This is a genomic window from Halobacillus sp. A1-3 (genome assembly GCF_050971765.1).
GTDB classification, from domain to species: Bacteria; Bacillota; Bacilli; order Bacillales; family Halobacillaceae; genus Halobacillus; species Halobacillus mangrovi_B.
On record NZ_JBPCEO010000001.1, the window covers coordinates 1 to 461373 of the forward strand.

The window sequence follows — 461373 nt, forward strand, 5'->3', positions numbered from 1 at the left end:
TTTAGCCTCACTCTAAATGCTGAAACCAGGTGGGTTTGAGAGGTTAATGACAGCTGGGATGGCTGGGAAATGACGAGGCTCCCGTGGGAGAAGGACCTAGACGAGACCCCACAGAGAGCGAAGCGAACGAGGAGGCTCGGCAGTTCCCCCACAGGAAAGCGAGTTATTTTCCAGCCATCCCTAACACTATTACATATACAAACCCACGATATCTCGGAATCGAATCTTCCAGAATACTGCTATATAGTTGAATAAAAAAACCGCAAGAGAAACTCTTGCGGTTGATGATTATGCCTGACCTTGTTCTTTCGACTCTTTTTTAGGGGAGAAGAACCATCCGGCAGCTGCAATAGCTACTAGTACGGCATAGAATATAATTTTCCATAACGCCGAATGAGCAAAATCCTCACTTAGAATATGAACATTCGGGTGAGCAAGTGTAGCCACGACTAACTTCACACCAACCCAGCCGACGATTACGAAAGCAGCGATCTCCAGCCCAGGTCTAGAATGCAAGATTCTCACAAAGAAGTTCGCTGCGAAACGCATGATAATAATACCAATCATACCCCCAGCAAGAATAACACCAAATTTACCTCCATCAAGGCTTCCTACCTCAGGGAGACCTGTATCAGGGAGAGCTACGGCCAGGGCAACAGCAGCAAGGATCGAGTCTACAGCAAATGCAAGGTCAGCAAGTTCAACCTTAAGGACAGTCGCCCAGAACCCTTTGCCCCGCTCTGGTTCAGCTGAATCATCGGTCTCTTTCTCATCGTCTTCCTCATTCTTCGATTTCCATTTATCATATAAGTGTTTTCCTGAGATGAATAATAGGTAAGCAGCGCCTAGCGCCTGCACCTGCCATACATCTACGAGGAAGGAAATAACAAATAATGACCCAAAACGAAGTAAAAATGCACCAAACAAGCCATAAAACAGAGCTTTTTTCCTTTTCTTCTCTGGAAGGTGCTTGACCATGATGGCTAGCACAAGCGCATTGTCAGCGGCCAATATTCCTTCCAGACCGACTAATACAAGTAGAACCCATCCGTATTCTATCAGTAATTGTGCATCCACGATTCTTCTCTCCTTCTTCAACAAAAAATGGTCCCTACCATAGTGGTAAAGACCAATAAAATAGACCTTTACCACTGTGGGTAAAGGTCTCGCTAACAACGTTCGTTGCCAATAAAGCCGGGGAATTATCCCGAAGTGACGACTTTATTGTCCAGCTACTCCCCTTTAGGAATGCTAAATTCTATCCCAATCTTAGCACGCAACTACTTTTTGTCAACGGGTCAACGCCCACTTCAATCGAATATACCTTAGTATGATGACTTAAGTTCTTCGTTATTCATTAATGGAAGTTTACCCTTGAAGCGCAATCCTAAACGGAAATAATTCCCCCTTCATAATTCCTTTCTTTACGGCCGGTTCCTCGCCCATCAGTCGCTCTGCTTGTTGAGCGTTGTCAGCGTGGAATATCACAATACCAAATTGGCTTACATCCTCATTCGTTGTTCTTCCAGCCATCACTACTTTGCCTGCTTCTGTCCAGCTCTTTAAGTGGTGAAAGTGTTCAGACACTACCTTTTCGTCGTCCTCCGTCCAATTTTCTTCCTTAAGCAAACGTTTGATTAGGGTGAGTCTATACAAATATTCCATAAAACCCTCCTCTTATTTAGCTTTTTCTGCAAAAAGACGAGAAATTTCTACAATAACATTCGTTGCTTTTTCCATATTATCTAAGGAGATATATTCGTATTTTCCATGAAAGTTCTCTCCCCCTGTGAAAAGATTAGGAGTAGGCAGTCCCATGTAAGATAACTGTGACCCATCCGTTCCGCCGCGAACCGGCTTCACAAGAGGTGCAATATTCAAATTTTCCATCGCTTCATGAGCGATGTCTATGATCTGCCTTACCGGTTTAATTTTATCTCCCATGTTGTAATATTGATCATTTATCTCAATACTCACACGCTCTTTACCATACTTTTCTTGAAGCCTTTTAGTCAGTGACTGCATTGCTTTCTTCTTGCCAGTGAATTTTGCTTTATCATGATCTCGAACTAAATAGACTAGTGAAGCTTTTTCTACATCACCTTTAAATGAATGGAGATGGTAAAACCCTTCATATTTTTCCGTATGTTCCGGTGCTTCCTCAACAGGAAGCTGCTGTTGAAAGTCAATCGCCATTTTTACGGCGTTGACCATTTTCCCTTTCGCCGTTCCTGGATGTACACTATTCCCATAGAAGTCTACTTTGGCCGTTGCCGCGTTAAAACTCTCAAATTGCAGCTCTCCTAATGGTCCCCCGTCGACGGTATAAGCATAGGATGCTCCAAATTTGTCCACATTGAACTTATGAGGACCGCGTCCAATTTCTTCATCTGGGGTAAACGCTACTCTGATTTTTCCATGTTTGATTTCGGGGTGCTGAATTAAGTAATTCATCGCTGTCATAATTTCGGTTATTCCTGCTTTATTATCAGCGCCCAGCAATGTCGTACCATCTGACGTGACCAAAGTATGACCTTTATATTCTTCTAGTTCAGGAAAGTCTTTAGGTGATAGCACCACATCTTCATTTAAGTTGATGTCTCCCCCCTCATAGTTCTCAACTACTTGCGGATTGACATTATTCCCAGTGAAGTCAGTCGCTGTATCTACATGGGCTAAGAATCCTATAACAGGTACATCTTTCTCTGTATTAGAAGGAAGTGTAGCCATCACATACGCATTCTCATCAATCGTAACCTCTTCCATTCCTATTCCCTTCAGCTCTGATACCAGTTTTTCAGCTAGTTCCCACTGGCCAGTTGTGGATGGTGTTGTCTCACTAAACTCATTCGATTGTGTATCGATCGTGACATAAGATTTAAATCTCTTCAAAAGCTCATTTTTCATAGTGTACTCCCCCTCGAATTATGTACAAATCTATATTCAGTTTATAAATCATTCATTTTAAAGTAAATCTGTTGATTGAAATTGGGTGATTAGCTATTCTTGAATTATTGCTTATTCTAAAGGAATTTCAGTTGAAAGTATCGAATAACATTTAGGTAATCATTCTATCTACATAAAGGTGTGACACGTTTGATTCATAAAAAATGGTTCCAAACCCTAGTAGCCGGGATCTTAGCTTCCCTGCTCATTCTTTTATTGCACGAAATTCACTTCTTTTTTGCTCCTTTCTTCACTTATCTTGGGGCAATTGCCCTTCCGTTGATTGGAGGGGGAATATTATTTTACATCTCAAGACCTGTTCTTCACTTCCTAGAGAACTATAAAATTCCTAGGCTGTTAGCGATTTTGATTATATTCCTATTGTTTATTTTTGTAGGTTTTCTAATCACCCAATTCATTGCACCAATTGCCCAGCAGCAGTTTTCAAGATTAGTCAATAATATGCCACGGATGATAGACATGCTGACCGAAACCGTTACTTACTGGCAGCAAAATCAAGATATCATTCCTAGCCAGTTCGATAGCACAATACAAAACGTTATCCAAAACCTGCAATCCTATCTTCAGGATGCGTCCATGATTATTATCAATGTGATTAGTCAGTTAATTGGTTTTGTCTTTGCCCTAGTATTGATTCCGTTTTTCCTATTCTTCATGTTGAAAGATGGAGATAAGCTCGTTCCTTTCATCACACAATTTTTGAGTAAACGAAAAGCTAAGAGTTTTAAAAAATTAGCTCACTCCGTTGATCATACGCTGAATTCCTTTATACTTGGGCAAATGACCGTCAGTATAGTGGTGGGGCTGCTGCTTCTTATCGGCTACCTCATTATCCATTTAGAATACTCGTTAACGCTTGCGTTGTTTGCTATGTTTATGAACGTGATTCCTTTTGTTGGTCCATTTCTTGCGGTCATCCCTGCTATCCTTGTCGCCTTCTTCCAGGACCCTGTCTTAGTCGTTTGGGTTGCCGTAATCATGGTGGTCGCTCAACAAATCGAAGGAAATTTCGTCTCCCCAAACGTTATGGGAAAAGCATTGAACATTCACCCTTTAACGATTATCACACTAATTTTGGCAGCTGGGAGCTTAGCAGGATTTTTAGGCTTGATCTTCGCTATACCCGCCTATGCTGTTATAAAAGCGATCGTTAGTCACTTTTACCATGAATGGCTGGACAGAAAAGACGCAGCCGATATTAAATAATTGTAGTATCTTGAAGGACCCGCTATGATTTTCATAGCGGGTTCATTTTTTTATTTACAATAAGGAGGTTCATAGAATGTCCCAGCCTTTGCCAAAACTTTGGACTTGGCCCTTTATATTCCTGATTTTAGCGAACTTATTCACCTTTATGAGCTTCCAAATGCTCCTTCCAAACCTTCCTCCCTACATAGAATCTATTGGGGGAAGCAGTCTGCAAATCGGATTGATTACGACAACCTTTGCTTTTGCTGCTATATTCGCCCTTTCATTGGCCATTTGTTAATGACAAAACCGAGAAAGTTATTGGTTATGATCGGATCGATATCTTTGCTGATTATGACTGCTCTGTATCCGGTTACCCAAATAGTAGTCATTCTCTTAATTATCCGCTTTATTCACGGTATCGCATGGGGATGGTCAACAACTGTCAATGGAACTGCGGCCGTTGATTTAGTTCCAAGAAGACGGGTCGGTGAAGGGATGGGATATTTCGGGTTATCGGTCACTGTGGGGATGATCATGGCACCTAGTTTAGGTATTTATCTTTATCAAAACTATTCCTTCAATCTTCTTGTTTGGATTGCTGTAGCATTAGGGGGTGTGGCAATTGTCTTGTTTTCCGTCACAAGTTTCGTCACTCCTGACAGTGTTTATCAAAATCAAAATAATCCACCGAAATTTTCTTTCTTCGGTTCTTTAATTGAGCAAAAAAGTCGTTACCCTGCTCTTGTCACGTTCCTTAACACCTTCGGATATGGAGCCGTTGTGACGTATATTGTTATCTTTGGAAACGAACAGGGTTTATCAGGAACCTTCCTTTTCTACTTTTTCAATGCGGTTTTTGCAACGATCTCCAGGCCTTTGACGGGTAAATATTTTGATAAAAAAGGTCCGTGGAAACTGATTATGGTCTGTTCTCTGATATCTTTCATCGCGATGTGGATTCTATCTCTTGCCGGTTCAAACCTTCACTTGATTATCGCTGGAGCACTGTTCGGTATTGGCTTCGGATCTATGATGCCTGCCCTGCAAGCCTGGGTGATTTCCAAAACTACAACGGAAAGAAGTGGGATTGCAAACGGGATGTACTACTCGTCCATTGATTTAGGCATTGGTTCCAGTGCCTTCATCCTCGGATTCATTTATAACTTTGTCAACACAGCTACTCTTTTCAAGTTATCGAGTATTATGTTTTTAGCTGTCTTAGTCCTTACTTTTTTCGATTATAGAAAACAATCAGAACCATGGACAGGCACATAAGAAACACCCGTATCAGCCTTGATACGGGTGTTCCTATAGAGTAAAGCTACCACTTCTATGAAGCGTTATTCACCTGCAGCTTTTATTTCTTCTTGGAGCTTGTCTAAGATTTGACCATCTACTGTAGAGACGTCACTACGATAAAAGTCACGAACAGGCATAGCTTTTTCTTTAAACATTTTGCGCTGTTCTTCTGTCAGCTCTACAATTTCAGTTGGATTTTCATCGTCATTTTTAATTTGTTCCAACCATTTTTCATTTTGAGCCTTTTGCTCCTCAAATACCCATTCCTGCATTTCAGTGACTGTTTCATCTACCATGGTTTTCATCTCATCATTTAAACCTTCATACCAGTCTGTATTTACTGTCGTCATGGCAACATAGTTGTTGTGGTTAGAAATCGTCATATAATCTTGGACTTCATAGAAAGAAGCGTCACCGATGAAGAAAATAGGGTTTTCTTGACCTTCTACTGTTCCACGGTCAAGCGCTGTATAAAGCTCTGACCAACTCATCGGCGTAGGATCTGCGCCATAGGCTTTATAGGACTCCAAAATCAATGGAGAGGTTTGTGTACGCATTTTGAAGTTTTGGAAATCAGCTGGTTCTGAAATTTCTTTGCTGGACGTCCATTGCATAGCTCCCTCTGTCCAGTAGGATAAAGGTGAAATACTATGCTCTTCATATTTAGCACGTAAATCTTTATTCAGTGCTTCACTATCATTCAAAATTTGTTGTGTTTTTTCTACACTATCCGGGAAAAGGAAGTGTAAAGCAAAGATTTGGCCTTCTTTCACCATATTACCTGTAAAACCTGGTGACATAACTGCCATTTCTACCGCTCCATTTTGAAGCTGCTCTACTTGGTCGGTTTCACTTCCTAGGCCGCCGAATTCATAAACTTCAATGTTTACAGCTCCATCTGACTTTTCTTTCATTCGTTTAGCAAATTCTTCAGCGTATTCATATTGAACTTGTCCATCCACTTCTTCAGTTACAAATTTCCAGTTATATGTCTGTCCCTCACTGCCTCCTGCGTTTTCATCACCGTTACCGCCCCCGCAAGCAGCTAAAACAATACTTACTACAAACAACATAGCTACAGTCAGTAAACTCTTTTTCTTTAAAATTGTAATGACCTCCCAATTTTTTATATAGAATTCCGCTTACAATAACACAAGCGAAAGTTCTTCAAAGAATATAAGAAGTATAGAAATCGCCACCAGCATAATAATGTACGGCGGTGTTCCTTTGATAACTTCCAAATAAGGTTTGTTGAACACGGCACTTGCTGTGAAGATATCAACTCCAAATGGCGGAGTCGCTGAACCTAACGCCGCCTGGAAAGTAATCACTACTCCTAAATGTACAGGGTCAATGCCTGCCCCCATGGCCGCGGGATAGAAAATCGGTGTCAAAACGAGTATGACTACAATCGGATCTACAAACATACATCCGATAAAGAAGAATATTGTTACCATCAACAATACATAGACAGCACTTGGATCCGTACCTAATACTGTCTCTGTAATCATCTGGGGAATTCGAGCAAATGAAATTACCCACGTAAAAGCCTGACCGCCGGCTACTAATACGAAGACAGCAGACGTCACAAGTCCTGTAGAACGTGCGATCTTTGGCAATTCTTTAAGGTGGATAGAACGATAAATGACTACTTCTAAGATAAACGCATAAAGCACAGACATACCCGCAGCCTCTGTTGGACTGAAGATACCTGTATAGATTCCCCCAATAATAATGATAGGAAAACCAAGAGGAAGAAGAGCCTTCCTTGTCATCTTCATCCGCTCGCTCCAAGAAGCTTTTTTTGCCAGTGGAATATCTTTCGTCTTAGCATAAATCACACTATAAATCGCAAAGCTTAAAAATACGATAATCCCAGGTATGATTCCAGCAATGAAAAGATCCCCTACTGAAGTTCCTGACACCAATCCGTAGATGATCATTCCAATACTTGGTGGAACCAGCAGGGCTACATCACTGGAATTAATAATAAGAGCGATAGCCGTCGGATCTTTATACCCGATTTTCAAAAGTCTTTCTCTCATTGGTTTACCAATAGCTACGACCGTAGCCTGAGTAGAACCGGAAATAGCCCCGAAAAGAGTACAGGCAGCAGCTGTTGTTACCGCATATCCTCCTCGGACATGCCCGATGAATGAGCCAATGAAATCCAATAGACGATTTGAGGTCTTCCCTGTTGTCATAATATCTGCTGCAAAGATAAACAAGGGTACAGCTAATAGTACATACGGTTCTATTCCTGTGGAAAATTGCTGCATTAATATCATGGGGTCCAAATTCGGAAAATACATGAATAATACAATTAACGGCGCCGCCATCAGCGGTATCATCATTGGAAAATTCAAAAGTAGAAGGACCACCATGATTGTCAATAGAGTGGCAACCATATTGTTATCCTTTCTGCATCTTTATTTTTGTTTGGTTATAAATGTGTTCCTTCATGAACTTCATGCTTCGTTTGATCGTTATAATCTTTCGCATCGGTTCCAAGGTAGACTTCATTCCGATCTTTAATATTGATCCACATATTTCTTAGGAATTGGATGCCTCCCAAGAGAAAACCAATAGGAATGAAAATGTACAAGTAATAAGCCGGCATCTGTAACGCAGATGTTACCCGTCCTGACTCATATACATCATAGACATATAATGCTGAAAAGTAAGTAAGTACAAATAAAACGATAGCTGTTACTAGGGGGATGAAGATAGCGAGAATTTTACGCACCTTGAATGGTGCTAGATCATAAAAAGCCGACATACTAATATGCCGTCCTTTCCTAGCTGCGTAACTAATCCCCATAAATGTAGCCACAACAATGGCAATTTGACTGACCTCATCTGCAAATGGCGGTGAATAGTTAAAAAGTGCACGGCTGAGAGCTTTTCCTACCACCATCAATGCGATAATAATAACAGCGTAACTAAGTATAAATTCTTCTATTTTTAATATTAATTTGTCTAAGCCTTTTAATAGATTCAAATAATTACGCCTCCTGTTCTATTCTAAAAGCTGAAAAAGCCTAGTTACTTAAAATCATATCGAACCTTTGACCTACCCACAAATGATACTAGACAGAAAATTGAGTCTCTTTACAGGATATTTGCTTCTCTCGAAGAATTGAGCAGGAATATCAGCCATTTCGTATAAATACCATCATGCAAGCAGCAAATACTCTATATTTGTTTATTCAGCTTTCTGAACTTGATTCTTTTGAATCAAAATGATAAACCAATGAATTCCCGATCCATTTGTAGCCGATTTTTTTATAGATAGAATTGGAGGTTGGATTACTTAAATCAGTGTAGAGAGCGCAGTACTCACACCCTTGATCTAGAAGTTTCTTAGTGAGCGCCCATACGACTTGGGAAGCGTAGCCTTTTCTCTTGTGCAGATCTGGAGTATAAACACCATTGATCGTTGCACCATTCGGAGTTTTCCGCGCACGATTTGCCATCGAAACAGGCTCTCCGTTCACTAGCCAAAGATGCGCTCTCTGTGTCCCTACCATATCTTGAGCAAGCTCCTCAGCCTGTTTACTAATAAGACGCTCGTTCGTTTCTACACCGAACCTTTCCAGCCAATCTGTGATTAAAGGGATATGAGCATGTTCTGCAATGACTAGCTTCCCTTCTTGAGAGAGAATCGGCTGCAATTCATCAAGACGGAAAATCCCCTGCCTCATATGAAGCCTTGCTACTAATGGTGGATCCAGTCGCTTCCATGCTTCTATAAACCAATGGACCGCCTGTTCTTCTCCAAGCACACCAGGTACATCATAGTTATGATCAAAAAGGTAGCGGACTAAACATTGAATATGCTTAGCAGCTACACTTTCCACAGAGGGAAGAATCCATAAGTGAGGAGGTGTGCACATTCCAAGGTAAACAGGGAGACCATCCTCTTCAATATGTAATAAATAGGCCTCTTCATCAGTAGTGTTCTCAATCATCCGTTGAAGGATACCTATGGGCAGGTTATTTTCTGCCTCCCTGTCTATCAATAGCCCTTCCACTGTTTCATAAAATTGCTTTCCATCACTTTGCTTTATAACTCTCATACACGTTACCCCTCCCCTGGGAAAATGAACCTGGACTAAATGAATTAATAGACAAATAGGAAAATTACTACTATTATACGTCCTTGACACACCTTCTACAATAAAAGAAAGGAGTGAGCTCTATGACAAAAAAGGAAATCCAAGATCAAATTACCTTTCTAAAATCTGACTATGTAAGAATACAAGGGGACTTAGATAAGCTTGAGGCTAATGGAGCCAATGTGTCCAACGCAGAAGCCCAGCTTGAGCGAATCGAAAACGAGCTAAAAGAATTGAACAAGCAGCTAGCTGAAAGAAAGTAAAAAGAGCTTGGACCATAATGAACAGCGCCTGAAACAATGGATATAATTGGACGTGCTGCGCTTATCCTAAAATAAAAAACCCGAACGATGGGAAAGTCTTATCATAAGAATTCACCATCATTCGGGTTTTAAAATGGCTAAAACACTTCTGGCCCAGCCTTTTTTTCAATCATTTATTTTTTTTAGGATCTTTTCTTTGTTCCTCAAGTTTTTCCTGAATTCTCTCAAATTCCTTACTTGGAGGTGTTAGGGAGACGACAACATCTCCATTCTCTGCTCTCAGATCTACTTCAGAACTGTAAAATTCGATTTTTCCTGTAGGTTTCTTTATGAAAAGTAGAAGAGCATGATCATCAATATTTTCGAGATATTTCTTATACGTATATTGTTCTGTAATATTGGTCTTTCGGAAGACATAGCCATTTTCAACCATGTCATTTAGTTCTTCCCACGAAGCACCTTCCTTGAAAAGAACACGTCCACCAATAGTATGAACGAGCCCTTCAAGATTGTCTCCTTCCCTGTTGCTTAAGCTTAGCTGGAAAAGGTTGTTACGCCCAAATTCAGGTACGAACGTGGTACATACTAGAGCATTATAAGAATCCAATTCCGTAGCAGCAATTAAATATTCGTACGGTGTCATATCAAGATAGTATTCCGTCTGCTCAGACAATATTTCACCGTGGTAGGATTTGATTCCTGTAGAACGTGCCTTCGATAATCGCTCCCATGAGGAATCTGCAATGAGCACAGGTACTTTCAACTCTTCTAATACTTTTGCTACCCCTGTAGAAAAGGGACTGCCACCAGAAATTAAGACGCCTGGAGGACCTTCCATAGAAAGTCCAAGCTTCTTTGAAAGCCATCCAATAGAAAAACCGTGTGCCACAACCGTTGTGAACACTAGCGCAAAAGTGATGGAAATTAAAATCGAAGCATCTTCGAACCCCGAATCAAGGAGTATACTGGAAAAATAACTAGCAACAGTAAGCGCTACAATTCCTCTAGGCGCAATCCACCCAACTAATAACTTCTCTGATTTTGATAAATCCGTCCCCCATGTCGATATAAAAATCGATAATGGACGAACGATGAAAAGCATCAATAATACAAATCCAATCGTTTGTATGTTGAAAATCTCCACTAAGGTTTCTTGCGTGAGAGAAGCTGTTAACATAACAAAGATCGTTGATATTAATAATAAGGAAATGTTTTCCTTGAAATGCCTCATATCGGCAATCGATGAGATATGCATATTCGCAAGCGTCATCCCCATAGCCGTAACAGATAAAAGTCCTGTTTCATGGGTAACTTCATCTGCAATTGTGAAACAAGCAATCACGACAGTGAAAACTACCGGTGATTTGAGAAACTCCGGAACGTATCCTGTTTCGAACATCCAGCCAACACCTTTACCACACGCTAGCCCCAGCAACACAGCAAAGACCGAAGCCAGGAAGAACGTAAACAAGGCAGATGGATTTACATCCGTTCCAAGGATAAATTCGATGATTTCAAAAGCAAATACAGCAAGTAACGCCCCGATGGGATCAACAATGATCCCTTCCCATTTTAATATTTTTGCTGGACGAGGCTTTAATTTTGCCTGTCTTAAAAGAGGCAATATGACGGTCGGACCCGTTACAATAAAAAGTCCACCTATGACAAAAGCTACAGCCCATGACAGTCCTGCAACATAGTGGGCCGCCAGTGCACCAAGAATCCAGCTTAAAAAAGCACCTATTGTGACGATACGAAAAACAGGACGTCCAAGCCCTCTCACTTCTTTAAAGTCCAAATTCAAGCTGCCCTCAAAAAGGATGACAGCAACGGCTAGTGAAATGATGGGTTTATATAAATCTCCAAAATCTTCTTCAGGATTCATTATTCCAAGTACGGGACCAGCAAGCAAACCTACAATGGACATGACGACGATGGCAGGTAAACGAAAACGCCAGGCCACCCATTGAGATCCGACTCCTAATATCCCAATCAACATGAATTGGAGTAACAGCGAATCAACCATGTATTGTATCCCTCATCTCAAAAGGTTATATTCTTCCGATGTTAAATGATATAGCCATATTCTATAACCCGACTTATCATCTGTAAACTATATTGTATTATGCTTAGACATTTCCAAAATTTATATCATTAGTTGTAAGCGTTTACTTATATGGCAATCATAACCTTTAAAATATTCTAAAAAAGGATTGACATAATTTTTCGACATTGATAACATTACTGCGGTGAATAGAAAAAAAGAAAGAATTATGTCGAATTATTGGATATTTCAGCCATTGGACCATACCGCTCATCCTTGGATAGGAGAGCTTTTTTTACGCATATTATAGACACCAAGAGGAGGCTTACTATGAAGTCAAGAGACACCTTATTTATCGGTTTCACGCTATTTGCTTTGTTTTTCGGAGCTGGCAACTTAATCTATCCGGTATCATTAGGAATTGAATCCGGAACGTCTTATGTTGCTGCCATTTCGGGCTTTGTCCTTACTGGGGTTGGTCTTCCCATCATCACTGTTGCTGCAATTTCATTAGTTAAAAATGGAGCGATACAATTAGCCGGAAGAGTTCATCCATTGTTTGGTTTATATTTCACCGCAATGGTTTATTTAGTCATTGGCCCGTTCTTTGCTATTCCCAGAGCGGCTAACGTTGCGTTTGAAACAGGAGTCGTGCCCTTTTTAAATGGATCACCTTTGACCTTATTCATTTATTCCATTATATTCTTCGCCTTAGTTTTCTTGGTAAGTCTGAATCCGTCCAAGCTTGTGGATCGCATCGGTCAGTTTTTAACTCCTGCCTTGTTCCTGGCTATTCTTGGTCTTGTGATTGGAAGCTTCTTTCTATTGGACGGTCCCATCCAGAGTCCTGGTGAAAAGTATGCAAGTCAGCCATTCTTCGCGGGCTTTATTGAAGGTTACTTGACGATGGATGCTATAGCTTCCTTGGCTTTTGGAATCATTGTGGTTACATCGTTCCGTGACAGAGGCGTTACAAACCCTAAAGAATTGACGATCCGAACGCTTAAAGCAGGACTTGTAACAGCTGTTGGGCTAGCAAGCGTCTATGTAGCTATCGGCTGGATTGGTGCCAAGATGGCTACAGAAGGAAATTTTGCTAATGGAAGTGCCATCCTATCAGGAGCTGCGCAGCTTATGTACGGACAGCCAGGTACGCTCCTACTAGGAGTTATTGTAGCACTCGCTTGCTTTACAACCTGTGTAGGGTTGACTGTTGCCTGTGGACAGTTCTTTTCTAAACGAATCTCAGGTCTTTCATATAAGGTAGTAATCACTGTTGTTACCCTTATAAGTCTTGGAATTTCGAATATTGGCTTAAACCAGATTATTGCTTATTCTGTACCCGTTCTTGTCTTTGTTTATCCAATTACAATCGTTTTAGTTGCTCTTACCTTCATGGGAGGTCTGTTTAACCACTCTCGATATGTTTATAGAGGTGCTGTGATTTTCACATCATTCGTGGCACTATATGATGGACTTGCCGCTTTTGGTATGGACATGTCAGGCATCACTCCTTGGATTAGTCAGCTACCGTTCTTTGATTTAAACTTAAGCTGGATCGCTCCCGCAATAATCGGAGGCTTACTCGGAGCTCTTATTCAATTTATTAAAGGGCAGACATCCGCTTCAGAAAGCTATCAGAATTAAAAAAGATCCCCCACGGATTATCGCAATCTGTGGGGGATCTTGCTTCATTAGTTGTCAAGTAAAGTTACACTTACTTTCACATCCAGGTTTTGCCCTCCACCGCGGTAAACACCTTGCAGCGGACTCACATCAGCATAATCTCTACCTGTTCCGATACGAATATGCTGCTCAAGCGCTTCAACGTTGTTCGTCGGATCCAAGCCTACCCAGCCTATGCCGGGAACCATCACTTCCACCCAGGCATGGGTCGCGGCATCCCCGATCAACGCGGAATCTTCCCCAACATATAGATATCCACTAACATACCGGGCAGGGATCCCTTTTGACCTTAATACTCCAATCATAATGTGAGCGTAATCTTGACAAACCCCTCCTTTTAACGGCCATGACTCGTATGCTTTTGTATTCACATGCGTTATACCTGTATTATAGATAATCGATTGATTAATATAGGCCATCAAGTCGATGGAAAACTGAATCGGGTCTGAAGGGTCTCCCACAGCATTCACGATCTCTTCAATTTGTTCTTTATATAAGAAGGTGTACGGAGTTTCATTTAAATAAGCTAAATAATGATGCTTAAACAGCTCTGAATGAAAGATGTTAAGCATCTCTTCAGAGGTATGAATCATTCGGATGAATGGGCTCTTTTGAATACTTACCGTCGAAATGGTTCTTACTGTTAAATGTTCGTGTTTTTCTGGAATAAAAAACGTTTCAACATGGTTTCCCCATAGGTCGATATGCTCTTTAATCAGTGAATTTGGACTAATTTCAGTCCGGTAGGCCAATAACCTTTGACACTCATCTGTACGCGGTTTCAAGCGAATGTGATTCATGCTTTGATCAACAAAGTTTTCGTAATAAAAAGTATTGGTATGTTCAATTTGAAATTTCATTCCATTTCCCCCTGATGTCTGTGTTCACTTGGCATGGACTGGTTCAATTAAGTAGTAAGTTTCTGAGAACATTCGACTTACGGTATGACAGCGATCTTGGAAATGATCCAAGAATCTCATTAACTCTTCCATATTCATTTCATCAATATTCGTTTCACTTATTTCATCCTGAACCAATTTCAACATTTGGAACAAATCCTCAGAGTAATGAGAGACCTTTCCAGACTCCAGGTTGTGAATTGCTTCAAGCACATGGTTCATACAATAGCGGATCGATCTCGGGAACGTGGCTTCTTTGATTAAAAAATTTAAGACGTTCCTCGACTCCATCGTTGGAGGATTTTCTTTAATGTAAGCATCGTACCCATTTAAGTACTGCAAAGCAGTAAGCCAATAATAGTAATTGTCTGTGTGATGTACAGCTTCTTTACGGTTCTTTTCGCAAATGACGTTTAATACTCTAGCCGTTTTTTCTGCACGCTCTACCCATTTTCCAACTTTTATAAAAGAATAGGGAATGCCGCGGCTCATTGTTGATTCGATAACACCCTGGGCTGACATTGAAGTTCTAATTACTTTTTTCAAATAATCCTGGGTATGCTGTCTTGTATTCGCCATCTCCTGCCAGTCCTTTTGGGCTAGATGGAACTCATTTAGTACTTCCCAAAGCTCGTGCGGAATGATGTCACGAGTGGATCTGGCATTCTCCCTTGCATACACCATACTATTCATAAGAGAATTCATATTTAATGGACTGATCGTTAAGTATTGGATGATTGCATCTCTGTCCAAGCGCTCGTAACGGTCCAGGTACTCGGCTTCTGAAGCACAAATCTCCAATACCTCCGCCCAATCGCGGTCCACAATCTCCTGATCAGATGCTTCCAGCATATGAATCAGCTGAACACTAAGTACTCTTGAATTGTTCTCCGCACGTTCAATGTTTCGTGCCATCCAATATAACGAGTCGGCTACTCTACTAAGCATTCGGTTGTCCTCCTTCACTCAATATCCATGTATCCTTGCCGCCCCCGCCTTGGGAAGAGTTTACGACTAAGGAACCTTCCTTCAATGCAACCCTGGATAAACCACCAGGCAGCACGTTCGTGTAATCTCCGCTCATTGCAAAAACACGCAAGTCGACATGGCAAGGATAGAAACGTCCATCTTGGTAAGCAGGTGCTCTTGAAAGCTTAATAGTGGGCTGGGCAATGTATTGATGTGGTTTTTCTATGATTTTTCTTCTGAATTCATTCCTTAAGTCTTCATCAGATTGAGGTCCGATCAACATGTCATACCCACCGGAAGCCCCTACGTTTTTTACGACGAGTTCTTCCAAGTTCTCAAGCACGTATTCAAGTTTTTCAGGATCACTTAAGAAGTAAGTTTCTACATTTGGAATAATCGGCTCTTCATCCAAATAAAAACGAATCATGTCTGGCACGTAAACGTACATAGCCTTATCATCGGCTACCCCATTTCCAATCCCATTCAAAATAGAAACGTTCCCTTTTTTATAAGCTCTTAATAAACCGGAAACTCCAAGCATGGAATCAGGACGGAAAGCTTCCGGATCGAGAAAGTCATCATCGATTCTCCTATAGATGATATCAACTCGTTTTAAACCGCGAATCGTTTTCATATAAACAACATCATCTTTTACAATCAAGTCTCTTCCTTCAACGAGTTCAATCCCCATCTGCTGAGCTAAGAATACATGATCATAGTAAGCGGAATTGTACATACCTGGTGTCAAAAGTACGGCAGTCGGTGTCTTGTGAGGATCTGCATTTTTTGGCACATGACTGATTAGTGCATTATGCAGTTCTGATAACTGATGTTCCAATGTCTCTATTGAATGCTGGAAAAACAATTCTGGGTATACTTGCCTCATTACATAACGGTTTTGAAAAACATAAGACATTCCTGAAGGGTTTCTCAGGTTATCTTCAAGAACGCGGTACTCCCCATTCTCATCTCTGATCAAGTCTACACCAGCTAAGAAGACGTGGTTATTTAATGGAATGTTCACCCCGCCAATTTGTTTATCGTAATAATAAGGGTTGTTCTCAATCAGTTCCCTTGGAATGATGCCTGCCTCAACAATTCTTTGCTCGTGGTACACGTCTTCGAGGAAATGATTGAGGGCACTGATACGCTGCTGAATTCCCTTTTCGACCTTTTTCCATTGTTGTTTCGGTATGATAATCGGAACAAAGTCAAAAGGCATCGTACGTTCAGTTCCACCTGTATGATTATACACGGTGAAAGTAATTCCCTGGCGAAGAAAGTTCAGTTGTGCTGTTTCATGCTTTTCTTTTAGTTCTTGGTCAGAAAATTGACCGATCAGCTGATGAAACCACTGGTAATGTGTCTTCGGTGCTCCTGTCTCTTCCATCATTTCGTCAAAAAAAGATCCTACTTCATAATTTTTAAGCACTCCATCTCCCCCATTCAACATGATATAGAACCATACCCTTAGTTTAGCTCAACTACACAAAAATTGTAAGAAAATTTGCACAAAATTAACCCAAACTACCCCCTCAGGTCATCCAGATTATGGATATACAGAATGGTTTTAAATTACTTTAGAGTTATCAAATAAACTTCCTATTCTTGAAGGCTCGTGTTCAATCTATCTATAGTTGCATTACTTTTTTTATTAAATCTGTATAACATTATCAGGTTAGTTTTAAGCAGACCCTTCGAGGGAAAGAGTTGTTTATTAAACAAGTTCACGAGGAGGAGAAACAGTGAATAACGAACCGAAGGCAAGTTACCATATTACTGATTTTAACGATTTTAATCACGTTTATATCGAAAACAAAGAGCTGGATTTTCCTGAATTTGAAAAGATTATGAATGACTACATATTAAGCCAACCTAAAGAGACGATGAAATTTCAAGAGTGTTGGATCGAAGATAAACTAATGGAAGCTGTTGAAGTGAGAATAGTTCAAGTGAATTTCTTAGATCATAACACTAGTAATTACATCCGTCTCTGGGGTGCTAAAAGAACTGATGATGGGCAAGTACTAAAAATGAAAGTTGATGCCCTCGACTTTGAAACCAAAGAAGTTGTTTATGAACGCCAATTAGCATAAAGAATATTTTAGTTGTACATAGCTAGTTCTTTCTCTTAATTTATAAGAATAGGATATAAAATGTATAACTTTTTCTATTTATCTCAATCTAAATTTAAAATTTGACTTAAAAACCAAGCCCCATTCATGATAAATGGGGCTTGGTTTTTCTCAATAATATATGGTGGTTTGCTTCTATTAAAGATTTCCGAAATTAAATTGGATGATCTCGATTTCATGTTTTATTATGTTGAATATCACATCGCGCCATTCCTTTATTTAATCGAGATGACAATTTTACCTTTTGCATGATGGCTTTCACTAATTTCGTGTGCTTCTCTCAATCCTTTTTCCGTCAATGGAAAGCGATGGCCAATTACAGAGGTTAGCTTGCCATTTTCCATCAAATCAGCAAGTTTCGAGAGCTTTTCACCACTTGGTTCAAGCCATACAAAGCCTGCCTTTACGTTATATTTTTCTGCAAGAGATTCCTCAGGCGGCTGGACGATAGATGGCATCCGTCCTCCCTCTTTTAGTACTTTGAAACTCTTCGCTTGTATCTCCCCTCCCAGGGTATCTAAGACAATGTCAAAGTCACTCAGAACCTCTTCAAAGTTTTCTTCTCGATAATTGATAAATCGATCGACTCCTAATTCCTCTACCCAGTCCTGGTTTTTGCCGCTCGCTGTTGTCGCAACATAAGCACCAAAATGCTTGGCTAATTGAATAGCATATTGTCCAACACCTCCAGAGCCTGCATGTATCAAGACGCGGTCTCCTTCACTAATCTCAGCAAAATCGACGAGGCATTGCCATGCGGTAAGTCCAGCAAGCGGAACAGCCGCTGCCTCTTCAAAAGGAATATTGTCAGGTAGTCGAGCAAGCAGATCTTCATCTATTACTGTGTACTCTGCATAAGTACCAAACCTTGTCGTCGCGGGCCTTGCGAATACTCGATCACCTTTTTTATACTGTTTTACTTCACTTCCAACTTCTTTCACGATTCCAGCTGCATCCCATCCCAAAATAATTGGAAATTCAAAATCAAGCATCTCTTTCAAGTATCCTTCTCTTAGTTTCCAGTCAATCGGGTTGATTGATGTAGCATGGAGTTCAACGAGCACTTGATTGTTTTCGAAATTTTGAGGATTCACTTCTTTTTCCACTAATTGCTCTTTTCCTCCATATTGTTCTATCACAATGGCTTTCATGATGTTATCACTCCTTTAATTCATTCACACAACGATTATTTTCCCCTAACATTCAAAAACAAACGTGATAAGATTAGAAAAGACGTAGCGTTAGTAACGCATAAATAAAAGGATGATCTCAAGATGATGGAAAAAGCTGAACAACTTTTGCAGCAATATTATGGCTTCTCTACCTTCCGCCCGGGTCAGGAACAAGCGATAAGCCAAGTATTAAACGCTCAGAATACATTGGCCGTGATGCCTACAGGTGGAGGGAAATCTCTTTGTTACCAAATACCAGGATTAGCGCTCCCTGGAACAGCAATCATTATTTCTCCTCTCATTTCCCTTATGAAGGACCAGGTAGATGCCTTGAACTCTTATGGAATTCCAGCCACCTATATTAATAGCTCTTTGTCAGCAGAAGAACAACGACAGCGAATCTTTGATATGGCCAATGGCTCTTACCACTTCGTTTATGTAGCGCCTGAACGATTTGATTCCGGCCATTTTCTCTCTGCTATCCAGAGCATGCAGCTCTCTTTGATCGCCTTTGATGAAGCACATTGTATCTCTCAATGGGGACACGATTTCAGGCCAAGCTACAGATCCATAGTTCCAACTCTCAAACAAATCCCCAACCTTCCTGTCTTTATGGCTTTGACAGCAACAGCGACACCGGAAGTGATCAATGATATCAGACATTTAATCGATGTTCCGGAAGCCTCTGTGGTCAACACAGGATTTGCCCGTCATAACTTATCTTTTCGTATTATAAAAGGGAGAGATAAACGTGATTTCGTTGAAGAGTACTTGGAAAGTCGACCAAATGAGTCCGGCATCATCTATACAGCGACAAGAAAAGATGCTGACCAGCTAGAGCAATTCTTATCTAAGAGAGGCTTTTCTATCGGAAGGTATCATGCAGGAATGACAGAAAACCAGCGGAAGCAAGCGCAAATGGACTTTGTTCAAGATGAAATCACAACGATCGTCGCTACCAATGCTTTTGGAATGGGAATAGACAAGTCTAATGTTCGGTATGTCATACATTACTCGATGCCGATGAATATCGAGTCCTATTATCAAGAAGCCGGACGTGCTGGAAGGGACGGAGAGCCAGGCGATTGTGCGCTGTTATTTTCCAGCCAGGACATCAACCTGCAACGTTTTCTTATTGATCAATCTCCATCTGAGGAAAAGAAGATAGAGGAATACACCAAGTTACAATCGATGATTAATTACTGTCATACTCATACATGCTTGCAGCAGTACATTTTGGAATATTTTAACGACCCTATTCCTACTGAGCCATGTGGGAAATGTTCAAATTGCACATATGTAGGTGAAAAGCAGAATATGACAAAAGAAGCTCAAATGGTCTTATCTTGTGTCAAACGAATGGGTGAACGATTTGGTGCAGGATTAACCGCAAAAGTATTAAAGGGTTCTGCTGATCAGAAAGTAAAGCAATTCCAATTTCATTCCCTCTCTACTTACGGAATCATGTCTAACTATACTGAAAAAGAACTGAAAAGGTTCATTCACTTCTTAACGGCTGAAGGATATCTGACGCCTGGTCAAGGACGATATCCTACACTAAAGCTATCCAATGAAGCCGTGTCTGTCCTAAAAGGAGAGCAGCCGGTGGTTATGTTAGTAGAGGCTACCACCACCCATCAGGAAGCAGAATACAATGAAGAATACTTCCAAGAGCTTCGCACCTTAAGGAAAGAGATGGCTGATGAGAAGGGTCTTCCGCCTTATGTGATATTTTCAGATGCGACCTTGAAAGAATTCTCTACTTACCTTCCTGAAAATAAGCAAGAGATGCTGGCTATAAAAGGAGTCGGAGAACAGAAATTCGAAAAGTATGGAGAGGAGTTTCTGGCCTCCATTCGCCCATGGAGCAAGCAGGCAGATAATAAGCCACGCCCTTCTTCTAGAAGAACAGCTGTCTCCACTTTACCTAAAAAAGATCCAGCTGATGAGAGACCTAGTCATGTGATATCTTTTCAGCTATGGGACGAAGAGAAAAAGTCAATTGAAGAAATAGCGAAAGTACGCGGACTAAGTCCTCAAACAGTGGAAAGCCATTTATTTCGGCGTGCACGCGAAATCGATGAATTCAACTGGAGTAGATGGTTTAACGAAGAACAAGAGCACACTGTCCTGCACCATTACGAAGACTTAGAGGAAAAGAAATTAAAACCTTTAAAAGAAAGACTGCCCGAGGAATACACATACTCAATGATTAAAGCTGTGCTTTCTAAGCATGAATTGATAGGATAACAGAAGCGCTGCCATTATTAGCAGCGCTTTTTCAATATCAACTTGAATAGTGGTTGGAATGAACGAACTACCGGATTTCCACGCATCATCTTTCACAAGAATCAAACAAATTAAAGACAGATGCTTTATTTTCGCTATTCCACAGGCATATAACTTATAAAAACTTTGCTAGCGGCTCTATTGCTTCCTTATAATAAAACCAGGAGGGATTGGATGACGAAATCTAAAATCACTAGAGAAACTGCTAAACAACTCGATCGAAATGATGAATTATCAATTTACAAAAGTGAATTTTATACAAAGGATTCTACCTACTATATGGATGGCAACTCTCTCGGTCTGCTTTCAAAAAGAGCTGAGAGAACACTGATGACCTCTGTAGATGATTGGAAAACTTATGGAATTGATGGATGGACAGAGGGAAAACAGCCGTGGTTTTATATGTCAGAGCAAATTGGAGAGATGACGGCTCCATTAATTGGAGCAAAAGCACATGAAGTCATTAATACAGGATCTATTACCACGAATCTTCATCAACTGCTGGCTTCCTTTTACAAACCAAATGGAAAGCGGACAAAGATTATCGCTGATGAACTCAATTTCCCTTCTGATATTTACGCATTGAAAAGCCAGATTGAACTCCATGGATTGCAGCCATCCGATCATTTGATTCAAGTCGAGAGTCAGGATGGATATACCTTATCAGAAGATGAAATTATTGCTCAGATGAATGAAGAAGTCTCTCTACTCCTGTTGCCTTCCGTGCTTTACAGAAGTGGCCAGCTTCTTGACATAAAAAAAATTACGAAGGCGGCGCATGACCAGGGAATTATCGTTGGATTTGACTTGGCCCACTCTATAGGAGCTCTTCCCCATCACCTGAATGATTGGGACGTCGATTTCGCCGTTTGGTGCACGTATAAATATTTGAACAGCGGGCCTGGCGGAGTTGGTGGATTGTATGTCCACGAAAAGCATTTAGGCAAGAAACCAGGTTTAGCAGGCTGGTTCAGTTCAAAAAAAGAGAAACAATTCGACATGGAGCATGAATTAACACCATCAGAAACAGCCGGTGCTTTTCAGATGGGAACACCACATATTCTAAGTTCTGCCCCCCTTCTTGGTTCTCTGGAAATTTTCCATGAAGCAGGCATAAAACTAATCCGTGAAAAGTCCTTAGCGCTCACCCGAATGATGATGAACTTAATACATCAGGAGCTTCCTGATTATGGGTTTCAGTTAGCGAATCCGCTGGAAGATGAACGGCGAGGCGGCCATATTTGTTTACTTCATCCAGAAGCAGCAAGTATATGTAAAGCCTTAAAAGAAGAAAATGTCATCCCTGATTACCGCTCTCCAAATGTCATCCGCCTTGCACCAATCGCTCTCTACATCTCATTTGAAGATGTTTATGATGTAATCTTAACTCTGAAAGATATTATGGATAACGAAAAGCATAAACGATTTAAAAATGAACGCGGTATTATAGCTTAAGGAGGTTTCTAATATGAAACTAATCGATATCTCCATGAATTTAAATAATAAAACACCAGAGTGGCCAGGAGACGAACCGTTTTATTATAAGTTGACGATGTCCATGGATGAGACTGGTTCTGTGAATATCGGCCAGTTCACAGCCAGCAACCACACTGGTACACATATAGACGCACCGTTTCATTACGACAACAAGGGATTGAAAGTGGCTGACCTTTCACCTGAACGCTTTATCGGCGAAGCTTTAGTTATCAACATGGAGAACAAAAAAGTGATCAGAAAAAAGGATCTTCAATCTTTTCAGTTTAATGGAGTTACCAAAGTCCTTTTTAGGACAATGAGTTGGGAAGACCGAAAACAATTCCCTCCGTCTTACACGGTGATTGGTGAAGACGTGGCTGAATTTTTGTACGATAAGGGCATTGATCTGATTGGAGTTGATACTCCTTCGGTAGACCCGGAAACAAGTAAAGACCTTCCTGCCCATCATTCCTTATATAAGAACGACCTATTAATATTGGAAGGATTGCAGCTGGACCATGTCGCTCCAGGGTCTTATGAGCTGATGGCTTTTCCATTGAAAATGGATGAAGCAGATGGCAGCCCTGTTCGAGCGATATTAAAGCAGAAATAAAACGATTGGCGCCTCACAGCGCCAATCGTTTTATTTTTTATCAGTAAGTTCTTGATTCTTTGCCATTTCCTTTGCTACTCGTGGAGCTAACCAAATCATTGGAAGAAGGAGAATGGATACAGGTACAGCAGTTACAACAATAAAGTTTTGCAGCTGCGTAATTCCACTGTCCCCCGTGATAAGAAGGATCACGGCTACAGATCCCATTAAGACTGCCCAGAAAATACGAAGCCATTTCTTCGGGTTTCCTTCCCCAGTCACAGCCATAGCGATGGTATACGACATCGAATCACTTGTTGTTACCACAAACAAGATTGTCAAAATCAAGAACAGCGGTGAAATGACAGAGGCCAACGGGAATTGCTCTGTTATCGCAAACATTGCTGCCGGGTTACCTGCAGCGTTCAAGGCTTCAGAAACAGAACCAGGATTATTAAGCTCAAAGAAAATACCTGAACCACCTAAAACGGTAAACCAGAACGTAGAAATTACTGGTGCAAATATAGAAACGGCGACAATGATTTCACGAATTGTACGTCCTCTGGAAATACGACTAACAAGAATAGCCATCATTGGACCATAACCGATGAACCAACCCCAGAAGAATACGGTCCAACCGGATAACCAGCCACCGTCTCCACGGAATGTACTCATAGGAATGAACTGGTCTACATAGTAACCAAAGCCGGATAGAAAATGATCAATGATAAATCCTCCCGGTCCAAAAATGACGATAAACGCCATCAATGCAATGGCTAAACGCACGTTAAAACTACTTAGATATTGAATTCCTTTGTACAAACCTGTTACTGCTGAAATCGTTGAAATCAGTACCACTGCAAAGATGATCGTAAACTGTGTGCTGAACTGATTCGGTATTCCAAAGATTTCTTGGAGACCATAGCTAGCCTGAAGGCCAAGGAATCCGATCGGTCCTATGGTTCCTGCTGCAACGGCAATGACAGAGAAGGCATCGATGACTGTCCCTAGCCAGCTGTTTCTGAGCTTCTCACCGAAAATAGGATACAGCAGAGTCCGAGGTTTCATCGGCATGCCTTTATGGTAATGTCCATACATCATCACGACAGCACTGATTGTACCAAGGATGGCCCATGCTAAGAATCCCCAGTGCATAAAGCTTTGAGCAAGAGCTGGATTAATCGCAGCTTTGGTGCCTGCTTCAATTCCTGATTGATGTGGAGGTACCGTTAAAAAGTGGTACATCGGCTCAGCTGCCGCCCAGAAAACTCCTCCACCAGCAAGCAAGGTAGCCATGATGATGGAAAGCCATTTATATAGGCTGATTTCAGGCTTCTCCATATTTCCCATTTTGACTCTTCCATATTTAGAGAATGCCAGGCCAATGCCTACAAAAAATGTTGCCAACATGAGAATTTGCCAAAATGCTCCGAAGTATTTAGCAGACCAGCCAAAGCTCTTGTTGACGATTGTTTCAATTAGACTAATATCAATAAGTGCAAGAAATACGAAAAGTACTAATAATCCTCCGCTGATAGCGAAGACGGGCCAATCAATTCGCCCTGTATGTTTATTATTCATAAATAACTCCTTTAAATGTAATCGTGTGTTTTTGGCACATTTAGAGACCATAACACTGCTCTTATTATGCTGTAAAGTGTAAAGTTTACCCACTATCTGTATTTTTTACTTTGCACTTTGTATTCTTTGTGTTGATAAATAACCAATATAGCAACCACCCACCCTCAATCGAGGAGGTTCAGCGCATGCCCACAACAGAAAGCGAGCAATTTCCCGGAACTCCAACCACCAGTCCTGATACAGGAAACCGCCAAACCGAAATCATCTCCAACTCGAGTCTTCCATTACTAAAAGGGGGAATTCATGTAGTTATTTGCCGTGACCACCTTTTGCGACATAAAAAAATCACGCCCGTTTTGAGAGCGTGATCCTTTATTTTCAACTTATTCTCCTTCATCATACTCTATCTCTTTGTCTTTATGCCTCTTCTGACATTCTTTACATAACTTCAATTCTTCTTCCTTTTTCGACGTTAATAATTTCCCGCAGTTTCCGCATTTGCCAAATTCGTTTGGATTAGCTTGGAAACCAACGAGTTCATTTTCTGGACCTGGCACAACGATCTCTCCTTTATAGCTATTCTTATATTTCTTTTTCCCGAACTCCTGAGTCTTCAATCATTTCGTAAGCTCTTTAGCGACCATCAAGCCTGAAAGTGAGACACCAAGTGTCCCTGCTCCTGGGAATACAGTGTCCCCACATTGCAGAACACCATCAATACCTGTACGTATGGAATAGCTATTCAGCCAGCTGTAGCTTCCCTTAGGTGCATACCCACCTACTTTCCCTTGCTTTCTTCGTAACCACTTTTCGAAGGTGACCGGAGTACCTGGAAGAACAATGTCCAGTTGATCCGAGAATCCAGGAAAGTAATGGTCGACAGTCTGAATAAGTCTTTCTTTCATTTTTTCTTTTTCAACATCGTAATTCTCTGTTTCCCACCACTGGTGAATAGAAGTATGTGTAGAAATTGTTACTGACCTCTTTCCCTCCGGAGCCATTTGCTGATCAGCAGGATCAGAAAGCGACATTAAAAACTGACCGCCGTCATGCAATTCTTCAGGATGGTGTGGATCAATGAACTGATGATACAAAACATCAGTGGTTTCAAAAACACTCTGGTCTACACCAGCATGAATGATAAACGCTCCCCAGGACTCTCGCTTCATTTCCTTTTGTTCTTTAATATAGGAATGTTTACCTAATTCTGGAGATAACGTATCATGTAAATTGTGGACCGAATTATTTAGCACTACTCTTTTGACTTCATAAATTTTCTTTCGTTTTGTATGCAATCGAAAGGCTCCACCCTCTTTATCAACAAGATGGACGGGGTGCCGAAGTTTTACTTCGTTCCCACGCTCTTTTATATAATCTGCCAATTGTTCTGCAACCGTTGCCAGGCCCCCATGGACTGCATAAGCTCCTTTATGAAAGGTTTGTAAAGCCGCATAGCCAAGAAAAGCAGGACATCGATCCACACTTGTTTGGACACTGTCCATCAATTCTCCGTTAAGAAAAGTTTTAAACAACTGATGATGATGAAGCTGGTATTTTTTCAGTCTGTCTTCTACGGTTTGCATTAAAAATGGCATAAGTCTGGTGGATTCCTGATCCAATAAGGAAGGAAGAGTAAGCCAGTCTCTCAACGTTTTCGGTGGGAATATCGGTAATTTTTCTACTAAGCGGTCAACCATTTCTCCAACTTTAAATACTTCTTCATAGAATGCCTTAATTTCATTTGAAGCCTCTGGAAAATTCTTTTGAATTTCGTTATACCATTGATGCCGATCACGATAATAGTGGATCGTTCGGTCAGGCATATGAATATCCATAATTGGATTCAACAGGGTCATCGCTGGTGTTTTCAGATCCAGGTTTTTATACAGCCTGTCAAATACACCTTCTTTTTCAAATCCCATCCCGACCGTAGCACCGGATTGGAACCGGTATCCTTCACGTTCATACTTACCTGCACTGCCGCCAAGCTCGTTGGAAGCCTCTAGAACTAGTACACTTAACCCATTTCGCGAGAGTTCAGCAGCTGCTGTTAATCCACCGAAGCCTGCTCCAACGATTCCCACATCATAAGCCATGACTCCACCACCTCCCTTATATCCTCTACATTCCCCTAAATAAAAAGCATTTAAAATATTTTGAGCCGATTGGGGACCATCTCACTTTATAAACCGTCAAATTAATGGAGAAAGGAGAGAAAGCCCGGTGACCGGAAATACACAAGTCGACTTAACGAATGATGAAGCAATTGAATACATTATGCACCACTATGGCGAGGCATTAAAACGAACCATCTATACGTATGTAAAAAACCACCACACCACTGATGATCTCTTTCAAGAAGTATTAATTTTGATTTACCGGAAGTGGGACCAATTCAATGGACAATCACAGCTGAAAACCTGGGCTATAAGAATAGCGATCAACCGCTGCAAAGATTATTTACGCTCTCCTCTTCACCGAATCAAACTGGTTAAGGATCAATGGTTTGATCAGGGAGATCCTTACCAGCTTGAGAATACTGTGATCCAGAAGGAACAATGGGATGAAATTGCCAATGTTATTTTAAATCTCCCGATTAAATACAGAGAAGTCATGATATTAACCTTTCAACAAAATATGACCCAGCAAGAAATCGCTGATGTCACAAACACACCGATTTCAACCATCAAAAGTCGTATGCAACGAGCCAGAAAAATGTTGAAAAAACACGTGCATGAGGGGGAATGGACCCTTGGATAATAAAAAGATAAAAGAGGCAATCGACCGTAAAATCAGCAAAGATCCATTATTTACAGAAGCTGACCGGCGCCGCTTTTATGAGAACCGCCAAAAACCGAAGCGTCGCTGGGTGCCGGCCGTCCCTCAAGTTTTGTCAGCTCTGCTTGTAGTCCTGTTAATTAGCGGGTCCGTTTATTTTGTCAACTCTGGAAATCCGTTAGAAAATCCTGCGGATACGCTGGAGCAAAAGCATGAAGATATCCTCCCTCCCGCTCCAGAGGAGTCACCTGCTGATGAAGTTGAAGAGATAGTAAGTAGAATTAAAAAAATAATCAAAGACAGTGCTTCTATAATCAATGAAGCGGCCTTAAGGGATCTGGGGGATGAAGTAACACAAATTGACAAGAGTAATGTAGCAACCGATACCCGAGGTAAAACTCGAGAATACGTCTTTTTAAAGGGTGATAACTTTTCTTACTCAAATACGTTATCTAATAACAGCCCACCCTCTATCGAAAATTTTCAACGAGGGGAACTAGGCGTCTTCTTAAAAATTGAACTAGGAGATATTCAATCATCAGCAACTATAACGTACCTATCAAAGGATAAAGAACAATTAATAACTGAAACAGTATCATCCAAAATATCAACAAAAAATCTTGAAAAATTAGATGAACCTATTGAATTACAGCAGTTAGTCCACGAATCTATCGCCCAATCGTTAGATAAAAACCTTGAATCTTTAACAAAAAGTGACTTATTAGAACTAGAAGAACTAACGATAGACGCTTCTCACTTAAATGGCATCTATGACTGGAAAAGTGACCCAGAAGTCTTCCGTTCTATGAAGAATTTAAGAAAATTGACGTTAAATCAGGTAAAAGTATCAGGAGAATTATTAAAGGAAATCCCTCATCTAGACCAAATGACATTCATAGGACCGACATTAGATGATTTAAGTAATGTTGAGGAAGGACTGCAGCAGATTACTTATCTAAACATTCAATACTCTTCCTTCCGTGGAAATGCAGATGATATCCTTAAGTTAAAATCATTAAACATTGTAAGGTTGGATAAGTCGATCGTTACTGATTATGAAAAATTACAGTTTGAAGGAATCGATGTTCGCTGGTAGTTGTTAATTAAGACGGGAGTCCCCGTTAAGGACTGAGAGGGCTCCCCTTAATTTTCTAAATTAATAAGGAGGTTAACTATGTGTGGAATTGTTGAATATGTACATAAAAATCAGCCTTACGAAACGAAAGTCATTCAGGATATGATGGAAAGAATCCACCACCGGGGACCGGATGATGGTGAATATTATAACGACGAAAAAGTTGGGTTAGGCTTCCGCCGACTTAGCATAACCGACATGAGCAAGAATGCCAATCAGCCTATGTTTTGTGAAAACAGGCGTTTTATTTTAATTTTTAATGGATAAATTTACAACTTTCATAGTCTCAAAGACACCTTAGTTGCCCGCGGTCATGAATTCCAAAGTCACACGGACAGCGAAGTCGTCATGCATGGATATGAGGAGTATGGCGCTGATATTCTTCAGAAGCTTCGTGGGATGTATGCGTTTGCTATATGGGACAGAGATACAGAGGAATTGTTCTTAGCAAGAGACCCTTTCGGAATTAAGCCGCTATATTATACGATTCATACGGATGATGGGACTTTCTTATTCGGTTCTGAGATAAAATCTTTCTTGTCGTGTCCTACTTTTATGAAAGAGTTTAACGAGCAGGCCCTTAAGCCTTTTCTTACATTCCAATACTCTGCTTTGTATGAGACGTTTTTTAAAGGTGTGTACAAACTGCCGCCTGGCCATTATATGGTCTATAAAAATGGCCGGTTAGATTCTCATCGCTATTGGGATGCTAATTACACTGAGAATACGAAGACATTGAAAGAAGCGGTCGCATCCATCAATGAGATCATGGAAGACTCTGTTCGCTATCACAGAATAAGTGATGTCAAAGTGGGTTCTTTCCTGTCAGGGGGCATCGACTCCAGCTACGTGACGACATTTCTTAAACCAGAGAACACATTTTCTGTTGGCTTTAAACAGCATGGGGGAATTTTCAATGAGACCAATTTGGCAGAGGATTTATCCGAGCAGTTGAATATAAAAAATCATAAACGCTTGATTTCAGGTGAAGAATTTTTCGAGAAGATTCCTAAAATCCAGTACCACATGGACGAACCCCATGCCAACCTTTCATCCGTACCACTCTATTTTTTAGCTGAATTGGCAAGTCAGCATGTAACAGTTGTCCTTTCAGGTGAAGGAGCCGATGAACTATTCGGCGGATATGACTGGTATCAAATCAGTTCCAAGCAAAAAGCCTATGAGAAAATACCCTTCCTTATCAGAAGAGTTATTTCTAAAGTAAGCTCAAACCTTCCTTCTAACAAAATTACGAACTTCCTGACCAAGGGCGGTCAAAAAGTGGAAGAAAAATTCATAGGTCAGGCTAAAGTATTTACTGAAGAGGATGCTAAAAAAGTATTGAAAGCACCGTTTTATAACGATCAGACACCATCAGGAATTCTCGCACCTACTTATAAGAGAGTAGCAAAAGCTAATGAAAGCACAAAAATGCAGTACGTTGATATTAATCACTGGATGCCGGGCGATATTTTACAAAAGGCCGACAAAATGAGTAATGCCCATTCCCTTGAACTGCGAGTACCTTTTCTTGATAAAAAAGTGATGGAAGTGGCCGGTGACCTTCCCCCTTCTCTAAGAGCTAACCAAATAGATACCAAGTATGCATTAAGACAAGCAGCCAAATCGATCCTGCCCGATGAATGGGCTAACCGCCCGAAAGTTGGTTTTCCTGTTCCGATCAGGCACTGGATACGTCAGGAGAAGTATTACAGTCATATCAAAGAACTCTTCTTATCAGAGACAGCCTCCCACTTTTTCCACACTGAAGAGCTGCTGCGTTATTTAAATGAGCATTACGAGGGGCGGAAGAATCATCATCGATATATATGGACGGTATACGTATTTTTAATGGTATGAGGTGTATTTCATTAAAGAAGGTCTACCACCTGAAAAAACTGAACCAAAAGCTATTGATCAAACGCTTGTTTATGCTTAGATAACCATTAAAAAAGGCTGCTAAATCAATGCTTAGCAGCCTTTCTCTATTTATTCATCAAAAGAGATGGCCCAGCTTCCTTTACGCATTACTGGTTCTTCCGTACCATCTTCCAAGACTCCATCAATATCAAGCTCAGCAGAACCCATCATAAAATCAACGTGTGATAAACTGTCGTTGATTCCGTTTTTATCAAGTTCTTCTTCATTCATATCCGAACCGCCTGTCATGTTATTCGGATAAGCTTTTCCGAGTGCCAAGTGACAAGAAGCATTTTCATCATAAAGTGTGTTATAGAAAATTAATCCCGACTGAGAGATTGGAGACTCATGTGGTACGAGGGCAAGTTCACCGAGTCGACGGGAACCTTCATCGGTTTCAAGCAAGTGTTTCATCGTCTCCTCCCCTTCCTCAGCAGTGAAGTCAACGACTTTCCCTTCTTTAAATGTCAGCGTGAAGTTATCAATGACATTACCACCATAATTTAACGGTTTGGTGCTGGACACTTTTCCGTTCACTCCGTACTTATGGGGAGCCGTAAAGACCTCTTCTGTTGGCATGTTCGGGTTGAACTGAATGCCTTCTTTTTCCGTTTTGGCAGGACCGCCTTTCCAAATGTGACCTTTCGGAAGTTCCACTTCCAAATCGGTTCCTGGGGCTTTATAAATCAGCTTGCTGTACTGTTTTTTATTCAAATACTCACGAGCTTTGATTAATGTTTTATTGTGCTCTTCCCAGGCAGCTATAGGATCTTCACGATCAACGCGAACGATACTGAAAATTTGATCCCATAGTTTTTCTACAGCATCTTCTTCGTTTTCATTCGGGAAAATCTTCTGTGCCCAAGCAGGGATTGGAATACTGACAATCGACCATTGAATCCGGTCGTTCATCGTGTACTGACGGAACTTAGACATCGCTTCTGATCTCGCTTTGGTCGCTGCTGCAACTTTACCAGCATCAATCCCTTTTAGAAGATCAGGATCTGTTGATCTTACGGATAGAATTGCTGCGCCTTCCTCGGCAAAGTACGTGTATTGCTGTCGCTGCCACTCAGGTACTTCTGAAAGGGTATCCTGATCGACGTATTCATACTTCATTCGGGTTAAAGCGTCATCTCCCCAGTTAATATGTACATCCTTTGCTCCCATCTCATAAGCTCTCTTAGCAATCACACGTGTGAATTCAGCACCTTCGATCGTGGAGTTGATCATCAGCTTCTGACCTTTTTGTAAGTTCACTCCCGTCTTCAATGCTAAATCAGCGTATTTATCAAGTTTCTCTTGACTTGGAAATTTCATAATTGTTCCTCCCGTTTTTTGTTTTGTATCCGTATTCATTATTCCATAATTGACTTACTTTAACAAAAAAAGAGCCCGGGGTAACCCAGGCTCCCACTACTCATTATTCTCCATTTCTTCGACAATTAACGATAATTCTTCCCAGCGTTCCATCTTAGCCTCAAGCTGCTTTTCAAGTTCTTCTTGTTTTTGATATAGATCTTGAACTTTATCAAAATCGCTGGCAGCTTCAGAAATCTCTTCACTAACTTCTTCCAGCTCCTCTTCTAATGAAGCAATCTCATCCTCGATCGTTTCCCATTCCTGTTTTTCCCGATAGGAAAGTTTCCGTTTACGATTCGATCTTCTTGTTGCTTCTTGAGTAGAAACTGATTTCTTTTCTACTTGAATCGCCTTCTCTTCTTCCTTACGTTTTTCCAGATACTCGGAGTAGTTTCCATAGAACCGTCTGATTTCCTCTTGTTCAAACGCTAGCAGACGATCCACTACGCGATCGAGAAAGTAGCGATCGTGAGAAACTGTAATAACAACACCTGGAAATTGGTCTAGATAATCTTCTAATACACTAAGTGTTTCTGTATCCAAATCGTTGGTCGGCTCATCTAAAAACAAGACATTCGGCTCGCTCATCAACACTCTCAGCAAATATAAACGGCGGCGTTCTCCTCCAGATAACCGTTTAATATACGTCCATTGCTGCGGTCGCGGGAATAAAAAGCGTTCCAGCATTTGCTCTGCTGTAATTTCTTCCCCATCAGCTGTTGAAATAACTTCAGCTACTTCCTTGATGTATTCAATCACTTTTAACGAACCATCTATTTCTTCATGATCTTGTGTATAATAGCCAATCTTAACCGTAGAACCTATGTTAATTTGCCCCTCATCTGGCTTCACGCGTTCGGCCATAATATTCAATAATGTCGTTTTTCCGGATCCGTTAGGACCGATAATTCCTAATCGCTCTCCCGGAACGACAAGATAATTGAAGTCTTTGATCAGTGACTGGCTGCCAAAGGATTTGGAAACTCCTTCAAGCTCAATGACTTGATTTCCAAGCCTTGTTGAGCCAATAGCCATATCTACGTTTTCCTTATTGGTGTCAAAGCTTTTTTCTTTCATTGCTTCAACCCGCTGGATTCTTGCTTTTTGCTTCGTCGTTCTTGCTTTCACTCCTGCTTTAAGCCAGGCCAATTCACGTTTCAATGTATTACGGTGTTTCATTTCAGCTTGCCGCTCTTGTTCTTCACGCTCTGCTTTCTTTTCTAAGAAGGTCTCATAGTTTCCTTCATAGATATAGAGGTTTCCTCGATCGAGTTCATAAATCAGGTTGGTAACACGATTCAAGAAATAACGGTCATGCGTAACTACCATAAGAGAACCTTTATAGGCAGCAAGATATTCCTCTAACCATTCAATTGTTTCATTATCCAAATGGTTGGTAGGCTCATCTAATAGAAGCAGATCAGCTGGCTGAATAAGGGCTTGAGCGATCGCTACCCTTTTCTTTTGCCCGCCTGATAATGAGCTTACTTTTTTCTGGTAATCTTCAACCCCTAGCTTTGATAAAACAGTCTTTGCAACTGTATTAGCTTCCCACGCATCCGTTTCATCCATCTTCTGCTGTAGAGCAAGCATCCGATTTTGCACATCGGGGTCTTCAGGTTTTTCAGAGAGCTCTACAAGGACTTGTTCATACCGTCTCATAACTTTCATGATTTCAGTATCTCCATAGTAGATTTGCTCGAGAACTGTTTTGTCCTCATCTAGATCTGGTTCCTGAGGCAAATACTCCACGGTAAAATCTTTTGCGTGCTCAAGGTCGCCTGCATCCCCTTTTTCTATTCCAGCAAGTACCTTCAATAAGGTTGATTTACCTGTACCATTTACTCCGATTAATCCAATTCTCTGGTTATTGGCAATCGTAAAGGATAAATCATGGAAGAGATCTTTATCTCCGTAACTTTTGCTTATATGATCAACTGATAATAAACTCATTTCGCTCATCCTTTAACAAGAATCTTTCCTCATGATATCACAAAAGCCTTTATTAATTGATATGTAGAAACTTATAAAAATCCGAAATCCCCTCTTCTATAAAAACCCCCTTACCCTGAAGGCTTGAATTCGAGATAATAGCTTTATTTAGCTGGGGATGTTTCCGTTACCTAGTTTTCTGGAGAGGTGTTCGGGAAAATGGCTCGCTTTCCGCGGGGATGACGGCAAGCTTCCTCGGTTTACCAACCTGCGGAATCTTGCCAGCCATACCATTCCCCAGTTATATCTAGTTCCAGCGCCTAGCGGCTAGTGAGACTTCCCTCGCTTCTGTACGATAAGTCAACATCGATTCGCTAACGCTCAACGTGTTTGCTTTATCTCCTCCAGCTCAGTCCAGTCCATACGCCGCTGTTCGAGGCGCCTCCACCTTTAAATTAGGAGTCTCACCATTTCCCCTCCCGCCTTATGATTAATGGAGTGAACGGAAATACCATTATGAGGTAGTAGATTCTTCAAAGCACACTTATTAGTACTTGTACTGTAGGAACAGGCTTCAAGGAGTATCTTTAACACTCTGTTGTTGGGAGGAATTTATTTAAACACCCTCTAGATACTGAAACTCAATTCTAAAGGGTTCGTTAAACTATTGACAGCAGGGATGGCTGGAAAATGACGAGACTCCCGTGGGAGAAGGACCTAGGCGAGACCCCACAGTGAGCGCAGCGAATGAGGAGGCTCGGCAGTTCCCCCACAGGAAAGCGAGTTATTTTCCAGCCATCCCTCACGCTTTTACAGTTACGAACCGAAGTTATCTCGAAATCAAGCCTTTCACTATACTGCTATATCGCTGAAAAATCCATGCACAAGAAAAATCCTAGAGCTCTTATTGTGCTCTAGGATTTTTTGCTTTTTACTTATTCGCTTGCTTCCTGTCTTCTTTTTCATAAGAGATGTCCTGATCTCGTCTCCAGTACTCTATCCCTTTTACACCGGGAAGATGATCTTGGTAGAAGACAGGGTCTTTTCCTTCTTTACGCTGCCTCCTGTAATCCTTCAAGGCGTCGTAAGCTACAGAGGAAAGCCTGAAGATTGCATACAAGTTAATGAGTGCCATAATCCCCATTGTCAAATCGGCCAGAGACCAAACGAGGTTAAATTCCGCAACAGCACCGAACATAACCATTGCAAGTACAGCAATACGGTAAATGAAAATGTTACCGGAATTCCTCTTAATAAACTCGATGTTCGTTTCACCATAATAATAGTTTCCAATGATAGAACTAAAGGCAAATAAGAAAATTGCTACTGCAATAAAGATTGATGCCCATGTCCCTAATTGGGTTTCAAAGGCTGATTGGGTAAGCTGAATACCATCAAGATTAGTACCCGCATACTCGCCTGCAAACAGAATGATAACAGCAGTGGCACTACAGATTAGCAATGTATCCGTAAATACCCCCAACGTTTGGATCAGTCCTTGTTTAACAGGGTGAGTAACTTCAGAGGTGGCAGCAGCATTCGGAGCACTACCCATACCTGCTTCGTTAGAGAAAAGACCGCGTTTAATCCCAATCAAAATCATTCCGCCAAATGTACCTCCAGCAATCTCCCTGAACCCGAAGGCTCCTTGAAAGATTTGTCCGATCATAGTAGGTACTTGTCCGATATTCGCAAACAAAACATATGCCGCTAAAATAATATAGAAGATAGCCATAATTGGAATAACATATTGCGTGACTTGCGCAATACGTTTCAGCCCTCCAAAAATAATCACAGCTACAATAAACGTTAGAATTGCGCCCATCACCCATTTTTGGATATCAAAAGATCTTTCAAATGCCAGACGAATCGTATTCGATTGTACAGAACTGAATACAAGTCCATAAGTAAACGTAATGGTAATCGCAAAAACGATCCCAAGCTTCCTATTATTCAAACCCTTTTCCATATAATAAGCTGGGCCGCCCCGATATTGATTCTTATCGGGTATCTTATAGATTTGAGCCAGGGTACTTTCGATAAAAGCTGATGCGCCTCCAAGAATGGCTACAAGCCACATCCAGAAAACAGCCCCAGGACCACCAACCGTAATAGCTGCAGCTACACCAGCAAGGTTCCCTGTTCCTACTCTTGACGCCGTACTGATGGTAAAGGCTTGGAATGCCGATGTTCCTTTCTTCCCTTCTGCGGTCATCGACCGCTTATCAAATAATACACGGATCATTTCAGGGATATAACGGAACTGCACGAAGTTAAGCTTTATGGAAAACCATAAACCTAGTCCTAAAAGGGCAGCCACAAGGATATATCCCCACATTGCATCGTTCAAGAAAGTTAGCACTTCTTGCAACGATCCCACCTCCATCATTAATAAGATTGTAATAATTACCAATTAAGGGTCTTTTACCCTACCTGTCTTTGTCTAAAACTGAATAAAGACAAAGTCATACAAAATTACTTTACCAGTGAACCTTCTTTCAAACAAATGGTATTTTGGGCCAAAGGATTTCATCAAAAGTTTTCAATAAACTTGATGGGTACTATTGACTTGAGAATCATTTTCATTAAAATAGTAATTGGTATTGAAAATCATTTTCAGTGAATAATCAAAATTTACATATGAGGTGAGAATATGAGCTCGACTCGCTCCTTCTCCCGCTGGAGTCTCACCCTTCCCCAACGCCACTTACCATAAGAGGTTCTAGAAATCCTGTATTTTATATTTGCTATTCATAGCAAAAAAACAAGTAATAATGGATCTTTAAAATAAATCCCCAGCAATTGCTTCATTACAAAAAAATCGTTTCGAGCAATTTTATATCTTATGGTGGATGGGAAAACGGCGAGACTCCTGTGGAATGAACATGCTAGATGAGACCCCGGAAAAACGAAGTTTGAGGAGGCTCAGCACATGCCCACGGAATCGAGTCGTTTTCCCTTCCACCATATTCCACATAAAAGTCTCAAAACTGAATCTTCATTAATATGAGGCTTAAATGGAAGAAGAAGCGTTCAAAGACTTATATAAATTAGTACGACAAAATGAAAAAACTCTACCGCTAAAAGCAGTAGAGTTTCCTGCGTTATTTTTCATCCGGTAACCAAGGAAGACCCGTCCCAAATTTCTCAGCGAGTTCTTTAGACTCTTTCCTTCTTGCTTTACGGTGTTCATGACGCCTTTTCGCACCATCATGAAGCCATTTTTCTTCCTCAGATTCCGGATATACCGGCGGAACCGGTGTCGGTTCGTTATTTTCATCAACAGCAACCATAGAAAGAAATGCCGTTGTACATACCTTCCGATCTCCGGTTAAAAGGTTTTCTGTAATAGCTTTTACAAATACTTCCATTGAAGTGTTGTGGGTATAAGTAACAAAGGCTTCGAGACAAATGGTGTCGCCTTCGAATACCGGCTGCAGGAAGTCGACAGAGTCGGTGGACGCTGTGACCACAGGTTTTCTGCAGTGTCTAACAGCAGCAATAGCAGCTACATCATCGATATAAGCCATCAATTTCCCACCAAACAATGTCCCGTGACTGTTCGTGTCAGGAGGAAGTACGTGAGAGTTTTTTACGGTTAATGAATCAATACATCGTTTTGGTTCCATTAGCTACGTCCTTTCTTTCTATATGGAATCGTTCTCTGCTTTTATTATACCATGAAGTAGAGAAATCACTCGTTGTGCGGCAAGAGGATTTCAAAAACTGCGCCGGAATGGTTCTTTCGATTTCTTGCTCGAATGGTCCCACCGCTGCGTTCAATAATTGCGCGAGATATAGCCAGCCCTAAGCCAGTCTCCCCTTCTTTACCTTTAATAAAACGTTCGAATAGCTGTGGGAGAAGTTCTTCCGATATCCCTTCTCCATCGTCTTCCACTTGAATCGTTAACCAACCGTTCTCTGGCTGAGTATGAATGTGGACTTCATTTTCAGCATGTCTAATCGCATTGCTGACAATATTAATGAAAGCTTGCAGGACACGCTCACTGTCTATATCCGTATAAAATGGTTCGCTTAAATCAACATGAAGGTCAATATTTTTATCTTTAGCGAGAGGCAGCAACCTTACAGTAGACTGGTCGACGATGTCTATGACGTCCGTTCGCTCGGGATGATAGACATCTTTACTGCTGTCGAGTTTCGCAAGCAAAATCATCTCATTGACGATTTTCTTCAATCTCTCTGTTTCGCTAACCATCACATTTAAGCCCTTCTCGGCGGCCTCGCCTTCAAAAACTCCATCACGAATGCCTTCTGCATAACCTTGAATAGACATAAGTGGTGTTTTTAACTCGTGAGAAGCATTTTGGAAGAATTGCTTTTGAGAGTGAATATATCTTGCAAGTTCTTCTGCCATAAGCCTTACTGCCTGCTCCACTTCTTTAATTTCACCTGAAGCTTCCACCGCTTGCACATCATCAAACTGCCTCTTTTGGATTTTTTCTACTTCCTTTTTCAGCCTGCTTAAAGGTGTTACAAGACGACGTGTGAGGAAGTAGCTAATGATAATCGCCAGCAGCAATCCAAGCACGAACACTATGATCATTCGGAAAGCAAAAACAGACTGCACAGCCTGTAAGTCATTAAGCGGAGTAGCCATCACAAGAATCTGATTACTTCTTGAAGACAGCGCAAAGTCATAAACGACATACTTTTCCCCTTTACTTTCCCATACTTCCTCATCAATTAGTTCGTCCTCATAATGGTCCATCCAAGTTCTTGCTATTTCAGCAGGCATCGTCCTGAATAATATTTGATCCTGGCTGCGGTCGAATAATAATATGGGATAATTTCGATCCTGTACCAACTGAGATAACTGTGGGTTACGATCCGCTCCCTGTTCATTAATTACATCAATTAATAACTCAGCCCTCGCCTTCAATTGTCTTTGCTCATCCTGAATTAACATATCCATCAACAGGGAATGTATAAAGAACGCGGTAATAGACATGATGATCAAAATTAAAATGGTGAACGCCGCATTTAATTGATACAATAACTTCATGACGACTTCCGCTCATTTTTCAGGCGATATCCGTGCCCCCATACGGTCTCTATCGGAAGATCTTTCATCTTTTTACGCAGACGCTTGACTAGATCATCAACAGCCCGATCACTTCCGAAATAGTCCTCTCCCCACACTTTTACGAGCAATTCTTCACGAGAGAATGCCCGGTTTTCCTGAGAGGCCAAAATTTTAAGCATTTCAAATTCCTTCGTTGTCACTTCTATGTCCTGACCTTTAAAGTACACTTTCCGTTCAGCATCGTTGAGTAAAAGCTCACCTGATTCAATCGTATCTTCTTGATTAGAGGATGAGACATCTGGCTGCATAACCTGCCAACGCTTTAAATGGCGTTTCACCCGCGCGACCAGTTCCCTTGGGCTGAATGGTTTTGTCAGATAATCATCCCCGCCTAGTTCCAAGCCGAGTATCTTGTCCACTTCATCATCCTTCGCAGAAATAATAATGATCGGCACCTCAGACGTCTGCCGAACTTTTTTACAAAATTCATAGCCGTCCATCCCTGGCAGCATAATATCAAGCACCCAGAGATCTGGGGAATGCTGTTCAAATATTTCCCACGCTTTTTCAGCCGTGTCGACAGCTTGTATGTCATATCCTTCTTTTTTTAAGTAAGCCTCAACAATATTACTTATATTCGGGTCATCTTCCACAAGCCCTATGGTATGGTTCATCTAAACTACCTCCTCACACTGAACTTTTATCCATTTTCTCATATTTTCAGCATTCGCTCTTGTTTTACACACTTTTTCCACATTTTCTCCAAAGTCATTCCATATGTGAACCGTAGAATAATAAATGTACAGACAGACAGCAGAGATCACATACATCACCAATTTAAATAAGGGGGCTATTGCTTAAGATGTTAAACGAAGATAACCGTCAAACTAAGCGTAGCTATAAACGTTCCGGGTTAGCTTTTGGAGTCTTAGGCGCAATCATTGCTGTATTTCTTGTAACGACTGTTTTCCAATGGAAGGGAATATCCGTCAGCATCAATACAAACGAACCAACAGCCCAAGCTGACGAATTGAACCTAGACGATAATCCGAATGCTGTTACGCAGGCCATAGATGAGACTTCTAAGGCCGTAGTAGGTGTAAGCAACATTCAGGAGACTCGCCAGGGTACCCAAAAAGCCGGTACAGGCTCTGGGGTCATTTATAAAAAAGACGGCGATCAAGCTTTTGTTGTAACGAACCATCACGTTGTTGCCAACTCTTCTGAATTAGAAGTGATCTTGAGTGATGGTACTAAAGTAAAAGCCGAATTGAAAGGCAGTGACCCTTTAACAGACCTTGCCGTTTTACAAATAGATAGCGAACATGTAGAAAAGGTTGCTGAATTTGCAAACGCCGATGACGTAGAGGTCGGCCAAACAGCCATAGCAATCGGTAACCCACTAGGCATGGAATTCGCTGGATCAGCCACCAAAGGCATTGTCAGTGGTCTTGACCGTAGTATCCCAAGAGATATGAACGGTGACCAACAACCAGATTGGCAAACCCAGGTTATTCAAACGGATGCCGCCATCAATCCGGGGAATAGCGGTGGTGCATTGATCAACCTTAAAGGTGAAGTCATAGGAATTAATTCTATGAAAATTGCCAAGGAAGAAGTCGAAGGAATCGGTTTCTCGATCCCTATGAATGTAGCAAAACCAGTCATCAAAGATCTTGAAACCAATGGCCAAGTGGAACGCCCTTATATGGGTGTATCCCTTCAGGATGTCAGTCAAATTCCAGGATCTGTTTTACAAAGAGAATTGAATCTGCCCGCTGAAGTAACCCAAGGAGTTCTCATACAAGGGGTAGAGCAAGGATCAGCAGCCCAAAAAGCAGGTCTCAGTCAGTACGATGTCATCACTGAGATCGAAGGCAATAAAGTCGAATCACTCATGAGCTTGCGTGAGTATCTCTATAATGAAGCAAAAGTTGGAGATACTGTCGAGCTAACGGTTTACCGCGACGGGGAACCGATGAAAACAAAACTCAAGCTTTCCTCCCAATAATATAGAAAGCAGAGAAATCAGAAAAACTCATGCGCCTTGATAGCCTCGACAAGCATAAGATAAACGGCGGAGTGAGGGCCTCTCACCTCACGCAGGCAGTTGACTTATGACTTCGAGAGGCTAGGCGCAGGAGCTAGACAACAAGAAAAGCGCAAGCGCCCTGGTAAAGTGCTTGATGCTCTCCCTTCGCACAGAAAGCAGCCCTTCTGTGCGAACCCTTACCAAAAACCAAACAACCTCTCTCATCAGAAAAGGTGTCCCGGGAAACCCCCGAGACACCTTTTCTATTTTGTTAACTCTTGTAGTTAACAGAACCGTGGCATGATTTATAACCTGGAACACTTGATTTCGAGATTTTTGTGACGTTTAGAGGCGTTGGAGAAGGATTCGCTTTCCTGCGGGGGAACTGGCGAGCTTCCTCGGGCTCCGCCCTGTGGGATCTCGCCTCGCTCCTTCTCCCGCGGGAGTCTCACCCTTCTCCAACGCCCCTTGCCATAAGAGGTTCTCGAGCTGTTACTTGGAATTTGTTATTTACTTCATAATAGATGTTGCCCATACTAGATTTCTTAAATGGCTAGACGCCAAATGTTCCATTCTGGTAAAGATTGTTTCGAGCTACTGGAAAACGAAGTTTGAGGAGGCTCAGCACATGCCCACGGAAAGCGAGTCGTTTTCCCATCCACCATATTTCACACAAAAGCCTCGAAACTGAGTTTTCAGGATAAGAAAACTTTAATAATAAAACCAGGTTATTACCTTCTCCTCAATATCAAGATTAATGGTTTCTTATAAGATAGGAGATAACAACCGGGCAATTGCTTCTTTAAAGCGAATCCACTTAGACCTTGACTGGTAAAGCTTGTAGGTTAATTCCGTAGATTCCTTCAAATCTTCATTGAACCGGTCAGCCAATAACCTCGCTACATCTGAATGATACAAAAAAGCATTCACTTCAAAATTGAGACGGAAGCTTCTTACATCGATGTTAGCAGTTCCAACCGAGGCAATATTTCCATCTACTACGATGGTTTTTGCGTGTAAAAAGCCTCTCTGATAAACATAGATTCTGGCACCTGCCATTAACAAGTCGCCTATATTTGAATAAGTCGCCCAGTAGACGAATGGGTGATCCGGCTTATTGGGGATCATCAACCTTACATCCACCCCAGATAACACGGCTATTCTTAACGCATCTAACAAACTGTCGTCAGGTATAAAATAAGGTGTTTGGATATACACATACTTTTTCGCGGACATGATCATCTTAATATAACCATGCTTGATTTGTTCCCATTCCGAGTCAGGACCACTTGAGACGATTTGCATTCCTACATCGCCTTTGGACTTTGCTTGATAAAACCGATCTTCATAGACAATGTCTCTTCTGGAAGCCTGATTCCAATCGAGAATGAAGCGTGTCTGCATGTTATGAACGGCATCGCCTTCTACCTTGAGATGGGTATCTCTCCAGTAACCAAACCTTTTACTGAATCCTAAATACTCGTCCCCAATATTGAAACCGCCGATATAACCGATTTCTCCATCTATAATAACCAGCTTTCTATGATTTCGATAATTGATTTTCAAGTTCACTTTAGGAATTAATGAAGGAAAGAATGACTCCACTTGCCCTCCAGCTGCTCTTATCCTCTTAACGTATTTTCTACTAAGTAGACGTGATCCCATGTCGTCATAAAGAATTTTGACATCTACATTCTCTTTAGCTTTCTTGATCAAGGCTTCTGCTAACCTTTGTCCAAGGTTGTCATCCCTTATGATGTAATAAAGTAAATGAATATGGTCTTCTGCCCTCTCAATGTCTTCAAGAAGGGCGTGGAACTTTTTCTGTCCATCTGTAAAAACTTCTACATCATTATTTTGAGAAAAAAGGGCGTCATTGTTTTTTAAATGCATATAGATTAAATCTTCATATGGAACAATTTCTTTTCGCTGCACTTCCAGCGTGTTATCTTTAATAGCCTTTAATTGTTCCTGGACAGCTGTCAGTAACCCTAACCGGCTTTTTTTATCCCAAATAAAAATTTCTTTATGGCTTAATCGTCTTCCAAAAATTAAGTATAATAAGAACCCTACGATTGGCAAGAAAAGCAAAACCATGAGCCATGCCCACGTCGCACTTGCATCCCGTCGCTCTAAAAAGATAATGGCCAATGCTAGCAAAACGTTCAAAATTAAGATTGTCGTTAAGATATAGGGAATAATATTCATCTGGAATCACCTGCCTTTACTATCGTGGGTTGCTCATTTACTATATCATATTTCATTTTTCTGGGACTAAGAAAAACCAATAACCAAAATAACAACAGTTCAAAAAAGAGATATGCTCTAATGATAGAAAGCATACCTCTTTTTTTAAAACGTTATCATTAATTTTTCATTAAAATTCCTGCCTCAGACAGAGCATACACTGCTTCTTCTATTGCATCCCGACTGTCTGCAGCAATTGTATGGGTATGAATGCCACCCGTCAGCTCCAAAAGGAATGAAGCATTGGTAGAATTCACCTGTTCAATAAATTTCTTTACATCGCGGCGGTTTGAAATACGTAGTTGGGCAGTCAAATCCCCATAGATAGGATGCTCTACTACGACATCTTGAACATGAACACCATGATCGACGAGAATATTAAGCTCTTCCTCTGTCTTTTCTGCTCCATGTTGACACACGATCGTCTTTTGGTAAGCCAGCTCTTCTTTGACATCCGTCATATACATATAGCCCTGACTCGTTGCTACAATCGGTTCGTTCCTCGCCTTCAGCAACGAAACATCTCCTACGATCACTTGTCGCGTTACATTCATTTCTTCCGCTAATGAGCTGCCTGTTACTGGTGAGCCTCTTTGTTTAAGCAAAGATAAGATATGCTCTCTCCGCTCATGTGCTTTCATTTTCTTAGAAGATTGACTCATATACATGACTCCTTCAAACGATTTACAAACTATGATTGATCGCTTTCCTTAGTAAAACTCAGTTAAAAGTTAAACCCGTTCAGTTTCCATTGTTCAATAGAAAAAGTGGTCGTCCCAAGTGAGGTGAATAAAATACGTTCTTCATCTGGCTGCGGGAAGACCCTTGAAGTAAAGACTTCCTTTCCTTCATTGACGAAGACCTCAAGTGATGAATGGTCAATGAATAAATGGAGGTTCTTCAAACCATCTTCGAGCTTAACTCTTCTAAATTCCGTTTTCTTTTTATCCTCTAAGTGAGGTCTTGATAGAGTTAGTATACCCTCTTTATAACTAAGTGAAGCATGTTGGAAAAGTTCAATCGCAAATTGATCCTCTACCTTATCAAATTCAAGGTTCAATTCAATTGGTTTCCCTTCCACTCCTCTGATTGCTTTTTGATCATTTTCAATCGTAATTGACGAATGCAAAAGAACAGGTCCTCTCATTTCCTTCAGTTCTTCCACAGGCTTCTGAATAATCTGTTCTCCATTCCAAGTCAACTCTCTTGGTATTGTAAGGCAGTGCACCCACTGATTTTCGATAGTTGGATGCGCTTGTTCGTATTGATCAGGCACTCCCATCCATCCAACTAAGATTCTTCGGCCCTTTTCATCAAGCGTGGTTTGAGGGGCATAGAATTCGAATCCACGGTCCAATTCACGAAACGGACCATGATTGAATTTAGGATGAGCATAATCAAGAATGCCTGCAAAGTAGCCACTCTGGTAGGTATTCGCATAATTCATCCCCTCTTCTTCCAAACCTTGAGGAGAGACGATGAGAATGTCCTTTCCATTTAGTTCAAAAACATCTGGACATTCCCACATGTAACCAAAATCTCCAAGCTGTTCTTCATTGCTTCCGGTAATACTCCCTAGTAATTCCCAGTCGTAAAGGTTAGAAGAACGTAAGAGCACCGCTTTCCCTTCCATGTTTTCGCTTTGTGCTCCAATTACCATATACCAATGATCAGCCTTTTTCCACACTTTAGGATCTCTAAAATGAGCCGTGTAGCCTGCAGGCAAATGAACAACGACCCCTTTTTTCTCAAAATGAATGCCATCCTCAGATACTGCAAGACATTGATAGGTTTCCCTATTCCCTTGTTCATCTTTCACATTTCCTGTGTAAAAGAGGTAAAGAAGCCCATCGTGAGAGACAGCACTTCCCGAGTATACTCCGTTTTTGTCGAACCATTCTGACGGTGTTAGTGCGGCTTTTTCATGAGTCCAGTTGACGAAATCTTCCGAAGTGTAATGACCCCAGAACTTAGCTCCATGGCCTGTATCAAACGGCATCCATTGGTAAAAGAGATGATATGTCCCCTTCCATTGAATAAAACCGTTTGGGTCATTTAACAACCCTACAGGCGGCATATGATGAAAACTCTGCCGATAGGGATCCGCCTCTACCTTTTGTTTGTATTTCTCAATTTCTTCTAATGCTAGCGCTCGTAGTTGTTGATCTTTTTCAGACATGTGGCACCACCTATTTCAAATAATTCTCAACTTCTGTCTTTGTCGGTAAAGCCGTCATCGCTCCTTTAGTTGATGCGGCAAGAGCTCCTGAAACACTGGCAAACCGGGTGATCTCTTCCAGTTCCTGTATAGCCAACTGATTCACTTGTTTCGCTCGTTCACTCAGCTGATATAAGATGCCTGACACAAAAGCATCACCCGCTCCAGTTGTGTCGACAGCATCTACTTTCATAGCAGGGACAAAGGTGTGACCTTCTTGATTGTACACATGACTGCCTTCGGCTCCCATCGTTACGTAAAGCAACGGGATTTTGTAAGAGGCCAGTTGTTTTACACCTACTTCAATATCTGTCTCTCCTGTGAGAAACTCTAATTCTTCTTCAGAAATTTTAACTACGTCTGCTTCAGCAAGCATCGAAAGGATTGTTTCCTTCGCTTCGTCTGCACTCTTCCACAACCCGAGACGCAGGTTAGGGTCGTAGGAAACGATCAATCCATTCTCTCTTGCCTCACGCACAGCAGCTGCTGTAGCTGATTTTGCAGGTTCATCAATCATAGAGATCGAACCGAAATGCAGGAGGTTGTGAGTAGTGAACAGGTCAGCTTTCACTTCTGACTCTTCTAAATAACGGTCAGCACTCGGATCGATATAAAAATCAAAACTCCGTTCACCATGTTCATCGAGAGTAACAAATACAACACCTGTTCTCGTATCTTTAGTTAAATACATAGCTTCAGTATTAACCCCGAAATCAGTCAAAGTTTTCTTAAGGAAACGACCTAGTACATCATCCCCTACTTTCCCAAGAAACGTAGAATTAGCTCCAAGTCTGGCTGCTCCAACTGCTACGTTGGCAGGCGCACCGCCAGGACTCTTTTGAAAATTAATATTTTCGTCATCCAGAGGAATAAAGTCGATCAACGCTTCCCCTAAACAGATGATTCCTTTTGACATGCTATTCATCCTTTCCATATGTACATTTTTTAAAGGTCCATTAAATTTCTACACCCATTATACCCGTAGACCCTCGTTCGTTTCCAATAAAGAAAAGAAAAAAGCCTAAAACAGCTGTTAACCGTTTTAGGCTCTCGTATAAATTATTTCGTTTGTAATGTTACGATATTCGTTTGCCCTGCACTGGCAGCGTCGCTGTAGGAAGGATCAAAGTTTTCAACGATGTCATCAAAGTTTGTGATGATAACGGGTGTGATCGTGCTTTTCGCTTTTTCCTTTACGAGTTCAGGGTCAAAAGTAATCAAATGATCTCCTGCTTCTACTTTGTCTCCTTGTTTGACGTGGCCTTCAAAGCCCTCTCCTTCCATTGCTACGGTTTCTAAACCAATGTGGACTAGAACTTCGACGCCAGATTTCGTTTTAACTCCCACAGCATGATTTGTAGGGAAAATCTGCACGATTTCTCCTGAAACTGGGCTGACCACTTTTCCGTCAGTCGGTTCGATAGCCACTCCATCTCCCATCATCCGTTGGCTAAACACAGGGTCGTCTACCTCATCTAACGGTACGACCTTTCCATTCAACGGGGCTACAAGCTGCTCTTCAACACTTTTTTTACCAAACATTTTTTTAAACATACAAACACCCTTTCAAACATGTTAATGTGCTTCTTACGTTCACCATTATAAAACAAACTTGTAGTTCTTTTCCCTTGAGACGAATGAATAAACTCCGAATGGATTATTGTCCAAAATAAAAAGCCAGGAAGATCTCCTGGCTTTTCCGATTTACTTACATTCTTCTAATGCTTGAGTAAGGTCCTCCCATATATCTTCAACTGCTTCCAGACCGACAGAAAGACGAATCAGCGTATCTTTGATCCCCATCTTCTCCCTCTCTTCTTCAGGGACTACTGCGTGGGTCATGGAGGCAGGATGCTGAATCAATGTTTCTGCATCACCAAGACTTACAGCTATTTTAATTAATTCCAACTGGTCCATGAAGAATTGAGCATCTGATTTCGATCCATTTATCTCGAAAGCGAGGACGCCGCCTCCTGTTCTCATTTGCTTTTCTTGAATCGCTTTTTGGGGGTGATCTTCCATCCCTGGGTAATACACGTTCTGAACGAAAGGGTGCTGTTTTAGTCGCGTTGCGATTTCTTCAGCATTAGTGCTGTGGCGATCTAAACGTACGTGCAAAGTCTTCAACCCGCGTATTAAAAGCCAGGCATCAAACGGGGATAAGACTCCGCCAATATCTTTCTTAGCATTCATTGCTACAGAATTCATGAACTCCTGTTTTCCGACTGCGAGTCCTGCAATCACATCTCCATGGCCCCCAATATATTTGGTTGCACTGTGAATAACAACATCACACCCTAATTCAAGCGGTCGTTGTAAGTAAGGAGTACAAAAAGTATTATCAACCACAACTGGAATCCCATATTCTTTTGCGACCTGTGCGACCATCGATAAATCTACCATTTTCATTGTAGGGTTGATAGGAGTTTCAATAAAAATACAAGCTGTGTTTTCCGTCAACCGACTGCGAAGTTCCTCCTCATCCTCCATAAGACTGAAGTCATGAGTAATGCTATATTTTTCTTCCAGCATTTTTAAGAGACCAAATGTACAGCCATATAAACCATTTGAGCATAAAATATGGTCATTAGCTTTCGTAAGGGAAATCAATACAGCTGACACGGCAGCCATTCCGGACGCGAAGGCGAGCCCCCTCTCTCCCCCTTCAAGTGTCGCTATTCTCTCCTCTAAAGCTGTGACCGTAGGATTACCTAATCGTGTATACACATATCCATCGTCTTCCCCCGCAAAGCGTTTCTCCCCAACAGCGGCAGATGGAAATGAAAACGTTGATGTTTGATAAATAGGCGTTGTCAAACTTCCCAGATCATGAGCATCGCCCTCGTTGTGGATCATCGAAGTCTCCAAGCGCTTCCTTTTTTCCCCCATCTTTCTTCCCCCTTCTTATCCCTTCTCTTTTCCTATTATCTTAAGTTTGTAAGCGTTTTCAGTTCATTTTAACAAAAAAGGAGGGGGACTGACCTCCTCCTTAACTACTATATTTTGATTGTAGTTGGGGACTCGCTCTTCTTTTTCTTCCATGCAGGAATACATAGATAAATACGGCCCCGAAGATAATAAATGAACTGTTAAAATAGAGTGATGAGAATCCTATTCCTGTAGCGATGGCTCCCACTAAATAGGAACCGACTCCTATACCAATATCAAAAATGGTAAAGAATGTAGCCGTCGCCGCTCCTGCCCGTGCCGGCACCTTTTTCAGTGCAATCGTTTGAAAGCTCGGTACAATCGTTCCCCATCCGAGCCCGATTAACCCGCCTGCAAGTAACAGTAATAGAGCTGTATTTGCGAAACTTAGAACGAGCATTCCTATTCCAAACACAATAATGGAAGGTATAACAATGATGTTTTCGCCGTACTGATCGAACCATTTTCCAGTGAAAGGCCGCGAAATAAGAAGAACTAAAGCATATACGACAAAGAAATAACTGGCTGCTTCAGCAAGTCCCAGCTCATTCGCATAGACCGAAACGAATGATAACACTCCTGAATAGGCGAGAGCCATAACCGCCCCAGTCAGAGCTATCGGAATCACAGGCTTCTCCAGAAGACCGTTCACTTGAGGCAGGACGCTTTGTGACTTTTCTACTGCACGATTAGGAACAGGATTTTTAATCATTAGTCCTGAGATAAATGCGATGGCGCCGAAGATTGCACAAATTACAAACATACTGACAAAATTGAACGACTGAATGATCGTCAACCCGAGAAAAGGTCCAAGAACCATCGCGAAGTTCATCGACATCGCAAAATACCCCATGCCTTCCCCTTTCCGCTGATCAGGCACCACGTCTGCTGCCAATGCACCTAGTACGGTCGTTCCCATTCCAAAACCAAGCCCCTGAATAAAACGCACGATCAGAATAAGTATGAATGAGTGAACAAACAAATATAGAAACGAACTGATGAAGAAAAGAGATAGTGAAAGCATAACAATAGGCTTTCTCCCGACCGTATCAATCCACTTGCCTGCTAGCGGACGAATTAAAATAGCCGCTACTAGGAAAATAGTGATGACAAGCCCAGATTGTCCTTCATCTACTTTAAGTTGATCAATCGCGTAAATAGGAAGAGTGACAAACATTAAATAGAATACAAGGAATACGAAAAAGTTACTAAAACATACATTCAAGAAGCTTTTCGTCCACAACGCCTGGTTTTTCTTCATCATTTCCCCTCCTTTTCTTTACGAATAAGTCCAGTCAATTCTTTTACGTGAAGATCCAGGCTGCGCTCTCTTTCTTTTCCTAAACCGGAGCGCAAGCGGCCTTCTGCCTCCTTAATCGCTTTTTCCCAGACTGGGTAACGGATCTGCCCCTTCTCAGAAAGGTAAATATCATTTGTTCGTTTATCCGCACTGGAATGCTTTTGAATATACCCGAGCTCTTCTAACTTTCTTAACGTTCGTGACAAAGGTGGTGCCTCAATATTCAAGCGATTTTTCAATTCTGTTTGAGTCATTGCCCCATGATAATGCAATTGAAAGATTACAGACCAGTGGGATAAAGAAATCTCTTCCCCTTCGAAAGCCTGATTCAAATACTGACCTAATTCTCGGGATAGCTGTTGGATATGATAGAAAGTTAATGACATAAGTGGATCTCCCTCGTTCGTTATCTAGGTAACGGTTTTATCAAAAAAAAAGACTTCCTTATTCAGGAAGAAACATGGAAGAGCTTATCATAGAAACCTTCTGTATGTCTACTCATAAACAATAGCGCGCGCCTGACTTAGCTATTCAACTAAATTCGGCACGTCCTTCCAACTTCATCCCAGAGGTTTCCTGGTAACGATCACTCCCATACTGGTTCTCCAGCTATTAATGCTAAGCCTATTTTGATTTGTTAATTTTTACAGCTTTTAAATACATGAAAATAGTTATTGAGGAAAGACTGAGTAAAAGAGTCATTGAGGAGGGAAATTATGGACCATAAACAAGAATGGACCCGCCCTGAACCTATGTGGCGTGAAGATACAGACTTACCAACATTCGATTCACTTGAAGAAAATACGTCTGCAGACGTCGCTATCGTCGGGGGCGGAATTACTGGTATTACGACAGCCTATTTGTTAGCGAAAGCTGGCAAGCAAGTGATCCTGCTGGAAGCGGATCGTATTCTTAATGGAACGACAGGTCATACAACGGCTAAAGTCACCGCTCAGCATGGACTGATTTATCATGAGCTAATTAAACACTTTGGTGAGGAAAAAGCCTCTCTTTATTACCAGGCCCAAATGAACGCTTTTGGATTTATGGAAGAAACCGTAAATAAATACAACATCCAGTGTGATTGGACAAAAGAAGATGCCTGTATTTTCTCGACAACAGAGAAAGGTGCCCAAAAAGTCACAAACGAATATGAAGCCTACCAAAAGCTTAATATTCCAGGAGATTTAACAGACTCACTGCCTTTTGATATGGAAACGACGAGTTCGCTTGTCATGAAGGATCAAGCCAGGTTCCACCCGCTCAAATATTTAGCTGCTTTGGTTGACCGATTCACTGAACTAGGCGGCCAGATTTTCGAGGGAACAAAAGCAACGGATTTAAAAGAAGGCGAGCAGCTTGAGATTGAAACCGGAAATGGCTCGAAAGTGACCTGCCAATATGCGATTTCATGCAGCCATTTTCCATTCTATGATGGCAAAGGGTTCTATTTCAGCCGAATGTATGCTGAACGCTCTTACTTGATGGCTATTGAACCAGAACGTGAGATTCCTAAAGGCATGTATGTATCCATAGATGAGCCGAAACGAACGATTCGTACTGCTGAATACAACGGCAAGCCTATTCTTCTAGTGGGAGGCGAGAACCACAAAACAGGGGATGGAATTGATACTTCTTTTCACTATCGAGCTATCGAAGAATTTGCTGCTCAGACGTTCGGCATTAAGGAGAAATTATTCCAATGGTCCGCTCAAGATTTGACTACCTTAGATAAAGTCCCTTACATCGGACCGATTACAAGGAAGAATAATCGAGTATTGATCGCGACGGGTTTTCGAAAATGGGGGATGACAAACGGCACACTGGCCGCTCAATTATTGAGCGATTATGTACGTGGAGAAGAGTCGCTGTTCCATGAACTATTCAAGCCTTCCAGATTCAAAGCAGACCCGAGCATGAAACAATTCCTCTCCCAGAACTTTGACGTAGCCGTTCACTTAGTTGAAGGAAAACTAGAATTGGTCGCTGATCGACCTGAGCGTCTTAAGAAAGGTGAAGGAAAAATCGTCCAGTGGAGAGGCGAACGGGCAGGTGCTTTCAAAGACGAAGACGGAGAACTGCACCTGCTTGATACAACCTGTACGCATATGGGCTGTGAAGTCGATTGGAATAGTGCAGAACGTACGTGGGATTGCCCATGCCACGGATCGCGTTTTTCCTATGATGGAAAAGTCGTGGAAGGTCCAGCTGATCAACCACTAATGAAAATATCACTGGAGGAACCTACTCCACGTTCCTACATGGACATAAAGAAAAGCAATGAAGAACAACAGGATCAACCATAATTGATATGCACTGCCTGTTTAAAGGCAGACCCAAAAAGCTGGTGAGAAGATCTCGCCGGCTTTTTTATTGTTTAGGAAATGATAAAGGTCCTGTCTGTGTATATTTTTGTACTGGTCAGCGACATCCACCTCCAGCCCACCCTTGCGACATAAATAACTCGTCCTGCGAAAGGAAAATCACCTTCCTCCAGGCGTTTCGTGTCGGGGTGGATTCCAGGGGGCGTCCTCTTTTGTTCTCTCAAGCATTTTTGTTTCCATAAAAGAAGAATCGGACTAGAATATGAACTAAATACATAGTTGAGAGGATTATCATCATGGTTAATGAAACGAAACTAGGCGTTGTTTATACAGCAGGCGCCTATATTTTATGGGGCTTTTTACCAATATATTGGAAATTGGTTCAACAAATTCCCGCGTTTGAGATACTCGCCCACCGGATTGTCTGGTCTTTTATCTTCATGGGAATTGTTGTGTTGATTGCGAAGAAACAGCGCGCATTAGTAGAAGAATGCCGCTCTATACTTCAAAATAAAAAACGTCTCCTTGGTATCACGCTGGCTTCTATCACAATCAGCATTAACTGGGTGACTTATATATGGGCCGTCAACACCAATCATGTAGTCGAGGCAAGCCTGGGATACTACATCAACCCACTTGTCAGCATTCTCTTAGGGATGATTGTTTTGAAAGAAACATTCTCTAGAGCCCAATGGGTCGCCTTTCTCCTAGCCGGATCAGGTGTCTTCTACATGACCGTCCATTTTGGCTCTGTTCCTTGGATCGCTTTGCTGTTAGCTTTCAGTTTCGGCTCCTATGGCTTGTTGAAAAAGCTGGTGCCGCTGAATGCCATGTTCGGGTTAACCATCGAAACGTTGATTGTTACCCCTGTTGCCTTAATTTACTTACTTTCCCAACAAGCAGGTCAATGGGTTCAGGTGGATTGGCTGTCCCTTACAACTGTGCTTGTTTTTGGAGCAGGGGTTGTTACAGCGATTCCCCTGTTGCTATTCTCAGCTGGAGCCAAAAGAATCCCTTTATCCATGGTTGGTTTTCTTCAATATTTTGCGCCGACTATTATGCTGTTTATCGGTGTCTTTTTGTATCATGAACCCTTCACAGAAGTCCATGCTATCTCTTTCACATTAATTTGGGCAGGGCTAGCGTTGTACACTGTTACGCGTATGAAGCGTCTTAGAAAATATGAACCTAAAGCGAGCTGAAAGAAGTGAAAGGTAAGTGTTTAACTTAGTCTTTCAATAAATGAACAACTAAGTTCAGTTCGTCCTGAGTCTCCGCCAAGCCTAAGACAATCATTGAAATGAATGGTTATCGACAAAGTCGGAGGCTCGGACGATGGAGCTGGATATAGCCCTACCCTGTAAAAAGTATCCAACACAATTAATGATTTCCTAATCAAAAAAGGAGCTTTCTCTAAAACTAGAGAAAACTCCTTTCTTTCTACCAACTCAAATAAGCAGCCGCATCTTTACCTGAGAGAAATGCACTTTCAAACCTTGTACGTCCTGCTTCGTCATTTTCACGCAAGAAAGCATCACCTGCCACGACTAAGGAACCATCCCCAGCCAAATCCAAATAGGATTCCTTAAGGACTTTTTTAGCCTGTGCATATCTCCAGCGCTTCAGTTGTTCAGACTCTAAATCCTTCCAATCAAAATAGCGATCTACTTTTTCTCTGATCAATGTCCGGACATAATCTTCACCATAATATCTCCTCGACCAATCTCCGTTCATATAAACACTTACAATCGTGTCGTTGGAGATGCCTTTTTTCTGATGATCGACTACCCGCTCGACGTCCTTTGGAAGATTTTCATCCAAGTGACCATCTTCAGGTAGTCCCGTTGGTGAGCGAAAATGATAAATTCCTACATAGGCAGGTTCAAACAAAATACTTCTCAGCTTATTCATTTCTTGGTCAACCACTTCTACATCGCTCGCCTTTAACAGCTCCATGACCTGAGGGACCGGCATCGTTAATAAAATTTTGTCTGATTTCCAAACGTTCATTTTGTCATCATACACACGGTAGCCGTCAGGATATTTGACGATTTGAGTGATTTTGGTATGTAATGATGCACGAATTCCTTCAGCTAAGTGCTTAGCCAAACCATTCATCCCATCAACAGCTGTATAACGAGGATAAGGATCACCAAACCAATGTTTAATCCACCCCTCTTTCAACCAATCCTGTACTTCTTCTCCCAATTCATCGGTCCTTACGGTGAAAAATTGAGCGCCATGATCAACTTTACCATCCGCAACTCTTCTAGTAGCTAAACGTCCACCTACACTTTTGCCTTTATCAACTAATAAGAAATTTGTTCTTCCTTGTTTATGCAAACGTCTTGCTGCAGTGATTCCAGACAGACCTGCACCTACAATTGTCACTTCATAGTGCTCCATCCCCATCACCTCCACGTTGTATATACTGTTCCCTTTATAAAATAAAAGAACACCTCCAAATTGATGGAGATGTTCTTATTTTACCAAAAGTTTTAAGCTTCGTTGACTTTTTTCGTTCGACGAATTTTACTAAGCACTTCATAGGCCAGAGGTACAATCAGCAATGTCAGAAGCGTTGAGCTCGTCAAGCCTCCAATGACTGTCACACCTAGACCTTTACTAATAATTGACCCGCCTTCAAAGCCTAAGGCAAGCGGCAGCAGCGCTCCAATGGTCGCCAAAGCTGTCATTAAGATCGGGCGTAATCGTGTCATTCCAGCATCGATTAGGGCTTCTCTTGTCGAAAATCCTTCTTTTTCTTTATGAATGACACGGTCGATCAGAACGATCGCGTTTGTTACAACGATTCCAATCAACATGAGGGCTCCAATCATGGCGGAGATGCTTAATGTTTCTCCACTAATTAATAGACCTAATACCGCACCGATAATTGTGAACGGCAGGGAGAATAAGATCGCAAGCGGCGCCAAGCCTCCACCAAAGAAAATGACCAGGATCAAATACACAATGGCAATGGCAGCCAGCATCGCCAATCCAAGCTGAGTGAAAGACTCGTTGATATCTTCGGCTACACCGCCTTGAGTAATATCAACACCATCGGGAGTTTCCATATCCTGAACCTTTTCATTCACATTGGCAGATACAGTTCCGACATCATCAACAATGATTTCTGCACTCACACTCGCATAGACACGGTTGTCACGCCGAGTAATGGTGTCAGCTGTTGTCCCCTCTTCCACTTCTACCACGTCACTGATAGGAACAGATTGACCTGTAGGGCTCTTTATTTCACGATCAGTCAAGTCGTCGATATCACTATACTTTTCTTCCTGCACCTCAAGGTAAACATTGACTTCCTCTCCGTCCTGTACAACGGTTGTTATTACTGGGCGTTCTCTATTCTGATTCAGCTCCATGCCTAACTGGCCGGCAGTCAAACCTAACTGGCTCAACTTCTCGTGATCAGCGACTAACGTGTATTCTTCATAAGACTCAGAGATACTCGAATCAATGTTACGCAAGTTATCCTGTTCGGATAAAAGCTCTTCTACGTCGGCTACTACCGGTTTTATCTCCTCTGTATTATCGCCATAAACCCTTAATTCAAGACCGTTGCTTGAGCCGGTACCAGAGAAGTCCTGACTGGCCCATTCTCCTTTGTCTGTTTGCTCATTCAATTGATCGATGACTTGCTGGGATTCTTCAGAGAAATTCTCCGTTTCGTCAGCGTATTCGACATAGAAGACAGCCTGATTCGAGGCTCCAGGGCTCATCGGGTTTTCTCCACCGACAGAATACTGAATCGTATTTGTCCCTTCTCGCCCTTCAAAGAATTCTTGAGCATCCATAGCGATGCTTTCTACATCCTCAAGCGTTTGCCCCGGCTCTGGATTGTAGGTGGCCATTACCATTTTTTGCTCTTGTTCTGGTAAGAAACTTGTTCCTACTAGTGGAACCAAGGCAATACTCCCTACTAGAACACCGATTGCAATTAAAGTAGCTATGATTTTGTGATTTAATGTGCTTGTAAGGATAGAACGGTAAATTCTTGCTGCAAGTCCTCCACCCTCTTCATGCTTCACCTGTTTGACCTTTGATTTTTTCAGAAGAGTATCTGAAAGCATTGGTACAATGGTGATGGCTACTAATAACGACGCAAGCAGTGCAAATACAACCGTTAAAGCGAATGGAAGGAAGATCTGACCAACTGTCCCCTCAACCAACCCTAACGGAAGAAAGACCGCGATCGTGACAAGTGTAGAAGATAGAATCGGCATAAACATTTCACGAGTTGCCGATCTTATCAAGTCTTTACCAGCTAATTTTTCGCCAGGTAAGGACATCCTTCGGTAAATATTCTCCACCACGACAATGGAATCATCGACGACCCTTCCTATAGCCACCGTCATCGCTCCTAATGTCATGATGTTCAACGTAATATCCAACTGTTTTAACAGTAAGATCGCAATCAGTAAGGACAATGGAATCGAAATAATTGAAATGATGGTTGTTTTGAAGTTACGCAGGAACAAAAGAATCACAATAACAGCAAACAAACCGCCAAATAGTGCTTTATTAAGCATTGTACTTACAGACTCTTCAATGGGTTCCCCTTGATCAAAGGAATAAATGAACTCAACTCCGTCCAATTCCCCTTCAAAACTCGCTGTTTCTTCTTTCACGGAATTCACAACATCTACCGTGTTCGCTTCTTGCGATTTAACCACCTGCAGAGTGATCGAATCTTGCCCATTCGTTCGGGAAATCGATTCTGCCTCCCCAACAATTTCAATGTCGGCAATTTCCTCTAGTTGAACTGTAGGGATCTCTGCCATAGCCGCTTGTGCTTGGGAACCTTGCTGACCAGACGGTTGGCCTTGCCCTGTCTGCCCTTGTGGAGGTGTCGCCTGCCTTTCCGATGGTGCACCCTGACTTTGAGACTCACTGGTTTGGCCCTGCGCGGATTGACTCGGAACCGCTGGTATTTCCAGATTTCGCAGTTCTTCAACACTAGTTAGATCACCATTCAATACAACTGATTTCTGTGTATCGTCAAAATTATATAACCCTAACGGGAAAGACACATCTGCGCCTTTTATTAAATTCGTAACTGTTTCAGCATCCATGCCCCGTTCAGCTAAAGCATCTTCATTTATATCTATGCGAACTTCCTGCACTTGCTGGCCGGATACTTGAACTTCTGCCACACCCTCAAGTCCTTCAAGAGCGGGAACGATGTCTTCTTCAACTGTAGTGGTTAATTGTTCCAGTGATTGATCTCCATTCACTGCGCTAAAGCTCACTACTGGAAAAGCGTTAAAATTCAAGCGAGAAACTGAGGGCTCTTGAGCTTCATCAGGCAGTTCAGCTTTATCTATAGTCTCTTGCAATTCGTCCTCTGCTTCGTCTAAACTTTTATCAAAGCTATATTCAAGCTGAAGAGAAGAAGCGTTTTGATAAGACGTGGAGCTGACGGTCTTCACTCCACTCAAATTACTAACCTGTTGTTCCAATGGTTCAGAAATTTGATCCGCTACCTCTTCAGGCGTAGCACCTGGATAAACGGTGGTAACTGTAATAATCGGTGGTTCAATATCAGGTATCGTTTCCAATTTCATATTTAAACCTGAGTATAAACCCGCTATCGTAATGATGATGGTCATTAGCCAAATAGCAAATTTATTGTTCATCGAAAAATTGATGATGCCTTTCATTTCTGCTTTCCTCCCTATATTGACCGTATAGTCAGAACCATTTATAATACTAATGACCAACCGGTCATAAGTCAAGAGGAAATGCTTTTGAAACTTTTATGTTAATCTAACATACATGAACCTCCGAGATAGAAAAAGTAAGGAGCAATGAAATATGGACCAAAAGTCAATTCACATCATAGAGCAGTCAATCAAACTATTTGCTAAGAAGGGGTTTAGCTCTACTTCCGTACAAGAAATAGCAAACGAGTGCGGGATGTCTAAAGGAGCTTTTTATCTCCATTTCAAATCAAAAGATGCCCTCCTTCTAGAAATTTTCAACTACTACTATGAAAGAATCCAAAGAAAAATAGACGATATACAGTCTCTTGATCTAGATGCAAGAACTAAGTTTATCAGGCAAATGCAAATTACATTTGAAGAGATTGCAGAGCACCGTGAATTCATCATTATGCAAATTAGGGAACAAGCTATTCCTTTTAATGAGAATATTGATGAATTTTTAAAGAAGACCCGCTTTAACTCCTATCTTTTTTATAAGCGGCATCTTTTAGCGATTTATGGAAAAGAAGTAGAAGAGTTTCTATGGGAAATTAGTTTGCTTTTGCAAGGAATATTCAAAGGTTTTATGGACCTTGTCATCATTGAGAATGCGAAACTTGATTTTAAGGCACTGTCAGAAGCTATGTTGAGAAGAACGGATTATATCGTTGAAGGATTCAAGGCGAGTGGTGACCAACCGGTCATAACAGAATCAGTCATGGACCAGGTCATCCCCAAGGATTATTATCAATACGAATTGGATGAAATTATTCAAAGATTAATTGAACTCGAAGACCAGTCCAGCGGGGAAATAAACGATACCCTTTCCGTTTTGCTAGACGAAATACAAAAAAACGACCCTCGTCCAGCCATTATTAAAGGTATGCTTTTTAATTTAGATGAGGTAGAAAGCTATCAGGGACTCGCCGGTCAAATTAGAACATATTTCAAGCTTTAAAAAAGAGGGGCCGCTATCGCCCCTCTTTTTCCTTTAGTAAACACTTTCAGCTTCTAGAATTTCATCCAGTATCGGATAAACTGCTTCAACTCCCTCTTCTGCAATTAAACACGCCACTCCAAGAGGTGTATCCCAGAAAGAATCCGGTATATACGGATTTTTTAGTCCAGATGGCTGAAAAAGTGCTTTATAAATTCGATTCAAATGCTGCTGAGTAATTTGAGGATCTGTTTCACCTTCACCTCTAGCAATGAGAAAAACATAACGCATCGATTGAAATAAATTGTCACCAGGCATGAATGTGTATTCTTTAAAGAATTTGAGCTGCTTTTCTGCTTCCTCTTTCAAACCGCCTTTAACTGCCAAATCATCTAAATGTTCATGTAAATGTCGATACACTTGCTGAAAAATTCGTCTTTTTTCATCCTGCATTACGCGGTCAGTGTAGATTTCTTGCAGTTTTTCAAACGCCTTATCTTTTGACCATGTCATATACTCTCACCTCTCTATATAGAATTCTATACAAATAAGAGCCTTTCCTTCTTCAAGATTCTGGATTGAAACCAAAAGATTGAGCCTCCAGCTGAATTGATTGATGCAGCAAAGGAATATCCGGTGATTCCCGCTTCAATTGTTCAGCTAGATTAGGGACAAGCTTATTCCAAACCATAGGGTTGGCGGCCATTGCCTGGAACAGTGCCATTTCATTTGGTGTCCATTTTCTAAGAGACTGAACATAATTAAGCGTTAAATCATGCCCCGGATTTAGGCGCCGATCCCGTTCTTGTTGAAAAACTTCCATCGCCTCTCCACGGCTTTTGCCTTGATCCATCAACTGGATCGCCTCGGCTAAAAGAAAGGACTGCATGAATGCATCATTGATACCAAGCCCTGTACTGGGGTCTTTGCTATGCCCCGCATCTCCGATCAGCGCCCATCCGTCTCCATAAGCTTTTCTGAAAAAATTAGGCATGCCTGGAGTTCCAATGATCTTGCCTCGTAAAACAGCTCCTTCAAGCCTCATGTCCATTCCATAAAGTGATCGATACATTTTTTCAAAGCTTTCTTTCGGCGATTTCATCATTTGCTTGAACTCTTCCGGATAAATTTCAAGCCCTAAACAATCCCTGCCTTCTTCCATTGGAAAAAGAAAACCGATCCTTCCTTCATGTAGGAAAATTTCCGTGGCAGGCTCCTTTAATGGCTTCACCCCATCATAGTAGCCATAAAGAACCGGCCGAAGAGGATTCTGCTGTTTATATTTTTCAGCTTTAACCCAATAAGCGATATTGGAATGCTTCCCGTCTGCCCCAACAACTAAATCACAGGAAATGGACTTCATTCGGCCGGCAGGGTCTTCTACAACGACTCCCTTGACCTGTTTTCTTTCCCATATCAAATCACGGACAGAATGATTTTCTCTTAGAGAAACTGTAGGAAGATCATTCGCTCTATTTAAAAGAATTTGATCCAAAAGATCACGCTTTGGAATAATCGTATAAGAAGCACGTGGTCCTTCCACAAAGCTGCTTCCAATATAGGTTCGCATCCGGCTGATTTTACGCAAGCCAGAAGCTTCAACTTCCTTAAGCACCCCAAGCTTTCTTAAATATTCTAGATGAGACATATGATGAGTCGATAAAGTGTCACTCGGAAACGAGGCTTTATCCAATAGCAGCACTCTCTTCCCCATTTCTCCCAATTGAATCGCCAGGCTAGAGCCTGCAACTCTTGCCCCTACAATGATCACATCATACCTTTGCTCCATTTACTTTACTCACCTTTTCAATCGTTTTTCTTCCATCCTATCATGTAAATAGGAAAACTAGTACTCACCTCTTCCTCTTTATTTACAGTCTGGTTCAAGCAACTAAGTGTAGAAATAAAAAAACTCCCGAGGCCACGGGAGTTTTTGAACTTAATAATTTCTTTCTTCTTCTATTTCATGATTTTGATCAAGAATTAGAAGCTTACTCGGTTTATTTTCCTTAGCGATTTCTTCAGCTTTTTCAATCGCCGTATTTCTTTCGTCATAAAGGTCTGTAGGAGAAACATCCTCTATCTTTACAAACCATCCTGTTACATCTTTGTTAGGTACTACACTATATTCCTTCATTGTTTCATACTCTCCTTCTCTAAAGACTTGGTAGACAATTCCCATAACAGATCACAAGTAAACACATTCTAATTTTGTAAAATGATTTGACATTAGTCATGGTTCCTTTTATAATTTCATACAAGTTAAGTAAAAGCTGAATATTCAAACAAATACTCTTATCGAGAGTGGCAGAGGGACTAGGCCCTACGACGCCCGGCAACCTTCAAGTATCGCTTGAAAAGGTGCTAAATCCTACAGGTCAAATGATCTGGCAGATAAGAGGAGGACTTAATTTTTACGGCCCTCTTCTTATAAAAGAAGAGGGCTTTTTGGTTCTTCTTGTTTTTTACCTAAAGGAGCTCCTAGAAACCATATTTGAGGAGGAATTATCAATGACGTTACCTTTCCACCAATTCGGACCCGAAACGCTATTGCTTCATGGAGGCCAGGAACCAGACCCCTCTACAGGTTCTCGTGCTGTCCCCATTTATCAAACCACATCCTATGTTTTTAAGGATACAGACCATGCTCAAAACCTCTTTTCCCTTGCTGAGCCAGGGAATATTTACAGCCGCATAATGAATCCTACCGTTGATGTGCTTGAGCAGCGTATCGCGCTGCTGGAAGATGGTGCAGCCGCTGTCGCCACTGCTTCAGGGATGTCAGCGATTACTTTAGCTATCTTGAACATTGCTCAATCTGGAGACGATATCGTCACTTCCACCCATTTGTATGGGGGCACGTATAACTTATTCGTCCATACTCTCCCTAAATATGGAATCAATGTCCACTTTGTAGAAGGAACAGATCCTGAAGACTTTGCAAAAGCCATTACTCCAAATACAAAGGCCATCTTCGCAGAGACGATCGGGAATCCAAGTTTGAACGTGCTTGATATTGAAGCTGTAGCAGATGTGGCTCACGATCATCATATTCCTTTGATTATCGATAACACATTCGCTACTCCTTATGTTTGTAAACCGATAGCCTGGGGAGCAGACATTGTTGTCCACTCCGCTACGAAATGGATCGGCGGTCATGGAACAGCTATTGGAGGTATTGTTGTTGATAGCGGACGTTTTGACTGGAACCATGAGAAATTCCCTGGATTTACTGAACCTGATGATAGTTACAACGGCATCCGCTTCGGTATTGATGTAGGTCCAGTCGGTTATGCGATTAAGCTAAGAGTTCAACTATTGCGTGATATTGGTGCATGCTTAAGTCCACACAATGCGTTCTTATTACTACAAGGCTTAGAAACGCTTCATTTGAGGATCAAGAAGCATACCGATCAAGCTTTAGAAATCGCCGAGTACCTTCAAGACCATGACGGGGTGTCTTGGGTAACCTTCCCTGGCTTACCAGACCATCCGACCCATTCTCTTGCTAAAAAGTATTTCCAATACGGCGCCGGTTCGATTGTCGTTTTTGGAATTAAAGGCGGAAGAGAATCTGGACGTCAGCTGATTGATCATACAAACCTATGGTCTCACCTTGCCAACGTCGGTGATGCAAAATCTTTAATCATTCACCCTGCTTCTACCACTCACCAGCAGCTCAATGACGAAAATCTACAAAAATCAGGAGTGACAGAAGAGCTGGTGCGGTTGTCCGTTGGTTTAGAGTCTGTTGAAGATTTAATACAAGACTTGGATGCAGCCATTCACAAAGCTACTGGGCATTCGAAACCATACAACACTTCCAAACATCCTGCCGAAGATGTTCTCGCTTCTTCATTAGATCGATCTGGAGACCTTAGACAAAGGGTAATCGCTATAGTTGGAGGAGCTAATGATGACCGTGAATCTAAGAAACTTGAACGTTTGGGATTTAAAGTTGAGCATTATCAGGAAATCGATCAAGTGGTTCAATCAGCGGGAGGAACAGTGGATGTCTTGTATTTCCCTGTGCTTGATGAGCATAAGCTCAGAGCGGCAGAAAGTGTAAAGCCACACTTGATCTGGTCAAAGACCCCAGTTAAGAGTGAGAAAGACAATATAGTTTCAGGATTAAACCTTTATGAAGCAGTGATTGCTTTACGTTCAGGCAAAAAGCTAAATGAGCAGCCCTTATCAGTCTAAACAGGAAAGGAGTCAAAACATGTCATTGAAAAACCCCACCAGCCGCACTGAAAACTTAACAACTATTTCCATCGGTGATTTCACTTTCGAGTCTGGAGATCGGTTGGCTGATGTGGAACTTGCTTACGAGCGCTATGGACCTAAAGATGCGCCCGTAATCCTCATCTGCCACGCACTGACAGGAAATCAACACGCCCTTGGGTCAGAAGAAGAACCCGGCTGGTGGGCTGGGCTGATCGGGAAAGGAGCCCCCATCGATACAGACCATTACCAGGTCATTACATTTAATGTCCTTGGGGGTTGTCACGGGTCAACAGGACCAGCCAGCATCCACCCCCAAACAAAGAAACAATATCGATTAAACTTTCCTCCAGTAACGATCCGCGACATGGTTCATGCTCAAAAACAAGCGTTGGACCAACTCGGAATTCATCACGTTCAGGCTGTAACAGGAGGTTCTCTAGGTGGCATGCAGACATTTGAATGGGGAATACTCTATCCCGATTTTATGGATCAATTATTCATTCTCGCTGCTACCCCTTATCTTAGTGATTATGGCATTGCTTTTAATCATATAGGAGCACGGGCCATCAAAGATGATCCTGCCTTCAACAATGGAGAGTATGTATCAAATGATCACCTCCAAGGATTTGAAATTGCGCGAATGGCTGGAATGGTCACGTATAGAAGCCGCACTCTATTCCAGAAAAGGTTCGATCGTAAAAGACGTACTTCTTCCTCTTATGACATCCAGTCCTATCTTGATTATCAAGGAGATAAAATTAAGGGGCGCTTTGATGCGAATAGTTACCTTTATCTTCTTGAGGCCATGAACCATCATGATATCGGCCGTGACCGAAATGGCTGGCAAAAAGCTGCTGAGCAATACAAAGCCGATGTATTTACGATTAGTTTCGAGCATGACCTCCTATACCCTTATGATCTAATGAAGCACTTTAGTGAAAAAGTTAAATCAGGAGAGCACTACCATGTAGATACCGACTATGGCCATGACGGATTTTTAGTTGAATTTGAGGAATGGGGGAAATGGATTAAACAAAAATTAAACCAAAAGCCGATTAAAAACTAAAATAGCAGCCTGCAATCTAATTGCAGGCTGCTATTTTAGTCTTATAACTCACTTACTTTTACAATTTTGTACCCTTTGTTGTTCAACTCATGCAGTACCAATTCAAGGACTTCTACAGAAGTGCTTTGAAGGTCATGAAGCAAGAGCGTGTCACCACTCTCCACATTTTCAATTAATTCCTGTGCCAATTGCTCTGGTTCTTTTTCTTGCCAATTTTCTCCATGGGCATCTAATGGAATGATTTTTAGCTGTGTACTTGAAAACTGAGAAGGCACCTCTCCAAATGGGAGTCGGATCATCCTAGGTTGGACCCCTGTCACCTCTTTGATGATTTCTTGTGTTCTATCTATCTGATTATCTACTTCTTCAGCCGATAATCTCGTCAACCTCGGGTGGTCCCACGTATGATTTCCTATTTCATGCCCTTGATCAGCAACCATTTTTGCTGTTTCAGAAAAGTATTGAACTCTTTTCCCAATCATGAAAAAGGTCGCTTTTGCTTCATATTTTTCCAATATTTTAAGAACGTTTGGTGTGACCTTAGGGTGCGGACCATCGTCAAAGGTTAATGCAATTCTCTTTGATTCTGAATTACTCTCCTCCTCCGACTTTTCAATCTTCTTTGTTTCTTGAGATGAGTCAACGTGTTGTTTATGACTGACTTGCTTAATACCTTCAGACATCAACGCCTCTGAATAACTGTCATTTAACAAGTCCTTGATCGAACGTTGACTTATTACCACTTTCTCCGGAAGTGTAGCTACTGCATGATTCAAATATATTTCCAAACCATTTCCGGTTAATGCAATATTTTCGTAATTGGTTGATACTGCTTTCAATACTTCCTGAACCTCAGTATGATAGTATGCTTCTTCACTAAGATCGTCTCTAAGCTTCTCTTTTGTGAGTTTAGTTAAGTGCTCCACATAATCACGGTCATTTTTAAATAATTGATCTAACTGGATAAGCTTTCCATTCTTCTTGCCAAAATTCATCACCGTCTGATCATGAATGAGCTCGGGTTCCCCCACGTCCATCGTTTCTTCAAATCTCACAACGAAAAAGCTTGAGCCCTGGTGAGGAACTTCAAAGTCTATGTGCAGTTCATGAGACTTGGCCTTTCCGTGTTCTTGTATAGACTGGTAGCTCTCTTTTTTGAAAGCAGCTTTCCTTTGATTCACATAATCTATAATGGTCTGATTAATTTTATTGTTAGATGTTTGCGGATAGTGAATAGTAATATGGTACTCTTCATATTCCACTATTTCTGTTTCCATCGTCACTTCATAGCTTGGCTGTGCAGTCGATTCCGATGAATCTGCAGATTCGTCAGCGCTGGCTATGAAAGAGCAAGCCGTAAGCAACAACAAACCAAGAATTGCTATATATAAAATGGGTCGTCTCATAATCTTCCCTCTTCTTTTTATTTATACACAACCCATTGTAACATAAATGTAATACTGATTTAACAGATTCGTTACTTTCAGTCTATTCAGATTACAGGTGGGTTCGAATATCCCAAAGTTCTGGAAAAAATCGATGGTCTAAGACCTTTTTCAAATAGCCTACACCCGAAGATCCGCCCGTACCTATTTTATGTCCGATAATTCGCTCTACTGTTTTCATATGCCTGAAACGCCATTGCTGTAGGGAATCCTCAATATCCACCAATTTTTCTGCCAGTTGATATAAATCCCAGTACTTGTCTACATCTAAATAAACCTGTTTCCAGGCTTCTTCAACAGACCCATCAGCTTGATACATCACAGTATAATCTCGATTCAGGAGACTTGGATTGATATCAAACCCAGCCTCAGCCAGCTTTTTAATAGCGACATCGTAAATGCTAGGTGATTGATAAGCTTCTGTTAGCTTTTTATGTAGAGCTTCATCTTTTTCGTAAATTTTCATCACATGCGGAGTCTTATACCCCAAAGCAAATTCGATCATGCGATATTGGTATGATTGGAAGCCAGAGGCTTGGCCAAGATCATCACGGAACTCAATATATTCAGACGGCGTCAAAGTAGAGAGTACATCCCATGCCTGAATGATTTGGTTTTGAATATTGGAAACCCGTGCCAGCATTTTAAATGCAGCTTGTAAATCCCCCTTATTGATCGCATCGATGGCTGCCCAAAGTTCGTGTAAAATCAGCTTCATCCATAATTCACTTACCTGATGAATAATAATGAACAACATCTCGTCGTGATGGGAAGATAAACGGTCCTGAGCTCCCAAAAGCTGATCAAGCTGCAAGTAATCCCCGTATGTCATCTGTTCTCTAAAATCCGTGTGAACGTTCTCTTCATCCTTCGAATCGCGATAACTCATGCCCGATCCCTCCTTTAATCCAAAATTCCCCGTGCAGGAATATTGTTATAAGTCATTGGCAGAAATTCAGTATGAACAGCACCTTCATACATCAACATGGTCCCTAAAACGGGATGCTCCACATGCACATGAACCCGATAAGCTTCTTCTTGTTCATCATAATGCTCATAGACAGAAGTAGTAGGTCCAGACACATTCCACTTTTCTTGCCAAGACATATCCTCTGACTCCATAAAAAGACCGCCTTCTGGTGTCACGTGCAATTTGAGTTCTGTCTGCAAAGAACCTGACTTCCCTAAATCATCGACGACTGCTTGTTTCTCTTCATCATAACGCATCGCAGCATCAAAGCCTCGAATTGAAAACGGAAAGAAGAACCGACGAATCCAGCTTACAGTTTCTCTCCCCATTTCATCTTCATAGGCATAGTTTTCAAGCGTGAATGGAACATCTTTTCCACGCTCTGCAAACACAATATTGTCTTTTGCTAAAAAGGTCAGGAACGGTCTTATCACGGGATGAGTGCCTCTTATTTCCGTCATTTTTCCTTGTCCTAATATCATTAAGTTTTGTTTGCTTGTCAATCCGTACTTCTTCTGCATTTCCGGATGGAGATTATGAAATTCTTCTCCAAGGGCTCGGTGGTAGATGGATTGCATGATTAACTCCTCCTCTAAACTTGTCGGCTCTATACAAATATTTCTTTGTCATCGCTTCTATATTATTAGAATAAGATAGTTTTTAGGTTGCCCTTCTATTATCTCTTTTAATGGCATTATAGCATATGCAAGCGTTTTCCAAGGATAAAAAAACAGACCTGCATCCAGGCCTGTTTTGGAGGGGATCCACTGCAATAGCAGGTCTTCTAAAAAATTAATAGTCGCTTCCACACCATATATTCACATGACTTCTTCTGCGAAGTCGCTGATGGAGTAGCCTTTTTGTTGTTTCATGAGCCATCCTTTTTTCTCGAGCTGGCTGAACAGTTTTTGAATATGCTTTTCGGGCCATTCGGATAAGAGCCCGAACCATCTGGTTTCGTGAAGATGTAAGGTTCTCAATTTGTTAGTAGCTTTTCCTGCGAGCATTTGAACTAAGGTATGCGCAGGGTAATCCGTTCCATAATAATGAATTAAATCAAGAATCTGCTGCACCGTTCCATACGTAAGCGGTCGGCCCTTAATGGTAATGATAATATCTTCTTCCTCATACCGAACTTCTTCTAATTGTTGTTTAAGCTCTTCTAAAAGGTGACTGGTAATTGGATAAACATTTTCAGGCACTAGCTTTAACCACTCAGGGAGCTCCTTAAATATCTTCACATGTGCTAAATGTACTCCTGACAACCATCGTAATTCCGAACGCGAACCCCGTTCTGGAACCTTTGTCTGCCTTAATTGACGGTACATATGCAATAACGGATACTCAGTTAAATTCAGCGGCTTTTGCTGGTATTTCTCAATCCTTTGGACAATTTGCAGACTTTCTTCCAATGGTTTTCTCGCTTTCGTAAGCTGATTCTTTAAGCTTTGCATTTGAATTAGCTGGTCAAGCAAACGTTGATTTTGTAAGGCAATATCGTTGAATTGCTGCTCGATCGTGATGATTCTTTTCGCTGCCCTTTCTACATTAAACTCTTCATCAAAGCTCACCCGGTCATCGTCAACGTGGTAATACAGACAGAAATCACAAGTTTCGCAATAGCAATTGATCGTTCGCTGGGTAGAATCAAAGTACAATTCCTTTTCATGTAGGCAAATCTTCTTGTTTCCGTGTTCCATCCAACTTGAAGGCAGCGATCGGAAAGGCCGCATCACAATCTCAACTCTATGTCTCCAAAAAGCAATATCTTCCGGATATTTCAATACAGACAACAGGGATGACTGGTTCATTATTTCCACTGCATCAATTACTTCCCTTTTCTGATGGAAAAGCTTAAGCAGTGGATGACGGTGAAAGGCCTCACCTATTTTTTTCAACCAATAATTACGGGTGTGACCACTCACTTCCGCTAAAAACAGATAGTCCTCAAGTACTCCTTTCACATGTTCATGGAGCTGTTCTGAAGATAATTGAGTAAAATCTGTGTCATATAAAAAAGAATCTTTTAAAGGTAGTCCATGTTCTTCAGGCAATGAACTCCATAAGAAAAGCTCTGGGCGCAATAAATGAGGATATACTTTTTCTTCTTTTTGAAGTGAAACTGGAAGAATCGCTTCTCCCGTCACGTCTAAATAACAACGAATTTTAGTTACGTCCCATGACTGCTCATGAATCAATTCCACGATCGTATCATTTAACCTGGAAAATAACCCCCGTTCAAATTTATGTCCGATGGAGCGAATTTGTTTATTCTTCTTGCCTATTGGTGCAAGTACAATAAACGGGTAACGTTCGTCATGATAAGTAATCCTTTTTGGCAGTCCCATAGTGATTCCCCTTTGAATGAAGGATATACTTCTATTATAGAAAAAGTATTACGATGTACCAATAAATATCAAGAAAATGGGCTTAGATCGTTAAAATTTCCACGGAATAACCAGTGAATATCCCAGTCTCTATTACACCTGGAATGGCGCTGAGCTCCCTTTCCATATCTGTTGTTATTTCCTGGAATCGAGCATCCAGAATAAGATTCCCTGCTTCTGTTATGACCGGACCGTCTTTTGATTTAGCCATTCTTAACTGAACCTCCAACGTTTGAAGGTTGTTCAGCTCTGTTTCCACTAGATGGACTGCTCGCGGATCCACTTCTATCGGCACTGCAAACTTCTCTCCGAGCCGACTGACGAATTTACTTTCATCTACTAAAATATACGTCATAGGTGCACTTGCCATCACGAGTTTTTCTGCAAACATGGCACCACCTCGACCTTTGATCAAACGCTTGTTTGAATCAACCTCATCTGCCCCATCAAAGGCCCAATCAGGGCGTTCAGCTGCTAAAGAAGTAGTTTTCAGTCCAAGCGCAGTGCAATTGAGAAGAGCCTCGTGGGAAGTCGGGATCGTCAAAATATCCAGCTTCTCCTGCCTGACCCTTTCCGCGATTGCTCTCACAGCAAGGAACGACGTAGATCCAGATCCTACACCGATAACGTCCCCATCTTTTACAAACCGACTTACACGCTCGGCTACTTTATTTTTTTCTTCGTAGTTGGAAATATCTCCTGCCCAATTTATGTTGGCCGCTAAATGATTCTGCCATTTCATTCGTATCACCTCTTCCTTCTGTTATTCCCTTAATCAAAAGAAAACAAGCACACTTCCTTAGGGAAAAGTGTAACAGAGTCCTTCGTTAACAAAGGGTAATTAATCAGATCGTTACAAAAACAATGGAACCTTTTAACTCTTTTTTACATACGCTGAAGTAGGACTTTTTTCGATTTTTTGCAAAGAGGGGTATAAGTCTATGAAAAAAATCTACATGAAATTAATCATCTTTTATCTTGTCCTCTTTCTCACCTACTTTTTTGTATTTATCACAAAATAAAAATAAGTGCTTCATTACAAGATATTTTTTATAAAATCAATCATTAATTTTATATTAAACGCTTCCAAAATTTTAATTTGGCAATATCGTTACAAGTATTGAATTATTAACCTTAGAGGACTATATTTATTCATGTGAAATACTTCACAATAGATATTTTATAATCAACCATACTTAGGTGGCGATCATAATGGAACAAGAAACAATTACAAAACTGGTAGAAAAAGCACGCAGTAAAAAGACGATGGTAGACGAGTCACCCCACTATTACCTTATAAGGGCAGCCCTTGCAGGCATCTACATTGGATTTGCCCTAATCCTGTCCTTCAAACTGGCTCAACCTTTTTACGAACAGCAAGCTGCATCGACTGCATTCATCAATGCCATCTTCTTCGGTATCGCTTTTTGTTTGATTATATATGGTGGAGCCGAACTATTCACATCCAACACAATGTATATGACTATATCCACATTAAAAAAAGAAACAAATTGGATAGATACGCTCAAGATATGGGCTTACTGCTATGGGGGGAACGTACTGGGGATTTTGTTTTTTACAATATTGATTTTTTTCGCAGGCATTTTTAATCAAATCGATCCAGATCATTCTCTATTAATCAGCACAGCGGAGAAGAAAATGAATCTCCCATTCTCTCAGCTATTCTTTCGTGCCATTCTTGCTAACTGGCTCGTATGTTTAGCGGTTTGGCTCCCTATGCAAGTGAAGGACGATTTATCTAAAATTGCTTTAATGATTTTACTTGTCTTTACATTTTTCATTTCTGGATATGAGCATAGCATAGCCAATATCTCCTTATTTTCAATTGCGCTAACGTCCCCACATACATCCTTGGTGACATTAAGTGGTTTGATTCACAACCTTATCCCTGTCACTCTTGGCAATATTGTCGGGGGTGGATTTTTTGTAGGAGCCATTTATGTTTATTTGAATATGCCGAAACAAGAACAAAAAGTCCCCAGTTTGAACTATGCGAATCAATCAGAAGCTTATGTTACAAAACGCTCATAATAAGTGAACCGCACAACACCTGTGCGGTTCATTTTTTTACGAGGTCATGCTTAAAGGCATAAATAACAGCTTGCGTGCGGTCATGAACTTGAAGCTTACCTAGTATATTACTGACGTGCACTTTGACGGTTTTAAGAGCTATAAACAACTTATCAGAAATTTCCTGATTCGTTTTTCCTTCTGCCATCAGCATTAAAACCTCCATCTCTCTGTTCGTTAACTCCTCATGCAAGTCTTTAACCTCAGGTCTTCTCATTTTCGTCATGATTTTGCCGGTGACTTCTGGTTCCAAGATGGACTGGCCTTCGTATGTAGCCCGGATTGCTTTGGCTATTTCTTCTGCTTTGGACGTTTTTAGCATATAGCTTGTTGCACCAGCTTCAAGAGCAGGATAAACCTTCTCATCATCTAAAAAGCTTGTGACAATAATAATTTTTGCTTCTGGCCATTGTTTAACGATATGCTTCGTTGCTTCAATTCCGTCCATTTCCTCCATAACTAAGTCCATCAAAATGATATCAGGACGGTGTTCGAGCGCTAATTCAACAGCCTCTCCCCCATCATCCGCTTCGGCGATGACCTCGATATCTTTTTGGGAAGACAAATAAGCACTCACTCCTATCCGAACCATCTCATGATCATCAGCAAACAATACTGTAATCATTCATTTATGCCTCCTTTTTGACGATAAGGAACTTTTACCTCAAGCCTTGTTCCTTGATTTTTTAAACTGACAAGCTTCAGTGTTCCTCCTACTTCATAGGCACGTTCTTGCATATTTTGAAGACCATAGGAACTTGCTTTAGCTTCTTCAACATTGAATCCTACTCCATCATCTACAACACGAAGAATGATTTTATTGTCCCGCTCTATCAGCATGACAGATAAAGTGGCTGCTTTTGCATGTCGTAACGTATTAGAAATGGATTCTTGCAAAATTCGAAACAACTGGTCCTCAAGTCCTTTATCAAGTTCTAGAGGCTCTACGGTCCATTCAATCTCCATCGGCACTTTCTGGGTGAGTTCATAAAGCAGCTCCTCAGCACCTTCAGACAATGATTTATCTTTAAGGGCTACAGGACGAAGGTGAAGTAAAAGCGCACGCATTTCCAATTGAGATTGATGAATCATTTTTTCTACCATTTTCAACTGTTTAGCCGTACCTTCATCTTCGGAAGGCTGAGCTTCATTAATAGCGGACATCATCATGGAAGCAGCAAAAAGCTGTTGACTGACAGAATCATGCAGCTCTCTTGCAAGGCGATTTCTCTCTTGGACAACCACTTCCTGCAAGCTTTTTTCTCTCTCTTCTGCTCGTTCAGTAGCTAGTTTCTGTGAGAGCTCAGCCTGTTTGGTGAACTTGTCTTCAATTTGCTTGAGTTTGTTTTCAATTTGTTTCAATTCAAAAAGCTCCGGATCTTCGTAAACAATCTCATTCCCTTTAGCCATTTCATCCAGCTTCATTTCAATAGAATGAATTCGATTTCTCCAGTACCACCCATGGGAAACGCCAACGACAAGCCCTGCTGTTGCAGCGATGGTAAGTACAAGAAAACCATAGGGTAAATCAATCACTTTTCGGCTCCATAAATCCCCTAAAGAGGCCACCGGAAACGCCATAAAAGTGAAACCTAATAACACGATAGAAAAGACCAAAAAGCTGACAACAGCTGTGAGCACTTGTCTTTGCCATATGTTCATATCCGCTTCACCTCGATGTCCCCAGAAAGCAATGAGGTGATGATTTTTACCCTAGGTTTTTTAGTTCCATAATCTGGCGTTTGATAGGAAACCACTTGGTTCAGTACATTGGAATTTTTATAATGAAAAATACTTGCTCTCCCAATGACGGCACTATGGTTGATACTGACTTCCACTTCATAAGGCACATAAATGATTAAGTTACCAACAAGATGGCGGACAGAGATGACGACTTCATCCTGAGGCAGGACGGTCTGGCTCAAATCAATGACCCTGTCTCCAAAACCCCCATGGATATTGATATCCTGCCAATGATAGGAACGATCCGGAGTCGATTGGTCGCCGAAAAACTTCTGGCGCAGGATAGGTTCTTCTTGATGAGGAACCTCTTTCTTACTTTCTGTAATCTCAGGATTAAGGTACTCAGGTTCTTTTCTTGACTTAAAATAATTACTGATAAATAAGATGATCGCTGCAACGATCAGAAACCTGACTGCAATCATACTAAGAACTGTTAGGACTAAACTTATGACACCAATCCAAAAGCAAATTTTTCGCCAAAGAACGTGATACTTTTTCCACCCCAAGTAAATCAGGAGACTTGAGAAGAGGACGGAAAAGACGAGCCCTCCATTGAAAAAAGCAATTTCTATAATGAGGAGGATCACCCCTATAATTAAAAGCGTATTAATCGTGTCGGTTGATAATCGGTTAAGCATACAGGTCATCCCCCTCTCTCTCATGTCTCTATAATTATATAGTATCAAAAAGGCGCAGAATACTGCGCCTTTTATCATATCATGATTGTTATTTCACGGTAACTTCCTCCGTACTCTTCATATCTTTTTCCAGCTGCGCAATTTTACTGTCAAAAGTGTTGCGGTAGTAGGCACTATCCACTTTATATTCAAGATCCTCAATGTAACGGTCGATCTCCGAGAATCGGGAGTAAGGCTTGTCCGCTGTATCATTGATCACCTGGTTCATCTGGTGGTGAGCACGGGCAATATTTTCTCGTCCCATCAGCTCCATCCGCTTCAAATGCATATCTTTAAGCTTATGCTTCATCTCTTCATACTTTTGCTCAAGGGTTTCAAGCTGTTCAATCGCGTCATTGCGTGAAACCTGAAGTCTCTCTGCACGTGCCTCGTATTCCTGCTGTTCCCTGACAGCAAATTCATACATAGAAGACTCCCCTGCTTTTTGTGCGATGTCCGCTTGGCGCTTACGCTTGTCCGCCATATCTTGTGCACGCTGATACTCTTGCGTGAACTCATCTTTCAATCGGTACTGACGCTCTACTAGCTTACGCACCTTTTCTGTTTCTTTTTCACTTTCTCGTAAATATTGGTTTAACATCGCAATCGGATTTTTCTGTTCTTTCTGGTCTAAAGCTTCATGGATATCTGCAGTGATCGAATCTTTCAAACGTGTAAACAAGTTAGCCATTGAGTATCTCTCCTTTGTGATTATTTGTTTAGTTCTGCCCATTCTCTTTCAAAATTGGTAAACGGGTCATCAGACTTAAAAGACTTGGATGAACCTTCTGTTTTGCTTGTCCAGCTTTTATAAATCAGGTAAAGTCCATAAGCTGCTGCCAAACCGATAACGGCATAAATGTTAGATACCGCAACGCTCAGAATGATCAGTCCCAGGACCACCCAGGCGATTTTTCCAGCCGTGGAGTCACTTTTCATGAACTGCTTGAATACTACATAAAGCAGCCAAACGCTTGCCCCCAGCAAAATCATAGGTCCGAGGTTCGCTAGTAAGATTCCAAGTGCGACCAGCCCAGCGATGAATAGCAAAAACTTTTTCATGGTTTGTTTCCCTCCTCGTTCATTTCTTATCTTAATCTTACCGAGAATGCGAATTTCCGGTAATGAGCCAGCGACATATTTTGTTATAAGACTAGAGGCTTAGAGGGAAGTCAGACTTATTGATAGAGGAATTCAGCTCTTAAAGGAGAACTCTATGTATGGAAAGGAGCGTGACAGCTATTAAACGGACAAAGTCGAACCAGCGCAGGCAGCTGGAAGCTTTACTAAATCGGATTCCCGGCTCTAACCCCCAGTGGACTACTCTCCACGATTTATGAAGTTTGCGGGAATTGAGTCCAAAAAGGTAGCGTGGCGGCTGCTGTCAGGGCTTGTCCGGAGTATTATGGAGAGACAAAAAGCAGAAAATATCTCCTAAACCTAGATAAGGAACAATAATGGTGCGTTAGGGAACAATAAACAGCAGTAAAGGAACAATATCCACACTCTAGGGAACATTCAGCTCCAGCGAGCGAGCTGCAACACCAACTAACATTCCTCACTAAAACAAAAAAGACTGCCCGACAACGCCGGACAGCCCACTCACTCTTTTATTCAATAATTCGAAGCTCTTTCGGAGTCTTCGTCAACGTTTCATATCCATCTTTCGTAACAAGCACATCATCTTCAAGACGTACCCCGCCAATTTTAGGATCATAGATTCCAGGCTCGATCGTGTACGTCATCCCTTCCTTCAATACACCATCATTCAAGTGACTCATAGATGGGAATTCGTGCACATTGATTCCTAGGCCATGACCGATTCGGTGTGGAAACAGGTCCCCGTATCCTGCTTCTGTAATGAGATCTCTTGCTGTTTTATCGAGAACTCCAATTCTTGTTCCTGGTTTACTGATAGCCAGGGAAGCTTCTAAAGCTTCACGCACCTTTTCATAGATTTCTTTCTGTTTATCAGAAATGCTCTTAAAAGCATAAGTCCTTGTAATATCGGACGTGTACCCTTTCCACACGACACCAAGATCGAATAAAACAAAGTCGCCTGCCTTCAATTTGCGGTCACCAGGGTTACCATGAGGCTGACCTGACTTTTCACCGAATAATACCATTGTAGAGAATGACATCTCTGAAACGCCTTTTTTCTTTAATTCATATTCAATCGTCGCGAGTACTTCCATTTCAGTGATACCTTCACGTAGAGCTTCCGTCCCAACTTTTACGCCGAAATCAGCAAGTTCTGCCGCCTCGCGCATAATGGCGATTTCCTGCTCATCTTTTACCACTCTCATCTCATTTAATTGGTCTTCTACGTCTTTGACCTCAATCTTCTCAAACAAACCGAAAAATGATTCACTACGACCGTAAGACAATACTTGCTTCTCTATCCCAGCAGATTTGACGGAGGTAATCCCTTTTTCTTTCATCAGGTCTCCTATCATTGCCCACGGGTCTTCATGGTCCGCATAACCAACTACATCATGTGACCACCCGGTTTCACGAAGCTGCCCCTCTTCCATTCCCGGCAGAACAGCAATAGGATCCTCCTCTGGAAATACGAGCAGACCTAACAGTCTCTCATGTGGGTCTGTATGAAATCCAGTTAAGTAGAAAAAGTTTTCTGTCGAGTTGATGAATGCGACATCAATATTGTTATCGCTTAAGTATTTTGAAAAACGCTTGCGTCTTTGTTCCATACGTTCACTCCTCATGATTATCGTTACTTTTTACATCATATATCAATAAAACCGACAATCCAAATGACACAATTAGTGCAAAAAAATTGTACCCATTCGTGAACGTCTCACGACATTTGCAGATTCTTAATTTTAAAAAAGCATAGGTTTCGATATAATGACGAGAGGCACAGGTCTTATAGGAATTGGAGGTCATTTATTTGGATCGGACACGTTTTTTTGTACGAACAGCAGCAATTTATGCACTGATCGGAGCTTTTTTAGGATCCCACATGGCAGGTGGCGGCGGACTTGAATTAAGTGCCATTCACGCACATATCCTCGTTGTCGGCTGGCTTTCTCTCTTTGCTTTTGCCATTTACTACAAAGTCTTTAATATCCCGAAAAACTCCAAGCTTTCCACCGTTCATGTATGGAGTTCATTTATCGGTGTCTTAGGTCTTACCGTAGGCATGTGGCTTTATTATACCCAGCCTATTGACGGGATGCGAACCTTCAACACGATCTTCTTTATTGTTGGAGGAACAGTTTTACTTATTGCATTTGTCGTCTTTGCCATCATGGCTTTTGTACATGGAAAATTCATATCTGAAGATGCATAAAGCAGGTGCTTATCACCTGCTTTTTTAATTTGGAGAGTAACGGACGAGTCGATCATCCTCCTCATCAGGCGTTCCCCTACCATCTGTATTGTTTGTTATAAAATAAAGAGAATCGTTTACTACTTCTACATCCCTTACACGACCAAATTGCTCTGTTACAACCTCTGGGTTATCTCCTTCAAGTGAAAGAGTTCGAACAGCCGTCCCCCGTAACGCAGCTATAAAAAGTTTATCTCTATATATGGCAACTCCTGAAGGAGCCCAAGTGTCATTTCCAGTTTGATAGAGTGGAGTAATCATGTCTTCTTTCTCTTCATCACCAACAATCAATGGCCAGCCGTAGTTCCTTCCTGGTTGAATGACATTGATCTCATCTCTATTATCAGGCCCGTGTTCTGAAGCATATAGTTCACCATTCTCGGTCCAGGCAAGTCCCTGGGGATTACGATGCCCATAGCTGAAGACATACGAATCCTTATATGGATTATCTTCCGGTACACTACCATCTGGATTCATTCTCAAAATTTTACCTGCTAGACTATCAAGGTTTTGAGCGAGAGATTGATTCAGTGCATCTCCTGTCGTGACGAACAGACTTCCGTCCGTCGCCAGCTCCAACCGCCCTCCATTATGGAATTGGGCACCCGGAATTTCTTCCAGGACGGCTGAGACTTCCTCCCACTGATCTTCTTTCTTTTCAATGAGAATGACACGATTGTAGACTTCCTGCTCTTCTTCATAAGTGTGATAAGCGTATGCCAGCTTGTTGTCTTCAAATTCAGGAGTCAACTTGAGTCCTAATAGACCACCTTCACCTATTTGAGTAATCTCTTTTTCTGTTTTTACTGAAACTCTCTCTAAGCTGCCTTCTTCCGTCCAAGATGCTATACTTCCATCCCTCTCTGAAATATAAAAAGTATCTTGGCTGACTTCAATGTCCCAGGGCGAATTCAAACCGCTAACAAGGACGCTAACCTCTTCTTTTTCAGAGGCTCCTCCACCTTTATCCGTTTCAGGTTCTTCAGAACAAGCGACAAAAAGCAACATGAACACCACGTAAATCAACCCTAACGCTATTCTCTTCATGCCTGCCACCCCGCTTTCCTTTGTTACTCGTATTGTAGCAGGCAAGATATGGATATGCATTAAAAAAGCCGGCCCCAATGTGGACCAGCATTTTTGTTATGATGCTTGACGAAGTTGAGTTCTGTACAGAACCGATTTTTCGAGACGGAAAGCAAAAGCTGCAGCTACTATAGCCAGGGCAACATCTTTGATTAGGAACGGTGCCATACTGGACCAGGCCACGACATAACTGAGTCCTTCTCCACCAACCCAGAAATTCATAGCTGCATAGAACCAGGTCACTCCGATAAAGTAGTTGATCACAATTCCAACAAGAGCAGCCGTTAAATACATAGGAAACTTACGGTTGGATTCTGCTATTTTTCCTACAAAGAAAGCTAGAACGATAAACGATAGGATAAAACCAAACGTAGGAGAGATAAAAACAGATAATCCCCCTTTAAATCCTGCAAAAACTGGTGCTCCAACCAATCCTAAAGCCGTGTACACAAGCATAGATATCATTCCGAGGCGACTCCCTAAAATCAGCCCTGCCAAAATAGCGAAAAAGGTCTGAAGGGTCAGCGGCACGCCTAAAATGTTCAGAAACGGAGCTATAGCTGTAATGTTTGCCCCCACTGCCATCATAGCTACAAACAAAGCTCCAAGGGTAATATCGTAAGCAGATAAACGTGATTGATTCATGTTTTATTCCTCCATAACAATATCTTCTATCTACTAAGATACTGAAAGGGGCCTATTAATGTCAACTTATTTTTACTTAGGTTAACCAAAGTAAACTTACAGTCCGAGTCCTATCGATAATTGATTGGTATAGCTTGTGTAAGCAACGATTTGATTCAGCTCGGCAATCTGCCTGGAACTATATCCACACACATCTAAAGATTTTATATCATCCCTCGTAACTTCCACGGGCTTTGCAATTAGACGCTCAGAATATTGTAAGGCAGCTTTCCACTCTTTGCTCATATCATTTTCAGAGTAGTTCTCCAGCCAGTCCAAAACATCTAGCTGATCGGTATAACCTGCCAGCACTTCTTTATGACTGGTTGTACAAAACTCACAACCGTTTTTCATCGATACAAAAGTAATAATTGCTTCTCTAAGGTCATCCGAAATGGAAGTCTTTACGATAGCTTTTTGTAAGGGGATAAACGCCTCATAAAGGTCCGGAGCATTAGCCAGCATACGATCAAAAATCGACAGCGGGCCATCCTTCTTGTTGTTGATATCCAGCTCTTTCATTTCTTTCTGTTTTACTGGTTTTATCCATGGCATTATTCACACCTCCTTCTAAGGCAGGTGTATTATGTGATTCTTATCGAGTGATTTTTTATATTTATGGTATTACCGAAAATACGAGAATCCATGTAAAAAACTTCTGTAATGACTTGTATAAAAAGCTATAAGCGCGTCGATTCCATGAAGGAATCGACCTTTTTTACATTTTGCAAGACAGAATTCCTCAATCTATTTCCCGGGAAATCATTTTATTTAATAATTCGATAATTACCCCAATCTTCTGGAAAAAGTCGCTTATATTTCGACGAAAGGAAACGATCATCGATCAATTGTATCGCCCCCCGATCTTCCTCTGACCGAATTAATCTCCCACCAGCTTGAAGAACCTTATTCATTCCTGGATACACATAAGCATAATCATAGCCGTTCTTTCCGTTTTCCGTGAAATATTCTTTGATCAGTTCTTTTTCAAAGCTTCTTGGGGCAAGTCCAATTCCAATTACAGCCACGCCGTTTAAGCGATCCCCTCTTAAATCGACTCCTTCTGAGAATACACCACCTAGAACGGCGAAACCTGCTAAATGACCTCCACTTACGAATTGATTAAGAAAATCCTCTCTTCTTTCCTCATCCATTCCTTGTTCCTGGGCAACAGCTTCAACATTCTCATGTTTTTGGAAACGCCGGAAAACGAGGTCCATGTAATGGTAAGATGGAAAGAAGAATAAATGGTTTCCAGGATAATTAACAACTTGATCATAAAGCAGCTCAGCCAGTCTGTCAGCCGTATGTTCTCTGCTGCGATAACGCGTAGAAAGTGGTGATACCATCAGATCAATTTGAGAAGTATCATAAGGAGAAGGAAGCTGCAACACGTAATCTTCCTTCTTTCCTCCTAACATATCCATATAATAACCGAATGGAGAAAGGGTCGCAGAAAAGAAAACGCTTGACCGAAAAGCCTTCGTCGTATCACTCAGTACCTTAGAGGGATCGAGACAATATAACCGTAGGGTTAGATCACCATTGTCTTTTGAAATAATCAACCGATAATGATCATCGACCAGCTGGTGAATTTTCAAAAAGTTCTGAGCGGAAAAATACAGGTCCAAGAGCTTTTCAGAACGTTCCTCTTCATTTTCTCCCTTGAGATATCGTTCCCCTCGATTAATAAATCTCTCTAAGTTTTCTTCTAATTCTCCTGGTACTTCATCAATCATGAACTCATGGGCACGGTTTTCTTCTTTAATTTTGATTAAATCTAAATAAACTGCATGAGCCGCTTGATAAAGCTTTTCATCTTCTTCAGCAATCTCTTCAGAAGCTTTTTGAAACTCATTAGCATAAATAGATGCTGAAAACATCTCTCTGGCTCGTTCTACGAGATTATGCGATTCATCAATTAATAGAGCAGTTTTTTTCTTATTTTCAGGTAACAGTCTTTTTAATGAGACACGGGGATCAAAGATATAATTGTAATCCCCAATGATGATATCAACGACGTCTGTTAAATCCAACGAATATTCAAAGGGACATACTTTGTGCTTCCTTGCATATTCTTCTATCACAGGCCGTGTTAACTGAGTTTCATTCATTAGGATATCAATTATTGCCCCATTAATCCGATCATAGTAGCCATCTGCATATTCACAATAGTCAGGCTGGCATATGGTTTCCTGCTGAAAACATATTTTATCTTTTGCCGTCAGTGTCACAGACCTTAGTATCAGTCCACTCTCTTCCAACTTCATTAGCGCTTCCTCAGCAGTCGTCCTCGTTATGGTTTTAGCAGTCAGGTAAAAAATTCGTTCTGTCTCCCCGAGAACCATCGTTTTAATAGCTGGAAACAAGGTAGAAATCGTTTTTCCTATACCTGTAGGAGCTTGAGCGAACAAATCACGTTTTTCCTGTATGGTACGATAAACACTTCCAGCAAGCTTCTTCTGGCCTTTTCGATACTGAAGAAAAGGAAATTCCAGGTCTGGAATGGACTGGTTTTTCTGCTCGCGTATATGTAATAAAATTCGTGCATAGGACACGTATTCTTTAATGACACCATCCATGAACATTTCTAAATCCACTAAAGTATAGGATTTCTTATACCGCTTCTTTTCTTTCGTCTGCTTTTGAACATACGTCAATTGAACCTTAACTTCTTCTAAATCATGTCGAATAGCGTACATGAACGCATAACCTTTAGCTTGTGCCCAATAGACAGGGTGAGTTTCCTCTGTTAATTCATCAATCTCCATTGATGTTGACTTGATCTCATCAATAACCGGGCCCTCTTCCGTTGTGAGGATTCCATCACTGCGACCCTGAAGGTGTATGGTCACACCTTCTTCCATAAAGGAGTGTTCTAAGTAAACTTCTTTTTCATCACTTTCTTTATATTCATTTTGTACTTCCTGATGAATCATGGTTCCTTCTGTGAGTGAGGTACTGCTTCTAAAACGATTATCTATACTCCCCGTACGGTAGACATAGGCCATCAGTTCTCGGACAGAAACTGAAAATTTCTCTTCCATAGCTCTCCCCCTCCTTTCTAATAATTCTGTGCTTTACCCTCAAGTTACTAGCCCCTTTCACGTATGTCTATTGTATAACTTTTAATGGTATAATAGGGGATAAAACTCTTCAATCTTCCACAATAAGCAGGATCAACATATAATAAAGTTAGAACCAATTACCCAGAGGTGATCAGAATGAATAGATGGAAATGGCTTGCGTCGATATTACTTTCCTTTACGATCGCCTTCTTTATCGTAGCCGTTTTTGTACATTCCCCTGAACCTAAAAATACGAAAAATGATCCAGGTTCCATCACTACTCAAAAAGAAGATTCTAACAAAAAAGAACCAGCAGAAGAAAAAGATAGTGGTACCACGGAACCAGATGAAGTTCCAGCCGGAGAACAAGAAGGCACATTGAGTGAAGGTCTCCGTGAAGTCTTCACGAGTGTGATTGAGAGTGCCAGGGATATGTTTATCCGTGAAGATCTGGACATCGTAGCGATAGGTGATTCTCTTACCCAAGGGGTGGGAGACTCAACGGACAATGAAGGTTATATCGGAATACTAGAGAATACGTTCAATAGTAATGAACAAAGAGAAAGGATAGATATTGAGAACTACGGAAAGCGCGGCAACAGGACTGACCAGCTTCTGGAACGTATGCAAGCTGAGGATCTCTCAAACTCTCTTAGAGAAGCTGATCTAGTGTTAATCACCATTGGTGCGAATGACGTCATGAAAGTGGTTAAAAACAATTTTACTAGTTTGAATTACAAAGACTTTGTCTCAGCTCAGAAAGACTATGAAGCCCAGCTGAACGGGATTATTCAAAGAGTTGAACATTTGAACCCTGATGCTTCTATCTATCTTGTTGGACTTTATAATCCTTTCGATCATTACTTTAATAACATTCCAGAACTTGGGCAGATTATTAGTGATTATAATCGAATTAGTAAAAGTGTCATTAATGAATATGACCAGGCTACTTTCATACCCGTAAGAGATATCTTTACCGGAGCAGAAACAGAGCTCCTATGGGAGGAAGACCATTTCCACCCAAATGAAAGAGGATATAAAAAAATGGCAGAACGCGTGTTAGAATATATTAGAAGCGACATTGAAGAATGATACAGGTGGAATGCTTAAAATGAAGCGATTTTTTTTAAATAATAAGTGGCGTACCTCTTTTTGGCTTCTGGCTCTTGTGAATATTGGAATTATTGCATGGCTGTTGTCTCTTGTCTTTTTACCTAGCTCTTACACCCTTGTTAATGTGGATAAAGAGAAACAAAGCTCTGATGCAGAATTTACGATTGTTTCCACAAAAAAGAATTTGGAGCAGCTTGCTAATGAGTATTTGGGAGAATTGTCAACTCAAACCGTATTCGACTACTCCATAACATTGGATCGGAACGTAACTCTTACAGGAAATATTAAGGCCTTTGAACAAACCATTCCAATCAAGGTGGAGCTGAACCCAGTTGTACAAGAAAATGGAGACCTAATCTTGGAGCAAGAACGAATATCTTTAGGGCAATTGCCATTGCCAAACAAGAAGGTTCTAGAATTTGTTAAAGACAATTACAACCTCCCGGAATGGGTTGTGGTTAATCCAAACGAAGAGAACATTTATGTAGGAGTAACTCAAATGGAAACAGCCAGTAACTTTAACGTTCGTGTAGATCGGTTTAATTTAAACTCTAACCAGCTGGCTTTTAAAATATCGGTACCAAGAGACTCCTTCCAGTTCGCACAAAAAATGGTGGAAGACAATTTTTAAAGAACCGCATCAATGGCGGTTTCTTTCATTTATAAGCTTGATGGATGAACGTGAAACTACGCTATGATAAAATCAACCTAACAAAACAAGCGATAAGAAGGAAGTGACAGGATGCGTGTTGTGAATAATATTGCAGATTTAATTGGGGATACCCCGCTTGTCAAGTTAAACCGAGTAGCTCCAGAAGATGGAGCCGATATTTATATGAAACTTGAGAAGTACAACCCAAGCGGCAGCGTTAAAGACAGAGCTGCCTTTAATATGATGGAACAAGCTGAGAAAGACGGGATATTAAAAAAAGGCTCTACCATCATCGAACCGACGAGTGGAAACACAGGAATTGGTATCGCTATGAATGCCGCAGCAAGAGGTTACCATGCAATTCTAGTCATGCCTGATACGATGACTCAGGAAAGAATAAACCTATTGAAAGCTTACGGGGCGGAAATTGTACTTACTCCTGGCGATGAAAAAATGCCTGGGGCGATTAAGAAAGCTAAAGAGCTTGTAGAGGAGATCGACAACAGCTTTATGCCGATGCAATTTGAGAATGAGGCAAACCCTGATGCTCACCGTTTTACTACAGCTACCGAAATTATTGAAGCCATGAATGAATTGGGTAAACCTCTGTCCGCATTCGTTTCTACAGCAGGTACCGGTGGCACAGTCACAGGTACAGGAGAAGAATTGAAAAAACACTTTAAAGAGATGACAGTACATGTCGCAGAGCCTGCAGGGTCTCCTGTTCTTTCTGGTGGCAAACCGGGCAAGCATAAACTTGTCGGCACAAGCCCTGGGTTTATCCCTGACATCCTAAATCAAGAAGTATATGATGAAATTTTCCAAGTGACGGATGAAGATGCCTATGAGGTTACAAGACGATTAGCTCGAGAAGAAGGTTTACTGTTAGGTACCTCTTGCGGGGCTGCTTGCTGGGCAGCTATTGAAGTTGCAAAGCGAAAAGAACCAGGTGAAGTGGTCGTCTGTATTGCTCCGGATACAGGGGAACGTTACTTATCTGGAGACCTTTTCCGCTATTAATGAAACAAGAGAGTCCGAGCATTAGCTCTGGACTCTTTTTGGTTTGTATTTTTATTATCTTATAATTAATTCAGGTGTTACTAACAGACCTCTCTTACAATCGATACATATCTCTAAATCGTAAATGCCATCCTAAATGATAAGATAAAACTCTTAGCAGAATAATTGCTATGAAAAGAAAATAGGTTTGCCAGGCACTCTCGATGTTGATAATCCCCAGACCAATAAGTAATCCAGACAACAATGCCCATACCGCATAAATTTCCTGATGCAATACCATAGGACGTCTTTGTGCAAGAACATCTCTCGTGACGCCTCCTCCTACTCCCGTTAAAATGGAAGCAAAAATGATGCCCCCTAGTGGGAATTCATTTTCAATTGCAAATGAGGCACCTTGAAGAGCAAATGCAGATAAACCTATGGCGTCTAAATAAATGTTCCACCGATCCCAGGACATCACCCAGCTTTTAGGAAAAAAATAAACGATGGCAATCGTCCCAAAAGCCACATACAATAAATACCCTTGTTCCCATACGTGGACGACAGGCACGTCCAAAGCAATATTTCTAATAATCCCGCCTGCGAAGGGCGTTGCAATTCCTAAAATAAATGTTCCGAAAATATCATAACGTTCATTCAACGCGACGATAGCCCCACTAAATGCAAAGGCACTTACGGCTAATATATTTAATATTTCCCAAGTCATGGCGCAAACCTCTTTCTATACTAAACAAATTTACTATTTCTTACTTAGATTATCGTACTGATTGATTATAGCAAAAAAAGCAGACCAATTAGTAAAAATAAACGTGTTTTGCTAGAATCCTAGCTATAGGATGCTAAGTTTTTCAACCCCTGATTTCTTCCTATTTGGTTGCAAACTGCCACAAGGAAAATTTCTTGTCTAGGCCGAAATATTTATATGTATATATTGTAAAGTAGGATGTGGAAAAAAATGAGAAGATGGCTAATTCAACTACGCAAAGAACAACAACTAACCCAGCAGCAAATCGCAGACGGGGCTCATATTGACCGAGCCTATTATGCCCAAATAGAAAATGGAACACGCAATCCCAGCATGGCCGTCGCATCTCAAATTGCTTCTTTTCTGCATGTCAATCCTTCATTATTTTTTACGCAGCATCTAAGTGAACCTTTTGTAATCGCCTTGGCTAACTCTCCTATAATCGTAGCTCATTGTGATCTTGAACTCCGTTACACTTGGATGTTCAATCCCCACCCTGATTTTGACATTAATACGGTGATAGGAAAACGGGATGATGAACTAGATGTGAATGAAGGTACTATAGCATTAATGAACTTAAAGAAAAAAGTCATCGAAAGCGGAAAATCCCTGCGTGAAATGATCGCCTTCCCTTTGTCTGAAGGCTTACTTTATTATGATGTATTCTGTCAGCCCATGTACAACCAACAAGGGGATATTATAGGAGCAGCTACCGCTTCGACCATGCAATCATAGAAAAGGGGGGCCTCCTGATGATTGTAAACAAGTTATCCTATCAAGAACTTATCCTCACCCGCGAAAAAGCCCTGGAATTAGAGCTCGACACGGAATTTATTCGATTGCTCGAGAAGGAAATTGTTAAAAGGGAGGTACATAAGCCACTTGTGAAAGAGTAATACTCCCTTTGGAACATGCAAATGTGTTGTAGACGGTATGCTCCTCTAACACTATGGGTAAACCATAGGTATAAAGAGAGGTGTATACCATGAGATATAACGATTGGATCATGAAGCAGTCTTGGGAGGACTTAGTCTTCATGCATTGGCCTGTGCCCCCACAGATATTGAGGCCTTTTATCCCAAGCCAGTTTGAAATCGACCTCTACGATGGAATGGCTTGGATCGCAATCGTTCCTTTCCATATGAACGATATCCAATTGCGTGGCTTTTCCGCAATACCTGTTCGCAACCATATGCTCGAATTAAATGTACGCACCTATGTTAGATATAATAATGAATCAGGAGTGTACTTTATATCGCTGGACGCCAATCATAGATTAGGGGTCTTTTTAGCGCGTTCACTATTTGGCCTCCCCTATTTAAACGCCTCTATGCGCACGGTAAAACATAACGATCACTTCGCCTTTTTAAGCAGAAGAGACCATAAAGGATATGAACCTGCTCAGTTTCATTCCCGTATCCATGTAAAAGAAACTCTTCCCCCCTCTAAACAAGGATCTTTAGCTTATTGGCTCACTGAGCGTTACGCTCTATGGATCGTACGAGGGGCTAACGTGTACAAAGGACCAATCTTACATCACCACTGGGAACTGCAAAACGCAGAAGTTGAGATAGAAATTAATGATTTACTGAATTTCCTTCCTGCCCATATATATACCCAAGACCCTGTTACTCACTATTCAAAATTCTTAAAAACGAGTATTTTCCCTTTTGAAAAACAAACCTGAAATTATCTTGAATTAAGAGTAATTGACATCTGCAAATTTATTCAGTATAATTATCTTGAATTCGAGATAAATTTCGAATAGGAGGTTGGATTATGAAACTTAAAGGAATTCACCATGTTTCAGCAATTACTGCTAGCGCAAAAAATAACTATGATTTTTATACCAACGTATTAGGTATGCGCTTGGTCAAGAAAACTGTAAACCAGGACGATCCTTCAATGTACCACCTTTTTTATGCTGATCGAGAAGGCAGCCCTGGCACAGACTTGACGTTTTTTGAAATCCCGCGTGCCGGCCACACCTATCCAGGTACAAATAGTATTTCAACCACTTCTCTCCGTGTGAAAGAGAATCAGGCCCTTAAGTATTGGAAAGAACGTCTTGAGAAATTCCAAGTAGCTCACGATCCTATTACAGAACGGTATGGAAGAAAAACATTATCCTTCAGGGATCATGAAGATCAACGTCTAATGATAGTTTCTGATGAACACAATGAAGGCGTCGAATCAGGAGTACCTTGGGAAAAGGCACCTGTTCCACAAGAACGTGGAATTACAGGTCTAGGGCCTATTCACTTAACCGTCCCTGATGCAGAAAAAACGAAAAAAGTACTTGTAGATATACTGGGTTTCCGTCAATCTGGGAACTATGATGGAATCGTCGTTTTCGAAACAGGACAAGGTGGAACAGGGGCAGAAGTCCACTTAGAGGAGCGTTCAGACCTTTCCAGAGAACGCCCTGGACGTGGTAGTGTGCACCATGTTGCCTTCCGGGTAGAAAATGAAGAGGAATTGAAACAATGGCAATCCATCATTCAAGAGCACGGCTTCCCAAATTCAGGTTTAGTTGATCGCTATTATTTCAAATCCCTTTACTTCCGTGAACCTAACCACATCCTGTTTGAATTAGCTACAGATGGTCCTGGGTTTGCAACTGATGAGGACATAGACCACCTTGGTGAAGGCCTTGCGCTCCCACCCTTTTTAGAGGAAAAACGCGATGAAATCGAAACATCCTTGGCACCTCTAAAGACCCAATCACAAGAATAAAAGGCTGCGACCGTTAGCAGGTCGCAGCCTTTTACTTTTTATCCTTCCAATCGATTTTTCACCCAATTAATCAAACCGCCCATTTGCATGATTTCGATTTGCCGTTCAGAAAGAGCATGTTCAAGTTTTATCTTCTTGTCCTTCCCTTTCACTTCAGCTTCTACAGTGTTGGATTGCTTAATACCATCTCTTAAGCCTTTGAACACCAATACGTCCCCTTGTTCAAGATCATCAAGATCAGACTCATTGACGAATGTTAGTGGAAGCACTCCAAAGTTTGCCAGGTTCTGCCAATGAATACGAGCGAAATCTTTTACGATAGCGACCCGAAGTCCCAAATATTTCGGAGCTAATGCTGCGTGTTCACGACTGGATCCTTGTCCGTAGTTGGTTCCAGCTACGACAGCATGACCACCCTGATCACGAATGTCCATTGCCCGATCGTAATAAGATTCATCTACAATTTCAAATGTAAACTTGCTAATTTCTGGAAGGTTACTTCGATAAGGAAGTACTCGTGCTCCCCCAGCTAGGATTTCATCAGTTGAGATGTCATCACCCATTTTAAGGAGTATCGGTAATTCCATATCATTCGGAAGTTCATCCATTTCTGGTATGGAAGCAACGTTAGGTCCTTTTACAAGATCGACTTCTTTAGCTTCTTCAAATGGAAGCGGATCATCTAGTAAGCGTGTATCAACGGTAGGTTTGTCCAGCTCCTGGACATTTGGATAGGAAAAGTCTGCTTTTCTCGGATCGGTTATCTTTCCGTGTAAAGCGGAAATGGCAGCTGTTTCCGGGCTGCATAAAAATACGCTGTCTTCCTTAGTACCTGACCTTCCTGGGAAGTTCCTAGGTGTAGTTCGCAAACTATTTCGGCCTGTTGCCGGTGCCTGTCCCATTCCAATACATCCATTACAACCTGCTTGGTGTAAGCGTCCACCTGCTTGCAAAAAGTTGGCAATATGGCCGTTTTGAGAAAGATCGATCAGCATCTGACGAGACGTAGGGTTCAGGTCAAAAGATACACCTGCTGCAATATGCCTGCCTTCTACTATTTTTGATGCGATGGCAAAATCACGGTACCCTGGATTGGCAGAGGAACCGATGTATGATTGGTAGATCGACTCTCCTTCTACTTCTTCGATAGGAACGACGTTTCCAGGACTCGATGGTTTTGCTACCATTGGTCCAATTTCAGATAAATCAATTTCATCATGAACGTCATAAGCAGCACCATCATCAGCTTTTAATTCTATCCAATCATCTTCTCTTCCTTGAAGGGTCATAAATCTCTTCGTTTCCTCGTCTGAAGGGAATACAGTACCAGTCGCACCCAGTTCAGCTCCCATATTCGCAATCACGTGACGGTCCATTGCTGTTAAATTTTTAAGACCAGGACCGTAATACTCAAAGACATGGTTGACCCCGCCTTTGACTCCGTGCCTTTTCAGCATCTCAAGAATAACATCTTTAGCACTGACCCAATCCGGGAGCTCTCCTGTGACTTTGACACCCCAGACCTTTGGCATCTTAACGTAGAAAGGCTCTCCCGCGATGGCCATGGCTACATCAATACCTCCAGCCCCCATTGCGAGCATTCCCATACATCCATTGGCACATGTATGACTATCAGAACCTAGAAGTGTCTTTCCTGGCTTGGCAAGACGCTGCATGTGCACAGGGTGGCTGACGCCGTTCCCTGGACGACTGAAATATAGCCCAAACCTTTTTGCAGCACTCTCTAAAAACAAGTGGTCATCAGGGTTTTTGCTGTCTTCTTGAATGAGGTTATGGTCAACATACTGGGCGGAAGCTTCTGTTTTTGCACGGTCGATCCCCATAGCTTCAAGCTCCAGCATAACCATAGTACCCGTTGCATCTTGGGTTAAAGTTTGGTCGATCTTTAAGCCGATCTCAGATCCCGGGGTCATTTCCCCTGCTACTAAGTGATCTTTGATCAGTTTTTGTGTGACATTGTAACTCACACGAAATTCCTCCTTCTCAACGAGTTTTTTTATGAAGCGATATCCTGAGGTTATTAAATTATCCTATACCTTTTATACCCTTAAACCCGCGTGTTTACTCGTAGATCTCACTAAACGTCTATCTTCGAAAAAAGAGGCAGAACATAACGTCCCACTTTTTTATTGATATATCTTTAATATCCGCCTATGTATTACAGGATTGAGTAATGCTTTTTCTACAGAAAAGCCAAAAAAGTCTTGATCTGAGTATACTAACCCCACCTCAATTATTTATTTCTAGATTAGGAATAGCTTGTTACATTCATTCATATGACCTGTGAAAGTTGGCAGGTAAAAACCCCTTTAAAGCCTTCAATTTTTCCTGACTTGGGAAACCTCTGTTTATAGTTGAAAATTCCTAATCGAACATGTATTCTAAAAATAGATTTGAAAGACAAACACTCTTCCAAATCGACAGTTGATCAACTAGGTGTGTGTAAAATGGAATATGGTAAAGTACTTCGATTTCATCGAGTCAAGCAAGGGTTGACCCAAAACCAATTGGCTGATGGAATAATCTCGCCAGCGTATCTCTCTAAGATTGAGAATGATCAAACCGTTCCAGCGTTCGAGGTATTAGAAATGCTTTACGAACGTCTCGGGCTTGATTTTCACGATTCTTCTTACAATCATCCTTCTAAGGAAAAATTAAAGGAATGGTATGAATCTTTTGTGTTCAAGAACAAGGAAAAGTCACAGAAGTTAATGGAAGAATTACGTAGTCAAGAGGACACGTTGAATAACCATCATCTATATATAATCTTTGAATTGTTTCGTATTCGTCACCTTCTTTTGGAGCTGGATGTAAAGAAGGCTTATGAAACATGGGAAAATATACGCCAACACAAAGATTCTTTTGATGAAGAGATGAAGTTTTACTACCATTTGATCACTGGCTTATTAAAGTATTACCAAGGAGACTTCGAGGATTCTTTTCAAGAATTAATGGTTGCAAAAAATATTAGTTCTTCTATTGCTCTAGAACTTAAAGACTGGGAATTTGGTGATTTGTACTACATATTGGCCCTCAGTACCAGCCAAGCAAACCATATCTCAGCTTCAGTGTTCTACGTTGATCAAGCACTAGAAATTTATCAAGCAAGATATGACTTAGATAAAAGTGCTGACTGTCACATCCTACAAGGGATTAATTATAGCAAACTCAAAAACTATGCGAAGTCTTTAGAGAATTTCTATTCGGCTAGAAAAATTGCTATGCAAACCTCGAACCGAAATCAACTAAATTTAGTTTATATTAATATCGGAACTTTAGAGTCCAGGATTGGAAATCATCATTCAGCCATTAATAACTATGAGAATAGCTTAGAATATAATGATTCTGATACTACTTACAAGCAATCCTATCTTCACACAACAATCCACAGTTTAATCCTTGAACATTATCGGATTGACGACTATGAAGGTTGTTCTAAATGGATTGAAGAGGGTGAAAAAGAGCTTGAAAAATATGCTTCTAAACCTCATCAGTTGCATTATGATTTTTATAAGAGAATGATTAACGAAGATCCTACTTTAATCGATCACTTAGAAACAGTCATGATTCCTTATTTCCAGGAGAAAAAGGAACATATTTACATCATCCGCTACTCAATGGTTCTTGCAAATCTATTAGAGAAGAAGCGGATGTACAAAAAATCTTCGACATACTTAAGGTTAGCAATTCAATTGTTAAATAAACATTCTCATTTAGGAGGGATACTCTTATGAAGAAGTTTTTAGCTGTTCTAGGAATTGTTGCATTCGTAGCGACTGCAGCTGCTGCACCTGGAATTCATGATAGCGCTGAAGATGCTTATCCTCAGCCGCAAGTCATTTACTATCAAGTTTAATCTTAATTTTATGTGTAATTAGCACCTCCCCTAATCCTATACCTATACAAACTTTTGCCTCTACCCCAATGGTAGGGGTCTTTTTTTAATCCACAGTATTCGCGAGGTGAAACATGAAAATTATCGGTATTGATCTTTCTGGTCCATCAAATTATAAAGATACGGTTATCGCTATACTTAAAGAAAACAAACTACAATTAAACCTTGAGCACCTTCAAGAAGGTGCATCTGATGAAGAGATCTTCTCCATCATAAAAAAGGAGATAGATAACGGCCCTATTTATATAGGCATTGATGCGCCCCTTTCCTATCAGGACGGCGGCGGTGACCGTCCACACGATCGTTCGCTCCGTGCTTACGCAAAATCCCTTGGAATGAAACCTGGTTCCATTATGCCTCCTACGCTAACGCGTATGGTTTATTTAACGATGCGCGGTGTGCATCTTGCCCATATGCTGCGTTCCCATTTTGGCGATCAAGTAAGTATTGTAGAGGTTCATCCTGGTGTCGCCCTCACCTCAAGATTGCCTGAAGATAAAAGAGCTATAGCCTTCAGTTATAAGAAAGAGATAGAAAGCCGAGTACAGGCTATCGAATGGCTTACTTCACAGATGCTAAATAATTCAGAGACAACCATAAATGAAACGTCCACACACACGACCGATGCGGTGTTAGCAGGCATAGCAGCGTGGCATGTGGCTTGCAAACAAAAATCTCCAACTTGGTATAGAGAGGCCGAGCCTCCTCATCACCCTTTTCCATTTAGTTGTTAATAAAGCTCTGCCTCCTTGTGGAAGCAGAGCTTTTTTACATTATGATTTTACTGGTTGTTCAATTTCCTTCCAGGCAGCAAAACCGCCTTCTAAATTAAGGACGTCTTTATATCCGTTAGCTTGTAGAATACTTGCTGCAATGGCTGATCGGCTTCCTGAATGGCAATGAACAATTGGCGTTTTATTTGAAGGGATTTGATCCAAGCTATCTTTCAGCTTTCCAAGCATAATATGATAAACCCCTTCCATGTGACCTTCATCCCATTCGGATTGGTTACGCACATCCACCACAATATAGTCATCATGATCACGATATTCAGCTTCTAAATCTTTTGGCTTGATGTTGCGGTACGATTCTAACCCTGACTGTTTTTCCACCTCTTGTGCAGGGATGTAGCCTGCCACATTATCTAAACCTATCGATTGTAAAGCTTTCTTCACTTCATTAACCTGGTTTTCTTCTGCAATAAGGGCGATTTGCTGATCATATTCCACAATCCAGCCTGCCCAGTTAGCGAATGACTTATTAAAAGGAATGTTAATCGTACCTTCCAAATGTCCTTGTGAGAATTCGCCAGAGCTTCGTGTATCAATCATGATGGATTGCTCGTTTTTGTACTCCTCACTTTGAGATAAGCGGATGCTTTTTGTTTCTGTTTCAGCACTATTTAACAACGCCGGACCTTCTTTATTTAGCTTTTTCATCATCGCAAAATATTTCGGAGGTTCCGGTTGCCCTTCTAGTAATTCTTCCGTGAATTTGTCTTCGGTGTCATATTGCAATGCCCAGTTGTTTATTTTTTCATACCCAACCGTAGATACAGGAACGGCGCCAAGGGATTTCCCGCAAGCGCTGCCTGCTCCATGTCCTGGCCACACTTGCACATAATCAGGCAACACTTTAAATCTTTTTAGTGACTGAAACATCTGTTTTGCTCCACTAGAAGCAGTCCCTTCTGCACCTGCTGCTTTTTCAAGCAAGTCAGGTCTGCCTACATCTCCAACGAAGACAAAGTCACCGGTAAAGATCCCCATAGGCACACCGGATCCACCACCTTCGTCTGTGAGCAGAAAGGAAATACTTTCTGGCGTATGACCTGGTGTATGCATGACGTCAAAACGCACATTTCCAACGTAAAAATGGTCTTGATCATGAACTAATTGATGATCCAGTTCATCAATATACTGATATTTCCAGTCATCTTCTCCTTCATTCGAAAGGTACAAAGTAACCTCTTCACGATTGGCGAGTTCACGCGCTCCAGACAAAAAGTCAGCATGGATGTGGGTCTCAGCTGCTTTTGTAATGGAAAATCCTTCTTTTTTTGCAGTGTCAAAATAAGGAGTAAGATCACGGGCTGGATCAATTATGATTGCTTCTCCTGTTTTTTGACATCCTACCATATAAGACATTTGAGCTAGATTTTCATCAAAGAATGATTTAAAAAACATAGACATACCCTCCAAATTAGAAGTTATTCTAATTATAATATACCCAATGAGGTATATACAAAACATAGAACTTCCTATCACTTATTTCTTTCTCCTATCCGTTTTTCATTCCCTTCTTTTTAACAAATAATTAAAAAAGCAGCACGCGAATGACGTGCTACTTTTCATCTTCGAAATATTTTACAAACTCTTTATGTGGGACATTATGTTTCAAAGCAGAATAAGGATGGTTATTGTTTTCCTTGTTCACGTGTACAGCATCGATATCCTCGTATTCGTGTCCCTTTACATCACTCTCGATCATCAACTTCAAATCGTTCATCATCCCAAGTACCCTTCTACTCTTCGTTTTCGTATAGACAATTTGATCAGCTGCTTCCAGCATGTGGTCACGAACATTTTGCTCAATTTCTAACAACTGAAACAATTGATTTAATGACCCTTTTATAACATCATCGAGGTTCTTGAACTGCTGCTTTCTAAGGCCGAATAAGGTCAAGTTAAGACCTGTTTGATTGTTCATCAGCACTAAACACTTTCGCCTGTTAATTGTAATGATATTTGCATGCCATTGGTAAATTTCAGGCACATTCTGATAATCTTCTACATCAGCAATCGGTTTGCTGATTTCATTTTGCAATTTTTTTGTCGCTCCAACCACGAACAAAAGCCTTCACCTCGTCTAATTAATATTAAGTATATTGTAACAGTTTAACACTTCATAAACGAATCAATATGGATGATTGTGTCCGTTGCTCCTGCCACTTTTCTCCTTATATATTGTTTTGTATGAATCGATCCCCTTTTCCTCTGCTGGGTGGTGTAAAATTCATCTCCAGTTTGACGGCCTTATCGATCATCAATAATCTTGGAATGGCCAAACTGGACGGTATAAAAGAAGAGTCCAACAACGGGACTCTTCTAGTCTTACCTATTTTTCGTTCTTCTGGCAAAGTCTACGAACTGGAATTTATCAGGTCTGTGTCGTGATTCTGTAAATTGAAAAAGGGTAGCATCGGCTAAGTAGACGTAGCTTCGAATCACCACCACTTGCCGGTGATCGTTTAAGTCTAACCACATTTCATCTTCCTCGGTTACAGGTTCTACGACGATTTCCTTTTTAGCAAAACTGATCTCAAGTCCTAGCTGATTTTCAATATATTCGTAGATGGATTTTTCAGCTATCGATTTATCCAGGCCAGGAACCAAATCTTCTCTAATATAATCCTTGTCCAGGATGATTCTTTCTCCTGCAATTTCCCTTGACCTTACAATTTTCCAAAGTTTTCTGTCGCCTTCACAATTCAACCGCTCCGCCATCGGTTCGCTAACTGGTCCCAGAGTAAGTTCATGGACATACGTTCGAAAATCTTGTCCAAGCTGATCTGAAAGTTCTTTAAAACTGGTGAGGCCAGATACAGGAAATTCAAACTTACTTTGATCAAGAACAACGGAACCTTTGCCTCGCACTTTCTGAATATACCCATTTTGGGCCAGTAAACTTAAGGCTTTTCTAATGGTTTCACGGGAAGTAGTGAAAGAGCTGGTCAATTCATGCTCAGACGGAAGTGTTTTGCCGGGTTGAAACTTACCTCGTTGAATCATCCTGACTAGTTCATTGTAAATCACTAAATATTTATTTTTCATGATTGATCACCAATCATAGTATATCAGTGACTTGTTATATGATAAACAATGGACTCATAAGGACGTAGATGGACCTTTGCGTAATCTTCAGATGAATCTGCATAGTTACTGATTAGAATTTCAGCTTGGCCCTTAACATCCACATCTTCCGGGAGGTTAAACGTCGTTTCTTTTCCATAGAAATTGTTCACTACAAGCAAACGCTCCCCATTCCATTCTCGAAGGTAAGCGAACAACTCGTCATCTTCGGGGATTAGAAGTTTATAGTCCCCATGAGTGATAATATCGTAATTTTTTCTAAGCTGAATGAGGTTCTGGTAATAATGGAAAATAGAGTGATCCGTATTTTTTACTTTCTCCGCGTTAATCTCTTTATAATTATCAGCGACATCAATCCATGGAGTTCCGTCTGTAAATCCTGCGTTTTCACTTGCATCCCATTGCACTGGTGTACGAGAGTTGTCACGGGATTTCTGCTTCAGAATTTCCAAGATCTGATCCTCATTGACGCCTTTTTCTTTAAACTCTTTGTACATATTTAAAGATTCAACATCCTTATATTTTTCAATAGATTCGAATCCAGGGTTAGTCATTCCAATTTCTTCACCCTGGTAAATATATGGTGTTCCTTGCATCATATGAATCGTTGTCGCAAGCATTTTAGCTGATTTATCAGGATAATTCTTATCATCACCGAATCGTGATAAGACTCTCGGCTGATCGTGATTGCACCAGAACAAGGCATTCCAGCCGTTGCCTTTGTTCATTTCCTCCTGCCATTTGGACAGGATTTGCTTCAGTTCATGGAAGTCGAAATCAGCAACTGTCCACTTCTCTCCATTTGGATAATCCACTTTCAGATGATGGAAGTTGAATGTCATACTAAGTTCATTGCGCTCAGGTGCGGTGTATTTAATACAATGCTCGATTGTAGTCGAGGACATTTCACCAACAGTCATCAGATCATATGGTTTGAACACTTCACGGTTCATCTCCTGCATGTATTCGTGCACACGTGGACCGTCGGTGTAGAATTTACGCCCGTCGCCTGGAGCCGCACTTCCATCATCATTCGGAAAGTCCTGGTTTTTGGAGATAAGGTTAATGACATCTAAACGAAAGCCATCCACTCCTTTTTCTCCCCAAAATCTCATCATTTCATAAAGTTCACTTCTTACTTGCTCATTTTCCCAGTTCAAATCAGCTTGGGTGACATCGAATAAATGCAGGTAATATTGTCCAGTCTTTTCATCAAATTGCCAGGCGCTTCCCCCGAACTTCGATTTCCAGTTCGTGGGTTCTTCCCCCTCCACAGGATCTTTCCAGATGTAATAATCCCTGTAAGGGTTGTCTTTAGACTTTTGGGCTTCCTGAAACCACTCATGTTCCGTTGATGTATGGTTAATAACGATATCCATGATCAGCTTCATACCTCTGCTATGAGTCTCTTCAAGCAGCTCCTCAAAATCTTCCATTGTGCCATACTCATCATGAATATCATAATAATCACTGATATCATAACCATTATCGTTTTGTGGAGATTTGTACATTGGGGTCAACCATAATACATCGACCCCAAGTTCATTCAAGTAATCCAATTTTTCAATAATCCCTTGAATGTCACCTACCCCATTGCCTGTCGTGTCATTAAAACTCTTCGGGTAGATTTGATAGACAACAGCTTTTTTCCACCAAGGTTGTTCAATCATTTATACACACCACCGTTCTTCATTTTATACGTCTTTTTTGCGTTTCGCGTAAAGGAATGTTCCTACAAGAGGCAACACAATTACGATGACCATACCAATCGCAAAATCAAGCCAATACTCAGCTACAATAGAGAAAATTCCAGGTACTCCTCCGACACCGATGGAGCTTGCTACAACACCTTGAGAAGAAATATAAAGCCCAGCGATTGCTGAAGATGCAATTGCGAATATGAACGGATATTTGAAACGTAAGTTAACACCGAACAATGCAGGTTCTGTAATTCCTAACCAGGCTGAAACTCCTGTTGAAAATCCAAGCCCTCTCAGCTTTTCGTCCTTCGACGCAGCCATAATGGCAAATGCAGCTGAACCTTGGGCAATGTTGGATAAGGCAAGCATCGGCCATAAGAAAGTGGTGCCGGTACTACCGACCAGCTGAATATCTACCGCCAAGAATGTGTGGTGCATTCCTGTAATAACAAGCACTCCATAGAGTCCACCGTAGATTAACCCACCTAACCACGCGAATGTATCAAATGTAGCTACAAGTCCGTCAGTGATCCAGTTACCGATAGCAAATGTAATTGGACCGATGATGATAAATGTTAGGAAGCCAGTTACAAGCAAAGCAATAGGACCGACGAATAACAATTGCACACTATCTGGAATCCTTTTACGTAAAAACAGTTCAATCTGCGTTAATAAGTATGAAGCTACTAGTACAGGTAACACTTGTCCCTGATAACCAATTTTCTCGACTTCCATACCGAACAAGTTCCATACAGGTACGTTACCTTCTTTCACTGCTTCCCCATAAGACCATGCGTTCAATAAGTCCGGGTGAACAAGAATCAAACCAATGACAATACCAAGTATTGGACTTCCTCCGAATTTCTTAACCGCAGACCAACCAATGAGCCCAGGTAAGAATACGAATGCCGTATTGGCTATAATGATGATCATATTAGCTATGTCTGACCATTGTGGATAGACATCAATTACGGATTGTTCATCAAAGAAAATTCCCGGAGAAGTTAGAATGTTGTTTATCCCGAGTAACAAACCGGCAGTAACGATTGCTGGCAAGATAGGAATAAAGATATCCGCTAACGTCTTAATCGCTCTTTGAAGCGGATTCATTTTTTGGGCAGTGGCTTGCTTAACTTCCTCTTTAGATTGCTCTCCAATACCAGCAAGTGCAATAAACTCTTTATAAACTTTATCTACTGTACCTTGACCAATAACAATTTGAAACTGACCATTCGTAGAAAAAGAACCTTTGACAGCGTCAATGTTATTGAGTTTCTCTTGATCAACGATTCCTTCATCCACTAGAGCAAGGCGAAGACGGGTGACACAGTGAGTTGCTGCCGAAATATTCTCTTTTCCACCAATGGCTTCTAAAATTTGTTCAGCTTGTTTTTTTAAGTCCATTCATTACCCTCCCTGATGTATCTTACTTATTATCAACTGTCATCAAGTTCGTGGTGCCTGCTGTCACTTGCTTTTCAGCGTTAAGCTCGACGTTAAAATCGTCACTATTCGTAATAATGATTGGTGTGACCGTACTTTTTGCTTTTTCTTTTACAAGGCCCATATCAAAAGTAATAAGTTTGTCTCCTGCTTTTACTTTATCTCCTTGTGATACATAAGCTTCAAAGCCTTCCCCTTCCATTGCTACGGTTTCTAAGCCGATATGGATAAGAATTTCCACTCCACTCTTGGTTTTTATTCCTACAGCGTGTTTTGTAGGAAAAAGTTGAACGATTTCTCCATCAACCGGACTTAGAACTTCACCTTTAGAAGGATCGACAGCGACTCCCTCCCCCATCATTTTCTGTGAAAATACTGGATCCGGCACTTCTTCTAATACTACAACCTCCCCTGTAACTGGTGCTGAAAGACTTACTGACTTCTCTTTATTTCCAAACAATTTCTTAAACATCGTATGTTCCCCCTTAAACGCTTACATTAATAGTGTACACGCATACTTGTATATACATCAAACAACTTTATTATAATTTGTATATACAAGTTTCGCAAGCTATTTATTTATTACCCCATATCCCTCGATTGACCCAGTGAAACTAATGTGACAAAATACGCCAAATTTTTTAAGCTTATTTCTTTTAACTTCTATTTAGTTGTGGTACATGTATTTAGGGTTGCGAAATAAATAATTGGAAGAAGTGAATGATTATCCTTACTCAAGAACAACGTGCTCGAAGAAATTTATTGATCATGTGGTTTGCCAATTTTTTCATTGCTGGCAGTATCACAATGGTCTTGCCGTTTTTATCGTTATATATAGAGGAATTTGGTGATTACTCTGCTTCCTATGTACAGACATGGTCAGGCTGGGTGTTCGGAATTACCTTTGTGACAGCTTTCATTTTTTCACCGATCTGGGGAAGGATTGGGGATCGTTATGGACGTAAGAACATTTTAATCTTGTCTGCCTCAGGCCTTGCCTTATCAGTTTTTTTAATGGGATTTGCAAATTCGGTATGGGAATTATTTTTTCTAAGGCTGTTCATGGGGGTTTTTACTGGATTTATTCCCATGTCCCAGGCCTTAATTTCAACGCAGACACCTAAGAATATGGCAGGACAGGTTTTAGGAACTTTACAAACCGGAAGTATTACCGGAAGTCTCCTCGGACCCATGCTGGGAGGTTGGATTGCGGATCTCATCGGATATTCCATAACCTTTCAGTTTGTATCCATTACCGTAGGAATTTCTGCAGTGATCGTCTTTTTAGGCATTCATGAACAAAGAATAGAAAAGGAAGATGAAAAAGAACAGACCTCCTATAGTTCAAAAGAGGTATTGGTTCACATTATAAAAAAACCTGTATTAATTATGGTCATGGTTATTTCCCTGTTTGTACAAATCGCTCACTTCAGCATTCAGCCCATTCTTTCGTTATTTGTCGGAGAATTACATGGGCCAGAAAACCTTGCCTTATTTTCCGGGATCGCTTTTTCTGCAGCTGGCCTTGGCAATTTATTGATGGCGAGACGCTGGGGGCGTATTGCTGATCAAAAAGGGTACGTAAAAATCCTCATATTCCTGTTGTTCATGGCAGGACTTGTTTATATTCCAGCCGCCTTTGTAACGAATATTTGGCAGCTGGTTCTCTTACGTTTCTTGCTTGGCGTATCCATTGGCGGAATCATTCCAGTCAGAACCGCATATATTCGTCAGGAAGCTCCTGTAGCTATGCAGGGAGAAGTATTAGGATATAATACGAGCATTCGTTTCCTTGGTAATATTATCGGTCCAGCCATGGGCGGCATGCTCTCTGGGGCATTTGGATTTTCCGCAGTGTTCTTCGTTACAAGCTCTCTTTTACTAGCTTGCGGGGGCTTCATGCTAGTTACTCATCATAAGAGTTCCGCCGCTGTGAGTTATCATCGTAATGCTAGCTATTCCAAGTGATTCCAAATCTGTTAAGATAGATGTAAAGACACTAGGAGGGTAAAGGATGAAGCGAGCTTTAATTAACATTGACTATACAAATGATTTTGTTGCTGACGGTGGCGCTTTGACTTGCGGGGAACCGGGTCAACTTATAGAGAAGAGGATCGGGGAACTAACAGAGAGATTCATAGAAAATGAAGAGTATGTCGTGTTCGCGATTGACGTTCATGAAGAAGGAGATCCGTATCATCCTGAAACTAAGCTCTTCCCTCCTCATAACCTTCGTGGCACCACTGGAAGGGATCTCTTTGGGCATATAGAAGAGATCCACAAACAACATGAGGAGAAACCTCATGTTTATTCCATGGACAAAACACGTTATAGTGCTTTTGCAGGAACAGATTTGGATGTGAAGTTAAGAGAAAGAAATATTAAAGAAGTTCATTTAGTAGGGGTTTGTACAGATATTTGCGTCCTTCATACGGCGATGGACGCCTATAATCTCGGCTACAAAATCGTGATTTATAAAGACGCTGTAGCCAGCTTTAACCAGCCAGGGCATGAATGGGCCCTTGATCATTTCCAATCCGTTCTAGGTGCAGAACTAAAATAATCGATAAGGCATCTCACCACCTCAGGTCATCCAGTATTTGGATGACCTGAGGTGGTTTATGTTTAGATAAACATTCTATAATTTTCTAATTGGAAATGTTGTGGTATAGTATTTCGAGTGTCTAAATAGCCGTAAAAGGAGGACAAGAGATGCAACATGCACCGACTCCTTCAAATGAACACTTTCGTACGGTGTTTATTTTGAGTGCATCCATACTCGTCGTAGTGATGAATACGACGATGTTTAATATAGCTTTACCAAATATCTTAAAAGACTTTTCCCTCCTACCTTCAGAGGGGGCTTGGATCGTCTCCGGATATTCGATCGTTCTTGCGATTTGTACAATTACCTACACAAGACTTTCTGATTATTATCCGATTCGAACCTTATTAACCATTGGTATATTAATATTCAGTCTCTCATCTGTTCTTGGCTTTTTTGCGGATTCTTATTTGTGGCTGCTGGCTGCACGTTTATGCCAGGCTTCTGGAGCAGCGGCTATTCCTGGTTTATCAATGGTTTTTGCCGGAAGATATATCCCGATGACACGCCGGGGGAGCGCATTTGCTTTAATTGCCTCTGCAACTTCTCTCGGTTTTGGATTAGGGCCTGTTGCAGGAGGAGTAATCACTGATTATCTAGATTGGAATTACCTATTCATTGTTACCGTCATGGTCTTTTTGGTCATTCCTGTTTTGTTTCGTTTTATGCCGAAAGAGTCGTCAGAAAAAGGGCAATTCGATCTGGCAGGAGCTCTATTGTCTGGTGCGAGTGCTACGATGTTTTTACTGTATATCTCTACCTTTAACAGCCTATATTTATTAGTAGGGCTCATTTCCGCAGCTCTACTATGGTGGCGTCTGAACCGTATAGAGACTCCTTTCATACAGCCGGAACTAGTTTTGAACAGACCTTATCGTCGAATCGTTTTCATGAGCTATATCGGCTTTACTTTACATTTCGCTGTTTTGTTTCTAATGCCTATTATGCTTGAACAGGTTTATGACAGAGGGGCAGCAGCAATAGGGTTTATCATTTTTCCTGGTGCTATTTTGTCGGCTATAGCTGCTATTTATGTAGGGCGATTGATTGATGCTTATGGAAACTTAAAAGTGCTCTTTTTAGCACATGGACTTTTAATGATTTCTGCTCTTATCTTTTTCTTTTTTGCCGGGGTATCCCCTTACATGATAATGATTGCTTACATGTTCACAAGTTTTGGGTTTTCAAGTCTGTCCTCCAGTTCAACCAATGAAATCTCTCGAATCTTACCCAGTGCTCAAATTGGAACTGGAATTGGCTTAAAACAACAAATCCATTTTATTGGAAGCGCGACTGGTTCTGTGGTCGCTGGAATCCTATTAGAACTAAATAAACAGCCGTATACAGCTGCTGACTTCCGGATCCCGTTTGGCTTGTTGATTGTTCTTATGGCAGCTTCCTCTTCTATTCTCTTTCTGTATTCAAAAAAGTGAAAGAGATAGCAAATGTTCAATAATTTTACATTTGAAATCTAATTTGAAATCGAATATGATGAAGTGTGGACATTACTGTTTTCCATTAATATAAACCGATATAGATATCAATATAGGAGGAATTACCAATGAGCTCAAAAGATTACCGAGTTCTGTTGTATTACAAGTACGCTGATCTTCCTGAATATGAAGAATACTGCCAAAACCACTTGAAATTTTGTAAAGACCTCGGATTGAAAGGACGTATTATCGTCTCCCCCGAAGGAATCAACGGAACCGTCTCTGGGACCGTTGAACAAGTGGAAGAATATATGGATTATGTGCGTTCTGACGAGCGTTTCGCTGACATTCACTTCAAAATTGACGAGCATGAGGGCCATGCTTTCAAGAAAATGCATTGCCGCGTGAAGCCTGAGCTTGTTAACTGGAGCATCGAAGATGATGATATTGATCCGAAAACATTCGGCGGAAAACACTTAAAGCCTAAAGAATTCAACGAGATGCTAAAGAGTGACGACACGATCGTCATCGATGGTCGTAACGAATATGAATACCGTATTGGTCACTTCCGCAATGCGATTCGACCTGAAGTTAACCATTCTCGTGAATTCCCAGAATGGATTGCTGAAAATGCAGATCAATGGAAGGACAAGAAAGTTCTGACCTACTGCACAGGAGGTATTCGTTGCGAGAAGCTGACAGGTATTCTTAAGAAAAACGGCATTGAAGATGTGTACCAGCTTGAGGGTGGAATTACCACATACGGCAAAGACCCTGAAGTAAAAGGTGAGCTATTTGATGGAAAAATGTACGTCTTCGATGAGCGTATTTCTGTTCCTGTCAACCAGGTTGAAGAAAAAGTGGTTGCTGAGTGTGAGCACTGTGGTAAAGCTGAAGATCGTATGATTAACTGCAGTAACCCGGTGTGCAACCGTCAGTACGTTTGCTGTAAAGAATGTGAAGAAAAGCAGCATGCTGCTTGTACAACAGAATGTAAAGAACATCCGGAGAACCGCTGGGACGTAGAGCGTAAGAAACAAATTGATAAATACGACCGCATTTCTGGATAATTTATGTAAAAAAGGCGTCTGATCAACTGATCAGGCGCTTTTTTCTTAACTAACGAGCTTTTCCCTTTAAAAAGTTTGCTTAAAATCATTATATTGAATGTGTATGTAGCCTTCAGTAGCTGACAGCTTATTGTTTAGCAAATAAACTCCAGCATATTCAGCTATTCCGATTCCGAGAGAGGCCTCTGTGCGTTCGATTGCTTTCTCAAGGTTGGCTTCTTCATTCCATTCTAAATAATGAGCGGAAATGATCAACTCATCTACCAACCCCAGCCCTCTTTCTAAAAGTTGGCTTCCCTCCTCATTATCATTTGGAGATATCACACAGATCTCCGGACAAATTAACGCCCCTGCAGAAAAACCTGCAATCGGGATTCCCTCACGATATAACTCCTTCAGAAGGGAACCCAGCTCTGTATCTACAATGAAGCTTCTATAGGCTTCCGTATGACCACCGCCTATAATGACTCCTTGACATGACTTTAAAGAATTTAATTCATCAAGCTTATACTTTTCTTTCAAAGTCATACAGTAAATACTTGAGAAGTTGATTCCTTTCCAATAATTTGGTAAATAGGCTTCTGCTCCTTCCCTTTCTAAATATAAAACACCAATTTTCCCGCCGTTTATGCACTGGGAGAATTTCAAAGCAAGCTGCTCATTAAAAGGGGGTGAGGACCCAAACATGAATAAATGTGTAGCAACCATATATCCTCTACCTTCCTTCAGTTCTATTCTCAGAAAATTTTTGTTATTTGAACCATCTCATATAAATTAACGCCTAGTCCTGTGAGCAGCGTGATAAGTAGAACCTATCCCACGATCAAATGACAAGGAATAAAGAATCGCACTTGTAACAAATGATTTTGCTCTCCGTACAGCATCTTCTACCTCACGCCCTCTTGCAAGCTCTGAGGCGATGGCTGCTGAATAGGTACAACCTGCTCCACTTGTATGGACAGTAGGAATACGCTCAGATTCCAACTCGACAATGCTTTTACCATCATAAAGCATATCCACTGCCGGATAGTTTTCAAGAGCTCCTCCTTTTAATAATACATATTTAGAACCGAGACTGTATAAATCTCGAGCTATGATTTTCATATCCTCCGGGGTCTTAGGAAGTGAGCACTCTAGCATTTTAGCAGCTTCATGCAGGTTTGGGGTTATGATAGTCGCCTTCGGAACCAATTCGTTAATCAGCGTCTTAATCGCTTCATCTTCAAGCAGCTGCGAACCCATTTTCCCAATCATTACAGGGTCAACCACTACATGCTCCACTTTAGATTCCTGGATCAACTCAGCAGCCCGTTTAATAATCTCCTTAGTGAACAACATTCCTGTCTTCAACGCATCTGCTCCTACATGTTCTAAGGAAGCATGAATCTGTGCTTCGATAGCCTCTATAGGCTGAGTAAAAATCCCCTGTTCAGTGGTTGAATTATTGGCGACGATTGCGGTAATAGCACTCATTCCATATACATCAAATTCTTGAAACGTCTTTAAATCAGCCTGGATTCCTGCACTTCCCTGCGAGGCAGAGCCTGCGATAGACAACACTCTTGGTATACTCATTCGATCAAAACTCCTCCCTTTCTTATAAGGATTGTATCAAATTTCCTTTTGGATACGCTATTCATTCCCTCTTTCTTTACGATAAGATAACAACAAGGGGGACCTAGTTTGAAGCCTTTTACAGAAAAAACAATAAACATTATCATGAATATTCCTGAAGGTAAAGTCATGACCTACGGACAGGTTGCACGTCTTGCAGGCAGTCCGCGTGCAGCAAGACAAGTAGTAAGAATCCTTCACTCTATGAGCCAAAAATACAACCTTCCTTGGCATAGAGTGGTTAACGCTCAAGGAAATATTGTTATCAAAGATGAAGCATCCGCAGAGATTCAGCGAATGAATCTTGAAAGTGAAGGTGTAGCTGTGATTAACGGAAAAGTCAGCTTGAAAGATTATGGTGCTCGTTCTATTGAACAAAATACATGAAGATTTTGATTTATTGAATTACGATGAACTAAATGCTGTGATATTCGGAGGATTCTTATATGTTCGAGATAAAACCCTATCCTGATTTTTCATGGTCTCTATCAAGGCATAAGACCATGTTAAGCTGCTTAAGGAAGTACGCTTATGATTACTACCTCTCCCATAACGGCTGGCTCAGTCACGCAGACACTCTGGCGAAGCAAACCTATCGGCTGAAGAAAATTACAAATCTAGAAATGCATTTCGGGAGTGTCGTTCATGATCTCATCTATCAAATCATCCAAGACGTCCGCTTTGATAAGCAGCTCCCTTCTGAGGAAGCTGTCATTGATGAAATCAGACACCATCTCAATCGTGGGTTTATTGAATCAACACGAAAAGAGCACCTATGGCATCATAGGCCTAAGCATTACACAATGCTGCATGAAATCTATTACAGCCAGACAAATACGCTGCCAGATACTAAGATTAAAAAGATTACGGATCGGTTATCGGCCACCGTAAAAAACTTCTATGCCAGCCAGTCTTTTGCAGATGTATTAAAAAAAGAACAAATGAAATTTATTGACTCTGAAAGCTTCAGATACATGAAAGCAGATGGTGTGAAAATCTTTGTAGTTATGGACCTCGTCTATAAAGATCTGAGCAAAAATAAATGGATCATCGTAGATTGGAAAACCGGGAAGTCTTCAGACGAAGACCGAAATCAACTAGCGTTATATGCACTTTATTTAAAACAGAAGCACAATATAGCATCCATTAATGATATCGTTATCCGGAACGAATACTTATTAGAAGGCACACATGTTGAACATCAATTAAAAGAGCAGGATTTGATCAACGTCCAGCACCTTTTTCAAACAAGCATGGAACAAATGAAATCCTATTTAGAAGATTCGGATAAGAACCGTCCTTTACCTGTTGAGCATTTCCCAATGCAAGATAACCCTCGCATTTGTGCCCGTTGCAACTACCAGGAGCTTTGCTTCCCTTCCCAAGTTACATGACATAGTATGATGTTTAACGAAGCTGTAAAAAGGCTATTTATTACATCGAGAGTTACTATATGGAAGGGGTTTTGATTCATGAAAGTACTCGTAGCAGGAGCTAACGGACATACAGGCCGTTTACTTATTCAATATTTAAAAGAAGATGGTCATGAGCCCTACGGCTTAATTCGAAAAGAAGAACAGAAAGCTAAGATAGAGGAATTAGGCGGGACCCCGGTTCTAGCCGATGTTACCCAGCAAGATGTAGGCTATGCTGTCAAAGGAATGGATGCTGTCATGTTCGCTGCAGGGTCAGGGGCAAGCACTGGTGCTGACCAAACGGAAGCAGTTGATCGTGATGGTGCCATCAACTTAATAAAAGCTACTGAAAATTTAGGAATTAAGAAATTTATCATGTTAAGCGGAATGGGTGCAGGCGATCCGGATCGCGGCCCAGAAGAGCTTAAACATTATTTAGAAATGAAAGGCGAAGCAGATGATTATTTAAGATCTACTGAGCTGGATTACACCATTGTTCGACCAGGTGGCCTTACCCATGAAGAAAGCACAAGCAAAATTCAGGTAGGCGAAACGGTGGAAAGAGGAAAGATTCCACGTGCAGATGTAGCTAAAACTATGATTACCGCTCTTCAAGAGCCAAATGCTTACCACAAAATATTTGAAACGATCTCAGGCGACACTCAAATTGAAGAAGCCTTGAAAACACTATAAACGATTACCACAGGCCACCTTTAAAAGGTGGCTTTTTTTATGGTTGATCCCATCCTTTAACGATTTTAAGTGGAAAACGATTGTAACCTTTGACATTTTGATATAATGTGTGTACTTAGGTGATTTAAAGGAGTTGCTCGTGGTGAAAGGATCATTAATCAAACAACACCGAAAATTGAATAATATGACCTTGGAAGAACTGGCCAGAGGAATTTGTTCAATTTCTTATCTAAGTAAAATTGAACACAATACCATTAACGCGAGTGATCAAATATATCGTCTATTAGGCGAACGCCTTAACATTGCGCTGACAGATATAAATCAAGAATTCGATGAAACCATTTATATTGATTTGCTAAACTGGCACGAGGCGATTCAACTTAGAGACCTCCCACTTATGAAAGAATACTATAAGAAAAATAAAAAAGCTTTAGAAAATAACCGTAATGTTGAATTAGTTAATTTATATACAGTTATACTTGCAAGACATAACTGTAAGATGGAGAATGATGTGGTAGATGAAAAAACTTTAAAGGAATTAGAAAATATCTATCCGAACTCTAATAAAGAATTTCAGTTTTTTTACCATAAAGTTTTAGGTGTTCACTCCCTCTTGAAACTCGAACTTAAGGAAGCTTTATACCATTTCCATAAGGCTGAAGTACTTTTAGGAAAAGTCCCTCATAACGATACAGAAGTCAATTTCCATCTTGCACTAGCCTACTCTCAAACCCATGCCTCTGTAGAATCAAACTATTATGCTCATAAGGCATTAGATGGATATTTAAATGAACTGGATTACGAAAGAATCGTTGATACTTATATGATTATAGCGATTAACTATAGGGCACTAAATATATTTCCATTAGCTGAAGAGTATTACTTGAAACTGCTAAAGATATCAAAATATCATTTGAAATCTTTAGAAAAAAGAAGAATCTATCATAACTTAGGATTCATTTATGCTAATCAAGAGAGATATGAGGAAGCTTTTGAAATGTTAGATAAGGCATTCAACGTTCATACTGATGAAATATTCTTCGAAATCAGCACCATTTATTTACTTGCTTCAACCAGTTACTACCGCGGCCATATTCAGGACTGTTGGAACTACATTGATGAAGGTGAGAAGAAATCAGAAGAGCACAATATCACCTTTTTCAAACACAAGTTCTTCATTTTGAAAAATACAATCAATGAAACTACTCATGAAGATCAATTTGTTCACCAGGTAGAGCATGAAATCATCCCTACTCTAAGAGAAAATAACCAATACGGAGAATATAGAAACCTGCTGGTGATGCTAGGCAATATCTATTATGAAAAGAGGATGTATAAGAAGTCAGCCATGCTCTTCAAAGAAGCGAATAATTATAAGGAAACACAGAAAAAAGACTTACTTTAATACAGCTAAAGATATTAGTCTCAAGCAAGGGGGGCTTTTAGTGAAAGGTTCGCTTATTAAACAGAATCGAAAACTAAGAGATCTTACACTGGAGGAACTCGCTAAGGGGGTTTGCTCTGTTTCTTACTTAAGTAAGATCGAAAATAACACAATACAGGCCAGTGAAAATATTTATCGTCTCCTTGGAGACCGATTAGGTATACGACTAATTGAGATTAACCAAGAGTTTGATGAGGAGATTCATCAAAACTTACTCGATTGGCATGAGGCTTCGCAATTACGGGATTTTACTCTAATGGATCATTTAAAAAATAAATGCGAAATTGCGCTCCAAGAAAATCATAACATTGATTTACTAAATTTATTTAAAGTGATTGCTGCTAGGCATCGCATGACAAAAACGAATCAACTTTTGGACAATGGAACATATAGAGAGCTAGAGGGGATTCAAGTAAATTCAACAATAGAATATCAGTTCTTTTACCATAAAGTTATTGGGCTTCATTATTTTCTGAATTTTGAACTTATAAAAGCCTCTCACCATTTTTTAAAAGCCCTCTCTTTACTTAATCAAATTTCCTATAATGAGGTTGAAGTCTATTTTCATTTATCCTTAACCTACTCTCATACGAGGCAATTTGTTGAATCAAATTTTTATGGCGAAAAGGCAATTGAAGGCTACAAAAAAAGCCTTAATTACTCTAAGATCATAGATAGCATCATGATTATAGCTATCAATTACAATAGAATGAATTCCCATACTATTGCCGAAAGATATTTCCTTAATTTACTAAAAATGGCTAAATATCAGCTAAAACCTTTGGAGAAAAGAAGAGTCTTTCATAATCTTGGAGCTATTTATATTCATCAGGAAAAATACGACCTTGCTTTCGATTATTTAGAACGGGCCAACGGTATTGAAACAGACGAGAATATCCTCAATTCAAATACTACCTATTTACTTGCTTTGACTTGTTATTACAATGGCGATATTGAAAGATCAAGAGATTTCCTTGCATCAGGAGAAGTCTTAGCAGAGAAATACAACCACATAAAATATAAACATAAGCTTTTCACTCTAAAGTGCCGTATGAATAATACAATGCATGAAGACTTCTTTTTACGAAAGTTAGAGAATGAAATCATCCCAGATTTAAAGCAATCGAATGACTTTGAAGATTATCGATATTTTTTAGAGCTTTTAGCTAAACTATGTTTTGAAAAACGACTCTACAAAAAATCAGCTACCTATTTCAAGAAAGCAAATAGCTTTAATCATTCTCCAAAAAAAGACCTCTTATAAGAAAAACGGGAGCACCTCATGCTCCCGTTCCTTTATTGACCTAGGATATTTTTCTTCCAATTTCTAAATTCCAAATCATCAAATTTAGAGCTCATCTTATCATCATCAATATAAAATAGCGCATCATCCAGAGAGCAATCGATACCTGCTTCACAGTGAATTCTGGCAAGTTTTCTCGAAAGATGGAGCATTTCGAGATCCTGTTCAATCTTGGCACGCTGTCCTTTTGTCAATTCGTCCAAGTTATCAAGAATACCTTCAATGGTTTCGTACTTTAGAAGAAGCTTCAGCGCGGTCTTCTCCCCTATCCCCTTAACTCCTGGATAGTTATCACTGCTGTCGCCCATCAAAGCTTTAAGATCGATCATCTGCGAAGGCGTGATTCCTTTTTCTTCTACAAAGGAATCTTCATGATATTCCGCATAGTTCCCATAACCTTTTTTCAGTAATACAACCCGTACGTTTGGCTTTAATAACTGAAGCAAATCCTGATCGCCTGTCAAAAGGAACACTTGAGAGTGCTCGCTGTATAAACGGCTGAGCGTACCCATGCAATCATCCGCTTCGTAGCCCACTTCTCCCACATTTGGGATATTTAATGACTCAACGACTTCTTTCGCCAAGTCAAATTGAGGAATGAGCTCTTCAGGCGGTGCCCCTCTGTTGGCCTTGTATTCTGGAAACATGTCATTACGGAAGGTTTTGCTTCCCACGTCCCAACAGCACACAACATGTGTAGGCTGGTATTTGTTAACGGCTGTAAATAGGTGTTTCATCATTCCGTATACACCATTGGTAGGAATCCCTTTACTATTAATCATAAAATAATTGCTCATTGCTGTAGCGTAAAAGGCACGGAACAATAGCGCCATTCCATCAACAAGCATTATTCTGTTCGTTGTCGTCATCTTACGCTCTCCTTTTCTACACTGGATAAAACTATTATAACAAATGGTGTAAAGGCTGCAGAAAAACAGAGTACAAACGCCTTTATTTTCTAATAATTGACAACATTCTGTTAAAGTGATAGTTTCAAAGTACGTGACTTACATTTACATACCTTTATATGTAAGCGCTCTCAATCATTATAATATAGGAGGAATGAACACAATGGTTTATGCATTTCCGAACACAGAAGGGTCCATTGTTCAGTACAAAGAACGCTACGATAATTTTATTGGTGGAAAATGGACTCCCCCTGTAAAAGGCGAATACTTCGAAAACGTCACACCTGTGACTGGCCAGCCTTTTTGTCAGGTAGCCAGATCCACCGAAGAAGATATCGAACTTGCAATCGACGCTGCACATAAAGCGAAAGATGCCTGGGGTAAGACCTCTGCAGCTGAAAGATCTTTAATCCTCAACCGTATTGCAGACCGTATGGAAGAGAATTCAGAAAAACTTGCCGTAGCAGAAACATGGGAAAATGGTAAAGCTGTTCGCGAAACGTTAAACGCCGACATTCCTCTTGCTGTTGATCACTTCCGTTATTTTGCCTCCGTTATCCGTGCCCAGGAAGGCTCGATCGGACAAATTGATAATGATACAATTGCTTACCACTTCCATGAGCCGCTTGGCGTCGTAGGACAAATCATTCCGTGGAATTTCCCACTCTTAATGGCTGTTTGGAAAGTAGCCCCTGCTTTAGCTGCTGGTAACGCTATTGTGCTTAAACCAGCAGAGCAGACTCCCGCTTCTCTCCTATACTTCCTTGAAATGATTGAGGATATTTTGCCTGATGGAGTGTTGAATGTCGTCAACGGCTTTGGTCTTGAAGCAGGAAAGCCTCTAGCCCAAAACCCTAGAATCAATAAAGTTGCGTTTACTGGAGAAACCACTACCGGCCGTATGATCATGCAGTACGCGTCACAAAATATCATCCCTGTAACGCTTGAACTTGGGGGTAAATCACCAAACATATTCTTTGAAGATGTGATGAGAGAAGATGACGATTTCTTAGATAAGACGATTGAAGGAATGGTCATGTTCGCCTTGAACCAAGGAGAAGTTTGTACGTGCCCTTCACGTGCCTTGATCCAGGAATCCATTTACGATCAATTTATGGACCGTGCAATTGAACGAGTGAAATCCATTAAATCAGGCAACCCACTTGACCCTGAGGTCATGATGGGGGCTCAAGCTTCATCCGAGCAGCTCGAGAAAATTCTTTCCTACCTTCAAATCGGTAAAGAAGAAGGTGCTGAATGTCTTGTTGGAGGAGAAAGAAACCAAATGGATGGAGACTTTAAAGATGGATATTACGTCCAGCCGACTATTTTCAAAGGGAATAACCAAATGCGCGTATTCCAGGAAGAAATATTCGGACCTGTTCTATCTGTCACAACATTCAAAGACCAGGAAGAAGCCATGAGTATTGCAAATGACACTCTTTACGGTTTAGGTGCAGGTGTTTGGACTCGTGATATGAACACAGCTTACCGCTTCGGCAGAGGAATTGAAGCAGGACGCGTATGGACCAACTGCTACCACGCCTATCCTGCCCATGCCGCTTTTGGCGGGTATAAGATGTCCGGAATAGGACGAGAAAACCATAAGATGATGCTCGATCATTATCAGCAGACGAAAAATATGCTCGTAAGCTACAGCCCTCAGAAGCTTGGGTTCTTTTAAACGTCCTGTCCTCTCTCTTCAAGGAAATACAACATTACGTGAGGAGATGAAATAAAATGGTCGAACGTGTAACCGCTACGGATGCCGCGCTCGATTTGATCGGTAAGTTAAGGGAAAAACACGGCCCTCTCATGTTTCATCAATCGGGGGGCTGTTGTGATGGCAGTTCTCCTATGTGCTACCAAGAGGGAGACCTGCTGATTGGCAGTCAAGATGTTTTACTTGGGGAAATCGGTCAAACCCCTTTTTACATCAATAAACAACAGTATGACTACTGGAAGCATACTCAGTTAATCATTGATGTCGTTGATGGCCGAGGTGGAATGTTCTCCTTGGAAGGGGTTGAAGGAAAGAGATTTTTATCAAGGTCAAGGGCCTTTACAGATGAAGAGTATCAAGAATTGAAAGCTGCTAATCAAGTCTAATTGTAAAGACGCGCCCTCATGAAGCGGGGACGCGTCTTTTATGTGTGTCTTTTTATAAATTGCTCTAGTATGGATGTATAAAGCTCCGGCTGATCCTGATGGACTAAGTGACCAGCGAATGGCAAAACAGCCACATGGACGTGTTCACATTCACCATAAATGGAGACGCCCTTTATTTCATAATAGTTGTTTTCTCCAGTTAAATATAAAATAGGGACTTGCAATTCCTTTACAGCCTTTGTTTGTGCAAAAGGATACCATTCCTCATCTCGCGCTAAATAAATAAATTCTCGCCAATTGGTATTATGTAATTGGTTAAAATATTGGACCTGTTCTTCGTTCCTGAGCAGCCGACGCTGCCTCTCCACATCTTGTCTGTGCATGTACCTCCATTTTGCAGGCTTTTCAGGCAATACTCCTGATAAGCACAGACTCTTCACCCTGTTTGGATAGAGTTGAGCAAAAAAGATCCCGACAAGGGCTCCCAGCGAGCAGCCGACTAAGTGAACAGAATCAATATGATGACCGTCTAAAGTTTCTTCTAAATCTTTCGCTGAGTCTTCAAAAAAATCGCTGAAATCATCGCTAAAAGAATTGCCGTGACCTCTCAAATCAGGCAAGAGCACTTGATAATAATTACTTAAATACTCCGATTGATATTGAAAGTCTGTTTCTCCTGTTTGAAGTCCTGTATGTAAAAAGACGATGGGGTCTCCTTCACCTTTAACTGACGTATGTAACTGCAACCTACTCCCCTCCATTCTTTCGTCTGTATACTTTCACACGATCTATAACCTTGCATTGATTGTTTTCAAATACTTTTTGCATCGGAACATTTCTGAGGCTTGTTGCTCCAATGCTGTAAGAAGCTCCAAATTTATTTTTCAATAGAAATAAGCCTTGATGATATAAAGCAGAGCTCTTTCCTTTTCCCCGCTCCTCAGGAATCAGCCCGAAATAAAAAATACGACCCTCTTCCTTTGTTCCTGGTTCGATGTGAGGCATGACAACGCCTATGGGCCGTCCCTGTTCATAGGCGATACAGCATGAGTCCTTATAGGATGGTCCCAGTTCTTTTTCTACACTTTTCATCTGTTCCTCCATACTTAAGGAGGGAGAAGCGTTTGGTGAACCCTGCATAGCCTTTTCCCAAATGTTATTAAACTGCTCAACCGAAACTTCATGTAACGATTTTAGTTCAAAGGGGTCTTCAGGCTCTATGTGCTGCAAATCACAGCGGAAGAAAATACTCTCATCGTGGAGTTTGAATTGAAGATTTTCAAGAAGCGTACCAACCTGCGCCGGGAAAGAATTTTGCACTAATATCGTTAAATGATCTACTTTTTGGATACGTTCATCCTTTACCAGTTCTTCAGCTAACATTAGGACTTCTTCAGCCGATAATTGATGAGTATCTTCAATCGTAACAAAATTCTCCCCTTGTACGAATTTTACCTTTTCATATAATCTTTCTTTCTTCAAAACACTGATTCCTCCCTGAGTACCTCTCATTATGTCTATAGTAACGCATCCAAATCTTGTTTGGTAATCAAATCAATTCCATCTCTCCCCTATTCCAAGATACAATAGGAATAGATTTCGGAAAGGAGTTTTGTAGATGAACCATGAAATACATCTGGTAAAACGACCAGAAGCTGCACCTACCCATGAACATTTTGAAATGGTAGAAAGCGAAAAGCCACAACCTGGTGAAGGGGAAGTATCAGTCAAAATGCTATATGTATCCGTCGATCCTTATATGAGGGGACGGATGAGTGACGCGAAGTCTTATATTGCTCCTTTTGAACTGAACGCACCGATCGAAGGCGGTGCTATAGCAGAAGTCGTACAATCAAAGGCCTCTCACCTTTCTGAAGGAGATATCATTACAGGGATGCTTCCTTGGAAGGAATATGCCGTAGCAAAAGCTGATTCTCTTCGAAAAATCGACCCGAGTCTAGGACCGATCACAACTTCATTAGGAGTCCTGGGTATGCCTGGACTAACCGCTTACTTTGGATTAATGGATATCGGACAGCCTAATGAAGGAGAAACGATTGTCGTTTCTGGGGCCGCCGGTGCTGTAGGAACTACTGTTGTACAGATTGGTAAAATCGTTGGCTGTCGAGTTGTCGGCATTGCTGGTTCTGATGAGAAAACCAGCTACTTAAAAGAGGAGCTAGGCGTTGATGAAACCATCAATTATAAAACAGAAAATGTGTACGAAGCGCTCCAAAAGGCGTGCCCAAATGGCATTGATGTTTATTTTGACAATGTAGGCGGAGACATTTCAGACGCTGTGTACCCACAGCTCAACAAGTTTGCGCGAATTACTCAGTGCGGTGCAATCGCCTCCTACAATGTACCGAATGACCAAGGACCAAGAATGCAGATGCATTTAATCAAATCCAGCGCCTTGATCAAAGGATTTACGGTAGGTGACTATCAGGATCGTTTTAAAGAAGGATTCGATGCGCTTTCTAAATGGTTGAAAGAAGGAAAACTGACTTATGAAGAAACGGTTGTAGAAGGATTTGAAAATATTCCAGACGCCTTCTTCGGCTTATTTGAGGGTTCCAATTTAGGAAAGCAGCTCGTCAAGGTGGCCGAGCCATCCCACTCATCATAAAAAGGTAATCATAAAGAAAAGGGTCTCGTTATGAGACCCTTTTCTACTCTTTATTCAATTCTTTTATGAGTCCAATGTCATCTAGCGCCTGATGCAAACTAGCTTTAGTTGGGATTTCCGTGAATTTCATTCCCATCCCTACAACAGAGCGCGCAATTTCCGGACGAATGCCAGTCATGGTCGTTTTCACTCCTACTAATTCAAGAGCATGAACAACCTGATAAATATTATGAGCAACCACTGTATCAATAACAGGAACTCCGGAAACATCAATAAACAAATGACTCAAGTCCAGTTCTGTACTTTGCTGTAAAGATGTTTCCATGACTAATTGAGCACGATTAGAATCAATTTCTCCAATGAGCGGCAAAACAGCAATTCCCTTTGTTATCGGGACAACCGGAACAGAGAGCTCCTCCACTACCTCCTGAGCCTTTTCCCATTCTTCCTGGTGATGATTAATGTAAACGTCGCTAAGCTTCGATGTAACCGTATCAAATAAAGGTGAAATGGTTTTAATGACGTAGAGAATCGTTGCAGAAGAGAACGATTGGTTCAGTCGGTCCTCTTCGAATATGTACCAGATTGCATTTTTCAAAAGATTCATGGATGTTTGAAGATATTGAAGCGGAACTCCCTCTTCCCAGCCTATTTCTCCGGTCTCTGAAATCCATTGCTCCACTCTCTCTACACTATACATCCCTTTATTTAGAAGTCCTTCCGCTATAAATTTCAGCATCTCCAGCCTTTTTTCGTTCAGCCGAGTACTTAATTCGCCCGCTTTCTCTTCCTTCTCCAATTGGGTCAAGATTAATGCTACCTCTTCTTTGTTTTCAGTAATTTTTTCACCTATATAGGTGTAAGGAATACTCATAACCGCTCTCCTCTTAATTATTATACTTATATAATAAATGGGCTTTGATGTTTTGTAAATTGTTTATCTGTCCATTTCTATTTTAGAAATGATGTGTTGACCAACACAGGTTTAGTAAAATAAACTTTACGTAAAGCTAACTTTACTAAACGGAGGGCTTTATGAAAAATGTGATTCGTGAGAAACGAAGCATACATCAACTGACCCAAGAACAACTATCCGTATTACTGAACGTTTCCAGACAGACCGTCATCTCACTGGAGAAGGGAAAATACAAGCCATCTCTCGTGCTTGCTCACAAATTAACGCAAATTTTCGATTGTCATATTGAAGATTTATTTATTTTTGAAAAAGATGAAAATATTGAGTGATAGGCTTAATCATTTAACAGGTGTAGCGGGCCTCTATTATGGAGTTACCAGTAGAGCAGGAGCTAACCCAGTTCTAATTGTGAATTAGATACAGAAAAAGGAGGTTTGTAGATGAATAAGGTTTCTCTGTTCATTTTTATATTGTTAAGTATTCTTTTCATAGCAAATGGACTCTATCAAGGGCTTGTAAACGATAGTTGGCAAGCACTTATTTTTGGAATCATTGTTATCATTTTAGGGATATTTAGCTTCAGGAAAAAAAAGAAGAAAAAATAAAAAGACCTCCCAACTGGAGATCTTTTTTTATGCATATCGCGGAATATCATAGCGGCCAAACCACTGATACCGACGGCTGGAAAACCACCTGTATAAAGGAGATCCAATTCGATTCATTCCCGGCAAATATAAAATCAGACCTAGAATCGAGACCGGAGGAAGTACGAGTAAAAGGTGACGAATGGTAGCAAACCCTTGCTTGATCTCCCCTTGCTTCGTAAGCATGTGTATTTCATCTAAGGTGTTAAGTCCTTCAAGATATGGATACTTCCCAGATTTCTCCACTTCCTGAACAGACACCCACTTCACTTGGTTGAGCCAATCAAATTTACGAAAAATCCTTTTCACTTGAAAGCAAAAGGGGCATTGGGCATCATAAAATACTATGTGCTTCATTTATTCATCTCCTTTAATCTTCTATAATTTTTGACGGGCCATCTTAACTCTCACCCATCCCCTCACACCGTTAACCATCCATATTTCATTAAAATGATGGAGATCTTTTTTATACATAACCTTCTCTTTAATTCTGCCCTCTTCTAAAAGCTGTTGTCGGAAGGTCCCTGCGAGTAAACCCGATTCCACAGGAGGCGTGTAATAATCCTCTCCTTCTTTAACAACAAGGTTTGCGATAGTGAATTCCGTAAGCTGTCCCTTTGAATTCCACAATAAGACAGCAAAAGCTTGAGGATCATCGTGTTCACGATACATCGCCCTGTTAGTCGTTTTATGATAAAAGAAAGGGTTGCTTTCGTCGATCGGCTTTCTTGCAAGTGAACATGTGACTTCTTCTATGGTTTCCGTTATAGCAGTCACTTCGAAGCTTGGCATTCCAGACGAGTCGATTAATATCCGAACCTTATATGATCCGCTCTCATACTCAGCAGCAATTTTTACAAGTTCTGTACGCAGCTTTTGAATATCCAGAGGATAATCGAAATAACGGGCGGACAGGGCTACTCTGCCTAGATGTCGTTCAAGCAAAGGGATACTTCCATTTAAAAGCTTCATCGTTTCTAAAAGCTCAAAGCTTGGTCTCTTTTCAGTAAGGAGGCGTGCCTTCGTATAAATTTCTTCGTATTCTCCTTTCGATGTAGAATCCCATGTCACCCCTCCCCCTGTGCCATAAATGGCTTTTCCAGAAACATGATTGATCATTACTGTTCGGATCGGGACGTTGAATACGGCTTCGTGATCAGGGGTCATATATCCAATCGCACCGCAATATACCTCCCTGGGAGATTGTTCAAGTTGTTCAATGTACTCCATCGTCCTTACTTTTGGAGCCCCAGTAATCGACCCGCAAGGAAAAAGGGCCTGAAATACTTCCATCATCGTTATGCTGTTCGCAAGCTTTCCTGTGATGGTGGAGGTCATCTGATGAAGGGTAGGGTATGTTTCAATTTCGAATAAACGAGGAACTTTTACAGACCCCGGTACAGCTACTCTACCAAGATCATTTCTGAGGAGATCTACAATCATTAGGTTTTCTGAGCGTTCTTTTTCAGATGAATAAAGCCCCTTCTTTTGCTCTTCATCCTCAGCTGTCCACCTTCCCCGTTTAGCTGTTCCTTTCATGGGTTTTGTCATGATGGTATCTCCATCAAGTCGGAAAAACAACTCAGGGGAAGCGGACAATAGCCGATAATCCCCCATGTTTAAATAGGCACTGTAAGAAGATTTCTGATTATCGGCCAGCTGTCTGTAAAACGAGAAATCATCCCCACGAAATGTCGATTGAAGTCTTGTCGTGTAATTAACCTGGTACGTATTTCCTTGTTCAATCGCTTGTTTAATTTTCTTAATTCCTTCTTCATACTGATGGAAATTCCCATCAGCCTGCCATTCTGTTATTTCATAAGAGCCTAATTGCCCAGGATCCTGGAAGGATTCGGGGCTTTTAAATATTCCGAACCACACAAGAGGCCACTCTGCATTCGGTGAAACTGTAAAAGCAGAGTCAAAAGCAGGAGCAGCTTCATAGGAGACGTAGCCGGCTGCATAAAACCCTTGAGCGAGAAAATTTTCTACACGTTGGAATGCCTCTTCTACTTCCCCCAGGGTAGTTGCCTTAACCACCTGCTCTGGTTTGGTAAACACTTTTGACTTTTGCATCCCATCTGAATCTTTGAATTCAAATAATAGATAAGGATCATTCATACAAGCACCCCACTTAACTGCCTGTTTCTAATGGCTAAAGCATTACGATAAACATTCTCCAGCATTTCAAACCCACTCTCTGTCAAAATGGATTCTGGATGAAATTGAAGGCCCTCTATCGGAAGCTCTTTGTGGCGAATCGCCATGACGACACCATCCGTTGTACGTGCGCTGACTTCGAGTGATAAAGGGAGGTTCTCAGCAGGTGTAATAAGGGAATGATAACGAGTGACATTTAATGGGGTCTCCATTCCTTCGAATACCGTCCTCCCGTCGTGTGTGACGGCACTAACTTTGCCGTGCATCGGTCTGTGGCCTTTTGCTACTTTTCCTCCAAAATAATCCACAATCAACTGATGCCCCAGGCAAATCCCAAGTATAGGTGTTTTCTGATGAAAGACATCTACCACCTCTTTACATACGCCCGACTCTTCAGGGTGGCCAGGCCCAGGAGACAATACGATCAGGTCCGGGTCTGCTTCCTCTATTCGAGCTACCGTCACTTTGTCATGCCTATAGACGACTACATGGTTGTCCAACTGCTTAAAATATTGAACTAAATTGTATGTGAATGAGTCATAATTATCGATGATTAAAATCATACGCGCACCCTCAAATCAAAAATTGTCCTACTCCTCTATTATACAAGCTAATACGACCAAATCCATCCCATTTGCTGCCTGTTCTTCCATTAGACTTTTAGTGGTTTCAAGTAAAAAAGAATCGAAAAATACTGGTAGCTGTATTAGAATATAAAGAAAGATTGATCGTCGTTAGGTGGTAGACTCAATGAAGCAAAGCATAATTCAATCAAAAGGCTTCTGGATCAATATAGCTTTAATTATAATTGGGGCTACGATGCCCCTTTGGCTTACTGTTGAATTGTCAGGCCTTGGATCGTTAATGGAAAAACTCAGGAAGGAACCTGATGGCACTACTTTGATGCTCGCAGCTTTCGCTCTAGTCCTTCTCAACACTATACGAGCTTTCCCTCACTATATCGGGGCCTTGCTATTAGGAGATGAACTGAGTGCCCATACCGGAAAGGGATGGATCAAATTTATTGTCCCTTTGACCGTTATCCCTCTGGTTTATCTCATCATAAACGGTTATAGTGTATTAAACTATCATTTTGGCGGACCGGCGTTACTCTTGTTATTATCTATAGCTATCTTACATTTGCTAGGAAAAGGACAGTTGCGACCATTATTTAAAGCTTTTATCCTTACACAGCTGCTATTTGGCTTTCAATGGCTAGACACGGTAGCCTTCCTGACTGCATTCGGGTTCGGAGGCGGCCCTTTATCCACAGAGGTTAAATTAATTGCCGAGCAGCTCGGTTTTAATGGAGCTCTTTCTTTTTACAGCCTTGTCTTATGTGGGGTTTCGTTTATTAATGCCCTCGTCCTCACTATCTATTTAACTGTATCAGAGCAAAAACGAAAGATGAGACAGGACTTAGACATCGCAAGGCTCGACATGGTTGAGTCACGATCAGGACGTGAAGCTCTTCACCTTGTCCATGACTTGAAAACCCCCTTATCACTGATGGAAGGCTTGAATTCTCTCATTCAAATGAAGACAGAAGACCCTGAGATTCTTAATTATACGAATAAAATCTCATCTTCCATCCAATCCACCAGTGATATGGTTTCAGAAATCTTGTACCATGAAAAGAAAAATTGGTGTACATTAAAAACTTTTATTGAATATGTCAGAGCTAATAAACTATCCGAATCTGACACCATTTATGAGTTTGACCTTAAGGCCGATGATCGTATTGAAATTCATATTAATAAAATCCGTATGACACGGGCCCTTGTCAACCTCATTGATAATGCCAGTGACGCTGTAGAAGGACAATCGGATGCAAGAGTAACCATTTGTACTGAGATGGATCATCCTGGCATATTAATTGGCGTGAAAGACAACGGCCATGGAATTAGCCAAGAGAATATCGAGAAAATCTGGAATACGGGATACAGCACGAAATCCCATCCAGGAGTAGGATTGACATTTGTTAAAAGTGTGGTGAAGGAACACGGAGCTGAGTTGACGATTGAGAGTGAAGAAGGATTCGGCACGACGTTCTGGATTCATATACCGAAGGAGAGGGTACGCGATGAAAATTTTGATCATTGATAATGATGAATCACTTCGATATATGCTGACCGAATTTTGTAAACATGCCCAGTGGGATTCTGATACAGCAGAGAACGGTCGAGAAGGCATCGAGAAATTCAAGTCAGGGGAATATGATGTCATCTTAGTAGATTACCATATGCCTGAAATGGACGGTCTACAAACTGTCCGTGAAATCCGGAAACAAAATGAGTATATTCCCATTCTCGTCTTAACTGTAGATGAGAGACAGGAAATTGCCGACAGATTTCTTGAAGAAGGAGCAACGGATTTTGCCTTAAAACCAGTAAAAGCCCCAGACTTGATTTCCCGAATTAAACTACATGCACAAATCGCGAATATGAAAAATGTTCAAGAAGAAGAGGAAGACGTCTTTACAGCTAAAGGGATCAGTAAAGGGACCCTTCAATCCATCGCTAATTTCTTAAAAGAAAACCGCGAACCATATTCTGTCGATGTGATCTCTAAAAAAATCGGTCTTGCTTATCCCACAGTTTACCGTTATTTGATGCACCTTCTTGAGGAAGGAAAAGTAAAGCAAGTCGTCAGTCATCAAAAAATTGGCAGACCTAAGAAATTGTACAAATGGTACACCCACTAGGAGATTCAAATGGCTAAAATCAACTTCAAAGCATGGATGGCATGTATGATCAAGGACGGAGATTCCATTTTGCTTATCGACAGAAAAAGGAACGATTTCGATGGCTTTATCCCTCCTGGAGGAAAGGTAGATTTCCCTGAAGCTATTGTTGAGGGTGCGATACGTGAGGTTAAAGAAGAAACAGGACTTGACGTGAAGAACCTTCGCTTCAAAGGAATCAATGAGTATGTTAACCCTGAAACGTTGGACCACTATTTGATATTCAACTACATAACAAACGACTTTTCAGGGGAACTTTTGGAAACTCCTCCGAGGGAGATCTTCATTGGGTAAAAATTCAAGACCTAGCCCAAGTACCTATGCAGCCTTCCTTTCGCAAACGCCTCCCCTACTTTTTAAAAGAAGGGACTTTCGAAATCCACGTGGAGTGGGACGAAGAAGCTGATCAAGCGAGAAGCTTTGACATTCATCATCTTGTATAGCTTTTAAGAATAACCGCAATTATAATTTAATAGATTTTATCAGAAAGGAGTGAAGGTTATGAGAACAGGAAATCCGGTGCTTAAAAACGATACCTTTCAATCAAGAAGTGCAGGAGCTACGATGACTTTAGGAGGAACAGTAGCAAAAATAAGCTTATTATTCCTCTTTCTGCTCGGGACGGCAGCGTACACATGGTATCAGTATTCTTTAGGTGCTAATGTAACGCTGATGATGGTTATTGGTGCCATTGGCGGCTTAATCTTTGCATTAATCACAGCCTTCATCCCTAAAGCCGCTCCTATCACTGCCCCCATTTATGCAGCACTGGAAGGCTTTTTTATTGGTGGTATTTCCGCTTTTTTCGAAGCCAGTTATACCGGTATCGTCATTCAAGCAGCTTCCCTTACACTAGCAGTGATGGGCGTTCTACTGGTTCTTTATGCAACAAGAATTATTAAAGTGACGAAGAATTTCAGGTTGATGGTTGTTTCCGCTACCCTCGGCATTTTTGTTGTCTATTTAATCAATTTTATCCTGAATATATTCTTTGGCATGCAAGTCCCTTATCTCCACTCAAGCGGACCTGTGGGAATTGGGATTAGTTTATTCATCGTAGCGATCGCGGCACTGAATCTTGTTTTGGACTTTGATTTTATTGAAGAAGGTGCTAAAAGAGGAGCTCCGAAACATATGGAATGGTACGGAGCTTTCGGACTGATTGTCACCCTTGTCTGGTTGTATATCGAAATCCTTCGCCTTTTACAAAAGATCAGAAGATAAAAAGGAGTGCTGAAAGGCGCTCCTTTTTCAATAAATTAGTTATATATAGCAGGATTGTGGAAGACTAGATTTCGAGCTAACTTAGGTTCGTTACCTAGGGTAAGGTTTGATGTGTGGGAAACGACTCGCTTTCCTGCGGGATTAGAATGGCTAGCAAGATCCCGCAGGTTGACAAACCGAGGGAGCTTGCCGTCATCCCCGCGGAAAGCGAGCCATTTCCCCTAAGGATAAGGGAGCTTTTATAGAATAAGCCACTTAAATCAAAAATTAGCACTATAGTATTATGAAGTATTTAGTTGAAGCCATTTTCTTTTAGAAATTCCACGATTCCTGGTACGAGTCCTTCTGCGAGAGGCTTCGATGGATCTCCGTATGTTGTGAGATTTTCTTCACGATCTTCAGGGGCTTCTTTTAGCACATGGTTCATCTTTTCAATCATCAACAGTTCCGCGTCAGGCTTAGCATCTTTCAGTAATTCAGCATCTTTTACAGGTACTTGTATATCATGTTCTCCGCTCACTAAAAGCACCGGCACATCCAACGACTTGATTACCTCTTGAGGGTCATACTCCATCCAGGACATAAGGAATGGCTGTACAGTTGGATGAAAGACACTCTGGAGTGAGTTACTAACTTCTGGTACCGTATCCCCTTTTCGTAGTGCATTAAGAATGGATAAGCTCTCTTGATAGGCATCCTCTGGCAAACTATCTTTAAGCTGGTCGTTTAATATTTGATCGATCGGTCTCCCGGCTCCAGCAATCGATATAAAAGCGTCTACGTCTGCTTCTTTTGCTCCCGCCATGCCGACCAGAGACCCCTGACTATGACCAATAACAGCTAACTTATTAAAACGTCCATCATTGTTCAGATTTTCCATCCACCTACTAGCATCTTGAACAAACTGTTCAAACCTTATTTCTTTTTGAGGAATAACCGCTTGAGCATTCTTCCCTGCTCCTCGCTTGTCATACCGTACACTAGCAATCCCCTGTGCTGCCAGCTGTTCTGCCAAAAGCTTGAGACTGTTGTTCTTGCCACCGGGACCATTACCATTACGATCTGTAGGTCCTGATCCCGGAATGATCAAAGCTACCGGAAAGATACTCCCTTTTTCTGGAAGTGCAATGGAGCCGTATAACGTTCCAGTATCTGTCTCTATAGTCATGAATTCTTCTTCATCTTGTTTTGACTTATGATCTCCAGAGGATTTCTTCAAATTGAATGGGAAGCTTTGTCCTGCTTGAGTAAACGTCCCTCTAATCTCATCGCCTTCCATCACTCCGCTGAAGTTAAGAGACTGGCCAGAAATGAGCATCTGAAAAGACAGCTGTTTTTCTTGAAGCTGGATATCTGTCAGCGAGAATCCTTCCACATTTTGAGCAGGAATCGTGATTGAACCTTTTATTCCATTTTCTTTTTCAAATGTAACCTCGATCTCTAGTGGCTGGTTAGGGACTTGAATCGCTCCCCTCCACTCCCCTGCAATATCTTCAGTATTCATTTTATTCTCCCCCTCCTTTTTAACATTTGAACCTTCACCGCATCCCGAGGCAATAAGTAAAAGAAATACCATCACACCCGGCACCCATTTCCACATAAAAGACCCCCCTGATTGATAACCATATTTTGTTATTTATATTTATTACAAGCATATCACTTTAAATTAAGAAGCAGTAAAAAACATCGCCTGTAGTACAGACGATGCTTTGCCTTAGGTGGTATGATAACTAGATTTATTTTTATTCATAAAGAATGTTGTCAGGAACATTAACAGAAGGAATACAATTACGATACTGAAACCGCCGGCCTGGCCGAAAATTTCGGAGGCTAGACCTACAATATAACCCGCAATTCCTCCACCGATTCCCGCAGCGATATAAATTAAACCAAGCGCTGAACCGCTCGCTTTAGAAATCTGTGTTCCAAATGCTGTGGCTGTCGGGAATAACGTGGAGAAAAATAACCCTGCTACAGCGAACAAGTAAGGAAAATCATTGGCTACCAAAAAGCTTACTCCTACCATCAGTAACGAACCAGCTGAGAACGTAATAAGAATGACTCGTTCGTTGACCCAGTTCGTAAGATAAGCGATGGCTAGTCTTCCAACCATAAAGAATACTGAGAAAAGAGAGAGAATAGCCGCTACCATATCTTCTTTTTCAGCCGTAGATAACCCACCTAAATCTAGGGATTTGAGATAAGTTGGGAAAAAGTTCATAAAGGATACTTCAGCGGAAACCTCAAAGACCAAGAAAACCATTAAAAATACAAATTGAGCATCCTTAAGCATTGGAATAAATGCTTTGAAATCAATTTTTTCTCCTTTCCCTGAAGGAAAGGAGACTGACGTAATATAAATAATGACGGCAATGAGACTTGCAGCAATTCCTATATAGAAATAACGCCAAGAGGCAAACTGAAAGAGATAATTCAAGAATTGAGGAAATAGGACCATACCCAGTCCATACACTCCCATCGCAAAGTTGAACATTTGGTTCTGCTTCTTAGGATAGGCTGCAGGTACAATCGCGTTCGATGCCACGCCTAAAGATCCTAAGCCAAAACCTACAATCATATAAAAGCCTAAGAAGAACGTAATATTAGGGGCTAAACCTGTGCCAAGGAATCCGATTCCCATGATAATGGCCCCTATTGTTGTCATAATCCGTAATCCTTTTTTATCGGTATAATAGCCAATAAGCACACTGGCTAGCGTAAAACCTAATTGAAAAATAAAAACGACAAGACCGAACTGGCTCATATCCAGCCCTAAGTCTTTTTCTACTTGATCTAGTACAATACCCTTAGTGTTCGTTACCCCACCTGAAATGAACTGGGTGAACATAAGGATGACAAGGGCATGTATACTCTTTCCTTTCGACATGATGATACCTCCTGGATGTTTGTTAATTAATACATTTTCAGGAGATACCCCGGCCATTTTTACCTAAAACTATGTAACCGTTTTTTTATAAGAAAAAAATTTTCCATTAGTTTCGTATTTTTATTATATTACGAGAGTATGTAATCCTAGCTAATGGTAAAGGGCTTGTTCAAGTCAATGAGGATCTGTTACTTATACAACGGAAAGCGAGTCGTTTTCACACCCACCATTATTCACATAAATGTCTCAAACTGAGTCTTAGGTTCTTAAATAATTTTATGTTTAAATAACTCTATTAAAAGAATTTTTATGGGTTAATTTTCGTCCCAATGACCTAGGTTTCCTATGATACAATGACAGCAGATAGCGGTTCGATTATATGGAGGTCGGCTGCCCCCTTATTTTATGTGAAAGGGGGTGATGCCTTTTTTGAGTATCTATGAGGTGTTCATGGTTCTGTTTTCGTCTGGAACTTTCCTTATTGCTCTGCTTGCGTTGGTCATTAAATTGACCAATAAAAAATAGACCTCCTGTCTGCCAACGGGAGAGGTCTATTCCTCTGTGAGTAGCCGATCCCTGAGGACCGCTATCGGAGAGGCCTGCAGTTGTCGCTGCAGCCTCTTTTTTATTCAAGACACGTTTTATCTATATTCAGTTTACCACAGAATATTCACTTCTGCATCATCCAATGACAGGAGGTTTCTTCTCCATTAAGTCTTTTAAAAACCAGCGATGCTTTTCGAAAATATTCTCAGGAAGGTCATCAAGAGGGAAGAATTTCGCATCAAGGGTTTCTTCATCATTAAGATCAAATGAACCAGAAAAGTCACGACAGGTAAAAAGGATTTGCACAAGTGCTACTTGATCGCCATTTGGGAAGGTTTTATGTAAGTTTGGTCCTGAATAAACACCGAAAAGTTCTAATTCCCCAAGATTTAACCCTGTTTCTTCTTTTGTTTCACGACGAGCAGTATCTTCGACTGTTTCATTTAGTTCCATAAACCCACCTGGGATCCCCCACTCTTTTGTATCTGAACGCAGTTGTAAGAGAACACGTCCTTCCTGATCAATAACAAAGGTGCCGCAAACCGTCATCAATACTTTTTCTTTTCCGACCATCGAACGTAAATAAGTAATATAATCCATTATCCTCCTCCTTTTCCCAACCATTATAGATTGCGAGGCCGACATATGAACAGGGCAGCCTTCCTTTTTATAAAAGAGCTCCTATAGACATAAGCTCCTTGGCTAACTTGTGATCTTCTGCACCGTCAAGGATTTTCCTAGTATCCCTGAGGGTTTGATCAAGAGGAACGTGTTCACCTTTTATTCCAGTAAAATTTTCTGCTACATAAAAGGGCTGACTTAAATACGCTTCAAGGAGTTCTCCTCTTTTGTACACCTGTTGGTCTGCTGAGGATAAAGGATCCATCCCGCTAACTTGAACGATCGAACGTAATTCCTTGTAGCGGCGCAGATGCTTCTTCGCCTTTTGCTGAATATAAAAATGATTTTGTTCTAGATTGGCTCCTTCCAATACAGTAGAGGTTGATTGTAACGGGTGGATCGCAGGATAGATCCTTCTCGCTGCCAAGTCGCTATCAAAGTGCCAGAGCGTTTCTAATGGACCATAAGGGAGATTTTCATCTATAGCCTCCCCTTTAAGATCAAGCAGAAACGTAGTGACAGATTTCAGGTCGGTCCACTTCTCCTGCAGCTTGACGATGGTTCCATCTATTACATAGGATCGATCTGCAATAAAAAGGACCTCTTTTGCCTTTCCTATATTCAGAACTTCCTCTTCTGCTTCTTCAACCGTGTAGCATATTACATCAAGGTCTTCTTTAAGATCACTGACTTCTGGGTAATCTCCTTCGGGATGCAATAAGACAATCTTATATCCATGGTTCTTCAATCGATGGAAAATCTCAGCCAGGACAACTAATTGTCCCATCCCCGGCCTGGCTACTACTAATCCAGCTGTACCTTTCTTAGCTAAAGGTGCAAATAAATCGATCGACTTGATTCCAGTTTCAATCATCTCATATCGCTCCCCTCGAATTATTAATTCATCTAAGCTACAGCCAGCTAAATTCGCCAAAGCGACTAATGTGCGCACCTCTGTCTTCCCTACAGAGATTTTTCCTGTACAAAGATTAGAGACTGTAGCTGGTCTTAGCCCTACGGATTTGGCCGCTTTCGTTAAATTAGGCACTCTTCTTCTCAACAGTGATACATTTAAGTGTAGTTGTTCCATGTTTTACCTCCTGTTACGTTTTACAGTAATCTTTATTACGTTATAAAGCAATAAAAATTTAATTATAAAGTAAAATAATTTACTTTAAAACGTAAAACTAAAACGCTCTTTTCCATGTTAAGATAGAAATAACAATAAATATATTTGGTAATACCTGGATGACTTGAGGTGGTAAATAATGGATAATATCACGTTCTATAATAATGCGGGTTTACGGCTTTCTGGGGTTTTCCAGAGGGGGACAAATGGAAAGTTGGTGATCATGTGTCATGGCTTCCGTTCTAATCGCTCGTCCAGAGGGCGGTTTGACCGCTTCTCCTCAACGTTCCAACAGATGGGTTATAATGTTCTGAGATTTGATTTTGGTGGATGTGGTAACAGCGACGACCGCCCTCTCACACTCGCTGGTGAAGTGATGGATTTAACTGCTGCCATCAATTACGCTGTTGGACTTGGGTTTGAGAATATTGCTTTGTATGGTCATAGTTTAGGAGCGCGTGTTTGTCTAGAAGCCTACAACTCTTCCTATGTTAATACTCTATTATTAACAGGGGCCGGCACTGGGCCTGTTCGCTATGACTGGACTGACGAATTTAGCTCCACTCAATTGAAGGAACTCACGGCAACAGGCGTCCTGACTCTACCAGTGGAAGATCCGTATAGACCTGAAATTAAAATTGCTCGTCAAATGTTATTGGATTTTGAACAATGTGACCAGCAGGAGCTTTTGTCTAACATAACATGTCCGACGCTGATTGTTCATGGCGACCAAGGGGAAGAGGAAATTCTGATGCCGCTCACCAAAAAGGGAATGAAATGGCTTCCGGAAAATTCGAAGCTCGAAGTAATAAAAGGTGCTCAACACAGCTTTATGGAGCACTTAAACGAAGTAGAAGCCATTACATGCGCATGGCTTAGAAAACATTTTTAACATCGTGGCCGTTTAATAATGTCAGAGGCAGTAAAAAATATAATTAAACGGATCGTTACTACTACATAACTAGGAGGCTGTATGAAACCACTTATCATAATCTTAGGAGCGTTGGTTGTAATAGGATTGACTTTCATCCTTGTGACCACCCAATCCTCTCTGCAAGCGGAAAAGGAAGAAGTAAAAACAGCGGCTTCACACAGTAAACATTTGTGGAAAGAGACCTCACTTGCTACTCCTGAAATAAAGCCAGCTGTGTCTACCAAAGTTTCAAATATGCCTTTAGAAGAAAAGATCACTCAACTGTTGTATGTCGGGGTGGAAGGAACTAGCCTCGCCCCATCAGAAGAACAAATGATAGCTGATGGCAGAGTTGGTGGTGTGATTTTTTTAGGCAGAAACATACAAAACACGGATCAACTTCAAACACTAGTTAACGAAGCGAAAAAAGCGAACGAATCAAACCCTACCCCAATGTTTCTAGGTGTCGATGAAGAAGGCGGGCGTGTCAGCCGAATTCCAACGCCACTTAAAAAACTTCCTTCCAGCTACAAGATCGGGTCGGAAAATGATCCTGAACTTGCGTTTACTGCAGGGAAACTGCTAGCAAGGAAAGTAAAAGCATTTGGACTGAATATGAACTTTGCACCCGTCCTGGATATCAATAATAATCCTGAAAATCAAGTCATTGGTGACCGCTCGTTCGGTAATACGCCTAAGCATGTGACTCAAATGGGAGTAGCTGAAATGAGAGGGATTCAATCAGAAGGGATTATTCCTGTTCTCAAACACTTTCCTGGACACGGCGATACTTCCGTGGATTCACATGTCAATCTGCCTGTTATTGAAAAGTCAATGTCTCAGATTGATGACTTCGAATTAAAACCATTCAAGGAAGCCATTGATCAAGGAGCAGAGGCCGTAATGACTGCTCACATCTTATTTCCTGAATTGGATAAAGCACAGCCGGCCACATTCTCTTCAACAATTATCCAGAACCTTTTGAGAGAGAAAGCAAACTTCGATGGACTTGTTATAACAGATGATATGGGCATGGGAGCCATTTCGAAAAACTACGGAACAAATGAAGCTACGGTTAAAGCGATTCAGGCAGGGTCAGATATGGTATTATTAACAGATACAAGAAACGGAAATTTCGATAAAGTGAAAGAAGCTTTGTTAAAAGCGGTCAAGGAAGGTACAATTTCAAAAAAACAAATTGACGACAGTGTCACCAGAATCTTAAGAACTAAAGAGAAATATAACCTATCGAAAGATGAGCAAACAGAGATCGATTTCGAACAGTTAAATGAGCAAATCACCAAGCTTCGTAATGAAACAAATTAGGGAACCCTATCCTGAAAGATAGGGTTCCCTTTTTGTTAGACCAACTCTTCATATCGATTCCACCATGGTTGAGCTTCTTCCAGCTGCGCAGCCAATTTAAATAAAGTTGCTTCATCTCCAAACCTTCCCATAAAATGAGAGCCAATTGGAACATTTACATCATTCCAATACAACGGGACACTCATGGCCGGCTGTCCTGTTACGTTGGCCACTGGCGAAAGATGAGCATATTGAGCAGAGACCGAAAGAATTTCATCGATTGTTTTTTGTTCTCCGTTGTAACACCCTAAAGGTAAGGCAGACTTCGATGTTACAGGAGTCAATAGCACATCATATTTTTCAAAAAACCTGTATACTTTTGCACTCTCATCAGCAAGATACACACGCGCTCTTTCGTACTCCATAGCTGAATAGCCAGAGCCTTTTTTGATTAACGTATATAACATCTTCTCCAGGTTATGAGCAGAAGCTTCTCTTCCATTTATCCTTGCAGCCTCTTTAACTGCCAGTGCCCCTCCCACTACCCATACAGTCACAAACGCTTCCATAAAACGATGGAGGTCAAAGTCTGGATAATCGATTTCTACATGATGCCCAAGAGATTCACACAGACGAGCGGTTTGTTCCACAGCCTCTACAACATCCTTATCTATATCCATCAAGTCTTTGAAGTCCGCTAGATAAGCAATTTTAAGAGGAGGCAGCATTTCATTGATTCTTTCAGCATAAGAACCTTCTCGTTGAGGAGTAGCGAATAAATCCCCTACTTGCGGTCCTTCCAATTCATCCAGGAGAGCAGCACTGTCACGGACCGAACGAGTCAGTGCGTGGCTGACGGCTAAACTATTTAATCTTAAAGAAAAAGGAGTCCGCCCTCTCGTAGGCTTCAATCCAAAAAGTCCGCAGTTTGATGCAGGAATGCGTATGGAACCTCCTCCATCACTTGCATGAGCGAAAGGAACCATCCCTGCAGCTACGGCCGTCGCCGCTCCTCCACTGGATCCGCCCGGCGAATAATCCGGGTTCCATGGGTTTTTTGTAAAACCGAGATGGACGGATTCTGTAGCGGGAGTAAAACCGAATTCCGGCGTGTTGCTTTTGCCTAAAATCGTCAAGCCAGCCCTTTTAAATCGTCTGACGATCTCGTCATCCGCAGAAGCTTCAAACCCCTCCATGATTTTGGATCCAAAGCTGAGAGGATAACCCTTCATGGCGTTTAAGTCTTTTATGAGAAACGGAAGTCCTTGAAACTCTCCCTCTATCGCCTCTTCCTTATAGGTTTTATGTACGACAGCGTTAAGAAAAGGATTTTTTCTATCTATCACTGTTTTAAAATGATCAATGATTTCTTTACGGCTGATTTTATTTTCTTTCATCATTTTCAGCAGCTCTGTTCCGTCAAAAGAATGGAGTTCTCTAATTTCCATAACCGTCTCCCCTTTCCACATTCTATTAAACCTTACTATATCAAACATTATCCATCTCGATAATTAATCCCTTCCACCACAAACCCTCCTATTCCTGAAGACAGTCTTTTTCGGTCCGTTGCGTGATAAAAGTTAGGGTCGGCTGGAAAACAACTCGCTTTCCTGCGGGGGAACTGGCAAGCCTCCTCGTTCGCTACGCTCTCTGTGGGGTCTCGCCTAGCTCCTTCTCCCGCGGGAGTCTCGTCATTTTCCAGCCAACCCACCTGTACTATGATGAACGGACCCATTTATTAAGACGATTCAATTTCCGTACACCCAAGTTCCATCTATAGCAAACGGGAACCTCCTAAACTAAGTTATCTTTATTAGATTCTTTCACTAACTACTATTTAATGGTACAAATCCTATTATATGCATATTTATTCGATCAGTTTTTAGAAAGAAAAAGGCTCCTCTACTGAGAAGCCTCTGTTTTCTTACATCCGGTACACTTCTACACACTTCCGCCCTTTTTTCTTCGCTTCATAAAGAGCGTGGTCAGCATTTGTCATTAGCATCTCAAGACTTCCACCATGTTCAGGATAGCTTGCAATACCAATCGAAACACTGATGAACAAAGTGTACCCGTTTATAGTAATTGGCCGAGTAATACTTTCCATCATCCGCTCGGCAATCCGTTGAGAAACCTCTGATGATTTTAGATTCGAAAGTAAAACAACAAATTCATCGCCGCCAAGCCTCGAGAAAGTATCCGTTAATCGTAACATTTGTTTTACCCTTTTGGTAAAAATGACTAGGACCTCATCTCCAATGTGATGACCATATTGATCGTTAATCTCTTTAAAGTTATCTAGATCAATAAATAAAACGGAGAGCGAGGAGCTAACTTCCTCTGTACTATTTATTTCTCTCTGAAGCTGCTCATAAAAATACCTGCGGTTGTAAACTTGAGTCAATTGGTCGTAATAGGCCATTTCCTTCAGCTCGTTTAGTTGTCTTCTTCGTTCAGTAACATTTCTGCAAGTGATTTGTGTGAGTTCTCTGTTTCCACGACCAATTAACCCGCTGTTTAATTCTACATCGACGAGCCTTCCGTCAAATCGTCTAATCTGTCTCTCTTCCAGAGAAAAGCTTTTATCCTCAGAGATTAATCTCCCTCGTGACTGATGCCCATCACCAAAGATGACATCTATGTCTTTTCCAATGATATCTGTTTTCTTTAACGCCCCTAACAACCTTAAAGCAGCGTTATTTACATAGACGATTTGATCCAAGTGGTCATATACAAATATCGAATCCGGCGACTTCTCTACAAGAGCTTCATAGGGAGTATCACCATTATCATTTTCACTTCCAAGCAAGGTTTTGAAAGTAATCAGGTAGGCCTTTGACTTCTCCAACCTGTGTAAAAAAGCTTCATGATTAGACCAGGAAAAACACTGCAGTTCAGCCGTAACCTCTTTATCAGCCTTCTCTACAGCTAGGGACAGTTGGTTACCTAATAGGTAGGAATGTGCGTGAATAATCTCTTTCCCTGTCTGATCTCCATATTGATTCATCATACTTTTATTCATATATGTATAGAACCAGCCACTGTCCTTCCTCTCAATGATTGCGATGGAGTCTTGGGTCATATGAAGAACGCTTGCGATAGCAGAGCTTTTAGCCATCAAACGATCGATACCACTCATCACATTCCACTTCTTTCTTTATTCATTTGATTTTCACATCTATCCCATATTTTAACAAAAATTTCTGAATTCAACTATGAAATTATACCATTAACTATTACAAACTTCCTACATTTAATTATAAAAATTCAAATAATTCAAATTTTATGTAAACGTGAAAGACTCTAGCGTTTAATCCAGACTATATGGGGAAAATTAAACCAAAGATTGCAGGGAGATGATCATCGAATGCTTTTCATGAAGTCAGGATTCCAGACTAGAACGCTTTGGATCAGTCTCATCACCTTATGCATCATTACGGTAGGTTTTATAAACATAAACGGGAGCCATACGGTCGAAAATGTAATACGAAGCTTTTGTTCGTTCATTATTGCTCCCTCTTTGATTTTGTGGGCTAACCGATACCACCTTTGGTTTAGAAGATCACTCCGCTGGGTGGTCCATCTCAGCCAGCGACTCCTACTGAGCACCTTTATTTTTTTCGTGGGTACCCTACTCAGTTATGAACTCTCCCTTATGATGCCTAAAGCAGTCGGTTACCCTATTCACCTCATGCTGCTTACCATCAGTTCCATTGTCTATTGGGGTCCTCTCATACTACGATGTAAATTTTTAAAACCTTTGTCATTTATCCATAAGTTTGGCTACTTCACGCTTACGACGATACTGTTTTTCACTTATCATGAATTGACTTATTATTTTTACGCATCACGTCCGACTTCAGGTTATATGTACTCCGGGATGATCTTCATGTTAGTAACCCTTTGGCTAATTGTTTTTCAATGGTCTCAATCAGAAAAAGAAACAGACCGTATGACTGTAAAAGGCTATGTCCACTCCTTAACCAATGAAAAAAACATGTAAAAAAGCCTCTTTAAGACATGGCCATCCGACCATATCTTGAGAGGCTTTTCCTTTGATTATATAGGTTTCATAAACATTTGTGTCCAGTACGTACCATAATGGCCGGAATCTTCTACGTAACCAACACCAATGTGCGTAAAAGCGTCATTCAATATATTTTCCCGATGCCCCTTACTATTCATCCACCCTTCAACAACCTCTTCCGGAGTTCGCTGTCCAGCAGCAATATTCTCCCCAGCAGCACGATAGTTAAAATCAAATTGATTCATCATATCAAAAGGTGAACCATAGGTCGGAGAAGTGTGGCTGAAATATTGTTTATCAGCCATATCTTGAGACTTCTCTCTTGCCAGATCACTTAAGCGCTCGTGCATTTCTAAAGGAGCCAGCCCCTGCTTTTTCCTCTCCTCATTCACAAGCTCAACTACGGTTCTCTCATAGACAGAAGGGGACTGTTCTTCTAATTTGGTTGCTGGTTCCTGAGTGTTTCCTTCTTTATTTCCACTCACAGGCTCAGCCGGAATAGTCTCTTTTCTTTCAATTGTCCATTCAGGCATTTCTCCTGTCTCGAAGAATTCCTTTAAAGATTCTAATAACGGACTTGTGTGATCAATATCGTTTCTTTCAAACCAGTTTTGAACAGGTTCTGTAATATTGTCCAGGGCTGCTTTCGGCTTTTGAAATTGTTGATAAAATCCTGTTGTAAAAAGGAGTCCAATGGCAATGACGGCAACGATAGTAACAAAGATTTTTTTGAGCATGTCAGCCTCTCCTATCTAAGGTGTATATAAATATAAGTTTAAGCGTCCTTCAAGCAGCCTTTGTACACTACCTTCTCTTCTAAATGAATGTCTAACTCCCGTGCATGTTTCTTCAGCCGCTTCTCCTCTACAGGGTTAACAAGGGATACGACAGTACCTTCCTTCGCTCCGATACGAGCTGTACGTCCAGATCGGTGAATATACGAAGTCGTTTCTTTTGGCATGTCCAAATTGACGATATAGGTGATGTCTTTAATGTCGAGTCCTCTTGCTGCAACGTCTGTAGCTAGTAGTAAACGGTATTCCCCATTACGGAATTCCCTAATCGCTTTAGCTCTCTGTTCTTTTTTTGCATCACTATGAAGCAACCCTAAGTCAAGATGTTGGTAGGTCAGTTTTTCAGCTAGAATATTTAATTTAGCAATATCCTGCATGAAAGCCAGCCCCTTAAAACCGTCCATATGAGCTAGTTTACGAACCATCTCTTTTTTATCACGATCTTCACATACGATGTACGTATGGTAGACTTCTGGCTTCATCTGTTCCTCTGAAACACGGATCACTTCCGCATTTTCTTCCATGAAGTCATGGGCTAGCTCTAGAACTTCCTCTGGTAAGGTGGCAGAGAAAAGAAGTGTTTGACACTCTTTCATCGTACTGTTCAAAATACTTCTTACCGTTTGAATATGCTCGGGGACAAGCAATTGGTCAGCCTCGTCCATGACTAGAGACTGAATTTCGTGTGCTTTAAGCTTTTTCTTATTCATAAGCTCGTAGACACGCCCAGGTGTACCGACGACAATTTGCGGCTTTTTCTTCAACTTTTCCATCTGACGCTTTATATTCGCGCCGCCGATTAAGGAAGCACTAGCTATGCCGCTTCCTTTTGTCCACGCTTGCACCTCATGGAAAATTTGCATAACAAGCTCATGAGAAGACGCCATAATTAGAACTTGGGTACGTTTCTGTTCTGGATTAATATTCTTGAGCAGAGGAATGAGATAGGCCAAAGTTTTTCCGCTTCCTGTAGGGGCTTCCGCCAGCACATCCTCCCCATTCAGGATAAATGGAATCGCCTGCTTCTGAACGGCTGTTAAAGATTCATAAGCAGCTTCTTCCCATGCCTCTTTCAAGTAAGAAGGCAGCGAATCCATCCACTCCTGTTTATTATTCATCATATCTATTCATTTCCTTTCTTCTTCCATTAAAAAAACAGGTCCCATCCCATCCAAGATGGCGATGAGACCTTTCATATAAAATCCATAGCTTACTTCTATTATACCATTATGATCCTGTCGTTTCGATATGCTTTTTCATATCTTCCAGATGGTGCTCGTCTTCCTTCTTAATAATCCTTTTAATCAAAGGCTGGGCAAGTTTATTACGCAATCCTTCCGTGTACAATTCCCCCTTGAATTCGACACGCGTCCCCTCTGTCGTCTCTACGAATTTGTAGTGGTAGCGCAAATCCAATCCATTTTGTACACTGCGCACTGAATAGTGCTTATTCTGCTCAAAATCAGTGACTTCAATAACAGAAGAAGCTTTTCTTCCTCTTATTTCTCGCGTCTCTTTAAATTTGTACCCCTCTTTGACAGGGCCATCACTGAGAATTTCCACCTCTACCACAGCGTCCATCATCTCAGGACTCTTACGGAAATCTGTAGCCGCTTCAAAAACTTCTTCAATCGGCTTTTTAATGACAACATTTTTTTCCAAAAATGACACAAAAACCACTCCCATTTACCAATATATCTTTTTGTTTATATTCGCTTTTGTTATAGCGTAATCCTTTTACAGTAGACGTTTAAGTAAGAATAGCTTCTCCTGAATTCACACATGCTAATTAAATCACGGTAAAGAAATGAGGTACATAAAATGGAATGGATTTCTGTTATTCCTTTCATCGTTGTTATCATCGCAGCCATCTGGACAAAACAAGTCATCCCAAGCCTGCTTTTTGCTGTGATTGTCGCTGGATACCTAGTCGATCCTCATTGGCTTGGAGGAATGATGACTGCTCTTTCTTTTATTATTCAAGGCTTGACCGATGAAAACAACCTAAAGATCATCATCTTCCTTTATGCTTTCTCTGCTTTAATTGGAATCGTGAAGATGTCCGGAGGAATAAAAGGGTTCGTGCAGGCCGCCACAGAGCGAATTGACAAAAAGCGAGGCGCCTTCATCTTAACTTGGCTTTCTTCCCTTGGAACGTTCAGTGCCCCGAGCTTTCGAATCGTTACCATTGGTCCTGTCATGAAAGCGATGAGAAAGAAAATCCCAATGACAAAGCAGGAGCTTGGATTCGTCATTGAAACAACCGCCTCCCCTCTTGTCGTTTTAATTCCTGTTGCAACAGCATTCGTTGGGTATATGACTTCAGTCATTGAATTATCTCTGCAGCAAGCTGGCACCGAAGGAGATGCTTATTCTCTATACATCCAAAGCATTCCTTACAATTTTTTTGCTTTTTCTATGCTCATTTTAGGCTTTTACTTAAGCTTTTTTCATCATAGCAAGAAATCAGCCACTGATGCAGAAGAAGGTGCCGAAGAAAACAAGGAAGATGATGATCAATGGGAAGACTGCCACCCTGCTGTGACAAAGGATCTTCCGTCAAAACCCTGGCACTTGATCATTCCGCTTGCCAGTGTCATCGTGCTCACCTTCTTTTTTATGTATATGGTCGGAATACAGAACGGAAAAGAAGGGTTTGAAGCGTTAATCAACGCGAACGTCCTTGATGCGATGGTCTTAGGAGTCGTTTTAACGGTTATCCTTTTTGTGATCTATTTGAAATTTATTTCAGAGCCACTTCGAAAAATGATGAATTATTTGATTGATGGCGGAAACGAGATGATGGGGGTCATTCTCTTACTTGCGATGGTCTGGGGCTTAAGCAAAGGGTCAGAGGAATTGAAATTCGCTGAAACGATTTCAACTTCTTTTGAATGGATTCCTCCAGGTTTTGTTGCTGCTATTATATTTATCATCGGCTGCGGGTTATCCTATTTTATCGGCTCCTCCTGGGGAACCTGGGGGATTTTAATGCCTGTAGGAGTATCAATTGCAACAGTGGCAGGCAGTCCACTGCCTATGGTCATTGGTGCCGTATTTGCTAGCGGAACATTCGGAGCTTTTTCTTCTCCCCTCAGCGATGATACGAATACGACAGCCGGCATTTTGAATTTGAATGCGATCAAGTATGCAAAATTTAAGCTGAAGCCAGCGTTGATTGCGGCTGGTGCAGCTGCTGTTCTTTACTTTGGCATTTCCTTTTTAACTTATTCTTAACTAAAAAAAGCAAGGCCGCCATTTAAGACGCCCTTGCTTTTTAATTATTTAATTGGAAGATAGAGTGTAAATTTTGTTTCTGTACCGGTGTAAGGGTGATATTCTTCAAACCCAAATCCTTCAACAAGCTCATAGCCTTTACTTTTAATCCATTGAAACAAATATGGGTATGGATTGAAATCATGAACAGACGGGTCATATTCTAAAACAGCATACTTGTGAGCAGGAATGGTTTTTGTGATCATGTCTTGTGGTATCTTCTCAAAACTGTCAACTTCAACGGCGGCAATCCAATAAAAAGCTTCTGTGGCTTCGTTCCAGTTCGGTGGGTCGACAAACATTCCAATAGAATTAGGGTTATTGATTCGATTCTTCACCTTGTGCAACTTTGACGTATGAAAATGCTCCATCAACCGGGGAATTTTCACTTCCCTTTCATCCATCATCGTTTGACAATAAGTGCCGACCACTTTGAAGTTGGTTTTCTTAACGACTTTAGGTTCCACAGCTGTTGAAACTTGCTCGCTCATTATAGGGCCACTCCTTTTTTGTTTGATCACTCTCCATAACTATTTCCACAAAAAATGCCATTTACCTTTTAAAAAATCCCCATTCGATCATATTCGTAGCCATTCGATAAAGTTTTTAACTTTTTTCTTAGCCATACCCTCTCATTCTATATCATACTAGCTGTACCCATCTTTTTATTCTTGTTATTATTTGTAAATTACCAGGAACCTATAACGGCTTGTAAGATAGCTTTTTGTACGTGCATACGATTTTCAGCCTGCTGAAAAACAGCCGACTGCGGCCCGTCAATCACCTCGCCCGTCACCTCTTCATCACGGTGGGCAGGCAGACAATGAAGGAAAGAAGCGTTCGATTTTGCTTTAGAAAACAACGCTTTATTTACTTGAAACTCTTCAAAAGCTTTTAGGCGAGTTTCTGCTTCTTCTTCCTGCCCCATGCTGGTCCATACATCTGTATAAATAACATCGGCTGCTCCAACTGCTTCTATCGGATTATGGCTTATAGTAACCGACCCTTTATAAAGGCTAGCCAGCTTTTGGGATTTTTCAACAATATCAGCGTCCGGCTCATATCCTTTCGGTGTCACAATGACAAATTCCATCCCCATCATAGCTGCAAGGATCATCAGGGAATGGGCCACGTTGTTTCCATCTCCTACGTACACAAGCTTAATGCCGCACAGACGTCCCTTTAGCTCTAAGATCGTAAAAATATCGGCAAGAGCCTGACAAGGATGATAAATGTCACAAAGTCCATTGATGACAGGTACACTAGCATGTTCAGCGAGTTCTTTTAATTTTTCATGAGAAGTTGTACGAAACATAATCGCATCTACATAACCTGATAATACTTTGGCTGTATCCGCAATGGTTTCTCCGCGACCAATCTGAATGTCTCTTGAATTCAGATAAAGCGCATGCCCTCCCATTTGAACCATGCCGACTTCGAATGATACGCGAGTCCGAGTTGAAGATTTTTCAAATATCATGGCAAGCGTTTTGCCGCTCAACGCTGAGGAATGCGGGTTTTCCTTTACGTATTGTGCCTGAGCTAACAGCTGGGTAACGTCCGATTGAGTAAAATCAAGCCATGATAATACATTCTTCCCTTTTAGTGAATAACTTGTTGACATCATCTGTTCCATTAAATTCATCCTGCTTGCACTCCTTCCGTTTTCTTCCCTGGTAATGGGGTCGGCTCAAATTGTTCACACGTAAGAGCTTTTAAATAAGCTTCAAAAGTTGATTTTTCACTGAAAACCGTTATGCCATATTTCAACGCTTGAATTCGGCGTTCTTTGGCTTTCTCGGTATCTTGATCGTTATAATACACGGCTGCTTCATTGGATTGAATCCAGTCTTCAAAGCTTAAGGTACTTGTGGGTATATCAAAGACCGCTTGCTCATCCAAAAAGCAACTATCTTTATTTTGATAAGGATTCGGCAAATGCGAAAACACTTTAGCTAACGCTTCTTCTACGGTACGTCCAATCGCCATTCCTTCCCCTGTAGATTTCATATTCGCTCCCAGTTTATGGTCGAGCTCTGGTAAAGCATGAGACGAGAAAAGTGGATATTTAACCGCGACATAAGACAGGTCCATGCTACTGAACGCCTTAAAATCAAAGGCAGTCTCTCCTGCTAACACCTTTATAGCGAGATCCACCAGTGACTGATTGGACACTTTGCTGATAATTGGGACCGTACGGCTTGCTCGCGGGTTCACCTCTAGAACGAACACTTCGTCCCCTTGCCATAAAAACTGGATATTCATAATCCCTTTATAATGAAAATGCTTTACGATCTGTTCACTGTATTGATAAACCATTTCTTTTATTTCTTTTGGAATGGCGGCTGGGTAGATCGCCATACTGTCACCCGAGTGCACCCCGGCCGGCTCGATATGTTCCATAATTTCTGGAATGAAGGTGTGCTCTCCATCTGCAACCAGGTCGACTTCGACTTCTTTTCCAATCATAAATTCATCAAGCACAATTGGATAATGGCGAGCATCCGTCCCTTGTAATGCATTTTCAAGTTCTGCATCATTGTTGATCTTGACCATCCCCTGCCCGCCTATGACATAGGAAGGACGACAAAGCAGTGGATAGTTATACTCATCAGCGGCACGAATTGCTTCCTCTTTTGTATAGCACGTACTTCCTTGAACATGTGGAATATCTAACTGATTCAAAGCTGTATAAAAGCGATCACGGTCCTCAAGATCAGCAAGGGTATCAGCACTGACGCCTGCTAAAGGAATCTTTGCTGCCGCTAATTCTTCTGCAATATTAATGCCCGTTTGCCCACCGAATTGCGTAAAGACGAGATCAATATTTTCATGTTGAACAATTGATGCAATGACCTCTTTAGTGATCGGTTCAAAGTAAAGACGGTCTGCCGTTTCGTAGTCCGTACTGACGGTTTCCGGATTATTGTTAACCATGACCGTCGTCCAGCCTAATCCTTGTAAGCTTTCAATAGCTTTAACAGCACTATAATCGAACTCAACTCCTTGGCCGATACGGATGGGTCCTGATCCTATAATCAACGCTTTTTTCGTTGCTTCAAGGGGTTCGATTTCATTTTCTCCCGCATAGGTGCCATAGACATAATTTGTGGCAGCTTCAAACTCCGCTGCACACGTATCAACCATCTTATAGCTTGGATGGATCTGATGGATTTTTCTTAAATTCTCCACCTCTGCTTCAGACTCCCCGATCAATGAAGCGATCGTAGAATCAGAGAATCCGTACACCTTCGCTTGTTTTAACACTTCAACTTGCAAAGTATCCAAGGAAAACTTGCTGAGTGACTTTTCAAGATTAATCATGTTCATAAGCACATCGAGGAAAAACAAATCGATGCCTGTGACGTTATGAATTTCCTCTATCGTTTTCCCTGCACGCAACTCTGACAAAATAGCAAAGTAGCGGAGATCCGTCGGTTTTGTCAGGTGTTCTTCTGCATTGGTGATTGCAGGTGGTTTCGTGTCAAGAGACTGAACCGCTTTTTGGAAAGCCCCTTCAAGTGTGCGGTCGATTGCCATAACCTCTCCAGTAGCTCTCATCGTCGTGCCAAGCTTGCGGTTTGCTTCAGAGAATTTATCGAACGGCCAGCGCGGGAATTTTACAACGACATAATCTAAAGCAGGCTCGAAGCTGGCATACGTATGACCGGTTAATGGGTTCTCTAAGGCATCTAGTGGATAACCAAGTGCCACTTTTGTTGCCATTTTTGCTATTGGATATCCTGTAGCTTTCGATGCTAAAGCAGAAGACCGGCTGACACGAGGGTTAACCTCAATCACATAATAACGATTGCTGTTTGGATCTAAAGCCAACTGGACATTGCAACCGCCGATTACCTCTAACGCTGAGACAATCTGGAGCGACGCTGTACGAAGCATTTGATATTCTTTATCTGTCAACGTTTGAGAAGGTGCCACTACAATAGAATCGCCTGTATGAACACCAACTGGATCGAAATTCTCCATATTACAAACCGAGATACACGTTCCATTCGTATCACGCATAATTTCATACTCAATTTCTTTAAAACCAGCGATACTTTTTTCAATGATTACTTGCTTGATAGGACTCGCTTTAAGCCCGTTTTGAATTAGTTCTTCAAGTGCGCTTTCACTCTCAGCAATACCGCCTCCACGGCCTCCAAGCGTATAAGCAGGTCGGCTGATAATTGGATATCCAACACGTTCAGCGAATTTTAAGGCTTCTTCCACCGTAGAGATAACTTCGCTTTCAGGTACAGGCTGACCCAACTGGTCCATCAATTCACGGAAAAGCTCACGATCCTCTCCTTGCTGAATGGACTTTACACTTGTACCTAGCAGCTCCACACCATACGTTTTCAAGACTTCAGCTTTTTCTAACTCTACAGCTAGATTTAAAGCCGTTTGCCCCCCTAGTCCCGCCAGTAAGGCATCAGGCTTTTCTTTTTTTATAATGGATGTCAAACTCTCTACTGTCAGCGGCTCGCTGTAAACGACATCAGCAATCGTATAATCGGTCATAATCGTCGCTGGATTATTATTAACGAGGATAACCTCATATCCCTCCTCACGAAGAGCAAGACATCCTTGCGTTCCAGAATAATCAAATTCAGCCGCTTGCCCGATTACAATCGGCCCCGAACCTATGACTAATACTTTTTTAGACATATGCCTTCTCCTCCTTTTTCATCTTAATCATTTCTATAAAATCACCGAATAGCCATTCCGCATCTTCTGGACCCGGGTTCGCTTCCGGGTGAAACTGAGCAGACATGATCGGTTTGGTTTTATGAGCTACACCTTCATTGGATCCATCATTTACATTGAAGAAACGGGACACCAAAGATGTATTTTCAAGGCTATGATCATCAACTACATAGTTGTGATTTTGTGAAGTTAAAAAGACTTTTCCTGTGACGTTATCTTTAACCGGATGATTGGCTCCGCGATGGCCAAAAGTTAATTTTTTCGTATTTGCCCCATAGGCAAGAGCAATAACTTGATGCCCCATACAAATTCCAAAAGCGGGATAACAATTTAGTACTTCTTTAATTTTAGGTAATTCAGGCTCCACATCTTTCGGGTTTCCTGGCCCATTGGACAAAACGATTCCATCTGGTTTGAGTTCATCAAGATGCTTGATCTCAGTAAACGGGACTACTGAAACTTTAAGCTCTTTTTCCAATAGAGAAGCCAATATCGACTTTTTCCAGCCGAAATCAATGAGTGCAATATGCATTGACCCTTCCCCATACGTATGAATGGTTTCTCCTTTGGATTGGTAAACATGATCCTTCATTGGAACCTCAAAAGCATTTGAAGGTTGATGGGTCAGACACGCCTGGCGCGTTCCCCCCTGGCGAATCACTTTCGTTACCGCCCGTGTATCCACTCCAGTCAGGAAAGGGACATGATGTTTATTTAAATATTGTTTTAAAGAAATGGTCGACTGGTAGTGAGCAGCTCGTTCTGCACAATGAGCCATAACTACTCCGCTCACTTGTATTTCCTCACTCTCAGAGTCATGCTCGTTAATCCCGTAGTTTCCGATTAATGGATACGTGAAGACAACGATTTGTCCCTTATAGGAAGGGTCAGTCAACACTTCCTGATAGCCTGTCATTCCAGTAAAAAACACGATTTCTCCTTGTACAGGTACGTTCCATTCCTGAGAGGCTTCCCCCTGGAAGGAACGCCCGTCTTGTAAACTAAGATATCCTTGCATCATTTCACCCCATCAAATGAATATTTATTATATATACTGTATTTTTATACAATTTAGAGTCTAAAAAGGCGGTGTTCACTGTTAGGTAGCGATCACCGCGCCTTTTTATTCAATTTTATACACTTTGCATTTGGTCTTGTTCTTGCAAAACGGCAGCTAAAATTTTTACGGCTTCAACGATTTCTTCCTCCGACACATTTAAAGGTGGGAGTAGTCTCACAACTTTAGGGCCTGCAAGGACTGCCAGTAATCCTTTTTCACGCAACGTATGAATGATCTGGATTGCTTCTACATCTAATTCAATGCCTAGCATAAGTCCTTGACCACGAATTTCTTTAACCACATTCAAATCACCTAACTCTTCCCGTAGTTTCCCTTGAAGCTGTTCTCCTTTTTGTTGAACTTCTTCAAGAAATTCAGAAGAAAAAATGGTTTCAAGTGTGGCGTTTACCGCCGCAGAAGCAAGCGGATTCCCTCCGAATGTTGTCCCGTGTGAGCCAGCTGAAAAAGCATCTTTATGCTCTGCTTTCCCAAGCATGGCCCCAACAGGAAAACCACTGCCGAGTCCTTTTGCCGAGGTAACAATATCAGGATCCAATTGGTGATGCTCATAAGCAAAGCGAGCGCCTGTACGCCCAATCCCTGTCTGAACTTCATCAATGATCAATAGGGCTCCGATATTTCGGCACTTTTCCTGAATAGCCTGTAAGAAGGCGGCCGTTCCAGGTACGACTCCTCCTTCACCCTGAATGACTTCAACCATAATAGCCGCTACTTCGTCATCCTCTATTTGCTTCACAGCATCCACATCGTTATATGGAAGATATTCAAAGGTAGGAAGCAATGTTCCGAAACCTTGCTGTATCTTTTCTTGTCCCGTTGCACTCATAGTGGCAAACGTTCTTCCATGAAAGGACTGTTTAAATGTAATAATTTTTTCTTTTCCTGTATGTTTGCGGGCCAGCTTAATGGCTGCCTCATTCGCTTCCGCACCGCTGTTGCAAAAGAAAACATGATCTAAATTGTTTCCTTCTGTCAATTTATCCGCAGCCTTTTCCTGAAGCGGAATTTGGTATAAGTTCGATACGTGCCAGACTTGATCTAGCTGTTGTTGTATTGCTCTTTGGACCTCTGGAGGTCGGTGACCCAGGTTACATACTGCAATACCGGATACAAAATCTAGATAATCCTTTCCCTCATCATCGGTTACTGTTGTACCAGAACCGGAAACGATAGTGAGAGGAAAACGATTATAGGTTGGAAATAAACTCATTCGACCCCTTCCTTTCGTTTCGAACGAATCTTCGTTCCTTTCATACGATCGCCCTGAATCAGCGCTTGCTTTCCGCTGACAATCATGACTTCTTCAAGTTTGTCAGAAAGGGCTTCTACTGCAGACTGGACTTTCGGGATCATGCCTCCATAAATCCATCCATGCTCGATCAACGATTGGATTTCTTCAGGAGTAGAATGTTCAATCACTTCATCGTCACGCAATATCCCAGGAACATCTGTCACAAAAAGCAGCTTCTCCGCCTGAACGGCCCGAGCAATAGCCCCTGCTGCAATATCCGCATTAATATTAACGGTTTGCCCTGTCTTCGTTTTCCCAAGCGGGGCGACGACAGGAAGATAATCAGCGTTTAGGCACTGATAAAGAATGTCCGCTTCTACCTCTGCTACTTTTCCAACAAAACCAAGGTTCTCTTCATCCTCATAATCAGCCGTTATTAAGGAGGCATCTGAACCTTTGAGACCGACTGCTTTAATCCCTTGTTTTAGAAGCTCTGAGGTGATTTGAGCGTTGACTTTGCCTCCCAGCGTCATTTCTACGACCTCAAGGGTTCGCTCATCTGTTTTCCTCAACCCTTTATGGAATTCACCTTCGATTTCTAAACGCGTTAAAAGAGAGGTGATGGCAGGTCCCCCTCCATGGACAATGATGCAGTGGTAGTGACCAAGAAGCTCAGAAAAACTGTCATAAAACTCCTGAGTCAATTGATCAATAATACTTCCACCCATCTTTACCACGATAATCGGTTTTCGATCAGGTGCGGTAGCTTGCGTTGATTTTGACATAGTCATACGTCAAGTCGCACCCCCAAGCCGTCCCTTTTCCTTCTCCTTCATGCAGCCGAATATCGATTTTCACTTCTGTATTGTTCATATCTTCAGTCGCTTGCTCTTCCGAGAAAGGACAAGGAGTGCCATCACTGAATACGAGCTGGTCTTCAATATAAATATCACAGCCATTCGGATCTACCGTCGCATCACTGTGACCGATCGCTCCTACAATACGTCCCCAGTTAGCATCTAACCCATACATGGCAGTTTTAACGAGACTGGAACCGACGACTTTTTTAGCGATGATACGGGCCTCTTCATTGGTTGCAGCCCCATTCACGTTCACTTCAATCAGCTTGGTCGCCCCTTCTCCATCTCTCGCAACCTGCTTTGCTAAGTCTTCACAAACAAGCTGAAGAGTTGTCTGAAACTTTTCCCAATCCGGATGGTCCTCAATAAGTGGATGATGTTCAACACTCCCATTTGCCATCGTGAGGACCATATCGTTCGTAGAAGTCTCACCATCGACAGTAATTTGATTGAACGATTTTTCGATCGATTGACTAAGCGCCTTTTGCAAAGCCTCCGTCTCAATCGTCGCATCTGTCGTGATAAATCCAAGCATTGTAGCCATATTCGGATGAATCATACCCGAACCTTTTGCAGCACCACCGATCGTTATCGTTTGGCCATCAATTTTCGTTTGGTAGCAAGCTGATTTCTCACATGTATCTGTAGTTAAGATCGATTTTTGAAAATCATTAGCGCCATCTCTGCTCAGTTCAACCGTTTCACATCCATAAGAAATCTTCTCCATTGGGAGCTGTTCACCAATGACGCCCGTGGAAGCAACAGCTATATATTCTTCTGGAAGGTCAAACCGTCTAGCGACCATTTCCCGCATCTTATAAGCATTTTTCAGGCCTTCTTTTCCTGTACAGGCGTTCGCAACAGCGCTGTTAATGACCACTCCCTGAATTTTACCTGACTTTTCAATCCCTTCTTGCGTAACTTTCAAAGGAGGAGCTTGAAAATGGCTTTGTGTATAGACCGCGGCCACAGAAGAAGGGGTATCACTCATCAACAGTCCGAAATCCTTCTTCTTGTATCTGAGCCCGCTATGGACTCCACCCGATTGAAATCCAAGTGGTGATAAGATGTTTCCACCTTCAACTTTTTCGATCTCATGTGTCTTTACTGTTTGAACCAATCCTTTTCTCCCCTTCTTATGGATAGGTAGGTAAAAGAGGAAGACCTTCTCTTTCCTCATATCCGAATAATAGATTCATATTTTGTACTGCTTGACTGGCTGCGCCTTTCATCAAGTTATCGATAACAGAAACGATGGTCACCCTTCGCGTTCTTTCATCAACAGTTAATCCAATGTCACAATAATTCGAACCGTACACGTCTTTCGTACAAGGGAATTCTCCTTCTTCCCTTACTCGTACAAATGGGTGAGATTCATAATAAGAGGTGTAACGATCAAGAAGATCTTGCGTTGAAAAATCTTCATTTAGCGAGAGATAAATCGTGGCCATGATTCCCCTTGTCATCGGTACTAAATGAGTAGAAAATGTAATCGGTTTGGCTTCTGGATTCCACTGCTTCAGCTGTTGTTCTACTTCTGGAATATGCTGATGTTTATTGACTTTGTATATTTGGAAGTTCTCCTGGGTATGAGCAAAGTGGGTAATCGGATTAGGATTTTTACCTGCTCCTGAAACCCCTGACTTTGCATCAATGACAATGGAAGAAGGATCTGCTAATTGCCCTTCTACTACAGGACCCAAACCAAGTAGTGCAGCGGTTGGATAGCACCCTGGGTTGGCAATGACATCTGCCTTTTCAATTGCCTCTTTATTCCACTCCGGCAAACCATATGTCGTCTGATCTAACAATGATCCCGGTGCCGGTTCTTTCTTATACCACTTTTCATAAGTGCTTGAATCCTTAAGCCTTAAATCTCCAGATAAATCGATGACCTTCGCATGCCCTCCAACAAGCTTTGGTGTGAGATTACTAGATACGCCTGCTGGTGTTGCTAAAAAGATGACATCAAGGTCTTCCTTCATTTTCTCAGGATTCAGGTCTTCCAGCTGATGCTTACCATCCACATTTAACTGGTTGTAAATATCTTCAAAATATTCTCCTGCTTGTGATGAGGAAAATAAGGTGAGTGCATCAATTTGTGAATGAGAGGTGAGCAGCCGAAACAGCTCTATACCGCCATAACCGGTTGCTCCAACTATTCCTGCCTTCAATTTAAAACCACCTCTATGTATATTTATAATAATAACTGTATATTTACAATATTATTAACCCTACTCAGCTATATGTCAATAGCCATTTTTCCACTTCTTCGACAATTTACATTTCTGTAACGATTTCTATGCCATCCAAGACCATGCAAATAAAAAAATAGACCGAGGGACATGCCCCGGTCTATTTTCACTTTTATTAAATGATTTTTCAGCTTAGAACTTCTTTTCCATTAAGCCTTAATCCAGGCATAACGATTCCAACCTGTTTGAGAAAGGTGGACCGGGAATACACCGGTCTCTCTTCCACCACTTTCTCTAATAGTTGTACGAAACCAAATAGAATTATATAGAAAACGATTGGAAAATGTTCTTTTCGTTCATAGGATACACTTCTTGGTCCATAAGATGATTGATGATGACCTTATTTCTGTGGACGGCAAGACCCAGGTTCGTGGACCCTACCCCATGGGTATGAGAAATTCCACTATGGACATAAATTTCGTTCTCTGATGGCTCCTGCTGTTTGAGACGATAATCCGCTGTAACTTTATAGCGGCCATCCTCGTCCCATTCAAGAAAATTCTCCAGGTGATGGACAAAAGCAGGTACGTTCGGTTTATATCCTGTAGCTGCAATGACTATTTCACTCTCATGATTGAACTCCTGTTTCTTTTGCCAATGATAACAGCTTAACTCATAAGTACCATCTGCCTTCTGCTTAATATCATTGACTTCACTAAGCACCTGGAGGCCAACATCCAGTTCATCACGGCCGATCGAATATTCATACAACAAATTGTATATATCGTTGATCGTATGATTGCTAATCCCTTTATAATAAAGGCCCTGGGAGGCGAAGATTTCGTCCTTCTGCTTCTGTGGAAGCTGATAAAAGTAATTCACATAGTCAGGTGAAAAGTGCTCCAAACTTAGTTTTGATTCTTCCATAGAAGCAAAGCCTGGTGAACGGGTAATCCAATCCAGTCGAAATCCGCAGTTTCTCTGCTCCTTCAACAATTCACGGAAGGTCTCCGCAGCACTTTGCCCTGAGCCTACAACTGTGATGGATTTCGCGTGACGGCAGCGCTCCTGATTAGGAAGGAAATTTGCTGTATGGAAGACATCATTTTCAGGAAGGCCCTGGAAGGATTTCGGCATGACCGGTTCGCTCCCTGTCCCCATTACCAAATTTTTTGCACGGTAAGCCGATGTTTCATTTGTCGATAGATCTGTCACTTCCACCTCATAATAAGCTTCCGTTTCTTTGATGTGGCGCACACCTGTAACACGCTTTCCAAACTGACAGCTGTCCAATTGTTCTGCAACCCATTGGCAGTAGTCATTGTATTCACGCCGTGGAATATCTAACCTTTGTAAAAAATAGAACTGATACATCCGGTCATTTTTGCTGATATAATTCAAAAAGCTATACGAGTTCGTAGGATCTGCCATCGTTACTAAGTCAGCAAGAAAAGGAACCTGCAATTTCGTCCCTTCAATAAGCATCCCTGGGTGCCAGTCAAACCCTTCATTTTGTTCAAAGAACAGACTGTCCACCTGTTCAAACCCATCCAGCAAAGCTGCTAAGCTGAGGTTGAAAGGTCCAACCCCTACGCCAATTAAGTCATACATCTTCTCTTGTTGTCCCATCAAAATTCACTACTCCTTTTTCCGAAGAAACATCCTCTTCAGAAATCTTTACGCTAGTTATATGGTACCATAATCACACGAAAACTATAATAGCGATAAAACAGCTGCATTCAGAGGTGAATTTATTGAACAAAATAACTTTGGAAAAGGTAACGAACCGAAATGACTTATTGGATTATTTACTGATGGCAGATGAAGTTGAGGCCATTGTTCTAGAATACATCAATGAAGGAGAAATGTTTGAGGTGTTCTACGAAGGCCAATCCGTTGGCGTCTGTTTATTTACTTTTCATGATCAGCAAACAGCCGAAATTAAAAATATAGCGATCCTTGAGGATTACAGAGGCTTAGGAATAGGCCGCAAGATTATTCAGAGCGCTGTCACCTATTATAAGGAGAAAGGCTTTCAGCAGCTTCTCGTTGGCACAGCTAATTCAAGCATTGGGAATTTTGCCTTTTATCAAAAAGCCGGCTTCCGTTTTTATGATATCCGAAAAAATTTCTTTCTCACTTATCCTGAACCCATTTTTGAGAATGGTATAAGAGCCATGGACATGATTGTTTTCCAACTTCCCTTAGGAAACTAACTTGGAAAAAATCTTTGTCAAGATTCGCTATAATTTATTAGAAAATTCTAATATTTTTCAGAATTTTTAAAAATACTGTTGAAATTTCAATAGAGTTGAAATATACTTTACTCAAGTTATTGAAAACGGTTTCAAAAAAACAACTATTGTTTTAGCAAGCATTTATCTCTATTTATTTAGATATTTTTGAAATCGGTTTCAATAATTCATAAGCAAGAGAGGAGGTTTGATAGTGGTAACGATTGACGATGTAGCCAGGTTGGCTGGACTCTCTAAATCAACTGTTTCAAGGGTGATCAACAACTATCCCCACGTTTCTCCAGCAAAAAAACAAAAGGTATATCAGGCTATGGATACACTTGGCTATGTCCCGAATTCTTCTGCACGTAGTCTCCGGAATAAAAAAACGCAAATGATTGCAGTCCTTGTCCCAAGACTCATGAACCCTTTCTTCGGTCAGTTGGTTGAATCCATGGAGATCGAAGCTACTAAAAACGGGTTTCAATTATTGATTTGTCAGACGATGTATTCCAAGGAGACAGAGCTTGGTCACTTGGAACTTTTGAAGATGAAACAAGTGGATGGCATGATATTAGCTTCCCTGGAAAACGAGTGGGAAACCGTTTCTGAATACTTACCTTATGGACCTTTAGTAATGTGTAACGAGTTTGAGGATTCCGCTAATATCCCTATTATTAAGCTGGATCAAATCCACGGAGGATATATAGCGACGAAGCACCTGCTAAGGCAAGGACACCGCAGGCTTGCCTATTGTACAGGCGGCCATAAGAGCATGGTTGGCAAACATAGAAAAATTGGTTTTGATAAAGCCCTGAAAGAACATGGTTTAACGTTTGATAAAAGGTACGGGTTTTTCAATGCCTACTCCATTGAACATGGTATTGAAGTATTTAAGCAGATCCACCAGATGAAAGACCCTCCTACCGCAGTTTTTACAGGCAGTGATGAAGTTGCTGCCGGTATCATAACCGGTGCGAAAGAATATGGCGTTGATGTCCCTGGAGACCTTTCAGTTATCGGCTTTGATAATCAAGTGATTTCAAAGATCATGGATCCGAAGATTTCCACTGTTGAACAACCGATTGAGCTTATGGCACGACAATCCATTCAGGTTTTGATTGAGACGATTAAAAGGCAGGATTTCCCTAAACGAGAGCGGTACGAATTCCCTCTCGAACTCATCATCCGAGAATCAACAGTACGAGGCCCATTAAGGGCTATATAACATTGAACAATAACTAGGAGGTTAATTGATGAAAGCAAAACTATGGTTTTTGTCTATCCTTTTCATTTTGGTATTAGCATTAGTCGGCTGCAGCGGAGGCGGAGATGACTCAGGTTCTGAAGATACAGGTGGAGAAGAAGGAACTTCAGAAAACAGTGAAGGCGAATCTTCCGATGAAGTCGTCACATTAACGTGGGCACGTGGTCAAGACTCTACACAAGCTTCTGAAAAATTGATTGAGGAGTTCAACAAAATGAACCCTAACATCCAAGTTGAACTTCGTGAAATGCCTTCAGACACAGGTCAGCAGCACGATGCTTATGTAACTCAGCTAAACGCTGAATCCTCTGAAATCGACGTCATGGATATGGACGTTATCTGGCCTGCAGAGTTCGCTCAAGCAGGATACGTTCTTGAACTAGACCGTTTTATCCAACGCGATGGAATTGATATGGACAAGTACAACCAGGGTGCGGTCTCTGCAGCAAACTTCAACGGAAAACAGTGGGCAATGCCTAAGTTCATTGATGCTGGTATGCTTTTCTACCGTACAGATATTGTCGGTGAAGATGAAGTACCTCAGACATGGGATGAGCTAATTGAATCAGCACAGGCTAAACAAGGTGAAGAAGGTACTGAATTTGGTTACCTTATGCAAGCAAAACAGTATGAAGGATTAGTGACAAATGTTGTTGAATACATCGCTTCTTATGGCGGCGAAATCCTGGATGATAGCGGAGAAGTAGTAGTTAACAGCCCTGAAGCAATCAAAGGAATCTCTAAACTAGTCGAAATTGCAAACTCTGATTTCGTTCCTGGAAACATCAACACATTTACAGAAGTAGAATCTCACACAGCGTTCATCGAAGGTCAATCTCCTTACATCCGTAACTGGCCTTACCAATGGAACCTTGCCAACGATGAAAATGAGTCTGAAATCGTAGGAAATGTTGGTGTCGCTCCTCTACCAGCTGGTGATGAAGGCAGTGCAGCCGCTTTAGGCGGGTGGATGGCTGGAATTAACAAATATTCTGAGCATAAAGAAGAAGCTTGGGAATTCGTTAAGTTCATGACAGGACCAGAAGGCCAGAAAATCTCTGCGATCTATGGTGGACTAGCTCCTACCCTTCCAGAATTATTTGAAGATGAGGAAATTCTAGAAGCCAACCCATTCTTCAAAGAAGAAGGTTTCCAAAAAGCACTAGAAGGTGCCGTATCCCGACCAGTTGCACCTAACTACCCTGAAGTTTCTGAAATCATTCAGATCAACGTATCAAAAGCAATCGCTGGCGAGCTTTCTCCTGAAGAAGCAGCGGCAACAATGGAAGAAGAACTAAACAACGTCATGCAATAAATTGGTTAAACCGATTTAGCCTTCAAGTTGTACGACAACTTGGAGGCTGAATCCTTTATGCCCCAAAAGGAGGGACTATCTTGGCAAAGAGCTTAAACGACTCGCAGAAGAAGGAAAGAAGACTTGGTTATTTACTCGTCGCCCCTTCATTGATACTTATTTTAGCCATTGCAATATGGCCTGTTATCCAGTCCTTTTACTTTAGTTTATTTGACTATCGCTTGAACGACCCTGCAAAATCCGATATCCACTTTTCCTACACCTTAGACTTAGAACAGTATTTAGACAGTCAGCCTTTCTTAATTACTGCACTTGAAGATGAAATCGAAGAATCACCTCCACAAGTTGCTTCAACATTAGAAAATATTAAGAGCAACATGCAAGCTTATGATGAAGAATTAGTACAGGATGAAGATATTGCAGAACGATATGAGCAAGTGAATGAAAAACTCTTCAACTTTGAAATCCCTAGTGATGATTTAAAGTTCGTTGAGATCGATCGCTCATTTGGCGAAGACTTCAAGGAAACCTTTGAACAAGTAGAGCGGCGTTTGAACGAACTTGAAGATCAAGAAGCATTGACTGATGCAAACCGACTGACAGGTTTAGCAAATGCAATAAATGACAGCATTATCGAACCAAATTTCATCGGTTTTAGCCACTATGAAAAAAATCTAACGGATACACGTATGTGGCGTTCCTTAATGAATACGGGGATATTCACCCTCGTTTCCGTTGGTTTTGAGCTTGTACTTGGTATGGGAATAGCACTCTTGATCAATAAAGCATTCTTCGGACGTGGGCTCGTGCGTGCTTCGATTCTGATTCCATGGGCCATTCCTACAGCGGTATCCGCCCTCATGTGGAAATTCCTTTATGATGGTCAGAACGGTATTGTTGCCCACTTCTTTGAACAGATTGGAATTATCGATTCTATGAGTAGTCTTTTAACCACACCGGTGGGGGCTATGGCAGCCGTTATTTTAACAGATGTATGGAAAACCACTCCATACATGGCATTATTGCTGCTAGCAGGACTACAAACCATTCCTACCTCTCTGTACGAAGCAGCGAGTATTGATGGTGCCAACAAGTGGAAACAGTTCCTTAAGATCACGTTACCTTTAATGAAATCTAGTATTCTAGTAGCTCTCCTTTTCCGTACGTTAGATGCGTTCCGCGTATTTGACTTGATCTTCGTTTTGACAGGCGGTGGACCAGCGAACTCAACGGAAACAATCTCGATACTCGCCTACAAAGTCATGTTCTCACAAACGAACTTCGGAGAAGGCTCTGCGCTTGCCGTTATTGTCTTCATTTGTGTAGCGATTATCTCGGCGATCTATATTAAGTTCCTTGGTTCAGACCTTCTTGGGGACGGAGCTAAAAAATAAAGGAGTGAGAAGAAATGAATAAAAAAGCAGGCGTTCGTTTTTACCTGTTCTTAGCGATCTTTGTATTTGTCATTATGTTCCCGTTCCTTTGGATCCTTCTTAGCTCCATTAAACCTTTATCGGAGCTCTTCGGTCCTCAAGCGTTCAATTGGTTTACAAGCGATCCGACGTTCCAAAGTTACGTGTCCGTATTTACAAACTATCCATTCTTAACTTATTTATGGAATAGTACAGTGATATCTACTATTACGACTGTCTATACCGTGTTCGTAGCAGCTTTTGCTGCCTATGCAATTGCGAGGCTTCGCTTTCGCGGGAAATCCATTATTCTGGGAGTTGTATTATCCGTTTCAATGTTCCCGCAAATTGCAACCATCTCCCCTATCTATATTTTCTTGAAAAATGTAGGGCTTACAAACAGCTACTTAGGGTTGATCATCCCTTATACGACATTTGCTTTGCCACTTTCGATCTGGTTACTAGTGACGTTCTTCCGTAAGATTCCTTTTGACTTGGAAGAATCAGCAAAGATGGATGGGGCATCTATGATGCAAACGTATTTCCGTATCATTTTGCCGTTAGCGATCCCTGGGATTTTCACAACAGCGATTCTTGTGTTTATTGCAGCATGGAATGAATTCCTATTCGCTTTGACGATCAATACAGCGGAAAGCTACAAAACTGTTCCTGTTGGAATCGGGATGTTCCAGGGTCAATACACGATTCCCTGGGGAGAAATCTCAGCTGCTACAGTTATCGTAACGGTACCGTTAGTCATCATGGTCCTATTCTTCCAGCGTCGTATTGTCTCTGGTTTGACTTCAGGTGCCGTCAAAGAGTAATGAGAGGAGAATAAATTTATGTCAAAATCCACTCAGTGGTGGAAAGAATCAGTTGTCTATCAAATCTATCCCAGGAGTTTTAATGACAGTAACGGGGATGGGATCGGTGATATTGAAGGGATTATTCAGAAGCTTGACTACCTCGTAGAACTCGGAATCGATGTGGTTTGGCTCTCCCCGATTTACAAATCTCCGAATGATGATATGGGATACGATATTAGTGATTATCAAGACATCATGGCAGAGTTCGGAACACTTGAGGATTGGGACAGACTGATTACTCAAATGCATGAAAAAGGCCTCAAGCTCGTCATGGACCTCGTTGTCAATCATACATCTGATGAGCATCCATGGTTTGTGGAATCAAGGAAATCGAAAGACAATCCTTATCGAGACTACTATATTTGGCGACCACCAAGCGAAGATGGAAAAGAGCCAAATAACTGGCAGTCGTTTTTCAGCGGATCTGCGTGGCAATATGATGAAGCGACTGAAGAATACTATCTGCACTTGTTTACGAAAAAGCAGCCGGACTTGAACTGGGAGAACCCTGAAGTTCGTCATAAAGTATACGATATGATGAGATGGTGGCTGAATCGCGGTGTGGATGGTTTCCGAATGGATGTTATTAATCTCATTTCCAAAGTGGAAGGGCTGCCAGATGCCCCTATTGCTAAACCTGAAGAAAAATATCAATGGGGCAGTGATTATTTTGCAAACGGTCCCCGCTTTATGGAATTCATGAATGAAATGAAAGAAGAAGTGCTGGACCATTATGATATTCTCACTGTTGGTGAAACTGGATTCGTCACCCCTGAAGAAGGAAAACAGTTTACCAACGAAGATGATGGTGTCCTGTCTATGCTCTTCCAATTCCAACATATGGACATCGATGCTCAGCCTGGCGGACAAATGGGCAAGTGGGAGATCAAAGACTGGAAGCTTACCGAATTAAAAGAAATCATGTCTAAGTGGCAAGTTGAGCTTTACAATAAAGGCTGGAACTCTTTGTATCTGGAAAATCACGATCAGCCCCGCTCGGTATCGCGATTCGGCGATGATGGTGAGTACCACAAGGAAAGCGCGAAGATGCTTGCTACCTGGTACCATATGATGCAAGGGACACCTTATATATACCAGGGGCAAGAGCTCGGTATGACGAACGTCCACTTCCCTTCGATTGAAGATTATAAAGACGTAGAAATCATTAACTTATGGAATGACCTTGTGGAAACCAGAGGCTATGACCCGGACAAAGTCCTCCACTCTATCCATGAAAAAGGTCGTGACAACGCACGTACCCCTATGCAGTGGGATGATTCAATGAATGGTGGATTTACAGAGGGAACCCCGTGGCTCAAGGTGAATCCAAACTACAAAGAAATTAATGCGGAAGCAGCCTTAAAGGATCCAGACTCTATTTTCTATCACTATAAAAAGCTCGTCCAGCTACGTAAAGAGCATGATGTAATGGTTTATGGTGAATACAAGCTCGTCTGGGAAGGCGATGAGCAAGTTTATGCTTATACTCGTTCTTACGAAGATCAGTCTCTTCTCGTAATTGCAAACTTCAAAAAAGGAGAGCTTGAACGAGATTGGCCAGACAGCTTCAATTACAATGAAAGTGATGTTTTGATTCAGAATTACGATGAAGCTCCTAAAGTTGAAAATGGCAAGCTGACACTCCGTCCTTACGAAGCTGTCGTGTATAAGTTTTAATAGGAAAAGCGGCCCTTGTGGGGTCGCTTTTTTTATTGTTCCTTAACTGTGTGTGATTGTTCACTAACTCTGAAAGATTGTTCCTTAACTACGAAAGATTGTTCCCCAGCGTGCTCCAATTGTTCCCTAACTTACTCGCATTGTTCCTTATCCCTAATAAGCAAGACATCATTTTCATAAAAAACCAAAATGTGCACATGCTAACCAAAAATCTACTTGAAAGGGGCATGTGCGGTGAAACGGGATAAAACGGAAGGCCAGAACCAAAAGCAAAACGACAACCAAAAAGATAATAAGACTCCCCCTCGCCCACTCATTCCTTCTGTAGAGCAAAGTGTCGATTTCATTAAAGAATCACTCGGAAATAGCTCCGACCTTGTTATAAGAAAATTTGTGATCAGTAAGTCTCCGTGCGCTGTATTGTATATAGACGGAATGGTGAATAAGGATACGATTCAGAATTTCATTATGGAAGCCCTCATGCTTGAGATGCCGCCTAAACGTGCCTCTGTCCGTCGTTTATATGAAATGATCAAAGATGCTTCATTACCTATCGGTGAGCTTAGTGAACTAGATAATTATGAAGATTTGTTCAAACGATTATTATCTGGTGAAACGATCTTTCTGTTAGACAGAGAAGAAAAAGCTCTAGCAGCAAGCACCAGAGGCTGGAGAGACCGTGGTGTACAGGAGACAACTTCAGAGAGTGTTATTCGCGGGCCTAAAGAGGCTTTTACAGAGACGCTGCGTACCAACACCTCCATGCTAAGGAGAAAAATTAAAGACTCGAAACTCAGAATTGATGCTAAAAAAGTTGGAAAGATGACAAACACGGATGTAGCCGTCATTTACCTCGAGGGGACCGCCCAGGAATCTGTCGTCAAAGAGGTTCATAAACGGCTCGACCAAATTGATATCGATGGAATTCTTGAAAGCGGCTATTTAGAAGAGTATATCCAAGATGCCCAGTATTCGCCTTTTCCAACGGTCTATTATTCAGAAAAACCCGATGCGATTGCAGCAGGAATTATGGAAGGACGTGTAGCCATCATCACCGATGGAACACCTGATGTTTTACTGTGCCCTGCCCTATTCGTCAACTTCTTTCATTCTAGTGAAGATTACTATCAACGTGCAGACATCGGAACACTAATCCGTATTTTACGATTGATTTGTTTTAACATCGCTTTATTTATGCCGTCTTTGTACATCGCTTTTACGACCTTCCATCCTGAGATGATCCCATCTCAGTTACTGGTCAGTCTTGCTGCTCAAAGAGAAGGAGTTCCTTTCCCTGCATTCGTTGAGGCAATGATTATGGAATTAACCTTTGAGATTTTAAGAGAAGCCGGTGTCCGGTTACCGAAGCCTGTAGGTTCAGCCGTCTCCATTGTTGGTGCTCTCGTACTCGGGAACTCCGCCGTGCAGGCGGGTCTTGTTTCACCAGCAATGGTCATCGTCGTTGCAATTACAGCGATCAGCAGCTTCGTTGTTCCGGCTTATAACATGGCGATTCCGATCCGAATCTTAAGATTTATTTTCATGACCCTAGCAGCTACTTTTGGTTTGTTCGGCATCATCCTTGGCTTAATAGCCATGGTCTTTCACTTATGCAGTTTAAAATCGTTCGGCGTCCCTTACATGTCACCTTTCGCTCCTTTCGTACCCAAGGATCAGAAGGACGTTTTGCTTCGCCTTCCCCACTGGGGGATGTTTTCCAGACCAAGCTCGCTTGTGAAAGAAAATGAAAAACGAACAAGCCCATCATCAAAGGAGAACTAATCATGAAGTGTAAATCGAAGTCTCTTTCTATCATTACGCGAACGATACTTGTGATGAGCTGCTTACTAATCCTGTCAGGATGTTGGAACAGCCGTGAATTGGATGAATTGGGAATTGCTGTTGCTATTGGTATTGATAAGGACAGTGATGATCATTATCACGTCTCCGTACAGGTGATCAACCCTTCTGAAATTGCAACAGATGCGCCGACTACCCGACCTCCAGTATCTACTTATACAACAACTGGTGAGACGTTGTTTGAAGCATTCCGTAAGCTTGCCAAAAAATCTCCAAGGAAAATTTACTTCTCGCAGCTGCGATTAGCTGTCCTGGGGAGTGAAGTTGCAGAAGAAGGCATCATGCCTATCTTAGATTTTCTATATAGAGATCATGAATTTAGAACATCGTTTTACGCCATAATCGCCAAGAATGCTCCTGCCGAAAGTGTGTTGAGTATCATTACTCCGTATGAAAAAATTCCAGCAAATAAAATGATGAGCACCTTAGAAACAACAGAAAAGAACTGGGCCGCTACAAAAGGAGTATCGATTGATAAGTTAATCTCGGCCATTAAAAGTAAAGGAGAAAACCCTGTCTTAAGCGGCATCGTCTTAATCGGGGAAGAAGATATCGGAACAAACATCAGCAACGTTGAAAACGTTGATTCGCCTACAAAACTGGAAATTGATGAGCTTGCTATTTTTAAAGAAGACAAGCTGATTGGATGGTTAACGGAAGAAGAGAGCCGGGGATTGAATTTTGTTACAGGAAACGTGAGCAGTACCATTATCACAGATTCTTGTGAAGGTGAGGATGGTAAGTTAAGCGTTGAAATATTAAGATCGCAGGCTTCTATGAAGTCAAAGATCAATGGTGACAAACCTGTTGTGACTATTGACGTCGAAACAGAAGGAAATGTGGGAGAAGTAGAGTGTAAGATCGACCTTAGTAAACCGGAGTCTCTTGATAAGCTCAATAAAAAAATAGACCAAGCAATTAAAGAGATTATTGTAGCAAGTATTGAAAAAGGCAAAGAGTCCGGCAGTGATATCTTTGGATTTGGGAACGTTGTCCATCGTGATAACCCTAAGTATTTTAAAAAAGTCGAAAAAGACTGGGATAGCCAATTCAAAGATTTAGAAGTCGAAATAAAAGTGAAGACAGAACTCCGAAGAAAAGGAACTATCACCCAGCCAATTAACAAGGAAGGATAGTGATCGAAAGATGTGGCACACCATATTAGTAATTTCTGCTTCGCTTGGTATCTTTCTATTAGAATTCCCAAGGCTGAGACGAGCCAAAAAAAAGAAGGAAATGTGGTACTTCACCATCCTGCTTTTCATTATGACCTTCATTGCCGTTCTAGAAAGCAGAGGAGTAAAACTGCCAAACCCGCTAGATTATATTCAATCTTTTTATCGGACCATTCACTCGTGGTTTGGGTTATAACAAATGGAGAAAGGATCGAATGGTATGGATAAACAAATCATGGATAATCAAAAAATAAGTCCCCGTCAATACATGCTGATTGTCATCCTATTTACAATCGGAAGCTCGATCCTAATCGTCCCAACTCCTCTAGCTGCCCAAGCAAAGCAAGATGCCTGGATCTCGTTAATTATTTCGATTTTGGTAGGAAGCTGCCTCATCCTCTTTTACAATAAAATCGGTGAATTATCTGCGGGAAAAACTTTCGTTCAAGCGGCTAATGATGTATTCGGCGCATGGTTTGGCAGAATTCTCAGCTTTTTTTACCTATCCTTCATCTATATTCTAGCGGCACTTGTTCTAAGAAACATCGGGGATTTCATGACAACTCAAATCATTCCGGAAACTCCACTGCAGTTTACACACATTCTCTTTCTACTTGTCATAATCGGAAGTGCTTATTTAGGAATAGAAACGATCGGACGCTCCGCAGAAATATTTATGCCGTGGTTAATTCTATTATTGCTGTTTTTGACCATTTCTTTGGCACCCCAAATCAGTCCGGATAACCTTAAACCTATGTTCGGAAATGGTGTGACTCCAATTTTAAGTGCTTCAACCATTCTTGTAGGAACGCCACTATTGGAGATGGTCGCACTTTTAATGATTTTTCCGTATGTAAAAGAAAGCAAAAAAACTAGACACGGGTGGCTATTGGGAATGTTGTTTGGCGGGGGTGCGCTATTTTTGATTACTCTATTATGCCTTCTAGTGCTGGGTAGTGATCTTACTGCCCTAAACGCTTACCCTATTTATAGGATTGGGCAGAAAATCAATATAGCAGGCTTTTTAGAAGGGTTGGAAATCATTGTAGCTATCATATGGATGATCACCATCTTCTTCAAGCTGATCGTTCTTTATTATGCATCTTCCGTTGGCATCGCTCAATTTTTGAAGATAGACGACCACAGACCTTTGCTTCTCCCCCTAGGAATTGGAATGGTGGTCCTATCGATCATTGCCTATCCTGACGTAGCCTATTTCGAGACATTTGTGGGTGACATATGGTTATCCTATGCACTCACTCATGGGCTCTTCTTGCCTTTCCTATTATGGATCGGTCTTGTCATAAAAAAGAAAAAGAAAGAAAAGCTAACGGCATAAAAAGGTGGCGTTCCTTGAACAGGCACGCCACCTTTCTTCTATACCTCATCCGTACTTAGAGCATTTAGTATCACTTTTTTCAGTTGCGGGGTCAGCTTTTGCAGGTCCTCTACATTATAAATACCTGTAAAATATTGAATCACGAGTCCGTCTACAAAAGCCACCAGATAGGACGCTCCATTTGACGTATGAATCATTGGATACCTGCCCTCTTTGTCCAACTCCGTGAGCTTTTCCTGTAAATGATCCACCATTTCGTTAAAAGCTCCACTGAATGTTGTCCGATATATTTCTCCTTGTGTATAAAGGCTCATGACGGCTTTGATCAAATCAATATTCCGGTCATTATACTCCCAGGAATCATATAAAAATTGCTCAATAAAGTCTTCTAGTGTTGAGCTGGAATTGTCTTTCAATGCCTTTACGTAGTCATCCTCCAACTGTTTAAGGATTCGGTCCATATCTTCATGTGAAATCCGATGTTCCATCTTCTCACTCCTTCTCTATGTTTTGGGTATGATTCCCAACATGAGAAGAGTTCACACATTTACGGCCTGGAAGCTTTCAAGGTGAATTTGTATTCATCACTCTTGAAATGATTCTCGCTGTATTCAAAGATCGTACCATCTACGAATACGCTATACGACTGCATTTTCAGAATCGGCATCGATGCATCCACGTTTAAAGCCTCAGCTACATCCTTACTAGGGAGAACAGGAATAACCTCCTGAAAACTATCTTTAATTTTCATTCCTACAACTTTTTCAATGTAATCGTACTTAGAGCCCTTCATAATGCTGTACGATAAATCTGGAAAAAGGGATACAGGCAGATAGGTGTCCTCTAAAACATAGGGCACTTCATCGACGAGCCTCTGCCTGCGCACATAAAAAACTTTTTCATCCGGAGCTAGTTGCAGTCGTCTCCTTATATAATCAGGGGGTTCGATTAGCTGAAAGTCTAGAATATGGTTAACAGGTTCTTTATTCAACTTCCTCATTTCTTCAGTGAAACTAAGCAATTCAAAGATATTATGTTCGATTTTCTGTTCCTTCACATAGGTTCCGCTTCCTTGGATTTTTTCAAGTAAACCTTCCTCTACAAGCACCTTGATCGCCTGGCGTATCGTCACGCGAGAGGCATTGTATTGTTCAGAAAGGTGTTTCTCAGTCGGGATGGCCTCCCCTTCCCTCCAATTCCCTTTTTCAATCTCATCTTTAATCTGCTGGGCAATTCTTCGATACAAAGGTGCTGCCATACGTATTCCTCCCGTTCCATCTCTAGCCTAATTATAACGAATTTTTCACTTTATTTCGATACAAATGTTGACGCTTTCAATAATATGTATTATATTCATATTAACAATTAATTAATACAAATATAATACCTTTACTGGAGGGCGAGAAATATGAAAAGGCAAAACCTTGTTGTAGTCGGTGGCGGAAGTACGTACACGATTGGAATGATTATGAGCCTGATAGCTGAAAAAGATCAATTTCCTTTGAAATCAATTACGTTTTACGATACGAACTCAGAAAGACAGGAAAAGATCGCAAAAGCAACAGAGATCATCCTAAAAGAAAAATATCCTAAATTGGATTCTTTCCACTATACAACCGACAAAGAAGAAGCATTATCTAATGCAGATTTCGTATTTGTACAAATTCGAACAGGCGGCCTGGCAATGCGTGAGCAGGATGAACAAATCCCTCTTCGCTACGGAGCTGTAGGACAAGAAACGTGTGGACCAGGAGGAATGGCATACGGGTTGCGTTCTATCGGTGACATGATTGACCTTGTGAACGATATTCGCCATTATTCTCCTGATGCCTGGATTTTAAATTACACAAACCCTGCGGCAATCGTAGCGGAAGCGCTTCGCCGAGAATTCCCAGAAGATAAGAAATTGCTGAACATTTGTGATATGCCCGCGGCAATTATGGTGAGTTATGCAGGGATTCTTGGAAAAGATGTATTCGACCTTGTTCCTGAATATTTCGGCCTCAACCACTTCGGATGGTTCACAAAGATTCTCGACAAAGATGGGAACGATCATACGAATACCATCAAACGTGCCATTACTGAAGACGGTTTTATTCCGGAGGACGCTGAAATTGCAAACGACCCATCCTGGATCCATACGTTTAAACAAGTAGAACGCATGGTGACAGATTTTCCAGAGTACTTGCCAAATACGTATTTGCAGTACTATCTCTATCCATCTCAAATGGTGGAAAAAGAAGACCAAGCCAATACAAGAGCTCGACAAGTTATCAATGGTCGTGAAAAACGTGTTCACAACCTGGCTGATCAAATTATTGCCGATGGTACAACAGATAACGTGGAGCTTGAAGTCGACATCCACGGGAGATACATGATCCGCGTGGCAGCATCCATGGCTTATAACAATGGTGATATCTTCATTGTCATGGTGGAAAACAACGGAACCATTGCTAACCTGCCTGACGATGCCATGGTTGAAGTTCCAGCGATGATCACAAGCCGTGGTCCAAAACCATTTGCTGTCGGTCACATTTCCACTTTCTACAAAGGATTAATTGAAGGACAGTTGGCTTACGAAAAACTAGTTGTGGATGCTTACTATGAAAATAGTTATGAAAAAGCGTTACAAGCTCTTACCTTAAATCGAACTGTAGTAGATGCACCTCGTGCCCGTCAGATTCTTGACGACATGATCGAGGCCAATAAAGAGCACTGGCCAGCGCTATATGCAAATAAGCAAGTCGTTACAAACCAATAAGAGTACACCCGGGCATTGAATTGTCCGGGTCTCCTCTCAACCAAACAAGAAAGCGTTTCCTTATAAGGAGGATAAGAAGTGAAGAAATACTTTGGTAGTTTGCAAAAGTTCGGAAAGTCACTTATGGTTCCTGTCGCTCTTCTTCCAGCTGCAGGGATTCTGCTTGGTTTCGGGGCTGCCCTTACAGGTCCCCTGGCTGATTCTCTTGCTTTTTTACAAAATGACATCATTCAACTAATTGGTAATGGCATGTCAGATATCGGAATCAGCATATTTAATAATCTAGCTGTCATTTTTGCTATTGGTGTCGCCATTGGTTTGACAGGCGGCTCAGGTATTGCTGCTTTAGCTGCTCTATTAGGCTACATCATTATGAATAAAACTATTTCATTTGCTTTAGAAATTACCCCGGATATGGTGGCTGAAAGCGGAGAATATGGAATGGCCCTCGGTATTCCAACACTAGAAACCGGAGTTCTTGGAGGAATTGTTGTCGGGCTTTTAGCAGTCTGGGTTTATAATAAATTCCACGAGTTTGATCCTCCTGAAGTATTAGGTTTCTTTGCAGGAGACCGCTCTGTAGGTATTGTGATGGTATTCACTTCCATCTTTTTAGCCTTAGCTATGATGGTAGTTTGGCCTCCAATTCAAACCGGAATTAATGCTGTAGCTAATGTCATTGCAAACGGAGCGACCAATCCGCTATACATTGGACTCTATGGATTTCTTGAACGTGCATTAATTCCAACCGGCCTTCACCACATATGGTACGCCCCATTCCTATGGACCTCTTTAGGCGGGACCACCGAAGTTGCGGGTAGTATGGTATCCGGTGACCAGTACATCTTCTTAGCTCAAATTGCTGAAGGAGTTGAAGTTACAGCTGGACGTTTCATGGCTGGTAAATTCCCTGTTATCATGTTCGGTCTGTTAGGAGCAGCTTTAGCCATGTACCGTCGTGCAGATAAAAAGAATCAACCTGTTGTAAAAGGAATGCTGATTGCTGCAGCAGGGACAGCTTTTCTTACAGGTATTACAGAGCCAATCGAATTTACCTTCTTATTTGTGGCTCCATTACTATTCTTGTTTCACGCTCTTCTTGCTGGTGTTTCCTTCGCTGCGATGTATATGCTTGATGTCCATCTCGGATGGGCAGGTGGCTCAGGGCTGATTGACTATGTATTAGTTAATGCGATTCCAGGCACAGGAAACTGGTGGATGAATCTTGTAGCAGGCGCTATATTTTTCGTCATCTACTATTTCTCATTCTCTTTTGCTATTAAAAAATGGGATCTCGCTACACCAGGGCGCGGTGGACAAGAAAATAAACTTTATACGCGAAAAGACTTCAATGAGAAGAAAAAAGGCGGAAAGTCTGAACAAACTAAGGAAACAGCTCTTGCTATCATGGAAGCACTTGGCGGAGAAGAAAACTTGAAACATGTGGATGCCTGCTTTACAAGGCTGCGAGTAGAAGTGGCTAAAGTAGAACAGATTCAAGAGGAACGATTAAAAGAGCTCGGAGCAGCTGGCGTCGTGAAAGTAGACCACAACATTCAAGCCATCTTCGGAGGACGATCTGATCTATACAAAAACGAAATCAATCGCATATTAAAAGAGTCTCATGCATCCTAGTTAAACAGAAGGCGTACTACTTATTTAGAGTAGTACGCCTTTCCTTTTTCGTTTACACTTCATAATTTCCCTAGTTCCAAACTGCAATTAGAAGCGTAACCCCTTTGTATCCAAACTGGATACCAAAACCAATCAATATTAAACTCGCAATACCATGCACCCACTTCAACAGAGAGGGGTTCGCCAATAGTCGCCCAAAGTGAGTCGTAAAAGCAAGGTTTACATTCCATAAGCCTATCCCTATGAAGACTAATGAACTGATCAGAAAAGAATGAAATAGATTCTCTTCTCGAAAAGCTCCACTCAATACAGACCCATATATCCCAATCCAAAAAAGCAAGTTCATTGGATTCGTTCCAGCTATGAGAAATCCTCTAATAAAAGATGACCTTCTAACATGATTTGAACCACCCCGTTGCTCTAATGAGTTCCTTTCACTTTGGTCTATATGAGATGAACGAAGGCTTGTCCAACCTGTATAAGGACGATACACCCTACAAGCATCAGACTAACCTTTACCCACATCCATGATAAGAGTGTAGCGATGCCCAAGAACATCGCCCCCATTAATAATAGATCCGAAGACATGCCTCCCAGCCCTACAAACAATGCCGGCCAGAATCCAAAAGCAAGTCCTCTTTTGATAATTTCTATGTTAATCGGCCCTACGGGAGCTGCAATAGACAATCCAAGTATGATATATCCAACTGTAGTTGCTATCATAGGGGTCCCCCTTTGGACAAACAATTAGTTAAATACATGTAAGAGGTCCACAAAATAGAACATAAAAAAAGAGACAATGGCTTGTCCCTTTTCTATAATAAATAAATTAGTCCACCACAATATATGCTATCATCGGCCCGTTTGATGCGATGTCGGGGTGAGTATTGCAAATCAGGCGATATATCCCTTCTTTTTCAAGTTTCAAATCTACGATGGTCTCTTTTCCTTGCTGTACAACTCCTTTCACTTCTGTCCCTTCAATGTAGAATGGATGTTCTTTTCCATTTACTCCATAAATGCTTAACCTGAATGATTCATCTTTCTCTACAAAAATTGTCCCTGGATCCCAGCGGTAAGCTTCAATCTTCTTACCTTCAGCAGTTTCTGCTTTAAATTCTCCTGTAACGAGATTGATCATTCGGGGTTCGGTATTGACAGGTTCCGATGTAGTAGCTACGGCGCCTTTCCAGAAGAAGCTTCCTAGATAATAGGCAGCTAACGCGATGAGGACAGCTCCCGCTATCCAAGCAATTTTTCTGGCTGACAAGATTATGGCGTCCATTTGCATCCCTCCTAAGTATGTTTGCTAATGTATATGCAACACATCCTTAAGAACTTGTCTCTTTTTTTAAATCCATTTACTTAGGATAGTTTTACAGAAGCTGCATCTTCAGCATATGCCTCCTTATCCTGAAGACTTGAATATAAGATAATAGATTTTTTGGATGGGGGTGTTCCGTTACTTAGTAATCTGGAGAGGTGAGAGGGAAAATGGCTCGCTTTCCGCGGGGATGACGGCAACCCTCCTCGATTTGCAACCCGTGGGGTCTTGCCAACCATACTATTCCCTAGTTATATCTAGTTTTAGCCCCTAGCGGCTAGTGAGACTTCCCTCGCTTCTGTACGAGGCACCTCCACCTTTAGATTAGGAGGCTCACCATTTCCCCTCTCACCTTGCTATTTTTTGGCGGAACGGAAACCCATGCAAAAGTAGAAACTGCCCTTTTTATTCTGGAGATTCACTTTGAAAGTATACTGTCGGAATAGGATTGTAATGGATTTCAAGATGCTTATATTACAGAATTTCAATTAGCCTCACTCTAAATTCTGAAACCAGGTGGGTTTGAGAGGTTAATGACAGCGGGGATGGATGGAAAATGACGAGACTCCCAATTTAAATGTGGAAGCGCCTTGAACAGCGGCGTATGGACTGGACTGAGCTGTCGGAGATAAAGGAAACACGAAGAACGAAGTGATTCGATGTTGACTTATCGTACAGAAGCGAGGGAAGTCTCACTAGCCGCTAGGCGCTGGAACTGGATAGAACAAGGGAGAAGGACCTAGGCGAGACCCCACAGAGAGCGTAGCGAACGAGGAGGCTTGGCAGTTCCCCCACAGGAAAGCGAGTTATTTTACAGCCATCCCTAACACTATTGCATATACAAACCCACGGTATCTCGGAATCGAATCTTCCAGAATACTGCTATTAACTGGAATAACGATCCAATAAAAAAAGAACAGCGGAAGGGCTGTTCTTTACTTTAATCTTTATTAAGCCAGGCTCCTAATGAAGATTCATCCTCATCCCAATCCTCTCCGAGCAGCAAAGAATCACAACTGCGATCGAATTCAAAAGGTATAGCCTGCTCATATGTCGTTGGAAAAATATCTGCCCCTCGGAAATCCCTATACGGAGAATCAACCGGCAGACCATTCACACGATCTTTCCTTAACTCATCTACTACAATTCTCCCAATTTGTCTGCCTAGTCGAAGTCCTTCATCATTATCGACTGGATAATGCACCCCAGCATAAAGTCTTGATATTGCATCTTCTTCGGCAAGTTTATGCAAATTTCTTCGTTCTGAAGGGAAGAAATAACTTAATATAACTTCAGCCGCCCCAGAAATAGTGGCATGCCCAGATGGATAGGATGGATGCTTAGGTGTACAAATCACCGTGGCTAATTTCTGGTCAAGCTGATTTGGTCTTGGGACAAGCCATTTGTACTTTAAAGTCCAGCAAACAACTAAAGCGTCATTCATCCCAGCAAAAAGAGCTCCTAAGATTCGAGCTGCTCGCGGTGCTTCAACTCCATACGTATCAATCAACCGGTCAACAATCGGGATCCACTGTTTTGAAGGAGGTCCTTCACCCCAATAAATGGCGATTCTTTTTTGCTGCTTTGTTAAATTCTTCAGTGTATGTTGAACAACTCTCAATTCTTCTAGCCAATCAATTTTTTCAGGGTGCTTAATCTCTAAGTGAATCGGATGTCCATCTAATTTTTTAAACCCGTGCCTCCGGCTTTTTCTAATATAATAAGTTTGCCATTCTCCTGCTTTTGGTTCGACACCCTCTTCCACAGTCGGCGCATAAGCCGTCCCCGCATAAGGAATTTCCGTCCATAGAGGATAGGTTCTCTTCTTATGAGACATTGTCTCACCCCCCTTTTTACTACTTTATGGGCGTACAAGGGTATAGGTGAAACGATTTTCGATCCTTTTACAGCATTACGTTCTTCTCTGCCTGCTGTGTCTTTACTAAATCTGCGTAGAATCCTTTTTCTTCAATCAGCTCATAATGGGTACCTTTTTCAATAATTCGTCCTTTTTGTAATACTAAAATTTGATCGGCAGAACGGATTGTATTCAGTCTGTGAGCAATGACAAAACTTGTTCTCCCTTTCATCAATTTCTTTAGCGCATCGTTGATTTTCATTTCGGTGACAGTATCGATGCTACTAGTCGCTTCGTCTAATATTAACAGCGAAGGGTTGGCAATCATTGCGCGGGCTATGGAAAGCAGCTGTCTTTGGCCATGACTGACCCCTTTCCCATCAGGGTCGAGAATCGTGTCATAACCGTTTGGTAATTTTGTAATAAATTCGTGAGCATGAGAAGCTTTTGCCGCTTTTTCAACCTCTTCATCTGTTGCATCTATTCTTCCATACCGAATGTTTTCGCGAATGGTTTTATTAAACATCGTGGCATCCTGAAGAACGACCCCCATTTGACTCCTTAAGCTATCACGGGTAATAGAATGAATGTCTTTTCCATCTACAAGAATTCTGCCCTGATCGGGATCATAAAAACGAGACAACAGGGAGACGATCGTCGTCTTCCCTGCCCCTGTTGGTCCGACTAGTGCGACCGTTTCCCCCGCTTCGGCATGAAAGTTTACGTGAGCTAACGTCTGCTCACTGCCATCATAAGAAAAGGAAACATCCCGGAACTCAATGTTGCCTCTAATGGAGGATCTTTCTCCGGTGTCATTTTCTTCTGATTCATCAATAATATGAAAAACACGATCTGCACCAGCTACAGCCGAAAGTATCATATTAAACTGGTTAGCCAAATCATTCAGGGGGCGTGTGAACTGACGGGAATAGGTAGTAAACGTAACAATGATCCCAATGGATACATAACCGTTAAGAGCTAACAAACCTCCCCCACCTACGATGATGGCAAAGCTTACGTTATTCAGCATATTCATTAGCTTAGGAATGAAACCTGTATACACTTGTGCCCAATACCCCGATTGTCTTAAAGCTTCATTTTTTTCCTCAAAATCATGAATCACCCGCTCTTCTCTGGAAAACATCGTGATAATTGGCTGACCTGTAAACATCTCTTCCACGTAACCGTTCAGTTCACCTAAATGTTTTTGCTGTTCTTTAAAATAAGTGCCTGTTCGCTTCGTTATCCATTTCATCCCAAAATACATAACTGGAACGATCGTCAAGGTCAATAAAGTGAGCAGAGGACTAAGCCAAATCATCATTCCGATCGTACCCGTTATCGTCAACACGCTCGTTACGAATTGTACAACAGCTGTGTTCAGAGTCCGGCTCACATTTTCCATATCATTAGTCAATCGACTCATGAGATCTCCTTGCTGCCTTTTCTGGAAAAATAAAATCGGAAGTCTTTGCAAATGGGAAAACAGATGATTTCTCATTTGATACACTGTCGTCTGGGCAATACCGATCATCCAATAATTTTGCACCCACAACGTTAAAGAGTGGAAAAAATAGACCGCTAACAACAGGAAGATCATAACCATCAGTGTGTTGGTCTTTGGCTCAGCGATAACGATATCCACGGTTTTTCCGAGTAAAAAAGGACCGAGTAATGACAAGAGAGAACTTATGATGATCAACCCAATGACCAAAGAGAAACGTTTCTTCTCTGGAGCCATATAGCTCCAAATTCTTTTAAGGGTAGCTTTTATATTTTCAACTTTTGGAGGGGGTGTCCCTATTCCCATGTGGCGGGGCTGGCGTGCCATTACATCACATCCTCTCGCTGAGATTGAAAGACCTCTCGATAATATGGACTTTCATTTAGCAGCTCTTCATGTGACCCCTGGGCAATCAACTTGCCTTGGTGGAGCAGCAAGATTTGATTCGCTTCCTTCAATGAACTGATTTTTTGTGCGACGATAAACACGGTACATTGCTGGTTTTTCAGACTATTTAAAAGCTTCATTTCTGTATAAGCATCCAGAGCGCTGGTGCTGTCATCTAAAATCAATATTTTAGGCTTTCTTACAAGCGCTCGGGCTATAGATAATCGTTGCTTTTGTCCTCCAGAGAAAGTGACTCCCTTTTGCCCAAGCACCGTATCATACCCGTCAGGTAATGATTTAATAAACGAGTGAATCTGTGCTTGCTTAGCCGCTTCAACAATCTCACTCATTTTAGCATTTTCTTTTCCCCATGCTATATTCGAACGTACACTTCCAGAAAAAAGATGAATGTCCTGAGGAACAAGACTGATCTGTTTTCTTAAGCTTTTTATATCAAAACTTTCGATAGGAATGTCATCTAAATAGATTTCGCCGGAATGTTTTTCGTATAACCGGGGTATATGATGAAGTAAGGATGTTTTCCCAGCTCCCGTCTCCCCTAGCAGTCCAATGGTTTGTCCTGGTTGGGCATGAAAGGAGATATTTTGAAGCACTGGATGGGCGGAATGAAAGAAGGACACTCGGTCAAATTGAACTTCGCCTTTTAACTCCTGGTGAATTTTTTCACTGTCTTCTAAGTAAGAAGGCGCTTCTACATCAAGTACTTCACTGATTCGCTCTGCTGATGCATTCCCTCTGGAAAAGATCATAATTAGAAAAGTAAAAAGACCAAACGTAAACATTATCCTTGTCGCATAATTAATAAGGGCTACGAGTTCACCTGCCTGAATGTTTCCTAGGCTGAGTTTGTCGGCTCCAAGCCATAGGATAAGGAGGATAGAAGCATTCATCCCAAGCATAACGACTGGCATAGCTACTTCCATCAGCCAAAGCGCGCGCTTATTGACACCCATCAATTGCTTGTTCACATGTAAAAACCGATCACTCTCATAATCTTCTCTATTAAACCCTTTGATCAGACGAATCCCTGTCAAATTTTCACGTATGACAGTATTCAGCCTATCAAGGTTAAGCTGGACACGCTTAAATAAGCGCACACCTATTTTTAACACCCAGAAAAGAAATCCTAAAAAAGCAGGTACAGCAACAACAAGAATGAATGTTAGTTGAACATTAATCGTAAAAGCCATGATCAGACCAAAAATAATAAAAAGTGGTGCCCTAAGAGCAATACGGACAAACATAAATAAGAGACTCTGTATTTGAGTTACATCATTCGTCATTTTTGTAATTAAACCCGGAGTCGAAAATTGCTGGAAGTTTTCATGCGTAAATTTCTGTACTTTAGCGAACAAATCTCTTCTTAAGTCATAGCCTACTCCCTGGCTGAAATTTGCAGCAAAAAAGGAATTCGTAACACCCGCGGTAAAAGCTAACAGGGACAAGCCGATAAGGACGCTTCCCCACAGAGCAACGGTTGAATAATCTTCCGCTAAAATTCCACCATCAATGATTTTTGCCAAAATCAAAGGTTGAACCAATTCCACTATGAGTTCAATGAGCATTAAACTTAAGGCTATACCGGCCGACGTTTTATAATTCATTGAATAGGCGATGATCTTTTGCATAAAGTTTCCTCCGCAAGTATGAAAGTTCCTCTCATTATACAGGATAATAGAGTAGGATAGAACTAAGGAAGCTTACCTCTCCTTGTACAAACATATTGAACTTTAGTGATATAGGTATAACTTTTGTACACCACTACTTAAGCAGATAAACGTCGACTATAAACAAAATCACGGACTAACGTTTTTAAATACTGGTGTTTTATATTGTTGTGGTGTACAAGTTACAACCCTGTAAGTACTTGAGAATTCAAGAAAAAGGCAATAGAATTATACTAGTAGTATTTCCGAACCGAATGGAAGGTGATACAGTGAGGGATAATATAAAGCCTATTTTCCCCGTCACGGAAGAACTGCTAGAACTCGTTGACTTGCTAAATCAAATATCCGATTCCCAGGAGGATCAAGTGATACCTCAGACCATGACTGTGTTAAACAGGGTCTATGCTCAGGGAATTATGGAAGGATATCAGAAAGCCATGGAAAAGAATGCAACAAAAAAATAAGTTAAGATGAGGTGACTCGTGTGAGCGAAATGGAGAATGGGATTGATATTACTCTTGAGGTTGTTTGCGGCAAGTGGAAAGGGGCTATTTTGTGGCAGCTCCTTCACAAAGACCGACTGAGATTTAATGAGTTGCGCCGATCCCTTGATGGGAGTATTTCGTCACGTATTCTTTCACGCGAATTAAGGAAGTTGATTGAAGACGGACTTGTGGAACGCGTGGATTTTGAAACTATGCCTCCAAGAGTTGAATATTGCATCACTCCTTACGGCAAAACCACGGCCTCATTCTTAGAGTCCATGAATGAGTGGGGAATGGCTCATAAACGGATGTCTGCTTCAAAAAGTGAAATGGCTGATATGATAAATACGAAACATGATGAAAAAGAAAATGAGTTAGGTTAGCCATTCCCATTGTGTATATTGAAAAGGCTTCGTTAATAAAACGAAGCCTTTTCTATTTGTAGAAAGTTGAGTGTTCATTTTTTCATGGTTTATAAATCACCCGGAAATACAAGTCCGATTTTTCTCCGTGCCTCTTCCATCACTTTTGCTGCTACCAACGAATTTTCATGAGAATTTACAAGTGATTGACCTTGTCGGTTTTCAATGAGACTTATAAATTCCTGGACTTCATAAAACATAGGGTCATTCACATCTTCAGGTGTTAAAGACTCATTTGTACCGTCTTTATAATAAATTTCAATACCTTTTGGTTCAGAGATATCAGGAATGATTATGGATCCTTTTTCTCCTTGAATTTCACTAGGTGCGTAGGAATGTTGTATTTTCGAGTGCATAACTACAGCTTCCATTCCTTCATATTCCGCTATCAAGCTTCCTTCCCCATCAACTCCAGATTCCAGCATAACCGCATTGGCATGGATCGTCTCAGGCTCACCAAATAAAACAACCATAGGGTAGATGCCGTAGACACCTAGATCCATTAATGATCCATTTGAAAATTTAGGGTTGAAAGCATTTAAGACCGTACCTTCTTTGTATGCGTCATAGCGAGATGAATATTTGCAGAAGTTTCCTACAAAACGACGGACTTGTCCAATCTTATGTAAATTGTCACGGAGACTCACAAACCCAGGTAAGAGTGTTGACTTAACAGCTTCCATAAGAAGTACTCCTTCGGTTCTTGCTGAGTTGATCATCGAAGCAACTTCTTTTTGATTAGACGCTGTTGGTTTCTCACATAAGACGTGTTTTTTATGTTCCATGCATATGATCGCTTGCTCTGCATGAAAAGAGTTAGGGCTGGCAATATACACAGCGTCTAGCACGTCACTTTTTGCTAATTCCTGAACAGAAGTAAACGTATGACTTGCTCCATGTTTTTCAGCAAATTCTTCTGCCCGATCTTCTGTTCTAGAATAGACCGCAGTTAATTCAAAATTAGGATGCTGCTGAGCTGCTTGGAGAAACTTTTCAGTGATTGTATTCGTACCAATAATTCCGAAACGAACCATTATTCTTCATACTCCTTTTACTAATCAAGTTGATTCCATTATACAGGAATGAAAGAGCTTGCACAGAGGCAGACCATTATCGAATATAAGGTATGGTTAACTCGGCAAGCGCCTTTTGACCTTCCTTTGTAGGATGAACATCGCCTTTAATGATGTATTCCGGATGGCCTTTGAATGAGTGGTACACATCAATCAACTGGATAGAAGTGAAATGATTCATTATTTTTATTAAAGAAGCGTATTGCTGATTAAGATAATACAAAGGGGCATTCATTTTATCACCAGCAGCTGGATAAGGGTTATACAGATTATAGACGAGCACTTTTCCATCTGTAAGTTTATCGATTTCAAGGATGATCGAATACATATTATAAATAAAACCACGAATCACCGGTGCTACTTGTTCGATTTTAATTCCATCAATTCCCCCCTTATTCTTCTTAACTAAATTAAGAAGATCATTACCGCCTACATAGACAAGGACATAATCTGCGTTTCGAAGTGTACTCCTTATCTTATCATTGGACTGTACAGCAGCTAGGAGCTCTCTTGAAGTCAATCCTGGAACGCTCATATTCGTAACTTCCACATTCTTTTCCGATCCTATAATATAAGGAAAAGCCTCCTTTGGCGAAGTCTGGTTATCCTCTTCCAAATTATAGCCATATGGAATGGAATCTCCTAAGGCAACGATGTGCTTGTACTTCGCTGCAGAACTCGTATGAATTTGAAAACAAGTTATGATAAGCGTTAATACAATAGCCACCTTATTCACCATATCCATTTCTCCTACTTCCATGCTCTTATTATGTAAAAACACGACGCTGGACATGCCATGCGTCATGTTTTAATTATTTTTTGCCAATGAACATTTGTGTCCAATACTGTCCGTCTTGTGCAAAACCCACACCAATATGCGTCATGTTTTTGTTCATGATATTTTTGCGGTGTCCAGGACTGTTTAGCCACCCTTTGACCACTTGATCAGGTGTCTGCTGCCCTGCAGCAATATTTTCTGCAGCCGTACGGTAATCGACTCCAAATTCCTTCAACATATCAAAAGGCGTTCCGTAGGTCGGAGATGTGTGTGAAAAGTATTTGTTATCAGACATATCTTCAGCTTTTGTCTGGGCTACTTCTCCAACATCCGCACTATTTTTTAAAGGCGCTAATCCATTCTTTTCTCGAGCCTGGTTCGTCAGCTGAATGACTTCCTCGCGGAAAGCTCCGTCAACTTGGTCGGTTCGCTCCCGATTTGTACCCAGGTTGGCATTCTCATTACCTTGGTTTCGATCCGCATCCTCATACACATTAGGACCCTGGAATGGACCATTAGGACCGTTCGGGTTCATGCCTTCATAAGGAATATTGGCATCAAAACGATTCTGTCCGGGTGCAAGATCCTCTTTCCCAGGACTCTGGTTAGGCTGAATCCCTTGATCTTGCGGGCCAAAACTAACTTCATTCAAGTTATTTTGCTGGCTTTCTCTTGCCCGTTCTTCAGTTGTATTACAAGCTGCAAGCATGAATACCATGAAAGCAGCAAAGATTACTAACAGTAAACCTTTTTTCATCTTTCATCCTCCTCAGGAATTCATCACTCTTACTATTTGCCTGAGGTATTTTTTTATCCTGATTAGAGCGTTCCATTTTTCACTAAAAAAACCGCTATGTAACAACATAGCGGCTACTATTTATGTGGTTGTATGGCAATCAGGACAGCATGTTTGACAACCATTCACCTGATCGTAAGTATTATTAGCTTCTTCTAGTGCACTTGCGCAATCGGTATGACCGCCAAGGGCGAGCAGATTTTTTCAAATGGCATGAATTTACATCCTTCTTTGTGTACTTCATGATCTCCACCTGTTTGTTGGTTTTGGTTCACGTAAAACTGAGCCAAGTAAATAACCTCCTTTAGTTTTATTAGATGTTTACCCTTAGACCTTTTTACAAACATTTCCTTGTGCAATAGAAAAAGAGCCGCTTTTTTATAGCGGCTCTGACTAAAGAATTACATTTTCAACTTGAAACATACTACCTTTTGCTCTGTCATGGATTCAATAGCGTACCGTACACCCTCTCTTCCAATCCCCGAATTCTTTGTTCCACCAAAAGGCATTTCATCGATACGATAGTCACTGCTATCATTAATCATGATGCCCCCGACGTTCATATGTTTAATCGTATAGAAAGCCTTTTGAATATCATTAGTGAAAACCCCAGCTTGAAGTCCATAATTGACGTTATTCGCTTTTTCAACAGCTTCTTCTAAATCATCCACCGCTTCCATGATGACTACCGGACCAAAGATTTCCTCCTGCGCAATTCGAGCATGAGAAGGAACATTCGTCAGAACTGTAGGAGAATAAAAAGCCCCATTTCGCTTACCACCCACGGCAATGACTGCTCCTTCATCAACTGCCTGCTCAACCCAATTTTCCACTCTAATGGCTTCCCGTTCATTGATCATTGGGCCGACATCTGTTGATTCATTCATTTTATCGCCGACATTAAGCTGACTGGCAAGATCAACGACTCCCTTTAGGAACGTTTGATATATTTCTTTATCAACATATATCCGCTGAACTCCAATACAATTTTGCCCAGCGGCAGAAAAGCTTCCCGAAACACATGAAGAGACCGCTTCATCCATATCGGCATCCTTCAACACAATAACAGGAGAATTGGAGCCAAGCTCCATGCTTACCTTTTTCGTTCCTGAGATTTGAGTAATCCTTTCGCCCGCTTCAGAACCTCCAGTAAACGTGACCATTTTTATGGCTGAATGAGTGACCAGCGTATCCCCTATTTCTTTACCCGGTCCAGGTATGACGGACAATAATCCTTCAGGTAGACCAGCTTCTATAAAAGCTTCTGCCAATTTCAATGCACTTAGAGGTGTGACAGAGGCAGGCTTTAAAACTATAGCATTCCCTGATGCTATTGCGGGACCAATTTTGTGAGCGACCAAATTCAGTGGATCATTAAATGGCGTAATGGCACCAATGACTCCGACAGGAAAACGGTAGTAGTAACCGACTCGATCCTCACTGCCTTCGTTTTGATCAAAGTTAATGGTTTCTCCATTGATTCGCCTTGCTTCCTCTGCGCTGATTTGAATAGTCTGTGTAGCTCGCCTCACCTCACCTCTTGCTTCTGTTATCGTTTTACTTCCTTCAGAGGCAATAATCTGTGCGAACTCTTCTTTGTGTTGACGCATATAGTCCACAACATTATTCAGCACTTTGATTCGTTCATGAGTCGGCCATGACTTCATTTTTTTGTACGTCTGATCTGCTTTTTCAATAGCAGCGAGCATATCTTCTTTAGAAGCCTGGGGAACAAGGGCAATCAACTCATTGTTTTGTGGATTACGGACTTCAAATGTATCCTGCGCATCGGTCCACACTCCTCCGAGTAACATCTTCATCGTTTTAACCTTTGTCTGCATGATGGGCCCCCCTTAAATTTTGGCTAAAATAAGCTGCTGATGATAATGAATGAGATCGATTAATAGAGAAAAACCTGTTTCTTTCAGACCGGCCCCTGCTCCAGTAAGCATGATTGGACCTGCTAGATCGCATTCATAGACAATGGCGTTCGTTGCACCAGTCACACTAGCTAGTGGATCGTCAATAGCTATTCTTTCCGGTTTCACACTAGCTTTCACACTTCCACCCTCACTTGTGATCCTGGCTAGAAGACGGTATTTTTCGTCATCTTCCAAAGCGGACTGGATATCTTCAACGGTTAAACCGGATATTCCTATACACTCTACATCTGTGTGGGAAATTGGAACCCCCATGATATAGTTAGATAAGATAGCTGTTTTATATCTTGCATCATAGCCCTCTACATCACTTGTAGGGTCAGCTTCAGCGTAGCCCAGCTTCTGGGCTTTTTCTAATGCTTCCTTGTAAGAAAGCCCTTTTTCCATCTCTGTGATCATATAATTTGTTGTTCCATTTAAGATTCCCTTGATTTCCTTAATCTTATTACCTAGCAGTGTTGTTTTAGGCATCCTTAAAGCAGGTGTGCCACTCATCACCGTTCCTTCAAAGCCGAAAAACACGCCATTTTCTCTTGCTAGCTCTGAAAGTTCCTCAAATGCCAGAGCAACCGGACCTTTGTTCGTTGTGATCACGCTTTTCCTGTTTTCAAATGCTGTTCGGCAATGGGTAATAGCGGGCTCTCCTGTCTTTACATCCGTGAAAGTAACTTCGACAATGACATCGGCATTGGAGTTTTTGATTGTTTCGGTATTCGTCCAGCCTTTGATCGTTTTGGCATCATCAGGATAATTCTCAACAGAACCGTACTCTCTTACACAAGATAACAATTTTGATACATCAAGACCTTCAGGATTATAAATTGAACCCTTGATCATATCTGCAACGGCTACAACTGAAACATTTAAGCCGTGCTCTTCTTCCAACAATCTTTTTCGCTCTAAAATAATTTCTGCCAGTGCCTGACCTACCCCGCCAAAACCGATGAAAGCAAGTTTAATCGTCATCCTCTTCCTCCTTTTAACCTCTGCCACTCATAAACACACTGAGTCAATATCCTTACACCGTCTTGCATAGCCTCTTCGTCAATGTCGAAGTCCGACTGGTGCAGACTTCTCTCTCTTTCTAGACCGCAGCCTAGGAAAAACATAGCTCCGGGCATTTTTTCTGTGAAATAGCTGAAATCTTCACTCCCCATGCCGAACGGCTCATCATATACTGCCATAGGAGAGGCTGAATTTCTTATAATTTTGTTCATGGTTGAGTTATTATACAAAGCAGGCTCTCCGCGATGGATCGTCAGTTTATAGTTGCCTCCTAAGGAAGTGACAATCTGGGCTGCCTGATGAATTTCCGCAATCATTTTTTCTCTTACTTCCGAAGTATAAGACCTCATGGTGCCCTTGATCTCAACAGAATTAGGAATAACATTATTGGCGTCACCACCGTTGATTTGTCCTACACTAAGCGTTCCTACCTGAAGAGGATCGATTTTTCTGCCATTCAAACTATATAGGGCTTGCAACAGATAAGTGGCGATCCACAAGGGGTCAGTCACATGCTGGGGATAACCAGCATGCCCTCCTTTGCCCTCAATAATTAAATGAAAGTCGTCATTGTTGGCCATACTCGGTCCATCATGAACTTGAATTTCCCCTCTTTTTCTCCATGGGCACATATGGAGGGCCAATACAGCATCCAAATTGTTGAGCTTGCCAGTGTTAATCATTTTGATTGCACCGGTCTCACCCTTCTCATCACAATTTTCTTCTGCAGGCTGAAAAATCAATCGAACCGTTCCATTTAACGCTCCGCGTGCCGCATCCTCCGCTAGCAATTGGGCGGTTCCAAGCAAAATAGACACATGGGCATCATGCCCGCACGCATGCATAACCCCATCGCATCTGGAGTGGTAAGAAACGTCTGATTGTTCTTGAATCGGCAAAGCATCCATGTCAGCACGAAGCCCGATCACTGGACCATCACCAGCATGAAGGGTGGCAATGATTCCATAGCCACCCACTCCTTTCTCAATTTCATATCCACCTATTAAGCGCAAAGCTTTTTCTATTTCTTCACTCGTTCGCTTTTCTTGAAAACTGAGCTCGGGGAATTTATGAAAATTTCTTCTCCAATAAATTAACTTTTCATGCAGTTGTTTAGATCTATAGGCTAAGTCCGTGTTTTTGGTAACCATAACGATTCCTCCATCAACTTTTTGCGTAGGTTTGAATCGTCTGAAAGGCTTGGGCTAAATCCTGTTTCAGATCGTCGATATCTTCAATCCCTGCTGAATAACGGATTAATCCTTCAGGTATTCCCATTGCAGCTCTCTCTTCTGGCGTACATTCGACGTGGCTCGTTGTTCTAGAAGGTCCGACAACTGTTTCAACTGAGCCCAGATTAGCTGCACGATTTGCAAATTTCAGTTTTGGTAAAAGATCTCTAACTGTTTCAACTCCACCTTTGACCGCGAAGCTAAGCATCCCGCCATATCCTTTCATTTGTGTTTTGGCAATATCATGGTGCGGGTGCTCCGGCAGACCAGGATAAAAGACAGCTTCCACCAAATCAAATGTCTTCAGGTATTCGGCGATTTCTTGAGCGTTTTTATTTTGCTGATCGATTCTCAGCTTCAATGTTTTCATTCCACGCAGCAGTAAATAGGCGGCCATAGGATCGAGCGTTGCTCCATTGATTTCCCTGTAATGATAGATGGCTTCTACCAATTCTTTATTTCCGCAAACCACTCCGCCAAGAGCGTCCGCGTGACCGCCAAGGAATTTAGTTGCACTATGAATAACTAAGTCCGCTCCTAATTCCAGAGGGTTCTGATTGACAGGAGTCGCAAACGTGTTATCAACAATGACGATCGCACCAACAGCTCTGCCTGCTTCAGCCATTCTTTTAATATCTGTAATTTTCACTGTAGGATTTGTCGGACTTTCCAAATATAAAACCTTACATCCTTTTGCAATCTCCTCTTCTAATAATTCATGATTACCGGTCTCTGTTAGCACCACTTCGACTTGCTGCTTAGGGAGAAACTCCGTAAAGATTTTGTTCGTCCCCCCGTACGTATCTTTGATAGAGACCACCCGATCGCCTGGAAATAGTAATGTTCCTAATGTGTTCGAGATGGCTGCCATACCAGTTGAAAAGCTTGTCGCAGCATCTGCCCCTTCAAGAATTCGTACCTTTTCCTCAAAGGCTTGAACGGTAGGGTTCGTATTACGGCCATAAATGTGGCCTGGCTTTCTGCCAACTGCTACTTCATACCATTCATCCATATCGTCATAGCCAAAGGAAACACTGTGGACAACAGGTACCTGTGTAGCACCAAATGCCAACTGTTCTTTCTCTCCGGCCCAAATAGTTTTTGTACTGAATTTAGCGTCTTTCATGAATCGTCTCCTCCTTAGATACCAGTAATGAATATACATGACGGGCGATCGCAGTATCCTGGACTCCCGTACCAGATAGATCACAGACTGTCACTTGCTCATTTGTTAATCGCCCTTGCTGACTGCCACTTGTAATCTCACCCAATTCAATAGCTTTTTCAATCGAGTAAGATGGACAGTTTCTCAGTTCACCCAGCCTCTTGGACTGCTCGATTACATCACACACAAAAACGTCAGCTTGTTCAATGACTTTACAATCCAGTTCTTGTTTGTGCTCCGCATCAGAGCCCATCGCTGTAATATGCAGACCTGGATGAAGCCATTCAGCTCTCACAATTGGTTCTTTTGATGGTGTTGTAGTAACCACAATGTCACTCTTTTGCACAACCTCTTGTGGGCTCTCACACACGCTCACATTAAGACCCAGGACATTTTGTATATCCTGTTTAAACTCTTCAGCTCTTTCCGTTCTTCTTCCATACACAAGCACCTGTTCGATCGGCCGAACTAATGTTAGCGCTTGCAACTGTAATCTGGCTTGAGCCCCAGTTCCGATAATTCCGGCTGTATGGCTGTCTTCACGACTGCAATATCTTGCGGCCACTGCCCCTGCAGCAGCTGTCCTTATGTCCGTTAGCAGACCATTGTCAGCGAGTACAGCTTTCGGGACCCCTGTCTCAGCGCTAAGCAGGATCATCATCCCATTGGCGCTAGGCAAGCCTTTCTGTGGATTGTTGAAAAAACCGGAGGATAGCTTCACAGCGAAGCTATCGTCCCCCTCTATATAAGCTGATTTAATATCTACTTCACCATTGTTTGTGGGTATATCCACACGCATGATCGGAGGCATGTGCACGTTTTTAGTAATGAGTGCAGAAAAAGCGTCTTCAACGACGTTTACGACTTCTGTATCTAAACGAATGACACGTTCTATCTCTTGTCTTTGAAAAAGTTGAATCACCGACACCTCCCTAACTAATCTGACCACTAAGGTCCATATGATCTCTTACAATCAAGTCTTGTCGATACGTTGTGAAACGTTCACTTCCCGTTTCAGTTACACGGAAAGTTTCACTGATTTCTATTCCGTCCGTATCAAACCAAAGAGCAGGAATGAGGTGGAAGGTCATATTCGGTTCTAATACGGTACGATCACCTTTTCGAATACTAGCAGTATGTTCGCCCCAATCTGGAGGATAGTTAAGGCCAACAGAATAGCCTAACCGCGCTTCTTTTTCATACCCATGTTTCAGGATACTCTTCCGCCAAACTTCTTCCAGCTCTCCACATGTGACTCCGGGCTTTGCTGTATCGAGTACATTTTGAATTCCTTCAAGTACTACTGGTGCCACTTGCTTCAGTTTGTCATTGGCAGGGCCGATAGAAACGGTACGGGCAAGCGGAACGTGATACCGTTTATAACAGCCGGCCAGCTCAATAATGACAGCATTCCCCTCAACAAAAGGACGGTCCGTCCACGTTAAGTGAGGGATGGAAGTATGGTCACCTGTCGGAAGTAAAGGGACGATCGCCGGATATTCACCACCGTAATCCGGAGTTCCTTTAACCATGTGGTAATAAATTTCTGCAGCTGTATCGCATTCTCTGACACCTGGATAAATGCTTTCTACTCCCTTTGTCATGGCTAAGTCCGCGATTTGGGCAGCACGACGCATATACTCAATTTCCTGATCAGACTTCACAATCCTTACATAGTTGACGAGCAAAGTAGCGTCTTTGAACGTTGCATTAGGCAATCCCTTTTTCAAACGTTCTAGAGCCATACCCGTAAAATAATAATGATCCATTTCAACACCCACTGACCGATTGCCTTGACCGATCTGAGTCAAAATCTCTCCAATAAAATCCATAGGGTGATACGTATCTGAATGAACATAATAGTCAGGGTATGCGATCACATTCTCATCATAAATCCACGTGGTCGCCCTCGCCCCATTAGCATCTTGGTAACGACCGATCCATAAAGGCTGTGGTTCATCGATGATAATGACAAGCATTTGATGCACATAAAAGGACCATGCATCGTAACCTGAAAGATAATTCATATTTGCGGGATCCGTAATCAACAGTACCTCAATACCTTTATCAGCCATACGCTCTTTTGTTTGTTTTAAGCGATGGTGATATTCCAGAATATCAAATGGAAGCACCATTATATCCCCTCCTGCTCTCTTTTATCTGAATATTTAAACAACGATTAATTTCATTGTATTCAATGTTACTTTTTAATGTAATGTAAAAATTGTATGAAGTTTAAGCTTGGCATTTAGTACATTGTGTATTGAAACTGAGAGGTTCTGCAGGCAGACGTGCTCAGTGGAGAAAACTTATGCACATGTGGATATCTATATATAGTGGATAGATCTTTGGATAAGTGGGGAAATGTGTGGACAAAGGGGGCGAAGCTCAATAAATAAAAGAATGTTTGGGAAGAGATGAAATTATAAAAAAGGAACCTTCCGCTACTAAGAAGGTTCCTTTATCGTTTATAGTTTCTTTACGGTCTTCGAAATATTTTTTGAATGGGTGATGTCAGATATTACGGCTACACCGTTTGCCCCTGCACGAATGACTTCACTGGCATTGCTAGTCGTTATTCCTCCTATGCCAACGATAGGTAAATCCGGATAACCTTTTCGTAAAGCTGTGATCCAATCTGTCCCTACGACAGGCTTAGCATCCTTTTTTGTATCGGTCAAAAATATGGGACCCGCGCCTAAATAATCAACAGAATCAATAGAACTGTTCGTCACTTCCTCAGTATTCGAAACGGATAACCCGATGATTTTTTCAGGAAAGAGTGCGCGAACTTTGTCAGCGTCTTCATCTTCCTGACCAATATGAATCCCATCTGCTTCAAGAGGCTCTACAAGGGCGAGTTCGTCATTAATGAAAAACAGGATATCGTTCTCTTTACATATCTCTCGAAGTTTCCTGCCCAAGTCCAACTTTTCTTTTCCATTCAGTGACCCTGGTCCTTTCTCGCGATATTGAAAGGCTGTAATGCCTCCATCAATGGCTTCCTCTAAAATAGTGAGAGGATCTCTTTTGCAGTTTTGGCTTCCCATCACTAAATATTTTCGAAGTTTGCTAGAAAGATTCATCGATTCCTCTGCTCCCATTCCTTCTCACCCATAGCTAAAGCATCAAGAAAAGCCGGGACAAAGGTGCCAGGACCGATTACTGTAGATTGAGAGGCTGCATATTCAGCAGCTAAACCATAATATTCAACAGCAGCAAGCGATTTGTGCATGACAGAACCAGAGCCAGTCAAGGATGCAGCTAGAACCGATCCGAGCAGGCACCCAGCTCCTGTCACTTTTGCAAGCAGCGGATGACCGGTGTGGTTTGTCTTGATCTCTGATCCATCTGAAATTACATCAACCTCCCCTGTAAGGATGGCTGTTGTTGCATACTTTTCTGCTACTTTACGAGCAATTTCTTCATTATTTCCGGTGCCGATTGATTCGACCCCTTTGGTTTCTACTTCAATACCTATCAAGTGAGCTAACTCACCAGCATTTCCTTTAATTACTGTAGGTCTTACCTCCTGCAAGATTGATCTAAAGGATCTGGTTCTGAATTCCGTTGCGACTACCCCCACTGGATCAAGAACGACAGGAATTTCCGCTTCATTTGCCGCTTTTCCCGCTCTTATCATTGCCTCCAGCTGTTCCTCTGTCAGTGTTCCTATATTAATCAGAAGTCCTTGAGAAAGCCTTGCTACATCAGCTGCATCTTCTTTGGCATTTGCCATGATTGGGGAACCTCCGAAAGCAAGTAAACCATTAGCGCTAAAATTCATAACTACAGCGTTGGTGATATTGTGAATCAACGGCTGGTTTTTTCGCACTTCATTTATGATTCCTAGATTCATTTGTTAACTACCTCCGCTCGCACAGCAAAATGATTGGTTGGTCCGCTTCCATGACCTAAATCAAAAGAATGTCTGACCGCTTCCGTCACATAATACTTTGCTAATTTAACGGCCCTTACAATCGGATAACCCTGGCTTAAATAAGCCGTTATCGCGGCAGAATACGTACACCCTGTACCATGTGTATTTTTTGTCTCGATACGTTCTGATCGGAAGGTGTGAATCCAATCTCCGTCGTATAAATAATCCACAGCATCTCCTTGGAAATGGCCGCCTTTCACCAGTGCTGCACCGCAACCGAGTTTCTCTACAATGGATACTGCCGCTTGCTTCATGTCTTCTTTCGTTTCGATTTTCTCTCCTAACAGATCTTCCGTTTCAGGAATGTTTGGTGTAAGGAGTGAAGCTAAGGGAACGAGATGATTTTTCAAATACAGCCTTGCTTCTTTCTCAATTAAAGGGTCACCACTTTGAGCAACCATTACAGGATCCATTACATAGGACACGTTCATTTTCGCTATCCATTCCGCGACAGCTCCCATCATCTCTTCTGTTGCAATCATCCCGGTTTTTATTGCGTGCACAGGCATATCCGAAGAAATGGCTTCGAGTTGATTATCCAGCATATTTATAGGGAGATGGTGAACTCCCTTCACCCCTGTCGTATTCTGTGCCACAACCGATGTGATGACAGACATTCCATAGCTTTTTAACTCTTGGAAGGTTTTCAGGTCTGCCTGAACCCCAGCTCCACCACTTGGGTCTGTCCCGGCAATCGTTAACGCACAAGAGACTTGATTCATTTTGTAGTCACCCCCGCAGTCGGCCACTCTTCACAGGTCAGGGACATTTCCCAGAACAACCATTCCAATTGACAACTCTTTCTAAAAGCTTCCTTCATTTTTTGCTGTTCAGATTCAGAAGCTTCAGCAGCAAGTGAATCTAATCTGGCACGTAAATGGTTCGTCAGCGTTTCGATTTCTCCATTTGCATAGAAGCTGATCCAAGGGTGAAAAGGGTGATTTTCTGTCGGCTGATATTGCTTCATAAGTGTGTGTCCAATTTCAAGGTAAGTCCACGGACATGGAAGCAAGGCGGCTAGTATCTCTCCTAAACTGCCTTGATTGGCATGAAAGATCATATGCTTGATATAGTGATCCGCAGTCGGTGGAAGTGGATACCCTTGTAGCTCTTCATAGCGCACTCCAATGTGTTCACAGAAATTATGGTGCGGATGGACTTCACTATGAAGAACAAAGCTGACTTGATCGTTAAAAAACTCGATATCTTCACGCTTCGAAGACTTGGACATAGCAATGCCATAGACGTGCATGAACGCATTCAAGTACTCGTAATCCGCTTTGATGTAATGGGCTATGGATTCAGGTGGAACAACACCTTCTCCGATTCCTTTAACAAATGGATGTGTGAAAATCTCTTCAAAAATATCGTTATTTTCTTCTCTTAACAACTCTGTAAATGTCATGGAAATAAGCCTCCTAATGATTTGGAAGCCACTAGAGGGGAAAATAGATGTGGATACTGACTACTTCCCTCCGCTGGTACTAACCAGATCAGGTTCTGAGGGACAAAGGATGACCTTTTCTCAGCGAACACTCGCGCCCCTAGTAGATTCCGTGTATTATGATGGTAAAAGTAAATGTTTCTGATTGACTCGTGAGACGACTACCCAGCCGAGCATCGCACCTGCTATACTGCTGACAAGAAAAGGTGGGAGAAAAGCGAAAGCCCCTGCTGTACTCCCCATTAACACTTGGGCATAAGGAACAGCAAACAGAGCTCCGATTACACCTGTTCCAATGACTTCACCAACAACGGCAAAGATTTTTTTCCTAAAGGTTTTGTAAAACAACCCCGCCATAAATGCACCAATCATTCCCCCAGGAAAAGCGAGCAGTGTACCTAACCCTAGAAGCACTCGCAATAATCCAATCGTAAAGGCAATGACCACTGCCGGGATGGGACCTAGAGTGACCGCAGCCATAACGTTGACTGCATGCTGGACGGGATATGCTTTAGCAATCCCAGCTGGAAACCACAACAATTGCGAACCAAGCGTACCAATAGCTACAAAAACGGCCATCGTTGTAAGCAACCTTGTACTGTTCATCGTTATACCTCCCTTCTTAAAGGGAAGCTATAAAAAAAGTCAGATCCTGGTGAGGACCTGACTTTGAATGGGTATATAGTAAATAGACGTATCGTCCAACTACTTCCCTCCGCTGGTATTAACCAGATCAGGTCCATAAGAGTCAGAAAGCATCATGCTTTCTTCTCAGCCCATTCAGGCTCCCCTAGTAGTAAATGAATTGGTATTCGCTTGGATGATTTCAGCATAACAGAGTTGTTATTTTTTGTCACCCGTAAACAAAAACCGATAAGCTTTTTTGAAAAGGAGCGATCATTTTGAAAGCATGGTGGATCATTAGCATGGTATGTCTACTCACTTTGATAGGCTGCTCAACAGATACAACGAGCTCCACTAATGGCGGGGAAGATTCGAAATCATCCAGTACGAGCGATTCCGATGAAAATCTTCCTCCCGACATCACTGGCTATGTAATGGAACAGGAAGACGACCGAATTCTTGTCGTTGACTCGGTGGATCCTGACTCTGAAGGGAATCCTAGAGCCATGTGGGTTTCAGGAATTTCAGGTGATTCCTTTATTGGTAAGCAAGTGGAGGTTTGGACCCAAGGTGATATACAGGAATCTTATCCTGAACAGGCAGCTGCGGATCACGTCTCTGTTTTGGAAATGAGTGCAGTGGAAGGGGCAGACCTGGAAGCCTACGAGGCCCTGTCCAATGCCCTGAAGGACCTGTCTACCCAGGATATTTTATCTGTAAAAATGCTGTCTTTTGATATCGATTCAGACGAATGGCTTGTTCAATTGTCTAAAGTTGGCACAGGCAATGGAGAAGTAGAAAAGTTTATCCCTGACTCAAAATAAAACCTTTAAGAGCGTTTCAGCTTACTGAAACGCTCATTCTTCTACTTTTTTCAACATCCATAATCGCACGCTCAACTCTAAAAGGAATAGATCATCAGCATCTAATAAGGAAAGGCCAGTCAATTGTTCAATATTTCGGAGTCGATGTAACAACGATTGACGATGTAAATTTAAGGCCCGAGCTGTTTGGCTGACGTTGCTGTTGTATTTGTTGTAGACAATGAAGGTATGAATCAAATCGGTCTGTCTTTTCTCATCGTATTGAATCAATTTCTCCAGCGTCTCTTCTACAATATTTTCTATCTCTCTTTCGTGGGACAAGGCCATAAGTAGTCGGTTCATTCTCGTATCACTAAAAAAAGTCCTGTCACCATCCTCGTGCTGCTGGCGGCCGATTTTTAATGCAGCCTTTGCCTCCTCATAGCTTTGGTGGAAAGTGTAGTCTTTTTCTTTCGGGCAAGAAATCCCCCAGCTTATCGTAATGCCAGCTAGTAATTCATTCAACCTTCTCTCGACTAAATCAAGGAATTGATTCGCCGTTTTTGAATACGTACTAGCGTCGGCATCAAGATAAACTATGACCTCTCCTTCATCAAAAGTCGTCATCGTATCCCGCTTCAATACATCTCCCGCGTGAGTGACCTCCTTTTGAATATAGTAATTTCGACTATGCATAGAAGAAGATTTCACACTATGATCGTCTGAAGCGATGTGATCATCGATTGCTTTCTTAAAACGAATATCTCCCACGAGACATATATAGGATTTATCAAGATCATACCCTAATAGCTGAGCTTTGGATAAGAGGGATTTATCAATCTCTATGTTCGTTTTAGCAAGATCAAGCAAGAAATTGTCCTTTAGCCTGATTTCTGTCATTTCGATTGCATTTTCTTTAACAAAATATAATGCACAGGCCGTCAAAGCATGCTCCAGGATTGTCAGCACAATCCAGCTCAACTGCTCATCTTCCACCGGCTTAAAAAGAAGATAGCCTTGTTTTTTATAGTTTGAAAGGATCGTTAACTGGTAGCATGATTCATCCTTGATCTGGTACTTTTCTATATAGTGGGACAGAGGATGATCACTGAAGGCAGAAGGTGTGACAAGCTGGTACTCCTCTTCTCTTTTCCCATTGAGAACGTCAATAAAGTAACGATCGAACTGCTGATTAGCTCGAATTTGCTTATTATGATCACTGATTGCTATTGGAATGCGCGTATTATTAAATAGAATCGTCGTAATTTCTTGCAACCCTTTTCCATTTAAAACACAGTTGATCAATTCTTGTCTGACTGCTTCGGCTTGTTGCTGCTCTGTCTCTTTTTCACGAGCAATTAAGCGGAAGACTTCTTGAAGAATGTCTCCAAACCGGACTTCCCATGGAATTTCTATAAGCGAAAAGTTGTTATCCTCTGCCAGTTGAATAATCCTATCCGGCACTTTGTAAATATGTCTGCCCGTAGCAAAAGCCAGGGCTGATGCTTCTGAACGGATCACATCGTGTACATACTGCTCTAAAGCAGCGATATCTTCTCCACATCCAATTCCTGTACTAAGGACAAATTCATGATTCCTCACAAAATTCTCCACAGGCGTTTCAATAACAGAGATCCACTCTACAGGTATTGCTTGGATTTCCGTCAGGACTTTTGCATTCTTAAAGACAGGCAACTGCATCACATCTTCCACTGTCACTCCCATCTGCTACACCTCTCTATTTATTGATCATTAAGTCCTCGATTGTTTGATGGTCTATATTATTGCCACTGATGATGAGAACGACAGGGCTATTGGCTCGTCTGCCTTTTTCTAATAGAAGTCCAATACCTGAAGCAGCCGCCCCTTCAATTGCCATCTTATGATATTCAAGCATATGCAGGATGCCTTTCCCAATGGATTTTTCAGAAACAAGTTCTGCCCCATCCATATACTTGCCAGTCATCGAAAATGTGTATTGATTTTCTGGCCCCAACCCTCCTAGTAAACTATCAGCCAGTGTATCTTCTTCGGGTAAAACGACAGGAGTTCCTTTCTTTAAGCTTTCGTACATAACTGCTGATTTCTCCATTGATACACCTGTAATTCTAATGGAAGGATCAATCGATTTGAGCGTATATCCGATGCCAGAGAGCAACCCTCCACCCGACAATGGAATGATTACCTCTTTAACTTCTGGAAGCTGTTCCATAATTTCAAGTCCAATTGTACCCTGGCCTGCAATCACTTCCCTGTCATCAAATGGTTTGACTACACTAATGCCTTTTTCCTTTTCTAATTGATAACAATGAGCCTCAGCATCATCCTGGTTGCTACCGACAACGACGACTTCGGCCTCCAACCGCTTTAGACGATTCACCTTTTCAAGGGGGACTCGATTGGATATGCAGACGATACAAGGAATATTAAATTTTTTCGCTACGTAGGCAACAGATATGCCATGGTTTCCTGTGGAGAAAGTTGCTACTCCCTTTTCTTTTTCTTCGTCTGATAAGGACAGAATCTTGTTTGCTGCACCGCGCAGTTTAAAAGACCCTGTAGGATGTGTATGTTCAAGCTTTAAGTAGATATCATTAGTCAAGCTTTTTGATAGGGACTCAGAATAAACGAGTGGAGTCGCTTCTACCACTGAATTCAGCCGCTGCTTAGCCTTCCACACCTCTCTAAATGAAAAAGACACATCACGAATAAGGCATCCTCCTTTTCTTATTTGTTCAGATAATTCAGATATTTTATAGTATTAATTATTATTATAGTGTATGATCTGCCATTCTTTAAAGAGAAAAAGCCGGTGGATATGATCATCCAACAGCTTTTTTTGTAATATTTATGCAGTTACCCCTTTCTCTACATACTGAAGCATGCTATCGTTCGGAAAACAGGTCTTGGAAATTTTATAGTAAAACAACTCTTATTTAGAACGAAGGTTCACTACAGCCCTAATGTTGATTCTTATAAGCAAAATAAAACCTCTAGCTAAAAAAGCCAGAGGTTACGATGATAAGGGTTTTAATGAAGCATTAATCACTTCTTCTAGTTTTCGAACGTCGTGGACAGACTCGATGCTCGCTTGAAGTACTTTTTCGTGAGTAACGGCAGACCAATCTAAATCATAGCCGGCTTCAAGACTGACACAGCGAATAAATTCACGAAGACTGCGCCCATTTCCTTCTCTGAATGGGTGCAACACATTGAGTTCAGACATATAATAAGCTAATTTCATAGGAATAACGGCTCGATCCATATGCTCCCAGTCCTCTTTCATTAATTGCTCAAATAGAGAAACAGAAGCTTCCTTAATGAATCTTGCCTGTGCAAACGAAAAACCGTCTTTCGTAATGTTTTCGGTTCGGATCTCACCCGCAAAAGGATATAAGTCCCCAAACAGATAAGCATGAATCTTTTGAAGATGCCTTAAGTCAAGATCCCCAGTAATTGGTTTCTCCTGAAGTTCTGATAAGCGCTGTGTGGATAGAATAGTCTCCATCGCCTGTAATTGCTTATCGTTTTTGATATCGTAATGATTAATAAATACATCTGTGCCTACATAACAATAGCGGGAGGAACCGCTCCCATACCTTGAGTTAGGCATGACGAGACAATTCCAAAGCCCGCTTGATAAATTCTTTATGTGTAATGGCCCCTGTTAAGCACTTTTTCACTAACAGCTCTTGTTTTTGATTGAGACGAAGCCCCTCAACTGCGATCGAAGCTTTAGCGGACCGCATCAAGTGCTCCGCTTGTTCTTCTGTACGTACACCCATCCATATACCCTCCGAACGTAGTCTTTCTATAATATATTATACTACATTTCTAAGGAAAAATACAGGAGTAAACTTCGACAAAAGCCTGTTATATAGCCTTTTTTACGAGGTTTTCTTCTTTGTTTTAGTTTTACTCTTAGAAGGGGTTTTCGGTTTGGTCGTCTTTTTCTTCGTTCCTTTTGTTTTTTCAAGCGATTTCTCTAGAGCTTCCATAAGGTCCGTAACATTATCCGGCTTTGGCTTCTCTTTTGCTGTCGTAATTTCCTCGTTGTTCTTCTTCGCTTCGATAAGATCCAAAAGCGCTGTACGGTAGTCGTCCTTATATTTTTCAGGGTCGAATTTCTCGGTAAGCTGATCAATCAGCGTCACAGCCGTACTCAACTCTTTTTTACTTAGTTCTGTTTCTTCAGGAACGTTAGGTACATTCTGTACTTGACGGACTTCATCAGGGAAATGGATGGTTTCCATCAGCAGCGTATTTTCGTAAACTCGAATGATTGCCAGCTGTTCTTTAGAGCGAATGATAATTTTCGCAACACCAATTTTATTCGTATCTTTCAGGGCCTGTCTTAAAAGGCCATAGGCTTTCGAACCACCTTCTGTGGGAGACATGTAATAGCTTCGTTCAAAATAGATCGGGTCAATTTCCTCGAGCTGTACGAAATCAAGGATTTCGACTGCTTTGTCTTCTTGTTCTTTCTTTAATGTCTCGAGATCCTCTTCATCTAAGACGACGAACTTGTTTTTCGCGTATTCGTAAGCTTTGACGATTTCCTCTTTCTCTACTTCCCGATCGCAGACCGGACAGCGTTTTTTATATTGGATGGGAGATTTACATTCTTCATGCAGCTGTCGAAGTTTGATGTCTTTATTTTCTGTTGCTGCGTGGAGCTTTATGGGTATGTTAACAAGGCCGAAACTTATGGATCCTTTCCACATCGTATGCATGGCATCCACTCCTTTTTCTTTAGCATGAACGTTTGAAAGAAATTTATGTTTAAAAGAAACCCACTGCCTCAAACTAAAGAAAAAGGTAGGTGGTGAATAATGATAGAACCAATGCTTCTGACGATGGCTGAGGAACTTCCAACAGGAGAAAAATGGGTATATGAAGTCAAATATGATGGTTTTCGGGTAATCTTAACTTGGACAAAAAAAGGAATAACTTTGTCGAGCCGCAATGGAAAAGATTTAACCGAACGTTTCCCAGAAATTACAACTCTTTCTGAACAACTCTCCCCGCCATCCCTGCCTATTACATTGGATGGAGAGTTGGTTATCCTTAATACGCCTTATCAAGCCAATTTTCCTCTTCTACAGCAAAGAGGCCGACTTAGAAGTATAGATAAGATCCATGATTTTGCCAGCCAGCGCCCCGCAACATTCATGGCTTTCGACTTCCTTAACGAGACTAGCGCAGCTTATAAGAAGCGAAAAAAACAATTGAAGGAAATCATCCATCGCCTAAACAGTCCAAGGATTCAGTATGTACAAGAATATACGGATAGTAGTGAAATCAAATCCATCGTTCATACCCACCTCGGGGAAGGGATAATTGCTAAAACAACCAATAGCATCTACACTCCAGGAAAACGAGTGAGAAATTGGATTAAATATAAAAATTGGAGATCGGTTTCTGGCTTTCTTACTTCCTTCAACCCTCAAAATGGGTACTATCTAATCGAAGGTACTGATGAAGACGAGCATTTCCCTATTGGCACCTTTAAACATGGGTTTGATGAAGAAGAGGAGAATACGTTACGCACCTTTTTCAAACAAGAAGGCATAAAAAAAGGCAAGTCCTGGTTTCTTGAACCAAGTGTCTGTGTGGATGTTCATTGTCTCGATGCTAACCAAGGGGAGTTGAGAGAACCGATGTTTTCAAGCTTCCGCTTTGATCTTTCTCCCGAAGAGTGTACAAAGGAAAAATTACGTTGGGATCTGTCCCTTATTCCTGATGAAGTCGATTTTACTCATACAGATAAAGAGCTGTGGCCAGGGAAAACAAAAGAAGACTATTTGATCTATTTACGTAATATCGCTCCTTACCTCCTTCCATTCATAAAAGAGAAGAAGGTTACGCTTATTCGGTACCCCGATGGGATATATAAAGAATCTTTCTTTCAAAAGCATTTGCCTGATTATGCTCCTGATTTTGTAGGGGAATGGGTTGAAGCGGGGGAAGCTTTTATCACATGTTCAAACCTGCCTTCGTTTCTCTGGCTTGGAAATCAAGGGGCACTTGAATTTCATATTCCTTTTCAAAAAGCTGGCGGTAAAGACCCCGATGAAATCGTTTTTGATCTGGACCCCCCTGGGAGAGAACAATTTCCCCTTGCAATCCTTGCTGCTCAGTTGCTAAAGCACCTTTTGGATGAGTTAGAAGTCGAGAGCTTTGTTAAGACGTCCGGCAATAAAGGAATGCAAATTCATATTCCTATCGAAGAAGGAAGCATGAATTATGAGGAAACTCGTCACTTCACCCATTCATTGGTCAAATTACTTATTAATGAAAAACCGGATCTCTTTACAGTTGAACGATTAAAGAAAAATAGAGGCAACCGCTTATATTTAGATTACGTTCAATATGCAGAAGGTAAAACGATCGTTGCACCCTATTCTGCAAGGGCGACAGAAAAAGCAACGGTAGCTGCCCCCTTATTTTGGAGCGAAGTACAAGAAGGCTTAACTCCTGAACAGTTTACAATCGAAACTACATTAAAACGAGTTCAAGACTTCGGCTGCCCATTTCAAGATTACGATAATGCCCGCCAACGACAGCCCATCAAGCAGATGAAGGCAATGTTCCAAAGAACCTAATTGAATTTACAGTGAAAATATGTCGAATATTACCCGGGAAATAGATCAGTTTTTGACCCTCTTAATAAAAAACCTACAGCTCATGTCAGGAGCTGTAGGTTTTTAAGTTATTTTATTCAGAAAGAGCCTTCGTCCCTTCTCTGAGCTTGAATTTTTGAAGCTTTCCACTCGCATTACGCGGCAGCTCGTCTACAAATTCGTATCTCCTCGGCCGTTTGTAACGGGCAAGTCTGCTTCCCGTTGTGCAGAATTCGTCGAGGGCTTTATCATTCAAGTCAGTGTCTTTTTTAACAATGAAGGCGACCACCCGCTCTCCCCACATTTCATCTGGTTCTCCTATGACTGCTGCATCAAGTACTCCAGGGTGATCGAAAAGAACGTCTTCTACTTCCCTTGAATAGATGTTCTCTCCTCCGGAAATAATCATATCCTTCACCCGATCACTCACCCATAAATACCCATCTTCGTCATACGAACCAATATCTCCACTATGATACCAGCCTTTATAAAGAGCTTCTTCCGTTGCTTCGGGTCGGTTATAGTAGCCCAGCATCATGCTCGGCCCCCTGACGATAATCTCCCCAAGTTCTCCTGGTTTACATATCGCTTCAGGCTCCGCTGGACCGTGTTCATTCGTCTGAACAACCCTCACCTCATGGTTCAGAAGCGGTCTCCCTGCAGAACCAGCTTTCGAAATTTGCTCATCTTCCATTAACCCCGTAATTGCTGGTCCCATCTCTGTCATTCCATAGGCTTGGATAAGCTGTACTCCGAGCACCTCATGCAGTCTTGTTGTTAGTGCAGGTGCCATTGGTGCTCCTCCATATAATCCTCTCTGAAGAGATTCAAAATCTTCTTTACTGAATTCCTCCTGGATCATCATATTCCACATTGTTGGAGCAGCAAAGAAGGAAGTGATTTGTTCTTGTTTAACTGTTTCAATAACTGCTGGGGCATCAAAGTGGTGCATAATGACGTTTGATGCCCCTGTCATCACTCGAGGGAAAAACGCACAATGCAGCTCGGCACAGTGGAAAATAGGTGCTACAGTCAGGCCACGATCCTTATCGGTCAAGCGTAAACATGCGGTCATTAGTAAAGCCTGATCGACCATATTGCGATGGGAATGGACAACCCCTTTTGGAAGTCCAGTAGTCCCAGAGGTGTACATAATCGCATAAGGATCGTTTTCCTCCAGCTCACATTCAGGTCTTTTCGTATCTTGTCTGCTCACTTTGTCATAGTAATGGAAAGCATAAGAGAGGTTTTCTTCGTCGATGGACCAAAATTCTATGTTCGGTAGCTTATTCACAATGAGTTCTACTTGAGAAGCTGTTGCTTTTTCGAATAAAACTACTTTCGGATCTGCATCTTGCAAGATGAATTCAAGCTCATTAGCCATCAGCCTAAAGTTGATTGGATTAAAAACAGCCCCAATTTTCATACAAGCGAACAGTGTGGTGGCAAATTCAGCTGTATTAAAGAGAACAGTTGAAACACGATCTCCTTTTTCAACACCTGACGCCATTAGAGCATTCGCTGTCCTGTTTACTTCTTCATCCCACTGTCTGTATGTCCAACGGGTACCTAATCGCGTATCCACTAACGCTTCTTTATTTGCATACTTCACCACAGTCTGCTCAAACATACTTTTTAATGTTGGTCCCATGTATCATCGACTCCTCCATATGTTTTAGTCCCATAGTAAAAGAACCTTGTCTCCTTATTTTGGCTGCATTCGAATCGCTCCGTCTAAACGGATCACCTCCCCATTTAGCATAGGATTTTCAAGGATACTCAGCACAAGCTTTGCAAATTCATATGGTTTACCAAGACGTTTAGGAAATGGAGTCCTCTCCCCTAAAGCTTCTCTCGCATCTTCTGGAAGCTGGCTGAACATTGGTGTTTCAAAAAGCCCTGGGGCTACCGTCATCACCCGTAATCCATATCGGGCAAGCTCTCGTGATATCGGTAGCGTCATACCGACAACCCCGCTTTTTGAAGCGCTATAAGCTGCTTGACCGATTTGACCTTCAAATGCTGCAACAGATGCTGTATTCACGAAAACTCCGCGCTCTCCTTCTTCATTCGGCTCGTTGTGCTGCATTCGTTCAGCACCGAGCCTGATCATATTAAATGTCCCGATCAGATTTACTTCAACAACTTTAGAAAAAGAGCTCAATCGGTGCGGGCCTTCACGTCCTACGATCTTTTCTCCTACTACTATACCTGCACAGTTAACAACTGCATTCACTTTTCCAAAATGATCAATAGCTTTATCCAGCATTGCGGTGATATCTTCCTCAGATGTGACATCCACCTCTGCAAATAGCGTTTGTGAACCAAGCTCTTTGGCAAGCTTCTCCCCTTTTTCCGTATCGCGGTCCGCTATAACTACTTTTCCCCCGTTACGAACCAACTTACGAACAGTTGCCTCCCCTAGCCCGGATGCTCCTCCTGTGACAACAGCAATGATTTCATTGACAATCATTATTCCATCTCCAATCGTTCAATAATAGTGGCATTGGCCATTCCTAATCCTTCACAAACTGCCTGCAGCCCATATCGCTTTCCGGTTCTTTCTAATTCGTACATCAAGGTTGTCATCAATTTTGTTCCTGTCGCTCCTAAAGGATGGCCTAAGGCGATTGCCCCTCCATTGACGTTCAATTTGGAATGATCGACCCCGGTCTCTTTCATCCAGAACAAAGGGACGGGGGCAAATGCTTCATTCACCTCAAACAGATCAATATCATCAATGGTCAGTCCGGCTTTTTGAAGAACTTTATAAGTAGCCGGGACAGGTCCAGTAAGCATCAAGGTAGGATCAGAGCCTACGACAGATCGTGCTATAACACGGAATCTCGGTCGTAAGCCGAGTGCTTCTGCTTTTTTACGTGACATTAATAAAACTCCCGAAGCTCCATCACTCATCTGACTGGCGTTTCCAGCCGTGATTTTTCCACCTTCTTGAAATGCAGGCTTTAACTCCGCAAGCACTTCCAAGCTGGTTCCAGGGCGCGGTCCTTCATCCAGCCTCATTGTCACCTTTTCTCCACTTTCATCTACCACTTCAATTGTCATTGTTTCTTTTTTAAATCTTCCTTCTTTTATGGCATTCAAAGCACGTTCATGGCTCTTCACAGCGTAATCATCAAGCTCTTGTTTTGATAATCCCCATTTCTCAGCAATACGCTCAGCAGATAGTCCTTGATTGATCATTTCATACCGTTCACTCAATCGCTCGCTATAAGAGGTTCCTTTCATATTAGAAAACATTGGTACTCTAGACATGCTTTCGACTCCACCTGCAATGACTACATCCATATCCCCACTTGCAATAGCCTGTGAAGCAAAATGGACCGCTTGCTGGCTGGATCCACATTGACGATCGATCGTTACTCCTGGTACCTCCATCGGATATCCTGCTATAAGAGCAGCCATGCGTGCCACATCACTGGCTTGTTCACCTACCTGGGTGACGCATCCGGCGATGACATCTTCTACTTCTTTTGCATCTATATCGGCCCTTGAAACTAATTCTTTGAGCACGAGACTTAGCATTTCATCTGGTCTCATGCTGCTGAGGAGTCCATTTCTTCTTCCCACCGGTGTTCTAACTGCTTCTACAATAACCACTTCATTCATGATGAATTTCCTCCTATAACAATCCCATTTTTTTAGCTATTATTGATTTCATAATCTCATTAGATCCCGCATAGATGGCAGTCACAGGTGCGTCCCGGAAGCGTCTTGCGATTTCATATTCTTCCATATAGCCATAGCCACCGTGCAAATGCATACAGCTCATAGCTACCTTCTTGACTAAATCCGTTGTCCACCACTTGGCCATGGACACTTCCTTTACGACATCCTCCCCATTCATATGGGCCTCGATCGTCCTGTCCAGGAAGGTACGCCCGATTTCAACTTCCGTCTGAAGTTCCGCCAATGTAAACTGCGTATTTTGAAAAGATGCAATGGTCTTCCCAAAGGCTTGCCTCTCTTTTACGTATTCGACCGTCAAGTCAAGCATACGCTCGCAGGCAGCAATGGCTCCGATCCCTACAATCAGCCTCTCCTGCTGCAGCTGGTTCATTAAGTAGTAAAACCCTTGACCCTCTTGTCCAAGAAGGTTTTCAACAGGTACCTTCGCATCTTCAAAGATCAGTTCAGAGGTGTCCTGACTGTGCAGGCCGATTTTGTCCAGCTTCTTCCCTCTCTTAAAACCAGGAGTATCTTTTTCTACAATCATAAGACTGATTCCCTTATGGACGGGAGATGCTTTAGGATCCGTTTTGCATACTACGACTATAAGATCTGCGTGAACACCGTTTGTAATAAATGTTTTTTCACCATTTAGAATGTAGTGCCCATCAGAATTCACCGCCGTTGTCCGAATAGACGCGAGATCGGATCCGGCCCCTGGTTCAGTCATGGCAATTGCCGTAATCAGTTCTCCTGTCGTGCATTTAGGAAGCCATTTCTTTTTTTGATCCTTCGTTCCGTAAGCATGTAGATATGGAACAACGATATCATTGTGCAATCCTATCCCAATAAGACCTGTTCCTACTTTTTCAAGCTCTTCATTAATCACAACCGAATAGCCAAAATCGGCTTCAAATCCCCCGTACTCTTCATCTAACCAAGGACATAAATATCCGTTTTTTCCAAGCTTCTGCCAAAAGGTTCGCGGAATTCCCCCTTGCTTCTCCCATTCATCAAAATAGGGATAAGCTTCTTTATCAAGGAACTTCCTTAACGACCTGCGTAATATTTCATGCTCTTCTTTTATGTACGGTGCTTTCATAAGCTCCTCCTATGCCGGAATTTTCGAATTTAACCACTCAGTGTATGTATTCTACCTTTTTCTTACATTCCCTTCAGATATTAAGTAAACGCTTTCAATAAATTAAAAAAGAAACCGGCGGCTGCTTTTGCAAACCTCAGGTTTCTACGTTATCTTTATCACTTATAAGTTTTTCAGTACTTTTTCAATTGCGTGAGCGACCCCGTCTTCATCATTGGTCAGCGTAACCCAATCCGCTTCTTCTTTCACTTTTTCCTGTGCGTTACCCATCGCCACTCCAAACCCAGCTTCATGGATCATTGCGATATCATTCATGCTGTCACCTACAGCCATAACCTCATCCATCTTCAGCTCTAGCCACTCACAAACTTTTTCTAGAGCAGCAGCTTTATTGACTCCCGCTGGGTTAATTTCAATGTTGGTAGGGCTGGAGTTAGTGATTTCAAAGGAATCGAATCTGTTCAGCTCGTCTAAGATGATTTGGCGGACATGATTGTCCTCAATATCGTAACCGAATTTCAGCCAGTCATATCCTTCCACTTCTCCTTCAAATGGATTCTGAGTATTGTAAAGGCCTTGGACAGTGGAAGACCAGAAGTACAGCCCATGCTCTTCTTTCAACTCCCATAAACGTCGTACATGCTCTTTTTTCAATTTATTCTGTTCTACTAATTCAAATCGACCGTTATAAATTTCTCCCCCGTTAATCGTGACAATATAAGAGGATTCTCCTAGCGCATCCGCTATATGCCTGCAACGCGATAGAGACCGTCCTGTACTTAACACTACTTGAAGACCCTGTTCTTTTGCTCTCAATATAGCGTCAATGTTTCTTTCTGACACCGTTTCTTTTGAATTAACGAGTGTTCCATCTAAATCCAAAGCAATTAGCTTGATGTTTTTTTCCATTGTCTTCACGCCCTCTCTTTTGCTCTCTCTATTCTAATACAATAAGAGAGAATCATACAATCAAACACCAAGAAGAATGATGACTGAATGTATTTCACATATAAATTTTCTATAAACTGCAGGTCAATTCCCACTCAGTTTGCTTTAGGCCTAACAAACACTCGATTAAAGCTTTGTCTTCTAAATATGCCTTTTTTCTTTAGAGTTATTCATTTCGTTTTTCGTACTTTAAATGCATGACGATGCCTTGTTCGTAGTTTCCAAACTTCGGACCAAATAAGTTCATCCCGCCTTTGTTTACGGCTTCTTCTTTATTCCCGAGCTTAAAAGAGATGTAAGGTTGGTTCCCTGCCATAAAATCTCTTAATGTGAGACTGTTATTCACTTTGGACCCATCAATAAAACAACCTTCATTCGTAATTTTCCATTGTTTTAACAGACCATATTGGGTGTAGTTTGTTCTCCACCAATCAGGAGTGAGAACCCCTCTCTCTCCACCAAAATCACTCGGAGACGTCCACGTTCCAACTTCTTGCCCGTTCACCCATGCAGTGATGTCTGAAGGCCAGTCCATTTTATAATTAGGGGCTTCTGAACAAATTTCTGCAGAGAACTCAATTTCTTTTGCCTGATATCCGTAAGGAATTCGATTTGGAAAACGATACTCTACATAACCATCTCTAAAGAACAATAGCTGAGCTTTTTTTCGTTCAGGCTCGTAAAAAGATCTGGGGTCGTCCTGCATACCTATGTACCCTTCTTCACTCACTAATCCACAGTTAGGCACAACATGGCAGTCTAAGTAATCGCCAATAGGCATCTCAAATCTTATTTCGTGGCCATTCACTTCAGGATCATCTGAGAATAAATCCATGATGATTCGATCGTAATTAATCGCACTCACCTTTTGTGTACCTCTCCCCGGAACAAGTTCCGTTACAATCAAACCTACCTCCTCCAATTTATTGACGTGTGAAGCCGTCGTAGAAAAAGGGAGGCCTAATTTATCTTTCAGTTCGTTTACATTATGGGGTTTTTCACTAAGAATCTTTAGCATTTCAATACGCGTCTGATTCGCTAACGCCTTGCTAATCGAGAGCATGTTATCAAATGATAATTGTAAATTTTTCACTCTGACACCACCTGGGAATCTGCATAATCTATATTTATTATAGCAGACGGGAAGGATCATCTTCACAAAAATCCCTCTGCCAGATGGCAGAGGGGCGATGCTTATTGTGCAGGATTTTCTTCTAACTTTCTTTCTTCAAGTTTTTCAACCACATCATTGTATTCGTCTTCTGTATAAGAATAGAAGTACATGACGATTAACCTGATCAGTGAACCGAGTGCAGGCAGTAAGGCAATAACGAAGAATAAAGCATTCATTGTCGCCACGGACTGATCTTGATTTGGTGAGTAGTTGATCCAGGTTAAAATGACACCTGTCAGTCCACCTGCGACAGCGACAGATAATTTTCCTGTAAAGGTCTGGCCAGAGAAAGTTACCGCTTCGTTCCTTTTTCCTGTCTTCAGTTCTGTATACTCGATCGTTTCCGCTAACATGGAAGAAATTAAAGGTCCAGTAGCTGTATAGAGAAGCATGGTAATAGCAATGAAGACAAAGGAAACAATGACACTAGAATAACCAACAGAGAACCAGATGATTCGAATGACAATATCTATTGCGACAATGGTCATCAACAAATGTTTTTTCTTAAATCTCTTGGCAAGACTCGGGATTACAAAGAATCCAATACAACTTGCCAAACTTATGATTCCGAATATCGACATCAGGGAAGCGTTTCCAAGATTGTAAGTAAAAAAGTACACGTTTAAAGCTTGGGTAATGTTCATAAAGACATTACAAAAGAAAACAACTAGCACTGCGAACATCGGTTTATTGGCCCTTACAGCTCGTACCGCATCTGATAACTTAACTTTTGCTTTTGGAGGCTGCACTCTTTCTTTCGTATTTTTAAAGCCGTTGAGCATAATAGGAAGTGCAAATGCCATCAAGACGACAGTAGCCAGCAGATACCCTTGTCCTTGGTCGCCCTGGCCTAACCACTCAGCCAGTGGAACGAATACTACAGGAGATAGACCGATCCCTGCAAAAACTCCCATATTGGCAAAAGTGATAAGCTTTGTACGCTGCTGAGCATCCTGACTCATTACCGTGGATAACGACCAATACGGTACATCAGAAACCGTATAGATCATCCCCCACACAATATAAGTACCCCCGGCAAATAAGATTTTGGCTGTATCACTTAACCCGTCTAACGGGAGGAAACAAACAATTGTGATGAGTGAGATAAAAAAGGGCATATATTTCAAATATGGCCGGAACTTTCCGTGTTTGGAGTGCAAGGTATCCATGACAGAAGCCATCATTGGATCATTGATTGCATCCCACGTACGAGCAATTAAGAAAATCATACTTGCTGCTGCTGCCGAAATCCCTAAGATATCCGTGTAGAAGAACAGAATATACGAACCGACTAATCCAAAACTGATACATTGACCAAAACCGTACCCAAAATAAGAGGCAAACTCTTTTTTACTAATATCCTCACGCTTATCCACATCATTTGAAACCGTTGATTTTGCTGATTCCACCGTTTATTACCTCCTCCATATTATTCAAAAACAAAGCCGTTGGACTGCTGTGCAATAATCCTCTTAATTTTTTCCGGATCAAACTTGTATTCGTGATTATGATCCAGTAGACCATTTACTTCTTGCTCGACGTCCGTTAATTGGGTATAGCAGAACCCTTGAATATATTTCGTATCCTTTATCACGTTTGTCAATTGTTCCAAACGAAGGAGAACTTCTTCCTGAGACTCAGGTCTTGTCCCATAACCCCAATCATTTCCTTTTGTGGAGCCATAAGCTATACCACCATATTCACTAATGATGACCGGCTCTCCGCCGTATTTATATCCTTTAGCGTAGTTTTGTTTACAGCTTGTTGTTGATGGACTGCCGTTTACAAATTCTTCTTTATTCTTATAGCTGCGGCTCATGGACTCGGGATCTGAGTTATAATCATGAACCGTTAAAATGTCAGTCAATGTGTGTTCCCAGCCATCATTCCCAACAATCAGTCTAGTCGGATCGAAAGCTTTTGCCTGATAGTATAAAGCGTTTACAAAGTTTTGCTGATCATCGCGATGATAAATTTCGTTTACACCCCAAGATTCGTTCATCAGCGTGTAAATGATGACGGATGGATGATTGTAATGCTTAGCGATCATCTCCCTGGACTCCTCCATCATTCGAGACATCGATGTCGTTGAGAAAAGAAAGCTGCTAGGCATCTCAGCCCACATGACTAAACCTAAACGATCACACCAATACATATATTGTCGATCAGCGATCGTTTGGTGGCGCCTTACTCCGTTGAAGCCCATCTCTTTTACTTTTTTCAAGTCTTCTTCCATCTGTTTGGATGTTGCTGTCATTAATGCGCCTGGATAATAGCCCTGGTCTAATAATAGTCTTTGGTAAAAACTCTCGCGATTTAAAAGGATTCTCTCACCCTTGACCTCAATGCTTCTCATACCAAAATAACTTTCCACTTGATCATACGTTTTGCTCCGGTCTTTTACAGTAAATCGAATATCATAGAGATTAGGATGATCCGGAGACCAGTAGAACACGCGAAAATCCGCTTCGTCAGACTGTACATCTAACGTTAAGTCAATAGAAGACTGAGTGCCTTTGACCCAGGTCCCAGCCGTGGTAATCCATTCGTCTTCAAAAAATACTTCGGCTTCTAGATAGACTGGGTATTGGTGTCCCTTTACACGTGCTTGCAAATGAAGCGTTGAATCTTCCACACTTGGAGTCATTCCCACGTCTTGCAAATGTATGGAGGATACTTCCTCTAACCAAACCGGTTGCCAAATGCCAGTGGTCCGTGTGTACCAGCATAGAAAATTATCAGACTTCCATGATTGTTTCCCAATCGGCTGTTCCACACTATTTTCATCTTGTACTCTTACAGTAATCGTGTTCTCACCATTATTTAGCGCTTGAGTTATAAGAAAGCTAAAAGGAGTATGTCCACCTTCATGATCTCCTATGAGTTGTCCATTGACCCAGACTTTTGTGTAATAGTCTACAGCTTCAAAATGAAGGTAAACTTCGTTATTCGTAGTTTGCCATTCGAATGTTTTTTCGTACCAGATAATTGAATGGTGCTCTTGATCATTCACTTTGGACATTTCACTTTGGTAGACATAAGGAACTTGTATTCCTTCTCCCTGCACCCCTTGCTTAAACCAAGCTTCTTGTTCGCCTACATTCTCATCGTCGAATTGAAACTTCCACGTGCCATTTAAATCAATCCAATCATTTCTCCTAAACTGTGGTCTCGGGTACTCTGCGGATTGACTATCCTTCTTTGCTAACAGAGGTTTTGCATCAATCATCCTCTTCCCACCTTTTGTTACAACTTTTAATGTTATAAAAAACCCTTCAACCGACCTTAGAAAGGGCTTTCATTTATATTGTGGTTTTATTATTACATATAATCACGTTTTATTACAAGTAAATTTGTTATAAAAATTAAAAAAATTTTGGCACGCACTTTTCCAATCATCTTACCTGTAGAGAAACAACACTGGAGATCTTGTTTTAATCATTATTGAAATCTTATTACTATTCGTAACTGGTATATTTTTATTTCCTACTTAACCCATAGCCCTATCCTCATTTACATAGACATTCCTATTGGGGTTCCATTCTCGGTTTTGAATTTTTTACGCACACTTAGGAAAAAGTATGTCTTATATGATCCCGATCCAACGAAAAGTTAAGTTGACGGCTATCACTATGAGAAGGATGATGATTTTCTATCCTAAGATACGATTACCGTTATACATGTAAGGGTATATAAAAATGAGTCTAATCTTTAAGGAGGTTACTTATGTTTGACTACACCGTGGAAACGAAGAAAAGTATGGATGAAGCCGTTGAAAGCTTAGAAGCAAATCTGATGGAGCAGAAATTTGGGGTCCTTTGGAACTTTGACTTAAAGGATAAGCTTCATGAAAAAGGGTTAGAATTTGAAAAAGAGTTTAAGATTTTAGAGGTTTGTAATCCTAAAGAAGCTCAGCGTGTTTTGAACGAAAACACACTTGCAGGCTATTTCCTTCCGTGTAAAATGGTCGTCTACACTGAGGATGGAACGACGAAAATCGGCATGCCTAAGCCTACGTCCCTTATTCAGATGGTAGAAGATGATAACATTCAGGCAATTGCTAAAGATATCGAAGAACGTCTAATTGGTTGTATCGATCAAACGGTATAGTTAGAGCAAAAGCACGTGCCTGACTTATGACTTCGAGGGCTAGACACAGAAGCTGGATGTAACCACTCAGCGAAAGAATTATCCACAAAAAAATCAACTTATTATTTCCTATAGACAGGAAAAAAGTCAAAGGCTCAGGGCCTTTGACTTTTTTGTTTATTTGAATACCCCAGCGTCCATCTCTTTGACTATTCTAGTTTCATTTTTATGAATAGAAAGTTTAAGAGAAGGAGCTAAAGTTCCACCAAAGTGATCGAATTGGAACTGCTCAGATTGCTGACCGATTTCATTAATAGTCAATCCATCCAAGTCATAGAAATTAGCAAAGCTGATAACTGTACCATTCGGCATAACCATCCAGGAATACGTCTGATATGGCTCATCTTTTGGATTCGCTACAACTAACCCATCTCCGTTCAACGGCTCATATCCTTCGGTCAATGAATCAGAAGCAAAACCATAAAGCCCGTCCGGACCTGTAATTCCAGGTGCGAACTTATTCTTGTGCGTATCTGTAAATAAGTAGTACTGATTCCCTTTTGTAACAATATGCGGACGCTCTAATTCCTGATTAACGCAATTCGCTTCCATGATTGGAGGAAGGATATCGTATTCAGTCAGGTCGCTGTTTTTCGCTTCCGCTATCCCGATACTTCCATTGTAAAGCTTGGAAGCTTCAGGTACGTCATGTCCCGAAGCGAATTCTTCGGATCCAATATGTTCTGTCTGACAAGAGCGCTCGGCAGGTGCACCATTCGAGTTACCTTCAAACAAAATGTATTCCTTGCCTGACTTAGGATCTTTAAAGAACCATGGGTCACGAAATGCGTAAGCAATGTCACCTTGATCTGATTGGTCTTTTGTTTGATAATACTTCCCTTCTGGCTCTAAAATGATTTCATGATCTGACCAGTTAGAGAATTGGATTTCACCTTTTGATACGTCTACATCTGCAGAAGCTTTAGCTAGACGCTGCTCATAAGTTATTTGGGTCTCCCCTTTCCTGCCAGTAGCCGTATAGAAGAAATGGATTTTTCCATTATCGATCATTGCAGATCCGGCCCATTGCCTTGAGCCTAGCGCTTCACCATCTTCAAATACCTTTCCACCTAACTTCCAGTCTTTCCCGTTCTTAGAATAAAAGTAGCGGATTTTAGCAATGTCATGGCGTTTCCCAGGCAGGACATCACTAGGAGCCGTCAAGGACATAATGATTTTATAACCATTTACCGTGGCAATGGAACCGTCTTTATTACGAAGCGGCCATGTATCCCACACGTGGTATTCTGGTGCAATCTGTTCTAAATCTTCGTTTGAAATTTCAGGAGCTGTGTTATCACCATTCTGTTCAATCTTCGTCACATCTTCTCGAGTCCAATTGGTCGTTCCTTCTTCTGCAAAAACAGAAGCAGGAGTAAGTATGGAGGAAAACAAAGTTGCCATTCCAAGAATCGAACCGAAGACTTTATTCTTTTTACTCACAGAAATTCCTCCTTTTTAGTGTGATGGAATAATTTGACCAGGCTTAAGAGTGCCGTTAACTTTTGTTTCGTCTCCATTAATGGACAGTTTCAATGTAGGAGCGAACGTACCGCCTAGCTGTTTATTACCGTTTTCATCAATGTACTCATTTACAAAGCTGATGACGGTTCCGTTTGGCATCACAGCGTGAGAATATGTCATAAATGGATCATCTTCTGGGTTCGCAACAACAAGTCCATTATCGTTCAACGGCTGATAATCTCCACGAAGGGAATCGTTAACGAATCCGTAAAGACCATCTGGACCATTTAGACCGGGAGCGAATGTGAACTGGTGAGAAATCGTAAACAAGTAATACTGTCCACCTTTAACTAAAACATGTGGACGCTCCAGTTGTTGGTTTACTCCGTCTGCTTCAAGAAGCGGGGGAAGCAATTCGAATTCTGTTAAGTCTTCATTTTCTGCAGAAGCAATTCCGACATTTCCGTTATAGTCCTCAGCACCTGCTGGTACTTCATGGTCTTTTCTGAATTCTTCACTGCCGATATTTTCTGGATCTAAGGTTTTCTCATAACCTGCAGAATTTCCTTCAAAAATGATGTATTCCTTTTTCGTTTTTGGATCTTTGAAGAACCAAGGATCACGGAAGGAATAAATGATATCCCCTGTCTTTTGATCTTGTGTTTCATAGTACTCTCCATCCGCTTCAGCAAGGATCATGTGCTCGCCATGATTGCTTAGCTCTACGGATTTATCTTTCTTGTCTACCTCAATGTCAAACGTCGTTTTAGCTAATCGCTGTTCAAACGTCGTGGTTTCTTCTCCTTTACGTCCACTAGCTGTGTAGAACAAGTGGACCTTTCCGTCCTCTTCCATCATTGCTGAACCAGCCCATTGGCGTGATCCTAATGCTTTGTCTGGATCATAAGATAAACCGCCCATCTCCCAGTCTTTACCGTTTTTAGAGTAGAAGTAGCGAATTTTCGCTTCGTCGTGACGGCCACTCCATGTATATTCTTTAGAAGCTGTTAACGCAAAAACAACTTTATACCCGTTTACGGTCGCGATGGAACCATCACGATTACGTAACGGCCATGTATCCCATACCCAATAATCAGGAGCGACTTGATCAACGTTGTCGATATCAGGTGCGGTGTTGTCTTTATTCAAGTTGTAATTCTGAGCATCTTCACGAGACCAAACCGCCGTTTCTGTTTCACTTTTCTCTGCTGCACTTGCGATTCCTGGTGTTTGAACCAATCCTCCTACTAGCATGATAGCTGATAACGCTACCCCTTGTACTACAGATAACTTTTTACCTCTCTTCATCATTCACACTCCTTAAAAATTTTATGGATGAAAGCTTTCGATTTAAACCTAATGCATGGATGAACAGGAAGCAAATGGATGTAAAAGATAAAAATGGAGAGGGACTTTTGGCACCCGAAGCAGACAGTAACCTTAATGTAAGCGCTCGATAAGAATGTGATAGAACGGTTTCAATTACTTACAAAAATAATTCTAAAGATACAGGAATCGATTCCACATTCAGGTTAATTGTCATGTGTTTTCACCACTCTTAGTGCTACTCTTTTGTTGATTGAAGTGTTGAATCTTCTAAATATAGGTTCATCTATCTACTATTTATTGGTTTTGTTAGTATTATTTTCTTCACAATAGGTCCTTTGTCTAAATTAGATATCTCAAATGGTGCATTTATTCCTGATTTATTTGAATCACAAATGCGACACGGGGTACCAGTCATTATCTTAATTCTCCTCCTTCTTAACTCCACAAAAAAAACAGGAGTTGGATGTCCCTGGGGGTACCCTCCTGCTTTTTCCGAGATGACTTTTTTAATGCTGTATGGGAGGAAGTGGACCTTGCTCTTTTCCCTTTCTCAACAATGTAAACTTTCCCTGATCGGAAATCGCCGCATAAAATACATCCTTACTATCTGATATCCCATATTCATTCAACTGTTTCTCAAGCCATTTTTCATCTTTATTCGTTTTATATAAGATATCTTTCTGGATCTCTCCATCCATAATGATCGGCATTTCATACCCCTCGCCTCTTGTATAAATGTTCATGTCTTTTTTAGTGACAGGTTCATTACCAGACCTTAATTTAATAGAGAGGCGACCATTGGCTTCAATAATACCCATGTCCACATCTTGAATATGAAAAACATTTTCTTCCCGCAACATTTGTATGATGTTATCAATGGAATAATTGATGTCTTTCAAGTTCTTTTCTACTAATTCACCTTTAAATACCACAACCGTAGGTTCAAAAGTAAGAAGCTTTCCGATCTTCCTATTTTTAAGTTTGATCCAGATGACGAACTTCTGCACGAATGCTATAGCAATCATAGCAATTACCGTATGAATATGGTTAATTTTCGGATCTGCAATGTCTGCACCAACTACAGATCCTAATACAAGTACTACGAGGAAATCGAAGACGGGTAACTCTCCAATAGATCTTTTACCCATAAATAAACCGATAAATAATAATAACGGGAGAATTGTAACGATCCTTCCAAGAACTTTAATCGTATCCATCCATAGTTCCACTGTCTCACCCCTTTAATCATAAGATTCCAAAAGCGATAACCCCTTATGCTAAATATTTTAGTTTTACCTGTTGACATTATACCTTATGGGGTATATTATTGTTCATGTGCTGGTCAACAACGACCTAAAAAACTCCACAAAAGGAGGTCAATACCATGGAATACAATGACGCTATGAAAAATAGAGTGAAGCGTTTAGAAGGACAATTGCGAGGCGTCTTGAAGATGATGGATGAAGGAAAAGAATGCAAAGACGTCATCACACAGCTGTCTGCTTCCAGAAGTGCGATTGATCGCACGATTGGTCTTGTCGTGAGCTCCAATCTTGTGGAGTGCATTCAAGATGCTGATGATTCACAAGATAAAGAGGACTCCATTAATGAGGCCGTTCAATTGCTTGTCAAAAGCAGATAAAATTTTTAAACAACAATATACCCTAACACGTATATGTATTTAGATTAAGGAGGAGATTACATGTCGGAAACAAAAAAGACAAATATTATTCTATTCAGTGGAGATTATGATAAAGCGATGGCTGCTTATATCATCGCCAATGGTGCAGCAGCTTATGATCATGAAGTGACGATCTTTCACACATTCTGGGGGTTGAACGCTCTTAGAAAAGATGAACCCATCACTGCCAAGAAAGGATTTATGGAAAAAATGTTCGGTAAAATGATGCCTCGTGGTGCAGATAAAATGGGTCTTTCAAAAATGAACTTTGCAGGATTCGGTCCTAAAATGATCAAAGACGTCATGAAAAAGCACAATGCAATGCCGCTTCCTGACCTTATCGAAATGGCGCAGGAACAAGATATTAACCTTGTGGCATGCACAATGACAATGGACCTGCTTGGACTTCAAAAAGACGAATTGCTTGATGAAATTGAATACGCTGGTGTAGCCGCTTATTTAGCAGACGCTGAAGACGGCAATGTGAACCTGTTTATCTAATAGGAGGTAAGGAAAATGAAAACTTTAACTGCAAATGAAGTAAAAAACCTTTTGAAACAAGAAGAAGAGTTGAACATTGTAGATGTGCGTGAAGATGATGAAGTCGCTCAAGGGATGATTCCTGGAGCGAAGCATATTCCTCTTGGTTCCATTGAAACTCGCGCAAATGAACTGGATTCATCTAAAGAATATATTATGGTCTGTCGATCAGGCGGACGCAGCGGCCGTGCCACACAGCTTTTAGAAGATAAAGGTTATGACGTCACCAATATGGAAGGCGGAATGATGAGCTGGGAAGGACCGATTAAATAACAATCATACCCACACGGGTTATTAGGAGGATGTTAATCAATGGATATTAAAACAGACCTTTCATTAGATGCTAAGGGCCTTGCTTGCCCGATGCCGATTGTGAAAACAAAGAAATCAATGAAAGACATTGAAGCAGGTCAGGTGCTAGAAGTGCTTGCCACAGATAAAGGGTCTAAAGCAGACCTAGCTGCATGGGCTAAAAGCGCAGGCCACCAGTACCTTGGCACAGTTGAAGAAGGAGACGTTCTGAAGCACTATGTACGAAAAGCTAGTGATGAGGACACTCAAGAAACAAAACATGACAAAGTTGTAAATAATGAAGAACTGCAAAATGTTCGTTCTGATGAGAATGCACTAATTTTGGATGTGCGTGAATCTGCTGAATACGCATTTGAGCATATTCCTGAAGCAACGTCCATTCCACTTGGCGAGTTAGATGATCGCGCTGATGAATTGGATCGTTCTAAGAAAGTTTATGTTGTGTGCCGTACAGGAAACCGTAGTGACATGGCAGCTCAAAAACTTGTAGAAAAAGGCTTTGAAAATGTTTATAACGTTGTTCCAGGCATGAGTGATTGGTCTGGAGAAACAACTTCACTTAACAAATAAAAAATTTTAAACACTAATATACCTGAGGGGGTAAAATGAAATGACAGTACAAGAAATGACTGTTAAAGATATGGCGAAAAAAGTTCTTAACAATGAGGAACTATTTCTTTTGGATGTACGAACAGAAGACGATTTTAACGACTGGAAAATTGAAGGCAAGAACTTTGAATACTTGAATATCCCGTATTTTGAATTGCTTGATGGAGTTGAAGAAATTCTGGATCAACTGCCATCAGATAAAGACATCGTTGTCGCCTGTGCTAAAGGCGGATCTTCACAAATGGTGGCTGAAATGCTTGAAGATGAGGGTGTATCCAACGTCTACTCTCTGGAAGGCGGAATGAAAGCGTGGAGTGAACACCTAGAACCTATTAAAGTAAGTGATTTGAATGATGGAGGCGAACTCTACCAATTTGTCCGCATCGGTAAGGGCTGCCTTTCCTACATGGTCACTTCTAACGGAGAAGCTGCGATTATCGACTCCACACGCATGATTGATGCTTATACAGATTTCGCTGAGAAATTGGGAGTAAAAATCACCCACGTCTTTGATACGCACTTGCACGCGGATCACATTTCAGGCGGACGCAAAATTGCTGAAGCAACCGGTGCCACTTATTGGCTGCCACCGAAAGATGCAGGAGAAGTAACGTTTGATTACCAACCGCTTGAAGATGGTGAAAAAGTAACGATCGGAAATACTACGATTGATATCAATGCACTTTATTCACCAGGTCATACCATCGGTTCTACTTCTTTTGTAGTCGACGACCAATTCTTAATGTCAGGCGACATTCTATTCGTGGATTCCATTGGTCGTCCAGACCTTGCCGGGAAAGCAGAAGACTGGGTAATGGACCTAAGAGAAACCCTTTATACACGTTATAAAGAGCTATCTGATGAGCTTGTCGTTCTTCCAGCTCACTTTATGATTATGGATGAGATGAACGAGGATGGCACTGTCGCTGAGAAACTAGGTACACTTTTTGAAAAGAACCATGGTTTAAACATCGATGATCAAGATGAATTTAGAAAAATGGTGACAGAGAACCTGCCGCCACAACCTAATGCTTATCAAGAAATTCGTGAAACAAACATGGGTAAAATCAACCCTGACAACGAAAAGCAACGCGAGATGGAAATCGGTCCTAACCGTTGCGCAGTCAGATAAAACGCATTATTTTTAAAGCTTAGCAGCTATTTTAGATATGAAGAATATAACTATTTATTTGGAGGTATTTAATTATGAACGTAACAAAAGTACTAGACGCAACAGGGCTTGCTTGCCCAATGCCAATTGTGAAAACGAAGAAAGCGATGAAAGAAGTAGAAAGCGGAGATGTTTTGGAAATTCACGCAACTGACCAAGGTGCGAAAAGCGACCTTACTGCATGGGCCAAGTCTGGCGGTCACGAACTTCTACAACACGAAGAAGATAACGGCGTATTCAAATTCTGGATTCAAAAAGGCTAAATAGTCAAAAAGGGAACCTTTGAACGGTTCCCTTTTTTAAGGAGGTTTGTGAAAATGGATTTCGGATTAATCATTACAATATTTATCATCGGATTTGTAGGTTCATATGTTTCTGGGATGTTAGGAATAGGGGGATCCATTATAAAATATCCTATGCTATTGTATATTCCCCCACTTGTAGGTTTTACAGCTTTCACGGCCCACGAAGTCTCAGGCATTAGTGCCGTTCAAGTATTTTTCGCAACTATTGGTGGAGTTTGGGCCTACCGTAAAGGAGGATACCTGAACAAAACATTGATTATATATATGGGAGTCAGCATCCTCATCGGAAGCTTCATCGGAGGCTATGGATCCCGGTTCATGTCTGAGGACGGTATCAATATTGTTTACGGAATCCTGGCTTTAATTGCCACGATTATGATGTTTGTACCTAGGAAAGGGTTGGACGATCAAAAACTAGATGAAGTTCAGTTTAACCGCTGGCTCGCTGCATCTCTAGCTCTTATTGTAGGTATTGGAGCAGGAATTGTAGGAGCAGCTGGAGCATTCTTATTAGTGCCTATCATGCTTGTCGTATTGAAAATTCCGACACGCATGACCATCGCTTCTTCCCTTGCCATAACTCTCATCTCTTCTATTGGAGCGACGGTAGGTAAGGTGACTACAGGGCAAGTTGAATATTTCCCAGCAGCGATAATGGTCATTGCAAGTCTTATCGCTGCTCCACTAGGTGCAAATGCAGGTAAGAAGGTTAATACAAAAGTACTTCAGACCGTATTGGCCCTCCTTATCCTGGCGACGACAGTAAAAGTTTGGTCAGATATATTTTAAGTCGAATGTTAAAAAGCCGATGCTTAATTAAGCATCGGCTTTCTCTATGAGAAGGCATGTTTTTAGCTTAGAATAACAAACTTCACACATTACACGTCCATCACTTTGGGGTTTTAAATAACGATTTTAGAATTCCTTTCAATCCTTTATCTTTTTGCGTTTCTTCCTCAGGAGAACAAGGTTCACTTATTTCTACCTCAATCTTTTCTTTTTCTATTGGGTAGTCTACGACCAGTAACACCCCTACGTCTGTATCTGTCTCCTGATCCGAGACCGATGTAGTATGAATACCATACTGGTCTGCTAAACGGGAATATGGTTTTCGAAATTGATAGCTGATTTTACCGTTCAATAGCAGCTTTGAATCTTTATGTTCTCTCATTTGCTGTGACAATTCATCCATCCCTGCTTCTTGCATCACTTGAGCTTTCGTGAGCATAAGAACGATTCGTTCACGCAAAGTGCCGAGAAATCTTCTCCGTTCTGATGGTTTTGTTTCTCTGCTTCCATATATACCTTCCTGTAAATAATCTTCTACGTCTGGTTTTTTCATCGTTCCACCTCGCTCATCACTGTTTCTATTCTCTCCTTCTTTTCTTCACCTATCCCTATTGTAGAACATCCCCGAGCGGTCTCTCATCCATTATGCTTTTATGTTCATTACCTTTTTTAGGTTTATCAATTATTGGTCCTGTTGGTGTTTCCTTACTCATTTATAGACTCCGTATCCTGAAGACTTGAATTCAAGATATTTTAGGGGCCGTTGCGTAATTACTGTAAGGTTGGATGGAAAACAACTCGCTTTCCTACGGGGGAGCTGGCGAGCCTCCTCGTTCGCTGCACTCTCTGTGGGGTCTCGCCTAAGTCCTTCTCCCGCGGGAGTCTCGCCGTTTTCCATCCAACCCATCTATAGTGTAATGAACGGCCCCATTTAACAGTAGTAAGGAGGCTTTGATTTTCTAAAGTACAGATAGATTTTCGTTACCAATAACGTTTCCGTTTCTCCTAACAGCCGTAAGGAGGTTCGAGAAATTGCGAGACTCCTGTGGGATGCACATGATAGGTGAGACCCCGGAGAGCTTTAGCTTGAGGAGGCTCAGCACATGCCCACGGAAAGCGAGTGATTTCTCGGACCTCCAAATTCTACTTAGGGCAACGGAAACATCACAGGACCTCGAAATCGAGCATTTCATAATCCTTATATATAGTTGAATGTTTTAAACGCAAAAAGGCTTGCAGGAAACGTTGGGTTTCACTGCAAGCCATTTATAGAAGTTATTCTTCTTTATTTTGTTTACCTTTCGTATCAACCATTTCGGTTTCATCAAGATAACGTAACAAGTCTCCATAAATAACAGAGTCGGATACGCTTAATTCCTCCTGAGCTGCTTCGAATCCGGGTTCACAGGAATCAGCTTCGACTTCTTCCCCTGTTTCTCGATCATAACAAACCCCTTGAATTCCAACATACTCATCACTCGCAAAATCACCGTCACGTGTGATCATTAACTCACGTCGATCTTTGTCCAATAAGTCATTCCCGAATTGTACTGGATTAGAATCCTCTATGCCCAACAAATTCGTAAGTGTAGGACGAAGGTCAACTTGACCACCTACCGTGTGATTTTTCTCTGCTTCGATGCCTTTACCATAAATCAGCATAGGTACACGTTGCAATTGGAACTGCTCATAATCATTGATTTCTTTACCAAGGTATTCACCCATCGCTTCCTGGTGATTCTCTGAAATACCAAAGTGGTCTCCATAGATAACCAGAATCGTATTGTCATAGAGTTCAGACTGCTTGAATTCCTCGACAAATTGCTTCAACGCTTCATCTTGATAACGAATCGTTTGGAAGTAACGGTTCAGTGTACCACTGGAGGTTTCGCCTTCCTCAATGAATTTCTCCTCTTCCGGCAATGAGAAAGGATAATGGTTTGTAAGTGTAATCAGTTTAGAGTAAAACGGCTTATCCATCTCTTTCATCTTGTTTAAAGAGTCAGAGAAAAAGTACTCATCTAAGTAGCCCCAGCCGTGTGACTTCTCAGGCGTCACTTCATAATCTTCTTTAGAGAAAAACTCATCATAACCTAAAGAATCGTACATGACATTTCGGTTCCAGAATGTCTTGTCATTCGCATGCATCACATTTGTAAAATACCCATTTTCACTTAATAGAGAAGGCAGTCCTTCATATTCATTACCTGAGTGAGTAAAGAATACCGCACCACGATTCAAAGGATACATAGAATTCGCAAGAAGGAATTCAGAATCTGATGTACGCCCTTGCTTGACCTGGTGGTAGAAATTATCAAAGTAAATACCTTCTTCTTTCAAATCATTGAAATATGGGGTCAACTCTTCTCCGTGCAGCTTATTATCGACAACAAACGTCTGTGTACTTTCAAGGGAAAGCAAAATCACGTTTTTCCCTTCAGCCACTCCTTCAAGACGATCGCTATCTTCCTGCTTATTCTCATTCATGTAGTTAATGACTGGTACTAATTCGTTACTATCTGCCAGTGTTTTCTTCATTTCGGTCTTACCTTGAAGAACCGCATCGTACACGTGGTAGTTGATCAAGCCGATGTACTTAACAAGCATATTGCGGTCGAAAGTACGTTCAAGAAGATCAGTACGTTCTTGTTCCGCCCACTGCAAATTAACCATGAACAATGGAATCGCAATAATAGCTAGAATGATCCCTTCACGTCGTTTCGGTGTAAAGCTGGTTAAACGCTGCGGCTTTAGATAAAACAGTAAGAATGCTGCTATCAAGACATCCACAAACAATAGAATGTCACTAAATTCAAGGATCGTTTGAATACTGCCTCCCATTCCAGCCAAGTTCGCTACCTGGTTCAACATAGGAATTGTGATGAAATCATTGTACTCACGGTAGAACAGTATGTTTACGTAAAGAAGCAAAGACCCTAGAATGTAGGACACTAACATACCCCTACGACCACCAAGCAGAATCCCAATTCCGAAGATTAAGAAAATACTGCTTAGCGGATTGAACGCTAGAATACTAGCTTCATTAGAGTTTTCAACATTTAATGTAAAAATATTGCTCTGTATATAGTTCATCTTTAACCAAAACATTCCGATGACAACGGCATAAGCTATCAATTTGAATGCAGTGTTTTTATTTAAGTATTTATTTTTTGTAAACATTGTAAAACCTCCGTTAAATTTTACATTACCCCATTTTACATGATCTGAACAGCTTTTTGTACCAAAATTTTATAGTTTAACCGTTCTGACACATTTGTAATAGCTCCATCAAGGGCTTGTAATGAAAAAATGAATAAAACGTACTAGTTTTATCCACTAATCCCACTAAAATCCAATATGTAATCCTCTTTTTTATAAGTACTCTTATGCCCCGGTTTGACAAGATTTTTAAACTTTACGGGGTCTGGAAAAAAAGTATATTTTTATATAGTATCCTTCAATCAATCTATGTAAACCGAAATTTTTTCACATAAAAAAACACCCTTCTTTACAAAGAATATGTTAACCTATTTTTGAAACAGTTAACAATAGGAGGGTTTATTTATGCAAGATCAACGTAAAAAATTAAGAGTTATCGTAAATTGTGCTATTTTCGCAGCCATTACAGCTATCCTGGCACAAGTAGAAATTCCACTTCCTGTCGTGCCCATCAGTGGCCAAACGTTAGCAGTAGGACTTACCGCAACCATTTTAGGAAGCAGACAAGGAGCGATAGCTATGGTAGGTTATGCAGCACTCGGAGCGATAGGATTACCAGTTTTTGCAGGGTTTAAAGGCGGTGCCCAAGTCCTCGTCGGTCCTACCGGTGGATACATATTTGGCTTTATTCTTACCGCCTTTATTACGGGTCTCATTTTAGAAAAAACGAAGTTCAACCTGACTATGGCCCTTGTTGCCAATATCGTCGGAATGATCGTAACGCTCATTTGCGGAACCGTTCAATTGAAGTTTGTCTTGGATATGTCCTGGAATCAGGCCCTCGCGGCAGGTGTTTACCCATTCATTGCCGTTGGTTTAATAAAAGCTTTCCTTGCAAGCTGGATTGGAATTACCGTTAGAAATAGATTAGTTAAAGCCCGTTTCCTTCCTGAAAACAAAAAAACCGTCGCTTAATACAACAGACCATCATATGTACATTTACCTGGTGTACAAAATTTATCATAGCCAACACATTAGATCCTACACCTTTAATATAAGCCTCCTTAACCTGAAGACTTGAATTTCGTAATAAGCGTAAGGTTGGATGGAAAACAACTCGCTTTTCTGCGGGGGAACTGGCGAGCCTCCTTTTTCGCTACGCTCTTTGTGGGGTTTCGCCTAAGTCCTTCTCCCGGGGGAGTCGCGCCGTTTTCCATCTCCCCATCTATAGTGTAGTGAACGGCCCCATTTAACAGGAGTAAGGAGGCTCAGCACATACCCACGGAAAGCTAGCGATTTCTCGGACCTTTAAATTCTACTTAGGGCAGCGGAAACGTCACAGTACCTCGAAAATCGAGGCTTCCACTATCCTGCTATTAAGTTGAATGAACCGAAGACAGAAATATTAGCGAATTTGTCTAACAAACCAAGCAATAAATAAAATAGGGAGTTATTATCCTGTCACTGTTTCTCATCGTATTCCCTTTCATAGTGTTTTCTCATATGGAAAGAATGGACAAGCCGGATAGAGGGACGGATTAGCATTTGCATACTTCCCAGCACAAATAGAGTAACGCCCCATGTTTTAAGTTCTTCAAAATAAAAACAAATACTTCCTATCAGGAACCATAAGCCAAGCAGGAATTCATTAACCGTATATAATATTTTATACTCTTTTTTAAAGAAGATTTCATGTTTGCCCATACTTATATCGACATATTGCTCTTTCGTTTGCGAATCAGCATTAGGTTCTTGCTGTGTAGATGACATCTGATCCATCTCCTTCCGTTTATGATTAAGATCCAGTTTATTGAAGGACTTCCCAGGATGAAAAAGTGATAAACCAGTTGGAAATGACATCCCATTTATGGTTACAATAGACCTACCAAACATCCAACAGGAGGGGAGTCTAATCAGTCTAATCCGATTCACTATACTCATCGTCCTATCCAGTCTTTATTTGTCAGGCTGTAGTTTTTCACCATCATTTCTAGAATCGTCTGATCCTGAACCTATCAATAACCATTCCACCTCGAGCATAGAAACGACAGAAAAGAAACCTCTAAATCTTAATTCCCGGATCAGCATTTCTGCAGTTGGTGATGTGCTTATTCACGAGAGGGTATATCAAAAAGCAAAAACGTCTGAGGGTTACAACTTCATGCCAATGTTAGAAGAAACAAAACCTACTCTTGAGTCCTCAACTATTTCTATCGCGAATCAAGAAACGATGATTGGAGGTAAAGATTTGGGTTTATCAGGTTATCCGACATTTAATTCACCAAAGGAAATCGGGGATAACTTGAAAAGTTTAGGAATCGATGTAGTTACTCTTGCCAATAATCATACCTTGGATAAGGGAGTCACAGGCATCGAGAAAGCGCTCAACCACTGGAATAAGATTGATATGAAACATACAGGGGCTTATACGGACAAGAAGCAAAGTGAAGAGATTTTAGTTTACGAAACAAAAGAAAACTTGGATGTGGCCGTTCTAAGCTATACATATGGCACAAATGGCATTCCTTCACCCGAAGGAAAAGAATACGTAGTAAATCGCATTAATTACGATAAGATGGCCAAAGACATTTCAGAAGCAAAAAAATTAGCGGATGCTGTCATAGTGAGCTTACATTTCGGAAATGAATACCAGCTTTATCCTTCTCCGTACCAGAAAGATGTCGTGCAATTTGCTGCAGACCAAGAAGTCGATGCCGTGCTGGGACACCACCCCCATGTTTTGCAGCCGATTAAGTATGTGGAAGGTAAAAATGGAAACCGAATGCTGACGATTTATTCCCTGGGAAATTTTTTCTCAGGACAACTGGGTGAACATAAACGAATAGGCGGGATTTTTGCTTTTGATTTTGTCAAAAAAGCAGATAACAAAGACGTGGTCCAGGCAGTGGACCCTCGTTTCCAAATCACTTATGTAACCTCTGATTATCAGGTAGTTCCTATGGCAGATATCCCTGTGCTAAGTGATGAGTACAAAGCCAAGAAAGAGCATATGTCCCAATGGCTTCCAGAACTAACCTTCATAGAGTGACGAAAAGAGCGGATGCCATGAGGTCATCCGCTCTTTTCTATTCTTCATCTGTCTGAAGTTCAACTATGATAGCACTTAACACGGTAAAAAGCACAATGGAAGCTACAGTAAATGCAAAGGAAAATGTCATTATTCCTCTCCTCCTTTTACCAAGTCTGGAATCGGTCTGAGCCTGGCGGTGCGTGCTGAATAATTTCTGATAGAGGGATCGTGTACGCAAGAGCAATTAAAATAAAGGCGACCCCGATCCATATTTTCCAGTTTTCAAGGAATTTTGGTGTGGAAGACGAATCGCTATCAGCAATTGGAAAATGCATAAATGTACTTTCATCTGCTTTTGGTGCAAGCCACCAAAGCTGCACAACAATAAATATTAAGAGCACAGCGGATAGAAACAGAATCGATCCTCCAACGGCCATGGTCACATGGTTAGACAATACTCCTTCAAACCAGGCTTGTGCATCTTCATGGGCATACCCTGTATAGGCGGTTCGCCTTGGAGCTCCTAGTAACCCCAACATGTGTTGGGCAGTACTCATCAAAAGCATTCCTATAGACCATGTGCCGATTTGTAAAAATGCCAGCTTTTGTAAGGACTTCGTGAAACGACGGCCTGTCAAATGAGGAATAAGCCAGAAAGTGAGTCCAAAAAATGTCATGGCAACTGGTGTTCCAACAGTAATGTGGAAATGCCCGACTACCCATAAAGTGTTATGAATAACCTCATTCATTTGAAAACTGGCATTTATGATTCCACCAGCTCCACCCGGAATAAAGAAAGCCATAGCTATGAAAATCGACGTAAACCTTACATCTCTCCACGGAAGTTTCGTCACCCAGCCGAACAATCCTTTACCACCTAGTTCTCGGCCTCTTAATTCGAATGTGGCAAACATTGAGAAAGCTGTCATTAAAGATGGAATGATGACCATAAACGTTAAGACCGTTTGCAAAAACTTCCAAAAGCTTGCGATTCCTGGTTCTGTCAGCTGATGGTGGAACCCTACAGGAATCGAGAACAAGATAAAGAGAACGAAGGACAAACGCGCTAATGAATCGCTAAACACACGTCCTCCAATGATTTTCGGCACAATGACATACCATGCCATATAAGCAGGAAGCAGCCAAAAATAGACTAATGGATGTCCGAAATACCAGAACAAAGATCGACTTAACTCTACATTGATCCCCTGAGCCCATCCAAACGCCCATGGAATAAATTGAAACAAAACGGTGGCAACTACTCCTAAACAAGCGATCACCCACAATATGACTGTAGCCACTGTCATGAAGGCAAATAACGGACTCAGTTCTCCTTTGTTCTGTTTTCGCCATACGATGTAATGACCTACTAATGCAAATCCTTGAATCCACGTTCCTATGACAAATAATGCGAGACCAACGTAAAACAGGCCGTGTGCTTGCAATGGAGCATAAAATGTATATAGAACAGAAGCCTGGCCTGAGATAACCATGACAACGACAAGCAGCGTACCGATGGAGGTGACCCAAAAGCCGATCCAATTCCACAACAGCACTTTTGGTCCAAAAGCTCCTAACGTCCGGCTCATTCCAGCCTGAAAGAAGGCAAAGATGAAAAATGTTGTAAATACAATGGCTAGAAGAAGCCCATGTGCAGTAAGCACTTGGTAATAATCGAGCCAGGACGGTAATGTCAAGGCATCATTTCTGATAAATACCTGCAGTAATCCACAAAGTGTGCCAATTAAAAATGCCGCGTAGGCAAATCCTAAATTTGATAATGCGAGCAGACGATCTCCTTTTTGCATGACGTTCATGGCTGAATCACCTCGATTTCTGTACTCATAAAATGATGACCTGAGCCGCAATATTCATTGCATACGACAAGATAAGAACCCGGTTCATCAAACGTGTGTGTTCTATGATTGATTTGACCAGGAATAGCCATCATGTTCACATTTGTTCCTACAATCGAAAAGCTGTGAGTTACATCTTCACTGGTGAGCGTAAAGGTAATTTCTTCTCCCGCCGGAACTTGTAACTTAGCAGGATCATAGCCGAAAGCCATGGCAATCATGGATACTTCGTAGGTACCATCTTCTTTTTTATGAAGACCAGGCTCGTTAAACGGTGCTGTTTCCCTGACTTTTTCAGGGTCAATGGTCATGTGCCCTCCAGATGGAATGTTTCCCTGATGAAATGCACTGACTCCGACTACAGACAAAAAGATGATAAGTGCGAAAACGCCAAAGGCCAGCCAAATTTTTTCGTATTTGTGTAAATGCATTTGTCTTCCCCCTACATTCGGTCAATATATAGATAGAAAATACTTACCCACATGAGAATAATGACAATTCCTACAGCGAATACGCTGATCAGTGTCCCCTTCAAACTTGGCTGTGAAGAATGGTCTTTTTTCATAGCTCCAAGCCCCCTTATTTATGTAGTTGATCTACATTCATTGTACGTCTAGAGGGCCTTGTAAAAGTATTGGGGAATCCCCCCATTTAGGTAGTAAAATCCCCTGATATTTCAGGAACACAAGTCCTTTCTAGCTTTAAACGGGGGAGATGGATGCCGCCTTACTTCACAATAAATTATAAGCACAGAATTTTTTTATACTTTTAAGACATAAAAAAAGAAACCTGAGTCAATCTCAGATTTCCTTGGGTACGGTCATTTTAATGGTCGTCCCTTTTCCTGGGATGGATTCAACCGTTAAGGCTCCCCCCACGGCTCTCGCTCGTTCTTCCATACTGAATAGCCCAACCCCTCTTCCAGCGTGGGTTTCAGAGAATCCAACGCCTTTATCTATAATAAAAACGGAAAGCTCATTTTCTTTTTCTATAAGTTTCACGGAGGCTTGGTCTACTTCTGCATATTTTCTTACGTTGGTCAGAGCCTCTTGAACGATTCTGTAGATTGTGGTCTCTATCGTGGGAGTCAAACGTGATGAGACAGTCGAAGAAAACTCTACCTTCAAACCAAATGACTTATCTAATCGGTGAAGGAAAGAGCGGATAGCAGGTAAAAGCCCAAGTTCGTCCAAAGCAGACGGCCTAAGACCCCAGGACATATCCCTTACACTTTGAATAAGATGACTGATATCCCCTGTCATTTGTTCAATGAGTGAATGGTCTACTTCTTGCTGTAAACGATGCATGCTGATTAGTAAACTGTATAGTTCTTGACCGATACCATCATGCAGTTCACGTGACACTTGTTTTCTCTCTTCCTCCTGCACTTGGATCAAACGCTGGGTCATTTTTTTAAGTTCCTGTTCAACACGTTTTCTCTCTGTAATCTCGTTTCTTATTGCCAAGTACTGATAGGGCTTTCCATTTTCGTTCAAGAACGGAACAATCGTGGTATCCACCCAATAGTAAGTACCATCTTTCGCCCTGTTTTGTATTTCCCCTTTCCACACATTCCCTGCCCCAATCGTTCTCCATAGATTCTTGAAAAACTCTTTAGAGTGGTACCCTGAATTCAATATACGGTGATCGCTGCCAATCAACTCATTGATTCCATATTTTGAAATCTCACTAAATTTATCATTCACATAACGAATTCTTCCTCTACGATCGGTTAAAGCTACAATCGATGATTCATCTAACGCATATTTGATGTCGAGCAATTCCTTTAAATGCTGATACGATCCATTATCCATTACTGTCCGGTACTCGAGATTTTGCACCGTTACAAAATAACGCTTGCCTTTTTCATCCGTCCATTCCTGTACCACAACGAATACCGGAAAAGGACTCCCTTGTAAAGGAGTGACGTAGCGCTGGAGGAGAACTCCCTTTGAACAATCCGATAGTGCGTTGACTTCAAACTCGAGGAATAAATCCGCAATATGAACATCTGTATCAGTCATTTTAAAAAGCTGTTTCGCTTTTTTATTAGCATTGAGTACATAACCGTTTTCTCCTACAACTAAAAAACCTTCATGCTCTTCAATAGCTGTAGTATTCGATTGAGGACTACTGCTTGTCATGATAAGGCCTCCTTCCTTTTGAGTTGAGAGATAACGTGCGTGAGGTGTTCTTGTAATAGTTGCTTATCGGGTAAAGGATGAATTTCACGATAACCGATAAGCAGCACAGAGTCGAAAATCTTAGTATTTAGCAATGGAACCGCTAGGAATGATTGCAGTTTTTCAGCCAAAATGATTGGATATTTGGTGATTTCATCAGGAAGTTGACTGGGATGCTTGCAGGCAAATGGCCGCCCCGTTTGCATAACTTTTCCCGCTACTCCATACCCATAAGATATTTCCATCCGCGTGTATTTATCATTCAATGGATCCAACGCGTATGTCCATTTGATTTTTCGTGTCGCCCCATCCCATTCGGCAATGGCAATGAATGAGGCTCCTGTGGCTCTTTGAAGCTCTTTACAGACATCCCCTATGGTTTCATTCATGTCTTGTCATCCTTTACTAAATTGAATACCCAAGTAATCCTCTCTTCCAGGCATACTCTACAAGTTCAGGTCTTGTTCTCAATTTAAGTTTTTCCATCACCTTAGCTTTATGGGCTTCGACTGTTTTCACACTAATGACTAGTTTATTTGCTATTTCTTTATTGGAAAATCCTTTTGCTACAAGGGCGAGTACTTCACGTTCCCGATCGGTCAATAGCCGGTAGGAATCTGCTTTGCCATTGTTCTTTATTTTGTCCATGTAGTTTTCCATCAGGCGTTTTGTAGCCGATGGATATAAATACGCATCCCCGCCTGCCACTTGCCGAATCGCCTTCACCAGCTCTTCGTGCGGTGCATTTTTTAATATACATCCAGACGCCCCCAATTCGATGGCTCTGAATAAATATTCCTCATCATCGTGCATTGTCAAAATTAAGATTTGAGTATCTTGAAATTGTTTTTTAATTTCCGAAGTTGCTGATAACCCGTCTTTACCATGTGGCATAGAAAGATCCATTAATACGACCTGAGGATGCTTCTCTTCCACTTGCTGATAGGCTTCATCCCCTTCAGAAGCTTCACCGACTACTTCAAAATCACCGACCGCATCCAACAACATAGTCAGTCCGGATCTTACGACTGCATGATCATCGACAATTACAATTGAAATCATCGCGTTTTCCTCCTTGCACTAGATGAGCTGAGAACCAGCGCCATTCTATCTGATCTTTCCTTCTTATGAACTCCATCTCTATATCTAAGTCTTTCTGTAATAACTCTAACAATTCCTCCTGAGCTGATGAAAAGCTCTCAATATAAGACTTGTATCTGAACAGAATCCCTAGTTGATCAACTTCAATCTCCACATAATCCGTTTCCGAGTATTCAAGAATTAACTTCAGTGTAATTTGCAATAGCCGAAAAGCCAATACACCTTTATGTGCAAAAATTTGATTTAACTTATGTGGATCAGCCAAATCAACTTTTACCCCATATCGCTTTTCCACTTGTTTTATATAACTTTTAAACGCAAAGGGAAGACCATATTCTTGATATGAAAGAGGGTAGATTTCTTTAGAACGGTTTCTCATATCCTCAATTAAATGGATCAATAAATCCTTCATATCGTTTTTGCTGCTATCTGCATCCAAATGATGTAAAGCACTTGTCAATAATTGTGCATATCTTTCATGCAAGTCATAAGACATCTCAAACAGGATAGATTCGTACATCTTTGAAATTACCTGGGTGGGGGATGAGACAGTCATGCGTATTCACCTCTCCTACTTAAATTCTTACTTACTATCCTACATCCATAAGAGACAAACAGATATTAGGGCATTCCCTTATTTTAAGGAGTAGATTTCCTGCATAATTTTGGATACAAGTGAGAAACTATCCATGGAGGTGAAAGAATGGAAGCTTATCTATGTCCAAATTGTAAGACGAATCGTTCCAGGTTTAACATTATTGAACAGCGTGCAAAATCCGTTAAGATTAACCCAAAAACAGGCGAGGTAGAAGTTGAGTATACAGATAATAATTTGGATGTTTTCCATACGCCCTACAACGGCCCTGCGAAAAAAATCCAATGTGGATCCTGTGGTCTTATCGAAAACGAACAATCTTTTATAGCCTATGCGAATCATAACCGCTTATCCTAAGCCAAACCTCTGACACCTCAGAGGTTTATTTTTATGTATGTGATTTATCGAGCTATCTGAAAATGGTGATAGGCTGTCACTTCACTCGATACGAATTCGATTAACAGACCCTTGCGTTTCACCTAAAAAAAAGCCCCGCTTTTACTCAGCTGGGACTTTTCATTACTTATTCATTTTCGAAAGGAAGTCACCTAAAAGATCATCCTCATCTTCATCATCGTTTACCGAATTTTCCTCTTTATTTTCGTGGAGATCTTCATGCAAATGATCCAGACTCAGCCCTTCTAGTTCATCATCAATGTCCTTCCACTCTTCGCCCGAAGCCTCTTGTACTGGTTCAGGTTCGATAGTTGGTACTGGTACTGACTCAAGCTCCTCCGCAGCCGCTGCCTCATCTTCTTGTAAATACAAAGCTTCATTGATGTCATAGGCATTGCTGTTTAAAGAAGCCAAAAGAGTCGTCGCCCTTACAGGATCCATCATAAGCTGGTATAAAATGCTTCCAATCAGCGCTTCTGAATGCTCATGCTTCATCCAGTTCCGTTGTTCCTTTGTAAGAGGTTTCGGTAGCGGGACGGAAATGGTCTCTTTATTTTTCGAAAGTGATTCATTAACTCCTTTAAGTACAAATTGTGCAATTTTACTAGAAAAGTTTCTTCGTTCTGTATCTTTCAGATGAGAGAGTTGGCGTAATAAATGGTCGGGTGTATCGGAGGGGACGCGAAACGTGATCGACTGTCCCCTCTCCACACTTCTCTTAGACTGACTCATAGCATACCATCACTTACTTAGATGAGGTTGCTTTTTGTTCTTGTTTCTTGCTTTCTTTACCAGTTTGCTTAGAATTTTTTCGGATATAATCAGAGATCAATTTGTAATAAGCATTCGCCATCATCCAGATACTTTCATTCTCATCTTCGAAGAATTCAATATTAAATCCATCAAGTTTGTTGTTTAACGACTTAATATACTCTTTAAGGACCGCTGAGCCGCCGCCAACGAAATAGCAAATCTCAGACTGAGAGTTCTTCTGCCATACATTTCTCAAATAGCGGTACTGTTTTTTAGCCAGTTCAAGCAGAATACGGTCAGTAATATCATGAACATTCGTACGACTACCTTTAACCATAATGTGGTGACGATCATTGTTACGAGTAATAATGTCTACTACATCACGACGACTATCCAATTCGACGCCATGTTTTGTAAGAATTTCATCTCTGATCATTTCAAGAGACTCAGAAACCCCCAGGTTGAATCCTGAGGCTTTATCGTCATCGACATTACGGTTGCGGATGACAGCAATATCTGTAGATAACCCCCCGATGTCCTGGATAAGAATCTGCTTATCAATTAGCTCTCTATTGATGATGTTTAAATCATTATCCATAACTAGGTTGATGTAAGCTGCGAATCCCTCTGGATAAACTTTCACTTCGTCAAATTTGATGTTAACTTTCATACCTTGATATCTAGGCGTTACTAGGAATTCGACCTGGTGTACGGACCCGAGCAGTTGAGAACGGTAGCCTACATCCTTACCTTCTTTAACTTCCCGAAGTGGTAAACCTGTGCCGAGTGTATAGTTAGCTTCTACCACATTATTTTTTGCAGATTGTGCATTCTTACCTTCAACAGCATCCATCGCCAGAGAAGCGAAAAGCATAATTAACGTCTGGTCTTCTTCAGATTTATAGCTTCCTGGATCCAATTCCGTAGAGTTCGTTGTTTTCGTAGCCAGATTACCTACACGATAGATAGCATTATTTTCTTTTAATGCAGGGGAATGCACTCGAATATGTAAGTTATCGAGTGGGTCTTTTTCATCTAAATCTTCAATTCCGATAACAGGGCGATCTTCTAAGTCTCTTGCAATTACGTTTGGAATATATAGGGATGATTCTAATTTTCCAAAGTTAGCTTTTACTGCATCATTACCAACGTCAACAGCTGCAATTCTCGAGTTTGTCATAAGAACAGCTCTCCTTTTTATTACTAGATTTTACCTGGTTCTCCTCTAATCTATAAAACTATTCCTTCAAAGTCAATGCGCCTTTAGATGTACTCGAATATGTGTGCATGCCTGCATTTATGTACACTTGCAAACAAATAAGTATACATATTGATATACCAGTATGCGTGCGCTTTTGCATACAAGCAAACATATTGTGTACATAAGGAATGCAAAACGCACACATGCATACATAATTGTATACAAACTATTAAATCAGGCAATTCTACAAAATTATGCACAAAATCACGGACTGAGTTTAGATCTTAATTTCAGAGATCCGGGCTGAGTGTGGGTCTTTTAGATCATATAGGATTGGTTAGGAAAATTGTGAAATTTAACTATAAGCGTAATTAATAGAAAAATTTTATTAGGGGATGATGGATTACTAAAGTGTAAAGTAGATATATTTGATAGTAAAAGGAAGAGAGTAAGAAGGTATAGGGAGGTTAAAAGAATGCATAAAAATTAAGAGAAAGAGAAGATGGAAAGGAGGGTTTGAAGCGTGAAATGAATGAAGCAACAGAAAAAGTTTCTTTTGTCCTCCCCTACTCCTTTAGCAACCCCGACAATGCTTTCGATAAGCGCTACTCACATACAAAAATTCGTAAAACAAAAATCCCCTGTTATTAGCAGGGGATTTTGAAAGCTAGTTATTAATATAGGTACTGAAAAGATCTTCAAGCTTTTGAACTAAAGCGAGGGTCATTAAACCGTTTCCTTCTGCTTTTTTTGTATATCCTAATGGTGTTGTACGCTTAACTAGTTGAGCGAAAATTTCTGCCTCTGTCATATTCCGCTCGAATTGCTTCTCTACTAATGGGATAAGAAGAGCTAAACCACCGGAAACATGAGGGGTAGCCATAGAGGTACCAGAGAGCTTTGCATATTTACCTTCAATATAAGTGGATAAAACTTTAACTCCAGGAGCGACAAGGTCGATCTCATCATTCGTGTTCGTAAAGTCAGCAAGTGATCGATTTTCATTTACTGCCCCCACTTGAATGACTTCATTATAGGCGCCAGGGTATCCGTATTCAGGTGTGCTCGGACGCCCGTCTCCCTCATTACCTGCGGCACATACAACGGAAATATCTTGATCCACTGCTTTTTTAATGGCCTCATGGAGCTCTTCGGAATCATCAGGTCCGCCAAGAGACATCGAAATAATACGAACCTTCTCCCCGTTAGGACCAGACCATTGGGTTGCATACTCAATTGCATCAATAATCCATTTGTATTCTCCGCTCCCAGAACCCTTTAATACCTTCAGTACAAGGAGACTTGCTTCCGGCGCTACACCTACCACCCCTTCTCCATTCTCTATAGCAGCTATTGTCCCAGCCACATGAGTGCCGTGACCATTGTTGTCTGCGTAGTTCTCAGGGTCACTCTCATAGTCTGAAGTAAAGTTACGTCCGCCTATGATTCTACCTTTTAGATCTGGATGGTCTAATTGACACCCAGTATCAATGACGGCTACTACGCTTCCCCTGCCCCTGTCGCTATCGACCCACAAATCTTCAGCTTCAACCATCTGTACACCTTTAGGAACTTCTGATGTACTTTGCAAGACCTCTACCGTACGATATGGAATCAATTTCATTTCACTCATTTTATTCCTCCTCGTAACATCTCTACTTTTCTGGAGTTCAATCATGATGAAAGGGAATCTCTACCATCATTATACCATTTGTTTAAAAATTCTGAGATATGTAAGCATGAAAAAAGGGATAAAGTCCTGTGATTCTCACAGCTCTTCATCCCTAAGCAGTTCCAATGCAGGAATTATACCCAGGCTCCCATACCACCTTTTACATTGTATAATTTTTTATAGCCTTGTTTTTTTAATAGTTTTGCTGCCTTAGAGCTTCTCATACCGCTTTGGCATACGAGAACTACACTGTGTTCACGGTTAATCTCATCAGATCTTTTTCTTAAATCTGATAATGGAATGTTTTTGAATGGCTTTCGGTGATTTGCTCTGAACTCACCTGGTGTACGAACATCTATAAATTGTACATTTTTCTCGTCCATAAGCTTTTTAGCTTCTTGAGAAGTGATCGATTGAACACCTTTAGCAGGCATCAAGCGATTCGCAACAAATAGAGCAATACCTATGATGATAATCCATTGAATAATACTTTCTATTTTCAGCACCTCCTATTTTTCACACAGACAAGGAACAGCATGATAACTCTTCATTTGATCAGCCACTGTGTACCCGATCACTTCATATCCTTTTTTACGAAGAAGGCGGGTACATAGGTTTCTTTCAACCTGATCGGATACAATTAATGCCACCTTTCTATTAGGTAAATCTGTATGATGACGGTTTAAATACGATAATGGAATACAATAGGCATCTCCAACACGATCTCTGCTTGATGTCTGGTAATCCCTTGCATCAAGGAGAATCGTATCTGATCCTATTTCATTCACATCTATTTTTTTAACTCCATGGACAGGCCAGTATCTATTCATAAAGAACAACAACATCAGTATAGCTCCACTAACTGTAATAGCAATCATTGTTCCACTCCTTACTCATTCATTCTTGTTATACTATATACCCTATACGGTATAATGTCAACAAAGAAAAATGCCTCAGCTCTGGCTCAAGGCATTTGGCAAATAAACAATAAACTTGTGGATACTTCCATCACTTTCTACTTCTATGCTTCCCTTATGACGATCGACGATCTCTTTACTAATTGCTAATCCTAGCCCCGATCCTCCTGTATCTCTTGACCTGGAAGTATCAACCCTGTAAAACCGTTCAAAGATCTTCTCGAGTTGCTCGTTAGGAATCGATTGTCCAGGACCTTTTACATATATCGTGTAGTCGTTCTCGTTTCTTTCTCCTTTTACCTCTACCGCACCGTTTCCACTATAGTAACTTAAGGCATTACTCAAAAGGTTGGTGAGAACCTGTTGCATTCCTCTCTGGTCTACAAATATCTCTGCTGGCTCAACATCTACCTGAAGGATAATTCCTTTTTGCTGAAACTCCAGTTCATAAAGTTTAACCACATGATCAATCAACTCTCGTGCTTCTACCATGTCTGGGGATATCATTGTATCATGGGAAGACCCATCCCATTCACGAATCCAGTCAATTTGACTAAGTAAATCAGTGATACGCTGTGTTTCTTCAAACAGTGATTGATAAATAGCAGGATCACCTTGTATAACTCCTTTTTGAAGTGCTTCCAGATACCCCCTTAGGTTCGAGAGTGGAGTTCGTATTTCATGCGACATATCGCTAAGCATCCGGTTTCTAAGCTCTTCGTTCATTTGGAGCTTTTGGTTTAGGTCATTAAAATGCTGGACCAGCTGACCTATATCATCCTTTTCACCATCTACAGAAATCGGTTCAGGATAACGTCCGTCACGGATTTTTCTGACCGATCCTTTCATTTGCTGAATGGGTTTTAACATTGATTGTGTGACTCTCAAATAAATAAAACCGCCTATAATAATGGCACCAGCGCTAATGAGCCAAAAATAGGCGAGCAAATCTACATGAAATCCATTTTGAACAGAACGAGTAATCCCATTCATTTCGCCAACCAAGCTGCATGCCGTTTGATAGATTGTAAGCCCGCTAAATAAAATAAAGCTTGCAAGAATAAAGATTTGAATCATAGTCAAACGAACTCGTAAATCGGAAGATATATATTGCTTAAACTTATTCCCCAACAAATTTATACCCCATTCCTCTTACGGTTACAATTCGCTTTGGCTCTCCGGGATTATCTTCAACCTTTCTTCTTAGTTTTTTTACATGGGCATCAATTGTTCTCGGGAAGATTTGCGCCTCCGAGCGAGGGTGAATATGATCAATCAGTTGCTCTCTAGAAAATACTTGGCCCGGACTTTCCATCAGAAGAAAAAGGAGGTTGAATTCATAGCTGGTAAGTTCAATTTCTTCCCCGTTCAGCCAAACCTCTCCCTTTCTCGGTTTGATGACAAGTCCTTCGTGAACAATTTTTTGACAAAGCCTCCCCGTTCGGCGCAATACGGCTTCAACATGGGCCAACAGCTCCTCTGGACTAAAAGGCTTTGTCATATAGTCATCTGCACCTAATTTCAACCCATTGATCTTTTCTTGTGTCCTAGTTTTTGCTGACAGCATAATGACCGCAGGATCCTCTGGTGTTTCTTCACTTTTCACCCAACGGCAAAACTCTTCACCGCTCATCCCTGGAAGCATTAAATCCAAGATGATTAAACATGGCACATGCCTTAAATAAAGATCCTGCGCTTCTATTCCGTCATACGCCTGTAGCGTTATATAAGAATCACGCTCTAAATAAAGCTTGATGAGGTTGGAAATTTTAGCGTCGTCTTCGACAATCATTATTTTAGGATTCATCGTTTACGCCTCATTTCTCATAGGTCTTCGTATCGCTGCATCATCATATCATAGTTCATTGCCCCAAGAACAACAGATTGCACTTTCCCATCTTCATCAACGAAGATGGAGGTTGGTACAGGACCAACTTGATACTTACCCATCACTTCAGCCTCGTGATCCAAAAGGATAGGAAAAGTTAATTCGAACTCTTGAACAAAGTTGTTAACATCTCCTCTTGCACTCTCCTTCCCGTTAAATTAACCGCAAGGATCTCAATGTCAGTTTCATTATATAATTTCTCCATATCAGGCATTTCAGCACGACAAGGCGGGCACCAGGTCGCCCAAAAATTGATCAATACCTTTTGGCCACGATAATCCGAAAGCTTAGCCGTTTCTCCATTTAATTGAGTCAACGTAAAATCCGGTGCGTCTTGACCTTTTTTTAAGCCTGTTTGTGGAGTTGACTGCGGTTCGCCTTCTGCTACCATCTTCGTCCCTGATGATTCTCCTTCAGAAGAAGGATTCTCCTTTGTTTCCTTATCTGTAAAGTCATAGACTGCCCATCCAAATAATGCTGTAATCCCTAAAATGATAATCCATTTCTTCATACTGATCACTCCTGACTATGAAAATATCGTTCCTAAATTCGCAAACCACGTATCCTGAACAAGACGAAGAAGGATGTTAGACAAACGGGTTAATTGTCCTGTATATAGAAGCACGCCCATCACGATCATCAGACTCCCGCCAACCTTCATAATGATAGAACTATATCTTACAATGGCCCGTGTAGAACCGATAAACCAGGTGAAAAGTAAAAATGGAATGGCAAAACCTATTACATAGGCAACCGTGTACAACAACCCTTTAGTTGGTTCATTAGCAGCGAGCACAAGAACAGAGGCAAAGATCGGCCCTATACACGGTGTCCAGCCAGCAGCAAAGCCCATGCCTACGAAAACCGTCCCAGCATAACCGAGAGTAGATTTTGGCTTGACCTTCATTCGTTTTTCACGCATCAGCCATTTAAAATTAATCCACCCACCAATAAACAATCCCATAACAATAATAAAAATGCCTGCAACTCTTTGTATGAAGTCTCCCGTATTTCCTGTAAACAAACCTTTTAATAAGTTTCCGAGCATAGAAGCTCCAAGACCAAGGCTGATGAAAATTAATCCGATTCCAAACAGAAAAAATATAGAATGAAAAAGTAATTTTCTCCTTACATTCATGCTTTTATCCCCTTGGATTTCTTTCACGCTCATTCCAGTTATGTAAGATAAATAAGCCGGAAAAATCGGTAGCGTACAAGGCGATAGAAAGGATATAACCCCTGCCCCTAGTGCAAGCCATAATGTTACGTCTGATCCCATTTAGAACCCATCCTTTTCTTTATAATGACTATGAACGAAAATAGTGTAAGGAATAGATAGAATGCGGCGTGCACTCGAATCCCCATGACGGCTGGAACTTCCACAGTGAAAGAAATGACACTGGCTATAATCATTCCGACAAATAACACTTCACGCCAGAAATACTTAAAGATTAAAAGGCTGAGATAAAGACAAAACCACAGCCCCATTTCTAAGAGCACTTTCTCATTTAAGAAAACAACAACGATAAAGTAGAAAAAGAACGAGGACCCGGTTCCCATGAAAACAAGATCGCCATGAAAGCTTTCTTTTGTTTTACTTTTTATATATTCCTTCCGATAGAAAAATACGATCACTACCGATGCTAGATAGAATTCGAGCGTACCACTTGGATATGCGAGTAATGCCAAAGGATACTCAAAGACCATTGGAAACTTCGTCACGAATTTCATTAAAAACATGACAACCACGAAGCTTGTGATTAAGGATAGGAAAGAAGAAACCCTATCTTTTTTTACCTGTGAAGAATGATGGGAAGCAAAATAATAAAATACGATTCCTGCAATAAATGCTATACTTCTAGCCATTATGTAAGGAGGAAAACTCATACCTGTCACCTCTATAAAGATTTTATCAATTGAATATGAAAATTAGATGAAAATTAGATGAAAATTAGATGAATAGATGCATTAAATTAATGATAATAAAACACTCATCTGCGGTTATCTAGCTAAGGTTTATGTCTACATTACCGCTTTATTCATTGTCTATCTCTAGTGTATTAAGCCTAAAGTGAAAAATTAGACACGCGTACATCTGTAGGAATCTTCAAGTTTAACCCTGAAAGTCGGGAATATGAAGTTTTGGAGCCTAACGCTGTTCTTTTCGCGTTGGATGTCCTGGTGACATCTACTTTGCCCTGGCTACAGATCTATATCGGTACAACCGCTAAACAATTAAAAAACACTCTGACTTTAAAAGTCAGAGTGTTTTAAGTTTACCTTAAGGCAAGTATTTACGCGGATTTACAGAATTTGAACGGCTTCCATTCCATGAACCTTCGTGAATTTCGAAGTGCAAGTGCTGACCAGTGGAAGCACCTGTACTTCCCATATACCCTAATTGAGTGCCTCTAGATACGGATTGTCCAGCGGATACGTGTGGTGTACCTCTCATATGGGCATACACCGTGGTGTACGTTTGACCATTAATTTGGTGTGCAATGAAAACAACATTACCGTAACTCGATGAATAGTTTGCACGGATTACTGTACCGTCAGCTGCTGCTTTAATCGGAATCGTCCCGCCAGCAGCTAAATCAATACCAGAGTGAAGCCGGTTCTCCCCATCAATTGGGTGGTAACGCATGCCGTATTCCGATGTGGTTGGAGCACTTGCTGGCCAGCTGAATAATGAACCACTGCTTGTTGATTGGGAAGAGTTATCGCTCGAGCTACTACTTGAACTATCGTTTGAGCTTGATGTGCTAGCAGCTTCAGCTTTGGATTCTGATTGTGCTTTTTCACGAGCGGCTTTTTCAGCGGCTTCTTTTCTCGCTGCTTCCTCAGCAGCTTTACGCTGACGTTCTATTTCTTTCTTGATGGCAGCTTCTTGAGCCGCTAACGTCTCTTGCTCTTCTTGAATATCCATTTTGTGGTTATGAAGTTCTTCTTCTTCATTCTCAAGCGCACTTAATAGATTATTTTTTTGAGATTTTTTGCTATCTAATTCTTTTTTCAAAGTTTCAAGTTCTGCTAGTTTATCTTCTAAGGAAGCTAATTCATCTTCCACTTGTGTTTTTTTCTTTTCAACAGCTTCTTTATCAGCTTTGTGCTGCTCAAGAAGTTCTTTATCCTGCTCGGCAATCGTATTGAGACTCATGACACGTTCAAGGAAGTTCCCGAAGCTTTCTGCTCCCATCAAGACATCTATGTAATCAATGGCTCCACCATTTTGATACATGGACTTGACTCGATCCTTCAACAGTTCGTCTCTTTCAGCAATACGCTCTTCAAGGACTTTGATTTCAGATTTAAGTTCCTTAATATTTTGTCGGGTTTCTTTGATTTCACTTTCTTTTGTTGCAATCTTGTCAGTGGCTTCCATGATTTGTTTATCCAAGCGTTCAATCTCTGCACTGACTCGTTCTTGATCTTCTTTAATCTCAGCAATTTCCTGCTCTGTTTCCTGCTTCTTTTCTTCAGCTGATGACTGCTTGTCCTTATTTTCACTTAACTTATCCTTTAAGTCATTAGCAAAAACAGGCCCCGCAGTCGACAACCCGGAAAGTCCCAGACTGACGGTTAAAACGGCGACTAAAACTTTAAACTTCAATCGTTCTTCCTCCCCCAACTCAAAAGTTACTTTTCTCTATATAAGCTCTGATCCTTATACTTTCAAATACTTTCTAATTGACGTAAAACTTCCCCATAATCCAATGATGACTCCCATAAGAATGAGGATTCCGGAAACTTCAAGTACGAACGGATAAACCGGTAGTAAATCAATAAACAAAGTCGGATATCGAGTTGTAATTTCTGTATAGAGATAGTCGTATCCGAATATTACTAAACCAATCGGAATAACGGCGCCTAATATACCAATCAATATGCCTTCAAACAGGAATGGCCATCGAATAAACCAATTCGTCGCACCGACCATTTTCATGATCTCTATCTCTCTTCTGCGTGCTACGATCGTAATACGAATTGTATTGGCAATTAAAAACATCGCCGTAAATAACAGACCGGCAATAATGGCAAGACCAACATTTCTAGCCATATCCATCACATTAAAGAGACGTTCTACAGTCTCTTTGGCATATTCTACTTTTTCAACATGCTTAAAATCTTCGATTGATTTAGCGACTTGAATGGTATCCTCAGGATCCTTTGTTTTAACAACGAAAACATCATTGAGCGGGTTTTCATCTTTCAAAGATTGAAAGACTTCCCCTTCGTCTCCCATACTCTCAATCAGCTTGTTCAATCCTTCTTCTTTAGATTGGAAAACCACACTGGAAACCGCTGATATATTCCCCAGCTTCTCTTCCAGTTCTTCCTGGCCTTGTTGATCCGTTGTTCTATCAATAAAGACGCGTACTTCGACATCTTCTTCAATTTGGGTCCCGATGTCATTTAAGTTAAGGAGTAAGGTAGCAAATACTCCTACTAACAGAAGTGTAACGGTCACAGCTGAAATAGAAGCGATGGACATCCAGCGGTTCCTCGCCAGGTTCTTCACGCCTTCTTTACCATGGCGGCCGAAAGTTTTAATCTTCATACTTGACGTCACCTCTTCTTAACTCAACGCCATTGATATCTCTATATTTATTAATCTTTTGGGCGGTTTTCTTGGCACTATTTAACACTGTCTTGCGGTGATGCATATTAAATCACTTCCTACTAACACTCATTTTTGTAAATCTATGATGTAAAAAGTATGTAGTCTTTGTCGTATGTTGCGATTTACCATAATAATTATAACAAAGAAATTCGCTAAATAAAGACAAATTATTATTACATTTGTATTTCATCTATTTACACAATCGTGACAAATCGTGTCGAATTGTAGGGTTTTTCGCTATTCGATGCAATTTGTCATATGTATATACACAATGCTCTTTTTTCCTATTCATAGTTATAACCATAATTTTCTAAGTAACTTTGTCTAAACAGATAATAGATAAAGAGTGAAAATAAAAAAGACAATTCATTTCGAATTGTCTTCATTTCATAGTTTTATTTAGTTTCTGGCTTTTTTAAGTACTTCTATTTCCTTTTTTAACCTAGTGTTCTCTTCCTGAATGGTTTCGTAGCCAGGGCCTTTTAGCGGTAACAAATTGATTTCATACCATGCTTTGCTATTCGCGTCACATATCTCTGAAGTTTTCCTTACAGTGGCTTGAGGATAGAATTTGCGAAGTTCCTCGATATCTTTATTAGATAACCGTAACTCTCGATAATACACACCTTCTCCAAAGGACTCAGACAAAAACTCTTTCAATTCATTTTTTGCCATTAAGAAGCACTCCTTTATACGGTTATCGTACTTTTCCTAAGACTTCTGATAAACCGTCTCTTTCACAACAACATTTGCTACGACCTCCATCGGATCAAGCAAAGGAGTCGGAAGGTGGTAAGGTTTTAGAACCAACCCAATTTCTGTACAACCGGAAATGATCAATTCCGCCCCATTATCTAGCAGCTCCTGAGATGCTTCTTTCAATAAATGCAAAGGTTCCCCATCCGTATTGCCGCTTTTAATGCCGTTTTCACCATAAATGGCCTGCATCACTTTGTCATTTTGACTAATGGGTGAAGGATAAATTACATCCAAATGATCTAAATACTTTTCGAAAAGTCCAGTCTCCAAGGTCCCAGTCGTCGCTAACACACCAATCTTAGATACACTCGGATAATAATCACTGATGTACTTCTTCAATTCCAGAAAAGCATTTAACAACGGAAATGAAACTTCTTTTTGCACTTCATCAATGAAAAAGTGCGCAGTCATACACGGAATTAGCGCAACGTCTACATCTAGTTCTTCTAAGTTCTTCGCTGCATGAACCATTTCGGGTACGGGATTTTCGCCTCTGCCAGAGATCGCTTCTGTACGGTCAGGTATTTTCGCATTACTGTCTATGATGACACGGAAATGATCCTGGTCTTTGCTTGCGTTCGTAGCTCGAATAATTTTCATATAGCATTCTGCAGTTGCTTCAGGCCCCATTCCACCTAGTATGCCGATGATTTTGTCGTTCATGTAATGCCTCCTTGCAAAAGACCTGGTGATTACAAAATTCCTGCTACTCTGTTTTTCAGAGGCTTAAATAATTTTTCCTCATCCATTTCTGGTCTCGCTTTGTTTAATTGTTCGAGTGCGATTTTTGCTCCAGGGTCCATACCTTGGCAGCCAGCTAATAATACAACATCATCAGTGTTGACTTCTGATAACGCATGGTGAATCGCATCGTCCAGTTCCTTGTATAAATCAACTTTAATTCCAGCTTCATCCATCATTTCTTGAAAGACACGTACTTCTTCTTCCTGAACTTCATCCTTCTCTGTCACATGAGACTGACTTAACGTTGCAATTACTTCTGTCAGACCCAGCTTAGGCGCCCATTCTTTAATGGCCTGAGCGTTCTCTCGATTGACCGTAACTCCACGACTGCCTCGAATGGCGTATACGAGTTTCAAGTTCGCATAATCCATTTGCTGAAGAGTACTCAACGTCACATTAATGTTTCCATAGTTGGCAAAGTGATCATCAAGGATCTTGAAGTCCTCTTCAAATACCATTTCAAAGCGACGTTCGACTCCGCCGAATGCTTTTAAGCCTTCCTGAATGGTTGTAATCGGTACCTCATTTAATAACCCGGCCGCGATCGCCACCATAGAATTGTAAACGGAGTGATATCCAGGTGTAGACAAAGCGATATCGAATTCCATTGGTTCATAAGTGGTCGACCCGACAGTAAATGGTTTACGGATTTCAACAGTGAATTTAGCTCTTCCTGTAGAAAGGTCCAAATCCTTGCATATAAGGTCTCCGTCCCCTGTCTCTACACTGAAGGTAAGCAGCTTGGCTTTGGTTTCATCAACAAGGGAAGCCGAGTATTCATCGTCCAAGTTCAATATCGCCCACTTGTCAGGTCCCGCATTGCGGATCAAACTCGCTTTACTATTAAAGTATTCTTCGAACGAGCCATGTAGGTCAATATGTTCTCGACTAATATTATTTAATGTCACAATGTCAAAATCCACACTTCCTACCCGACTGAGATCGAGAGCCGATGAGGATACTTCCATTGTTACGTGAGAAACATCCTGATCACGCATCTGAGCAAAATAATGGTGAAGATCCAAGGATTCAGGCGTTGTCAGTTTTGTCGGCTCGGAGTAATCACCGTATTTGACAACAACAGTACCTATAAGCCCCGTTTTCAGACCATGTTGTTCGAGAATGGCATTCGTCATAAAGGAAGTAGAAGTTTTACCATTCGTAGCTGTAATTCCAATCGTTTTGAGTGCCTGGGAAGGGTGGTTATAAAAGGCATCACTCAAGGCTGCCAGTGCTTTGCGGCTGTCTGCGACTTTATATTGAGGAGTTTCCTTCCATTCGTCCTGGTAATCCTCCACAACAATGGCTACAGCTCCATTAGACACGGCTTCTGCAATATAGGTGTGTCCATCGGTTTTGAACCCTTTGATACATACAAAGACATTCCCCGGTTGTACAGACCTCGAATTGTAAGCCAATCCTGTGATGTCTAGATTTTTTTTATTCCATGCTTCAAGCACATGAATGGATTTCAGCAACTCATTTAGTTTAGCCATACCTATCTACCTTCCCTGCAAATATTTAAAACTTGTCCAATAAACATTTTCATTCTAATTTCGACTTTTTTAGCGATTTACTACCTTAGCTCAATATTCCCTATTTTAATGCTTCAAAACAGTCAGCCGCGCTTAAGGACCTTACCTGCTACTAGGCCGGCCATCTTCTTGCCAAAAGCAATGGCTGGTTTTGGATCTCTTGTATCCCAAATCGCATGTGCTTTAGGCCTGAAATAGGATGTAAATACCTGCTTCATAGAAAGCTGTCCCGTTTTTACATATTCACGCACGGCCAATAAGTCTTCATAGGCATACCAGAAGACAAGATTTTTATCTTCCTCTACCGCTTTTGGCTCAACAGGGTCGCCTGTCAGCTCACGATACATAATGTATGGAATATTAATCCCTGTTTTATCAAGTAGACTATTTAAGTTCGTTATCCTAACATTAATTTCAATTAAATAAAAGCGTCCGGTTTCTGCGTCTTTTTTGAATTCAATCTCTGCAAAACCTTTGTAGCCAATCCCTTCTAAGAACTTCGCTCCAAGCTCGTACAGTTCAGGAACATATTTTTGCTGAGTATAGACGGAAGCTCCGAAGTTGATCGGGAACTGGCGAAGTTTTTGGCATGTCACCCAATGGGTCACTTTAGCATCCTGATTCAAGTACGCATCAAAGGTGTACATATGATCATCAAAGCCTGGAATGACGCGTTGAATGATCACCTCAATATCCGCTTCCTTCGCTAGATTAACTTTTTCAATCAACTCTTCTTTATTATAAACTTTAAATAATTTTCTTCTGAATTTAGAGACGAAAGCTGGGGAATCGACCGGCTTAACCAAACATGGGTATTGAATCGTCTCTTCTACTTTTTGAACATAATTCTCTTCTTCTGCATTCACGGTTTCAGGCACAGCTACCCCATGCTCAGAAGCAAGGGCATGCAAGGTGCCTTTGTCCATTATTTTAGTATAAAGGCCTTGTTCTGTTTGTGGAATAAGGAAATACTCCCGTAATTCATGTAAATGCTCATCAACAAATTCAACGTATGGATCTGCTGTCGGTATAAGCACAGGAGGTACACTTTCTTTCTTCGCATATTCAATCAGGAAAGAGACAAGCCCTTTAGGATCTTCCTTATAATGCGGACCAATCATTGCTTCAGACACATATTTCGATTCTAATCCATACGCGCCAGTCCAAGAATAATCAACCGCCGCTACATGAACCCCGTTTACGCCTAAACAGCGAATCGTACTTAAACCTATATAATAATTCGCACCTAATACAACCGCTTTGTTATTCATGAATAAACTCCTTTATCAAACAGCACATCCCATGCATGTTTCATTACTTCTTAAAAAATTCGACCAAACTATAAACATATTTATTTTACCATACTCTGTTAAGTAACAAAACGGAGAACATACAGGATAAGAAAAGAGACTCAGTGATTGTTTTGTTGGAAATATATGTATGACCTGAGGTGGAAGAAAGTGGAATGAAGCAATAGGCATTTTTTACTTACTAAAAAGGCGACCTTCCTTTCGAAAGGCCGCCTTTTTTGGTGGTTATGATTTATAGGACTCAGTCAGTTCCATTTCAGAAGCTACTTGCTCAGTTTGAGCGACTGTGTTGTTCATCTTCTTGAAACGGCTCATGATCTTGTCCGCTGCGTATAAAACTAAAAACGTTAGCAGAATCGTTAAGCTTATAATATAAAGAGATGTAAGCATAGGCTAGATCTCCTTTCTACATCATTGATCATTTAGTAAATCCTTGTATATAATATCAAATTTCGTCGTTATGTAAATATAAATCCATAAATTCTTTTAAATTTGTTTGTATACTTTAATATTCCTCCCTTTACTCCTAATTTAATAACAAAAAAAACGACTCATTGTATGCCGTCCTGGGTCGATTCCTCATTAACCCTCTATGCTAAGTTGAGTTCGTACCCATAAAAGAGTTAGGGGTGCATGGAAAATAACTCGCTTTCCTGCGGGGAACTGCCAAGCCTCCTCATTCGCTACGCTCTCTGTGAGGTCTCGTCTAGCTCCTTCTCCCGCGGGAGATTCCTGTAGGATTCCAATAGAGGTTCTTGTATAAAAAAAAGCCCTCCGTTAAGATGCATTTGTACACCAATACAAACATCAAAAGGAGGACTTCCCTTGAAACATAATAGGAATGACAAAATAAATCAAATCACAGACGAAACCCTGGTGATTGGAATTGATAACGCCAAACGGACGCACTAGGCCTGTCCCGTCGATGATCGTGGATGAGAACTCACGCGGCCGTTCGGATTCTCGCAGAGCCGGGAAGTGTTTGAAGACTTTCACACTCAGATCGAAAACTGGTTACTGATCACCAAGCTTTTTCAAATATAAACTTGCTGTTTCCATCCCTTTTATAAAATTCTCAATGTGAAAATGCTCATTAGGCGCATGCAGATTTTCCGACGGCAGGCCGAAGCCCATTAAGACCACCGGCGCATTAAGCACTCGCGCAAACACTTCTACAATTGGAATCGATCCGCCTTCTTTCGGAAACAGCGGCCTGACTGCGTATACTTCTTCATAGGCATCCGCTGCTGTCTGGATCATAGGGTCATTCGAATCAAGGGCAACTGGATTTGCTTTAATATATTGTTCCACTTCGACTTTAGCACCTGCTTGCATATGTGCTTCTAAATGCCTCTGAATGGCTTCATAGATGGCTTGTGGATCCTGATCTCCGACTAAACGACAACTGATTTTAGCACTGGCATGGCTTGGAACAATCGTTTTTAATCCTTCACCTTGAAACCCTCCCGTTATGCCATTAATCTCCAGAGTTGGACGAATACCCACACGTTCGTGGAAGGTGAATCCTTCTTCACCAAACAAAGCTTCAAGATCAAGCTCGTTCTTCAATTTTTCCTCATCAAAAGGTATCTGTGCTACTTCCTCCCTTAACGCTTCCGTCACTTCTGGTACACCTTCATAGAATCCATCGACCGCAACTTCCCCATTTTCATGATGAAGTGATTCTAAGATATGGACCAATGCATGAATCGAATTGGGCACGGCACCTCCGTAAGTACCTGAATGCAGGTCTGTATTTGCCGTTTTTACGGTAACTTCCATCGCTAGTGCTCCGCGTAAAGAGGTACAGATTGCAGGCTGGCCTTTTTCAATGAAAGAAGTGTCACTGATCACAACGGCATCGCAGGACAATTTACCTTGGTTCTCATTAATGAATGGTCCTAGATTCGGGCTTGCGATTTCCTCTTCCCCTTCGATGCAGAACTTTACATTGACTGGCAGCTCTCCGTTTTCCTTCATCAATAGGTCCAGCGCCTTAATATGCAGAAAGAGCTGTCCCTTATCGTCCGTTGCGCCTCTGGCATAAATTTTATCGTCCCTTATGGTAGGTTCAAAGGGCGGAGTCTCCCACAAATCCAAAGGATCCTCGGGCTGAACATCATAATGACCGTAGACTAGGACAGTTGGTTTTCCCTGGGCATGCAGCCAGTCAGCATAGACGATCGGATGGCCTTCTGTTTCAATTAGTTCCACATGCTCCATTCCTATCTCTTTTAGAGCGTCAGCCACCCAATCCGCTCCCTTTTGGACATCTTCTTTATGGGCGGATAAAGAAGAAATGCTTGGAATGGATAAAAAGCTTTTTAACTGTTCTATGAAATCTTCTTTATGTAACTTGATCAATTCTTTCATTTATTCGACCTCCTTATGCGTATTATATAAATCCGTTTTATAATATACAAACTGGCAAACAGCCCCTGACATGAGAAAAACTCACCTGATTGAAAGGTGAGTTTACTGGATTATAATAACGAAAGGATAAAGCCAATAACTACAATTAAACCTATGATCATTAAAATCGTACGAATCATACAAACACCCTCTTCTTAAGTAATTTATAATTCTTTACCTTAATTTGAACACTCCGAAACTATTCATACTTAAATTCGTTCATATTTCCTGTTTTTATGATAGAAAACGTCTCAGTCGTGAGGGTGGTTCAAATGACTTAACCATTTCCCTAATACGGAATGTCTTTCTTTAAAACTCCCAGGTATTTAATCATTCCGTTTTCAATTGGATCAAGACAGCTGAAAAAACAGCTCCCGCCCAAGCTGAGGTGAATAGCTTCCCTGGACTAGCGCTTCCCGAAACCTAACAAAATAAAAGACCACCCAATAGAATGGGTGGTCTCCTCAAAAATATCCTTATACGAGTTGTCGGCTCCAATGACGGTGAGCGGCGATCGCTTCTACAAAATCACTTGCAAATGTAGAGGCATCATCTCCTACCACTACCCCTTTATGATCAGTAAAATCATTTTCTTTCAAAAGTTGGGTACCTTCAAAAGATCCACCAACTGGTTTGAAGTGTTTAAATGCTTCACTTGAGTAGTAGACGGCGCTCTGTTTAAATGATTTATCACTAAGATCTCCGCCAGCAACGTATACAGCGTCGAACAAGACAGGATCAGCAGTTTGGAAAGTATGGTCAATGGCTATTTCTGTGCCGTCTTCCCCTTTAAGCTTGCCTTGCTTATTGCTGACAATTTCAGCAATGACACCTTCTGATTTGAAGGTATTGAAAATATCATTTAACGCATTTCCTTTGAATCCTTCCCCTACAATGACAGCTACTTTACGGGTCTTAGGTGACTTGACCGTATTTTCCTGACTCAAAGCTGGTGAGGATTTTGTTACGTCTGAACCACCATTAGATGGTGCATCCAATCCAATATTATCAGCGAATCCTTTCGCTAGGTCCATGCTGACGTTTGCGAACATATCAACGACTTGCTTTCTGACAGATTCACTTTCCACTTTACCAAGCTCGAAACTGAACGCATTGATAATGTGTTGTTTCTCAGCTTCGCTCATACTGTTCCAGAAAAGTGTTGCTTGAGAGAAGTGGTCTTTAAAGCTTTCACTGCGCGCTCTCACTTTACGACCTTCTACTTTCTCATGATAATGTTCATATCCGCCATTTTCTTTGCTAGTTGTTTCAGGCGTGTTGTCCCACAGGGAGTTTTTGTGATAGCTTACTTGTCCTTTGTTGATCGTGTGTCGACCATATCCATCGCGTTGATTATTATGGAACGGGCAAACTGGACGGTTAATTGGAAGCTCATGGAAGTTCGGACCACCGAGGCGGATCAGCTGCGTATCTGTATAAGAGAACAAGCGTCCCTGCAACAGTGGATCATTGGTAAAGTCGATACCTGGAACAACATGCCCCGGGTGAAAAGCTACCTGCTCTGTTTCAGCAAAGACATTGTCTACATTACGATTCAACGTCATTTTACCGACGATTTCTACAGGTACATCTTCTTCGGGCCATAGCTTCGTAGGGTCAAGGACATCAAAATCGAACTTGAACTCATCCTCTTCAGGGATAACCTGGATTCCAAGCTCATACTCAGGATAGTCACCTTCCTCAATGGAATTCCAGAGATCTCCTCGGTGGAAGTCCGGGTCTTTTCCATTGATTTTCTGTGCTTCATCCCATACCACTGAGTGAGTTCCAAGTACGGGCTTCCAGTGGAACTTCACAAAAAACGATTCGTTCTGCGCGTTGACCAAACGGAACGTATGCACACCGAAACCTTCCATCATTCGGAAGCTTCGTGGAATCGCACGATCAGACATCGCCCACATGACCATATGAGCAGACTCCTGATTGTTCGCAATAAAATCCCAGAATGTATCATGGGCAGAAGCCGCTTGTGGCATCTCATTGTGTGGTTCAGGCTTCAATGCATGAACCAGATCAGGAAACTTAATGGCGTCCTGAATGAAAAATACGGGTATGTTATTTCCTACTAGATCATAGTTGCCTTCTTCTGTGTAAAATTTAGTTGCAAATCCGCGTGCGTCCCGTACAGTTTCAGCAGAACCCCTGTTACCAGCAACAGTTGAGAAACGCACAAACGTCGGTGTTTTCTTTGATGTATCCGTCAAAAAGTCAGCTTTTGTGTATTTTTCCATGGATTTATATAGTTCAAATTCTCCGTGAGCGGCGAATCCCCTGGCATGAACAATACGCTCTGGGATACGTTCGTGGTCAAAATGGGTCATCTTTTCACGGAAATGGAAATCCTCCATTAACGTTGGACCACGTTCACCTGCTTTTAAAGAAAATTCATCCTCTGCCATTTTTAAACCCTGGTTCGTTGTCAGCTTCTTGCCTTTATCCTCTACTCGATCTTTCTCGAGCTGAGCATCTTTTTTATTCTTATGCTCACGGTTTTGATCGCTCACATGAGTTCCTCCTTTAAAACAATTATTCTTAAATATTAAATTTAAAGTGAACACATGTCTTGTTCCACAGCATGACAATATTTAAACTTTTCTTACAAAATAAACCACTATCAAAAGCACATTACGCTTTTGATAGTGGTTCGTATACATATCCTTATGGCAATTGAGTCGTTCCCATCATATAACGGTCACACTCTCTTGCGACTTCGCGTCCTTCATTGATGGCCCAAACGATCAAGCTTTGACCGCGGCGCATATCTCCTGCAGCAAATACTCCATCAATATTTGTCGTGTATTTGCCATATTGAGCCGCTACGTTTGTTCTTACCGTAGTCTCGACTCCTAATTTCTCAATTAAATCCTGCTCTGGTCCAGTAAACCCGATCGCAAGCAGGACAAGGTCTGCTGGCCATACCTTTTCTGTTCCAGGAATCTCAGTACGTACTTTGTTGCCGTTCTCATCATAGGAGAGTGATACATTGACCGTGTGTACTTCTTTTATACGACCATTTTCATCACCTACGAATTTCTTCGTCATCACGGCATAAGCACGTGGATCATCACCAAATGTGGCTTCTGCTTCCTTCTGCCCGTATTCCACTCGGTGAATGACCGGATATTGCGGCCAAGGGTTTACTTCATTATCACGGACTGACCCTTTTTTATCGTAGATATCAAACTGAGTCAGGCTCTTACAGTTATGTCTCATCGAAGTGGCCATACAGTCGGTACCTGTATCTCCTCCGCCGATAACAATGACATTCTTATCTTTTGCACTGATATAGTTTCCATCTTCATGATCAGAATCTAACAAGCTCTTCGTGTTAGAGTGCAAGAAGTCCATCGCGTAGTGAACGCCTTTCAAGTTACGCCCATCAACTTCAATATTACGCGGAACTGTAGCACCGCCACAAAGAATCACCGTATCATATTCCTCACGAAGTCGTGATATAGGATAATCACGGCCAACCTCTGTGTTCGTCATGAATTGAATTCCTTCTTCTTTAAGGATGTTCACTCTGCGCTCGACTACGGAATAAGGCAATTTCATTTCAGGGATGCCGTATGTGAGGAGACCACCGACACGGTCGTTTCGTTCATAGACAGTCACCCAATGTCCTGCTTTATTCAGCTGCGCAGCTGCAGCGAGCCCTGCAGGACCGGATCCGACGACGGCTACCTTTTTACCTGTACGTTTTTCCGGAGGCTCAGGGACCACCCATCCTTCGTCAAACCCTTTTTCAATAATCGAACGTTCTACGGTCCGAATCGCTACAGGTGGTTCATTGATTCCCAGTACACATGCGCCTTCACATGGTGCCGGGCATGCAAAACCTGTAAACTCAGGGAAGTTGTTCATCTCATGTTCCTTTTTAAGAGCTTCTTTCCACTGTCCTCGATAAACGAGGTCATTCCACTCTGGAATTAAGTGATAAACAGGGCATCCTGTCGTGACGCCGTTGAGCTCCATTCCGGAGTGACAAGTAGGAACGCCGCAATCCATGCAGCGCGCCCCTTGTTTTTGCACCTCTTCTTCTGAGAGGGGAACCGTGTAATCTTCCCAGTCTTTCGTTCGTGTTTGAGGATCACGTTCACGCAATGTCTGGCGTTCGTACTCCATAAATCCAGTAGACTTTCCCATCAGATATCCCCCTTCTGTACTATTTTACGGTTGCAACCGGTTTGTTTCTTTCTTCAAATGCTGTCATTTCAGCATCGAATTTCTCTAACCCGCTATCTTTCAGACGTTTGATACGTTCTTGCATAGCCAAGTAATCCCTCGGAATAACACGTACAAATTTAGAGACGTACTCATTCCAGTTATTAAGGATGCGTTGACCTAATTTACTATTTGTATATTGAACATGCTTTTCAATCATGGCATAAAGCTCTTGGATTTCCTGTGAATCACTCAGCGCCTCCAGGTGGACGAGTTCTTTATTACACTTCGTTTCAAAAGAACGCTCGGTCTCATCAAGCACGTAAGCAACTCCTCCGGACATACCGGCAGCGAAGTTACGACCTGTTCCGCCTAAAACCACTACTTTTCCACCTGTCATATACTCACAGCCGTGGTCCCCGACACCTTCAACGACGACATTGGCTCCACTGTTCCTTACACAGAAACGTTCACCAGCGAGTCCATTGATATACGCTTCTCCTCCGGAAGCTCCGTAGAAAGATACGTTACCAATAATCGTGTTCTCTTCAGGGACAAACGATGACCTCGGTGATGGATGAACGATGATTTTTCCGCCTGAGAGCCCTTTACCGACATAGTCGTTGGAATCTCCGACAAGTCTCAAGGTTACCCCTTTAGGAATAAACGCTCCAAAGCTTTGTCCTGCTGATCCTTTAAAGGTTAAACGTATAGTATCCTCAGGCAAGCCAGCTTCTCCATATTTTCGAGTAATCTCGCTTCCAAGCATCGTCCCGGTTACACGGTGGATGTTACGGATGGAACCTGTTCCTTCCACCGGCTCCCCGGTTTCAATCGCATGTTTGCAAAGCGGAATAAGCTCTTCAACATCCAAGGTTTTGTCCAAACCGTGATCCTGTTTTCTCGTTGCATAACGGCCATAGTCTGCTGGTACGTCAGGCTGGTAAAGCAGGGCTGATAAGTCTACACCCTTTGCTTTCCAATGGTCGACCGCTTGATTCGCTTCCAGCACGTCTGTACGACCAATCATTTCATTGATAGTACGGAAGCCAAGCTCAGCCATCAGTTCTCGAGCTTCCTGAGCGATAAAACGCATGAAGTTTTCTAAATGATCGGCTTCACCGGTAAACTTCTTCCTGAGCTCAGGGTCCTGAGTAGCGACACCCACTGGACAAGTGTTCAAGTGACAGACACGCATCATGATACAACCAAGAACGACAAGCGGTGCTGTAGAAAAGCCATACTCCTCAGCTCCTAGAAGGGCTGCGACGACAACGTCCCGACCTGTCATCATCTTTCCATCCGTTTCAACGACGATACGGTCTCTCAACCGATCGAGTACGAGCGTCTGATGAGTTTCAGCCAGTCCGATTTCCCAAGGAAGACCAGTATGCTTAATACTCGTCCTCGGCGCTGCACCTGTTCCACCGTCATATCCACTAATTAACACAAGGTCAGCACGGCCTTTGGCTACACCTGCAGCGATGGTTCCTACACCGACAGCCGACACAAGCTTAACGCTGATGCGGGCTTTCGGATTGGCATTTTTCAGATTGAAAATCAATTCAGCCAAGTCTTCAATAGAATAAATATCGTGGTGCGGAGGTGGAGAAATCAATTCCACTCCTGGTGTTGAGCCACGAACTTCTGCAATCCATGGGTACACTTTCTTACCAGGCAAGTGACCGCCTTCTCCCGGCTTCGCTCCTTGAGCTACCTTGATTTGGATTTCATCCGCATTGACAAGGTAATGGCTGGATACCCCAAATCGTCCGGAGGCTACTTGTTTAATGGAGCTGCGCTTGGAGTCTCCATTTTCTTCTGGCGTAAAGCGTTTTGCGTCTTCTCCGCCTTCCCCTGAGTTACTTCTGCCGCCAATCCGGTTCATGGCGATCGCTAAAGCTTCGTGAGCTTCTTCACTGATCGACCCGTAGGACATGGCACCGGTCTTGAAGCGACTGCAAATCTCCTCAACAGATTCTACTTCCTCAACAGGAATTGATGGTCTCTTCTTGAACGAGAGTAATCCTCTTAGAGACTGCAAATTATGCTTTTCATCTGTTAGCATTTGGGAATACTGTTTGAAAAGCTTGTAATCGTTGCTTCGGCACGCGTGCTGCAGCGTTGCGATCGTTTGCGGGTTGTACTGGTGATCTTCCCCGTTTTTACGGTATTGGAAGTCATCACCGGCTTCAAGTGTGCGGTTTGCTCCGCGATCCTCGCGGTAAGCAACTTCGTGGCGCATTAGTACTTCTTTTTCAATAATATCCAGACCAATTCCGCCTAAACGAGAGGCTGTACGGGTAAAGTATTTGTCAATGACATCTTTATGAATGCCGACCGCTTCAAAAATCTGGGCCCCGCGATAACTTTGAATCGTGGAAATTCCCATTTTTGATAGAACTTTGATGATTCCATCAGTAGCAGATTTCACATACGTTTCTAAGGCTTGTTCGTGAGATTCTGCTTCCACTTCTCCTCGCTCCATCAAATCGCGAAGCGTCTCGTAAGCAAGATACGGGTTGATACCTTCCGCACCATAACCAAGCAGTGTAGCGTGGTGATGGACCTCTCTTGCTTCCCCTGTTTCAATCAAAAGGCTAACTTTTGTACGCGTCCCTTTTCGGATTAAGTGATGGTGTAAACCAGATACCGCTAAAAGAGCCGGGATGGCTGCTTGCTCGCTGCTAACCCCTCTGTCAGATAGCACGAGCAATGTCGTACCTTCTTCAACGGCTTGATCCGCTTCTTCAAACAGACGGTCCAAAGCTTCTTTCATTTTGCCTTCTTTTGCATCGAACAAAATGGACAACGTTTTCGTTTCAAATCCTGGCAGAGACTGCTGGCGTAGCTGCTCCAGCTGACGGTTTGTCAATACTGGGGTTTTCAGACGGATTTGTCTGCAGCTCTCTGGCTGAGGATCAACCAGGTTGCCTTCCGCCCCGATCGTAGTTTCGACCATAGTGATCAGCGATTCACGGATCGCATCGATTGGCGGGTTGGTTACTTGTGCGAAAAGCTGTTTGAAATAACTATAGAGAAGCTGAGGCTTCTTAGATAACACAGCAAGTGGTGAGTCATATCCCATTGATCCTACAGGGTCTTTCTTACCTGTAACCATAGGGGCAAGAATTTTATTCAATTCTTCAGTGGTGTAACCGAATGCGAGCTGTTGTTCAAGAAGAGGCTCAACAGGACGGTGTTCCTCCTTCGGCTCAGGAAGGTCTTCAAGGTCGAATTTATTTTCTTCAATCCATTCTTTATAAGGCTGTTCTCTAGCGATTTGCAGCTTGATTTCTTCATCAGGAATGATTTTTCCTTCTTCCAAATCGACAAGCAGCATTTTTCCAGGGTGCAGACGGTCTTTGTACAAAATATCGTCAGCAAAAATATCCAAGGCCCCAACTTCAGACCCTAGAACAATCATGCCGTCCTTGGTTACATAGTAGCGAGCAGGTCTCAGTCCATTACGATCCAGGCAAGCTCCGATTTGCTTACCATCCGTGTAAGCAAGAGCAGCCGGGCCGTCCCATGGTTCCATGAGGCAGCTGTGATATTCGTAAAAGCTCTTTTTATCCTCCTGAATCGTATCATCGTTTGACCAAGGCTCAGGTACCATCATCATAGCCGTGTGCGCAAGGGATCGGCCAGATAGATATAAGAATTCAAAGGCGTTATCAAACATAGAGGAGTCACTACCCTGCGAGTCGATCACAGGCAGAAGCTTTTGCAAATCTTCATCACTGAAGTACTCGGAAGAACAAAGCTCCTGTCTTGCTCGCATCCAGTTGACATTTCCTCTTAATGTATTGAATTCTCCATTGTGGATCGTAAAGCGGTTCGGGTGAGATCTTTTCCAGCTTGGAAATGTGTTCGTACTAAAACGGGAATGCACTAAAGCGAGGGCCGTTTTAAAGTCCGGATGGTTCAAATCGATATAAAAGGAATCCAATTGCTCAGGAATCAACATTCCTTTGTAAACAATCGTATTCGTCGATAAACTGCTGATGTAAAAATCATCGAAACCTTCCATAGTAGAAATCTCTATTTCCGCGCGTTTACGGATAATATATAATCGTCGTTCAAAATCCATCTGCGTCTTTACATTATCCGCAGGTGCAATGAAAGCCTGGCGAATAAAAGGCTTCGTTTTTTTTGCATCGTTACCTACGAAAGAGTCATTGATCGGAACCGTTCTCCAGCCAAGGAACTTCTGGCCTTCTTCATGAACGACCCTTTCAAAATTCCTCTTGCACTCAAGACGCTTGTCATGATCCTCAGGCATGAAAATCATTCCAATACCGTATTCTCCGGCCTCAGGAAGCTGTATATCTTCTTTTTCACATTGCTTTTCAAAAAAGTAATGTGGAATTTGAGTCAAGATTCCAGCGCCGTCCCCTGTACTAATGTCAGCAGACTGGCCGCCCCGGTGCTCTAGGTTACAAAGAATAGTAATGGCATTCTCTACGATGCTGTGAGACTTCGTGCCATCTATATTGGCGATTACACCTATCCCACAAGCTTCATGTTCATTTTCCGGATGATATAAACCTTGTGGCACAGGATATCCGTGTTTTTGCATATTCATTCCCCCTAGCAGTCTTAATCCTTCATGTCAAAATCAGAAATTAAAAAATTCAGTTTTTTCAGTTTCTTACTAGTATAGCATGAAAAAACTGAGGATTCACGCGTTCATGACGCTACATGAGCGAATTTTCACTAAAGTGAAACAATTAAAGACAGCCTTCAACTCTTGTACTCCAATCATGTAAGCGCAACCATAAAACGTATGGATTTTTTTTAAATTTTTTGTATAAAAACAGAATAATAACCTTCTAAAAGATAAAATCATAGACTTTTTGCATAAAAAACGAACGTTAATGCATGATCATACATTTTTAATAGAAGGAAGGACATCTCTTTAGATACTCAGAAATAATGTAAGTAGATATGGAGGGAATAAAAATGAAACGTATTAGAGATTACGGTGTAACTATCGGCCGGTTAAAACCGGGTGAGCGCAATAAAATTACAGATGTAGAAGGAGTGACAGTAGGCCATCATACTTTAAAAGACGGGGACTCTCAGACAGGAGTCACAGCTATTCTTCCCCATCAGGGAAATGTGTTCCGTGAAAAGTTAGTAGCATCAAGTCATGTGATCAATGGGTTCGGAAAGACAATGGGAACAATTCAAATGCAGGAGCTCGGCACACTTGAAACTCCAATTGTTTTGACCAATACACTAAGTATCGGAACCGCTGCCGAGAGCCTCATCGAATATATGTTAGAACGAAATCCCGAGATTGGCAGAACGACAGGAACCGTCAATCCAGTGGTGGGAGAGTGCAATGATATGGTACTGAATGATATCCGTGCTCAATCTGTAGATAAAAATCACGTCCATTCCGTGCTCGACCAAACGTCCCTTGACTTTGAAGAGGGCTGCAAAGGCGCCGGTGCCGGAATGCTCTGTTATTCTATGAAAGGAGGAATCGGCTCTTCCTCACGTTTGATCGATTTGAATCACGGCGTTTATACATTAGGGGTTTTGGTTTTGACAAACTTTGGATTATTGAGTGACTTAACCGTAAATGGAAAGCCCGTTGGAAGAGAACTAGCTCATCATCTCACTGAGGCAAAGGAAGAACGCGACAAGGGATCTGTCATGGTTATTGTGGCAACGGATTTACCGGTGACTGAACGGCAGCTGAACCGGATCATCAAACGATCGGTGACTGGATTATCCCGGACAGGCTCGATGATTACAACAGGTAGCGGTGAAGTAGTCATTGGTTTTTCGACCGCTACCAGAATACCTCATGAACAAAAGGGTGCTCTTTTGAATGCTTCCTTTATCCATGAGGAAGAGATTGATGAGGCTTTTCGGGCAATCAGTGAAGCGACAGAGGAAGCTGTGCTTAATTCAATGATCACCGCGATTCCTACCATTGGCAGAGATGGAAATGAACGGCCGACACTTACTCATTTACTAGAAAAATATCATGTGTCTCTGACGTAATGGTGTCTTAGAGAAAAATTAAGATTCAAGTTAACTCACTATTTTGAGTAGTTCTGTTTCCGTTACCAAGTACCAGAAGAGGTGGTCGAAGAAATCGCTCGCTTTCCGCGGGGATGGCGGCAAGCCTCCTCGGTTTGCCAACCTGTGGGGTCTTGCCAGCCATACCATTCCCGCAGGAGTCTCACAATTCTTAGACCACCTTCACGTTAAATGGAGAACGGAAACACCATTATGAGGAAGTAGGAAAAACATCTAAGATTCATTCTCCATCTCAGAAGCACACTTGTTAATACCATAAGAGAAGGCTTCGAGGGGGGATTCCCAACATTCAGAGTAACTCAATAAAGCCTCCTTCTGGATTCTGAAACTCGATTCCAAAAGGGTTCGTTAGACTATTGACACCAGGGTTGGCTGGAAAATGACGAGACTCCCGCGGGAGAAGGAGCGAGGCGATACCCCACAGAGAGCGAAGCGAACGAGGACGCTTGCCAGTTCCCCCGCAGGAAAGCGAGTTATTTTCCAGCCAACCCTGACTCTTTTAAAAGGAAGAACCCAAGTTGTCCCAACACCGAGTCTTCAAACATGGTAATTTGTTGAATAAGCGTTACTGTTCAGTTGAAACTTCAGTCTTAAAAACAAATATGAAACACAGCTTGTTAGTAAAAACAAAAAGGAACTTCCTGCATTCTTGGAAGTTCCTTTTTCTATTTAGGCGGCTTTTTGTTTATCTCCACCGTGCTTTCGATGATAAATAACGTTGATTTCTGCACCGATCATAAGAATGATGCCCGTCAAGAAGAACCACAACATGAGGATAATGATACCTCCTAAACTTCCGTAGGTGGCCGAGAAATTACCGAAGTTACTGACGTAAAAAGAAAAAGCAAGAGAAATGAGCTGCCACAAGAACGCCGTAATGATCGCTCCTGGGAGAATATGCTTGAAAGGTATATTCTTATTTGGAGCGTAATGATAAAGCGCCATTAATATAGCACCAATCACAAGCACACTGATTGCCCATCTGAGCACTTGGAAGAGAATAACCGTTTGGTCAGGGAGGTTGACTGCATTATTGATAAAATTAATAATTACATCACCAAAGACCGGAAGTAGCAAAGCTACAACGATCGCCAGGATCATCCCAAGAGTCAAAACAATCGCCATCAGCCTTACCTTTATGAATGACCTTGTTTCTTCAACGTTATAGGCCTGGTTGGCAGACTGAATGAATGCATTTACTCCGTTTGAAGCTGACCAGAGAGTACCAAGAATACCAATCGTCAACAATCCGCCTTTGGGCTGCTCTACGATACTAACGATATTTTCACGGAATATTTCTGCTGTATTATCCGGCAGAACCCGTCCCATGGTTTGTACAGCCGAGTCTGCATCTATATTTAAATAGGGAAGAATAGATAATAGCAAAATTAACATAGGAACAACCGCTAATAAGTAGTAATACGCTTGGGCAGCGCCTAAAATCGGTATATTATCTTTTTGAAATTCCTCTACTAACTCTTTTATATAAGTAATTAACCTCTTCACGAACCATCCGCCTCCTCATATTGCATTCTGTATTGGTCTATCCCCTTTTTTGGAAACCATTAATCTACAGAATGCATATAAGTGCTTTTGGCTCATTCCTTTCGTTTAGAAGAAGAAGGAATTTGTAAGCTTTCTCTGTACTTTGCCACTGTTCTTCTGGATATTTCAATATCATAGTCTTTCTTCAATACTTGAGCAAGTTTTTGATCGGAGAGCGGCTTGCTTTTGTCCTCATGATCGATCAAGTCTTGGATATGATTCTTCACTTGGGTGGAAGAAATCGTCGAGTCATTTTGCGAAAGCCCTGTAGTGAAGAAATACTTCATTTCAAAAACACCACGGGAAGTCTGCATGACTTTATTCGATACCGCCCTGCTGACAGTGGATTCATGCATGTCAATCTGTTCAGCAACCTGCTTATAGGTGAGAGGGTGCAACGGTCCCCCTTCTAAAAAAGCTGTTTGCTCCTTTACGATGACTTTAGCTACTTTAAGAATCGTTTGACGCCTCTGCTCAATACTTCGGATCAGCCAATTAGCGTTTTTATAGCAGTCATTTAGAAACGATTCAGCTTTAGCGTCCTTCTTCAGGCTGGCATAGGAGGAATCGATACGAATCGAAGATAGAGGTGAATTTGAATCTGTCAGGAGATAGTCGTTCCCTTCTTTTTTTACAATAATGTCTGCAACCATGTATTTTACCGGCTGCTTGATTGAATCAATATAGGGATGAGGACGAAGCTTTTTTAATAAGGTAAACGCTTGTTTTATATCCGATTGAGAAACACTTAACTGTCTTGATAAATGATTCCATCTGCGGTTTGCTATATCGTCCAGATGGTACGCCACAAGCTGCATGAGCAGACCCTCCTGAGGGTACTGCTGCTTGATTTGATAGATTAGATAATCTCTTGTACCGGCTGATCCCAATCCTATGGACTCGTAGTCTTTGAGATGTTCGAGATTATCCGTAACGGCTGATGATGGCACGTTTAATGACTTAGAAATTTCGTTTACGTCTATTGGTAAAAACCCTCGATCATTCAAATTTAAAACAAGATACTGCATGACTTCATAATCTTCTTCTGAATTCAGCTGCCATTTGATTTGATCAAACAGTTTCTCTCTCCAGCCTTTCTCATTACATGGGTAAAATTCAACCACGTTATTTAATGTGTCTCCTATGTGACTGCGACCACGAGAACTGTAAGAATCAGAAAAATCCCTTTCCTCCACAGCCAGCAGCGGATTATTCAGCATCTCTTCTTGTACATAGTCCCATACATCCATCGCAGAATACTGGAGTAATGAAATTGCTTGACGAACTTCAGTTGTCATGAATAAACCGGTCGTTTGCTTTTGAGTCAATTCAAGCTTCATCTCATGCCCTCCTATTTGGTAACGCTTTCATTAATATTTTTACTATTCTTAAAATCTATTTATTATATTGGATGATTTTTTGATTTATTTCAAGGGACAAAAGAGTCAAGCGCTTAAATTAAATCTTCAATGAAGGTGCAACTACTAATCTGAACAAACAAAAAGCCCCAACAGATCCTCTGACCTGTGGGGCAATACGTTTAGATATAGCATTTATAGTACATTTTCCGCTAAAGTCCTTTGTACGTCCTCTATCGGACTATCCTTTTTGAAGAGTTTCCCTATAGGCTCACTCGAACCCGAGAGCCATATTTTCAATTCAGAATCCAAATCAAAACTCCCAGCAGTCTCTACACTGAAATGAGTCACACTTTTATATGGAATCGAATGGTATTCCACTTTCTTTCCTGTCATTCCTTGCTTATCGACCAGTATTAGCCGTTTATCAGTAAAGATGAAGGAATCTCGAAGAACTTTGTAACCGCTTTGAATTTTTTCTCCTTCGATCAGGACTTCTTCAAGCTGTTTTTCAAGTTTTTCTATATCAACCTTACTGGCATTTCCCATCAATCCATCTAAAAATCCCACAATGATGCCTCCTCGATGTTATTGCATATGCCTAAGCAGCATGCTTTCACCAGGCTCTAAATCTAAAGAAAGATTTCCTTTTTTAGCTTTGAAAATCCTTCTCTTGTTTTCCAAGTGCTGCCACTTTCCTTTTGAGACGTCAAGGCTGACACTGATCTTTTCATGATGGTTCCGGTTCATCAAATAGATGAGCTGCTCGTCGGATACCTTTTCTCCAAACGCATCTACGCCATTGGTTATCCAGCGTTCAAATCCGTAGATATCTCCATGAAAAGCGAAGGATTTCCAGTGCCCGGTACGCAGCGCGTTATGCTCTCTGCGCCATTTACCTATTTTTTTATACCATGTTAAAAGGTCCTGGTCCTCCCTATCCCATGGATAAGGCTTGCGGTTATCCGGATCAGCCCCTCCTGTTACTCCTGCCTCGTCACCATAGTAGAGAGACGGCACACCCGGAAATGCATAAAGCCATAAGCTAAGTGCCCTCACTTGGCGGTCAACAAGATCAGCTTTATGTTTTTGGGAATAATGATCCGGCAAATACCCTTCAAGCATCGTTTTGATACGCTCTACATCGTGACTGGACAGCATATTCATAAGCGCATAGAAATACTGCTTTGGATAATGCTCGGATAATGTCGTGAGACGACGATCTACATAATGGGCATCAATATCACCTTTAATAAAATCAAGCATGATCTTTCTTAACGGATAATTCATGACAGAATCAAGCACACCGCCCAAGAAGTAATCACGTCGCTTACCGTAGGAAGTCTTATTGGAAGCATCCTCCCACACTTCCCCTAGTAAAACACTCGATGGATCATGCTTTTTCAGTTGTGTATTAAGCTGACTGATCAAATCATCTGTCAGCTCGTCGGCAACGTCCAATCTCCAGTGCTTCATTCCTGACTTTTGCCACGTTTTGATGACACTATCTTCATTATGGATCAGGAAATTCTGGTAGTCTTGATTCTCCTTATTCAGTGTCGGCAATGTGCCTACACCCCACCACGCTTCATAATCATCTGGATAATTATAAAATTTATACCAGGGGTAATAGCGAGATTCTTTCGATTGATAGGCTCCTAGAGAATCGTACTGTCCTTCTCGATTAAAATAAATACTGTTGCTGCCTGTATGGCTGAAGACACCATCAAGCATAATTTCTATATCACGGTCAGCCGCTTCTTTAATCAGCTGCTCTAAATCTTCCTTACTACCCAGCAGCCGGTCTACCGTATGATAATCCCCTGTATCATACCTGTGGTTACTTTCGGCTTCAAAAATTGGATTCAAGTAGATGACGGTCACACCCAGGGATTGGATATAATCCAATTTTTCAATAATGCCTCGAAGGTTGCCTCCGAAGAAATCCCACCGAATGACTTCTCCTCTTTCATTTCTAATATAGATGGGATCATTCTCCCAATGGGAGTGCATGAGGCTTGTTTTTGGGGCTTTGGATGAATCAATCTCACCTGCTGCGTAAAAACGATCTGGAAAGATTTGATACATGGTGGCATTTTTAAACCAATCCGGGGTTTCATATTTGTGGTCGTAGACCGTAATTTGCCAGGATGGAGGAATATGATCATAGACTTTTCCCTCGCCGCTTTCAAAAATATTTTCCCGGCCATAATACATCGTTCCGTCTTCTAAGATAATTTGAAAGAAATACCAGATCAACTGTGGGTCGTCTGGCATTTTTATGGTCGTTTCATAGGAGTTATAATGATGTTCTTCACTGTATAAGTCCATCTCTTTGATGCGCTCATCATCTGTACGATCCAAGATATAATGCAGCATGACATGAGATACTCGAAAGTGGTTGTGAACATCAATCGTTAATGTAACATTAGAACCTTTCGGCGCTGCACCGAAAGGCTCTCTATATGATTGTTCAAAACTGTTGTGATAAACATCCTTTTGTCTCACTTGAAGACCCCCTAAACCATCACTTTAACGTACGAACCTTTTGGATTTTCCATATATCTGATGCATATTCTTGAATCGTACGGTCGCTTGAGAATTTACCAGATTGAGCGATGTTTATAAGACTCTTTAAATTCCATTGGCGTTTTTTCTCAAAATCCTGACTGATACGTTTTTGCGCAAGGATATAATCAGCAAAATCTTTCAGGACAAAATATTCGTCATTGTGGTGGACGAGAGCGTCATAGATATCCTGAAACTGTGTTTCCCCTTTTGAAAAAGGACTGTAGTGAATTAATTGATCCAGTGTATGACGGACACGTTCATCCTGATCATAAATCTGCTTGGATGAATAACCGCCGTTGCGGTAATATTCCAGCACTTCGTCAGAGCTTAATCCAAATGTATAAATGTTATCGTCTCCGACAAGCTCGTGAATTTCCACATTTGCGCCGTCCATCGTACCGACAGTGACCGCACCATTCATCATAAATTTCATATTCCCTGTTCCCGAAGCTTCCTTACTCGCTGTCGAGATCTGTTCACTGACATTACTTGCAGGAATGACCCGTTCGGCAATGGATACAGAATAGTTCGGTAAGAATACTACTTTTATTTTGTCGTTGACGTCCGGATCGTTGTTGATTACATGAGCAATCCGGTTAATGAGCTGAATGACTTTCTTAGCAAAATAATAACTGGATGCAGCTTTTGCACCGAAGAAAAAGGTTCTTGGGACCATATCCATCGTTGGATGCGACTTTAATTCGTTATATAAATGCATGATATGAAGGGCATTAAGCAATTGTCGCTTATATCCGTGAAGACGTTTAATATGGACATCAAAAATAGAATTCGGGTCAACAGCAATCCCCTGGGTCTGGTGAACCCAGTCAGCAAGTTCCAGCTTGTTCTTTTGTTTAATGTCATCCAAACGATCCAAAAAGGCTAAATCGTCTTTCTTATCTAAGAGATTATTCAACAATTTAGGCTGTTCGATCCATTTGTCTCCAATGGCCTCCGTAATTGCCGAAGCCAGCGGTTGATTCGCATGCATCAGCCATCTTCTATGTGTGATTCCATTTGTTTTATTGTTAAAACGTTCTGGGAATGTATCATAAAATCTTTTCATTTCACGTTTCTTTAAAATTTCCGTATGGAGTCTTGCCACACCATTTACACTGTGGCTTCCGACAATTGAAAGGTGAGCCATTTTTACTTGGCCGTCTGCTACGATGGCAAGGTCAGCAATCCGATCAAAGTCACCAGGATACGTACGCCACAATTCCTGACAGAACCGCTCATTGATTTCATCTATGATCATAAAAATGCGTGGCAGCAAGGAACGAACCATCTCCACCGGCCATGATTCAAGCGCTTCACTTAACGTCGTATGGTTCGTATAAGAAACGGAGGATTGCGTAATATCCCATGCCTCTTCCCATCCGACCCCTTTTTCATCCATCAAAATGCGCATTAATTCCGGAATGACTAAAGCTGGGTGAGTATCGTTAATATGAAGAGCCACTTGATCAGGGAATGACGACCATGGCAGCTCTAATGCTTCAAACGATCGAACGACCGACTGAACTCCAGCAGATACTAGAAAATACTCCTGCTTGAGCCGCAGACGTTTTCCTTCCTCGTTGGAATCGTCTGGGTACAAGAACTCGGAAATCGACTCTAAAGATCGCTTATGATTTAAAAAATGTCCGAATTCTTTTTCATTCTCAGCTCTTGCCAGCGTATCTTCGGCTGTGGGTTCGGCTGACCATAAGCGAAGCGTATTGACTGTCTCATTATTGTAGCCAACAACAGGAACATCGTAAGGGACAGCACTTACTTGCTCATAATCTTTGTATTTGAAATTTAAATTCCCATCAGCATCTTTGTCGGAGTACACGTAACCTCCAAATTTCACATCGATAGAGTCTTCCGGTCGGCGAACCTCCCAAATAAAATCTTTGGACAGCCAATAATCAGGAAGCTCGACTTGCTCCCCATCGATTATGCGCTGATCAAACATGCCATACTTGTACCGCATGCCATAACCATGTCCAGCCAACTCCAAGGAAGCCAGCGAATCTAAAAAACAAGCCGCTAAGCGTCCTAACCCACCATTACCAAGGCCCGGGTCATTTTCCTCCTCTTCAAGCTCAGACAAGGATAACCCCAAATCTTTCAAGCCTTCATCTACGAGTGAAAGAAGCTTCATATTAAGCAAATTGTTCCCTAGTAGACGTCCCATCAAAAATTCCATAGAGAAATAATAGACTTGCTTTGTCTTATTCTCCTTGTAGTAGCGTTCGGTATTCAGCCAATTCTCGCTGACCCTATCCTTCACCAGTGCTCCAAGTGCCCGATAAGAGTCAAACTCCGTTGCCGTTTCAATTGTCTTTCCCAGCTCTGTTTCAATCTTTGATGTAAACGCCTGCTTAAATTCCTCTTTGTCACTGAACATCACCATTATGATTTCCTCCTATCACCTCTGCTATTGAAACATAGATTCATATAAATCCATGTACTGATCCGCAGAGTCCTTCCATGTGAACTTACTCTTGCAAATATTTTTCAATAGTTTTTGCCAAGCAGCAGGTTCATGATAGAATTCGATTCCTCGTCGGATTGTATAGAGCATGTCATGAGCGTTGTAATTCTCAAAAGTGAATCCATTTCCCTCACCAGTCTCCTCATTGAAAGGAATAACTGTATCTGCAAGTCCTCCTGTTTCACGAACAATCGGAGCAGCTAGATATCTTAGAGCAATCAATTGTCCGATACCACATGGTTCGAATCTAGAAGGCATGAGGAAGAAGTCACTTGCCGCGTAGATTTGACGGGAGAAAGGTTCAGAGAATCGGATATTCGTAGACATTTTATCTGGATGTCTATCCTGAGCCCATTGCAGCATCTGTTCATATTGATATTCTCCTGTACCAAGCAATACGACTTGCACATCATCATGGGACAAAAGGTCATCAATGACACGTCCGATAAGATCGAACCCTTTTTGTTCTACAAGTCTGGAAACGATGCCAATCATAGGTACATCTTTCCTTACCGGTAATCCTAATTGCTCCTGTAGCCACGTTTTGTTTTGCGCCTTTTTGATCAGGGAAGTGCGGTAAGGAAACGCAAGAGCTTCGTCCTTTAAAGGATTATAATTCTGATCATTGATCCCATTGACGATTCCAATTAACTCATTGGAGCGTTTTCTTAGAACTCCGTCTAGGTTTTCCCCAAAATAAGGTGTTTGAATCTCATTTGCATAAGTTTCACTTACAGTCGTAATAAAATCTGAGAAATTCAGGGCACCTTTCATGAAATTAATGTCACCAAAAAATTCGAAGGTGTCATCTCTAAACATACCCTCATCGTAGTCCATCAAATCATGTAATACGGATCGTGCGAAAACGCCTTGATATTTTAAGTTATGAATCGTGAAAACGGTCTTTACTCCTTGAAGTTTCTCTACATCTTTATAATGTGTATGTAGAAAAGCAGGAATCAATCCCGTTTGCCAGTCATGACAGTGAAGGACGTCAGGACGCCAGTCCATACCAACAACCATCTCCATAATTGCTCTGTTGAAAAAGACGAATCGTTCGGCTTCGTCATCATATCCATACAGGTTTGATCGTTTGAAATAATACTCGTTGTCAATAAAGTAGACTGGTATTCCTTCGTATTCGATATATTCCACGCCAGCATATTGGTTCCGCCATCCCATCTTCACGTTCAGTTCATCCAGGTGGGTCAATTGCATTTTCCAATGGTCATCCATATTTTCATACTTTGGAAGAACAACGCGGACATCCACTCCCTGCTCCTTGAGAGCTTGCGGCAGAGATCCCAATACATCGGCAAGTCCTCCTGTTTTAATAAAAGGGGTACATTCTGATCCAATCATCAATACGTTCACTATTTCTCACTCCTTTAATTATGTGCAACACATCACTAAACTCTAGTAAGATAAAAGGACTGCCAGAAAATCGGTTCGGACAGTCCCTTTATCTTCGTTCATGGAGACCTTATTATAAGGATCCCATCACATTGTTTTTCGTTTTGGAACTACGTACGGCTTCTCAGGTGCACCAATTAACGTGCGTCCTTCAGAAATCGAGCAATCTTTATCTAAAATGACGTTCTCCAGCACAGCATTACTATCAATTTCGCAACGCTGCATGATGATAGAGTTTTTAACGACAGCTCCTTCAGCTATTTTCACACCTCTAAACAAGATACTGTCCTCCACATGCCCTTCAATGATACATCCATTGGCAACGAGCGTGTTCGTTACGTTAGAAGTAGTCAAATATTTAGAAGGGGCTTCGTTTTTCACTTTCGTGTAGATTGGGTTATCTTCTTTGAAGAACCTTTCCTGCTCTTCCGGGTCCAAAAGCTTAGAGCTATTGCGGTAGTAGCTCTCGACGGAGTTAATTAAGGCGTGCCCTCCTGTATATTCATAGGCATTAATATTGATATCCGGCAGGTTGCCTTTAATTCCATCAAGGAAAAAGTGAGTACAGCCATGAGCAATACATTCATCAATCAAGTTATGCAGCACATTTTTATCGATGATATACATATCCATATAGACATTTGAGTTATGCTGATCGTTGTGAATCGCTGTGACTCTATTGTTCTCATCAATATCCAATTTATGGGCACGATCGTGTTCAGGGTACAGCTCATCGACTTTCGTATAGATGACCGTCACATCAGCCCCTGATTCTTTGTGCTCAGCTAGGACGTCCTGGTAGTTGATGTTACAAATATTTTGAGACCCTGTAACCAGGATATAATTAGCTAGTGTGCGGTTGATAAAATCGATATTGTTATGAAAATGCTGCAAGTCGCCTCGTGAAATATCCGTTGGATCGTTCCAGTCTGGAGGAAGGATGAACAATCCTCCGAATTTACGGTCCAGATCCCACGCTTTACCTTGTTCCAGATGGTCCATCAGTGAACGATATTTACGGCGAGCAAAAACAGCCACTGATTCGATTCTAGCGTTTGTCATGTTAGAGATTGCAAAATCAATCATCCGATAGCGGCCTGCAAAAGGAACAGCAGCTCCGCACCGGAAATAAGTCAGCTCATCTAATACATCTTGTTCGTGGTCTAAATTGATAATTCCTGCTATACGGTCCATGGAATCCTCCTCTTAACTGTTAGTTGCGTAGCTGCTTGCAAGTACACTTCCTTGTTCGGCTACAAGGGTAATCTCACTGTCTGGTGATGGATCGCCAATGACTGCGCCATCTTCGACTACTGTACCTTTTGCAATAATCGCACGATGGATTTTAACGTTTTTACCAATCTTCACATCAGGCATAATGACTGAATCTTTTACAACGGAAGATTCACCGACTTGTACACCGTAAAAAATAATTGATGTATCGACGGTTCCGTATATGCGGCACCCTTCGTTGATCAACGCATTATTCACCGTTGCCTGTGGAGCGATATATTGCGGCGGCTGGTTAGGATTTTTTGAATACATGCGCCACTTATGATCATTAAGGTTCAATTCCGGTTCTTTTTTTAACAGGTCCATATTGGCTTCCCAAAGGCTATCTACTGTCCCAACGTCTTTCCAGTAGCCTTCAAACGTGAAAGCCATCAGTTTTTTATAGTCGTAAAGAAGAGCAGGGATAATATCTTTCCCAAAGTCATGAGAGGAATCTTCTTTTTCCGCATCTTCGATCAAGTACTGCTTCAACACATCCCAGCGGAAAATATAGACACCCATCGATGCCAGGTTGCTCTTCGGTTTTTCAGGTTTTTCATCAAATTCGACAATACGGCCGCCCTCGTCCGTGTTCATGATGCCAAAACGACTGGCATCTTCCCATGGAACTTCAATGACGGAGATGGTCGCGTCCGCTCCAGAGCCGATATGGTAATCGAGCATTTCGCTATAGTCCATTTTGTAAATATGATCGCCTGATAAGACAAGAACGTGTTCAGGATCATATTGATTTAAGAATTTTAGGTTACGGTATATCGCGTTGGCTGTACCTGTGTACCAGCCCCCACCTTCGGCCTGCATAAACGGTGGAAGTACGGATACCCCGCCAAATTTACGGTCTAGATCCCACGTGTCCCCAATTCCAATATAATCATTGAGGATCAGCGGTTCATACTGAGTTAGTACACCTACTGTATCAATACCAGAATTAGCGCAGTTACTTAGTGGAAAATCGATGATTCTGTACTTGCCGCCAAAGTATACGGCAGGTTTTGCTATTTGTTTGGTTAGTGATTTCAGTCTGGTTCCTTGTCCACCAGCTAAAAGCATCGCTACACACTGTTTATTTTTCATGATTCTCCTCCTTAGATACTGAAGTTCTCTTCAAGAAGCTCACACCGAGCGGGGGAATCGTCATGGTTATATGCTGATCTTGCCCTTGCCAAGGCTCAGGGATCGTGTGTAAAGGCAATCCGTTTGTTTGCCCTGAACCTCCGTATTGTTCCGCATCGCTCGAGAATATTTCTTTGTATGAGCCATGTTTCGGCACCCCTACTTTATAGTCGTGGTAAACTTGAGGTGTAAAATTACAAACGACAAGTAGTTGATCGTTTGAAGTCCGACTATTGCGTGCAAATGAAACAATGCTTTGCTCATAGTTATTAGGATCGATCCAGAAGAATCCTTCTTCCTTGTGATCCAACTCCCATAAAGCTGGCGTATCTCTATAGAATTGATGCAGCTGTTTAACGTAATTCAACGTGTTGTTGTGAGAGTCGTAATCCAACAGTTCCCAGTCTAGATCCTCTAAATCCTTCCACTCATCGAATTGACCGAATTCACCTCCCATAAATAGAAGTTTTTTACCAGGGTGAGCATACATATAGGCAAGAAACGCCCTTAAGTTTGCAAATTTCTGCCAATAATCTCCTGGCATTTTATTTAATAACGATTTCTTACCATGAACGACTTCATCATGAGAAATCGGTAATACAAAATTTTCAGAGTAGGCATACATAAGTGAAAAAGTAATCAAATTATGGTGGTACTTCCGATGTATGGGATCCATTTCAATGTACTTGAGCATGTCATTCATCCATCCCATATTCCATTTATAGTTAAAGCCAAGTCCTCCTATATAGGTCGGAGCACTGACTAATGGCCAGGATGTCGACTCTTCAGCCATCATTAAGGTATCTGGGATCTCCTCAAATATGGCTTCGTTCATTTTCTTGATGAACTCGACAGCTTCAAGGTTCTCTCTTCCGCCGTATTCATTCAGCTCCCATTCGCCTTCTTCTTTACCGAAGTCAAGGTAGAGCATGCTCGCAACGGCATCTACACGAAGTCCGTCGAGGTGATACTCTTTCAGCCAGTAGATTGCGTTTGAAGTTAAGAAACTCTGAACCTCATTTCTACCAAAATCAAAGGTTAACGTGCCCCACTGGGTCTTTTCTGCTTTGCTAGGGTTCTCATATTCATACAGAGCTTCACCATCAAAACGTCTTAAACCGTGTTCATCTTTACAAAAGTGTCCAGGGACCCAGTCTAAAATGACACCGAGGCCGTTTTGGTGGCACTGGTCAACGAAATATTTAAAGTCATCCGGTGATCCATATCGTGCCGTTACGGAATAATAGCCGGTAATTTGGTATCCCCAGGACCGATCAAAAGGGTGTTCCATGATGGGGAGAAGTTCGATATGTGTATAACCGAGGTTTTTGACGTATGGAATGACCATATCGGCATATTCACGGAAATTATAGAAGACTTCCGGTTCAATGTATTTCCATGAACCTAAGTGAATCTCATAAATGGACATTGGCGATTCGTAGGGATTTTTCGCCTTGCGTTCTCTCATCCATTCATCATCACTCCATGTATAATTGTCCAGCGGGTGGACCACAGAGGCCGTCTCGGGGCGTAACTCACTTGAAAAAGCATAAGGGTCTGCTTTCAAGCGCAGGTGACCGTGAGGGGTCAAAATTTCATACTTATAAATGGTTCCTTGATCAAGGTTAGGAATGAACGTCATCCAAATACCGTTATCGTTGATTTTTTCCATCGGATGCTCTCTTCCATCCCATTGATTGAAATTACCAACAACGCTTACTTGCTTGGCATGCGGGGCCCAGACCGCAAAACGGATTCCTTCTTCTCCATTCTGAGTGTCTTGATGTGCTCCGAGAAGCTTATAACTGTATCGGAGGTTTCCCTGATGAAATAAATAAATGTCATGTTCTAGTGTTGTATCATTGACCACGCCACCACTCCTCTATGGATTATATTTCTATAAAATTTGACATACTGTGATGTCTCTTATCCTTATCATAAAATCACAGTAGTCCTTTTACAATTATAAATCCAATAAATTTTCTGAAAAGTTTTGTCGGTTTTTGTCTAAAATCTGAAAATTTTGTATTCTAGGTTATTATTGGAATAATCTCAGCTATTGTAAGCGTTATCACCAAATCAATCTTGTTAAACCTGTTTGAATACAAAAATTTGCCACTTTATTTTTTTACAAATTATGGATGACCTGAGGTGACAGATAAAGGAAAATAGTCTCATAGGTTTTGTGTTTCATTCAAAAGGGTTAGTGGTATAGCAAACTAAACGAATAAAGAGGTGAATGGTAATGTCATTAGCGGGAATCAGTTTACTCATTATTGCGATCGCTTTCGCATTTATCGCAATTTTCGTCGTTAAAACGTTAAAAGCAGCATCAAGTACAATGAGCAGTGTCTCGAAGACGCTTGAAAAAGTAGAGGGACAGATGCAGGGCATCACAACAGAATCTGAAAGTCTATTGAAGAAGACCAATACGATTGCTGATGATGTTCAACAAAAGACTCAATCCCTCAATGGGTTTGTTGATTCGCTCAACCATATGGGATCCACAATGGGGAACGTCAACAATACTCTCCAAGGAATGGCTGAAAGCGTCGCTCATGCATCCGATCAGTCTGATGACCGAGTCGCCAAGGCGATGCGATGGGGAGATGCAGCCATCGAGCTATACTTAAGGCTCAAATCCAAAAAAACAAAGTAGGAAAGCGAGGTTTTACTAATGGATTATCTAGGAATAGGAGTATTAATCATCGGTATCGCTTTTGCGATCGTATCCATTTTTCTAATTAAAGCTTTAAACAATCTGGCTAATGTACTTGGAGGAGTCCGCAAAACCGTTGATCAGCTTCCTGATCAGCTGGACTCTGTCATGAAAGAAACATCAAACGTTTTACACAACAGTAACGATACACTTTCAGACGTCAATGAAAAGATCAGAGCTCTAAGCCCTCTATTCTATATCGTTGGAGATATCGGGGAATCCTCCAGGAAACTGACTTCATCGCTGGTTGACGTGACCTATTCTTTCAAACAGGGCACCCATGAAGGAGAAAAGAAGATTAACGAAGAAGGCTGGCGAGGCATATATGGTGCCCTTGCTCTCTCCTATTACCTAATGAAAAGAAGAAAAGCCTTGAAATCTATCCAGTTAGAAAGTCAGACACGATGAGCAAAAAAGATTGGATCACTGGCTTGGCCGCAGGGATTGTAAGCGGGATAGGGATTCATAATCTAAAAAAAGAATCACCTGTCTACAAAATGAAATACGACCGTAAGAAGAATGAACTTTATGAAAGCGGGAAAACAAATTATCATATCTATGATTCTGCCAAACATCGATTAAAGGCAGAAGCACAGGAAAATATTAAAATAAAGGGGAAATGATTTATGCAAAACGAAAAAACGACACAACCAACTCAACCGACTCAACCGACTCAAACAGCAGCTACAACGGAGAAGACCCAGACGACGAAAAGAAAGAGCAGTGGTAAAAAGCTGCCTATAGCGATGTTGACAGGCGCACTTATTGGAGGAGCCTTTGTATTAATCAAAGATCCAGAACAAAGAAGACGCCTTAAAGAAGGAACTAAATCCACTAAAGATTCTGTAAGCGGTTATGCATCCGAAGTAAAAGAAGACCCATCAGGCAAAAAGGATGACATTGTGACACGTGTACGAAAAACCGTATCCGTCATCAATGAAGCTGTCGCTACCGTACAGGATGTTATGAACAATCAAGGAAAAGAAATCACAGAACGAGCAAAAGACATTAAAGAAGAATCTGAAGAAATCATCTCAACTGCAAAAGACGCTGGTGAAGACCTACAAGATGCAGGAGAGAAAGCAAAAGAAGCTAAAGATGAGCTGACTACATCAGAAGAAGAAAAATCAGCAGATGAAAAAGTTGTCGAAGTAAATCCTCGCTATTAATCAGGAATACAGTCCAGACCTAAATAAGGTCTTGGGCTGTTTTTTTTTGCACCTCCCCCTTTCCACCCGCATATCCTTTCTTTAAAATGGATAATTAGACATAGAGATATAGAAAGGAAGAGGAAATGAAGCAGCCAGTCGGTTTTGGAAAAAGATTAGCAGCTGGAATTTTAGATGTTTTAATTGTGAGTTTTCCTATCGCTCTTTTAGGGCAGCTCCTATTTAACTGGGAGGTCGACAACTCCTATAGTAATACCATTTATCTTGTTTATCAGTTCGTTTTACCGATTATATGGAGTGGTTACGTTGTCGGTAAGCGGATCTGCGGTATTCGGATTGTAAAACAAGATGGTTCAAACGTTGGCATCTTAACGATGTTTTTACGTAATGTCGTAGGAGGGCTCGTTTATGCGCTCACGCTAGGAATCGGATTTATCGTCAGCGCGTTCATGGTCGCGATAAGAGAAGATCACCGGGCGATCCACGATTTTATTGCTGGAACGTACGTAACGGAAGTTCCTCCTCATGAAATGGATAAACAATAATAGGAAAAAGCTCAGAAAGCGCTCTGAGCTTTTTTATGTGGAGCATATTTAACAACAGTTTAGTTGGCAAAAATACTATGGCGGAACTTATTCAATAACTGAAGGACTCGGTTTTGAGCACTGAAGAAAGCACCCTTACTATGACGAGATATCCCATACATATATCTTATGGGTCTGTTCACCACAAAAAGGGTGGGTTGGCGGGAAAACGGCGAGACTCCCGCGGGAGAAGGAGCTAGGCGAGACCCCACAGGGAGCGCAGCGAAGGAGGAGGCTTGCCAGTTCCCTCGCAGGAAAGCGAGTCGTTTTCCCGCCAACCCCACTCCTCATAACGTAACGGACCCAAGAGAGTCCTCAGGAATAGTTGTCTAGATGAGACAAGAAGGTTAAAGATGCGCATCTGATCAATGGATTGCAATTATAAAACATCCTGCACACTCATAGAATTTTTTAAAGGAGTGTGTGGACATGTTCGATTACATAGAGACATTATCACCTTTACACCAGGCACTATTTGTAACAACGATTACTTGGGGGATGACGGCTTTAGGGGCAGCTCTGGTTTTTACAACGAAGCATATGAACCAAAGAATGCTGGATGCTATGCTCGGATTCGCAGGCGGAGTCATGATCGCTGCAAGTTTCTGGTCATTACTGTCCCCAGCACTAGAGATGGCCGAAAGCCACATTTTCCCTGCATGGATTCCTGTAGCGGCAGGGTTTTTGTTGGGGGCTCTTTTTTTATGGAGCATTGATAAAGTCATCCCCCACCTTCATCCTAACGCATCGATTTTGGAAGCTGAGGGCATCAATCCAATCAGAAAAAAGAGAAGTACACTGCTTGTCTTAGCAATTACGTTACATAACATACCTGAGGGGCTAGCGATCGGCGTCGCGTTTGGTGCTGTTGCAGCTGGTTTCCCCTCTTCCTCTCTAACGGCAGCAGTCGTATTAGGGCTTGGGATATGTATTCAAAATATTCCTGAAGGAGCAGCTGTGTCCCTACCATTACGAAGAGAAGGGATGTCACGCAGACGGAGCTTTTTTTATGGACAGCTTTCAGGGATGGTCGAGCCTTTTGCAGCTATGATCGGGGTTCTGACGGTCACGTTCATTCAGCCACTCCTCCCGATCGCGCTTAGTTTTGCTGCTGGAGCTATGATATTCGTCGTCACAGAAGAAGTAATTCCAGGCTCTCAAGAGAACGGCAACAATGACCTGGCATCTTTATGTTTAATGGTAGGCTTCACTATGATGATGATTTTAGATGTAGCTTTTGGATAACTGAAGATTTTCCTTATGAATAGAAATAGGGTCTGCTTCTACCTGGAGCAGACCCCTTTTTCATTAATTATCATTCTTTATTTCAGGTCTTGCCTCGCGATTTAAATACTCATTTGGTTCTTCGCCAAACTCTACACTATGGTTTTTAAATTGAGCCTTACGCCCATTTCTGTGCTCGCCATGGCTTTTCGTTTCCTTGAACTGCCGATTCGGCTTTTTGTCCTTTTTACTCATTGCCTTCACCTTCCTTAAGCAGGTTATGTTTATTTTTTTCTGTTCAGGTGAAGTTATACATAAAAATCCCTAACTCGGAGAAGACAGAGGCTCTATCTTGGATTGGACTTGCTGCAAATGATTACGAAATAAAGTCATGACCAATAAATGGACCTTTGCTTGTGTGTACTTGTAAAAAAACCACGGAAGTGATGGCATGTAATCGTGGATGGCTACGATCGCTTCAGCTCTATGAGGGATTTTTCGAAATTCCAGCCGGCCTCGGATATTTTTTTGATTGTCAGCAAGCCATCCTCCCGTAATATAGTACAGAGCTCGGTCTGACGTGCTCCGGTCTTCAGAATAGGTCAATTCTAACAGCGGAGTTTTATTAAAAGCGAACCCGATTTGGCAGCTCAGGTTTTCATCCACTCGTGTTTTGACCCAGGGGTTTAACACTCGTTCAAGCCATTTCACATAATATTGAGCTACCCAATCAGCATCCCTGCCATTTGGAATCGGCACGCGCTGGACAGATCGAACGTCATGACGTACGGGAGATAGCGTTAGCCGCTGTTTTTTTGAACGGGTGCCACTTTTCTCAAGCGCATCTGTTGCCGCTTCTTCAAAAGACGTACTTCCATGGCTCCAAACAGGGTGAGTATGTTCTTTCTGAACAGTCATTGGATGGATCAGACTTTCCACCAATGGATAAACCATTTCTTTGGAAGAACCTGTAACTAAACTGACCCATAGGCGGGAAAGATGCACAGTCATGAATGGAACAGGGATCATTTTAGGGTTTTTTCCGCTCATATCTGCTACTTTTTCCATCATTGTTTTATAGGTCATTATTTCTGGTCCGCCTACATCAATGGAGCGGTTGCGAAGTTCATCGTTTCCGACACTGTTGTGCAGCGTTTTTAGTACATCGGCTAAGGCAATGGGTTGTGTTTTTGTTCTTGTCCATTCAGGCAGCAGCATAAACGGCAGCCGTTTCACAAGTTTCGCTAAGATTGGAAAAGAGGATCCTTTAGGACCGACAATGAGCCCCGCTCGTATAGTCGTAACCGGTACTCCATACGCTCGTAGAATGTTTTCCACTTCAAGCCTGCTTGATAAATGGCGTGATAAAGAGGAAGCTTCTTCCGGGATGATTCCACTTAAATAGATGATTTGTTTGATTCCTTGCTTTTTTGCTGCTTGCGAAAAGTTATCAGCAAGGATGACGTCCATATCTTCAAAGGAGCCTTGGGTAAGTTTCGCTGAAGGCATCATAGAGTGTACCAAATAAACGGCGATATCTGCTCCTTCAAGGGCTTTTTCAGCATCAGCCATGGAATACAGATCACAGGAGCGCCAAGTCACATGTTCACTGTCTTCATACCGATCTCCACTACGGGAGAGCGCAATGACTTTCGTATTTTTCGTCAACTTCTTCATTAAGTTTTGACCAATATAGCCGCTAGCACCTGTTAAGGCGACGACGGGTTTTCTATTTTCCATCAGCTCATCCTTTCCTTTCGTTATAGTTGGGGTACCCTAAATACGAAAAGCCTTAACGTTCGAGCATGAACTTTGACATATTCTCTTTCATGCTTTACCTTAATGTAGGAAATATAAATTCTACTATTTTGATAAGGATTAATGGAATTATCCACTTACTCGTAGTAAAAGGAGGGCTAACATGAAAAAATTATGGAATTCATATATAGAGGCATCTTTGATAAAAAAGATCACGGTTGCCTTAATTCTCGGGATTCTGACAGGTTTGATCTTCGGAAAAGACGCTGCTGTCCTGGCGCCGTTTGGCGATTTATTGCTTCGTCTTCTTAAATTCATTATCATTCCACTCATACTCTTTACGTTAATCGTCGGAGTCAACCAGACCAATATCGGAAGCCTTGGACGTATGGGAGGAAAGGTTTTTCTATACTATCTAGCGACTTCTGCTTTCGCCATTCTGGTCGGAGCAGCGATCGCAAGCTTATTCAAACCGGGACAAGGGATGTCCCTGTCAGGTAATGAAAGCGTTGAAGTACCCGAAGACCCTGGCGTTACAAGCGTCCTGTTAAATATCATACCGGATAACATTGTGGTGGCATTTACGGAAATGAACTTGTTAGGCATTATTTTTACAGCGATTGTTTTCGGAATCGCTATTGCCTACTTGCGCTCCACAACGTCGTATAAAGAGATTGCCAACCAGCTTTACAATGTCATCGACGCCTTGAATGAAGTGACATTAACGATAATGAAGGGCATTCTTCAATATGTGCCGATCGGTATTTTTGCCATTATTGCTGAGATTGTCGGCAGCCAGGGAGCTGATACGCTGCTTTCACTAGGGAACTTCATTATGGTATTGTATGTAGCGTTGCTCGTTCAGCTGGCCATTTATATCGGTCTGCTTGCGGTGACGAAAAATTCACCAGCGGCCTTCTTCCGCGAAGCACGCACACCTATGCTTACAGCGTTTGTAACACAGAGCAGCTCAGGAACACTGCCAGTAACCCTGAACGCCGCTAAAAGCCTTGGACTGAACAGAAGCCTGTATGGTTTCAGCCTGCCATTAGGCGCTACGATTAACATGGACGGTGCCGCTATCCGTATTGCCGTATCAGCGGTATTTGCCGCCAATGTCATAGGAGAACCCTTGAGCTTTGTATCCATCTTGCAAGTCGTCATTGTTGGTACACTTGCTTCTGTAGGTACGGCTGGAGTACCTGGTGCCGGAATCATCATGATCGCCACGGTATTCTCCCAGGTCGGCCTGCCAATGGAAGCTGTTGCTCTTCTTACAGCTGTGGATGTGCTTGTGGGTATGGGAGCGACTGCTTTGAACGTAACTGGGGATCTCGTTGGTACGTCCATCATCAATAAGACGGAGAAAAAAGAATAGACTTGCTATAAAGCTGTGGAGAATGATCTCCGCAGCTTTTTTCTGTTGTCAAAAAGGTTCTTTTACAGCTAAGCCAAACTCCTAGCGTAGAAAAAATGAATCATTAGCACCACCCCCTCCCTCATACACTCCCAAGGTTTCATTCTCCTGTACGTTATTCCCTATGCTTTCGACATCATCTTTAAAATTCTAACAAGACGATATAGGAAATTCGTATATCCTCTAGTAACTATCCTAAAATTCCAATAAAACCTAATATTTGCCATATTTTGATAAATTGCCATATAGTAAATTTATAACTTAACTAAAGGAGGAAATAGAATGCCTAAGAAAGCGCTTACTGTCCTGCTGGCAGGAGGTTTAGTCCTTAGCTCTGCTCCTGCAGCCGTTGTTGATGCTAACCCGCATGCACCAAATGCTCTGTCTGACCATGCTTTTGACAACAAGATTATCAAAAAGATCAAAGAAGATCGTATGTACAATCAAATTGCTCTCTTGTCCGAAAGTCCTCGTGAAGCTGGAACCCAGGGAGAATACAATGCGGTCCAGTACATTAAGAGCGAGTTTGAAAGCTACGGGTATGAAACAGAATTACAACCGTTCGAATTCGAATCAGGGTGGGAAGGGACTTCGACCATTTCTATAAATGGGACAGATTTTGATGGGGACGTTCACACCTTTAATGGCTCTGTTAATGGCACAGCACAAGGTTCTCTTGTTTATGTCGGCCTGGCTAATGACGTAACCGCTGACCTTGACGGGAAAATTGCATTGATCGAACGTGGAGAAATCAGTTTTTATGAAAAGGTTCAAAATGTGCTGGATCAAGGTGCTGAAGGAGTTATTATGTTTAATCGTGAAGGAGAGGAAGGTAATGACTTTGGCTATACATACGATGGACAGGACATTCCTGCTGTAGCCATCAACCGTGATGCCGGACTTCAGCTTGTTGAGCAATTAGAGACAGAAGAAGTAACGGCAACCGTTTCTGTAGAAGGATCCAAACCGATCTATGGTACTTCTTACAACGTCATTGCAACGAAGAAGCCGCACAAAAATAAAGACACTGGCCAAATCATTACAGTAGGTGCCCACCATGACTCCGTTGAAGGCGGCCCTGGTGCAAATGATGACGCTTCTGGTGTGTCCGGGGTTCTTGAGCTTGCAAGAATTATGGCCAAAACACCAACAGATACCGAATTGCGCTTTATGACGTTTGGTGCAGAGGAGAAAGGGCTTGTGGGATCTTACCACTATGCGAGCACGTTAAGTCAAGATGAAGTCGATCGTACGGTTGCTCATTTCCAAATGGATATGATCGGCAGCAAAGATGCTGGTGACTTGATTATGTTTACACCAGATGGAGAAAAGAACCTTGTGACTGATCTCGGGGCTGCTGCTGGTGCAAGAGTTGCTGAGGAAATGGTAGAATACGGACAGCTTGGACGCAGCGACCACGTTCCATTCTTTGAGCGCGGCATCCCTGCAGCCTTATTCATTCACGCACCGCTTGAGCCGTGGTACCACTCTCCTGAAGATACGCTAGATAAAATCAGTAAAGAGAAACTTAAAGAAGTGGTTGAGATTGTAGGTTCTGGTGTATACCAAATTGCCAGACCAGATACACCTGCACTGGAGAATGCAAAAGTGGCTCCAGGACCAGTCGATTATGATTTTGAAGATCGTCCATTATAGTAACGTAAAAAGCTTGCAGGAACCGTTTCCTGCAAGCTTTTATTTTATTTATCCCCTTTGCAGCTTAATCTCTTCAAGGCGCTGCCTCTGCTCTTCTGGCCACCAGGCCCCGCAATCGCTCGATACAACACAGGCGGCACAGGTTTTAAGATCATACACTTTCATGCCTCGAATCGGTGGCGAGTACAAGTGCAGGGTGACAAGCGGTTCTTCGCCCTGGCTCCCCATTTTGTGAATCCCTTTTTTAGGGGCAAAAAAGAGCTTCCCCTTTTCTTTAATCTCTGTAAAAAGCGGCCTCGGAAGCTCATCCCCTTTCGCTTTGTAAATTGTCTGCTTCGTATTACCGCTCATAACTTGGATCCAGCCGGAGGAATGACCGTGATCGTGAGGAGCGCATGCAATGTCAGCCCAATTCATCACGATCACTTCCACATGGTCATCTTCATAGAGCATTTGGCGGTAGTATGGTTTTCCATCGGGATCGTGCAAAAATTCCTCCAGTTCCTCTAGTGAAACATCTAAATCCAGAAGCGCTTTTTTCAAGTCATCTGGCTGATGAGATTTAAGACCCGAGAACTTTTCACGAATCCTTTTATTAACCTCCATCTCCTGTTCCTCCCTATTTAAAGGTTTTCCCTGGTCTAAACCTTTCTTGAACGAGCATGACCCCGAGGATGATCAAGCATCCTCCAAGGAGTGAGGATGCCATGAATCGTTCATTCAAAAGGATGATAGCGGCAACCAGTGTAGCTAACGGTTCAAAATACATAAACACAGACACTTGAGAAGCCTGCATGACTTCAAGTGCCTTTGCCCAGTACCAATAGGCAACAGCTGATACGAAGATGCCTAAAAAAAGCAGATGGGCCCAATGCTCGGATTCTAGAGTCGCAAGCTGGTTGAGACCGTCGTTCCGAACGAAAAAAGGCAGAGTCATGATAAAGCCGATCATGCTCATATAAAATGTAACGACAAGAGAAGGCATGGGAATCGCGAGCTTTTTTAATAGTACAGAATAGACCGCCCAATTTAATGTGCTCGCTATCATCAAAAAATAGCCGATGCTAAGTGAAAATCCGAATGATTGGCCGTGTCCCACTGTCGTTATTAGTAGAACCCCTGCTACAGCAATGCTGACCCCTATCACCTTTCCGAGACTTAATTTTTCCTGCAAAAATATCAGGGATAATAAGACGGTAAAGATCGGTGATAAGGAAATGAGCCAACCGGCATCGGATGCTTGAATCGTTAAAAGAGCAGATGCCTGAACGACCTGATGCACAAAGACTCCAAGAATGCCGAGAACGAGTAAATGAGGCACGTAAGCAAGCTTAATTTTTAAAGGATAACGAAACAAAACAACGAGTCCGAAGAGAAACATGGCTCCTATCCCAAAACGTACAACTAGTAATGAGAAAGGATCCATTTTATCCAATACCGCTTTTGTGGAAACAAAGGAGACTCCCCAAAAGGTGATGGAAAGCAATGCATAAAGGGAGGCACCGAATCTGAAATGAGAGAGGCTCATGAGAGACGTCCTTTCTTATGAAGTCTCTCTTCAATATATGCGGTAATTGGACAGGCATGAGAGTAGAGTTATAGCACAGGAACACCGTTAGAGCCAAAAGAAGCGGTTCCCAGAAAAATCAGGAAACCGCCGGTTGACAATCAATCTATATTCATAAGTGCCGATCGACTCAAATCTCCAATTGACTTCTGACCCGCCAATGCCATTGTCAAATCCGCATCAGCCAAAAGGTTTCTCAAAACTTCATGCACTCCTTGCTCCCCTGCTACAGCAAGGCCATACATACATGGCCTTCCGACTAAGACAGCTCTCGCTCCCAGCGCCAGGGCTTTGACGACATCAGACCCTCTACGGATTCCACTGTCCATTAACACTGGAATTTCGTCTCTGACCACATCACAAATTAATGGGAGGGCATCCAGCGCACTGATTGCACCGTCCACCTGTCTTCCGCCGTGATTGGAAACGATAATCCCATCCACCCCATGCTCCATAGCAAGCTGAGCGTCCTCAGGGTGAAGGATTCCTTTTAACAAAATCGGCAGGCTCGTATGCTGCCTCAAAAAGGAAAGGTCGCTCCACGTCAGCCCTGGATTTCCAAATGTCTGTGTCCAGTGCATGATCGCAGCGGTCGGATCCTCCTCAGGGGACACTGGCAATTGAGAACGGAAAGCAGGATCCGTTAGGTAGTTCCCTACTCCTTCTCCGATTAAAAATGGTAAGTATACATTCTTCAGATCATACTCGCGCCAGGCCATCATTGGAGTGTCTAAAGTTACAACAATTGCTGAATACCCTGAAGCTTCCGCCCGCTTCAAGAAACTTGCTGTCACTTTCGGATCTTTGTTCCAGTAAAGCTGAAACCACCTCGGCGCATCCCCCATGACACCTGCTATTTCCTCCATCGACTTCGTAGACGCTGAACTTGTAATATAAGGCACTCCCATATCCGCCGATGCTTTAGCTGATGCGAGTTCTCCATCAGGGTGAATGATCGACTGGACACCTATCGGGGCATGCATGAATGGTGCCTCGTACGTTTGTCCAAATAATTCAACCGATAAATCACGGTCCTCTACATCCCGAAGCATGCGGGGGACAATTTTCCACTCGTTAAAGGTGCGTAAATTCGCATCCATTGTCTCTTCTCCGCCTGCACCCCCAGCTACATAATAAAAAGGACCGTCATCAAGCTTTTCGCGTGCGAGTGCCTCCCATTCTTCATATTTGACTGGAAGCCTTTCGGGATCAGGATTTGGCATTGTCTGATAAACCTTGAACTGAACCTGGTTGCCAAAATTGGACATTCTGTTCATTTCCTCCCTCATAAAATGGTACATTATGGATTATGTTTTCATTCTATCACACTAGATTGATAGCGTTTACATTTTTTCGAGAGGGCACTTCAATTGGATATCTCTTGGTTCACATTGATAGATTTTCCAGAAGTTTTACACCTTGCTCATAAAACACCTTTGTTGTCTTGTGTGTCCGATCAAATTTATTCAGCATCGTATCGTCTATATCCTTTCCGGATAATGATTGAATCGTAATCATCTTTTTCCTCTTTTCTAAATTCCGCCTCTGGACGGAATAGATTTCGTTCCCTGGCTCATCGTCGGATGACAGTCAGAGTCTTAAACTAATAGTAACAAAACAAACAAAGGCGGGATGATTCATGTCAGTAAAGGAAGCAGCATTGGTTACGAATGAAAAAACAGAAAGCATACCATCGGTTTTTAAAAATAAGAATTTTCTTCTTTTATGGGGAGCGGCCCTTCTATCCAGCTTCGGGATCTCCTTTTTCCTTTTTTCCCAAAGCTGGTATGTCGTCAACGTGCTGAACTTGGAAGCTTCTCTCGGGTTCATTTATATTGCAGCAAGTATTCCCAGGTTGTTATTTATGATCATTAGCGGCACCGTAGCCGACCGCTACAGCAAAACGAAAATCATGTTTTTATCCGACTTTCTGCGAGGTATCCTTTTAGCAGGCCTTGTCGTCTGGTTTTTGTTTGGTGGAATTACGTTATGGACATTTGTTGGCTTCGCCTTTTTCTTCGGAATTCTCGATGCTTTCTTCTGGGCAGCGGAAAGTGCGGTCATTCCGGCTATCGTCCATAAAGAAAACTTGACGCGTGGGAACTCGATTATCCAGATGACGAACCAAACGTCATTTATTCTAGCACCTATGATTGCTGGTGTCCTTATTGCTTATGGAAGTTATGTCACAGTATTCGTGACAACCGCCGTTATGCTAATCATCGCCAGCTTGCTCGTCTTTTCTATGAAAATTAAAGAGGAGACTTCGCAGCAAGAAAATAAAGAAAAAGCGTTCTGGGACACGTTTAAAGAGGGGATTGTCTATGTAAAAGAGTCACGCGTCCTGACGCTAATTGTAATGGCGACGATATTCCTGAACTTGTTTATCGTAGGACCAATGTCGATGGGGCTTCCCTTATTTGTTAAAAACATCCTAAACGGAACAGCAGTCGATTTCAGCTTTCTCGAGGCGGGCCTCGCTGGTGGAATGCTCATCGGATCGATCCTGATCGGCGTTTTGAATGCGAAGAAAAATCGCGGAAAGCTGACGTTAACTACACTGGTCCTATCTGGCCTCGCTTTTACGGGATTAAGCTTCACGAACGAGTTATGGCAAAGTATTGTCATGTTGGGACTATTCGGCATGTGCCTCTCTTTTTCCAATATCTCTTCGATATCCGCGATTCAAAGTATTATTGATGAAAAAATATTAGGACGTGTGATGGGATTAATTTCTCTTGCTTCAATGGGGCTGATTCCTGTAAGTTATGCGGTTACTTCCGGGGTGCTTGCTTTAGGAGTTACGATCGATCATATTATGGCGGTTGGAGCTGTTTTAGTCTCCTTATTTGCCACATTTGTTTTTCTCACATTTAAAGAGCTGAGAGATCTTGACTAGGAATGGAAAAATCTTGCTCATGGACAGGAGTAAGAATAAGATTAAATTGAAGCTATTTTCAAAAGGAGGAATAGGTATGATTGTAGGAATTCACCCTTATTTGATTTTAGATGGACGCGGACAAGAAGCTATTAAGTTTTACGAAGAGGCTGTAGAGGCGGAAATCTTGAACGTTCAAACATTTGGAGAAATGCCCTCGGATCCAGAAAACCCGATCCCCGACGAATTAAAGGACCGTGTTATGAATGCCCATATGAAAGTGGGAGGAACGGACCTGATGCTATCGGATACGCATCCTGATCAGCCCTATCAACTGGGACAGCAACTATCGATTGCCATTATAATCAAAAATGTTGAAAAATCCCGTGAAGTCCTCGAAAAGTTACGTGAAGGCGGTTCAGTAGATATGGAATTGCAGGAGACGTTCTGGAGTGCTGCTTACGGCCAAGTGACCGATAAGTTTGGGGTGCTATGGCAAGTAAACACAATTTCTGAGTAATACTTTCTGAGCTATGATTTGATGACGGAGCGTCAGAAATATGTGCATCCGAGGACTCAATCTCATTTCTGACGCTTTTAAGCCATAACGATGCACATCATAAAAAATGTCTCCCTTACTTAGAAGGAAGACATTTAAATTATTTTATTACAAGGACAGGGCAAGTCGCATGCTGGACAATGTTGTTACTTACACTCCCAAGGAAAATCCGCTTCACGTTACCTAACCCACGGCTGCCCACAATAATAAAATCAATATCATTGTCTTCGGCATACTCACATACCTTTTCCCCCGGGTTATTTTCTAACTCTCCAACAAGGACAGTTGTGACAACGGAGACATTCTCTGATTCGATCTCTTGTTTGATTTCCTGCAATTCAAATTCATAGTTTTTCGCCAATTCATCGCCTATTTGCTTAGAAACAGCTTTGTTTGTGAATGGTCCTGTAGGTTTGACGACGGAGACGATGTGAATCTCTCTTTCCGGTGTTTCCACTGAATGATTTTTCGCTTCCAGTACAGCCTCTTTGCTAGGTTTACTGCCATCATAAGCGACGAGGATTTTTTTAGTCATGGGGAAACCCTCCAAGTTTAAAGATTTTATTATCTAACCTACACCTTTATTTTATCATATTTGAGAGCGTTTTCCCATGGGATATGAGGCTTCTCACCCTATTTGTGAATTTTGTCACAAAATATACATGGGTGGGTATATTGAAATCTGGTTTATTCGGTAGTACAATTTATTTATCAACTGATTGTGAATTAATTCACATCTTTTATCTAATTTAATACCCTATAATGTATTTAATTCTGGAGGAGTGAAGCTTGATGGCTAAAAAAATAATTATTGTCGGCGGCGTGGCTGGAGGAGCTACAGCTGCAGCAAGACTGCGTAGACTTAGTGAAGAAGATGAAATTATTATGATTGAAAAAGGAGAGTACATCTCTTTTGCGAATTGCGGGCTGCCCTATTACATCGGTGACGTGATCACCAACCGGGATTCCCTGCTTGTTCAAACGGTTGAAGGAATGTCCAGGAAATTTAACCTTGATATCCGCAACCTAAGTGAAGCCATCGGCATCGACAGGGAGAATCATACGCTTTCTATCAAAGATTTGCGTACGGGCGCCATATATAACGAAAGCTTTGATCGATTGATTCTATCTCCAGGCGCACGGCCGATCGTCCCTCCTTTTGAAGGGCTTCAGGAAGCCAACCATGTGTTTACCTTGAGGTCTGTGCCAGACACAGATCAGATCAAGGCATGGGTGGATAACAAACAACCAGAGAAAGCTGTAGTGATTGGCGGAGGTTTTATCGGTTTAGAAATGGCAGAAAACTTAGCCCACCGCGGAGTAAAAGTAACTCTGGTCGAATTAGGAAATCAGGTGATGGCACCACTGGATTATGAAATGGCTTCTCTAGTTCATAAGGAACTAGTGGATAAAGGAGTTCAGCTCATTTTAGAAGATGGAGTGAAATCCTTTGAGGACGAAGGAGAAACCATCGTTTTGGAAAGCGGGATGAAATTATCCAGTGATCTTACGATTTTAGCCATCGGAGTCCGTCCTGAAAACGAGCTAGCCGTACAGGCAGGGCTTGAAGTCGGCAAACGGGGAGGAATCATTGTCAACGAGCATCTCCAAACAGAAGATCCTGACATTTATGCCATTGGGGACGCCATCGAGGTCAAAGATTATATTCAGCAAGTACCAACAATGGTACCGCTCGCCTGGCCAGCCAATCGCCAGGGAAGACTGGTGGCTGATCATATCAATGGAAAAGAGGCTGCCTATCGGGGAACGCTCGGGACTTCTGTTGCAAAAATATTCGATCTAACCGTTGCAGCAACAGGAAATAATGAAAAAGTTTTATCAAGATTAGGGATTGAATCAGAAGTGGTTCATATCCATCCGGCTTCCAATGCTACCTACTATCCAGGCGGCCAGCCACTTGCGCTGAAACTGATATTTGACCCTGAAACAGGCAAAATATTCGGCGCCCAGGCTGTTGGATACAAAGGGGTAGAAAAACGAATCGATGTCATTGCTACAGCGATCAAAGGCGGATTAAATGTGGCAGATCTGGCAGATTTAGAGCTTGCCTATGCCCCTCCTTATTCTTCAGCTAAAGACCCTGTAAATATGGCGGGTTATGTTGCTTCCAATATCGTTGACGGAGAAGTAAACATCGTTCAATATCATGAGATCGATAGAATTGTTGAACAAGGCGGCTTGCTTGTTGATGTCCGCGAGCCGGAAGAAAGAGAAATCGGCTTTATTCCAGGATCCATCAATATCCCGCTTGGGGATCTGCGAGATCGAATGGAGGAGCTGCCAAAGGAACAGCCCATCTACATTACTTGCCAAGCTGGACTTCGCGGCTACCTCGCTACGAGGGTTTTAAAGCACAATGGATATGAATCTAGTAATTTGAGTGGAGGATACAAAACCTATCAAGCTGGTAAACGCGTATGGAAAGAAAGCGTCGTTCAATCATAATCATAAAGGAAAGGGCAGCCATGGCGGCTGCCCTTCTGTTTTATTGTAATGCAGCTATATAGCGCTGATAGTACGCTTCTACGTTGTTGAGAAGCAAGAGTTCTGTGTACAAGTATGCCTTCATATTGAAATTTGAAAAATCGATGTTCGTCAGATCCTGAATTTGCTTAATACGGTAGTTGAGCGTGTTTGGATGAATAAAAAGCTCATTTGCGGTCTGTTTTCCTTTTCCGTTATTACTCATATAAACCTCAAGCGTTTTTAACAGGTCTGTCTGCTTCTCTGCGTCATTTTGGATGAGAATAAGCAAGTCTTCACTGTAGTAATCTTCGGAGCTGTTTTTCTCATATAGAGCAGCCAAATAGCGATAAATACCAAGTTTAGCAAATTCACGCGGCATCGACTCCGGGCGCGGACTGATGAAGTTGGCTGTCTCGATGACTTCAAGCGCTTCAAGAAAGCTTTTTCTCATAAAATATAAGCTTGTGTATTCCTTCCCGACGCCTATCAGATAATTATAGAAATTATCATCCTGCATATCTTCTTTCACATCTTCAATGAACGAACGGGCGAGCCTCCTCGATGAGAACTTCTCATCTTTACTCCCTTCTAAAACGAGGATGATCTGAAACTCAGATTTCAAGAACTGAATCCTCTTTCTAAAGTTGGAGCGCTCAATCGTCTTTTCCAAATAATCGAGCATGTACGTGTATTGCGGGGCGACGACCGAAAAGACGAGCACAGAGAAACGTTCCGGCAAATTCAGCTTAGCAAGCGAAGCTTCATGACGAAACTGGCTTTCACTGCCGTACTCATGATGCAACAGTTGCCAGAGCAGCTTTTCCTTTTTTCCTTCTTTGGCATTGGCCTTCGTATACACATCATAGACGAGCTTACCTAAGTGAGGAGTCACTTCCTCAAGGAAGTCCAATTCTTCCTGGTTCATCCTTTGGTCAGACTCCTGAACCCATATGTACGCCATCGTGTGACCCAAATGCTTCGCTGCGATAACGATCCGCTGCTCAAAACCTAATTCTTCAATCGGGTGTATACGGATCGGGTCTGGATTCCTCTCTAATTTTTGGACAATCCCTTCTTTTTTCAAACGATCGATAATAAAGATAGGACATTTTTTTGAGAGGATGGTCTTCTGCTGGGTTTGATCGAAATCATCAAAGGACGAACTATACGAAATCAGTTCAAAATTTTTATTCTCTATGATGACTGGCTTCTCCAGCTTGGAACTAATAAGCTCAGTCGCTTTATGAATGTCGTCGGTCTGCAAGATCAAATCTTTTATTTCCATTCGAATCCTAACCTTTCCAAAGGGAGCTGAAACGTACATAGATATTACCCTCCATTATATCGATTTAGTCTTGAAAGAAAAAGGAAAATCATTTCCTGCTTGGATTGGATAGGTGAAAGGAGTGACAGGTGGTGAATTTGACGATCGATCTTAGAGTGTGAAAAAGCTCAGAGTCTCGAGGACTCTGAGCTTTCCACTCTATGGTTCACCTTAGTATTTTTCAGAGATTGTCTTCGCTTGCATGTGAAGCGCAAGATAATCTGGGCCTCCAGCTTTGGAATCCGTACCGGACATCTTGAATCCGCCGAATGGCTGGTAGCCGACAATTGCGCCAGTGCAATTACGGTTGAAGTACAAGTTACCTACGTGGAAGTCGTACTTCGCTTTTTCAAGGTGATCGCGGTTATCAGAGATTACAGCGCCAGTCAGGCCGTATTCTGTATTGTTAGCGATATCGATTGCTTCATCAAAGCTTTTCGCTTTTGTAAAGCAGACGACAGGTCCAAAAATCTCTTCCTGCTGCATGCGGGAATTAGGATCAAGATCAGCAAAGACTGTAGGCTCGATGAAGTACCCTTTAGAATCGTCGCCTTTACCGCCTGTAACGAGACGCCCTTCTTCTTTACCGACGTCCATGTAGCCCATGATTTTATCAAATGCACTTTGGTCAACAACTGGTCCCATATAGACATTTTCCTCAGAAGCGTTACCTACTGTAAGCTTTTCTGTACGTTCTTTGACCATTTCAAGCACTTGATCGTAGACATCTTCGTGAACGACCGCACGGGATCCTGAAGAACACTTCTGTCCAGAGAATCCGAATGCAGAAACGATGATCGCCTCAGCTGCCGTTTCAAGATCTGCTTCTTTGTCGACAACGACAGTATCTTTACCACCCATTTCAGCGATGACTTGTTTCAAGTGGTTTTGACCTGCTTGAATTTCAGCGGCACGCTTGATGATGCGTGTACCTACATCGCGGGATCCTGTGAAGGAAATAAGTGCTGTCTTCGGATGATCGACAAGGTAGTCACCCACTTCGCCGCCGCTACCAGGCACAAAGTTCAAGACACCTTTCGGAAGACCTGATTCTTCAAGCACTTCAACGAATTTCGCTGCGATGACAGGGCTGTTACTTGCTGGCTTCATCACGACCGTGCTTCCTGTAACAAGCGGTGCAACCGTCGTACCAGCCATAATCGCAAATGCAAGGTTCCATGGTGGAATGACAACAGCTACTCCAGTAGATGTGTAGATATAGCGGTTTTCTTCACCTGGACGGCTCTCGACCGGCTTGCCTTCTTTCAGCTCGATCATTTGACGACCGTAATATTCAAGGAAGTCAATCGCTTCTGCTGTATCGGCATCAGCTTCTTTCCATGGCTTACCTACTTCGTAAACGAGATATGCAGAGAACTCATGCTTACGGCGGCGGATCTTGCTTGCTGCACGGAATAGAATTTCAGCGCGAGCACGCGGATCCCATTTTCTCCAATCTTCAAAAGCAGTTGCAGCCGATTGGACCGCTTTTTCAGCTAATTCAGAATTTGCTTTGGATACCGTTCCTACCACTTGCTTCGTGTTGGCAGGGTTTGTAGAAGTAATTTGATCATCTGTACGGACACGTTCGCCATCGATGAGTAGGTCGTGTTGCTGCCCCAACTCTTCTTTTACTTGTTTTAAAGCTTCCTCGAATGCTTTTTTGTTTTCCTCGATTGTGAAATCTGTAAATGGTTCGTGTTTGTAAGGCTGTACCATGTGAACATGCTCCTTTCAAAATGATAAAATTTTTTATTTGCTGAAAATACCTTTGAGCGCAAAAGCAATATTGGCCGGACGCTCAGCGAGACGCCGCATAAAGTATCCGTACCAATCCTCCCCGTAAGGAAGATAGACGCGGACGTTATAGCCCTCTTTCACCAAATCAGCTTGCGTCTGGTTGCGCATCCCGTACAACATTTGGAATTCATACCGGTCTGTCGGGATGTTGTGTTTCTTCACTAAATTCTTCGTAAACTCAATGATGGCGTCATCATGACTGGCAACCGCTGTATAGTTCCCGTTCAGCAGATTCTTTTCAATCATCTGCTTCAAATTGTCATCCACCATTTTCTTCTCAGGAAAGGCCACTTTACCAGATTCTTTGTAAGCCCCTTTCACAAGTCTTAAATATGGATCATAAGGATCAAGCTCGTCTAAGTCTCCACATGAGCGGTAGAGGTAGGACTGGATGACTGTACCCAAATTGGAATACTTGGATTTCATCGTTTTGTAGATCTCCAGTGTAGCCTCACACCTTGAGGAGTCCTCCATATCAATGGTGACGGTCACCCCATGCTTTTCTGCTTCCTGCAAAATGTTTTCCATATTTTCATAGACAAGCTCACGACTGATATCCAGCCCGAGCGATGTCAATTTAAGAGAAACTTCTGATTGAAGCTGATGCTGAGCAATGGATTGTATCGTATGGATGCATTCCTGCGCTCGCTCTTTTGCTTCTGATTCACAGTTCACAAACTCACCTAAATGGTCGACAGTGACCTGTAACCCTTCTTGGTTCAATTGTTGTATTAACGGAATTGCCTGGGAGAAGGTTTCTCCTCCAACTATCTTGTCAGCCCCAAATCTCGTGCCGAAACGCTTTGCTAAGCGGTCTAACAACTTGTTGTTAGAAAGGTATAAGAAAAAATTCTTACTGATGGCTTCCAAGATCACCACACCCCTTTCATCTCGCCTATTTGAACCAAGCGGTTTTACTTTAGGTGAAATTCAAATATTTTTATATTTTTTATTGTTAAGAAAATTGTAACGAATAAGTGAAGGCCCTTACAACGTGTCGAGACCACAAAGATACTACCCAAGTTTTATAGTTTAACCACAACGACTAAACGGAAAGGCCCCTCAGGTCATCCATAATCTGGATGACCTGAGGGGCCATTATTTACCATTTACGAGTCGGAATCTATATCTTTATCGATTTTTACTGAAACAATTGTGCTTTAGAGAAAGGTTTGGGGCAGCTCTCAGACGTTGATATCAAAGGAGTAAGTCAGGACCGATCTGGATGACGGGGAAAATCCTACACTATAGTTTGATAGACATGTCCTTCTATTTCGAAAACAATTATTTACCATCAATTTACCACCTCAGCTCATCCAGAAATTGGATGAGCTGAGGTGGGGGATAATTCAAAAACACTCCTTTATCCTTCAATTGTATGAGCGAATTGTTTAATGACTGGTGAAGAAAGTTTAGAGACACTTTCTTCGATGCCTCTCGCGCGGAGCGTCATCTTCTCAAAAGCACTTAACTTACGAAAATCAAATTCATATCCAAATACTTCTTTCACCACTGCATGAACGTAAAGCTCATAAGGGAACGCTTCTTCCAACTCTTCTTCTTGAACAAACAGATCCTCTACCCCAGCACAGATAAATAATCCAATTCGCTTTTGTAAAAGCGTTTCCAGATGGTTGTACACATAAGCCAAGAGCTTCTTATGTAATCTGCCCATATAAATTGGACCACCAAGAATAACCTGATCGAATTCTTCCAAATCGACTCCCCGTGCGTTCTTAACGTTCACAATTTCCACTTCACTTGATAACTGCTCTTTTAACAACTGTACAGCTTTTTCTGTACTTCCATGTTTCGTTGCATATATAATGACTGTTTTCATAAGGATCCTCCTAACGAATTACTTAACTTAATTCTTTAAAACGGATTATTCAATGGATACAACATGAATTCAGTACTTTTCCTTGTAATCATTGATTTTCCATTCAAACCCTATTACAATTTTCTACCTAAACTTGCTCGATACCTCACAATCTACGTCGACACTTCTATTCTATCCTTTTATTAAGACTAGAGTAATAATGGAGTATGACTAATCTGTGACCTATCTGTTTAGAATTTGTGAACAATTAGAAGGTATAAAAAAAGACTCCTAGATTGGAGTCTTGTTGGACAGCTTAATAGAAATTAGATGAAGTCATTTTCGAAGCATAACGTAGCTTGGGTTATAATAAAGAGAAAAAGGAGTGACTTTATGTCAATCCATAATATCGGCCAAATCGGTATCCCTGTAAAAAACCTGGAAAGAGCAACACGCTTTTACCAACACTCGCTGGGGCTCCCACTACTTTTCAACACAGAGACCATGGCCTTTTTCTCATGCGGGGACCAGCGCCTCATGCTGACCTTGCCCGAAAAAGGAGACTTCGAAAGCCATAGCTCCATCCTTTACTTCTCTGTCGATGACATCCATACAAGTTATGAAAAATTGAAGTCTGAAGACGTAAACTTCATTGATGAACCTCACCTCATTGCCAAAATGGACCATACGGAAACCTGGATGGTGTTTTTCCATGACACAGAAGGTAATATTCAAGCGCTTATGAGTGAGATTATTACATAATTGTTTCACGTGAAACAATTATGTCTCGTCGTCTTCAGGCTTCAACGTCTTCGTTTTGTAGATAACTACAGTGAAAAAGCATGCTCCGAAAATGAACCCAATTTTCAAGAACATATTGGTAGCAATGAAGATGGCAGAAAATAAGAAGGAGAACCAAATCATAATGAGCGCTGATATTTTCGCCTTAATAGGAATGCCATTTCCTGCTTTATAATTTCGTATATAGCTTCCAAACCACTTATTCGTCATCAGCCAGTTGTATAAACGGTCCGAACTTCTCACATAGCACGCAGCTGTGAGAAGTAAAAACGGAGTGGTCGGAACTAAAGGCAGCACAATCCCGAGCACACCCAGTCCAAGGGAGATACTGCCGATGATGATCAGTAATACTTTTACGAATTGTTTCATAGGTGATCCCCTTAACACATAGTTTCTATCCATTAGTGTACCATTTTACCTGAAAAAGTCTGATTAAAACGCAAAGAAAGGATCAAAGCCAGCATGCTTTGATCCTTTTTTATGTCTTATACACTTCACCACAATTAAGTTTCAATCCGTTCTAAAAGCCACTTGAATTAACCCTATGCTTTTTATTAGAACAAGACTCATCATTAACTCTTACTCATTTAATTTGTATACTCTTGCTTCATACGGCATTAACTTAAGTCGGGTGACTCCTTGATAAGGATTTACGCTATAATTGCTTATCATTAATTTTGCGTATTTATCGTTCAAGTGATCCGGTAATGTGAAATCTGCTTCCGCTGAAAATAGATTCGTTATCACCAAAACCTTCTCTTTACCAAGACTTCTTGTATAAGCAAAAATCTGATCATGCTGTGGCAAAATTAACTCATAATCTCCGTAGATTAAAACAGGATGATCTTTGCGTAATTGAATAAGATTTTTATAGTAATGGTAAATGGAGTGACGATCATTTATCGATTGATCTACATTAATGTCCTTAAAATTAGGATTGACCTTTAACCAGGGTATTTCAATTGAAAATCCCGCATTTTTTCTATTGGACCATTGCATGGGTGTACGAGAATTATCACGCCCTGATTGCCAGATCACTTCCATAACCTCTTCATGGGATTTTCCCTCATCCATTTCATTTTCATAAAGATTTTTTATGGCCACATCGTTATAATCCTCTATAGAAGGAAATTGCACATTTGTCATCCCTATTTCTTGACCTTGATAGATAAAAGGTGTTCCTTGCATTAAGAAATACAAGGTTGCCAAACACTTACTAGATTGGCTATGAAACTCCTGATCATCCCCCCATACAGAAACAGATCTTGGGAGATCATGGTTTTCTAAAAATAAAGCATTCCACCCTACATTATTCAGCCCCGTTTGCCATTTTGTAAAAACGGTTTTTAACTCATGGATGTCTAACCCATTGTTTTTCCCTTTTTGCCACAAATCATTGTGTTCAAATTGAAAAATCATATTGAACTTTCCTTCTTCTTCCCCAACCCATTCTTCTGCTTCCTCTACAGTGACACCATTGGCCTCTCCGACGGTCATAATGTCATACTTGCTAAACGTTTCATCCTTAAGCTCCTCTAAAAAATACTGGATCCCTTCCTGATTCCTATGCCCTTCAAGGGAAGAAGCATATCTTTTATCTTCAGGATTTGAGACGTCAGGAAATCCCGGAGCTTTTTTAATATGGGAGATGGCATCGATCCGAAACCCATCAATTCCTTTTTCCAGCCACCAGTTAATCATTTCATAAACATCTTTTCTTACTTTAGGATTCTCCCAATTCAAATCTGGTTGTTTTCGAGAAAAGATGTGCATGTAATATTCCTGGGTTTCAGGATCAAATTCCCATGCAGAACCTTCAAAAATAGACGCCCAGTTATTCGGTTCTTCTCCACCTTTACCAGGATGCCAAATGTAGTAATCTCTATATGGATTATCCCGCGAAGATTTAGATTCAATAAACCAGGGATGTTCATCAGAAGTATGATTGATGACAAGGTCCATAATTAACTTCATCCCACGGTTGTGAACTTCGTTTAACAACTCATCGAAGTCTGCCATACTTCCAAACTCAGGCATGATCGCTTTATAGTCTGAAATATCGTATCCGTTGTCATCATTAGGTGAGCAATAAATAGGACATATCCAAACCACATCAATGCCTAGTCCTTGTAAGTAATCTAGCTTCGATATCACTCCCTGAATATCACCGATTCCATCACCATTTGAATCCATAAAACTTCTAGGGTATATCTGATAAACAACTGCTTCTTTCCACCATTTTTGTTTCATTTTCTTCTCCCTTTACTTGAATATTAAAAAACTGGTTATTTTACAGCTCCTTCGGAAACTCCTTTAAGAATCTGCTTTTGTGCAAAGAAATAGAAGATGATGACTGGGATGATTGCAAGCGTCAGCCCAGCTAAGGCTAAATGCCATTGCTTCGTGTACTCTCCGAAAAAGAAAAACATTTTCAAAGGGATTGTCGCGTTGGTTTCATTAAGGACAAGTGAAGGCAATAGATAATCATTCCAAATCCAAATCACATTCAATATCCCCACGGTAACGGATATTGGCTTAAGCAACGGAAAGATAATGTACCAGAATAATTGAAAGCGGTTGGCACCATCAATAATGGCAGCTTCATCGAGCGACTTTGGAATAGAGGTCATTGCCCCATGATACAAAAAGATCGATAAACTACACCCGAACCCAAGATACATAAAAATTAACCCTGCTGCATTCAACATGTCTACTTGACCAAAAATCGAGACAAGTGGAATCATTACAGATTGAAAAGGAATCAGCATAGCCGCCACAAACACAAAGAACAGCCCTCCACTAAGCTTGCTTTTGTTCCGAGCTAAAGCATATCCTGCCATCGCTGAAAATAGAATGATTACAGCAACACTTACTCCTGTAATTAGCACAGAGTTAAATAGTGACTTCAAAAATTCCAAATCAACAAAAGCTTGTACGAAGTTACCCAGCGCAAGTGAGTCCGGTAATCCAAGAACACCTGTGAATATCTGCTTTTTTGTTTTTAATGCATTTACAATCATAAGGTAGAAAGGAGCAATCCAAATCAAACCCAATAATAGACCAAGCAATTCGATGGAGAATAGATTTCTCTTTTCCTTATTCCTTTTCATTACAGATCTACCTCCCGTTTTTTATTGTAATAAACCTGCGTTAAAGCAATTACAGCTACAATTAAAAAGAAAATCACAGCTTTCGCTTGAGCGTAAGCCATTTCATTATCCGAAAAGGCCGTTCGTACAATTTCCATCGCTACCATTTGCGTAGAGTTAAATGGCCCGCCGTTCGTTAAAGAGAGGTTTTGATCATAGATTTTAAAAGCCATAGATAACGTCAAAAACATACTGACCGTAAAAGCAGGAGCTACAAGTGGAAAAGTAATATTTTTGAACCGCTGAAGAGCCGTTGCCCCGTCAATCTGAGCTGCTTCAATTAAATCCTTAGGTATATTTTCAAGGTAAGCAATATAAATGATCATAATATAACCAGCCATCTGCCAGGACGTTAGAATGACAAGTCCCCAAAATCCTGTCTCTGGTGTCGAAAGCCATCCTTGCATGCTCTCTAACCCAAGAAGATTTCCTACGTCTCCAAACACACTGATAAAAATAAACTGCCAAATGAATCCTAGAATTAATCCTCCTATTAAATTAGGCATAAAGAATACTGTTCGAAGTAGATTACCAGATTTGATTTTACGTGTGACAATCAATGCAAGGCCGAGACCAAATACGTTTAACAGAACCACCGTTACGATAGAAAATTTAACAGTAAACCAAACCGAATTCATAAATTCTTCTTCTTGAAATAGATTAATATAATGATCAAGACCTACAAATGATGTAGCGGTAAGGCCATTCCAATTGGAAAATGAAAAAACAAATCCATACAAAAATGGGAAGACGACAACGATCGCCAGCGCTAACAACACCGGTGAAAGAAATATCCAGAACCACTTACTTTGGTTATTCATAGAACTCCTCCTCATTGTTTTTTACATGACGTTGTTCGATAGATGATAGAGAAAAGCTAACAACCTCTGTTTTCGATTGTTAGCTTTTCTCAGACAAAGGGCTTATTTTCTCAACTCTTCCCACTTCTTCTTAGAATCTTCTTCTAATTCTTCCCACGTCATTTCTCCGCTCAAATACTTCTGTACATTTCCTCCTAAATAATCTCCCCACACGCCTGGATATCCAAGGAGTACCCAACCCGTAGTGTTGCCTTCAGATGAATATTCATAAATTTCCTTCGAGATAGGATCCGCTATTTTGCTCGTATCAAACCCTTCATAAGCAGGAATGAACTTAAAGTCTTCTAAGACAGCTTCTTTTCCTGTCTCGGAGGTGTACATCCAATTAAGAAAGTCCTTCGATGCTTGAATCACATCATCATCGCTGTTTTTATTCACGGCCCAGTAGTTTGGAATTCCTACAGGAAGTTTCCCTTCAGATCCCTCGACTGGAATTGGCAGTATCCCCATGTTGTTCTCAGCGAACTCCTCGTCCATTTGCTGGACGGAAGGATAAATCCAGTTCCCTTGCTGAATCATAGCTACTTTTTGAAGAGAGAAGTACTCCTCCACCTGCTGAGAATAATCCAAACTCAATACCGGCTGAACAGAATATTCTGCCTGCAAATCAATCATCCGTTTAAACTCATCTGCTTTTTCAAACGCCACGGAATCTGAATGGAATGCTTCCAAAACTTTTTGGTTAAATTCTGGTGCAAGAAATACATTAGAGAGGTGGTTGCCCGGGACCCATTTTTCCTTTGCCGGGAAAGCAAATACCGCTTCAAGCCCTAACTGGTCTTTTCGACTGTCCAATTTCTTCACGGCGCTCTCAAGATCCTCATACGTTAGAATTTCATCTGGATTTATTCCAGCTTCTTTAAATACTTTCTTGTTATAGATAAACCCGTAACCTTCCTGATTAAAAGGTAACCCATGGACTTCGCCATCTTTTGTCACAGGATCAAGACTGCCCTCTAAAGCTAAATCCGCCGCTTTTGTATCAGATAAATCACTCAAATATTGTTCGAATCTAGCAGCTTCCGTTGGACCAGCGATGCTAAAGATCTCCGGTTCATCTCCTGAAGCGATCTTAGTTTTTAGAGAGGCAGCATAATCAGAACCTCCTCCTACAGAGGTGATTTTAATATCGACACCTGGATTTTCTCCTTCATATTTCTCCGCAAGTGCCTCGAATTGATCTTTAAACTCCACTTTTCCCTGAAAAATTTCTATCGTCAGTTGGTCGGTATCCGAAGACCCTGAAGACCCGGAGGAAAATGAGCAGCCCGTTAATAAAGCACCTGAAACAACTACAGTTGAAATAAGTTTTTTCATCTTCACATTCAACACTCCTTAAGTATGATATCGGTTTCATAAGCATTTAAAAAAAATCCATCCATTTAACACTGAGAAATAAAGTAATAAACTTTAAAATAAGCTAAATAACCCATAAACTTTTGTGAGACCGGTTTCATAAATGTTTAAAAAAAATCAACTCCTATAAGGCGTTTTAGTGTTGTTTTGAATTATAAAGGAATGTGATATCGGTTTCAATAGTTATTTTAAATTTATTGTTTTTAATGAAATTTAGAAGTTAGACTTATGTGGACCCTCTTACAATTAATTCTACTGGTAAATCTACATCTTCAGGAGTGACAGCATTCTCTTGCATCATCAATGCTAACCCTTCTGCAGCCTTTTCTCCCATCAATGATATCGGCTGCCTGATTGTTGTCAGTTTTGGATCAAGCATCTCAGCAATCGGCTGATCATCAAAACCGACGATTGCTATATCATCAGGAACGGTTAGCCCCTGCTCTTTTGCCTCTATCATTACTCCCGCAGCAATCTCATCACTACCTGTAAAAATGGCTGTAGGTCTATCATCCATAGAAAGAATCTGTTTCATTACTTCTTTTCCATCTTCAATCGTGTGCTGGTTGATAAATATCCAATTCGTATTAACTGGGATACCAGCCTCGTCTAAGGCTTTTTGATAACCTTGATTTCGATCTTTATCTTTCCCATCTTCAGCAAATAAACCTCCAGTACAATAACCTATCTTTGTGTGCCCTCGATCAATCAGATGTTTCATTCCTGTATAACTTCCAATGGATTGATCTAATTTTACTTTTGGCACGCTAGTATTAGTTAAGTACTCGTTACAGAATAAAATTGGGCCGTATTTTGTATAGGGCTCTATTACCTCAAAGTTGTTTTCCACCGAGGTCATGATAATCCCGTCTACTTGTCTCGTTTTTAATAAATTCAAGAACGACAACTCTTTTTCCTTATTTTCATTGCTTTGGAAAATGAGAAGCTGATAATTATTCTGATAAGCTGTTTGTTCGATGGCATCCACTAAATAAGAAAAGAATGGATTGACAATTCTCGGAACAATTACTCCCATTGTACTTTTCAATTGACCTCTTAACCTTCTTGCGGAAGGATTAGGGTAGTATCCTAGTTCATCCATCGCCTTTTGTACAAGCTCTCGTTTTTCTTTTGAAATATAAGGATGATTATTAATAACGCGTGAGACGGTGGACTTTGAAAGTCCTGATCGCTTTGCAACATCTGATATCGTCACCATTGTACTTCCTCCAAGCTCTAATATGAAACCAGTTTCATATTATTTTAACAAAAAAAAACTAGAACCTCTACACTAATCATCTCCTCTCCTGAATAATTTATGAAGAGTACAGAGGTTCAAGCTAAATTTACATATTCGAAACTGGGCTTCTGTTCTACTTAATTCCTCATCATCTCAACAAAATGATAAAGAACCCTTGCGGTCAGGCCCCAGATCACTTTGTCCTCATAGTTATAAAAATATTCTTCGAACTGACGAGCCGACCACTCATAGTTGCGGCCACCAGGAATCAAATCAAACGGAAAATTCTCTTCCGGCTTCACTTCAAAGTTCACGCGGTACACTTCAGGGTCATTTTCCAAGAAAAACGACAGCGGTACGGTAAACACTTCCTCCACCTCTGCAGGATTAGGAACCAGATCCGCTTCTTCTTTATCAATAAATCCTACGTACGTGTAAATTCTCATCCCAAATGGCGAGACCATATAATCAAACGGGAAAACTTGAGACAAGTCTTCCTCATCAACGCCTAATTCCTCCATTGTCTCCCTTATGGCTGTATCCTTTTCTTTCTGGTCCTCTCGATCGACTCGCCCCCCAGGAAAACAAATCTCCCCCGGCTGCCTTCGCATCTGATGGGACCGCACTTCAAATAGGAGGTGGAGTTCATCATCTTTTTCAACGAACGGCAGAAGGATAGAAAACTTGGTTAAACTCTGCTGTCCAAGAATGGACGGTGTATGTTGTTTCATTTTTTCTATAATCGTTTCAGGTCTCATCGACTCACCTCAACGTTTCTTTTCTATAACTATAACAAACTCTCAAGTTACGGACTTCTTAAACGATTGACCCTAACATTTATGAATCTCTATTAATATGAGAACTACCAGGGCCACCCTTTAATCCTTATGCACTTTCGCGAAAAAGAATTTCCATTTTAAAAAAGTAATCATTTTCCACATTTGCTATACTCACTTCTCGAGCAGGAAAAGGATGAGATTATTCATGAAGTCAAAACTCCGATGATGGCGATTCACCTGTCCTCGCTACGAAGGAAGTTCCATTATCACCCAAAAAATATATGACAACTGTCATGTGTAGTTCCTGACGTTTATGTCTTATAAAGTATGACGGTTTAGCCTAAGATAGGATAAGAATGAACTTCACAGAAGGAGTCGTCTTATGAATAAAGCAAAACAAAAAGAACTGAAAAAGAATGTAGCAAGCTATGCGAAACCTGATAATTCAGCAGGTGTACGCCAACTTTTGAATACGTTTGTACCCTTTATTTTACTCTGGTATTTGGCTTATGTAAGCTATTCGGTGTCCGTCTGGCTGACAATCCCAGTTGCGATGATCGCAGGTGGATTCGTCATCCGTCTATTTATTATTTTCCATGACTGTACGCACCAATCCTTTATGGACAACCAAAAAGCAAATCGGATCATTGGCACCATTACAGGGATCATTACGTTGTTTCCTTTTGATAAGTGGAAACGAAGCCACTCGATTCACCACGCGACAAGCGGGAACCTCGATAAAAGAGGGACAGGTGATATTTGGGTCATGACCGTTGAGGAGTATCTCGAAGCTCCGCTTAAAACGCGAATCGCTTATCGTATTTACCGTAACCCGATTGTTATGTTCGGATTAGGTCCGATCTATTTGTTCTTAGTTTCCAACCGCTTTAACCGTAAAGGAGCAAAGCGTAAAGAACGCATGAACACCTATGTGACGAACGTGGCTATTTTAGCGATTTATTCCTTGCTTGTATGGGCAATCGGATGGCAGGCGTTCTTGCTTATCCAGCTTCCGATCTTGTATGTATCCGGTGTGCTCGGCATCTGGTTGTTTTATGTTCAGCACCAGTTCGAGGATTCTTATTTTGAAGATGAATCAGAATGGGATTTTGTTAAAGCGGCCGTCGATGGAAGTTCGTACTACAAGCTTCCGAAGGTGCTCCAATGGGTTTCCGGAAATATCGGTTTCCACCATGTACACCATTTGAGCCCTCGCGTACCAAACTATAATCTTGAAAAAGCCCACGACGAAACTCCACCGCTGAAGCATGCGACAACGATCACGCTGAAAACAAGCCTGGAGTCGATTCGATTCCGTTTATATGACACTAAAAACAAAACCTTCATTTCCTTCAAAGAAATGAAGCCGTTAGTGAAGAAGAAGCGAATGGCTATGCTGGATAACAAACGTCCTAGCCTTCAGCAAAAGTAAATCATTAGACTTGAAGAGCCTATTCCTAATGGATAGGCTCTTTGTTTTTACATCGTGACAGAGACCCCTGTTTTCATATATGCTTGTGCTAATTAAACGACTTACAACAAGGAGGTGGACCTTTTGCAAAACTGGTATCAAATTATCCCTAGAAATACAGGTCTCAGTATATATGTATGGATCATTTTCTGTGTGCTGCCTTTTTTCTTTATCTTCCGTTCCTCATCAATTCTGGAGATCTTGTTCGGAGTCTTGATGATCCTGATCTTTTTTCTGTCTTATCGCTTATCTTTTATTTCAAATAGCAAGTTTGTTTATTTATGGGTAAGCATCGAAATAGTGATTAGTCTTGTCTTAACGTATCAATACGGCTACATCTATTTCGCGCTTTTCCTTGCTTTTTTCATCGGAAACATTAGGCATCTTGGCGGTTTCCTATCTCTCTACATCGTCAACTTGACGACGACGCTAGCGGCGATCACGATGACGTTCATTACACGGATGGATGCGATGTTCCCTCACCTTCCGTTTATCATCATTACGGTGATCGGTATGATTCTGCTTCCTTTCACGATCCGCTACCGCAACAAGCAGCAAAAGCTTGAAGGTGAGCTGGAGGACGCGAATGAACGGATCTCTCAGCTGATGGTGATTGAGGAGCGTGAACGAATTGCCCGTGACTTACATGATACGCTGGGACAGAAATTATCAATGATCGGATTAAAAAGTGACCTCGCCGGCAAGCTTGTACCTGTAAAACCTGAAAAAGCGATACAAGAAATTCAGGATATCAGACAAACAGCACGAACCGCACTGAAGGAAGTAAGGGAAATGGTCTCCAATATGAGAGGAACTAATCTGGAAGATGAGCTCGTCCGAGTCCGGCAGATTTTAGAAGCAGCTGAAATGTCATTTGAATTTGAAGGGGATCCCACCATCGAGAACGCTCCCCTCCTCATCGAAAATGTGTTGAGCATGTGTTTAAAAGAAGCTGTAACGAATGTCGTTAAACATAGTGAAGCATCCACTTGCAAGGTTTCCATCTCCCAGACCCCGACAGAGATTACCGTAACTGTAGAGGACGACGGAAAAGGGATTCCTGATGGCATGGAACCGATGCAAAGCTACGGATTGAAAGGCATGCGAGAACGCCTCGAATTCGTCAATGGAAGCCTCGACATCGAGTCCGTGCAGGGCACGAAACTTACTCTTCACGTCCCGAATGTCATTCAAAATACAAAGGAGGAAGGAAACGCATGATTCGTATCGTCATCGCTGAAGACCAGCGGATGTTACTCGGAGCGCTTGGAGCATTGCTTGATTTGGAGGAGGGTATGGAGGTTGTCGGTCAGGCCAATGATGGCGAAGAAGCCTGCCAACTGGTCAAAGAACTGAAACCTGACGTATGTATTATGGACATTGAGATGCCTGTGAAAGACGGGCTTGATGCTGCAGAAGAATTGAACAATGAATCTTGTAAAATCATCATCCTGACGACTTTCGCCCGCCCCGGTTATTTTGAGCGAGCGAGAAAAGCCGGAGTCAGCGGCTATTTGCTGAAAGACAGTCCGAGCGAAGACTTAGCGGACGCGATTCGAAAAATCATGGCCGGTCAGCGTATCTTTTCTCCTGAGCTCGTCGATCTTGCCTTCACCCAGCAAAATCCACTTACGGAGAGAGAGCGTGAGGTGATTCAGCTGATGGCAGACGGTAAGGATACGAAAGAGATTTCCGAAGAGTTGTTCATCACCCGTGGTACTGTAAGGAATTACGTCTCGGTGATTTTAGATAAGCTTGAGGTGAGCAACCGGATTGAGGCGATTTCTCGTTTTAAAGAAAAAGGATGGTTTAAATAAACGCTTGTTTAATTTTTTATAGTGGGGGGATTCTCTGGCTAATTTGAGTGATTCTTTTGAGAATGTGAGCGATTCTCGACCTTACCCAAGTGATTCTCATACGCCAATTGCTGATTTCAGGCTAAATGCGAGCGATAACCCCTTTCGTGAGAGACTATCATGAATGTGCCACATTCCTAAGCCTCCCCCACCCAAAAAATTCTAATTTTAAAAAGTTCTCTCTTGTCGTCTTTCAGAATTTTTGCTACAATTTCCCTAACTAAATATTTTTCTTATTTCAAAGAAAATTTGAAGTAAGGATAGAGGTGCAACGTACATGAGTACACATGTCGAGGAGAATGAGATCCGACGACCCATGTGGAAAGGGTATCTTGCCGAAGCGGAAGGAACCTCATGTTCTGGACGTTGGTTCTGTTGCTTAAGAGGCGCAGGACTGTCATATAGGAGACTATATGGAGGGCTATCTTACGCAGGAACGGTTAAAAAAGTTTCTACGGCAGCAACGAAGCCCTCGTTGCTGCCTTTTTGATTTTCTGCTGCCGTAAGGCCCTCACGACCTCGAAAGATACTAAAAAATTTTTCCAAAGGGTGTGAGGTAAATGAATTTCGGCCAAGTTCTAACAGCTATGGTGACCCCATTTGATCAGCAAGGAAACATTGATTTCGGTGCAACGGAAACCCTCGTCAACTACTTGATTGATAACGGTTCGGATGCTTTAGTCGTCGCAGGTACCACGGGTGAGTCCCCGACATTAACGACAGAAGAAAAAGTAAGTTTGTTCAAATTCGTTGTAGAGGTGGTCGACAATCGAGTCCCTGTCATTGCAGGAACCGGATCCAACAACACGAATGCTTCGATTCAACTGACGCAGCAGGCAGAAGCAGCCGGCGTCGACGCCGTCATGCTCGTCACTCCGTATTACAACAAACCGTCCCAGGAAGGTATGTATCAGCACTTTTCTACGATTGCCAACGCCACTAATCTGCCGGTTATGCTCTACAACATCCCTGGTCGAAGTGTCGTCAACTTGGAACCCGCAACGATTATCCGCCTGGCAAAAGTCAAGAACATCGTTTCCGTCAAAGAAGCAAGCGGTGATCTGGATGCCGCAACAGAAATCATCAGCAGTACTCCAGATAATTTCTCCGTTTATAGCGGTGAAGACACAAATACTCTGCCATTCGTATCTATCGGTGGAACGGGGATCATTTCCGTTTCTGCTCATGTTATCGGGAACGAGATGCAACAAATGCTCGATAGCTACCACACTGGGGACGGGGCGTACGCCGCCCGTATGCACCAGAAGCTTGTCCCGGTAATGAAAGCTATTTTTTCTGCACCAAGTCCATCTCCGGTAAAAGCCGCCTTGAATAATCGTGGCATAGAGGTGGGCAGTGTCCGTTTGCCGTTGATTCCTTTAAACGAGGAAGAAACGCAATCGCTTGAAAACGTATTAGGTAAGGTACATCCAAGAAAAGAAGCTTTTAGAGTTGCCCAATAAGCAATGAAAACCCACGGGAGTCCTCACTCCGGTGGGTTTTCCAGCTTCTCTTCATAAATCTTCTTGTTCTCCTCATCAAAACAGACAAACAGGACTTCCTCGATTTCTCCGTGGTCCTCTAAGAATTTTCCTACCTCTTGAATCGCTACCTCTGCAGCTTCGTCTTTTGGATAGCCATAGATCCCTGTACTGATATTAGGAAAAGCAACAGTGCTCAGCCCATTCTCAGCAGCAAGCGCCAAAGAGTTTCGGTAGCAGCCAGCTAACTGCTCAGCTTCACCTTTTTCTCCCCCATTCCACACAGGGCCTACGGTATGGATGACTTTTTCACAGGGTAATTGACCTGCAGTGGTAATTACGGCTTCTCCCGTTTCACAGCCGCCGATTTCCCGGCATTCTTTCATAATTTCAGGTCCTCCGGCACGATGAATCGCTCCATCGACACCTCCCCCTCCCTTCAGCTGTTTGTTCGCCGCATTGACGACCGTATCGACGTCTAGTTTAGTAATGTCAGCTTGCAAGACTTTCATTTTGCCCATGATCATCGCCTCCTTGTGCATAGAAAAAAGCAGACTCATAGAATGTAAGAGCCTGCTTCTGTATTTCCCTAATCCACGTCTATTGACTCGTGGTCTTCCTTATCAGGATTGGGTTTTAATAGATTAGCATGATTACTTTTAATGAATCCGATGATCGTGCCAAGCGTATGTCCTTTGAATTGATCAGGCACAGACTCTCCTGTCGGGTTAGCATAATAAAGCGCATCTTTTTCTTGATTATATTCAAATCCTAACCCTTTCAAAGCATTCTGCAGTCCAGCGGGAAGCTCTGTAAGACCTGTCTGCTCTGTAAAGTACACCGTAGGATATACCCATACATCTACATCCGTAAGACCGGTGTGAACGACGAATAAATCCTTGTCGTACTTAGAAATCCACTGGTCTTTTGAAAAAAGGGCTACTCCTGAGCCTTCCAGCGAAGAGATGCCGTCTAAGTTTACGCCGAAAATTTGATTCACAACTCGGCGGATTTCTGGTCCATCGATCTTTTTCCCGTAATGCTCTAAGTAGAGATCCATCACTTCAACCTTCGTCAGGGACTGGATATACGCATCTAAATCCTCAATTGATTCGTCGGCTAACTCCAGTTTCACCCCGTCGGTAATCTCTTTAGGATATGTGCCCACTTGTTTTCCAGCTCCTAGTTCAGAGACTCTGTCCAAGTCGATGTCATATACCTGTTTCACGATGCGACGAATCTCTCTTGAGTTAACTTTATTTCTGCGAAAATCAAGATAACTGTCCATGACTTCAACCTTTTTCATAGAGTGAACGATATCAATCGCTTCTGATAAAGGAAGATACCCTTTATGCTCTTTCTTTAAAGTCATAATGACCCCAAACATAATGTGCAAAGGATACTTAAAATTAAGATGTTCTTCGAGATGGTGATAACGGTCTTCCTTGTGGCTTTCGGCATGACTGACGTGCGGAGAAATCGAGACGGATGCTCCTGCGAGCAAAACAGTGGCGGTTGCGATGATTAACTTTCTGAGACGATTCATGGTTCACCCTCCATAAAGATTTTTAGTGGCGGGATATATCTGTTACGAAGTCCCCTTTCTTATATCGGCATTTGACGATCCATAGATAAATTGTAGGATGTGTACCTATTGTAAAAAAGGCGAGGAGAGATATTCTATTATGTCTACATCCTTTATTCTACATAATCAAGCAAAAAAAGACAGCTAAAATTTTCATTAGCTGTCTTTTTATAGATTTCAATTCTTACAAAGTTTTAGGATCGCCACGTTTTAGCCATCTCTGTAATGTGTGCCGGCGCTGTTCGGCAGCAGCCTCCAACGATGCGCGCTCCTTTTTTATACCAATCCCTTGTGGGAAAACCGTCAGAGCCTTCCCCGTGCCACGTGTTCGTTTCAGGATTGTAGGTTTCACCTGAATTCGGATAAACGATAATAGGCTTGGTCGTATGAGCACTTAAAGTCGCAACCGCTTCGGTGGCGGCTGTTACAGGGGCGCAGTTAACCCCAATAGCAACGATCTGATCGTGATTCTCAAATGTTTTGGCACATTCCACAAGCAGCGTACCATCACTGATTGAATCGCCATCTTTTAATGTAAACGACAACCATCCATAAGTATCCGGAAATTCTTTTAACAGCGAACCGATTACATTTGCTTCCTTGAAAGAAGGAATCGTTTCAATAGCCAGGACATCTGCTCCTGCTTCAATCAGAGCCTTTATTCGCGGCTCGTGAAATTCTCGTAATCTCTCATCACTGACGCCGTAGTTTCCTTTGTATTCCGATCCATCAGCGAGATAAGCTCCATAAGGACCGACGGATGCAGCGACCAGCGGTTTCGACCTGTTTGTCCCGCCTTCCTCTTGCCAAAAATCGTCTCTCGCTTTTCTAGCAAGGTCTACGGTTTTCTTGATCAAATCCAGCGCTTCCTTCTCTCCTATCCCCCGTTCAGCAAACCCTTCGACTGTTGCCTGATAACTGGCTGTGATGGCACAATCAGCTCCGGAGCGAAAATAATCATAGTGAACTTGATAGATAAGGTCTGGATTTTCCAATAAAACGCGCGCAGACCAGAGCGGATCATCTAGATCACATCCGTGTGTCTCGAGTTCCGTAGCTAAGGCTCCGTCTAAAATCATAACCTCGTTTTTATCTAAAATAGCTTGGATTGGATTGATGGATGGCATGTTACGTCTCCTTTTCCTATAAAATTACTCGTGCACCCGCCCAGGCATTTTTCATAGGATGTAAACACAGGAAACAAATCACTGGGGGAGTATGTATTATGGTCAATTTTAAACCGTTCAGAGGTACAGTCACCATGATCAACGAATTTTTTGTTGGGCAAAATGGTGAAGAAGCAGGTTGTTACAAATTAATGGCTGTCGATGACGGTGCTGGGTCCATGGTCAACTTTGTGATTTCACCTACCACTTATTTCGTAGACCAGGCGATTGTACGGATTGGAGACAGCGTCACCGGTTATTACGATGCCGATGCCCCTGTTCCTTTAATCTTTCCGCCTCAATTCCACGCTCTTGTTATGGTGAAGGAAACCCCGGCTCAAAATGTAAAAGTGGATTATTTTAATGAGCAGCTTGTGAGTCGTGATGGGTTACTAAAGGTAAACCTGTCTCCATTCACGCAAGTTTTGCTCGCGAATGGGCAGCCGTTCACACGGAACCCGGCGAACCGCAATTTGATCGTCATCTACGGGCCAAGTACAAAAAGTATCCCCGCCCAAACGACTCCTTACCGAATCATCGTTTGGTGTTAACGATTAGCGCGACATCACTCCAGCATCCCGCTCTTTTTTGTTGCATTTAGCAGGTGGCCTTTACCAGGCGGATTCATCGTAGTTATAGAGTAACGCACTGCAATACGGAAGTCGAATTGAAAGTAAAGGTTTCTGAAACGAAACGACGAGGCGAATAGTCCTCGTCTTTATCCACTTCTCCTACTTTGGTACCTTTTAGCACATTTACCAGAACATATTTGTTGAAACCTCGAATTCGAGATATTATAATGGGCTCTGTTAGTAAAAATTCAACAGGAGGTTTTTTTCAGTTATGAACGTACTTGTCGTTAAAGCCAACAACCGTCCAGACGGTATTTCTACCAAAATGTATGAAACTTTCCTAGACAATATAAAAGCAACAGAAGAGGTAAAGGTAAACACGTATGATCTTTTCAATGAGGACATGCCTTATCTTGGCCAGGAACTCTTCACAGCCCTAGGAAAAATCCAGGAAGGCGTTGCACTCAATGAAGATGAACAACGCTTGATGGATGCGAAGCAAAAAGCGAAGGACGCGATCAGCGCAGCAGATGTCGTCGTGATTGCTTTCCCTCTATGGAACTTTACGATTCCTGCTAAGCTGCAAACATTCGTTGATTATGTAGCTGAAGCTGGCTTCTCATTCAAATATACAGAGAACGGCCCAGTACCACTAATGGATGACAAGCGCGTCATCTTGCTGAACGCACGCGGTGGTAACTATTCCGACCCAGCTATGGCTCCAATGGAAATGTCCATGAGCTATATGAAGAACGTATTCGCTGGATTCTTCGGCATGCAGCTTAAAGATGAAGTGATCATCGAAGGGCACAATGCGAACCCAGATAAAGCTGAAGAGATCGTACAGGAAGGGCTTGAAAAAGTCGCTGCTTCCGCTTCTAATTTGACTTATCAAAACGCATAATTAGTTTAAATGTATAGAGGATAGCATGTTCAAAATAGAGCATCTATCCTCTTTTTTATTTGTAATATAAAATTAATAGAAATATCTGTCTGCTTCATGTATGATTAAATTGAACAGAACGTATGTTTGCTTATGGGAGTTTTTTATTGGTAAAATGTGTTGAAGGGTTTACGGTATCTATTTCAAGGAGGAAAGAGGAGATCACTTTGAACCAAAATGACTTACTTTTGCACGTCTTGGATACTAGCTACAGCAAAGAGAATTGGTTTGCGCCGCTCAAACATACAATTGAGGGAATTACAGCAGAACAAGCAAGCTGGAGACCAGCAGAAGGGACAGCCCACACCATCTGGGAGAACGTGAACCATCTCATTTATTACAAAGAGAGAATTGTTGCAAAAATGAAAGGAAATGAAGGGCCACGATCGCTCGATGGTGATGAAACCTTCTTTATTACTGAGCAGTCAAATGATGATGAATGGAAGAAAGTCGTAGATCGAGCCGAAGATGCCTACCGAAGTATACGCCAGACCCTCGTTGACACTTCTGATGAAAAACTAAGTGATCGTTCCCTTGAAACTGATTTACTGGATATTATGCTCTACGACGCCTATCATACAGGCCAAATCATTCAAATTAGAAAAATGCAGGAGTCATGGCCTTCCCATCGCTGATTGAACGTATTCAGAGGATTTTTCAACCTGATTGTCTTATAGAAATGAATAAAACTAAAAGGTCAGCCAGAAGACTGACCTTTTGGTTATGGATTCTTTATTAAAATAAGGTTTTCCCTGTTACAGCAAGGAGAATAATTACACCTCCGACAGTGATAAAGAATATTCTGCCTACCCACCACGGAGCTTTCACCACGAACTTCGCCAGCCATTTATACTGAAAGTCTCTTTTGGCTCTGAGATCTAACTTAGCCTGCTCTCTTGCTTCTTGATGTTTTTCTCGAGTATAGGTGATGCCGTAGGACACAAAAAATCCGCCTACTGCGAACACCAGAATTTGAAAGATCCGCTCAATTCCTAGAGTCATTGCAATTCATTCGCCCCCCCCTGTTCACTGATTACTTCGGAGTAATTGATTTCATATAATCCAAAAGCCAAGCCCTATTAAGCCTAGTGAGATAAAGAAAGGTAAGATACACCCCGTCCCTATGCAGCCTTCAAGCAAACTATCGATCCGTGACCGCCACATATCCTTCTTACTTTGCTTATTGTTCATCCGTTCGCTCCACCAGCCTTCACTAGTCCATAAAGAAAAAAGTATAAATATAAAGGCCGAAGAATGAAAGTCCCATAAAAGCAAAGAATGCTTTGATCACCCAAAAAGGAAGTAGGGTAGAACTTCCTTTGAAGTGAACCCAGCCCAATTCTGATTCTCCCAATCCATTTCCTCATGAACTTTTTCCGTATATCCGTAAGATGCATATAACATGAAGATCCCCACTATTATGAAAAAGTGAGGGCCAATAGTCGTCCAAAATTCCTTTTGTGTCATATAACTCCCCTTAGCAGAATTATTTACGATTTATGTGCTTCAAAAAGAGCGATCAAATAGAGCATGTTGTTCCTGCGTGTAGATGAGTTACTTCTTTCACGTTGTCCACACACCTATCTATAAAGCTTTGTATCTGTGGTACCAGGTTGAAGTCATGAAACAAATGGTTTTATCCATTCCATATAGACAGCGATCACCGTCATAAGTAAAGGAGGAAGTAAACAGAAGGCGAGTAAAAGAATAGGCAGAACTTTGTGAATGCTGGATAAGTCTTCCCACATTTCTTTCATTTTTCCTGGGAAGTTCCTAATTCCCCTGCTTAGGTTGAAGTCATCACGCAGCAGGTTGTATCGCTTATATGTAAATGTGAACGTGCCACGCTTTCTAACAGGAAGAGACCCCTTTGCATTGAACCATGCAATACATCCAAACACTACAGTTACAATTAGAAATAACCAGGGCACATCCTTAGGATCATTGACGTTTCGAGTTAGAACCAGCATTAAACAGGCAACAACTGAACCCACTGCCAATCCGAAGATCAGTCTGGAAAACTTTTCGTTCATCCCATTTCTCACACATTTTCTTGTTACTAGCAGAGAAGAGATAACAATGGCGAAAAAGCTGATCATAAATAAGAAACCTTCCATCATAGTTACCTCCTCATAAAGTCTGGAAAACTGCATCACTCCATAATGTAACAAGAAAGACTTTGACACCCAAAAGGGAATATCTCCCACCCCCTATTCTTTCCCATAGAAAAAGGCCAGCCTCTATATTTTGGAGGCTGACCTTTCATTTACACGTGCAAATCTCTTCTTCGATAAAACAGCAGCGTCAACGCTGACAAGATAGCTACAAGCACAACCGACACACCAACAAGAACTGGATCCAATCCTCCCCCGTACATCACCTGATCCGCTTCAAAGTACTTGAACGGCGTCACATATTTCACCCCATCCAGCGCATCACTTAAATCAACCGCCACGGACAGTAAAAACGCAAGCAGCAAGATCGCAGAAGAAAGGGTTGCGGCCTTACCAGACTTTTTGTAACTCGCTCCTACCATCGTGCCAATCCCAAGGAACAGGACTTGCAAAATCAACATGCCGATGATCGTGACGAGCACATTTTCGATATACGGTTCGCCGTCGCTGTAGTAACCGACCATAAACAAGCTCGTTACTGCAGATACCACTGTCAGCACAAGCACATTCGTAAGCGCAGCGAGCATTTTTGTCACGATAACTTTCGTTCTTGAGACAGGTTTTACGAATAAAAATTCAGCCGTTTTATCGCGCTCCTCCTTCGATATGATCGTAGCCCCTAGAAGAACGGCATGCACCGTCGCAAGGAGGACCATATACAAAAACAGTACACCGTAAAAGCCTGTAGCAAGCGACAAGTCAAAGCTTCCCATGCCCGTGATCGTTTTCAATGACTCGGGCATCGCGCCCATTAATTCATCCATCGACTGACCCGATGAGGAAAAGCCAGCGTACTTCCCCATCCCGCTTGCGATCAAAAGAATCATTCCGATACACCAGATGATCAAAGACTTCCTGTGCGCCTTCATCTCCCGCCAAAATAGGTTCATGATGGTTTCCCTCCCTTTACACCGTATGAATATCTTTCCGACGATATAAGACGTAGCTCAGAATAAGCGAAGCTAAAATGATCCCAACCGTAACGATTAAAAAAGTTGTTTCGTAGCTGGAGTTTTCGATAATATACTGCCTGTCAAAATATTGAAACGGCGACAAATACCTTTTCACCCCTTCTTCCCCTATTGAGACGATCATGCTGATGAAAAAGAATCCGAATACCGTCCCTAGCGAAACCGTTAGCACAGATTTAATTCTCGGGAACATGACGGCGATCAAGATGCCGAGCGCTAGAAAGATGAGCTGAATGAACAAAAGCGTAAATGAAATCAACAGCATGACTTCAGTGCTGTAGGCTTCGGTTTGAATGATCGAAGCAGTCACCATGACGGTCGCGATGAAAAACACGTTCGTCAAAAGGATTGAGACAAGGGCAGCTAATAGTTTTGCTGACAGCACTTTCGTCCGTGAGACAGGCTTTGTCAGAAGAAAGTCAGCCGTCTTTTCCCTTACTTCTTTTGATAAAATCGATACGCCGATGTTCATGCCCTGAATAGCTCCGCAAAGGGCAATATACAAAAATACGTACGCATAGAAACCATTGATGGTACCTAAATTTTCTAGCTGAATGCCAAATGCTTGTCGGACCGGCTCAGGAAATCCTTCTAAGAGAGCCGTGAAATCATCCATGTCACTCGCAATCGACGGATAAAACGAAAGGAAAAGAACGGCAACGGTCATGAGCGAGAGCGTCCAGATGGATGTCGCCTTCCGGTAGGCCTTCAGTTCATGCATGAAAATGTTCATGATTCCCTACGCCTCCTTTTCGTAATAGTGCATGAAGATTTCCTCTAAATCTGGCTCTTCAATCCACACATTCGCGATTTCAACTTCAGCAATTTTTTTCATCATCGTATTGATATCTCCCTGATATAAAAAGCGGATCCCATGATGCTCCCACTTCAAGTCGGTGACTCCTGGGAGATCGAAGGTTTCAAGATCAAGCTCGCCTTTCGGTTCGATCTTGAAGCTTTTATGATTCTTTTCCTTCAAGACGCTGATTCGCTCTACCTGTACGATCTCCCCATCCTTGATGATCGCAACACGGTCGCACAGCCGCTGCACTTCACTCAAAATGTGGGAGGAAAACAGGATCGTAACACCTTTTTCATTTTCTTCCCGCAAAAGGTTGAAGAACTTTTGCTGCATGAGTGGATCAAGACCGCTCGTCGGTTCATCCAAAATAAGCAGCTTCGGCTCATGAAGCAGCCCCTGAATGATGCCGACTTTCTTTTTATTTCCTAACGAGAGATCCTCAATTTTCCGCTTCAAATCAAGGTCAAGCAACTCCGCCAGTTCTTTAATGCGTTGGCTGCAGTCTTTTTTATAAAAGCTTGCCGAATAGTTGAGCAAATCAATCACTTTCATGTTGTCGTAATAAAAAACTTCTGACGGAAGATAGCCGATGTCTGCAGCGATTTCAGGGCCTGCGGTCGTAATGTCCTTGCCGAAAATCGTTGCGCCCCCGCTTGTCGGATGGATCAAGCCTAGCAGAGTACGGATCGTCGTCGACTTGCCTGCCCCATTCGGACCGATAAAGCCGAAGATTTCCCCTTCTTCCACTTCAAAGCTGATGTCAGAAACCCCTTTTGATTTCCCATACATTTTTGTTAAGTGATCAATTTTGATAACACTCATTCCCGACGCCTCCCTTTGTCATTGATAGAACGACTGCTTCAGTACCTCTATATAATCATCTAATTCAGCTAACACACCATCTAAATCAATCTCATCGATCGTAAGCCCTTTCACCTTCGCCTGCTGTCGATAGGCGAAACCCTCAAGAGACCATGTGATGATATCTACGGCTTTATCAATATCCACGTTTTCTTTAAAAGCGGAACGATCGATATCAGCCATCATCGTTCTATAATTTTGATGAAGAAACTTATCTTTGCGGCTTTCAAGCGCTTTGTGAACTTCACGAGCATTTTCTGTAAAGGCTGTATTTAGAAAATTGAACATCTCCGGATACCTGTGATACAGCTCGATCTTGATTGCAGCCATACTTCGATTACGAACAAAAATATCCTTCTCTGACCAATCCATCTGTGTCTCTAACTGTTCCATAAACAAATCGACAAAATGATCATACAGAGCGAGATATAAATCCTTTTTATTCTTGAAATAGTGAAACAAAGCCCCTTTTGAGATATCGGCATCTTTGACGATTTGATTCGTCGATGCCTGCTTGTATCCACGTTGAGCGAACTCACGTAAGGCCGCATTCAAGATTCGGTCGCGTTTTTCCTGCTCTAAATTAAGGAATTTCGAATCCATATCTTATCCTCCATATGAATATTGACCATGTTGGTCAATTTCAGTTTACTCCTGTTGACCAAATTGGTCAATATAAATTTACGCTGGAGAAAAGAAAAGAATTCATGCCAATTTGGTTTGATCAACAGACGAGTAAAAAGGGGGCGCATGGGGTAATGATTAGCGAGGTGAAGAAAATGAAAATTGGAATTATCGGGTTAGGAGACATCGCTAAAAAAGCTTATTTGCCAGTCCTCTCAGAGAAAGAAGGCATCGACCTTGTTTTATGTACGAGAAATTTAGATACCTTGAATAAACTTTCAAGCCAATACCGGATCCCTGAAAAAGTTCAGACGGTCGACGAATTGATTGAGAAAGAGGTTAACGGCGTCATTGTCAGTGCAGCCACCGAAGCTCATTTCGAAATAGCGGAGAAGCTGTTATCCCATGGAATCAACACCTACATAGACAAGCCAATTTCTATGAATTTTCACGAAACCCAAAAAATTGTTGAGCTCGCCGAAACAAACGAAGCCATTGCCATGGTTGGGTTCAACAGACGATTCATTCCCCGCGTCAATGAGCTCAAGGATAAAGGGAAAGCTGATCTTGTGCTGATTCAAAAAAACCGGTTCAACGCTGCTGACTATGTCAGACGTTTTGTGGTCGAGGATTTTATCCACGTCGTCGATACGCTGAGGTTTTTGATGGATACAGAAGTCTTGGAGGTAAAAGTCCAGGCATTGAAAAACGGTGACAAGATGAATCATTTGATTATCCAGCTGATCGGAGACAATTGCACAGCTATGGGGATAATGAACCGGAACGGTGGGGTTACCGAAGAAACAATCGAATATTCGACCGGCCATCATAAATATGTTGTGAATGATCTCGTAGAAACAACGCATTATCATAACAAAGAAATCCAGATAGAGAAGTACGGCGGATGGGAACCGACTCTCTATAAACGAGGCTTTTATCAAATCACTGATCATTTTATCGACTGCATTGAGAAAAATCGTACACCTGCCCCTTCGATTCAGGATTCGCTAAAAACGCACGAGATCTGTGAGAGGATTGTGGAAGAGATTGAGTCTTGATGAAACAATCCTCACATGAGTACTAACTGCTAAGGAGGATATGATGGCGAATTATTCCTTTATTAAACCGTACTTGATTACGCGCAGTATTCATCCTGAAAACCAGGAGACCCCGATTTCTTTCGTACGTCCAGACCATATCGAAAACCGATTATTTTATCGGAGGAACCATTTCTCTTATCCGACTCTCTCTTCCTCCAACTATTGGGTTCCTGTTAACGGAGCTGTTCAAAATCCTTTGCTTTTCTCTCTAGAGGATCTAAAGCAGATGCCTTCAAAAACCATAAATGTTGTACTGGAGTGTTCAGGAAACAAACGCAGCTTGTTTGAACCTAAAACATTTGGTGAGCAGTGGGAAAAAGGCGCAATCAGCCAGGGGGCCTGGACAGGTGTACCGCTCCATACGCTGCTCGACTATTGCGGCATGTCGGAGGATGCCAAGGAAGTAGTAGTAGAAGGGTACGATCAAGGAAAACGGACAGACACAGACGAAGTGCATCCATTTGCGAGGAGTCTGCCCGTCAGCAAGGCACTTCATCCTGATACGATCATCGCTTATCAATACAATGGGCAGGCTCTTCCGTTTAAGCATGGATTTCCATTCAGGCTCATCGTCCCTGAGTGGTATGCGATGGCTTCGGTCAAATGGATCAAGCAAATACGGGTGTTGGAATCCAGGTTCAGAGGCCCCTTCCAGGCAAAAGATTATATGTATTACCCTGACAAAGAAACGGATGAAGGTGCTTTTCCTGTCACCACACAAAACGTGAATTCAACCATCCAAAAACCTGTAGACAGAGACGTCCTTGATACTGGCACGCATGCTATTCAAGGCATCGCCTGGACTGGAGAAGGACAGATCACTACTGTTGAAATCAGTTTCGATTCAGGAAATACCTGGGATGTAGCGAGGTTGGAAAAGCCAGCATCCAGCTATGAGTGGGTGCCATGGTCATACGAATGGAATGTCTCTGAAAAAGGCACATACACGATCATGACAAAAGCAACAGATTCAAAAGGCAGCGCGCAGCCGGAGACTCCTTTTTGGAATCAGAAAGGATATGGCTACAATGCCATTGATCAAGTGAAAGTGAAGGTTCAATAGTATGATTCCTCCCTGCTTGGAAAATATAAAAGCAGGAGGGTTGCACATGAACGAGCGAACGTTAACCATTGAAGAATTTAACGACTTACTCCAGCAATGGAGCGGAAAAACGATTCGTATTACAAAACACGAGCTTCGCGACCAGGATACCGTGATCATGAACCTTGATCACATTGATTATTCACGCGATACGAGAAGAATCGATGATTACGAGCCGATGCACGCGCTGCATTTACACGGCACAGGCAGAACGGAAACCGACTTAGAGAATTTCCAGCCGGTTCCCTCCTCCTACTATGAGATTCCTCTCGAGGACACGACGCAGTATCAATTTAATGACACACATTTTTCGCTAGTCACAGATCGAGGAACGTACACCATCCAGCTGCTTGGTTATTAATCATTGGCGTTTGTTCTACAAAAGGAACAGACGCTTTTCTATGTGAAAATATAACTAGCCATCAGCCTTCTCTTCTTTTTTCATACAAAAAACTTGCACATCCCTGCCCCACTTCCCTGATAATAGAGATGGGAAGTCCTCTAAGAATTACCTCTCATGATCTCCCTAAACTGTAATGGAGGAGATAGGAAATGCCCAAGTTTAAAATGGTATTCGTTTTGTTTATTATGCTGCTTTTTTTCGCCCCGAGAATCAGTTATGCAGGGTCCTTTAGAGATAAATCTTCAGGCACTCCTGGACGATGGTATGCCGGGGCTACCCCTGATTCCGTTTCCGCCCCTAAATTCCCGATTTTGTTTGTCCATGGTTTCAACCGCTCATCTGAAACGTGGTATGAGAACAACGACATGTATAGGACGGCCTACGAAAATGGATATGAAACAGCCTTCATCGATTTACATCCTGACAAAAACATGTGGGACAACGGAGCCCTTCTAGCAGAAAAATTGAAAGAAATGTACGAGTATTTTGGAGAAAAAGTGGTTGTCGTCGCCCATAGTAAAGGCGGAATTGATACCCAGACGGCACTCGTTCATTACGGGGCAATTCCTTATATTGAACGAATGATTACGATGGCTACCCCTTATCACGGTGCACAGTTAGCTGATCTCGCCTACAGCAGCTGGGCAGGCTGGCTAGCCGGCATTTTAGGAGGCAAAAACGACGCGACCTCTTCACTGCAAACCGGCTATATGAGCTATTTCCGCTCAAGGACAGACAATCAGCCGAGCGTCTATGAAACACCGATCTACACGATGGCTGGTACGAAATGGGGCCGTTTTGGCAGTTCCCTCTACTGGGGAGGCTTGTATTTAAGAGCCTTCGGAAGCAATGACGGCGCCGTCACCGTAAAAAGCTCAAGAATCGAATACGCACCTGAAATCAAAGTTGGTGACTGGAACCATTCGACCATCAAACAAGGTTCTGCCACCTTCCACGAGTTCGAAAGTTATTTAAGGGAAGACATCCCCTCGTTCGCACAAGCTCAGGCCGCAAACGAAAAATCGATTGAGCCTGAAGAAATGGAAGCAAGCCATTACGTAAGCGGTGGCGAATACACAGGAACCACAGAAGAAAAAATCCATGTTGAAAAAGGGGTCCAAGTGCTCACCATCCATTGGTCCAGTGACCAAGCTGCAACCAATCTAACCCTTGTTTCTCCTGATCAAACCACATATACGAGTTTTGCGACCGAGCAAGATGAGACGACCTATTTCCAGGGGGCGTATCACCATAGTCTAATCATAGAAAACCCTAAAGCCGGGAAGTGGACCCTTCAGGCAAACTCTGCTCAAAAAGAACATTATTTGTTAAATACATCCTTTGAAAGCCCACTTAATCAATTAATCAGCACCTCTCTTTCAGAAGAAGATATGAAGGTGAACATAAATGATGAGAAACTGAACTTGAGTACAAATATGACCATCGAGTTCTATAAAAACGGCAAGCTTGAGCAAGGAACAGTGAAAGCAAGTAAGAAACACGAAGATACCTTCAAGCTTCCAAACCTCGGTGAAGGCATCTATAACATGACGATCGATATTCACGGGACTTATGACAAGGAACCTTTTCAACGTACGATGATCAAATCTGTCTATGTGGATGATCAAGGACAGCTTTATTACGAGTAAGACAAAATCATCATTATGATCAGATAAAACCCTCTCCTGAAGCGAAGGAGAGGGTTTTTATTTTTTCATGCTTTTTGTTCATTTGAGTGAAAATGGTACATGGCAAAAAAAGGATGTGTTAAACTTCTAGAGTATTCCTTTTCACCCTTATTTTTGAAAATATAAAGCTTTAGTAAAACCATACATAAAGGAAGTGAACACCATGAAAAAGGTAACTCTCTTTTTATCTATCATTCTAGTAATCTCCTTGTTAGGAGCTTGCTCAGAAACGACTTCCTCCAGTAACGATAACGAGGGCAAAGAAACCTCTCAATCCGAGGAAGCAGCAAAAGACAAGAAGAATGAGCAGAAAAAAGATAAAGAGCCGCCAAAACCCTATGAGGCCATCAAGCCCGATGAAGGAGCCAAACCTCTTAAGGAAAAAATGACCGAAGAGGAGCTAAAGAAAATGCCGGTCGTTGAAGCTCATGGAGGTGAGCGAAAGCGGATGATTCCTGTCGGTGAAACGCTTGTTAATGGGGCTAAAGATCAAACAGACGGGCCACTAAAGGATCACCGGCTCGTGATGTACTACGGCCACCCGAACTCGACAAACATGGGGATTCTCGGTGAAATGGAACCGGAAGCTTTAATGAACCAGCTGAAAGAACAAACAAAAGCGTACTCCAACGCGGACCCTGACCGCCCAGCGATTCCGACAATCGAGCTGATTTCAACTGTTGCGCAGCGCAACCCGGGTCCAGAGGGGAAATACTATCATATGACCTCTCCGGAACAGATCGATGAGTATGCCAGGCTCGCGAAGAAACACGATGCGCTGTTGATGCTTGATCTCCAACTCGGGACAGACTCGGTATTAAATCAAGTCAAGCTGATTGAAAAGTGGCTGAAACTGCCTTATGTTCACCTTGCGATTGATACAGAATTCCACGTTGATGAAGGCGAGACACCAGGGGTTAATCTTGGACAAGTGAACGGAGCAGAGGTTCAGGAAGCCGTCGAATATGTTTCCAAGATCGTTGAAGAAAATAACCTGCCGGATAAAATTGTTCTCGTCCATCAATTCATGGATGAAGCCTTGACGAATAAAGAGGCGATCAAGCCGACAGACAACGTTGAGGTCGCGCTGAATTATGATGGCTGGGGGCCTGCTTCGACGAAGATGTCCCTGTACAGGAAATTTGTACGTAATGAAGCCGTCCAATACGGCGGATTTAAAATCTTTTACAAAAAGGACGAGCCTGTTTTAAGTGCTGAGGAAGTACTGAAGCTCGATCCAAATCCTGCGATCATCAATTATCAATAAGATAGAAAAGCCATGGAGTGATGCTCCATGGCTTTGTTAGTATCTATGATTGAACTCCTGTCACTTTCACTTCACTCTTCGGTATGCTTGGGATTTCTTTTAAGCTGAACCCTAGATTCTGCTCAGGCACTTCAAAGGAAATCCGATTGACGATGTGATCCAACGTCTCCTTCAACACTTCAATTGTAAGCCACTCACCTGCGCAGCGGTGACCCATTTCAAATTCTCCGCCGCCGTGAGGAATGAAGTCAAAGGGATGACCGTCCCACGACTGGAAGCGCTCCGGTTTAAATAGTTTTGGATTTTCCCATAGCTCTGGGTGATGATTGGTCCCATATAAATCAAGCAGCGTCAACGTTCCTTGTTTAAATGCGTATCCATCCCACGTAAAGTTTCTATTCACACGAGCTGCGGCAAACGGGAAAAACGGATAGTAACGACGGACTTCCTGAATAAAATACTGCAGCTCGTTTTCATCACCTGTACGCAATTTTTCTACTTTCTCAGGATGTTCATGTATCGCTAGAACAAGAAAATCAATATACACAGAAATCGCGACTATCGGACGTAGCAAATTCAGAAGCTCCACAGCCACTGTATGTTTATCTAAAAGATTTCCATTCTCATCCCGATGCCAGGAAAACTGATACAATGCCCTGTCTTTTGAAGTCGTAAGCTTCTCTTTACGTATTTTTTCTACTAGATTCTCGATCGATTTTTCCGCCTTCGAACGGGATCTTCTGCCTTTCCAATGCTTGAACCCTACAGCCGTAGGGGATTCATACATATCACTTAGCTCCTCCGCCCATTTATCAAGCTGTTCATCATAAATCGGCACCCCTGTCCACGCAGAGGCCACCCTCGTCATGGCTTTCCTCGCCTCATCGTAAACTTTGAACGGTTCTTCCTTATTGAGGTTCCTCATGGCAAGCTTCCAGGCTTTTCCCGTGAGCGAGCGGACCTCTTCGAGTGAATCCTTCGTCATTAACGACATGAACATCTGCTTGCGATTCAGATGCGCTTCTCCGTCTAGTCCTTGCACAGCGCCTTCCCCAAATAATGTTTTTTTCGCTCGTTTCGGCGCAGCGTCTTTTCTCCTGAATTTGTCATTGGCATAGAAAATCTCCGCCGCCTCTTTTCCAACAAGACAAATCACCGGTTCTCCCATCAGCCTCGTTTCAAATACGTTTGAGTGAAACATGTGACTCCGGTTTAAGATGAATTGATACCCTTCCTGCAACTGCTTTAACGTATGGTCTGCACCTCGTTCTTTCGGAATGGATCGTTGCTCAGCCATTTTTCATCCTCCTATTTTTTGGATATTCCTTATCTTTTTTCCCCAAGGAGAGGTGTTAAAACAGGGTCAACAAAAAAATCCCCCGACGCTATGTCGAAGGATGATCACGGTGCTTGTTTCGTTTGCGAAGGATCAGAAAAACAACTGCAGCCACAATCAGCAATCCTGCAACACCAGCGATAACGATATTCCGTACATTTGGCACCCCTACTTGTACCATCATGTTCGTCGTACCAGCCGTTTTGATTTTCCACGTCAACTCCTTACCGTCCACAGCGTCCGCATTGTGTGCCTTTGGCGATACCGGCAAATCGAGCGTAAATGTCAGGTCGAGCTGGTTGGAAACAAGCTGCTGCATGCCTCCCAACACACCAGAATTCTCAAGGTCCATCACCGCTTCAATTTTGTACATGTCGGTAAAAAGACCTTCCTCTACCGTCATATCTACATTGTCAGAAAGCACCGCCCCTAACCCCATTTCCGCCATTCCACCTGTTGCTTGAAGATTTTCCGCTTCTCTAACATCTTCAAAAGATTTTGTCGCCCGGAATCCAACATACCCTTCTTCGCTGTAGGATTCGACGTTGTAGCCCTGTGTAAACAGGTCCTCTGTTGCCATTTCGACCATGGCATGTCCCCGTTCACCCAGTAGCTCATAAGCCTCTTCCTCAAACCCAATTGTTAAAACACTCTTACCACTGCCGTCTTTATTCATCTTCAGCTCATAATTTCCTTTAACGCAGGCCGTCAACAACGTTAAGGCAAGAATAGCTAAGAGGATATGTATTCGTTTCATCGTGATCTCTCCTTCAACAGGTTCCTTCCTTCTATTGTACATGGACAAACCCACTTTCAGGGCAAGGCGTGCTTAAACTCATCCAAAAAGTCCAGCAGCAGGTTGGAGCTGAACTTTTTGAACAGGCTTAAGCTAGAACTTGTATCCAAATACCGCGACATCGACCGCATTGATGCCGGATCCGCTTTCAGACTCAGCCTTTATGGCAATACCAAGACCTGGAGCATCATACGTTTTCGTATATTGTTCTCCTGGAAAGAGAGTAACCGTATCGAGCACCAAAAAACTAACCTGGTCAATTTTCATAATTAATTTAAACGTCACCGCGCCCTCAGATACGACACGGTTTCCAATAAAAAGGCGAATCGTATAAAATGGCTGGACAGAAATCGTCTCCGTCGTTGCACTTATCGTCTTTCCAGCCCTGATTGTCTTCCCGCCTGGTTCCGTGACAAAAAGGAGATTGTTGCCAAACTTGATTCGTTGAGACATTAGGTCCCCCTCCCCTCATCCTATCTCTATATATCTTATGTGTATGGATTGGGATTTAGGAGGCATAATCTTAGCTATTCACTTGTTTTAACAGATGTGGACACGTATCAGGAGGCCAAAAGTAAGCACATACTATTTCTCTATATGAGGATGAAAAACTTTCTCTTTACCTTAAGTGATAAAATAAAGCTACACCAAGCGACGGAGGGATCGTATGAGTAAGGCCTATCAATTACTTACGGAATCGATTATTCAATATGCAGAAGCCATATCGTTTACTATCTCAGAAATTAAAATCTTTCATAAAGATAAACTTCTCTATAAAGAAGTGATTACACAAGATGGTGCAAATCAGTTAACGACAGTCAAACATGACTCTTTCATCATTAACATCAGAGCGCATAAAGTTTCACCTCAATTAAAAACCTTTGTTAAGCAACAAATCCAACTATTATCTCCACCAGTAGACGTTGAAGATAAAGGGAAAGACCTTCTATTAAATTTATCCAGGACTCTCGCTCTTTACCAAAGACTCGATGATGTTCTGCTTAGAATTATGGACATGGCCATGGATGTATTCCCTGTCTCGGATTCATGCAGTTTATATATTTATAACGAGAAAAAGGACACCCTGATCCCGCGTGTGACACGTGGGTTCAATTGGCAACACCTGCAAAACATACGTTTCAAACCAGGAGAGTCCCTGACAGGGTTTACGTTCCAAACGAAGAATGCTCAGATTTTCCATCACACGGATGAAGTTTATCAAGGCATGTCGTCGATGTCAGAGGAAAACTGGAAGCATTTTTACGCTTCTACACCGGACAAGGATGGAGAAAAAGTGAAAGCTCAAAGCGCTATGTGCTGTCCGCTTATGATTCAAGAGGACTGTATCGGGGTAGTCAGTATCAACTCCTTCCGGAAGGTCGGACATTTTACAGATGAAGACCTGGAATTGTTGAAAGCAATTTGTAACCAGGCTGCTTTCGCCGTACACCGCGCTTCACTATTCACCGAACTTGAGAACCAAGCCGACAAATTGATGAAGCTGAATCATGATATCCAACTGAAAAACCAAACGCTCGAACAAACGCTGCACAATCACAACCAACTGATGGATATGGCACTCGAACAACAAGGAATGGAAGCAATCATCACTTTTATCGGTGATCGTTTAAATACATCCGTTTTTTTATATGATGAATTCAGACAACTGCTTTCCTCCAAAGTCAATGGAGATATCCCCTTCGAAGGATCCATTCCTCCCTTCTTAGAAACGATGACCCCTGACAGGGTACAACCGATTCATCTGACCGAATACGATGTGGTGGTACTCCCTATTGTGACAAGGATGGAAGCACGCGGCTTTCTTGTCGTTGTGACTAACCATTGGCCTCTTAACCATACGGAGAAAATGTTGATCGAAGAAGCGCAGAACATTATCGCCATTGAATATTTAAAACAAGAAGCCATCTATGAAACAAAACAAAGAATCCAGGGTGAGTTTTTAGAAGACATTCAAGGAAAAGTAGATATCAATGTCCTCGTCGACCAGGCGAAATTACTTGGTTTGAGTGATCGTGAGACTTATTTATTTTTTGGTATCCACTTTGATCATACAAACCAGGATTATGATTGGAATGTAAGAGAAACGAAAAGTTTACATCATCTTGTAGAGAGGTTTATTGCCAACCACTTTAAGAGCAGCATCATTTTTAACCGGATTAATGGCTTAAGAGGAATTATCGGTTTTCCAATAGAGGTGAAGGAAGAATCGGTACGTCATCAGATGAATCATTTTATAGACCAATTGGACAATTACTTGAGGAAATATTTCAAAGAAAAGTCTTTCTCATATGCAACAGGTCGATTGACTTCTTTGGAAGAAATCAGAAAGTCTTATAAAGATGTCTGGTATTGTATTGAAATATTCAACCGTCATAAACGTCCTAACCAACGGATGACCTACCGGGAAGTCGGCGTTGCAAAAATGATGATGAATAACACTGAAGAAGAACTTTATCAGTTTGTCGTTGATCATGTAAAACCATTGATGGACTACACGAATCAGAACAAACTGGACCTTATAGAAACACTGGAGAAATATTTATTCAATCATCAGCACTTAAAAGAAGTGGCGAAAGAACTCCACCTTCATAGCAATACCCTGAACTATCGATTAAAGAGACTAAGTGAGATATTAGATGCTGACCTTCGAGATGCCGAAGTCATTTTTCACCTGCGCATGTCCTGGAACATTATGAACCTCTTAGGAACTAAGAAAGAATGGCTCTATCATGCATAAAAAAACCCTTCTGTGATTTTTTATTCAGTTCATTTGTTTAAACTTCAATAAATATATATAAAATTTGTTGAATCACACAATAAATAAACAAAGGAAGTCCGATACAATGTATTTAAATATTCAAAAAATAAAAACAACGAGGGGTGCATGAGATGAAAAGGTTGATGGTTCTGCTACTAACTCTAGTCCTTATTCTTGCCGCGTGTGGCGGTGGAGGTGACTCTGCTTCAAGTGCTGAAGACGGCGAATTTAAAGAGCAAACATGGAAAATCGGCTTTAACACCGTAGAGGGATCTGTCAGAGACGTAGCCGCTAAAAAGTTCAAAGAAACTGTAGAAGCTGAAACGGACGGTGCTGTAACGGTAGAGATTTATCCAAATGAAGAATTAGGTAGTGCCCAAGAAATGATTGAATCGGTACAAGTCGGTGCTTTGGATATGCAAATTGCCGGTGCGAACATGATGGCCAATACCATTCCTGAATACGCGACGCTTTCTCTTCCATTCTTAGTCAAAGACTTCGAAGAAGCTCATGCCATTTTAGATAGCGAAATTGGAGACAAGCTGAAAGCAATGGGAGAAGAGCAAGGAATTAAAGTCCTATCTGATGTAGAACTTGGTTTTGCTCAAATTACAAACAACGTACATCCGATCAATAAACCAGAAGACCTGGAAGGATTGAAAATGCGTTCACCTAATGACAAGAGCTTGATTGAAACTTTCAAAGCACTAGGAAGCTCTGTTTCAACGATGCCATTCACGGAAGTTTATCTGGCTCTCTCTCAAGGAGTAGTCGATGGTCAGTTCAACCCGCTTGATGCGATCTATGAAACGAAATTCCATGAGGTTCAGGATCATTTAGCACTTCTTAACCTCACTTACTATTACTCCTACTTCATCATGAATCAGGGAGCGTTTGATGGATTAGAACCTGAACTTCAAGAAATTGTCCAAAAAGCTGCCAATGATGCAAGGGATGCTTCCTATGAATTCACGGCTAGTAAAGATGAGGAAATGCTGAAGAAAATGGAAGATTCATTTGTAGAAATAACGGAACCTGATGTTGAACCATTCCAAAAAGCAGTTAAGCCTGTTTATACAAAAATGGAAGATGTCATCGATCCTGAAATCATTAAAGAAGTTGAAACCTTCCTAGAAGAGTACCGCTCAGAACAATAACCATGAAGATCAGCGAGTATCTTTCTTCTCGCTGATTTTCTTATTAATGGAGAAAGTTGGTGAATAAAATGCTAGACAAAATCACATCAAGGTTTGTAAAACTTACAGAAATCATTGCGATCGTTCTTATGGTTTTACTTACGTTAGTGGTATTTGCAGAAGTTCTGTCAAGGTATGTCTTCAACTATCCGATTTCCTTTTCTACTGAGCTCACTCAGCTATTTTTCCCATGGATGATTTTTCTTGGGACCGTCGCTGTTACCAAGAATGAAGATCATTTAAAAATTACTGTTCTCCAGGAGAAATTTGGACACGGCCTTCAGTTAGTGCTGAAAATATTCGGCAAAGCTGTCATGCTGATCTTTTCTATATATATGGTATATGCCAGTTACCTTCTGGCCCAGGCCGTTCGTATGCAGCCTCTGCCTATGCTGCAAATTTCTAAGTCCTGGTTGTATATTTCCGTGACCGTATCCTTTACGTTTGTAGCTATCTTACTAGTGCTTCAAATTATTTTATTGATCAGTAAAAGAAATGTAGAGATGAAAGGAGGAGAAGTCCAGTGATTGCCGTTATGATACTAAGTTTTTTCATCATGCTTCTATTCGGTGTTCCTATCGCATTCGCTATGGGTGGATCGGCCATTCTCTTTTTCATGGTTGAAGGCATTCCTATCGAGTTAGCCGCTCAACGCTTCTTTTCTAACTCTCAATCATTTGCTTTTCTGGCGATTCCATTCTTTATTCTCGCCGGTAATTTGATGATACACGGAGATATCGCTCAGCGGATCATCAAAGTTGCAGATTCTATGGTCCGTCAACTGCCAGGGGGACTTGGCTGTGTATCCGTTATTACAAGTATGGGAATGGCCGGAGTATCCGGTTCTTCCGTAGCTGATGCAGCTTCAACGGGAAGCGTCTTGATCCCTTCTATGAAAAAGAAAAAATATTCGTCTTCCTTCTCTGCTGCCATCAATGCGTCAAGTTCGGTTGTCGGGATCATTATTCCTCCAAGCAGTACGATGATCATAATTGCTTGGCTAGCTAATTTATCTGTCGCACAGATGTTTTTAGCAGGGGTCATCCCTGGAATTCTAATCGGTCTCGCCTATTTGGTTACAACCGTTATTATTTCTGTTAAACGTGGATACCCAAGAGAATCGATGCCTTCTTTCAAAGAATTTTTCGTAAGTTTATTCAAGGCGTTTTGGGCACTTGTCCTCCCCGTATTCCTTATCGGAGCCATCGTGTTTGGAATCGCAACGGTTACAGAGGCTGCTGCTCTTGCGGCAATCTACGCCTTTCTTATAGGTAAGTTCGTATACAAATCTTTGACTTTCAAAGGTGTCTATGAATCATTGAAAGAAACCGTTTATGGTACTACGGTCGTCATGCTGATGATTTGTACGTCCATGATTTTCACATACGCTCTAATTTCTGAGGGGATTCCTGACCTAATTTCAAACTGGATTCTAAGTCTTGGATTATCCAATGCCATGGTCATCTTGTTAATGATCATCATTATGCTTGCAGCTGGAATGGTTATGGAGCTGGTACCTAACCTATTCATCTTCATTCCTGTGTTCTTCCCGATTGCAACGGGTGTCGGCATGGATCCTATCCACTTTTCGATCGTGATGCTTTGTTCATTTGCTCTGGGGTTATTCACACCTCCTGTAGGTTCCACCCTATTTATTTCTTGTCACATCGCTAAAGTAAAAATTGAAAATACAATCAAAGATATTTTTCCATATTTCATCACAGGGATTATTGCGATTCTATTAATCGCTTATATTCCAAGCTTAACGCTATGGATCCCTAGCCTATTTGAATAAGAAAGGAGGAGCATCATGTATGAAGCAATGATCGAACAGTTAGAAAAAGAATACCCAGAAATGGTCCAATGGCGCCGTTACTTTCACGAGAACCCTGAGCTTTCCTTCCATGAGGAACAGACACCGAAGAAGATCGCTGCCTTCCTGCGTGATCTTGGAGTAGAAGATGTAAAAGAAAAGTTCGGCGGACGCGGAGTCGTCGCTAAGATACATGGGGACCTTCCTGGAAAAACAATTGCATTAAGAGCTGATTTTGATGCCCTCCCGATTCAAGATGCGAAGGACGTCGACTATAAATCCAAAGTCCCAGGCGTGTCTCATGCTTGCGGTCACGATGCTCACACTTCCCTACTGCTTCATACAGCAAAAGTGCTTTACCAGCACCGGGAACACTTACAAGGCACAATTATACTGATTCATCAGTTTGCTGAGGAACAGACGCCAGGTGGAGCGAAACCGATGGTCGAAGCTGGATGTTTGGAAGATGTAGATGTCATATTCGGTACTCACCTATGGTCCACGTTCCCGGAAGGAAGCATTTTTGTCAAAAGCGGACCATTGATGGCGGCTTCCGACCGTTTCCACATTCACATCCATGGGAAAGGCGGTCACGGTGCTCTCCCACAGGAAACCAGGGACCCAATCGTATGCGGTTCATCCATCGTCCAAAGCTTACAGCAGGTTGTAAGCCGGAATGTTGATCCGCTCGAATCGGCTGTTCTCTCTTTTGGCGCTTTTGAATCTGGCGGTCCTTTCAATGTGATCCCGGATACGGCGCAGCTCACAGGTACGGTCCGCACTTTTTCTACTGTTGTACAAGCGATAGTCAAAGAACGCATGCATGAAATCGTCAATCATGTAGGAAAAGCTCACGGAATGGAATGCACACTGGAATATGATGATGGTTATCCAGCCCTGATCAATCATGAAAAAGAAACCAAATACGTCCAACAAGCAGCAGCTGAATTATACGGAGTGGAACACTGCCAGGACATGAACCCGATGATGGGTGGCGAGGACTTCGCTTATTACTTGCAGCAAAAGCCAGGGGCCTTTTTCTTTACCGGCGCTGGCCATCCAGAAGCCTTTCCGCACCATCATCCACATTTTGATATCGTTGAAAAAGCCATGCTCCAAGCGTGTCAGATGTTTATCAAATTAATAGAAATCAGCAATAAGGAGGGAAGTCAGAATGGATGAACGTGTAAAAACGTGGAAAGAGGGCTACACTCCCCTTCCCCGCCACCAGCATCTGCCGATTGATCGATTCGTAAAATATTTCAATGCTATAAACAGCATCGGCGTGACAGAAATTGGTGGAAATAGCCGCTTCCCTTACACAAAAGAATACAGAGAAGCTGTAAATTGTATCAAAGAATGGATGAAAGAAATTGGAATGACGGTACACGAAGACGCCATCGGTAATGTGTACGGGAAAACCAAAGGCATTTATACTCACAAGAGCTTAATGATCGGCTCTCACATAGATACGGTCCCAGATGGAGGTATGTTTGACGGCCTGTTAGGAGTGTTATCAGCTCTTACAGCTGTAGAAGCGTTCGTCGAACAAAATGGTATGCCTAAATGGTCGATTGAGGTCGCAGCTTTTGTTGACGAAGAAGGCTCTCGTTTCAACCACGGTTTATTCGGTAGCCGGGCAATGATCGGGGAAATCAGTGAGGATACCATCCACCACTATTATGACGACAAAGGGATTTCGATGGCAGAAGCGATGAAAGCCGATGGACTTCATCCTGAGCAACTCGAGAGCGTAAAAAGGGATATGAGCCAGTTGATTGGCTATTTAGAGCTGCATGTCGAGCAAGGAATTGTGTTGGAGGAAAATAACCAACAGATCGGAGTCGTTGATGGAATCGCTGGACCGGCAAGAGAAACGTTTACGTTCTTGGGAAGTGCCGACCATGCAGGAAACACACCGATGAATATGAGAAAAGACGCCTTGATCGGCGCAAGTCAGTTCATTTCAGCGATTGAAGAACTCCCAGGTAAATTCAGTGGGTCTGCCGTAGCTACGGTAGGGAAAATCTCGAATTACCCTAATGGAACGAACGTTATCCCCGGAAAAACAGAGGTTACCGTAGATATCAGGGACGTAGAGGAAGATGTAAGAGAAGAGTTGATCGAGGAAATCAAAGCGACCGCTCAGAAAATAGCGGACAAGCGAGAATTAACCCTTGAGATCTCAAATGGCATCCGAGTCCAGCCTGTACGAATGAATGCTCAAATGACGGAGATGATTGAAAGCTCAACGAAAGATTTGAATCTATCCTATCGAAGAATGCCCAGCGGTGCAGGGCATGACGCGATGCTTGTCGGGAAGAAAATTCCGGCCGGCATGATCTTCGTTCCTAGTCATAAAGGGAAAAGTCATACTCCAGAGGAATGGACTTCTATGAGTGATTGTCTTGACGGGATATTGGTTCTTGAAAGAACGTTAGGAAAAATTTTATCGACGTATAAAGAAGATTAAAAAGAGGTTGTCGCTTGCAACCTCTTTTTCTAATAATCTTTTATATCCTATGAGATTTATAGAGATCAGTTTTTAACCTGCTACTGAATCACTATCCCCTCGCTTTTCGCCAAATCATCCGCGACAATTGCTACGCCCTCGACCTTTGTACCAGGTTCTACCTTCGGCTGGACAGATGGATTTAATGGATAGGACTTCCCATCAAATTTGAGCCGCGCAAAAAAGCTTTCCAATCCTCCGCCAGCGACATATAAAATGATATCTCTGTATCCATTCGTTTTCGTTTTGCTGATAATGACAGGATTCCTGACTAATGAGAAACGTGACAACAACTGATATTCCCCATTTTTCTGGTTAAATATAGCCCCGCTGCATCCGCCTGTACCACAGACATACGAACCTACAAGGTAGACGAACACCTCAGGATTGCCATCATCATTCAAGTCCATCGTGTTGTAAAAGTATCGGATTTTTTCCTCAGGGGGCAGCTGAAATTCTTTTTTGAGCGCTTCCTCAAGTTTTACATCCCGTTTCGCTTCTGAACAGACGTAGGTCAAAGCGGAAAAATCAATTCCGTCCTGATTTTTAAAAGGTTCATACGGGCACAGGTTTCTCTTTAGAGCCATCAATCCTTCTCTAGACGGGTAAGGATAGTCGAAGGCCAACGCGCGCTCGATCGATGCTAAAGCCTCCTGCCTTTTCCCTGTCTTGATCTGGGCATCGGCTAAATAATACCAGTAGGTCGTCGAATCCTTTCGCTGCAGAAGTCGTTGATAATAGTTCGCGACTTTTCTGAAATAGTATGGATATACATCTTCTGGGAGGACAAATTGGTTATCCTTAAAGCGGTAGACTTCTACTTTATACGCATCTCCAGTATCGTGCTTCCAAAGGGCAAGTTCGTACACACCGTCTCTTCCCTCTGCTCCCTCTACATCTTCGACCTCGATCATACTATAATACTTATTCCCTTCAACCAGATCCTTCAGTCCGTCTTCCGTCCATTCATAGATGCTTAGATCTGACCAGATCGCTCCGACCTGCCACCCAACCACCAGGTTATTTCGGCCCCTAATCTTGATTGGTGCTGCTCCGAAACTCGTGACATGATATCCCTTTCCTTTGACTGTATCCGCTACATTCCAGTCGTTTTCATAGTATTTCAAGACAACGAGATAATGTTCTCCTCTGAAATTATACACACCGACGATCTCTGCTGAGTCATCTCCATCCAAATCCACCAATCCGATGACCGGCAGGCGGTTCGGAGCTGCACCCCATTCAACGATTTTGGCCGTCGGTGGTAAAAAGCGCTGGACGGTAGTGAGAGCACCTTCCAGATTCCACATACGTCCCCCTCCTTTTCAAACTAAATATATGCGGGGGATCAGCTAATTAACGTTGCTATGAATTCTAAACCTCTAGCACAAATTAGAAACCTTATCCAAAGAAAAACAGTTGACAATCCTTCCTAATCTTTGTCATAATGTCGACAACAACATACTGGTACCTTTAATTCAGTCCCGTGAGGCTGACAAGGACAGCGCGCAGAGAGAGATCAGTGGGAAACGTACACCCTTTTAGAGGAGTGGTGTACCTTTCTCATGGATAATCGAGGCTTCTTGTCGGACAAAAACGGCAGGAAGCCTTTTTTTGTCCACGATCTTTCCCGCTCCCCGGTACCGGTGTCTTACTACAGATACTGGAGGAATGAAAAATGAAAACAAATCAACACGATTTTGCATTAACGGCTGTACCACAATCAGAACGACAAGGATTTTGGAAAATGCTGATGGTGATGATGGGACTCACCTTCTTCTCTGCAAGCATGTGGTCAGGAGGTACACTCGGTGCAGGATTAACGTTTGTTCAGTTTATAGCGGTTGTACTAATCGGTAACCTGATCCTCGGAGCTTACACAGGCGCACTTGCTTATATTTCTGCAAAAACAGGTCTTTCCACACACTTACTAAGCCGCTATGCTTTTGGTGAGAAAGGTTCTTACCTTGCCTCTTTCCTGCTTGGCGGAACACAAGTCGGCTGGTTCGGCGTTGGAGTGGTCATGTTCGCCCTTCCGGTTCAGAAAGTGACTGGCATCGATATGACCTGGCTGATCGCTGGCGCAGGAATATTGATGACTGCCACCGCATTTTTCGGAATGAAAGCATTGATGATTCTCAGCTTCATTGCTGTACCGATGATCACGATTTTAGGAAGCTTTTCTGTATTCAAAGCAACCGAAAGCATGGGCGGCCTGGAGCAGCTTTTGCAGCATGCTCCATCTGAGCAACTTGGACTTGCGGCGGCGCTAACGATCTGCATCGGATCCTTTATCAGTGCAGGCACGTTAACACCAGACTTCACGCGTTTTTCCAAAACAAAGAAATCGGCCGTCACCAGTACGGTCATTGCCTTTTTCATCGGGAATTCCCTCATGTTCCTGTTTGGTGCGATTGGAGCTATGGCGACAGGAAAAGCCGACATCTCAGAAGTAATGTTTACGCAAGGACTGATTATTCCAGCCATTCTGGTACTCGGATTAAACATCTGGACAACGAACGATAACGCGCTCTATGCATCTGGACTCGGCTTTTCAAGCATTACGAAAATCAGTAAAAACAAAGTGGTCATTTTCAACGGTATTCTCGGAACGCTGACGGCGATGTGGCTGTATAACAACTTCGTCGGCTGGTTGACGATGCTCGGCTCTGCGCTTCCGCCGATCGGAGCGATTATCTTAATCGATTACTATCTTTATAGACGGGATCAATCAGCTGCCTTTGAACAACAGTCGTTCCAACAAGTGAAATGGACAGGCATCATCGCCTGGGCAGCAGGTGTCGCGGCAGCTCAATGGGTGCCTGGCATCGCTCCCGTAAATGCCTTGATTACTTCAATTCTTGTTTATACCATCACATCCAAGTTGTCTGAACAATTCGTAGACAACAAGATGAAAGAAGGAGAAGCTGCATGATTATCAAACAAGCGAAACTGCGAGGCAAAGAAGGTCTATGGTCCATTAGAATGGATCATGGCATCATCCAGGAAATCACCCAGGAACAACGAAACGAAGAAGATTCAACTATTATTGACGCAGAAGGCTCGCTCGTCCTTCCTCCTTTCGTCGAGCCGCATATCCATCTGGATACGACTCTAACGGCAGGAGATCCGGAATGGAACAAAAGCGGAACCCTGTTTGAAGGTATTCAGCGCTGGTCAGAACGAAAAGATAAGCTCACCCATGATGACGTGAAAGAAAGAGCCAAGCAGGCGCTCGCCATGCAAATCTCAAACGGGATTCAGCATGTTCGTACCCATGTCGATGTGACGGACCCTGAACTAACGGCTTTGAAAGCTCTTATAGAGGTAAGGGAAGAAATGAGTCAGGAAGTCGACCTTCAACTCGTTGCCTTTCCTCAGGAAGGCATCCTCTCCTATCCGAATGGCAAGGAGCTGCTGGAGGAAGCCTTGAAGCTTGGGGCCGACGTCGTTGGCGCGATCCCTCACTTTGAGTTCACCCGCGAGTATGGGGTGGAATCGTTGAAAATCGCTTTTGACCTCGCTGAGAAATATGATCGATTTGTGGATGTGCACTGTGATGAAATTGATGATGAACAATCGCGGTTTGTCGAAGTGGTCGCAACAGAAGCGTTAGAAAGAGGGATGGGCGACAAAGTGACGGCAAGCCATACAACGGCGATGGGCTCTTACAATGATGCTTATACGTCCAAGCTTTTCCGCCTCTTGAAGATGTCAGGTATTCACATTATTGCAAACCCACTCGTCAACATCCATCTGCAAGGACGATTTGACAGCTATCCGAAGCGCAGAGGATTAACGCGAGTGAAGGAACTAAATGAAGCAGGCATCAACCTTGGATTTGGTCATGACGACATTTTCGATCCATGGTACCCGCTCGGAACAGGAAACATGCTTCAAGTGCTTCACATGGGACTTCATCTCTCTCACCTGATGGGATATGATCAAATCAAACAGGGCATAGATTTCATTACTGAAAACAGCTCCCGTATTTTGAACTTGAATGAAGGGTACGGTCTTGAAGCGGGACGACCAGCCAACCTCATCATTCTTGATGCGGAAGATGAATACGAAGCGGTCAGAAAGCAGGCGGCCGTTCGCTATTCGATCCGCAGGGGCAGAATTTTGGCTGAAACGAAACCGAGTGAAACAACGCTGCATTGGGATAAAAATAAATAGAATTGCAGAAAGACCGGCTTGGTGGCCGGTCTTTTTGTGTGTAAGAGTAAACTATTAAAAACCTTATCCCCTTTATGCTCGTCTCATACTATAAAGGGGCTTTTAATAAATTACCAGACTATTTATTTAGGGAGGAGTTTAATAGTGATAAAAGCAGCAGCGATCCTTTTTCCGTTCTTTCTCTTTATTTCCACTCCATCTTCCTTCGCTTTCCCAGTAGACACGAACCTATCACCTACAAACGAGATAAAACATTCAACCACCCAAGAGTGGATAGAAAATTATGATGCAAAACTTAAGGTTATAACTCTACAGTCTAAGGAAGTTATCGAAATTACGGAACAAAATAAAGTCGTAGAGATCATCAAGGCGATAAATGCTGCTTATGATCTCGACTCTATTATTGAAAAACAGACGAAGTTAGGTGTGCTAGAGTTCAATGACCTCCAATCCATCGATGTTTATCTTTCAGAAGATAGAGAATCCGTTTTTTTGTACATGAACGAAGATGCTAAGGTGCTTACATTAGAAGAATTTCACGAGTTATTCCACTCATCAGGAAAAGCTGAGCCTGTTCCTCCAGGGTATGATCCTAAGAGTTTTCCACCTCTGCCAAAAGGAGAAGGATTGGATTCTGAGGTTATAGAAAAGTTATATTAAACTCTCCATGATCGCTTATAGTTAGCTATAAATCTATCATTTAATCATGCACTGGAGGTAAGCTTGTGAGAAGGTTCTTACTTATGTCATTCATATGTTTAGCCATTTCCGGCTGTACGAATGACTCCGAAGAATTTGAAATAACCGGAGAAATTACTAGGATTGAGGATGAAATGATTTCAATAGGCACCAGGGAAATCATAGTCAATAATGTAACGAAATATAAGGTTGGCCAAAAAGTGAAAGCCACTTTGATTGACCATACAGCAGAGGAAGATTGGGACCCTGATGACTATGAAGTGAAAGAAATTGAGATCATTGATTAATATTATTTACTAGAATGATTAATAAATGAAAGGATGCATGTACTTGAACTTCATAGCCAACTTCATTGAGTATTGTCTTTCTAGTAAAAAAACGCTGGTGTACTCTGCTTTAAGCCAAAAAGAATATTATAGGGCCTATCAAATTTAAAATCAGCTTCTATTAAATACAGGATTGCCACAACCTCAAATATGTCGTCAGCACAAGAAGGGTCGTATAATGATTATGGAACAGAATATAAATTTTACGTAAAAAAAGAAGATGAAGGAGAAGCTTTAAAAGCCATTCATTCCAAAAACTAAAACAGCCGTTAATTGAATAAAAAACACCACCCGTATATCGATACAGGTGGTGTACATAGCTATTAAATCCCAATTAAAGATAATAAGAACGTCGTAACACAAACGATGATCAATAAGCCTAAACTGTACTTTAATGTCATCTTAAATAATGTTGACTCTTGACCCGTTTGTTTTACCGCCGCAGTGGCAATAGCGATCGATTGCGGGGAAATGAGCTTAGCCATCACGCCGCCAGCTGTATTGGCCGCAAGTAACAGGGCAGGGTTTGCCATGATTTGATTCCCTGTGACCACTTGCAGGTGGCCGAATAACGCATTGTTACTGACGACAGAACCCGTAATGAAAACACCGAGCCACCCGAGAATTGGACTAAACAGCGGAAACAGATTTCCGGTTTTCGCAAGAGCAAGTCCAATAGAAGAACTCAAACCGGCAAAGTTGGATAAGTTTGCGAAACCCATGACAAAGCATATAGTTAAGACGGGAATCCACAAATCCTGGATGGTTAGTTTCAAAGAGTCCATCCCTTGAGGCAATGTAATTGCTGAACTGAACATTCCAGTCAGGAGAACGGCCACTAAAATCGCTGTTCCCGTCGCTGAAATCAGGTCTAATTTAAAAAGGGCATCCAAAGCTACCGTATCTGGAGCGATCGGTGGTGCTTTTTGAATTTCCTGGTGTAGAAAAGGAATCGGTATAAATGCTGTCGTTTTTCCTAAAAGCCCGCCTTCATTGAAAAGAGCTTTAAATCCAGGTAAGCTCCAAACGGTTATGGTTGCCGTCAAAATATAGAATGGAGACCAGGCTTTAATGATTTCTTTGATGCTGTAAGCTTCACCCTGCTGAACTTCCGGAGCGTTTGCTTCACGGTGAATCGTTTTCGGCTGCCATTTTCTTAAGAATAGAGCTAATCCAGCCATACTTGCCAGCGCCGCAAGAATGTTCGCAAGCTCAGGTCCTAAGAATAGGATCGTGAAGATTTGTACTCCTGTATAGATACCGCTGACGACCAGCAGTGCAGGCAGTGTCTCTTTAATACCTTTTATTCCATTTAAAATGAACACAAGCAGAAACGGAATGGCGAAAGAGATCATCGGCAGAATATACGCAAGTGTCCGGGACAGTTCCATCGTTTCAAGATTTCCCATCTGGGCTCCTACAATAACTGGGATCCCAATAGCACCGAAGGCCCCAGAAGCAGCGTTAGCAATCAAGCATAAGGCCGCTGCTTTTAGCGGACGGAAGCCAAGCTCTACAAGAAGAGCAGCACTGATGGCAATCGGTACTCCAAACCCTGCAGCGCCTTCAAGGAACGCGTTGAAGCTGAATCCGATTAATAATAGTTGAAGGCGCTGATCCTGGGAGATGTTCGCGATACTGGACCGAATCACTGTGAACTTTCCCGTACGTACGGCGATTTTGTACAGCCAGACAGCCATGATAACGATGTAACCGATTGGCCACAGTCCATTGGCTACGCCGTGCAGAGAAGCAGAGACAGCTTTCGCCATCGGCATGTCAAAGAATAAAACAGATACGAGAATACTTAGGACAAGGGTGAGAAAAGCGGCTAAGATCCCCTTCATTCTGAACCGTGTCAGCGCTAAAAAGAAGAAAAAGATGGGCAAAGCCGCAATTAGCGCACTTATAAATACATTTCCAAAAGGGTCGTACTGTTGTAACCACATTGGCGATCAACTCATTTCTACGTTTAAACTATGATGTTGGCTGGTTTTCAAAATTAGCGTTTAAGATTTCTTTAAGGACTTTAGCACTGTGATCGAATTGTTTTTGTTCTTGTTCATTTAAGCTGATTTCTACGATATTTCGGATTCCTTTACGATTCACAACTGCAGGTACTCCAATATAAACGTCCTCTGTGTTGTATTCTCCATTCATATAAGCACTTACAGTCAGAATGCTATTTTCATTGTTAAGAATCGCTTTTGTTATCCGAGTCAGTCCCATGGCAATCCCATAATACGTGGCGCCTTTTTTCTCGATAATATGGTAAGCCGCATCACGCACATTTGTGAAAATCTCATCAAGATCTTCCATGTTGTATTCTTCATGACGCTGTATTAATTCAAGGATAGGTACCCCGCCGATTGTGGCATGGCTCCATACAGGTAACTCCGTATCTCCATGTTCGCCGATGATATTGGCGTGAACGTTAGAAGGAGTGACATCAAAATATTCTCCTAATAGAAAACGGAATCGGCCAGAATCAAGGATCGTTCCACTTCCGATGACGCGCTCTTTCGGTAGTCCGCTGAATTTCCAAGTGGCATAAGTGAGAATGTCTACTGGGTTTGTGGCGACTAAGAAGATGCCCTGGAATCCGCTCGCCATGACATTGTCTACAATCGTTTTAAAGATCGCCAAATTCTTTTTCACAAGATCCAGGCGAGTCTCTCCAGGTTTTTGGTTAGCCCCTGCACAAATACAAACGATGTCGGCATCTTTACAATCTTCATAGTGACCGTACCATGTTTTTGTTGGATTTGGAGCGAAGACTTTACCATGGTTCAAGTCCATGGCATCCCCCATCGCCTTATCTTCATTCAAGTCGATGATGACGAATTCTTCGGTAACGGATTGGTTCAGCATAGCAAAGGCATAGCTGCTTCCTACAGCCCCTGCTCCAATAAGTGCAACGCGGTTAACATGTTCTCTAGTCATATGAATTCCTCCTAAAGGATGGTTAGTTATTATGTTTGTGAATCATTTCACATTTATATTGTGCAATACTTCACAAATACGTTCAAGGGGTTTTGTGATATTTTTCACAATTATTCTTGTATTAATAAAAGTAAGCGATTTCTTGTTCACATTTTGTTCAAAAGTCTCTTTTGTAAATGAAAACCGTATAAGCGGGACGATGAATGTAAAGGAAATTGTTGGTGGGCTTTCGAATAGATACAAAAGGACGGTTATTTTCCAACCACTGGTCAAAAAGGAGAATTGATCATGAAACACTTTCAAAATAAGCGTTATTGGATCCTCATGCCCCCATTTTTTGTGGCGTTCATTCTTCTGTATATCTTTCTTCCTTATCCGTATAAGCTCTATTCGCCTGCTATTATGCTAGTGTTCTGGATTGTCTATTATTTGTGGATTGATATCGTGGTAAGAAAACATAAAAAGCAGAAGCGCCAAGCCTTAGATCAAGAGTAAAAAGGAGGGATAGCGGATACCCGCTCCCGCTCCATTTACAAGTTTACTCAAACGAGATCGTGTATGATTTCCCCTTCTCCACGGACTTCTCTTTTTGAAAAACATCACTCGTATAAACCGTGAACTTCTCCAGCGTGTCCTTATCGCCTTTTTCTAAAATAAAACCAAGTTGGCCTTTCCGGGCCTCACCCGGCGTATAATCTCCGTGCAGTTCTTCCAAATAAAAATCATCCTGGAACCCTTTTTTCTCCCCTGTATTCGTCTCTAAATGAGAGACAGGAGCGAAATTCACCTGCTGCTCGGAGGTGTTTTCGACCGTAACCCTGAGTTTCAAATAATTAAAACTGCTCTCTTCATGAGTAAACCCGTGGAAGAAATCGATCATGTCTGGTGATGGCTTGTAGTGCATGAATTTCGCTTCGTGGATGGTGACGTTCATCGGGCCGACATCGACCTGCTGTTCTTCTGGTGCATAGGCGAGCAGACGGATTTTTCCGTCCTGGTCCTTATGAGTTGCGCCTATTTCAGTCAGTTCACTGTCATTGGGAGCCTGCGGACTTTCAATAAATGTATCTTCAGATGTGTCACCAGTCGTCTCTTCCTTCTCTTTAGGTGTCCCCTCTTTATCTTCGGCAGCTTCTGTCTGCTCTTCAGTGGCCTGTTTCTTCTCATCCGTGGCTTCAACCTTCTCTTCTTTTTCTTCCGCCTTTTGATTCGCACCGCTCTCACTTGTACAGGCCGTCATAAGGATCACCAATAAAACCAGCCATCCGATTCTTTTCATGTCTATCCCTCCGTATGTAAACAAGGAGCCTCTGAGGATTCAGAGACTCCTTCACTTGCATTAGTCCTGGTCGTGGCCGTTTCCATGACCTTTATCATGTCCTTTGCCATTACCCTTATCGTGACCTTTCCCTTTGCGGTCTGCTTTCACAAGTTCAAATAATTTCTGTCCTGTTGCGCTGTTTTCAATGGATCCGCTAAACTCCATTTTTTCTGGACCATACGCATAGATATTTACGTCTACACCGGTATGACCGCTTGTCGTCCAGCCTGTACCCGAGCGGACATCGTAGATATGCTCAATCGCGTTATCGACTTCCCTTGTGTTGATTTCTCCTTCTTCAGGCTGCGCTGCGTCTTTAACTGATTGGATTTCTTCCTCTGTCAACTCTAGTCCGCTGTAAGAGTTGAGTACTTCTTCTACAGCTTCACCATCTGCAATTTGAGCTGCCATGTAGTCAGGCGTACGTTCTGCCGCATCTATTACATCAGGATTGAACACATATTCCGAGCCGCGTCCGATAGACAATCCGCCTGTAGAATGGTCAGCCGTTGTTACGACAATCGTGTTCTCATCTTTTTTCGCAAATTCGATTGCTTCTTTGAAGGCTTCCTCAAAATCTCTCATTTCACTCATAGCTGCAACGACGTCATTGTCGTGTCCAGCCCAGTCAATCTGGCTTCCTTCGACCATGAGGAAAAAGCCGTCCTTGTCGTCGCGTAGTTTATCTAATGCAGTTGTGGTCATTTCGCTAAGCGAAGGCGTCTCTTCACTTCGGTCGATCGCTTTATCCATTCCTTTTGGTGCAAAAAGTCCAAGCAGCTGCTCGTTATCGCTTGCTAGCATTTCTTCTTTTGTTGTCGCATAGTCATAACCGTCTTGCTTGAAAGCTTCGACTAAATTACGGTCGTCACGTTCAAAGTAGCTCGTTCCGCCGCCAAGCATGACATCAACTTTGTGTTCACCGTTGACCATTTCATCGTAGTAGTCATCTGCAATGTCATTGTAATTGTTTCGGGATACATCGTGTGCGCCAAAGGCTGCAGGAGTCGCATGGTTAATCTGAGAGGTTGAAACAAGACCTGTAGCTTTTCCTTGTTCTTTTGCTTCTTCGAGGACGGTTTTCGTTTCTTCCTGGTCTAAATCAACGCCGATGGCTCCGTTATACGTCTTGATTCCAGATGCCATAGACGTTGCTGTTGCAGCTGAATCCGGAATATTTTCCTTAACATCCCCTTCTCCGCCGTCAAAGTAAGGATCCCAGGAATATGTACGCTGCATACCTACTTGATACGGATCAAAGGCAGTAGATTCCATCTTTTTCGTCGAAGGATCATCGTTCATGTAGCGGAGCATCGTCGTGAAAGAAGGTCCCATGCCATCCCCGACCATGAAGATCACATTCTTCACTTCTGAGTGGTTCTTCTTATCCGGTTTTGCATCCACTGTCGGTGCCTGGGAAGTTGCTACTACCCCAATCACCAATGAACTGATCGCAGCAAAGGTGATAAGCTTACTTTTAGCCAATTTTTTTAACATCATAAACCTCCTAAATAAGATTAATATCGACCTTATCTACCATTCTAGTCCTACCGTAGTGGGGTATACAACATGTCATTCTATTTATTTCCAATAAATGATAGAGTTGGAAGAGTGAGAGAAGTCGCAGGTTCCTTCCTAATCTTCTAAAATTATCTGATACTTTCGAATGATTTTGGTAGAAAAAATGGACAAGTCATCCTAACGCTTTAGTACGGGAACTCTATCGACGTGAATCAATAGGCACCTTTCTTCTTCCATTCTATTCTCTTGCTGCTTAGCAATTCGGCAGGTGTGCTTGCACCATTTGAGCATTGCCTCTTAAAGAAAGCACACTCCCCAACCCGTTCTAATTGATAGGGTGCCAGATTAATTGATAAGCTACCTATATAAATGAAAGTCCGTCCTCCTTTTTAAGGCAGACGGACTTTTTCATTCATTCTAATTCGACAAAATTGTGAAGCAGTTGACAAAAAACCAATCGTATATAATAATATTTATTGAATTAGAATTATTATAGATTACTCACTATAATCTATTACACTACAACATACCTACTAGGAGGATTTTTTTATGTCTCTAATCGGAAAAGAAGTACAACCATTCCAAGCGAAAGCTTTTAAACAAGGTGAATTCGTCGACGTATCAAACGAAGATTTCAAAGGTCAATGGAGTGTCGTTTGCTTCTACCCTGCAGATTTCTCTTTCGTATGCCCGACAGAACTTGAAGACCTTCAAAATAACTATGAAGCACTGAAAGAACTTGGTGCTGAAGTATACTCTGTTTCTACAGATACTCACTTCGTACACAAAGGCTGGCACGACAGCTCAGAAAAAATCGGTAAAATCAAATACACGATGATCGGTGACCCATCTCAAACGATCTCCCGCAACTTCGACGTATTAAACGAAGAAGAAGGTCTTGCTGACCGCGGTACATTCGTAATCGACCCAGATGGCGTTATCCAGACTGTAGAAGTGAACGCAGGCGGAATCGGCCGCGATGCAGATACAATCATCAACAAAATCAAAGCAGCTCAATACGTTCGTCAAAACCCTGGCGAAGTTTGCCCGGCGAAATGGGAAGAAGGTAACGACACCCTTACGCCAAGCCTTGATCTTGTAGGTAAAATCTAAGGAGTGTAGCTAAATGGTTCTTGATGCACAAATTAAGGCCCAATTAAACCAATATTTAGATTTGATGGAGGGCGACGTTGTACTGAAAGTCAGTGCTGGAGACGACGATGCCTCCAAAGAGATGCTCGGTCTTACCGATGAGCTTGTCTCCATGTCCCCTCGCATTACCGTAGAAAATACAGAACTAAAACGAACACCTAGTTTCAGCGTGAACCGTCCTGGTGAGGACACTGGCATTACATTTGCTGGTGTTCCGCTGGGCCATGAATTCACTTCTCTCGTCCTTGCTCTCTTGCAAGTAAGCGGGCGAGCGCCGAAAGCAGATCAAAGCGTGATCGATCAGATCTCCAACATCAGCGGCGAGTTTCACTTCGAAACCTACGTCAGCTTAAGCTGTCACAACTGCCCTGATGTCGTACAGGCGCTGAATTTGATGAGCGTGCTGAACCCGAACATCACGCATACGATGATAGACGGCGCCGCTTATAAAGAAGAAGCCGAAAGTAACAACGTCATGGCCGTTCCATCCGTTTACGTCAACGGCGAATTCTTTGGTGGCGGTCGTATGACGATTGAAGAAATCATCGGCGAAATCGCTGACGGCCCTGATCCAGAAGAGTTCAACAACAAAGACCCTTATGACGTGCTTGTTGTCGGCGGCGGTCCTGCGGGATCCTCTGCGGCGATCTATACTGCTCGTAAAGGCATCCGTACCGGTGTTGTCGCGGAACGCTTCGGTGGTCAGGTTCAAGACACGCTATCTATTGAAAACTTCATCAGTGTGAAAAAGACAGAAGGACCGAAAATGGTCGCAAGTCTTGAAGAGCACGTGAAGGACTATAACATCGACGTCATGAATCTTCAGCGCGCAAGCCGTCTTGAGAAAAAGGACATGTTCGAGCTTGAACTCGACAACGGCGGCGTCCTGAAAAGTAAAAGCGTCATCCTTTCAACAGGAGCCCGCTGGCGTCAACTCGGCGTTCCTGGCGAAGAAGAATTCAAGAACAAAGGTGTGGCCTACTGCCCTCACTGTGACGGTCCATTGTTTGAAGGCAAAGACGTTGCGGTTATCGGTGGCGGAAACTCCGGCATCGAAGCAGCGATCGATCTCGCCGGAATCGTCAAGCACGTCACGGTTCTTGAATTCGGCGCTGAACTGAAGGCTGATGAAGTGCTTCAAGAGCGCGTAAACAGCCTGCCAAACGTAACTGTTATTACCAACGCACAAACGACTGAGATCACAGGTGATGATAACGTCAACGGCCTTACCTATATCGACCGTGCCTCTGGCGAAGAGAAGCACATCGAGCTTGAAGGTGTATTTGTCCAAATCGGCCTTGTGCCGAACACCGAATGGTTAGGCGACACTGTTGAGCGTACCAAAACAGGTGAAATCGTCGTCGATAAACACGGCGCAACCAACGTTCCTGGTCTGTTTGCCGCAGGTGACTGCACAGACAGCCCGTACAATCAGATCATCATCTCGATGGGTGATGGAGCGAATGCTGCGTTAGGTTCATTTGATTATCTTATCCGAAATTAATCCCTATAAATAAGAAGAATCCGTCCATTTGGGTAGAAGTGGACGGGTTCTTTTTTATGGAAATAGAATTTAAATTTGTATTTAGCATTTCATTCTAGTAATGTATTATTCCACTAAAGTCTCCTAATCTCAAAAATCGACTTAAGTATAGTTTTTTAGACTTAGTTCTATTATCATATATTACTATATTTCAGATACAGCTCTTGTCTTTTATTGACATAAATTCCCTTTCAGAAATTATTATAGAATGGTCAATTAAATTACATATTTTGGAGAGGGAGATTTTATGAAGAGAAAGCTTAAGTATTTGTGTTCGTTGATTTGTACTGTATTGTTGTTTTCTGCATTCTCATTAGCTTTTGGCCAATCTGTAAACGCTTCCGAAACAATTGAACAGCCACTCTTAGAGGAAGAACTATTTTCTGAGAACGGTGATTTCATCAAGTTCCTTAAAGGTGTTGAAAACCTTCCATATGGGATAGAAAAACAAGGAGCAGAAAAAGTTGCAAAGTGGTTAACTAATAAGACAGGAGTAGAAGTTATCGCAGAGGACGAAAATTTACTAATTCCATCTTTAGCTAATGTTAATCTAGGTTCTGATCAGCATATTGGAAATGTTAATATAGGTAGTGACCAAACTACTACTGAATCTACAGTAACAACGATGGGGACTTGGTCGTGTATCACTGCAGTTGGGCTAATGATAGGAACTGTTGGATTTCCTTTATCTAAGATTCTAAAACTCAAGAAAGCTATTAGCCTTCTCGGGGGAGTAACCAAAACGGTCGAAAGAATTTACGAAAAGTACAAATTATACCGCAGTTGGAACTATACTAGAACTTATGCCTGGAAAAGAGCCGTAAGTAAGACATCTTCTACACTTGGATCAGATGTAAGATATGCTTTCCTTGATTTCTTTAACATAACAAACGTTATAAATCAGTGTACATAATAAGTAGGGAAGTAGGTGAGAGCAATCAAATCTTTAAGGTTACCATTTAAATTAGCAGTTATTTTATTAGCCATATTCCAATTATTCACGATTTACAACAGTTGGGGTGATAACCTGCCATTAACCCTAATTTCCGCTTTTATTCTCTTAGGTTGTATTGTTCTAATTGCGACAGATAGGTCTTCAAAAAGAGAGAATTGATAAGGCCAACATAGTCGTAAGGAAGTAAGGTCCGAACCATTAAAAACGGACCTTACTTTTTTGTTTGTATAAATAAACCCGTTTAAAAAACACTTTTCCTGCAAAGTTACCAATTCTGTCACCGCTTATATAATGAATTCCACCGCCTAATTTACTATACTAGGTATGAATGACTTCATAGAGATGGAGGATGAATGTGACTACAACAAACAAAGAATTCAACTATGTACCGTGGGTCGTCGGCTTATCGATTGCCATCAACGCGATTGTCGTCGCCCTGTTATTTATACCGAAGTTCGAACCGCAAACGGGCTTTGATGTGACGATCCTGCCACTGCTGAATGCCGTATTGAACTCGTTTACGTTCGTGTTTCTGTTAGCGGCGTTATATATGATTCTTAAGAAAAATGTGAAGTGGCATAAACGCTTTATCTTTGCTGCCTTCACAACCACGGCTTTATTTCTCGTTTCGTATTTAACGTACCACTCCATGGCGTCCTCGACGTCGTATGGCGGCGAAGGCATCCTGCAGACAATCTATTACTTTATTTTGATCACTCACATCGTGCTTGCTGCAGTGATCGTACCGCTTGCGTTACTGACGCTTGCCCGAGGTCTGACGATGAAAGTGGAAAAGCATAGAAAGATTGCCCGCTGGACGATGCCGTTATGGCTATATGTAAGCTTAACAGGGGTGCTCGTTTACTTGATGATTTCCCCTTATTATTAAAGATTAATGATGAGACTAAGTTACCCCCCTTGGTTGTAAAAAACAACCAGGGGGTTCTATCATTCCTATATTTTCTTACCCATTTTTTGACCCCTGTTGATCCATACATACGAAAGAGAATTTTATTTTGTTTCAAAATATCCCTTATTTCAACGATGGCTGAGTTTATTATCTAAAACCAGGATGCGAAACCTCAAACCACATCGCGTATATTTCAAGACTTAAATTATCTGAATTTTGAAACCAATTAAAGTTCTTTCCGTAAATAAATAAAGATATAAATCTCAACTGTTGAAACTGCAGGCTAGTTGTTCCACCAATATGCAAATTCAAGGAGGGAATGTTATGGCTGAAGGATTTTTTTTACTATTAATTGTGTTAACAACTGTTGTGATCATCGGTAAAAGGAAAAAGAAAAAGTAATGAATATAACCTTAAGTAACCCTTGATTACCCTGTAATAAACTTTATCATCAAAAATTTCGATCCTTTCTAAATAAGATAATAAAAAACAGAACGCCTGACATTCAAATCCAAGCGTTCTGTTTTCTGTTTTTACTGTTATTTACTCATTAGCGGGAGTGCACCGGAAGTGGCGCATGTTCAGAAACAAAGCCTCTGTTTACAAGCTCGTCCCAGAACTCTTTCGGAACGTCTCGCTGAATCATTTCCAAGTCTTCTTTAATGCGGTCCGGACGTGTAGAGCCCGGAATCACAGATTTTACCGCCGGATGTGCGGTAGAGAACTGCAATGCAGCCGCTTTTAATGGAACGTCGTATTTCTGGCCAATCTCTTTTAGCTGATTGACTCGTCCGATAATGTCTGCCCCAGCTTTTTCATAATTGTAATGGTCCCCTCCAAGCAGTACACCGGAGTTATATGGACTGCCAACGACAATGTCGACATCCTTCTCTTCAGCAGATTTCATCATTCTTTCTAGAGCGTGGTCGTGATTAAGCAGCGTGTACTGTGTTGCGGATAAGCAGATATCCGGTCGCGCTTCCTCAAGTTCCATCACAAGTTCAATTGGTTCCGTCGTATTGACGCCAAGTCCCCAGCCACGAATCACACCTTCTTCACGCATTTGAGTAAGCACGCGAAAAGCTCCTTTTCTCGCTTCCTCGAATTTGGCAGTCCAATCAACACCATGAAAATCAGGAGACACATCGTGAACGAAGACCATATCTAAACGATCGGTCTTCAGACGTTCGAGACTCTGCTCAATAGACCGTTTTGTTGCATCTTCGGTGTAATCCGTGATCACCTTGTTATCACGGGCATCCTCGAACAGACCCTCTTTTTCCTCAGTCTCCTCGGTAATATAGCGGCCGACTTTCGTGCTTATCACATACTCATCGCGATCATAATGAGAGAGCACTTCACCAAGCCGCATCTCAGCTAAGCCTGCCCCGTAAAAAGGAGCGGTATCAAAATATCGTACGCCCTGATCCCAGGCGGTCTGAATCGTTGTTTGTGCTTCATCCTCAGGGACAGCCCTAAACATATTTCCTAAAGGAGCTGTACCTAGTCCTACTCTATGTTTTAAAGCATCTTCAAGAGATTTCATGAGTTTAATTCCTCCTTAGTCAATCCTATAGATTTATATCCATTCATAGGAAAAATCAAACATCTCAAGCCTCCTGCCATACCTCATCGGCAATCCTCACGACATGGCGGATTTTCTCCCACTGCTCATCTTCTGTAATCTTGTTTCCTTCTTCGGTCGAGGCAAATCCGCACTGCGGACTTAAGCAAAGCTGACTGACCGGTACAAAATCGGACGCTTCCAAAATCCGGTTCTTCACGTGATCCGGATCCTCAAGCTCACCGAATTTCGATGTGATTAATCCGAGCACAATGGAAAGGTCAGGGCGATTCACATGACGAAGCGGTTCAAAACCGCCAGAACGCTCATCATCGAACTCTAAGAAAAGTCCATCAACATCAAGACCGCCGAAAATAGTTTGGGAGACCGCTTCATAGCTGCCGCTCGTCATGAAGGTCGACTGAAAGTTCCCGCGGCAAATGTGCATCGTTACTGTCATATCCTCCGGTCGTTTCGCAATCGACTCATTCACTACGCGTGCGCATAGTTCAGCGACTTCATCCGGGTTTTGCCCCTTCTCTTCAATGGATGCTCGTCCCTCCTCAGAAAAGAACGTCGCCCATGATGTATCATCGAGCTGCAGATAGCGGCAGCCTTCCTGATAGATTCTCTCAATGAAGCCTTGATAGGCAGTAATCAAGTCTCGAACGAGGTCTTGTTGATTTTCATAGACGTCTTCATCAATCTTCGCGCGGAATAAAAGCATATTTGGACTTGGAATTGTGAGCTTCGCCACCGCATCTCCTGCGATTTGGTTTAGAAAACGGAAATGCTCAATCATATAATGATCCGTGAACCCCACTTTTCCTGTCACTATAATGCCGCGTGCTTTTGTTTCTACTCCATCAAACTGCAAGCCTTGCTCCGTATCATAGCCTTCTACGCCATCTAGACCTTCAAGAAAATCAAAATGCCACCAGCTCCTGCGGAAATCGCCGTCGGTCACGGCTTTCAACCCAGCATTCTTCTGCTTTTCTACTAACTTAAAAATCTCTTCATCTTCTATTTTCTTTAATTCCTGCGCAGTAATTTCTCCCTTTGCCCATTGAGCGCGTGCTTCTTTCAAACGCTCTGGTCGCAGGAAGCTCCCCACATGATCTCCTTTGAATGGTGCGCGCTTCACTTCTGTAGAACTAGACATTTGAACATTCCCTCTTTCTTTTTATGTATTTAGATAATAAAAAGCCCCGCTTCTCAATAAGAAGAGGGGCTGAATATCGTAACGAACCATTTCTCTTCTTATCTTTAAGCTTCACGCTTCTGGAATTAGCACAGTACTTCACGCCTGCTGCTAAGGTTTCGTCGGGCCAGTCCCTCCACCTTTCTCGATAAGAAATAATCTATTTAACTGTTATGAATTACTATACAGGAAGAACCCAAAAAGTGGCAAGAGGAATGATTTAATCCACCTGTTTTATAACCTTCGCTGGTTTCCCTCCGACCACCACATTATCTGGAACATCCTTAACCACAACGGCTCCGGATGCGATGACCGCATTGTCTCCAATCGTCACCCCTGGGTTAATCACTGCTCTTCCCCCGATCCAAACGTTATCACCAATCGTAACCGGTTTTGTATATTCAATTTCTGAGATTCTTTCTTCTGCCTTGATAGGGTGAGTATTCGTATAGATATGTACACCGGGAGCGATCATGCAGTTCTTCCCGATCGTCACTTTCCCTCCATCTAGGATGGTACAGTCGAAGTTCGCATAAAAGTTCTCCCCAACATGAATGTTATAGCCATAGTCACACCGAAACGTTGATTCTGCATAGATTTGTTCTCCAGTCGAACCTAGTAATTCCTTTAATAGAGACGCCCGTTTCTCTTCTTCTAATTCGCTCGTATCATTAAAAGAACGGACTAAAGCTCTTGCTCTCGCTAGGTCTTTTACTAATTCCTTATCTCCTGGATAATACAGTTCTCCGTCTATCATTTTTTCTTTTTCTGTTTTCACCATGGTTCCTGCCTTTCTTTTAACGTTTCTTAGACTTATTCATAAAAAATAACCTTCAATCTAAGGATAGATTAAAGGTTTTATTGATGCTATGCTAGCGATTTATGATCTTTGATGACTTTCTACGCTCTTAAATATAGCGAGAATTAAGGTTTTGGCTTAACTATAGACTGTATCTCTTTCTTCTTTTTCATTCAGCCCAAGCGTCTCCGCCGTTGACGATTTAATCTCATCAATCATCTGCGGATTTTGCATCAGCGACAACCCATAAGAAGGAATCATATCGATTAGCTTAGACTCCCACTCTTTGATATGCTGAGGGAAACAATTTTCCAAGACTTCAAGCATAACGTTAACAGCTGTAGAGGCTCCGGGTGAAGCCCCAAGCAAGGCAGCGATTGATCCATCCTCTGCACTTACCACTTCTGTACCAAACTGAAGCGTTCCTTTTCCGCCTTCTTCGGTATCTTTAATTACTTGCACGCGCTGACCTGCAACGACTAAATCCCAATCTTCACTTTTCGCTTCAGGGATAAATTCACGGATTGCTTCCATGCGCTGTTCCTTCGATTGGAGCACTTGCTGGATCAAATATTTCGTCAGTGGCATTTGCTTTGCTCCTGCACCTACCATTGTCAGAAGGTTATCCGGTTTGACGGAGTTCACCAAATCCATCAACGAACCTTCTTTTAAGAACTTAGGTGAGAAGCCGGCAAACGGCCCGAATAGCAATGACTTTCTACCGTCAATATATCTGGTATCCAAGTGCGGCACCGACATTGGCGGAGCGCCGACTGGAGCTTTTCCGTATACCTTAGCCTCATGCTGCTCGATGACTTCCGGGTTATTACAAACCATAAACTGTCCGCTTACAGGGAAGCCGCCAATTCCTTTTCCTTCTGGAATTCCGGATTTTTGCAGTAAATGTAAAGCTCCGCCGCCATTGCCGATAAACACAAAATCTGCCGTTTGGCATGCGAGTTTTTCGCCAACGGTGTCGCGAACGGTCACTTCCCATTTTCCGTCTTCGGTGCGCTTAATATCCTCAACACTATGATTATAGTTCACTTCAACACTACTATTTTCCAGGTTATCAAACAGCTTACGGGTTAACGCTCCAAAATTCACATCTGTTCCCGTATCCATTTTAGTTGCCGCAATCGGATCCTTCGTTTTGCGGTCTTTCATAATCAACGGAAGCCATTTTGCTAGTTTTTCAGGGTCATCCGAAAATTTCATCTCTTTGAACAATGGATTGTTCGACATGGTTTCATAACGTTTCTTAAGAAAGTTTACATTGTCTTCCCCGTGGACCAAACTCATATGAGGCAGGGGTCTGATAAACTCCTGAGGATTACTTAACTTGTTGTTATTGACTAAATAAGACCAGAACTGCTTCGACACCTGAAACTGTTCATTAATCTTGATCGCTTTACTTAAATCAATCGATCCGTCAGGCTTTTCTTTCGTGTAGTTCAGCTCGCACAACGCGGCATGTCCTGTTCCTGCATTATTCCACTCGTTAGAGCTTTCTTCTCCTGATTTTCCTAGCTTTTCATATACTTTAATATTCCAGTCCGGTACTAATTCTTTAAGAAGCGACCCTAAAGTCGCACTCATGATTCCAGCGCCAATTAAGATCACGTCTGTCTTCATTTCTCTGTTGCTCATTTCTACCATCCCTTATTTCTGGAATTTGGAGGAAGGTGTAATGATCATTTAGTCACACCTCTCCTATTCTTTATATACCCACTACACATATGATAACGCTTTATAGATTAAAAAGTCACGCTTATCTAATAATTATACACTATTTGAGTATGGAAAAAAAAGAGAGTCTTAGTCTGGTAACTTAAACAGGTCAGCGCGCCTGTTTCAAGTGAAACTCCGTAATTTCGGGAAAATTGTTTAATCGTAGAGGCACCAGACTTACCCCAATACCTCTATTCACATAGAGCTGGTTCCCATCTGCCCCAAAGTCATCTGTCACCCATCCATCAGCATGAGCTTCCCCCTTGGCGAATAAATCCTTCCAGGACCAATGAGGAGTAAAAGGAACTCTGAACTGACCTCCATGAGTATGGCCTGCTACCGATGACGGTGCTTGCCGAGCCGGAATATCACTGAAGGTATTTGGGTTATGCATGAACACAAACTTTGCTGCTTCTTTCCCAACTTTATTAAAAGCCTCATTCACGTTATCTTCTTCCGGCCAATGGGCACCGATCCCTACCAGATATAAAGGTTGGTCTGTTTCTTTTATGCGTAAAGGAGTAGAAGCGTTGTGCAATACCTTGACGTCGATCCCTTCTAAATCCTCTTTGGTTTTTTCCGCAATTTTCATATTAGGATCAGACTTTTTTTTCATCATGTTATAGTCATGATTTCCAAGAACAGCGTAGACCGGTATCCCGCTCTCAGTAAGAGGTTTTAAATAAGATAGGACTTTTTCCATTTCCTCTTGACGGTCATCCACCGAACGATATACGTAGTCGCCTAGCAGTAAGACGGCTTCAGGTGACCGGGAGATCACTTCATCAACGATATCCTCAAGGTTGGAATCATTATCTAACCACATTCCGACTTGGAAATCCCCAATAGCAATCAGCTCCTTCCCTTCCCATTCAGGAGGAAGATTCTCAATGCTTGCTGTTTCTTCTTCTACTTCTATTAGGTATGGTTCAATCATTCCCCAAACAATAAGGGCAACAATGATCGCTGCTATAGACAGCATGATAATTTTACTTTTCTGTCTCATTTATCTGTCCCCTCTCTCTATATTTCAACTACGATAAGCTGTTACCTGGCTTCTTCAATCCACAAAGAAAAAAAGACATTCTTTTATATAAAAAGCCTGGTCATCCTCTACATTGGTGTACGACTTAAAAAATGATATAGCGGCAGAGGAAATAACCCGATGAAACAACTTTCTCAGGCAGGTGAATCTTTTGGATTACAGACTAATTTCCTTTTTTTCAATAAATAAAACTGCTATTTTACAATAATATTTCAACTTTCCATACCTAGAATCTAATTCTTCACATGTGAAAGGACTTGAGGGTTTAGCAGGACGGTAAAAGAAGCACGATATGTTTTTCATAGTGGCCAGGATTACAGCCCTGCCGTGTAACCGTTTCATCCCTCCTCGCATAGGGAAACGTTTGACATGTTCATTTCTATAAAGGGGTGATCCGACATGGGGTTGTGGATGGAATACGGCTGGGCGCTGATTGTCATCATTGGTCTGGAAGGACTGCTATCTGCTGACAATGCCCTTGTCATGGGCGTGCTTGTGAAAAATCTCCCGGAGAAAAAAAGGAAAAAAGCGTTATTCTATGGAATTGTCGGGGCTTACGTATTCCGATTCGCTGCATTATTTGCTATTTCTTTTGTCTCAAATATATGGCAGGTACAGGCGATCGGTGCTGCCTATCTTCTTTATCTCGGCATCAAAAACTTTTTCCAACATAAAAAAGACCAAAAAGAAGAAAAGGAAAACAACCAGATGGATGATCAGAAAAGCATGTGGAAAGTCATTCTGAAAGTGGAGCTGACAGACATCGCTTTTGCAATCGATTCGATACTGGCCGCTGTAGCAATTGCTGTGTCTCTCCCGAATACACCTCTGCCAGGATTTGGCGGGATGGACGGTGGAAAATTTGCAGTCGTCTTTATCGGGATGGCTATCGGACTTGCGTTTATTCGATTTGCGGCCAACTATGTCGTGAAGTTTATGAAAAAATATCCGGCCCTCGAGAAAGCTGCCTTTATTATCGTAGCCTGGGTAGGGGTGAAATTAGCGGTACATACCCTCGCCCACCCGGAGGTTCAGTGGGGGCTTGTCCCTGAGGGTTTCACCCATCATACCTGGTGGAAGGTGGTATTTTGGGGAGTGATGGCGCTGATCGTGCTCATATCCATTATTGTTGCAAAAAAAGGAACCATAAAACCTACGGCAACTTGAAAAAGCTATAGAACTTCTTTAACAACAAAGACCTTCCCTTATAAAAAGGAAAGGTCTTTGATTATCCCTCCATCCAATATGGAGACTTTTTGAATGCTTTATAAATCGTTTCTTCATAATCTCGGTTGATGGTAAGATCGGGATGATAAGCTGGTGCTTTCACGAATGATTCTTTTTCTACAGAAATATGGAGGCTCTTATCAGCCCAGTCCATATCCGTAATCCAGTCCGTAGATACCAGTACCTTCTTATCTTCTTCAACCTCGGAGCGTATGACTACATAACGGACTTTCCAAGTCTCGTCATCTATGAGAAAACTATCGACTTCGCCAGCTTCTCCATTATAAGTAGAAACCCGATATCCTATAACCTCAGAAGTCTTTCTAACATGATATTCTTCTGCTTCTTCTTCCGTCATTTCCTGGATTTCCTGCTGCACCAGCTCTGATGGGTAAAAGCCTGGACCCCATATTCCTGGTTCTCCCCAATAATTTCCCCAGCCAAAGAACTGGTTCATTCTTGCTTCCTGGGCGCGGGATACAGGCTGCTCTGTATCAATATCAGGACTATCTTTCACCTGCTCCTTCGTCAGCCCGACAGAGATATGATCTGCCTGGTGACTGATGTTTTCAATGGAAATGGGTGATAGCAGCACTTTTCTCCCTGGCAGCCACTTCCGCGTATCCGCTACAAGGTAACGGACCGCCCACTTTTCGTCATCGAATAAAAAGGCATCAACCTGGCCTAGTTCATCATCAGTTGCATGAATGCTATAACCTTCTATATATTTTTCATTATGAAGCATTCGATCCCTCCTCCCTTTCAAGACTGATTCCCAAAATTTAATAAACCTACACCCCTCTCCAAACGTTCCAGTCCTATTATTCTCATCGAACGGACAGGGCACAGGCTGGGATGAAAAGGTTTGGCACACAAAACAATCAGAATTGATACAGCGGGTGAAGGACAGAAAAATGATTAATTAAATGCATCTCATTCCGTTCATAACTTGGAATACTATCAAATAGCAACCGAAATCAAAAGCTTTTTAAGAAGCAAACAGCAACAGAGCTCTCTTTCCTGATGGCTCTTACCTGATACGCGCAAGAAGTATTTAAACAAAATAAAGCTCTGATCCTAAGAAAAGGACCAGAGCTTTATTTAGGTGGTACCTACAAAAGCAACAGGGTCAGTCCAGGCGCCACAATCGATACGATTACCGCACTCAAGACCATCGCAACGGTACTGATCGATCCTTCCAGCGCATCCCGTTCCATCGAAGCCGCTGTACCGATCGCGTGGGAAGCACTGCCCATCCCTACTCCGCGACCTACACTGTGCGTCAGACCACTGTAGCGCATGACAAGCGGGTGAATCAACATCCCGCCGATCCCTGCAATCATGACAAACACCGCGGTGAGCGGCATCACCCCTCCGGTCGATTCAGAGATCGACATCGCCACAGGTGTCGTGACCGACTTCGGCACAATCGAATGGATGATTAGATTGCTGAACCCTGCCCATTTACTAAGCAAGAGCCCGGAACCGATTCCAACAACGGCGCCGACCACCGTTCCCGTGACAATCGGAATGAACATCTCCTGCAAAACCTTTCTATACTGATAAAGCGGATAGGCAAGCGCCACAACTGCCGGACCTAAGAGACGATCGATCCACTTGCCGCCGATCATATAGGTTTCATAGGGAACTTGAAAAAGCAGCAAGAAGACGATCACTACCAAAGTCGAGATAATAACTGGGGTCGTGTAGATTCTGCGATGTTTCCGATAAAGATGGAGAGACGCGATATACGAAACAATGGTGAGCACCATCATAGCCAAAGCCAACAGGATCTGACTCATGCCTCTTCCCTCCTTCTGACCATCCACTGGGTCACAAGTCCAGCCAACGCCATTACAAGCACCGTGCTCAACAGACCGATTCCAATGAGCAACATGCCTTTTCCTTTAAACACATACGCATAGCTGATGATCCCGACTGTCGCTGGTATAAAAAAGAAAGGCAGGTTTCGGACCATGAACGTAATTCCTCTCTGCAAGAGCCATTCTGGAATCACTTTAAAAGAGAGTAAAATAAACAGTAAGATCATTCCGATGACACTGCCGGGGATGAAGAGGTCAAACACACTTTGTATCCCTTTGCCGATTAAATAGATTCCATACAATAGTGCAATTTGTATAGGTATGATGATTCCGTTATGCAATATGAATCCTTCTTTCTATTGAAAATGCCAGATGAGGCCTATCATTTTTATTTTCCTCACTATGATAACTCTATTTCCAATAGATTTACAGGGGTAAAAACAGGACTGGAACCCTTGAGAGAGAACGGATTTAAAGCTTTCCTAACAGAAAGCGATTACATTTATTCACATTATCGCTCTTCCTACACAGTCTCATAAAAAAATAAATCCTCCGATTCGATCATCGAAGGATTTTGTACAATTTATTTTCGTTAGCAGCCACTCTTAAACGTTCACACCCAACGATCCACTTCATCGCTTTCCTTGACCACTTTGCGAAAATCAGAGTGATAGACGGTATGTTCTCTCTTAAACTTAGTCGGAGAATCTAAGCCAGCGACTGCGGCCAGGTCGAATAAGCCTTTTCTTAGGGCAATTAAATAATTCGTCACGCGGTATTCTTTTTCTTCGATGACAAGGGCCTGTTGTAACTGTTCATCTGTTGTTGCCACTCCTACGGGGCAGGTGTTCTTATGGCACACCTGAGACATAATGCAGCCGACACTCATCATGAAGCCGCGCGCAATATTAATCAAATCCGCGCCCAATGACAACGCCATCACAATTTTGTCAGGGGTCAGCAGTTTACCTGAGGCAATGATCTTCGTGCGTTCGCGGATGCTGTGTTTCTTCAAGCTGTCGTCCACCATTGGGATAGCGGAAAAGGCCGGCAGACCGACGGAATAAGCGAGCGCGTAATAGGATGCTCCTGTCCCGCCTTCTCCACCATCAACCGTAATAAAGTCGGGCACAATATCTTCCTCCGCCATGGCCGAAATCAACCGCTCTACCTGATGTTCATTTCCTACGACAATTTTGATCCCGACGGGTTTTCCACCAATGGATCTCAATTCATCCAGAAAATGAAGCAATTGTTCTGGCGTATCAATTCCCGGAAAGCGGTTCGGACTATCGATATCCTCCCCAGCCTCTACTTTACGTATTTCCGCGATTTCCTCCGTCACCTTATCGCCATCCACGTGACCTCCGCGGGTTTTTGCGCCCTGGGCCATTTTCAATTCGAACGCTTTAATCTGCTCGTTGGATGCTTTATCTTTAAAATCCTCCCAGGAGAAATCCCCGTCTTTTGTGCGAACACCAAACAGGCCAGGGCTGATTTGCATGATGATATCGACGTCGCCTTTTAAATGATAAGGGGAAACACTGCCTTCACCGGTATTCATCCATGTGCCGCCCGCTCGTCCAAGACCTTTGGATAACGCTGTGATGGCATGGTCGCCAAGAGAACCGAAGCTCATCGCCGATTGCCCAATCAACCCTTTCAAGCGAAACGGCTGATCGACCGTATACTCCCCAAGCACCACACAATCCTCATCATGTAAGTAAACAGGATCAAGCTCCGCTTCGTAACGGTGCTCTTTCCGACTAAACAGCTGCTCCTTATCGATTTCGTAAAGTTTCGTTTGAATCGTTTTGCTTTGATCCATGCGTAATTCTTCACTTTTAACAGGGAACATATCGTTCACCAAATACCAGCCGTCCTGGGTAAAATCGCGTTCTGCTCCGTACCCCATCATTCGCGTATTATACTTACCCGCTTTGTTGACGTATTCAAATTCTTTACGATTAAATGGCCTTCCTTCACGGTCGTTGTGGAAGAGATATTGACGAAGCTCTGGCCCCATCTTCTCAATGATGTAGCGAAACTTCCCCAGGATAGGATAATTCTGTAACACGGAATGCTCGTTTTGTTTCTCATCGTGAATATACAGCCACAATAGTAGACTTAGCGGAACCACAAGCAATAGACCTAATAGAATGACCAAAATGATTAACAGTACGTTTTCCAATCTGCTCAACTCCTATCCTACTAAATATGGTACATAGACGAGGGTAATGATAAAAATCCAGATTACATCGACAAAGTGCCAGTAATAACTAAAGATCGACTGTTTTTCTTCATACAAGCCTTCTGGGAGGGACCGGAAACCTTTTTGTAAGAGCAGGTTTGATAACCAGCCGACTCCGAAAAGCACGTGGGAATAATGCAACCCCACAAGTACATAATAGGAAGCCATAAACACATTCGAATCGATCAAGTAGCCTTCGTGAATATACGTATAAAACTCATGACCTTCCGCCACTAAAAACCCTATACCAAGTAATAAAGTGAGCCACACGCCGCTATTTAACGCCACCTTCTTCCCTTTCTTCAACCCGTACTCAGCGAGAAACATCGTCAGGCTGCTCGGTAACAAAAACAAGGAAGAAATAATGAGGGTTCGTGCCTCAAACACCTCTCCTGGTTTTGGCCCCGTCGGAGCAGGTGTGAACATAATGTACGTAGCAAAAAGAATTAAGAACATGACCGAGTCGATGGCCAAATAACTAAAGAAACCGTTTCGTTTATCCTGAAATAGTTTTTTCAAATCCTCTTTTGTATAACTATTCTGTTTATAGTGCTCAATCCGTTCATCCAAAAACGAACGGAGAAACAATAAACCAACAGCCGCTATAGCAAATACAACGGCCAACCAGTACCACTGATAAATCATTCCAATGCTAAAGAGGAACAGGGCGCACGCCATCAAGACCGGGGTCCAGCTTTTTGCAGGCACGGGACCAGGACGAGAACGTTCTGTGAACGTGATCTCCTCCCCATTTATTTTCGCCTTCCACAAAGGATCCGAAGTCGATACAACGGGTGCTTTTTGAAAGGCTTCCTCAGATGGAGGGGAAGGTACGGACCATTCAAGTGTGCGTCCGTCCCACGGATCGTTGGCAACTGTCTTCGTTGAAGTATGCGTACGATAAAGATTCCAAACGAAAAACAGCATGCCGACCCCCATCAAGAAAGCTCCAACCGTACTCATGGCATTAAACGTAAACACCTGATCCCCTGGTATATACGTGTACGTTCTTCGCGGCATTCCTTGCAGCCCAGAGAAATGCATCGGCAAAAACGTTAAATGAAAACCGACGATGAACAGCCAGAAATGCCACTTGCCGAGTTTTTCATCGAGCCTTTTTCCAAACATTTTCGGATACCAATAATACATCCCTGCGAAGATCCCGAGAATGGTTGCTCCAATAATGGTGTAATGAAAGTGACCAACGACGAAATAACTATCATGAAATTGAAAGTCTGCTGCAGGAATAGCAAGCATGACACCGGTGACTCCCCCCATCACAAAGGTAGGAATAAAACCGAGGGCGAAAAGCATCGGAGTCGTCACTTGAATCCTTCCCCCGCGCATTGTGAATAACCAGTTAAACACCTTAATCCCTGTCGGCACGGCAATCAACATCGTCGTAATCGCAAAAAACGTATTCACCATTGGCCCGAGACCGACCGTGAACATGTGATGGACCCATACCATAAAGCCCAGCAAGCCAATTAATGCGAGCGAAATGACCATGGAGGTGTAGCCGAAAACTACTTTTTTGGAAAACGTAGAGATGACATCTGAAAAAATACCGAACGCAGGCAAGGCTAAGATATACACTTCCGGGTGAGCAAAAAACCAGAATAGATGCTGCCAATAGACCGGATTTCCGCCTTCTCCCATAAAGAAGGTGGTGTTAAATAACCGATCGAACATTAATAAATAAAGACCAGCCGATAAAGCACTGAAGGCAATGATAATTAAGAATGAGGTAATCAAGGTTGCCCAGGGAAACAGCGGCATTTTCGTATATTTCATGCCTGGAGCCCTGTGCCTTGTAATGGTCGATATCAGATTAGCCGCCGCAAGCAGGGTCCCTAACCCTGAGATTTGAATACTAAAAATATAAAACGTGTTTCCCGGATCTTTCGTAAATTCATCAAGAGACAAAGGTGCATAGGCCGTCCACCCGGCTGTTGGGGGAGTGGCAAAGAAGAAAGATAAGTTAAATAAGACCGCCCCACTGAAAAATAGCCAAAAGCTGAGCGAATTCAATAAAGGATACGCGAGGTCCTTTGCACCAATTTGAAGCGGCACCGCAATATTCATCAATCCGATCAAAAGCGGCATCGCCACAAAAAAGATCATGATCGTTCCATGTGTTGTAAATACACCGTTAAATTTATCTTCCTGAATAACCCAGAACTCAAACTGAGGGAAGGCGAGCTGGGTACGAATTAATAAAGCATCGATCCCTCCTCTGAAGAAAAACAGAAGTCCGCTTAAGAGATACAAAATCCCGATTTTCCGGTGGTTCGTTGTTTGGATATAATCAAGAACGAGCGACCATTTTTCTTTTTTCGTGATGTAGTAAAACAGCAAGGTCCCTGCGATTAGCGTAACGATCCATGCGAGTATGACATCCGACTGGTGGTATAACGTGTGCTTGGAAATTCCAAAAAACATGCTTAACCCCCTTCTTTATCCGTCTTCTAACCATTCACGGTATTTCTTTTCCGAGACCACGTAGGTGGTGAAGCGCATTTTCGTATGATATGTACCACAGAACTCAGCGCATTTCCCCATGTAGACACCTTTCTTTACTTTTTCAATCTCGTACACATTGTCCTTGTGAGGGAGCACATCGACTTTACCTCCTAACGATGGCACCCAGAACGAGTGAATCACATCCTTTGATCTTAGTGTGAGGACGGCTGTAGCGCCTTCCGGTAAATACAAATCATCTGAAGTCTTACCGTTCTCATAACGAAACGTCCAGTCATACCGCTTGGCCTCAACTCGCACTTGTACTTCTTCTCCAGTGGAATCTTCGGCTTTACTCATCGCCTCGCTATTGGGCGACTGGTTCATTGTGATTATGATAGTCGGCACAGCTAGAATGATTATGATGAGGATCGGGATTACGGTCCAAGTGATTTCCAGTTTCTTATTTCCTTCGGTTTGCGGCGGTATGTAATCATTTGACCCATCATCCCGGTATTTACTTACAAACCTTGCCATAAGGCCGAATACGGTCAGCAGCACAAGCACCATAATACCGAAACTAAAATAAACCAGCTCCGTCTGAAGCCTTGCTGTTTCACTTTCCGGATCCAGTACGCGTATCCCGCACCCACTCAACAGCATGAGTGAACCGATAAATGGCAGCCAGCGAAGTCTCATAAGTCATCTCCTTTCCTACTAAAACAAGGGTTTAAATGAGAAATGGCCAAGGTGTGTAGTTCCAACACTAATTGGTTTTCGAAACGAGTTCTTTCCTATTTAAATATAGTTTTTTAAAATATATACCCTGGCGTATGTAGACAAAACGCTAAATCTCTTAAGAATTGAAAGGAAAAAATCACAAAAAAGGGGCAACCGTCGATCATGACAGCTGCCCCGGGGACGCGTTCCCATTCCAATGTTAAAAGCGGACCCATCTCCAACAAACTAGCCGCCCCCAACCAGGGACGGCCTGTTTCTCATTCCTTCTCTTTTAAGAAGTCGCGCATGTAACGATTCACCACTTCCGGCTTCTCGTGATGCGGGGCATGGCTGACTCCTTCCATTCGATGAACATTAAGGTCACGGACATAATCGTCCACCCCGTCCAGGTTGCTGTTTTCAAAAGCAGGATCGGCATCGCCCCAAATGATTAACGTTGGTGACTCAAACATTTCATAGGGCAATTCCAGCGGCTTTTTAACATGCTCCTCGAACGGATAGAAAGATGCCGCACGATAATAATTAAGCATCGACTTCATCGCGTCCGGCTCCATCCACGAATCTATGTACTTCTGTTCATCTTCTTTGGACAAATACCCTTTTCTACGTCCAGGTATTGTCATCATTTTTCTTAACCGCTCCGCGTTGTTTTCCAGCAGTTTTTCATGAGAGTCCGGTCGCTGAAAATAGCCCATATAGCTGCTTGCTTCCCGCTGCCCAGGGTTCTCCTCTAGTTCCCGTCTGAATGTGTACGGATGAGGAGCATCGAACATGATCAGCTTCTTAATGTATTCAGGTTCCGTATAAGCGAGTGTCCACGCAATTGCACCGCCCCAGTCATGAGCGACTAATATGCAGTCCTTCTCTCCAAAAGCTTCAATCAGCTGCTTCACGTCCTCTACCAGAATGGACATGTCGTAAGAGGAAACCCCTTCCGGCTTATCTGATAGATTGTACCCTCTCATATCCACCGCAACGACACGATAATCTTTCGAGAATTCTCCGATTTGGTGATGCCAGTTGTACCAGAAGTAAGGGAAACCATGGAGAAACAGCATCAGTTCGCCTTCTCCTTCTGTGACGTAATAAAGATTGACGTCATTGACTTTCACATAGCCTTCTTTCATTATTCCTATCACCCTTTCTTCACATATTTCTATCATCGAGACACTTTACTCTTCTTGCTGTGGATTCGCAATTAGTAGGTATCACATTTTGGAAATTAGGAAATCCAACCTAATATACTCTGTCTGGGAAGGCTAAGGCTTTGTTCTATGTTTGAAATCAACTATCCGCAAATGGCTTCCGTTGCAGCTGCACAGCCAAGACTGCCAATCATACCGCAGACAGCAGCAAGGGCTACACCGCCTACTCCTGAAGTAATTCCGAGCGCTCCTGCGAGAGCGTAACACCCAACACTGCCTCCCGCTCCGCATAAAGCAGTGATCGCGTATTCACAAAAACCTAAGCTTTGCAGTTCGCTTCCATTGGATTGTTTTCCAAGTAATTCTTTAATCTTTCCATTCGCGTCTGTTTGGATTTGTTCTTGAGTAATAGACAGCCCATCCATATCTGTCAGATTCCCGTCTTTATCAACATCAACATTATAAAGCTCTACTTCTTCATCGCCCAACCCATACATCACATTCATATGAAAGCTTCCATCTTCCCCTAACGAATCAGCATACAGACCTTGATCAGAAATGACCGCCTTATTTTTTATATCATAAGTAAACTGAGCATAAACTAAGTGCTCGCTTTGTTCTGCTTGTTCTTTGTTGAAAACAAATTCAATATAAGCAAAGTCGCCATTTGCGCCTTCGACTTTATTGATGACAATATTATGTTGGGAAACCGAGTTGATCTTGGATCTCTTCTTGTATTTTTTATAGGCCGTCGTATGTTTCAAATCATTTCGGATTTGATTGAACTCTTTCTGACTGACATTGGACTCCATGTCTGCAGCAAATTCATCAGCGTGAGCATATACCGTAGCTGAAAAATTAAAGCTGGATATGATTAACGCTATTACTACAACTAAAAACGAAGCAGGTTTAAACAGACGTTTTTTCATCGATTCACTCTCCTATTTCTTCTTGTTATTAAATTTCATCAAAGCCAATGTTCCTAAAAAAATGATGAAAAAAGTGATGACAACTAGTGTCCAGTCCACTACCCTCCCTCCTCTCTTCCTGATACTTTGTACCCCTGTAAAAGGAAAGTAAACCAAATTTTGTAATTAATTTATCTCAGAGTGAAAACGAACGCGTCTATCCAAATTATAATAGTGTCTACCCATAAAAAAGACTCCCTATTCCAAAAGAATAGGAAGACGAGCTTTATTACTGGGATCCTACTTTAAAAGTGCCTGCCCCCTCTCTGTTAAAGTACTAACGCCATGGTGGGCAGGCACTTTTTCTCTGTGCAACTAGCTCCTCTCCCTTTCACAAAAAAGCAGAAACCCCTCATCTGGTTTCCACTTTTCCTTCTTGTAAGGCATCAGTTCTCTCTATCAAATCACCAATCGAAATGGTTTAGATGCTGAATTTCCTCTGCTTCAAACGCTCATTTTAAGGTTTGGAATTGTCTCCAGCCTTCTAATTGTGATATATCTTCGGCCGTATGTTTTGCATACCCTTCACAAATAAATCCTGATACCTCGCTCCCGTCTTGAAGTTCTACTTTTCCTATCCCTAAAGGAGCAGGGATAGAAGAGATAAACTGACCTAAAGATTTGAGAGGCATTTTCCATACTTCCACTTCAATACTTTTTCCGCCGTCCGACTGCTTAATCATGCCCGGTTTGGATGGATGACCAGGCAGTTTTATAAGCTGATAGCTTGGAGCCGTTTTCTCTTCTTTTACAAACTGTGCACCGCATTCAATCATTTGTTTTTCTAAAGGGTAGCCTCTCATATGAAGACCACACACTATGAAGTCGATACTCTCTTTATCTGTTAGTGGTTTTGTATGTGTAGAGGAAGAGTTCATAAATAAATCTGCCGCTTCAACCATTAATTCTTCCTGATCGGATAAACTGAAAAGCGTGACTCCAAAAGGAATTCCGTCAGCCGCTTCACCTGCAGGAATGGCAACAGCAGCCAAATCTAGTAGATTGCAATGATTCGTATAACGTCCCATATCACTGTTTGTTGATACAGGATCGCGTCTAACTTCATCTCTTGTCCACGTTCCTCCGCAAGTAGGCATGACCAGAACACAGTCTTGAAGCAATTCTTCTGCTTCCCGTTTTAATGATTGGAGTTGATGGATCGCATCAAACAAGGAAGCTGCATCATATTTGTCAGGTGCACCCGAACGCAATACTTTTTCTGTGACTGGATGGGCAGCGTTTGGATGTAACTCTACAAATTCTCCTAAAGCGGACCACCTTTCTGAAATCCAAGGTCCCCCATAGAGGATTTCTGCAGCTTGTTGAAATAATTTTGTATCCACATACTCTACAGGAACATTAAGTGTTTTTATTTTCTCCACAGTCTCTTCCCATGCCTTCTCATATTCGTGTTCATAATTTCCATAAAAATCAAGGGGCTCACTAGGAAGGCAAATTTTCTTTAGACTCGAAGCTATTGAAAGAGGCATCTCTTTCGACCATGGGTCAGAAACGTCTATTGCTCTTACTTGCTTATCAACGACAAGCGCGTCATTCAGCGTATGGGCAAACACAGATACCGTATCGATGCTTTCGCAAGCTGGGACCACCCCTTTTTTCGACCAGGCTCCTAAGCTCGGCTTATATCCCACCAAATTGTTTAAAGCCGCGGGAACGCGCCCGGAACCAGCCGTATCCGTTCCTAAAGAAAAGGCAGCCTGACCTCGAGCGACAGCTACTGCCGAGCCTGAACTCGAGCCGCCGCTGATCATTTCTTCACGGATAGCGTTGTGCGTTTCTCCATAGGGACTTCTTGTTCCTACAAGGCCTGTTGCGAACTGATCAAGATTAGCTTTTCCAACCGGAATGGCACCCGCACGAATCAAACGCTTTACGATAGTTGCATGCTCTTTCGGGGTATATGCATAGTCCTTGCATCCGGCTGTCATGGGCACATCTTTCAAATCGATATTGTCTTTGATGGCAAAAGGGATCCCCCATAGAGGGGCATCGGCTGGATCTATGAATGATAAACGTTCCAGATAAAATTCAATCCGCTCCATACTAGGCGGAGTGATCCATATGTTCATGGCTTCATCCTTGTCAGAACGATTTATAATTTCATTGATCACCTCACGAGGTGTGACTTGCCCTTTTTGGTAATTTTCCTGTAGCCAATGAATGGTTAACCTCTTAGGAATCGTACTCAATGGACGGACACCACACTTTCTTTTTCTTCCTTAATACTTGCGATCAACTGTCCCGCTTGCACTTGATCCCCAGGACTCACCTTAACAGAAGCGATATAACCGTCGCACGGGGCCTCTTGAGGGAACTCCATTTTCATACTTTCTTCTATTATAAGAACATCACCTTTTTGCACGTATTCCCCTGGAGAAACGAGGACTTTCCATACACTTCCCGGCATCTGGCAGCGGGCGGCTTTTTCTCCATCCGGAATCTCATCTTCTATGATTGATTCACCAGTATCTTCTTCTCCCACATGCTCCGCAATACCAAGTTCCTTCCACCTGTCTCTTTCAGCTTGAAAGGAAGCTTGCTGGTGATCTTTAAATTCCTTCGCACTTTCTTTAATCGATTCCTGAAACTCTAAGTACTCCCCAAGGTTAAACGTAGTTTCTGTAATATCCGCTTCAAAACGTCCGCGCAAAAAGTCTTCGCGTAGTTCCATTAGTTCTTCCGCTTCTACTGGGTAATATTGAATCTGATCAAAGAAACGCAAGAGCCATGGCTTACCTGGTTCAAAGCTCTCCGTAGAACGCAGTGGGTTCCACATTTGAATTGTTCGTCCAACGAATTGGTAACCGCCAGGACCTTCCATACCATAGACGCACATATAGGATCCCCCTATACCAACAGCGTTCTCTGGCGTCCAAGTTCTTGCTGGATTATATTTTGTTGTGACGAGTCGATGTCTGGGGTCTGTAGGAGTTGCAAGTGGTGCTCCTAAATAGACATCACCAAGACCGAGAACAAGGTAGTTAGCATCGAAGACGATCCTTTTCACATCTTCTATACTCTCAAGACCATTTATACGTCGAATGAACTCTAAATTATCAGGACACCACGGCGCCTCCGGGCGAACATTCTGCTGATAACGTTCGGTTGCTAACTGGGTTGATGGATCATTCCAGGATAGCGGAAGCTTTACTATTCTTGAAGGAACCTCAATGGACTCAAGCGGAGGCAATTGGCCATCAATTTCAAGCACTTTTTGACTTGCTTCCTTTACGGACATTTTTAATGGATCGATGTGAATCTGGAGCGAACGAACACCAGGGGTCATCTCTATAACTGGAAGACTATTTTGTGATTCTATTTCTTCCATTAACACTTGCACCTGAAAACGCAGCTTTAAGTCAAGCTCCATTTCCCCATATTCAACAAGGAGGTATTCGTCTCCGCTGCAGCGAATCGTGATAGGGAATCTTCGATTAGTTTCTTCATATTGAAAGATCGGATAATTGGAGGTGAGATTAGGATTCGGTGCTGGAAGAGTGTCTTCTAAAAGGTCCTGGCTATCTCCCTCTCCAATGCTCGCAAGTTTATCTTCCTGATCCTGGCGAAGATCATTGGCTTCTTCTATACTTAATAGTTGAAAATGTATGGTATCCCCCGGGTAAAGCTGACCGACTTTCCAAAACTCAGCAGAAGCTGTCGTTACAGGACAGACAAAACCACCGAGACTTGGCCCATCCGGCCCAAGCAGGATCGGCATGTCCCCAGTTAAATCAAGCGTCCCTACAGCATAGGCATTGTCGTGGATATTGGATGGGTGAAGCCCCGCCTCCCCTCCGTCTTCTCGAGTCCAATGAGGAGCGGGTCCTTTTAAACGTACGCCTGTACGAGAACTGTTAAAGTGAACTCCCCACTCCGTTTCCGTTAATTGAGTCAAATAGTCTTTCTGTAAATATTCCTCCGTACAGTGCGGACCAGGGATGACACCGATCGTCCAATGATTTTTTATCTGTGGTCGCTTTTCTAAAGGAAGTTGCTTTACCACTTCAGGCTGCTTTCCTCCATGAACCCCCAGCACGTCTCCCGGACGAAGCGCTCTGCCACCGTGACCGCCGAACCCTCCAAGCGTAAACGTAGATGAACTGCCTAGAATCTTAGGCATATCAAACCCGCCTTCGATTAACAGGTAGGCGCGCATGCCTTCTTTTGACTCCTTGAAGGATAGCGTCTGTCCTTTTTTCGCTAACACGGGCTTGTATAGAGGCACTGAGTCCCCGTTTAACTCAGCTTCCATATCCGCTCCTGTTAAACAAAACCACAGGTTACTTCGAAAACGATACGATCCTCCCCTGAGGGTCAGCTCCAACCCCGGGGCATTCTCCTCATTTTCCAGCAGTTGATTGCCAATGCGGAAAGAATAAGAATCCATCGGACCACATGGCGGAACCCCAACATCCCAGTGACCCGTTCGTCCCGGATAATCTTGAACTGTGGTTTGCACCCCACCGTCGATTACTTCTAAAGCATTCTCTTCTGGATGAAAGTCAGCTAACAACTGGGTGAATACGTCACCTGTTTTAAAACGGGATTCTCCTAGAAGGGATTGAACGTATTGAATATTCGATGTGACTCCATACATTTTTGTTTGAGAAAGAGCAGCCTTCAGCTTCTGAATGGCTTCTTCACGATCTTTCCCATGAACGATCACTTTAGCAAGCATAGGATCGTATAACGTCGTAACGGTAACACCGTCTGTGACCCACGTTTCATTTCTTGCTTCACTAGAAAAGGCAACCTTATCTAAGAACCCGGCGCTGGGACGAAAATCATGGAGACAATCTTCTGCGTAAATTCGTGCTTGAATACTGTGTCCCTGGGGTTGAAATACTTTAGTCTCTAATTCGCTTAAGTCACCAGACGCTTCTTTAACCATCCATTCGACTAAGTCTACTCCAAGGACCTCTTCCGTCACTCCATGCTCGACTTGAAGCCTTGTGTTTACTTCTAAGAAGTAAAATTCACGAGAATCAGGATCATATAAAAACTCAACCGTACCTGCGCTGCTATACCCCGACTCTAAAGCTAAACGTTTAGCTGCTTCCGCCATGCTCTTCCTTGTTTCTTCAGTCAATCCAGGAGCTGGACTCTCCTCTACTACCTTCTGGTTCCGACGTTGAATGGAACAATCTCTTTCTCCTAAAGCCACGACTTCTCCATTTGAGCGACCAAAAATTTGGACCTCCACGTGACGAGCTTTCGCGATGAATTTTTCTAAAAATAGTCCACCATCTTTGAAATTCGTTTCGGCAAGGTGGCGAACACCTTCAAAAGCAGTGCTTAGCGCTTCCTCATCCGCACATACACGCATCCCGATTCCGCCGCCTCCAGCTGTACTTTTCAGGATAACCGGATATCCAATAGATGCGGCTGCCTCTTTCGCTTCTTCAAGATTTTCAATCAAATCAGTACCGGGCAGTAATGGCACATCTGCCCTTTTCGCCATTTCCCTTGCCGAATGCTTCAATCCGAAGATTTCCATTTGGTCAGCCGTCGGACCGATGAAGACAATTCCTTTTTCCTTACAAGCACGGGCAAACTCTGCGTTTTCACTCAAGAAACCATAGCCGGGATGAATGGCTTCTGCCCCTGTATCGATAGCCGTTTGAAGGATAAGGTCAGCATTTAAGTAGCTTTCTCCAGCAGGGCCCTCTCCAATCTGCACCGCTTCATCCGCATGATCGACATGGAGACTGTCCTGATCAGCTTTTGTATAAACAGCAACAGAGGATATTCCTAGTTTCTTTAAAGTTCGCTCAATACGTACAGCAATTGGACCTCGATTGGCAATGAGTACTTTTGTAAAAATAGTAATGACCCCTTTCCGGTCTTAATAAAATGAATATTTTGATAATTTAACCTAAAAAATTATTGATCCCAAACCAGAAGTCGAATGGAGGTTGGATTAAATCCACTGCACGGGTTATTCAACTGCGGACAGTTACTAATCAGAACTTTTGTACGGCATTTGGCTTTCATTTCTACATAATGACCAGGACCGGAAATCCCGTCCTCAAATGATAATCTGCCCTCAGGCGTAACAGGTACATTCATAAAAAAGTTAATATTCGGCGCAACATCCCTTTTGGTAAAGCTTTCTCCATGCTTCGCCAGCTGGAGCATAAAAGTATCCCGGCAATTGTGCATCGGAAGTCTGTCATGAGCATACCGAACCGTGTTGCTTTGCGCTGAGCATGCTCCTCCCAGTGTGTCATGACGCCCTACTGTGTCTGCTACAATTTCAAGCAGTTCCTTACCCGATTCGGAAATTAACTTCGATCCAGTCGTTAAATACACATTCTTTTGTGCAGATATCGTTTGGATGGCGCTGAAATGATCTTCTGGATTGTCCGCGTCATAGAAAAGTGTGTCAGCTGCCTGATTTCCTTCTGTATCGACCAGACGTAACACTTGGCCTGGCTCTAACTCATACATCCACCCCTCGCCTGCAGGAAGGGCATAATCATAAACGGCATCCGCTGCTTCACGTGAACTCTTCACTTTGGTTAACATAGTCATTCTTAAATTCCTCCTAAAGAGTATTTGTTTACTGAGTAACGAGTTTGTAATAGTCCCAAGTGTTCTCAAAAGCCCGTTTATTTTCCGGACGAAAGTTTACACAATAATCATCTTCTTTCACAGATTCAGCCGGGAGCACTTCTATCTCTACCGGCACGGATGGATAGTCCTTCTTCGGGTCATGTGGATTGGGAGTGTTGGAAAGAAGAAGCACGACATCCATCTCCGTTCGCAATGTAACGGTATCTCCCCGCTTACAATGATCCTCTATGAAGTGCATGTCACCGGAGTCATCCACCTTAATTTTTGAGAAAAGGTTAAAAACCGGCACCATATCCCTAAACTGCAGTCCATTTCTCATTAATTCCATCGCCAGGTTCTCTTCCCCGCTTCTGAACCATTCGTTTTGATTCTCCTGAAAGGTGGTCTTTCCATATTTCTCATCTGTTAACTGGCGTGTCGTATATCCTCCAATCGGGTCGTGCCAACCTAGATCGTCCTCTACAATACTCGCCATCGCCCTTCCGTTATCACTCATCAGCACATTTCCTTTTGTTAATCGTGAGGTGTGCTGCGCTTTTAAGGTGTCCGGCATGTTGTAACTTTCGGTAAGGTTACCAGCATTAAATAGCAGACCTGATAGATTCGCTCCATCTTCAAGTGCTCGAATTCGAATTAGCTTTCCTTTCGAAATGATCCCAGACCACTTTGCACCAGAACCAAGAGTTAAATTCCATAGATTTTCCATTTTGAGTCCTCCTTAAGAATTTGGATAGCAAAGAAGTAAAATAAAAAAAGCCTGGGAGATTTGTCATCTCCCAGGCTTTTGTCCCTCCGTGTATATAGGGAATTTCCCTATACCGCTTTCTCTCGGACCAGCCTTGATCATCATAGATCAACGGAACCCTAGAAAGCTTTTTTGTCCCCGTTGCCGGGAACCTTATTGAATTTTTGATGTTGTAAGCAGTATAGCGAACCAAATTGGCCTCCTCAATACTTATGTAAGGTTTTCTAACAAACAATTTTCATTCACTATTTATTAATTTCCAGAAATTATTATTCAATTGTAAAAATCTGATTTTTTTGAGAATTCTATGTATAGGGCCAAACCCTACATGCAGAGCTAATGAAAGGGTGTTCATAAGTCACCAACCAAGATGTAGTTGTGTTAGAAAATCTAACATGTATGTTGCAATCTTTTATTTTCCTCCGAAGAATAGAGTCTATAAGATTTTTCGATCGAAAGAATCTAGCTACTATTCTCGCCTTTAGAAAGGGGTTACTATGAATAACCAACCAGAATTGAAGAGGACACTGACGTTATGGCAGGTCATTTTCTTAGGACTAGCCTGGAATACGCCTATGATTTATTTCTCTGTTTTCGGGGTCGCTTATGAAGGATCAAATGGGTTTCTAACAGCTGCCTATATAATGGCAGTTCTTGCTGTTCTTTTCACAGGCGCAAGCTATGCCATTATGGCAAAAAAAATCCCTATTTCCGGATCAGCTTACACTTTTGCAAAGAAAGCTATCCACCCAAATGCAGGGTTTTTAGTAGGATGGGTATTGCTTCTTAATTACCTATTTGCTCCTATAATTGCCTGTATTACGTTTGGAATTTTCCTTCATGCCGAGGTTCCTTCCGTTCCTGCTTATGTATGGATCATCGGATTAATAGTCCTTCTTGCTGCGATAGCGATTCGAGGGGTGAACTCTTCGGCGAACATCAGCCGCCTTTTCGTTATTCTGCAGATTATCTTTATGATTGTTTTTTGCTGCTATTTAGCCTATGGATTGTTGAGCACCGGAGGCGCAAGCAGTTTAATGTCCGCAGAACCTTTTCTGAATGTTGATATGTCCCTGCCTGTTGTTTTAGCTGGAGCTTCGATCGTTGTATTCTCTTTCCTTGGCTTTGACACCATGACCACTCTCTCAGAAGAAACCATTCAACCTAAGAAAACCATCCCAAAAGCGATTTTTATAATGATTGGTATTGTTGCCTTTCTCCATGTCGGTACGTCCTATTTCATCCAGACGGCTCTCCCAAATCTAAGCTTTGTTGATCCGGACTCAGCCGCCCTCGAATTAGTTGGAATTGTAGGAGGGAGCATTCTCCGTTCTATCTTTATAACTGTATTAATTGCAGCTATTTTCACACAAGGCCTTGCTTCTGTGACTAGTGTTTCGAGATTGTTATACGTGATGGGACGCGATTCTATCCTTCCAAAGAAATGGTTCGGATTTGTGCACCCTACCTTTAAAACACCTGTTATTAATATTGTGATCGCTTCAATCATTTCCTTATTGGCCATCTTTATAAGTATTGACGATGCCATTCGATTCGTGAATTTCGGGGCACTCAGCGCCTTCTTTTTTGTTAATATATGCGTAATCAGTCTATTTTTCAAAAACCAAAAACGCCTCTCAGTTTTAGGAATAGTAACGAACATGATTTTCCCTCTCATAGGAGCTGCTTTCATTGCATGGCTATTAGCTTTACTTGATTTGCCAACCATCATGGGAGGATTGGCATGGGTGGCTGCCGGTACCGTCTATTTAATCTATTTAACTAAGTTTTTCACGAGACCTTTACCAAATGCTGAATCTATCGAACAGCAAGCACCAGATCAAGCTAAAGAAGCCATTTAATAGATTAACTATACAAAAACCTCCTATCTGTTCATTTGAACGGATAGGAGGTTTTTGTATGAGAGCTCTTCCCATGGCCATCAATAATTTTCTAATGTGGAAGACACCAATACAAAAAGATAAGGATATAAGCGGTTCCAATCAGGTGGAATTATCCATTCTTCAACACTCCGGCCAGTTCACGTAACCGCAGCCTCTCTTTGATCTGATACTGCTTCCCTTCCTTTTGCAAATATCCTTTCTCACAAAACTGGGCCAGCACGTGCAGCAAGTGACGATAAGAAACGCCAAGGAAATCACAGACGGTTACGTGTTTTTCTTTGTACACTTCTCCATCCGCCGTCTGCAAGATAAAATCAGCCAGCCGGTTCTCAAGCGGAAACGAAAGACTTTTCGAGTATTTTGCGGACATGTTACCGGCTTTGATGCTTAAGAACTTCGTCAGCTCAAGGAGGAATTTCGTATCCCCCAGCAGCTGCTTGCGGAAGCGGTGAAGAGGAATCGCATAGCAGACCGTCTTTGTTGAAGTTTGGATGCCTTTGGTATAGTAAATTTCATTGACGAGCTCCATTTCACCAATGTATTCCTCGGCATTGATAAAATTAATCAGAGAGCTTTTCCCATTTTGATACGTGACATAAATCTTCGCCTTTCCCTCGATGACATAAAATAAATAGTCCGGGCGCATGCCCTCCCGGATGATCCATTCATCCCGCTGATATTCGTGAACTTCAATGAACTCTTCGATCGGAAAAGAAAACAAATCGGAGATCGGGTGTTCTTTTAAATAACGTTGCCTCTTTTGGTTCGTAACTTTTTTCATTTTCATCCGTCCAAACTATGAGATTTCTCATATTATTGTAGGGTTCTTCCTGATATGATGCAATCATTGGAGGAATGGAACAATGAACACATATCGCTGGATGAGCAGACAATTTTTTAGTTTTTATTTAACGTGGGGAATCTTTCTCCCTTATTTTACAGGATGGATGATCCATGCGAAGGGAATGTCGGTATCACAGGCAAGCTTAATCATGAGCTTAGGGCTTGTTGTCCGCGGCCTGTCCACCTTATTCGCCTTCCCTCAATTATCCGATAGATTCAGCAGTAAATTCTTAATCAACGCGATGACGCTCGGCACCATCATCGCCCTGCTGTTATCGATTCCGGCCGACTCATTTATGAGCCTGATGGTTGTCGTGTTATTTTTACACTTTTTCTATCCGACCCTGATGCCCGCCTTAGATACCGCAGCCGGTGTACTCGTACAGCATCGACAGCTGCATGATTACGGAAAGAGCCGTTCGTGGGGATCGCTCGGATTCGTCGCTGGCGGGATGATCCTTACCCTGTTTACCGGACGATTTGGTGATGAAGTGATCTTATGGGGATTGCTCGCCGGCTTGTTGGTCTTTATCAGCCTAGGCTTACTACGCGCGCCTCAGGTCTTATCTGAAAAACCGCAAGCGAATGATAAAGTAAAAGGCGGCATGCTGAAGGTGTTTAAAGTGAAGCACTTTGGCATCGTCCTGATCATAGTCATACTCCTACAGGCGGCGCACGCTTCCTATTACAATTATGGCTATATTTATTTACAGGAAATCAATACGCCAACCTATTTAATTGGAGCGATCATTAACATTGCCGTTATCGCAGAGATTATTTTCTTCATGATGGCAGACAAGGCATTTCGCAATTTCACACCAGGATCACTCCTGATCTTAGCCGCTCTCGGCTCTACAATTCGCTGGATTCTCGTGTTTGCTTTTCCAAGCGTAGCGGTCTTCTCGATTTCACAGGTGCTGCATGCCTGCTCGTTTGCGATGGGACATTACGCATTTATGCAATACTTAATTAAAAATATTGCCCCAGAGTTGATTACAAAGGCGCAAGGCATCTACGCGGCCATCGCGATGAGCTGGAGTACAGCCGTATTTACGGTTTTTGGCGGGTTCTTATATGAGATTGAGCCTGGCTACGCTTTTCTCGGAATGGTCGTATCGACGATTCCATCGCTGCTGATTGCGATTGTTTATAAAAAGCTGGAGCGAAAAAGTGAACTGGAGGCTGAGATGGCGGGATAAGATTAATAAAAGTGCCTGACCCTCTCTTTAAAGCTTTAGCTTCTTAGGGGTCAGGCACTTTCTCTATTTTCTACGTTTGCGCACTCGCTTTCAGCGATTCCTATTAATCAAAACGACTCTTTTTAAAAAACAAACGAAACAATTACAGAAAACAACAGCCCAGACAGATAGAATGATGAAGCTCTGTACCACAGAATCTCCTGTACTTAAAATGCTCAGCAATCTAACAAGACTCCTCCATAACAGGATTTGGATGAGTTTTTGTTAGAAAGATAATTTATCAAGTTCATTAGAAACATGTTGGTAGCAATTACTTTGAAACGCATAACTTGTTGAAGAAACCCCTCCAAAATCATAAAAGCCTGCGTCTTCCATACCTTGACTTATGGATTGGTAAATAGAGAAATAATCAACATCATCTTTTTCTTGGTTAAAATCTGTTGAGTTCAACAAGTATTTGTGAGCCAAGATCATTTGTATTAGGTAACTAATCAAAAAGTTATGGTTTCCGCGTGGTTTTTTTCCATCTATAAACTGTTTAGAGAATATGTTTGGTATGCCTGAAGCTTCGGAAAGATTCTGAGAAAATTCAATGAATAACTCCAGATAATCTTTAACTTCTTCTTTTTTCCTTTCAAGTTCATCTCCATCTATATCTTTCATATTTTTCATGAAATGTGCCACAAGGTAAGGAGTATCATTTTTACCAGAAATTAAGCCAAATTGGTTATAAGCTAAAGTTACATAAAGATTGTAGTTTATAGTTTTATCTCTTATTTTCTTTTCGTTAACATTAAATAATTGGTACCATCGGCTGTCTGTTAGCAAATGTTGAACATAGTCTTTAAACCAGAATGAAAATTCCGAACGATACATAACTTCATTTAATTCCTGTTTTGTTAGTGGATTCGTTTCTTGGTTAAACCTTAAGAAAACCTCATATTCTAATCCTGGATTATTAGATATATCAATTGAATCTACCCTTATCTTGGTTGAGAATTCAAGTTTGTTACGAATTTTAGGAGGTAGCTGAGCAAACTTTTTTCCCTCTAATGATTTTAAGATTTTTAAGTCACGTAAAGCATATTCATTGTTAAAAAACCTATATATAGAATTTAATCGATGCATTCCATCAATAACGTTAAACAGCAGCACATCTGACTCTAAGTTTTTAGATAGATATATAACAGGGATAGGTATTTCTAATATTAATGATTCAATTATTGAAGATTCCTTTTTTATCGTAAATTTATACTCACGTTGATAAATTGGGTCAAGAATAATGCCGCCGTGTATATTATTGGAACCCTCATTAATTTTTTGGACAAGTGTATGGGCTGTAAAAGTGTCTGGGTCTGTTGCACATTTCCATTTTTCTAAATCGATATCATCTGTTAGATCAAATAACTCAAGATTTTCTCCTCGCAAATTACTCCACTCCAATTCCTTAGAAGTTGACATTAAGTAAATAATATTCTGAAAATTATTAAAAGTCAACACTTAAATTCCATTTTTTATATTAATATAGTCGTATTTGGCGAAAGGAGTGATTGAGGTGTCTCGTTTTCTAAAGGTTACGTTTTAAAAAGTGACCGGCCATTTTTGGAGGGTCATTCTTTGAAGAGTAATTCTTCCTCAGCCTCTTCTGGTTTAATTTCCTTTGTTTTCATCTTCACTTTAGGAGGGGTATATAATTCTATCGGTTCATAGTGGCGAGTAGATTCATTTGCCCAGTCGTGAACTTTAATGTCCCAATTATTCTGAAAATAAAAATATTTATTGGCGTATGCAATATAACGACCTTTTTGAAACAGGATACATTTATCATATGGCATATTTTCTTCTGCTTGGACAATTGAGAATTGATTCATGGTTAGAGAGTAAAAAATCCCCCTCATAAAGAGGAGGACAACGTCATTTTCAACTAATGGCCGAATAAGGCGGAGAGGGATCATAATCCGAACATAGTTTTCCAATTGTAATACTCGGAGCCGGCCCACATCCCTATTCTCCAACGATGGCATCCATTACCCAGTTCGTTCGCGCACCCGACTCTCCTGTACTTGGACAAACGCCTCTACCCTCAGTCAGTTCCTTAACGATCGTATCAACAAGCGGCTGATGGACATGCTGCGGCCGTTCAAAACTCCACTCTTCTTTTCCATCAGCGGTGGTTAATACAACAGGGTCGTTTCCGAAGGTAGAAAAGCTAATCTTTCCCTCGCTTCCGATAATTTCATTCCGATCGACATCTTCAAAAGCCGTAAAACACCACTTCCCAACACCATGAACGCCAGATTCAAATTGATATGTACCTGTCACGATATCTTCTGCCTCATAGTAACCTACTTGATTCGAAGCAAAACCCTTTGCCTTCTGAATCGGTCCGAGCAGAAAATCGAGAATATCGAGTGTATGACTCGCCAAGTCAAAAAACAATCCACCTCCAGACGCTTCAGGCTTAAGCCGCCACGGAAGATTTTCAGAGTCCTTCACATCTTCCCTCGCTTTTTGATACTGAGTCGAAGATACAAAACGAACCTCGCCTATCGTATTCTCATCCAGCAGCTCCTTGACCTTCAGAAACCGCTCCTGCGCCCTACGGTAGTAAGCCACATACAAAGGAACTCCAGCCTCTTTACAAGCAGCAACCATTTCATTGCATTCATCGAAATCACGCGCCATTGGCTTCTCCACATAAACAGGTTTTCCTGCCTTTGCCGTCTTCAGCGTATATTCCTTATGCGAACTCGGCGGCGTAGCAATATAAACCGCATCAACCTCAGGATCGTTGATCAACGCGTCCGCATCATCGTACCACTTTGGAACGCCATGTCTTTCCGCATAATCTTTAGCCAACTCCCCCGTCCTCCGCATAACTGCAACAAGTTCTGAGTTTTTAACCTTTTGAAACGCAGGCCCACTTTTCTTCTCTGTAACGTCTCCGCAACCGATGATTCCCCAGCGGACTTTTTCGAATTTCATGGATAGATTCCTCCTCAAATGCTATTTTTAATGCAGATGGATTTGTTATCGATTGTATCAAAGAAATTATAGGAATAGAGAAAAAATTGGATTAGAAATGGTAAACGCACTCTAAACAAGCTCTATTAGTACCACTGTGTAGATCTGGTGTCTCCAAACTTCAAGATATTCTGATGCTTCCATAACAAGTTAATTCTGTTCAACTAGATCCCCTACTCAAACTAATTACGCGTGAAGTGACATTTATAGTCAAAAAATAGTCTAGGAAAGATCTAAATCACTTGAACTAGCTTTATCGTTCTAGACGCTTACACCTCTTTCACCTGTCTTTATCGTTAAAGAGTCAGGCCAAGAATACCTGATAATATTATTTAGTCAGCTTTTTTCAGGTATTATCACTTACGGATACCCAAAACAATTCGAAATAAATGTAATAATCAATCCAACTATATTAGTTACACATTTTGAGACATAGATTTAATTTCACACTTTTCAAAGTTATAATATAGTTACTATTAAGAAAATTGAAAGGAAAATAATTATTCTAAATGAACGTTTAGCCCAATTAAGGAAAAACTCAAAATTAAAACAAGATGAACTGGCAAGAATTGTCGGCGTAGCTAGGACTACATATGCCATGTACGAACAAGGTAAAAGACATCCTGATTATGATACAAAAGGAGTAGTACATATGAATAAACAAAATAGACCTGGAGAACAAACGATTACGGATGACATATTAAAGATGGAATTTGACCTTAATACAATCACTCATCTAGGGGCTCAATTATATAGTTCCCTCCCCCCAGTAATTGGTGAATTAGTTTCAAATTCTTTTGACGCAGAAGCAGAAGTAGTCACTATTACTATTAACAGGGATTTAAAACAGATTAAGGTTTCCGATGATGGTCACGGAATGAGCTTTAGCGAGCTTAACACTCACTTTCTTAGGATAGGACGAAATAGAAGAACAGACAATACAACAGGTTGGTCTAAAAACAACTTACGAAAAGTTACCGGGCGCAAAGGGTTAGGCAAATTAGCAATCTTCGGAATAGCGGATGAAATTACAGTTACAACAGTTTGTAATGGTCTAAAAAATTCATTTGAGATAAACTACAATAAAATCAAACAAATATCCTCTCATGAAAGATATTATAAGCCTGATATTCTTATAAAAGATCAGGTTACTAGTGAAACCGATGGTACAGAAGTAGTTATAAGCAATATCAGGTTAAAAACTATAACACACACTATCTACTTAGCTAGAAGCCTTTCAAGTAAATTTGAATTTTTTGATAAAAATTTTAATGTGCACATAAAAGATAAAGAGATGGATGTTACAGTTACAAATGAATTGTTTATTGAGAAATTAAACATAGACCAAGAGTGGACATTCCCAACTGACTTTCCAGAAGACAAATTTGATTGGTTAAGAACTAAGAATGTAAACGGTAAAATATTCACTTGCAATACACCTTTAAAGTCTGAGGATAGAGGATTTATTTTATATGCACGTGGTAAATTGGTTCAAGAAAGGTCTTTCTTCAATGATAGATCTAATGATTTCTTTAACAATTATGTTTTAGGCCATTTCAATATTGACTTTGTGGATGAAAAGAATGAAGATTTTATTTCTACTGATAGGAGTTCCCTCTTTTGGGAGAATGATGATGAACTAATTAAATTAAAATCTGAACTAGACTCACTAGTCAGGTATATACAAACAAAATGGAGAAAGTATCGTGAGAAAGAAATGACCACACAAGTTACATCAATACTAGATAAGGACTTTTATGATGAACTAAATAAACAAGAAAAGACAATGGTAGAAAATATTACAAGATCCTTAGTTAAAGATTTTTCGCAAAATAATAACCCATCAAAATAAAAGACTTATTGGGAATAATAAAAAATCAGATTAAATTTGATTCATTCAAGGAATTTATTGAAGAACTCAATGATCAAGAAATTAATGTAGAGAATATTGAGCGTATTAGTAAAGACTGGGAATCTATTGAAATAAAGGAAATGGCGAAAATTTCAGTGGGTCGAATAGAAACTATTGAAAATTTGAAAACTTTATTAATGGTAATGAATCTGAGACAAAAGTTATTCAACCCTTTTTAGAAAAATTCCCTTGGATTTTAGATCCTAAAATGACTAGTTTTGAAAGAGAAGTCACTTTCAAGAAATTACTAAAAGAAAACTTTCCTGATGAAGAGCTGGAAGGTGCAAATAAGAGAATAGATTTTCTTTGTTCCAATAATAACAATGTTGTACACATTATCGAACTTAAAAGACCAAAGGTCAAGATTGGAATAAAAGAGGTAACTCAAGCAAATGAATATGCGGCTTTTATTGAAGAAAAATACCCACATGTTAATACAATTAAAACCTATCTAATTTCAAATAACACAAATTATGACGGACAGACTAAAAGAATGATAAAAAGTTTTCAACAATCAGGTCAGTTATTCGTAAAGACCTACAATGAATTGCTGCATGAATCAAAAGAATATCATAAACAATTCATACAATTAAGAGATGAGATAGAAGCATTAAAAAACCACTAAAACAAATGAAAGTGACCCTCTAAGTATATGAGAGGGTCACTTTCATTTGTTTTAGATCTATCAAAAGCTGATTTACTAACTGTTTTGCTATTAATGGAGGAACGGAGTTTCCAATTTTATTGCCACAGTGCTAAATTATTCAAAATAATTATTATCGGGGAAAGTTTGAATTCATGCTGCTTCCCTAACAGTTAAAGAGAGACATTTACGAATATCTGCTTATATAATAATGCCCATCTATATAAGCAACGATAGTATGAGATATACTCTTGTAAGGTACAACTTTAAATCTCTCCAAGAGTGTACTCGTGTTTTTGTGAGTGATCAACTCTTCTGGCAGTAAACCAAAGAACGTCGGGGATGATAAGATTACAGCCGTTTATTATTGTTTTAGAGAAGGTAATAATATACAGAGGTGATAACATGGCAGATGTAATGACTAAAGAACAGAGAAGGAAAAATATGAGAGCAATAAAGTCAGTATCTAAACTTGAATCACTAGTAAGCAAAGAATTGTGGAAAAAAGGATATAGATTTAGAAGAAATTCAAAGAACCTGAAAGGTAAACCCGATATTTCGATAAAAAAGCATAGGGTTGTTATATTTATAGACTCATGCTTTTTCCACGTCTGCCCTACACATGGAAATATGCCAAAGACAAATCGTGAATTCTGGAAAGAAAAACTGGACAGAAATATTGAAAGAGACCGGGAAATTAACCACTATTACGAAAATCGCAGATGGAATCTCCTGAGGATATGGGAGCATGAAGTGAGAGATGACTTGGATCAAGTCATAACCAATATTTCAGATTTTATAGAGGCATCGAAAAGAAATGATTAGCTTCCGTCTTCTTCTTTAGACTATCGGGTAACATCATCTCGTGAATTCAACTTACGCAAAACCATTTTCAGCTTGCCCACTACATTTAGAAATGACTCACTTCTGTTCAGAGTGAGTCATTTGGTAAAGGCTGATGCAAAACTGGAATCACATCCTTTTGCTTGTTGATGAAGGCTTAGTATAGACCCTCCTACAACTTCAGCGAGCTTAGGTGGAACAGCATTTCCAATTTGCCGGTATTGCTCATTTCTTCCACCACAAAAAATATAGTCTTCAGGAAATGATTGTAACAACTGCGCTTCATAAGGTGTTAAACTTCTTGGCTGCTCAGGATGAATAAATTTAAGTCCGTCCTTTTCCATATGAGCTAATATAGTATTAGAAGGTTTATCCCAACTATGTTTAACATACGTATCCTTATGCTTATTTTTGTTATAAGGATAAAGGGCGTCCAATAATTCATCATAGTCGTCAGAATCCGGTTTCATAAAGCGTGAGGAGTTACTTCCGGGTCTGGTACCAATAAAAATTATGATATCACGAAAGTTATGTTCCCGGGATTGATGGTTATTAAAAGGTTGATTATCCATATAATTATTAATCCCTAACTCAATTACTAATTCATTATAAAGCTTTATGAATTTTGAGAGATTATGAAGTTTATAGCTCTTTTTATTTTTGATTAACATAAACTCTTCATTTAATCTTTCAGATAATTCTATTATTCCCTGCTTACTGCCAGAATTATTTTCTTTTGTTGCTAAGTCTTTTATATTTTCAACAAACAGGCTCAAGACCTTTTCGTAGTTGTCCTTTACTACATCTATATTCTTAAGTTTATCTGATAACGAAATTCTGGGTAACCGTATCGGAAGATGTTTAATAGCTTCTGTAGTATTATAAGAATTATGTCCAAAACCATGGGTTGGTTCCAATTTGGGGTTCTCTAGTTCTAATCTATTTGCAATGATAATAATTCTTCTTCTATGTTGCGGGACTCCGTAATCAGCTGCATTTAGAACTTGAAACCTCTCGGATATACTATTTTCAATATTTGTTGTATAGCCTTTAGATTCTAGTTCATCACAAATCAATTCAATTACTTGTACTTGTTTATTCATTAACCCGTCTGCACCGTCTATTTTTTTTGATAACATGCCTTCAACATTTTCAAAAACCACAAAATCAGGTTTTAAATGGTCAACTATCTCAAAAAAATGTTTATATAGTGTATTCCTTGAGTCTTTTTTTAACTTCTCACGCATTTCTTTTGACCCGGATCTGGATGGCCCTGCCAAGGAGAAGGTCTGACATGGTGGTCCGCCAATTACTACATCTATATCTTTACATGATTTATATATTTTTTGCTTCACTGAAGAAAGAGTGATATCACCCTGGATAACCCTATCCTTACCTAAATGGCCACGCAATGTTTCACAAGCAGCCGGGTCCAGCTCAACAGCTTTTGTAATTTCAAAATTACAGTTTGGATAATCAGCTTGTAAAAAGCCCGTGGAAAAGCCACCTCCACCTGCAAAAAGATCAAGCACTTTTAATGTCTTCATTCGCTTTTCTTCCTTTTAGATGTACTATTTTACTACCTATTATTCTATCTATTTATATAAAAGAAGACAAGAACAGTATCTTGTCATGAAATGAATTGATTTAATTCTTGTTTTTTTGCTAATATCAAAAGTCTCTTTAAAGCTTTTTTCTCAATCTGTCTTACCCTTTCCCGGGTAACACCTAAAATATCCCCAACTTCCTGCAGGGTTTTTTCTTCCTCGTTATCCAAGCCAAATCGGAGGCGCAGAACATCTTGCTCTCTTTTTGATAAATGTTCTAATATGTTTACTAACTCCTCAGACAAAACCTTTAATTCAACTTCCTTTTCTGCATTGATGTCGGACCAGCACTTTTCATTATCCGGTTCTTCAATATCACAAAGCTTGTTAAGATCCTCTCTTAATTGTTTATCCGTCACCTTATAATATAACCTTGATATTTTATTGTTAATAAATTCTCCTGCAAACCAGGGGTTCGTATATAACAGCTCATTCTGTTTTGAAACATATCCCCAGTACTGTTCAAATGAAACATAATCAATGGTATAAAGAGAAATCGTGTTAACAGCCCTCTGATCAATCTCTGCATCAGCTATTTCCCGTTGCACAGGAAGTCTGCCATAGTTTATAAGGCTATTGTCTATCAGTTTATCCATTTTGTCTATCTGTTCTATCATATGAACTGGTATTCTAATTAGATTGGCCATATCGGCTCTTTGCCTACTTATACGCTGTCTCAGCCATACTTTAAGGTAATTGGAAAAAGAATTCACACCATTATAGCTTTTAACAGCATTCTGTATGGCAAAAAAACCTTCCTGTACTAAATCCATATATTCGATGGAATACAATTTCCTTGAATTGGCAAATTTACACAGTAGTTTTGCATATGCTATCGTAATGATTTCTGTCAATTCTTCTTTACTGGCTGCCCTTTTTACTGCTTCCGGAAATCTGACTCCCTCCTGCTTTTTTGCCCACTTGCTGAAAGAACTATAAAGTGGGGGAAGTACATATTCCTCATCAAACGGATAAGGATCAATATGAGATCTATTATGATTAACAAATCCCAACTCTTTTTCTGCTTCATCCGATTGTATGATCTGTTCGGTGTTCAGTTCAGCATCTTTTCCTTCCTCATCCACATAAAACCTGGATAATTTAGTAATATTTAGTTTCCAATACCCTTTTTTAGAAGCTATACTTTCAAAACACTCATTTTGGCTGAGTAAATTATAAACAGTCTTCTTAGTTGTTGATCTAATCCCATTTATCTGATCAAGCAATTGTGTCCAGTGGATACCGGATGGATAGGTTGCAAGAATTTCGCACATTAACGTAAAAATGGATTTATTAACTGTTTTACTTTCTTCTGCTATCTTTCCAATATCCAGATATCTGGATTGTTCTTCCTTATATCGTTCATCAAAACCAATAATACTGATATTGAAAGTTTCTTTTTCAACATTTTCTATCTTTAATTTGTGTCCTGGTTCAATTAAGTAATCGCCGTAGAAATCATAAATACCATCCCCATAAAAAGTGTATCTTTCATCTTTTTCAATCCACCAGCATTCATAAATAAAACCCTCAACCTGGATTTTTATTTTGCCAAACATTTCATCACTGCTGAAATGTTCGGATAAGCTGCCCGGTACATTCAGATAACCTTTAACTCTTTCATAATAAGAAATGGTGTTGTACGAGTATGATTTGCTATCTTCGTTATCTTTCTGGACGTTTTTCTGCAGATCATCCCGGCTGACATTATGATTTTCAGCAGATCTCCTTAAATCTTCAGCATTTTTAATAACAGGTACAGATCCATGAACAGAGTTATTAAATCCCTGTTTATCCAAGTGTATTTCAGGCGCTTTTCCCAAAAATATATAAGTCCCTTTTTTCACTCTTGCAACAGTGGAAACTAAGGTGAAGAATTCCTCAATCGCCTGGTAATACAAAATGAAGGCGCTTTCGTTAGCTTTTATTCCAAATATATCAGGAATACAGTCCTTTATCTTAAAATCTTCATCCTGAGATTTAACCCAATTCATCAGTTTCACACTTGCCCGAGCTACCTCTTCTGCTATCTCTTTAGGAACTATTAAATCTTCAATAGCTTCATCATCACTGTTATCATCCAGATTAACAGAAATAAGGTTTTTCCTGATATTGAAACGCTCGTCAATTTGAGGTGCAAAGATTGTTGCGTCTGTATCAAGCTTATATTCAATCTGTACTTTTTTTATCAGTTCATCTGTTTGTCCGGATTCTATTTTTTTCTTCTGCATATATTCGAATATTAAATCGTTTACTAAACTCCATTCAGATAACAGCCAGTAATGGGTCCCTTCCAATTCTGTGAATCTTATATCACTTTTTAAATAGTTATCACATTCATTTAGAGATACCTTATTGGGAAACATACTTATTATCTCTTTAACTTTAAATGGCCGGGCAATTTGTCTGACGTAGTTTATAACTGAATTTAATTCTTCATTTTCACGTATTTTAATTTCCCACAGGTCGTTTTCATCTTCCTGGAAATAAGATTTTTTAGCATTTAGAGCTAGGTTAACAAAAAGCTCAACGTCATTAGCTGAGCTTTTAATCCATGTTTTTTTTAAAGAAAGCACGATTTCATGATAAGGTAACTTTCCACTGGAGCTTTGGGCCAAACTTTTTTTAATAAGACTGATATTACTGTAAACGGGACCTGATTTCTGTTTACTGGTATACCCCATTTCCTTTTGTCACATCCTTAAGAAAAGGGTTTTAATCCCCCTCCTAAATTGAATTGAAAAAACCAAATTCGTTTTCATCCGATTGAAATAGTGACAAACGATCAAGTAAAATATTGGACCATTCGCAGGATGTTTCAGAAACCAATGAACACGCATGACACGCTGACAGGTTCAACCTGCTCTCTACTACATTTTCCGCTTCACTGCACAACGGGTCTGAAGTACAGACTTTCGCTCTTATAATGGCCTGTTTTAACAACTTATGAAACTGCTCTTTTCTTCCCTGCTGAATAATTCCTCCTAGGGATCCATCGGAATCCGGTGAGCCTGTATAGAGTAATATCCCGCACATATCCTGTCCGCAATAGATCTTTTCCCTGATGGAATTAGATGAATAACCACATGACAAAGACAATTCCCGTATCAGGGCATGTGATAAGGAATGTAATAATAAAAACCTCTCTGTGAAGCGACTATCATTTTCCCAGCCTTTTTCTTCCCGCCAATCCTGATATCTCCTTAACAGCTTAGTATAACGATTTTTGACTTCTAAATTACTCTCCCAGTTTTTCAGCTCATCTTCATCGAGTTGAATAAATAAACCCTCTCCCAATATTTCAACAGCAGGCAGCCAGTCAATATCTCTATCGCTGGATAGATAAGAATATGAAACTTCAGAGTCATCATTAGGATCTGGATAGTCTATTCTCGTAAAGCCTCTAAGGGCTCTTATCTCTCTTAAGCGATGCACTAAGACTGTTCTTGATATATACTTCTCAATAGACCCGTCTACAGGTTCTTCCTCAATGTGAAAGTGTTTCGTAACTTTTTTCTTATCCTGAAACGCTCTCCATTCTTCATACCTGATATCCTCCCTATCCTGACTCATTTCATATTGCTGTTTTATTACTTTATAGATACTTTCAAGTTCTTCTTTTTTAAAACCCCTGAAAATATATCTGAGACCGTACTTGAGTCCTTCAAACCCGTCATGTTCAATAATATCAAGAATATCTTTCCATTTACTGCTGACAAGCTCCTGAACATCATCCGTCCAGGGTGGTATGGATAAAGCACTGATACTTGAAGAAAAATAGACATTGGACGCCCCTCTCTGTAAACCTCTAGGGACTTTATCACATCTATTACTTTTTTGCCTCTTCCATGGACTACTGCCATCACACTTCCCTAATATACCTTCCAATGCGTTCTTCTTCAGTGCACCTGAAAGGGTATTCTTGCCTTTTTTACAGCTTTTGCATTCAATCATTACATCGTCCAGTGCAGAACTGGAGCCTCTTGTTCTTAAATACAGATTTGGATTATCACACACATTTTCTTTCCCTTTGTGAGCCCACTCTGCCCAAGGGAAATCATTAATATGACCATCTTCACATGCCATTACAAGACGAGCGGGATAGGCAGGAATTCTTTTCGTGGAGCAGTCACAGAAGAATCCTTGTCTATCGCGGTTGAAGTTCTTTCTCAATGAACCACATTTAGAACATACACGGTATTTAGGAAAGGATATTACCGGAATACCCCCTCTGCCTTTAGAGGACTTAGGTTCCAAAAACGAGGATATATTTAATCTCGCTGACAGTCTTGGTTCATATAAAGGTTTATAATAACCTTCCTGCTCTACCCAGTCCTGTAAACCCATAACCATTACTGAATCATCTTTGAAGTCAACCAGAGAGCCGGGTCCAAAAGTGGTTACGATCTGACTCGGCCGCATCCCCCCCGGGCTTTTAAAACTCATTGTTCATCCTCCTCATCCCAGAACGTATAATAAGCATCCACCTCTGCCTCTACATCCCTGAGCGAGTCAGGAATCAGTTCTGCATTTTTTATATCCTGATTAATACTTCTGAATAAGACAGGTGTGTCTCTCGGTGTAAACTTAAATTTCTGATATAGAAGATTATCTGGATTATCATTAATTCTTTTTTCCCACCAACCTAAAATTTCATCTATTTCTTCTTCTATATATTCATTATCAATTTCATCTATTTCTTTACATCGTTCAACAATAAATTCCCTGATTTCATCAATATAGCCATTTTCTTTTGTGAACTTTTTAGCATCAGTATTCCGATATAATCTTGAATCCAATTGTCTGAGGAGGCCGATTATAACCGCCATCAGTCCCTTATCTCTGGAACGGTAGGAATAGGGAGTTACACTTGTCGCCTCCACGTGAGAGTAAAATTTAGAATGATAAGAGATAAATTGTTCATAATGAGATATGTCTCTGGGTCTGGACCAGTTATAAAGTGTAAAGACAACTCCCGGATACTTTCGTCCTACACGACTTGAAGCCTGGATATATTCAGATGTACTTTTCGGCTGTCCCGTAATCACCATCATCCCCAACCTGTCAATGTCAACCCCGACAGAGATCATGTTAGTTGCTAAAAGTACGTCTACAGCCTTTTTGTTATCCGCATTCTGTTCAAGCTTATTAAGTATGGCAGGAATATCAGTTGCATCGATCCGGCTTGTTAATTCTTCCTTATATTTTATGAATCTCTGTTTTCTCTTATCGCTAACAAGGTATTTTATTCTGTCAGGAATATCATCTTCCAGTAAACGCAAGGCTCCTCCAAGCTCGCGAAGACTGTTAAAATAACCTGCAAGTGTCCAGTAAGGGTTAACATCTTCTCCCTGTTCTTTTAAATCATGTCCTTTTTGCATGAGCTTGGCGTAGATTCTGACAAGAGCTGTCTTACCGGAGGAACCTGGGAAATATAAACCAATATACTTTCTACCCGGCTTTTTATCACTCGTTACTTCATAGGAGAAAAATGAATCATCACTATTAATTCCTGAAGGAGGAAATTGCTGCACATCTCTGTTAAATACTCCTTTGACTTGCGAATCCGCTCTCCTGATTGTTGCTGTCGAAGCCACAACTTTAGGTTTGATTTTTTCCCCATTTACTTCATCCATGGATAAAAAGTCAATCGCGGACTCATATAACCCCACCATTGACCCCAGCGGGCCTGATATAAGATGAAGTTCGTCCTGAATAATCAACTCGGGCGGTCTTAGATTTTCAATTTCCACCGTCCTTGATTTAGGTAAATCACCAGTCGCATTATGAGTTCCCGGATGGTCATCTCCTTCACGAATAAAGCCGTGTCTCTCGCAGTACCGGTCAACTTTCCCGAAGATGCTGGCAATTGTCCCATTCCACGGCAGGCGGGCAAACTTGTCAACTGTACCAATTAAGAGAGTCGGGCACTGGTTATAAATGGCCTCATCAACTGTATACGCCGGTATGTTATGCCTATGAAAAAAACAATCATTGTTTTCACATTGAATGGTAAAGACTTTTCTGTTGACATTATAAGACTCGGGTGTCAATTCCTGACCACACTTCGGACAATTGTGCAGTTGAATAGGATTACCCCCGTACACTCTTTCATTGTTCCTTAATTTATAAAGAGCTTCTGAAGCTGAACCATCACCGTCTAACTGGTTTGGGGTAGTTCCCCCTCCCACCCAGAGGCCAATACTGAAACTCTTTTGTCCCCATTTTTCAGGTTTTTTAGTCCGCAGATATTCTGCTGCACATATCAGAGCACTTGCTCTCTGAAACTGTTGAATCGTTAAAAGTCTTAATGTATACCGCATAATAACAGTTGTTCCGGCATAGCCTTCAACTCCATCCGGTGCACCTTTCAATCTCCTCAGCGCCATAACAAAAGCAGCTAATCCTAAATAAGCTTCTGTTTTACCGCCACCAGTAGGAAACCATAATAAATCAACATAATCTCTTTCCTCACATAGAGGATCTACAATACTTTTTATGTTCAGCAGAATGAATGCGAGCTGGAAGGGGCGCCAACGTCCTTTAAAACTCATCTCCTCAAGATGTTTACCATTTGTACGGTAATATTTAGACGCTTCAGAAAAAGATCGCTGGTATAACATTATTTCATTTGCAAATTTAAATGCCTCAAAGTACTGGTCATCACTACAGACGATATCTATACCTTCTTTAATCCGTCCATACGCTTCTTCCAGATACTCGATATGCTTATCCCGCTGGCTAACTAAATGATCATCAACCGTTATTTTCCTCTGATTATCGATCCATTTTTTATATTCACCAAGAAGTGGTGAAAGCTCTTTCTTTAAGTCTGAAGGACTCCCTATATAAGATAAAACATACATATTCAAACCTATCATGTCTTTTATATCCAAGTGTTCAACCGCCGGCACTTCATATTCAGGTATAAAGGAAGTTTTTATTTTCATAGCAGTATGATTTGTAAAATCATACCATTGAACGGAACAACCATGACCAACAGCAAAATCGGGATTATTCCGGTAGAGAAGTCTAGAGCGATCCAGATCTTTATCATCAATAAGATTGTCATGATCGATATCCCGTCTGACAAAAATGCATTCATTCTCATGAGGACCCGTTAAAGTTATTTCAGGCTGAAATAAAATATGATTCACAGGAACATTATCCTCATGCTCAAATCTATTTATTAGAAAAACACTCAGAGATAGTTCATCACTTTTTTGTCTAACTATTGAAAGGCACTCCACCTTACCATCTTCCAGATAGAATGACTCTCTCTTCCCTCTCAGGTTAATCGTCACCTCACGGTCCACAGGCGTTCTTTTATAGAATTTTTTCTTTTCGTTTTTTACCTTTTCATATTTTCCGTAAGATATATTTATTTTTATTCTTTCCGCATCAGGTTTAACATTACATGTCAATCCGATTGAAGAGGGTTGGAAACGATTCTGATTAGACGCAATCTCTTCATCGTTATCATCGTCATAGTCTTTTTTGTTTTCATCTTCATCAGTTCCAAACTCCTGAACCTCAATGTCTTCCACTTCAATGTTAGCGGGATATAACATACCACCAAGATAAAGGGTGTTAGGACGCTCTTTAATAAGCTCCTCCTGTTCTGAAGGACCTATCAGATCCTGGCGTAGGGATTCAATGTAATCTTCTCTCATATTTGAAAAATTGTGTTGTTCTTCGAGTGCTTTCACTTCACCGAGTTTTTGGTTAGTCTCCTCCCGGGAGCTGGTTATTCTCTTTACCTCTTCTTTACGCTTTTCTTTTTCCACAAGAGCAGTTAAGCGCCAAACACCATCTACCTCTGTAAAAAGATTCTGGTACCTTGCTAATGTTTTTTCAACTTGCTCCTTTTCTATGTATTCGTTCTTTTTTCTAATTTCATTGGTTATGTCATTTATGTCTGCACCATTAATTTTATCAGCAAGTAAATTTTGTAATTTCTGAGCAATCGGAGTAAGTTTAGACATATTTCCACCTTCCCAGTTAAAATAAAACTGACTATAGATTATTCATACTATAATATTATAACAATTTTCTGAAAAATTAAATGGTTTTTGGGTCTTTATAGCCATTTGCGAGAACCAATACTGTAAATTAAAATCGATGTACACAAGAGTATGTTTAAGCACCTCTACGTACATCGATTATATGACCTTCTATTATTCATTTGTTTTCATATCACTAATGGTCTATAAAATATCCCTAACAGCTTGACCCTTGTCAGAAGCTTCGACTTTGTAGAAACGATCTTGAACCTTGGTCATTGCTATACATTGGTCAGCTTGATAGATTTCATTAATTAGTGAAGCATCCTTAACTTTGAGACTTAAAAACTCCTTATAAATATGTATGTCCCCTCCTATCAGCCATTTCCTAAATCATTCAGGTCTTTAATTTCTACCAGAATGGTAGCCGATGGCACTTCTTAGGCAAAGCAATACTATAAAGCATAGGGCTTATCCCCAATAGAAATACAACCTATAGCATTTTGCTGTGCCCGTATTTGAAATTATTATCGTGTTGTAAGATGCTTGACTCCTTTTAAAAAGATCAGGATGAAATCAAAAATAAAAATGCTTACAATTCTTCCATGTTTTTTAATAAAAAACTGTTTAGCTAAATTTTGAGTATGTACTATGGTTATCTTTCAAAAAAGACACTGACTAAGTGCCTTTAACTAATCAAGATACCCTACAAATATCGACCATAATTCTTAGAACCAGAAATCACCATCTTCTTCGACTTCTAAAACCATTTGTTTATTATAATCCAATATAAAGCACGTGGAGAAGTGTGAATGTTTGCGAGATATTCACTTCTGAAAAATCATAAAAAAATTCTATTTAGTCTACATGTCGACCTTTTGTTTGCTTTAATGAAATGATATTTATCAAAAATTGAAAGAGTTGTTTTTTCATCTCTCTGGTTGATTGATTAAACACCTCCACGTATTTCTCTAACAATACTTTTATTAAGAAGCATGGCTAGCAAATCCTTCGGTTAATTGAATTTTATCGGCCCCGAAATTTAAAGCACCAAGAGTTTTTCCTTAGTTATTTTTTGTAATTGGTAGTGTAGGGTTGTAAGTATCTTGAATAGTAGAAATGGTGTTACTAAACGTATTCCACTTTTCACTATACTCTGGACAGAGATTTTTCGCCTACTTCCCAAGGCCACCTACTAGAAGTTCCTTGCAAGGAATACGGGCCTTCTTTAACCTCAAAATACCCCAGAAGCTTAGCTGTTCCCACACCATAACAAATTAATATATCTCCTACTCTTACTGAAGCAGGTTTTCGTTTGGAAAAATGGAATTTTTGGATGTCTGAAGAAAGTCTCCACTGTTCAGAAAAAGGTTCATCAGATACACCCACCGGCTTAATGAAATATCGTTTATTAGATGTAACTACATGCTTTTGTTCTTTTAGAATATCGCTTACTGTTAAACTTATTACTGGCTCTTTAGAGTTGGGAGTTTCTTGTGAAAAGGCATCTATCCTCTTTATTATCTCTTCTAATTCTTTAATAGATAAGACTCTGCTTCTAACACTTTTAATTTAATTAATTAACTCTGATAATCGACTATGTTCATCGATTAGAACTCCCCATTCATGATTGGATTCTAATCCAGAATTAGTAAAATTCGCGGATGTAATTATACCTTTTAATGGCTCATTTAAATAAATGGTATTTAGGACAATTTTATCATAGAACCCGGTAATGTTTTTATGATTTGTAATGCAAAAAAAAGAAAAATTATTCGTTTTATCATTTACGAATACCTTTCATTGGTATTATTTATTTTCTTCTATCAGTTAACTTGGCTATATAAGAATCAATACTTTGAATTATTGCATTAATATTTAAACCGACTCCAAAAAAATTAGGCTTCAGTTCGAACCATTTAGCTTTATCAGCCAACTGAGAGGCTAGTATAAATTTCCCACCCTTATCAAGAATACGTATTCCTTCTAACTTTTCGACAGAGCTTCTCGTAGTGAGTGAAGGTACATAATGTATTTCTGATTCATCGGTATCAATAAGTGACATTTCTCCTATTACTTCGAAAGAAAAGCTACCTCTATTTGACCTTAGCTCCATTTCTATCATTTGAATATCATATTCTTCATCCCAATACACAGAATATCTAAATTCCTTTTTTTCACTCATGATTTCTAAGGTGTTATCGTATGGGTCAACTACTTTTAAATCCCTCAACCTCCAACGAGGAGGTAAAAGAAAATTCCATAAACCCCCGTGTCCTCGATTAGATGGTCCTAGTGGTAAGTTTTTATGGTTAAAATTAAAGCTAACAACATTAGAGGTTGATGCATGAGTAAAAGTGCGTAATTGAGTCTCAAGTTTCCTTATTTGACATTGTTCTGAATTATATATCATCGTTCCACCAATAGATAAGTTTGGGCTACTTCTAAGTCTTTGTGCAGTTGATAAAGACTCTACCACTACATGAGAATTTATATCCTGTGGTTTAATATTAAAGTTGGTCAATTGTCCATCTACATTTAAGTAATCAATTACTACAACTTCTAAATACATTTAAATTCCCCCTTAGTGTACAATTTTACTATAAGACTCTAAAAGCCTCACTTACTTATGGTACGGTTCATTTCTAATAATCTTAAACGCCCGATACACCTGCTCCACCAACATCAACCGCATCAACTGGTGCGGGAACGTCATATTAGAGAAAGACAATGCAAAATCACTCCGCTCCAACACCTCATCACCCAAGCCCAATGACCCACCTACCACAAACGCGACCTTGCTTTTTCCATACGTCGCAAGCTCATCTATTTTCTTAGCAAGCTTTTCTGAAGTCAGCTGTTTGCCTTGGATTTCCAATGTAATCACATAGCTATCCTGTGAAATCTTCGAAAGGATCCGCTCCCCTTCCTTCTGTTTCACTTCCTCCATCTGTGCTTCGCTCAGGTTTTCTGGTGCTTTTTCATCAGCGACTTCGACGACATCAACCTTCGCATATGGGCCGAGGCGTTTGACGTACTCGGCGATGCCTTGCTTCAAATATTTTTCTTTTAGTTTTCCTACTGTGACGATGGTAATTTTCATAATCCGTTTCCTCCATACAACTGTTGTTGCTTTCATTTTATCATGTCTCACATGGTCTTTGATTTTTTAAAATTCCGAATACTATAATCTCTGGGATACGATAAGAGTCCGTTTAGGTCCGCTCGAATACCCGGTTGCTCTCTCTGGCGTAGGCTTTTATCGCGACCTGATGGGTCATGGCGATGGCTGTGATTGTGAGAACGGAAAATATGGGGATCGCTATGACGCAGATTCTCGCTTTAGGGGGTGCTTTCAGGCGGTTTATGGATGCCGGTTGAGTTTATGCCGGAGGTCGTTCAGAACATCAGTAAAGCTCTGCCTCAGTACTGGGCCCTGCAGGGATACAAAGAGGTCATTCTTTCTGATGGGGGCGTGTCTGATATTTGGCTAAATCTATTCATCTTGATTGTGGCTGGAGTCGCTGGTGGAATTCTAGCCTTAGTCTCTTATCCTCGTTTCCTCCGACAATCCCGAAGCTAACAAGTAAAGCCCTCAGGCTGAGCCTGAGGGCTTTGATCATTTTATGGATTCAACCTTTGACTTCATGCAACTCTAGAAACTTCGTATTAAAAGCTCCCTCTATGAACTTCTCATGAGTTAACAAGTTTTTATGAAAATCAATCGTTGTATGAATACCGGCGACTTTAAATTCTCTCAGGGCTCGTTTCATTCGGGCTCGTGCTTCCTCACGAGTCTCTCCATAGGTAATTAATTTAGCAACCATAGAATCGTAAAACGGAGGAATGCTGTAGCCTTGATAGACGGCAGAATCGACGCGGACGCCAAAGCCTCCTGGCGGGATATAGGTAGTGACTTTCCCCGCGGATGGCATGAATCCATTGGAAGGGTCTTCCGCGTTAATCCGGCATTCCATGGACCAGCCATTCAGAACAACGTCGTCTTGTTGGTAAGATAACGGTTGCCCATTCGCCACGTTCAATTGTTCTTTGACAAGATCGATTCCTGTAACCATTTCCGTCACGGGGTGCTCCACTTGAATCCGTGTATTCATTTCCATGAAATAAAAGTTACCGGTCTGATCATAAATGAATTCGATAGTCCCGGCTCCTATGTAATCAACAGCTTTGGCCGCACGTACGGCGGCTTCTCCCATTTGAGCGCGAACAGCTTCACTTAGTGCAGGAGACGGCGTTTCTTCAACAAGTTTTTGCATGTTTCGCTGAATGGAGCAATCTCTTTCCCCGAGGTGAATGACATTCCCGTAACGATCACCGAGAACCTGAATTTCGATATGCCTGAAATCTTCGATGAACTTTTCAATATAGACGCCGGGATTCCCGAACGCTTTTTCCGCTTCTTGTTTGGTGACGTTCAGGGCCTTGGTCAGCTCTTCTTCTTTTTCAACGACACGAATGCCTTTTCCGCCCCCGCCGGATGCCGCTTTAATAATCACCGGAAACCCGATGTCGTGGGCAAGGCGCATTGCTTCTTCGTTGCTTTGCACGATGCCATCCGATCCAGGAACAATGGGGACATTGGCTTTTTCCATCGTTTCTCTCGCCACATCCTTCATTCCCATGTGCTGAATCGCTCGCTTACTCGGTCCCACAAAAATCACATCGTTGTCCTCGCAAATCTCGGCAAACTGAGCATTTTCTGACAGAAATCCATAACCGGGGTGGATGGCATCAACGTCAGCATTCAAGGCAACGCTCATGATGTTGGCGATGTTCAAGTAGCTCTCGGTCGAAGAGGCCTTCCCGATACAATAGCTCTCATCCGCCAGCTGCACGTGAAGGGCATCTTTGTCTGCTTCTGAGTGAATAGCGACCGCCTTCATGTCTAATTCATAGCAGGCCCGGATGATCCGAACAGCAATTTCTCCCCGATTCGCCACTAACACTTTCTTGATTCCCATAGCACACCCCTCTTTCATGCTGGTTCCACTACAAATAACGGTTGGCTGAATTCAACGAGCTCTCCGTTATTCACAAGGATTTCCTTTACCGTACCTTTCACGTCGGCATGAACGTCATTGAACATTTTCATAGCTTCTAACACACAGACGACGGTATCCTCGTCCACGGCATCTCCTTCCTGGATGAAGGCGGGGTCATCAGGAGACGGGGTATCATAAAACACGCCGACCATCGAAGCGGTAATTGTATGAGTGTCCTGTTCATTTTTGGCGGATTCCTTGCGGGAGTCATCAGGGGATTGGGCTTTGTGAGGCTTTTCTTCCTCCTTCTGACCGGGACGGCTCACCGGCTTCTCTTTCTCGGCACCTTCCTCGCCTGAACCTTGATTGGTTACCTTTAAAACGAAATCCTTATGCTCATAATGAACGCCATCCACGGTTGAACCGTTGACATGGTTAATAATGTCGATGATTTCTTTTGAATTTAACATGATACATTCTCCTTTACGTTCTGCCTACGCGGGATACTTTTTCTAATGTACGAATAAACCGTTCTTTCTCATTAGAAAGCTGCTGGGCTTCTTCGACGGTCACCTCGCGGAAACGGATGTGACTGCCAGGCATCGCCTGGGCCAGGTAAGGGATGTCACTGGATATGACGGTGGCGATCCTTGTATACCCTCCTGTTGTCTGACGATCCGCCATTAGAATAATGGGGTCGCCACTCGCCGGGACTTGAATGCCGCCGAGCGGAATCGCTTCTGAGATAATATCGGCAGAAGTCTCATGTTCAAGCTTCGGTCCTTTCAACCTGAATCCCATCCGGTCCGATTGTGGTGTCACTTCATACTCCGAAGACAGGAAAGTGTCCAGGGAAGACTCGGTAAACGCATCCAAATGAGGTCCCGGTACGACACGGATTTCCATGTCACGCTTGTAATCAGGGATTTCATCATGATGGAGGGCTCGACCGGTTACGGCTTTTTGGTTCCCGATTTTTGAAAGGACATCGCCTTTGGCTAAAGCCCGTCCTTCATAACCGCCGATCTCTGCTTTCAAATACGTCGATTTACTTCCCATTACCACAGGGAGATCAAATCCACCGGCAACAATGATATACGCTCTCGCTCCCTGGACCGGCTGCCCAAATTGAAGCCGGTCACCTTCTTTTACGTCAAAGCTTTTCCACATGGGGACCTTTTCACCGTTCAATTTCGGCGACAGGTCTCCTCCACAAATGGCGAGGGTCGCATCTCCGAGGACCTCGATTTCCGGTCCCATGACCGTCACTTCGATCGCGGCTTCGTTCGCTTCATTTCCGACTAAGAAATTAGCCATCTTCAGCGCGTACGGATCCATGGCACCAGAAGCGACGATCCCATATTGCTGGTACCCGAATCTGCCCTCGTCCTGAATTGTAGTGAGCAGGCCGGGTTTAACTATTTTAAATACTGGATTAGACATATGCGTTCACTCCAACAAGCAGAATCTTAGTTCCTGTCTCGCCGTTCCAATCAATGAATGTCATGAAGGGACTCCCTTCTTCTCTTCCGTTTGAACGGTATACTCCCCGCGCTCGACAGCGCTTTCGATTTCATCGAATTCTTGTTTACTGACAGGAACAAAACGGATGTAGCTTCCCGATTCCAATAGTATCGGTTGTTCCTGATCAAGATCATATAATTTCACAGGTGTCCGCCCGATGAGCTGCCAGCCGCCTGGAGATTTCAGTGGATAGACGCCCGTTTGGCTGCCGGCGATTCCGACAGATCCCGGGGCAATCTCAGCACGGGGATCTTCACGCCTTGGTGTGGCGATTTTCTCAGACATGCCTCCTAAATAAGGGAAGCCCGGGACAAAGCCCATCATGTAAATGAGATAATCCTGACTGGAATGAATGTGAACGACGTCTTCTTCACTCAATCCGTTCTGTTCAGCGACGACAGACAAGTCTTCGCCTATCTCTCCTCCATAGTACGTAGGAAGGAGATAGACAAGAGAATCAGATACAGGTCCTTTTTGTTCCTGAAGCACCTCATAAAAGTCTGTGATTTTTGCTTGTAACTCGTCATAGGTTAAGACGCTTGGCTGGTAATAGAGGGTTAAGGTCGTGTACGCCGGTACCCATTCCACTACCCCTTCGATCGGATGCTGCTTCAATTCATTGGCAACCATTCGGATCGACTGATTGGTTTTTTCTGAAATCTCACTGCCAAACACGATTTGCATCCCTGTATCACCAAGGGCATGATACGTCAGATTCATCCTCATCCCTCTTTCCCATTAAGATAATAGCTGTGGAATCTTGTTAATTAACGTAACGACCGCTAAGTAAGCCGTTAGCATAAATACGATGCCGCCGAAAATCGTTAACCAGAGCGGGTGTTTGTAATCTCCAACAATCGATTTTTTGTAGGCAGCGACCAATAACGTTCCTAATGCAATCGGTAAAATCAATCCGTTAAATGCACCGGCTAGGATCAGCAGTAAGACTGGTTTTCCAATGAACGCAAAGATAATGGTCGAGACGATAATGAAACCAAGTGTGACAGCCTTCTCATGGTTAGCGACTTTTTTGGATAATGTTTTTAGGAAAGAGACAGACGTATAAGCCGCTCCGATGACAGATGTGATCCCTGCTGCCCAAAGGACAATACCGAACATTTTGTATCCGATCGTTCCGGCTGCTTCCTGGAAGACAGATGCCGGCGGGTTGGCTGGATCTAGTGTAAAACCTGTGACGACAACACCTAAAACGGCGAGGAACAAGAAGATCCGCATGACCGATGCAATCAAAATTCCTGAAACAGAGCTTTTGGTTACCTGATGAAGGTTTTCTTTTCCGGATACCCCTGCATCAAGAAGTCTATGGCCGCCGGCAAATGTGATATAACCACCGACGGTTCCCCCTACTAACGTAATGATTGAGAAAACATCGATTGTATCCGGGGCAAAGGTGTGAGTGATCGCATCCCCAACGGGAGGGTTACTTTGAAAGGCGACGTAGAGGGTGAGCAAGATCATGGCGCCCCCTAAAACACGGGCGATTTTATCCATCGCGACACCAGCTTCTTTGGATAAAAAGACACCGATCGCGATAGCACCAGTGATCGCTGCTCCGATACGAGGGTCGATGCCAAACAAGACGTTCATACCGAGACCGGCACCACCGACGTTTCCGATATTAAAGGCAAGTCCGCCAAGAGCGACGGCAAAAGCGAGAAAGTAACCGAGGCCTGGGAAGACCATATTCGCGATGTCCTGTCCTCTTTTTTTCGATACGGCAATAATTCTCCAAATGTTTGCCTGAACTCCAATATCAAGAATGATCGACATTAAAATGACAAATCCAAAACTGGCCATCAATTGTTCTGTAAATACGGCCGTTTGAGTTAGAAATCCTGGTCCAATAGCTGACGACCCCATCAGAAACGCTGCACCAAGAATGACTCCCCACTTACTCTTATTCTTTTGTTGAGGACTGTGCTCAAACGTCTCTGGCATTTGTTCTTTTCTTAATCCCATCCTATTCCTCCTACTTTCCTTGTTTTTTAAGATCGTTTTATCTCTTACTTCTACGATATCACTAAATTTTCAGAATTTATTACAAGATTCCGCACAAAAAAACCGCCCATATCGGGCGGTTTCGCACAGTTATTTTTTTATTTAATATCGTACTTATCAATTCTACGCTGCAACGCATACCGGCTGATCCCCAACCGTTTTCCAGCCTGTGTAATATTCCACTTCGATTCCTGGATCGCTTTTTCAATATATTCCTTCTCGATCCGTTCCAGGTAATCTTCCAGGGAGAACTGTTCCGTAAACTCGATGTCCTCGTCATAATCCGATGGTTCAGAAGGAGCGTCGACGGAACTTAAAAAATCCAGATGATGGGCAGACAGTTCCTTTTTTTGATGCAGGATCGCAAGCCGCTCTACCGAATTTTTCAATTCTCTTACATTACCAGGCCAGCTGTAGTTTAACAAGCGCTTTTTGGCATCTTCCTTGAGCACAGGTACTTCTTTACTCATCTGCTGACAAAATTCATTCAGGAAGTGTTCCGTCAGCCGAATAATATCCTTGCCCCTCTTTCTGAGAGGAGATAGCTGGATGGGTACGACGTTCAAACGGTAGTAGAGATCCGAACGGAATTCCTTGTCTTGAATCATTTCTTCGAGGGAGCGGTTGGTGGCCGCGATGACTCGGACATCGACTTCAACGTCATGGACACTGCCTACCCGCTTAATTTTTTTATCCTCGAGAAAACGGAGCAGCTTCACTTGCAAATCCAAAGAAAGGTCGCCGACTTCATCCAGAAACAGCGTCCCTCCATCCGCCCATTCCATTAACCCGACCTTGGGCTCCGGTTGAACCGCGTGATTCCCTTTTTCTCTTCCGAATAATTCGACTTCGATCAAATCCGCAGGGATACTTGCACAATTGACCGCAACAAATGGTCCTGCGTGTCGGCTGCTTTGCTGATGAATGCTTCTCGCCACAAGCTCCTTTCCAGTACCCGTCTCTCCTCGAACTAAAACGGTCGTGTTATCGCTCTCGGCTATTAAAGAGATTTTCGCTCGAAGCTCATTAATCGGGTCACTGGAACCGATCATTCGGACGGGGTGCGTTCTGCGCTCTTCTTCTCTGTACCGCTCGACTTCTTTCTCTAAATGATGCTGTTTGTTCCACTTCTCAAGCGTCACTTTAAGCTCTTCAAGCTCAAAAGGCTTCGTTAAATAATCGAACGCCCCTTCCTTCATCGCTCGAACAGCGGTTTTGGCATCGCCATAGGCCGTCAGCATAATCACAGCCATGTGAGGAAATTGCTCTTTCCAGTCAAGCAAAGAATCAAGACCGTTCCCATCCGGCAGACGAATATCGAGAAGCGTGATATGAGGGTGAAATTGATCGATGATCGTCCATCCTTCTTCCAACGTCGAAGCGGTTTTCACTTCATACCCTTCATCTTCTAAAAACATTTCAAGCGTTAACCGAAGCGTCGTTTCATCATCAATGATCGCTACTTTCATCGCCATGTTCGCTCCCTCCTTCCGCTTTGGAAAAACTAATCAAAAACGTGGTTCCTTTTTGCAGCGTGCTTCTTACATCGATATCCCCTTTATTTTGAACCACTAACTGATGGACAATCGAGAGCCCCAAACCTGTCCCTTCTGATCGTGTCGTAAAGAAGGGATCAAAGATTTTTTCGATGGTCGCTTCATCCATTCCAACTCCTGTATCGGTAATGCTTATCGTTACATCATGGTTAGAGGCTTGACTATCAATGATTAATTCTCCGCCATCCGGCATGGCGTTCAAGCCATTCATAATGATATTTAAAAGAATTTGTCTCAGCTGGTCACGGTTCACCATCATTTCAAAATTCTGAACACAATGCTTGAACGTGACCTTCTTTTCTTTCGCCACATCTTTTAAAAGCAATAGGATGGACTTGATGCTTTCGTCTGCGACAACTTTTGTCTGCGGCGATTCAGCAGGCCGCGCGAAATCCAAGGTGGTTGTGATCGTTTTATTCACACGATCGATGTCGATCAGCATATTTTCTGCTAAGGCTAATTGTTTATCGGTTAAATCCAGCCGTCTAATCAATAACTCGGTGGTCGTTTTAATTCCCGCTAATGGGTTTCGGATTTCATGCGCAATACCGGAAGCCATTTCTCCCAGGGAGGCTAAGCGTGACATCCGTTCCACCCTCTGCTCCAATCTTCTTCGATGAGTAATATCTTCAAAAGTGATGACAGCTAAATCCTGATCGGCTGTTCCAATCGCCTGATAGCTGACGGCATAAAAAGCTTTCTCGTCAGAAATATGGCTTTCGATGATCTCTTCCGTCCTTTGTTTCGAACGCTGATCCACCATGTGGTTTATTTTATCTTGTAAACCATCATCCTTATGAAGAATCTCTTTTGCCGCGTTATTATAAAGAAATTCGGTTCTTTCGATGACAAGAACAATCCCGACATGCACACTGTTTAAAATCATCTCATTCAGGTGCTTCATTCGATCGATTTGCTGTTTCTGTTCATCCAGGGTGTAAACCATTTCTTTTAATGAAGTGGCGAGTACGCCAATTTCATCTTTCCTCCTAGTTCTTATATCAAGACCTGTCATGGGCTCCCCTTTCGCCACCCGCTTACAAAATGCAGCCAGGTCTTTGATTGGTTTTGACAAATGATAAGAGAATAGAATGGTAAACTGAACAGCGATCACCCCTGTAAAAATAGTAATGAGCAACGTGTATTTTTGTATATCCAGGAGCGATCCAGAATAAAAAGAGAGTTCAATGGGATGGTACAGCTTCCAGCCCCATTCCGGCAGGTTCTGTGTCAGAACGATTCGTTCCTGGAAGAAACCTGATTTCTCCTCAGCTAAAAGGGTGTCTAATTGATCATGCGAAACCGAATCTCCGTTGTAATAGATTTCTCCTACTTCGTTTTGAACATACAGACCTTCCGTACCCTGAATAAGCTCAAGAACCATCGATTGCGCGGCAGATTCATCCAATTCGCCATGTTCGACTCTCTCGTGTAACAGCCTCGTGTACCGATGGATGCTATTAAGCTTCTCGCTGATTGTCGTTTGCTTCAATTCCTTTTCTGACTGATAACTCGACCATAAGGAAACCGCACCAATAATCAAGCTTGGGAGCAGCACAATGAGTAAGAAGGGAATTAAAATCTTTCGTTCAATGGATTTACGCATCATGTTGTTTTCCCCCATTTAACAAAGAAGAAGATCCCGGCAATCACCAAGGAAGGAAGCACAGGGTGGTACATCGCCTGCCATTCCTTCGGGATCAGCAGGAAGGCGAATGCATAGGTCACCACTCCACCAATGGAGGATAACAGGGCGTTCTGTTTCGGGATGTTTGTAAAAAGCCCGCCATACAAAGGAAAAAACAAGGAGACCGTAATGATCCCCCAAATATGCCCACTAAATGGAACAATCCCTTCTGGAGGGGTAAACGCAATGATCAAAGAAGAAGTGGCAAAAATAAAAACCATCCACCTTGTCCACGTCACGATCCGGTGATTTTCGATTCTCTTACTTCTTAATGGAAGAGAAATATCATAGACAAAGCTGCTCGCCATCAAGAGCAATTGGGAGTTGGCTGTTGAGATACAGGCCGCGACAATGCTAATCAATAGGATACTTTTCCACGGAGTATGAAGAAGATAAGTAATCACATAAGGATAAATTTCATCTGTGCTCAAGAAGGTTATACTTGGATCCAACGCCCTCGAACCTAAACCCATGACCAAAATCGATAGATAGATAACGACAACAAAAATCAAACTGACGACGAGCATCTTTTTAGCCGTGCTTTTTGAATTAGCAGACAAAATCCGAACCGCGTATTGTGGATTCGCCGCTACCCCCAGCCCAAGCGTAAAGAAGGCGCTTACGATTAACCAGACAGAAAGTCCGTCCGGAGAAAGAAACGTCACCTCCTGGGCATCACCGATCCGTTCAAGGTTAAGGTTGGACATGCCTCCAACAGCCTTGATCATTAAAAACGCTCCTAAAACTGTCCCCAGCAAAATTAAGAAAAAATGAAAGGTATCCGTTCGAGCAACGGAATGCAAACCGCCGAACGTTGTATATAAAACAAAAATATAGATTAAACAAACACTGACGGAATAAGGAATCTCCAGCATTTGGCTGATGACGATGCCAAACCCTCTAATTTGAATGACGACATACAATAAGTAGCTGACCACTAACACAATCCCAATCCATACTTGTAACCACTTCGATTGATATCGGATACGAAAAAATTCAGGTACGGTCAAAACGCGATATGTATATAGCTTTGATGAAATCACATACAATCCAATAATTCCAAGGACCCACGCTACGGCAGTGGTCCAGATCACCGACACCCCGCCCTCATAAATCAAACCTGGTAAACCAAGGAGCGAAGCCGCACTAAACCAAGTCGCACAAAACGATGCGATACTCGGAAATGTCTTTAGGTTACGTCCGGCTAAAAAATATTCGGATAGGTCATCTGTTTTATCGAATCCGTGTTTTCCCAGGATCAATATAGCGATCGTGTACAAGAGGAAAACACCTAGATAAAGCAATTCGTCCATTATAATTTGCTCCTTTATGGCTCTGTCTGACGTTAGGGTGTCCAGATATCATTATATACAATTATAGAAGCATGGACCAAATAGGCCCCGGATGAACAGTCACGACGCCAAACGTAAAGCCCTCAGGCTGTGCTGAGGGCTTTTTTAAGTACTTATTCAGTTACAAATAGTAAAGCGCTTACAAATCCACGTCAACCGTATGCTTATAAAAAGAGCCCCTCAAAGCATCCCATTTCCGGGAGACTTGAGGGGCTTTTCTTTTGTTTAGGCTACCATTGTCCAGTATTCCTTTGCCTTGATCCTTTTTACCAGGATAGCTCGTATTCTTTTATTTCCTCTGCCCACAAATCGTTTAACTCTTTTATTATTTCTTTTGATAAACTGCCTTCCGATGCAGCTATATTCTGGTTGAGTTGCTGAACATCTTTGGCTCCAGGGATAATGGTCGATACGTCTGGATAGGAAAGAATAAATTGTAGAGCTGCTTGTACCATAGAACGATCACTTCCTACGATATGACGAACTTGTTCTACTAATTTCCCTCTTCTTTCAATTTCTTCTACACTCCACCGGCTTCTAATGCCGCTAAATCTACTATTGGCATCATACTTTCCTGTCAGCCAGCCTGAATCGAGAGGAACCTTGGTAATCACTCCAACACCTTGATTGTCAGCAGTTTTGATCGCCTCAGCTGGTTCTTGATGGAAGATATTAAACATCACCTCAATGACCTGACTCTCCGTTTGATTTAATAATTCGTACATCTCTTTCCCCGTATCGACCGAAGCTCCATATGCTCTGATCTTTCCTTGTTCTTTTAGTTTTTCCAGAACTTCAAATTCGGGACTATTTCCATTCATAGATGAGAAGGGAGGGTTATGAAGGAGAAGACTATCAAGGTATTCTGTCTGTAACCTTCGTAAACTCTCTTCCACGGAAGAAATCATTTTTTCAGGTTCGAAGGTTTGCTCCCCGTTTGAAGCATGCCCACATTTACTGCTTATAACCACCTGATCCCTTTTTCCTTTAAAAGCTTTGCCAAGGAGTTCTTCACTTTTCCCAGATCCATAGTTAGGGGCCGTATCAAAGAAATTACAGCCAGCATCCATAGCTTCACTCACTAGATTAATTGCCTCTTTATCTGTCATCTTTCCCCAGTCTTTTTCATTACCTAATTGCCATGCTCCAAATCCGACCTCAGATACTTGAATTCCTGTATTCCCTAAGCTGCGTTTTTTCATTGATTATTTCCCCTTCCTTCTTCCCTTTTTCTCTCTCCTGATCCAGGTTCAATGGCAAATCTGTTCCTTGGTAGGTTCTCACAAAAACTACTGTATTGACCTTTATAGTAAATGTTTACTGTTCCTTCCTCAATTGATCCAACTTCTCCCTATTTGTTTTTGCATCTTCTAATGACCGATTTAAGGTTCTATTCTTATGCAACCTGATCGATAGACTCTATTCCTTTTTTACCCTCTAAACCTGAATGTATATATGGACAAGAAGTTCACTGTTTCATTCGATCATAGCGAGCTTAGGATTCAACTGAAATCATTTTCCGTGAACACAAAAAAGCACTGATCCTTATCAGTACTTAATCAAAATTCTGATCCTTTCGTTTCACAGTCGTATAGGAGACAAATTCTCCCCACCCACGTCCCTTTTTATCGATCAATCCGGTGATCAAAGAAACGGCGTACCACAGCCCGTTGGTGAGAATAACAGGTCCAAATCCGATTACTGCCCGTAAGATGATTTGGAAGAAGTTCGGTTTCTTTCCGTTGTTGGATGTGACCGTAAAATTCGTCAGTAACATCCCTAGTGTTCTTCCGTTTGCGAACAGTGGAACGGCGAGTAAGAAAGTGATGTGAGTTATGATGAAGGTTTTCCAAAAGATCGGGTTCGGCTCGTATCCCCGGCCGGTATCGTTCCACTCTGTGTATAAGGCGGCGATCAAGCCGGCGACAATGAGTTCAAGTCCAACGGCGATGAGTCGTTGCAACAGGTTCTTTTCGTTTATGATAATCCCTCCTTCCCTGTGCTATATCCTATGGAAGCTTGACAGGAAAGGTTAGTCCATCCGCCTAGCACAAGGATAGAGAAATGAAGCTAAAGCCTAGGACACTAATTCATGAATCAGCGAATCTCACAAAAAACCCAGAATTTAAAAAAGACCACTCGAGGAAAAGAGTGGTCTTTTTGGATTAAACTTTATTTAAGAGCAGTTGCTGCTTCCTTTCCATGCGACGTTTATGAAGGATCGGCTCTGTATATCCATTCGGTTGCGACAGCCCTTTGAAAACTAAATCACAGGCGGCTTGAAAAGCGACGGATTCTTCATAGTTTTCAGCCATAGGCTGATAGTCAGGATCACCAGCATTTTGCTGATCCACGACTTTGGCCATCCGTTTCATCGTCTCCAGTACCTGTTCGCCTGCTACAACGTTCTGGTGTAGCCAATTGGCCATATGCTGGCTGGAGATTCTTAGCGTCGCTCTGTCTTCCATTAACCCGATGTTATGGATATCCGGGACCTTAGAGCATCCAACCCCGTGGTTCACCCAGCGAACGACGTACCCTAAAATTCCTTGCGCGTTATTATCAAGCTCTTCCTGGATTTCTTCTTCGGACCAATCCGTATTCTCTGCGACTGGGATTTCCAGAATGTCTTCTCTATAGCCCTGAATGTTCTCAGCGATTTGTTGCTGGGTAGCTTTGACGTTGTGATAATGATAGTGGATCGCATGTAGCGTCGCTGCGGTCGGAGATGGCACCCAGGCGGTATTGGCTCCTGCTTTCAGCTGGGAGCCTTTCTCCTCAAGCATTGCCTTCATCATCTCCGGCATCGCCCACATCCCTTTTCCGATTTGAGCACGGCCGAACAATCCGGCATCTAACCCAACGCTTACATTTGATTTCTCATAGGCATCCAGCCACTTCGAACCTTTCATTTCTTTCTTCCTTATCATCGGTCCGGCAGCCATAGACGTGTGAATTTCATCTCCCGTGCGGTCCAGAAAGCCGGTATTGATGAAAACGATCCGCTCTTTCGCCTGCTCGATACAGTTTTTCAGATTCAGCGTCGTACGTCGCTCTTCATCCATGATGCCCATTTTGATCGTGTTGCGGTTAAGGCTTAAAAGATCCTCAATTCTGTTGAATAGATCATTGGCAAAAGCGACTTCTGCTGATCCGTGCATTTTCGGCTTAACGATATAGATGGATTTCTTCGCAGAATTTTCATAGCGGCTGTTTCTTATTAAATCGTGTCTCGCGACAAGCGAAGTAAGTACGCCGTCCATGATCCCCTCTGGAACTTCCTCTCCATTTCCATCCCGTATCGCCGGGGTCGTCATCAAGTGTCCGACATTTCTCATGAACATAAGCGAACGGCCATGGAGCGTAATATCTTCCCCTTCTGGCGTAATATATTTTCGGTCAGGGTTCAAGTTCCTTGTAACGGTTCTCCCTGCTTTTTGGAAGGTCGCCTTCAGTCTCCCTTTCATTAATCCGAGGAGATTCCTATAAACAAGCACTTTATCTTCGGCATCGACGGCTGCTACTGAGTCTTCACAATCCATGATTGTAGTCGTAGCTGATTCCATCACGATATCACTGATGCCCGCAGGATCACTCTTACCGATCGGATGATTCGGGTTAATTTCGATTTCCAGGTGGAGGCCGTGATTTTGAAACAGTATCGCTGACGGCTCTGAAGGGGAACCTTGATACCCTTTGAATTGGGCTTGATCCTTCAGCGTTTCTTTTTCTCCATTTTGAAGGATAGCGGCAAGGGTCCCCTCTTCAATGACGTATGTAACGACATCTTTGTGAGAAGCCTGTTCGAGTGCGAAGATTTCATCAAGAAACTCTTTCGCATACGCTACGACCTTTTCTCCACGCTTCGGATTATATGACTCTCCTTTTTCAGTTCCTTCCTCTTCCGGAATGACGTCCGTGCCGTAAAACGCATCGTACAGACTTCCATAGCGAGCATTGGCTGCGTTCAGGGCATATCTGGCGTTATCTGCCGGAACAACGAGCTGAGGACCGGCCTGGACAGCAATTTCATCGTCCACATTTTGAGTGGTAATGGTAAAGTCCTCGCCTTCAGGTTCTAAATAATTTATTTCTTTGAGGAATTCCTTGTAGGAGCCTTTGTCATAATAACCTGAATGATCGTTATGCCAAGTATCGATTTGTTTCTGGATCTCGTCCCTCTTCGCGAGCAGCTCTTTATTGATCGGGGTTAAATCGTGGATTAACGTATCAAAATCCTCCCAGAATTGATCTTGATTAACTCCGCTTTCCGGCAGAGCTTCGGAGATAATGAATTCATATAATTTCGAATCGACCTCTAGATTTCCGACTTTTACATAGTCACTCATATAATTCCTCCTTCATCTGTGATTGAATTATTGCAACCTGAGCAGTACGGTTTCTATGATCTTACCGCCAACGTACACACCGACAACTCCTAACACTCCTGCGAGGACAGGAGGCGCCGGCAGAGGCAGTTTAATCAATTTGAATACAACACCGATAATGATACCGGCTAGCATGGCAAGCATCGCTTCCTTGATCATGAAAGCTCCTCCTGTTCTTATTGAAGAATGTCCACTTTCTCTCTGACGCTTCTCAGATTGGTTTCAAATGGAGCCTGGATTACTCCTTTTTCCGTAATAATCCCTGTGATCAAGTGGTTTGGAGTGATATCAAATGACGGGTATAATGCCTTCGTGCCTTCAGGAGCGATGGGAACGCCTTTGATCTGAGTCACTTCACTGGAATCACGCATTTCCACTTCGATCGCTTTACCGCTCGTTGTATCAAAGTCGATCGTATGACTGGAGGTTGCTGTAAAAAATGGTACACCGTGTGCTTTAGCGGCGAGAGCATGCATATACGTCCCCACTTTATTAGCCAGGTCCCCGTTTGCCGAGACACGATCGGAGCCGACGACGACTTTATCGATCATCCTTTTACTCATACAAAATCCGGACATGTTGTCGGTGATCAACGTGTGAGGAATTCCGAACTTTTTCAGTTCATAGGCGGTAATCCTTGAGCCCTGCAAATAAGGACGGGTTTCACACGTGAACACGTGGATCTTCTTGCCTTGTTCATGAGCGGTTCGAATGACGGATAACGCACGTCCTCCATAGCCCGCTCCTCCTAAAGCTCCGGAGTGGCAATGGGTCATAATTGTATCTCCGTCTTCGATTAATGCCGCCCCGTTTTCTCCCAATTGATATTCAAACTGCAGCTGGCGCTCAATGATTTCTACCGCTTTTTCCTCTAATTGAGCGATTACATCTTCCTCAGAACCTTTGAAAGAGGCGACCATCTCATCGACCGTTTTCATTAAGTTCACGGCTGTCGGACGTGTACTTTTAAGCAGTTCCCCGGCTTTCTTGATGCTTTCCGGATCCCCTTTGGACTGATAGGCGGCTAAGTATACGCCATACGCCCCGCAAAGACCGATGGCCCCAGAGCCTCGGATCATCATTGACCGAATCGCATCAGCCAGCTGCTTCACTTCCGAGAACGAATAGATGATTTCATCAAAAGGAAGCTTTGTCTGATCGATGACCTTTAATTTCCCATCCTCAACCCAGATAGGTAAAGCAAGCTCCTTTTCTTTCAAACGCTTTGCTAATGTTTCTAATCTTTGCATACATTGCCCTCCTTTACTTAATTGGTTACTGCGCTTTCAACGCTGGCACGAAGCTGCGTTAAGATAAATGATTGTTTTGCTGTAGCCTCTGCAAGGTCGACGACGTTATAGGCGGCCTCAAGCGTAGGGCCAACCGAACACACCCCATGGTCTTTCATAAGCGTGATTTTAATTCCCGGATTCTGAATGAAAACATCCGTCACATGCTGGGCCAGCTCTTTCGATCCGGATGGCGCCACGTCAGCTACTGGAACGTGACCGAGCAGCTTGCGAGCCGTTACGGTTGGAAGCGGAAGCTCTCTCCCTAAGCACGCGTACCCAATCGAGTAATTCGGGTGGCAGTGAACAACGGCGTTCACATCAGGACGGACTTTGTAGATTCCTAAGTGGAAACCTATTTCTTTTGACGGCTTCCCTTGCCCTTCCACAACCTCCCCATCCATGTTAACGATCAAGGCATCTTCTTTACTGACTTCCCCAAGGCTGATGCCGCTTCTCTTAATTAACACGTGATCGGTACCAGGAATTCGAACGCTGATATTTCCACCAGTCGCCTGGGTGTACCCTTTTTGATAGACTTTATGAGAGACATACTCCAGTTCTTTTTTTAATAAATCCAAACTCATCTTCGTCGCCTCCTATTTATTGATAAAAATGATTGTAAAATGCCTTTACGTGCGGCTTCAGCTCGTCAGCTAAGGCGAGCGAAGAAGCGCTGTTTTCTGCTATTTTCTGAGAGCGGTGTTGAGCTCTTCGGATCACATGGTCTTCATCAAAGGCCAGGATTTGTTTGTTTCGCATGACCCACTCCCCTTTAATCATCACGCTGTCAACCGACTGGCCCGATTCATGGGAGACAAGCTGGGATGGAATATTATAATCCGTTGCCCATGTCGTTGTAGTTTTGTTTAAGAAAACAAGATCAGCATCATACCCGCTTTCTATTCGACCGCGAGGACTGCCTCCCATGATTTTCGCTCCATTGATACAGGCCATCTCTAGCATTTGATAAGGGGTTGGCCAGGTTTCGAAGTCTGGCTGAGAGCTGCGGTGAATCATCGCCCCTAACCGCATCGTTTCAAACAGGTTATGGGCGGTTCCGCAGTTACTTGCATCAGTACCGAGTGCCAGAGGCACCCCTTTTTCCAGATAATCAGGAATCGGAGCCAATCCGCTTCCAAGCATCATATTGCTCGCTGGGTTATGAATGACGGATACCCCACGATCCTTTAAGAGATCTATTTCGTCTGGATTCAGCCATACGCCATGAGCGACAGACAGCCTGTTATTCAGCAACCCTAGCTGATCTAATTCATAGACTAAGCCGTTATTATAGAATTTCTTGCTATAACTCTCTTGAATCTTTGTCTCCAGTAAATGGGTGTGGACTTGGAGGTCAAAGCGTTCACTCAATTCCTTACATAGTTTCAAAGCTTCGGTACTGCAGCGCTGAGGAGCATTCGGACCTGCCATAATACGAATTCTTCCATTTTTCTCATGCCAGTCGTTGATTAAATGAATATAGAACTCCTTCATTTCCTCCATCGTTTTTGGCTGACTGGTTTCCAGCTTCTCCATTAAATGCAGCGGTAAATCCAGCTGGAGAAACCGATGGTCCGGAATATCATGAAGCATCGGAGCTACCGAAACATGCATCTTCGATTGTTCGTAAGCCTTTAAGACGGCTTCCACTTTTGGAAGGTGCGGAAAATGATCGATACACCCTGTAACGCCGCTTCGGATCATTTCTGCAACTCCTAACAACACCGCTATTTCAATATCTTCCTCTGTCAACGCGTGACCGTAAGCGACCGTATATAGGGACCATAGTTCCAAAGGGAGGGCGTTTTCTGTCCCTTTTAACAAATTGGAATACGAATGATAGTGGGCATTGGTCATGCCCGGCATAACAATCATCCCTTCCCCATCAACGATTTCTTCTACCTGTAAGGAAGAATCATCGTAGGGTTGTGGAATCACCTTTGCCACCTTTCCGTTCTCTATTACAATCGTCCCTTTGAAAACGGCCTCTCCCGTTCTCATAGACAATATGTCAGCATTCTTTATGAGCGTACGCATCGGTTACTAGACTTGGGTCGTTTCCATCTTGGCAAGCTTCTCTTTTCTAGCTGCAAGTGCCCGCTCGTAAGCTTCATGGGCGATGGAAGGATTGTCATCCGAAGCCAGCTCGATCGTTTTTAAGAAAAGCTCTTTTATTTTCTCCTGGTTATCGATCACGACATTTTTATGGGTATCAAGATCTGGTGGAACATCCGTCGTGCCAGCCGCTAAATCTGTCGAGATCGTCACAACGGCGTAGGCGATACCAAGTTCTCTGGCTAAACTTGCTTCCGTCGCGTTCGTCATTCCGACAACGTCCATGCCCCACTGTTTGTACACATTGATTTCGAGTGATGTTTCATAGCGAGGGCCATCGACGCAAATGTAATTGGCTTTAGGCGTGAGATCCATGTTCAGCTCGTCCGCCGCGTGAAGGAAGGTCTGGTTAAGGTCCGGACAGTAAGGCTGAGTAATTTCTACGGAATACTTCCCGTACGTGTTCTCCCGCTTCGTTGTCACATCCATAAACTGGTCAAGTAAGGCGAGGGCTCCTACAGGAATGTCAGGATTTAATGAGCCGACCGCACACATCGCGATGACATGATCGATCCCCAGCTGTTTTAACGCCAGCATATTGGCGCGATAGTTAACCTGGTGCGCTAAACTATCATGAGACTTTCCATGACGGGGTAAAAAATAGATTTCCTTGCCGGCATGAGTCCCTTCAAAGACAACGGCTTCTCCGTACTCGGTAGGAACCGTCATTTCCCTCAAATCTTCTACTAAGTTATAAAAGCCAGTCCCTCCGATAATTCCTATTTTCATAGTGTGTGACCTCCCTGGTTTCCTAGTAATAGAGATGGATAAAAATACGGTTTTCCAGATTGTTTCTTCAAATCATCCCAGTAACTGAGGATTTTTGTCGCTTCCGTTGCCACCGCAATCGACTGCTCCACCCCTTCGCCTTTATACTCAAATTCATCTTTTACTCGATTGGCGACCGCTGTAAAAATGGCGCCTGCACGCAGTTGGAATAGACTACTGAGCGTTAAAACCGTAGCGGCTTCCATTTCAAAATTTAATACGCCAGCCCGCTGCATATCGTCCATGATCGTATGCATCCAGCTTTGGTTATAATTGCGGAATCCCGGTCTTCCCTGTCCGCAGAAGAAGGAAGCAGCTGTATAACCAATTCCGACATGATAGTTGACTCCGAGACGTTCAGCAGCTTCAATCAGAGCCATGACGACTTCCTGATTAGCGACAGCTGGATATTTGTCATCCACATACTGATCACTTGTCCCGTCATTCCGAACAGCTCCAGCGCAAATGATTAAATCCCCTGGGGCAATGTCTTCCTGCATGGCACCGCATGTCCCTACGCGAAGGAACGTTTCCGCGCCGATCTCAGCCAGTTCTTCCAACGCGCTCGCTGTCGATGGACCACCAGCTCCGGTTGAGCAAGCGGAAATGCCTACGCCTCCCACTTTACCTGTGTATGTAACATGCTCACGGTAAGTGGCTACATGCCTTTGTTCATCCCATAATTTCGCCATCTGCCCCACCCGTTCAGGGTCTCCCGGCAGCAGCACATATTTTTCTACATCCCCTGGACGGCACCGAATGTGATACTGAGATTGATCCGCTGATTCTGGTCGATTTGCTTTTGCTTTCCATTTAAGATCTTGAGCCAACTTTAACTGCCTCCTTTTGATTGGATTCCATCCATTCTAAGATAGAATCTACGGTTAAATAGGTTTGATTTGAATCGAAGTGCGAGATTTGATTTGCGAATGTGGTAATCTGCGGAGGCTGAAGTCCTGCTTCCTCCATAATGCTTTTATCTGAAAAAACAACTTTCGCATGATCGTCTGCGATTTTCTGGCTTTGGTTCATAACGACCGTGCGGCAGTTCAGCTCCCCAATCAAATGCATATCATGGGTAATTAAGACAACGATATGGCCATGTTCTTTAAACATTTTGACCAGCTCCAGCACTCGTTTACAGCCTTTATGGTCCTGCCCTGTCGTTGGTTCATCAAGCACAATAACTTTCGGCGATACCGCCATAATCGAAGCCATCGCTACTTCCTTGCGCTGACTGGAGTTAAGATCAAAAGGGTTGTCCTCTAACTGGTCTTCCAGCTCAAAGATTTCTATGGCCTTTTGGACACGTGTTTCAATTTCCTCATCATCCATCTTTAAGTTTTTACATCCATAAGCCAGTTCTTGCCCGACTGTCGGAAGGAATGTCTGATGATTTGGATTCTGGAACACATACCCTACAAGGCTGGATAGTTTAGCGATCTTCTCTTTCTTCGTGTTTAAGCCGCCAATCGTGATCTCTCCCGTGGTCGGTGTAAGTAAACCGTTAAAGTGTTTGACGAGCGTCGTTTTTCCAGACCCATTGCTTCCTAAGATGGCTACAACTTCGCCTTCATGAATGTCTAAGTTGATGTCCTGGATCGCCTTCACACCGCCAGGATACACATGGGAAACATTTTTCACTGAAATATACGGATTCACTTCTATCCCTCCTGTTGGTCTCACCTGTTTTTGTATGCGTTTTCAAAAATAGATACAGATTCTTCAACTGTTGTGGCTAACTTGAGATCCTGGTCAAATTTCTGATTGTATCCGGCCAGAAATTCTGTGACTTGCGGAGCATGAAGCGTGAGTGCGTGCAACTCTTCAATTTCTGTGAGAATTTCTTCTGGTGTTCCGAACATTTGGATTTCGCCATGATTCAGGACAAGCACTTTGTCACAATAGGCGGCAATTCGCTCGACTTCATGGTCGATGATGATTCCTGTCATCCCGTACTCTTTTAGATTCTGGAGCACGTCATAAACTTCATTCTTTCCTTTTGGATCAAGCATTGAAGTGGGTTCATCCATAATCATGATCGTCGGTCTCATCGCTAATACTGCTGCAATCGCGAGACGCTGTTGCTGACCTCCCGATAAGGCAAGCGGGCTTCTCTTTTCAAATCCTGTCAGGCCTACCTGCGCTAAAGCGTCCTTGATTCGAATGAGCATTTCATCTCTTGAAACACCGAGGTTTCCCATTCCGAAAGCAATTTCTTCCTCAATAGTCATTTGGCTTAATTGGTTTTCAGGTTCCTGGAAAACAAAGCCGACATGTTCGGACATTGCCGCTACATTGCTCTCATGGACATCGATCCCTCTCACAGTCACTTGACCTTCCATTTCCCCATTGATTACCTGGGGGACGAGTCCGTTGATACACATCGCTAACGTCGATTTCCCAGCTCCTGTAGGACCAATGATGCCGAGGATTTCTCCATTTTCGATCGAAAAATTAATATCTTTCAGCGTATCTCCTTCTGTATCGGGATACCTGAACGTAAGGTCTTTGACTTCTATGGCTTTCTCAATCATGAACTAACGCCTCCGATCTTCCCCTGAACTTGTTTATAAAGAAATTTCACTAACATAAATCCGCATACGATCCATGTCCCGATTAAGGAGTAGGTCAACAATGCGTCTGTCGTAAGATGAAGGGATCCCATCATGAACAGTTTGAGGTAAATTTCAAATGCAAATGCAGCGAGCATCCCTAACAAAAAAGTGTAATCAAGGGAACCAATTTTCGTTTCTCTTAAGCTCGTTTTGTTGCCCTTCCTGCTGAATGCCCGGCATTCAAGTACGTAGGAGAGCTGGTGGACCTTCATAAACGTGATGATAAATAGTGGAGCAAACATCGGTACAAGGTTTTTCACTCGTTGAATCAGGTTGCCTTTCACATCCAAACACCTGGCTTGCTGGGCTTCCATCACGATTTTTGCTTCCCTTGCGATGATCGGAATGATCTGGAATGTCGAAAGCAGAATGAAAGCAAAGGAGTGAGGAACCTTCCATTTCACTAAGGCAGATGCCATATCTGATGGATGAGTCGTCATAACGAATAGAACAGCTGCCGTACCAATAACTAAAATTCGGAAAGACATCACGGAAGCATAAACCATCGATTCATACTTGAAAGTCAGACCTCCGAAAATTTCAAATACAGGTGTAACTCCGATTGGATTATAGATTCCATGAACGGTCATAATGAGGACTGCAAATAATAAAAGAAACTGAATCGATACGAGATAAGGTTTGATAAGCTTTGCAGCGACCACTAAAGGAAATAAAGCGACAAGTAAAACAAGTTGGAGAGCCGGATCATTTAAAATAAACGAACTGGCGACAACAAAAGCGACAAAAATCATTTTAGTCCTCGGATCTAAGCTGTGAATCAGACTATCTTTTTGCATATATAAACTGTTCAAATCATTTCCTCCTTCTTTATTCAGTGAATTTGTTCTTAGTGGACGTCTACAACTCTACTTGTCGACCCCCGTTCAATGAGAGTGGGTTGGAATGTGACGGTTTCTTTGAAGTTCTTGCCTTCCTTGACGATTTTGACAATTAATTCAACGGTTTTTTGACCCATTTCAGAGATTGGCGTACGAATTGTCGTTAATTCCGGATCAACAATCTCTGCAAATTGCGAATCATCAAATCCGATGACCGAAAGCTGTTCAGGTACGTTCAACCCAAGCTCTCGAGCCGCCTTGTAGATCCCGACGGCAATCGCATCATTTCCTGCAAAGATCGCTGTTGGTCTGTCTTTTCTCGAAAGCATTTCCAATCCTTTGTTATAACCGCTGTGAATCTTAAATTCATCAAGTTTCACAAAATTTTTATTCAGTTTAACTTTATAATCCTCGAGCGCTTCTTGATAACCTTTATACCGCTCTACAGTCGAATAAGAGTCCGGCTGCCCGCCAATATACCCAATCTTCTGGTGGCCAAGCTCCAGCAAGTGTTTGGTCGCCTGGTAGCCCCCTTCAAAGTTATCGACTAATACTTCGTCAAGCCTTACATCCTTCACCTGACTCCCGAGAATAATGAGAGGCAGGTCAGGTCTTGTTTTAATAATTTCACGGACATTTCTATCGTTGATTTCCGGCGTTGAGAAAATGATGCCGTCAATGCCTTTTCGCAGTAAAAAGTTTAGATACTCCGACTCTTTGCTCAAGTCGTTGTCCGTATTACAGAGGATGACATTAAAGCCATGCTTATGAGCTTCATCCTCGATGGCCCTTGTCAGTTCACCATAAAAAATGTTTTTAATATCCGGGATGATCAATCCAAGAGTCGATGTTTGTTTCTTGATCATGGCCGTTGCTACCATGTTTTTTTGAAACTTTAGCTCATCCACTGCTTTATGGACTTTTTCCTTCGTAGAGGCGCTCGTGTATCCACTATTGTTCAGTACTCTGGAAACTGTTGATATGGATACGTTCGCTACTTTTGCCACGTCTTTAATCGTTACCATTTTCACACTTCCTATCATTTTATGGAAACGTTTCCCTGAGATTAGATGCTAAATTGGTTGATCATCGTTCCATCCCGGGAAAATCCGTTTTCTAGTTGGTTTAATTATACGTTAATAGGAGGTTTATTTTCAATAATATTCTGAAAATATCGAAAACATTGAATGAAAATTATATGGAAACGTTTTTATAAAAACTCAAAAGTATAGGAAGATTGTATTACACAGTTACCTTTCGATTCGAATGGGTGACGGGATTCTCTAAAGAGCCAATTCCTTTAATCTTACATTCAATCACATCATTTTCACTCAAAAACTCTGCCCCAACCGGGCTTCCTGTTAAAATAACGTCTCCAGGCTTAAGCGTCATGACCTTACTCAAGTAAGAAATCATCCTCTTTATCGGGACAATCATAAGGTCTGTTGTGCTATCTTGTTTCTTAGTCCCATTATGAAACGCTTGAATCCTTGCTGTTGCAGGATCGAAGTTTGTTTCTACCACCGGCCCCAGGGGCGTGAATGTATCGAACGATTTCCCGAGCGTCCAGTGCCCATCCTTGTGAAAATATTGAGGAGCTGTCACATCATTACCAACCGTATAACCAAAGACGTAATCCAGCACGTCTTTTTCTTCAATATCCTTTGCTTCTTTTCCGATGACCACGGCCAACTCTGATTCAAATTTCACTTCCTCAATCATTTCCGGGATGACGATGTCACTTTCCGGGCCAATGACGCTGGAAAGGGATTTAAAGAAAAACACCGGCATCTCTGGGCCTTCTTCTGGAAGATCCTTTTTATCGGCAACATAATTGGCGCCGATTCCGATGACTTGATTTGGCACGATCGGTGCCAGCCATTTGACTTCTTCACTTGAGAACGTCTGTCCTAAGTAAAACCAATCAGAATAGATGTCTCCACTAATTTCTGCAATACCGTCAGAAGTGAGCACTCCCTTCCTTACTTCATCGTCCCTGTTCAATGTAAATCTACCAAACTTCATCGACAGTCCTCCCTAGGTCCTTTTAAATTGGAAAAAGGTCAAAGCGTCAGATGATTTGACCCTTTTCCAAGTGTTAACCAGTTGTTATTTATTGATTTCTAGTCTTTTCTTCTATAAAATCTTAGGTAAGCTGAAAGAGCATCATACAACCCTCGTCCAAAAGTGTGTTGTGTTGATGTTCTTTTTTATGCGGACATTTTTCTTTCTTTATGTTTACTTTTCACCACTCCAATTTTTTCCCTGATATCTTTCGCATTCGGAAGGAATCGTACTGGGAAGATCTTAAGGATCATCCAAACAATCCAGAATGTAAGGATTTTATCTGCCATGGTACCCGGAATATTGGCGATAAATGCTGCGTTAAAAATTTGCTGACCTGAAGCAATCAGTCCAGCCGTCAGCACATCGACGGTATGTCCAGAAAAACCACCAAACACATAGACAGATATCACTGTAGCTACTGCTGAAGCTAGTAATCCAGTGACCGCCCCTGAAGTAATAACCTTCCACCCTTTCTTAAACCAGCCTTTTTTATAGAAAAAGTGGGCTAAGAAAGCAACAAATATTCCAACTGCAGCAAATGGTAAGTAGGTCCAACGAACAATAAGTGCCAGAATCACATTCGTCATCAATGCTGTGGCTCCACCCCAGAGCGGTCCAAGCACAATGGCATTTAATACGGTTCCTATGTTATTCAAAAACAACGGAAGCTTTAGCATCTCAACAATCGAATTCGCTACCCAGTTCAACGCAATACCGGCTGGAATCATGGCTACAATGAAACTCGAATTCTTTTTCATCATACCTTTTCATATACCTCCTCGTTTTTTGTGGTGAAAAACCCTCCTAACTTGTCGACACCTCCTTCACAGCACGTATGTAAAAACGTTTCCACAAACATTAAAGGTTTGGCATCACAGCGAATATGGAAACGCTTTCTTAAAAAGAATTATACATAGAGAGCTCCTTAATTTCAACAATTTTTTGAAAATACAAATTATTTACATCTTCACCAATCTCCCCCGTGTCCCTTTTTTGGTCGTCGTTTATTTTATTTTCGATCCCTGCCGGTTATTTAGAATGACTGCACCGCACACCAGTGAATTCCCGTTTCTTTCAGATGTGATCCACATACATAGAATCTTCCACAAACCAGGACGACTCGTTCCCTTGAACTTTTCGTGTTATACTATTATGATATATTTTGGTTGAAATTCAGCTGAAATGGTAATGGATAAGACAAAAACATTTTTACTTTTTAATTTTGGGAACATGGTTTCCCTTAAGGAAAGGGTTCAGATATATATGAAAGAAAATTTTTGGCATGAGTTGCCGAAGCCGTTTTTTGTTCTGGCACCGATGGAAGCCGTGACGGATGTCGTATTCCGCCATGTCGTGGCTGAAGCAGGCAGACCTGACGTGTTCTTTACAGAGTTTACGAATACGGAAAGCTACTGCCATCCGAAAGGAAAAGACAGCGTACGCGGGCGTCTGACGTTCACGGAAGATGAACAGCCGATCGTCGCCCATATTTGGGGAGATAAACCCGAATACTTCAGGCAAATGAGTATTGGCATGGCCGAAATGGGCTATCGCGGCATCGATATCAATATGGGCTGTCCGGCGCAGAATGTCGCAACGAAAGGGAAAGGCTGCGGACTGATCCGCCGTCCGGATGTCGCAGCGGAAATCATCCAGGCCGCCAAAGCGGGAGGACTGCCCGTTAGCGTGAAGACCCGTCTCGGTTACACGGAAGTAGACGAATGGCATGACTGGCTGAGACACCTTCTGGAACAGGACATCGTTAACCTGTCCATTCACCTTCGTACGAAAAAGGAAATGAGTAACGTCGATGCTCACTGGGAGCTGATTCCTGAGATCAAGAAGCTTCGTGACGAGGTCGCCCCTCATACGCTTCTGACGATCAACGGCGATATTCCTGACCGTCAGAAGGGCCTTGAACTCGTAGAAAAATATGGCGTGGATGGCGTCATGATAGGACGCGGGGTTTTCCATAACCCGTTCTGCTTTGAAACAGAGAAGAAAGAGCATACGAGTGAAGAACTGCTAGACCTTCTTCGCCTGCAGCTCGACCTTCATGATAAGTATTCCGAAGAACTGGAGCCGCGTCTTTTCAAACCGCTTCGCCGCTTCTTCAAGATTTACGTCCGAGGATTCCGTGGAGCGAGTGAGCTGAGAAATCAGCTGATGAACACCCACTCTACCGATGAAGTGCGTGCGCTGCTTGATGAATTTATGGAGAAAGATGGCGTGAAAGAAGAGCAAAGTTTTTCTGTTTCTTAAAGAAGTTAGATTTAAAGGAGAGGAAAGCCGTCGTGCTTTCCTCTCTTTTTTATGAACTCTGGAATAGAGAACAAAAATAAAAAAGCATCCTTGTCGATGCTTTTTTAATTCTTTTTCATCACGCGTTTCACTAAGAAGAAAATACCCACAATGACAAATAAGAATATAAGAATACCGATGGGGCTGACTGTTAGCAAAGAAACTCCTCCTTAAAAGGCATATAGGGTAAATGTTCCGGTAGTCGTCGTGATTTTAGAATATGCATTCGTATGAGTATAGATTACTCCTACAGCGCCGTATTTCCTCGTTTCATCCGTGCTCCAGGATGTCCTTGCATATTTAGAAGAGCTAACGATGGACCCCTTATAAACGATCCCTACGTAGGTGCCTGAACTTCCAACCAATCCGTAAGCGGTATTGGTTATGACATTTTTTATTTCTCTCACTTTACTGCTGCCTCTGTAGATTTTAGACTTTACGTTACCTCGATAAGAGTGAGTGAAGATATTGATGTCTGAATATATTTTTCCGTAGAAATTCAAGGAAACACCATTGGACGATTTATACTTATCAAATGATTTACTATTAGAGCCGGTGAATGTTGAGGATCCATCGGGTGTATCTAGACTTTCCATATAGGAAGGTGTGAAAGAGGCGTTGGGTATGGTGGCATAGGCTCTTATGAACTCGGCATCTTCTGGAGAAAAAGGTTCATGTAAGTCATAGGATGCGTTAATTTCTGAAAAACGTTCCTGAATTTCTCTTTTGCTTAGTTTTTGATTCTTATCGAACGTTGTTTGTGCTGGCTCTATAGGCTTTATTGTAGCAGGAGTGGGTTTCTCTAATAAGATTTTATGCGATTCCTCGGCACTTGCACTCCCGGAAAACGAAAAAATAGAAAAGAATAAGAGAGCATAACCAATGACTACCAAACCAAACGTTTCAGATCGTTTCATAAGCATTCTTCTCCTTATCCTATTTTGTTGTAAAAAAAGAATACCACCAGAAAATCAGGTGGTCTATAGGTTTCTTATATAAAGCTATCATTCTACAAAACTTCCGTTGATAGGCAAGGAGAGAGGTCTACATACCGACAAAACAAGCGATACTATCAACACAAACTAGAAATTATTTCACTTGGTTGGATGTTCAATTCAAAGGATCCGCTTCTGAGTTGATTTTTGTGTTAAAACAAAAGAAGGCAGCCTCAGTAAAGGCTACCTTTTTAATATTACCAAGTCCATCCATAGGCTTTTACTTCTATATTTTCAACTTTTTCAGCTACATCACGAGGGATCTCAGGATAGTTAAGTTCAAACCCTGCTTCGCTTCCTGGATTTACTCCTACATCCACTGAGCCATTTAAAACCCCTAACAATTTTCCGTCTTTATCAAATAATGCTGCTGCAAGCCTGATATCATCCTGTTTTTCTTCAGTGGTATTTTTAACAAGACCAGTTACTTTGTAGGGGTTTGAATATTCGTCACCTATAGTCCCTTTAATTCCTGAAGTTTCTAATAAGTTAGGTGATTGATCCGTTTTATCAAAACCAAAGTTATACGTAGTTTCTGTATAGCTTTCGGCATCACTGATTCCCTCTAGAATTGTACTTTCTGAAATAAAAGCTGTTTCACCAGGGCCTACTACACTAGGAACCGCATAGATCATCGGTGCAGTACCTAATACTTCTCCATCCTTACCTTTAAAGGTCATTTGAGTTTCATTAATTTCAACAGGTGTATCACCTGTATTTTCAAAAACTGCTGATGAGTGAACCCATACTGCGTCAATGGAGTCTTTCCACGCTCCGCCAGTACTTTGTGCAATCTCTAACTTGGCTTCAGACTCTTCTTTTGTTTCTTCTTTTTCTTTTGTGGTTTCATCATTATTTGCACTAGCATTCGTATCTCCAGCCATCTCTCCATTTGAACATGCAGTTAAAAACATAATAAATACCAATGAAAACAAAAGTATAATTTTTCTCATTTTACTATCTCCTTATTTAGGCTGCCATTTTTTCAGTTTTTGGCTTTCTAATAATCCCCATTAAACCTGCTGGAATAAGTAATAAGGCTGGTACTACTCCAAATAAACTAATTGAAACAAGTATAGCTACACCACTAATTAACATGATCCAGCCACCTAGCTTTGCTTTAAACTTCACAACAATGGCCCCAATGATAGCAGTAGCACTAAAAAGAAAGGCACTACTCCCTAATCCACTAAGTTCACTGGACCCATTAAGTGCTTCATCTAGTGAACCTACGAATAATGCAAAGAAAGCCCCTCCAAATCCTATAAGCCCGCCAAGAATACCTAAAACCATTTCCGTCGTTCTACTCAACAGAATCCCCCCTAATCTGTTATTTACTACCTGTAAATAATGTACCATGTTTTTATTAAAAACAGTATATTAGTAACCGTATTTATTTAATTTTTACCAATTAAATGATACAAAAATGACACAATTTCCTCCGTTTACATCAGAAATTGGTGGTATACTAAAAGTGTAAAGAAGATAATAAAAAAACATAAACAGCTTAGGTGGCTCAACCATCACGAGTTCGTTTCCAAACGAACGAAAACGCCTGCCAATTAAGGAATTTGAAATCCTGTGAAAGGATAGAAACCAACTTTTCAAATGGTCAGGCGCTCGAGAAGATTTACAGATCGTAGGCAATTGAGAGGGTTTTGTAAGACAATGCTCTCCAGTCTGTTCAGATCAAGGTTGAGTAGTCTAACAAAGGGAAGCACCTTAGCAAATGCTATATCTCTTCTAAACATAAAGAAGAGAAAAATTGGACTTAACAAGAGAAGGAAGCGAATTCCTAGAAGAATTGTCCTTCGAGAAAGTCTGAAATTCAAAGTGTGTAGAATCAAGGATGATTCTTACATGGTTGGGTCACCTAAGTTGTTTATTTTAGCCCTCTCACTTTCCTCAGTGAAGGGGCTTTTTATTTTGCAATTTTACGCTTACCTTCTAGCTGAGCTTTATCTGTAATTCACTTGGTTATTTGAATGGTCATGTCAATATAGGATCGTTCTTACTTAAAGTTTTGTGCATAGGATGCTTCAATAAAAAAAGCCCCTCAAGGTCTTCCCTTTTCCGGGAAACCTGAGGGGCTTTCGTTTATTTAGACTTCTACCGTCCAATTATACGTATCTTCTTTTCTACCACGCTGAATGCCAGTGATAGTGTCATATAGCTTCTGAGACAGCGGGCCGATTTCGTGATTGTTGATCACGATTTTCTTCCCGTTCCAATTGAACGTTCCGACCGGTGAAATGACAGCTGCTGTTCCTGTACCGAACGCTTCTTCAAGCTTGCCTTCTTCATAAGCATGATAAATTTCTTCGATCGTAATTCTCCGTTCCGTGACCGGTACACCCCACTCGTTTAAGACTTCAAGGATCGATGTTCTCGTGATTCCTCTTAGGATACTTCCGCTCAAGGCCGGAGTAACGACTTCTCCGTCGATTTTGAAGAAAATGTTCATGCTGCCGACTTCCTCGATATAGCGCTTTTCGATTCCATCAAGCCAAAGTACGTCATTGTTTCCGGTCTGACTCGCTTTCGCCTGTGCCTGGTAGCCGGAGGAGTAGTTCCCAGCGGTTTTCGCCATGCCAGTTCCGCCTTTCACGGCACGGGTGAACTTCTCTTCGACATTGATGGTGACAGGGTGAATGCCGCCTGAGAAGTAAGGACCAACTGGAGACAGGATAATCATGAACGTGTACATTTTTGAAGGGGATACGGCCAGATTAGGCTCGGTTGCAATGATGAACGGACGAATGTAAAGAGACGTCCCTTCAAACGAAGGCACCCAGTCCTTTTCAATTTTCAAGAGCTCCTTCAAGTAGCTCATCACTTCGTCTTCGTCGATCGGAGGAATGCTCAAGCGATCGCTCGACTGGTTGAGACGCTCAAAGTTTTTCTCAGGGCGGAACAAAAGGATGCGGTCATCATCGGTACGATACGCCTTCAAGCCTTCGAATACGGTTTGGCCGTAGTGGAAGATCATCGCGGCTGGATCGAGCGTCAGAGGCTCATACGGGGCGATGCGAGGCTCGTGCCACCCTTTCCCTTCTTCATAGTCCATTAAGAACATGTGATCCGTGAACGTGCGGCCAAAAGGAATCTCTTTTGTTTGCGGCTTTTCTTTTTTATGGTTGTTTTCGATAAAGGTTAGAGATTTATTCATAGCGGTGGCTCCTTCTTAGATAGTTTAGTGGATTACGTACATCCTTTAAACGAACAAAGGATGGAGATATTGTTATATATTTTACGGGTTACGAAAGAACTTTTAAAGCCCTTCGCGCAAACTTTTAGAAAATTATTAAAGAAAGCAGGAAAATAACAAACACACCTCAGGTCATCCAGATTCTGGATGACCTGAGGTGGAAAGAAAAGGGAATTACAGAATTCCAATTGTGTTCAGTAAGATAACAACAGCAACGGCGATGACTGGGATCAATAGGGCTACGACGAAAATGTCTCTATAGCTGTCTTTATGGGTCATGCCGGTAATCGCAAACAAAGTTAGAACGGCACCGTTGTGCGGCAGCACGTCCAGTCCTCCTGAGGATAGTGAAGCTACACGGTGGAATGCTTCTGGACTAATGCCTGACGTCTGCGCAATTTCATAGTATTTCGATCCGAGGGCTTCAAGGGCGATTCCTAACCCGCCAGAAGCTGAACCGGTCGCACCAGCTAAGGCGTTAACGGCAATCGCTTCTGAAATCAACGGATTCCCTTTGATGCCAACTAACAATTCTGTCAGCCGCTCAAAGCCTGGCACCTCACGGACGACGGTACCGAAACCAACGGCGGCACTCGTGTTGATAATCGCTATAACTGAGCCGCTTGCCCCTTTATTAATAGAGGTGACAAAGCCTTTGATTAGCGTAATGTTCAATAACATGATGAGTACAATACCAGCAATCAAGGCGGTAACGACATCCCATCCCAGTAGGTTCAACGTCAGTAGTACCGTAAGCAACGGCAGCACTGACAAGATGAAATTTGGCATACGATCGACCTGATTGACCATTTTCTTATCATTCGGTTCAACAAACGTTTCCCCTTTTTGCTTTAGCTCTTTCTCTCGATAACGTAAGTATAAATATCCACCGACAGCCATGATGACTGCTGCCACGATTCCCATTACTGGAGCAGCGGTTGCTGTGGTTTTAAAGTATTCCATTGGGATCAGGTTCTGAATTTGCGGTGTTCCGGGCAGTGCGGTCATCGTAAATGTGAACGCTCCAAGTCCAATGGTTGCTGGAATCAGCTTACGGCTGATATCCGCTTCACGGAACAGCGATAAAGCAAGTGGATACACAGCAAAGACAACGACGAACAGGCTGACACCGCCGTAAGTCAGTACGGCAGCTGAGACGAGCACTCCGAGAATCGCGCGTTTGGTGCCGATAACTTTTGTGAATGCGACGGCGACCGAACGGGCCATGCCCGTGTCCTCCATTAGTTTTCCGAAGATGGCTCCGAGCATGAACACAGGGAACCATGCTTTAGCAAAGTCGACAAAACCGCTCATGTACGTATCTTTATATGCATCAAGCAGGTCCAGACCGCCTGTGACGGCGACCACCCCGGCGGCGATCGGCGCCACCCAGATGATTGACCATCCCATATAGGCGAGTGCCATCAGGACGACGAGACCGAGTAATATTCCTAACATATGTGAGCCTCCTTCAAATTATAGGGCTTCTACGACCATGGCGATGCCCTGGCCTCCACCGATGCAAAGCGACGCGACACCATACTTCTGATTGCGTCGTTTCAGTTCTTTAACTAACGTATAAAGCACTCTCGTTCCGCTTGCGCCAACCGGGTGGCCGAGTGCGATAGCTCCGCCGTTGACGTTCACTTTCTCACGGGAGAGACCGAGCTCTTTTTCCACCGCTAAATACTGCGCAGCGAACGCTTCATTCACTTCAACAAGATCTATATCGTCTAACGTAAGCTCTGCTTTTTCCAGAGCCTGGCGAATCGCTGGAACAGGACCGATGCCCATCACGTTTGGATCGACGCCTGCAACGGACCAGGAAACGACTTTCGCTAGCGGTTGTTTGTTGTGAGCGTTTACAAAATTCTCACTGGCCACAACGACAGCTCCAGCGCCATCATTAATACCGCTCGCGTTGCCTCCCGTAACCGTTCCGTCTTTTTTGAACGCCGGATTCAGCTTCGCAAGCCCCTCCGGATTTGTATCTGGACGAATGTGTTCATCTTCATCGACGACTGTTGTCCCTTTTCGCGTTTTCACTTCAACGGGAGCAATCTCCTCATCAAATCTCCCGGATACACGAGCTTCCGTAGCACGTTGGTGACTGAGGGTGGCAAACTCGTCCTGACTCTCACGGGAAATCTCGTATTTTTCTGCTAGATTTTCACCCGTAACGCCCATACCGGCCCCGATATACTCATCGGTCAGCGCTGCCCACAATGTATCATCTACTTTCGGGGTACCGAGTTTGGTTCCAAAACGGCTGCCTCTTAATGCGTATGGTGCTAGACTCATGCTGTCGACACCGCCAGCAAGCGCGAGTTCTCCTTCTCCGAGCTGTATCGACTGCGCGGCTGATACAACCGCCTGAAGGCCGGATCCGCACAAACGGTTAACCGCTAAAGCGGGGCTTGTGATTGGGAGTCCTGTATCCAAAGCGATATGCCTTGCTAAATAGGGAGCGTTTTGCGAGGAATGAATCACATTTCCCATCACGGAAAAATCGATCTGCTCTGCCTCCACACCGCTTCGTTCAATCGCTGCTTTACTTGTTGTTACCCCGAGCGTTGTCGGGTCTACGTCCTTCAGTGAACCTCCGAAACTTCCAAACGGGGTACGTGCGCCTTCTAATAGATACACAGGTTTCATAGATTCTCTTCCTTTCTGTTATTGAGTCGTGTAGCCTCCGTCGATGACAACCGCCTGACCGGTGACCCCTTTCGCCTGATTGCTGGCAAGGAACAACGTGTAGTCAGCGATTTCCTGAACGGATAAGAGACGTTTTTGCGGGACTAATGGATAAATGACTTCCTCTAACACTTTTTCTAAGGAGACGTTACGGTTCTTCGCCAGGTCCTCAAGCTGGTTGCGGACGAGCGGTGTATCGACATAGCCAGGGCAGACAGCGTTGACCGTAATGCCGTCTTCCGCTCCTTCTAATGCCGTTACCTTCGTCAAGCCTATCACGCCGTGTTTGGCACTGTTGTAGGCAGACTTGCCTGCGAATCCGATCAAGCCGTTGATCGATGCCATATTGATGATGCGGCCGAATCCTTGTTTTTTCATAATTGGGAACACATGCTTTGTTGCCATGAACGGTGCGACAAGCATGATCTTTGTGATCAGCTCGAATTTTTCCGTCGGGAATTCTTCAATGGATGCGACATGCTGGAGACCTGCGTTGTTGATCAGAACGTCTAGACGTCCGTATTTTTCCACTGTTTGATCAATTGCGTTTTTAATCTGCTCCTCTTTGGTCACGTCACAAACAAGGCCGATACAGTCGAAACCTTCATCCTTTAACTGATCTGCCGCTATCTTCACTTTTTCTTCATTAATATCTGTAAAAGCAACCTTCGCGCCTTGCTTAGCGAATTCTGAGCCGATCTCATAGCCGATTCCGCTTGCTGCTCCTGTAATAAAAACCACTTTATTTTCTACCATCAACCTTCACCTTCCTACTTAGAAATCTCCATCAGTTCTGGACTTACGATTAATTCCGCTTCTGTCGATTCTTTGATTTCCTCAACGCTCCAGCCTTCAACGACCTCGACTAAAACCAGGCCTTCTTCGGTTACATCAATGACGGCACGGTCTGTAATGATACGGTCAACGACGCCTTTTCCTGTCAGCGGCAAGCTGCACTCGTTCAAAATTTTCGGATCGCCGTATTTATTGACGTGATCCATGATGATGACGATTTTCTTCGCCCCGTGGACGATGTCCATCGCTCCGCCCATGCCTTTGATCATTTTTCCTGGTATCATCCAGTTGGCGAGGTCGCCGTTTTTCGCGACTTCCATTCCGCCGAGAATCGCAAGGTCCAAGTGCTCGCCGCGGATCATCGCAAACGACTCGGCACTGCTGCAGTACGAAGCGCTGATTGATGCTGTTACGGTTTCTTTTCCTGCGTTAATCAAGTCTGGATCCACTTCTTCTTCATAAGGCGAACGGCCGATACCTAACAGTCCATTTTCTGATTGAAGCACCACTTCTTTTTCCGGGTCGATGTAATTGGCTACCATCGTCGGCATGCCGATCCCCAGGTTTACATAGTAACCGCTTTCAATTTCCTGCTCAGCTCGTTTCGCGATCAGTTCTCTGACCGCTGCTCTGTCCATTTTTACTGCCATATCTAAATTACCTCCTGTTACGCATGTTTTTTGACGGTCAAACGTTCAATGCGTTTCTCTTGCTGACCTTCGATCAGTTCCTGCACGTAAATGCCTGGTGTATGGATCTGGTCCGCATCAAGTGTGCCGGCATCAACCAGCTCCTCCACTTCCGCAATCGTGACTGTTCCTGCTGCGGCCATCATAGGGTTAAAGTTTTGTGCGGTTTTGTTGTAAATGAGGTTGCCGAAGCGGTCGCCTTGCTTTGCACGTACCAAACTGAAGTCAGCCGTAAGAGCGGTTTGCAACAAATACTCCTTACCATCGAACGTACGGACTTCCTGCCCTTCTGCGATTGGAGTACCGACGCCTGCTGGAGTATAAAAAGCAGGGATTCCCGCACCGCCTGCGCGAATTCGTTCGGCTAGTGTCCCCTGTGGAGTTAGCTCGACTTCCAGTTCTCCTTCTAACACCTGACGCTCAAATTCTTTGTTTTCTCCCACATAGGAGCCAATCATTTTATCGATTTGTTTATTTTTCAAAAGGAGTCCCAGCCCCCAGTCGTCGACACCGCAATTGTTTGAAATAACGGTTAGATGCTTCACATTCGATTCAACAAGTGCAAGGATCAGATTTTCCGGAATCCCGACAAGTCCGAATCCTCCAACCATAATAGTGGAATGATCTTTAATATTTTTAACTGCTTCATGAAATGATGAGTGAATTTTTTTCATGTTGGTTCACGCCCCTTCCACATTTCTATACTTGCAAGAAGCGTGCCAACTTTCCCTTTCAGATGTGACGGGATTTTGAAAATTAAAGATGCTTCATTTTTCCACGATTCTGGAAAAGACGGTTGGAGAAAGAGCTCAACCTAATGAAAACCCTTACATTTGAGCATAAAAAAGAACCATTCCAGAATTGTGGAATGGTTTCCGAATTTGTGGAATGATTCATAACTTGTACTTTTTCACTTTTTCATAAAAGCTGGATTTTCCGATGCCGAGCCATTTAGCTGCCAGGGCTTTGTCTCCTTCAGCCTTTTTTAACATCCGTTCAATCGCTTGTCTCTCTGTGTTTTCCACTAATTCCTTCAAGCTACTTTGCTCTTGGATGATGGCAGACTCAGGCTGAATATGTTCAGGGAGGTCGTCGAGTTGAATGACGTCATTATTAGTTAAATGAACCGCCGATTCAATCACGTTCTCAAGCTCCCTCACATTCCCAGGCCAATTGTAACGCTGAAACAAGTCATACACTTCTTGATCGAATTCGTCAATCCGCTTGCCGATCCGGTCGCTGACTTTTTGCAATAAGTACTTCGATAACACACGGATGTCATCCGGACGCTCACGAAGCGGGGGCACCTGGACCTGGACGACGTTGATCCGGTAAAATAAATCCTCACGAAAGCGCTGCTCTTCAATCAGCTTTTCTAACGGCTGGTTCGTCGCTGCGATGATTCTTACGTCCACCTGCTGGGGCCTCACAGCACCGATGGCCTCGACTTCCCCTTCCTGCAATGCGCGAAGAATTTTCACCTGGGCATGCATCGGCATGTCGCCGATTTCATCAAGAAACAGTGTCCCGCCATGCGCCAGTTGAAATTTCCCTTGCTTTCCGCCTTTTTTCGCACCTGTAAAGGCACCTTCCTGATAACCGAATAGTTCAGCCTCAAGGAGATGCTCAGGGATAGCGGCACAGTTGACTTTGATAAACGGCTTTGTGCTGCGCTCACTGAGATGATGGATACTATGGGCGAACAATTCCTTCCCTGTGCCACTCTCGCCTCTAATCAAAACAGACACATCGCCATGGGCGACTTTTTTAATTTTGCTCTTCAATTCGAGGATCTCAGGAGAGCTACTGATGATGTCGTGCAGCGAGTATGTCGCTCCGTTCTGTTGCTGCATCTGGTTCCGGTACGTCTCAAGCTCAAGGAGAAGATCCTTAATGTGCGTGTTCATGACCTTCCATTCATCCGTATCACGAAACAACACCATGCCGAGGGCCCCAACTATTTCTCCATTTGACTTGAGCGGAATACGGTGCGCGACCATAAAATCACCGCGGATTTGCTGGAGGTCAGCCATTTCTTCCTTGCCGCTCTCGACCACAAGGTGCATCCTCGTATTTTCAATCACAGCCGTGACGTGCTGCCCGATTACTTTTTCTTTATCCACTTCTAGAAAATCACAGTAGCTGTCATTCATGTATGAAATATTCCCTTGATGATCGACAATGACAATACAGTGATGGACATTGCCGAAAAACGTTTCAAATATACTGTCCCGATAGTTCTCCAAGATCGATTGCATGAGTCACACTCCTGGTGAAATATTTAAACCCCATACGGTAACGCTTACATCACTACTTTGAAGTGTACCATGAAACGTGAATGACATAAATAACCACCTCAGGTCATCCAAATTCTGGATGACCTGAGGTGGTAAACACTTCCATCTATTCTTGTTTTTCTTCCTGGTATTGTTCCAGCATATGGATCCGTTCCATCATGGTCGGATGGCCATAGCGCAAATATTTTACTAAGGCAGGTGGATTCACTTCGCTCAGTCCGTTGACCGTAAGCTCCTGGAACGATCCGACCGCCGCTTCTGGATCCTCCGTCATTTCAATCGCGTATTCATCCGCAGCCTTTTCGGCGTTTCTTGATATCGCCAGTTCTACAGGGCTCGCGATGAACGAAAGCAAAGACAACAGGAGGAAGAACACTGGCAGGGCGGCAATATCTGAGACGTCTTTAACCTTCCACTTCTCTCCCCATTTTCGCATCGTATAATGCATCAGATGATAGGCGAGAAACAGGCCGACAAAGCTTGAAGCAATCACGCCAAGTAAATTCATATATAAATGATTCATCACATAGTGGCCTATTTCATGGGCCATGATGAATAAAACTTCATTGTCCTTCAAGCGATTCAGCGTCGTATCCCATAACACGATGCGCAAATTCGAACCGATGCCATTTACATACGCATTCATGCTGTTCGTTTTCTCAGACATGTTCACTTCATAAACGCGATCGGCTGGAATATCCGCCTGATTGGCGAGACCGAGAATTTTTTCTTCCAGCTGTTTATCCTGAAGTTCGGTAAAATCGTTGTACAACGGATCGATGACAACAGGCTGAATAAACATCATGAACACAAGAAACGGTACAAGCAGCATCCACGCATACAACCACCAGCGTTTCTTGAACTTGTTCATCAGCCAATATAGCACCGTGATTAAGATCGCCATAATGACAAAACCGACCCAGAATCCGATCAGTTCATCCCTCATCCAGCTAGAAAAGCTCTGCGTAGAAATGCCGTACGAAATGGAAAGTCGCCGGCTGATATAATCGAACGGAAACAAGATAATCGTCGTAACCGTTTGGAGTAAAAGCACATACAGCGGGATCTGTATGATTTTAAACCGGGAAGCCCGCTCGCTGAATTGTTTAAAAATGAGCGAGACGCCAAACACCATAACTCCTAAATAAATCACCCACTCCAACGGCTCTGTAATAAAGGACAAGAAATCCTTATAACGCGAATAATCCTCGGCCAGTTCCAGCTGCCGATCCGTCATAAACGTTGCCGGGTCAGCCGCTGTTCCCTTGTAAGCATCAGGGACTCCGAAATCAGCCCACTGGAAAAGATAAAGTCCTAAAAGTAATCCATATAATGAAAAAAGGACGAGTGTCCAGATGACGAACTTTTTCTTCACGTCTCCACCTCCGCCGTGTGTCTACCCCTTAGTATATGAGCTTGTCCTGATTTATAGAATGATTACTTCAATTTTACACGGTTTCTTCCTATTCCTACCACAAGACTTTTGATATTTGACTAAATTGAACAAACTATCTTGAAATCGAGTCTTTAAGTATTGGGCAAGAATGGGGAGGACTTGAATTCGGACAATTGAACTTATGAATGACTATTGTTAAAGCATACAACTATATTTCCATGATCACCCACAAATAATATAACCTTCAGCAAAAAGAAAATTCTAAAAAAAAGAAGTCCGTGTAATTTATACGGTCTTCTTTTTCCTTTGATGACTGTATTTTATTTGAGGATGAGGGTGCTTCTTCACGCTAAGTATGATAACCGTAACCAGGATGAGCACCATTCCAAGAAGTTGAATGATGGTCAAGTGATCCCCGATAAGCAGAAAGCCAAATAATGAAGCTGTTACCGGCTCGACCATAGCGACCATTGAAGCAGTAGTTGGGGCAGTCCACTGAATACCAATCACATAAACTATAAACGAAATTCCAGCCCCCAGGATCCCCAATAAAAGAAACCAACCTATGTCGTTTGACGTTACCACACTAGCGACTTCATTAATGTCCGCAATAAACAAAAGGATGAGACAAAATGAAAAGAACGCGATGGTTAAGGTGGGCTGTGGCTTTCCGATGGAAGAGGCGTTTTTAAATCCGAATATAAATAATGCATAGGAAAGGCCGGCAGCAAGCCCGGATGCAACCCCTAAAAAACCTACTGATATCGAATCAGTATTGTAGGCACCTGTAAGCATGATAATCCCCATAACTACGCCGAGTATGCATCCCCATTTAAACCAAGTCGAACGTTCTATTCGTAATAAAAAAGAGATGACAAGAACAAACACCGGTGCTGTGTACATTAAAGTAGCAGCAAGAGCTACGCTTGAGGCTTGAATAGTGAGAAAATAAAAAGTGAAATTCCCAGCAACACCAACCCCAGCCAATAAGGACCATATGTATAAACGAGTAGAGGAGGTCCAATTTTGTTTAAAGCGTAAAAGAAACCATGCAAAAAAACACACAAAGCCAATAGTCCCTCGATAAAGGGAAATCACAATAGGATCCCAGCCCTTGTTCATTAAAATATCTGCAATCCCTCCACTAACACCCCAGCATATAGCTGCAAGGATAACTAAGCTTACACCTACAGACCTCATTGTTTGTATGCCTCCTAAAAATAAGTGATGGTACAAATTTTAATCTCTCTATTAGAAATCTAAATTGGGCTTAATAATGGAGATTCAAGAGCCAAACCATCTTCTTTACTTTTTTAATCAAACATATGCTTTTTAGAAGACATAAATTGAAATTCTTTTATTTTTTCCTTCATTAACCTTAATCTTCATACGGAATATGATCTGGCTAGTAGATCATTTGGAACTTTACGGTCAGAGGATAAGGGCTAAAACAGTGGAGGCTGATCGGTTTTCCAGAAAACGATGTAGGCGATAGCAACCTTATAAAAGCTCTAATGGTAACTATTAACATTTTTTCTAATTTTATCATGAAAATACCCTTTTTTCATCAAAAAAATAGAATAGTGTGGTGTTTATCAGAAGGTTTAAAAGAGTGGGCCTAGACTATCTCAGTTTAAAGTCTTAAATAATTGGCGCAATTCTCGAAAAATTGGATCACCTCATTTTTATGTTTGGGGCAGAATTGTGAAAGACAGATTCGAGATAATTACAATAAATTACTGTTTCACATATAAATTGATGAGGTGAATACCATGATTAAGAGTCTGGCCATATGGTTTTCAATAATAATAGGTGGATTCAAAATAACGGAAATTCCTTTTCGAATGGGAAAATTTATGGATGTGAGAGTATTGGTTTAACGATCGTAGGATTATTACAAGTTTTAATGGTAAAAGCATTTTTACAAAGGTGGCAGAAGCGCGTTTATAGAATTACGCGTCTTGGGAGTTTTGTGCGGTACTGAATTTGTTTGTTAGGATTCTCGCTGAGATTATAAGTTTTACTAAACGAAACAATAAAAAAAAAAGAGACTTCCTAATTCGGAAGTCTCTTTTATAATATAACTAGTAACGATTATTTTTGAACGTTAGCAGCTTGTGGTCCACGGTTACCTTCAACAATTTCAAAGGAAACTGTCTCGTTTTCTTCTAACGTTTTGAAACCTTCGCCTTGAATAGCAGAGAAATGAACGAATACATCGTCTTGTCCTTCTACTTCAATAAAACCAAAACCTTTACTTTCGTTAAACCATTTAACATTACCTTGTAACATAAATTGTTACCTCCTGCGTGGAACTGATCCACAATGTATTACTATTATTGCTCTGCATATTCATTCCAGACGAAAGTGACTTACTAGTTACTTTGCTTTCAATCGTAAACGAACAAGAATAATTAATCTTAACTATATCAACAAAGGTTCTACCCGTCAACCGGGGGTCTCTTAGCAGCCAAGGTGTGATAAAAATATTCCTTACATTTGTATACGTTTTTAAGTTATGAAGTATGTTTGAGAGTGCGTATCGCAACTCATTAGAAGAAGAGGTAACTAATCCCAATGGGTGTGGCCTTTTATATGTCCTGCAACGCATGTGATTTCTACAGGGGTCCATGATATCCACTTGAGACTGTGTCGCTCTTTGTACTTCCTGATTATTCTATAACTCGTCGTACATATTTAGGGTATTCATCTATTAATTTGGTTAAGTCCAATTTATTGAAATAATTAAAAGAAGCCCTAAAAAGAGCTTCTTCAGGTTATTATTTAAACTTATCCGGAAACTGCTTCACTACTCCTTTGGAGATAGCGTCTGCCATTACGATAATGTGAGTGATCCCTTCATCAATCGCAGCTATTCTTGCTTCCCAATCTTTCTCTAAACTGGCTACTAAGTCATCTGTAACTAATTCAAGATGCATATATAAGAGATTTTTTAGGTCTTCATTTTTTAAATGAAGGTTGGCCCCGCTTAAAAAAGCTGCTATATCATCGGCATTTCTATACCATTCATTGTTGAGCTGATTTACCTTGGCTTCATCTCCGCTTTTCGCCGCCTCTACAATCTCTCCAGCAATCACAATATGCTCCTTAAGCAATTCAGTAAGTTTGTTACCAGCACTCTCTCCATAGACTGGCTTTATAGCATTGCCTATATCCTCCTGATTTTTAAGCAACCTCTCTAATACCTGTTTTTGGTCCTCAGCTCCTGCTGTAGTTGCACTTGTAATATAATTACTTGTCCACAAAACATGATCAATCCAGAGCCTTCTAAAATCATTTTCGAATTTCACCTCTGCTTGACTAATGTTTTGATGAGTTGTAGCTTCAACACTGTTTATTCCAGCAAAGATATTTAGCGAAAATAATAAAGTTAGCCCTATTACCAATAACTTCTTCATCACACCCACTCCTTCCGATAAAAAGTATCTTCCTTATTATTAAGATAGGTCTTTTTATTCCTCAAAATGAGGGGGTGCTTTTTTTACCACAGGGATTAGAGCGCACCATATAATCGTCGTCATAATAATTGCCTTAGGCGAATGGTTATCTACACACTTATAAATTGTCTTGGATTTAAATCTTCCTGAATATCAACAAAACAAATCTCAACAAAAATAGAGCAGTACTACAACAAAAGTAGCCACTGCTCCATCCATCACGCCTGTCTTGATTTCTAAACCTTTTCTAGTCTGTCAGCAAAAAATTAAGAAACCGGCGTCATCATCTGATAGTACTTATACAACGCCTGCGTACCATCATTATCTCCGCCCGCTTCACTCAGCTCATCATACAACTGCTTCGCAAGCTTAAGCCCCGGCACAGGGAGCTGCATTTTTTCCGCTGAATCAATCGCAATCTTCATGTCTTTAATAAAATGCTTCACGTAAAATCCAGGATCAAAGTTCCCGTCGATCATCCGTGGTCCAAGATTAGACAGCGACCAGCTTCCGGCGGCTCCGAATTCAATGCTGCTTAACACTTTCTTCGGATCAAGACCTGCTTTCTCAGCGTATGTAATCGCCTCACAAACCCCCATCATCCCTGAAGCGATGGCGATTTGGTTGCTCATCTTCGTATGCTGACCGGCTCCCGCTTCGCCTTGCAAAACAATATTTTCACCCATTGCCTGAAAGACAGGCTGGATCTCGTCAAACTGTTCCTGATCGCCGCCAACCATGATCGTAAGCTTTCCGTTCCTTGCGCCTACGTCACCGCCGGATACAGGAGCATCATAAGCGTAAATATCAGCCGCTTTTGCTTTCTCTGCAATCTCTTGAGCCAAGTCGGGAGAGGATGTCGTCATATCAATGACAAAAGAACCTTGTTTCGCGTTTTCTAAAATGCCTTCTGCTCCGAAATACACTTCTTCCACATCGCTCGGATAACCGACAATCGTAATGATGATATCGGAGTGCTCTGCTAAGGAGGCCACACTGTCCTGCCAGTTCGCTCCTTCGGCTAAAAGTTCATTAGCTTTTTCCTTCGTCCGTGTGAACACATTGAGCTCATATCCAGCCTTCATCAAGTTGCGTGCCATGCTTTTCCCCATAACTCCTGTCCCGATAAACCCGATTTTCTTTGGCATACGCCTCTCCCTTTCTAAATTGGATTTGTCTCAAGTATAGCAATTTCCAAACCCAATATAGAAGAAAAACAGATCACCCTTCCTATAAAAGGTGACCTGTTGCTTTTTGTTACTTTTATATTTGCTCTACAATTCTGCATTCAATTTAATCCATCACAATAATTTTTTGATTCTCATACAAACTCTTGATCTCTGGTTTTACTTGATCTGTGATTAAATACGTCAGATGATCCGTCGGACAAACAATATGGTTAGAAATCGTATCTAACTTATCACTCGTTACCATCCCTAGAATTTCTGTAGATATAGAGGCCATTTTTCGTTTTACTAAAGCTTCGGATAGACTCGGTACACTTATCCCTATTTCAGGATCAATTTTATAAATCCCCATGATATATAAATCTGCCCTCATGGTCGTTAGTGATTCAAAGGTATCAATCCCCAAATTAACCATGGACTGTTTAAATAAGGTCCCACCAATCATAATTACTTCCACATTTTTATGATTAGAGAGGGCCATCGCGATCGGTGGACTATTTGTAATGACCGTCCCCTTTAAGGACAAAGGAAGCTGATGGACCAATTGTAAGTTCGTTGTCCCGCCATCAATTAAGATGACCATTTCATCTTTGATCAGATCTAAGGCCCTTGTAGCTAAATTCACCTTTGCTTCATTATAGATCCCCTGCCTCGTTGAAAAGTCCTCGACTGGAGGTCCTTTTCGCAGCGCCCCACTATGTACCCGTTTAATCACACCCTGGTTATCCAGCTCTTTTAAGTCTCTTCTGATTGTATCTTCTGAAACGGATAATCGTTTGCTTAAGTCGCTTGCAATCACTTTGTGTTCTTCATTTAAAATATCAACAATTTTTTGTTGGCGTTCTTGTTTAAGCATAAACGTATGACTCCTCCTAGAATTTCCTAAATTATATCACATTTAATCATTCGAAAAAAATCAAAACAAGCAAAAAGATGCAAGAAGGTGCAAAGAAACCCTTTACATTTTATCAAACATGCATTAACATGAAAAAAAAGGCACAAAACAAAAAACAAGGAGGCACAAACATGCAAAACAAGGTTACGATAGCTCCATCAATTATGTGTGCGGATCTCTGTAATTTAGAAAAAAGTGTTAAGGAAATTGAAAGAGCAGGACTGGATACTTTACACATTGATGTAATTGATGGAAGTTTCAGCCCAAGCATGCCCCTCGGTATCTCAACGATTGAACAATTAAGAAAAATAACGGATATGAAATTTGATGTTCACATTATGTCGAATGACAATGAGTTTTTCATTCAGGAGATGCTCAACATCGGTGTTGATCAAATCACCTTCCATATTGAAACCAGTTCACATATCGATCGCTATATCAATTTAATTAAAAAGCAGGACACTAAAGTCGGCATTGCCCTTAATCCGGCAACTCCACTAAATGTTTTGGAATATGTGTTACCGCAAATCGACACCGTTTTACTAATGCTGATCAACCCAGGCTTTGCAACAGATAAAAACGAAGAGCAAGTCTCCTATGCAACTAAAAAAGTAGAAGATTTATCGAACTTGATCAAATCCAAAGGGCTGGATACCAAAATCGAAGTGGATGGTCGTGTTTCCATGAAGACCATTTCAGGGTTGGTAAACGCTGGCGCAGATATCTTAGTAGCGGGCAGCACAAGTTTATTCAAATCTGACAATAGCTTAGCGGACAACAAAAAGATCATCGAGGAATCTATTCGTGAAGGATTACAGGAGGAGGCTAAAACACTATGAACGACTTCAATTATGCAACTAAAAAAATAACCGATGAAATTACAGCAACTCTAACCAATGTGAACAGCGATGACGTAGATAAATTATTAATTGAGATTAACAATGCAGAAAAAGTATTTTTTGTAGGTGTCGGAAGGGTTCTATTATCCTTACAGGCCATAGCCAAAAGGTTAGCGCATATCGGCATTAAAACGTACGTTGTAGGCGAAATTACTGAACCGGCTATTACAGATAAGGATCTACTGATTGTAGGGTCCGGAAGCGGTGAAACAAAATTCCCGTTAATCATCGCAGAGAAAGCGAAACAATATAACGCGAGGGTTGCCCACATCGGTGCAAACCCGGACAGCTCCATGAGCCAATATTCCGATCTATTTATTAGAATCCCTGTAAGTTCAAAAGTAGATACTCCTGGAGAGGTTCATTCTGAGCAGCCCATGAAAAGTTTATTCGAACAAAGCCTACTATTATTGGGAGACACGTTAGCCTTAATGATGGTGAACAATAAAAATATTGAGTTGGAGTCCCTTTGGGAATACCACGCGAATTTAGAATAACTTCTTCACAAAAGAGTCCCAAAGGGCTCTAAAGGAGGGTCAATAATGAAAGCGCTACATTTCGGTGCAGGAAATATCGGAAAAGGTTTAATCGGATATTTGTTGAATAAAAGTGGATTCGACCTCTGCTTCGTCGATGTAAACGAAGAGTCAGTCAACCAAATGAACAGCAGCAACGAATACGCATTGGAACTATTAGATGAAAAGCAAACAGTTGAAGTCATCTCCCCTGTACGTGCCCTGCATAGCAGTGCACAGGACAAAGTGATCGATGCGGTCGTAGAAGCTGACCTCATCACTACCTCTGTAGGAGCGGACAATTTATCGAAGGTTGCCCCTGTCATATCCAGAGGCCTGCTAAAAAGAATTCAGTTGGATAAAGGCCACGTGGATGTCATTGCAAACGAGAATATGATTAATGCTTCTTCTAAATTGAAAGATGAGATTAGTAGAAATGTCTCGAAAAATGAAATGGATGCGATCCAGTCAACGGTTGGGTTTCCAAATTCAGCAATTGATCGACTTTCCCTCTCTGAAAAGAGAAGTGAAGGTGAAGTTACCCTTGTCGAACCTTATTACGAATGGATGATCGAAAAGCAAGGAATGCTCCATGCAGATTTACCTTCTATAAAAAACGCCACATATGTAGATTCGTTAAAACCGTATATTGAACGGAAGTTGTATATGGTCAATATGGGACATGCAGCCACAGCCTATACAGCATTTCTAGAGGGTTATCCCACGATTCAGAGCGCCTTAAAGAACCGGGAAATTGAAAGATTCTTAAGAGAAACGCTCAACGAATCCGCTCGTTATTTTACTGAGATGTATGATTTTGAGCCCGAAGAAATGAATGTGTTTATTGATGAAACCATAGAACGCTTTAAAAATGCTAATATTAGTGATGATATCTTACGAGTTGGGAGATCGCCAATTAGAAAGCTAGGCTTTGATGAGCGATTGATCAAGCCCACTAGAGTCCTTTTCGAATTGGACTTGCCGGTAGAGAAACTAACAGCTGCTGTGGCCACAGCATTCTTCTTTCATAACCCTCATGATGAGGAATCTGTCACGATCCAATCCTACATTCGCGAACAAGGAATCGAACAAGCTATTGGCCATTTTACTGGTATCGAGGATACGACCTTAAAGAGAAAAATCAACGATCACTATGATCGATTGCGAGAGAATTACTCATTAACAACCATAAACGAAAGGTGATGTTCCTATGTTAGCCGAATATTTAGAAGGAAATATCCGCTTCTTACCATCCGTTGATTCTTGGGAAGACGGAATACAAAAAGCTGCGGCTCCACTATTACAAAGTGGGTCGATCACTCCAAAGTATATTGACGATATGATCGAAAATGTAAATACGAATGGCCCTTATATCGTTATTGTCCCAGGAATTGCGATGCCTCATGCTAAAAATGAGGACAGCGTAGTAAACACAAGTGTATCTTATTTAAAGCTTGAGGAGCCTGTACAGTTTCCAAAAAATAAAGAAGTCAATACCTTCTTCGTTTTAGCTGCTGAAGACAGCTCTGGACACCTGGATCTTATCTCTGACTTGTCTTCGATTTTGATTGAGGACGAGACTAAGAATAAACTCGAAGAAGCACGTAGCGAGCAGGAAGTATTAGATGTGTTAAAGATGGTTGAATAGATCTTTCCTAGTTGAACGATGAAAGGCAATCCTTTTTCTTTTCCTTTAGTTCTTATCGTAGCTTTTGAAATTACTGAATTATCAGAAAGGAATGACAAATATGGCTGATTCAGCACATGCAACGGATAATGATAATGTTGTAGAGATGAATACTCCGTCGACGCGCGCCAGAGTCCAAGCATTTGGTGGCTTTTTAACAAATATGGTTCTGCCGAATATTGGTGCTTTTATTGCCTGGGGACTATTAACCGCTTTGTTTATACCAAGTGGATGGATTCCCAATGAAGAACTTGCCCAAATTGTCGGTCCAGCTATTAAATACTTGCTACCTTTACTTTTAGCTATTACAGGCGGGCGAATGGTTGGAGGTCAAAGAGGAGCAGTGATGGGAGCGATCGGTGCGATTGGTTTGATCGTCGGGTCGGATATTCCAATGTTCTTAGGCGCTATGGTGATCGGTCCCTTAGGCGGCTTGGTCATCAAGAAATTTGACAAGCTTATTGAAAATAGAATACCTGCAGGATTTGAGATGATTGTTAACAATTTCTCACTAGGTATTCTAGGGTTCCTATTGATGATTCTATCCTTCTACTTTATAGGTCCTGCAATAGAATCAGCGAATAACCTTGTAACAGCAGCTATTGAGGCGTTGGTCGCTACTGGCTTATTGCCTTTGCTATCTCTCATCAATGAGCCGGCTAAGGTACTATTTTTAAACAACGTCATCGATCAAGGCATCTATTATCCTTTAGGAATGCAAGCTGCCGCTGAAACAGGAAAGTCCATTTACTTCACCGTAGCTTCTAACCCTGGACCAGGGCTTGGATTGTTGCTGGCTTTCACTTTCTTCGGCAAAAAGACGGCTAGACGTACAGCTCCGGGTGCAATGATCATCCACTTCTTTGGCGGGATTCATGAACTATACTTCCCTTACGTATTAATGAAACCCCTTACAATAATTGGGATGATTGCCGGAGGAGCTTCAGGTATCGCTGTTTTCAGTCTGTTTGACGCTGGACTCGTCGCCGGACCAAGTCCTGGCTCTATTTTCGCGTACCTTGGATTGACCCCTAAAGGCAGCTTCCTTGGGATCATCTCTGGTGTTCTAGTGGCTACTGTAGTAACGTTCCTAGTTACAGCGTTCATTCTAAAACTTGATAAAAGTTCTGAGGATGAGGACATTTCTGCTTCTGTAGAGAAATCCAAAGCTATGAAGCAAGCAGGGAAAAAATCTTCTACTAACCGCCAAAAGGATCAAGACATCAATACAATCTCTTTTGTATGTGATGCGGGTGCGGGAAGCAGCGCCATGGGTGCCACAACCTTCAGAAAAAAATTACAAAAGAATGATATCGAAGGCATGGAAGTCAAACATTACAGAATTGAAGACGCTCCCGAACATTCAGACATCATTGTCGTCCATGAAGATTTACAAGAAAGAGCGAGAAAAGCGCACCCTGATAAGGAAATTATCGCTATAAGCAACTATTTAAATGATCCGGCACTGGAAGAATTAATGGACAGATTAAATAAGAAATAAATGTCGCTTATAGTAAGTTCAATTAAATAGTGACTTTTTAAGAAGGTTTCTTCGGAGACCTTCTTTTTTTATTCTTTGCATTCTTTAGGATGTCGCCACCTCCGAAGTAACTCCAATAACGTTACCTATATTATTCCGAATGCTTACTCAAATCTCTCTCTTCAACCCGACCATCAGAATGAATGATTGTCACTTTGGCAAATTTATTTTCGGTAAGATCATTAAGCCTATTAAATTGAGCTGGAAATACATGACTAGAAGAAGAATAGGAAGCTTCAGGGCAAGGAGTAATAGATAAGTCATCAGGTGGAAAAGTATCTGAAATAATAAGAATACCATCATCATAGAAAGTGACAAATAAAAATTCTACAAGATCATTTAATGCACCTTCTCTATCGTCTAATACAAGAGAATAACTTCCCTGGTAAAGTGTACCCTCCATGACAAATGTACCCGTTCCCACAGTAAGCAATCGATTTGAAACAGACGTATTAACGCAGATAGGCGGATTAATACTTGTTGCCTCGAAGCTGGTACCGTATATGGATTCAAAAGTGATAACACTGCCTTTCCGCGTACAATCCGGACATATATCTGCCAAAAAATTAAACTCCTGATCAGTAGCAGTTCCAAACCCACTACATTCACAACATTCTTTATCTTTTTTATTATGGGTACATCCACAATTGACTTTTATTATTGGATTGAAATTAATGGTGCTTTGAGTATTTTCATTCCTCTTTTTTCTATAATAATCAGACCGGTAAAACCTAGTCATGTTTAGCTATCTCCTTTTTCATCGTTATTTATAAAATATGAAGAAAATAGCAAATTGATTGGACATACTCCACATCCGAAAGCACTGAACCCCTATTTTTATAGCTAAAGATAAGCCTCCAGAAGGCTACAACACAAAATAGCTCCGACAGACCCTTGTGCTGATGGACAGACAAAGGCTGCTTTTTTCCAAGGAGTTGAAACGTCCCAAGCACTGGGTGCATAACGTAAATGAAATATGATTTATGGGAGTGAAGCTGTTCATGTATTATTCACGCCAGCCCTACTACACTCATCTCCCCTACTGGCATAACAACGGTTATTGGCCTCGTCAATATCCACCGGTTGATCCTTCATTATTGTGTGAATCAGCAAAAGAATCAAAAGTACTCATGAAAGAAGCCAGTATGGTACTTGATAAATTAGCTGAGTCAGAGGAATTTGATGCTCAATTAATGTACGCTGCGCAAGCTTCAGATATCCAGGAAGTTAAACGCTTAATAAATTCCATAGGTGTAACGTCAGATGTAGACGTTACATTCAACCCCGATGGCTTAAGGCTGGAGTTTAAATCACAAGGGAATATGAATGGAGCGAAGTTATCTGTTGCCTTGCGTTGGAGATAGAGGGTACAGGGGAAGCTGCTTATCTATATAATTATATAAACATAAAAAATTCCTGAGTTTGAAACTCAGGAATTTTTTGTTGCCTATATTTAATGTGGCTTTATATATTTCATTTAGCGACCTAACTATATCATTTTAGGGAAGCGCCATTTACTTCTTTAGAACTCTATAATCTAGTCCATTAGTTAATCTACGTTTATTACCTGGTAAACTGCCATATGAAAAATAAGAGAAGCAGCAAAGATTAGAAAAGCTACAATGTTTACTATTCTAAATATAGTTTTACTTTCTTTAAAAATACCCTTACCTGATATAACTATACCCAGAATAGAGTATGCTGGAAGATAAATAAAAGCCGTATAGCTGACTAGTGAAAAGCTAGACAATAGAAAATAACAACCAAGAAATCCAGCCAATAGTATCCAAACCATTACTTCTGACATCTTAGTTACTCCAGTCATACTATTCTCCTTATCACATATGCTAAGCAATAACTTTAGATAAGAGACTTAAACCCAGATAAGAGTGATCCAAGTATTTTAAAGATGGTTCGCCCTATCAACCACTCAATTGCTAATTATTTCCATGCTCTTTGATTCATATTAACACGTTTTATTTAAATATCAAAAAAAAGTCATTCAATGATTCATACCGCACCTCACCAACTTATACCGGTCACGTTGGACCAGACTATTAGGTCTCCACTAAGTAAAGGTCGTTACATTTTTGAGACTCCGTTAATGAAAAGGCTAAATAATAAACTAATAGTTGTTAAGCCAGCAACTGGAATAGCAAAACTTTTGCTATTTTTACATTCATAGATAGCTACGAGCAAACCTGCTGCACATAACCCTAGCCAAACAGGCATAACTATGACATCTGCAATATTCGCAGGTAATAAAGCGTAACCGCTAGTTAAGAAAAATAGCCAATGAAAAATCAACATCCCTACTATGACATAAGAAATTTTTCGAGGTGGTTTTCCATCCTCTTTTCTTCTAACAGCTATAAATATAGTAAAGATGAACGTTAAAATAGCGATAATGGTTAACATCATCAAAAATATTATTGAAAATCCAATGGTAACCGCTCCCCTTCACGATGAAACACCAATCATACAAGCATGCTAGCTTTTCTTCGTTAAAGTAAAAAATAAAGTAGCACCGATTGATGCCGTTGTAAACAAAATCGCTCCCATCGGTACAGCAGTCGTCTCATTAATACCGACAAGCGGTGATACAGTTGCGCCAAATAACAAGGGCAACATGCCCAGCACAGCACTCGCACTCCCTGCTCTGTGGCCTTGATGCTCCATCGCCAGGGTAAACGTACTTGTCAAGACCATTCCCATCGCTGTCATGTAAATAAAGATAGGGATAACAATGGAATACAACGGTCCTTCAATAATTGTCATCACTAATAGGAAACCCGTAGCACTAACGGCGATCAGCACAGCGCTCCGAAGCAAACTTCTTTCGTGGAAGATACCTCCAAGACGTCCGACTAAAAAGCTTCCTGTAATAATTGCAAGGCCGTTAATCCCAAACAAGACACTAAACACCTGTGGAGACACGTCGTAGATGCCCTGATAAACGAATGGCGTTCCGGATACATACGCGAAGCTTCCTCCATGGACAAAACCGATGGTCAGGGCATACCCGATGAATGAGCGATCTTTCAGCAGTCGGCCAATGGTAAGGATCGATTCTCTCACAGAGCTCGGAATCCGTTTTTCTATTGGAAGGGTCTCCGGTAATTTTCCTGCCACGGTTAAAACGATTCCTACACCTACGATACTTAAAAAGAAGAAGATCGTTTCCCATGTGGCGAATGGTAAAAGTAAAATCGCTCCCCCTGTCATCGGTGCAATCATCGGAGCTGTTGCATTAATTACCATGAGTAGGGCGAAGAACTTGGTCAATTCTCTTCCCGAAAACACATCGCGCACGACGGCACGTGAAAGCACGGCACCGGCAGAACCCGTGAAGCCCTGGAGAAAACGAGCGATGACGAGCACAATGATATTAGGCGCAAGCGCGCAAAGAAAGGACGCCACTGCAAAGAGGGAAAGGAAAATGATCAGTGGTTTCTTCCTCCCCTGCGAATCGCTGATCGGGCCAACGACGATTTGTCCGACGGCAAGCCCGATTAAACAGGTGGTTAAGCTGAGCTGAACAAGTGAAGCATTTGCTTCTAAATCGGATGCAATTCCCGGAAAACTCGGGAGATACATGTCGATGTTCAATGGCCCTAAGATTCCAAGCATTCCGAGAAGAAACGCGAGACCTATTCTCTTTTTTCCTTTTGGATTATGTAACATGTTGTAAACACCTTTTTCTATTCTTACTACAATTTAAAAGACCTTTGAGTATTACCCAAGATTTTCAAGCTGTGAACCTATGATTTTATCTTCTTTCCTCAAGGAAGTCTATTTATAAGCACAGAAAACCTAAGGTAAGGCTTAATAAGCAACAGAATAAATATAATTAAACTTTTTATTCGTTTGAATCTTTTAATAATCTAAAGGTCAAGTCTGCCGCTATCCCGTTTAATAGCGAAAAGACGACTATTCTTATTGAATAATCGCCACTACTATACCTCAAAGGTAAGATGTTTCTTAACGATCATAGGAAGAAGATACTTAACCGAAGAAATGGTTTTGAATGAAACCATGTTTCTAATAATTATTCTCGCAAAATTTTCTCCATCGCTTTGCCTTTTGCTAACTCATCGATCAGTTTATCCAAATAGCGAATTTCCTGCATCGTTGGTTCTTCGATATGTTCCACTCGCACACCGCAGACCACACCTTTGATCAAGTTCCGTGAAGGATTCATTTGGGGAGCTTCCGCAAAGAAGGTCTCAAAATCTGTCTGTTTTTCCATTTGCGCTTCTAATTCTTCCTGGCTATATCCCGTCAGCCAACGGATAATTTCATCAACTTCTGTTTTCGTTCGTCCTTTTTTCTCCGCCTTCGTAACGTAGTGGGGATAGACACTTGCGAAACTCATGGTATAAATCTTGTGCTTGGTCATTACCCATCCTCCTCCTTTTCATGTTTTCCCAATTATATCATTTGACAACAATCCATTCCCCTATCTACATGTCATTCCCTTAGACAGGAACCTTATCGTCGCTAAAGTTTGTTCGGAGGCTCCAGAGATGCAAAATTTTCGCCCTTTACGGAGATCACTATAATTGCTTTTCCTCCTCATGAAAAGACGCCAACAAGTTCGTTTGCAAGATCTGAACATCAGGGGGATTTGATTGTTAAGCGAGTGAACAACCAACCGGAATAATTACCATTCAAGTGCCTTGAAGAGCCAGATGGCTATCCCTCACTATTCAGTAATACTGATATTCTGTATAACTTATTACCAGATTAAATAAAAACTGAATAGTGAAGATTGCTATTCCCATCATTACCAGCTATTCAGTCAGTGTTTACTATTTAATTTTTCCCCGCAGTTTCGTCGTTAGCCACGACTAATCGTATCGTTCAACTTCGTGCGATACTTATCTTTCCATGTTTTCTCGTCCTGCAATAGATCGTCGCAGAAAGTGGCCACATCCTCACCCGTGAGGTCAGTAACTTTCTTACCTTCTGCTGCCCCTTGCTCAAATAGGTCGAGAATGCCGTTAAAGATACGGCTGGTAGATTTCCAGTCAGAAGGACCACCCGTAGTCCACATATACTTTTGGATCGCTTTGTAAGCGTTATGGTATTCAGTTGGAAGTGCCTTCGCACGAGCTTCCATCGCTCTCCATTCCCGCTTATCATCCAGACTTCCGATAATTTTTTCAAAAATATTCATAGTCCTTCTCCTTTGTATTTAGTTTTTTAATTCGTTAATTGTACTTGAAACGAATTCCCATTTTTCCCAAAAGATTTTAAGATGCTCCTCACCATCTGCGTTGAGTGAGTAAAATTTTCTCGGCGGTCCCATCGTGGATGGCTTTTTCTCAATATCCACCAAATTGTTTTTCTCAAGCCGCATGGTAATTGTATAAACGGTGCCTTCAACCACATCAGTGAAGCCAAGTTCTCGTAGCTGTTGGGTGATTTCATAGCCGTAAGTTTCGCCGCGACTGATGATCTCAAGCACACAACCTTCAAGCACCCCTTTCATCATTTCTCTGAAATTACTCATTTTTACCTCCAATTGCATTTTGACGTTTTAGTACTCTGTATTACTGGTATTTTGTATTACTTATTACTAGTATATAGTATTACATATTAGTGTGAGTTGTCAACGATAAAACTTTTCGTGGCCTGACCTATTGCTTAAACCTTACTTCACTTAAATTTCTGAAAATTGGGAAAGTCATCCATCAAACAGGCTGCTTAGATAGCTTTTTTAGGAGTAACTTTCCCAACTTCCATTTAGAAGGTGATTTGACTGTATTTTCAGAATAATTAGAGTATAACCATTAAGGAGGAATAGATTTGAAGTTAAAAAGTCTTGCAACATTGTCTCTTGCTGTTTGTTTAGCCATTTTGCCGTCTAATGGACAAGCGTTTGCCTCTCCTCAAATCGATGCTAATAAAGAGGTCGATACCTCAAAAGAAGTTGGAAACTTTCAAAAAGGTGAAGTTGTCGTCACTATGAAACCAGGAAAATCTTTGTCTGGGAAAGAGTTAAGTCATTTAGGTGCCAAAGTTGTTGATGACCATAGCAAAGTTGTCAACACCCAACTTAAAGTACTTGAAGTAGGAAATATAGATGCTGTTGTAAAAGCATTAAGTAATAACCCTAATGTTGAATATGCAGAGCCTAATTACATATTTAACGCTACGTTCACTCCAAATGATCCGTTATACAGTGATCAATACGGACCTCAAAATACACATACACCTGCCGCTTGGGATGTTACCCAGGGGGACAGTAGTCAAGAAATTGCAGTCATCGATTCAGGAGTCTACTATGACCATCCTGATTTGATTGATAAGACGATCCTCGGTTATGATTTCGCACAAAACGATAACGACCCTAAAGACTTGAATGGTCATGGGACCCACGTAGCTGGAACTGCTGCTGCTGAAACCAATAACGCTACAGGTGTAGCGGGTATGGCTCCGGAAACTAAAATTCTAGCAGTCAGGGCCTTAGGAGCCAATGGTAGTGGATCGCTTAATGACATAGCAGATGCCATTCGTTATTCAGCTGATGCAGGCGCCGAGGTCATCAATATGTCTCTTGGTTGTAACTGCGATTCCCAAACGCTAGAGGACGCGGTCAATTATGCTTGGAATAGCGGTTCTGTTGTTGTAGCTGCCGCTGGAAACGACGGCGTTTCAACGACCTTTGAGCCAGCTTCTTACGAAAATGTAATTGCCGTAGGTGCAGTTGATTCTATTAATGATGTCGCCTACTTCTCTAACTATGGTTCTTGGGTAGACGTCACGGCTCCTGGAGTAGATATTGTCTCTACGGTATTGCGAGGAAAATATGACAGCTACTCTGGCACGTCAATGGCTTCTCCTCATGTAGCGGGACTAGCTGGTTTGCTTGCCTCACAGGGACGCACAAACAGTCAGATCCGTGCAGCTATCGAGCAAACTGCCGATCCTATTAATGGAACAGGCACATACTTTGAGCACGGCTTGATCAATTCCTATGATGCAGTAAACTACTAATTTTTTTAAAGGAAGTGAAGCGAAAAGCCTCTGAGGAGTTACCCTCTGAGGCTTTTCGTATTTATCGTCTAAAGGTAACTAATATCATTAATATTTTTTTCTGCATTCTCTAAAATAAATATATCCTTATGGTGCGCCGGAACTTTAGCAATTAAGAATAGTAACCTATTACGCTTAAAAGTGACACTCCTATACCCGTAATAATTATTCCAGTTATAGTCGTAATCAGAACCGTCTTAACATTCCTTGTCTCAACCCATACAGTAATACCTAGAATGATAGTAAAAATCATACCAAAAAATAATGAAGCAAATGGATTTGTTGGAGTTATCCAATCAAACCAACTTATAAAATTCATTATTAAGTCCTCCATTCAGGATTTAGTTTTATAGTATATACGAGTAACTTGAAAAAAGGTTGCTATTTTCTTTTGGTGGAATTTATAACCTTCCACAACCATACAGTACGCATGCAACGCTTCTGAATAACTTTTTTAAACAACCCTTCAAATTGACAATATACCCCCGCATGTATATTATAAAGGTACAACTATATACCTTATAGGGTATTAAATTGAGTTGGGAGGTCTAAATATGAAAAGCATTACTGTATATACGACTACACAGTGCCCCTATTGTGTGATGGTGAAAAACTTCTTAACAGATCAAGACATCCCTTTTAAAGAGGTAAACGTAGAGAGTAACCCCGATATTATGAACCAGCTTGTACAAAAGACTGGACAGTTTGGAGTGCCACAGACCGAAGTAGGTGGACAATGGATCATCGGTTTTGATCCAAATAGTATTATGACAGCAATCGAAAGAAGATAAGAATCCCTAAACTACAATTTGAATCATACAAACAATTAAGCAGCCTAACACACATCATGATATTTCATTGGACGTGAAAGAAGGGTTAAACGTGACAACCAAAAAAGTCGTATATTTTGTGTCATTAAGCTCAAACGTTCCCTATGTACTCAAGGAAGCATTAGAAAAAGCAAAGGATAAAAACGAAGTGAAAATATTTTTCGATCTTGATGGCGCGCGTGCTCTGGATCAACGTTATCTAAACCAACTAAATCGAACACATGGTACTGATCTCGAATTCCTCTTAAAAACAGCATTGGATTCGGGTGTCAAGCTGTATGGTTGTCAGATGAATGTATTGATTGCCGATGGCTTAGTACTGGTCGATGGAGTGGAAATCGCCGGGGTCGCAACCTTCTTGGAAACCGCATATCAGGCTGATGATGTTTTAAGCTATTAAAATTAGGGAGGGACCATGTATGGGATCGAAAAAAGTCGTTGTTTTGGCTCTACATGATGAACTAGAATCCGCTTATCCACCATTAAATGTTGCCACAGGAGCTGCCTCTTCTGAAGCAGAAGTCATCTTGGCTTTTTCTCGTAAAGGCGTAAATATTCTTAAAAAGAATTATACTCCTGTCCCCTCTGATGGCATGGAGTATTTACCGAAGGCATTAAAAGGGTTTAATGCAGCATCCATACACGAACTGCTGGAGATTGCCGTTGAAACTGGCGTTAAACTATATGTCGTTGATTTGGATATGGATAATGATGCAGATTTCATTTATCCCACAGAACAAGTTCCTATCAAATGGGTCTTAAATGAGGCTGCTTCTGCAGATCTTTTTCTCCATTTTTGAATTAATAGGTGCACGTTTTAAAAAGCTCTCATCTATCCTTTGAGAGCTTTTGTTAATGTATCTTACTTTTTCTTTTCTTAGACATATTCATTCATCGCATATAATTTCTGCCGATTCCTCTTATTGAAGGCGTGTTTTCTAGACACCTGGCATTAATGAGTATTAACTCTGTATTAGCTTGTATTATATGCTTAAGAGGTGAAACGGCAAATAGATCTCTACCTTAAAATTTTATACTTCTTCAGTACCTTGATATAGAAAGAAACCCCTATAAACCCGACTAAATAGATGACAAATGTCCAGAAAATGTTCCAACCATTAGAATAAAGAATTTTACCTGACCAAACAGCTAAAAGTTCTAGCAAGGTAGTGATAATTGTGAATAAAAAAATAAGCAGAGGAATTTTGACTATTTCCTTAACTTTTATGTAACCAAATAAACAGGCTAACAAGGGGAAGTAACCGATTTTGTATGGAAACGCTGACAAGGAAGGGTTATGATCAAAAACCGGAGAAACAGCCCAAAAAAATCCAAACCCCCAATCACTGCCCACAAATCCAGTGGCTACCCCTATTGGGTACAATAATGTTATTAATGGCGGTTTTTTTTTGAATAAGTATCCTATTATTACCGTGGGAATAAGTAAACCGCACAATACATTGATCCACATCTATGAGAACTCCTTTTAATTATTATTGCTTAGAGTTCCCTAAATAGAAGGTGTTATTAAAAAAGCTATATCTCGATTACATACGAGTCCTTATGTTTTTAGTACCCCTATTAGTAATCTGCGCGGTATATATTAAATTTTTCATGAAAACCTATACTAGCTACCTTAATTCGCTTTATCCCCCTTCGAAAGCGTAAGAATTTTACCATTGAGGGTGTTGATATTTGTTTTACGGATTTAGAAGGAAAAATTGAGGGTCTTACAGAAAAACTACATCGGATGTATCTGGAGAACCCTCAAAACCCCCATTTAATTACTATTTCGCAATCTTTAGACGAGCTCTTGTACGTCAAACTAAGTAAAAGAGAGATACCTTTTAGCTTAGTCTATAGTTTATTGCGAAGGCCACCCTGCATCTTAAGGGTGGCTCTTTATTTATTTAGCTGCGCGTGCCTATTTACCAGTAACATTGGATGGGCGTGCCTCCCCTGGTAAAGTTGATCAGGATCATTCCAAACTTTCACTCGCCGTCTATCTTACGTATTTGTTTTATCTTTCACCCCAAAATAAGAAAAAGGTTAATTTGACAATAATGTAAGCGCTATTATAATGGAAAAATAAAGGTAAAACTTAGTGCAGAGATTTAGAGCGTTCACTCAAAAACTATCCTGCAGAACCAGAATTATTTTGGTGGATTCTTTACATACTCTCCTAAACTACCAATCCTATTATTGAGAGGAGCGTACATTTGAAAAAGCATTCCTTTTCCATGTTTAGTTTGTTCATCGTTTTCTTTTTCATCGTACCGAATCTATCCAGCGCTGAAAGTGATGAAGATTTTTTACTAGAGCAAGGCACACCGCCACCTGGAGCTAATGATTCGAGTTGTGAGCCTACTGCCGATAAACCAAACCCCGTCATTCTTGTTCCCGGTACATTTGAACGCAGTGCCCAAAATTGGTTGGAGCTTTCCCCAGCACTTGCAAGTAAAGGCTACTGTGTCTATGCATTAAATTACGGACTTACTCACGCCGGGGCTTCTACAGGTCCTATTGAAGAATCCGCTCAAGAATTGAAAAGTTTTGTTGAAAACGTTCTTCAACTCACCGGTGCAGATCAAGTAGATATTATTGGGCATAGCCAGGGCGGAATGATGCCAAGATACTACCTTAAATTTTTAGGTGGGGACAAATATGTAGACAACTTAATTGCTTTTGTGCCTTCTAATCATGGAACAAATGGATTGTTTAATTTCGAAAGACTAACCACAGATCTGGCTGACCTCACTTCTTGTATAGCCTGCCAACAACAACTAACAGGATCGGAATTCCTTGAAAACCTAAACAGTGGAGAAGAGACCCAAGGAAGCGTCTCTTATACAGTTTTAACTACAGAAACTGATCAAGTGGTCGTCCCCTATACCTCCGCTTTCCTTGAAGGACCGAAGAAACAAGTATCGAACATTACAATACAAGATTACTATCCACTGAACCTAATTGGTCATCAGGGAATCGTATATGATCCATTTTCCTTTGCTTTTGTTTTCGATGCTCTTACTTATGATGGTCCGGCAGATGCTGAACGAGCGTTAATGATGCACTAGTGAAGGAAAGTAACTCCCTTTAGTTAAAAACCTTATTTCACGTTAACCAAAAAGTTGTCATACAATTAAACGCTGTGCTTATCAGTCAGGAGTTCATCTAAGGCCTTCTGCTCGAATCCCTTAATGATTAGCCAGAAGGCCATTACCATCTCCTGTATCGCCAGTGGCAAATATAACGTATTTAAGTTCGTATCCAGTCCAAATAACTTTAATAAGTCGACAGACACGTAGATAACTGCTCCGATCAGACCCCAGAGAGACAACCAACGAGGGATAAGTTTGGTGAGATAGAAGAGGACGTATAACAATATGGCTCCGATGATAAAAACAATAGTTAAAATGGGACTTATTATGTCTCTTGCCTGAAGCAAAACATTGCCAACAGCCCGTAAAGATGCTCCCTCCGCCTCAACGGTTATGAACTCTTGGCTGTACACGCCTAACAATAGCCAACTAACTGCCATCAAGATATATGTGCTTCCCTCTAGTGCTCCACGGAAAATAACCATCCCTAATGCGAGAGTTTCATTTTTCTTTTTGAAGAGCGGGTAAAGAAAAACAGGCATAGCCGTTAACGAAAGTCCCATCAAGAGCACTAAAAATGCACCAAGGTTAATTTGAGAAGGATTACCAGCAATTTTGGTTAGAAAATCCCCTCCAACAAGTAGATTTCTGGTAACAATGAGGCTAAAAATTCCCGAAACAGTTCCAATGATATAGAGGATACCTACAATCACTGCTGTCAGTCTGTAAGATTTCACCTTTTTGTGCTCCTTTACTTTTCTATGTGGTTATAAAATTTTACGTATGCTCGTTTAGCCGTATGAATATAAAAAATCACTTGATAGCCGCTAAGATAAAGTTGCTATCATAACCTATATATTCGCTTACCATTATTAAATGACCTCTTACAACCCCCCCACTTTTGATAGATCATTTTTCTATTTTATTCCAAAAATCTTACCTAAATGTCTATGAGGAGGCGATCTCTTTGTTCGAGATTCGCCTCCGATTGTTGAAGATTTGAAATGGAGATGATTTAATTGAACTCATTTGATGTAATAACCTTTTTTAAACTTCCCTAATTATGGATTTTCCTCTGGTTTGATTTTTATCAAGCCATTGCCACTCTTCATGTAGTTCAATTTTCCCCTCAGAGATTATATGGGGAACAGATTTGCATTTCCCTCCTCTGATTTCGTTTGCCGTGTTCACATGATTATATCGGAATTCTAAAGTTTCATCCGTATATACGATCCCTACTAACTTCCCTTTGACTATCTCTCCCCCAGAATAATCAGCATAAAGGATATTTCCTTCTTGATAATAGTTAAAATATGTTTTGGAAGATACTTCACCACTCTCCGTATTCTCTACTGAAACAAAATGGCGATTATTATAATTAATCTTTTTTATATCCCTCCTTGAACTTGTAAGCAAAAATATTATCACTTAATTTTAAAAAATAACACAATCTATTTAACCTCTACTAAGAATGTGTAAGAACTTTCCCCGTTTGACCAATGGGCCATTACCTCTACAACATATTTCCCTCTCTTAGAAGGGAGGGATATTTTATTATGGTTTACTTCCAATTCTTTACTTCGCCTTTGATCTTTCCAAGTGTAAGTGTTTATTTTAGGGTTTGAGTCATCGGAAAAATTTAAAGTGGCATTTCCACCAGGTTTTACAGTTTCGATATTCATATCCTCAGCTATCTGATAAGGAGCAGCAGCATCAGCAATCACAGCCTCATTTGAAAATAATCCTTTTGTTTCCCATGTATATGTTCCTTTTACAGCTGGAAAATCCTTTTGCTCAATATTAACTGTTAAATCTGGTGGCTCTTCATCAACACTATCTTTCATGCAACCTGTTACTATGGTTAAAGACAATAAAATGATAGATAAATACTTAACTGTTTTAATATTTATTCCCTCCTCAATGGCTCTGAAATTGACTAATAGTAACATGTTACACTTCATAATGCTCACCTTTTTATAAAAATGAGAAAACTGTTATCTTTTTGTAGAAAACTTTCGTCATTCCAGTCAATAAACAAATAATACTAATAGCCCACAGAACCCCTGCTGACCCCAAACGCATTGAAGCTACCTCAGAAGCCATTGATTGATGGGTGGTTGAGTTAACTCGCATTGCATTTAAAAGCGCAATTCCTGCAAAAGAAAAAAGAATAAAATGGACTATAAATAAATTAAAAGCACTTTTATTGCTTTTGTTTCTGATCCTCAAAGTAATTACAGTCATTAATGAAATCACCATAAAAATTGAAAATACAAAAACTAGCATTGGATATACCTCTTGCTCCATCGGCATATAACCTTCCCCCTACTAATGGTCCTTTATTAGACAATCGCCCAATTGAAGATACATAAGATTCCGGAATCTACAAAAAAACAACATGTTATGTTGACTTTTGGAAATTATTCAGTTTCTAACTGCTTACGGATCCAATTTTTAAAAGACAATGGTACTATTTTATTGATCAATGGTAGAAAGAAAAGAATCAAGCCTGAAACTCCCAAAATCACACTGAAAATTAAGAATCCTAGCGCGTGTTGGGGGATATTAGTTTCTGGAACTCTTTCTGCTGTTTGAATTCCTAAGAAACTAATTCCTATTCCATCTCCATCAGCATTCGTCCCTATCACTTTTAACTCCATTCCTTTTTCGTATGCCTTATAAGATAAGTAACCGATGAAAACCACAGCCAATATTCTAATGAATTTCACTCTATCACCTCCACACCATAAATAGAAATGATCACAACGAGAGTTTTCTCAATCGTCACTTCCCCTGCTTTCAACCTTGCTATATGGACGATCCTAAGACTTCTTTAGTTTCAATTGTATCTTTTCTTCAGATATTACCCACTTACTAATATGAAATGAACGATTGTACTATTACGTAATCGCCCGATAATCCTGTCCTTTTCAGTTTAAAATAAATACTCTTCTCTAAAAAAATGACTATCTCAAAATACTCATCAACGTGGCTAACTTCACAAAAAAAGCAGACATATGTCTGCTTTTTGCACTCCATATAGTAAAACTTCCTACGTACACCACTATTGAATCGTAACCTTCATCTTACGCTGCTGATTCTTAGCATCCGCAGGATCAACGACTTCGTCATTATACAAGTGACAGGCCACATAGTGTTCCTTCTCCACTTCTTGCCAGACCGGTGCTTTTTCCGCACACACTTCCATCGACATCGGGCAGCGTGTTCGGAATACACATCCGCTCGGTGGATTGATCGGGCTCGGGATCTCGCCTTCAATAATGACTTGCTCGCGCTGATCTTCAATATCAGGGTCCGGAATCGGGATCGCTGACAAAAGTGCCTTTGTATAAGGATGGAGCGGTTTGTCATACAGCTGCTCACTGCTTGTGAGTTCTACCATATGGCCGAGATACATGACACCAATCCTATCGGAGATGTGCTGCACCATCGATAAATCATGGGCGATGAACAAGTACGTCAGCCCCTTTTCTTCCTGCAGGCGTTCAAGCAGATTGACGACCTGCGCCTGTACAGATACATCAAGCGCAGATATCGGTTCATCTGCGATGATGATGTCTGGGTCAAGGGCGAGCGCACGAGCGATCCCGATCCGCTGTCGCTGACCGCCGCTGAATTCATGCGGGTAGCGGTTGGCATGATCGCGGTTTAACCCGACTTCTTCGAGCAGTTCATAAACTCTTGCCATCCGCTCCTTATTGGATGAAAAAAGGTTATGAACCTCCATTGGCTCTGAGATGATTTCAGCTACCGTCGAGCGCGGGTTTAGGGAGGCATATGGATCCTGAAATATCATCTGCATCTGGCGTTTTAAAAGAAATTGTTCTTTTTCACTGAGATTATGGACGCTTTTTCCTTCGTAGATCACTTCGCCGTCCGTTTTATTGTACAGATTCATAATCGTCCGTCCGGTCGTCGACTTCCCGCAGCCAGATTCGCCGACAAGCCCGAACGTTTCCCCTTTATAAATATCAAAGCTTACGCCGTCTACCGCTTTTAGCGTCTTGCCTTTTCCTAAAGAAAAATGCTTTTTTAAGTTTTTCACTTCAAGGGTTTTGTGCGGGCTCATGTGGACCCCTCCGTGTCTTGCCAGTAGCGCCTGGCTGAGCATAGTTCTTTTTCATAAACCGTATCTTTCAAGTCGATGATTTCGATCGCTTTTCCTGTGTTCGGGGAGTGAAGCATCTTCCCTTCGCCATAATAAAAGCCGACGTGATGGATGCGGCCTTTTCCTTCTTCATAGGCAAAGAACAAGAGGTCTCCTGGCTTCAGCTCATCAAGCGGCACTTCTTTTCCAGCCATGGCCTGATCCGTTGCATCACGGGGAATTTCATAGCCACAGGCTTTGTGCATGTTGTAAGCGAATCCGGAGCAGTCGTAACCGTACGAACTCATACCGCCCCAGAAGTAAGGAAGGTCAAGAAAAATTTCTCCCGCTCGAATGAGGTCTTCGCCGCTGCCTTTAGGAACCGCTTCACAAGACGGATACAACGTTACATCCTCTAAAGCAAAATAGCCTTCCCCATCAGGCGTCCGGACCTTCACCCACTCTTCTTCTTCCTTAAGCGCAGGTAAGGACGTAAGGTAGCTCAGTTCTACTAATGGCTGTCGTTGCTCATTCAGTAAGACCGCTTGTTTCGTATGTACGACGGCAATCCCGTTTCCTTGCCATTCGTTTTCTGGAATTTCCTTCAGCTGGCTTGCCGGTACAAATCCCGGGTAGCCTCGATCATCTTTTTTAGAGGCTTGTGTCGGAACAACAACCTTCGCCCAGCCTTCTTTCAACACATCGACAATAACTTCTTCTCCATATAACAACTGAGATTGAACGAGGTTATCCTCACATAAAGCGAGGCTCGTATCATAAGACAAGCTGTTCAGCCACTCCGTCATGGAAGCTGCATCTGAAATTCCGCGTTGATCCACATCGCGCGGGGCATCCGGTGCCGTCCAAACGGTGGCGACAGGAACCCGGACAACCCACGTCGTTTTTGTGCTTTGTGTTTGTGTCATCGTTGACCTCCTTATTGGTTATGAAATCACCTGCTCCAGGCTTACGTTTTGTATGCCTAGCCCAGATTCGTCAGGCAGCGCCATCTTAGCCTGTTGATAGGAAACACCGCCATCGACAGGGTCATCTGTAAGCATGAGCGGGGCATCGAAATCGACTCTTGTGATATTCTTCTGACTTGCTGCAAAATGAGCGGCGGCGGTAATCGCAAGCTTCGTTTCAATCATGCTGCCGACCATGCACTCGACACCGAAGCTCTCAGCTAAATGATTAATTTTTAGTGCCTGATGAATGCCGCCTGCTTTCATTAGTTTGATATTGATCAAGTCGGCACTTCTCGTTTCCAGCACGCGACGTGCGTCTATCGGAGAAAATACACTCTCATCAGCCATGATCGGTGTGTACGTGTGGTCTGTTACTTGCTTTAACCCTTCGATATCATGAGCCTTGACGGGCTGCTCGATCAGTTCGATCGGTAAGTTGAGGTCCTCCATCCGTCGGATAGCGTAAATCGCTTCTTTCACTTTCCAGCCCTGATTGGCGTCGAGTCTGATTTTCACCTGATGGCCGACACGTTTTTTGATCGTTAAGATGCGCTCGATATCTTTTTCGATCGTATCTTTGCCTACCTTCACCTTGAGGATCTTGAATCCGTTTTGAACATATCGTTCTGCATCATCTGCCATTTCATCGGGTTCATTCACACTCACCGTATAATCGGTTTCCATCGCCTTGTTGTACCCGCCAAGCAGCTGGTAAAGAGGAAGCTGGCACTGCTTTGCTACACAATCATAGATCGCCATATCAACCGCTGCTTTTGCGCTCGTATTGCCGATACAGCTTTTGTGAAGCTTTTCAAATAGCACTTCCCGATCGAGAAGTGATTCGCCGGTAAGTAAAGGGGTGAATATGTGCTTGATCGTATGATTGATGCTGACAAGACTTTCTCCTGTAATGACGTGGGTTGGTGGGGCTTCTCCCCAGCCAGTGATGCCGTTATCACACTTGATTTTCACGTAGATCGACTCCGCTACGGTCACGGTTCTTAATGCCGTTTTGAACGGAGTATGCAGGGGGACGGCCACCTGATACGTATCGATCGACTGAATTTTCATCGTCCTTCCTCCTTTCTTACTGAACACCCGGTTCGATCGTTAATGTCTTGCTTGAGCTTGATAACGTCGCTTTTGCTCCCAGCGGTACCGCAAAATGAGGCTGGCAATGGCCGATTTTAAAGCCTGATACGACAGGTTTATTCAATCTTGAAAAATAATAGTCGTACACGTCTTCAAGAGTAAGCGATTGATCTCTTTTTTTCGGTTCGGCTTCACTAAAGTCACCAACAACGATCCCTGCCGCTTCCTTTAATTTACCGGCCAGCTTCAACTGACTTAAAAAGGAATCAACCCGATAAGGCTCTTCCCCGATATCTTCAATGAGGAGTAACTTCCCTTTCGTATCCAGTTCATATGGCGAACCCATTGTATTGACAAGCAGAGACAAATTCCCGCCGACCAGCTCTCCTTCCGCCTCACCGTCTGAGATGGTTTGTAAGGGAGAAAAGGATTCCGTGTACTGCAGAGTTTCCGGTTGAAACAGCTGCTGGAACATCGCTCTGGACCTTTCTTCAAACGAATCTTTCCCGACATCGGAACTTAACATCGGGCCGTGAAACGTCACGAGTCCGGTCTTTTGGCGGATCGCTGTATGTAAATAGGTAATGTCGCTGTAGCCCCAGAAGGTTTTCGGATTCGACTTAATCAAGTCAAAATTGATTGATGAAACGATTCTTCCCGTCCCGTACCCGCCTCCGGCACAGATGATTCCGCTCACATCAGAATCAGTGAACATGGCATGAAGGTCATCGAGGCGTTCCTGATCGGTCCCTGCTAAATAGCCATACGTCTTCGATACGTTCGGCCCCACCTTCACCTGCAGTCCGAGATTTTCTAAAAAAGGAATCGCTTTTTCCAAGTTTTCGAGATTAGGAGGGCTGGCTGGAGCAATTACTCCAACCGTGTCTCCCTTTTGCAACCGTTTGGGTAGAATCATTTACTGTTCCTCCAATGGCATGAAAAGAGGCACGCGTGCACCGAAGTGCAAGTGCCCCTTTTTCACCGGTTATTGTTTGTCTGCCCACTTTAGCTCCAAGTACCCAACTGGGTGGCGGACGATGTCTTTGACAGAATCTTTTTCTAAGACAACCTGGTTGTAGAAGTGAATCGGGAAGATCGGCATGTCTTCAAAAAGGACCTTCTCTGCTTCATACATATGCTCCCAGCGCTTGGCCTCATCCGTTTCATTTTTCGCTTGTTCAATCAATTTGTCATACTCTTCATTGGACCAGCCTGTACGGTTCATAGAAGAATCAGTCGTAAAGCTTTCCAGGAAGTTGATTGGATCGGCGTAGTCTGCTAAGAATGAGCTACGTGACAGCTGGTGCTTCAAATCTTTTTGGTTTTGCAGGAAGACATTCCACTCCGCATTCGCAAGCTTAATATCGATGCCAAGGTTCTCTTTGTACATTTGCTGCATCGTTTCCGCTACAGCTTTGTGAGACTCACTCGTGTTGTAAGAAAGCGTGATTTCCGGAAGCTCGTCATAGCCTTCCTCTTTCATGCCTTCTTCAAGCAGTTTTTTCGCTTCTTCTGCATTGAACTCTACCAACTTGCCGTTATGCTCACGGAAGTCATCACCGGATGGACCTTCAAATCCGTAAGACACAAATCCATAAGCTGGTTCTTCTTTATTTTTCGTAACGTACTCGACGATGTCCTGCTGGTTCACAGCCATCGCAAGTGCTTTTCTAATTTTCGTGTTCTGGAATGGCTCTTCATTGACGTTAAAGCGGAAGAAGTACGTACCCGCCTGATCCGTTATCGACACCTGGTCGCTATCAAGCAGCTTCTCAGACAGGTCTGCTGGAATACCTGACGTATCGAGCTCGCCGCTTTCATACATTTGATATTCCGTATTTACATCATTGACCATGGCCCAGTGGACTTCATCAAGCTTCACAGTCTCTTTGTCCCAATACTCTTCGTTTTTCTTAAACAGCATTTCGTTGTCATGCTTCCATTCAGCTAATGTGAATGGTCCGTTACCTACAAAGCTGTCTGCTTCTGCGTACCATTCTGGATTCTCTTCAGCCACCTTCTCGTTCACCGGGAAGAAGGCTGGATTGGAGATAATATTTAAAAAGTATCCGGTAGGAGCTTTCAATGTCACTTTCAACTCTTTATCATTCACAGCCTCGACCATAACATCATCCCGGGATCCTTCACCCGTGTTATACGCTTCGCCGCCTTCAATGAAGTAACCAAGGAAGGCTGCTGGTGAAGCCGTTTCTGGATCTAATAGACGCTTCCAGGCGAACTCAAAGTCCCCTGCGGTCACGTCATCGCCGTTGGACCATTTAGCATTTTCACGAATCTTAAATGTGTACACTTTCCCGTCTTCAGACACTTCCCATTCCTCAGCTGTAGCCGGCTGCGGGCTGTGGTCTTTGCCTAGACGAGTCAAACCTTCCATCAAGTTGTTTAGCGCGTTCCATGAAACAGAGTCAAACCCTTTTGGCGGATCAAAGGAAGTCGGCTCTTCCCCATTGTTTAACAAAAGTGTTTTCGTTTCGCTGTCACTGCCGCTTTCCTGATTGCTATCGTCACCGCCTTCACTGCTTGAACTGTCAGTCGCCGTACAAGCCGCTAATACAACAACAAGCATTACCCCCAGTAGTACCGTAAGCCATTTTTTCATGCTTTTTTCTCCTCTCTAATTTGTTGTTACCATATATTTTTTAGCTCGCTCATCCTGAAGCCAGCAATCTACTTCATGTGTAGCGCTAAGCTCGGATTGGAACGGATAAACTCGGCTGCAGACTTCCATCGCCATCGGACAGCGCGCAGTAAACGGACACCCTTCAGGTGGAGAAAATAAATCTGGCGGGGTTCCATCAATTGGAATCAACTTCTCGCCTTTTTGATCAAGCCGCGGCACCGAGTGCAACAGCCCTTTCGTATAAGGATGCTGAGGTGTATAGAAAATTTCTCTTCTCGTCCCTGTCTCGATTACCTTACCGGCATACATAACGGCAATTCGATCGGCAATTTTGGCCACCACCCCGAGGTCGTGGGTGATCAAGATGATAGAAACGCCTGTCTGATCCTGAATTTTTTTGAAAAGCTGAAGAATCTGTGCCTGAATCGTCACATCAAGAGCTGTCGTCGGCTCATCTGCAATCAACAGCTCTGGTTCGCATATGAGAGCCATGGCTATGACGATCCGCTGCCGCATTCCTCCGGAGAATTGGTGAGGATACTGCTTTAAACGCTCATCCGGATTCGGGATCCCAACAAGGTTCAGCATATCCACCGCAAGCTTATTCGCTTCTTTTGTTGAAATTGAACGGTGATGCCTCAAGCCTTCAGTCAGCTGAGTTCCAACCGTAAGTGTCGGGTTCAAGGCGGTCATCGGATCCTGGAAGATCATTGAGATGTCCACCCCACGGATCGAGCGTACTTCTTTGTCAGGAAGCTTTGTCATATCGCGTCCTTTGAAGTAAATCGATCCTTGCTTAATCTTTCCGGGCGGGGATGGAATCAGCTTCATAATGCTGTTGGCTGTCACACTTTTTCCGCATCCCGATTCACCGACAATCGCAAGCGTTTCTCCCTTGTAGAGCTCTAGATTCACTCCTCTTACGGCCTGCACTTCGCCGCCGTAAGTGGTAAACGATACATGAAGGTCTTGAATATCGAGTATTTTTTCCATCGTTGTCTACCTCCTAAGCCTCGGATCAAGCGCATCCTGCAACCCGTCACCTAGCACGTTAAAGGCAAACATTGTTGCCGATATGAAGAAGGCAGGGAAGAACAGACGCCACCAGTCTCCGGATAAAATGACTCCAAGCGCATCATTGGCCATCATTCCCCAGCTTGCGTATGGCGACTGAATGCCAAGGCCTAAGAAACTCAGGAATGCTTCAGCAAAAATGGCCGTCGGCACCG

Annotated in this window: 427 protein-coding genes, 3 pseudogenes and 6 riboswitches (1 of these 436 only partly in view); of the genes and pseudogenes, 144 read left to right on the plus strand and 286 right to left on the minus strand. The window is 41.9% G+C overall.

What is annotated here, in order from left to right:
- Positions 1-288: 288 nt before the first annotated feature.
- The 3 genes from ACRYKC_RS00005 to pepT all read right to left on the minus strand — a co-directional run bounded on the left by ACRYKC_RS00005 (position 289) and on the right by pepT (position 2907).
- Positions 289-1077, minus strand: a complete 789-nt coding sequence (locus ACRYKC_RS00005; RefSeq protein ID WP_433804595.1) for a TerC family protein — start codon at positions 1075-1077, stop codon at positions 289-291.
- Positions 1078-1368: 291 nt separating this feature from the next.
- Positions 1369-1665: a YciI family protein gene (locus ACRYKC_RS00010; protein ID WP_433804596.1), complete on the minus strand. Its 297-nt coding sequence runs from the start codon at positions 1663-1665 to the stop codon at positions 1369-1371.
- Between the two features lie 12 nt (positions 1666-1677).
- Positions 1678-2907, minus strand: coding sequence for a peptidase T (pepT, locus tag ACRYKC_RS00015; protein ID WP_433804597.1), 1230 nt, complete (start codon positions 2905-2907; stop codon positions 1678-1680).
- 189 nt (positions 2908-3096) lie between these two features.
- Between pepT and ACRYKC_RS00020 the strand changes: the two genes are divergently transcribed.
- The 3 genes from ACRYKC_RS00020 to ACRYKC_RS00030 all read left to right on the plus strand — a co-directional run bounded on the left by ACRYKC_RS00020 (position 3097) and on the right by ACRYKC_RS00030 (position 5433).
- On the plus strand, positions 3097-4173 hold the full coding sequence (locus tag ACRYKC_RS00020) for an AI-2E family transporter (RefSeq protein WP_433804598.1): 1077 nt from the start codon (positions 3097-3099) through the stop codon (positions 4171-4173).
- Between the two features lie 76 nt (positions 4174-4249).
- Positions 4250-4456: a hypothetical protein gene (locus ACRYKC_RS00025; protein ID WP_433804599.1), complete on the plus strand. Its 207-nt coding sequence runs from the start codon at positions 4250-4252 to the stop codon at positions 4454-4456.
- Positions 4457-4482: 26 nt separating this feature from the next.
- Positions 4483-5433, plus strand: a complete 951-nt coding sequence (locus ACRYKC_RS00030) for an MFS transporter (RefSeq protein ID WP_433804600.1) — start codon at positions 4483-4485, stop codon at positions 5431-5433.
- A 65-nt stretch (positions 5434-5498) separates the two neighbouring features.
- Here ACRYKC_RS00030 and ACRYKC_RS00035 read toward each other — a convergent pair whose 3' ends face one another.
- The 4 genes from ACRYKC_RS00035 to ACRYKC_RS00050 form a co-directional block, all read right to left on the minus strand.
- Positions 5499-6530, minus strand: a complete 1032-nt coding sequence (locus tag ACRYKC_RS00035) for a DctP family TRAP transporter solute-binding subunit (protein ID WP_433804601.1) — start codon at positions 6528-6530, stop codon at positions 5499-5501.
- Between the two features lie 69 nt (positions 6531-6599).
- Positions 6600-7865, minus strand: a complete 1266-nt coding sequence (locus ACRYKC_RS00040; RefSeq protein WP_433804602.1) for a TRAP transporter large permease — start codon at positions 7863-7865, stop codon at positions 6600-6602.
- Positions 7866-7900: 35 nt separating this feature from the next.
- Positions 7901-8458, minus strand: coding sequence for a TRAP transporter small permease (locus ACRYKC_RS00045; RefSeq protein WP_433804603.1), 558 nt, complete (start codon positions 8456-8458; stop codon positions 7901-7903).
- Positions 8459-8666: 208 nt separating this feature from the next.
- Positions 8667-9536, minus strand: a complete 870-nt coding sequence (locus ACRYKC_RS00050; RefSeq protein ID WP_433804604.1) for a GNAT family N-acetyltransferase — start codon at positions 9534-9536, stop codon at positions 8667-8669.
- Positions 9537-9658: 122 nt separating this feature from the next.
- On the opposite strand from ACRYKC_RS00050, the gene ACRYKC_RS00055 reads away from it, so the two are divergent.
- Positions 9659-9838: an SE1832 family protein gene (locus ACRYKC_RS00055; RefSeq protein WP_433804605.1), complete on the plus strand. Its 180-nt coding sequence runs from the start codon at positions 9659-9661 to the stop codon at positions 9836-9838.
- Between the two features lie 169 nt (positions 9839-10007).
- Here the strand turns inward: ACRYKC_RS00055 and ACRYKC_RS00060 are convergent, their stop codons facing one another.
- Positions 10008-11864: a cation:proton antiporter gene (locus tag ACRYKC_RS00060; protein ID WP_433804606.1), complete on the minus strand. Its 1857-nt coding sequence runs from the start codon at positions 11862-11864 to the stop codon at positions 10008-10010.
- A 348-nt stretch (positions 11865-12212) separates the two neighbouring features.
- Here ACRYKC_RS00060 and brnQ point away from each other — a divergent pair, with 348 nt between their 5' ends.
- Positions 12213-13529, plus strand: coding sequence for a branched-chain amino acid transport system II carrier protein (gene brnQ / locus ACRYKC_RS00065; protein WP_433804607.1), 1317 nt, complete (start codon positions 12213-12215; stop codon positions 13527-13529).
- Positions 13530-13576: 47 nt separating this feature from the next.
- On the opposite strand, the gene ACRYKC_RS00070 is transcribed toward brnQ, so the two are convergent.
- From ACRYKC_RS00070 to ACRYKC_RS00080, 3 genes are read right to left on the minus strand one after another with little or no spacing between them, the layout of a single operon-like run.
- Positions 13577-14428, minus strand: coding sequence for a transglutaminase family protein (locus ACRYKC_RS00070; protein ID WP_433804608.1), 852 nt, complete (start codon positions 14426-14428; stop codon positions 13577-13579).
- 24 nt (positions 14429-14452) lie between these two features.
- Positions 14453-15415 carry an alpha-E domain-containing protein gene (locus ACRYKC_RS00075; RefSeq protein WP_433804609.1) on the minus strand — a complete coding sequence of 321 codons (963 nt, stop codon included), beginning with the start codon at positions 15413-15415 and terminating at the stop codon, positions 14453-14455.
- A complete protein-coding gene (locus tag ACRYKC_RS00080) occupies positions 15408-16868 on the minus strand; it encodes a circularly permuted type 2 ATP-grasp protein (protein WP_433804610.1) in 1461 nt (486 codons plus the stop codon). Before ACRYKC_RS00080 ends, ACRYKC_RS00075 begins: the two co-directional genes overlap by 8 nt.
- Before the next feature lie 313 nt (positions 16869-17181).
- On the opposite strand from ACRYKC_RS00080, the gene ACRYKC_RS00085 reads away from it, so the two are divergent.
- On the plus strand, positions 17182-17532 hold the full coding sequence (locus ACRYKC_RS00085; RefSeq protein ID WP_433804611.1) for a hypothetical protein: 351 nt from the start codon (positions 17182-17184) through the stop codon (positions 17530-17532).
- A gap of 254 nt (positions 17533-17786) precedes the next feature.
- On the opposite strand, the gene ACRYKC_RS00090 is transcribed toward ACRYKC_RS00085, so the two are convergent.
- Entirely contained in the window at positions 17787-18722 is a 936-nt protein-coding gene (locus ACRYKC_RS00090) for an NADP-dependent oxidoreductase (RefSeq protein WP_433804612.1), read from the minus strand.
- A gap of 123 nt (positions 18723-18845) precedes the next feature.
- On the opposite strand from ACRYKC_RS00090, the gene recQ reads away from it, so the two are divergent.
- The 3 genes from recQ to kynB all read left to right on the plus strand — a co-directional run bounded on the left by recQ (position 18846) and on the right by kynB (position 23121).
- Positions 18846-20993 carry a DNA helicase RecQ gene (gene recQ / locus ACRYKC_RS00095; protein WP_433804613.1) on the plus strand — a complete coding sequence of 716 codons (2148 nt, stop codon included), beginning with the start codon at positions 18846-18848 and terminating at the stop codon, positions 20991-20993.
- 213 nt (positions 20994-21206) lie between these two features.
- Positions 21207-22487, plus strand: coding sequence for a kynureninase (kynU, locus tag ACRYKC_RS00100; RefSeq protein WP_433804614.1), 1281 nt, complete (start codon positions 21207-21209; stop codon positions 22485-22487).
- A 13-nt stretch (positions 22488-22500) separates the two neighbouring features.
- Complete coding sequence (kynB, locus tag ACRYKC_RS00105; protein ID WP_433804615.1) at positions 22501-23121, plus strand: arylformamidase; 621 nt, start codon at positions 22501-22503, stop codon at positions 23119-23121.
- Positions 23122-23151: 30 nt separating this feature from the next.
- Here the strand turns inward: kynB and ACRYKC_RS00110 are convergent, their stop codons facing one another.
- Entirely contained in the window at positions 23152-24681 is a 1530-nt protein-coding gene (locus ACRYKC_RS00110; protein WP_433804616.1) for a BCCT family transporter, read from the minus strand.
- A 185-nt stretch (positions 24682-24866) separates the two neighbouring features.
- On the opposite strand from ACRYKC_RS00110, the gene ACRYKC_RS00115 reads away from it, so the two are divergent.
- Positions 24867-25049, plus strand: coding sequence for a hypothetical protein (locus ACRYKC_RS00115; protein ID WP_433804617.1), 183 nt, complete (start codon positions 24867-24869; stop codon positions 25047-25049).
- A 15-nt stretch (positions 25050-25064) separates the two neighbouring features.
- Here ACRYKC_RS00115 and ACRYKC_RS00120 read toward each other — a convergent pair whose 3' ends face one another.
- Positions 25065-25238 (minus strand): hypothetical protein, encoded by a 174-nt coding sequence (locus tag ACRYKC_RS00120; RefSeq protein WP_433804618.1) that lies wholly within the window; start codon positions 25236-25238, stop codon positions 25065-25067.
- A 60-nt stretch (positions 25239-25298) separates the two neighbouring features.
- Positions 25299-26777: a phytoene desaturase family protein gene (locus tag ACRYKC_RS00125; RefSeq protein WP_433804619.1), complete on the minus strand. Its 1479-nt coding sequence runs from the start codon at positions 26775-26777 to the stop codon at positions 25299-25301.
- A gap of 127 nt (positions 26778-26904) precedes the next feature.
- Between ACRYKC_RS00125 and ACRYKC_RS00130 the strand changes: the two genes are divergently transcribed.
- From ACRYKC_RS00130 to asnB, 3 genes and pseudogenes are all read left to right on the plus strand, one after another.
- Entirely contained in the window at positions 26905-27441 is a 537-nt protein-coding gene (locus tag ACRYKC_RS00130) for a sigma-70 family RNA polymerase sigma factor (protein ID WP_433804620.1), read from the plus strand.
- Positions 27434-28555: a hypothetical protein gene (locus ACRYKC_RS00135; RefSeq protein WP_433804621.1), complete on the plus strand. Its 1122-nt coding sequence runs from the start codon at positions 27434-27436 to the stop codon at positions 28553-28555. Before ACRYKC_RS00130 ends, ACRYKC_RS00135 begins: the two co-directional genes overlap by 8 nt.
- A gap of 78 nt (positions 28556-28633) precedes the next feature.
- Positions 28634-30533, plus strand: a pseudogene (gene asnB / locus ACRYKC_RS00140) (asparagine synthase (glutamine-hydrolyzing)).
- Positions 30534-30583: 50 nt separating this feature from the next.
- Here asnB and ACRYKC_RS00145 read toward each other — a convergent pair.
- The 6 genes from ACRYKC_RS00145 to ACRYKC_RS00170 all read right to left on the minus strand — a co-directional run bounded on the left by ACRYKC_RS00145 (position 30584) and on the right by ACRYKC_RS00170 (position 39529).
- The gene (locus tag ACRYKC_RS00145; protein WP_433804622.1) at positions 30584-31834 is read right to left on the minus strand and encodes an aminopeptidase; all 1251 of its coding nucleotides are present in this window, start codon (positions 31832-31834) and stop codon (positions 30584-30586) included.
- Between the two features lie 96 nt (positions 31835-31930).
- Positions 31931-33829 (minus strand): ABC-F family ATP-binding cassette domain-containing protein, encoded by a 1899-nt coding sequence (locus ACRYKC_RS00150; RefSeq protein WP_433804623.1) that lies wholly within the window; start codon positions 33827-33829, stop codon positions 31931-31933.
- A 910-nt stretch (positions 33830-34739) separates the two neighbouring features.
- Positions 34740-36194: an alanine/glycine:cation symporter family protein gene (locus tag ACRYKC_RS00155; protein WP_433805110.1), complete on the minus strand. Its 1455-nt coding sequence runs from the start codon at positions 36192-36194 to the stop codon at positions 34740-34742.
- A gap of 718 nt (positions 36195-36912) precedes the next feature.
- Complete coding sequence (locus ACRYKC_RS00160) at positions 36913-37437, minus strand: acyl-CoA thioesterase (protein WP_085028001.1); 525 nt, start codon at positions 37435-37437, stop codon at positions 36913-36915.
- 65 nt (positions 37438-37502) lie between these two features.
- Positions 37503-38834, minus strand: coding sequence for a sensor histidine kinase (locus tag ACRYKC_RS00165; protein ID WP_433804624.1), 1332 nt, complete (start codon positions 38832-38834; stop codon positions 37503-37505).
- Positions 38831-39529, minus strand: a complete 699-nt coding sequence (locus ACRYKC_RS00170) for a response regulator transcription factor (protein WP_433804625.1) — start codon at positions 39527-39529, stop codon at positions 38831-38833. Before ACRYKC_RS00170 ends, ACRYKC_RS00165 begins: the two co-directional genes overlap by 4 nt.
- A gap of 188 nt (positions 39530-39717) precedes the next feature.
- On the opposite strand from ACRYKC_RS00170, the gene ACRYKC_RS00175 reads away from it, so the two are divergent.
- On the plus strand, positions 39718-40866 hold the full coding sequence (locus ACRYKC_RS00175; protein ID WP_433804626.1) for a S1C family serine protease: 1149 nt from the start codon (positions 39718-39720) through the stop codon (positions 40864-40866).
- A gap of 786 nt (positions 40867-41652) precedes the next feature.
- Here the strand turns inward: ACRYKC_RS00175 and cls are convergent.
- The 8 genes from cls to ACRYKC_RS00215 form a co-directional block, all read right to left on the minus strand.
- Entirely contained in the window at positions 41653-43095 is a 1443-nt protein-coding gene (gene cls / locus ACRYKC_RS00180; RefSeq protein WP_433804627.1) for a cardiolipin synthase, read from the minus strand.
- Between the two features lie 158 nt (positions 43096-43253).
- Positions 43254-43796: a transcription repressor NadR gene (locus ACRYKC_RS00185; protein WP_433804628.1), complete on the minus strand. Its 543-nt coding sequence runs from the start codon at positions 43794-43796 to the stop codon at positions 43254-43256.
- 62 nt (positions 43797-43858) lie between these two features.
- Positions 43859-45313, minus strand: a complete 1455-nt coding sequence (locus tag ACRYKC_RS00190) for a glycoside hydrolase family 32 protein (RefSeq protein WP_433804629.1) — start codon at positions 45311-45313, stop codon at positions 43859-43861.
- 10 nt (positions 45314-45323) lie between these two features.
- Positions 45324-46268, minus strand: coding sequence for an aminoimidazole riboside kinase (locus ACRYKC_RS00195; protein ID WP_433804630.1), 945 nt, complete (start codon positions 46266-46268; stop codon positions 45324-45326).
- A gap of 143 nt (positions 46269-46411) precedes the next feature.
- Positions 46412-46906 carry a PTS sugar transporter subunit IIA gene (locus tag ACRYKC_RS00200; RefSeq protein WP_433804631.1) on the minus strand — a complete coding sequence of 165 codons (495 nt, stop codon included), beginning with the start codon at positions 46904-46906 and terminating at the stop codon, positions 46412-46414.
- A 150-nt stretch (positions 46907-47056) separates the two neighbouring features.
- Positions 47057-48241 (minus strand): methionine gamma-lyase, encoded by a 1185-nt coding sequence (megL, locus tag ACRYKC_RS00205; RefSeq protein WP_433804632.1) that lies wholly within the window; start codon positions 48239-48241, stop codon positions 47057-47059.
- Between the two features lie 100 nt (positions 48242-48341).
- Positions 48342-49541 carry an MFS transporter gene (locus tag ACRYKC_RS00210; RefSeq protein ID WP_433804633.1) on the minus strand — a complete coding sequence of 400 codons (1200 nt, stop codon included), beginning with the start codon at positions 49539-49541 and terminating at the stop codon, positions 48342-48344.
- Positions 49541-49966: a MarR family winged helix-turn-helix transcriptional regulator gene (locus ACRYKC_RS00215; protein WP_433804634.1), complete on the minus strand. Its 426-nt coding sequence runs from the start codon at positions 49964-49966 to the stop codon at positions 49541-49543. The genes ACRYKC_RS00210 and ACRYKC_RS00215 overlap by 1 nt, the downstream gene beginning before the upstream one ends.
- 330 nt (positions 49967-50296) lie before the next feature.
- On the opposite strand from ACRYKC_RS00215, the gene ACRYKC_RS00220 reads away from it, so the two are divergent.
- Both ACRYKC_RS00220 and rarD read left to right on the plus strand, forming a co-directional pair.
- A complete protein-coding gene (locus tag ACRYKC_RS00220) occupies positions 50297-51886 on the plus strand; it encodes an FAD-dependent oxidoreductase (protein WP_433804635.1) in 1590 nt (529 codons plus the stop codon).
- A 314-nt stretch (positions 51887-52200) separates the two neighbouring features.
- Positions 52201-53106: an EamA family transporter RarD gene (gene rarD / locus ACRYKC_RS00225; RefSeq protein ID WP_433804636.1), complete on the plus strand. Its 906-nt coding sequence runs from the start codon at positions 52201-52203 to the stop codon at positions 53104-53106.
- A gap of 238 nt (positions 53107-53344) precedes the next feature.
- On the opposite strand, the gene ACRYKC_RS00230 is transcribed toward rarD, so the two are convergent.
- The gene (locus ACRYKC_RS00230) at positions 53345-54310 is read right to left on the minus strand and encodes an NAD(P)/FAD-dependent oxidoreductase (RefSeq protein WP_433804637.1); all 966 of its coding nucleotides are present in this window, start codon (positions 54308-54310) and stop codon (positions 53345-53347) included.
- 92 nt (positions 54311-54402) lie between these two features.
- Entirely contained in the window at positions 54403-57585 is a 3183-nt protein-coding gene (locus ACRYKC_RS00235; RefSeq protein ID WP_433804638.1) for an efflux RND transporter permease subunit, read from the minus strand.
- 154 nt (positions 57586-57739) lie between these two features.
- On the opposite strand from ACRYKC_RS00235, the gene ACRYKC_RS00240 reads away from it, so the two are divergent.
- Complete coding sequence (locus tag ACRYKC_RS00240) at positions 57740-58585, plus strand: TetR/AcrR family transcriptional regulator (RefSeq protein WP_433804639.1); 846 nt, start codon at positions 57740-57742, stop codon at positions 58583-58585.
- 33 nt (positions 58586-58618) lie between these two features.
- Here ACRYKC_RS00240 and ACRYKC_RS00245 read toward each other — a convergent pair whose 3' ends face one another.
- The 3 genes from ACRYKC_RS00245 to ACRYKC_RS00255 all read right to left on the minus strand — a co-directional run bounded on the left by ACRYKC_RS00245 (position 58619) and on the right by ACRYKC_RS00255 (position 60701).
- Positions 58619-59077 (minus strand): hypothetical protein, encoded by a 459-nt coding sequence (locus ACRYKC_RS00245; RefSeq protein WP_433804640.1) that lies wholly within the window; start codon positions 59075-59077, stop codon positions 58619-58621.
- A 52-nt stretch (positions 59078-59129) separates the two neighbouring features.
- Positions 59130-60353, minus strand: coding sequence for an NAD(P)/FAD-dependent oxidoreductase (locus ACRYKC_RS00250; protein WP_433804641.1), 1224 nt, complete (start codon positions 60351-60353; stop codon positions 59130-59132).
- A 150-nt stretch (positions 60354-60503) separates the two neighbouring features.
- Positions 60504-60701: a DUF2188 domain-containing protein gene (locus tag ACRYKC_RS00255; RefSeq protein ID WP_433804642.1), complete on the minus strand. Its 198-nt coding sequence runs from the start codon at positions 60699-60701 to the stop codon at positions 60504-60506.
- A gap of 155 nt (positions 60702-60856) precedes the next feature.
- Positions 60857-60965: riboswitch (SAM riboswitch) on the plus strand.
- Positions 60966-61075: 110 nt separating this feature from the next.
- Between ACRYKC_RS00255 and ACRYKC_RS00260 the strand changes: the two genes are divergently transcribed.
- Together ACRYKC_RS00260 and metX are read left to right on the plus strand one after the other, a co-directional pair.
- Positions 61076-62767, plus strand: coding sequence for an O-acetylhomoserine aminocarboxypropyltransferase/cysteine synthase family protein (locus ACRYKC_RS00260; RefSeq protein WP_433804643.1), 1692 nt, complete (start codon positions 61076-61078; stop codon positions 62765-62767).
- Positions 62768-62786: 19 nt separating this feature from the next.
- Positions 62787-63857, plus strand: coding sequence for a homoserine O-acetyltransferase MetX (metX, locus tag ACRYKC_RS00265; protein WP_433804644.1), 1071 nt, complete (start codon positions 62787-62789; stop codon positions 63855-63857).
- A 41-nt stretch (positions 63858-63898) separates the two neighbouring features.
- Here metX and ACRYKC_RS00270 read toward each other — a convergent pair whose 3' ends face one another.
- From ACRYKC_RS00270 to rpiA, 5 genes are all read right to left on the minus strand, one after another.
- A complete protein-coding gene (locus ACRYKC_RS00270; protein ID WP_433804645.1) occupies positions 63899-65263 on the minus strand; it encodes a polysaccharide deacetylase family protein in 1365 nt (454 codons plus the stop codon).
- A gap of 91 nt (positions 65264-65354) precedes the next feature.
- Complete coding sequence (gene kynA / locus ACRYKC_RS00275) at positions 65355-66191, minus strand: tryptophan 2,3-dioxygenase (RefSeq protein ID WP_433804646.1); 837 nt, start codon at positions 66189-66191, stop codon at positions 65355-65357.
- Between the two features lie 14 nt (positions 66192-66205).
- Positions 66206-66850 (minus strand): DUF4166 domain-containing protein, encoded by a 645-nt coding sequence (locus ACRYKC_RS00280; RefSeq protein WP_433804647.1) that lies wholly within the window; start codon positions 66848-66850, stop codon positions 66206-66208.
- Positions 66851-67090: 240 nt separating this feature from the next.
- Positions 67091-68620 carry an RQC-minor-2 family DNA-binding protein gene (locus tag ACRYKC_RS00285; protein ID WP_433804648.1) on the minus strand — a complete coding sequence of 510 codons (1530 nt, stop codon included), beginning with the start codon at positions 68618-68620 and terminating at the stop codon, positions 67091-67093.
- 82 nt (positions 68621-68702) lie between these two features.
- Complete coding sequence (rpiA, locus tag ACRYKC_RS00290) at positions 68703-69401, minus strand: ribose 5-phosphate isomerase A (RefSeq protein WP_433804649.1); 699 nt, start codon at positions 69399-69401, stop codon at positions 68703-68705.
- Between the two features lie 470 nt (positions 69402-69871).
- On the opposite strand from rpiA, the gene ACRYKC_RS00295 reads away from it, so the two are divergent.
- A complete protein-coding gene (locus ACRYKC_RS00295; RefSeq protein WP_433804650.1) occupies positions 69872-70711 on the plus strand; it encodes a formate/nitrite transporter family protein in 840 nt (279 codons plus the stop codon).
- Positions 70712-70739: 28 nt separating this feature from the next.
- Here ACRYKC_RS00295 and ACRYKC_RS00300 read toward each other — a convergent pair whose 3' ends face one another.
- The 6 genes from ACRYKC_RS00300 to ACRYKC_RS00325 form a co-directional block, all read right to left on the minus strand.
- Complete coding sequence (locus ACRYKC_RS00300) at positions 70740-71375, minus strand: response regulator transcription factor (protein ID WP_433804651.1); 636 nt, start codon at positions 71373-71375, stop codon at positions 70740-70742.
- Positions 71372-72412: a sensor histidine kinase gene (locus ACRYKC_RS00305; protein ID WP_433804652.1), complete on the minus strand. Its 1041-nt coding sequence runs from the start codon at positions 72410-72412 to the stop codon at positions 71372-71374. The genes ACRYKC_RS00300 and ACRYKC_RS00305 overlap by 4 nt, the downstream gene beginning before the upstream one ends.
- Positions 72409-73131: a cell wall-active antibiotics response protein LiaF gene (liaF, locus tag ACRYKC_RS00310; protein ID WP_433804653.1), complete on the minus strand. Its 723-nt coding sequence runs from the start codon at positions 73129-73131 to the stop codon at positions 72409-72411. Before liaF ends, ACRYKC_RS00305 begins: the two co-directional genes overlap by 4 nt.
- A gap of 88 nt (positions 73132-73219) precedes the next feature.
- Complete coding sequence (locus ACRYKC_RS00315) at positions 73220-73861, minus strand: PspA/IM30 family protein (RefSeq protein ID WP_433804654.1); 642 nt, start codon at positions 73859-73861, stop codon at positions 73220-73222.
- A 20-nt stretch (positions 73862-73881) separates the two neighbouring features.
- The gene (locus ACRYKC_RS00320) at positions 73882-74232 is read right to left on the minus strand and encodes a lmo0954 family membrane protein (protein WP_433804655.1); all 351 of its coding nucleotides are present in this window, start codon (positions 74230-74232) and stop codon (positions 73882-73884) included.
- 548 nt (positions 74233-74780) lie between these two features.
- Positions 74781-75881 (minus strand): M24 family metallopeptidase, encoded by a 1101-nt coding sequence (locus tag ACRYKC_RS00325; protein ID WP_433804656.1) that lies wholly within the window; start codon positions 75879-75881, stop codon positions 74781-74783.
- Positions 75882-76081: 200 nt separating this feature from the next.
- Here ACRYKC_RS00325 and ACRYKC_RS00330 point away from each other — a divergent pair, with 200 nt between their 5' ends.
- A complete protein-coding gene (locus tag ACRYKC_RS00330) occupies positions 76082-76483 on the plus strand; it encodes a hypothetical protein (protein WP_433804657.1) in 402 nt (133 codons plus the stop codon).
- A 24-nt stretch (positions 76484-76507) separates the two neighbouring features.
- Here ACRYKC_RS00330 and ACRYKC_RS00335 read toward each other — a convergent pair whose 3' ends face one another.
- The 4 genes from ACRYKC_RS00335 to ACRYKC_RS00350 form a co-directional block, all read right to left on the minus strand.
- On the minus strand, positions 76508-77569 hold the full coding sequence (locus tag ACRYKC_RS00335; RefSeq protein WP_433804658.1) for a PQQ-dependent sugar dehydrogenase: 1062 nt from the start codon (positions 77567-77569) through the stop codon (positions 76508-76510).
- A 96-nt stretch (positions 77570-77665) separates the two neighbouring features.
- Positions 77666-78253 (minus strand): biotin transporter BioY, encoded by a 588-nt coding sequence (locus ACRYKC_RS00340; RefSeq protein WP_433804659.1) that lies wholly within the window; start codon positions 78251-78253, stop codon positions 77666-77668.
- Between the two features lie 96 nt (positions 78254-78349).
- Positions 78350-78847: a carboxymuconolactone decarboxylase family protein gene (locus ACRYKC_RS00345; protein ID WP_433804660.1), complete on the minus strand. Its 498-nt coding sequence runs from the start codon at positions 78845-78847 to the stop codon at positions 78350-78352.
- 212 nt (positions 78848-79059) lie between these two features.
- A complete protein-coding gene (locus ACRYKC_RS00350; RefSeq protein ID WP_433804661.1) occupies positions 79060-81339 on the minus strand; it encodes an ATP-dependent DNA helicase in 2280 nt (759 codons plus the stop codon).
- Between the two features lie 177 nt (positions 81340-81516).
- Here ACRYKC_RS00350 and ACRYKC_RS00355 point away from each other — a divergent pair, with 177 nt between their 5' ends.
- From ACRYKC_RS00355 to cysK, 3 genes are all read left to right on the plus strand, one after another.
- Positions 81517-82452, plus strand: coding sequence for an SGNH/GDSL hydrolase family protein (locus tag ACRYKC_RS00355; protein WP_433804662.1), 936 nt, complete (start codon positions 81517-81519; stop codon positions 82450-82452).
- A gap of 19 nt (positions 82453-82471) precedes the next feature.
- Positions 82472-83104: a YpmS family protein gene (locus ACRYKC_RS00360; RefSeq protein ID WP_433804663.1), complete on the plus strand. Its 633-nt coding sequence runs from the start codon at positions 82472-82474 to the stop codon at positions 83102-83104.
- Between the two features lie 111 nt (positions 83105-83215).
- On the plus strand, positions 83216-84145 hold the full coding sequence (gene cysK, locus ACRYKC_RS00365) for a cysteine synthase A (protein ID WP_433804664.1): 930 nt from the start codon (positions 83216-83218) through the stop codon (positions 84143-84145).
- 94 nt (positions 84146-84239) lie between these two features.
- On the opposite strand, the gene ACRYKC_RS00370 is transcribed toward cysK, so the two are convergent.
- The gene (locus ACRYKC_RS00370) at positions 84240-84851 is read right to left on the minus strand and encodes a trimeric intracellular cation channel family protein (protein ID WP_433804665.1); all 612 of its coding nucleotides are present in this window, start codon (positions 84849-84851) and stop codon (positions 84240-84242) included.
- A gap of 249 nt (positions 84852-85100) precedes the next feature.
- Between ACRYKC_RS00370 and ACRYKC_RS00375 the strand changes: the two genes are divergently transcribed.
- The 4 genes from ACRYKC_RS00375 to ACRYKC_RS00390 all read left to right on the plus strand — a co-directional run bounded on the left by ACRYKC_RS00375 (position 85101) and on the right by ACRYKC_RS00390 (position 87626).
- Complete coding sequence (locus ACRYKC_RS00375) at positions 85101-85625, plus strand: helix-turn-helix domain-containing protein (protein WP_433804666.1); 525 nt, start codon at positions 85101-85103, stop codon at positions 85623-85625.
- 17 nt (positions 85626-85642) lie between these two features.
- On the plus strand, positions 85643-85786 hold the full coding sequence (gene sda, locus ACRYKC_RS00380) for a sporulation histidine kinase inhibitor Sda (RefSeq protein ID WP_433804667.1): 144 nt from the start codon (positions 85643-85645) through the stop codon (positions 85784-85786).
- Between the two features lie 110 nt (positions 85787-85896).
- The gene (locus ACRYKC_RS00385) at positions 85897-86577 is read left to right on the plus strand and encodes a YqjF family protein (protein WP_433804668.1); all 681 of its coding nucleotides are present in this window, start codon (positions 85897-85899) and stop codon (positions 86575-86577) included.
- Between the two features lie 92 nt (positions 86578-86669).
- Positions 86670-87626: a ring-cleaving dioxygenase gene (locus ACRYKC_RS00390; protein WP_433804669.1), complete on the plus strand. Its 957-nt coding sequence runs from the start codon at positions 86670-86672 to the stop codon at positions 87624-87626.
- A 38-nt stretch (positions 87627-87664) separates the two neighbouring features.
- Here ACRYKC_RS00390 and ACRYKC_RS00395 read toward each other — a convergent pair whose 3' ends face one another.
- Positions 87665-89614 (minus strand): aconitate hydratase, encoded by a 1950-nt coding sequence (locus ACRYKC_RS00395; protein WP_433804670.1) that lies wholly within the window; start codon positions 89612-89614, stop codon positions 87665-87667.
- A gap of 480 nt (positions 89615-90094) precedes the next feature.
- Between ACRYKC_RS00395 and ACRYKC_RS00400 the strand changes: the two genes are divergently transcribed.
- The 3 genes from ACRYKC_RS00400 (at position 90095) to ACRYKC_RS00410 (ending at position 92276) form a co-directional block, all read left to right on the plus strand.
- Positions 90095-91381 (plus strand): helix-turn-helix domain-containing protein, encoded by a 1287-nt coding sequence (locus ACRYKC_RS00400; protein ID WP_433804671.1) that lies wholly within the window; start codon positions 90095-90097, stop codon positions 91379-91381.
- Positions 91378-91503, plus strand: coding sequence for a hypothetical protein (locus tag ACRYKC_RS00405; protein WP_433804672.1), 126 nt, complete (start codon positions 91378-91380; stop codon positions 91501-91503). The genes ACRYKC_RS00400 and ACRYKC_RS00405 overlap by 4 nt, the downstream gene beginning before the upstream one ends.
- Positions 91504-91616: 113 nt before the next feature.
- Positions 91617-92276 (plus strand): DUF429 domain-containing protein, encoded by a 660-nt coding sequence (locus ACRYKC_RS00410; protein ID WP_433804673.1) that lies wholly within the window; start codon positions 91617-91619, stop codon positions 92274-92276.
- 39 nt (positions 92277-92315) lie between these two features.
- Here ACRYKC_RS00410 and ACRYKC_RS00415 read toward each other — a convergent pair whose 3' ends face one another.
- The 6 genes from ACRYKC_RS00415 to ACRYKC_RS00440 form a co-directional block, all read right to left on the minus strand.
- Complete coding sequence (locus tag ACRYKC_RS00415; protein WP_433804674.1) at positions 92316-93728, minus strand: MBL fold metallo-hydrolase; 1413 nt, start codon at positions 93726-93728, stop codon at positions 92316-92318.
- Positions 93729-93885: 157 nt separating this feature from the next.
- The gene (locus ACRYKC_RS00420; RefSeq protein ID WP_433805111.1) at positions 93886-94389 is read right to left on the minus strand and encodes a DUF6933 domain-containing protein; all 504 of its coding nucleotides are present in this window, start codon (positions 94387-94389) and stop codon (positions 93886-93888) included.
- A 266-nt stretch (positions 94390-94655) separates the two neighbouring features.
- Positions 94656-95375: a trehalose operon repressor gene (gene treR / locus ACRYKC_RS00425; protein ID WP_433804675.1), complete on the minus strand. Its 720-nt coding sequence runs from the start codon at positions 95373-95375 to the stop codon at positions 94656-94658.
- A 23-nt stretch (positions 95376-95398) separates the two neighbouring features.
- A complete protein-coding gene (gene treC / locus ACRYKC_RS00430) occupies positions 95399-97084 on the minus strand; it encodes an alpha,alpha-phosphotrehalase (protein WP_433804676.1) in 1686 nt (561 codons plus the stop codon).
- A gap of 24 nt (positions 97085-97108) precedes the next feature.
- On the minus strand, positions 97109-98518 hold the full coding sequence (gene treP, locus ACRYKC_RS00435) for a PTS system trehalose-specific EIIBC component (RefSeq protein ID WP_433804677.1): 1410 nt from the start codon (positions 98516-98518) through the stop codon (positions 97109-97111).
- Between the two features lie 22 nt (positions 98519-98540).
- Complete coding sequence (locus ACRYKC_RS00440; protein WP_433804678.1) at positions 98541-99029, minus strand: PTS sugar transporter subunit IIA; 489 nt, start codon at positions 99027-99029, stop codon at positions 98541-98543.
- 296 nt (positions 99030-99325) lie between these two features.
- Here ACRYKC_RS00440 and ACRYKC_RS00445 point away from each other — a divergent pair, with 296 nt between their 5' ends.
- From ACRYKC_RS00445 to trhO, 4 genes are all read left to right on the plus strand, one after another.
- Complete coding sequence (locus ACRYKC_RS00445; protein WP_433804679.1) at positions 99326-100525, plus strand: MFS transporter; 1200 nt, start codon at positions 99326-99328, stop codon at positions 100523-100525.
- Positions 100526-100571: 46 nt separating this feature from the next.
- Positions 100572-101120, plus strand: coding sequence for a cysteine hydrolase family protein (locus tag ACRYKC_RS00450; RefSeq protein ID WP_433804680.1), 549 nt, complete (start codon positions 100572-100574; stop codon positions 101118-101120).
- Positions 101121-101269: 149 nt separating this feature from the next.
- Entirely contained in the window at positions 101270-102595 is a 1326-nt protein-coding gene (locus ACRYKC_RS00455; protein ID WP_433804681.1) for an MFS transporter, read from the plus strand.
- A 128-nt stretch (positions 102596-102723) separates the two neighbouring features.
- The gene (trhO, locus tag ACRYKC_RS00460) at positions 102724-103665 is read left to right on the plus strand and encodes an oxygen-dependent tRNA uridine(34) hydroxylase TrhO (RefSeq protein ID WP_433804682.1); all 942 of its coding nucleotides are present in this window, start codon (positions 102724-102726) and stop codon (positions 103663-103665) included.
- A gap of 66 nt (positions 103666-103731) precedes the next feature.
- Here trhO and ACRYKC_RS00465 read toward each other — a convergent pair whose 3' ends face one another.
- On the minus strand, positions 103732-104352 hold the full coding sequence (locus ACRYKC_RS00465; RefSeq protein ID WP_433804683.1) for a Type 1 glutamine amidotransferase-like domain-containing protein: 621 nt from the start codon (positions 104350-104352) through the stop codon (positions 103732-103734).
- Positions 104353-104439: 87 nt separating this feature from the next.
- Positions 104440-105240: a bifunctional hydroxymethylpyrimidine kinase/phosphomethylpyrimidine kinase gene (gene thiD, locus ACRYKC_RS00470; protein ID WP_433804684.1), complete on the minus strand. Its 801-nt coding sequence runs from the start codon at positions 105238-105240 to the stop codon at positions 104440-104442.
- Between the two features lie 108 nt (positions 105241-105348).
- Between thiD (ACRYKC_RS00470) and ACRYKC_RS00475 the strand changes: the two genes are divergently transcribed.
- The 5 genes from ACRYKC_RS00475 to ACRYKC_RS00495 all read left to right on the plus strand — a co-directional run bounded on the left by ACRYKC_RS00475 (position 105349) and on the right by ACRYKC_RS00495 (position 110095).
- Complete coding sequence (locus ACRYKC_RS00475) at positions 105349-105666, plus strand: MGMT family protein (protein ID WP_433804685.1); 318 nt, start codon at positions 105349-105351, stop codon at positions 105664-105666.
- Positions 105667-105725: 59 nt separating this feature from the next.
- On the plus strand, positions 105726-106673 hold the full coding sequence (locus tag ACRYKC_RS00480) for a PD-(D/E)XK nuclease family protein (protein WP_433804686.1): 948 nt from the start codon (positions 105726-105728) through the stop codon (positions 106671-106673).
- 78 nt (positions 106674-106751) lie between these two features.
- On the plus strand, positions 106752-107387 hold the full coding sequence (locus tag ACRYKC_RS00485; RefSeq protein WP_433804687.1) for an SDR family oxidoreductase: 636 nt from the start codon (positions 106752-106754) through the stop codon (positions 107385-107387).
- Between the two features lie 142 nt (positions 107388-107529).
- Entirely contained in the window at positions 107530-108792 is a 1263-nt protein-coding gene (locus ACRYKC_RS00490) for a helix-turn-helix domain-containing protein (protein WP_433804688.1), read from the plus strand.
- Between the two features lie 40 nt (positions 108793-108832).
- Positions 108833-110095: a helix-turn-helix domain-containing protein gene (locus ACRYKC_RS00495; RefSeq protein ID WP_433804689.1), complete on the plus strand. Its 1263-nt coding sequence runs from the start codon at positions 108833-108835 to the stop codon at positions 110093-110095.
- A gap of 32 nt (positions 110096-110127) precedes the next feature.
- Here ACRYKC_RS00495 and ACRYKC_RS00500 read toward each other — a convergent pair whose 3' ends face one another.
- Positions 110128-111003, minus strand: a complete 876-nt coding sequence (locus ACRYKC_RS00500; protein ID WP_433804690.1) for a 5'-3' exonuclease — start codon at positions 111001-111003, stop codon at positions 110128-110130.
- 202 nt (positions 111004-111205) lie between these two features.
- On the opposite strand from ACRYKC_RS00500, the gene exaC reads away from it, so the two are divergent.
- The gene (gene exaC / locus ACRYKC_RS00505; protein ID WP_433804691.1) at positions 111206-112726 is read left to right on the plus strand and encodes an acetaldehyde dehydrogenase ExaC; all 1521 of its coding nucleotides are present in this window, start codon (positions 111206-111208) and stop codon (positions 112724-112726) included.
- Positions 112727-112782: 56 nt separating this feature from the next.
- Positions 112783-113151: a DUF779 domain-containing protein gene (locus ACRYKC_RS00510; RefSeq protein ID WP_433804692.1), complete on the plus strand. Its 369-nt coding sequence runs from the start codon at positions 112783-112785 to the stop codon at positions 113149-113151.
- Between the two features lie 38 nt (positions 113152-113189).
- Here ACRYKC_RS00510 and ACRYKC_RS00515 read toward each other — a convergent pair whose 3' ends face one another.
- Together ACRYKC_RS00515 and ACRYKC_RS00520 are read right to left on the minus strand one after the other, a co-directional pair.
- On the minus strand, positions 113190-113897 hold the full coding sequence (locus ACRYKC_RS00515) for an alpha/beta fold hydrolase (RefSeq protein ID WP_433804693.1): 708 nt from the start codon (positions 113895-113897) through the stop codon (positions 113190-113192).
- Between the two features lies 1 nt (position 113898).
- Positions 113899-114633: a GNAT family N-acetyltransferase gene (locus tag ACRYKC_RS00520; protein WP_433804694.1), complete on the minus strand. Its 735-nt coding sequence runs from the start codon at positions 114631-114633 to the stop codon at positions 113899-113901.
- A gap of 136 nt (positions 114634-114769) precedes the next feature.
- Between ACRYKC_RS00520 and ACRYKC_RS00525 the strand changes: the two genes are divergently transcribed.
- Positions 114770-115780: an NADP-dependent oxidoreductase gene (locus ACRYKC_RS00525; protein WP_433804695.1), complete on the plus strand. Its 1011-nt coding sequence runs from the start codon at positions 114770-114772 to the stop codon at positions 115778-115780.
- A 43-nt stretch (positions 115781-115823) separates the two neighbouring features.
- On the opposite strand, the gene ACRYKC_RS00530 is transcribed toward ACRYKC_RS00525, so the two are convergent.
- Positions 115824-116654: an STAS domain-containing protein gene (locus tag ACRYKC_RS00530; protein WP_433804696.1), complete on the minus strand. Its 831-nt coding sequence runs from the start codon at positions 116652-116654 to the stop codon at positions 115824-115826.
- 161 nt (positions 116655-116815) lie between these two features.
- Between ACRYKC_RS00530 and ACRYKC_RS00535 the strand changes: the two genes are divergently transcribed.
- Both ACRYKC_RS00535 and ACRYKC_RS00540 read left to right on the plus strand, forming a co-directional pair.
- On the plus strand, positions 116816-117025 hold the full coding sequence (locus tag ACRYKC_RS00535) for a helix-turn-helix transcriptional regulator (RefSeq protein ID WP_433804697.1): 210 nt from the start codon (positions 116816-116818) through the stop codon (positions 117023-117025).
- 111 nt (positions 117026-117136) lie between these two features.
- Positions 117137-117301: an LPXTG cell wall anchor domain-containing protein gene (locus ACRYKC_RS00540; protein ID WP_433804698.1), complete on the plus strand. Its 165-nt coding sequence runs from the start codon at positions 117137-117139 to the stop codon at positions 117299-117301.
- Positions 117302-117328: 27 nt separating this feature from the next.
- Here ACRYKC_RS00540 and ACRYKC_RS00545 read toward each other — a convergent pair whose 3' ends face one another.
- From ACRYKC_RS00545 to ACRYKC_RS00555, 3 genes are read right to left on the minus strand one after another with little or no spacing between them, the layout of a single operon-like run.
- Positions 117329-117697, minus strand: coding sequence for a thiol-disulfide oxidoreductase DCC family protein (locus ACRYKC_RS00545; protein WP_433804699.1), 369 nt, complete (start codon positions 117695-117697; stop codon positions 117329-117331).
- 21 nt (positions 117698-117718) lie between these two features.
- On the minus strand, positions 117719-119461 hold the full coding sequence (gene pabB / locus ACRYKC_RS00550) for an aminodeoxychorismate synthase component I (RefSeq protein ID WP_433804700.1): 1743 nt from the start codon (positions 119459-119461) through the stop codon (positions 117719-117721).
- The gene (locus tag ACRYKC_RS00555) at positions 119458-120063 is read right to left on the minus strand and encodes an anthranilate synthase component II (protein ID WP_433804701.1); all 606 of its coding nucleotides are present in this window, start codon (positions 120061-120063) and stop codon (positions 119458-119460) included. Before ACRYKC_RS00555 ends, pabB begins: the two co-directional genes overlap by 4 nt.
- Before the next feature lie 187 nt (positions 120064-120250).
- Here ACRYKC_RS00555 and ACRYKC_RS00560 point away from each other — a divergent pair, with 187 nt between their 5' ends.
- From ACRYKC_RS00560 to ACRYKC_RS00575, 4 genes are all read left to right on the plus strand, one after another.
- Positions 120251-121603 (plus strand): sensor histidine kinase, encoded by a 1353-nt coding sequence (locus tag ACRYKC_RS00560; RefSeq protein WP_433804702.1) that lies wholly within the window; start codon positions 120251-120253, stop codon positions 121601-121603.
- The gene (locus ACRYKC_RS00565; protein ID WP_085027842.1) at positions 121584-122204 is read left to right on the plus strand and encodes a response regulator; all 621 of its coding nucleotides are present in this window, start codon (positions 121584-121586) and stop codon (positions 122202-122204) included. Before ACRYKC_RS00560 ends, ACRYKC_RS00565 begins: the two co-directional genes overlap by 20 nt.
- 9 nt (positions 122205-122213) lie before the next feature.
- Positions 122214-122537, plus strand: coding sequence for an NUDIX domain-containing protein (locus ACRYKC_RS00570; RefSeq protein ID WP_433804703.1), 324 nt, complete (start codon positions 122214-122216; stop codon positions 122535-122537).
- Positions 122538-122744: 207 nt separating this feature from the next.
- A complete protein-coding gene (locus ACRYKC_RS00575; protein ID WP_433804704.1) occupies positions 122745-123467 on the plus strand; it encodes a Bax inhibitor-1/YccA family protein in 723 nt (240 codons plus the stop codon).
- Between the two features lie 292 nt (positions 123468-123759).
- Here ACRYKC_RS00575 and ACRYKC_RS00580 read toward each other — a convergent pair whose 3' ends face one another.
- Both ACRYKC_RS00580 and ACRYKC_RS00585 read right to left on the minus strand, forming a co-directional pair.
- Positions 123760-125067, minus strand: a complete 1308-nt coding sequence (locus ACRYKC_RS00580) for an alpha/beta hydrolase (protein WP_433804705.1) — start codon at positions 125065-125067, stop codon at positions 123760-123762.
- Between the two features lie 114 nt (positions 125068-125181).
- Positions 125182-126354 carry an MFS transporter gene (locus tag ACRYKC_RS00585; protein ID WP_433804706.1) on the minus strand — a complete coding sequence of 391 codons (1173 nt, stop codon included), beginning with the start codon at positions 126352-126354 and terminating at the stop codon, positions 125182-125184.
- Positions 126355-126774: 420 nt separating this feature from the next.
- On the opposite strand from ACRYKC_RS00585, the gene ACRYKC_RS00590 reads away from it, so the two are divergent.
- Complete coding sequence (locus ACRYKC_RS00590; protein ID WP_269749108.1) at positions 126775-126879, plus strand: putative holin-like toxin; 105 nt, start codon at positions 126775-126777, stop codon at positions 126877-126879.
- 156 nt (positions 126880-127035) lie between these two features.
- On the opposite strand, the gene ACRYKC_RS00595 is transcribed toward ACRYKC_RS00590, so the two are convergent.
- Both ACRYKC_RS00595 and ACRYKC_RS00600 read right to left on the minus strand, forming a co-directional pair.
- A complete protein-coding gene (locus tag ACRYKC_RS00595; RefSeq protein WP_433804707.1) occupies positions 127036-127500 on the minus strand; it encodes an NUDIX hydrolase in 465 nt (154 codons plus the stop codon).
- 67 nt (positions 127501-127567) lie between these two features.
- A complete protein-coding gene (locus tag ACRYKC_RS00600; protein WP_433804708.1) occupies positions 127568-128611 on the minus strand; it encodes an ATP synthase beta subunit C-terminal domain-containing protein in 1044 nt (347 codons plus the stop codon).
- A 178-nt stretch (positions 128612-128789) separates the two neighbouring features.
- Here ACRYKC_RS00600 and ACRYKC_RS00605 point away from each other — a divergent pair, with 178 nt between their 5' ends.
- Both ACRYKC_RS00605 and nagZ read left to right on the plus strand, forming a co-directional pair.
- Entirely contained in the window at positions 128790-129542 is a 753-nt protein-coding gene (locus ACRYKC_RS00605; RefSeq protein ID WP_433804709.1) for an alpha/beta hydrolase family protein, read from the plus strand.
- Between the two features lie 81 nt (positions 129543-129623).
- Positions 129624-130889 (plus strand): beta-N-acetylhexosaminidase, encoded by a 1266-nt coding sequence (gene nagZ / locus ACRYKC_RS00610; RefSeq protein ID WP_433804710.1) that lies wholly within the window; start codon positions 129624-129626, stop codon positions 130887-130889.
- Between the two features lie 35 nt (positions 130890-130924).
- Here the strand turns inward: nagZ and ACRYKC_RS00615 are convergent, their stop codons facing one another.
- The 3 genes from ACRYKC_RS00615 to ACRYKC_RS00625 all read right to left on the minus strand — a co-directional run bounded on the left by ACRYKC_RS00615 (position 130925) and on the right by ACRYKC_RS00625 (position 134375).
- Positions 130925-132364, minus strand: coding sequence for an amidase (locus ACRYKC_RS00615; protein WP_433804711.1), 1440 nt, complete (start codon positions 132362-132364; stop codon positions 130925-130927).
- 428 nt (positions 132365-132792) lie between these two features.
- Entirely contained in the window at positions 132793-134007 is a 1215-nt protein-coding gene (locus ACRYKC_RS00620; RefSeq protein ID WP_433804712.1) for a diguanylate cyclase domain-containing protein, read from the minus strand.
- Positions 134008-134228: 221 nt separating this feature from the next.
- Positions 134229-134375 carry a hypothetical protein gene (locus ACRYKC_RS00625; protein ID WP_433804713.1) on the minus strand — a complete coding sequence of 49 codons (147 nt, stop codon included), beginning with the start codon at positions 134373-134375 and terminating at the stop codon, positions 134229-134231.
- A gap of 148 nt (positions 134376-134523) precedes the next feature.
- Here ACRYKC_RS00625 and ACRYKC_RS00630 point away from each other — a divergent pair, with 148 nt between their 5' ends.
- Positions 134524-134871 carry a hypothetical protein gene (locus tag ACRYKC_RS00630; RefSeq protein ID WP_433804714.1) on the plus strand — a complete coding sequence of 116 codons (348 nt, stop codon included), beginning with the start codon at positions 134524-134526 and terminating at the stop codon, positions 134869-134871.
- A gap of 56 nt (positions 134872-134927) precedes the next feature.
- Here ACRYKC_RS00630 and ACRYKC_RS00635 read toward each other — a convergent pair whose 3' ends face one another.
- From ACRYKC_RS00635 to ACRYKC_RS00645, 3 genes are all read right to left on the minus strand, one after another.
- Positions 134928-135632, minus strand: a complete 705-nt coding sequence (locus ACRYKC_RS00635; RefSeq protein WP_433804715.1) for a CAP domain-containing protein — start codon at positions 135630-135632, stop codon at positions 134928-134930.
- 38 nt (positions 135633-135670) lie between these two features.
- Positions 135671-136807 carry a DEAD/DEAH box helicase gene (locus tag ACRYKC_RS00640; RefSeq protein WP_433804716.1) on the minus strand — a complete coding sequence of 379 codons (1137 nt, stop codon included), beginning with the start codon at positions 136805-136807 and terminating at the stop codon, positions 135671-135673.
- A 109-nt stretch (positions 136808-136916) separates the two neighbouring features.
- A complete protein-coding gene (locus tag ACRYKC_RS00645) occupies positions 136917-137360 on the minus strand; it encodes an SRPBCC family protein (protein ID WP_433804717.1) in 444 nt (147 codons plus the stop codon).
- Positions 137361-137510: 150 nt separating this feature from the next.
- Between ACRYKC_RS00645 and ACRYKC_RS00650 the strand changes: the two genes are divergently transcribed.
- Complete coding sequence (locus ACRYKC_RS00650; protein WP_433804718.1) at positions 137511-138926, plus strand: Na+/H+ antiporter NhaC family protein; 1416 nt, start codon at positions 137511-137513, stop codon at positions 138924-138926.
- Positions 138927-138970: 44 nt separating this feature from the next.
- Here the strand turns inward: ACRYKC_RS00650 and ACRYKC_RS00655 are convergent, their stop codons facing one another.
- From ACRYKC_RS00655 to ACRYKC_RS00695, 9 genes are all read right to left on the minus strand, one after another.
- Positions 138971-139456: a GyrI-like domain-containing protein gene (locus tag ACRYKC_RS00655; RefSeq protein ID WP_433804719.1), complete on the minus strand. Its 486-nt coding sequence runs from the start codon at positions 139454-139456 to the stop codon at positions 138971-138973.
- A gap of 197 nt (positions 139457-139653) precedes the next feature.
- Positions 139654-140610, minus strand: a complete 957-nt coding sequence (gene argF / locus ACRYKC_RS00660; protein ID WP_433804720.1) for an ornithine carbamoyltransferase — start codon at positions 140608-140610, stop codon at positions 139654-139656.
- Positions 140607-143636, minus strand: coding sequence for a carbamoyl-phosphate synthase (glutamine-hydrolyzing) large subunit (gene carB / locus ACRYKC_RS00665; RefSeq protein ID WP_433804721.1), 3030 nt, complete (start codon positions 143634-143636; stop codon positions 140607-140609). The genes argF and carB overlap by 4 nt, the downstream gene beginning before the upstream one ends.
- Positions 143629-144693: a carbamoyl phosphate synthase small subunit gene (locus ACRYKC_RS00670; protein WP_433804722.1), complete on the minus strand. Its 1065-nt coding sequence runs from the start codon at positions 144691-144693 to the stop codon at positions 143629-143631. The genes carB and ACRYKC_RS00670 overlap by 8 nt, the downstream gene beginning before the upstream one ends.
- Positions 144694-144808: 115 nt before the next feature.
- Positions 144809-145966 carry an acetylornithine transaminase gene (argD, locus tag ACRYKC_RS00675; protein WP_433804723.1) on the minus strand — a complete coding sequence of 386 codons (1158 nt, stop codon included), beginning with the start codon at positions 145964-145966 and terminating at the stop codon, positions 144809-144811.
- On the minus strand, positions 145963-146772 hold the full coding sequence (gene argB, locus ACRYKC_RS00680; protein ID WP_433804724.1) for an acetylglutamate kinase: 810 nt from the start codon (positions 146770-146772) through the stop codon (positions 145963-145965). Before argB ends, argD begins: the two co-directional genes overlap by 4 nt.
- Positions 146741-147967 carry a bifunctional ornithine acetyltransferase/N-acetylglutamate synthase gene (argJ, locus tag ACRYKC_RS00685; RefSeq protein WP_433804725.1) on the minus strand — a complete coding sequence of 409 codons (1227 nt, stop codon included), beginning with the start codon at positions 147965-147967 and terminating at the stop codon, positions 146741-146743. Before argJ ends, argB begins: the two co-directional genes overlap by 32 nt.
- A gap of 16 nt (positions 147968-147983) precedes the next feature.
- Positions 147984-149021, minus strand: coding sequence for an N-acetyl-gamma-glutamyl-phosphate reductase (argC, locus tag ACRYKC_RS00690; protein WP_433804726.1), 1038 nt, complete (start codon positions 149019-149021; stop codon positions 147984-147986).
- 342 nt (positions 149022-149363) lie between these two features.
- On the minus strand, positions 149364-150671 hold the full coding sequence (locus ACRYKC_RS00695; protein ID WP_433804727.1) for a lysine N(6)-hydroxylase/L-ornithine N(5)-oxygenase family protein: 1308 nt from the start codon (positions 150669-150671) through the stop codon (positions 149364-149366).
- 116 nt (positions 150672-150787) lie between these two features.
- On the opposite strand from ACRYKC_RS00695, the gene ACRYKC_RS00700 reads away from it, so the two are divergent.
- From ACRYKC_RS00700 to ACRYKC_RS00745, 10 genes are all read left to right on the plus strand, one after another.
- Complete coding sequence (locus ACRYKC_RS00700) at positions 150788-151258, plus strand: GNAT family N-acetyltransferase (RefSeq protein WP_433804728.1); 471 nt, start codon at positions 150788-150790, stop codon at positions 151256-151258.
- Positions 151259-151490: 232 nt separating this feature from the next.
- Positions 151491-152504, plus strand: coding sequence for a LacI family DNA-binding transcriptional regulator (locus ACRYKC_RS00705; RefSeq protein ID WP_433804729.1), 1014 nt, complete (start codon positions 151491-151493; stop codon positions 152502-152504).
- 28 nt (positions 152505-152532) lie between these two features.
- Positions 152533-153858 carry an ABC transporter substrate-binding protein gene (locus tag ACRYKC_RS00710; protein ID WP_433804730.1) on the plus strand — a complete coding sequence of 442 codons (1326 nt, stop codon included), beginning with the start codon at positions 152533-152535 and terminating at the stop codon, positions 153856-153858.
- Positions 153859-153938: 80 nt separating this feature from the next.
- Positions 153939-155252, plus strand: coding sequence for a carbohydrate ABC transporter permease (locus ACRYKC_RS00715; RefSeq protein WP_433804731.1), 1314 nt, complete (start codon positions 153939-153941; stop codon positions 155250-155252).
- Between the two features lie 14 nt (positions 155253-155266).
- Positions 155267-156094 (plus strand): carbohydrate ABC transporter permease, encoded by an 828-nt coding sequence (locus ACRYKC_RS00720; protein ID WP_085027784.1) that lies wholly within the window; start codon positions 155267-155269, stop codon positions 156092-156094.
- 18 nt (positions 156095-156112) lie between these two features.
- Positions 156113-157813: a glycoside hydrolase family 13 protein gene (locus ACRYKC_RS00725; protein WP_433804732.1), complete on the plus strand. Its 1701-nt coding sequence runs from the start codon at positions 156113-156115 to the stop codon at positions 157811-157813.
- Positions 157814-158047: 234 nt separating this feature from the next.
- Positions 158048-159595: a spore germination protein gene (locus ACRYKC_RS00730; RefSeq protein ID WP_433804733.1), complete on the plus strand. Its 1548-nt coding sequence runs from the start codon at positions 158048-158050 to the stop codon at positions 159593-159595.
- 2 nt (positions 159596-159597) lie between these two features.
- Complete coding sequence (locus tag ACRYKC_RS00735) at positions 159598-160809, plus strand: Ger(x)C family spore germination protein (RefSeq protein ID WP_433804734.1); 1212 nt, start codon at positions 159598-159600, stop codon at positions 160807-160809.
- A gap of 10 nt (positions 160810-160819) precedes the next feature.
- On the plus strand, positions 160820-161044 hold the full coding sequence (locus ACRYKC_RS00740) for a hypothetical protein (protein ID WP_433804735.1): 225 nt from the start codon (positions 160820-160822) through the stop codon (positions 161042-161044).
- A 24-nt stretch (positions 161045-161068) separates the two neighbouring features.
- Complete coding sequence (locus ACRYKC_RS00745; protein ID WP_433804736.1) at positions 161069-162187, plus strand: GerAB/ArcD/ProY family transporter; 1119 nt, start codon at positions 161069-161071, stop codon at positions 162185-162187.
- Positions 162188-162225: 38 nt separating this feature from the next.
- On the opposite strand, the gene ACRYKC_RS00750 is transcribed toward ACRYKC_RS00745, so the two are convergent.
- Entirely contained in the window at positions 162226-162675 is a 450-nt protein-coding gene (locus ACRYKC_RS00750; protein ID WP_433804737.1) for a hypothetical protein, read from the minus strand.
- A gap of 59 nt (positions 162676-162734) precedes the next feature.
- The gene (locus tag ACRYKC_RS00755) at positions 162735-163445 is read right to left on the minus strand and encodes a GntR family transcriptional regulator (RefSeq protein ID WP_433804738.1); all 711 of its coding nucleotides are present in this window, start codon (positions 163443-163445) and stop codon (positions 162735-162737) included.
- Between the two features lie 150 nt (positions 163446-163595).
- Between ACRYKC_RS00755 and ACRYKC_RS00760 the strand changes: the two genes are divergently transcribed.
- Positions 163596-164948: a 6-phospho-alpha-glucosidase gene (locus ACRYKC_RS00760; protein WP_433804739.1), complete on the plus strand. Its 1353-nt coding sequence runs from the start codon at positions 163596-163598 to the stop codon at positions 164946-164948.
- A gap of 78 nt (positions 164949-165026) precedes the next feature.
- Positions 165027-166583 carry a PTS transporter subunit EIIC gene (locus ACRYKC_RS00765; RefSeq protein WP_433804740.1) on the plus strand — a complete coding sequence of 519 codons (1557 nt, stop codon included), beginning with the start codon at positions 165027-165029 and terminating at the stop codon, positions 166581-166583.
- A gap of 70 nt (positions 166584-166653) precedes the next feature.
- On the opposite strand, the pseudogene ACRYKC_RS00770 reads toward ACRYKC_RS00765, so the two are convergent.
- From ACRYKC_RS00770 to ACRYKC_RS00790, 5 genes and pseudogenes are all read right to left on the minus strand, one after another.
- Positions 166654-167306: pseudogene (locus ACRYKC_RS00770) on the minus strand (LysE family translocator).
- A 106-nt stretch (positions 167307-167412) separates the two neighbouring features.
- Complete coding sequence (locus ACRYKC_RS00775; protein WP_433804741.1) at positions 167413-167868, minus strand: cupredoxin domain-containing protein; 456 nt, start codon at positions 167866-167868, stop codon at positions 167413-167415.
- A 979-nt stretch (positions 167869-168847) separates the two neighbouring features.
- Positions 168848-169744 (minus strand): vanadium-dependent haloperoxidase, encoded by an 897-nt coding sequence (locus tag ACRYKC_RS00780; protein WP_433804742.1) that lies wholly within the window; start codon positions 169742-169744, stop codon positions 168848-168850.
- Between the two features lie 67 nt (positions 169745-169811).
- Positions 169812-171596 carry an ABC transporter ATP-binding protein gene (locus ACRYKC_RS00785; protein ID WP_433804743.1) on the minus strand — a complete coding sequence of 595 codons (1785 nt, stop codon included), beginning with the start codon at positions 171594-171596 and terminating at the stop codon, positions 169812-169814.
- A complete protein-coding gene (locus tag ACRYKC_RS00790; RefSeq protein WP_433804744.1) occupies positions 171596-173305 on the minus strand; it encodes an ABC transporter ATP-binding protein in 1710 nt (569 codons plus the stop codon). Before ACRYKC_RS00790 ends, ACRYKC_RS00785 begins: the two co-directional genes overlap by 1 nt.
- A gap of 293 nt (positions 173306-173598) precedes the next feature.
- On the opposite strand from ACRYKC_RS00790, the gene ACRYKC_RS00795 reads away from it, so the two are divergent.
- Together ACRYKC_RS00795 and ACRYKC_RS00800 are read left to right on the plus strand one after the other, a co-directional pair.
- Positions 173599-173808 carry a hypothetical protein gene (locus tag ACRYKC_RS00795; RefSeq protein WP_433804745.1) on the plus strand — a complete coding sequence of 70 codons (210 nt, stop codon included), beginning with the start codon at positions 173599-173601 and terminating at the stop codon, positions 173806-173808.
- Between the two features lie 29 nt (positions 173809-173837).
- A complete protein-coding gene (locus ACRYKC_RS00800) occupies positions 173838-174212 on the plus strand; it encodes a winged helix-turn-helix transcriptional regulator (protein ID WP_433805112.1) in 375 nt (124 codons plus the stop codon).
- 89 nt (positions 174213-174301) lie between these two features.
- On the opposite strand, the gene ACRYKC_RS00805 is transcribed toward ACRYKC_RS00800, so the two are convergent.
- From ACRYKC_RS00805 to thiW, 15 genes are all read right to left on the minus strand, one after another.
- Positions 174302-175285: a Gfo/Idh/MocA family protein gene (locus ACRYKC_RS00805; protein ID WP_433804746.1), complete on the minus strand. Its 984-nt coding sequence runs from the start codon at positions 175283-175285 to the stop codon at positions 174302-174304.
- A gap of 76 nt (positions 175286-175361) precedes the next feature.
- Positions 175362-176063: an SGNH/GDSL hydrolase family protein gene (locus ACRYKC_RS00810; RefSeq protein WP_433804747.1), complete on the minus strand. Its 702-nt coding sequence runs from the start codon at positions 176061-176063 to the stop codon at positions 175362-175364.
- A 73-nt stretch (positions 176064-176136) separates the two neighbouring features.
- Positions 176137-176859: a CAP domain-containing protein gene (locus ACRYKC_RS00815; protein ID WP_433804748.1), complete on the minus strand. Its 723-nt coding sequence runs from the start codon at positions 176857-176859 to the stop codon at positions 176137-176139.
- Positions 176860-177053: 194 nt separating this feature from the next.
- Positions 177054-177188, minus strand: a complete 135-nt coding sequence (locus ACRYKC_RS00820; protein WP_433804749.1) for a hypothetical protein — start codon at positions 177186-177188, stop codon at positions 177054-177056.
- A 111-nt stretch (positions 177189-177299) separates the two neighbouring features.
- Positions 177300-178739, minus strand: coding sequence for an aldehyde dehydrogenase family protein (locus tag ACRYKC_RS00825; RefSeq protein ID WP_433804750.1), 1440 nt, complete (start codon positions 178737-178739; stop codon positions 177300-177302).
- Positions 178740-178751: 12 nt separating this feature from the next.
- Positions 178752-179804, minus strand: a complete 1053-nt coding sequence (locus tag ACRYKC_RS00830) for a homoserine dehydrogenase (RefSeq protein WP_433804751.1) — start codon at positions 179802-179804, stop codon at positions 178752-178754.
- Positions 179801-180994 carry a M20 metallopeptidase family protein gene (locus ACRYKC_RS00835; RefSeq protein ID WP_433804752.1) on the minus strand — a complete coding sequence of 398 codons (1194 nt, stop codon included), beginning with the start codon at positions 180992-180994 and terminating at the stop codon, positions 179801-179803. Before ACRYKC_RS00835 ends, ACRYKC_RS00830 begins: the two co-directional genes overlap by 4 nt.
- Before the next feature lie 13 nt (positions 180995-181007).
- Positions 181008-182201 (minus strand): cystathionine gamma-synthase family protein, encoded by a 1194-nt coding sequence (locus tag ACRYKC_RS00840; protein ID WP_433804753.1) that lies wholly within the window; start codon positions 182199-182201, stop codon positions 181008-181010.
- Positions 182188-183162, minus strand: a complete 975-nt coding sequence (locus ACRYKC_RS00845; RefSeq protein ID WP_433804754.1) for a cyclodeaminase — start codon at positions 183160-183162, stop codon at positions 182188-182190. Before ACRYKC_RS00845 ends, ACRYKC_RS00840 begins: the two co-directional genes overlap by 14 nt.
- Before the next feature lie 10 nt (positions 183163-183172).
- Entirely contained in the window at positions 183173-184375 is a 1203-nt protein-coding gene (locus ACRYKC_RS00850) for a M24 family metallopeptidase (protein WP_433804755.1), read from the minus strand.
- Between the two features lie 333 nt (positions 184376-184708).
- Positions 184709-185326, minus strand: a complete 618-nt coding sequence (thiE, locus tag ACRYKC_RS00855) for a thiamine phosphate synthase (RefSeq protein WP_433804756.1) — start codon at positions 185324-185326, stop codon at positions 184709-184711.
- Positions 185323-186099 carry a hydroxyethylthiazole kinase gene (gene thiM, locus ACRYKC_RS00860; RefSeq protein ID WP_433804757.1) on the minus strand — a complete coding sequence of 259 codons (777 nt, stop codon included), beginning with the start codon at positions 186097-186099 and terminating at the stop codon, positions 185323-185325. Before thiM ends, thiE begins: the two co-directional genes overlap by 4 nt.
- On the minus strand, positions 186096-186902 hold the full coding sequence (thiD, locus tag ACRYKC_RS00865) for a bifunctional hydroxymethylpyrimidine kinase/phosphomethylpyrimidine kinase (RefSeq protein WP_433804758.1): 807 nt from the start codon (positions 186900-186902) through the stop codon (positions 186096-186098). The genes thiM and thiD (ACRYKC_RS00865) overlap by 4 nt, the downstream gene beginning before the upstream one ends.
- A complete protein-coding gene (gene tenA, locus ACRYKC_RS00870; protein ID WP_433804759.1) occupies positions 186899-187585 on the minus strand; it encodes a thiaminase II in 687 nt (228 codons plus the stop codon). Before tenA ends, thiD (ACRYKC_RS00865) begins: the two co-directional genes overlap by 4 nt.
- A 48-nt stretch (positions 187586-187633) precedes the next feature.
- A riboswitch (TPP riboswitch) is annotated at positions 187634-187736 on the minus strand.
- Positions 187737-187741: 5 nt separating this feature from the next.
- Positions 187742-188230, minus strand: a complete 489-nt coding sequence (thiW, locus tag ACRYKC_RS00875; RefSeq protein ID WP_433804760.1) for an energy coupling factor transporter S component ThiW — start codon at positions 188228-188230, stop codon at positions 187742-187744.
- Positions 188231-188317: 87 nt separating this feature from the next.
- Positions 188318-188426: riboswitch (TPP riboswitch) on the minus strand.
- Between the two features lie 100 nt (positions 188427-188526).
- Here thiW and ACRYKC_RS00880 point away from each other — a divergent pair.
- Positions 188527-189072, plus strand: a complete 546-nt coding sequence (locus ACRYKC_RS00880; protein WP_433804761.1) for a DUF3221 domain-containing protein — start codon at positions 188527-188529, stop codon at positions 189070-189072.
- Between the two features lie 33 nt (positions 189073-189105).
- On the opposite strand, the gene ACRYKC_RS00885 is transcribed toward ACRYKC_RS00880, so the two are convergent.
- From ACRYKC_RS00885 to ku, 5 genes are all read right to left on the minus strand, one after another.
- Positions 189106-190776, minus strand: a complete 1671-nt coding sequence (locus tag ACRYKC_RS00885; protein ID WP_433804762.1) for a PucR family transcriptional regulator — start codon at positions 190774-190776, stop codon at positions 189106-189108.
- Between the two features lie 13 nt (positions 190777-190789).
- A complete protein-coding gene (locus ACRYKC_RS00890; RefSeq protein ID WP_433804763.1) occupies positions 190790-191752 on the minus strand; it encodes a pyridoxal-phosphate dependent enzyme in 963 nt (320 codons plus the stop codon).
- 312 nt (positions 191753-192064) lie between these two features.
- On the minus strand, positions 192065-192664 hold the full coding sequence (locus ACRYKC_RS00895; protein WP_433804764.1) for a Fic/DOC family protein: 600 nt from the start codon (positions 192662-192664) through the stop codon (positions 192065-192067).
- The gene (locus ACRYKC_RS00900; protein ID WP_433804765.1) at positions 192657-192836 is read right to left on the minus strand and encodes a hypothetical protein; all 180 of its coding nucleotides are present in this window, start codon (positions 192834-192836) and stop codon (positions 192657-192659) included. The genes ACRYKC_RS00895 and ACRYKC_RS00900 overlap by 8 nt, the downstream gene beginning before the upstream one ends.
- A 102-nt stretch (positions 192837-192938) precedes the next feature.
- Positions 192939-193784 (minus strand): non-homologous end joining protein Ku, encoded by an 846-nt coding sequence (gene ku, locus ACRYKC_RS00905; protein ID WP_433804766.1) that lies wholly within the window; start codon positions 193782-193784, stop codon positions 192939-192941.
- Positions 193785-193883: 99 nt separating this feature from the next.
- Between ku and ACRYKC_RS00910 the strand changes: the two genes are divergently transcribed.
- Entirely contained in the window at positions 193884-195656 is a 1773-nt protein-coding gene (locus ACRYKC_RS00910; protein ID WP_433804767.1) for a DNA ligase D, read from the plus strand.
- A 112-nt stretch (positions 195657-195768) separates the two neighbouring features.
- On the opposite strand, the gene ACRYKC_RS00915 is transcribed toward ACRYKC_RS00910, so the two are convergent.
- The 8 genes from ACRYKC_RS00915 to ACRYKC_RS00950 all read right to left on the minus strand — a co-directional run bounded on the left by ACRYKC_RS00915 (position 195769) and on the right by ACRYKC_RS00950 (position 205817).
- A complete protein-coding gene (locus ACRYKC_RS00915; RefSeq protein WP_433804768.1) occupies positions 195769-197325 on the minus strand; it encodes a fatty acid--CoA ligase in 1557 nt (518 codons plus the stop codon).
- A 54-nt stretch (positions 197326-197379) separates the two neighbouring features.
- Positions 197380-198147, minus strand: coding sequence for a 3-hydroxyacyl-CoA dehydrogenase (locus ACRYKC_RS00920; RefSeq protein WP_433804769.1), 768 nt, complete (start codon positions 198145-198147; stop codon positions 197380-197382).
- Positions 198147-199304: a thiolase family protein gene (locus ACRYKC_RS00925; protein ID WP_433804770.1), complete on the minus strand. Its 1158-nt coding sequence runs from the start codon at positions 199302-199304 to the stop codon at positions 198147-198149. Before ACRYKC_RS00925 ends, ACRYKC_RS00920 begins: the two co-directional genes overlap by 1 nt.
- Before the next feature lie 13 nt (positions 199305-199317).
- A complete protein-coding gene (locus ACRYKC_RS00930) occupies positions 199318-200466 on the minus strand; it encodes an acyl-CoA dehydrogenase family protein (RefSeq protein ID WP_433804771.1) in 1149 nt (382 codons plus the stop codon).
- 162 nt (positions 200467-200628) lie between these two features.
- Positions 200629-201375, minus strand: coding sequence for a Cof-type HAD-IIB family hydrolase (locus tag ACRYKC_RS00935; protein ID WP_433804772.1), 747 nt, complete (start codon positions 201373-201375; stop codon positions 200629-200631).
- A 205-nt stretch (positions 201376-201580) separates the two neighbouring features.
- Positions 201581-202507, minus strand: coding sequence for an ArsR/SmtB family transcription factor (locus ACRYKC_RS00940; protein WP_433804773.1), 927 nt, complete (start codon positions 202505-202507; stop codon positions 201581-201583).
- Between the two features lie 101 nt (positions 202508-202608).
- Positions 202609-203997: an MFS transporter gene (locus tag ACRYKC_RS00945; protein ID WP_433804774.1), complete on the minus strand. Its 1389-nt coding sequence runs from the start codon at positions 203995-203997 to the stop codon at positions 202609-202611.
- A gap of 20 nt (positions 203998-204017) precedes the next feature.
- On the minus strand, positions 204018-205817 hold the full coding sequence (locus tag ACRYKC_RS00950; protein ID WP_433804775.1) for a glycoside hydrolase family 2 protein: 1800 nt from the start codon (positions 205815-205817) through the stop codon (positions 204018-204020).
- Positions 205818-206314: 497 nt separating this feature from the next.
- Here ACRYKC_RS00950 and ACRYKC_RS00955 point away from each other — a divergent pair, with 497 nt between their 5' ends.
- A complete protein-coding gene (locus ACRYKC_RS00955; RefSeq protein ID WP_433804776.1) occupies positions 206315-206698 on the plus strand; it encodes a DUF302 domain-containing protein in 384 nt (127 codons plus the stop codon).
- A gap of 156 nt (positions 206699-206854) precedes the next feature.
- Here the strand turns inward: ACRYKC_RS00955 and ACRYKC_RS00960 are convergent, their stop codons facing one another.
- The 3 genes from ACRYKC_RS00960 to ACRYKC_RS00970 all read right to left on the minus strand — a co-directional run bounded on the left by ACRYKC_RS00960 (position 206855) and on the right by ACRYKC_RS00970 (position 210747).
- Positions 206855-208180 carry a glycoside hydrolase family 68 protein gene (locus tag ACRYKC_RS00960; protein WP_433804777.1) on the minus strand — a complete coding sequence of 442 codons (1326 nt, stop codon included), beginning with the start codon at positions 208178-208180 and terminating at the stop codon, positions 206855-206857.
- A 15-nt stretch (positions 208181-208195) separates the two neighbouring features.
- A complete protein-coding gene (locus ACRYKC_RS00965; protein WP_433804778.1) occupies positions 208196-209509 on the minus strand; it encodes a glycoside hydrolase family 68 protein in 1314 nt (437 codons plus the stop codon).
- Positions 209510-210036: 527 nt separating this feature from the next.
- Entirely contained in the window at positions 210037-210747 is a 711-nt protein-coding gene (locus ACRYKC_RS00970) for a DUF421 domain-containing protein (RefSeq protein ID WP_433804779.1), read from the minus strand.
- 167 nt (positions 210748-210914) lie between these two features.
- On the opposite strand from ACRYKC_RS00970, the gene ACRYKC_RS00975 reads away from it, so the two are divergent.
- From ACRYKC_RS00975 to ACRYKC_RS01005, 7 genes are all read left to right on the plus strand, one after another.
- Positions 210915-211172, plus strand: coding sequence for a metal-sensitive transcriptional regulator (locus ACRYKC_RS00975; protein ID WP_433804780.1), 258 nt, complete (start codon positions 210915-210917; stop codon positions 211170-211172).
- A gap of 60 nt (positions 211173-211232) precedes the next feature.
- Positions 211233-211712 carry a DsrE/DsrF/DrsH-like family protein gene (locus tag ACRYKC_RS00980; protein ID WP_085027690.1) on the plus strand — a complete coding sequence of 160 codons (480 nt, stop codon included), beginning with the start codon at positions 211233-211235 and terminating at the stop codon, positions 211710-211712.
- 15 nt (positions 211713-211727) lie between these two features.
- Positions 211728-212024: a rhodanese-like domain-containing protein gene (locus ACRYKC_RS00985; RefSeq protein ID WP_433804781.1), complete on the plus strand. Its 297-nt coding sequence runs from the start codon at positions 211728-211730 to the stop codon at positions 212022-212024.
- Between the two features lie 39 nt (positions 212025-212063).
- Positions 212064-212633 carry a sulfurtransferase TusA family protein gene (locus ACRYKC_RS00990; RefSeq protein WP_433804782.1) on the plus strand — a complete coding sequence of 190 codons (570 nt, stop codon included), beginning with the start codon at positions 212064-212066 and terminating at the stop codon, positions 212631-212633.
- A 40-nt stretch (positions 212634-212673) separates the two neighbouring features.
- Positions 212674-213804 carry an MBL fold metallo-hydrolase gene (locus ACRYKC_RS00995; RefSeq protein WP_433804783.1) on the plus strand — a complete coding sequence of 377 codons (1131 nt, stop codon included), beginning with the start codon at positions 212674-212676 and terminating at the stop codon, positions 213802-213804.
- Positions 213805-213878: 74 nt separating this feature from the next.
- Entirely contained in the window at positions 213879-214106 is a 228-nt protein-coding gene (locus ACRYKC_RS01000; RefSeq protein WP_433804784.1) for a sulfurtransferase TusA family protein, read from the plus strand.
- Positions 214107-214160: 54 nt separating this feature from the next.
- On the plus strand, positions 214161-214937 hold the full coding sequence (locus ACRYKC_RS01005) for a sulfite exporter TauE/SafE family protein (RefSeq protein WP_433804785.1): 777 nt from the start codon (positions 214161-214163) through the stop codon (positions 214935-214937).
- Positions 214938-215037: 100 nt separating this feature from the next.
- Here ACRYKC_RS01005 and ACRYKC_RS01010 read toward each other — a convergent pair whose 3' ends face one another.
- Together ACRYKC_RS01010 and ACRYKC_RS01015 are read right to left on the minus strand one after the other, a co-directional pair.
- Positions 215038-215490, minus strand: a complete 453-nt coding sequence (locus tag ACRYKC_RS01010; RefSeq protein WP_433804786.1) for a YueI family protein — start codon at positions 215488-215490, stop codon at positions 215038-215040.
- A 722-nt stretch (positions 215491-216212) separates the two neighbouring features.
- The gene (locus ACRYKC_RS01015) at positions 216213-218117 is read right to left on the minus strand and encodes an LTA synthase family protein (RefSeq protein ID WP_433804787.1); all 1905 of its coding nucleotides are present in this window, start codon (positions 218115-218117) and stop codon (positions 216213-216215) included.
- A gap of 384 nt (positions 218118-218501) precedes the next feature.
- Here ACRYKC_RS01015 and ACRYKC_RS01020 point away from each other — a divergent pair, with 384 nt between their 5' ends.
- On the plus strand, positions 218502-219071 hold the full coding sequence (locus ACRYKC_RS01020) for a biotin transporter BioY (protein WP_433804788.1): 570 nt from the start codon (positions 218502-218504) through the stop codon (positions 219069-219071).
- A gap of 486 nt (positions 219072-219557) precedes the next feature.
- On the opposite strand, the gene ACRYKC_RS01025 is transcribed toward ACRYKC_RS01020, so the two are convergent.
- A complete protein-coding gene (locus ACRYKC_RS01025) occupies positions 219558-219866 on the minus strand; it encodes a YrhK family protein (RefSeq protein ID WP_433804789.1) in 309 nt (102 codons plus the stop codon).
- Positions 219867-219963: 97 nt separating this feature from the next.
- Here ACRYKC_RS01025 and ACRYKC_RS01030 point away from each other — a divergent pair, with 97 nt between their 5' ends.
- Complete coding sequence (locus ACRYKC_RS01030; protein WP_433804790.1) at positions 219964-221145, plus strand: CapA family protein; 1182 nt, start codon at positions 219964-219966, stop codon at positions 221143-221145.
- Positions 221146-221291: 146 nt separating this feature from the next.
- On the opposite strand, the gene ACRYKC_RS01035 is transcribed toward ACRYKC_RS01030, so the two are convergent.
- The 7 genes from ACRYKC_RS01035 to ACRYKC_RS01065 form a co-directional block, all read right to left on the minus strand.
- Positions 221292-222944 carry a b(o/a)3-type cytochrome-c oxidase subunit 1 gene (locus tag ACRYKC_RS01035; protein ID WP_433804791.1) on the minus strand — a complete coding sequence of 551 codons (1653 nt, stop codon included), beginning with the start codon at positions 222942-222944 and terminating at the stop codon, positions 221292-221294.
- Positions 222941-223414, minus strand: a complete 474-nt coding sequence (locus tag ACRYKC_RS01040; RefSeq protein ID WP_433804792.1) for a cytochrome c oxidase subunit II — start codon at positions 223412-223414, stop codon at positions 222941-222943. The genes ACRYKC_RS01035 and ACRYKC_RS01040 overlap by 4 nt, the downstream gene beginning before the upstream one ends.
- An 11-nt stretch (positions 223415-223425) precedes the next feature.
- A complete protein-coding gene (locus tag ACRYKC_RS01045) occupies positions 223426-223548 on the minus strand; it encodes a cytochrome C oxidase subunit II (RefSeq protein WP_433804793.1) in 123 nt (40 codons plus the stop codon).
- 235 nt (positions 223549-223783) lie between these two features.
- Complete coding sequence (locus tag ACRYKC_RS01050) at positions 223784-225127, minus strand: PAS domain-containing sensor histidine kinase (protein WP_433804794.1); 1344 nt, start codon at positions 225125-225127, stop codon at positions 223784-223786.
- Positions 225124-225555 (minus strand): GAF domain-containing protein, encoded by a 432-nt coding sequence (locus tag ACRYKC_RS01055; RefSeq protein ID WP_433804795.1) that lies wholly within the window; start codon positions 225553-225555, stop codon positions 225124-225126. The genes ACRYKC_RS01050 and ACRYKC_RS01055 overlap by 4 nt, the downstream gene beginning before the upstream one ends.
- A 16-nt stretch (positions 225556-225571) precedes the next feature.
- Positions 225572-226228, minus strand: coding sequence for a response regulator transcription factor (locus ACRYKC_RS01060; protein WP_433804796.1), 657 nt, complete (start codon positions 226226-226228; stop codon positions 225572-225574).
- Complete coding sequence (locus tag ACRYKC_RS01065; RefSeq protein ID WP_433804797.1) at positions 226203-226787, minus strand: hypothetical protein; 585 nt, start codon at positions 226785-226787, stop codon at positions 226203-226205. The genes ACRYKC_RS01060 and ACRYKC_RS01065 overlap by 26 nt, the downstream gene beginning before the upstream one ends.
- A 183-nt stretch (positions 226788-226970) precedes the next feature.
- Here ACRYKC_RS01065 and ACRYKC_RS01070 point away from each other — a divergent pair, with 183 nt between their 5' ends.
- A complete protein-coding gene (locus ACRYKC_RS01070; RefSeq protein ID WP_433804798.1) occupies positions 226971-227219 on the plus strand; it encodes a DNA alkylation repair protein in 249 nt (82 codons plus the stop codon).
- 162 nt (positions 227220-227381) lie between these two features.
- Here ACRYKC_RS01070 and ACRYKC_RS01075 read toward each other — a convergent pair whose 3' ends face one another.
- The 23 genes from ACRYKC_RS01075 to gltB all read right to left on the minus strand — a co-directional run bounded on the left by ACRYKC_RS01075 (position 227382) and on the right by gltB (position 253840).
- Positions 227382-227990, minus strand: a complete 609-nt coding sequence (locus ACRYKC_RS01075) for a hypothetical protein (RefSeq protein WP_433804799.1) — start codon at positions 227988-227990, stop codon at positions 227382-227384.
- A 13-nt stretch (positions 227991-228003) separates the two neighbouring features.
- Complete coding sequence (locus ACRYKC_RS01080; protein ID WP_433804800.1) at positions 228004-229191, minus strand: Alp7A family actin-like protein; 1188 nt, start codon at positions 229189-229191, stop codon at positions 228004-228006.
- Positions 229192-229879: 688 nt separating this feature from the next.
- Complete coding sequence (locus tag ACRYKC_RS01085; protein ID WP_433804801.1) at positions 229880-230845, minus strand: S8 family peptidase; 966 nt, start codon at positions 230843-230845, stop codon at positions 229880-229882.
- A 173-nt stretch (positions 230846-231018) separates the two neighbouring features.
- A complete protein-coding gene (locus ACRYKC_RS01090) occupies positions 231019-231318 on the minus strand; it encodes a rhodanese-like domain-containing protein (protein WP_433805113.1) in 300 nt (99 codons plus the stop codon).
- Between the two features lie 75 nt (positions 231319-231393).
- Entirely contained in the window at positions 231394-231762 is a 369-nt protein-coding gene (locus ACRYKC_RS01095) for a sulfurtransferase (protein ID WP_433804802.1), read from the minus strand.
- Between the two features lie 75 nt (positions 231763-231837).
- Positions 231838-232932 carry a sensor histidine kinase gene (locus ACRYKC_RS01100; protein WP_433804803.1) on the minus strand — a complete coding sequence of 365 codons (1095 nt, stop codon included), beginning with the start codon at positions 232930-232932 and terminating at the stop codon, positions 231838-231840.
- A complete protein-coding gene (locus ACRYKC_RS01105; RefSeq protein WP_433804804.1) occupies positions 232922-233608 on the minus strand; it encodes a response regulator transcription factor in 687 nt (228 codons plus the stop codon). The genes ACRYKC_RS01100 and ACRYKC_RS01105 overlap by 11 nt, the downstream gene beginning before the upstream one ends.
- Positions 233609-233625: 17 nt before the next feature.
- Positions 233626-233772 (minus strand): thioredoxin domain-containing protein, encoded by a 147-nt coding sequence (locus ACRYKC_RS01110; RefSeq protein WP_433804805.1) that lies wholly within the window; start codon positions 233770-233772, stop codon positions 233626-233628.
- A gap of 14 nt (positions 233773-233786) precedes the next feature.
- Positions 233787-234200: a TlpA disulfide reductase family protein gene (locus tag ACRYKC_RS01115; RefSeq protein WP_433804806.1), complete on the minus strand. Its 414-nt coding sequence runs from the start codon at positions 234198-234200 to the stop codon at positions 233787-233789.
- 15 nt (positions 234201-234215) lie between these two features.
- Positions 234216-234968, minus strand: a complete 753-nt coding sequence (locus tag ACRYKC_RS01120) for a cytochrome c biogenesis CcdA family protein (RefSeq protein ID WP_433804807.1) — start codon at positions 234966-234968, stop codon at positions 234216-234218.
- On the minus strand, positions 234953-235555 hold the full coding sequence (locus tag ACRYKC_RS01125) for a hypothetical protein (protein ID WP_433804808.1): 603 nt from the start codon (positions 235553-235555) through the stop codon (positions 234953-234955). Before ACRYKC_RS01125 ends, ACRYKC_RS01120 begins: the two co-directional genes overlap by 16 nt.
- A gap of 415 nt (positions 235556-235970) precedes the next feature.
- Positions 235971-237302, minus strand: a complete 1332-nt coding sequence (locus ACRYKC_RS01130) for a murein hydrolase activator EnvC family protein (RefSeq protein ID WP_433804809.1) — start codon at positions 237300-237302, stop codon at positions 235971-235973.
- A 54-nt stretch (positions 237303-237356) separates the two neighbouring features.
- Positions 237357-238250, minus strand: a complete 894-nt coding sequence (gene ftsX, locus ACRYKC_RS01135) for a permease-like cell division protein FtsX (protein ID WP_433804810.1) — start codon at positions 238248-238250, stop codon at positions 237357-237359.
- A gap of 462 nt (positions 238251-238712) precedes the next feature.
- On the minus strand, positions 238713-238988 hold the full coding sequence (locus ACRYKC_RS01140) for a hypothetical protein (protein ID WP_433804811.1): 276 nt from the start codon (positions 238986-238988) through the stop codon (positions 238713-238715).
- A gap of 36 nt (positions 238989-239024) precedes the next feature.
- Positions 239025-239735, minus strand: a complete 711-nt coding sequence (gene cuyB / locus ACRYKC_RS01145; RefSeq protein ID WP_433804812.1) for a cysteate racemase — start codon at positions 239733-239735, stop codon at positions 239025-239027.
- A gap of 29 nt (positions 239736-239764) precedes the next feature.
- A complete protein-coding gene (locus ACRYKC_RS01150) occupies positions 239765-241312 on the minus strand; it encodes a Mur ligase family protein (RefSeq protein WP_433804813.1) in 1548 nt (515 codons plus the stop codon).
- Between the two features lie 122 nt (positions 241313-241434).
- Positions 241435-242622: a carboxylate--amine ligase gene (locus ACRYKC_RS01155; RefSeq protein WP_433804814.1), complete on the minus strand. Its 1188-nt coding sequence runs from the start codon at positions 242620-242622 to the stop codon at positions 241435-241437.
- A gap of 264 nt (positions 242623-242886) precedes the next feature.
- Positions 242887-243051, minus strand: a complete 165-nt coding sequence (locus ACRYKC_RS01160) for a hypothetical protein (protein WP_433804815.1) — start codon at positions 243049-243051, stop codon at positions 242887-242889.
- Between the two features lie 417 nt (positions 243052-243468).
- Complete coding sequence (locus ACRYKC_RS01165; protein WP_433804816.1) at positions 243469-243657, minus strand: hypothetical protein; 189 nt, start codon at positions 243655-243657, stop codon at positions 243469-243471.
- Positions 243658-243675: 18 nt separating this feature from the next.
- Entirely contained in the window at positions 243676-245034 is a 1359-nt protein-coding gene (locus tag ACRYKC_RS01170) for a dipeptidase (protein WP_433804817.1), read from the minus strand.
- A 515-nt stretch (positions 245035-245549) separates the two neighbouring features.
- Positions 245550-247598, minus strand: coding sequence for a catalase (locus tag ACRYKC_RS01175; RefSeq protein ID WP_433804818.1), 2049 nt, complete (start codon positions 247596-247598; stop codon positions 245550-245552).
- Positions 247599-247752: 154 nt separating this feature from the next.
- On the minus strand, positions 247753-249240 hold the full coding sequence (locus tag ACRYKC_RS01180) for a glutamate synthase subunit beta (RefSeq protein ID WP_433804819.1): 1488 nt from the start codon (positions 249238-249240) through the stop codon (positions 247753-247755).
- 19 nt (positions 249241-249259) lie between these two features.
- Positions 249260-253840, minus strand: a complete 4581-nt coding sequence (gene gltB, locus ACRYKC_RS01185; protein ID WP_433804820.1) for a glutamate synthase large subunit — start codon at positions 253838-253840, stop codon at positions 249260-249262.
- A 383-nt stretch (positions 253841-254223) separates the two neighbouring features.
- Here gltB and ACRYKC_RS01190 point away from each other — a divergent pair, with 383 nt between their 5' ends.
- Positions 254224-255279 (plus strand): DmpA family aminopeptidase, encoded by a 1056-nt coding sequence (locus ACRYKC_RS01190; protein ID WP_433804821.1) that lies wholly within the window; start codon positions 254224-254226, stop codon positions 255277-255279.
- Between the two features lie 43 nt (positions 255280-255322).
- Positions 255323-255514 (plus strand): hypothetical protein, encoded by a 192-nt coding sequence (locus ACRYKC_RS01195; protein WP_433804822.1) that lies wholly within the window; start codon positions 255323-255325, stop codon positions 255512-255514.
- Positions 255515-255987: 473 nt separating this feature from the next.
- Here ACRYKC_RS01195 and ACRYKC_RS01200 read toward each other — a convergent pair whose 3' ends face one another.
- The 9 genes from ACRYKC_RS01200 to glgB form a co-directional block, all read right to left on the minus strand.
- Positions 255988-256824, minus strand: coding sequence for a YihY/virulence factor BrkB family protein (locus tag ACRYKC_RS01200; RefSeq protein WP_433804823.1), 837 nt, complete (start codon positions 256822-256824; stop codon positions 255988-255990).
- Positions 256825-256916: 92 nt separating this feature from the next.
- A complete protein-coding gene (gene rpoN, locus ACRYKC_RS01205) occupies positions 256917-258203 on the minus strand; it encodes an RNA polymerase factor sigma-54 (RefSeq protein WP_433804824.1) in 1287 nt (428 codons plus the stop codon).
- A gap of 213 nt (positions 258204-258416) precedes the next feature.
- Positions 258417-258791, minus strand: a complete 375-nt coding sequence (locus tag ACRYKC_RS01210; RefSeq protein WP_433804825.1) for a PH domain-containing protein — start codon at positions 258789-258791, stop codon at positions 258417-258419.
- Between the two features lie 18 nt (positions 258792-258809).
- Complete coding sequence (locus ACRYKC_RS01215; protein WP_433804826.1) at positions 258810-260729, minus strand: glycoside hydrolase family 13 protein; 1920 nt, start codon at positions 260727-260729, stop codon at positions 258810-258812.
- 19 nt (positions 260730-260748) lie between these two features.
- Positions 260749-263187 carry a glycogen/starch/alpha-glucan phosphorylase gene (locus tag ACRYKC_RS01220; RefSeq protein ID WP_433805114.1) on the minus strand — a complete coding sequence of 813 codons (2439 nt, stop codon included), beginning with the start codon at positions 263185-263187 and terminating at the stop codon, positions 260749-260751.
- Between the two features lie 30 nt (positions 263188-263217).
- Complete coding sequence (gene glgA / locus ACRYKC_RS01225; RefSeq protein WP_433804827.1) at positions 263218-264648, minus strand: glycogen synthase GlgA; 1431 nt, start codon at positions 264646-264648, stop codon at positions 263218-263220.
- Positions 264649-264774: 126 nt separating this feature from the next.
- Positions 264775-265881, minus strand: coding sequence for a glucose-1-phosphate adenylyltransferase subunit GlgD (glgD, locus tag ACRYKC_RS01230; RefSeq protein WP_433804828.1), 1107 nt, complete (start codon positions 265879-265881; stop codon positions 264775-264777).
- Between the two features lie 12 nt (positions 265882-265893).
- Positions 265894-267054 carry a glucose-1-phosphate adenylyltransferase gene (locus ACRYKC_RS01235; protein ID WP_433804829.1) on the minus strand — a complete coding sequence of 387 codons (1161 nt, stop codon included), beginning with the start codon at positions 267052-267054 and terminating at the stop codon, positions 265894-265896.
- Positions 267044-268963 (minus strand): 1,4-alpha-glucan branching protein GlgB, encoded by a 1920-nt coding sequence (gene glgB / locus ACRYKC_RS01240; RefSeq protein ID WP_433804830.1) that lies wholly within the window; start codon positions 268961-268963, stop codon positions 267044-267046. The genes ACRYKC_RS01235 and glgB overlap by 11 nt, the downstream gene beginning before the upstream one ends.
- A gap of 375 nt (positions 268964-269338) precedes the next feature.
- On the opposite strand from glgB, the gene ACRYKC_RS01245 reads away from it, so the two are divergent.
- The 6 genes from ACRYKC_RS01245 to ACRYKC_RS01270 all read left to right on the plus strand — a co-directional run bounded on the left by ACRYKC_RS01245 (position 269339) and on the right by ACRYKC_RS01270 (position 272810).
- The gene (locus ACRYKC_RS01245) at positions 269339-269752 is read left to right on the plus strand and encodes a DUF948 domain-containing protein (protein ID WP_433804831.1); all 414 of its coding nucleotides are present in this window, start codon (positions 269339-269341) and stop codon (positions 269750-269752) included.
- Between the two features lie 18 nt (positions 269753-269770).
- Entirely contained in the window at positions 269771-270220 is a 450-nt protein-coding gene (locus ACRYKC_RS01250; RefSeq protein WP_433804832.1) for a DUF948 domain-containing protein, read from the plus strand.
- Entirely contained in the window at positions 270217-270435 is a 219-nt protein-coding gene (locus ACRYKC_RS01255) for a hypothetical protein (RefSeq protein ID WP_433804833.1), read from the plus strand. The genes ACRYKC_RS01250 and ACRYKC_RS01255 overlap by 4 nt, the downstream gene beginning before the upstream one ends.
- 3 nt (positions 270436-270438) lie before the next feature.
- Positions 270439-270981, plus strand: coding sequence for a hypothetical protein (locus ACRYKC_RS01260; protein ID WP_433804834.1), 543 nt, complete (start codon positions 270439-270441; stop codon positions 270979-270981).
- A 125-nt stretch (positions 270982-271106) separates the two neighbouring features.
- Positions 271107-271526 (plus strand): RDD family protein, encoded by a 420-nt coding sequence (locus ACRYKC_RS01265; RefSeq protein ID WP_433804835.1) that lies wholly within the window; start codon positions 271107-271109, stop codon positions 271524-271526.
- 468 nt (positions 271527-271994) lie between these two features.
- Positions 271995-272810 carry a ZIP family metal transporter gene (locus tag ACRYKC_RS01270; RefSeq protein WP_433804836.1) on the plus strand — a complete coding sequence of 272 codons (816 nt, stop codon included), beginning with the start codon at positions 271995-271997 and terminating at the stop codon, positions 272808-272810.
- A 63-nt stretch (positions 272811-272873) separates the two neighbouring features.
- On the opposite strand, the gene ACRYKC_RS01275 is transcribed toward ACRYKC_RS01270, so the two are convergent.
- Positions 272874-273044, minus strand: a complete 171-nt coding sequence (locus tag ACRYKC_RS01275) for a hypothetical protein (protein ID WP_198162705.1) — start codon at positions 273042-273044, stop codon at positions 272874-272876.
- A gap of 69 nt (positions 273045-273113) precedes the next feature.
- Positions 273114-274529 (minus strand): NAD(P)H-binding protein, encoded by a 1416-nt coding sequence (locus ACRYKC_RS01280; protein WP_433804837.1) that lies wholly within the window; start codon positions 274527-274529, stop codon positions 273114-273116.
- 181 nt (positions 274530-274710) lie between these two features.
- Here ACRYKC_RS01280 and ACRYKC_RS01285 point away from each other — a divergent pair, with 181 nt between their 5' ends.
- On the plus strand, positions 274711-275925 hold the full coding sequence (locus ACRYKC_RS01285; protein ID WP_433804838.1) for a dicarboxylate/amino acid:cation symporter: 1215 nt from the start codon (positions 274711-274713) through the stop codon (positions 275923-275925).
- Positions 275926-276246: 321 nt separating this feature from the next.
- Positions 276247-277620, plus strand: coding sequence for a M28 family peptidase (locus tag ACRYKC_RS01290; RefSeq protein ID WP_433804839.1), 1374 nt, complete (start codon positions 276247-276249; stop codon positions 277618-277620).
- Between the two features lie 48 nt (positions 277621-277668).
- Here ACRYKC_RS01290 and ACRYKC_RS01295 read toward each other — a convergent pair whose 3' ends face one another.
- The 4 genes from ACRYKC_RS01295 to ACRYKC_RS01310 all read right to left on the minus strand — a co-directional run bounded on the left by ACRYKC_RS01295 (position 277669) and on the right by ACRYKC_RS01310 (position 280705).
- Positions 277669-278226, minus strand: a complete 558-nt coding sequence (locus ACRYKC_RS01295) for a cysteine dioxygenase (protein ID WP_433804840.1) — start codon at positions 278224-278226, stop codon at positions 277669-277671.
- A gap of 13 nt (positions 278227-278239) precedes the next feature.
- Entirely contained in the window at positions 278240-279148 is a 909-nt protein-coding gene (locus ACRYKC_RS01300) for a DMT family transporter (protein WP_433804841.1), read from the minus strand.
- 140 nt (positions 279149-279288) lie between these two features.
- Complete coding sequence (locus tag ACRYKC_RS01305; protein ID WP_433805115.1) at positions 279289-280455, minus strand: lactate 2-monooxygenase; 1167 nt, start codon at positions 280453-280455, stop codon at positions 279289-279291.
- 118 nt (positions 280456-280573) lie between these two features.
- On the minus strand, positions 280574-280705 hold the full coding sequence (locus ACRYKC_RS01310; RefSeq protein ID WP_433804842.1) for a hypothetical protein: 132 nt from the start codon (positions 280703-280705) through the stop codon (positions 280574-280576).
- A gap of 121 nt (positions 280706-280826) precedes the next feature.
- On the opposite strand from ACRYKC_RS01310, the gene ACRYKC_RS01315 reads away from it, so the two are divergent.
- Both ACRYKC_RS01315 and ACRYKC_RS01320 read left to right on the plus strand, forming a co-directional pair.
- Positions 280827-282086: an MFS transporter gene (locus ACRYKC_RS01315; protein ID WP_433804843.1), complete on the plus strand. Its 1260-nt coding sequence runs from the start codon at positions 280827-280829 to the stop codon at positions 282084-282086.
- 76 nt (positions 282087-282162) lie between these two features.
- Positions 282163-282585, plus strand: a complete 423-nt coding sequence (locus ACRYKC_RS01320) for a VOC family protein (protein WP_433804844.1) — start codon at positions 282163-282165, stop codon at positions 282583-282585.
- Between the two features lie 139 nt (positions 282586-282724).
- On the opposite strand, the gene ACRYKC_RS01325 is transcribed toward ACRYKC_RS01320, so the two are convergent.
- Complete coding sequence (locus ACRYKC_RS01325) at positions 282725-283159, minus strand: universal stress protein (RefSeq protein ID WP_433804845.1); 435 nt, start codon at positions 283157-283159, stop codon at positions 282725-282727.
- 257 nt (positions 283160-283416) lie between these two features.
- Between ACRYKC_RS01325 and ACRYKC_RS01330 the strand changes: the two genes are divergently transcribed.
- Complete coding sequence (locus tag ACRYKC_RS01330; RefSeq protein ID WP_433804846.1) at positions 283417-285090, plus strand: FAD-dependent oxidoreductase; 1674 nt, start codon at positions 283417-283419, stop codon at positions 285088-285090.
- A gap of 40 nt (positions 285091-285130) precedes the next feature.
- On the opposite strand, the gene ACRYKC_RS01335 is transcribed toward ACRYKC_RS01330, so the two are convergent.
- The 4 genes from ACRYKC_RS01335 to ACRYKC_RS01350 form a co-directional block, all read right to left on the minus strand.
- Positions 285131-286435, minus strand: coding sequence for a PucR family transcriptional regulator (locus ACRYKC_RS01335; RefSeq protein WP_433804847.1), 1305 nt, complete (start codon positions 286433-286435; stop codon positions 285131-285133).
- A 171-nt stretch (positions 286436-286606) separates the two neighbouring features.
- On the minus strand, positions 286607-288154 hold the full coding sequence (gene pruA / locus ACRYKC_RS01340; RefSeq protein WP_433804848.1) for an L-glutamate gamma-semialdehyde dehydrogenase: 1548 nt from the start codon (positions 288152-288154) through the stop codon (positions 286607-286609).
- A gap of 33 nt (positions 288155-288187) precedes the next feature.
- Positions 288188-289105, minus strand: coding sequence for a proline dehydrogenase family protein (locus ACRYKC_RS01345; RefSeq protein ID WP_433805116.1), 918 nt, complete (start codon positions 289103-289105; stop codon positions 288188-288190).
- 493 nt (positions 289106-289598) lie between these two features.
- Positions 289599-290075, minus strand: a complete 477-nt coding sequence (locus ACRYKC_RS01350; protein ID WP_433804849.1) for a flavodoxin domain-containing protein — start codon at positions 290073-290075, stop codon at positions 289599-289601.
- Positions 290076-290447: 372 nt separating this feature from the next.
- On the opposite strand from ACRYKC_RS01350, the gene ACRYKC_RS01355 reads away from it, so the two are divergent.
- A complete protein-coding gene (locus ACRYKC_RS01355; protein ID WP_433804850.1) occupies positions 290448-290816 on the plus strand; it encodes a VOC family protein in 369 nt (122 codons plus the stop codon).
- An 18-nt stretch (positions 290817-290834) separates the two neighbouring features.
- Here the strand turns inward: ACRYKC_RS01355 and ACRYKC_RS01360 are convergent, their stop codons facing one another.
- The 7 genes from ACRYKC_RS01360 to ACRYKC_RS01390 all read right to left on the minus strand — a co-directional run bounded on the left by ACRYKC_RS01360 (position 290835) and on the right by ACRYKC_RS01390 (position 298239).
- Entirely contained in the window at positions 290835-291224 is a 390-nt protein-coding gene (locus tag ACRYKC_RS01360) for a YbaN family protein (protein WP_433804851.1), read from the minus strand.
- A 210-nt stretch (positions 291225-291434) separates the two neighbouring features.
- Positions 291435-293105, minus strand: a complete 1671-nt coding sequence (locus ACRYKC_RS01365) for a glycoside hydrolase family 13 protein (RefSeq protein ID WP_433804852.1) — start codon at positions 293103-293105, stop codon at positions 291435-291437.
- Between the two features lie 35 nt (positions 293106-293140).
- Positions 293141-293965, minus strand: a complete 825-nt coding sequence (locus tag ACRYKC_RS01370) for a carbohydrate ABC transporter permease (protein WP_433804853.1) — start codon at positions 293963-293965, stop codon at positions 293141-293143.
- The gene (locus ACRYKC_RS01375; protein ID WP_433804854.1) at positions 293965-294825 is read right to left on the minus strand and encodes a carbohydrate ABC transporter permease; all 861 of its coding nucleotides are present in this window, start codon (positions 294823-294825) and stop codon (positions 293965-293967) included. Before ACRYKC_RS01375 ends, ACRYKC_RS01370 begins: the two co-directional genes overlap by 1 nt.
- Before the next feature lie 102 nt (positions 294826-294927).
- Entirely contained in the window at positions 294928-296202 is a 1275-nt protein-coding gene (locus tag ACRYKC_RS01380) for an ABC transporter substrate-binding protein (protein WP_433805117.1), read from the minus strand.
- A gap of 265 nt (positions 296203-296467) precedes the next feature.
- Positions 296468-297460: a LacI family DNA-binding transcriptional regulator gene (locus ACRYKC_RS01385; RefSeq protein ID WP_433804855.1), complete on the minus strand. Its 993-nt coding sequence runs from the start codon at positions 297458-297460 to the stop codon at positions 296468-296470.
- A 158-nt stretch (positions 297461-297618) separates the two neighbouring features.
- Positions 297619-298239 (minus strand): NUDIX hydrolase, encoded by a 621-nt coding sequence (locus ACRYKC_RS01390; RefSeq protein ID WP_433804856.1) that lies wholly within the window; start codon positions 298237-298239, stop codon positions 297619-297621.
- 403 nt (positions 298240-298642) lie between these two features.
- On the opposite strand from ACRYKC_RS01390, the gene desA reads away from it, so the two are divergent.
- The 4 genes from desA (at position 298643) to dapA (ending at position 303050) form a co-directional block, all read left to right on the plus strand.
- Positions 298643-299692, plus strand: coding sequence for a Delta(5) desaturase DesA (desA, locus tag ACRYKC_RS01395; RefSeq protein WP_433804857.1), 1050 nt, complete (start codon positions 298643-298645; stop codon positions 299690-299692).
- Positions 299693-299815: 123 nt separating this feature from the next.
- Positions 299816-300952, plus strand: a complete 1137-nt coding sequence (locus tag ACRYKC_RS01400; RefSeq protein ID WP_433804858.1) for a histidine kinase — start codon at positions 299816-299818, stop codon at positions 300950-300952.
- Positions 300949-301548 carry a response regulator gene (locus tag ACRYKC_RS01405; RefSeq protein ID WP_433804859.1) on the plus strand — a complete coding sequence of 200 codons (600 nt, stop codon included), beginning with the start codon at positions 300949-300951 and terminating at the stop codon, positions 301546-301548. The genes ACRYKC_RS01400 and ACRYKC_RS01405 overlap by 4 nt, the downstream gene beginning before the upstream one ends.
- Positions 301549-301840: 292 nt before the next feature.
- Positions 301841-302019, plus strand: a riboswitch (Lysine riboswitch).
- Positions 302020-302147: 128 nt separating this feature from the next.
- The gene (dapA, locus tag ACRYKC_RS01410) at positions 302148-303050 is read left to right on the plus strand and encodes a 4-hydroxy-tetrahydrodipicolinate synthase (protein WP_433804860.1); all 903 of its coding nucleotides are present in this window, start codon (positions 302148-302150) and stop codon (positions 303048-303050) included.
- Between the two features lie 23 nt (positions 303051-303073).
- Here dapA and ACRYKC_RS01415 read toward each other — a convergent pair whose 3' ends face one another.
- The 3 genes from ACRYKC_RS01415 to mmuM all read right to left on the minus strand — a co-directional run bounded on the left by ACRYKC_RS01415 (position 303074) and on the right by mmuM (position 305780).
- On the minus strand, positions 303074-303589 hold the full coding sequence (locus tag ACRYKC_RS01415; protein WP_433804861.1) for an O-acetyl-ADP-ribose deacetylase: 516 nt from the start codon (positions 303587-303589) through the stop codon (positions 303074-303076).
- 68 nt (positions 303590-303657) lie between these two features.
- On the minus strand, positions 303658-304614 hold the full coding sequence (locus ACRYKC_RS01420) for a hypothetical protein (protein WP_433804862.1): 957 nt from the start codon (positions 304612-304614) through the stop codon (positions 303658-303660).
- A 233-nt stretch (positions 304615-304847) separates the two neighbouring features.
- Entirely contained in the window at positions 304848-305780 is a 933-nt protein-coding gene (gene mmuM / locus ACRYKC_RS01425) for a homocysteine S-methyltransferase (protein ID WP_433804863.1), read from the minus strand.
- A gap of 98 nt (positions 305781-305878) precedes the next feature.
- Between mmuM and ACRYKC_RS01430 the strand changes: the two genes are divergently transcribed.
- The 3 genes from ACRYKC_RS01430 to ACRYKC_RS01440 all read left to right on the plus strand — a co-directional run bounded on the left by ACRYKC_RS01430 (position 305879) and on the right by ACRYKC_RS01440 (position 307969).
- Positions 305879-306370: a hypothetical protein gene (locus tag ACRYKC_RS01430; protein WP_433804864.1), complete on the plus strand. Its 492-nt coding sequence runs from the start codon at positions 305879-305881 to the stop codon at positions 306368-306370.
- A gap of 292 nt (positions 306371-306662) precedes the next feature.
- Positions 306663-307295 (plus strand): FMN-dependent NADH-azoreductase, encoded by a 633-nt coding sequence (locus tag ACRYKC_RS01435; protein ID WP_433804865.1) that lies wholly within the window; start codon positions 306663-306665, stop codon positions 307293-307295.
- Positions 307296-307501: 206 nt separating this feature from the next.
- Entirely contained in the window at positions 307502-307969 is a 468-nt protein-coding gene (locus ACRYKC_RS01440; RefSeq protein ID WP_433804866.1) for a DinB family protein, read from the plus strand.
- Between the two features lie 100 nt (positions 307970-308069).
- Here ACRYKC_RS01440 and ACRYKC_RS01445 read toward each other — a convergent pair whose 3' ends face one another.
- The 6 genes from ACRYKC_RS01445 to ACRYKC_RS01470 all read right to left on the minus strand — a co-directional run bounded on the left by ACRYKC_RS01445 (position 308070) and on the right by ACRYKC_RS01470 (position 312745).
- Positions 308070-308336, minus strand: coding sequence for a hypothetical protein (locus ACRYKC_RS01445; RefSeq protein WP_433804867.1), 267 nt, complete (start codon positions 308334-308336; stop codon positions 308070-308072).
- A gap of 617 nt (positions 308337-308953) precedes the next feature.
- A complete protein-coding gene (locus ACRYKC_RS01450; protein ID WP_433804868.1) occupies positions 308954-309451 on the minus strand; it encodes a hypothetical protein in 498 nt (165 codons plus the stop codon).
- A gap of 149 nt (positions 309452-309600) precedes the next feature.
- Complete coding sequence (locus ACRYKC_RS01455) at positions 309601-310398, minus strand: ABC transporter permease subunit (protein ID WP_433804869.1); 798 nt, start codon at positions 310396-310398, stop codon at positions 309601-309603.
- A 16-nt stretch (positions 310399-310414) separates the two neighbouring features.
- The gene (locus ACRYKC_RS01460; protein ID WP_433804870.1) at positions 310415-311212 is read right to left on the minus strand and encodes an ABC transporter permease subunit; all 798 of its coding nucleotides are present in this window, start codon (positions 311210-311212) and stop codon (positions 310415-310417) included.
- A gap of 6 nt (positions 311213-311218) precedes the next feature.
- Complete coding sequence (locus ACRYKC_RS01465) at positions 311219-312103, minus strand: ABC transporter ATP-binding protein (protein WP_433804871.1); 885 nt, start codon at positions 312101-312103, stop codon at positions 311219-311221.
- An 18-nt stretch (positions 312104-312121) separates the two neighbouring features.
- Positions 312122-312745 carry a TetR/AcrR family transcriptional regulator gene (locus ACRYKC_RS01470; RefSeq protein ID WP_433804872.1) on the minus strand — a complete coding sequence of 208 codons (624 nt, stop codon included), beginning with the start codon at positions 312743-312745 and terminating at the stop codon, positions 312122-312124.
- Between the two features lie 14 nt (positions 312746-312759).
- Between ACRYKC_RS01470 and ACRYKC_RS01475 the strand changes: the two genes are divergently transcribed.
- From ACRYKC_RS01475 to ACRYKC_RS01495, 5 genes are all read left to right on the plus strand, one after another.
- A complete protein-coding gene (locus ACRYKC_RS01475; protein WP_433804873.1) occupies positions 312760-313824 on the plus strand; it encodes a Gfo/Idh/MocA family protein in 1065 nt (354 codons plus the stop codon).
- Positions 313825-313867: 43 nt separating this feature from the next.
- Positions 313868-314929: a sulfite oxidase gene (locus ACRYKC_RS01480; RefSeq protein ID WP_433804874.1), complete on the plus strand. Its 1062-nt coding sequence runs from the start codon at positions 313868-313870 to the stop codon at positions 314927-314929.
- A gap of 46 nt (positions 314930-314975) precedes the next feature.
- A complete protein-coding gene (ymzB, locus tag ACRYKC_RS01485; RefSeq protein ID WP_085027500.1) occupies positions 314976-315329 on the plus strand; it encodes a protein YmzB in 354 nt (117 codons plus the stop codon).
- A gap of 191 nt (positions 315330-315520) precedes the next feature.
- Entirely contained in the window at positions 315521-317020 is a 1500-nt protein-coding gene (locus ACRYKC_RS01490; RefSeq protein ID WP_433804875.1) for an esterase/lipase family protein, read from the plus strand.
- A gap of 202 nt (positions 317021-317222) precedes the next feature.
- Positions 317223-318326 carry a hypothetical protein gene (locus ACRYKC_RS01495; protein WP_433804876.1) on the plus strand — a complete coding sequence of 368 codons (1104 nt, stop codon included), beginning with the start codon at positions 317223-317225 and terminating at the stop codon, positions 318324-318326.
- 43 nt (positions 318327-318369) lie between these two features.
- Here the strand turns inward: ACRYKC_RS01495 and cypC are convergent, their stop codons facing one another.
- The 3 genes from cypC to ACRYKC_RS01510 all read right to left on the minus strand — a co-directional run bounded on the left by cypC (position 318370) and on the right by ACRYKC_RS01510 (position 320911).
- On the minus strand, positions 318370-319623 hold the full coding sequence (cypC, locus tag ACRYKC_RS01500; protein ID WP_433804877.1) for a CYP152 family fatty-acid peroxygenase CypC: 1254 nt from the start codon (positions 319621-319623) through the stop codon (positions 318370-318372).
- An 88-nt stretch (positions 319624-319711) separates the two neighbouring features.
- Positions 319712-320419, minus strand: a complete 708-nt coding sequence (locus ACRYKC_RS01505; RefSeq protein ID WP_433804878.1) for an EGFR-like transmembrane domain-containing protein — start codon at positions 320417-320419, stop codon at positions 319712-319714.
- A 132-nt stretch (positions 320420-320551) separates the two neighbouring features.
- Positions 320552-320911, minus strand: a complete 360-nt coding sequence (locus tag ACRYKC_RS01510; RefSeq protein ID WP_433804879.1) for a hypothetical protein — start codon at positions 320909-320911, stop codon at positions 320552-320554.
- 214 nt (positions 320912-321125) lie between these two features.
- Here ACRYKC_RS01510 and ACRYKC_RS01515 point away from each other — a divergent pair, with 214 nt between their 5' ends.
- The 6 genes from ACRYKC_RS01515 to ACRYKC_RS01540 all read left to right on the plus strand — a co-directional run bounded on the left by ACRYKC_RS01515 (position 321126) and on the right by ACRYKC_RS01540 (position 328719).
- Positions 321126-323216: a helix-turn-helix domain-containing protein gene (locus tag ACRYKC_RS01515; protein WP_433804880.1), complete on the plus strand. Its 2091-nt coding sequence runs from the start codon at positions 321126-321128 to the stop codon at positions 323214-323216.
- A gap of 152 nt (positions 323217-323368) precedes the next feature.
- Positions 323369-324394 carry a TRAP transporter substrate-binding protein gene (locus ACRYKC_RS01520; protein ID WP_433804881.1) on the plus strand — a complete coding sequence of 342 codons (1026 nt, stop codon included), beginning with the start codon at positions 323369-323371 and terminating at the stop codon, positions 324392-324394.
- Between the two features lie 68 nt (positions 324395-324462).
- On the plus strand, positions 324463-324960 hold the full coding sequence (locus ACRYKC_RS01525) for a TRAP transporter small permease (protein WP_433805118.1): 498 nt from the start codon (positions 324463-324465) through the stop codon (positions 324958-324960).
- Positions 324957-326228, plus strand: coding sequence for a TRAP transporter large permease (locus ACRYKC_RS01530; protein WP_433804882.1), 1272 nt, complete (start codon positions 324957-324959; stop codon positions 326226-326228). Before ACRYKC_RS01525 ends, ACRYKC_RS01530 begins: the two co-directional genes overlap by 4 nt.
- Positions 326229-326243: 15 nt before the next feature.
- Entirely contained in the window at positions 326244-327428 is a 1185-nt protein-coding gene (locus ACRYKC_RS01535) for a M20 metallopeptidase family protein (protein ID WP_433804883.1), read from the plus strand.
- Complete coding sequence (locus tag ACRYKC_RS01540) at positions 327421-328719, plus strand: Zn-dependent hydrolase (protein ID WP_433804884.1); 1299 nt, start codon at positions 327421-327423, stop codon at positions 328717-328719. The genes ACRYKC_RS01535 and ACRYKC_RS01540 overlap by 8 nt, the downstream gene beginning before the upstream one ends.
- A gap of 80 nt (positions 328720-328799) precedes the next feature.
- Here the strand turns inward: ACRYKC_RS01540 and ACRYKC_RS01545 are convergent, their stop codons facing one another.
- Positions 328800-330068: a tetratricopeptide repeat protein gene (locus ACRYKC_RS01545; RefSeq protein WP_433804885.1), complete on the minus strand. Its 1269-nt coding sequence runs from the start codon at positions 330066-330068 to the stop codon at positions 328800-328802.
- 368 nt (positions 330069-330436) lie between these two features.
- Between ACRYKC_RS01545 and codB the strand changes: the two genes are divergently transcribed.
- The 4 genes from codB to ACRYKC_RS01565 all read left to right on the plus strand — a co-directional run bounded on the left by codB (position 330437) and on the right by ACRYKC_RS01565 (position 333923).
- A complete protein-coding gene (gene codB, locus ACRYKC_RS01550; RefSeq protein ID WP_433804886.1) occupies positions 330437-331693 on the plus strand; it encodes a cytosine permease in 1257 nt (418 codons plus the stop codon).
- Positions 331690-332937, plus strand: a complete 1248-nt coding sequence (gene codA / locus ACRYKC_RS01555) for a cytosine deaminase (RefSeq protein WP_433804887.1) — start codon at positions 331690-331692, stop codon at positions 332935-332937. Before codB ends, codA begins: the two co-directional genes overlap by 4 nt.
- A gap of 144 nt (positions 332938-333081) precedes the next feature.
- A complete protein-coding gene (locus tag ACRYKC_RS01560) occupies positions 333082-333597 on the plus strand; it encodes a hypothetical protein (RefSeq protein WP_433804888.1) in 516 nt (171 codons plus the stop codon).
- An 83-nt stretch (positions 333598-333680) separates the two neighbouring features.
- Positions 333681-333923 (plus strand): hypothetical protein, encoded by a 243-nt coding sequence (locus ACRYKC_RS01565; protein ID WP_433804889.1) that lies wholly within the window; start codon positions 333681-333683, stop codon positions 333921-333923.
- Positions 333924-334285: 362 nt separating this feature from the next.
- On the opposite strand, the gene ACRYKC_RS01570 is transcribed toward ACRYKC_RS01565, so the two are convergent.
- Together ACRYKC_RS01570 and ACRYKC_RS01575 are read right to left on the minus strand one after the other, a co-directional pair.
- Positions 334286-335911: an L-lactate permease gene (locus tag ACRYKC_RS01570; protein ID WP_433804890.1), complete on the minus strand. Its 1626-nt coding sequence runs from the start codon at positions 335909-335911 to the stop codon at positions 334286-334288.
- Between the two features lie 28 nt (positions 335912-335939).
- The gene (locus tag ACRYKC_RS01575) at positions 335940-336905 is read right to left on the minus strand and encodes an L-lactate dehydrogenase (RefSeq protein ID WP_433804891.1); all 966 of its coding nucleotides are present in this window, start codon (positions 336903-336905) and stop codon (positions 335940-335942) included.
- Positions 336906-337193: 288 nt separating this feature from the next.
- Here ACRYKC_RS01575 and ACRYKC_RS01580 point away from each other — a divergent pair, with 288 nt between their 5' ends.
- Positions 337194-337400: a hypothetical protein gene (locus tag ACRYKC_RS01580; RefSeq protein WP_433804892.1), complete on the plus strand. Its 207-nt coding sequence runs from the start codon at positions 337194-337196 to the stop codon at positions 337398-337400.
- 43 nt (positions 337401-337443) lie between these two features.
- On the opposite strand, the gene ACRYKC_RS01585 is transcribed toward ACRYKC_RS01580, so the two are convergent.
- On the minus strand, positions 337444-338184 hold the full coding sequence (locus tag ACRYKC_RS01585) for a DUF4352 domain-containing protein (protein ID WP_433804893.1): 741 nt from the start codon (positions 338182-338184) through the stop codon (positions 337444-337446).
- A gap of 60 nt (positions 338185-338244) precedes the next feature.
- Complete coding sequence (locus ACRYKC_RS01590) at positions 338245-339726, minus strand: alkaline phosphatase (protein WP_433804894.1); 1482 nt, start codon at positions 339724-339726, stop codon at positions 338245-338247.
- A 570-nt stretch (positions 339727-340296) separates the two neighbouring features.
- Between ACRYKC_RS01590 and ahpC the strand changes: the two genes are divergently transcribed.
- The 4 genes from ahpC (at position 340297) to ACRYKC_RS01610 (ending at position 344286) form a co-directional block, all read left to right on the plus strand.
- Positions 340297-340860 (plus strand): alkyl hydroperoxide reductase subunit C, encoded by a 564-nt coding sequence (gene ahpC / locus ACRYKC_RS01595; protein WP_433804895.1) that lies wholly within the window; start codon positions 340297-340299, stop codon positions 340858-340860.
- A gap of 13 nt (positions 340861-340873) precedes the next feature.
- Complete coding sequence (gene ahpF / locus ACRYKC_RS01600; RefSeq protein ID WP_433804896.1) at positions 340874-342403, plus strand: alkyl hydroperoxide reductase subunit F; 1530 nt, start codon at positions 340874-340876, stop codon at positions 342401-342403.
- Positions 342404-342689: 286 nt separating this feature from the next.
- Positions 342690-343355, plus strand: coding sequence for a hypothetical protein (locus ACRYKC_RS01605; RefSeq protein ID WP_433804897.1), 666 nt, complete (start codon positions 342690-342692; stop codon positions 343353-343355).
- Between the two features lie 391 nt (positions 343356-343746).
- A complete protein-coding gene (locus ACRYKC_RS01610; RefSeq protein WP_433804899.1) occupies positions 343747-344286 on the plus strand; it encodes a DUF420 domain-containing protein in 540 nt (179 codons plus the stop codon).
- A gap of 571 nt (positions 344287-344857) precedes the next feature.
- On the opposite strand, the gene ACRYKC_RS01615 is transcribed toward ACRYKC_RS01610, so the two are convergent.
- The 5 genes from ACRYKC_RS01615 to ACRYKC_RS01635 all read right to left on the minus strand — a co-directional run bounded on the left by ACRYKC_RS01615 (position 344858) and on the right by ACRYKC_RS01635 (position 350608).
- Positions 344858-345853 carry an aldo/keto reductase gene (locus ACRYKC_RS01615; protein WP_433804900.1) on the minus strand — a complete coding sequence of 332 codons (996 nt, stop codon included), beginning with the start codon at positions 345851-345853 and terminating at the stop codon, positions 344858-344860.
- A gap of 64 nt (positions 345854-345917) precedes the next feature.
- Positions 345918-347033: a 5-methyltetrahydropteroyltriglutamate--homocysteine S-methyltransferase gene (locus ACRYKC_RS01620; protein WP_433804901.1), complete on the minus strand. Its 1116-nt coding sequence runs from the start codon at positions 347031-347033 to the stop codon at positions 345918-345920.
- 95 nt (positions 347034-347128) lie between these two features.
- A riboswitch (SAM riboswitch) is annotated at positions 347129-347227 on the minus strand.
- Positions 347228-347292: 65 nt separating this feature from the next.
- Positions 347293-347853, minus strand: a complete 561-nt coding sequence (locus ACRYKC_RS01625) for a sugar O-acetyltransferase (protein WP_433804902.1) — start codon at positions 347851-347853, stop codon at positions 347293-347295.
- Positions 347854-348009: 156 nt separating this feature from the next.
- Positions 348010-349521 (minus strand): malate:quinone oxidoreductase, encoded by a 1512-nt coding sequence (locus tag ACRYKC_RS01630; protein WP_433804903.1) that lies wholly within the window; start codon positions 349519-349521, stop codon positions 348010-348012.
- 190 nt (positions 349522-349711) lie between these two features.
- Positions 349712-350608, minus strand: a complete 897-nt coding sequence (locus ACRYKC_RS01635; RefSeq protein WP_433804904.1) for a metallophosphoesterase — start codon at positions 350606-350608, stop codon at positions 349712-349714.
- Positions 350609-351046: 438 nt separating this feature from the next.
- On the opposite strand from ACRYKC_RS01635, the gene ACRYKC_RS01640 reads away from it, so the two are divergent.
- The gene (locus tag ACRYKC_RS01640) at positions 351047-351814 is read left to right on the plus strand and encodes a TerC family protein (RefSeq protein WP_433804906.1); all 768 of its coding nucleotides are present in this window, start codon (positions 351047-351049) and stop codon (positions 351812-351814) included.
- Positions 351815-351875: 61 nt separating this feature from the next.
- Here ACRYKC_RS01640 and ACRYKC_RS01645 read toward each other — a convergent pair whose 3' ends face one another.
- The 12 genes from ACRYKC_RS01645 to ACRYKC_RS01700 all read right to left on the minus strand — a co-directional run bounded on the left by ACRYKC_RS01645 (position 351876) and on the right by ACRYKC_RS01700 (position 368565).
- Positions 351876-352619, minus strand: coding sequence for a hypothetical protein (locus ACRYKC_RS01645; protein WP_433804907.1), 744 nt, complete (start codon positions 352617-352619; stop codon positions 351876-351878).
- Between the two features lie 367 nt (positions 352620-352986).
- The gene (locus ACRYKC_RS01650) at positions 352987-353676 is read right to left on the minus strand and encodes an LrgB family protein (RefSeq protein WP_433804908.1); all 690 of its coding nucleotides are present in this window, start codon (positions 353674-353676) and stop codon (positions 352987-352989) included.
- Positions 353673-354038, minus strand: a complete 366-nt coding sequence (locus ACRYKC_RS01655; RefSeq protein ID WP_433804909.1) for a CidA/LrgA family protein — start codon at positions 354036-354038, stop codon at positions 353673-353675. Before ACRYKC_RS01655 ends, ACRYKC_RS01650 begins: the two co-directional genes overlap by 4 nt.
- 272 nt (positions 354039-354310) lie before the next feature.
- Positions 354311-355888, minus strand: a complete 1578-nt coding sequence (locus tag ACRYKC_RS01660) for an FMN-binding glutamate synthase family protein (RefSeq protein WP_433804910.1) — start codon at positions 355886-355888, stop codon at positions 354311-354313.
- A gap of 12 nt (positions 355889-355900) precedes the next feature.
- Positions 355901-358390, minus strand: a complete 2490-nt coding sequence (locus ACRYKC_RS01665) for a cbb3-type cytochrome c oxidase subunit I (protein ID WP_433804911.1) — start codon at positions 358388-358390, stop codon at positions 355901-355903.
- 15 nt (positions 358391-358405) lie between these two features.
- Positions 358406-359107, minus strand: coding sequence for a cytochrome c oxidase subunit II (gene coxB, locus ACRYKC_RS01670; protein WP_433804912.1), 702 nt, complete (start codon positions 359105-359107; stop codon positions 358406-358408).
- A gap of 299 nt (positions 359108-359406) precedes the next feature.
- A complete protein-coding gene (locus ACRYKC_RS01675) occupies positions 359407-360276 on the minus strand; it encodes an alpha/beta fold hydrolase (RefSeq protein WP_433804913.1) in 870 nt (289 codons plus the stop codon).
- Positions 360277-360437: 161 nt separating this feature from the next.
- Complete coding sequence (locus ACRYKC_RS01680; protein ID WP_433804914.1) at positions 360438-361223, minus strand: halocin C8 precursor-like protein; 786 nt, start codon at positions 361221-361223, stop codon at positions 360438-360440.
- A gap of 491 nt (positions 361224-361714) precedes the next feature.
- Positions 361715-363472 (minus strand): allophanate hydrolase, encoded by a 1758-nt coding sequence (gene atzF / locus ACRYKC_RS01685; protein ID WP_433804915.1) that lies wholly within the window; start codon positions 363470-363472, stop codon positions 361715-361717.
- Positions 363469-367107, minus strand: coding sequence for an urea carboxylase (uca, locus tag ACRYKC_RS01690; protein ID WP_433805119.1), 3639 nt, complete (start codon positions 367105-367107; stop codon positions 363469-363471). The genes atzF and uca overlap by 4 nt, the downstream gene beginning before the upstream one ends.
- A gap of 59 nt (positions 367108-367166) precedes the next feature.
- Positions 367167-367817 carry an urea amidolyase associated protein UAAP2 gene (locus tag ACRYKC_RS01695; protein ID WP_433804916.1) on the minus strand — a complete coding sequence of 217 codons (651 nt, stop codon included), beginning with the start codon at positions 367815-367817 and terminating at the stop codon, positions 367167-367169.
- A gap of 28 nt (positions 367818-367845) precedes the next feature.
- A complete protein-coding gene (locus ACRYKC_RS01700; RefSeq protein ID WP_433804917.1) occupies positions 367846-368565 on the minus strand; it encodes an urea amidolyase associated protein UAAP1 in 720 nt (239 codons plus the stop codon).
- 65 nt (positions 368566-368630) lie between these two features.
- Positions 368631-368738, minus strand: a riboswitch (guanidine-I (ykkC/yxkD leader).
- A gap of 363 nt (positions 368739-369101) precedes the next feature.
- Between ACRYKC_RS01700 and ACRYKC_RS01705 the strand changes: the two genes are divergently transcribed.
- Positions 369102-370466: an APC family permease gene (locus ACRYKC_RS01705; protein ID WP_433804918.1), complete on the plus strand. Its 1365-nt coding sequence runs from the start codon at positions 369102-369104 to the stop codon at positions 370464-370466.
- 151 nt (positions 370467-370617) lie between these two features.
- Here the strand turns inward: ACRYKC_RS01705 and yeiL are convergent, their stop codons facing one another.
- Positions 370618-371289: a transcriptional regulator YeiL gene (gene yeiL / locus ACRYKC_RS01710; protein WP_433804919.1), complete on the minus strand. Its 672-nt coding sequence runs from the start codon at positions 371287-371289 to the stop codon at positions 370618-370620.
- A gap of 82 nt (positions 371290-371371) precedes the next feature.
- Here yeiL and ACRYKC_RS01715 point away from each other — a divergent pair, with 82 nt between their 5' ends.
- Entirely contained in the window at positions 371372-372550 is a 1179-nt protein-coding gene (locus ACRYKC_RS01715; protein ID WP_433804920.1) for an MFS transporter, read from the plus strand.
- 264 nt (positions 372551-372814) lie between these two features.
- Here the strand turns inward: ACRYKC_RS01715 and ACRYKC_RS01720 are convergent, their stop codons facing one another.
- From ACRYKC_RS01720 to ACRYKC_RS01730, 3 genes are all read right to left on the minus strand, one after another.
- Positions 372815-373978 (minus strand): DUF262 domain-containing protein, encoded by a 1164-nt coding sequence (locus tag ACRYKC_RS01720; RefSeq protein WP_433804922.1) that lies wholly within the window; start codon positions 373976-373978, stop codon positions 372815-372817.
- A 182-nt stretch (positions 373979-374160) separates the two neighbouring features.
- On the minus strand, positions 374161-374421 hold the full coding sequence (locus ACRYKC_RS01725) for a hypothetical protein (protein WP_433804923.1): 261 nt from the start codon (positions 374419-374421) through the stop codon (positions 374161-374163).
- Between the two features lie 133 nt (positions 374422-374554).
- The gene (locus ACRYKC_RS01730) at positions 374555-375535 is read right to left on the minus strand and encodes a Gfo/Idh/MocA family protein (protein WP_433804924.1); all 981 of its coding nucleotides are present in this window, start codon (positions 375533-375535) and stop codon (positions 374555-374557) included.
- Between the two features lie 541 nt (positions 375536-376076).
- On the opposite strand from ACRYKC_RS01730, the pseudogene ACRYKC_RS01735 reads away from it, so the two are divergent.
- The 4 genes and pseudogenes from ACRYKC_RS01735 to ACRYKC_RS01750 all read left to right on the plus strand — a co-directional run.
- Positions 376077-376211: pseudogene (locus ACRYKC_RS01735) on the plus strand (helix-turn-helix transcriptional regulator); the annotation flags it as partial.
- A gap of 15 nt (positions 376212-376226) precedes the next feature.
- On the plus strand, positions 376227-377426 hold the full coding sequence (locus tag ACRYKC_RS01740; RefSeq protein WP_433804925.1) for an ATP-binding protein: 1200 nt from the start codon (positions 376227-376229) through the stop codon (positions 377424-377426).
- A 193-nt stretch (positions 377427-377619) separates the two neighbouring features.
- Positions 377620-378111: a Shedu anti-phage system protein SduA domain-containing protein gene (locus ACRYKC_RS01745; RefSeq protein ID WP_433805120.1), complete on the plus strand. Its 492-nt coding sequence runs from the start codon at positions 377620-377622 to the stop codon at positions 378109-378111.
- A 423-nt stretch (positions 378112-378534) separates the two neighbouring features.
- Complete coding sequence (locus ACRYKC_RS01750) at positions 378535-378954, plus strand: very short patch repair endonuclease (RefSeq protein WP_433804926.1); 420 nt, start codon at positions 378535-378537, stop codon at positions 378952-378954.
- 116 nt (positions 378955-379070) lie between these two features.
- On the opposite strand, the gene ACRYKC_RS01755 is transcribed toward ACRYKC_RS01750, so the two are convergent.
- From ACRYKC_RS01755 to drmA, 4 genes are all read right to left on the minus strand, one after another.
- A complete protein-coding gene (locus tag ACRYKC_RS01755; protein WP_433804927.1) occupies positions 379071-380519 on the minus strand; it encodes a DNA cytosine methyltransferase in 1449 nt (482 codons plus the stop codon).
- Between the two features lie 83 nt (positions 380520-380602).
- Positions 380603-383263, minus strand: coding sequence for a sigma-70 family RNA polymerase sigma factor (locus ACRYKC_RS01760; protein ID WP_433804928.1), 2661 nt, complete (start codon positions 383261-383263; stop codon positions 380603-380605).
- Positions 383264-383306: 43 nt separating this feature from the next.
- Positions 383307-385025 (minus strand): DrmB family protein, encoded by a 1719-nt coding sequence (gene drmB / locus ACRYKC_RS01765; RefSeq protein ID WP_433804929.1) that lies wholly within the window; start codon positions 385023-385025, stop codon positions 383307-383309.
- Positions 385022-388564, minus strand: a complete 3543-nt coding sequence (gene drmA / locus ACRYKC_RS01770) for a DISARM system helicase DrmA (RefSeq protein ID WP_433804930.1) — start codon at positions 388562-388564, stop codon at positions 385022-385024. The genes drmB and drmA overlap by 4 nt, the downstream gene beginning before the upstream one ends.
- 1333 nt (positions 388565-389897) lie before the next feature.
- On the opposite strand from drmA, the gene ACRYKC_RS01775 reads away from it, so the two are divergent.
- Complete coding sequence (locus ACRYKC_RS01775; protein ID WP_433804931.1) at positions 389898-390158, plus strand: hypothetical protein; 261 nt, start codon at positions 389898-389900, stop codon at positions 390156-390158.
- A 237-nt stretch (positions 390159-390395) separates the two neighbouring features.
- Here ACRYKC_RS01775 and ACRYKC_RS01780 read toward each other — a convergent pair whose 3' ends face one another.
- On the minus strand, positions 390396-391154 hold the full coding sequence (locus ACRYKC_RS01780) for a hypothetical protein (RefSeq protein WP_433804932.1): 759 nt from the start codon (positions 391152-391154) through the stop codon (positions 390396-390398).
- 51 nt (positions 391155-391205) lie between these two features.
- Positions 391206-391685, minus strand: a complete 480-nt coding sequence (gene rlmH, locus ACRYKC_RS01785; RefSeq protein ID WP_433804933.1) for a 23S rRNA (pseudouridine(1915)-N(3))-methyltransferase RlmH — start codon at positions 391683-391685, stop codon at positions 391206-391208.
- A gap of 267 nt (positions 391686-391952) precedes the next feature.
- Here rlmH and ACRYKC_RS01790 point away from each other — a divergent pair, with 267 nt between their 5' ends.
- Positions 391953-392165, plus strand: coding sequence for a hypothetical protein (locus tag ACRYKC_RS01790; protein WP_433804934.1), 213 nt, complete (start codon positions 391953-391955; stop codon positions 392163-392165).
- A gap of 49 nt (positions 392166-392214) precedes the next feature.
- Here ACRYKC_RS01790 and accC read toward each other — a convergent pair whose 3' ends face one another.
- The 23 genes from accC to ACRYKC_RS01905 form a co-directional block, all read right to left on the minus strand.
- Entirely contained in the window at positions 392215-393564 is a 1350-nt protein-coding gene (gene accC / locus ACRYKC_RS01795; protein WP_433804935.1) for an acetyl-CoA carboxylase biotin carboxylase subunit, read from the minus strand.
- 14 nt (positions 393565-393578) lie between these two features.
- The gene (gene accB / locus ACRYKC_RS01800; protein WP_433804936.1) at positions 393579-394055 is read right to left on the minus strand and encodes an acetyl-CoA carboxylase biotin carboxyl carrier protein; all 477 of its coding nucleotides are present in this window, start codon (positions 394053-394055) and stop codon (positions 393579-393581) included.
- 13 nt (positions 394056-394068) lie between these two features.
- Positions 394069-395028 carry a 5-oxoprolinase subunit C family protein gene (locus tag ACRYKC_RS01805; protein ID WP_433804937.1) on the minus strand — a complete coding sequence of 320 codons (960 nt, stop codon included), beginning with the start codon at positions 395026-395028 and terminating at the stop codon, positions 394069-394071.
- Between the two features lie 60 nt (positions 395029-395088).
- The gene (pxpB, locus tag ACRYKC_RS01810) at positions 395089-395829 is read right to left on the minus strand and encodes a 5-oxoprolinase subunit PxpB (RefSeq protein WP_433804938.1); all 741 of its coding nucleotides are present in this window, start codon (positions 395827-395829) and stop codon (positions 395089-395091) included.
- An 18-nt stretch (positions 395830-395847) separates the two neighbouring features.
- Positions 395848-397089, minus strand: coding sequence for an NRAMP family divalent metal transporter (locus ACRYKC_RS01815; protein ID WP_433804939.1), 1242 nt, complete (start codon positions 397087-397089; stop codon positions 395848-395850).
- Positions 397090-397226: 137 nt separating this feature from the next.
- Entirely contained in the window at positions 397227-398603 is a 1377-nt protein-coding gene (locus tag ACRYKC_RS01820) for a sigma-54-dependent transcriptional regulator (protein WP_433804940.1), read from the minus strand.
- Positions 398578-400293 carry a sensor histidine kinase gene (locus ACRYKC_RS01825; protein WP_433804941.1) on the minus strand — a complete coding sequence of 572 codons (1716 nt, stop codon included), beginning with the start codon at positions 400291-400293 and terminating at the stop codon, positions 398578-398580. The genes ACRYKC_RS01820 and ACRYKC_RS01825 overlap by 26 nt, the downstream gene beginning before the upstream one ends.
- Complete coding sequence (locus tag ACRYKC_RS01830) at positions 400290-401684, minus strand: sodium:solute symporter family protein (RefSeq protein WP_433804942.1); 1395 nt, start codon at positions 401682-401684, stop codon at positions 400290-400292. The genes ACRYKC_RS01825 and ACRYKC_RS01830 overlap by 4 nt, the downstream gene beginning before the upstream one ends.
- Before the next feature lie 305 nt (positions 401685-401989).
- Entirely contained in the window at positions 401990-402925 is a 936-nt protein-coding gene (locus ACRYKC_RS01835; protein ID WP_433804943.1) for an aldo/keto reductase, read from the minus strand.
- A gap of 353 nt (positions 402926-403278) precedes the next feature.
- A complete protein-coding gene (locus ACRYKC_RS01840; RefSeq protein ID WP_433804944.1) occupies positions 403279-403686 on the minus strand; it encodes an RDD family protein in 408 nt (135 codons plus the stop codon).
- A gap of 202 nt (positions 403687-403888) precedes the next feature.
- Entirely contained in the window at positions 403889-406072 is a 2184-nt protein-coding gene (locus ACRYKC_RS01845) for a malate synthase G (protein ID WP_433804945.1), read from the minus strand.
- A gap of 27 nt (positions 406073-406099) precedes the next feature.
- Entirely contained in the window at positions 406100-406270 is a 171-nt protein-coding gene (locus ACRYKC_RS01850) for a DUF1427 family protein (RefSeq protein ID WP_369793226.1), read from the minus strand.
- Between the two features lie 17 nt (positions 406271-406287).
- Entirely contained in the window at positions 406288-407361 is a 1074-nt protein-coding gene (mtnA, locus tag ACRYKC_RS01855) for an S-methyl-5-thioribose-1-phosphate isomerase (RefSeq protein WP_433804946.1), read from the minus strand.
- Between the two features lie 17 nt (positions 407362-407378).
- Positions 407379-407987: a class II aldolase/adducin family protein gene (locus ACRYKC_RS01860; RefSeq protein WP_433804947.1), complete on the minus strand. Its 609-nt coding sequence runs from the start codon at positions 407985-407987 to the stop codon at positions 407379-407381.
- A 16-nt stretch (positions 407988-408003) separates the two neighbouring features.
- Positions 408004-409440, minus strand: coding sequence for an amidohydrolase family protein (locus ACRYKC_RS01865; RefSeq protein ID WP_433804948.1), 1437 nt, complete (start codon positions 409438-409440; stop codon positions 408004-408006).
- Positions 409441-409446: 6 nt separating this feature from the next.
- Complete coding sequence (locus ACRYKC_RS01870) at positions 409447-410247, minus strand: MTAP family purine nucleoside phosphorylase (RefSeq protein WP_433804949.1); 801 nt, start codon at positions 410245-410247, stop codon at positions 409447-409449.
- Positions 410244-411116 carry a nucleoside phosphorylase gene (locus ACRYKC_RS01875; protein ID WP_433804950.1) on the minus strand — a complete coding sequence of 291 codons (873 nt, stop codon included), beginning with the start codon at positions 411114-411116 and terminating at the stop codon, positions 410244-410246. Before ACRYKC_RS01875 ends, ACRYKC_RS01870 begins: the two co-directional genes overlap by 4 nt.
- Positions 411100-411948 (minus strand): energy-coupling factor ABC transporter ATP-binding protein, encoded by an 849-nt coding sequence (locus tag ACRYKC_RS01880; RefSeq protein ID WP_433804951.1) that lies wholly within the window; start codon positions 411946-411948, stop codon positions 411100-411102. The genes ACRYKC_RS01875 and ACRYKC_RS01880 overlap by 17 nt, the downstream gene beginning before the upstream one ends.
- Before the next feature lie 20 nt (positions 411949-411968).
- Positions 411969-412823, minus strand: coding sequence for an energy-coupling factor ABC transporter ATP-binding protein (locus ACRYKC_RS01885; protein ID WP_433804952.1), 855 nt, complete (start codon positions 412821-412823; stop codon positions 411969-411971).
- Entirely contained in the window at positions 412820-413716 is an 897-nt protein-coding gene (locus tag ACRYKC_RS01890) for an energy-coupling factor transporter transmembrane component T family protein (RefSeq protein ID WP_433804953.1), read from the minus strand. Before ACRYKC_RS01890 ends, ACRYKC_RS01885 begins: the two co-directional genes overlap by 4 nt.
- A gap of 35 nt (positions 413717-413751) precedes the next feature.
- Complete coding sequence (locus ACRYKC_RS01895; protein ID WP_433804955.1) at positions 413752-414768, minus strand: LacI family DNA-binding transcriptional regulator; 1017 nt, start codon at positions 414766-414768, stop codon at positions 413752-413754.
- 217 nt (positions 414769-414985) lie between these two features.
- Positions 414986-415768, minus strand: a complete 783-nt coding sequence (locus tag ACRYKC_RS01900; protein WP_433804957.1) for a fumarylacetoacetate hydrolase family protein — start codon at positions 415766-415768, stop codon at positions 414986-414988.
- A 185-nt stretch (positions 415769-415953) separates the two neighbouring features.
- Entirely contained in the window at positions 415954-416571 is a 618-nt protein-coding gene (locus ACRYKC_RS01905; protein WP_433804958.1) for a hypothetical protein, read from the minus strand.
- 502 nt (positions 416572-417073) lie between these two features.
- Here ACRYKC_RS01905 and ACRYKC_RS01910 point away from each other — a divergent pair.
- On the plus strand, positions 417074-418072 hold the full coding sequence (locus ACRYKC_RS01910) for a tRNA dihydrouridine synthase (RefSeq protein ID WP_433805122.1): 999 nt from the start codon (positions 417074-417076) through the stop codon (positions 418070-418072).
- Positions 418073-418281: 209 nt separating this feature from the next.
- Here the strand turns inward: ACRYKC_RS01910 and ACRYKC_RS01915 are convergent, their stop codons facing one another.
- The 16 genes from ACRYKC_RS01915 to ACRYKC_RS01990 all read right to left on the minus strand — a co-directional run bounded on the left by ACRYKC_RS01915 (position 418282) and on the right by ACRYKC_RS01990 (position 435686).
- Entirely contained in the window at positions 418282-419028 is a 747-nt protein-coding gene (locus ACRYKC_RS01915; protein ID WP_433804959.1) for a hypothetical protein, read from the minus strand.
- 275 nt (positions 419029-419303) lie between these two features.
- Complete coding sequence (locus ACRYKC_RS01920; RefSeq protein ID WP_433804960.1) at positions 419304-420059, minus strand: FxLYD domain-containing protein; 756 nt, start codon at positions 420057-420059, stop codon at positions 419304-419306.
- 16 nt (positions 420060-420075) lie between these two features.
- Positions 420076-420417, minus strand: coding sequence for a hypothetical protein (locus tag ACRYKC_RS01925; protein WP_433804961.1), 342 nt, complete (start codon positions 420415-420417; stop codon positions 420076-420078).
- Positions 420418-421207: 790 nt separating this feature from the next.
- A complete protein-coding gene (locus ACRYKC_RS01930) occupies positions 421208-422275 on the minus strand; it encodes a branched-chain amino acid aminotransferase (protein WP_433804962.1) in 1068 nt (355 codons plus the stop codon).
- Positions 422276-422488: 213 nt separating this feature from the next.
- Entirely contained in the window at positions 422489-423772 is a 1284-nt protein-coding gene (locus ACRYKC_RS01935; protein ID WP_433804963.1) for a GntP family permease, read from the minus strand.
- Positions 423773-423790: 18 nt separating this feature from the next.
- Positions 423791-424969 carry an acetyl-CoA C-acetyltransferase gene (locus ACRYKC_RS01940; RefSeq protein WP_433804964.1) on the minus strand — a complete coding sequence of 393 codons (1179 nt, stop codon included), beginning with the start codon at positions 424967-424969 and terminating at the stop codon, positions 423791-423793.
- Positions 424970-424987: 18 nt separating this feature from the next.
- A complete protein-coding gene (locus ACRYKC_RS01945) occupies positions 424988-425764 on the minus strand; it encodes a 3-hydroxybutyrate dehydrogenase (RefSeq protein WP_433804965.1) in 777 nt (258 codons plus the stop codon).
- Positions 425765-425778: 14 nt separating this feature from the next.
- Positions 425779-426453: a 3-oxoacid CoA-transferase subunit B gene (locus tag ACRYKC_RS01950; protein ID WP_433804966.1), complete on the minus strand. Its 675-nt coding sequence runs from the start codon at positions 426451-426453 to the stop codon at positions 425779-425781.
- Between the two features lie 17 nt (positions 426454-426470).
- Positions 426471-427166, minus strand: a complete 696-nt coding sequence (locus ACRYKC_RS01955) for a CoA transferase subunit A (protein WP_433804967.1) — start codon at positions 427164-427166, stop codon at positions 426471-426473.
- A gap of 219 nt (positions 427167-427385) precedes the next feature.
- Positions 427386-428750, minus strand: coding sequence for a sigma-54 interaction domain-containing protein (locus ACRYKC_RS01960; RefSeq protein ID WP_433804968.1), 1365 nt, complete (start codon positions 428748-428750; stop codon positions 427386-427388).
- 145 nt (positions 428751-428895) lie between these two features.
- Complete coding sequence (locus ACRYKC_RS01965) at positions 428896-430164, minus strand: M48 family metallopeptidase (RefSeq protein ID WP_433804970.1); 1269 nt, start codon at positions 430162-430164, stop codon at positions 428896-428898.
- A gap of 306 nt (positions 430165-430470) precedes the next feature.
- Entirely contained in the window at positions 430471-431385 is a 915-nt protein-coding gene (locus ACRYKC_RS01970) for a DMT family transporter (protein ID WP_433804971.1), read from the minus strand.
- Positions 431386-432279: 894 nt separating this feature from the next.
- Positions 432280-432477 (minus strand): cold-shock protein, encoded by a 198-nt coding sequence (locus ACRYKC_RS01975; protein WP_035543224.1) that lies wholly within the window; start codon positions 432475-432477, stop codon positions 432280-432282.
- A gap of 488 nt (positions 432478-432965) precedes the next feature.
- Complete coding sequence (locus tag ACRYKC_RS01980; protein ID WP_433804972.1) at positions 432966-433604, minus strand: glycosyltransferase; 639 nt, start codon at positions 433602-433604, stop codon at positions 432966-432968.
- A 305-nt stretch (positions 433605-433909) separates the two neighbouring features.
- A complete protein-coding gene (locus ACRYKC_RS01985; protein ID WP_433804973.1) occupies positions 433910-434791 on the minus strand; it encodes an NAD(P)-dependent oxidoreductase in 882 nt (293 codons plus the stop codon).
- A 145-nt stretch (positions 434792-434936) separates the two neighbouring features.
- Entirely contained in the window at positions 434937-435686 is a 750-nt protein-coding gene (locus ACRYKC_RS01990) for a DeoR/GlpR family DNA-binding transcription regulator (protein WP_433804974.1), read from the minus strand.
- Positions 435687-435856: 170 nt separating this feature from the next.
- Here ACRYKC_RS01990 and ACRYKC_RS01995 point away from each other — a divergent pair, with 170 nt between their 5' ends.
- The 5 genes from ACRYKC_RS01995 (at position 435857) to ACRYKC_RS02015 (ending at position 440327) form a co-directional block, all read left to right on the plus strand.
- Positions 435857-436564 (plus strand): ribulose-phosphate 3-epimerase, encoded by a 708-nt coding sequence (locus ACRYKC_RS01995; RefSeq protein ID WP_433804975.1) that lies wholly within the window; start codon positions 435857-435859, stop codon positions 436562-436564.
- Complete coding sequence (gene hxlB / locus ACRYKC_RS02000; RefSeq protein ID WP_433804976.1) at positions 436561-437121, plus strand: 6-phospho-3-hexuloisomerase; 561 nt, start codon at positions 436561-436563, stop codon at positions 437119-437121. The genes ACRYKC_RS01995 and hxlB overlap by 4 nt, the downstream gene beginning before the upstream one ends.
- A 45-nt stretch (positions 437122-437166) precedes the next feature.
- A complete protein-coding gene (locus ACRYKC_RS02005) occupies positions 437167-438342 on the plus strand; it encodes a mannitol-1-phosphate 5-dehydrogenase (protein WP_433804977.1) in 1176 nt (391 codons plus the stop codon).
- 7 nt (positions 438343-438349) lie between these two features.
- Positions 438350-438787 (plus strand): PTS sugar transporter subunit IIA, encoded by a 438-nt coding sequence (locus tag ACRYKC_RS02010; RefSeq protein ID WP_433804978.1) that lies wholly within the window; start codon positions 438350-438352, stop codon positions 438785-438787.
- A 100-nt stretch (positions 438788-438887) separates the two neighbouring features.
- Positions 438888-440327 carry a PTS mannitol transporter subunit IIBC gene (locus tag ACRYKC_RS02015; RefSeq protein WP_433804979.1) on the plus strand — a complete coding sequence of 480 codons (1440 nt, stop codon included), beginning with the start codon at positions 438888-438890 and terminating at the stop codon, positions 440325-440327.
- A gap of 130 nt (positions 440328-440457) precedes the next feature.
- Here ACRYKC_RS02015 and ACRYKC_RS02020 read toward each other — a convergent pair whose 3' ends face one another.
- On the minus strand, positions 440458-441105 hold the full coding sequence (locus ACRYKC_RS02020; protein WP_433804981.1) for a hypothetical protein: 648 nt from the start codon (positions 441103-441105) through the stop codon (positions 440458-440460).
- 262 nt (positions 441106-441367) lie between these two features.
- Here ACRYKC_RS02020 and ACRYKC_RS02025 point away from each other — a divergent pair, with 262 nt between their 5' ends.
- Entirely contained in the window at positions 441368-441730 is a 363-nt protein-coding gene (locus tag ACRYKC_RS02025) for a YuzC family spore coat inner layer protein (RefSeq protein WP_433804982.1), read from the plus strand.
- Positions 441731-441915: 185 nt separating this feature from the next.
- On the opposite strand, the gene ACRYKC_RS02030 is transcribed toward ACRYKC_RS02025, so the two are convergent.
- The 6 genes from ACRYKC_RS02030 to ACRYKC_RS02055 all read right to left on the minus strand — a co-directional run bounded on the left by ACRYKC_RS02030 (position 441916) and on the right by ACRYKC_RS02055 (position 445881).
- Entirely contained in the window at positions 441916-442173 is a 258-nt protein-coding gene (locus ACRYKC_RS02030) for a hypothetical protein (protein WP_433804983.1), read from the minus strand.
- A gap of 275 nt (positions 442174-442448) precedes the next feature.
- Positions 442449-442787 carry a hypothetical protein gene (locus ACRYKC_RS02035; protein ID WP_433804984.1) on the minus strand — a complete coding sequence of 113 codons (339 nt, stop codon included), beginning with the start codon at positions 442785-442787 and terminating at the stop codon, positions 442449-442451.
- Positions 442788-442856: 69 nt separating this feature from the next.
- Positions 442857-444050 carry a Bcr/CflA family efflux MFS transporter gene (locus tag ACRYKC_RS02040; RefSeq protein ID WP_433804985.1) on the minus strand — a complete coding sequence of 398 codons (1194 nt, stop codon included), beginning with the start codon at positions 444048-444050 and terminating at the stop codon, positions 442857-442859.
- A gap of 364 nt (positions 444051-444414) precedes the next feature.
- Positions 444415-444765, minus strand: coding sequence for a DUF2200 domain-containing protein (locus ACRYKC_RS02045; protein ID WP_433804986.1), 351 nt, complete (start codon positions 444763-444765; stop codon positions 444415-444417).
- A gap of 441 nt (positions 444766-445206) precedes the next feature.
- Positions 445207-445545: a DUF1048 domain-containing protein gene (locus tag ACRYKC_RS02050; protein WP_433804987.1), complete on the minus strand. Its 339-nt coding sequence runs from the start codon at positions 445543-445545 to the stop codon at positions 445207-445209.
- An 18-nt stretch (positions 445546-445563) separates the two neighbouring features.
- Positions 445564-445881, minus strand: a complete 318-nt coding sequence (locus ACRYKC_RS02055) for a PadR family transcriptional regulator (RefSeq protein ID WP_433804988.1) — start codon at positions 445879-445881, stop codon at positions 445564-445566.
- A 296-nt stretch (positions 445882-446177) separates the two neighbouring features.
- Between ACRYKC_RS02055 and ACRYKC_RS02060 the strand changes: the two genes are divergently transcribed.
- From ACRYKC_RS02060 to ACRYKC_RS02075, 4 genes are all read left to right on the plus strand, one after another.
- Positions 446178-447368 carry a S8 family peptidase gene (locus ACRYKC_RS02060; RefSeq protein WP_433804989.1) on the plus strand — a complete coding sequence of 397 codons (1191 nt, stop codon included), beginning with the start codon at positions 446178-446180 and terminating at the stop codon, positions 447366-447368.
- Positions 447369-447961: 593 nt separating this feature from the next.
- Entirely contained in the window at positions 447962-448198 is a 237-nt protein-coding gene (locus ACRYKC_RS02065) for a glutaredoxin family protein (protein ID WP_433804990.1), read from the plus strand.
- A gap of 91 nt (positions 448199-448289) precedes the next feature.
- Complete coding sequence (locus ACRYKC_RS02070) at positions 448290-448637, plus strand: DsrE/DsrF/DrsH-like family protein (protein WP_433804991.1); 348 nt, start codon at positions 448290-448292, stop codon at positions 448635-448637.
- Positions 448638-448656: 19 nt separating this feature from the next.
- Complete coding sequence (locus tag ACRYKC_RS02075) at positions 448657-449037, plus strand: peroxiredoxin family protein (protein ID WP_433804992.1); 381 nt, start codon at positions 448657-448659, stop codon at positions 449035-449037.
- Positions 449038-449255: 218 nt separating this feature from the next.
- Here the strand turns inward: ACRYKC_RS02075 and ACRYKC_RS02080 are convergent, their stop codons facing one another.
- A complete protein-coding gene (locus ACRYKC_RS02080; protein WP_433804993.1) occupies positions 449256-449708 on the minus strand; it encodes a CBO0543 family protein in 453 nt (150 codons plus the stop codon).
- A 249-nt stretch (positions 449709-449957) separates the two neighbouring features.
- On the opposite strand from ACRYKC_RS02080, the gene ACRYKC_RS02085 reads away from it, so the two are divergent.
- Together ACRYKC_RS02085 and ACRYKC_RS02090 are read left to right on the plus strand one after the other, a co-directional pair.
- The gene (locus ACRYKC_RS02085; RefSeq protein WP_433805123.1) at positions 449958-450203 is read left to right on the plus strand and encodes a hypothetical protein; all 246 of its coding nucleotides are present in this window, start codon (positions 449958-449960) and stop codon (positions 450201-450203) included.
- A gap of 274 nt (positions 450204-450477) precedes the next feature.
- Positions 450478-451311, plus strand: a complete 834-nt coding sequence (locus ACRYKC_RS02090) for an esterase/lipase family protein (RefSeq protein ID WP_433804995.1) — start codon at positions 450478-450480, stop codon at positions 451309-451311.
- Positions 451312-451376: 65 nt separating this feature from the next.
- Here the strand turns inward: ACRYKC_RS02090 and ACRYKC_RS02095 are convergent, their stop codons facing one another.
- The 12 genes from ACRYKC_RS02095 to ACRYKC_RS02150 form a co-directional block, all read right to left on the minus strand.
- On the minus strand, positions 451377-452072 hold the full coding sequence (locus ACRYKC_RS02095) for a DUF4386 domain-containing protein (protein ID WP_433804996.1): 696 nt from the start codon (positions 452070-452072) through the stop codon (positions 451377-451379).
- A 310-nt stretch (positions 452073-452382) separates the two neighbouring features.
- Entirely contained in the window at positions 452383-452751 is a 369-nt protein-coding gene (locus ACRYKC_RS02100; RefSeq protein ID WP_433804997.1) for an avidin-fold protein, read from the minus strand.
- Between the two features lie 35 nt (positions 452752-452786).
- Positions 452787-453284, minus strand: a complete 498-nt coding sequence (locus ACRYKC_RS02105) for a hypothetical protein (protein ID WP_433804999.1) — start codon at positions 453282-453284, stop codon at positions 452787-452789.
- A 25-nt stretch (positions 453285-453309) separates the two neighbouring features.
- Positions 453310-453648 carry a hypothetical protein gene (locus ACRYKC_RS02110; RefSeq protein ID WP_433805000.1) on the minus strand — a complete coding sequence of 113 codons (339 nt, stop codon included), beginning with the start codon at positions 453646-453648 and terminating at the stop codon, positions 453310-453312.
- Positions 453649-453755: 107 nt separating this feature from the next.
- Positions 453756-454064: a hypothetical protein gene (locus ACRYKC_RS02115; protein WP_433805001.1), complete on the minus strand. Its 309-nt coding sequence runs from the start codon at positions 454062-454064 to the stop codon at positions 453756-453758.
- 335 nt (positions 454065-454399) lie between these two features.
- The gene (locus tag ACRYKC_RS02120; RefSeq protein WP_433805002.1) at positions 454400-455425 is read right to left on the minus strand and encodes an ABC transporter ATP-binding protein; all 1026 of its coding nucleotides are present in this window, start codon (positions 455423-455425) and stop codon (positions 454400-454402) included.
- Positions 455422-456369 carry a C40 family peptidase gene (locus ACRYKC_RS02125; protein ID WP_433805003.1) on the minus strand — a complete coding sequence of 316 codons (948 nt, stop codon included), beginning with the start codon at positions 456367-456369 and terminating at the stop codon, positions 455422-455424. Before ACRYKC_RS02125 ends, ACRYKC_RS02120 begins: the two co-directional genes overlap by 4 nt.
- Positions 456370-456387: 18 nt before the next feature.
- Positions 456388-457482 carry a mandelate racemase/muconate lactonizing enzyme family protein gene (locus ACRYKC_RS02130; RefSeq protein ID WP_433805005.1) on the minus strand — a complete coding sequence of 365 codons (1095 nt, stop codon included), beginning with the start codon at positions 457480-457482 and terminating at the stop codon, positions 456388-456390.
- A 16-nt stretch (positions 457483-457498) separates the two neighbouring features.
- Positions 457499-458419: a S66 peptidase family protein gene (locus ACRYKC_RS02135; protein WP_433805006.1), complete on the minus strand. Its 921-nt coding sequence runs from the start codon at positions 458417-458419 to the stop codon at positions 457499-457501.
- A gap of 69 nt (positions 458420-458488) precedes the next feature.
- Positions 458489-460123, minus strand: coding sequence for a peptide ABC transporter substrate-binding protein (locus tag ACRYKC_RS02140; RefSeq protein ID WP_433805007.1), 1635 nt, complete (start codon positions 460121-460123; stop codon positions 458489-458491).
- Positions 460124-460138: 15 nt separating this feature from the next.
- A complete protein-coding gene (locus tag ACRYKC_RS02145) occupies positions 460139-461137 on the minus strand; it encodes an ABC transporter ATP-binding protein (protein WP_433805008.1) in 999 nt (332 codons plus the stop codon).
- 6 nt (positions 461138-461143) lie between these two features.
- On the minus strand, positions 461144-461373 hold the 3' portion of the coding sequence (locus tag ACRYKC_RS02150) for an ABC transporter permease (protein ID WP_433805009.1). 727 nt of this gene lie beyond the right edge of the window; the window shows 230 of its 957 coding nt (coding positions 728-957); its start codon lies beyond the right edge, outside the window — the gene reads right to left on this strand; it ends in the stop codon at positions 461144-461146.

Bases quoted from the DNA above. Each gene is read 5' to 3' on its own strand.
- ACRYKC_RS00935 (WP_433804772.1), bottom strand. From the start codon at position 201,375: ATGGAAAAAAACATCAAGCTAATTGCTTTGGATTTAGATGGAACACTC.
- ACRYKC_RS01725 (WP_433804923.1), bottom strand. From the start codon at position 374,421: ATGAATCAATTCTCAATTGTCCAAGCAGAAGAAAATATGCCATATGAT.
- ACRYKC_RS00360 (WP_433804663.1), top strand. From the start codon at position 82,472: ATGAAGCGATTTTTTTTAAATAATAAGTGGCGTACCTCTTTTTGGCTT.
- kynA (WP_433804646.1), bottom strand. From the start codon at position 66,191: ATGAGTTATCGCGATTCGAAGGATGAAGAGAACGTTCACACGGATTTT.
- ACRYKC_RS01120 (WP_433804807.1), bottom strand. From the start codon at position 234,968: ATGGGATCAGACGTAACATTATGGCTTGCACTAGGGGCAGGGGTTATA.
- ACRYKC_RS01585 (WP_433804893.1), bottom strand. From the start codon at position 338,184: ATGAAAAGAATCGGATGGCTGGTTTTATTGGTGATCCTTATGACGGCC.
- ACRYKC_RS01075 (WP_433804799.1), bottom strand. From the start codon at position 227,990: ATGAGTCAGTCTAAGAGAAGTGTGGAGAGGGGACAGTCGATCACGTTT.
- ACRYKC_RS01515 (WP_433804880.1), top strand. From the start codon at position 321,126: ATGAGTAAGGCCTATCAATTACTTACGGAATCGATTATTCAATATGCA.
- ACRYKC_RS01105 (WP_433804804.1), bottom strand. From the start codon at position 233,608: ATGAATCCTAAAATAATGATTGTCGAAGACGACGCTAAAATTTCCAAC.
- treP (WP_433804677.1), bottom strand. From the start codon at position 98,518: ATGGACTTAAAAAAACAAGCTGAACAAATTTTAGAAGCCATTGGTGGA.
- ACRYKC_RS01700 (WP_433804917.1), bottom strand. From the start codon at position 368,565: ATGGAAAATCTATGGAATTTAACTCTTGGTTCTGGTGCAAAGTGGTCT.
- ACRYKC_RS00750 (WP_433804737.1), bottom strand. From the start codon at position 162,675: ATGGAACATCGGATTTCACATGAAGATATGGACCGAATCCTTAAACAG.
- ACRYKC_RS02025 (WP_433804982.1), top strand. From the start codon at position 441,368: ATGTATTATTCACGCCAGCCCTACTACACTCATCTCCCCTACTGGCAT.
- ACRYKC_RS02105 (WP_433804999.1), bottom strand. From the start codon at position 453,284: ATGTTACTATTAGTCAATTTCAGAGCCATTGAGGAGGGAATAAATATT.
- ACRYKC_RS00785 (WP_433804743.1), bottom strand. From the start codon at position 171,596: ATGGCACGCCAGCCCCGCCACATGGGAATAGGGACACCCCCTCCAAAA.
- ACRYKC_RS00465 (WP_433804683.1), bottom strand. From the start codon at position 104,352: ATGTTTGGGTCCTCACCCCCTTTTAATGAGCAGCTTGCTTTGAAATTC.
- ACRYKC_RS00640 (WP_433804716.1), bottom strand. From the start codon at position 136,807: ATGAATAATAAACAGGAGTGGATGGATTCGCTGCCTTCTTACTTGAAA.
- ACRYKC_RS01255 (WP_433804833.1), top strand. From the start codon at position 270,217: ATGAGCAAAAAAGATTGGATCACTGGCTTGGCCGCAGGGATTGTAAGC.
- ACRYKC_RS01085 (WP_433804801.1), bottom strand. From the start codon at position 230,845: ATGAGTGAAATGAAATTGATTCCATATCGTACGGTAGAGGTCTTGCAA.
- ACRYKC_RS01755 (WP_433804927.1), bottom strand. From the start codon at position 380,519: ATGAAGACATTAAAAGTGCTTGATCTTTTTGCAGGTGGAGGTGGCTTT.
- ACRYKC_RS01905 (WP_433804958.1), bottom strand. From the start codon at position 416,571: ATGATGAAAAAGAATTCGAGTTTCATTGTAGCCATGATTCCAGCCGGT.
- ACRYKC_RS01895 (WP_433804955.1), bottom strand. From the start codon at position 414,768: ATGGTAACGATTAAAGACGTGGCAAAAGTAGCGAACGTATCCATATCA.
- ACRYKC_RS02045 (WP_433804986.1), bottom strand. From the start codon at position 444,765: ATGACCAAGCACAAGATTTATACCATGAGTTTCGCAAGTGTCTATCCC.
- ACRYKC_RS00930 (WP_433804771.1), bottom strand. From the start codon at position 200,466: ATGAAAGCACCGTACATAAAAGAAGAGCATGAAATATTACGCAGGTCG.
- kynB (WP_433804615.1), top strand. From the start codon at position 22,501: ATGAAACTAATCGATATCTCCATGAATTTAAATAATAAAACACCAGAG.
- cls (WP_433804627.1), bottom strand. From the start codon at position 43,095: ATGAATATTATTCCCTATATCTTAACGACAATCTTAATTTTGAACGTT.
- ACRYKC_RS01420 (WP_433804862.1), bottom strand. From the start codon at position 304,614: ATGAATCGTCTCAGAAAGTTAATCATCGCAACCGCCACTGTTTTGCTC.
- treR (WP_433804675.1), bottom strand. From the start codon at position 95,375: ATGAAAAATAAATATTTAGTGATTTACAATGAACTAGTCAGGATGATT.
- ACRYKC_RS00965 (WP_433804778.1), bottom strand. From the start codon at position 209,509: ATGAAGAGAGGTAAAAAGTTATCTGTAGTACAAGGGGTAGCGTTATCA.
- ACRYKC_RS01590 (WP_433804894.1), bottom strand. From the start codon at position 339,726: ATGATGTTAAAAAAATTGGCTAAAAGTAAGCTTATCACCTTTGCTGCG.
- ACRYKC_RS01310 (WP_433804842.1), bottom strand. From the start codon at position 280,705: ATGATTACGATTCAATCATTATCCGGAAAGGATATAGACGATACGATG.
- ACRYKC_RS01465 (WP_433804871.1), bottom strand. From the start codon at position 312,103: ATGAGTGTTATCAAAATTGATCACTTAACAAAAATGTATGGGAAATCA.
- ACRYKC_RS02080 (WP_433804993.1), bottom strand. From the start codon at position 449,708: ATGTGGATCAATGTATTGTGCGGTTTACTTATTCCCACGGTAATAATA.
- ACRYKC_RS00650 (WP_433804718.1), top strand. From the start codon at position 137,511: ATGGAATGGATTTCTGTTATTCCTTTCATCGTTGTTATCATCGCAGCC.
- trhO (WP_433804682.1), top strand. From the start codon at position 102,724: ATGAGCTCAAAAGATTACCGAGTTCTGTTGTATTACAAGTACGCTGAT.
- ACRYKC_RS01315 (WP_433804843.1), top strand. From the start codon at position 280,827: ATGTCAGTAAAGGAAGCAGCATTGGTTACGAATGAAAAAACAGAAAGC.
- mmuM (WP_433804863.1), bottom strand. From the start codon at position 305,780: ATGCCATCCATCAATCCAATCCAAGCTATTTTAGATAAAAACGAGGTT.
- ACRYKC_RS02020 (WP_433804981.1), bottom strand. From the start codon at position 441,105: ATGACTAGGTTTTACCGGTCTGATTATTATAGAAAAAAGAGGAATGAA.
- ACRYKC_RS01220 (WP_433805114.1), bottom strand. From the start codon at position 263,187: ATGTTCAGTGACAAAGAGGAATTTAAGCAGGCGTTTACATCAAAGATT.
- ACRYKC_RS01565 (WP_433804889.1), top strand. From the start codon at position 333,681: ATGTCATTCATATGTTTAGCCATTTCCGGCTGTACGAATGACTCCGAA.
- ACRYKC_RS01095 (WP_433804802.1), bottom strand. From the start codon at position 231,762: ATGATTGCTATTACAGTTAGTGGAGCTATACTGATGTTGTTGTTCTTT.
- ACRYKC_RS01910 (WP_433805122.1), top strand. From the start codon at position 417,074: ATGAAAGAAAATTTTTGGCATGAGTTGCCGAAGCCGTTTTTTGTTCTG.
- ACRYKC_RS01450 (WP_433804868.1), bottom strand. From the start codon at position 309,451: ATGGAAGGTTTCTTATTTATGATCAGCTTTTTCGCCATTGTTATCTCT.
- accB (WP_433804936.1), bottom strand. From the start codon at position 394,055: ATGTTAAATTCAAAAGAAATCATCGACATTATTAACCATGTCAACGGT.
- ACRYKC_RS01885 (WP_433804952.1), bottom strand. From the start codon at position 412,823: ATGATTGAGAAAGCCATAGAAGTCAAAGACCTTACGTTCAGGTATCCC.
- tenA (WP_433804759.1), bottom strand. From the start codon at position 187,585: ATGACATTTACAGAGTTGTTAAGAGAAGAAAATAACGATATTTTTGAA.
- ACRYKC_RS00415 (WP_433804674.1), bottom strand. From the start codon at position 93,728: ATGTTTTTTAAATCATTCTTTGATGAAAATCTAGCTCAAATGTCTTAT.
- ACRYKC_RS01740 (WP_433804925.1), top strand. From the start codon at position 376,227: ATGAATAAACAAAATAGACCTGGAGAACAAACGATTACGGATGACATA.
- ACRYKC_RS01480 (WP_433804874.1), top strand. From the start codon at position 313,868: ATGGCGAATTATTCCTTTATTAAACCGTACTTGATTACGCGCAGTATT.
- ACRYKC_RS01435 (WP_433804865.1), top strand. From the start codon at position 306,663: ATGAACGTACTTGTCGTTAAAGCCAACAACCGTCCAGACGGTATTTCT.
- ACRYKC_RS01930 (WP_433804962.1), bottom strand. From the start codon at position 422,275: ATGAATAAATCTCTAACCTTTATCGAAAACAACCATAAAAAAGAAAAG.
- ACRYKC_RS01010 (WP_433804786.1), bottom strand. From the start codon at position 215,490: ATGAAAAAACCAGACGTAGAAGATTATTTACAGGAAGGTATATATGGA.
- ACRYKC_RS01920 (WP_433804960.1), bottom strand. From the start codon at position 420,059: ATGAGAAAAATTATACTTTTGTTTTCATTGGTATTTATTATGTTTTTA.
- ACRYKC_RS00985 (WP_433804781.1), top strand. From the start codon at position 211,728: ATGAAAACTTTAACTGCAAATGAAGTAAAAAACCTTTTGAAACAAGAA.
- ACRYKC_RS00535 (WP_433804697.1), top strand. From the start codon at position 116,816: ATGAAAAATGTGATTCGTGAGAAACGAAGCATACATCAACTGACCCAA.
- ACRYKC_RS01760 (WP_433804928.1), bottom strand. From the start codon at position 383,263: ATGGGGTATACCAGTAAACAGAAATCAGGTCCCGTTTACAGTAATATC.
- ACRYKC_RS00320 (WP_433804655.1), bottom strand. From the start codon at position 74,232: ATGAAAAAGTTTTTGCTATTCATCGCTGGGCTGGTCGCACTTGGAATC.
- ACRYKC_RS00245 (WP_433804640.1), bottom strand. From the start codon at position 59,077: ATGACATGGTCAAAAGATAAGGCGTTTGAAAAACTGCAAGAAATCTAC.
- exaC (WP_433804691.1), top strand. From the start codon at position 111,206: ATGGTTTATGCATTTCCGAACACAGAAGGGTCCATTGTTCAGTACAAA.
- ACRYKC_RS01705 (WP_433804918.1), top strand. From the start codon at position 369,102: ATGAATAACCAACCAGAATTGAAGAGGACACTGACGTTATGGCAGGTC.
- ACRYKC_RS01415 (WP_433804861.1), bottom strand. From the start codon at position 303,589: ATGGGCAAAATGAAAGTCTTGCAAGCTGACATTACTAAACTAGACGTC.
- ACRYKC_RS01805 (WP_433804937.1), bottom strand. From the start codon at position 395,028: ATGTCTAATCCAGTATTTAAAATAGTTAAACCCGGCCTGCTCACTACA.
- ACRYKC_RS00585 (WP_433804706.1), bottom strand. From the start codon at position 126,354: ATGTCGAAAGGAAAGAGTATACATGCCCTTGTCATCCTTATGTTCACC.
- drmA (WP_433804930.1), bottom strand. From the start codon at position 388,564: ATGTCTAAACTTACTCCGATTGCTCAGAAATTACAAAATTTACTTGCT.
- ACRYKC_RS00735 (WP_433804734.1), top strand. From the start codon at position 159,598: ATGAAGTGTAAATCGAAGTCTCTTTCTATCATTACGCGAACGATACTT.
- ACRYKC_RS00530 (WP_433804696.1), bottom strand. From the start codon at position 116,654: ATGAGTATTCCTTACACCTATATAGGTGAAAAAATTACTGAAAACAAA.
- ACRYKC_RS00175 (WP_433804626.1), top strand. From the start codon at position 39,718: ATGTTAAACGAAGATAACCGTCAAACTAAGCGTAGCTATAAACGTTCC.
- ACRYKC_RS01470 (WP_433804872.1), bottom strand. From the start codon at position 312,745: ATGGATTCGAAATTCCTTAATTTAGAGCAGGAAAAACGCGACCGAATC.
- ACRYKC_RS00200 (WP_433804631.1), bottom strand. From the start codon at position 46,906: ATGTTTAAAAAAATGTTTGGTAAAAAAAGTGTTGAAGAGCAGCTTGTA.
- ACRYKC_RS01625 (WP_433804902.1), bottom strand. From the start codon at position 347,853: ATGGTGAAAACAGAAAAAGAAAAAATGATAGACGGAGAACTGTATTAT.
- ACRYKC_RS00625 (WP_433804713.1), bottom strand. From the start codon at position 134,375: ATGAACGAACAAAAGCTTCGTATTACATTTTCGACCGTATGGCTCCCG.
- ACRYKC_RS00510 (WP_433804692.1), top strand. From the start codon at position 112,783: ATGGTCGAACGTGTAACCGCTACGGATGCCGCGCTCGATTTGATCGGT.
- ACRYKC_RS00910 (WP_433804767.1), top strand. From the start codon at position 193,884: ATGATAGAACCAATGCTTCTGACGATGGCTGAGGAACTTCCAACAGGA.
- ACRYKC_RS00720 (WP_085027784.1), top strand. From the start codon at position 155,267: ATGAATAAAAAAGCAGGCGTTCGTTTTTACCTGTTCTTAGCGATCTTT.
- ACRYKC_RS00540 (WP_433804698.1), top strand. From the start codon at position 117,137: ATGAATAAGGTTTCTCTGTTCATTTTTATATTGTTAAGTATTCTTTTC.
- argD (WP_433804723.1), bottom strand. From the start codon at position 145,966: ATGAGTTTATTTCCAACCTATAATCGTTTTCCTCTCACTATCGTTTCC.
- pruA (WP_433804848.1), bottom strand. From the start codon at position 288,154: ATGGTACAGCCTTACAAACACGAACCATTTACAGATTTCACAATCGAG.
- ACRYKC_RS01245 (WP_433804831.1), top strand. From the start codon at position 269,339: ATGTCATTAGCGGGAATCAGTTTACTCATTATTGCGATCGCTTTCGCA.
- ACRYKC_RS01370 (WP_433804853.1), bottom strand. From the start codon at position 293,965: ATGAAAAGGAATAAGGAAAAGAGAAATCTATTCTCCATCGAATTGCTT.
- pabB (WP_433804700.1), bottom strand. From the start codon at position 119,461: ATGAATGATCCTTATCTATTATTTGAATTCAAAGATTCAGATGGGATG.
- ACRYKC_RS01190 (WP_433804821.1), top strand. From the start codon at position 254,224: ATGAAACGTATTAGAGATTACGGTGTAACTATCGGCCGGTTAAAACCG.
- ACRYKC_RS01620 (WP_433804901.1), bottom strand. From the start codon at position 347,033: ATGTCTAGTTCTACAGAAGTGAAGCGCGCACCATTCAAAGGAGATCAT.
- argB (WP_433804724.1), bottom strand. From the start codon at position 146,772: ATGTCAAAATCAACGCAAGCTACCGCACCTGATCGAAAACCGATTATC.
- ACRYKC_RS00955 (WP_433804776.1), top strand. From the start codon at position 206,315: ATGTTTGACTACACCGTGGAAACGAAGAAAAGTATGGATGAAGCCGTT.
- ACRYKC_RS00455 (WP_433804681.1), top strand. From the start codon at position 101,270: ATGCAACATGCACCGACTCCTTCAAATGAACACTTTCGTACGGTGTTT.
- mtnA (WP_433804946.1), bottom strand. From the start codon at position 407,361: ATGCAAAGATTAGAAACATTAGCAAAGCGTTTGAAAGAAAAGGAGCTT.
- ACRYKC_RS01445 (WP_433804867.1), bottom strand. From the start codon at position 308,336: ATGACTCTAGGAATTGAGCGGATCTTTCAAATTCTGGTGTTCGCAGTA.
- ACRYKC_RS01055 (WP_433804795.1), bottom strand. From the start codon at position 225,555: ATGAATGAAACCATAGGGGATGTCTGTAAAGAGCTTCAAAGAGCCACA.
- ACRYKC_RS00115 (WP_433804617.1), top strand. From the start codon at position 24,867: ATGCCCACAACAGAAAGCGAGCAATTTCCCGGAACTCCAACCACCAGT.
- ACRYKC_RS00900 (WP_433804765.1), bottom strand. From the start codon at position 192,836: ATGGGTGTACGTACAGAAGAACAAGCGGAGCACTTGATGCGGTCCGCT.
- ACRYKC_RS00070 (WP_433804608.1), bottom strand. From the start codon at position 14,428: ATGAAATTTCAAATTGAACATACCAATACTTTTTATTACGAAAACTTT.
- ACRYKC_RS00030 (WP_433804600.1), top strand. From the start codon at position 4,483: ATGATCGGATCGATATCTTTGCTGATTATGACTGCTCTGTATCCGGTT.
- ACRYKC_RS00800 (WP_433805112.1), top strand. From the start codon at position 173,838: ATGGAGAATGGGATTGATATTACTCTTGAGGTTGTTTGCGGCAAGTGG.
- ACRYKC_RS00970 (WP_433804779.1), bottom strand. From the start codon at position 210,747: ATGGATACGATTAAAGTTCTTGGAAGGATCGTTACAATTCTCCCGTTA.
- ACRYKC_RS01305 (WP_433805115.1), bottom strand. From the start codon at position 280,455: ATGTCCAATTTTGGCAACCAGGTTCAGTTCAAGGTTTATCAGACAATG.
- ACRYKC_RS01495 (WP_433804876.1), top strand. From the start codon at position 317,223: ATGAAAAAGGTAACTCTCTTTTTATCTATCATTCTAGTAATCTCCTTG.
- ACRYKC_RS00410 (WP_433804673.1), top strand. From the start codon at position 91,617: ATGAAAATTATCGGTATTGATCTTTCTGGTCCATCAAATTATAAAGAT.
- ACRYKC_RS01045 (WP_433804793.1), bottom strand. From the start codon at position 223,548: ATGAAAAAAGACCATTCTTCACAGCCAAGTTTGAAGGGGACACTGATC.
- ACRYKC_RS01060 (WP_433804796.1), bottom strand. From the start codon at position 226,228: ATGATTTCAATTGTAATTGTCGATGATCATGCAGTCGTAAGATCCGGA.
- ACRYKC_RS00255 (WP_433804642.1), bottom strand. From the start codon at position 60,701: ATGAAGGAATATAGTGTAGTACCTAACAAAGATGTAACAGGATGGTTT.
- ACRYKC_RS01355 (WP_433804850.1), top strand. From the start codon at position 290,448: ATGTCAATCCATAATATCGGCCAAATCGGTATCCCTGTAAAAAACCTG.
- ACRYKC_RS00670 (WP_433804722.1), bottom strand. From the start codon at position 144,693: ATGCAAGGATATCTTAGTTTACAAGACGGGCGTTCCTTCCAGGGGGAA.
- ACRYKC_RS00345 (WP_433804660.1), bottom strand. From the start codon at position 78,847: ATGCCATGGATAAAACCAGTAAAACAGAAAGAAATGAAAGAGCTGGAT.
- ACRYKC_RS00780 (WP_433804742.1), bottom strand. From the start codon at position 169,744: ATGTCTCATAAGAAGAGAACCTATCCTCTATGGACGGAAATTCCTTAT.
- ACRYKC_RS00390 (WP_433804669.1), top strand. From the start codon at position 86,670: ATGAAACTTAAAGGAATTCACCATGTTTCAGCAATTACTGCTAGCGCA.
- cuyB (WP_433804812.1), bottom strand. From the start codon at position 239,735: ATGAACGACAAAATCATCGGCATACTAGGTGGAATGGGGCCTGAAGCA.
- ACRYKC_RS00285 (WP_433804648.1), bottom strand. From the start codon at position 68,620: ATGGGACTGCCAAAAAGGATTACTTATCATGACGAACGTTACCCGTTT.
- ACRYKC_RS01405 (WP_433804859.1), top strand. From the start codon at position 300,949: ATGATTCGTATCGTCATCGCTGAAGACCAGCGGATGTTACTCGGAGCG.
- ACRYKC_RS02145 (WP_433805008.1), bottom strand. From the start codon at position 461,137: ATGGAAAAAATACTCGATATTCAAGACCTTCATGTATCGTTTACCACT.
- ACRYKC_RS00075 (WP_433804609.1), bottom strand. From the start codon at position 15,415: ATGCTTAGTAGAGTAGCCGACTCGTTATATTGGATGGCACGAAACATT.
- ACRYKC_RS01630 (WP_433804903.1), bottom strand. From the start codon at position 349,521: ATGAGCAACAGAGAAATGAAGACAGACGTGATCTTAATTGGCGCTGGA.
- ACRYKC_RS01860 (WP_433804947.1), bottom strand. From the start codon at position 407,987: ATGAGTTTGGATTTATTAAAAAAAGAACTGGAGTATGTCTCTCATAAA.
- coxB (WP_433804912.1), bottom strand. From the start codon at position 359,107: ATGAGACTTCGCTGGCTGCCATTTATCGGTTCACTCATGCTGTTGAGT.
- desA (WP_433804857.1), top strand. From the start codon at position 298,643: ATGAATAAAGCAAAACAAAAAGAACTGAAAAAGAATGTAGCAAGCTAT.
- nagZ (WP_433804710.1), top strand. From the start codon at position 129,624: ATGAAACCACTTATCATAATCTTAGGAGCGTTGGTTGTAATAGGATTG.
- ACRYKC_RS00145 (WP_433804622.1), bottom strand. From the start codon at position 31,834: ATGAAATTTCCAAGTCAAGAGAAACTTGATAAATACGCTGATTTAGCA.
- ACRYKC_RS01005 (WP_433804785.1), top strand. From the start codon at position 214,161: ATGGATTTCGGATTAATCATTACAATATTTATCATCGGATTTGTAGGT.
- ACRYKC_RS00155 (WP_433805110.1), bottom strand. From the start codon at position 36,194: ATGGAGGTGGGATCGTTGCAAGAAGTGCTAACTTTCTTGAACGATGCA.
- ACRYKC_RS00575 (WP_433804704.1), top strand. From the start codon at position 122,745: ATGAGAACAGGAAATCCGGTGCTTAAAAACGATACCTTTCAATCAAGA.
- ACRYKC_RS02015 (WP_433804979.1), top strand. From the start codon at position 438,888: ATGGCTGATTCAGCACATGCAACGGATAATGATAATGTTGTAGAGATG.
- ACRYKC_RS01575 (WP_433804891.1), bottom strand. From the start codon at position 336,905: ATGACTAGAGAACATGTTAACCGCGTTGCACTTATTGGAGCAGGGGCT.
- ACRYKC_RS01820 (WP_433804940.1), bottom strand. From the start codon at position 398,603: ATGGCGATGAAAGTAGCGATCATTGATGATGAAACGACGCTTCGGTTA.
- cypC (WP_433804877.1), bottom strand. From the start codon at position 319,623: ATGGCTGAGCAACGATCCATTCCGAAAGAACGAGGTGCAGACCATACG.
- ACRYKC_RS00215 (WP_433804634.1), bottom strand. From the start codon at position 49,966: ATGTCATTAACTTTCTATCATATCCAACAGCTATCCCGAGAATTAGGT.
- ACRYKC_RS00450 (WP_433804680.1), top strand. From the start codon at position 100,572: ATGAAGCGAGCTTTAATTAACATTGACTATACAAATGATTTTGTTGCT.
- ACRYKC_RS01050 (WP_433804794.1), bottom strand. From the start codon at position 225,127: ATGACAAGCAGTAGTCCTCAATCGAATACTACAGCTATTGAAGAGCAT.
- ACRYKC_RS00980 (WP_085027690.1), top strand. From the start codon at position 211,233: ATGTCGGAAACAAAAAAGACAAATATTATTCTATTCAGTGGAGATTAT.
- ACRYKC_RS01285 (WP_433804838.1), top strand. From the start codon at position 274,711: ATGAAAAAATTATGGAATTCATATATAGAGGCATCTTTGATAAAAAAG.
- rlmH (WP_433804933.1), bottom strand. From the start codon at position 391,685: ATGAAAATTACCATCGTCACAGTAGGAAAACTAAAAGAAAAATATTTG.
- ACRYKC_RS00620 (WP_433804712.1), bottom strand. From the start codon at position 134,007: ATGAGTGGTATCGATCGTTTGATGGCTAAAAGCTCTGCTATCGCAAGC.
- ACRYKC_RS01645 (WP_433804907.1), bottom strand. From the start codon at position 352,619: ATGCTTCATAATGAAAAATATATAGAAGGTTATAGCATTCATGCAACT.
- ACRYKC_RS00630 (WP_433804714.1), top strand. From the start codon at position 134,524: ATGATGCCTAAAGCAGTCGGTTACCCTATTCACCTCATGCTGCTTACC.
- ACRYKC_RS01945 (WP_433804965.1), bottom strand. From the start codon at position 425,764: ATGGTAGAAAATAAAGTGGTTTTTATTACAGGAGCAGCAAGCGGAATC.
- ACRYKC_RS01160 (WP_433804815.1), bottom strand. From the start codon at position 243,051: ATGCTTACATCTCTTTATATTATAAGCTTAACGATTCTGCTAACGTTT.
- ACRYKC_RS01865 (WP_433804948.1), bottom strand. From the start codon at position 409,440: ATGCGTACGCTCATAAAGAATGCTGACATATTGTCTATGAGAACGGGA.
- codA (WP_433804887.1), top strand. From the start codon at position 331,690: ATGATTATCAAACAAGCGAAACTGCGAGGCAAAGAAGGTCTATGGTCC.
- ACRYKC_RS00195 (WP_433804630.1), bottom strand. From the start codon at position 46,268: ATGTCAAAAGGAATCATCTGTTTAGGGGAAGCGTTGATCGACTTTATT.
- ACRYKC_RS01155 (WP_433804814.1), bottom strand. From the start codon at position 242,622: ATGAATAACAAAGCGGTTGTATTAGGTGCGAATTATTATATAGGTTTA.
- ACRYKC_RS01070 (WP_433804798.1), top strand. From the start codon at position 226,971: ATGGAAGCTTATCTATGTCCAAATTGTAAGACGAATCGTTCCAGGTTT.
- ACRYKC_RS00350 (WP_433804661.1), bottom strand. From the start codon at position 81,339: ATGGAAGAGAAATTTTCAGTTTCTGTCCGAGAACTGATGGCCTATGTC.
- ACRYKC_RS01275 (WP_198162705.1), bottom strand. From the start codon at position 273,044: ATGAGTAAAAAGGACAAAAAGCCGAATCGGCAGTTCAAGGAAACGAAA.
- ACRYKC_RS00060 (WP_433804606.1), bottom strand. From the start codon at position 11,864: ATGGTTGATTCGCTGTTACTCCAATTCATGTTGATTGGGATATTAGGA.
- ACRYKC_RS00580 (WP_433804705.1), bottom strand. From the start codon at position 125,067: ATGTGGAAATGGGTGCCGGGTGTGATGGTATTTCTTTTACTTATTGCC.
- ACRYKC_RS01125 (WP_433804808.1), bottom strand. From the start codon at position 235,555: ATGGCTAGAAGTATAGCATTTATTGCAGGAATCGTATTTTATTATTTT.
- argF (WP_433804720.1), bottom strand. From the start codon at position 140,610: ATGAATTTAATGGAACAGATGATGTCAACAAGTTATTCACTAAAAGGG.
- ACRYKC_RS01290 (WP_433804839.1), top strand. From the start codon at position 276,247: ATGCCTAAGAAAGCGCTTACTGTCCTGCTGGCAGGAGGTTTAGTCCTT.
- rarD (WP_433804636.1), top strand. From the start codon at position 52,201: ATGGTTAATGAAACGAAACTAGGCGTTGTTTATACAGCAGGCGCCTAT.
- ACRYKC_RS00025 (WP_433804599.1), top strand. From the start codon at position 4,250: ATGTCCCAGCCTTTGCCAAAACTTTGGACTTGGCCCTTTATATTCCTG.
- ACRYKC_RS02005 (WP_433804977.1), top strand. From the start codon at position 437,167: ATGAAAGCGCTACATTTCGGTGCAGGAAATATCGGAAAAGGTTTAATC.
- ACRYKC_RS00325 (WP_433804656.1), bottom strand. From the start codon at position 75,881: ATGGAACAAAGACGCAAGCGTTTTTCAAAATACTTAAGCGATAACAAT.
- ACRYKC_RS01610 (WP_433804899.1), top strand. From the start codon at position 343,747: ATGAATGTGACTACAACAAACAAAGAATTCAACTATGTACCGTGGGTC.
- ACRYKC_RS02090 (WP_433804995.1), top strand. From the start codon at position 450,478: ATGTTTAGTTTGTTCATCGTTTTCTTTTTCATCGTACCGAATCTATCC.
- ACRYKC_RS01250 (WP_433804832.1), top strand. From the start codon at position 269,771: ATGGATTATCTAGGAATAGGAGTATTAATCATCGGTATCGCTTTTGCG.
- ACRYKC_RS01270 (WP_433804836.1), top strand. From the start codon at position 271,995: ATGTTCGATTACATAGAGACATTATCACCTTTACACCAGGCACTATTT.
- ACRYKC_RS01900 (WP_433804957.1), bottom strand. From the start codon at position 415,768: ATGAAGTTTGGTAGATTTACATTGAACAGGGACGATGAAGTAAGGAAG.
- thiD (WP_433804684.1), bottom strand. From the start codon at position 105,240: ATGAGTATACCAAGAGTGTTGTCTATCGCAGGCTCTGCCTCGCAGGGA.
- ACRYKC_RS01695 (WP_433804916.1), bottom strand. From the start codon at position 367,817: ATGACTATGTTAACCAAAGTGAAGAGTTCACGTGAAGCAGCGGATGCC.
- ACRYKC_RS01475 (WP_433804873.1), top strand. From the start codon at position 312,760: ATGAATATTGACCATGTTGGTCAATTTCAGTTTACTCCTGTTGACCAA.
- ACRYKC_RS01390 (WP_433804856.1), bottom strand. From the start codon at position 298,239: ATGAGACCTGAAACGATTATAGAAAAAATGAAACAACATACACCGTCC.
- ACRYKC_RS01280 (WP_433804837.1), bottom strand. From the start codon at position 274,529: ATGGAAAATAGAAAACCCGTCGTCGCCTTAACAGGTGCTAGCGGCTAT.
- sda (WP_433804667.1), top strand. From the start codon at position 85,643: ATGATTGTAAACAAGTTATCCTATCAAGAACTTATCCTCACCCGCGAA.
- thiD (WP_433804758.1), bottom strand. From the start codon at position 186,902: ATGAATCAAGTCTCTTGTGCGTTAACGATTGCCGGGACAGACCCAAGT.
- ACRYKC_RS00740 (WP_433804735.1), top strand. From the start codon at position 160,820: ATGTGGCACACCATATTAGTAATTTCTGCTTCGCTTGGTATCTTTCTA.
- ACRYKC_RS01375 (WP_433804854.1), bottom strand. From the start codon at position 294,825: ATGAATAACCAAAGTAAGTGGTTCTGGATATTTCTTTCACCGGTGTTG.
- ACRYKC_RS01430 (WP_433804864.1), top strand. From the start codon at position 305,879: ATGGTCAATTTTAAACCGTTCAGAGGTACAGTCACCATGATCAACGAA.
- ACRYKC_RS01150 (WP_433804813.1), bottom strand. From the start codon at position 241,312: ATGGCTAAACTAAATGAGTTGCTGAAATCCATTCATGTGCTTGAAGCA.
- ACRYKC_RS00590 (WP_269749108.1), top strand. From the start codon at position 126,775: ATGCCTTTTTTGAGTATCTATGAGGTGTTCATGGTTCTGTTTTCGTCT.
- ACRYKC_RS01545 (WP_433804885.1), bottom strand. From the start codon at position 330,068: ATGTGGAATCTGGAAGGTGCTCTCACTACCGTCCAGCGCTTTTTACCA.
- ACRYKC_RS00480 (WP_433804686.1), top strand. From the start codon at position 105,726: ATGTTCGAGATAAAACCCTATCCTGATTTTTCATGGTCTCTATCAAGG.
- ACRYKC_RS01675 (WP_433804913.1), bottom strand. From the start codon at position 360,276: ATGAAAGAAGGCTATGTGAAAGTCAATGACGTCAATCTTTATTACGTC.
- ACRYKC_RS02110 (WP_433805000.1), bottom strand. From the start codon at position 453,648: ATGCCGATGGAGCAAGAGGTATATCCAATGCTAGTTTTTGTATTTTCA.
- ACRYKC_RS01380 (WP_433805117.1), bottom strand. From the start codon at position 296,202: ATGAAAAAACTTATTTCAACTGTAGTTGTTTCAGGTGCTTTATTAACG.
- ACRYKC_RS00235 (WP_433804638.1), bottom strand. From the start codon at position 57,585: ATGAAAGGCATCATCAATTTTTCGATGAACAATAAATTTGCTATTTGG.
- ACRYKC_RS01830 (WP_433804942.1), bottom strand. From the start codon at position 401,684: ATGGACGAATTGCTTTATCTAGGTGTTTTCCTCTTGTACACGATCGCT.
- ACRYKC_RS00895 (WP_433804764.1), bottom strand. From the start codon at position 192,664: ATGCCTAACTCAAGGTATGGGAGCGGTTCCTCCCGCTATTGTTATGTA.
- ACRYKC_RS01665 (WP_433804911.1), bottom strand. From the start codon at position 358,390: ATGTTTTTTGGAATTTCCAAGCACACGTTATACCACCAGTCGGATGTC.
- ACRYKC_RS00055 (WP_433804605.1), top strand. From the start codon at position 9,659: ATGACAAAAAAGGAAATCCAAGATCAAATTACCTTTCTAAAATCTGAC.
- carB (WP_433804721.1), bottom strand. From the start codon at position 143,636: ATGTCTAAAAAAGTATTAGTCATAGGTTCGGGGCCGATTGTAATCGGG.
- megL (WP_433804632.1), bottom strand. From the start codon at position 48,241: ATGGGGGAAAAAAGGAAGCGCTTGGAGACTTCGATGATCCACAACGAG.
- ACRYKC_RS01995 (WP_433804975.1), top strand. From the start codon at position 435,857: ATGCAAAACAAGGTTACGATAGCTCCATCAATTATGTGTGCGGATCTC.
- ahpF (WP_433804896.1), top strand. From the start codon at position 340,874: ATGGTTCTTGATGCACAAATTAAGGCCCAATTAAACCAATATTTAGAT.
- ACRYKC_RS01780 (WP_433804932.1), bottom strand. From the start codon at position 391,154: ATGTATTTAGAAGTTGTAGTAATTGATTACTTAAATGTAGATGGACAA.
- ACRYKC_RS00375 (WP_433804666.1), top strand. From the start codon at position 85,101: ATGAGAAGATGGCTAATTCAACTACGCAAAGAACAACAACTAACCCAG.
- ACRYKC_RS00110 (WP_433804616.1), bottom strand. From the start codon at position 24,681: ATGAATAATAAACATACAGGGCGAATTGATTGGCCCGTCTTCGCTATC.
- ACRYKC_RS01490 (WP_433804875.1), top strand. From the start codon at position 315,521: ATGCCCAAGTTTAAAATGGTATTCGTTTTGTTTATTATGCTGCTTTTT.
- ACRYKC_RS02040 (WP_433804985.1), bottom strand. From the start codon at position 444,050: ATGTTACATAATCCAAAAGGAAAAAAGAGAATAGGTCTCGCGTTTCTT.
- rpoN (WP_433804824.1), bottom strand. From the start codon at position 258,203: ATGAAGCTTGAATTGACTCAAAAGCAAACGACCGGTTTATTCATGACA.
- ACRYKC_RS02075 (WP_433804992.1), top strand. From the start codon at position 448,657: ATGGGATCGAAAAAAGTCGTTGTTTTGGCTCTACATGATGAACTAGAA.
- ACRYKC_RS01295 (WP_433804840.1), bottom strand. From the start codon at position 278,226: ATGGAGGTTAATAAAAGGATTCGTGAAAAGTTCTCGGGTCTTAAATCT.
- ACRYKC_RS00850 (WP_433804755.1), bottom strand. From the start codon at position 184,375: ATGGTGCTTCCATTTGATATTCTGGAATATCACCATCGCTTAAAACAA.
- ACRYKC_RS00920 (WP_433804769.1), bottom strand. From the start codon at position 198,147: ATGATTGTCAATGAAATCATTGCTGTTGTCACAGGAGGAGCATCCGGG.
- ACRYKC_RS01505 (WP_433804878.1), bottom strand. From the start codon at position 320,419: ATGAAACGAATACATATCCTCTTAGCTATTCTTGCCTTAACGTTGTTG.
- ACRYKC_RS01615 (WP_433804900.1), bottom strand. From the start codon at position 345,853: ATGAAATCTCTTGAAGATGCTTTAAAACATAGAGTAGGACTAGGTACA.
- ACRYKC_RS01510 (WP_433804879.1), bottom strand. From the start codon at position 320,911: ATGTCTCAACGAATCAAGTTTGGCAACAATCTCCTTTTTGTCACGGAA.
- ACRYKC_RS00220 (WP_433804635.1), top strand. From the start codon at position 50,297: ATGGACCATAAACAAGAATGGACCCGCCCTGAACCTATGTGGCGTGAA.
- ACRYKC_RS00615 (WP_433804711.1), bottom strand. From the start codon at position 132,364: ATGTTTGATATAGTAAGGTTTAATAGAATGTGGAAAGGGGAGACGGTT.
- ACRYKC_RS00725 (WP_433804732.1), top strand. From the start codon at position 156,113: ATGTCAAAATCCACTCAGTGGTGGAAAGAATCAGTTGTCTATCAAATC.
- ACRYKC_RS01980 (WP_433804972.1), bottom strand. From the start codon at position 433,604: ATGAAGAAGTTATTGGTAATAGGGCTAACTTTATTATTTTCGCTAAAT.
- ACRYKC_RS00810 (WP_433804747.1), bottom strand. From the start codon at position 176,063: ATGGTGAATAAGGTGGCTATTGTATTAACGCTTATCATAACTTGTTTT.
- cysK (WP_433804664.1), top strand. From the start codon at position 83,216: ATGCGTGTTGTGAATAATATTGCAGATTTAATTGGGGATACCCCGCTT.
- gltB (WP_433804820.1), bottom strand. From the start codon at position 253,840: ATGCAAAAACACGGATATCCTGTGCCACAAGGTTTATATCATCCGGAA.
- ACRYKC_RS00885 (WP_433804762.1), bottom strand. From the start codon at position 190,776: ATGGGAGTGACAGTGGAAGATGTGATGCAGTTGCCTGTCTTTAAGAAT.
- pxpB (WP_433804938.1), bottom strand. From the start codon at position 395,829: ATGAATCTGACGTATCATGCCCTTGGTGATACAGGGATGCAAATCGTG.
- ACRYKC_RS02055 (WP_433804988.1), bottom strand. From the start codon at position 445,881: ATGAGTAATTTCAGAGAAATGATGAAAGGGGTGCTTGAAGGTTGTGTG.
- ACRYKC_RS01065 (WP_433804797.1), bottom strand. From the start codon at position 226,787: ATGTACGAATCTATCCTGTTTGAGATGTCTTATGACTTGCATGAAAGA.
- ACRYKC_RS01265 (WP_433804835.1), top strand. From the start codon at position 271,107: ATGAAGCAGCCAGTCGGTTTTGGAAAAAGATTAGCAGCTGGAATTTTA.
- ACRYKC_RS00280 (WP_433804647.1), bottom strand. From the start codon at position 66,850: ATGCAATCCATCTACCACCGAGCCCTTGGAGAAGAATTTCATAATCTC.
- ACRYKC_RS01300 (WP_433804841.1), bottom strand. From the start codon at position 279,148: ATGAGCCTCTCTCATTTCAGATTCGGTGCCTCCCTTTATGCATTGCTT.
- ACRYKC_RS00170 (WP_433804625.1), bottom strand. From the start codon at position 39,529: ATGAACCATACCATAGGGCTTGTGGAAGATGACCCGAATATAAGTAAT.
- ACRYKC_RS01570 (WP_433804890.1), bottom strand. From the start codon at position 335,911: ATGTGGTTACAACAGTACGACCCTTTTGGAAATGTATTTATAAGTGCG.
- ACRYKC_RS00695 (WP_433804727.1), bottom strand. From the start codon at position 150,671: ATGGGACAACAAGAGAAGATGTATGACTTAATTGGCGTAGGGGTTGGA.
- ku (WP_433804766.1), bottom strand. From the start codon at position 193,784: ATGCATACGATGTGGAAAGGATCCATAAGTTTCGGCCTTGTTAACATA.
- ACRYKC_RS01635 (WP_433804904.1), bottom strand. From the start codon at position 350,608: ATGAGACAGAAAAGTAAAATTATCATGCTGTCTATAGCAGCGATCATT.
- ACRYKC_RS01950 (WP_433804966.1), bottom strand. From the start codon at position 426,453: ATGGCAGTAAAAATGGACAGAGCAGCGGTCAGAGAACTGATCGCGAAA.
- ACRYKC_RS01325 (WP_433804845.1), bottom strand. From the start codon at position 283,159: ATGACTAAAAAAATCCTCGTCGCTTATGATGGCAGTAAACCTAGCAAA.
- ACRYKC_RS01815 (WP_433804939.1), bottom strand. From the start codon at position 397,089: ATGGGATTAAGAAAAGAACAAATGCCAGAGACGTTTGAGCACAGTCCT.
- ACRYKC_RS01975 (WP_035543224.1), bottom strand. From the start codon at position 432,477: ATGTTACAAGGTAATGTTAAATGGTTTAACGAAAGTAAAGGTTTTGGT.
- ACRYKC_RS00190 (WP_433804629.1), bottom strand. From the start codon at position 45,313: ATGTCTGAAAAAGATCAACAACTACGAGCGCTAGCATTAGAAGAAATT.
- ACRYKC_RS00400 (WP_433804671.1), top strand. From the start codon at position 90,095: ATGGAATATGGTAAAGTACTTCGATTTCATCGAGTCAAGCAAGGGTTG.
- pepT (WP_433804597.1), bottom strand. From the start codon at position 2,907: ATGAAAAATGAGCTTTTGAAGAGATTTAAATCTTATGTCACGATCGAT.
- ACRYKC_RS01535 (WP_433804883.1), top strand. From the start codon at position 326,244: ATGTATGAAGCAATGATCGAACAGTTAGAAAAAGAATACCCAGAAATG.
- ACRYKC_RS01365 (WP_433804852.1), bottom strand. From the start codon at position 293,105: ATGAAACAAAAATGGTGGAAAGAAGCAGTTGTTTATCAGATATACCCT.
- ACRYKC_RS01140 (WP_433804811.1), bottom strand. From the start codon at position 238,988: ATGGCAAAAAATGAATTGAAAGAGTTTTTGTCTGAGTCCTTTGGAGAA.
- ACRYKC_RS00925 (WP_433804770.1), bottom strand. From the start codon at position 199,304: ATGAATGAAGTGGTTATTGTAGAAGCAGTTAGAACACCGGTGGGAAGA.
- ACRYKC_RS00635 (WP_433804715.1), bottom strand. From the start codon at position 135,632: ATGCTCAAAAAAATCTTTGTTACTATCGTTGCCGTCATTGCCATTGGA.
- hxlB (WP_433804976.1), top strand. From the start codon at position 436,561: ATGAACGACTTCAATTATGCAACTAAAAAAATAACCGATGAAATTACA.
- ACRYKC_RS01235 (WP_433804829.1), bottom strand. From the start codon at position 267,054: ATGAAAAATAAACAGTGTGTAGCGATGCTTTTAGCTGGTGGACAAGGA.
- ACRYKC_RS01525 (WP_433805118.1), top strand. From the start codon at position 324,463: ATGCTAGACAAAATCACATCAAGGTTTGTAAAACTTACAGAAATCATT.
- ACRYKC_RS02030 (WP_433804983.1), bottom strand. From the start codon at position 442,173: ATGTCAGAAGTAATGGTTTGGATACTATTGGCTGGATTTCTTGGTTGT.
- ACRYKC_RS00915 (WP_433804768.1), bottom strand. From the start codon at position 197,325: ATGGGACCAACATTAAAAAGTATGTTTGAGCAGACTGTGGTGAAGTAT.
- ACRYKC_RS01385 (WP_433804855.1), bottom strand. From the start codon at position 297,460: ATGGTGACGATATCAGATGTTGCAAAGCGATCAGGACTTTCAAAGTCC.
- recQ (WP_433804613.1), top strand. From the start codon at position 18,846: ATGATGGAAAAAGCTGAACAACTTTTGCAGCAATATTATGGCTTCTCT.
- ACRYKC_RS00760 (WP_433804739.1), top strand. From the start codon at position 163,596: ATGAAAAGGCAAAACCTTGTTGTAGTCGGTGGCGGAAGTACGTACACG.
- ACRYKC_RS00605 (WP_433804709.1), top strand. From the start codon at position 128,790: ATGGATAATATCACGTTCTATAATAATGCGGGTTTACGGCTTTCTGGG.
- ACRYKC_RS01845 (WP_433804945.1), bottom strand. From the start codon at position 406,072: ATGAGTGACTATGTAAAAGTCGGAAATCTAGAGGTCGATTCGAAATTA.
- kynU (WP_433804614.1), top strand. From the start codon at position 21,207: ATGACGAAATCTAAAATCACTAGAGAAACTGCTAAACAACTCGATCGA.
- ACRYKC_RS02130 (WP_433805005.1), bottom strand. From the start codon at position 457,482: ATGAAAATTCAGTCGATCGATACGTATCAGGTGGCCGTCCCCCTGCAT.
- ACRYKC_RS02120 (WP_433805002.1), bottom strand. From the start codon at position 455,425: ATGAGCCCGCACAAAACCCTTGAAGTGAAAAACTTAAAAAAGCATTTT.
- ACRYKC_RS00525 (WP_433804695.1), top strand. From the start codon at position 114,770: ATGAACCATGAAATACATCTGGTAAAACGACCAGAAGCTGCACCTACC.
- ACRYKC_RS02135 (WP_433805006.1), bottom strand. From the start codon at position 458,419: ATGATTCTACCCAAACGGTTGCAAAAGGGAGACACGGTTGGAGTAATT.
- ACRYKC_RS02065 (WP_433804990.1), top strand. From the start codon at position 447,962: ATGAAAAGCATTACTGTATATACGACTACACAGTGCCCCTATTGTGTG.
- ACRYKC_RS00500 (WP_433804690.1), bottom strand. From the start codon at position 111,003: ATGACGACAACGAACAGAATAATGCTTGTTGATGGAATGGCGCTATTG.
- ACRYKC_RS00035 (WP_433804601.1), bottom strand. From the start codon at position 6,530: ATGTTGTTTGTAGTAAGTATTGTTTTAGCTGCTTGCGGGGGCGGTAAC.
- ACRYKC_RS00295 (WP_433804650.1), top strand. From the start codon at position 69,872: ATGGAACAAGAAACAATTACAAAACTGGTAGAAAAAGCACGCAGTAAA.
- ACRYKC_RS00975 (WP_433804780.1), top strand. From the start codon at position 210,915: ATGGAATACAATGACGCTATGAAAAATAGAGTGAAGCGTTTAGAAGGA.
- ACRYKC_RS01520 (WP_433804881.1), top strand. From the start codon at position 323,369: ATGAAAAGGTTGATGGTTCTGCTACTAACTCTAGTCCTTATTCTTGCC.
- ACRYKC_RS01650 (WP_433804908.1), bottom strand. From the start codon at position 353,676: ATGAGTCAGATCCTGTTGGCTTTGGCTATGATGGTGCTCACCATTGTT.
- ACRYKC_RS00775 (WP_433804741.1), bottom strand. From the start codon at position 167,868: ATGGACGCCATAATCTTGTCAGCCAGAAAAATTGCTTGGATAGCGGGA.
- ACRYKC_RS01035 (WP_433804791.1), bottom strand. From the start codon at position 222,944: ATGAACGTCATGCAAAAAGGAGATCGTCTGCTCGCATTATCAAATTTA.
- ACRYKC_RS01540 (WP_433804884.1), top strand. From the start codon at position 327,421: ATGGATGAACGTGTAAAAACGTGGAAAGAGGGCTACACTCCCCTTCCC.
- ACRYKC_RS00710 (WP_433804730.1), top strand. From the start codon at position 152,533: ATGAAAGCAAAACTATGGTTTTTGTCTATCCTTTTCATTTTGGTATTA.
- ACRYKC_RS01090 (WP_433805113.1), bottom strand. From the start codon at position 231,318: ATGCCTGCTAAAGGTGTTCAATCGATCACTTCTCAAGAAGCTAAAAAG.
- ACRYKC_RS00185 (WP_433804628.1), bottom strand. From the start codon at position 43,796: ATGAGTCAATCTTCTAAGAAAATGAAAGCACATGAGCGGAGAGAGCAT.
- ACRYKC_RS01040 (WP_433804792.1), bottom strand. From the start codon at position 223,414: ATGCATTTACACAAATACGAAAAAATTTGGCTGGCCTTTGGCGTTTTC.
- ACRYKC_RS01750 (WP_433804926.1), top strand. From the start codon at position 378,535: ATGGCAGATGTAATGACTAAAGAACAGAGAAGGAAAAATATGAGAGCA.
- ACRYKC_RS01935 (WP_433804963.1), bottom strand. From the start codon at position 423,772: ATGTTAGGAATATTACTCGGTCTCGTCGTCCTGATGGCACTCGCCTAT.
- ACRYKC_RS01990 (WP_433804974.1), bottom strand. From the start codon at position 435,686: ATGCTTAAACAAGAACGCCAACAAAAAATTGTTGATATTTTAAATGAA.
- ACRYKC_RS01455 (WP_433804869.1), bottom strand. From the start codon at position 310,398: ATGAACCTATTTTGGCGGGAGATGAAGGCGCACAGGAAGTCTTTGATC.
- ACRYKC_RS01960 (WP_433804968.1), bottom strand. From the start codon at position 428,750: ATGCAATCGATCTTGGAGAACTATCGGGACAGTATATTTGAAACGTTT.
- ACRYKC_RS01460 (WP_433804870.1), bottom strand. From the start codon at position 311,212: ATGAACATTTTCATGCATGAACTGAAGGCCTACCGGAAGGCGACATCC.
- ACRYKC_RS00355 (WP_433804662.1), top strand. From the start codon at position 81,517: ATGAATAGATGGAAATGGCTTGCGTCGATATTACTTTCCTTTACGATC.
- ACRYKC_RS00315 (WP_433804654.1), bottom strand. From the start codon at position 73,861: ATGGCTAACTTGTTTACACGTTTGAAAGATTCGATCACTGCAGATATC.
- ACRYKC_RS00950 (WP_433804775.1), bottom strand. From the start codon at position 205,817: ATGATTGATGCAAAACCTCTGTTAGCAAAGAAGGATAGTCAATCCGCA.
- ACRYKC_RS01115 (WP_433804806.1), bottom strand. From the start codon at position 234,200: ATGAAGAAATGGATTATCATTTTAGGGATTACAGCATTATTTGGATGG.
- ACRYKC_RS00165 (WP_433804624.1), bottom strand. From the start codon at position 38,834: ATGAAGTTATTGTATCAATTAAATGCGGCGTTCACCATTTTAATTTTG.
- ACRYKC_RS00790 (WP_433804744.1), bottom strand. From the start codon at position 173,305: ATGCAAAAGATCATCGCCTATTCAATGAATTATAAAACGTCGGCCGGT.
- ACRYKC_RS00990 (WP_433804782.1), top strand. From the start codon at position 212,064: ATGGATATTAAAACAGACCTTTCATTAGATGCTAAGGGCCTTGCTTGC.
- ACRYKC_RS00830 (WP_433804751.1), bottom strand. From the start codon at position 179,804: ATGACGATTAAACTTGCTTTCATCGGTTTTGGCGGGGTAGGTCAGGCA.
- ACRYKC_RS00655 (WP_433804719.1), bottom strand. From the start codon at position 139,456: ATGAGCGAGCAAGTTTCAACAGCTGTGGAACCTAAAGTCGTTAAGAAA.
- ACRYKC_RS00240 (WP_433804639.1), top strand. From the start codon at position 57,740: ATGGACCAAAAGTCAATTCACATCATAGAGCAGTCAATCAAACTATTT.
- ACRYKC_RS00050 (WP_433804604.1), bottom strand. From the start codon at position 9,536: ATGAGAGTTATAAAGCAAAGTGATGGAAAGCAATTTTATGAAACAGTG.
- ftsX (WP_433804810.1), bottom strand. From the start codon at position 238,250: ATGAAGATTAAAACTTTCGGCCGCCATGGTAAAGAAGGCGTGAAGAAC.
- ACRYKC_RS01955 (WP_433804967.1), bottom strand. From the start codon at position 427,166: ATGAAAAAAATTCACTCATCATTTCATGAAGCAGTTAAAAATATTAAA.
- ACRYKC_RS01025 (WP_433804789.1), bottom strand. From the start codon at position 219,866: ATGTCATCTACACAGCAAGAACCTAATGCTGATTCGCAAACGAAAGAG.
- metX (WP_433804644.1), top strand. From the start codon at position 62,787: ATGTCATTGAAAAACCCCACCAGCCGCACTGAAAACTTAACAACTATT.
- ACRYKC_RS01915 (WP_433804959.1), bottom strand. From the start codon at position 419,028: ATGAAACGATCTGAAACGTTTGGTTTGGTAGTCATTGGTTATGCTCTC.
- ACRYKC_RS00840 (WP_433804753.1), bottom strand. From the start codon at position 182,201: ATGAAAGACGCTAAATTCAGTACAAAAACTATTTGGGCCGGAGAGAAA.
- dapA (WP_433804860.1), top strand. From the start codon at position 302,148: ATGAATTTCGGCCAAGTTCTAACAGCTATGGTGACCCCATTTGATCAG.
- liaF (WP_433804653.1), bottom strand. From the start codon at position 73,131: ATGCTTAACCGATTATCAACCGACACGATTAATACGCTTTTAATTATA.
- rpiA (WP_433804649.1), bottom strand. From the start codon at position 69,401: ATGAAATGGCAGAATCATTTAGCGGCCAACATAAATTGGGCAGGAGAT.
- ACRYKC_RS02035 (WP_433804984.1), bottom strand. From the start codon at position 442,787: ATGATGTTAACCATTATCGCTATTTTAACGTTCATCTTTACTATATTT.
- ACRYKC_RS01170 (WP_433804817.1), bottom strand. From the start codon at position 245,034: ATGAAAGAATTGATCAAGTTACATAAAGAAGATTTCATAGAACAGTTA.
- ACRYKC_RS01335 (WP_433804847.1), bottom strand. From the start codon at position 286,435: ATGTACGTTTCAGCTCCCTTTGGAAAGGTTAGGATTCGAATGGAAATA.
- ACRYKC_RS01790 (WP_433804934.1), top strand. From the start codon at position 391,953: ATGCCGGTTGAGTTTATGCCGGAGGTCGTTCAGAACATCAGTAAAGCT.
- ACRYKC_RS00560 (WP_433804702.1), top strand. From the start codon at position 120,251: ATGAAGCAAAGCATAATTCAATCAAAAGGCTTCTGGATCAATATAGCT.
- ACRYKC_RS00270 (WP_433804645.1), bottom strand. From the start codon at position 65,263: ATGAGACGACCCATTTTATATATAGCAATTCTTGGTTTGTTGTTGCTT.
- ACRYKC_RS01015 (WP_433804787.1), bottom strand. From the start codon at position 218,117: ATGTTTACAAAAAATAAATACTTAAATAAAAACACTGCATTCAAATTG.
- ACRYKC_RS01940 (WP_433804964.1), bottom strand. From the start codon at position 424,969: ATGAAACCTGTGTATCTATTAGAAGGCGCACGTACCCCGTTTGGAAGT.
- ACRYKC_RS01000 (WP_433804784.1), top strand. From the start codon at position 213,879: ATGAACGTAACAAAAGTACTAGACGCAACAGGGCTTGCTTGCCCAATG.
- ACRYKC_RS00385 (WP_433804668.1), top strand. From the start codon at position 85,897: ATGAAGCAGTCTTGGGAGGACTTAGTCTTCATGCATTGGCCTGTGCCC.
- ACRYKC_RS02050 (WP_433804987.1), bottom strand. From the start codon at position 445,545: ATGAATATTTTTGAAAAAATTATCGGAAGTCTGGATGATAAGCGGGAA.
- ACRYKC_RS01835 (WP_433804943.1), bottom strand. From the start codon at position 402,925: ATGAAAAAACGCAGCTTAGGGAATACAGGAATTCAAGTATCTGAGGTC.
- ACRYKC_RS01715 (WP_433804920.1), top strand. From the start codon at position 371,372: ATGAACACATATCGCTGGATGAGCAGACAATTTTTTAGTTTTTATTTA.
- ACRYKC_RS01330 (WP_433804846.1), top strand. From the start codon at position 283,417: ATGGCTAAAAAAATAATTATTGTCGGCGGCGTGGCTGGAGGAGCTACA.
- ACRYKC_RS01020 (WP_433804788.1), top strand. From the start codon at position 218,502: ATGCAAGATCAACGTAAAAAATTAAGAGTTATCGTAAATTGTGCTATT.
- ACRYKC_RS00600 (WP_433804708.1), bottom strand. From the start codon at position 128,611: ATGGAACAACTACACTTAAATGTATCACTGTTGAGAAGAAGAGTGCCT.
- ACRYKC_RS01180 (WP_433804819.1), bottom strand. From the start codon at position 249,240: ATGGGAAAGTCTACTGGATTTATGGAGTACGAACGCCAGACATTGCGT.
- ACRYKC_RS00440 (WP_433804678.1), bottom strand. From the start codon at position 99,029: ATGTTTAAGAAATTGTTTGGAAATAAAGAGAAGTCAGTAAGTCTTTCA.
- treC (WP_433804676.1), bottom strand. From the start codon at position 97,084: ATGATTGAACAACCTTGGTGGAAAAAAGCTGTTGTCTATCAAATCTAC.
- brnQ (WP_433804607.1), top strand. From the start codon at position 12,213: ATGAAGTCAAGAGACACCTTATTTATCGGTTTCACGCTATTTGCTTTG.
- ACRYKC_RS01730 (WP_433804924.1), bottom strand. From the start codon at position 375,535: ATGAAATTCGAAAAAGTCCGCTGGGGAATCATCGGTTGCGGAGACGTT.
- ACRYKC_RS01640 (WP_433804906.1), top strand. From the start codon at position 351,047: ATGGGGTTGTGGATGGAATACGGCTGGGCGCTGATTGTCATCATTGGT.
- ACRYKC_RS02125 (WP_433805003.1), bottom strand. From the start codon at position 456,369: ATGACACAAACACAAAGCACAAAAACGACGTGGGTTGTCCGGGTTCCT.
- ymzB (WP_085027500.1), top strand. From the start codon at position 314,976: ATGAACGAGCGAACGTTAACCATTGAAGAATTTAACGACTTACTCCAG.
- ACRYKC_RS01030 (WP_433804790.1), top strand. From the start codon at position 219,964: ATGGTTACAATAGACCTACCAAACATCCAACAGGAGGGGAGTCTAATC.
- ACRYKC_RS00090 (WP_433804612.1), bottom strand. From the start codon at position 18,722: ATGAAAGCCATTGTGATAGAACAATATGGAGGAAAAGAGCAATTAGTG.
- ACRYKC_RS00125 (WP_433804619.1), bottom strand. From the start codon at position 26,777: ATGGCTTATGATGTGGGAATCGTTGGAGCAGGCTTCGGTGGATTAACA.
- ACRYKC_RS01080 (WP_433804800.1), bottom strand. From the start codon at position 229,191: ATGACAAACTCGAGAATTGCAGCTGTTGACGTTGGTAATGATGCAGTA.
- ACRYKC_RS00545 (WP_433804699.1), bottom strand. From the start codon at position 117,697: ATGAAGCACATAGTATTTTATGATGCCCAATGCCCCTTTTGCTTTCAA.
- ACRYKC_RS01580 (WP_433804892.1), top strand. From the start codon at position 337,194: ATGAAACACTTTCAAAATAAGCGTTATTGGATCCTCATGCCCCCATTT.
- ACRYKC_RS01680 (WP_433804914.1), bottom strand. From the start codon at position 361,223: ATGAAAAAACGTCTGTTTAAACCTGCTTCGTTTTTAGTTGTAGTAATA.
- ahpC (WP_433804895.1), top strand. From the start codon at position 340,297: ATGTCTCTAATCGGAAAAGAAGTACAACCATTCCAAGCGAAAGCTTTT.
- thiW (WP_433804760.1), bottom strand. From the start codon at position 188,230: ATGAACAGTACAAGGTTGCTTACAACGATGGCCGTTTTTGTAGCTATT.
- ACRYKC_RS00335 (WP_433804658.1), bottom strand. From the start codon at position 77,569: ATGAAGAGAATAGCGTTAGGGTTGATTTACGTGGTGTTCATGTTGCTT.
- ACRYKC_RS00150 (WP_433804623.1), bottom strand. From the start codon at position 33,829: ATGAGTTTATTATCAGTTGATCATATAAGCAAAAGTTACGGAGATAAA.
- ACRYKC_RS01320 (WP_433804844.1), top strand. From the start codon at position 282,163: ATGATTGTAGGAATTCACCCTTATTTGATTTTAGATGGACGCGGACAA.
- ACRYKC_RS00565 (WP_085027842.1), top strand. From the start codon at position 121,584: ATGAAAATTTTGATCATTGATAATGATGAATCACTTCGATATATGCTG.
- codB (WP_433804886.1), top strand. From the start codon at position 330,437: ATGAAAACAAATCAACACGATTTTGCATTAACGGCTGTACCACAATCA.
- ACRYKC_RS00305 (WP_433804652.1), bottom strand. From the start codon at position 72,412: ATGAACATATGGCAAAGACAAGTGCTCACAGCTGTTGTCAGCTTTTTG.
- ACRYKC_RS00230 (WP_433804637.1), bottom strand. From the start codon at position 54,310: ATGGAGCACTATGAAGTGACAATTGTAGGTGCAGGTCTGTCTGGAATC.
- ACRYKC_RS00815 (WP_433804748.1), bottom strand. From the start codon at position 176,859: ATGAAAAAAGGTTTACTGTTAGTAATCTTTGCTGCTTTCATGGTATTC.
- ACRYKC_RS00745 (WP_433804736.1), top strand. From the start codon at position 161,069: ATGGATAAACAAATCATGGATAATCAAAAAATAAGTCCCCGTCAATAC.
- ACRYKC_RS01260 (WP_433804834.1), top strand. From the start codon at position 270,439: ATGCAAAACGAAAAAACGACACAACCAACTCAACCGACTCAACCGACT.
- ACRYKC_RS00995 (WP_433804783.1), top strand. From the start codon at position 212,674: ATGACAGTACAAGAAATGACTGTTAAAGATATGGCGAAAAAAGTTCTT.
- ACRYKC_RS00485 (WP_433804687.1), top strand. From the start codon at position 106,752: ATGAAAGTACTCGTAGCAGGAGCTAACGGACATACAGGCCGTTTACTT.
- accC (WP_433804935.1), bottom strand. From the start codon at position 393,564: ATGGGAATCAAGAAAGTGTTAGTGGCGAATCGGGGAGAAATTGCTGTT.
- ACRYKC_RS00340 (WP_433804659.1), bottom strand. From the start codon at position 78,253: ATGAATCAATCACGTTTATCTGCTTACGATATTACCCTTGGAGCTTTG.
- ACRYKC_RS01985 (WP_433804973.1), bottom strand. From the start codon at position 434,791: ATGCCAAAGAAAATCGGGTTTATCGGGACAGGAGTTATGGGGAAAAGC.
- ACRYKC_RS00595 (WP_433804707.1), bottom strand. From the start codon at position 127,500: ATGGATTATATTACTTATTTACGTTCGATGGTCGGAAAAGAAAAAGTA.
- ACRYKC_RS00250 (WP_433804641.1), bottom strand. From the start codon at position 60,353: ATGGAGCAAAGGTATGATGTGATCATTGTAGGGGCAAGAGTTGCAGGC.
- ACRYKC_RS01350 (WP_433804849.1), bottom strand. From the start codon at position 290,075: ATGAAAACAGTCATTATATATGCAACGAAACATGGAAGTACAGAAAAA.
- ACRYKC_RS00260 (WP_433804643.1), top strand. From the start codon at position 61,076: ATGACGTTACCTTTCCACCAATTCGGACCCGAAACGCTATTGCTTCAT.
- ACRYKC_RS00570 (WP_433804703.1), top strand. From the start codon at position 122,214: ATGGCTAAAATCAACTTCAAAGCATGGATGGCATGTATGATCAAGGAC.
- ACRYKC_RS02140 (WP_433805007.1), bottom strand. From the start codon at position 460,123: ATGAAAAAATGGCTTACGGTACTACTGGGGGTAATGCTTGTTGTTGTA.
- yeiL (WP_433804919.1), bottom strand. From the start codon at position 371,289: ATGAAAAAAGTTACGAACCAAAAGAGGCAACGTTATTTAAAAGAACAC.
- ACRYKC_RS02010 (WP_433804978.1), top strand. From the start codon at position 438,350: ATGTTAGCCGAATATTTAGAAGGAAATATCCGCTTCTTACCATCCGTT.
- ACRYKC_RS00795 (WP_433804745.1), top strand. From the start codon at position 173,599: ATGGAAGGTGATACAGTGAGGGATAATATAAAGCCTATTTTCCCCGTC.
- glgD (WP_433804828.1), bottom strand. From the start codon at position 265,881: ATGGACCGTATAGCAGGAATTATCAATTTAGACCACGAACAAGATGTA.
- ACRYKC_RS00825 (WP_433804750.1), bottom strand. From the start codon at position 178,739: ATGCAGACAAAGGTTAAAACGATGAAGATGTTACTCGGAGGAGTGTGG.
- ACRYKC_RS00755 (WP_433804738.1), bottom strand. From the start codon at position 163,445: ATGGCAGCACCTTTGTATCGAAGAATTGCCCAGCAGATTAAAGATGAG.
- thiM (WP_433804757.1), bottom strand. From the start codon at position 186,099: ATGAATCTAGGAATCATAAATGAAGTGCGAAAAAACCAGCCGTTGATT.
- ACRYKC_RS01605 (WP_433804897.1), top strand. From the start codon at position 342,690: ATGAAGAGAAAGCTTAAGTATTTGTGTTCGTTGATTTGTACTGTATTG.
- ACRYKC_RS00445 (WP_433804679.1), top strand. From the start codon at position 99,326: ATGTGGTTTGCCAATTTTTTCATTGCTGGCAGTATCACAATGGTCTTG.
- ACRYKC_RS01825 (WP_433804941.1), bottom strand. From the start codon at position 400,293: ATGATGCGTAAATCCATTGAACGAAAGATTTTAATTCCCTTCTTACTC.
- ACRYKC_RS00300 (WP_433804651.1), bottom strand. From the start codon at position 71,375: ATGATTACAGTATTGTTTGCTGATGATCATGAGATGGTTCGGATAGGA.
- drmB (WP_433804929.1), bottom strand. From the start codon at position 385,025: ATGAGTTTTAAAAGCCCGGGGGGGATGCGGCCGAGTCAGATCGTAACC.
- ACRYKC_RS01850 (WP_369793226.1), bottom strand. From the start codon at position 406,270: ATGATCAAGGAAGCGATGCTTGCCATGCTAGCCGGTATCATTATCGGT.
- ACRYKC_RS01360 (WP_433804851.1), bottom strand. From the start codon at position 291,224: ATGAAACAATTCGTAAAAGTATTACTGATCATCATCGGCAGTATCTCC.
- ACRYKC_RS01970 (WP_433804971.1), bottom strand. From the start codon at position 431,385: ATGAGGTCTGTAGGTGTAAGCTTAGTTATCCTTGCAGCTATATGCTGG.
- ACRYKC_RS00405 (WP_433804672.1), top strand. From the start codon at position 91,378: ATGAAGAAGTTTTTAGCTGTTCTAGGAATTGTTGCATTCGTAGCGACT.
- ACRYKC_RS00160 (WP_085028001.1), bottom strand. From the start codon at position 37,437: ATGGAACCAAAACGATGTATTGATTCATTAACCGTAAAAAACTCTCAC.
- ACRYKC_RS00210 (WP_433804633.1), bottom strand. From the start codon at position 49,541: ATGAAGAAAAACCAGGCGTTGTGGACGAAAAGCTTCTTGAATGTATGT.
- ACRYKC_RS00370 (WP_433804665.1), bottom strand. From the start codon at position 84,851: ATGACTTGGGAAATATTAAATATATTAGCCGTAAGTGCCTTTGCATTT.
- ACRYKC_RS01870 (WP_433804949.1), bottom strand. From the start codon at position 410,247: ATGAAAATAGGAATTATCGGAGGGACTGGCTTTTATAACTTAGTAGAA.
- ACRYKC_RS00805 (WP_433804746.1), bottom strand. From the start codon at position 175,285: ATGGTTCGTTTCGGAATTATTGGTACGAATACAATCACTGAAAAGTTT.
- ACRYKC_RS00835 (WP_433804752.1), bottom strand. From the start codon at position 180,994: ATGGTTACCAAAAACACGGACTTAGCCTATAGATCTAAACAACTGCAT.
- ACRYKC_RS00555 (WP_433804701.1), bottom strand. From the start codon at position 120,063: ATGATTTTAATCATCGATAATTATGACTCATTCACATACAATTTAGTT.
- thiE (WP_433804756.1), bottom strand. From the start codon at position 185,326: ATGAATCTTTCTAGCAAACTTCGAAAATATTTAGTGATGGGAAGCCAA.
- ACRYKC_RS00040 (WP_433804602.1), bottom strand. From the start codon at position 7,865: ATGGTTGCCACTCTATTGACAATCATGGTGGTCCTTCTACTTTTGAAT.
- ACRYKC_RS00010 (WP_433804596.1), bottom strand. From the start codon at position 1,665: ATGGAATATTTGTATAGACTCACCCTAATCAAACGTTTGCTTAAGGAA.